At 39.0% G+C, this 461,373-nt stretch carries 471 protein-coding genes, 2 pseudogenes, 4 riboswitches and 1 other annotated feature (2 of these 478 cut by a window edge); of the genes and pseudogenes, 53 read left to right on the top strand and 420 right to left on the bottom strand.

Annotated elements, in window-relative coordinates; genetic code table 11:
- On the bottom strand, positions 1 to 1,394 hold the 5' portion of the coding sequence (pdxR, locus tag POF52_RS04715) for a MocR-like pyridoxine biosynthesis transcription factor PdxR (protein ID WP_271990178.1). 10 nt of this gene lie to the left of the window's left edge; only the first 1,394 of its 1,404 coding nucleotides appear in the window; its start codon is at positions 1,392 to 1,394; the stop codon falls past the left edge of the window.
- 112 nt (positions 1,395 to 1,506) lie between these two features.
- Here pdxR and POF52_RS04710 point away from each other — a divergent pair, with 112 nt between their 5' ends.
- On the top strand, positions 1,507 to 1,905 hold the full coding sequence (locus POF52_RS04710; RefSeq protein WP_271990175.1) for a GNAT family N-acetyltransferase: 399 nt from the start codon (positions 1,507 to 1,509) through the stop codon (positions 1,903 to 1,905).
- Between the two features lie 29 nt (positions 1,906 to 1,934).
- Here the strand turns inward: POF52_RS04710 and POF52_RS04705 are convergent, their stop codons facing one another.
- From POF52_RS04705 to POF52_RS04690, 4 genes are all read right to left on the bottom strand, one after another.
- Positions 1,935 to 2,774 carry a GNAT family N-acetyltransferase gene (locus POF52_RS04705; protein ID WP_271990172.1) on the bottom strand — a complete coding sequence of 280 codons (840 nt, stop codon included), beginning with the start codon at positions 2,772 to 2,774 and terminating at the stop codon, positions 1,935 to 1,937.
- A gap of 240 nt (positions 2,775 to 3,014) precedes the next feature.
- Positions 3,015 to 4,418, bottom strand: coding sequence for an alanine permease AlaP (alaP, locus tag POF52_RS04700; RefSeq protein WP_013058652.1), 1,404 nt, complete (start codon positions 4,416 to 4,418; stop codon positions 3,015 to 3,017).
- Positions 4,419 to 4,733: 315 nt separating this feature from the next.
- Positions 4,734 to 4,892: a DUF1540 domain-containing protein gene (locus POF52_RS04695; RefSeq protein ID WP_016765258.1), complete on the bottom strand. Its 159-nt coding sequence runs from the start codon at positions 4,890 to 4,892 to the stop codon at positions 4,734 to 4,736.
- 100 nt (positions 4,893 to 4,992) lie between these two features.
- Entirely contained in the window at positions 4,993 to 5,337 is a 345-nt protein-coding gene (locus POF52_RS04690) for a hypothetical protein (RefSeq protein ID WP_230586511.1), read from the bottom strand.
- Positions 5,338 to 5,400: 63 nt separating this feature from the next.
- A riboswitch (SAM riboswitch) is annotated at positions 5,401 to 5,502 on the bottom strand.
- A gap of 121 nt (positions 5,503 to 5,623) precedes the next feature.
- Here POF52_RS04690 and POF52_RS04685 point away from each other — a divergent pair.
- Positions 5,624 to 5,920 carry a hypothetical protein gene (locus tag POF52_RS04685; RefSeq protein WP_016765260.1) on the top strand — a complete coding sequence of 99 codons (297 nt, stop codon included), beginning with the start codon at positions 5,624 to 5,626 and terminating at the stop codon, positions 5,918 to 5,920.
- 12 nt (positions 5,921 to 5,932) lie between these two features.
- Here POF52_RS04685 and POF52_RS04680 read toward each other — a convergent pair whose 3' ends face one another.
- The 6 genes from POF52_RS04680 to POF52_RS04655 all read right to left on the bottom strand — a co-directional run bounded on the left by POF52_RS04680 (position 5,933) and on the right by POF52_RS04655 (position 11,639).
- Complete coding sequence (locus POF52_RS04680) at positions 5,933 to 6,379, bottom strand: GNAT family N-acetyltransferase (protein ID WP_271990160.1); 447 nt, start codon at positions 6,377 to 6,379, stop codon at positions 5,933 to 5,935.
- An 80-nt stretch (positions 6,380 to 6,459) separates the two neighbouring features.
- A complete protein-coding gene (locus POF52_RS04675) occupies positions 6,460 to 6,900 on the bottom strand; it encodes a hypothetical protein (protein WP_271990158.1) in 441 nt (146 codons plus the stop codon).
- A gap of 107 nt (positions 6,901 to 7,007) precedes the next feature.
- Positions 7,008 to 7,997 (bottom strand): glycosyltransferase family 2 protein, encoded by a 990-nt coding sequence (locus POF52_RS04670; protein ID WP_016765263.1) that lies wholly within the window; start codon positions 7,995 to 7,997, stop codon positions 7,008 to 7,010.
- Between the two features lie 12 nt (positions 7,998 to 8,009).
- Positions 8,010 to 9,695: a DUF6044 family protein gene (locus POF52_RS04665; protein WP_271990155.1), complete on the bottom strand. Its 1,686-nt coding sequence runs from the start codon at positions 9,693 to 9,695 to the stop codon at positions 8,010 to 8,012.
- A gap of 37 nt (positions 9,696 to 9,732) precedes the next feature.
- On the bottom strand, positions 9,733 to 10,155 hold the full coding sequence (locus tag POF52_RS04660; protein WP_271990151.1) for a GtrA family protein: 423 nt from the start codon (positions 10,153 to 10,155) through the stop codon (positions 9,733 to 9,735).
- Between the two features lie 158 nt (positions 10,156 to 10,313).
- Entirely contained in the window at positions 10,314 to 11,639 is a 1,326-nt protein-coding gene (locus tag POF52_RS04655; RefSeq protein ID WP_271990148.1) for a metallophosphoesterase, read from the bottom strand.
- A gap of 221 nt (positions 11,640 to 11,860) precedes the next feature.
- On the opposite strand from POF52_RS04655, the gene POF52_RS04650 reads away from it, so the two are divergent.
- Positions 11,861 to 13,246, top strand: a complete 1,386-nt coding sequence (locus POF52_RS04650) for a protoporphyrinogen oxidase (RefSeq protein ID WP_271990146.1) — start codon at positions 11,861 to 11,863, stop codon at positions 13,244 to 13,246.
- A 474-nt stretch (positions 13,247 to 13,720) separates the two neighbouring features.
- Here POF52_RS04650 and POF52_RS04645 read toward each other — a convergent pair whose 3' ends face one another.
- The 4 genes from POF52_RS04645 to POF52_RS04630 all read right to left on the bottom strand — a co-directional run bounded on the left by POF52_RS04645 (position 13,721) and on the right by POF52_RS04630 (position 17,143).
- Complete coding sequence (locus tag POF52_RS04645; RefSeq protein WP_271990143.1) at positions 13,721 to 14,572, bottom strand: VOC family protein; 852 nt, start codon at positions 14,570 to 14,572, stop codon at positions 13,721 to 13,723.
- A 202-nt stretch (positions 14,573 to 14,774) separates the two neighbouring features.
- The gene (locus POF52_RS04640; RefSeq protein ID WP_271990140.1) at positions 14,775 to 15,713 is read right to left on the bottom strand and encodes an MBL fold metallo-hydrolase; all 939 of its coding nucleotides are present in this window, start codon (positions 15,711 to 15,713) and stop codon (positions 14,775 to 14,777) included.
- A 24-nt stretch (positions 15,714 to 15,737) separates the two neighbouring features.
- Positions 15,738 to 16,664 (bottom strand): DMT family transporter, encoded by a 927-nt coding sequence (locus tag POF52_RS04635; RefSeq protein ID WP_271990137.1) that lies wholly within the window; start codon positions 16,662 to 16,664, stop codon positions 15,738 to 15,740.
- On the bottom strand, positions 16,661 to 17,143 hold the full coding sequence (locus POF52_RS04630) for a GNAT family N-acetyltransferase (RefSeq protein ID WP_271990134.1): 483 nt from the start codon (positions 17,141 to 17,143) through the stop codon (positions 16,661 to 16,663). Before POF52_RS04630 ends, POF52_RS04635 begins: the two co-directional genes overlap by 4 nt.
- A gap of 220 nt (positions 17,144 to 17,363) precedes the next feature.
- Between POF52_RS04630 and POF52_RS04625 the strand changes: the two genes are divergently transcribed.
- Both POF52_RS04625 and POF52_RS04620 read left to right on the top strand, forming a co-directional pair.
- A complete protein-coding gene (locus tag POF52_RS04625; RefSeq protein WP_271990131.1) occupies positions 17,364 to 17,984 on the top strand; it encodes a LysE family translocator in 621 nt (206 codons plus the stop codon).
- Between the two features lie 277 nt (positions 17,985 to 18,261).
- Positions 18,262 to 19,695, top strand: coding sequence for an alanine/glycine:cation symporter family protein (locus POF52_RS04620; protein ID WP_271990129.1), 1,434 nt, complete (start codon positions 18,262 to 18,264; stop codon positions 19,693 to 19,695).
- 62 nt (positions 19,696 to 19,757) lie between these two features.
- Here the strand turns inward: POF52_RS04620 and POF52_RS04615 are convergent, their stop codons facing one another.
- Both POF52_RS04615 and POF52_RS04610 read right to left on the bottom strand, forming a co-directional pair.
- On the bottom strand, positions 19,758 to 20,210 hold the full coding sequence (locus POF52_RS04615) for a CBO0543 family protein (protein WP_271990126.1): 453 nt from the start codon (positions 20,208 to 20,210) through the stop codon (positions 19,758 to 19,760).
- 157 nt (positions 20,211 to 20,367) lie between these two features.
- Positions 20,368 to 21,333 carry a bile acid:sodium symporter family protein gene (locus tag POF52_RS04610; RefSeq protein ID WP_047930712.1) on the bottom strand — a complete coding sequence of 322 codons (966 nt, stop codon included), beginning with the start codon at positions 21,331 to 21,333 and terminating at the stop codon, positions 20,368 to 20,370.
- A gap of 290 nt (positions 21,334 to 21,623) precedes the next feature.
- Between POF52_RS04610 and POF52_RS04605 the strand changes: the two genes are divergently transcribed.
- Positions 21,624 to 22,730, top strand: coding sequence for a mechanosensitive ion channel family protein (locus POF52_RS04605; protein WP_025750169.1), 1,107 nt, complete (start codon positions 21,624 to 21,626; stop codon positions 22,728 to 22,730).
- 40 nt (positions 22,731 to 22,770) lie between these two features.
- Here the strand turns inward: POF52_RS04605 and safA are convergent, their stop codons facing one another.
- From safA to POF52_RS04580, 5 genes are all read right to left on the bottom strand, one after another.
- On the bottom strand, positions 22,771 to 23,394 hold the full coding sequence (gene safA, locus POF52_RS04600; protein WP_271990119.1) for a SafA/ExsA family spore coat assembly protein: 624 nt from the start codon (positions 23,392 to 23,394) through the stop codon (positions 22,771 to 22,773).
- A gap of 137 nt (positions 23,395 to 23,531) precedes the next feature.
- On the bottom strand, positions 23,532 to 24,896 hold the full coding sequence (locus POF52_RS04595) for a hemolysin family protein (protein WP_028415084.1): 1,365 nt from the start codon (positions 24,894 to 24,896) through the stop codon (positions 23,532 to 23,534).
- A 612-nt stretch (positions 24,897 to 25,508) separates the two neighbouring features.
- Positions 25,509 to 25,739 (bottom strand): hypothetical protein, encoded by a 231-nt coding sequence (locus POF52_RS04590; RefSeq protein ID WP_042452607.1) that lies wholly within the window; start codon positions 25,737 to 25,739, stop codon positions 25,509 to 25,511.
- A 114-nt stretch (positions 25,740 to 25,853) separates the two neighbouring features.
- On the bottom strand, positions 25,854 to 26,573 hold the full coding sequence (locus tag POF52_RS04585; protein ID WP_176583289.1) for an NAD-dependent protein deacylase: 720 nt from the start codon (positions 26,571 to 26,573) through the stop codon (positions 25,854 to 25,856).
- Positions 26,574 to 26,585: 12 nt separating this feature from the next.
- The gene (locus tag POF52_RS04580; RefSeq protein ID WP_013058676.1) at positions 26,586 to 26,984 is read right to left on the bottom strand and encodes a universal stress protein; all 399 of its coding nucleotides are present in this window, start codon (positions 26,982 to 26,984) and stop codon (positions 26,586 to 26,588) included.
- Positions 26,985 to 27,142: 158 nt separating this feature from the next.
- On the opposite strand from POF52_RS04580, the gene POF52_RS04575 reads away from it, so the two are divergent.
- Positions 27,143 to 27,286 (top strand): hypothetical protein, encoded by a 144-nt coding sequence (locus tag POF52_RS04575; RefSeq protein WP_013058677.1) that lies wholly within the window; start codon positions 27,143 to 27,145, stop codon positions 27,284 to 27,286.
- A gap of 26 nt (positions 27,287 to 27,312) precedes the next feature.
- On the opposite strand, the gene pfkA is transcribed toward POF52_RS04575, so the two are convergent.
- The gene (gene pfkA / locus POF52_RS04570; protein WP_013058678.1) at positions 27,313 to 28,272 is read right to left on the bottom strand and encodes a 6-phosphofructokinase; all 960 of its coding nucleotides are present in this window, start codon (positions 28,270 to 28,272) and stop codon (positions 27,313 to 27,315) included.
- A 345-nt stretch (positions 28,273 to 28,617) separates the two neighbouring features.
- Between pfkA and POF52_RS04565 the strand changes: the two genes are divergently transcribed.
- Positions 28,618 to 29,295: a C40 family peptidase gene (locus POF52_RS04565; RefSeq protein ID WP_016765281.1), complete on the top strand. Its 678-nt coding sequence runs from the start codon at positions 28,618 to 28,620 to the stop codon at positions 29,293 to 29,295.
- 139 nt (positions 29,296 to 29,434) lie between these two features.
- A complete protein-coding gene (locus POF52_RS04560; protein WP_271990108.1) occupies positions 29,435 to 29,977 on the top strand; it encodes a 5' nucleotidase, NT5C type in 543 nt (180 codons plus the stop codon).
- A 151-nt stretch (positions 29,978 to 30,128) separates the two neighbouring features.
- Here POF52_RS04560 and POF52_RS04555 read toward each other — a convergent pair whose 3' ends face one another.
- The 3 genes from POF52_RS04555 to POF52_RS04545 form a co-directional block, all read right to left on the bottom strand.
- Positions 30,129 to 30,254 carry a hypothetical protein gene (locus POF52_RS04555; RefSeq protein WP_013058681.1) on the bottom strand — a complete coding sequence of 42 codons (126 nt, stop codon included), beginning with the start codon at positions 30,252 to 30,254 and terminating at the stop codon, positions 30,129 to 30,131.
- A 447-nt stretch (positions 30,255 to 30,701) separates the two neighbouring features.
- Positions 30,702 to 30,827 (bottom strand): hypothetical protein, encoded by a 126-nt coding sequence (locus tag POF52_RS04550; RefSeq protein ID WP_016765283.1) that lies wholly within the window; start codon positions 30,825 to 30,827, stop codon positions 30,702 to 30,704.
- A 102-nt stretch (positions 30,828 to 30,929) separates the two neighbouring features.
- Positions 30,930 to 31,334 carry a secondary thiamine-phosphate synthase enzyme YjbQ gene (locus tag POF52_RS04545; RefSeq protein ID WP_176583292.1) on the bottom strand — a complete coding sequence of 135 codons (405 nt, stop codon included), beginning with the start codon at positions 31,332 to 31,334 and terminating at the stop codon, positions 30,930 to 30,932.
- 118 nt (positions 31,335 to 31,452) lie between these two features.
- Here POF52_RS04545 and POF52_RS04540 point away from each other — a divergent pair, with 118 nt between their 5' ends.
- The 3 genes from POF52_RS04540 to POF52_RS04530 are packed head-to-tail and all read left to right on the top strand — an operon-like array spanning position 31,453 to position 35,132.
- Positions 31,453 to 32,883: a spore germination protein gene (locus POF52_RS04540; RefSeq protein WP_271990103.1), complete on the top strand. Its 1,431-nt coding sequence runs from the start codon at positions 31,453 to 31,455 to the stop codon at positions 32,881 to 32,883.
- Positions 32,884 to 32,904: 21 nt separating this feature from the next.
- On the top strand, positions 32,905 to 34,008 hold the full coding sequence (locus POF52_RS04535) for a GerAB/ArcD/ProY family transporter (protein ID WP_176583294.1): 1,104 nt from the start codon (positions 32,905 to 32,907) through the stop codon (positions 34,006 to 34,008).
- The gene (locus tag POF52_RS04530) at positions 34,005 to 35,132 is read left to right on the top strand and encodes a Ger(x)C family spore germination protein (RefSeq protein WP_176583295.1); all 1,128 of its coding nucleotides are present in this window, start codon (positions 34,005 to 34,007) and stop codon (positions 35,130 to 35,132) included. The genes POF52_RS04535 and POF52_RS04530 overlap by 4 nt, the downstream gene beginning before the upstream one ends.
- A gap of 6 nt (positions 35,133 to 35,138) precedes the next feature.
- Here the strand turns inward: POF52_RS04530 and POF52_RS04525 are convergent, their stop codons facing one another.
- A complete protein-coding gene (locus POF52_RS04525) occupies positions 35,139 to 35,507 on the bottom strand; it encodes a hypothetical protein (protein ID WP_013084654.1) in 369 nt (122 codons plus the stop codon).
- A gap of 230 nt (positions 35,508 to 35,737) precedes the next feature.
- On the opposite strand from POF52_RS04525, the gene POF52_RS04520 reads away from it, so the two are divergent.
- Positions 35,738 to 36,340 (top strand): DUF3885 domain-containing protein, encoded by a 603-nt coding sequence (locus tag POF52_RS04520; RefSeq protein ID WP_013058688.1) that lies wholly within the window; start codon positions 35,738 to 35,740, stop codon positions 36,338 to 36,340.
- A 39-nt stretch (positions 36,341 to 36,379) separates the two neighbouring features.
- On the opposite strand, the gene POF52_RS04515 is transcribed toward POF52_RS04520, so the two are convergent.
- The 5 genes from POF52_RS04515 to POF52_RS04495 form a co-directional block, all read right to left on the bottom strand.
- Positions 36,380 to 37,075, bottom strand: coding sequence for a hypothetical protein (locus POF52_RS04515; protein WP_271990095.1), 696 nt, complete (start codon positions 37,073 to 37,075; stop codon positions 36,380 to 36,382).
- A complete protein-coding gene (locus tag POF52_RS04510; RefSeq protein ID WP_176583297.1) occupies positions 37,075 to 37,944 on the bottom strand; it encodes an ABC transporter ATP-binding protein in 870 nt (289 codons plus the stop codon). Before POF52_RS04510 ends, POF52_RS04515 begins: the two co-directional genes overlap by 1 nt.
- Positions 37,941 to 38,309, bottom strand: a complete 369-nt coding sequence (locus POF52_RS04505; protein ID WP_013058691.1) for a GntR family transcriptional regulator — start codon at positions 38,307 to 38,309, stop codon at positions 37,941 to 37,943. The genes POF52_RS04510 and POF52_RS04505 overlap by 4 nt, the downstream gene beginning before the upstream one ends.
- A 105-nt stretch (positions 38,310 to 38,414) precedes the next feature.
- Positions 38,415 to 39,170: an alpha/beta family hydrolase gene (locus POF52_RS04500; protein WP_271990087.1), complete on the bottom strand. Its 756-nt coding sequence runs from the start codon at positions 39,168 to 39,170 to the stop codon at positions 38,415 to 38,417.
- Positions 39,171 to 39,393: 223 nt separating this feature from the next.
- Positions 39,394 to 40,284, bottom strand: a complete 891-nt coding sequence (locus POF52_RS04495; protein WP_013058693.1) for a YitT family protein — start codon at positions 40,282 to 40,284, stop codon at positions 39,394 to 39,396.
- A 258-nt stretch (positions 40,285 to 40,542) separates the two neighbouring features.
- Here POF52_RS04495 and POF52_RS04490 point away from each other — a divergent pair, with 258 nt between their 5' ends.
- The 3 genes from POF52_RS04490 to POF52_RS04480 all read left to right on the top strand — a co-directional run bounded on the left by POF52_RS04490 (position 40,543) and on the right by POF52_RS04480 (position 42,919).
- Positions 40,543 to 41,352, top strand: a complete 810-nt coding sequence (locus tag POF52_RS04490; RefSeq protein WP_095378679.1) for a DUF4397 domain-containing protein — start codon at positions 40,543 to 40,545, stop codon at positions 41,350 to 41,352.
- Entirely contained in the window at positions 41,349 to 41,972 is a 624-nt protein-coding gene (locus tag POF52_RS04485) for a class F sortase (RefSeq protein WP_013084660.1), read from the top strand. The genes POF52_RS04490 and POF52_RS04485 overlap by 4 nt, the downstream gene beginning before the upstream one ends.
- 128 nt (positions 41,973 to 42,100) lie before the next feature.
- A complete protein-coding gene (locus POF52_RS04480; protein ID WP_025750187.1) occupies positions 42,101 to 42,919 on the top strand; it encodes a glycerophosphodiester phosphodiesterase family protein in 819 nt (272 codons plus the stop codon).
- 27 nt (positions 42,920 to 42,946) lie between these two features.
- Here the strand turns inward: POF52_RS04480 and POF52_RS04475 are convergent, their stop codons facing one another.
- From POF52_RS04475 to POF52_RS04420, 12 genes are all read right to left on the bottom strand, one after another.
- Positions 42,947 to 43,633 (bottom strand): ABC transporter permease, encoded by a 687-nt coding sequence (locus tag POF52_RS04475; RefSeq protein ID WP_176583299.1) that lies wholly within the window; start codon positions 43,631 to 43,633, stop codon positions 42,947 to 42,949.
- 1 nt (position 43,634) lies between these two features.
- Positions 43,635 to 44,477 (bottom strand): ATP-binding cassette domain-containing protein, encoded by an 843-nt coding sequence (locus POF52_RS04470; protein ID WP_176583300.1) that lies wholly within the window; start codon positions 44,475 to 44,477, stop codon positions 43,635 to 43,637.
- A gap of 120 nt (positions 44,478 to 44,597) precedes the next feature.
- Positions 44,598 to 45,107, bottom strand: coding sequence for a GNAT family N-acetyltransferase (locus tag POF52_RS04465; RefSeq protein ID WP_074893251.1), 510 nt, complete (start codon positions 45,105 to 45,107; stop codon positions 44,598 to 44,600).
- A 35-nt stretch (positions 45,108 to 45,142) separates the two neighbouring features.
- Positions 45,143 to 46,348 carry a TolB domain-containing protein gene (locus tag POF52_RS04460; protein WP_176583301.1) on the bottom strand — a complete coding sequence of 402 codons (1,206 nt, stop codon included), beginning with the start codon at positions 46,346 to 46,348 and terminating at the stop codon, positions 45,143 to 45,145.
- Positions 46,349 to 46,449: 101 nt separating this feature from the next.
- The gene (gene yidC / locus POF52_RS04455; RefSeq protein WP_176583302.1) at positions 46,450 to 47,268 is read right to left on the bottom strand and encodes a membrane protein insertase YidC; all 819 of its coding nucleotides are present in this window, start codon (positions 47,266 to 47,268) and stop codon (positions 46,450 to 46,452) included.
- Positions 47,269 to 47,289: 21 nt separating this feature from the next.
- Positions 47,290 to 47,562, bottom strand: coding sequence for a hypothetical protein (locus tag POF52_RS04450; RefSeq protein ID WP_013058702.1), 273 nt, complete (start codon positions 47,560 to 47,562; stop codon positions 47,290 to 47,292).
- Positions 47,563 to 47,773: 211 nt separating this feature from the next.
- Positions 47,774 to 49,153, bottom strand: coding sequence for a sucrose-specific PTS transporter subunit IIBC (locus POF52_RS04445; RefSeq protein WP_016765300.1), 1,380 nt, complete (start codon positions 49,151 to 49,153; stop codon positions 47,774 to 47,776).
- A gap of 179 nt (positions 49,154 to 49,332) precedes the next feature.
- The gene (locus tag POF52_RS04440; RefSeq protein ID WP_128819878.1) at positions 49,333 to 50,160 is read right to left on the bottom strand and encodes a PRD domain-containing protein; all 828 of its coding nucleotides are present in this window, start codon (positions 50,158 to 50,160) and stop codon (positions 49,333 to 49,335) included.
- 37 nt (positions 50,161 to 50,197) lie between these two features.
- Positions 50,198 to 50,695, bottom strand: coding sequence for a PTS sugar transporter subunit IIA (locus tag POF52_RS04435; protein ID WP_013084668.1), 498 nt, complete (start codon positions 50,693 to 50,695; stop codon positions 50,198 to 50,200).
- A gap of 255 nt (positions 50,696 to 50,950) precedes the next feature.
- Complete coding sequence (locus POF52_RS04430; protein WP_013084669.1) at positions 50,951 to 51,577, bottom strand: FMN-dependent NADH-azoreductase; 627 nt, start codon at positions 51,575 to 51,577, stop codon at positions 50,951 to 50,953.
- A gap of 139 nt (positions 51,578 to 51,716) precedes the next feature.
- A complete protein-coding gene (locus tag POF52_RS04425; protein WP_271990067.1) occupies positions 51,717 to 52,169 on the bottom strand; it encodes a transporter in 453 nt (150 codons plus the stop codon).
- Positions 52,170 to 52,329: 160 nt separating this feature from the next.
- Positions 52,330 to 52,875 carry a hypothetical protein gene (locus tag POF52_RS04420; protein ID WP_271990064.1) on the bottom strand — a complete coding sequence of 182 codons (546 nt, stop codon included), beginning with the start codon at positions 52,873 to 52,875 and terminating at the stop codon, positions 52,330 to 52,332.
- A 688-nt stretch (positions 52,876 to 53,563) separates the two neighbouring features.
- On the opposite strand from POF52_RS04420, the gene POF52_RS04415 reads away from it, so the two are divergent.
- Positions 53,564 to 54,730: an FtsW/RodA/SpoVE family cell cycle protein gene (locus POF52_RS04415; RefSeq protein ID WP_013084672.1), complete on the top strand. Its 1,167-nt coding sequence runs from the start codon at positions 53,564 to 53,566 to the stop codon at positions 54,728 to 54,730.
- Positions 54,731 to 54,973: 243 nt separating this feature from the next.
- Here POF52_RS04415 and POF52_RS04410 read toward each other — a convergent pair whose 3' ends face one another.
- Entirely contained in the window at positions 54,974 to 56,422 is a 1,449-nt protein-coding gene (locus tag POF52_RS04410) for a SulP family inorganic anion transporter (protein ID WP_176583303.1), read from the bottom strand.
- A 214-nt stretch (positions 56,423 to 56,636) separates the two neighbouring features.
- On the bottom strand, positions 56,637 to 57,341 hold the full coding sequence (deoD, locus tag POF52_RS04405; protein ID WP_013058711.1) for a purine-nucleoside phosphorylase: 705 nt from the start codon (positions 57,339 to 57,341) through the stop codon (positions 56,637 to 56,639).
- Positions 57,342 to 57,535: 194 nt separating this feature from the next.
- On the opposite strand from deoD, the gene POF52_RS04400 reads away from it, so the two are divergent.
- Positions 57,536 to 57,688, top strand: coding sequence for a hypothetical protein (locus POF52_RS04400; RefSeq protein WP_013058712.1), 153 nt, complete (start codon positions 57,536 to 57,538; stop codon positions 57,686 to 57,688).
- Between the two features lie 51 nt (positions 57,689 to 57,739).
- Here the strand turns inward: POF52_RS04400 and POF52_RS04395 are convergent, their stop codons facing one another.
- The 5 genes from POF52_RS04395 to POF52_RS04375 form a co-directional block, all read right to left on the bottom strand.
- Entirely contained in the window at positions 57,740 to 58,063 is a 324-nt protein-coding gene (locus POF52_RS04395; protein WP_013058713.1) for a hypothetical protein, read from the bottom strand.
- A gap of 246 nt (positions 58,064 to 58,309) precedes the next feature.
- A complete protein-coding gene (locus POF52_RS04390) occupies positions 58,310 to 58,936 on the bottom strand; it encodes a phosphatase PAP2 family protein (RefSeq protein WP_176583304.1) in 627 nt (208 codons plus the stop codon).
- A 235-nt stretch (positions 58,937 to 59,171) separates the two neighbouring features.
- The gene (locus POF52_RS04385; RefSeq protein ID WP_043976625.1) at positions 59,172 to 59,942 is read right to left on the bottom strand and encodes a sporulation protein; all 771 of its coding nucleotides are present in this window, start codon (positions 59,940 to 59,942) and stop codon (positions 59,172 to 59,174) included.
- On the bottom strand, positions 59,929 to 60,765 hold the full coding sequence (locus tag POF52_RS04380; protein ID WP_271990054.1) for a serine/threonine protein kinase: 837 nt from the start codon (positions 60,763 to 60,765) through the stop codon (positions 59,929 to 59,931). The genes POF52_RS04385 and POF52_RS04380 overlap by 14 nt, the downstream gene beginning before the upstream one ends.
- 3 nt (positions 60,766 to 60,768) lie before the next feature.
- Complete coding sequence (locus POF52_RS04375) at positions 60,769 to 61,023, bottom strand: hypothetical protein (protein ID WP_074893265.1); 255 nt, start codon at positions 61,021 to 61,023, stop codon at positions 60,769 to 60,771.
- A 117-nt stretch (positions 61,024 to 61,140) separates the two neighbouring features.
- On the opposite strand from POF52_RS04375, the gene POF52_RS04370 reads away from it, so the two are divergent.
- Complete coding sequence (locus tag POF52_RS04370; RefSeq protein WP_271990050.1) at positions 61,141 to 62,202, top strand: DUF2515 family protein; 1,062 nt, start codon at positions 61,141 to 61,143, stop codon at positions 62,200 to 62,202.
- A 58-nt stretch (positions 62,203 to 62,260) separates the two neighbouring features.
- Here the strand turns inward: POF52_RS04370 and POF52_RS04365 are convergent, their stop codons facing one another.
- From POF52_RS04365 to POF52_RS04355, 3 genes are all read right to left on the bottom strand, one after another.
- Entirely contained in the window at positions 62,261 to 62,431 is a 171-nt protein-coding gene (locus tag POF52_RS04365) for a YozD family protein (protein WP_013058720.1), read from the bottom strand.
- Between the two features lie 265 nt (positions 62,432 to 62,696).
- Positions 62,697 to 63,383: a hypothetical protein gene (locus POF52_RS04360; RefSeq protein ID WP_013058721.1), complete on the bottom strand. Its 687-nt coding sequence runs from the start codon at positions 63,381 to 63,383 to the stop codon at positions 62,697 to 62,699.
- Positions 63,384 to 63,585: 202 nt separating this feature from the next.
- Positions 63,586 to 63,801, bottom strand: a complete 216-nt coding sequence (locus tag POF52_RS04355) for a YozE family protein (protein ID WP_013058722.1) — start codon at positions 63,799 to 63,801, stop codon at positions 63,586 to 63,588.
- A 408-nt stretch (positions 63,802 to 64,209) separates the two neighbouring features.
- Here POF52_RS04355 and POF52_RS04350 point away from each other — a divergent pair, with 408 nt between their 5' ends.
- Entirely contained in the window at positions 64,210 to 65,247 is a 1,038-nt protein-coding gene (locus tag POF52_RS04350) for an acyltransferase family protein (protein WP_013058723.1), read from the top strand.
- A 121-nt stretch (positions 65,248 to 65,368) separates the two neighbouring features.
- Positions 65,369 to 66,214 carry a D-amino-acid transaminase gene (dat, locus tag POF52_RS04345; protein ID WP_013084681.1) on the top strand — a complete coding sequence of 282 codons (846 nt, stop codon included), beginning with the start codon at positions 65,369 to 65,371 and terminating at the stop codon, positions 66,212 to 66,214.
- A gap of 35 nt (positions 66,215 to 66,249) precedes the next feature.
- Here dat and POF52_RS04340 read toward each other — a convergent pair whose 3' ends face one another.
- The 13 genes from POF52_RS04340 to POF52_RS04280 all read right to left on the bottom strand — a co-directional run bounded on the left by POF52_RS04340 (position 66,250) and on the right by POF52_RS04280 (position 78,422).
- Complete coding sequence (locus POF52_RS04340) at positions 66,250 to 66,528, bottom strand: YokU family protein (protein WP_013058725.1); 279 nt, start codon at positions 66,526 to 66,528, stop codon at positions 66,250 to 66,252.
- A gap of 14 nt (positions 66,529 to 66,542) precedes the next feature.
- Positions 66,543 to 67,955 carry a lysine 2,3-aminomutase gene (ablA, locus tag POF52_RS04335; protein ID WP_271990036.1) on the bottom strand — a complete coding sequence of 471 codons (1,413 nt, stop codon included), beginning with the start codon at positions 67,953 to 67,955 and terminating at the stop codon, positions 66,543 to 66,545.
- 67 nt (positions 67,956 to 68,022) lie between these two features.
- Positions 68,023 to 68,871 (bottom strand): putative beta-lysine N-acetyltransferase, encoded by an 849-nt coding sequence (gene ablB, locus POF52_RS04330; RefSeq protein WP_176583308.1) that lies wholly within the window; start codon positions 68,869 to 68,871, stop codon positions 68,023 to 68,025.
- Between the two features lie 25 nt (positions 68,872 to 68,896).
- A complete protein-coding gene (locus POF52_RS04325; RefSeq protein ID WP_176583309.1) occupies positions 68,897 to 70,162 on the bottom strand; it encodes a peptidase in 1,266 nt (421 codons plus the stop codon).
- A gap of 13 nt (positions 70,163 to 70,175) precedes the next feature.
- Positions 70,176 to 70,838: a 3-oxoacid CoA-transferase subunit B gene (locus POF52_RS04320; RefSeq protein WP_034649363.1), complete on the bottom strand. Its 663-nt coding sequence runs from the start codon at positions 70,836 to 70,838 to the stop codon at positions 70,176 to 70,178.
- A complete protein-coding gene (locus POF52_RS04315; protein WP_016765315.1) occupies positions 70,823 to 71,524 on the bottom strand; it encodes a CoA transferase subunit A in 702 nt (233 codons plus the stop codon). Before POF52_RS04315 ends, POF52_RS04320 begins: the two co-directional genes overlap by 16 nt.
- The gene (locus tag POF52_RS04310; RefSeq protein ID WP_271990030.1) at positions 71,525 to 72,874 is read right to left on the bottom strand and encodes an aspartate aminotransferase family protein; all 1,350 of its coding nucleotides are present in this window, start codon (positions 72,872 to 72,874) and stop codon (positions 71,525 to 71,527) included.
- 108 nt (positions 72,875 to 72,982) lie between these two features.
- Positions 72,983 to 73,387: a cation:dicarboxylate symporter family transporter gene (locus POF52_RS04305; RefSeq protein WP_271990028.1), complete on the bottom strand. Its 405-nt coding sequence runs from the start codon at positions 73,385 to 73,387 to the stop codon at positions 72,983 to 72,985.
- 180 nt (positions 73,388 to 73,567) lie between these two features.
- Positions 73,568 to 73,723, bottom strand: a riboswitch (cyclic di-AMP (ydaO/yuaA leader).
- Between the two features lie 603 nt (positions 73,724 to 74,326).
- On the bottom strand, positions 74,327 to 75,796 hold the full coding sequence (locus tag POF52_RS04300) for an NAD(P)/FAD-dependent oxidoreductase (protein ID WP_013084690.1): 1,470 nt from the start codon (positions 75,794 to 75,796) through the stop codon (positions 74,327 to 74,329).
- Between the two features lie 218 nt (positions 75,797 to 76,014).
- A complete protein-coding gene (locus POF52_RS04295; protein WP_013058734.1) occupies positions 76,015 to 77,415 on the bottom strand; it encodes an ATP-binding protein in 1,401 nt (466 codons plus the stop codon).
- Positions 77,416 to 77,568: 153 nt separating this feature from the next.
- On the bottom strand, positions 77,569 to 77,754 hold the full coding sequence (locus tag POF52_RS04290) for a YjcZ family sporulation protein (protein ID WP_075419415.1): 186 nt from the start codon (positions 77,752 to 77,754) through the stop codon (positions 77,569 to 77,571).
- 91 nt (positions 77,755 to 77,845) lie between these two features.
- On the bottom strand, positions 77,846 to 78,271 hold the full coding sequence (locus POF52_RS04285) for a hypothetical protein (protein WP_016765317.1): 426 nt from the start codon (positions 78,269 to 78,271) through the stop codon (positions 77,846 to 77,848).
- On the bottom strand, positions 78,261 to 78,422 hold the full coding sequence (locus POF52_RS04280; protein ID WP_013084692.1) for a hypothetical protein: 162 nt from the start codon (positions 78,420 to 78,422) through the stop codon (positions 78,261 to 78,263). Before POF52_RS04280 ends, POF52_RS04285 begins: the two co-directional genes overlap by 11 nt.
- Positions 78,423 to 78,636: 214 nt before the next feature.
- Here POF52_RS04280 and POF52_RS04275 point away from each other — a divergent pair, with 214 nt between their 5' ends.
- Entirely contained in the window at positions 78,637 to 79,392 is a 756-nt protein-coding gene (locus tag POF52_RS04275) for a DUF4397 domain-containing protein (RefSeq protein ID WP_013084693.1), read from the top strand.
- A gap of 29 nt (positions 79,393 to 79,421) precedes the next feature.
- On the opposite strand, the gene POF52_RS04270 is transcribed toward POF52_RS04275, so the two are convergent.
- From POF52_RS04270 to ilvA, 7 genes are all read right to left on the bottom strand, one after another.
- Positions 79,422 to 79,994, bottom strand: coding sequence for a YpmS family protein (locus POF52_RS04270; RefSeq protein WP_013058738.1), 573 nt, complete (start codon positions 79,992 to 79,994; stop codon positions 79,422 to 79,424).
- A 12-nt stretch (positions 79,995 to 80,006) separates the two neighbouring features.
- Positions 80,007 to 80,891 carry an SGNH/GDSL hydrolase family protein gene (locus tag POF52_RS04265; protein ID WP_176583326.1) on the bottom strand — a complete coding sequence of 295 codons (885 nt, stop codon included), beginning with the start codon at positions 80,889 to 80,891 and terminating at the stop codon, positions 80,007 to 80,009.
- 236 nt (positions 80,892 to 81,127) lie between these two features.
- A complete protein-coding gene (locus tag POF52_RS04260) occupies positions 81,128 to 81,706 on the bottom strand; it encodes an SCO family protein (protein ID WP_271990014.1) in 579 nt (192 codons plus the stop codon).
- A 24-nt stretch (positions 81,707 to 81,730) separates the two neighbouring features.
- Positions 81,731 to 83,347: an ATP-binding protein gene (locus POF52_RS04255; RefSeq protein WP_176583315.1), complete on the bottom strand. Its 1,617-nt coding sequence runs from the start codon at positions 83,345 to 83,347 to the stop codon at positions 81,731 to 81,733.
- A 150-nt stretch (positions 83,348 to 83,497) separates the two neighbouring features.
- Positions 83,498 to 84,340, bottom strand: a complete 843-nt coding sequence (locus tag POF52_RS04250) for a DegV family protein (RefSeq protein WP_013058742.1) — start codon at positions 84,338 to 84,340, stop codon at positions 83,498 to 83,500.
- Between the two features lie 169 nt (positions 84,341 to 84,509).
- Positions 84,510 to 84,761, bottom strand: a complete 252-nt coding sequence (locus POF52_RS04245; protein ID WP_013058743.1) for a YpmP family protein — start codon at positions 84,759 to 84,761, stop codon at positions 84,510 to 84,512.
- A 161-nt stretch (positions 84,762 to 84,922) separates the two neighbouring features.
- Entirely contained in the window at positions 84,923 to 86,194 is a 1,272-nt protein-coding gene (gene ilvA, locus POF52_RS04240; protein ID WP_176583316.1) for a threonine ammonia-lyase IlvA, read from the bottom strand.
- A 231-nt stretch (positions 86,195 to 86,425) separates the two neighbouring features.
- Here ilvA and POF52_RS04235 point away from each other — a divergent pair, with 231 nt between their 5' ends.
- The gene (locus POF52_RS04235) at positions 86,426 to 86,644 is read left to right on the top strand and encodes a hypothetical protein (RefSeq protein ID WP_016765323.1); all 219 of its coding nucleotides are present in this window, start codon (positions 86,426 to 86,428) and stop codon (positions 86,642 to 86,644) included.
- 274 nt (positions 86,645 to 86,918) lie between these two features.
- On the opposite strand, the gene POF52_RS04230 is transcribed toward POF52_RS04235, so the two are convergent.
- From POF52_RS04230 to POF52_RS04175, 12 genes are all read right to left on the bottom strand, one after another.
- On the bottom strand, positions 86,919 to 87,404 hold the full coding sequence (locus POF52_RS04230; protein WP_016765324.1) for a dihydrofolate reductase: 486 nt from the start codon (positions 87,402 to 87,404) through the stop codon (positions 86,919 to 86,921).
- A complete protein-coding gene (locus POF52_RS04225) occupies positions 87,401 to 88,195 on the bottom strand; it encodes a thymidylate synthase (RefSeq protein ID WP_013058746.1) in 795 nt (264 codons plus the stop codon). The genes POF52_RS04230 and POF52_RS04225 overlap by 4 nt, the downstream gene beginning before the upstream one ends.
- A 457-nt stretch (positions 88,196 to 88,652) precedes the next feature.
- The gene (purU, locus tag POF52_RS04220; protein WP_271989993.1) at positions 88,653 to 89,555 is read right to left on the bottom strand and encodes a formyltetrahydrofolate deformylase; all 903 of its coding nucleotides are present in this window, start codon (positions 89,553 to 89,555) and stop codon (positions 88,653 to 88,655) included.
- Between the two features lie 285 nt (positions 89,556 to 89,840).
- Entirely contained in the window at positions 89,841 to 91,646 is a 1,806-nt protein-coding gene (locus POF52_RS04215; RefSeq protein WP_176583317.1) for an IucA/IucC family protein, read from the bottom strand.
- Complete coding sequence (locus tag POF52_RS04210; RefSeq protein WP_271989988.1) at positions 91,643 to 92,800, bottom strand: MFS transporter; 1,158 nt, start codon at positions 92,798 to 92,800, stop codon at positions 91,643 to 91,645. Before POF52_RS04210 ends, POF52_RS04215 begins: the two co-directional genes overlap by 4 nt.
- Positions 92,801 to 92,803: 3 nt before the next feature.
- Positions 92,804 to 94,093 carry a lysine N(6)-hydroxylase/L-ornithine N(5)-oxygenase family protein gene (locus tag POF52_RS04205; RefSeq protein ID WP_271989985.1) on the bottom strand — a complete coding sequence of 430 codons (1,290 nt, stop codon included), beginning with the start codon at positions 94,091 to 94,093 and terminating at the stop codon, positions 92,804 to 92,806.
- Positions 94,072 to 94,665, bottom strand: a complete 594-nt coding sequence (locus POF52_RS04200) for a GNAT family N-acetyltransferase (protein ID WP_013084704.1) — start codon at positions 94,663 to 94,665, stop codon at positions 94,072 to 94,074. The genes POF52_RS04205 and POF52_RS04200 overlap by 22 nt, the downstream gene beginning before the upstream one ends.
- On the bottom strand, positions 94,662 to 96,416 hold the full coding sequence (locus POF52_RS04195; RefSeq protein ID WP_271989982.1) for an IucA/IucC family protein: 1,755 nt from the start codon (positions 96,414 to 96,416) through the stop codon (positions 94,662 to 94,664). Before POF52_RS04195 ends, POF52_RS04200 begins: the two co-directional genes overlap by 4 nt.
- Positions 96,394 to 97,914 (bottom strand): pyridoxal phosphate-dependent decarboxylase family protein, encoded by a 1,521-nt coding sequence (locus POF52_RS04190; protein ID WP_271989979.1) that lies wholly within the window; start codon positions 97,912 to 97,914, stop codon positions 96,394 to 96,396. The genes POF52_RS04195 and POF52_RS04190 overlap by 23 nt, the downstream gene beginning before the upstream one ends.
- A gap of 1 nt (position 97,915) precedes the next feature.
- A complete protein-coding gene (locus POF52_RS04185) occupies positions 97,916 to 99,280 on the bottom strand; it encodes an aspartate aminotransferase family protein (RefSeq protein WP_074893293.1) in 1,365 nt (454 codons plus the stop codon).
- A 262-nt stretch (positions 99,281 to 99,542) separates the two neighbouring features.
- Entirely contained in the window at positions 99,543 to 100,235 is a 693-nt protein-coding gene (locus POF52_RS04180) for a copper homeostasis protein CutC (protein ID WP_074893295.1), read from the bottom strand.
- A gap of 251 nt (positions 100,236 to 100,486) precedes the next feature.
- Positions 100,487 to 101,293, bottom strand: coding sequence for a hypothetical protein (locus tag POF52_RS04175; protein ID WP_271989974.1), 807 nt, complete (start codon positions 101,291 to 101,293; stop codon positions 100,487 to 100,489).
- A gap of 165 nt (positions 101,294 to 101,458) precedes the next feature.
- On the opposite strand from POF52_RS04175, the gene POF52_RS04170 reads away from it, so the two are divergent.
- Positions 101,459 to 102,886 carry a cryptochrome/photolyase family protein gene (locus POF52_RS04170; RefSeq protein WP_442956635.1) on the top strand — a complete coding sequence of 476 codons (1,428 nt, stop codon included), beginning with the start codon at positions 101,459 to 101,461 and terminating at the stop codon, positions 102,884 to 102,886.
- 212 nt (positions 102,887 to 103,098) lie between these two features.
- Positions 103,099 to 104,331, top strand: coding sequence for an ATP-binding protein (locus POF52_RS04165; protein ID WP_271989968.1), 1,233 nt, complete (start codon positions 103,099 to 103,101; stop codon positions 104,329 to 104,331).
- A 36-nt stretch (positions 104,332 to 104,367) separates the two neighbouring features.
- On the opposite strand, the gene POF52_RS04160 is transcribed toward POF52_RS04165, so the two are convergent.
- On the bottom strand, positions 104,368 to 104,862 hold the full coding sequence (locus POF52_RS04160; RefSeq protein WP_228459494.1) for a metal-dependent hydrolase: 495 nt from the start codon (positions 104,860 to 104,862) through the stop codon (positions 104,368 to 104,370).
- A gap of 107 nt (positions 104,863 to 104,969) precedes the next feature.
- Positions 104,970 to 105,137: a hypothetical protein gene (locus POF52_RS04155; RefSeq protein WP_013058761.1), complete on the bottom strand. Its 168-nt coding sequence runs from the start codon at positions 105,135 to 105,137 to the stop codon at positions 104,970 to 104,972.
- A 123-nt stretch (positions 105,138 to 105,260) separates the two neighbouring features.
- Between POF52_RS04155 and POF52_RS04150 the strand changes: the two genes are divergently transcribed.
- Positions 105,261 to 105,503, top strand: coding sequence for a hypothetical protein (locus POF52_RS04150; RefSeq protein ID WP_074893304.1), 243 nt, complete (start codon positions 105,261 to 105,263; stop codon positions 105,501 to 105,503).
- A gap of 36 nt (positions 105,504 to 105,539) precedes the next feature.
- On the opposite strand, the gene POF52_RS04145 is transcribed toward POF52_RS04150, so the two are convergent.
- The 3 genes from POF52_RS04145 to gabT all read right to left on the bottom strand — a co-directional run bounded on the left by POF52_RS04145 (position 105,540) and on the right by gabT (position 109,870).
- Positions 105,540 to 106,964 (bottom strand): NAD-dependent succinate-semialdehyde dehydrogenase, encoded by a 1,425-nt coding sequence (locus tag POF52_RS04145; RefSeq protein ID WP_271989960.1) that lies wholly within the window; start codon positions 106,962 to 106,964, stop codon positions 105,540 to 105,542.
- A 31-nt stretch (positions 106,965 to 106,995) separates the two neighbouring features.
- The gene (locus tag POF52_RS04140; protein ID WP_271989957.1) at positions 106,996 to 108,366 is read right to left on the bottom strand and encodes a sigma-54 interaction domain-containing protein; all 1,371 of its coding nucleotides are present in this window, start codon (positions 108,364 to 108,366) and stop codon (positions 106,996 to 106,998) included.
- Positions 108,367 to 108,514: 148 nt separating this feature from the next.
- Complete coding sequence (gene gabT / locus POF52_RS04135) at positions 108,515 to 109,870, bottom strand: 4-aminobutyrate--2-oxoglutarate transaminase (protein ID WP_014458523.1); 1,356 nt, start codon at positions 109,868 to 109,870, stop codon at positions 108,515 to 108,517.
- Positions 109,871 to 110,146: 276 nt separating this feature from the next.
- Here gabT and POF52_RS04130 point away from each other — a divergent pair, with 276 nt between their 5' ends.
- Positions 110,147 to 110,572 (top strand): DUF2621 domain-containing protein, encoded by a 426-nt coding sequence (locus POF52_RS04130; protein ID WP_013058765.1) that lies wholly within the window; start codon positions 110,147 to 110,149, stop codon positions 110,570 to 110,572.
- 31 nt (positions 110,573 to 110,603) lie between these two features.
- Here POF52_RS04130 and POF52_RS04125 read toward each other — a convergent pair whose 3' ends face one another.
- From POF52_RS04125 to POF52_RS04115, 3 genes are all read right to left on the bottom strand, one after another.
- Positions 110,604 to 111,095 carry a CcdC family protein gene (locus POF52_RS04125; RefSeq protein ID WP_016765340.1) on the bottom strand — a complete coding sequence of 164 codons (492 nt, stop codon included), beginning with the start codon at positions 111,093 to 111,095 and terminating at the stop codon, positions 110,604 to 110,606.
- Positions 111,096 to 111,199: 104 nt separating this feature from the next.
- On the bottom strand, positions 111,200 to 111,757 hold the full coding sequence (locus tag POF52_RS04120) for a DUF2179 domain-containing protein (protein ID WP_034649310.1): 558 nt from the start codon (positions 111,755 to 111,757) through the stop codon (positions 111,200 to 111,202).
- Between the two features lie 210 nt (positions 111,758 to 111,967).
- Entirely contained in the window at positions 111,968 to 112,675 is a 708-nt protein-coding gene (locus tag POF52_RS04115; protein WP_176583334.1) for a cytochrome c biogenesis CcdA family protein, read from the bottom strand.
- A gap of 140 nt (positions 112,676 to 112,815) precedes the next feature.
- Here POF52_RS04115 and POF52_RS04110 point away from each other — a divergent pair, with 140 nt between their 5' ends.
- Positions 112,816 to 112,992, top strand: a complete 177-nt coding sequence (locus POF52_RS04110) for an aspartyl-phosphate phosphatase Spo0E family protein (protein ID WP_013084718.1) — start codon at positions 112,816 to 112,818, stop codon at positions 112,990 to 112,992.
- A gap of 22 nt (positions 112,993 to 113,014) precedes the next feature.
- On the opposite strand, the gene POF52_RS04105 is transcribed toward POF52_RS04110, so the two are convergent.
- The 8 genes from POF52_RS04105 to yneA form a co-directional block, all read right to left on the bottom strand.
- Positions 113,015 to 114,820 (bottom strand): ABC transporter ATP-binding protein, encoded by a 1,806-nt coding sequence (locus POF52_RS04105; protein WP_271989948.1) that lies wholly within the window; start codon positions 114,818 to 114,820, stop codon positions 113,015 to 113,017.
- Positions 114,810 to 116,573, bottom strand: a complete 1,764-nt coding sequence (locus tag POF52_RS04100; RefSeq protein ID WP_176583336.1) for an ABC transporter transmembrane domain-containing protein — start codon at positions 116,571 to 116,573, stop codon at positions 114,810 to 114,812. The genes POF52_RS04105 and POF52_RS04100 overlap by 11 nt, the downstream gene beginning before the upstream one ends.
- Before the next feature lie 90 nt (positions 116,574 to 116,663).
- Positions 116,664 to 116,876, bottom strand: a complete 213-nt coding sequence (locus POF52_RS04095; protein WP_013058772.1) for a YneF family protein — start codon at positions 116,874 to 116,876, stop codon at positions 116,664 to 116,666.
- Between the two features lie 90 nt (positions 116,877 to 116,966).
- Positions 116,967 to 117,407 (bottom strand): sporulation inhibitor of replication protein SirA, encoded by a 441-nt coding sequence (gene sirA / locus POF52_RS04090; RefSeq protein WP_013084721.1) that lies wholly within the window; start codon positions 117,405 to 117,407, stop codon positions 116,967 to 116,969.
- A gap of 149 nt (positions 117,408 to 117,556) precedes the next feature.
- Positions 117,557 to 119,563, bottom strand: a complete 2,007-nt coding sequence (gene tkt / locus POF52_RS04085) for a transketolase (protein WP_013058774.1) — start codon at positions 119,561 to 119,563, stop codon at positions 117,557 to 117,559.
- 166 nt (positions 119,564 to 119,729) lie between these two features.
- On the bottom strand, positions 119,730 to 119,960 hold the full coding sequence (locus POF52_RS04080; RefSeq protein ID WP_176583337.1) for a DUF896 domain-containing protein: 231 nt from the start codon (positions 119,958 to 119,960) through the stop codon (positions 119,730 to 119,732).
- A 69-nt stretch (positions 119,961 to 120,029) separates the two neighbouring features.
- Complete coding sequence (locus POF52_RS04075) at positions 120,030 to 120,698, bottom strand: YneB family resolvase-like protein (protein ID WP_034649300.1); 669 nt, start codon at positions 120,696 to 120,698, stop codon at positions 120,030 to 120,032.
- Positions 120,699 to 120,751: 53 nt separating this feature from the next.
- Complete coding sequence (gene yneA / locus POF52_RS04070; RefSeq protein ID WP_013084723.1) at positions 120,752 to 121,081, bottom strand: cell division suppressor protein YneA; 330 nt, start codon at positions 121,079 to 121,081, stop codon at positions 120,752 to 120,754.
- Positions 121,082 to 121,227: 146 nt separating this feature from the next.
- On the opposite strand from yneA, the gene lexA reads away from it, so the two are divergent.
- From lexA to POF52_RS04055, 3 genes and pseudogenes are all read left to right on the top strand, one after another.
- Positions 121,228 to 121,845, top strand: a complete 618-nt coding sequence (gene lexA, locus POF52_RS04065; RefSeq protein ID WP_013058778.1) for a transcriptional repressor LexA — start codon at positions 121,228 to 121,230, stop codon at positions 121,843 to 121,845.
- A gap of 213 nt (positions 121,846 to 122,058) precedes the next feature.
- Complete coding sequence (locus POF52_RS04060; protein ID WP_176583338.1) at positions 122,059 to 123,504, top strand: hypothetical protein; 1,446 nt, start codon at positions 122,059 to 122,061, stop codon at positions 123,502 to 123,504.
- A 103-nt stretch (positions 123,505 to 123,607) separates the two neighbouring features.
- Positions 123,608 to 124,073 (top strand): annotated as a pseudogene (locus POF52_RS04055) (glycosyltransferase); the annotation flags it as partial.
- A 38-nt stretch (positions 124,074 to 124,111) separates the two neighbouring features.
- Here the strand turns inward: POF52_RS04055 and POF52_RS04050 are convergent.
- From POF52_RS04050 to hflX, 7 genes are all read right to left on the bottom strand, one after another.
- Positions 124,112 to 125,089: a cation diffusion facilitator family transporter gene (locus tag POF52_RS04050; protein ID WP_271989931.1), complete on the bottom strand. Its 978-nt coding sequence runs from the start codon at positions 125,087 to 125,089 to the stop codon at positions 124,112 to 124,114.
- Positions 125,090 to 125,198: 109 nt separating this feature from the next.
- Positions 125,199 to 127,025 (bottom strand): APC family permease, encoded by a 1,827-nt coding sequence (locus POF52_RS04045; protein ID WP_013084729.1) that lies wholly within the window; start codon positions 127,023 to 127,025, stop codon positions 125,199 to 125,201.
- Positions 127,026 to 127,187: 162 nt separating this feature from the next.
- Positions 127,188 to 127,330: riboswitch (cyclic di-AMP (ydaO/yuaA leader) on the bottom strand.
- Positions 127,331 to 127,521: 191 nt separating this feature from the next.
- Positions 127,522 to 128,580, bottom strand: coding sequence for an N-acetylmuramoyl-L-alanine amidase (locus POF52_RS04040; protein ID WP_271989925.1), 1,059 nt, complete (start codon positions 128,578 to 128,580; stop codon positions 127,522 to 127,524).
- 728 nt (positions 128,581 to 129,308) lie between these two features.
- Positions 129,309 to 130,643, bottom strand: a complete 1,335-nt coding sequence (gene glnA / locus POF52_RS04035) for a type I glutamate--ammonia ligase (RefSeq protein ID WP_013084732.1) — start codon at positions 130,641 to 130,643, stop codon at positions 129,309 to 129,311.
- Positions 130,644 to 130,726: 83 nt separating this feature from the next.
- The gene (locus POF52_RS04030) at positions 130,727 to 131,134 is read right to left on the bottom strand and encodes a MerR family transcriptional regulator (protein ID WP_013058786.1); all 408 of its coding nucleotides are present in this window, start codon (positions 131,132 to 131,134) and stop codon (positions 130,727 to 130,729) included.
- Positions 131,135 to 131,324: 190 nt separating this feature from the next.
- Complete coding sequence (locus POF52_RS04025) at positions 131,325 to 132,587, bottom strand: methionine gamma-lyase family protein (protein WP_025750257.1); 1,263 nt, start codon at positions 132,585 to 132,587, stop codon at positions 131,325 to 131,327.
- Between the two features lie 14 nt (positions 132,588 to 132,601).
- On the bottom strand, positions 132,602 to 133,864 hold the full coding sequence (hflX, locus tag POF52_RS04020) for a GTPase HflX (protein ID WP_016765352.1): 1,263 nt from the start codon (positions 133,862 to 133,864) through the stop codon (positions 132,602 to 132,604).
- A gap of 277 nt (positions 133,865 to 134,141) precedes the next feature.
- Between hflX and POF52_RS04015 the strand changes: the two genes are divergently transcribed.
- Positions 134,142 to 134,753 carry a trimeric intracellular cation channel family protein gene (locus POF52_RS04015; RefSeq protein WP_013084735.1) on the top strand — a complete coding sequence of 204 codons (612 nt, stop codon included), beginning with the start codon at positions 134,142 to 134,144 and terminating at the stop codon, positions 134,751 to 134,753.
- 32 nt (positions 134,754 to 134,785) lie between these two features.
- Here the strand turns inward: POF52_RS04015 and spoVK are convergent, their stop codons facing one another.
- From spoVK to POF52_RS03375, 128 genes and pseudogenes are all read right to left on the bottom strand, one after another.
- Entirely contained in the window at positions 134,786 to 135,742 is a 957-nt protein-coding gene (spoVK, locus tag POF52_RS04010; RefSeq protein ID WP_016765353.1) for a stage V sporulation protein K, read from the bottom strand.
- Positions 135,743 to 135,929: 187 nt separating this feature from the next.
- A complete protein-coding gene (gene hfq / locus POF52_RS04005; protein WP_013058791.1) occupies positions 135,930 to 136,154 on the bottom strand; it encodes an RNA chaperone Hfq in 225 nt (74 codons plus the stop codon).
- Between the two features lie 32 nt (positions 136,155 to 136,186).
- The gene (gene miaA, locus POF52_RS04000; protein ID WP_026106681.1) at positions 136,187 to 137,137 is read right to left on the bottom strand and encodes a tRNA (adenosine(37)-N6)-dimethylallyltransferase MiaA; all 951 of its coding nucleotides are present in this window, start codon (positions 137,135 to 137,137) and stop codon (positions 136,187 to 136,189) included.
- Between the two features lie 100 nt (positions 137,138 to 137,237).
- Entirely contained in the window at positions 137,238 to 139,115 is a 1,878-nt protein-coding gene (mutL, locus tag POF52_RS03995) for a DNA mismatch repair endonuclease MutL (RefSeq protein ID WP_271989916.1), read from the bottom strand.
- Positions 139,116 to 139,133: 18 nt separating this feature from the next.
- A complete protein-coding gene (gene mutS / locus POF52_RS03990) occupies positions 139,134 to 141,791 on the bottom strand; it encodes a DNA mismatch repair protein MutS (RefSeq protein ID WP_271989913.1) in 2,658 nt (885 codons plus the stop codon).
- Positions 141,792 to 141,954: 163 nt separating this feature from the next.
- On the bottom strand, positions 141,955 to 143,352 hold the full coding sequence (locus tag POF52_RS03985; protein ID WP_013084740.1) for an amino acid permease: 1,398 nt from the start codon (positions 143,350 to 143,352) through the stop codon (positions 141,955 to 141,957).
- Positions 143,353 to 143,529: 177 nt separating this feature from the next.
- Positions 143,530 to 144,075: an outer spore coat protein CotE gene (locus POF52_RS03980; protein WP_013058796.1), complete on the bottom strand. Its 546-nt coding sequence runs from the start codon at positions 144,073 to 144,075 to the stop codon at positions 143,530 to 143,532.
- Between the two features lie 225 nt (positions 144,076 to 144,300).
- Positions 144,301 to 144,732 (bottom strand): RicAFT regulatory complex protein RicA family protein, encoded by a 432-nt coding sequence (locus tag POF52_RS03975; protein WP_013058797.1) that lies wholly within the window; start codon positions 144,730 to 144,732, stop codon positions 144,301 to 144,303.
- Between the two features lies 1 nt (position 144,733).
- Positions 144,734 to 146,263 carry a tRNA (N6-isopentenyl adenosine(37)-C2)-methylthiotransferase MiaB gene (gene miaB, locus POF52_RS03970; protein WP_013084741.1) on the bottom strand — a complete coding sequence of 510 codons (1,530 nt, stop codon included), beginning with the start codon at positions 146,261 to 146,263 and terminating at the stop codon, positions 144,734 to 144,736.
- A gap of 555 nt (positions 146,264 to 146,818) precedes the next feature.
- Positions 146,819 to 147,685, bottom strand: coding sequence for a 2-oxoacid:ferredoxin oxidoreductase subunit beta (locus tag POF52_RS03965; protein WP_013058799.1), 867 nt, complete (start codon positions 147,683 to 147,685; stop codon positions 146,819 to 146,821).
- A complete protein-coding gene (locus tag POF52_RS03960; RefSeq protein WP_013058800.1) occupies positions 147,672 to 149,429 on the bottom strand; it encodes a 2-oxoacid:acceptor oxidoreductase subunit alpha in 1,758 nt (585 codons plus the stop codon). The genes POF52_RS03965 and POF52_RS03960 overlap by 14 nt, the downstream gene beginning before the upstream one ends.
- Positions 149,430 to 149,446: 17 nt before the next feature.
- A complete protein-coding gene (locus tag POF52_RS03955) occupies positions 149,447 to 149,623 on the bottom strand; it encodes a hypothetical protein (protein WP_155660653.1) in 177 nt (58 codons plus the stop codon).
- Positions 149,624 to 149,807: 184 nt separating this feature from the next.
- On the bottom strand, positions 149,808 to 150,725 hold the full coding sequence (locus POF52_RS03950; RefSeq protein ID WP_176583343.1) for a dipeptidase: 918 nt from the start codon (positions 150,723 to 150,725) through the stop codon (positions 149,808 to 149,810).
- A 75-nt stretch (positions 150,726 to 150,800) separates the two neighbouring features.
- Positions 150,801 to 151,061, bottom strand: a complete 261-nt coding sequence (gene spoVS / locus POF52_RS03945) for a stage V sporulation protein SpoVS (protein ID WP_003181955.1) — start codon at positions 151,059 to 151,061, stop codon at positions 150,801 to 150,803.
- 223 nt (positions 151,062 to 151,284) lie between these two features.
- The gene (locus tag POF52_RS03940) at positions 151,285 to 152,082 is read right to left on the bottom strand and encodes a TIGR00282 family metallophosphoesterase (protein ID WP_028411380.1); all 798 of its coding nucleotides are present in this window, start codon (positions 152,080 to 152,082) and stop codon (positions 151,285 to 151,287) included.
- A gap of 81 nt (positions 152,083 to 152,163) precedes the next feature.
- Positions 152,164 to 153,723, bottom strand: coding sequence for a ribonuclease Y (rny, locus tag POF52_RS03935; RefSeq protein ID WP_013058803.1), 1,560 nt, complete (start codon positions 153,721 to 153,723; stop codon positions 152,164 to 152,166).
- A 280-nt stretch (positions 153,724 to 154,003) separates the two neighbouring features.
- The gene (gene recA, locus POF52_RS03930) at positions 154,004 to 155,041 is read right to left on the bottom strand and encodes a recombinase RecA (RefSeq protein WP_013058804.1); all 1,038 of its coding nucleotides are present in this window, start codon (positions 155,039 to 155,041) and stop codon (positions 154,004 to 154,006) included.
- 199 nt (positions 155,042 to 155,240) lie between these two features.
- Positions 155,241 to 156,482: a competence/damage-inducible protein A gene (locus tag POF52_RS03925; RefSeq protein WP_016765362.1), complete on the bottom strand. Its 1,242-nt coding sequence runs from the start codon at positions 156,480 to 156,482 to the stop codon at positions 155,241 to 155,243.
- 16 nt (positions 156,483 to 156,498) lie between these two features.
- Positions 156,499 to 157,083 carry a CDP-diacylglycerol--glycerol-3-phosphate 3-phosphatidyltransferase gene (pgsA, locus tag POF52_RS03920; RefSeq protein WP_013058806.1) on the bottom strand — a complete coding sequence of 195 codons (585 nt, stop codon included), beginning with the start codon at positions 157,081 to 157,083 and terminating at the stop codon, positions 156,499 to 156,501.
- A 144-nt stretch (positions 157,084 to 157,227) separates the two neighbouring features.
- Complete coding sequence (locus tag POF52_RS03915) at positions 157,228 to 158,211, bottom strand: helix-turn-helix domain-containing protein (RefSeq protein ID WP_271989861.1); 984 nt, start codon at positions 158,209 to 158,211, stop codon at positions 157,228 to 157,230.
- Between the two features lie 12 nt (positions 158,212 to 158,223).
- Positions 158,224 to 159,015: a DUF3388 domain-containing protein gene (locus POF52_RS03910; RefSeq protein WP_013058808.1), complete on the bottom strand. Its 792-nt coding sequence runs from the start codon at positions 159,013 to 159,015 to the stop codon at positions 158,224 to 158,226.
- A gap of 212 nt (positions 159,016 to 159,227) precedes the next feature.
- Positions 159,228 to 159,488 (bottom strand): DUF3243 domain-containing protein, encoded by a 261-nt coding sequence (locus POF52_RS03905; RefSeq protein WP_013058809.1) that lies wholly within the window; start codon positions 159,486 to 159,488, stop codon positions 159,228 to 159,230.
- A gap of 65 nt (positions 159,489 to 159,553) precedes the next feature.
- Complete coding sequence (gene ymfI / locus POF52_RS03900) at positions 159,554 to 160,279, bottom strand: elongation factor P 5-aminopentanone reductase (protein WP_176583344.1); 726 nt, start codon at positions 160,277 to 160,279, stop codon at positions 159,554 to 159,556.
- 63 nt (positions 160,280 to 160,342) lie between these two features.
- Positions 160,343 to 161,626: an EF-P 5-aminopentanol modification-associated protein YfmH gene (yfmH, locus tag POF52_RS03895; RefSeq protein WP_176583345.1), complete on the bottom strand. Its 1,284-nt coding sequence runs from the start codon at positions 161,624 to 161,626 to the stop codon at positions 160,343 to 160,345.
- Positions 161,613 to 162,908: an EF-P 5-aminopentanol modification-associated protein YfmF gene (yfmF, locus tag POF52_RS03890; RefSeq protein ID WP_271989852.1), complete on the bottom strand. Its 1,296-nt coding sequence runs from the start codon at positions 162,906 to 162,908 to the stop codon at positions 161,613 to 161,615. The genes yfmH and yfmF overlap by 14 nt, the downstream gene beginning before the upstream one ends.
- A 258-nt stretch (positions 162,909 to 163,166) precedes the next feature.
- Positions 163,167 to 164,126 (bottom strand): ABC transporter permease, encoded by a 960-nt coding sequence (locus tag POF52_RS03885; RefSeq protein WP_013084750.1) that lies wholly within the window; start codon positions 164,124 to 164,126, stop codon positions 163,167 to 163,169.
- A complete protein-coding gene (locus tag POF52_RS03880) occupies positions 164,123 to 165,184 on the bottom strand; it encodes an ABC transporter permease (protein WP_016765365.1) in 1,062 nt (353 codons plus the stop codon). The genes POF52_RS03885 and POF52_RS03880 overlap by 4 nt, the downstream gene beginning before the upstream one ends.
- Complete coding sequence (locus POF52_RS03875; protein WP_271989848.1) at positions 165,181 to 166,710, bottom strand: ABC transporter ATP-binding protein; 1,530 nt, start codon at positions 166,708 to 166,710, stop codon at positions 165,181 to 165,183. Before POF52_RS03875 ends, POF52_RS03880 begins: the two co-directional genes overlap by 4 nt.
- Positions 166,711 to 166,829: 119 nt before the next feature.
- Entirely contained in the window at positions 166,830 to 167,918 is a 1,089-nt protein-coding gene (locus tag POF52_RS03870) for a BMP family lipoprotein (RefSeq protein WP_271989845.1), read from the bottom strand.
- 133 nt (positions 167,919 to 168,051) lie between these two features.
- On the bottom strand, positions 168,052 to 168,777 hold the full coding sequence (locus tag POF52_RS03865) for a GntR family transcriptional regulator (RefSeq protein ID WP_013084753.1): 726 nt from the start codon (positions 168,775 to 168,777) through the stop codon (positions 168,052 to 168,054).
- A 357-nt stretch (positions 168,778 to 169,134) separates the two neighbouring features.
- Positions 169,135 to 171,492 (bottom strand): FtsK/SpoIIIE family DNA translocase, encoded by a 2,358-nt coding sequence (locus POF52_RS03860; protein ID WP_271989841.1) that lies wholly within the window; start codon positions 171,490 to 171,492, stop codon positions 169,135 to 169,137.
- Positions 171,493 to 171,630: 138 nt separating this feature from the next.
- Complete coding sequence (locus POF52_RS03855; RefSeq protein ID WP_013058819.1) at positions 171,631 to 171,840, bottom strand: YlzJ-like family protein; 210 nt, start codon at positions 171,838 to 171,840, stop codon at positions 171,631 to 171,633.
- On the bottom strand, positions 171,837 to 172,589 hold the full coding sequence (locus POF52_RS03850) for a ClpP family protease (RefSeq protein ID WP_013058820.1): 753 nt from the start codon (positions 172,587 to 172,589) through the stop codon (positions 171,837 to 171,839). Before POF52_RS03850 ends, POF52_RS03855 begins: the two co-directional genes overlap by 4 nt.
- Positions 172,590 to 172,694: 105 nt before the next feature.
- The gene (locus POF52_RS03845) at positions 172,695 to 174,362 is read right to left on the bottom strand and encodes a ribonuclease J (RefSeq protein ID WP_025750285.1); all 1,668 of its coding nucleotides are present in this window, start codon (positions 174,360 to 174,362) and stop codon (positions 172,695 to 172,697) included.
- 195 nt (positions 174,363 to 174,557) lie between these two features.
- On the bottom strand, positions 174,558 to 175,430 hold the full coding sequence (gene dapA / locus POF52_RS03840; protein WP_013084756.1) for a 4-hydroxy-tetrahydrodipicolinate synthase: 873 nt from the start codon (positions 175,428 to 175,430) through the stop codon (positions 174,558 to 174,560).
- Between the two features lie 75 nt (positions 175,431 to 175,505).
- Positions 175,506 to 176,738 carry an aspartate kinase gene (gene dapG / locus POF52_RS03835; protein ID WP_013084757.1) on the bottom strand — a complete coding sequence of 411 codons (1,233 nt, stop codon included), beginning with the start codon at positions 176,736 to 176,738 and terminating at the stop codon, positions 175,506 to 175,508.
- A gap of 39 nt (positions 176,739 to 176,777) precedes the next feature.
- Entirely contained in the window at positions 176,778 to 177,821 is a 1,044-nt protein-coding gene (asd, locus tag POF52_RS03830; RefSeq protein WP_013058824.1) for an aspartate-semialdehyde dehydrogenase, read from the bottom strand.
- A gap of 191 nt (positions 177,822 to 178,012) precedes the next feature.
- Positions 178,013 to 178,618, bottom strand: coding sequence for a dipicolinate synthase subunit B (locus POF52_RS03825; protein ID WP_013058825.1), 606 nt, complete (start codon positions 178,616 to 178,618; stop codon positions 178,013 to 178,015).
- Positions 178,618 to 179,517: a dipicolinic acid synthetase subunit A gene (dpaA, locus tag POF52_RS03820; RefSeq protein WP_013058826.1), complete on the bottom strand. Its 900-nt coding sequence runs from the start codon at positions 179,515 to 179,517 to the stop codon at positions 178,618 to 178,620. The genes POF52_RS03825 and dpaA overlap by 1 nt, the downstream gene beginning before the upstream one ends.
- Before the next feature lie 188 nt (positions 179,518 to 179,705).
- Entirely contained in the window at positions 179,706 to 179,972 is a 267-nt protein-coding gene (locus tag POF52_RS03815; RefSeq protein WP_016765372.1) for a YlmC/YmxH family sporulation protein, read from the bottom strand.
- 98 nt (positions 179,973 to 180,070) lie between these two features.
- Positions 180,071 to 181,315, bottom strand: a complete 1,245-nt coding sequence (locus POF52_RS03810) for a M16 family metallopeptidase (protein WP_028411394.1) — start codon at positions 181,313 to 181,315, stop codon at positions 180,071 to 180,073.
- A gap of 29 nt (positions 181,316 to 181,344) precedes the next feature.
- Complete coding sequence (locus tag POF52_RS03805) at positions 181,345 to 182,325, bottom strand: polysaccharide deacetylase family protein (RefSeq protein WP_016765374.1); 981 nt, start codon at positions 182,323 to 182,325, stop codon at positions 181,345 to 181,347.
- 142 nt (positions 182,326 to 182,467) lie between these two features.
- Complete coding sequence (gene pnp / locus POF52_RS03800; protein ID WP_028410844.1) at positions 182,468 to 184,594, bottom strand: polyribonucleotide nucleotidyltransferase; 2,127 nt, start codon at positions 184,592 to 184,594, stop codon at positions 182,468 to 182,470.
- A 168-nt stretch (positions 184,595 to 184,762) separates the two neighbouring features.
- Positions 184,763 to 185,032 carry a 30S ribosomal protein S15 gene (gene rpsO, locus POF52_RS03795; protein ID WP_013058831.1) on the bottom strand — a complete coding sequence of 90 codons (270 nt, stop codon included), beginning with the start codon at positions 185,030 to 185,032 and terminating at the stop codon, positions 184,763 to 184,765.
- A 148-nt stretch (positions 185,033 to 185,180) separates the two neighbouring features.
- The gene (ribF, locus tag POF52_RS03790) at positions 185,181 to 186,137 is read right to left on the bottom strand and encodes a bifunctional riboflavin kinase/FAD synthetase (RefSeq protein WP_271989818.1); all 957 of its coding nucleotides are present in this window, start codon (positions 186,135 to 186,137) and stop codon (positions 185,181 to 185,183) included.
- Positions 186,138 to 186,165: 28 nt separating this feature from the next.
- Positions 186,166 to 187,083 (bottom strand): tRNA pseudouridine(55) synthase TruB, encoded by a 918-nt coding sequence (gene truB / locus POF52_RS03785; RefSeq protein WP_013084763.1) that lies wholly within the window; start codon positions 187,081 to 187,083, stop codon positions 186,166 to 186,168.
- A gap of 92 nt (positions 187,084 to 187,175) precedes the next feature.
- Complete coding sequence (gene rbfA / locus POF52_RS03780) at positions 187,176 to 187,541, bottom strand: 30S ribosome-binding factor RbfA (RefSeq protein WP_013058834.1); 366 nt, start codon at positions 187,539 to 187,541, stop codon at positions 187,176 to 187,178.
- Between the two features lie 14 nt (positions 187,542 to 187,555).
- The gene (locus POF52_RS03775) at positions 187,556 to 187,834 is read right to left on the bottom strand and encodes a DUF503 domain-containing protein (protein ID WP_016765375.1); all 279 of its coding nucleotides are present in this window, start codon (positions 187,832 to 187,834) and stop codon (positions 187,556 to 187,558) included.
- Positions 187,831 to 189,699: pseudogene (gene infB / locus POF52_RS03770) on the bottom strand (translation initiation factor IF-2); the annotation flags it as partial. The pseudogene infB and the gene POF52_RS03775, both read right to left, overlap by 4 nt.
- Positions 189,700 to 189,721: 22 nt before the next feature.
- A complete protein-coding gene (locus POF52_RS03765) occupies positions 189,722 to 190,021 on the bottom strand; it encodes a YlxQ family RNA-binding protein (protein WP_013058837.1) in 300 nt (99 codons plus the stop codon).
- The gene (rnpM, locus tag POF52_RS03760; RefSeq protein WP_013058838.1) at positions 190,021 to 190,302 is read right to left on the bottom strand and encodes an RNase P modulator RnpM; all 282 of its coding nucleotides are present in this window, start codon (positions 190,300 to 190,302) and stop codon (positions 190,021 to 190,023) included. Before rnpM ends, POF52_RS03765 begins: the two co-directional genes overlap by 1 nt.
- Before the next feature lie 13 nt (positions 190,303 to 190,315).
- Positions 190,316 to 191,428 carry a transcription termination factor NusA gene (nusA, locus tag POF52_RS03755; protein ID WP_013058839.1) on the bottom strand — a complete coding sequence of 371 codons (1,113 nt, stop codon included), beginning with the start codon at positions 191,426 to 191,428 and terminating at the stop codon, positions 190,316 to 190,318.
- A 37-nt stretch (positions 191,429 to 191,465) separates the two neighbouring features.
- Complete coding sequence (gene rimP / locus POF52_RS03750; protein ID WP_013084764.1) at positions 191,466 to 191,936, bottom strand: ribosome maturation factor RimP; 471 nt, start codon at positions 191,934 to 191,936, stop codon at positions 191,466 to 191,468.
- 364 nt (positions 191,937 to 192,300) lie between these two features.
- A complete protein-coding gene (locus POF52_RS03745; RefSeq protein ID WP_271989798.1) occupies positions 192,301 to 196,611 on the bottom strand; it encodes a PolC-type DNA polymerase III in 4,311 nt (1,436 codons plus the stop codon).
- 118 nt (positions 196,612 to 196,729) lie between these two features.
- A complete protein-coding gene (locus tag POF52_RS03740) occupies positions 196,730 to 198,427 on the bottom strand; it encodes a proline--tRNA ligase (RefSeq protein WP_095378720.1) in 1,698 nt (565 codons plus the stop codon).
- A 105-nt stretch (positions 198,428 to 198,532) separates the two neighbouring features.
- Complete coding sequence (gene rseP, locus POF52_RS03735; RefSeq protein ID WP_271989794.1) at positions 198,533 to 199,792, bottom strand: RIP metalloprotease RseP; 1,260 nt, start codon at positions 199,790 to 199,792, stop codon at positions 198,533 to 198,535.
- A 78-nt stretch (positions 199,793 to 199,870) separates the two neighbouring features.
- The gene (dxr, locus tag POF52_RS03730; protein ID WP_013058844.1) at positions 199,871 to 201,019 is read right to left on the bottom strand and encodes a 1-deoxy-D-xylulose-5-phosphate reductoisomerase; all 1,149 of its coding nucleotides are present in this window, start codon (positions 201,017 to 201,019) and stop codon (positions 199,871 to 199,873) included.
- 35 nt (positions 201,020 to 201,054) lie between these two features.
- Entirely contained in the window at positions 201,055 to 201,846 is a 792-nt protein-coding gene (locus POF52_RS03725; protein WP_033579794.1) for a phosphatidate cytidylyltransferase, read from the bottom strand.
- An 18-nt stretch (positions 201,847 to 201,864) separates the two neighbouring features.
- Entirely contained in the window at positions 201,865 to 202,647 is a 783-nt protein-coding gene (locus tag POF52_RS03720) for an isoprenyl transferase (RefSeq protein ID WP_013084770.1), read from the bottom strand.
- 134 nt (positions 202,648 to 202,781) lie between these two features.
- Complete coding sequence (frr, locus tag POF52_RS03715) at positions 202,782 to 203,339, bottom strand: ribosome recycling factor (RefSeq protein WP_013058847.1); 558 nt, start codon at positions 203,337 to 203,339, stop codon at positions 202,782 to 202,784.
- Positions 203,340 to 203,341: 2 nt separating this feature from the next.
- On the bottom strand, positions 203,342 to 204,064 hold the full coding sequence (gene pyrH, locus POF52_RS03710) for a UMP kinase (RefSeq protein WP_013058848.1): 723 nt from the start codon (positions 204,062 to 204,064) through the stop codon (positions 203,342 to 203,344).
- Positions 204,065 to 204,140: 76 nt separating this feature from the next.
- Positions 204,141 to 205,022, bottom strand: a complete 882-nt coding sequence (gene tsf / locus POF52_RS03705; protein WP_013058849.1) for a translation elongation factor Ts — start codon at positions 205,020 to 205,022, stop codon at positions 204,141 to 204,143.
- A 107-nt stretch (positions 205,023 to 205,129) separates the two neighbouring features.
- Positions 205,130 to 205,849 carry a 30S ribosomal protein S2 gene (rpsB, locus tag POF52_RS03700; protein ID WP_013058850.1) on the bottom strand — a complete coding sequence of 240 codons (720 nt, stop codon included), beginning with the start codon at positions 205,847 to 205,849 and terminating at the stop codon, positions 205,130 to 205,132.
- Positions 205,850 to 206,007: 158 nt separating this feature from the next.
- Positions 206,008 to 206,535: a hypothetical protein gene (locus POF52_RS03695; RefSeq protein ID WP_271989791.1), complete on the bottom strand. Its 528-nt coding sequence runs from the start codon at positions 206,533 to 206,535 to the stop codon at positions 206,008 to 206,010.
- A 15-nt stretch (positions 206,536 to 206,550) separates the two neighbouring features.
- Complete coding sequence (locus tag POF52_RS03690; RefSeq protein WP_271989790.1) at positions 206,551 to 207,312, bottom strand: FliA/WhiG family RNA polymerase sigma factor; 762 nt, start codon at positions 207,310 to 207,312, stop codon at positions 206,551 to 206,553.
- Positions 207,313 to 207,361: 49 nt separating this feature from the next.
- A complete protein-coding gene (locus POF52_RS03685; RefSeq protein ID WP_271989788.1) occupies positions 207,362 to 207,856 on the bottom strand; it encodes a chemotaxis protein CheD in 495 nt (164 codons plus the stop codon).
- A 50-nt stretch (positions 207,857 to 207,906) separates the two neighbouring features.
- Positions 207,907 to 208,335: a chemotaxis protein CheW gene (locus POF52_RS03680; protein ID WP_014458457.1), complete on the bottom strand. Its 429-nt coding sequence runs from the start codon at positions 208,333 to 208,335 to the stop codon at positions 207,907 to 207,909.
- A gap of 30 nt (positions 208,336 to 208,365) precedes the next feature.
- Complete coding sequence (locus POF52_RS03675; RefSeq protein WP_176583359.1) at positions 208,366 to 210,345, bottom strand: chemotaxis protein CheA; 1,980 nt, start codon at positions 210,343 to 210,345, stop codon at positions 208,366 to 208,368.
- A gap of 14 nt (positions 210,346 to 210,359) precedes the next feature.
- Positions 210,360 to 211,403 (bottom strand): protein-glutamate methylesterase/protein-glutamine glutaminase, encoded by a 1,044-nt coding sequence (locus POF52_RS03670; RefSeq protein ID WP_176583360.1) that lies wholly within the window; start codon positions 211,401 to 211,403, stop codon positions 210,360 to 210,362.
- Positions 211,404 to 211,412: 9 nt separating this feature from the next.
- Positions 211,413 to 212,282, bottom strand: a complete 870-nt coding sequence (locus POF52_RS03665) for a MinD/ParA family protein (RefSeq protein WP_176583361.1) — start codon at positions 212,280 to 212,282, stop codon at positions 211,413 to 211,415.
- Entirely contained in the window at positions 212,275 to 213,372 is a 1,098-nt protein-coding gene (gene flhF / locus POF52_RS03660) for a flagellar biosynthesis protein FlhF (protein WP_176583362.1), read from the bottom strand. The genes POF52_RS03665 and flhF overlap by 8 nt, the downstream gene beginning before the upstream one ends.
- Positions 213,372 to 215,408: a flagellar biosynthesis protein FlhA gene (flhA, locus tag POF52_RS03655; protein ID WP_271989783.1), complete on the bottom strand. Its 2,037-nt coding sequence runs from the start codon at positions 215,406 to 215,408 to the stop codon at positions 213,372 to 213,374. Before flhA ends, flhF begins: the two co-directional genes overlap by 1 nt.
- A 30-nt stretch (positions 215,409 to 215,438) precedes the next feature.
- The gene (flhB, locus tag POF52_RS03650; protein WP_176583364.1) at positions 215,439 to 216,521 is read right to left on the bottom strand and encodes a flagellar biosynthesis protein FlhB; all 1,083 of its coding nucleotides are present in this window, start codon (positions 216,519 to 216,521) and stop codon (positions 215,439 to 215,441) included.
- Positions 216,522 to 216,523: 2 nt separating this feature from the next.
- Entirely contained in the window at positions 216,524 to 217,300 is a 777-nt protein-coding gene (gene fliR, locus POF52_RS03645; protein WP_016765389.1) for a flagellar biosynthetic protein FliR, read from the bottom strand.
- A 2-nt stretch (positions 217,301 to 217,302) separates the two neighbouring features.
- Positions 217,303 to 217,572, bottom strand: a complete 270-nt coding sequence (fliQ, locus tag POF52_RS03640) for a flagellar biosynthesis protein FliQ (protein ID WP_016765390.1) — start codon at positions 217,570 to 217,572, stop codon at positions 217,303 to 217,305.
- Positions 217,573 to 217,582: 10 nt separating this feature from the next.
- Positions 217,583 to 218,251 (bottom strand): flagellar type III secretion system pore protein FliP, encoded by a 669-nt coding sequence (fliP, locus tag POF52_RS03635; protein ID WP_013084783.1) that lies wholly within the window; start codon positions 218,249 to 218,251, stop codon positions 217,583 to 217,585.
- Positions 218,244 to 218,894: a flagellar biosynthetic protein FliO gene (locus POF52_RS03630; RefSeq protein ID WP_271989777.1), complete on the bottom strand. Its 651-nt coding sequence runs from the start codon at positions 218,892 to 218,894 to the stop codon at positions 218,244 to 218,246. The genes fliP and POF52_RS03630 overlap by 8 nt, the downstream gene beginning before the upstream one ends.
- Positions 218,895 to 218,957: 63 nt before the next feature.
- Positions 218,958 to 219,320 carry a response regulator gene (locus POF52_RS03625; protein WP_016765392.1) on the bottom strand — a complete coding sequence of 121 codons (363 nt, stop codon included), beginning with the start codon at positions 219,318 to 219,320 and terminating at the stop codon, positions 218,958 to 218,960.
- 21 nt (positions 219,321 to 219,341) lie between these two features.
- Positions 219,342 to 220,472, bottom strand: coding sequence for a flagellar motor switch phosphatase FliY (gene fliY, locus POF52_RS03620; RefSeq protein WP_258357434.1), 1,131 nt, complete (start codon positions 220,470 to 220,472; stop codon positions 219,342 to 219,344).
- The gene (gene fliM / locus POF52_RS03615; protein ID WP_176583366.1) at positions 220,462 to 221,463 is read right to left on the bottom strand and encodes a flagellar motor switch protein FliM; all 1,002 of its coding nucleotides are present in this window, start codon (positions 221,461 to 221,463) and stop codon (positions 220,462 to 220,464) included. Before fliM ends, fliY begins: the two co-directional genes overlap by 11 nt.
- 20 nt (positions 221,464 to 221,483) lie before the next feature.
- Positions 221,484 to 221,915 (bottom strand): flagellar basal body-associated protein FliL, encoded by a 432-nt coding sequence (gene fliL / locus POF52_RS03610; RefSeq protein ID WP_016765395.1) that lies wholly within the window; start codon positions 221,913 to 221,915, stop codon positions 221,484 to 221,486.
- Positions 221,916 to 221,918: 3 nt separating this feature from the next.
- Entirely contained in the window at positions 221,919 to 222,128 is a 210-nt protein-coding gene (locus POF52_RS03605; RefSeq protein ID WP_016765396.1) for a flagellar FlbD family protein, read from the bottom strand.
- A 35-nt stretch (positions 222,129 to 222,163) separates the two neighbouring features.
- Positions 222,164 to 222,967 (bottom strand): flagellar basal body rod protein FlgG, encoded by an 804-nt coding sequence (gene flgG / locus POF52_RS03600; protein WP_016765397.1) that lies wholly within the window; start codon positions 222,965 to 222,967, stop codon positions 222,164 to 222,166.
- 25 nt (positions 222,968 to 222,992) lie between these two features.
- Complete coding sequence (gene flgD / locus POF52_RS03595; protein ID WP_176583367.1) at positions 222,993 to 223,421, bottom strand: flagellar hook assembly protein FlgD; 429 nt, start codon at positions 223,419 to 223,421, stop codon at positions 222,993 to 222,995.
- 9 nt (positions 223,422 to 223,430) lie between these two features.
- A complete protein-coding gene (locus POF52_RS03590) occupies positions 223,431 to 226,049 on the bottom strand; it encodes a flagellar hook-length control protein FliK (protein WP_271989771.1) in 2,619 nt (872 codons plus the stop codon).
- 17 nt (positions 226,050 to 226,066) lie between these two features.
- Complete coding sequence (locus POF52_RS03585) at positions 226,067 to 226,684, bottom strand: MotE family protein (protein WP_176583369.1); 618 nt, start codon at positions 226,682 to 226,684, stop codon at positions 226,067 to 226,069.
- Between the two features lie 9 nt (positions 226,685 to 226,693).
- Positions 226,694 to 227,137: a flagellar export protein FliJ gene (gene fliJ, locus POF52_RS03580; protein ID WP_013058874.1), complete on the bottom strand. Its 444-nt coding sequence runs from the start codon at positions 227,135 to 227,137 to the stop codon at positions 226,694 to 226,696.
- 2 nt (positions 227,138 to 227,139) lie between these two features.
- Positions 227,140 to 228,453, bottom strand: a complete 1,314-nt coding sequence (fliI, locus tag POF52_RS03575; RefSeq protein ID WP_016765401.1) for a flagellar protein export ATPase FliI — start codon at positions 228,451 to 228,453, stop codon at positions 227,140 to 227,142.
- Positions 228,428 to 229,216 (bottom strand): flagellar assembly protein FliH, encoded by a 789-nt coding sequence (gene fliH / locus POF52_RS03570; protein ID WP_271989766.1) that lies wholly within the window; start codon positions 229,214 to 229,216, stop codon positions 228,428 to 228,430. Before fliH ends, fliI begins: the two co-directional genes overlap by 26 nt.
- Positions 229,209 to 230,228: a flagellar motor switch protein FliG gene (fliG, locus tag POF52_RS03565; protein ID WP_016765403.1), complete on the bottom strand. Its 1,020-nt coding sequence runs from the start codon at positions 230,226 to 230,228 to the stop codon at positions 229,209 to 229,211. The genes fliH and fliG overlap by 8 nt, the downstream gene beginning before the upstream one ends.
- Before the next feature lie 11 nt (positions 230,229 to 230,239).
- Positions 230,240 to 231,832 carry a flagellar basal-body MS-ring/collar protein FliF gene (gene fliF / locus POF52_RS03560; protein WP_271989763.1) on the bottom strand — a complete coding sequence of 531 codons (1,593 nt, stop codon included), beginning with the start codon at positions 231,830 to 231,832 and terminating at the stop codon, positions 230,240 to 230,242.
- A gap of 49 nt (positions 231,833 to 231,881) precedes the next feature.
- Positions 231,882 to 232,172: a flagellar hook-basal body complex protein FliE gene (fliE, locus tag POF52_RS03555; protein ID WP_016765405.1), complete on the bottom strand. Its 291-nt coding sequence runs from the start codon at positions 232,170 to 232,172 to the stop codon at positions 231,882 to 231,884.
- A gap of 12 nt (positions 232,173 to 232,184) precedes the next feature.
- Positions 232,185 to 232,634: a flagellar basal body rod protein FlgC gene (gene flgC, locus POF52_RS03550; RefSeq protein WP_258357443.1), complete on the bottom strand. Its 450-nt coding sequence runs from the start codon at positions 232,632 to 232,634 to the stop codon at positions 232,185 to 232,187.
- A 2-nt stretch (positions 232,635 to 232,636) separates the two neighbouring features.
- A complete protein-coding gene (flgB, locus tag POF52_RS03545; protein ID WP_176583373.1) occupies positions 232,637 to 233,026 on the bottom strand; it encodes a flagellar basal body rod protein FlgB in 390 nt (129 codons plus the stop codon).
- A 441-nt stretch (positions 233,027 to 233,467) separates the two neighbouring features.
- Positions 233,468 to 234,247 carry a GTP-sensing pleiotropic transcriptional regulator CodY gene (gene codY / locus POF52_RS03540; protein WP_013058882.1) on the bottom strand — a complete coding sequence of 260 codons (780 nt, stop codon included), beginning with the start codon at positions 234,245 to 234,247 and terminating at the stop codon, positions 233,468 to 233,470.
- Positions 234,248 to 234,275: 28 nt separating this feature from the next.
- Positions 234,276 to 235,676 carry an HslU--HslV peptidase ATPase subunit gene (gene hslU / locus POF52_RS03535; RefSeq protein ID WP_271989759.1) on the bottom strand — a complete coding sequence of 467 codons (1,401 nt, stop codon included), beginning with the start codon at positions 235,674 to 235,676 and terminating at the stop codon, positions 234,276 to 234,278.
- A 16-nt stretch (positions 235,677 to 235,692) separates the two neighbouring features.
- A complete protein-coding gene (gene hslV / locus POF52_RS03530; RefSeq protein ID WP_013058884.1) occupies positions 235,693 to 236,235 on the bottom strand; it encodes an ATP-dependent protease subunit HslV in 543 nt (180 codons plus the stop codon).
- Between the two features lie 14 nt (positions 236,236 to 236,249).
- Entirely contained in the window at positions 236,250 to 237,152 is a 903-nt protein-coding gene (gene xerC / locus POF52_RS03525) for a tyrosine recombinase XerC (protein WP_047930786.1), read from the bottom strand.
- 65 nt (positions 237,153 to 237,217) lie between these two features.
- A complete protein-coding gene (trmFO, locus tag POF52_RS03520) occupies positions 237,218 to 238,522 on the bottom strand; it encodes an FADH(2)-oxidizing methylenetetrahydrofolate--tRNA-(uracil(54)-C(5))-methyltransferase TrmFO (RefSeq protein WP_271989754.1) in 1,305 nt (434 codons plus the stop codon).
- A gap of 205 nt (positions 238,523 to 238,727) precedes the next feature.
- Positions 238,728 to 240,803 carry a type I DNA topoisomerase gene (gene topA, locus POF52_RS03515; RefSeq protein WP_258357446.1) on the bottom strand — a complete coding sequence of 692 codons (2,076 nt, stop codon included), beginning with the start codon at positions 240,801 to 240,803 and terminating at the stop codon, positions 238,728 to 238,730.
- A gap of 154 nt (positions 240,804 to 240,957) precedes the next feature.
- Positions 240,958 to 241,839 (bottom strand): DNA-processing protein DprA, encoded by an 882-nt coding sequence (gene dprA, locus POF52_RS03510; RefSeq protein WP_271989751.1) that lies wholly within the window; start codon positions 241,837 to 241,839, stop codon positions 240,958 to 240,960.
- Between the two features lie 63 nt (positions 241,840 to 241,902).
- Positions 241,903 to 242,805, bottom strand: coding sequence for a succinate--CoA ligase subunit alpha (gene sucD, locus POF52_RS03505; RefSeq protein WP_016765409.1), 903 nt, complete (start codon positions 242,803 to 242,805; stop codon positions 241,903 to 241,905).
- An 18-nt stretch (positions 242,806 to 242,823) separates the two neighbouring features.
- The gene (sucC, locus tag POF52_RS03500) at positions 242,824 to 243,984 is read right to left on the bottom strand and encodes an ADP-forming succinate--CoA ligase subunit beta (protein ID WP_013058890.1); all 1,161 of its coding nucleotides are present in this window, start codon (positions 243,982 to 243,984) and stop codon (positions 242,824 to 242,826) included.
- A gap of 369 nt (positions 243,985 to 244,353) precedes the next feature.
- Positions 244,354 to 245,121 carry a ribonuclease HII gene (locus POF52_RS03495; RefSeq protein WP_271989748.1) on the bottom strand — a complete coding sequence of 256 codons (768 nt, stop codon included), beginning with the start codon at positions 245,119 to 245,121 and terminating at the stop codon, positions 244,354 to 244,356.
- A gap of 107 nt (positions 245,122 to 245,228) precedes the next feature.
- A complete protein-coding gene (gene ylqF, locus POF52_RS03490) occupies positions 245,229 to 246,095 on the bottom strand; it encodes a ribosome biogenesis GTPase YlqF (protein ID WP_025750333.1) in 867 nt (288 codons plus the stop codon).
- 21 nt (positions 246,096 to 246,116) lie between these two features.
- Positions 246,117 to 246,668: a signal peptidase I gene (gene lepB, locus POF52_RS03485; protein WP_013058893.1), complete on the bottom strand. Its 552-nt coding sequence runs from the start codon at positions 246,666 to 246,668 to the stop codon at positions 246,117 to 246,119.
- 180 nt (positions 246,669 to 246,848) lie between these two features.
- On the bottom strand, positions 246,849 to 247,193 hold the full coding sequence (gene rplS, locus POF52_RS03480) for a 50S ribosomal protein L19 (RefSeq protein ID WP_013084808.1): 345 nt from the start codon (positions 247,191 to 247,193) through the stop codon (positions 246,849 to 246,851).
- Between the two features lie 161 nt (positions 247,194 to 247,354).
- Entirely contained in the window at positions 247,355 to 248,095 is a 741-nt protein-coding gene (gene trmD, locus POF52_RS03475) for a tRNA (guanosine(37)-N1)-methyltransferase TrmD (protein WP_013058895.1), read from the bottom strand.
- Positions 248,095 to 248,607, bottom strand: a complete 513-nt coding sequence (gene rimM, locus POF52_RS03470) for a ribosome maturation factor RimM (RefSeq protein WP_271989746.1) — start codon at positions 248,605 to 248,607, stop codon at positions 248,095 to 248,097. Before rimM ends, trmD begins: the two co-directional genes overlap by 1 nt.
- A 12-nt stretch (positions 248,608 to 248,619) precedes the next feature.
- On the bottom strand, positions 248,620 to 249,003 hold the full coding sequence (locus tag POF52_RS03465; protein ID WP_013058897.1) for a YlqD family protein: 384 nt from the start codon (positions 249,001 to 249,003) through the stop codon (positions 248,620 to 248,622).
- Positions 249,004 to 249,154: 151 nt separating this feature from the next.
- Positions 249,155 to 249,385 carry a KH domain-containing protein gene (locus POF52_RS03460; protein WP_013058898.1) on the bottom strand — a complete coding sequence of 77 codons (231 nt, stop codon included), beginning with the start codon at positions 249,383 to 249,385 and terminating at the stop codon, positions 249,155 to 249,157.
- An 11-nt stretch (positions 249,386 to 249,396) separates the two neighbouring features.
- On the bottom strand, positions 249,397 to 249,669 hold the full coding sequence (gene rpsP, locus POF52_RS03455) for a 30S ribosomal protein S16 (RefSeq protein WP_013058899.1): 273 nt from the start codon (positions 249,667 to 249,669) through the stop codon (positions 249,397 to 249,399).
- A gap of 136 nt (positions 249,670 to 249,805) precedes the next feature.
- Entirely contained in the window at positions 249,806 to 251,149 is a 1,344-nt protein-coding gene (ffh, locus tag POF52_RS03450) for a signal recognition particle protein (RefSeq protein WP_013058900.1), read from the bottom strand.
- 12 nt (positions 251,150 to 251,161) lie between these two features.
- A complete protein-coding gene (locus POF52_RS03445) occupies positions 251,162 to 251,494 on the bottom strand; it encodes a putative DNA-binding protein (protein ID WP_025750337.1) in 333 nt (110 codons plus the stop codon).
- A gap of 274 nt (positions 251,495 to 251,768) precedes the next feature.
- Entirely contained in the window at positions 251,769 to 252,767 is a 999-nt protein-coding gene (ftsY, locus tag POF52_RS03440; RefSeq protein ID WP_271989741.1) for a signal recognition particle-docking protein FtsY, read from the bottom strand.
- A gap of 25 nt (positions 252,768 to 252,792) precedes the next feature.
- Positions 252,793 to 256,353: a chromosome segregation protein SMC gene (smc, locus tag POF52_RS03435; RefSeq protein ID WP_271989740.1), complete on the bottom strand. Its 3,561-nt coding sequence runs from the start codon at positions 256,351 to 256,353 to the stop codon at positions 252,793 to 252,795.
- 77 nt (positions 256,354 to 256,430) lie between these two features.
- Positions 256,431 to 257,177, bottom strand: a complete 747-nt coding sequence (gene rnc / locus POF52_RS03430) for a ribonuclease III (protein WP_013058904.1) — start codon at positions 257,175 to 257,177, stop codon at positions 256,431 to 256,433.
- A gap of 180 nt (positions 257,178 to 257,357) precedes the next feature.
- Entirely contained in the window at positions 257,358 to 257,591 is a 234-nt protein-coding gene (acpP, locus tag POF52_RS03425; protein ID WP_013058905.1) for an acyl carrier protein, read from the bottom strand.
- Positions 257,592 to 257,728: 137 nt separating this feature from the next.
- Positions 257,729 to 258,469: a 3-oxoacyl-[acyl-carrier-protein] reductase gene (gene fabG / locus POF52_RS03420; protein ID WP_271989736.1), complete on the bottom strand. Its 741-nt coding sequence runs from the start codon at positions 258,467 to 258,469 to the stop codon at positions 257,729 to 257,731.
- A 1-nt stretch (position 258,470) separates the two neighbouring features.
- Positions 258,471 to 259,415: an ACP S-malonyltransferase gene (gene fabD, locus POF52_RS03415; protein ID WP_034649189.1), complete on the bottom strand. Its 945-nt coding sequence runs from the start codon at positions 259,413 to 259,415 to the stop codon at positions 258,471 to 258,473.
- 3 nt (positions 259,416 to 259,418) lie between these two features.
- Complete coding sequence (plsX, locus tag POF52_RS03410) at positions 259,419 to 260,423, bottom strand: phosphate acyltransferase PlsX (RefSeq protein WP_095378747.1); 1,005 nt, start codon at positions 260,421 to 260,423, stop codon at positions 259,419 to 259,421.
- Positions 260,424 to 260,443: 20 nt separating this feature from the next.
- On the bottom strand, positions 260,444 to 261,007 hold the full coding sequence (gene fapR / locus POF52_RS03405; protein WP_013084815.1) for a transcription factor FapR: 564 nt from the start codon (positions 261,005 to 261,007) through the stop codon (positions 260,444 to 260,446).
- A gap of 501 nt (positions 261,008 to 261,508) precedes the next feature.
- Positions 261,509 to 263,557 carry an ATP-dependent DNA helicase RecG gene (gene recG / locus POF52_RS03400; RefSeq protein ID WP_013084816.1) on the bottom strand — a complete coding sequence of 683 codons (2,049 nt, stop codon included), beginning with the start codon at positions 263,555 to 263,557 and terminating at the stop codon, positions 261,509 to 261,511.
- Positions 263,550 to 264,437, bottom strand: a complete 888-nt coding sequence (gene sdaAA, locus POF52_RS03395) for an L-serine ammonia-lyase, iron-sulfur-dependent, subunit alpha (protein WP_271989731.1) — start codon at positions 264,435 to 264,437, stop codon at positions 263,550 to 263,552. Before sdaAA ends, recG begins: the two co-directional genes overlap by 8 nt.
- Positions 264,438 to 264,537: 100 nt before the next feature.
- A complete protein-coding gene (gene sdaAB, locus POF52_RS03390) occupies positions 264,538 to 265,200 on the bottom strand; it encodes an L-serine ammonia-lyase, iron-sulfur-dependent subunit beta (protein WP_013058911.1) in 663 nt (220 codons plus the stop codon).
- A 212-nt stretch (positions 265,201 to 265,412) separates the two neighbouring features.
- Positions 265,413 to 266,441: a PTS sugar transporter subunit IIC gene (locus POF52_RS03385; protein WP_271989728.1), complete on the bottom strand. Its 1,029-nt coding sequence runs from the start codon at positions 266,439 to 266,441 to the stop codon at positions 265,413 to 265,415.
- Between the two features lie 196 nt (positions 266,442 to 266,637).
- Entirely contained in the window at positions 266,638 to 268,305 is a 1,668-nt protein-coding gene (locus POF52_RS03380) for a DAK2 domain-containing protein (protein WP_271989726.1), read from the bottom strand.
- A gap of 16 nt (positions 268,306 to 268,321) precedes the next feature.
- Positions 268,322 to 268,684, bottom strand: coding sequence for an Asp23/Gls24 family envelope stress response protein (locus POF52_RS03375; protein ID WP_013058913.1), 363 nt, complete (start codon positions 268,682 to 268,684; stop codon positions 268,322 to 268,324).
- A gap of 314 nt (positions 268,685 to 268,998) precedes the next feature.
- Here POF52_RS03375 and rpmB point away from each other — a divergent pair, with 314 nt between their 5' ends.
- Complete coding sequence (gene rpmB / locus POF52_RS03370; protein ID WP_013058914.1) at positions 268,999 to 269,187, top strand: 50S ribosomal protein L28; 189 nt, start codon at positions 268,999 to 269,001, stop codon at positions 269,185 to 269,187.
- 57 nt (positions 269,188 to 269,244) lie between these two features.
- On the opposite strand, the gene spoVM is transcribed toward rpmB, so the two are convergent.
- The 17 genes from spoVM to POF52_RS03285 all read right to left on the bottom strand — a co-directional run bounded on the left by spoVM (position 269,245) and on the right by POF52_RS03285 (position 287,117).
- Positions 269,245 to 269,325: a stage V sporulation protein SpoVM gene (gene spoVM / locus POF52_RS03365; protein WP_016765421.1), complete on the bottom strand. Its 81-nt coding sequence runs from the start codon at positions 269,323 to 269,325 to the stop codon at positions 269,245 to 269,247.
- A 79-nt stretch (positions 269,326 to 269,404) separates the two neighbouring features.
- Positions 269,405 to 270,052 (bottom strand): thiamine diphosphokinase, encoded by a 648-nt coding sequence (locus POF52_RS03360; RefSeq protein WP_016765422.1) that lies wholly within the window; start codon positions 270,050 to 270,052, stop codon positions 269,405 to 269,407.
- Positions 270,053 to 270,168: 116 nt separating this feature from the next.
- Positions 270,169 to 270,825: a ribulose-phosphate 3-epimerase gene (gene rpe, locus POF52_RS03355; protein ID WP_013084822.1), complete on the bottom strand. Its 657-nt coding sequence runs from the start codon at positions 270,823 to 270,825 to the stop codon at positions 270,169 to 270,171.
- A 2-nt stretch (positions 270,826 to 270,827) separates the two neighbouring features.
- Positions 270,828 to 271,709 carry a ribosome small subunit-dependent GTPase A gene (gene rsgA, locus POF52_RS03350; protein ID WP_013084823.1) on the bottom strand — a complete coding sequence of 294 codons (882 nt, stop codon included), beginning with the start codon at positions 271,707 to 271,709 and terminating at the stop codon, positions 270,828 to 270,830.
- Positions 271,710 to 271,722: 13 nt separating this feature from the next.
- Complete coding sequence (gene pknB, locus POF52_RS03345; protein ID WP_028410789.1) at positions 271,723 to 273,768, bottom strand: Stk1 family PASTA domain-containing Ser/Thr kinase; 2,046 nt, start codon at positions 273,766 to 273,768, stop codon at positions 271,723 to 271,725.
- 5 nt (positions 273,769 to 273,773) lie between these two features.
- Positions 273,774 to 274,517: a Stp1/IreP family PP2C-type Ser/Thr phosphatase gene (locus POF52_RS03340; RefSeq protein WP_013084825.1), complete on the bottom strand. Its 744-nt coding sequence runs from the start codon at positions 274,515 to 274,517 to the stop codon at positions 273,774 to 273,776.
- Positions 274,518 to 274,521: 4 nt separating this feature from the next.
- Positions 274,522 to 275,613 carry a 23S rRNA (adenine(2503)-C(2))-methyltransferase RlmN gene (gene rlmN, locus POF52_RS03335; RefSeq protein ID WP_271989721.1) on the bottom strand — a complete coding sequence of 364 codons (1,092 nt, stop codon included), beginning with the start codon at positions 275,611 to 275,613 and terminating at the stop codon, positions 274,522 to 274,524.
- A 2-nt stretch (positions 275,614 to 275,615) separates the two neighbouring features.
- Positions 275,616 to 276,956, bottom strand: a complete 1,341-nt coding sequence (rsmB, locus tag POF52_RS03330; protein ID WP_016765427.1) for a 16S rRNA (cytosine(967)-C(5))-methyltransferase RsmB — start codon at positions 276,954 to 276,956, stop codon at positions 275,616 to 275,618.
- Entirely contained in the window at positions 276,949 to 277,887 is a 939-nt protein-coding gene (fmt, locus tag POF52_RS03325) for a methionyl-tRNA formyltransferase (protein ID WP_271989719.1), read from the bottom strand. The genes rsmB and fmt overlap by 8 nt, the downstream gene beginning before the upstream one ends.
- A 10-nt stretch (positions 277,888 to 277,897) precedes the next feature.
- Positions 277,898 to 278,371, bottom strand: coding sequence for a peptide deformylase (gene def / locus POF52_RS03320; RefSeq protein WP_013084828.1), 474 nt, complete (start codon positions 278,369 to 278,371; stop codon positions 277,898 to 277,900).
- 70 nt (positions 278,372 to 278,441) lie between these two features.
- The gene (gene priA, locus POF52_RS03315; RefSeq protein WP_271989716.1) at positions 278,442 to 280,856 is read right to left on the bottom strand and encodes a primosomal protein N'; all 2,415 of its coding nucleotides are present in this window, start codon (positions 280,854 to 280,856) and stop codon (positions 278,442 to 278,444) included.
- The gene (gene coaBC, locus POF52_RS03310; protein WP_013058925.1) at positions 280,853 to 282,070 is read right to left on the bottom strand and encodes a bifunctional phosphopantothenoylcysteine decarboxylase/phosphopantothenate--cysteine ligase CoaBC; all 1,218 of its coding nucleotides are present in this window, start codon (positions 282,068 to 282,070) and stop codon (positions 280,853 to 280,855) included. Before coaBC ends, priA begins: the two co-directional genes overlap by 4 nt.
- Before the next feature lie 180 nt (positions 282,071 to 282,250).
- Entirely contained in the window at positions 282,251 to 282,472 is a 222-nt protein-coding gene (gene rpoZ / locus POF52_RS03305; protein ID WP_013058926.1) for a DNA-directed RNA polymerase subunit omega, read from the bottom strand.
- Positions 282,473 to 282,474: 2 nt separating this feature from the next.
- Entirely contained in the window at positions 282,475 to 283,089 is a 615-nt protein-coding gene (gene gmk, locus POF52_RS03300; RefSeq protein WP_013058927.1) for a guanylate kinase, read from the bottom strand.
- Positions 283,090 to 283,102: 13 nt separating this feature from the next.
- Positions 283,103 to 283,363 carry a DUF370 domain-containing protein gene (locus tag POF52_RS03295; protein ID WP_013084831.1) on the bottom strand — a complete coding sequence of 87 codons (261 nt, stop codon included), beginning with the start codon at positions 283,361 to 283,363 and terminating at the stop codon, positions 283,103 to 283,105.
- A 46-nt stretch (positions 283,364 to 283,409) separates the two neighbouring features.
- Entirely contained in the window at positions 283,410 to 284,285 is an 876-nt protein-coding gene (locus POF52_RS03290; RefSeq protein WP_016765431.1) for a YicC/YloC family endoribonuclease, read from the bottom strand.
- A 153-nt stretch (positions 284,286 to 284,438) separates the two neighbouring features.
- Positions 284,439 to 287,117 carry a calcium-translocating P-type ATPase, SERCA-type gene (locus POF52_RS03285; RefSeq protein WP_271989711.1) on the bottom strand — a complete coding sequence of 893 codons (2,679 nt, stop codon included), beginning with the start codon at positions 287,115 to 287,117 and terminating at the stop codon, positions 284,439 to 284,441.
- A 141-nt stretch (positions 287,118 to 287,258) separates the two neighbouring features.
- On the opposite strand from POF52_RS03285, the gene POF52_RS03280 reads away from it, so the two are divergent.
- Positions 287,259 to 288,971, top strand: coding sequence for an Rqc2 family fibronectin-binding protein (locus POF52_RS03280; protein ID WP_034649169.1), 1,713 nt, complete (start codon positions 287,259 to 287,261; stop codon positions 288,969 to 288,971).
- Positions 288,972 to 289,020: 49 nt separating this feature from the next.
- Here POF52_RS03280 and pyrE read toward each other — a convergent pair whose 3' ends face one another.
- The 42 genes from pyrE to POF52_RS03070 form a co-directional block, all read right to left on the bottom strand.
- Positions 289,021 to 289,659, bottom strand: a complete 639-nt coding sequence (gene pyrE, locus POF52_RS03275; protein WP_013058931.1) for an orotate phosphoribosyltransferase — start codon at positions 289,657 to 289,659, stop codon at positions 289,021 to 289,023.
- Positions 289,656 to 290,378: an orotidine-5'-phosphate decarboxylase gene (pyrF, locus tag POF52_RS03270; RefSeq protein WP_013058932.1), complete on the bottom strand. Its 723-nt coding sequence runs from the start codon at positions 290,376 to 290,378 to the stop codon at positions 289,656 to 289,658. The genes pyrE and pyrF overlap by 4 nt, the downstream gene beginning before the upstream one ends.
- Positions 290,350 to 291,291 carry a dihydroorotate dehydrogenase gene (locus POF52_RS03265; RefSeq protein WP_016765435.1) on the bottom strand — a complete coding sequence of 314 codons (942 nt, stop codon included), beginning with the start codon at positions 291,289 to 291,291 and terminating at the stop codon, positions 290,350 to 290,352. The genes pyrF and POF52_RS03265 overlap by 29 nt, the downstream gene beginning before the upstream one ends.
- A complete protein-coding gene (locus tag POF52_RS03260) occupies positions 291,288 to 292,061 on the bottom strand; it encodes a dihydroorotate dehydrogenase electron transfer subunit (RefSeq protein WP_013084838.1) in 774 nt (257 codons plus the stop codon). Before POF52_RS03260 ends, POF52_RS03265 begins: the two co-directional genes overlap by 4 nt.
- A complete protein-coding gene (gene carB / locus POF52_RS03255; RefSeq protein WP_271989706.1) occupies positions 292,058 to 295,270 on the bottom strand; it encodes a carbamoyl-phosphate synthase large subunit in 3,213 nt (1,070 codons plus the stop codon). Before carB ends, POF52_RS03260 begins: the two co-directional genes overlap by 4 nt.
- On the bottom strand, positions 295,270 to 296,355 hold the full coding sequence (locus POF52_RS03250) for a carbamoyl phosphate synthase small subunit (RefSeq protein WP_013084840.1): 1,086 nt from the start codon (positions 296,353 to 296,355) through the stop codon (positions 295,270 to 295,272). The genes carB and POF52_RS03250 overlap by 1 nt, the downstream gene beginning before the upstream one ends.
- Entirely contained in the window at positions 296,340 to 297,629 is a 1,290-nt protein-coding gene (locus POF52_RS03245; protein WP_271989703.1) for a dihydroorotase, read from the bottom strand. The genes POF52_RS03250 and POF52_RS03245 overlap by 16 nt, the downstream gene beginning before the upstream one ends.
- The gene (locus tag POF52_RS03240) at positions 297,592 to 298,530 is read right to left on the bottom strand and encodes an aspartate carbamoyltransferase catalytic subunit (protein WP_013058938.1); all 939 of its coding nucleotides are present in this window, start codon (positions 298,528 to 298,530) and stop codon (positions 297,592 to 297,594) included. The genes POF52_RS03245 and POF52_RS03240 overlap by 38 nt, the downstream gene beginning before the upstream one ends.
- 148 nt (positions 298,531 to 298,678) lie before the next feature.
- Complete coding sequence (locus POF52_RS03235; protein WP_271989700.1) at positions 298,679 to 299,986, bottom strand: uracil-xanthine permease family protein; 1,308 nt, start codon at positions 299,984 to 299,986, stop codon at positions 298,679 to 298,681.
- 156 nt (positions 299,987 to 300,142) lie between these two features.
- Positions 300,143 to 300,685, bottom strand: coding sequence for a bifunctional pyr operon transcriptional regulator/uracil phosphoribosyltransferase PyrR (gene pyrR, locus POF52_RS03230; RefSeq protein ID WP_013058940.1), 543 nt, complete (start codon positions 300,683 to 300,685; stop codon positions 300,143 to 300,145).
- A gap of 191 nt (positions 300,686 to 300,876) precedes the next feature.
- Positions 300,877 to 301,791, bottom strand: coding sequence for an RluA family pseudouridine synthase (locus tag POF52_RS03225; RefSeq protein ID WP_013058941.1), 915 nt, complete (start codon positions 301,789 to 301,791; stop codon positions 300,877 to 300,879).
- Complete coding sequence (lspA, locus tag POF52_RS03220; RefSeq protein WP_013084844.1) at positions 301,788 to 302,255, bottom strand: signal peptidase II; 468 nt, start codon at positions 302,253 to 302,255, stop codon at positions 301,788 to 301,790. Before lspA ends, POF52_RS03225 begins: the two co-directional genes overlap by 4 nt.
- An 80-nt stretch (positions 302,256 to 302,335) precedes the next feature.
- A complete protein-coding gene (locus POF52_RS03215; RefSeq protein ID WP_271989696.1) occupies positions 302,336 to 302,623 on the bottom strand; it encodes a conjugal transfer protein TraR in 288 nt (95 codons plus the stop codon).
- A gap of 170 nt (positions 302,624 to 302,793) precedes the next feature.
- A complete protein-coding gene (gene ileS, locus POF52_RS03210) occupies positions 302,794 to 305,559 on the bottom strand; it encodes an isoleucine--tRNA ligase (RefSeq protein WP_271989694.1) in 2,766 nt (921 codons plus the stop codon).
- Between the two features lie 70 nt (positions 305,560 to 305,629).
- Positions 305,630 to 305,850: a binding site (T-box leader), on the bottom strand.
- 69 nt (positions 305,851 to 305,919) lie between these two features.
- A complete protein-coding gene (locus tag POF52_RS03205; RefSeq protein ID WP_013058945.1) occupies positions 305,920 to 306,414 on the bottom strand; it encodes a DivIVA domain-containing protein in 495 nt (164 codons plus the stop codon).
- Positions 306,415 to 306,498: 84 nt separating this feature from the next.
- Positions 306,499 to 307,272, bottom strand: a complete 774-nt coding sequence (locus POF52_RS03200) for a YlmH family RNA-binding protein (protein WP_271989692.1) — start codon at positions 307,270 to 307,272, stop codon at positions 306,499 to 306,501.
- A 51-nt stretch (positions 307,273 to 307,323) separates the two neighbouring features.
- The gene (locus POF52_RS03195) at positions 307,324 to 307,593 is read right to left on the bottom strand and encodes a YggT family protein (protein WP_013058947.1); all 270 of its coding nucleotides are present in this window, start codon (positions 307,591 to 307,593) and stop codon (positions 307,324 to 307,326) included.
- A 3-nt stretch (positions 307,594 to 307,596) separates the two neighbouring features.
- Positions 307,597 to 308,064: a cell division protein SepF gene (locus POF52_RS03190; RefSeq protein ID WP_013084848.1), complete on the bottom strand. Its 468-nt coding sequence runs from the start codon at positions 308,062 to 308,064 to the stop codon at positions 307,597 to 307,599.
- Between the two features lie 16 nt (positions 308,065 to 308,080).
- Positions 308,081 to 308,764 (bottom strand): YggS family pyridoxal phosphate-dependent enzyme, encoded by a 684-nt coding sequence (locus POF52_RS03185; RefSeq protein ID WP_271989690.1) that lies wholly within the window; start codon positions 308,762 to 308,764, stop codon positions 308,081 to 308,083.
- A gap of 7 nt (positions 308,765 to 308,771) precedes the next feature.
- Complete coding sequence (gene pgeF, locus POF52_RS03180) at positions 308,772 to 309,593, bottom strand: peptidoglycan editing factor PgeF (RefSeq protein WP_271989688.1); 822 nt, start codon at positions 309,591 to 309,593, stop codon at positions 308,772 to 308,774.
- A gap of 74 nt (positions 309,594 to 309,667) precedes the next feature.
- Positions 309,668 to 309,922 (bottom strand): YlmC/YmxH family sporulation protein, encoded by a 255-nt coding sequence (locus POF52_RS03175; RefSeq protein ID WP_013058951.1) that lies wholly within the window; start codon positions 309,920 to 309,922, stop codon positions 309,668 to 309,670.
- A 348-nt stretch (positions 309,923 to 310,270) separates the two neighbouring features.
- Positions 310,271 to 311,050, bottom strand: coding sequence for an RNA polymerase sporulation sigma factor SigG (gene sigG, locus POF52_RS03170; RefSeq protein ID WP_013058952.1), 780 nt, complete (start codon positions 311,048 to 311,050; stop codon positions 310,271 to 310,273).
- Between the two features lie 148 nt (positions 311,051 to 311,198).
- Positions 311,199 to 311,918: an RNA polymerase sporulation sigma factor SigE gene (gene sigE, locus POF52_RS03165; RefSeq protein WP_013058953.1), complete on the bottom strand. Its 720-nt coding sequence runs from the start codon at positions 311,916 to 311,918 to the stop codon at positions 311,199 to 311,201.
- Between the two features lie 30 nt (positions 311,919 to 311,948).
- Positions 311,949 to 312,872 carry a sigma-E processing peptidase SpoIIGA gene (gene spoIIGA / locus POF52_RS03160; protein WP_176583397.1) on the bottom strand — a complete coding sequence of 308 codons (924 nt, stop codon included), beginning with the start codon at positions 312,870 to 312,872 and terminating at the stop codon, positions 311,949 to 311,951.
- A gap of 276 nt (positions 312,873 to 313,148) precedes the next feature.
- Positions 313,149 to 314,306, bottom strand: a complete 1,158-nt coding sequence (ftsZ, locus tag POF52_RS03155) for a cell division protein FtsZ (RefSeq protein WP_013058955.1) — start codon at positions 314,304 to 314,306, stop codon at positions 313,149 to 313,151.
- Positions 314,307 to 314,347: 41 nt separating this feature from the next.
- A complete protein-coding gene (gene ftsA / locus POF52_RS03150; RefSeq protein ID WP_013058956.1) occupies positions 314,348 to 315,643 on the bottom strand; it encodes a cell division protein FtsA in 1,296 nt (431 codons plus the stop codon).
- Positions 315,644 to 316,068: 425 nt separating this feature from the next.
- On the bottom strand, positions 316,069 to 316,827 hold the full coding sequence (locus POF52_RS03145; protein WP_016765445.1) for a cell division protein FtsQ/DivIB: 759 nt from the start codon (positions 316,825 to 316,827) through the stop codon (positions 316,069 to 316,071).
- Between the two features lie 153 nt (positions 316,828 to 316,980).
- Positions 316,981 to 317,886 (bottom strand): UDP-N-acetylmuramate dehydrogenase, encoded by a 906-nt coding sequence (gene murB / locus POF52_RS03140; RefSeq protein WP_013058958.1) that lies wholly within the window; start codon positions 317,884 to 317,886, stop codon positions 316,981 to 316,983.
- A gap of 540 nt (positions 317,887 to 318,426) precedes the next feature.
- Positions 318,427 to 319,527 carry a stage V sporulation protein E gene (spoVE, locus tag POF52_RS03135; protein WP_013058959.1) on the bottom strand — a complete coding sequence of 367 codons (1,101 nt, stop codon included), beginning with the start codon at positions 319,525 to 319,527 and terminating at the stop codon, positions 318,427 to 318,429.
- 61 nt (positions 319,528 to 319,588) lie between these two features.
- Positions 319,589 to 320,938 carry a UDP-N-acetylmuramoyl-L-alanine--D-glutamate ligase gene (gene murD / locus POF52_RS03130; RefSeq protein ID WP_013058960.1) on the bottom strand — a complete coding sequence of 450 codons (1,350 nt, stop codon included), beginning with the start codon at positions 320,936 to 320,938 and terminating at the stop codon, positions 319,589 to 319,591.
- Entirely contained in the window at positions 320,939 to 321,913 is a 975-nt protein-coding gene (gene mraY, locus POF52_RS03125; protein ID WP_013058961.1) for a phospho-N-acetylmuramoyl-pentapeptide-transferase, read from the bottom strand.
- Positions 321,914 to 321,974: 61 nt separating this feature from the next.
- Complete coding sequence (locus tag POF52_RS03120; RefSeq protein ID WP_016765446.1) at positions 321,975 to 323,438, bottom strand: UDP-N-acetylmuramoyl-L-alanyl-D-glutamate--2,6-diaminopimelate ligase; 1,464 nt, start codon at positions 323,436 to 323,438, stop codon at positions 321,975 to 321,977.
- Positions 323,439 to 323,649: 211 nt separating this feature from the next.
- Positions 323,650 to 325,566 carry a stage V sporulation protein D gene (locus POF52_RS03115; RefSeq protein ID WP_013084856.1) on the bottom strand — a complete coding sequence of 639 codons (1,917 nt, stop codon included), beginning with the start codon at positions 325,564 to 325,566 and terminating at the stop codon, positions 323,650 to 323,652.
- 69 nt (positions 325,567 to 325,635) lie between these two features.
- Positions 325,636 to 327,894, bottom strand: coding sequence for a penicillin-binding protein (locus POF52_RS03110; RefSeq protein ID WP_271989675.1), 2,259 nt, complete (start codon positions 327,892 to 327,894; stop codon positions 325,636 to 325,638).
- 5 nt (positions 327,895 to 327,899) lie between these two features.
- Complete coding sequence (gene ftsL, locus POF52_RS03105) at positions 327,900 to 328,259, bottom strand: cell division protein FtsL (RefSeq protein WP_013058965.1); 360 nt, start codon at positions 328,257 to 328,259, stop codon at positions 327,900 to 327,902.
- 34 nt (positions 328,260 to 328,293) lie between these two features.
- Entirely contained in the window at positions 328,294 to 329,229 is a 936-nt protein-coding gene (gene rsmH / locus POF52_RS03100) for a 16S rRNA (cytosine(1402)-N(4))-methyltransferase RsmH (RefSeq protein ID WP_271989671.1), read from the bottom strand.
- Positions 329,230 to 329,563: 334 nt separating this feature from the next.
- Positions 329,564 to 331,189, bottom strand: coding sequence for a bacillithiol biosynthesis cysteine-adding enzyme BshC (gene bshC / locus POF52_RS03095; protein WP_271989670.1), 1,626 nt, complete (start codon positions 331,187 to 331,189; stop codon positions 329,564 to 329,566).
- Between the two features lie 90 nt (positions 331,190 to 331,279).
- On the bottom strand, positions 331,280 to 331,663 hold the full coding sequence (locus POF52_RS03090; RefSeq protein WP_013084860.1) for a DUF3397 domain-containing protein: 384 nt from the start codon (positions 331,661 to 331,663) through the stop codon (positions 331,280 to 331,282).
- Position 331,664: 1 nt separating this feature from the next.
- Positions 331,665 to 332,546: a 2-dehydropantoate 2-reductase gene (locus POF52_RS03085; RefSeq protein WP_271989667.1), complete on the bottom strand. Its 882-nt coding sequence runs from the start codon at positions 332,544 to 332,546 to the stop codon at positions 331,665 to 331,667.
- A 158-nt stretch (positions 332,547 to 332,704) separates the two neighbouring features.
- Entirely contained in the window at positions 332,705 to 334,246 is a 1,542-nt protein-coding gene (locus tag POF52_RS03080) for an acyl-CoA carboxylase subunit beta (RefSeq protein ID WP_271989665.1), read from the bottom strand.
- 19 nt (positions 334,247 to 334,265) lie between these two features.
- Positions 334,266 to 334,478, bottom strand: coding sequence for a biotin/lipoyl-containing protein (locus tag POF52_RS03075; protein WP_013058971.1), 213 nt, complete (start codon positions 334,476 to 334,478; stop codon positions 334,266 to 334,268).
- Positions 334,475 to 335,827 carry an acetyl-CoA carboxylase biotin carboxylase subunit gene (locus POF52_RS03070; RefSeq protein WP_057243122.1) on the bottom strand — a complete coding sequence of 451 codons (1,353 nt, stop codon included), beginning with the start codon at positions 335,825 to 335,827 and terminating at the stop codon, positions 334,475 to 334,477. Before POF52_RS03070 ends, POF52_RS03075 begins: the two co-directional genes overlap by 4 nt.
- A 313-nt stretch (positions 335,828 to 336,140) precedes the next feature.
- Between POF52_RS03070 and POF52_RS03065 the strand changes: the two genes are divergently transcribed.
- A complete protein-coding gene (locus POF52_RS03065; protein WP_013058973.1) occupies positions 336,141 to 336,611 on the top strand; it encodes an N-acetyltransferase in 471 nt (156 codons plus the stop codon).
- Between the two features lie 81 nt (positions 336,612 to 336,692).
- Here the strand turns inward: POF52_RS03065 and POF52_RS03060 are convergent, their stop codons facing one another.
- From POF52_RS03060 to POF52_RS03045, 4 genes are all read right to left on the bottom strand, one after another.
- The gene (locus tag POF52_RS03060; RefSeq protein ID WP_013058974.1) at positions 336,693 to 337,295 is read right to left on the bottom strand and encodes an RsfA family transcriptional regulator; all 603 of its coding nucleotides are present in this window, start codon (positions 337,293 to 337,295) and stop codon (positions 336,693 to 336,695) included.
- Positions 337,296 to 337,473: 178 nt separating this feature from the next.
- Entirely contained in the window at positions 337,474 to 338,241 is a 768-nt protein-coding gene (locus tag POF52_RS03055; RefSeq protein WP_271989661.1) for an enoyl-CoA hydratase/isomerase family protein, read from the bottom strand.
- 167 nt (positions 338,242 to 338,408) lie between these two features.
- Positions 338,409 to 338,582, bottom strand: a complete 174-nt coding sequence (rpmF, locus tag POF52_RS03050; RefSeq protein ID WP_013058976.1) for a 50S ribosomal protein L32 — start codon at positions 338,580 to 338,582, stop codon at positions 338,409 to 338,411.
- A 65-nt stretch (positions 338,583 to 338,647) separates the two neighbouring features.
- Entirely contained in the window at positions 338,648 to 339,166 is a 519-nt protein-coding gene (locus tag POF52_RS03045) for a YceD family protein (protein WP_271989657.1), read from the bottom strand.
- 179 nt (positions 339,167 to 339,345) lie between these two features.
- Between POF52_RS03045 and POF52_RS03040 the strand changes: the two genes are divergently transcribed.
- Positions 339,346 to 340,545: a nucleotidyltransferase gene (locus POF52_RS03040; protein ID WP_271989655.1), complete on the top strand. Its 1,200-nt coding sequence runs from the start codon at positions 339,346 to 339,348 to the stop codon at positions 340,543 to 340,545.
- Positions 340,546 to 340,571: 26 nt separating this feature from the next.
- Here POF52_RS03040 and POF52_RS03035 read toward each other — a convergent pair whose 3' ends face one another.
- A complete protein-coding gene (locus tag POF52_RS03035) occupies positions 340,572 to 341,588 on the bottom strand; it encodes a SepM family pheromone-processing serine protease (protein WP_016765453.1) in 1,017 nt (338 codons plus the stop codon).
- Positions 341,578 to 342,375: a patatin-like phospholipase family protein gene (locus POF52_RS03030; RefSeq protein WP_176583404.1), complete on the bottom strand. Its 798-nt coding sequence runs from the start codon at positions 342,373 to 342,375 to the stop codon at positions 341,578 to 341,580. Before POF52_RS03030 ends, POF52_RS03035 begins: the two co-directional genes overlap by 11 nt.
- Before the next feature lie 466 nt (positions 342,376 to 342,841).
- On the opposite strand from POF52_RS03030, the gene ylbJ reads away from it, so the two are divergent.
- Complete coding sequence (gene ylbJ / locus POF52_RS03025; protein ID WP_271989652.1) at positions 342,842 to 344,053, top strand: sporulation integral membrane protein YlbJ; 1,212 nt, start codon at positions 342,842 to 342,844, stop codon at positions 344,051 to 344,053.
- Positions 344,054 to 344,108: 55 nt separating this feature from the next.
- On the opposite strand, the gene coaD is transcribed toward ylbJ, so the two are convergent.
- Entirely contained in the window at positions 344,109 to 344,603 is a 495-nt protein-coding gene (gene coaD, locus POF52_RS03020; RefSeq protein WP_176583405.1) for a pantetheine-phosphate adenylyltransferase, read from the bottom strand.
- 35 nt (positions 344,604 to 344,638) lie between these two features.
- Positions 344,639 to 345,208, bottom strand: a complete 570-nt coding sequence (gene rsmD / locus POF52_RS03015; protein ID WP_176583406.1) for a 16S rRNA (guanine(966)-N(2))-methyltransferase RsmD — start codon at positions 345,206 to 345,208, stop codon at positions 344,639 to 344,641.
- A gap of 613 nt (positions 345,209 to 345,821) precedes the next feature.
- Between rsmD and POF52_RS03010 the strand changes: the two genes are divergently transcribed.
- A complete protein-coding gene (locus tag POF52_RS03010) occupies positions 345,822 to 346,208 on the top strand; it encodes a DUF7147 family protein (protein WP_013084871.1) in 387 nt (128 codons plus the stop codon).
- Between the two features lie 74 nt (positions 346,209 to 346,282).
- Here POF52_RS03010 and POF52_RS03005 read toward each other — a convergent pair whose 3' ends face one another.
- The 38 genes from POF52_RS03005 to POF52_RS02820 all read right to left on the bottom strand — a co-directional run bounded on the left by POF52_RS03005 (position 346,283) and on the right by POF52_RS02820 (position 378,945).
- On the bottom strand, positions 346,283 to 346,558 hold the full coding sequence (locus POF52_RS03005) for a YlbG family protein (RefSeq protein ID WP_013058985.1): 276 nt from the start codon (positions 346,556 to 346,558) through the stop codon (positions 346,283 to 346,285).
- A 272-nt stretch (positions 346,559 to 346,830) separates the two neighbouring features.
- Positions 346,831 to 346,968 carry a hypothetical protein gene (locus POF52_RS03000; protein ID WP_271989647.1) on the bottom strand — a complete coding sequence of 46 codons (138 nt, stop codon included), beginning with the start codon at positions 346,966 to 346,968 and terminating at the stop codon, positions 346,831 to 346,833.
- Positions 346,956 to 347,402 carry a YlbF family regulator gene (locus tag POF52_RS02995; protein WP_028410752.1) on the bottom strand — a complete coding sequence of 149 codons (447 nt, stop codon included), beginning with the start codon at positions 347,400 to 347,402 and terminating at the stop codon, positions 346,956 to 346,958. Before POF52_RS02995 ends, POF52_RS03000 begins: the two co-directional genes overlap by 13 nt.
- A gap of 100 nt (positions 347,403 to 347,502) precedes the next feature.
- Entirely contained in the window at positions 347,503 to 347,889 is a 387-nt protein-coding gene (locus POF52_RS02990) for a hypothetical protein (protein WP_271989644.1), read from the bottom strand.
- 99 nt (positions 347,890 to 347,988) lie between these two features.
- On the bottom strand, positions 347,989 to 348,225 hold the full coding sequence (locus POF52_RS02985) for a YlbE-like family protein (RefSeq protein ID WP_013058988.1): 237 nt from the start codon (positions 348,223 to 348,225) through the stop codon (positions 347,989 to 347,991).
- Positions 348,226 to 348,230: 5 nt separating this feature from the next.
- Positions 348,231 to 348,641, bottom strand: a complete 411-nt coding sequence (locus tag POF52_RS02980) for a YlbD family protein (protein WP_013058989.1) — start codon at positions 348,639 to 348,641, stop codon at positions 348,231 to 348,233.
- Between the two features lie 82 nt (positions 348,642 to 348,723).
- Positions 348,724 to 349,311: a DUF1405 domain-containing protein gene (locus POF52_RS02975; RefSeq protein WP_029715050.1), complete on the bottom strand. Its 588-nt coding sequence runs from the start codon at positions 349,309 to 349,311 to the stop codon at positions 348,724 to 348,726.
- 135 nt (positions 349,312 to 349,446) lie between these two features.
- Positions 349,447 to 350,214 carry a menaquinol-cytochrome c reductase cytochrome b/c subunit gene (locus POF52_RS02970; RefSeq protein ID WP_028411493.1) on the bottom strand — a complete coding sequence of 256 codons (768 nt, stop codon included), beginning with the start codon at positions 350,212 to 350,214 and terminating at the stop codon, positions 349,447 to 349,449.
- 110 nt (positions 350,215 to 350,324) lie between these two features.
- Positions 350,325 to 350,999 (bottom strand): menaquinol-cytochrome c reductase cytochrome b subunit, encoded by a 675-nt coding sequence (qcrB, locus tag POF52_RS02965; RefSeq protein WP_013058992.1) that lies wholly within the window; start codon positions 350,997 to 350,999, stop codon positions 350,325 to 350,327.
- 3 nt (positions 351,000 to 351,002) lie between these two features.
- Positions 351,003 to 351,503: a QcrA and Rieske domain-containing protein gene (locus POF52_RS02960; protein ID WP_013058993.1), complete on the bottom strand. Its 501-nt coding sequence runs from the start codon at positions 351,501 to 351,503 to the stop codon at positions 351,003 to 351,005.
- 204 nt (positions 351,504 to 351,707) lie between these two features.
- Positions 351,708 to 352,166: a YpiF family protein gene (locus tag POF52_RS02955; protein ID WP_224357771.1), complete on the bottom strand. Its 459-nt coding sequence runs from the start codon at positions 352,164 to 352,166 to the stop codon at positions 351,708 to 351,710.
- Between the two features lie 117 nt (positions 352,167 to 352,283).
- Positions 352,284 to 352,829, bottom strand: coding sequence for a ReoY family proteolytic degradation factor (locus POF52_RS02950; protein WP_013058996.1), 546 nt, complete (start codon positions 352,827 to 352,829; stop codon positions 352,284 to 352,286).
- Positions 352,830 to 352,926: 97 nt separating this feature from the next.
- Positions 352,927 to 354,189 (bottom strand): tetratricopeptide repeat protein, encoded by a 1,263-nt coding sequence (locus tag POF52_RS02945; protein ID WP_442956634.1) that lies wholly within the window; start codon positions 354,187 to 354,189, stop codon positions 352,927 to 352,929.
- 332 nt (positions 354,190 to 354,521) lie between these two features.
- On the bottom strand, positions 354,522 to 355,811 hold the full coding sequence (gene aroA / locus POF52_RS02940) for a 3-phosphoshikimate 1-carboxyvinyltransferase (protein WP_271989633.1): 1,290 nt from the start codon (positions 355,809 to 355,811) through the stop codon (positions 354,522 to 354,524).
- Positions 355,812 to 355,832: 21 nt separating this feature from the next.
- The gene (locus POF52_RS02935) at positions 355,833 to 356,933 is read right to left on the bottom strand and encodes a prephenate dehydrogenase (protein WP_271989630.1); all 1,101 of its coding nucleotides are present in this window, start codon (positions 356,931 to 356,933) and stop codon (positions 355,833 to 355,835) included.
- Positions 356,934 to 357,005: 72 nt separating this feature from the next.
- Positions 357,006 to 358,109 (bottom strand): histidinol-phosphate transaminase, encoded by a 1,104-nt coding sequence (gene hisC / locus POF52_RS02930; RefSeq protein ID WP_074677379.1) that lies wholly within the window; start codon positions 358,107 to 358,109, stop codon positions 357,006 to 357,008.
- Between the two features lie 4 nt (positions 358,110 to 358,113).
- Complete coding sequence (gene trpA, locus POF52_RS02925; protein ID WP_258357473.1) at positions 358,114 to 358,929, bottom strand: tryptophan synthase subunit alpha; 816 nt, start codon at positions 358,927 to 358,929, stop codon at positions 358,114 to 358,116.
- Entirely contained in the window at positions 358,916 to 360,130 is a 1,215-nt protein-coding gene (trpB, locus tag POF52_RS02920) for a tryptophan synthase subunit beta (RefSeq protein ID WP_045292887.1), read from the bottom strand. Before trpB ends, trpA begins: the two co-directional genes overlap by 14 nt.
- Entirely contained in the window at positions 360,127 to 360,753 is a 627-nt protein-coding gene (locus POF52_RS02915; protein WP_271989626.1) for a phosphoribosylanthranilate isomerase, read from the bottom strand. Before POF52_RS02915 ends, trpB begins: the two co-directional genes overlap by 4 nt.
- Entirely contained in the window at positions 360,743 to 361,510 is a 768-nt protein-coding gene (gene trpC / locus POF52_RS02910) for an indole-3-glycerol phosphate synthase TrpC (RefSeq protein WP_271989624.1), read from the bottom strand. The genes POF52_RS02915 and trpC overlap by 11 nt, the downstream gene beginning before the upstream one ends.
- Positions 361,500 to 362,525: an anthranilate phosphoribosyltransferase gene (gene trpD, locus POF52_RS02905; protein ID WP_013059005.1), complete on the bottom strand. Its 1,026-nt coding sequence runs from the start codon at positions 362,523 to 362,525 to the stop codon at positions 361,500 to 361,502. Before trpD ends, trpC begins: the two co-directional genes overlap by 11 nt.
- A complete protein-coding gene (trpE, locus tag POF52_RS02900; RefSeq protein WP_271989623.1) occupies positions 362,518 to 364,032 on the bottom strand; it encodes an anthranilate synthase component I in 1,515 nt (504 codons plus the stop codon). The genes trpD and trpE overlap by 8 nt, the downstream gene beginning before the upstream one ends.
- Positions 364,033 to 364,315: 283 nt before the next feature.
- Positions 364,316 to 365,398, bottom strand: coding sequence for a 3-dehydroquinate synthase (gene aroB, locus POF52_RS02895; protein ID WP_060745943.1), 1,083 nt, complete (start codon positions 365,396 to 365,398; stop codon positions 364,316 to 364,318).
- Positions 365,398 to 366,570: a chorismate synthase gene (aroC, locus tag POF52_RS02890; RefSeq protein ID WP_271989620.1), complete on the bottom strand. Its 1,173-nt coding sequence runs from the start codon at positions 366,568 to 366,570 to the stop codon at positions 365,398 to 365,400. The genes aroB and aroC overlap by 1 nt, the downstream gene beginning before the upstream one ends.
- A 134-nt stretch (positions 366,571 to 366,704) precedes the next feature.
- Positions 366,705 to 367,487, bottom strand: a complete 783-nt coding sequence (locus POF52_RS02885) for a CheR family methyltransferase (protein WP_271989618.1) — start codon at positions 367,485 to 367,487, stop codon at positions 366,705 to 366,707.
- A gap of 210 nt (positions 367,488 to 367,697) precedes the next feature.
- Positions 367,698 to 368,147 carry a nucleoside-diphosphate kinase gene (gene ndk / locus POF52_RS02880; protein WP_013059010.1) on the bottom strand — a complete coding sequence of 150 codons (450 nt, stop codon included), beginning with the start codon at positions 368,145 to 368,147 and terminating at the stop codon, positions 367,698 to 367,700.
- Positions 368,148 to 368,262: 115 nt separating this feature from the next.
- The gene (gene hepT / locus POF52_RS02875) at positions 368,263 to 369,228 is read right to left on the bottom strand and encodes a heptaprenyl diphosphate synthase component II (RefSeq protein ID WP_029714664.1); all 966 of its coding nucleotides are present in this window, start codon (positions 369,226 to 369,228) and stop codon (positions 368,263 to 368,265) included.
- An 81-nt stretch (positions 369,229 to 369,309) separates the two neighbouring features.
- Positions 369,310 to 370,014, bottom strand: coding sequence for a demethylmenaquinone methyltransferase (locus POF52_RS02870; RefSeq protein ID WP_013059012.1), 705 nt, complete (start codon positions 370,012 to 370,014; stop codon positions 369,310 to 369,312).
- A gap of 4 nt (positions 370,015 to 370,018) precedes the next feature.
- On the bottom strand, positions 370,019 to 370,813 hold the full coding sequence (locus POF52_RS02865; RefSeq protein WP_029714662.1) for a heptaprenyl diphosphate synthase component 1: 795 nt from the start codon (positions 370,811 to 370,813) through the stop codon (positions 370,019 to 370,021).
- A 278-nt stretch (positions 370,814 to 371,091) separates the two neighbouring features.
- Positions 371,092 to 371,322, bottom strand: a complete 231-nt coding sequence (mtrB, locus tag POF52_RS02860; RefSeq protein ID WP_028411509.1) for a trp RNA-binding attenuation protein MtrB — start codon at positions 371,320 to 371,322, stop codon at positions 371,092 to 371,094.
- A 25-nt stretch (positions 371,323 to 371,347) separates the two neighbouring features.
- Positions 371,348 to 371,914, bottom strand: coding sequence for a GTP cyclohydrolase I FolE (gene folE, locus POF52_RS02855; protein ID WP_013059015.1), 567 nt, complete (start codon positions 371,912 to 371,914; stop codon positions 371,348 to 371,350).
- A 148-nt stretch (positions 371,915 to 372,062) separates the two neighbouring features.
- Complete coding sequence (locus tag POF52_RS02850; RefSeq protein WP_013059016.1) at positions 372,063 to 372,335, bottom strand: HU family DNA-binding protein; 273 nt, start codon at positions 372,333 to 372,335, stop codon at positions 372,063 to 372,065.
- A 373-nt stretch (positions 372,336 to 372,708) separates the two neighbouring features.
- Positions 372,709 to 374,187, bottom strand: coding sequence for a stage IV sporulation protein A (gene spoIVA / locus POF52_RS02845; protein WP_013059017.1), 1,479 nt, complete (start codon positions 374,185 to 374,187; stop codon positions 372,709 to 372,711).
- A gap of 229 nt (positions 374,188 to 374,416) precedes the next feature.
- Positions 374,417 to 375,139: a hypothetical protein gene (locus POF52_RS02840; RefSeq protein ID WP_013084893.1), complete on the bottom strand. Its 723-nt coding sequence runs from the start codon at positions 375,137 to 375,139 to the stop codon at positions 374,417 to 374,419.
- Positions 375,140 to 375,163: 24 nt separating this feature from the next.
- Entirely contained in the window at positions 375,164 to 375,367 is a 204-nt protein-coding gene (locus POF52_RS02835) for a DUF2768 domain-containing protein (RefSeq protein ID WP_013059020.1), read from the bottom strand.
- 315 nt (positions 375,368 to 375,682) lie between these two features.
- Positions 375,683 to 376,714 (bottom strand): NAD(P)H-dependent glycerol-3-phosphate dehydrogenase, encoded by a 1,032-nt coding sequence (locus POF52_RS02830; protein ID WP_271989607.1) that lies wholly within the window; start codon positions 376,712 to 376,714, stop codon positions 375,683 to 375,685.
- A 17-nt stretch (positions 376,715 to 376,731) separates the two neighbouring features.
- Positions 376,732 to 378,042: a ribosome biogenesis GTPase Der gene (gene der / locus POF52_RS02825; RefSeq protein WP_013084895.1), complete on the bottom strand. Its 1,311-nt coding sequence runs from the start codon at positions 378,040 to 378,042 to the stop codon at positions 376,732 to 376,734.
- Positions 378,043 to 378,339: 297 nt separating this feature from the next.
- On the bottom strand, positions 378,340 to 378,945 hold the full coding sequence (locus POF52_RS02820; RefSeq protein WP_271989605.1) for a YphA family membrane protein: 606 nt from the start codon (positions 378,943 to 378,945) through the stop codon (positions 378,340 to 378,342).
- Positions 378,946 to 379,065: 120 nt separating this feature from the next.
- Here POF52_RS02820 and POF52_RS02815 point away from each other — a divergent pair, with 120 nt between their 5' ends.
- The gene (locus POF52_RS02815; RefSeq protein WP_013059024.1) at positions 379,066 to 379,203 is read left to right on the top strand and encodes a YpzI family protein; all 138 of its coding nucleotides are present in this window, start codon (positions 379,066 to 379,068) and stop codon (positions 379,201 to 379,203) included.
- 31 nt (positions 379,204 to 379,234) lie between these two features.
- On the opposite strand, the gene POF52_RS02810 is transcribed toward POF52_RS02815, so the two are convergent.
- The 10 genes from POF52_RS02810 to prsW form a co-directional block, all read right to left on the bottom strand.
- A complete protein-coding gene (locus POF52_RS02810; protein WP_271989602.1) occupies positions 379,235 to 380,449 on the bottom strand; it encodes an MFS transporter in 1,215 nt (404 codons plus the stop codon).
- Between the two features lie 175 nt (positions 380,450 to 380,624).
- Positions 380,625 to 381,677 (bottom strand): type 2 isopentenyl-diphosphate Delta-isomerase, encoded by a 1,053-nt coding sequence (gene fni, locus POF52_RS02805; RefSeq protein ID WP_271989601.1) that lies wholly within the window; start codon positions 381,675 to 381,677, stop codon positions 380,625 to 380,627.
- Between the two features lie 16 nt (positions 381,678 to 381,693).
- The gene (gene rpsA / locus POF52_RS02800; protein ID WP_013059027.1) at positions 381,694 to 382,830 is read right to left on the bottom strand and encodes a 30S ribosomal protein S1; all 1,137 of its coding nucleotides are present in this window, start codon (positions 382,828 to 382,830) and stop codon (positions 381,694 to 381,696) included.
- Between the two features lie 162 nt (positions 382,831 to 382,992).
- Positions 382,993 to 383,580, bottom strand: coding sequence for a lysophospholipid acyltransferase family protein (locus POF52_RS02795; protein WP_074893464.1), 588 nt, complete (start codon positions 383,578 to 383,580; stop codon positions 382,993 to 382,995).
- The gene (gene cmk, locus POF52_RS02790) at positions 383,577 to 384,251 is read right to left on the bottom strand and encodes a (d)CMP kinase (RefSeq protein ID WP_013059029.1); all 675 of its coding nucleotides are present in this window, start codon (positions 384,249 to 384,251) and stop codon (positions 383,577 to 383,579) included. Before cmk ends, POF52_RS02795 begins: the two co-directional genes overlap by 4 nt.
- A 162-nt stretch (positions 384,252 to 384,413) precedes the next feature.
- Complete coding sequence (locus POF52_RS02785) at positions 384,414 to 384,590, bottom strand: YpfB family protein (protein ID WP_013059030.1); 177 nt, start codon at positions 384,588 to 384,590, stop codon at positions 384,414 to 384,416.
- Between the two features lie 69 nt (positions 384,591 to 384,659).
- The gene (locus tag POF52_RS02780) at positions 384,660 to 385,325 is read right to left on the bottom strand and encodes a flagellar brake protein (protein WP_271989596.1); all 666 of its coding nucleotides are present in this window, start codon (positions 385,323 to 385,325) and stop codon (positions 384,660 to 384,662) included.
- Between the two features lie 155 nt (positions 385,326 to 385,480).
- On the bottom strand, positions 385,481 to 386,830 hold the full coding sequence (gene ypeB / locus POF52_RS02775) for a germination protein YpeB (protein ID WP_271989594.1): 1,350 nt from the start codon (positions 386,828 to 386,830) through the stop codon (positions 385,481 to 385,483).
- Between the two features lie 17 nt (positions 386,831 to 386,847).
- Entirely contained in the window at positions 386,848 to 387,780 is a 933-nt protein-coding gene (sleB, locus tag POF52_RS02770) for a spore cortex-lytic enzyme (protein ID WP_271989592.1), read from the bottom strand.
- Between the two features lie 145 nt (positions 387,781 to 387,925).
- Positions 387,926 to 388,576: a glutamic-type intramembrane protease PrsW gene (gene prsW / locus POF52_RS02765; RefSeq protein WP_013059034.1), complete on the bottom strand. Its 651-nt coding sequence runs from the start codon at positions 388,574 to 388,576 to the stop codon at positions 387,926 to 387,928.
- 198 nt (positions 388,577 to 388,774) lie between these two features.
- On the opposite strand from prsW, the gene POF52_RS02760 reads away from it, so the two are divergent.
- Entirely contained in the window at positions 388,775 to 389,746 is a 972-nt protein-coding gene (locus POF52_RS02760) for an asparaginase (protein WP_176583422.1), read from the top strand.
- Positions 389,747 to 389,765: 19 nt separating this feature from the next.
- On the opposite strand, the gene POF52_RS02755 is transcribed toward POF52_RS02760, so the two are convergent.
- The 10 genes from POF52_RS02755 to POF52_RS02710 form a co-directional block, all read right to left on the bottom strand.
- Positions 389,766 to 390,737, bottom strand: a complete 972-nt coding sequence (locus POF52_RS02755; RefSeq protein WP_271989589.1) for a YpdA family putative bacillithiol disulfide reductase — start codon at positions 390,735 to 390,737, stop codon at positions 389,766 to 389,768.
- Positions 390,738 to 390,861: 124 nt separating this feature from the next.
- On the bottom strand, positions 390,862 to 392,127 hold the full coding sequence (locus POF52_RS02750) for a Glu/Leu/Phe/Val family dehydrogenase (protein ID WP_370506064.1): 1,266 nt from the start codon (positions 392,125 to 392,127) through the stop codon (positions 390,862 to 390,864).
- A gap of 357 nt (positions 392,128 to 392,484) precedes the next feature.
- Entirely contained in the window at positions 392,485 to 393,087 is a 603-nt protein-coding gene (locus POF52_RS02745) for a genetic competence negative regulator (protein ID WP_013084906.1), read from the bottom strand.
- Positions 393,088 to 393,214: 127 nt separating this feature from the next.
- On the bottom strand, positions 393,215 to 394,126 hold the full coding sequence (locus tag POF52_RS02740) for a MerR family transcriptional regulator (protein ID WP_271989586.1): 912 nt from the start codon (positions 394,124 to 394,126) through the stop codon (positions 393,215 to 393,217).
- Positions 394,127 to 394,233: 107 nt separating this feature from the next.
- Positions 394,234 to 395,001: a metallophosphoesterase gene (locus tag POF52_RS02735; RefSeq protein ID WP_176583425.1), complete on the bottom strand. Its 768-nt coding sequence runs from the start codon at positions 394,999 to 395,001 to the stop codon at positions 394,234 to 394,236.
- A gap of 20 nt (positions 395,002 to 395,021) precedes the next feature.
- Positions 395,022 to 395,396 carry a hypothetical protein gene (locus tag POF52_RS02730; RefSeq protein ID WP_013084909.1) on the bottom strand — a complete coding sequence of 125 codons (375 nt, stop codon included), beginning with the start codon at positions 395,394 to 395,396 and terminating at the stop codon, positions 395,022 to 395,024.
- 54 nt (positions 395,397 to 395,450) lie between these two features.
- Positions 395,451 to 395,906, bottom strand: a complete 456-nt coding sequence (locus POF52_RS02725; protein WP_176583427.1) for a DUF2663 family protein — start codon at positions 395,904 to 395,906, stop codon at positions 395,451 to 395,453.
- Positions 395,907 to 395,995: 89 nt separating this feature from the next.
- Positions 395,996 to 396,601: a CPBP family intramembrane glutamic endopeptidase gene (locus POF52_RS02720; RefSeq protein ID WP_258357488.1), complete on the bottom strand. Its 606-nt coding sequence runs from the start codon at positions 396,599 to 396,601 to the stop codon at positions 395,996 to 395,998.
- Positions 396,601 to 398,118 (bottom strand): RecQ family ATP-dependent DNA helicase, encoded by a 1,518-nt coding sequence (locus tag POF52_RS02715; RefSeq protein ID WP_271989580.1) that lies wholly within the window; start codon positions 398,116 to 398,118, stop codon positions 396,601 to 396,603. Before POF52_RS02715 ends, POF52_RS02720 begins: the two co-directional genes overlap by 1 nt.
- 23 nt (positions 398,119 to 398,141) lie before the next feature.
- Entirely contained in the window at positions 398,142 to 399,191 is a 1,050-nt protein-coding gene (locus POF52_RS02710) for a helix-turn-helix domain-containing protein (protein ID WP_271989578.1), read from the bottom strand.
- A gap of 257 nt (positions 399,192 to 399,448) precedes the next feature.
- On the opposite strand from POF52_RS02710, the gene POF52_RS02705 reads away from it, so the two are divergent.
- Positions 399,449 to 399,697: a ferredoxin gene (locus POF52_RS02705; protein WP_013059046.1), complete on the top strand. Its 249-nt coding sequence runs from the start codon at positions 399,449 to 399,451 to the stop codon at positions 399,695 to 399,697.
- Between the two features lie 78 nt (positions 399,698 to 399,775).
- Here POF52_RS02705 and POF52_RS02700 read toward each other — a convergent pair whose 3' ends face one another.
- Positions 399,776 to 400,351, bottom strand: coding sequence for an ECF transporter S component (locus POF52_RS02700; protein ID WP_013084915.1), 576 nt, complete (start codon positions 400,349 to 400,351; stop codon positions 399,776 to 399,778).
- Positions 400,352 to 400,505: 154 nt separating this feature from the next.
- A riboswitch (FMN riboswitch) is annotated at positions 400,506 to 400,648 on the bottom strand.
- 298 nt (positions 400,649 to 400,946) lie between these two features.
- On the opposite strand from POF52_RS02700, the gene serA reads away from it, so the two are divergent.
- Positions 400,947 to 402,521: a phosphoglycerate dehydrogenase gene (gene serA, locus POF52_RS02695; protein WP_016765490.1), complete on the top strand. Its 1,575-nt coding sequence runs from the start codon at positions 400,947 to 400,949 to the stop codon at positions 402,519 to 402,521.
- A gap of 34 nt (positions 402,522 to 402,555) precedes the next feature.
- Here the strand turns inward: serA and POF52_RS02690 are convergent, their stop codons facing one another.
- The 12 genes from POF52_RS02690 to POF52_RS02635 form a co-directional block, all read right to left on the bottom strand.
- Positions 402,556 to 403,245 carry a peptidoglycan DD-metalloendopeptidase family protein gene (locus POF52_RS02690; protein ID WP_271989576.1) on the bottom strand — a complete coding sequence of 230 codons (690 nt, stop codon included), beginning with the start codon at positions 403,243 to 403,245 and terminating at the stop codon, positions 402,556 to 402,558.
- Positions 403,246 to 403,414: 169 nt separating this feature from the next.
- Positions 403,415 to 405,187, bottom strand: a complete 1,773-nt coding sequence (locus tag POF52_RS02685) for an ATP-binding protein (RefSeq protein WP_013084918.1) — start codon at positions 405,185 to 405,187, stop codon at positions 403,415 to 403,417.
- Positions 405,187 to 405,903 (bottom strand): response regulator transcription factor, encoded by a 717-nt coding sequence (locus tag POF52_RS02680; protein ID WP_013059051.1) that lies wholly within the window; start codon positions 405,901 to 405,903, stop codon positions 405,187 to 405,189. Before POF52_RS02680 ends, POF52_RS02685 begins: the two co-directional genes overlap by 1 nt.
- Positions 405,904 to 406,247: 344 nt before the next feature.
- Positions 406,248 to 407,426: a c-type cytochrome biogenesis protein CcsB gene (gene ccsB, locus POF52_RS02675; RefSeq protein WP_271989573.1), complete on the bottom strand. Its 1,179-nt coding sequence runs from the start codon at positions 407,424 to 407,426 to the stop codon at positions 406,248 to 406,250.
- Between the two features lie 11 nt (positions 407,427 to 407,437).
- Positions 407,438 to 409,060 carry a cytochrome c biogenesis protein ResB gene (locus POF52_RS02670; protein ID WP_271989571.1) on the bottom strand — a complete coding sequence of 541 codons (1,623 nt, stop codon included), beginning with the start codon at positions 409,058 to 409,060 and terminating at the stop codon, positions 407,438 to 407,440.
- 12 nt (positions 409,061 to 409,072) lie between these two features.
- Entirely contained in the window at positions 409,073 to 409,594 is a 522-nt protein-coding gene (gene resA / locus POF52_RS02665; RefSeq protein WP_013059054.1) for a thiol-disulfide oxidoreductase ResA, read from the bottom strand.
- Between the two features lie 196 nt (positions 409,595 to 409,790).
- Positions 409,791 to 410,516, bottom strand: coding sequence for a pseudouridine synthase (locus POF52_RS02660; protein ID WP_013059055.1), 726 nt, complete (start codon positions 410,514 to 410,516; stop codon positions 409,791 to 409,793).
- An 86-nt stretch (positions 410,517 to 410,602) separates the two neighbouring features.
- Positions 410,603 to 411,136, bottom strand: coding sequence for a spore maturation protein (locus POF52_RS02655; RefSeq protein WP_013084923.1), 534 nt, complete (start codon positions 411,134 to 411,136; stop codon positions 410,603 to 410,605).
- Positions 411,133 to 411,732, bottom strand: coding sequence for a nucleoside recognition domain-containing protein (locus tag POF52_RS02650; RefSeq protein ID WP_013059057.1), 600 nt, complete (start codon positions 411,730 to 411,732; stop codon positions 411,133 to 411,135). The genes POF52_RS02655 and POF52_RS02650 overlap by 4 nt, the downstream gene beginning before the upstream one ends.
- On the bottom strand, positions 411,725 to 412,873 hold the full coding sequence (locus POF52_RS02645) for a D-alanyl-D-alanine carboxypeptidase family protein (RefSeq protein WP_047932137.1): 1,149 nt from the start codon (positions 412,871 to 412,873) through the stop codon (positions 411,725 to 411,727). Before POF52_RS02645 ends, POF52_RS02650 begins: the two co-directional genes overlap by 8 nt.
- Positions 412,874 to 412,991: 118 nt before the next feature.
- Positions 412,992 to 413,564: an SMC-Scp complex subunit ScpB gene (scpB, locus tag POF52_RS02640; protein ID WP_013084925.1), complete on the bottom strand. Its 573-nt coding sequence runs from the start codon at positions 413,562 to 413,564 to the stop codon at positions 412,992 to 412,994.
- Positions 413,561 to 414,316: a segregation/condensation protein A gene (locus POF52_RS02635; RefSeq protein WP_013059060.1), complete on the bottom strand. Its 756-nt coding sequence runs from the start codon at positions 414,314 to 414,316 to the stop codon at positions 413,561 to 413,563. The genes scpB and POF52_RS02635 overlap by 4 nt, the downstream gene beginning before the upstream one ends.
- Before the next feature lie 198 nt (positions 414,317 to 414,514).
- Here POF52_RS02635 and POF52_RS02630 point away from each other — a divergent pair, with 198 nt between their 5' ends.
- Entirely contained in the window at positions 414,515 to 414,613 is a 99-nt protein-coding gene (locus POF52_RS02630; protein ID WP_170836726.1) for a YjcZ family sporulation protein, read from the top strand.
- A 132-nt stretch (positions 414,614 to 414,745) separates the two neighbouring features.
- Entirely contained in the window at positions 414,746 to 415,267 is a 522-nt protein-coding gene (locus POF52_RS02625; RefSeq protein WP_271989564.1) for a DUF309 domain-containing protein, read from the top strand.
- A 75-nt stretch (positions 415,268 to 415,342) separates the two neighbouring features.
- Here the strand turns inward: POF52_RS02625 and POF52_RS02620 are convergent, their stop codons facing one another.
- Together POF52_RS02620 and POF52_RS02615 are read right to left on the bottom strand one after the other, a co-directional pair.
- Entirely contained in the window at positions 415,343 to 415,696 is a 354-nt protein-coding gene (locus tag POF52_RS02620; RefSeq protein ID WP_271989562.1) for a GNAT family N-acetyltransferase, read from the bottom strand.
- Positions 415,697 to 415,940: 244 nt separating this feature from the next.
- Positions 415,941 to 416,375 carry a peptidylprolyl isomerase gene (locus POF52_RS02615; protein WP_013059064.1) on the bottom strand — a complete coding sequence of 145 codons (435 nt, stop codon included), beginning with the start codon at positions 416,373 to 416,375 and terminating at the stop codon, positions 415,941 to 415,943.
- Between the two features lie 388 nt (positions 416,376 to 416,763).
- Between POF52_RS02615 and POF52_RS02610 the strand changes: the two genes are divergently transcribed.
- On the top strand, positions 416,764 to 417,639 hold the full coding sequence (locus POF52_RS02610; RefSeq protein ID WP_042452694.1) for a DUF1002 domain-containing protein: 876 nt from the start codon (positions 416,764 to 416,766) through the stop codon (positions 417,637 to 417,639).
- 49 nt (positions 417,640 to 417,688) lie between these two features.
- Here the strand turns inward: POF52_RS02610 and lysA are convergent, their stop codons facing one another.
- From lysA to POF52_RS02510, 20 genes are all read right to left on the bottom strand, one after another.
- Positions 417,689 to 419,008: a diaminopimelate decarboxylase gene (gene lysA, locus POF52_RS02605; RefSeq protein WP_271989560.1), complete on the bottom strand. Its 1,320-nt coding sequence runs from the start codon at positions 419,006 to 419,008 to the stop codon at positions 417,689 to 417,691.
- A gap of 138 nt (positions 419,009 to 419,146) precedes the next feature.
- The gene (locus POF52_RS02600; RefSeq protein ID WP_271989558.1) at positions 419,147 to 420,628 is read right to left on the bottom strand and encodes a spore germination protein; all 1,482 of its coding nucleotides are present in this window, start codon (positions 420,626 to 420,628) and stop codon (positions 419,147 to 419,149) included.
- Positions 420,621 to 421,187, bottom strand: coding sequence for a stage V sporulation protein AE (locus POF52_RS02595; RefSeq protein ID WP_271989556.1), 567 nt, complete (start codon positions 421,185 to 421,187; stop codon positions 420,621 to 420,623). Before POF52_RS02595 ends, POF52_RS02600 begins: the two co-directional genes overlap by 8 nt.
- Before the next feature lie 6 nt (positions 421,188 to 421,193).
- Complete coding sequence (gene spoVAE, locus POF52_RS02590; protein ID WP_016765503.1) at positions 421,194 to 421,544, bottom strand: stage V sporulation protein AE; 351 nt, start codon at positions 421,542 to 421,544, stop codon at positions 421,194 to 421,196.
- Between the two features lie 3 nt (positions 421,545 to 421,547).
- Positions 421,548 to 422,561, bottom strand: a complete 1,014-nt coding sequence (gene spoVAD / locus POF52_RS02585; RefSeq protein WP_176583437.1) for a stage V sporulation protein AD — start codon at positions 422,559 to 422,561, stop codon at positions 421,548 to 421,550.
- Between the two features lie 13 nt (positions 422,562 to 422,574).
- Positions 422,575 to 423,036 (bottom strand): stage V sporulation protein AC, encoded by a 462-nt coding sequence (spoVAC, locus tag POF52_RS02580; RefSeq protein WP_028411545.1) that lies wholly within the window; start codon positions 423,034 to 423,036, stop codon positions 422,575 to 422,577.
- Positions 423,037 to 423,054: 18 nt separating this feature from the next.
- Positions 423,055 to 423,477, bottom strand: coding sequence for a stage V sporulation protein AB (locus tag POF52_RS02575; RefSeq protein ID WP_014458301.1), 423 nt, complete (start codon positions 423,475 to 423,477; stop codon positions 423,055 to 423,057).
- A complete protein-coding gene (locus POF52_RS02570; protein ID WP_074893493.1) occupies positions 423,467 to 424,087 on the bottom strand; it encodes a stage V sporulation protein AA in 621 nt (206 codons plus the stop codon). Before POF52_RS02570 ends, POF52_RS02575 begins: the two co-directional genes overlap by 11 nt.
- Before the next feature lie 161 nt (positions 424,088 to 424,248).
- The gene (sigF, locus tag POF52_RS02565) at positions 424,249 to 425,010 is read right to left on the bottom strand and encodes an RNA polymerase sporulation sigma factor SigF (protein WP_013059074.1); all 762 of its coding nucleotides are present in this window, start codon (positions 425,008 to 425,010) and stop codon (positions 424,249 to 424,251) included.
- Between the two features lie 12 nt (positions 425,011 to 425,022).
- On the bottom strand, positions 425,023 to 425,466 hold the full coding sequence (gene spoIIAB / locus POF52_RS02560; RefSeq protein WP_013084935.1) for an anti-sigma F factor: 444 nt from the start codon (positions 425,464 to 425,466) through the stop codon (positions 425,023 to 425,025).
- Complete coding sequence (spoIIAA, locus tag POF52_RS02555) at positions 425,466 to 425,816, bottom strand: anti-sigma F factor antagonist (RefSeq protein WP_013084936.1); 351 nt, start codon at positions 425,814 to 425,816, stop codon at positions 425,466 to 425,468. The genes spoIIAB and spoIIAA overlap by 1 nt, the downstream gene beginning before the upstream one ends.
- Before the next feature lie 102 nt (positions 425,817 to 425,918).
- Complete coding sequence (locus POF52_RS02550; RefSeq protein ID WP_028410701.1) at positions 425,919 to 427,085, bottom strand: D-alanyl-D-alanine carboxypeptidase family protein; 1,167 nt, start codon at positions 427,083 to 427,085, stop codon at positions 425,919 to 425,921.
- Positions 427,086 to 427,201: 116 nt separating this feature from the next.
- On the bottom strand, positions 427,202 to 428,032 hold the full coding sequence (locus POF52_RS02545; RefSeq protein ID WP_013084938.1) for a purine-nucleoside phosphorylase: 831 nt from the start codon (positions 428,030 to 428,032) through the stop codon (positions 427,202 to 427,204).
- A 16-nt stretch (positions 428,033 to 428,048) separates the two neighbouring features.
- Complete coding sequence (gene deoB, locus POF52_RS02540; RefSeq protein WP_271989549.1) at positions 428,049 to 429,230, bottom strand: phosphopentomutase; 1,182 nt, start codon at positions 429,228 to 429,230, stop codon at positions 428,049 to 428,051.
- Positions 429,231 to 429,427: 197 nt separating this feature from the next.
- A complete protein-coding gene (xerD, locus tag POF52_RS02535) occupies positions 429,428 to 430,321 on the bottom strand; it encodes a site-specific tyrosine recombinase XerD (protein WP_013059080.1) in 894 nt (297 codons plus the stop codon).
- A gap of 6 nt (positions 430,322 to 430,327) precedes the next feature.
- Positions 430,328 to 430,555: a YqzK family protein gene (locus tag POF52_RS02530; RefSeq protein ID WP_013059081.1), complete on the bottom strand. Its 228-nt coding sequence runs from the start codon at positions 430,553 to 430,555 to the stop codon at positions 430,328 to 430,330.
- Positions 430,556 to 430,748: 193 nt separating this feature from the next.
- Positions 430,749 to 431,201: a ferric iron uptake transcriptional regulator gene (gene fur / locus POF52_RS02525; protein WP_271989545.1), complete on the bottom strand. Its 453-nt coding sequence runs from the start codon at positions 431,199 to 431,201 to the stop codon at positions 430,749 to 430,751.
- 112 nt (positions 431,202 to 431,313) lie between these two features.
- Positions 431,314 to 431,958: a stage II sporulation protein M gene (spoIIM, locus tag POF52_RS02520; RefSeq protein ID WP_013084941.1), complete on the bottom strand. Its 645-nt coding sequence runs from the start codon at positions 431,956 to 431,958 to the stop codon at positions 431,314 to 431,316.
- 118 nt (positions 431,959 to 432,076) lie between these two features.
- On the bottom strand, positions 432,077 to 432,247 hold the full coding sequence (locus POF52_RS02515; RefSeq protein ID WP_271989542.1) for a hypothetical protein: 171 nt from the start codon (positions 432,245 to 432,247) through the stop codon (positions 432,077 to 432,079).
- Between the two features lie 245 nt (positions 432,248 to 432,492).
- Positions 432,493 to 433,044 carry an NUDIX hydrolase gene (locus tag POF52_RS02510; protein WP_013059084.1) on the bottom strand — a complete coding sequence of 184 codons (552 nt, stop codon included), beginning with the start codon at positions 433,042 to 433,044 and terminating at the stop codon, positions 432,493 to 432,495.
- Positions 433,045 to 433,115: 71 nt separating this feature from the next.
- Between POF52_RS02510 and mciZ the strand changes: the two genes are divergently transcribed.
- Complete coding sequence (gene mciZ / locus POF52_RS02505) at positions 433,116 to 433,280, top strand: Z-ring formation inhibitor MciZ (RefSeq protein WP_013059085.1); 165 nt, start codon at positions 433,116 to 433,118, stop codon at positions 433,278 to 433,280.
- A gap of 97 nt (positions 433,281 to 433,377) precedes the next feature.
- A complete protein-coding gene (locus POF52_RS02500; RefSeq protein ID WP_271989539.1) occupies positions 433,378 to 434,295 on the top strand; it encodes an aldo/keto reductase in 918 nt (305 codons plus the stop codon).
- A 27-nt stretch (positions 434,296 to 434,322) separates the two neighbouring features.
- Here POF52_RS02500 and POF52_RS02495 read toward each other — a convergent pair whose 3' ends face one another.
- The 4 genes from POF52_RS02495 to POF52_RS02480 all read right to left on the bottom strand — a co-directional run bounded on the left by POF52_RS02495 (position 434,323) and on the right by POF52_RS02480 (position 437,437).
- Positions 434,323 to 434,571, bottom strand: a complete 249-nt coding sequence (locus tag POF52_RS02495) for a YqkE family protein (protein ID WP_016765509.1) — start codon at positions 434,569 to 434,571, stop codon at positions 434,323 to 434,325.
- A gap of 64 nt (positions 434,572 to 434,635) precedes the next feature.
- Positions 434,636 to 435,304 (bottom strand): 3-oxoacid CoA-transferase subunit B, encoded by a 669-nt coding sequence (locus tag POF52_RS02490; protein ID WP_016765510.1) that lies wholly within the window; start codon positions 435,302 to 435,304, stop codon positions 434,636 to 434,638.
- Between the two features lie 20 nt (positions 435,305 to 435,324).
- On the bottom strand, positions 435,325 to 436,014 hold the full coding sequence (locus POF52_RS02485) for a CoA transferase subunit A (RefSeq protein WP_013084945.1): 690 nt from the start codon (positions 436,012 to 436,014) through the stop codon (positions 435,325 to 435,327).
- A gap of 235 nt (positions 436,015 to 436,249) precedes the next feature.
- Positions 436,250 to 437,437 carry an acetyl-CoA C-acetyltransferase gene (locus POF52_RS02480; RefSeq protein ID WP_025750457.1) on the bottom strand — a complete coding sequence of 396 codons (1,188 nt, stop codon included), beginning with the start codon at positions 437,435 to 437,437 and terminating at the stop codon, positions 436,250 to 436,252.
- A 177-nt stretch (positions 437,438 to 437,614) separates the two neighbouring features.
- Between POF52_RS02480 and POF52_RS02475 the strand changes: the two genes are divergently transcribed.
- Both POF52_RS02475 and POF52_RS02470 read left to right on the top strand, forming a co-directional pair.
- Positions 437,615 to 438,511 carry a hydroxymethylglutaryl-CoA lyase gene (locus POF52_RS02475; protein ID WP_016765512.1) on the top strand — a complete coding sequence of 299 codons (897 nt, stop codon included), beginning with the start codon at positions 437,615 to 437,617 and terminating at the stop codon, positions 438,509 to 438,511.
- A gap of 68 nt (positions 438,512 to 438,579) precedes the next feature.
- On the top strand, positions 438,580 to 439,491 hold the full coding sequence (locus POF52_RS02470; RefSeq protein WP_271989532.1) for an alpha/beta hydrolase: 912 nt from the start codon (positions 438,580 to 438,582) through the stop codon (positions 439,489 to 439,491).
- Here the strand turns inward: POF52_RS02470 and POF52_RS02465 are convergent.
- Positions 439,488 to 439,826, bottom strand: coding sequence for an iron-sulfur cluster biosynthesis family protein (locus POF52_RS02465; RefSeq protein ID WP_074893507.1), 339 nt, complete (start codon positions 439,824 to 439,826; stop codon positions 439,488 to 439,490). The genes POF52_RS02470 and POF52_RS02465 overlap by 4 nt on opposite strands.
- A gap of 130 nt (positions 439,827 to 439,956) precedes the next feature.
- Between POF52_RS02465 and POF52_RS02460 the strand changes: the two genes are divergently transcribed.
- Positions 439,957 to 440,172 (top strand): CDGSH iron-sulfur domain-containing protein, encoded by a 216-nt coding sequence (locus POF52_RS02460; RefSeq protein ID WP_013059094.1) that lies wholly within the window; start codon positions 439,957 to 439,959, stop codon positions 440,170 to 440,172.
- Between the two features lie 73 nt (positions 440,173 to 440,245).
- Here POF52_RS02460 and POF52_RS02455 read toward each other — a convergent pair whose 3' ends face one another.
- Positions 440,246 to 441,040, bottom strand: a complete 795-nt coding sequence (locus tag POF52_RS02455) for an SDR family NAD(P)-dependent oxidoreductase (protein WP_271989527.1) — start codon at positions 441,038 to 441,040, stop codon at positions 440,246 to 440,248.
- Between the two features lie 23 nt (positions 441,041 to 441,063).
- Positions 441,064 to 442,020 (bottom strand): MBL fold metallo-hydrolase, encoded by a 957-nt coding sequence (locus tag POF52_RS02450; RefSeq protein ID WP_271989525.1) that lies wholly within the window; start codon positions 442,018 to 442,020, stop codon positions 441,064 to 441,066.
- Between the two features lie 268 nt (positions 442,021 to 442,288).
- Here POF52_RS02450 and proI point away from each other — a divergent pair, with 268 nt between their 5' ends.
- Positions 442,289 to 443,137: a pyrroline-5-carboxylate reductase ProI gene (gene proI, locus POF52_RS02445; protein ID WP_271989523.1), complete on the top strand. Its 849-nt coding sequence runs from the start codon at positions 442,289 to 442,291 to the stop codon at positions 443,135 to 443,137.
- A 137-nt stretch (positions 443,138 to 443,274) separates the two neighbouring features.
- On the top strand, positions 443,275 to 444,291 hold the full coding sequence (namA, locus tag POF52_RS02440) for an NADPH dehydrogenase NamA (protein WP_271989521.1): 1,017 nt from the start codon (positions 443,275 to 443,277) through the stop codon (positions 444,289 to 444,291).
- 28 nt (positions 444,292 to 444,319) lie between these two features.
- On the opposite strand, the gene rnz is transcribed toward namA, so the two are convergent.
- From rnz to mce, 12 genes are all read right to left on the bottom strand, one after another.
- A complete protein-coding gene (rnz, locus tag POF52_RS02435) occupies positions 444,320 to 445,249 on the bottom strand; it encodes a ribonuclease Z (protein ID WP_013084953.1) in 930 nt (309 codons plus the stop codon).
- A 68-nt stretch (positions 445,250 to 445,317) separates the two neighbouring features.
- Entirely contained in the window at positions 445,318 to 446,676 is a 1,359-nt protein-coding gene (locus POF52_RS02430) for an aspartate aminotransferase family protein (protein WP_013084954.1), read from the bottom strand.
- A gap of 93 nt (positions 446,677 to 446,769) precedes the next feature.
- The gene (locus POF52_RS02425) at positions 446,770 to 448,239 is read right to left on the bottom strand and encodes a CoA-acylating methylmalonate-semialdehyde dehydrogenase (protein ID WP_028410684.1); all 1,470 of its coding nucleotides are present in this window, start codon (positions 448,237 to 448,239) and stop codon (positions 446,770 to 446,772) included.
- A 207-nt stretch (positions 448,240 to 448,446) separates the two neighbouring features.
- Positions 448,447 to 450,078, bottom strand: a complete 1,632-nt coding sequence (locus tag POF52_RS02420; RefSeq protein WP_271989518.1) for a PucR family transcriptional regulator — start codon at positions 450,076 to 450,078, stop codon at positions 448,447 to 448,449.
- A gap of 139 nt (positions 450,079 to 450,217) precedes the next feature.
- The gene (locus POF52_RS02415) at positions 450,218 to 450,409 is read right to left on the bottom strand and encodes a hypothetical protein (RefSeq protein WP_271989516.1); all 192 of its coding nucleotides are present in this window, start codon (positions 450,407 to 450,409) and stop codon (positions 450,218 to 450,220) included.
- Positions 450,410 to 450,802: 393 nt separating this feature from the next.
- Positions 450,803 to 451,015, bottom strand: a complete 213-nt coding sequence (locus tag POF52_RS02410) for a hypothetical protein (protein ID WP_013084958.1) — start codon at positions 451,013 to 451,015, stop codon at positions 450,803 to 450,805.
- Between the two features lie 33 nt (positions 451,016 to 451,048).
- Positions 451,049 to 452,467, bottom strand: a complete 1,419-nt coding sequence (gene hydA / locus POF52_RS02405) for a dihydropyrimidinase (RefSeq protein WP_271989514.1) — start codon at positions 452,465 to 452,467, stop codon at positions 451,049 to 451,051.
- A gap of 19 nt (positions 452,468 to 452,486) precedes the next feature.
- Positions 452,487 to 453,767, bottom strand: coding sequence for an NAD-dependent dihydropyrimidine dehydrogenase subunit PreA (preA, locus tag POF52_RS02400; RefSeq protein WP_271989512.1), 1,281 nt, complete (start codon positions 453,765 to 453,767; stop codon positions 452,487 to 452,489).
- 21 nt (positions 453,768 to 453,788) lie between these two features.
- Positions 453,789 to 455,150: an NAD(P)-dependent oxidoreductase gene (locus tag POF52_RS02395; protein WP_271989509.1), complete on the bottom strand. Its 1,362-nt coding sequence runs from the start codon at positions 455,148 to 455,150 to the stop codon at positions 453,789 to 453,791.
- 225 nt (positions 455,151 to 455,375) lie between these two features.
- Positions 455,376 to 456,494 carry a tripeptidase T gene (locus POF52_RS02390; protein WP_013084962.1) on the bottom strand — a complete coding sequence of 373 codons (1,119 nt, stop codon included), beginning with the start codon at positions 456,492 to 456,494 and terminating at the stop codon, positions 455,376 to 455,378.
- Between the two features lie 25 nt (positions 456,495 to 456,519).
- Positions 456,520 to 458,070 carry an acyl-CoA carboxylase subunit beta gene (locus POF52_RS02385; protein ID WP_013084963.1) on the bottom strand — a complete coding sequence of 517 codons (1,551 nt, stop codon included), beginning with the start codon at positions 458,068 to 458,070 and terminating at the stop codon, positions 456,520 to 456,522.
- Positions 458,063 to 458,488, bottom strand: a complete 426-nt coding sequence (gene mce, locus POF52_RS02380; protein ID WP_013084964.1) for a methylmalonyl-CoA epimerase — start codon at positions 458,486 to 458,488, stop codon at positions 458,063 to 458,065. The genes POF52_RS02385 and mce overlap by 8 nt, the downstream gene beginning before the upstream one ends.
- Positions 458,489 to 458,638: 150 nt before the next feature.
- Here mce and prli42 point away from each other — a divergent pair, with 150 nt between their 5' ends.
- Positions 458,639 to 458,734: a stressosome-associated protein Prli42 gene (gene prli42 / locus POF52_RS02375; RefSeq protein ID WP_149917156.1), complete on the top strand. Its 96-nt coding sequence runs from the start codon at positions 458,639 to 458,641 to the stop codon at positions 458,732 to 458,734.
- 75 nt (positions 458,735 to 458,809) lie between these two features.
- Here prli42 and POF52_RS02370 read toward each other — a convergent pair whose 3' ends face one another.
- The 4 genes from POF52_RS02370 to POF52_RS02355 all read right to left on the bottom strand — a co-directional run.
- The gene (locus POF52_RS02370; protein ID WP_014458269.1) at positions 458,810 to 459,334 is read right to left on the bottom strand and encodes a L,D-transpeptidase; all 525 of its coding nucleotides are present in this window, start codon (positions 459,332 to 459,334) and stop codon (positions 458,810 to 458,812) included.
- 98 nt (positions 459,335 to 459,432) lie between these two features.
- Positions 459,433 to 460,383 (bottom strand): aromatic acid exporter family protein, encoded by a 951-nt coding sequence (locus POF52_RS02365; RefSeq protein WP_013059112.1) that lies wholly within the window; start codon positions 460,381 to 460,383, stop codon positions 459,433 to 459,435.
- 159 nt (positions 460,384 to 460,542) lie between these two features.
- The gene (locus POF52_RS02360; RefSeq protein ID WP_074893523.1) at positions 460,543 to 461,265 is read right to left on the bottom strand and encodes an amino acid ABC transporter ATP-binding protein; all 723 of its coding nucleotides are present in this window, start codon (positions 461,263 to 461,265) and stop codon (positions 460,543 to 460,545) included.
- Positions 461,258 to 461,373: the final stretch of an amino acid ABC transporter permease gene (locus POF52_RS02355; protein WP_013059114.1), read on the bottom strand. Its footprint extends 544 nt past the window's final position; only the last 116 of its 660 coding nucleotides appear in the window; its start codon lies beyond the right edge, outside the window; its stop codon occupies positions 461,258 to 461,260. Before POF52_RS02355 ends, POF52_RS02360 begins: the two co-directional genes overlap by 8 nt.

The following is a 461,373-nucleotide window of genomic DNA, read 5'->3' as shown; positions in this document are numbered from 1 at the left end:
AACCAAGCTTTAAACAGCGAATCTATGCCCATTTTTATCTCTTCGTCAGACAGTCCCGCAAATCCAAGCAGTACATATGGCGTCTGTTTTTTATTAACAGTATGATAATAAATAGAGGTTGGATAAATCGTTACCCCTTGCTTGGCAGCTGCTTCAATTAGTTTCTGTTCACTCATTCCGTTTTTTACCTTCAGAAGAATATGCAACCCAGAATGTTCTCCAATAACATCTACACGTTCTCCCATAGTAGCAGTCAAGCAATCTAGCAGCAGCGCTTGTTTCTTGCGGTATGCTGTTCTCATTTTATTCAAGTGACGTTCCCAGTGCCCTTCTTTCATAAATAGAAAAAGCGTATGCTGGTGAAGCCTTGAAACAGGCTGTTTAAAAAGTCCACAGTGCTTCACGTAGCTTGGAAGAAGCCGGTGTGGCAACACGGCATAACTTATTCGAAGAGAAGGCATCAACGACTTTGAAAACGTTCCCGTATAAATAACGCGATCGTCTTGATCTAATCCTTGAAGTGCAGGAATCGGTTTTCCTTTATAGCGAAATTCCCCGTCATAGTCATCTTCTATAATATAGCCATTCGTTTCTTCCGCCCACTCTAGTAGTTCAAGTCTTCTAGCTATCGGCATGACCATACCAATGGGAAATTGATGAGACGGCGTAATGTATACCACATCCGCTTCGCTTTCTTTCAGTTCCTTGACTTTCAAGCCAGAACTATCAAGAGAAACAGGGGCGATCGACATGCCTTGTTCTTGAAAAACGTGCCTCGTTCGGTGAAAGCCTGGGTTTTCGAACCCAATTATCTTTTCTTTCCCCAGAATGACAGAAAGCAGCCACATGAGGTACTGTGTACCTGCACCTATCACAATTTGCTCCGCTGTGCAGCGCACTCCCCTTGAGTGGTAAAGGTACGCTGCAATTTCTTGGCGAAGAAGCAGTTCGCCCTGCGGATGTCCGCTATAAAAAAGATGGCTTTCATCATGATAAATAGCTTGAACCGTTAGCTTTTTCCACGTATTATACGGAAATTTTTCTACGTCTATCTTTCCATGGCTAAAATCAAGGGCAGTTGATTTTTGATCTTCTTGTTGCAGAGATACAGAGATAGGAGGCAGTTCTTGAAGCACGACTTCATTTTTTATCTCTTTTACAAATGCTCCTTTCCTGGCTAGTATCTCAATATAGCCCTCTGCTTCTAACTGTATATAAGCTGCTTCAACCGTATTTTGGCTAATGCTTAAATGAAGAGCTAACTTTCGTTTAGAAGGCAGTTTTTCATGAGGCGGAATGGTACCTTTTTGAATTTGTTTTTTTATGTAGGTGTAAAGCTGCATGTATAAGGGATTTGCTTTTCTTTTATCAAGCAAAGGCATCAACTCTAACATAGTGTTCTTTCCTTTCTAACTGATACTATTAAATTCGCTGTTTCTGACACTTACTCTTAGTTCAGTTTCTTCATATACTGAACTATATCTTATAAATCAAGGAGCTGACGCAATGACTATCACTTATAAAACCAACGTCTTAATCCGTGCGGAACAAGCTGCTGAAGTATTTGCACATTCCGGTATTAAACGTCCTGCACAAGATCTTGATCGGATTCAAAGAATGCTTGATCACGCTTCTGTTACTGTTACCGCTTGGAGCGACAGCGGGCTCATTGGCATAGCCAGAGCGTTAACAGATTTTAGCTACTGCTGCTATTTATCGGATTTAGCTGTCGTAAAAGACTATCAAAAGCAAGGAATCGGCACACAGCTCATCAAGCACGTTCAATCAGAAATCGGTGAAGAAACCGCGCTTATTTTACTTTCCGCTCCTTCTGCTATGAACTACTATCCAAAAGTCGGATTTCATCAAATTGATAATGGGTTTAAAATTGATAGAATTCGGTAGACGCGAAGAAAGGAGCTTCTCCTTTCTTTTTATCCAAATGCCTGAGCTGCTATAGCAAAAAGATTGCCCTGCCTAGCAGGTAGGGGATTGACACCATACGCCATAACAGGAGGCTCATTTTGAAGCTGAAATCCGTGATTTTCCACAAGTTTTTTTAACGTTTCCTCATGAGAAGACAGGTCAATTCTCAGCTTTTCTTTGTAATTCTTCGCTAGTTCATCAATTATCAGCATTGCTGCTTCAGCGTTTGGAGCAACTACCGGCCCAATCACGATATTGCTCGGGGTACGAACCGCTAAACCATAACCCGTCATTTTATTTTGTTCGTTTTGTAGGACAACTGCTTTTTCAGCTTGCTGAATCCTACTTTTCAAAAATAACTTTCTATTATCTCCAAATGCTTCTTCATCAAGATTTACAACCTCTTTGAAGTCCCTTCTCGCTAAGGATCGTGTATAAAAACCTGAAGCTTTAAATGCTCTGGGTATGTATTCACTGCTTATATATTTACTTACATAGTCCACAGTTTTAAACCCTGCTTTTTTATATAAGTGCTCACCTTCTTTTGTCGCAATTAAGTAGGCATTCACTTCAGGGCAAAGAGTTTGCAAACAGTGTTTCATGAGCTGCCAGGCTAACCCTTGTTTTCGGTAATCTCTTCTCACAATTACCATTCCTATAAAAGCTGACTGATTTTTATACAAAACTACTGCTACGCTTGATACAATGTTACCTTTCTCATTTCTATGCCCAAATACGTCTCCAGATGAAAAAATCGTATGTAAATCTGCTTCGCTATAATCCCATTTTTCCAACTTAGATAGCACTAGCAACTCCTTTATGTCTTTTTCACTAAATCTTTCTATCATTTCTGCCTATTTCCTCCCAACTTTTCGATGCACTGTACGGCGTTAAAAAGCTTAAAACTAATATACTTATCCACTTTCAATTACCACTTAACGGTTAACGAATTCTCTAACTAAATAGTACAAAATAAATAGAATATTTTCTACATTATTCATACGTACCAATGATCGCTTAAAACAAACTAATCATTTGCACATAAACTAATAAAAAAAGACCTCTTTCCAAGAAAGAGGTCTTTTCTTTTATTTTACTAGCTTTTGCTCAGCTGCAGCTGAACCTTGACTTCGTTTATGGAATCCTTTTGCGTAGTACGCGATAATAAGACCGATAAACCATAATGGTCCGATGACAACTGCAATTCTTGTATCTGGATTATATGCCATCAAAACCACCACTAGCGCTAGGAACGCAAGTGACACATAAGATGTTAACGGAAATAAAGGCATTTTATATTTCAGTTTTGCCTCTTCACCTGTTTTTAACGTTTTGCGATATTTAATTTGAGAAAGCAAAATAATTCCCCATGTCCAAATCGCACCGAATGTTGCAATACTTGTTACCCACGTAAATACTTTGGCAGGCACAATGTAGTTTAACGCTACTCCGACTAATAGCGCACCCGCTGATGCTAAAACAGCTTTTCCCGGTACGCCGCCTTTTGTAAGCTGACCGTATCCTTTTGGTGCTTCTCCATGTTCTGCTAAGTTAAACAGCATACGGCCTGTACTAAAAATACCGCTGTTACAAGAAGAAAGAGCTGCTGTTAGTACAACAAAGTTAATGATACCAGCCGCCGCTGGAATGCCGATTTTTTCAAATGTTAATACAAACGGGCTTCCCTGTGAACCGATTTCTTGCCACGGATAAATCGACATAATGACAAATAACGCTCCGACGTAGAAAATAAGAATACGCCAAAAGACAGAATCAATCGCTCTTGCTAGAGATTTTTCCGGATTTTTCACTTCTCCCGCGGTAACGCCGATCATTTCAATTCCTAAATACGCAAACATGACCATTTGCAGCGACAGCAAAATACCTTTGAATCCGTTCGGGAACAGTCCGCCGTTGTCCCACAAGTTTTTGATACCAGTCGCAACGCCGCCGTTGCCGATTCCAAACACAATCATTAATAATCCAACGGCAATCATTAATACAATCGCTAAAATTTTAATAAGTGCAAACCAAAATTCCAGTTCACCATATGCCTTAACAGCTAAGAAGTTAACCGTTGTCATGATGACAAGCGCCGATAACGCCCAAATCCAGTTTGGTACATCCGGATACCAATACCCCATATAAATACCAACGGCTGTAATTTCAGCCATACATGTTACAACCCATAAAAACCAGTAGTTCCAACCTGTTAAATAACCAGCGAGCGGCCCTAAGTAGTCGCGTGCGTACTTGCTGAATGAACCTGCAACAGGTTTTTGAATCGCCATTTCTCCAAGTGCTCTCATAATAAAAAACATAATCATTCCGCTAAATCCGTACGCCAATAATATTCCTGGCCCTGCTAATTTAATAGCAGATGCAGATCCAAGAAACAGTCCTACCCCTATGGCTGCTCCTAAGGACATCAGCGTCACATGTCTTTCTTCTAACCCGCGTTTCAATTCTTTCCCCTGAGTTTTCCCCTGCATAAACGTCTCCCCTTTTTCCAATCTGTCAAAACGAGATGAACACAGCCTTTTGTTAGCGCTTTCATATAAGTTTGTGCTAAAAGACAGCTAGGCTGTATATTTGTATTCTATCACCTTTCTCTCACTTTTCTTTTGTCGAAAAACAAAAAAATTATCTTATCATTTTGTTTAAACGCACAATTAGACATAGGCACTGCTTTTTTAATATGTATTTAGTATTGCACCTAAGTAATAGTATTTTAAAAAAATAGAAAAACGCCGACTCAACTTCGTCAGCGCATCGTTCATTTTATGCTTTTTTATAAAAACTAGCATTTATCTCGCGGGTTCAAAAGTTTTACAGCCAGGTTCTTCCGTTTCAGAAACATGGTGACTACTTTCAGGACTCACAACGTAAATGGACTCTGCACTGCATTTATTTCCGGATTTCCAATACATGCACTCATTCACTTCACATAATACACCTTGGGCCACTGTTATCCCTCCTTTGCTTGTCTTATCCATTTACTACCCGAAATATAACGATTCTAACATTTTCACGTAAAAAAACCGCTTGTTTCTCAAGCAGATCTTTTTATTGCGTGTGTTCAACATACTGTTTTTTAGCTAAATATAACTCACGGCTCAGCGTGATCCGCCGTTCTCTCAAGTGCCTTAATTTAGCCTGAAATTGTTCGTTAGTTGGCTCTTCTTGAATTAAGCGATACGTAAAAGAAATATCTTCATTTAACTGTTTAAAATCTTCCCATATCTCTTGAACTAGGGCGGATTGTTTTTCTTCAAATGAACGATTTTGCTGCGTTTTTAGCACGGCTAAAATTTCTTGCTGCCACGTTTCGTCATTTATTTCTTTTGCTAATAAGTATAGATCTAAATAATCGTCAATGCATAAAGCCGTTTGTGTATTATTCAATGTCATCACCTTTTCTATACGAAATGTTTCTTCCTAAGAAGAGGATTTCATCATAGAAAAAGATTCCTCTTCTTATCTGTCAGAGCTAGGCTATGCTGGAATTAGCACCATTCAATAATTGTGGTTGCTGAGGCTTCAAAGGGCCAGTCCCTCCACCTCTCTAGATAAGAATATTTCGTTTTTAAATTATTTCTGACTATTCTAATATGTTTTATAGGTTACGTCAATAGCTTTTCAATAAAAAGAAAAAAGAAGTAAAATATGGTATGCTTTCATAAAGGATGGTGAGCACATGAAACGATATATGTTATCTGCTTTTTTGGGAAGCTTGCTGCTGCTTCTCAGCATTGCCTTTTCATCTACTTTCCATATTGCAATTGTCAAAACAACTGGAAGCATCGGAGGGGTTATTTTAGCAGCGGCGGCTTTAATTATGAACGCGCTTGAAGATCCCCCCTCCTCAGACAATACAGGTGGAGGAGCCGTTGAAGTACTAGATAAAGGCGCTGTTTGGGCTACTTATTTACTTTTACTTTCATTACCGAACCTCATCGCATGTATAATATCTTATGTTTTATGGACTCGCTGACATTCACTAACGTTACGGACGTTTTACCACTTGGAAGCTCATTGATATTTGTTTATCTACAAATCCAAGTTCACGATACACATGCTGTGCAAAATTCCCAGCATGAACGCTGAGTCTGATTTCACGGTATCCTTTGATAGACAATTCATCAATTGCTTTTTGCATTAACGGCTTGGCCAAACCTTGCCCGCGGTATTCGGGTACAACATATAATTCGTAGATAAAGCCAATTTCTTCTTTTGAAAAGAAGTCGGCAGATGGTCCCGCAAGAACCCAGCCTGCGAGTTTATTTTCTTGTCTAGATACTAAATAATAACATCCTTTTTGAAGGGCATTATCAATTAATTCATTTACGCGTTCAGTTGACGGTTGAAACTGATGCGTTGTTCCTTCAAACAGTGCATCAGCAGATTTCGTCCGAATTTCCTGTATTTCTTCTTCAGTAGCTTTTACAATCATTACGACCTCTCCTTTCGTGTTCGTCTTCCACATGCAGAGATAAATTCCTGCAAAAAAAGTCTTCGCCTAAGCGAAGACTTTTATTTAAATTCAAAATGTTCTTGATGATTGCCTCGTTCGTCCGTCCAGTTAATCATAATGTCTAAACCTGCCGCTTTTCCAGGAACAGCAAAATTCGCATAGCGAAAGCGCTGACCGCTTTTGCTTAAGTTAGACCTTTCAATAGGAGAAAACAAGCTGTATTTCGCCTTATTTTTTCCTTCGTGCCGAAAAGCTTGGACCTGCACGCGCTCTACGTCTTTTCCAATGTTTTCAACGGTTAATCCATATGTATGATAGACGTTATTTTTCCACTTTAGCTGATTATCTCCCGTCATGCTCGCTTTTGTCAGTTCAACCGACCATTGTTCAGATGATTTCTTCATCGGAAGCTTCTCAATCGAAAGAGCGTTGACATGAATGGCTGCAAAAGCAAGCCAAACAAAACAAGAAGTGCTGACTGTATAAAATAGTCTTTTCATAGATGTTGATCTCCTTAGAAATTTTAGTAGTAGCATTTCCTGTTCACTTAAAAATTATGATAAACGCTTTAACAAAAAAAGCCTCTCCATTTAGGAGAAGCTTCTTATTAATGCATAAGCAAATCTTTTTGTGTGTCTAATGAGTGTTTTGTATATAAATCTCTTTCAATCGCATATTTAGGACGCTGTTTCACTTCGTTAAAAATCTTGCCAATGTATTCTCCGACAAGACCCATTCCCATCAGCTGCAGGCCGCCTACAAGCCAAATTGATAAAATAAGAGACGTCCAGCCAATTTGCGTATGATCTAAATATTTTTGAATCAGCGCGTAAATACCAAACGCAATGCTAAAGAGAAAAGAAGCTCCTCCAAGCAGCGTTAATAGGCGTATTGGCGCTACGCTAAAAGATGTAATTCCATCAAATGCAAAAGCAAGCATTTTCTTTAACGGATATTTTGATTCGCCCGCTGTCCGTTCTTTGCGGTCATATGTGACTTCCGTGGAGCGAAATCCTACTAATGGTACAAGGCCTCGCAAAAAGACGTTGCCTTCTTTATATTTCATAAGTTCACCAAGAGCACGTTTGCTCATGAGACGAAAATCGGCATGATTTTGAACGAGCTGAATTCCTAGCTTATTCATTACACGGTAAAACCCTACTGCCGTGGTTCGTTTAAAAAATGTATCGGTTTCTCTGCTGTCTCGAACACCATATACGACTTCATACCCGAGCCAATATTTCTCTATAAAAGTACGAATAACGCTGATATCATCTTGCAAATCTGCGTCAATGGAAATGACGCAGTCGGATTGCTTATGGGCTGCTTCTAGTCCTGCGAGCAAAGCATTTTGATGTCCTACATTCCGCGCTAGCTTTAACCCTTTTACAAACAAATTACTGCAGCTTTCTTTTTCAATAAGCGACCACGTGCTGTCTTTGCTTCCATCGTCTACAAATAAAATGGTACTTTCACTTGATACAAGACGTTCATTTATCAGTTCTTTTACTACAGTAGTTAATTGAAAAGATGTTTCTGTGAATACTTCTTCTTCGTTGTAACATGGAACAACAATCGTTAAAATAGGTCTGTTCATGTTATTGCCCCCTTACTTTGCTTCATATACATACACTTTCCAAGCGGACTGTTTATCGTTAAACGCTTTTAAAAAGTGCAAACCGTCACTTTCAGCATTTTCGATTGGCACAGCTGAAAAGATATAGCGACCGCCCATTTTTTTAAATTGGCTGATATTAAGCTGCAAATGACGAATTTTTTTCGTTGAGTCTTTTCGGTAATCATATTTTTTCCCTAGCTCGCTAACAAACACATAGCAGCGGTTGCCCCAGTGATCATAGTAACTTTCTAACTTTTTATTTTTATCAAGCTCTTTGGCAATGATTTTGCGAAACTCATGTTTATACGTTAACGGATAGAAGTTGTTATACGTATCGAGCGTATAAAAGCCGTTATACTGAGCAATTGATGGATGAAGCCCAATGCTTGCTACCCGATAAGATGATTTAGGTTTCCCTATATATCTGCTGATTTCATCGAATTGGTGGACAGCATAAAATTCTTTGACTGACGGCTCGTGATTGTAGCGATAATAAAGCTCAGGGTTCGCTATAAATAACACAAGCAGCTGTAAAACCAAACACACCCACACAAACTTTTTCCACGCCTGGTCCCGTTTCCATAAAACATAGCTGCCAACTGCAAACATCAAATAAATAATGAGAGGGCGTAAAAAATGAAATCTAGCAAAGTTAAACGTATTAAAAAGCTGATATTTTTCTTTTAGCGGCTCCCATCCTTTATAAAACCAAAATGCATACCACATCGACAGTAGGAGATTAAAAATAAATAACTGCAAAAACGTTTTTTCAAGCTTTTCTTTCTGATTGCGAGCAACAATCCACAGTACAATAAAAGAAAGCGGTAAAATGACAAAGGTATGAAGCGTCATTACATGTGTATGCCCAAGCGTATAGTTCTTAAAAGCAAGGCGAACGGAATGTGCAAAGCCTAGCGTAGAGCTTAAAAATTCATTTCGACTCGTCGGGGCCTCCGGAAATAAAAGAGAATCAACAAGGCGGTATTCAATGAGCAGAAAGACAGCGGTCATCGCTGCAATACTGCTTAAAAAAGGAATATTCCACACTCGTTTTTTAACTGCATCTCTTAGCCACAGCATTCCCATCGCCGTTAAAAAGAAGAAAAACCCTAGCACAAAGCTTGCGTAAAACGGAAGCAATAAAAGAGTAAGCCATTCCTTCCACGTTCCTTCGCGGTTTCGAATGGTTAAAAACGCCCACAGCGCCAGCGGCTGTCCTAATGTACTCAGCATACCTGAAGGCCAAAAAGGAGTAAGTGCAAAAGCAAGTGATACAAGCACTCGAATCGCATAAGCATCCTCGCTTTTAATAAAATGCTTTTTTAATAATAAGTACATTCCAATTAAAGCAAATACGCGCGTGATCGTTTGGCTGAGACTGTACGCAAGCATGGTCGGGAATAAACCATACAGCCACTGAATACCGCTAAATTCTGTTCCAAACGTATTCCTCGGCAATCCGTTAATAATTTGAGGTAATACGGCATGACTGGAGCCAAACAGCTCTCCGCTTCGATGCAGAACTTTATACCACGTAATATTTGAGTCTAAATTATCGTGCACGCGTATATGTGAATTTTCCCCGAGCAAAAACATAGGAGATACATACGCAAGCAGCAAAAGGAAAGCGATAATAAGCAATGTTTTTTCTTTATTCATAGCTGTTTCTTTCTTCATCTGTTAACACCTATTTCCATTTCATAATTGCTAGAAGCTAATCATGTACGACGACTGCTTCTTTTTTTGTATTAAATACAAAGTATTTTTGACCCGTATAATTTAAAAGCGTATACAGACCTGTTCCAATTAATATACCGACATCTTTTTTGAACGGATGCACAGCAGCAGGAAGTTGATGCAATAACCAGCTGGAGAACTGCAGTCCAATATAGTAAGACAAGCCGTAGCAAACGCCGATAACCAAAATAAAACGCAGTATGCTTGTAGATAAATGAACTCCGCTTTTAAACGTAAATATTCGATTTAACACGTAGCTGACGACTGCTCCTGCTGTATTTCCGATAAACGTTGCTGCCCAGTAATGATGAAAAATATGAAGCAGCACATACATAATGGAAAGACCTACTGCTGTATTGACCAGTCCCACTACTAAAAAACGTACAAAAGATCCTTTCATACAAACTCCTTTTGATTTTTGATACTTTCATGAAAATTACATATTATGACTTTAAATACAGTTTCAGTGTAGCAACTCCACTTAAAAATCTAATGAAAATAACATTAAAAACAGATGAAAAAAGCTAAAAGAATCAATAAAAATTAGGACTCTTTTAGCTATTTAGTAGAGCCTTCAATGATTAATTTTTGGTCGCTTTGATTGTCAAACGCATCCACTGCCGCTACTTCTATTTGATACGCAGTATGAGGCTGTAAACCTGATAACGGAAGACTTAGAACATCCGGAACGGGATCGCTGTAGTATTGAGAAAATGCATTATATGTTTTGACCACTTCTCCAGTTTCTTTATTTTTGACGGTAATGCGATAAGAATGAACCATCAGATTATCCACCGCTTGCGTAAACTGGATATACAGCTGATTCGATGAAGCTTTTTCTTGTATAACAGAAATAGTAGAGCTTGGCAGAAAAATCGGTTTTACTAAATCTCGTTCATTCGTGTAGTGAAACTTTTTTGCATCTGCAGGTATGTTAATTTCCCACGCTTCTCCTGTCCACTTATTTGCGTGAAAATCCCGCCTTTTAACGACTACTTTTCGATTATAAACCTCTACAAGAAGACCTTGACTCACATCTCGGTAGCCAGGAGGAAGTTCACCTTGTAAATATCCGGCACCAGGCCATATATACCGAACAGAAGACGTTGCAAGAGATGTAAAATCTCTTTGAAAAATAGTACGAGGATCGTCCAACGGATGGTGGGTATGACCAGAAAATGTAATGACTTGCGGAAAAGGTTTTAACGTATTGTAAAGAAGCTGTTCATTCACTTCTATCCCCCATCTGTTTTTCCCGTACAGTGTATTGTTAATAGGCTGATGAATAAAGACAAAAATCGGTTTTTTAGGATCGTCTCGCTTTGCTATCTTCAACTGTTCAGCAAGCCAGTTAATTTGTTTGACTGAATAATCACCGGCGGTCAGACGGCTTTCTGTTCCAAGCATGATAAAATGATATCCTTTTATCACTTGGTGAAAATAAAGAGCTTTCATTTTAGTTTTAGATAAAAAACGCTGCTGCGCTTGCTGATTGGTTACGCTGTCCCTGTATTCATGATTACCAATCGTAAAAAGAGATACGGCCTGCGGCTGTTTATTTTGATTATAAATAGAAAAAAAGCGGTCGTATTCTTTTAACGCGCCGGTATCAGCCAAATCTCCTACTACTACAAATACATCTTGTTTCGGTGCCTGTTCATTTAACTGCGTTAATGCATGTTGAAAAGTACGCAAATCAAGCGTTCCTGTTTCCTTAATATGAACATCACTGATCACAGGAAAAACTAGCTTTGGTTCGATGTATCCGCTTCGTCCGCTCTTCTCTTCGGCTCGTACGTTTAAGGTAATACCGCATATAAGAACACTTATTAATACTAAAGCGAGCCAGTCTTTTTTCAGCGTTTCCATAAAACCGCCGAGCATGATGCTTCCTCCTTTCTTCACTGCTGCGTCTCAGTCATTTTCTCTACGTGTATGAGCTTTTATTTTATGTAATTTCAAAATATCTAATCGTATAGTTTCAATATTTCTTTTCGTGTTTGCACACACTATGTTCACAATCAATTCATTACACTTTTCCTAGTCATAGTGGTATGATTTTCGTATATTACAGACTAATTGTTGAAAATGTAGGAGTGAATATTTTGAAAACGGTCGCTGTTATTGGAGGAGGAATTACGGGCTTAACCACTCTGTACTATTTGCAGAAACTAAAAAGAGAACGTAATCTCCCGCTTAAATTATTATTACTAGAGAAACATGCCCATCTAGGAGGGAAAATCAATACGCGTGAAGCTGGGGAATTTATTATGGAAACAGGGGCGGATTCTATTGTAGCTCGAAAAGAAAACGTTATGCCCCTGCTAGAAGAGCTGTACTTAACAAACGATTTAGTCTATAACGAAACGGGCAAATCATTTATTTACTCTGCTAATGAGCTGCTTCCAATTCCTGAAGATACCATGTTCGGTATTCCAACAAGCGTGGAATCTCTTTTTAAGAGCGAGCTGATTTCTTCAAAAGCTAAAATTACAGCTTTAAAAGACTTAATTACTAAAAATACAACGTTTACGAAAGACAGCTCAATTGGACTCTTTTTAAAACATTTTTTAGGAGAAGAGCTAGTAGAAAAGCAAATTGCACCTATTTTATCGGGCGTCTACTCTGGCGATTTAGACAAACTTACGATTTCTTCGACTCTCCCGTATCTGCTCGACTATAAAAACACGTACGGCAGCATCATCAAGGGAATGGGAGCCAATGAAAAAAAATTTAAAACGGCAGGAAATAAAAAATTCATTTCGTTTAAACAAGGTTTATCAACGATTATTCACCGCTTAGAAGAAGAGCTTTCTGATGTAACGATTTTAAAAGATACGCCAACCACCAGCATAAAACGGAACGGTGAACGTTACCAAATCAGTACGCCGGGGCAAGCCCATTCAGCGGATTACGTGGTGTTAGCTACACCGCACACGGCTGCTCAGCAACTGTTGAACGATCCCGAATTAAACGAAGACTTTGAGCAGTTAAAAGATTCTTCTCTCATTAGCGTGTACATCGGCTATGACGTTCCAGACGAATACCTTCCCGCTGAAGGCACCGGGTTTATTGCCTCTCAATCAAGCCACTTAATCGCCAATGCCTGCACGTGGACGAGCAAAAAATGGGCTCACACCTCTAAGCGAGGGAATTTGTTAGTTCGCTTATTTTATAAAAGCACGAGTCACCACTTTGACACCCTGCGGACGATGTCAAAAGCAGAGCTGCTAGCAGTGGCACAAAAGGACATTGAAAACAGCTTAGGAATCAAAGAGCAGCCCATTGAAAGCGACGTAACCAATTGGGATAAATTGATGCCTACCTATCACCTTAAACACGGTGAACTTGTACGCAGCTTGACTCAAAAATTGCATGACAAGCACCCCGCTATTACATTAGCCGGCTGTTCTTACTATGGAGTAGGCATTGCAGCGTGTATAACAAACGGCAAACAAACGGCTGAAGCTATCTCTCAACAGGTGACTTAAAAAAGGTTTGAAAACAATAAAAGGCCTGAAAATAAATATATTATTTTCAGGCCTTTTATTACCTTTTCGTTAGCATATAAAGCTACTTTCCTTACTATTAACAACTCTTTTATCGCTTTTCTTTTTGCAAAGCAGCAGTAGCAAACAATACAAGATAGCGCTCGTCTGAAGTTAATCTAAGCCAATGTTTCACTTTATATCTCACAGGTTTCCGCTCCCTTCTTTCAAGGTTTTATATGAAAAGACTTTATATAAAGATTCAATAATGATAAGAAATGATGCTTGATATGTATTTTATTCCCACGCCCGCTTGTTTACAAACTTTTTTAAACGTAAGACTCTTCGTTTATTTCCCTGAAAATAACACCGTTTTCGCCATTATCATCTTACTATTTGAGAAAAAAGTGTACATTTCTTTCCTATTTTGACGAACATTGCGATAAATAAAAGCTGCCAATTGCGGCAGCTTTTATGTTAAAGGACTAATCTAATTATATTGCCTGATGGATCTTTTGTGATGAAATCTTGGTTTTCTTTAGACACAGCTGCTCCGATTTCACGAAGCTGATTTATTGCCTGCTCCCTTGCTTCTCCAGCTGGAAAAACAAGTGTAAATGACTCTAAACCAACGCTGCTTTCAAGAGGACTAGGCGCTCCAATTCCATTCCAAACGTTTAGTCCGATGTGATGATGATAGCGCCCAGTTGAAATAAACAATGCTTGATTATGGTAATTGCTCACAACCTCAAAACCTAATCCATTTCGATAAAAGTTTTCCGTTTGCTCTAATTCAGAAACGTGAAGATGAATATGTCCCATTAAGGTAGCTGAAGGTAATCCTGTCCATGGTTTACCGTTTCCTTCAGCTAATATCGCTTCTGCATCTAAAGGTTTTGTAGCCATTACTACTTCACTGTCATTCCATTCCCATGTACTTGACGGACGATCTCGATAAATCTCTATGCCGTTTCCATCTGGATCTGCCAAGTACAGCGCTTCGCTCACTAGATGATCAGACGCCCCTTGAAGCGGATAACCGCTATTTAACAAATGCTGCAGTATACTTCCTAAATCAGAACGAGTCGGCAACAATAGAGCAAAATGATATAAGCCTGTTGTACGAGGCTGTTTTGCTGTAACGTTTTCCGGCTGTTCAATCGATAAAAGCGCTGTGTGTCCATCAGCTGTTAACAGAGCTTTGTTCTCTTTTCTCCCTAAAAGCTTAAACCCGATTATTTGCTGATAAAAAGCAAGTGAACGCTCTAAATTTTCTACTTTTAAATTTACTTTCCCAACAAATACATGGGGTGCACGGTGAAAGTTCATGATTATTTCTCCTTTTGAATATATCATTTTTTAATTAACTTACTTTATGTAACTAATTATATTTTTATAACTTTATTTCGTCAAGTTATTTATTTTACTATCATAACTTAAAGCTTGTATCACTGCACAACCAATTGAATAAGCCCGCCTGCTCATAACATAGTATGAACAGGCGGGCTTATTTGCCATTATGCATAAACTATCAAAACTGTTCTCTGCTTTTGCGCTTGACATTTCCATTAACAAAATACTGTATTCTCTCTTTTTGCTCATTTGTTGGCTTCTTATACGTTTCATATTCAAACTGAAAACATGCTTTTTCTAAATCGACTTCATTTCCTACAATTTCTCCAATCGCACTCAATTGGTTTAAATCTCTCCAAAGTTCCTCAGAAGTTTCAGGGTCAAAATGAGATGAAAGATAATACTGCGCATCATATTTTTTAAGTTCTCTTTGAATCCGCTCAAAGTCTTCTTTATCATAGCTCCAGTCACCGCTATAAAAGTCTGGGCATAGACAATCACCTAAAAACAGGACTTTTTCTTGGGGTATGTAGACAATGGACGAGTCCTGCGCGTGTACCCCTCCAATATGCTGAATACAACAAGTAATTCCACCTAGGTCAACTTCCATATGATGATGAAACGTTACGTCCGGCTCCTGTAAAATTAACGTGTCTCGACACGGCATTTCTTTCTTGATCATATCCCGGCAAAACTCGATTTCTTCCCCCTCCTGAACGCGTTTATCCAAGGCATCATCGTCCCAGCGCAGTGTCTTTAAATAAGCCAGCTTTTTCTTCGTTAGATGATGGCTGATTGTATACTTGTTCATGGCATGAATGCCAAATGTATGATCCCAGTGCCAATGCGTAATAGCTACTCCTTTGATTGGAGGCACGCCCATTTTTTCAACTTCTTCTAAAAATAATGATGCATGCGCAGGAGAATTCCCGGCATCTACGATGAAACTATACTTCTCCCCGCATATAAGCCCGAGCACCGGCCGATCCGTTTCTTCAGAATGAGGAAAGTAATAAACATGGTCCGTTAGTTTTTTCAGCATATTTACACCCGCTTTATGTAGTTTAATAAAAACCGCTTCACTAAATGGTAAATAATGATAAATAAACTGTATCATACTCGGTGCTGCTTGCCTATCCAATTAGCTGATATTGGACTTTTCTTGAAGAGCTATGACTTTTTCCGGCTCTTCTGCTTTGTACTTTAAGAAGATCATCACACTAATCATCACAATCATCCCTCCCACTAGCTGAGAAACAGTGGTCATTTCTCCAAGCAAGAAATAGGCGAGAATGATGGCACCAATTGGCTCTCCTAAAATAGCCATTGAAATCGTTGTAGCACCTACGTAATTTAACAGACAGTTAAATAAGGCATGACCAAAAATATTAGGAATAAGCGCTAAAAGCAAAAAGATCCACCAGTCTTTTGATTCATACTGAGTGAGCGATATATGTGTCCAAACATTGTAGACAAATAGAACCAGGCCACCGATTAAAAAAACGGCGAAGCTATAGATGATTGAAGGCATTTTCCTGCATAATTCTTGCCCTGCAAGCATATGAACAGAAACAGCTACTGTACCTACAATAGAAAGTAAGTCTCCGTAAAGAGCCGTTTTGGATACTCCGATATCTCCCGATGCGATAATCACTGAGCCGCTAACAGCAATTAAAATGCTGATAATTCCTACTTTGCTTGCTTTTTCTTTAAATAAAAAATAAGCTCCTATCACTACGAAGACCGGCTCAAGCGCAGTCAAAATCATAGCGCTAGCAACTGTTGTATGTGAAAAAGACTCCATCCAAAACAGAAAGTGAAGCCCTAAAAACACGCCTGATACAGCTAGCATTAGCCAGTCTTTCACCGTGCTGTTTTTAAAAAGAATTTTCATTTTCCTCCATGGTAAAAACGGTAAAAATAAGAGGACTGTAAACAGCAGTCTATACATTCCTAAAATAGAAGCAGGTGCGTCCGACCATTTAATTAAAATAGAAGAAAAAGAAACGGCTAATACACCGATTAAAAGAAAGACAGGAGGCGGTAAAGGAAGAGTTGATTTATTCATGCCATTACTCCTTTTAGAATCTCTTTTTTCATATTTACTACGGGAATATCCACTCCCCCTCTATGTACGATTTCTTTTTCCTCTATGTAAAAGCCCATTGATTCATACAAAGCTATATTACGAGAAACGCTCATTCGCACCTTGCATGATAAACTTTCCTTGCCACACTCTTTGGCGTACGTTTCTAGCCATTGAATAAGCTGCTTAGCCATTCCTTTTCCTTGAAAAGCAGGAATGACAGACAGACGGTAAAAATATAAGCTCGTTTCTTCTAGCGTAAAACGCGCCATCGCTACCGGCTCATTTTCGACGTATAAAATGACAGCTTCTTTTCCGTGCTTTAACGATTGCATAATAGATTCTATCGTTTCATCAAGAGCACTGGACGGTGGGACAGAATCGCGATATACGGAGAAGGCTTGCAGCATAAGATCGTGAACTGTAGAAGCGTCCTCTGGCTGTGCTAAACAGTACTTCATAAATTTTACCCTCTTTCTATAAAAATTAAGTATATCGAATTATTATACAACATCACCTATTTTTTTCCTACACCCTTTATTGATTTTTATTAGGAGAAATAACCTCTTTTTATGCTTTTATGCCTGCTTAACTTTACTCCATTAATCTATTAATTCATTAGCACACACTCTTGAGAACTTTTTGTCGAAATGGTTAAAATTCTTTTGGGAGGGAATCATCATGACATTTTCTTGGCTTATACCTTACATAGCCGTGTCACTTATCATTGTCTTAATACCAGGACAAGACATGATTTTTGTAATGACACAAAGTATTGCTTCAGGTGTCAAAGCAGGCATCAAAACCGTATTGGGATCTATTACGGGAACATTTGTACATACTCTTTTAGCCGCAGTGGGGCTATCTATTATCTTTCAAAAATCAATTATAGCCTTTATGATTCTAAAGGTTGTAGGCGTTCTGTACCTGCTGTTTTTAGCATACCAATCGTTTCGCGAAAAAAGCGGTCCGTTGGAATTAACAGAAAGCGTTCAGCAGCACCATCACTTTAGAAAAGGATTTGTTAGCAACTTAACCAATCCAAAAGTAGCTATTTTCTTCATCACGTTCTTACCGCAGTTTGTTAATTCGTCTCTTGGACATGTAAGCTTACAGATGATTTTGTTCGGTATCATCTTTATCGCCGAAACGCTCATCATCTTTTCACTTATTGCGCTATTTGCTTCTGGCCTTGGGAAAAAAGTCAAAAAAAGCCGCATCTTTCAGCACACATTAAAATATGTAAAAGGAACGGTTTTTGGCGTACTTGGCCTAAAACTTTTATTTTCTAGCAACAATTAAGTAAAACAAAATGAAAATTCTTTCATCCCTGCTGTTATCGCCTTTTCATACCCGCTTCATTTGTCATATCACCCTATTTTTCCATGTGAGGTTAGTTGACAAAAGACCAAAATTATTATTTTATATATATATAAGGTTCAGATTCAGCAACAAGATTCGACAAGGATAATGAAGAAAAACAGCGGGGAAATAGGGAGATTTATCTAAATAGAGGGAAAATTCTATAAATTCACGTTTTTTATTATTATTCTACTATAATTCATGAAGAGGTGAAACTATGCAAGAAGTAGTTCAAGGTTTTGTTAGTTCAATCAACGAATTTCTTTGGTCCTACTTACTGATTGCGATGCTGATTGCATTTGGTTTGTTTTTTACATTCAGGTCAAAGTTTTTACAAATTCGGTTATTAAAAGAAATGATTCGTGTATTAAAAGAAGGTGCGGATAGCTCTTCTAAAGACGGAATTTCGCCATTCCAAGCGTTTTGTATCAGTATGGCAGCCCGCGTTGGTACGGGGAACATTACAGGTATTGCGATTGCGATCGCCTTAGGGGGACCTGGTGCTGTATTTTGGATGTGGGTGCTTGCCGTTATTGGCTCAGCTTCAGCATTTATCGAAAGTACATTAGCACAAATATACAAAGTAAAAGACAAAGACGGCGGCTTCCGAGGCGGACCGGCTTACTATATGGAAAAAGGATTAAAGAAGCGCTGGATGGGCGGACTGTTTGCTGTCTTAATCACTTTATCGTTCGGCTTAATTTTTAATGCTGTACAATCGAACACGATTACTCTTGCGTTTGAAAATGCGTTCGGAACAAATCGTTTAGTGTTAGGAATTATTATGACAGTAGCTTTCGCTGCCATTATTTTTGGCGGAGTTAAGCGTATTGCAAAAATGTCAGAATACATTGTGGTAGTACTGGCTGTTGCCTACATTGGCGTAGCACTCTTTATTATTATTATGAACATTCAAGAGATGCCTTCTCTTATTGCATTAATCGTAAAAAATGCATTTGGTTTCGAGCAAATTGCCGGCGGTTCTCTTGGAGCAGCTCTTATGCAAGGAATTAAACGCGGCTTATTCTCAAATGAAGCTGGTATGGGTAGTGCTCCAAATGCAGCTGCAGCTGCAACAACGAGCCACCCGGTAAAACAAGGATTAATCCAAGCTTTTGGTGTATTAACAGATACGCTTATTATTTGTAGCAGTACTGCCTTTATCATTTTGCTTTCAGGTGCTTATACAAATAAAAATTTAAGCGGTATTGAGTTAACACAAGCTGCTTTAAGCACTCACATCGGTTCTTGGGCTGCTGGTGCTCTTGCGATTATGATTTTCCTATTTGCTTTTAGTACATTAATTGGTAACTACTACTACGGAGAAACAAATATTGAGTTCTTGAACACAAATAAAGCTTGGCTGATGACTTATCGTGTTGCTGTACTTGCAATGATTGTGTTCGGTTCTATTTCTCAAATTCAGCTTGTATGGGATTTAGCAGACCTGTTTATGGGCTTTATGGTAGTAGTCAACTTAATCGCCATTCTCTTGCTCTCGAAAGTGGCCTTTGCCGCACTCAAAGATTATCTTGCCCAAAAGAAAGCTGGAAAAGACCCTGTCTTCTATCAAGACAGCATTTCTGGACTTGATAATATTGAAGCGTGGGATCATTCAAAAGATAAATCTAGCTCGAAAGAAGCGATCTAATAAAAAAAGCCGTGAATATTCACGGCTTTTTTTGTGTGCAAATTCACTTTTTTTTCTTTCTTCTAGTGAAGCAGTCTAAGACTAACCAAATACCTATAGTATAAATAAATCACGCCGTACGGAATCCAGTAGGAAAAAAATGTCCAGCCGAGATTCCATCCGTTTCCGTATGTAACTCTTTCCATATACACATACGTTCCTTCTAAAAATGTTGTAAACAGCGCAATAAGAAAAATAAAAAAATGAGGCTTTCCAATTCGCTGGATTAAAAAAATCATATAGCTGGCCAATACAGGATAGACGCCTAAATTAAAAGGCAGCGCTTCTAATGCTGCATTTTCTAAAGAAGTGCGGAGTTTCCAAAAACCATAATAGCTCCCTAATTCATTGATAACGATTGCTAAAATGCAAAAAGCAGTTCCTACTAAAGGCAGTAAACGACGATTTTTAGGATGTAAATAGAGTGTGCCAAAAATCCAAGGTAAAACAAACGCCAGCGCTATATTGATAAGCACAAATATCCGACCTTTTTCTTCCTAGTATGCCACACCGTTCCTTTTTCTAATCGTCTCGTTACCTTGAACGCAGCAAGCGTACAAGCCCCTTATCTCTCCTCATTAAAACAGAGTGCTTACTTTATGATTACTGTGGTTCGTCCCTTGCTTCTTCCATTTATTTTAACGAAATAAACTCAGCGTCTTTTTTCTCGTAATAGTTTTGAACTAAACGCCCTGATAAAGCAGCTAATACCTGCTGAAATAACATCCCCAGCACAACCGGTACAGCAACGGGAGCCGGAAAATAAGATACGGCTAACACGGCTCCGGCGCTAATATTTCTCATGCCTCCGCAAAACGTAAGCGTCACAACTTTTGCTCGATCCCATCTTAGCCATTTGCCAATCATCCAGCTGAAGAAATAACCAGCTGAACTCATTAAAAAGACGATCACGATAATAAACAGCAGTTTTTTATCAATATGTTTTAAATAAGGTGCAATTACTCCTCCATTTATCATAACCATCACACTTAACCCTATTTTCGAAACAGGTGCCAGCTTTGGTCCTAATGTCTGCTTAATTGTTCCTTTTGTATATTGATTTAAGCACATCCCTAACAAAGATGGAAGGACAATCATAAAACATAAATCTTTGACTAACTTTAGCGCTTCCAAATGCACGGTGTCTCCAACTACCCATAAAAGCGTATAAGGAACGATAAGCGGCGCCAAAAGAGTATCAATTAAAATGATGGATAGCGCAAGAGGAATGCTTCCTTTGTAAATCGAGACCCATATAAAACTAGTCACGCCTGTTGGAATAATCGCTGCTAGCAAAAGACCCGTGCTTGTAAATACATCATGCGGAAAAATCACTTGGCCAACGCTCCAAGCCCACGCTGGCATAAAAATATGTAAAACAAACAGGGCCATAATGATTGGAAATGGACGGTGTATCGTGGCATTTAACTGGTGAAAGTTTGAATTCAAACTTCCGGCAAACGTCATTAATGCAAAAAGCCAGGGAATTAAGAAGGCATACTGACTTAATGACGAACCGATAAGAACTCCTATGAGCAAGCTGACCGGCGTAATAAACGGCATCAATTTTTCTAGCATTTTATTTAATTGACTTAACAAAACTTTTCCCTCCAACGAACGTTTTCAATAAATAATAAGATACATTAACGTTTATAATATTATCTATTTATTATACAACTTATTTTCAGACTGTTGTCTGTCTCTTTTACTAAAAAGAGATATATTCATAATTATCACTTAAATAGATTTACGGGTATTTTTATGCTATTTTAATAGGGAAGAAGCTTTTAAAAAGCATGAATTTAGGGTACAGTACATTCTACATAGACATGCTTCAATTGACGGATATAAATGAACTGTAGCACAGTTTTGGTAATTAGGAGGATTGTATGGATTTTTTAAAGTCTCTGTCATCGTTGGATGATTGGAAAAAAATCGTGATTGCGATTGGGATCTTTTTGATCTTTTTGATTCTTCGCAAGCTGTTCACGACTTATTTGTTTAAGTTTATTATTGGTTTTGTCAAAAATAAAAAAATCAATTTAATTACGAGCGTTTTAGAAGCTTTTGAAAAGCCGCTGCGCTGGATTTTTGTCATTATTGGTTTCAAGCTTGCTCTTCCCTATCTTCCCTTTGATGTTTTAACAGCCGATACGGAAAGACATTTAGTTCGTTCAGCTTCTGTTGGCCTTGCAGGATGGGGCTTGTATAATTTAGCTGCTTCTACCAATTTATTTTTTGCAACGTTTGCCAAAAATTTTGATATCCAAGTGGATCGAATCATCATTCCTTTTATTGAAAAGTTCATCCGCATCGTTGTTGTTATGCTTTCTATCTCCATCATCGCAGAAGAATGGGGTTTTAACGTAAACGGCTTTGTAGCAGGTCTTGGCTTAGGTGGTCTTGCTTTTGCCCTAGCCGCAAAAGACACCGTTAGTAATTTATTCGGCGGAATTGTGATTATTACCGAAAAGCCTTTTACCATTGGAGATTGGATTAAAACACCGAGTGTTGAAGGTGTTGTAGAAGATATTACGTTTCGAAGCACCAAAGTTCGAACGTTCGCTCAAGCAGTGGTAACGGTTCCAAATGCTACTCTTTCTAATGAGCCTATTATTAACTGGGCTAAGATGGGAAAACGTCAAATTGCCTTTCATTTAAACTTGAATTATAATACACCAAAAGAAAAGTTAGAAACCGTAGTGGCAAGAATTAAAAAGATGCTGACTGAGCACGAAGAAATTCACAATGAAACGATTCTGGTTAACTTTGACGGTTTTTATGAATCCAGTCTAAATATCTATCTGTATTTCTTTACAAATACAACCGTTTTTGCTGATTATTTAGATGTAAAAGAAAATATAAACTTCGAAATTATGGACATTCTCGAAGAAGAAGGCGTAGAATTTGCTTTCCCTACGCGCACACTCATCGTTGAACAGGACGGAAAGCTCTCTGGCAATCCAAAAGAATTTCTAGAAAGTGCTCGAAGCTAAAAAAAGCTGACTTAATAGTCAGCTTTTTTTCCTTTCTTTTTTAGTTTGAAATGAACATTTGAGTCCAGTAATGACCGTAGCTTCCGCCTTTAGCGTAACCTACTCCGATTTCGGTAAATTGACTTGATAGTATGTTTTTACGGTGACCTTCGCTATTCATCCATGCGTTAACCACTTCTTTTGGAGTTGCTTGTCCAGCAGCGATATTTTCACCTGCTGTACTGTATGTAATACCAAATTTTTTCATCATGTCGAACGGACTTCCATATGTAGGCGATGTATGACTGAAATAGTTTTTATCAATCATATCCTGCGATTTATAGCGAGCAACGCGAGCTACTTCCCAATTAGATTTTAAAGGTTTAAGCCCTACTTTAGCACGTTCTTGATTCACTAGCTGAACCACTTGCTCTTCGTATGAACTTCCCGCTTTATCTGTTGGTATGGTAATTTTTTGTCCCGGGTAGATCGAGTTAGGATTTTTAATAGCAGAGTTCGCTTCAATCAGCTCGGAAACGCCAACCTGATATTTTACTGCTATTTTCCACATCGTATCGCCCGATTGAACGGTATGTACGGTTGCTGCTTGCGCAGTGATATTAAGACCAAATGCTAGAGTGACAGACAACAATGTTACTAATAAAAGTTTTGATAGAGTTTTCATACTTTTATTAAAGCAAATTGATTTCAAGATTCATAGCGGTAATATTATCCCATAGTTCCATCATATGACTTTGTCATCTTCCCAGCACGCTTTTTCCATAAGAAAGGCGCATTGCTCTTTTGCAATGCGCCATTTTGTTACGAAGATAAAGCCTGTGACTGATTCATGTCTGACACATTAACCGCTTCATCCGTGCTTTGATGCACCTGACGTTTTTTGATCACATCAATATATTGAATGTGATGGCCTTCCATTTTCGTAACGGTAAAGTCATACTGATCAAAGCTAAGGCTTTCTCCTTGCTTGACGTCATATTTTTCCGTCAAGACCCAGCCTCCAATTGTATCAACATCCGTATCATCAATTGTTGTGCCAAGCAGCTCGTTAAGCTCACTTACTAATAATTTTCCATCTACAATATAATGATCGGGTTTGACTTTCTGAATTAATGGAAGTTCATCCGCATCAAATTCATCACGAATTTCACCGACAATTTCCTCTAAAATATCCTCTACTGTTACAATCCCTGCTGTTCCTCCGTATTCATCAATTAAAATAGCCATATGAATGCGTTCACGCTGCATCTTAAGCAATAAATCATGAATAGGAATCGATTCAATTACTTCAATAACAGGACGGATATACTGTTTTAAATCTATTTTTTCCTTGCTGTTGTTCATGACAATCTCGGTTAAAATCTCTTTCATATTGACCATTCCAATAATATGGTCTTTATCTCCATCGATGACCGGATAGCGGGTAAACCGCTCCTCTTGGACCATCTCAAGGATGTATTCGACCGTATCTTCCTGGTCAATCGAAACGACTTCCGTACGCGGCACCATAATCTCCTTAGCAACGCGATCATCAAAGTCAAAAATTTTACTTACATATTTAAACTCCGATTGATTGATTTCACCGCTTTTATAGCTTTCTGATAACAAGATGCGAAGCTCTTCTTCACTGTGTGCAAGCTCATTTTCTGAAGCAGGCTTTAGACCAAATAACCCTGTTATTAAACGAGAAGAACTGTTTAATAGCCAAATGAAAGGATAGGTTACTTTATAAAAGAGTATAAGCGGACGAACAAATAATAAAGTGACTTTCTCTGCTTTTTGAATTGCAAATGTTTTCGGAGCAAGCTCTCCGACCACAACGTTTATAAATGTAACAACCGCAAAAGAAATCGCAACAGATAGTACTTTTGTTAAAGCTCCGCTTATCCCTAGTTGATCAAGTAATGGGGAGAGGAGATGCGAAAGTGTAGGCTCTCCTAACCAACCAATTCCCAGCGCAGTAATCGTAATACCAAGCTGACACGCAGATAAGTATTCATCTAAATTTGAAATAACTTGCTTCGCAGCTTTTGCATTGCTGCTCCCTTCTGCTATAAGCTGATCCACTTTGGAACTCCTCACGCGAATAATCGCAAACTCGGTAGCAACGAAAAAAGCAGTTAATGCAATCAGTACCGCTAGTAAAATCAAGTTAAATATGTCCAATCAAGTTCCTTAGCTCGTTTAAAAACGAGTAAGGACTCACCTCCTAAAAAATAAAAAATTTGGATAAAGAACTCTATCCCTGTACTGATCACTTGGAAAAGTGCATATAAGGAGGAATCACATGATAAATGTATAAACATTTTTATATGGAGCAAAACTGCCAGTCTTTCTTCCTTATCTCACGTTTCACTCGTTAATGTAGCAGGTCATTCTTTATTCAGCTGTTCTAGATGTGAAGCAATGGCTCACTTCGCTTCATTTCATGATGTTGCTTCAGCGCTGATTCTCTCTTCCATTCATTTATAAAAAATTTAGTAGTTTACAATCTTTATAAAGTTAAAGTCTGTTAACGTCTTAAAAGAGCGATTATGTGATAAAGAGCGATATGCGTGAAGCAAATGTAGGTTTATATAATACTGTATTGTACGCTTTGACACTGGTGCATATAATGCTACTTCGCCAACGTGGTACACTGCCCCATCCAATCACCTCTATTTCCGTATATCTAAAAAGAATAAGGAATAATTATCCTATTTCTTTTTAAACTTATTGACTTTATTTTAAATGTTAAAAACTTTGCAGTCAAACGTTTTAGTTAGTCTCCTGCCCTTGCTATTTACTGGTGCGGCGATTTTTAGCAGGTAAATAAAAGCTTGCTGCTACACAAAAAAAACCAAGGACAAAACAGATAATGGGGAGTTTCATACCTATCGCTTCAGCATAATAAGTGAGACTCCTTCCGTGGATAGGGACAAGATTCATTTCAAAAATCAAAGTCAAAACAGCTGTCACTTTGAGTGCAATACCAACAATGAATAGACAAACTCTCAAGCCTCTACTCATATGCGCAAACATCCCTTCTATCCATTAGCGAATGGATGATGTACTACACCATATGATACATCCCTACACTTTATCACTAAATGCTAAAAAAGCGCTATGTCCATGCATAGACGCTTATAAATTTGCGACCACTTGTCCAATGGAATCATAGATAACCAAATCAAACAAATAATCGTAATGCGTAGGTTCTTTATTAATCATCACCATATTTGGACGATTGTACCGGCTCACAAGCAGCGGAATTTGATTAATCGGTGCTACTTCAAGCGATGAACCAAGCACGATGAATAAATCAGATGACAGCGCTGCTGCAACTGCTTCATCGAACTGATGAATGGCATCTCCAAAGAGAACAACATTTGGCTTTAAAAGGCGCTCACACGCTGTACACTGTGGGAGAGCTGACTGATTTAAATACGCTAAGTCATACTCTTTTTTACAGCTCGGACAATGAGCTCTCTTAATGGACCCATGAATTTCAAAAACGTTCGTGCTTCCTGCATCTTGATGCAAGCCATCAATATTTTGCGTAATCACATGCACGGTTTTGGCTTCTTCTAGTTCAGCAATAAAGCGATGGCCCGTATTTGCTTTATACTGATGCAGCATTTTAATATGAAAAATTTCTTTAAACAGCGGCCAAAATTCATGAGGATATTGCTCATAGAAGTCAGCAGCTACTATGTCTACAAAGCTTTTATTTTGGCGATATAAGCCATTTTGAGAGCGAAAGTCCGGTATGCCCGACTCTGTGCTCATTCCTGCTCCCGTAAAAAAACAAATGTGTTTAGCATCATCAATGAGCTGTTTTAATTCTTTGTACTGTTTTACCATTGCATTTCTCTCCTATTTAACAATTAGCACAGGAATCGTTACTTGCTGTGCAATCTTAGAACTCACGCTTCCAAGCAGCATGCCTTTTACAGGATTTAAACCTCTGCTTCCTATCACTACAAGGTCAAATGAATTTTGATTAGCAAATTGAATCACTGTTTTAGCCGCGTCTCCGTGCATAAAGGTAATCTCATACTCCACGTTTCCTTGCTTTAAAATTTCATCTGTTGTATGTATCCGGCTTTCCCGTTCCTCATCGCGGCTAAGTGATTTTAATCTTGAATCACCCTCTACTGCATAAATGACCTGAATAAAACTGTTTTCCGTCAGCTGAGCCAGCTGAACGGCTTTTTCTGTTGCTTTAGCTGCATGCTCTGAGCCATCTGAGGCAAGTAAAATTCGTTTAAACATCACGCTTCCTCTCCTCTTTTGTAAAATGGTCTTCTCTCTTTACTATATCACTCGCTGTTCAAATGTAATCATTTTTTTGATTATTTCTATAATTTTTAAAATTATTTGTCTACTTTTATGATAAACTGAAAGAAAACTTGTACAGAGGGGATGGAACGATGTTTGGTTTTGAATTAATTTGCACTTTTTGCAAAGGACTCGGAAAGCTAGCCGTTATTCCTGGTATCGGTTACATGAAAACATGCAAACACTGCGAAGGGACAGGGATGCAATCAAAAAAAGACGAAACTCCTTCCATATAAGAAGTTTCGCCTCAGCCATACTGTGATTAGATTGAAAGCTCTTTAGATAAACGGTACATATCAGCATTGATATGGTGAGGTTCACCTAAAATTTCCATAATATCATAATCTACAATTTCATTTTTACGGATACCGATTGCACGACCGCCTTTACCTTCTAGCAGAAGCTCGACTGCACGACCGCCGAAACGGCTTCCTAGCACACGATCTTGAGCAGTTGGGGAACCACCGCGCTGAATGTGTCCTAATACTGTTACACGCGTTTCAATACCTGCAGCTTCATGCAGCTGCTTCGCTACTTCATTACCATTGGCTACGCCTTCAGCTACTACGATAATGCTGTGCTTTTTACCGCGCTCTTGTCCTTTTCTCAAACGGTCAACCATTTCTTGGAACTCATCTTTTGCTTCTGGAATAAGGATTGTTTCCGCCCCGCCAGCAAGACCTGACCAAAGAGCAATGTCTCCTGCATTACGACCCATAACTTCAATAATAAACGTACGTTCATGAGAAGTTGCCGTATCACGGATTTTATCAATAGCATCGATAACCGTATGAAGAGCCGTATCAAATCCTAATGTAAAATCTGTTCCTGGAATGTCGTTATCAATTGTTCCTGGGATACCGATACAAGGGAAACCAAGCTCTGTTAGTTTTACAGCTCCCATATATGATCCGTCTCCACCAATAACTACTAAGCCTTCAATACCGTGCTTCTTAAGGTTTTCAATACCTTTTAAACGCCCTTCTTCTGTTTTGAATTCTGGACATCTTGCAGAATAAAGCATAGTTCCGCCGCGTTGAATGATGTCACCAACATCTCCAACTTCTAGCTTTTTAATATTTCCTTCTATTAACCCTTGATATCCTTGATAGATACCGTAAACTTCCATACCTTCATGAATTGCTTTACGCACAACAGCACGAACCGCAGGATTCATACCTGGAGAATCTCCGCCGCTTGTTAATACACCTATTCTTTTCATTACTTTCACCTCATCAAAGTCACATACATGACTACTATATTATAGTTCTACATTTTACCCGAGTTCGAACTTTTTGTGTAGTAATTCACAACATATTTCTTTGTTAAATTTTAAATGTACATACTTTTTCATATCTTTTAGTTATTTACCGTCAAATATTCAAAGTTTTTCTAGCAATATTGCACATCTAAAGAACCCTTTTGGTTACAGCTTTTATAAGACTATATTCACCTTTATATTTCATTTTTTTCATATATGTAATGAAATTGTAACGTAGAACACTGTCGAAAGATGATATGATGAATTTACTCAAATCAGGAAAAATTTTCAGGGGGTACTAGTTTTATGAAAAAAGTAATAGCAGCTCTTACGCTTGCTGGCGTTATTGTTTCTACTAGCCCGATTGTCAGCCAAGCGGCTCTAGGCGATCAAACGCTTCGCCAAGGCATGAATCACCAAGATGTTAAACAACTACAACAAACGTTGAAAAATAAAGGTTATTTTAAAGGGAATACGACTACATACTTTGGGACTGTTACAACTTCTGCTGTAAAATCATTTCAGCGCAAAAATGGACTAGCAGCAGATGGTATTGTCGGAAAGGGAACGTATGCTAAACTAGGGGTTTCAGCAAAGGGTAAATCGCCTTCTAGCTCAGCGCGCTATAACCCTAACGCAGTGATTAACAAAGGAAAACAGTATATGGGCGTTCGATATCGCTGGGGCGGAACAACGCCAAGCGGCTTTGACTGCAGCGGTTTTATTGGCTATGCGTTCAAACATGGAGGCGGGGTTCAACTTCCTCGAACAGTAGCTCAAATTTATCAAAAAGGAACGCGCGTCTCAAGTCCAAAAGCCGGAGATATTGTGTTCTTCCAAACCTATACAAAAGGGCCTTCTCATGCAGGAATTTATTTAGGAAATAACCAGTTTCTTCACTGCTCTTCATCTAAAGGTGTGAGCATCTCTTCTCTAAAAGAGAGCTATTGGAGCAAACGCTATTTAGGTGCTAAAAGAATGTAGTTTCTATAAATGGGGCAAGCTGTGCGATTTTGATGCGGCTTGCTCTTTTTCTGCATGTAAAAGATTTGGTATAGTAGAAGCAGTACATTACATTGCAAAACCAAGCGTGTAGATGAATAATGTAAAGGAAGTTGAATAAATGCACACCCTTTTAATTGACATGGATTCTGTCATTTGTGATCTTATGACGGATTGGCATAACCAATATAACAAAGATTATTGCGACAGCTTATCGGTTGAAAAGTTAAAATGCTGGAAATCAGAAAAGTATGTAAAGCCGGAATGCGGGACAAAAATTTATGACTACCTCGATCAGCCGGGGCTTTTTTTACATTTACAACCTCTGCCTCATGCTATTGAGGTTCTTAAACGACTTTATGAAAGGTTTTCGATTTTAATTGTCACAAGCAGCCGTACCTATGCTTATACAGAAAAAGAGCAGTGGGTTGAAAAACACCTTCCGTTTATCGGAAAATACAATATCGTATTTACACACCAAAAAGATAAAATATACGGAGACTTGCTATTTGATGATGCACCGCATAATTTGAAGGCTTTTCAAGCTACAGGTCGCCATGCTGTTGCCATGAACTACCCGTATAACGAAGAAGTAAATGTCCCTCGCGTGGACGATTGGCTTCAGTTTGAACAGTACGTAAATACTTATTTTAACGAATGTTAAGCTAAAAAAACACGTGGACTTTGTCATCAGAGAACGAATGCAGTGCGTCTGTTAGCATAGCTATAAGCATAAAAAAACCGCCTTTTGGGCGGTTTTTGACGGGTAGCCCCCTAAGGGTTATCCGCTTTTTATTTAAAAAAGATATCGTTTTTTAGTACTTATCAGCTGATGAGAAAAAGTCCATAATGGCATGGATAATTTCAACGGACTGAAAAGAAAACAATGATATGGCTGTTAATGAAAAGAAACCAATCATGGCCATACGTACAAGTAACATAGACTAATCGCCTCCCTGTTTTGAACTAAATGAACGCACCCAAAACAATTCGCTATCTGTCTTTGTTTGTACGACGTTTTCGCCAAGCAAAGGCAGCTCATTCACTGCGTGTAACAATGACAATGAATCTTCATCTTTCTCTTAAAGACTAAGCGTATAGTTAGTATATCAAATGAAACTTTTTCTTCAAGGCTATACTAGCGGTAAAAAAGGAAATAGTATGAAACGATGCGTTTTATCTTTATTTCATACAATTCAGTACCCTAATATTTATTATATTAAACTTTTTAAGAAAATTGCTACTATTATATCTTTTTTATAAAAAAGATAGTAAGACATAGCTATATACAGTAAACCTGCGTTCACCCTCACAATGAAAAAAATCCGAACGATTCATCGTTCGGATCCTCTTTCAACTGAAATACTTTTGTTCCGGCCTTCCCCATTTTATCGACACGTACTGTAATACTCGTTGACAATGTCTAAAATAGTTGGGTATTCTTCCACCCATGTAAAATTTGTTTTTTCGTTTTCTTTTTTCACTGTTTCTTGTTCTGCACCGATCTTTTCCATTGTTCAATCTCTCCCTTTAACTGTTATATAACATTTATATTAACTAATCTTTGTTTTATAACAACTTTAAAAAGAAAATTGGACAATGCGTATGAAAAAAAGTTATTGTAGGGATAAAGTTTTCACATAATACGTACGAGTCCTTGGTCCATCAAACTCGCAAAAATAAATTCCTTGCCACGTTCCTAGCAGTAGCTGCCCGTCGTGAATGATTATATGCTGAGAGGCGCCGACCGTGCTCGCTTTGAGATGTGCCGCCGTATTTCCTTCCATATGAAGATCTAACTTATGTTCCCAAGGATATACTTCATCGAAGCGTCGGATCATATCGGTTTTTACATCCGGATCCGCATTTTCATTAATTGTTATACCAGCGGTTGTATGAGGACAGTAAACAACTACAGCCCCTTCTTTTAATCCTTCTGTTCTTATTACTGCTTGTACCTGACTCGTGACGTCGATCATTTCGTCACGCTTATTCGTTTTTAACGTAAATGAATGCAGCATGCCATCACCTCTTTTCTTTACCATAACATATCTTTTCTATTCTTCCACATTTTTCGCATAACTCGTTTTTACATCGTAAACACTAAGCTCATTAACACAACAGGCGGTGAGTTTATTTATGCTCGATTCAAAATTTCAGCCCAATGCAGACTACACCGTTCAAACGTTTCTAGATTTGGTGGGTCAAAATACAGATGTTGGTTCCAAAAAATTATGGCTGTCTCCCACAAAATATATATGCATTATTTATCTCCAAGGATTAGTAGACGGAGAAAAACTTGATAATCTTACTCAGCATGTTGTTGAGACAAAAGCAAAAAGTGAAACGCAAACACTCGATGACATCGATTCGTTTATTTCTGTCATTAAAGACAAAGAAGTTTATACATACAAGCAAGCGATCTCGTGTTTTTTTAAAGGTCAGCCCTTGCTGTTTATTAGCGAGAGCACCACGGCATACTCATTGAATATGTCTATGACCAAACAGCGCTCTTTAAATGAACCTACAACAGAAAAAGTAGTGCGTGGCCCTAAAATTGCTCTTATCGAAAACTTAGATGAAAACCTTGGTCTTTTAAGACAGCGTTCTACCGAAGAAGAAATGGTTATTGAAGACATTTATATTGGAAATACAAAAGAACATCGAACAAGTATCGTTTTTCATAATAAACACTGTCAAACTCACATCGTGAATCAAGTCCGAGAGAAATTATTAGACATTCCTTTAGATAACATTCAAGATTCAGGAATGATTGAAGAATTTTTAGAAGAAGCACCTTACTCACCGTTCCCTCAAGTACAAAATACAGAAAGACCGGATCGTGTTCTCGCTGCGGTGAATGAAGGGCGAGTAGCCATTTTAGTAGATGGCTCTCCTTTTGCTCTTTTAGTGCCTACAACTTTCGATATGATTATGAAATCACCCGATGATTATTACGAAAGATGGATAGCTGGTTCATTGCTAAGATTACTAAGGTACTTGTCTATTTTTATTACCCTATTCTTTTCAGCTATTTATATTTCACTCGTTTCGTTTAACCAAGGCCTTCTTCCGACGGAGCTAGCTATTACTATTGCGGCCACACGAGAAAACGTTCCTTTTTCTCCTTTTATCGAAGCAGTGGTAATGGAAGTGACGCTTGAATTATTACGCGAAGCCGGGCTGCGCCTCCCTACTCCTGTCGGACAAACAGTTGGACTTGTAGGCGGGGTTGTGATTGGTCAAGCAGCAGTGGAAGCCCATATCGTTAGCTCCGTTATGATTATTGTTGTATCTGTATCGGCAATTGCGTCCTTTACCGTTCCTCAGTACGGAATTGGCCTTTCGTTTCGAATTTTGCGTTTCGTCTCTATGATGATTGCAGCAATCTTTGGATTATACGGAGTTACCATGTTTTTTCTTGTTCTCGTCATTCATCTAACCAAGCTCGAAAGTTTTGGTATGGCTTACTTCAAACCGTTTTTTGCGTTAAATAAAAAAGCGTGGAAAGATTCTTATATTCGTCTGCCAAACAAAAGTCTAAAACAGTCTAAAAATAAAGCCAAATAAAACTGACAAAAGGAGGACCATATGGAACAATCACAGTCACAATCAAGCAAGCTTCTTTCAGACTTTTATGCCATTTCAATTATCTCTTCAACCATGCTGGGCGTCGGTTTATTAACACTGCCAAGCAGCATTACAAACCAGACAAATAATGCAGACGGATGGATTGTACTTATTATGGACGGCCTTTTGTTTATTGGAATTGTTCTTTTTTTAGTCTGGATGGTTAAATATTTTACGATTAACTGTATGTTTGACTTCACCCAAGAAGTAACCGGCAAGCTGATTGGAAATATCTTCAACTTCGCTATAGTCGTTTATTTCACATCTGTAGCAAGTTTTGAAGTAAGAGCTATGGCAGAAATGATCCATTTCTATTTACTGGAAACGATGCCCATTGAGTTAATTATCCTTTCGTTTATTTTGACAGGCGTCTATTTAATCACTGGCGGTATTAATTCTATTGGAAAAGTAATGGCCCTATGTTTTCCTGTAACGGTCATCATTCTTCTTATCTTATATCTTCTTAGTATCGGAATGGTCGATTTAAAAAACTTACAGCCCGTGTTAGCCGATGGATTCAGCCCGCTTCTTGCTGCTTTTACAACCGTCTCTGTTTCCTTTTTAGGGATTGAAACGATTGTATTTCTTCCAAAGCATATGAAAAACAAAAATCATTTACGAAAAGTTTCTATCATCGGATTTTCCATTCCTTTACTTTTATATATTATCACTTACGTATTAGTTGTCGGCGCGTTATCCGTTCCGGAGGTAAAAACAACCGTTTGGCCTACGATTGAATTTGTTCAGACGCATGAAGTAAAAGGAATTTTCTTTGAGAGGCTTGAATTATTTTTACTTATTGTCTGGCTTCTTCAGTTTTTTTTAACCTTTGTAATGTATTTCTTTTTAGCTGTTTCAGGATTTAAAAAGATTTTCAAAAACCGATCAACTACTAATATTATCTTTCTTGTGCCCGTTTTATTTATGAGCTCTCTAGCGCCCAAAACAGCAAGCGACGTGTCACATTTTTCAACGGTATTAGGCTGGGCATTTTTAGTGACATTTTTAGTTATCCCTCTTTTTTTCAGCATGTTAATGAAAATAAAAAAGGTTGTGTTCAAATGACGAAAAAATGTCTTCCTGTCATGATGACCATTTTTTTATTATGCGGCTGTATGAGCCATCGAAATATTGAACAACTTGCTCTTGTTATAGGAGTGGCAATGGATATTACATCGAAAATCGAACCAAAAACAGGAAAAAACCAACTTGTGCTGACTCATCAAATGTTAACCGAAACGGAATCCGGAAATATGTCTTCTTCCATTCCATACAAAAACATTACAACAGCTGGTCCTACTATTCATGAAATCACGCGAAATATTTCGCTGAAATCTGATCCTATATACAGCCAGCATCAGCGAGCACTTTTAATAGGAGAAAAAGCGAGCAAGACCATCCCTCTGGATGCGCTTATCAATCAGTTTGTCCGTGATAATGAAATACGGCGCAGCAGCCTTGCGTTTGTTACAAAGGGCGATGCTAAAAACGTTTTAACGATTCAAGGAATGTCTGTACCGCCTGTAAACTTAATTTACGAGCTTGTTTACAATAAATTCAAAACGAATAAAATTTTAAATCCCCTAACAATGGGAGAGCTATCGGCCAAGTTAAAAACCGATCAAAGCTTTTTAATACAGCGGCTTTCCAAAATTAAAAATAGCGTTGAACTAGACGGTGCCGCGATCATCAAAGATAAAAAAGCAAAATTCATCTTAACTCAGCACCAAGTGGAGGCTTTAACGTGGTTAACGGGGAATATTAAAGGCGGAATTATTTACGGCAAACACGGGCCATACCCCTTTTCCTATGAAATTGGAGATGTTCAGCAAGATGTGAAGGCTCGGATTGATTCAAGTCACTCCGTTCATTTTGACATCAACGTTCAAACAAGCGGCAGGCTATCAGAAGATTGGGAGACTTCAAAACAGGCTCTTGCCGCCTCTAATGTAAAGAACACCGAAAAAAAAATAGAAAAAATTATTCGAAAAGACGCAGAAAAAACACTCCGCTTACTGCAAAACAACTACAAAGCTGATGTGATTGACCTGCATGATTACGTACGAATTCATTATCCTCATTTTTGGAAAAAACATCAGCATGAATGGGATGAAATATTTAGCCAGTCGACCATCGACTATCATGTTCATGTTCAAATTAAAGATTTCGGGACACAGGGCAGGGATTAGCTCTTATCACTCAACGCCAGCTTCAGTCAGCTCTTTTTTCTTTAGTTCCATAATCGTGAACTTATCGGTATAGTTTTTGCTGACGAACAGCTGGCGTTCATTGTCGTTATTAAAATAAAATTTTTTATCATCTTGATATTGAAAATTCACTTTTTTCTTTTTCATTTGTTTAATAAACGTTAAGTAGTCATCTGAATGAATGAGATACCTTTTAGGCTTATCCGATATTTGCACAACGTCTTCACCCGAAGATTTTAATTTTACAATACTCCATGCAATGGGAAGAGGATTACCTTCTTGAAAGATCGTTTTGTGAAAAATAAGCACAAAGAAAGCAGCTGTAATAATTGAAATAAGAACAAGCTGTTTTTTCACCGTATATCATCCTTTCTTCACGTCGTTACTACGTTAAGTAATACGACAGGCGTATGAAAAAACCTGTTCATCCGCAAAGGTTGTGTAAAGAAATAATGCAAAATCAACAAAATATAACAGTTTGGTTACCTTTTGATTAAATAACATTACTTCTTTACAAATTTAGCTAATCACGTGATAGACTAAACTCAACATATTAAGTCAGGACTAAACTAAATGAGGTGTTGCGTATGACTACAATGCGGCTTCAATCATACTTAACAACAATGTTTCCAAATGTTCAAATGAAAAGACCTCTTTTTTATAACGCGCCCGCAGGTATCCGCTTTACGCTTACCAATCAAAAAGGTGTGTGGGAACGAGAATATATGAAAAATGTGTACGCACGCGCTTACGAAATTTTTGAGACACTCCATGAAAAAAATGATGAGCTGTTACTTGTTTTCAAAGCGAATGCTGCACAGGATGATTTACTTTTAAAAAAGAAAAAAGAAACAGCTATTAAAAAATTCATTCGCTCTCGCCTGAAGAAACAAGAAGTTCAATCCGTGGCATTATTAAATAACGCTGAGTATATTATTGCCTGTAAAACAAATGATGTGAAAGAAAAGCTTCTTTTGCAATCAATCGCCAACCGCGATCTTCATATTCATCCGGCTATTGAAGAAGAGTGTTATATTGTGAATTTGAATAAAGAAACCATCTTCCACCTATACGACGAGCGCGGGCTGGACATTGTATCGAACAATCAGTCTTCTCTTCAACTTCTTCAGCAAAAGTTTCACGACTGGATTCTAGATATTGATGCAGCTTGCTCTAAAAAAGTACAATAAAAAAAGCAATCATTCAGTAAAGGAATGATTGCTTTTTTATTAGGCTTGATGGACAGGAGACGCTTTTTTTAAAAACAGCCAGTTGATAAGAAAGAATAGGAAGCTTGCGATAACCATTGTTCCGAATGTAAGTAACAACGACCCATTCGAAAAGCTTTTTATAAAATGAATAACTGGTTCTTTTGTCACTGGAATCGTAAACAGTAAAATTAAAACAGCACCTGTGATCATCCCTCCTGTTTGCCCGAATTTGTAAACGATGCTGCCGAGCAAACACGATGCTGCTGTAATAAAAAAGATAAATACAGCGTCCGTTAAAAAGTGAACAGTGACAGTGGGGTCATGAAAGATAAAATCGCTCGCATAATAAAGCTGAATATTCATTAAATTCGAACCATTAATCACCTTTATTGAAATGCTCATGATGACAACATTGATAAGGGACATTACAAGTGCAAATAAAGCAAAAACACAGGTCATCGTTAAAAGATATGCTTTACGAGTAGCTCCTAACTTTAAGCAAAAGGAAAAACTTTTTCGAATGATAATAAAACTTACAATACCTGAAAAGATGTACTGCGGCATACTTGTTACTAATAGAAGATGCTCATTCACCTGACTGAAAACTAAAATATCTACTACAACAAAAGCTAACAGAATCGTCCAAAAGCGAATCATTAAATACTTTAGTTCAACGTAGAGCGAATAACTAATGGCGGCAAACTGTCCTTTCATTACGCTACACCTCCACGATTTGCTGTAAGATAAATCATAATATCCTGTATATGAACAGCTTCTATATGAAATGAACTGTCGACAAGCTCCTCAGCATAAATATCTTCATTAAAGAGCACTATTTTTTTCTCTCCTCCGAATACTTGTTCATGGATTACTTGCTTTCCTTTTTCATATTCTTCAATTTGACTTTTAGGTCCTTTTACACTTACACAGCGCTGCTGCAAATTTTCTGCCGTATCCTGAAGAATCAGCTTTCCTTTTTGCATAATGAGTACTTCTTCAAATAAATTACTTACCTCATCAATTAGATGCGTTGAAATAATGAACGTGCGTGGATATTCTTCATATTCATCCAATAGAAGCTCATAAAAACGCGCTCGCATCGCAGCATCAAGTCCAATATAAGGTTCATCAAAGATTGTGATGCTCGTTCGGGAAGATAGCCCAACAATAATTCCTAATGCTGATTCCATACCTTTAGATAATGCTTTCACTTTCATATTACAATCTAAATTGAACTCTTCCATCAGCCTCTCAGCAGCTTCTTCGCTCCAGTAAGGATAAAAAAGTGACGCAATTTTTAACACGTCTTTGACTTTTAATGTTTTTTTGAAATTTCCGCTTTCGTTAATTAAGCAGATGTTTTGCAAAACAGAGCGGTTTTCAAATGGAGATTGATTGCCCACTTTTACCTCTCCTGTCGTAACTGGAATATGCCCGGCTACAATTTGCATCAGAGTCGTTTTGCCCGCTCCGTTTCTACCTAGCAACCCGTATATTTTATTTTTTGCTAGCGTAAGTGAAATGTCTTTTAACACGTGTTTAGATCCGTAGCATTTATTTAACAGCTGCGCTTCTATATTCATTTTATTTCCCCCTTGTCTAACAGCTCTTTTAACTCGTTTACCGTAATCCCCAAATGCTGTGCTTCTTTTTTCAGGGGAACGATAAAACGGTTATAAAATTCTTCTTTTCTTTGTGTAAGTAATACTTCTTTGGCGCCCGCACATACAAACATCCCTATCCCTCTCTTTTTATACAATATTCCGTGGTCAACTAGCTGATTAATTCCTTTAGCTGCTGTTGCAGGGTTAATGCGATACATTTTGGCAAATTCATTCGTAGACGGTACTCTTTCTTCTTCTGGAAAAGCATCGTTCAAAATATTCTCTTCGATGGTTTCTTTGATTTGTTGAAAAATTGGTCGCTGATGATCTAATGATTGTTTCATTTTGACTACCTCACTTAAGTGGTTCATTACTTATGTAACCAACTATATAACTAACTGGTTATTTTTTCAAGTTTTATTTTCAAAAAAAGAAAAAAAGTCCGTCAGTTAGTTACTGACGGACTTTTTCATTTGACTGTTTAACCACTTGACCGTTCTTTTTACTAGCTCATCCTGCTGCTCTTTAGGGGAAATACTGGCTTTGTTATCGCCTTTTTGTTTCCCGTACATTCCAAACTGTGCGTGATTAGCTCCTTTTACTTGGACCAGCTCCGTATTTTTTGAAAGTAAATGCTTGGTTTCTTTAATTTTTTCAGGCGTCGACAAACCATCTTTCTCACCGGTTAAAGACAAAATAGGATAAGTGGAAATTGAAAAATTATTTTTATTCATCGGATACGATGCTAAAAGAACTAAGCCTTTTATTGAGTTTTGATGATCATACGCATAAGACGCTGCACTCACTCCGCCAAGGGAATGCCCTCCGATAAACCATGCGGAAATCTTCGGATAGCTCTTCACAATATCCGTCGCTTTGTTTTGACTAAAAAAACTCATATTAAACGGAGAATCTACAACAGTAACAAGATATCCTTCATTTGCAATTTGCTGAGCATAATAGCCATATGCTAACGGCTCTACTTTAGCACCTTGATAAATAATATAGCCTGCTTTTATCTCTTTGTTCGTTTGAGGCTTGAATACGTAATAATCGTCTTTCTTCACTACTTTTTTCTCATCTACTAGTGAGTAAAGCTCCTTTGAAGGTTCATAATCAAAACCTGACCATATGACAAAAAAAGCCACAGTTACTGCAACAAGAACAGCAAGACTGACTCCTACTATTTTTAACGTTTTTTTCATGTCACTCCCTCTTTCTGTTTTTTACTATGTACTCTTTTTATATCTTTTAGACATTTTACATGTTTGTTTTAAAGATATACAAGAAAAAAGAGAGGTTCGATATGCCCAAAGCAGGACGCAGCAGAAGCCACATAAACCATTCCATATACTCGAAACAAAGAGAGAAAATTAAAAAGGCTGCTGCATGTAATAACGGGACAGCCTCATTAGCAGACAACCTTCACTAATGAATATCTCGTTTCTTAAACCTCCCTCCTCTAACTTCAGCAATAGCTGCTACAGCAAAAAAAGCAGATGGATCTATCTCATCGATAATCGCTTTTAGCTTTGCTTCTTCAAGCCTGGTAATCACACAAAAAATGACTTTTTTATCATCTCCCGTATACGCCCCTTCCCCATTTAAATACGTGACGCCTCTGCCTAAACGAGCAAGAATTGCTTCGCCAATTTGTTCATATTGTTCGCTGATAATCCAAGCTGACTTAGACTCATCTAACCCTTGAATCACAATATCAATCGTTTTAAAAGCAATGAAGTAAGCCATTAAAGAATACATAGCGCGATCCCAGCCAAATACAAAACCGGCACTTCCCAAAATAAATAAATTAAAAAACATAATCGTCTCACCTACGGAGAAAGGCGTACGCTTATTAAATAAAATAGCTAATATCTCGGTGCCGTCTAGCGAACCTCCGTACCTAATAACAATTCCTACTCCCACACCGAGAACAATTCCGCCAAACACAGTGGCTAAAAGAGGGTCACCTGTTAAGACCGGTAAGTCGTGAAAAATAGATGTAGCAATGGATAGAATGATAACACCTAAAAGCGTAGATAGCGCAAATGTTTTTCCAATTTGCTTGTAGCCAATAAAAAAGAATGGAAGATTTAATACGAAGATATAAAAGCCGATTTGAACATCCGTTAAGTGGGATAAAATAATAGATATACCTACAATTCCACCGTCAATAACCTCATTAGGGACAAGAAAAAATTCTAGCCCGACGGCCATTAAAAGGGCTCCCACTAAAATAAACAGCATGCGCTTTACAATCATTTTAGCTGATAGCGAACGATGAACAACCTTTTTTATTTCATGATTCGTTTGCAGCACATAACTTCCCCTCCTTTTGCGATAGAGACATCAACTACTAACCAAACCCTTATATTAATATTATCACAAAATTCAAACTATTTATCTGCTCTTTTACAAAAATTTCATCTAATGAAATAAATTATGCATATATTGGATAAAATTGTAGATGATAACAAGTGAATAAATGCCCGAGTACGTTCAAAAGTGAATGCATGCCCACCACTTTTCATACGGGACTAACAGGACAAACTTAGATTAAAAGGAGAGTAAAACGTTATGAACCGTGTAAAGATTATTGCTGCTTCTTTACTCGCAGTTTTATTGCTAGCTTTTTCAGATAATTTCACTTCTGCAGCTGTGCAGGAGGCGATGATACGAGTTGTGCATGCGTCACCTGATGCACCTGAAGTAGATATATATGTGGACAATCAAAGCATCGTAGTCGGCGCATCGTTTAAAGATGTGACAGATTACCTTAAAGTACCTGCGGGGTCTCATAAAATAGAGGTATATGCCATAGGTACAAAAGGAAAAGAGAAACCTGTCATTTCCACTAATGTAACCGTCGAAGCAAACAAAGCCTATACCCTTGCTGCTATTAACCAAGTTGCACACTTGGAATTAAAAGTAGCTCAAGATGATATGAACGTAGCTAAAGGAAAGAGTAAAATCCGAATTGCTCACTTTTCTCCAGATGCTCCCGCTGTTGATGTAGGTATTAATCACGGCCCTACTTTGTTTAAAGACACTGCTTTTAAACAAATGACAAATTATTCTGAAGTAGATGCCGGAACCTATGATTTGACCATTACAACTAGTCAAGACAAGAAAAAAGTACTGGACATTCCAAACCTTAATTTAGAAGCTAACACGGTCTACACAGTGCTTGCTATTAACAAAGCTGACAGTCTTGAAACGCTTTTATTAAAAGATAATACGGCTATGCCTTCTGAAATGCCCAAAACAGGTATGGGCGGTGCTTCACAGGATAATTATAATTCAATTGTGCCGGTTCTTACTTTATTAGGAATTGGAGCGGTTGCTATATTTGTTGTTCGTCGTCACAGAGGATACGAAAGCGAATGAAATGGATAGGAGGGGTTTTCACCTTTTCTTTTATACTATTCATGAGCAGCTGGTTTGCCCAATCAGCAATCGCAAACAGCTCGACGGATTTTGTTGTGAAGATGGCTGAAACAAAATCGGCTCAATCCTTGAAATCTTCAGGAACTGCTTCTACGCCTCTTCCATCTCAGCTTATTATTCCGAAGCTTCATATCAAGGCTTTTATAAAAGGAATGGGCCTTACTAACCAAGGTGAAATGAGTGTTCCTGATAATGGTCATGATGTAGCTTGGTTTAAGCTTGGAGCAAGACCCGGAGAGGAAGGAAATGCGGTCATTGCAGGACATGTTGATGATCAAAAAGGACCCGCTATCTTCTATCATCTCGACAAGCTTACAAAAGGAGACGAAATTCTGGTAACCGATCAGCAAGGGGATCAGCTGACCTTTGTTGTTACCAATAAAGCTTCTTACCCCCGAGATTCTGCTCCTATCAGAGAGATTTTCGGCCCAACTTTTCAACACCAGCTTAATTTAATCACCTGTACGGGAACATTTGATCATAAACAGAAAACTCATGAGCGCAGGCTCGTTATTTATACAAGCCTCCGCCCGGAAAAAACAGCCGATGTTTCTCACTAAACATCGGCGTTTATTACTTTTAATTACATACTCGTTCGTTTTATTTAAATATTTACACAGCCTTAATATGAACACAACATCTCGATAGTAAACTAATGCACGACCCCTCAATAAAAAGGAGTTTTGATATGAGACGAAAATGGTGGTTTGTAAGCTCACTCACTCTTTGTTTATGCGGTATTTTTATGTTTATACATACGCAGGCAGCTTCTACTCAAGCAGAAAAAGTAGCCATTATTGCTCATCGAGGCGCATCAGGTTATGAGCCAGAGCATACGATGCAATCTTATCTAGCAGCCGTTCAGCAAAAAGCGGATTACATTGAACTTGATCTTCATATGTCTAAAGATCAGCAGCTTGTAGCAATTCATGACTACAAAGTTGACCGAACGACAAATGGAACAGGATATGTAAAACAGTATACAGTGAAGCAGCTTCAGCGTTTGAACGCAGGAAAAGGTAATAAAAAAGCCGTCATTCCAACTTTAGAAGAAATATTCCGTACGTTTGGCAATCGAACAAACTATTATATTGAAACAAAATCTCCTCATGAATATCCAGGTATGGAAAAGGAATTGTTGACGCTGATGGCTAAGTACAACATTCATACCAATCACGTCATTGTACAATCATTTAGTCCTGAAAGCTTAAAAACCGTCCATCGATATCGACCTACTATGAAACTAATTCAACTGATTCGTTCTAAGCAAACCAATATGTTAACAGATCAGCAGTTCAGACAAATCAAAACGTACGCGAACGGCATCGGTCCGAACGCAAACACGCTGACAAAACCATATGTACAAAAAGCTCGCTCATACGATTTAGACGTTCATCCTTATACAGTAAATGACGAAAAACAAATGAGAACGCTTATCGAGTGGGGCGTAACCGGTATGTTTACTAATTACCCCGATCGTCTTTATAACGTGCTTCATAATAAATAAACACTTGCCGCGGCAAGTGTTTATTCTTTATACATCTCTTCTATTCGCTCTCCACAAGTACAGGCTAATTAATGCTATGGCATAAAGCAAAGCCCAGCCAAACACCAAAAATTTATTTAATCCTTCGTTAATAAATTGAATGATTGCAGATACGGGTGGCAATACATACAGCAGCAGTCCGCCTCCTTGATACGGAAATGAAACGCCTGCTGCTGCAAGCGTAACGATTAAAATAAATAGAGGTCCAAACCACGATAAGCTGCCTTCTCTTACAACATCTCTTGTGAAAACAAGGCCTATGCTCATACCAAGCAAACTAAACGTCCAGTGAATAATAAACCCAAACACCATTTGCCTAGTGGATATCTCCACTTCAAACATATCAAGGAGCACAGGATAAGCAATGGAAACCGCTGATAAAAATGTAAACAGCAGCGTACAGCTAATAAGCTTGCTCATAAAGTACTTGTTCTTTTTCCCTACATGAAGTTTTGTAATAACTTCTTGACTGGAATCTTCCGCGTGAAACAGCGACATCGTAAACCAAGTGGTTAGAAAAAAGAGGAAAAGTGCCGTATTAAAAAAGCTATCAAGCACCGGGTTCGGTCTATATGTATAGTTCATACACAGCGAAATAATATAAAGTGCAAGCGGCGGAATATATCGATACGATTTAATGTATGTAATAAAATGATAGCGAATCAATGCACCCATCTTAAATTTCTTCCCTTTCCATATGATATAGCTTTACAACTTCAGCTTGAACAGCAAGCAATTCTGCAAGAAACTCGTTTACATATTTTTTATCTATATAAAAAATCCAGTAGTTTCCATGCTGTTCAATTTTCGTGCACTTTTCTTTTAATAAGCGAAGCGGCTTATTGAGAATGACATTTGCCTCAATAACCGTTAAATGCTCAATGAGTTGAACGCGCTCATTTTTTAAAATGCGCTGTGAGCCAATGGTGATAACACGATCGGCTACAGCATGAATGAGCCTTTCTTCATGACACGTAAATACAATGGTCATCCCTCGTTCTTTGAGCTTTGTAAAAATTCGTTCTACTTCTAGCTGAGCACGAGCATCTAATCCTGATAGAGGTTCATCAAGCAATAGCAGCTTAGAAGAACTCAGCAGTGCTTGCATCATGTTGACTTTTTGCTTCATTCCTTTTGAAAAAGAAATGATTTCTTCGTGTCTAAACTCTGCCATTTCGAAAGTTTCGAGCAGCTCTTCAATTCTAGAGCTGCGCTTTTTCTTAGACAATCCTTGAATTCGTCCCATGTGCTGCAAATAACCTGCTAGCGTAAAACGCAGCTCCTGAGGAAATTGTTCCACCACAAATCCAGGCGTACCGGTTTCTTTATGAAGGTGAACTGTCCCTTTAGTCGGTTTAGATAATCCGCCAATCAGCTTTAAAAACGTACTTTTTCCCGCACCGTTTTTTCCAACAATTGCCACAGTCTCTCCTTTATAAAGGGTCGTATGAACGTTTTCTAATACGGTATGTTTTTTGTATACTTTTGCAACATTTTTTAATTCAATCAGTTTTTCCATCTGCTGCCTCGCCTCTCCATAATCCTATATGTTAAATCATAGCATATTTATGGGGAATGTGCTTCCATCTCTATACGTTTCAGCTAAATTTTTCCCGCACAAAAAAAGCCTTTGATATGATCAAAGGCTTTTTATAGACAATACCATATGCTCTTCATCGATAAATTCACCATCTACTTGAAGAGCTCTTTTTTCATACGCATAAGAAGTAAAACCGAGGCTTTTGTATAGGGCTTTTGCTCCTTCATTTTTAGCAGCGACGGCCAGGTAGATTTGCAAAACATTTGTTTTTGAAAAAGCTTGTTCAACAGCGGTTTTTAACAGCTTCTTTCCAAGACCCTTCCCCCTTGCTTCAGGGGCTACGTACATCCCCCAAATATCTCCCTTATGCTGAACTTTTAAAGGCTTTTGCTGCTGAAACCCTACGATCCCCACAAGCTGTTTTTCCATAAAAGCTCCTACTACAAATTCTGATTGGCTGCTTGGAAAATAATTTCGGATGTCAACAATTTCTTTTTCATATTCTTCTTCATAACTTAAAATAAAACTTTCAGGATGATCTTTTAAAGCACGAAGACGAAGTTCAAAGTACATGTCAGCGTCTTCTTTTACCAACAATCGTATATTCATGTTTTCACCTTAGTTTCTTATGTTTTAATTAGCTATTAAGGGTTGTACACGCTAAATACTTCATTCCACCGATACAGCTCATAATAATTTCCCGGCAGGTCTAAGCCTGAAATAAGTACCTTATCATTTTTCGTATCTTTTACGCGTGTTAAAAGATTTGCTTGTTTTCGATTTGTACGAATCCACATCGTTTGATTCGTTGCTTTATGATAAACAGGCGCATAATCTCCTAAGCCTTTTTGTGGAAATGTGAACTGACTTTGCTTATTGGTCTTTACGTCCATGCTATACAAAGAAGGCAGCGGCCTCTTTTTTTCATCATTCGACCACCCTGCTTCGGGCACACGTGAAATGATGATGTTATCTTTTTCTGTCCAAGTAAAATCCCAATCTGCGAAGCCTTTTGGAGTAAACACATGTTCTTTAAAAACCGGCATCTCTTTTAAAGTGAACTTTTTATTTTCAGTGGCAAACCTTCCTTCCCCATCAATAAATGCCAGTACTTGCTCTTCATTACTCCACTTAAACCAATTAGGTACATTAAGCATATCTCCCACTACTTGAAAAGCTTTCCCTTCTTTTGTAATGATGCACAGCTTATTTGCATCTGCAGACATCGAAGCCGTTGGAATAGCGATAAAACTAATCCATTGACCGTTAGGAGACCATTTGAAGCTGCTTGTTGTATACGCAAAAAACGAATCATTTTCTGCCGGGAGCGTCGTAAAAGCCTCCACTTTTTTTACATCTAACCCTGCATATTTGCTCACTGTATATAGCTTTACCGGTCCCCATCCCGTCGGCGCCAGCGCAGCAGCTGACGTAATTAAAAATCGATCTCCTTCTGGAAACCATGAAAACTGATCCACTCCTACGGCTACACGCTTCTTTTCATGCGTTTTAACGTTGTAATATACTAAGATTCCATTCGAAATATACGCAAGTTCCTCAGCAACCGTTGACCATTGATAATGAGTCACATCATGTTCAACAAGTAGCGGTTTTCCTTTTAACGGTGCAATCATTAAAGAATCATTTTCTGCATAAGCAACTATATCTCCATGTGATGACCATTGAGGCATAGAGGCATGACGGGCATAGGATAACTGCCTTTCGGTACCGTTATCATATACCCATAGGTTTCCTTGCCGTATAAAACTGACCTTCACTGTATTGGCAGCATTTATTTGCATAGGGAACAACATAAGAAAAAGCAGACATAACGCTATTTTTTTCACCATGTTCACTCCTGTCTTTTTTTATAGCGTTACACAAATCTCCTCATCTCATCACATTTTTGAAAAAATAAAAAAGCGCAGCGAATAGCTGCGCTTTTTGTATATTATGATTTTGACTTAGATTTTGGTGATGGTTTTGTTTTAGCTTGTGCTGTATTATTAGCTGCATCTTTTTCTTTTAATAAGCTCATACGTTTTTTCAAGTAGTAACCTTGTCCAATTCCGAATAAGTTACCAATTACCCAATATAATGCAAGAGCAGATGGAAGTGAAATTCCCGCTACTAAGATGAAGATTGGCATAATGTTCATCATCATTTTCATTGGAGGTTGAATTTCATCCGTCATACTTACACGAATTTGTAAGAATGTCGTAATCGCTGCAACTACCGGTAAAATGAAGTAAGGATCTGGCTTTCCTAAACTTACCCATAAGAATGAATGCTGTGCAATTTCATGCGTTCGTGCAATGGCATTATAAAATGCGATAATAATAGGCATTTGAATAAAGATTGGCAAACATCCGCCAACCGGATTAATTTTATGCGTTTGGTAAAGCTGCATCATTTCTTTTTGCTGCTTTTGCTGTGTTTCAGGATCTTTTTTACCAGCATATTTCTTTTGAATCTTTTCCATCTCTGGACGAAGTGCTTGCATAGCCATCGTGCTCTTTTGCTGTTTTAAAATAAGCGGCAATAGAACTAAACGAATGATAAACGTCGCAATAATAATAGACAGACCATAACTTCCGCCTGCCCACTCAGCAATTTTCGTTAATGCCATTGATAAAGGGTAAACAAAATAATGATCCCAGAACCCGCCGCTTGTTGCGGTTACTGGTGTTTTTGTGCTGCTACAGCCGGCTAGAGCTAAAAGAAGCGCTCCCATTAAACCAAGCAATAATAATTTTTTATTTCTTTTCATATTCTTTCCTCCTAATAATGACTAAATGTATGAAGTGTTTTTCAGAAGGAAAGGATCTTCTTCATCATTATTCTTCTCTTTAACTGGTGTTTTTCTATACACATGTATAAATACATTTCGTCTTTTCCATATTGTTAATACTGAAGGATCAATCCCTGCATTCACATGGTCGGTGACAGGTTCCGCATGAAAAGCCGTAAACCTAGCTTCACGAAGCATATAATAACAAAGGATGTATAAAACGAAAGCAGATAAATACGGCGCATATAGAAAAAGATCGTGATAAAATTCCATGTGCCAGCTCTCTTTCTGACTATAATAGTACAATCCAATATATGTAGTGTAGCATTTACGTTCCTGTTACACAACATCAACTTATCTCTTTGACTGTTCTACGTATTACTTTTTAAAAAGTTTCATATTTACGACACAAAATTTGCTCACCATAAAATATGATGAGCAAATCTAATACCATTCTCTATTCTCGTATACTTACCGATGGTTCTCAGTCTTCTTTTAGTTTCATGAACCACGTAACACCGAATGCAACACCTACAGAAATAATCATACCAATGATATAGTGAATTAAATTACTCATACCAAGCGGCGCAGCAATGGCCATCATTGGAATACCTGTAAGTCCGTAGGCATTGGCTACTACGTGCATAAGTACAACATAGCCTCCTCCGGCTGCTCCGCCTATAGCCGCAGCAATAAATGGCTTGCGAAGTCTTAAATTGACGCCGAAAATAATCGGTTCTGTAATTCCTAAGAAGGAAGAAATAGCCGCTGGAATCGCAATTTTTTTCGTTTTGGCATTTTTCGTCTTAAAGTAAACAGCCAGCCCTGCTCCTCCTTGCGCCACGTTCGCGCAGGCCCAAATAGGAAGTAAGAAGTTAACGCCAATCTTCGGATTAGCAAGCAGTCCTGCTTCAATAGCATGAAAACTATGCTGCAAGCCTGTTAATACAATGGTCGAATATAAGCCGCCAAACAAAATTCCTGCAAACACTCCGGCTACATCGTATAAAGACTGAAGGCTGATCGAAATTAAATCTCCAATATAGCGACCGAAAGGACCAATAAACACAAGTGATACAAAGCCTGTGATAATAACAGTTAAAAAAGGCGTAACAAGTAAATCAACCGAATTCGGCACAATTTTCCGGAGTCCCTTTTCAATTTTACTCATAACGTAGATAGCCAATAAAATCGGAACAACCGTACCTTGGTAGCCAATCAGCGGAATACTTAAGCCAAACAAATCCATATATTCTGGCTTAGCATCTGCTAATGTCCACGGATTTAATAACATCGGATGCGTTAAGATCCCTCCTATAACCGCTCCTAGATAAGGATTTGAACCAAATTCTTTTGCAGCTGAAAAACCGATTAAAATCGGTAAAATGATAAATGCTGCGCCTGAGAACATATCCAACAACACAAATAACGCGCTATCTTCTGAGACCCAGTGGAACGCTTTCATCATCCCGAGCAGTCCCATTAGTAAACCACTGGCTACAATGGCTGGAATAATCGGAACAAAAATATTGGAAAGCATGCGGGCAAAACGGGCAAATGGGTTCATTTTCTTTTTCATTTCTTCTTGATGATCCGCTGGGGCAGCAGCCTCGTCATCACCTAATTCTTTCACAAAAGCAGCATGGATTTTATTAACGAGACCGGTTCCAAAAATGATTTGAAACTGCCCTGAATTTGAAAAAGCCCCTTTTACATCTTCTATTTCATCTAAACCTTTTTGATCAATTTTGCTTTCATCTCGAATAACGAGGCGCAAGCGCGTAGCACAGTGCTGCGCACTAGCAATATTTTCTTTTCCTCCTAAAAGCGGAACAAGTTTTTCAGCAATTTCTTTTACGTCCATCTTACTTCCTCCTTTTTGTATGTCATAAAAAAAAGCAAGACCTAAAACACACTTATAAAAGACACACTTGTCCTTCATGCGCATTCTAGGTCTTGCCTGCTTTACCAGTCACAATCCCGATTATTCAATTAATACGCTTTCATTGTACTCAAAGCAACAATATTCGTCAATGTTTTTTTCTATATTCTTTGCTCTATTCGGCAAATGTGAAGCGTGATATATCCTAACTCCGCTTCTGGAAAATTAATTTCGTACTCATCTTTGACAAATTGCTTGATCGTTTCAGCACACTGATACGATTTTTTATATTTGACTTTTAATACGTTAAGCATCTCTTCATCCATCTCATGAAAGGGTTCATTTTGCGCTAAACGGTTTAACGCAAAGCGCAAGTGAGTCAGCAGCCGCTGATAGGACATGCTGTTTTCATCAATCTCCATATTCAGCTCTTTTTTTATAATCGTAACCATTTCATTAATAATCGTTGTATTCATCATGAGCTGCTGCATTCCCGGTGAATTCAGTTTCGCCGTATGAATATGAAGCGCAATATATCCCGCTTCGTCAATCGGCATCGTGATATCTAGTCTCTTTTTGATATGCTTAAGAGCCCATACTCCTATTGCATACTCAGGCTGATAGAGAGATTTAATTTCATTAAGCAATTTATTTTGTATGGAAATTCCGCGGGCTATCCTTTCGACAGCAAAGGATAAATGATCGCTCAAAGCAATATGCACATGATGACTTAATGTAGCAGAAAGCTGCTGCTCAGCATAAGAAATGATTTCTTCCGCCACTTGAATATGCTCTTCAGGAAGGTTTTTTAATAGTTCTTGAAACTTTTCCTGCTCTTCTTTCATGACAAAGACTTTCTCCACTTTTGCAGCATTAATAAGATCATTTTTACCTTTTTGAAAAGCAATACCGGGACCCATCGCAATTTTTTCAACTCCGCCTTCTTTAAAGACAACGGCGTTGTTATTTAACACTTTTAAAATCTTCAAATGCGCTCTCCTTTCTTAAAGGAAAAGGCCTTGCTAATTACTTCATCGTTACTTTTGCACAAGCCGTTTCGCCTTTTTGAACCGTCCCTTGAGCCAAAATTTCGAAACTTTCACTTGCATCACTGTTTGTAATAACGATTGGTGTGATAATGCTTTTCGCTTTTTCTTGAATAAGCGCTAAATCAAATGTGATAAGAGGTGTTCCTACACTTACTTTGTCACCTTGTGCCACGTGAGCTTCGAATCCTTCGCCTTCCATTGCCACTGTTTCAAGGCCGATATGTATTAATACTTCCGTACCGGCTTCTGTTTTTAAGCCTACCGCGTGTTTTGTATGGAAAAGCTGAACGACTTCCCCAGCAACAGGTGAAACAACTTGTCCTTCTGAAGGTTCGATTGCAAAACCGTCTCCCATCATCTTCTGTGCGAACACTGGATCTGGCACTTCGCTGATTGGCAGGATATTACCTGAAAGCGGAGCTAGAACGGTTGTTTCTTTTGATTTTGTCTTATTACCAAATAATTTTTTAAACATCTCAATCACCCTTTTTTAGATTGTACTTGTAGCATACCCCAATGATTCTGCAGAAAAACTTCCCCTATCCCGATGTTACGTTAACATGGTCATTATTTAACCATGCTTTTTTTGTCTTGTAAATAAAAATGTATAAGCGTTTTTATAAGAAGTACGTTCTCTACGCTGCATTTTATGTAACCCTTTGCATATTTTCAGAAGGAGAGTTATTAAATTTTAAACCTAAAAAAAAGCCCTTTTAAAGGGCTTTTGACATTAGAACGTTGATGCAACTTCTTTTGCTCTTTCAGATGCTTTTGCTAGAATATTGTCTGCTTCTGCTGGTGTGTAAGCCATGCCTTCTGCAACAACCAGGTGGAAATCTTGAACCCCAATGAAGCCCATCACTGTACGTAAATAGCTTTGAGTAAATTCTAGCTCTGCTGCAGGGCCTTCTGAATACACGCCTCCACGAGCTTCTAGTAATACTACTTTTTTATCTGAAGCTAATCCTACTGGACCGTTTTCAGTATATTTAAACGTTTTTCCTGCAATTAAAATGTTATCAATATACGCTTTCATTAGTGGAGGAAAGCTTAAGTTCCACATTGGAGCTGAGAAAATAACTTTGTCAGCTTGTAAAAACTGCTCTACTAATTCACCCATACGCGTTACTTTTTCTAATTCAACAGCTGATAATTCTTCACCAGCTCCAGCTTTTCCCCATGCCGCTAAAACATCTCCATCAATGAATGGAACTGTTTCTTTATACAAATCAAGCGTTGTCACTGTATCAGTCGGGTTTGCTGTTTTATACTCATCTAAGAAAACCTGTGCTAAACGAGTTGAAAATGATGCTTCATCAACCTGCGGATTTACTTTTACATATAATACATTTGCCATAAATGTCATCTCCTAAAAAGTGTCTATTATCATTAATTCAAGATATTACTAAACAAATTATCTTTAATTCGAGATTTATTATATAACGTCATTTTTTATGCGTCAACCTTTTCGCACAAAAAACTCCGCAAGCGGAGTTTTATACACATTGAAATTCTCGAATTTGATTTACATCTACCCCAGCATACACCCAGAAAGATCCTGTCCAGCGATATCCTGCAACTGAGCGTCTGCCTACAAAGGTTGGGTAAAACCAGTAAGGTCGACCATTTCTCGGCCATATATAAGTATATCGGTATAAGCACCCTGAAATAGCGCCTGGATCAACAGCATAAAGCGATGGACCTCCTGAACCTAGCTTTGGTGTAGGTGTAAAAGCTGGCGGCGGACTTGAAGGCGGCTGCGCTCCTCCCTGCGGCGGAAACCCTTGGCCCCCTCCTCCAGGTGGTGGTGGAAATCCTTGACCTCCTCCTCCAGGTGGCGGCGGTGGAAATCCTTGGCCTCCTCCTCCAGGTGGAAACGATGGAAACCCTTGGCCTCCTCCAGGTGGAAACAAATTTTGAAAACGTGGATCGTATTGATATGGATACATACGCACTCCCCCTTTATAATGCTTGCTACGTTACAATATGCATCATAATGAAGATAGGTGAATGTCTACTTTTACCTTCTATAGACTAATTGAACGATGTTAAACTTGGTAAACTTAAAGGGGAGTCTTATCAGAGGAAATAATAAATCCAACACGGAAACTACTTGCGTGTTGGATCTGCTTGCGGAAAATATTTTTCAATAAAATTATACAGCCAAAATACGGTAATCAAAATAGGAGCTATCAGAAAAGGATGTTGAATCCACATTTTCACCAGTACCTTTTCAAATGACGGAATCGATTTTAACACTTGAAATAACGAGCTTCCGCTAAAAATAACGCTCGTTCCTATCAATAAAAAAGATAGCCAGATAAATTGATCCATCCACATGCTCATAGAGATATAAAAACTAACACCGGTTCCTATGCCCCCCATTATTCCACTTAAAATACTTTTTACCGAAAAAGGAATCCCTACAAACCATCCGGCTCCTAGTCCTGCACACCCTGCTAAAATACTAGAAAAAAGCAGCGGCTGCTCAAGCCAGAGACATGCATTCACTCCAACCACTAAGGTGACATGTATTCCTACGTGAAGGGAAATTCTTTTGCCAACAGGCTCTGAAACATAATGATAGTAGCGCCCGCTATAAAAAATTGTCCACCATAATAATAATAATGCTGTCACACTTGCCCCTATAATCATAAACACACCTCTCTACGTTATGATTCTATTAATCTCTATCTATTATTTTCTTAATATCCTATGTCTTTGATACGGTAATCTATCCATATACCTTCCATACGTTCGTTCATCAGCAAGAAAGTCGAATGTAACTATATTCTTGTCTCAACTGTTTACTTGTGGGAGTGCTAAGAAGTTGAATGTCTGCATGTAGAAAAAGATAGTGTAGAACACTTTCTCTTATCTTTACTATTATTCATATGTATAGCTTGCTAGATTTAGTCCTCGCAGTTTAGAATTTTTCAGTGGTTCATATGAAACTATTTGCCCTTTCTTTCGTTATATATATACACGTTTCTTTATCTTTTCACGTGCAAAAAAAGATAAATTCCTATAATATGTTTTCATATTAACCTTTAAGGAGATAAAGAAGATGAATTGAATAAATCCCTACAAATAGAGTTTTTAGAAAAAAGAAATTGTTATCATTTCTCCTATTTATGTTATAGAATAATTCATGTATAATAAAAGGCTGTATGGTAACGCAGCTTGCGACATATCTTTTCTTACTTTTAGCAAGTCTATATTCAAAGCAAAAACTGCAAAGTGGGGTTAGTGCGACTCTTCATTAATCGACTTTGCATTAAAAACCAGCATTTTTCTTTTATCATAAAGAAAGAATGAGATTTAATAGTGACAGGTGAATAATATGGGTGAAAATCAAAGAAATGTTAGTAGATTTGACTGGAACTTGGCTTTCCTAATCTTCCTATTGTTTTGCGTAAGCGTTGTGGCAATCCATAGTGCTGAAAAAATTGGGCAGTATGATAAGAACTTCGTAGCGCAACAAGTTGTTTTTTATATAATCGGAATGGTGATTATAGGGTTTGTCATGCGTTTTGACTCCGATCAGCTTCAAAAGCTAACGTGGGTTTTTTATGGATTTGGTAACTTTTTATTGCTTCTTTTACTAGTGGCTCCGTCAAGCATTGCCAGAGAAATTAACGGAGCAAAAAGTTGGTTCACACTTCCCGGCTTTTCGTTACAGCCATCAGAGTTTATGAAAGTGTTTTTGATTATCACACTGAGTACGGTCATTGTTAAACACAATGAAAAATATCGTATTCGGACAGTAAGAGAAGACTTTTTACTGCTTGGTAAACTGGGTGCTGTACTTGCTTTACCTTTATTATTAATCATGCAGCAGCCTGACTTAGGTACCGCTCTTGTGTTCTTAGCAATCACAGTTGGACTTGTATTTGTTTCAGGCGTAAGCTGGAAAATCATCGCGCCTGCATTTTTAGGTATTACAGCGGTTGGTTCTGTCATTTTGGGACTTGTTGTTTATGCACCTAGCCTATTAGAAAAGTATCTAGGGGTTAAGCAATACCAATTTGGACGTATCTATTCTTGGCTTGATCCTGAGTCATATAGTTCGGGAGAGGGCTATCATTTAAAGAAATCGTTAGATGCAATTGGATCAGGAATGGTAAACGGTAAAGGAATCGGAAATGGAGTTGTCTATTTGCCAGAGGGGCAGACCGACTTTATTTTTGCGGTTATTGGAGAAGAGTTTGGCTTTATCGGCGCCAGCATTGTTATTAGTCTTTTCTTCGTACTCGTTTATTACTTGATCAAGCTAGGCCTTGAAACAAAAAATGAATTCAATTCTTACTTATGTGTAGGCGTTATTTCAATGCTTACGTTCCACGTATTTCAAAATATCGGTATGACCATTCAAGTCTTGCCTATTACCGGAATTCCACTTCCTTTTATTTCATACGGAGGTAGTTCACTGATGGGGAACATGTTTGCAATGGGTCTGATGTTTGGCATCTCATGGCATCACAAACGCTATATGTTTGGAAATGATTAAAGAGAGACGATGGTCTCTCTTTTTTCTTTTATCTCCCTATTAAGCATGCTACAATAAAAAAAACGCTTCCAAATCCTGTTTTAAAAGGAGTAGATATGCATGCTTGATTACCAATATCGGCGCAAAGCCTATGCTATTTTGTTAAAACAGACATCCGTACCTTCATCTACAACTTCTTTTTCCACCTGGCTCATACAGCTACTAAAACGAAACAAGTAAAAAAGGTGTGCTACTGCACACCTTTTATTTGTTCGACAGCGACGTTATGCCAATTTGCCTTACGATTTTTTTACTGTCTTCATTTAGTCCTTTTACAATAACCTTTTTATTCAATCGCTCGTACTTATCGATAATTTTCGAGATGCCGATCACGGCCGATTGATCCCATATATGAGAAGAACTAAAATCAATAATGATGGTATCCGGGTCTGTTTCATACTGAAATTCATCCATGAAGAAGCTGATCGTGGCAAAAAATAATTGCCCTGAAACCCTGTATTGCTTCATATTGCCTTCTGTTTGTGAAGTCGTTTTGATTTTAGCCATCTTCCAGCCAAATACAATGGTGCTTAAAACGATACCTACCATTACTCCTAATGCTAAGTTATGTGTAAACAATACGATAACCACCGTAACAACCATTACAATAGCATCCGATAGCGGATATTTCGTTAAGTCTTTAAGGGACTGCCAATCAAATGTACCAGCAGCTACCATAAACATAACGCCTACAAGAGCAGCCATTGGAATTTGTTTAACAACATCGCCAAGCACCATAATTAAGAACAATAAAAAGACTCCGGCGACTAAGGTAGATAACCTTCCACGTCCCCCTGATTTTACATTAATCATAGATTGTCCAATCATGGCACAGCCAGCCATTCCTCCAAAGAAGCCTGTTACAATATTAGCAATGCCTTGACCGCGTGCTTCTTTATTTTTATTCGAAGGCGTATCTGTAATTTCGTCCAGTACCGTTGCCGTTAGCATAGATTCAAGTAGGCCTACAATCGCCAAAGGAAGCGAATAAGGTAAAATGATAAGCAGCGTCTCCCCTGATAAATCAACCTTTGGAAAGTGAAGAACCGGCAGCGAACGCGTAATATTTCCCATATCTCCTACCGTTTTTAAATCTAAATGAAAGACAATCGCTACAATCGTCATCAAGACAATGGCAACAAGCGGAGATGGTATTGCTTTGGTCATGAGCGGAAACAAATAGACGATGAGCAGCGTTCCGGCCACCATTGCGTACATCATCCAGTTTGCTCCTTGAAAATGCGGAAGCTGTGCTGTAAAAATTAAAATACCTAGCGCATTTACAAATCCAATCATAACTGTTTGAGGAAGAAATGATAAAAACCTTCCTACTTTCAAAACACCAAGTAAAATTTGAATAATTCCGGTTAAAACAGTAGCTGCAAATAAATACTCAATGCCGTGATCTTTGACTAAGTTAATCATCAATAAAGACATTGCTCCTGTTGCAGCTGAAATCATAGCTGGTCTTCCGCCTGTAAAAGCAATCACAATTGCCATACAAAAAGATGCATACAGGCCAACCATGGGATCGACACCGGCGATAATGGAAAAAGCAAGGGCTTCTGGAATAAGCGCAAGAGCAACTGTCATCCCAGACAAAATATCTGCTCGAACATTTGAAAACCACTGCTGTTTAATACTTGCCACCATGATGGTTTATCACCTCTTATGAATTTTTTATACGATTTTCGACTTTCACGAAAATCAAAGCCGTTTTTAACGTATCAAATCGTACCATACAATTTCCTGTTTGGAAACAATTAATTTTCACAAATAAAAAGACGAGAAGCTTGATTGCTTCTCGTCTTTTTATTTGTTACGCCGCAGCTTTTCGCTGCCATTCAGCAAATAAACGACTTTATGTTCATTCATTAATTGCTGCTTCAAGCGCAACAACAATCATATCGTTAAACGTCGTTTGACGCTCTTCTGACGTTGTTTCTTCACCAGTGAAAATGTGATCACTTACTGTTAAAACCGATAAAGCATTACGGCCGTATTTAGCAGCTAGCGTATACAAAGCCGTTGTTTCCATTTCAACTGCCAATACGCCGTGAGCTGCCAATTTTTCTAGCTGGCCGTCTTCATTGTAAAATTGATCAGATGTAAATACACTTCCTACTTTTAACTGAAGACCTTTTTCAACACCTGCATCGTAAGCGCGCTTTAATAAATCAAAGTTAGCTGTCGGTGCATAGTCGATAGGACCAAATTTAACGCGGTTCATTTGTGAATCACTTGACGAGGACATGGCCAAGATAACGTCACGTACTTTTACATCTTTTTGAATTGCTCCGCATGTACCAACGCGAATTAGATTTTGGACACCATATTCATTCATTAGTTCATTTACATAAATAGCAATTGATGGTACACCCATTCCTGTTCCTTGAACAGAAACGCGTTTTCCTTTATATGTTCCTGTAAATCCAAGCATACCGCGCACTTCGTTATAGCAAGTTACATCTTCTAAAAATGTTTCTGCAATGTATTTTGCACGAAGTGGATCACCTGGAAGTAAAATCGTTTCTGCAATATCACCTTGTTTTGCTCCAATATGTACGCTCATTTCGTACCTCCTATATGTAAAAAATCTTACGCTTTCACTATACCATATTGTATCCCTTGCATGTCTATTTCCTTCTAACATTATGCGACAAAAATAAAAAGACATACGGCCCAAAAAATGGCGTAATATGTCTTTTTATATAAGGGTACGCTAATAACGCAAGGGATTTACTAACGTTAGCTGAGGTGATATGTATGGGAAAAAAACATCGCAATAGAATTAATTCGCCTAAAAAGAATAATCATATTCCAAAAGAAGCAATTATAGCAGAACATGAAGCCCATGGAGATGAATATTCAGCAACAAACCGAAAAAATGGCCCTGGCCATCATACTCGTGATTACTAAGGGTCAACATATAAATAAAAAGCGGCCAGATAGGTCGCTTTTACCTTATATTTAGCGTACGTGCAGGCGGTTCACTTTTTGCCAGCCGTCTGTCCATAGCTTGTAGTAATACTTTCCTCGAGTACCTTCATCAATTAACAAAATATCGCCTGTGCTGATAAACCTTGCATCACAATCTTTTGGCAAATTATCAGCAATATTAAACATCTGAAATACTTGTGTTGCTGCGTCTTGATGATCGAATGCTGTAATCGTTAGACGATGGACAGGCTTATATCCGCGCTTTTCGCCTTTTTCTTCTGTTTGCATAATGGTTACATCATATTCTGTGCTAATATTAAATTGTTTTTTTATTGTGGTCCACACACTCAACATTCTTCCCTCCACCCAAAAGCAAGTATTTACTCTTTTACGTCATGTATTCTTATATAATTAGTGATAAAATCCGAAAACCCTTTATCGAATCAAAACGTTTTTTGTCGAAATTACTAGTTTTTTCTTATTAAACATGTACATAAAATATTTGTTTCCCATTTTATCATTAGTTATTTTTGAATGGATGAATCAATAGGCCTACTTAAACAAAATGAAATATTAACGAAAAAAATGTAACCATTGCTCCTATTTTTGGTTATATAGGCGTTTAGAAAGGAGGTAGACCCCTAAGGACCAAGCAAGTCCTAAACAATATCCTGCTAGTATATCCGTTAAAAAGTGTACGCCTAAATACAAACGGCTAAATCCAATTAATAAAATAACAATAGCAATTACACATGCAGCTGCCGTTTTAACAGCCCTGCTTCTTGTATACATCCATATTAACAAAAGTACTCCGCTGTAAAACGCCATTGAGTTCATGGCATGTCCGCTCGGAAAACTATAGTGAGAGGCGGGAATGACTTGACTCCAATCAGGTCTTGGTCTTGCAAAAATCTCCTTCAATCCCCAATTTAAAGCGCGAACTCCCCAAAAAACGAGCGTGATATATAAAACGAGCAACCCTTTTCGTTTATAAAGAAGAAATACTATAATTGCAAACCATATTGGCGCAGTAACATACCAAGATCCTACAGTTGTTATAAATATGATGATGGGGGTTAACGTGTCCGTCCTCCATCCTTCAATGGTATGAAGCACATTAAAGTCAAGCTGTTTCACCCAAGGTGTATTAAATGTAAATAAAATCAGTAAAAAGAAAGCTAAAAGCGATACAATAAATAGAGAATATTTTGTAGTGCGGTTTACCATTTTTTATTTCCTCCAACCTATTAAAAGAAAAAGCATGTAGTGTTCTACATGCTTTACTTATTCACACGTTTTGGCTGAATATAGTCTTCTGGCTTAGGAGCTTGATGAACGACAAATTCAGCCGAAAACTCCTCTTTTGCATTTATTTTTTTCGTTTGCTTTGATTGCGGCATATACCTCTCTCCTTTCTTTTTACTGTCTTTAATATACGAAAAATAAAGGAGAGCTATGCACGTTAGCTATAGCGTGAAATAATACTGGTTAATATATTTTTTAACTGAGGAATTTCTTTTTCAGAAACATGAACATGAACGAGCGACTCATCTGCATCCAGCATTTCAGATAGAAAGCCGCCAAACCCTCTGGCACGTCGATCTACTTCTATAAATAAATCGTAGTCATGTAAGCCGCTCGGCTGTACGATGATTTCAATTTCATCTACTTTCCCAGCGTACACTCCACCACTTGGAACAAATTCAAATTCTTGAACAAAAGGAAGTCTTTTTCTCATCCGGCGAGGGGCTTCTTCGCACTCGACTTGGCGCAAGCGAAAGCCAAGCTGTTCCATAGCTTCAATTGTGCTTGTTACCATAAGGTTAGGAAGCACTTTTACATGATCAATATCTGACGGATCAACGGCGTCTTTAATATCAAGGCTCGTCGCCACCCAAACCCGGGTTCTCCCTAATGTAACAGGCGTATCATCAGGCAGCTGAAAGGTAAAAGGAATAGACTTCGTTTCAGATGGTTGAATCGTGAACGGGTCGTTAATCTTAAACGTATTAAGCTCAATATCCTGCTTATATTTTTTATCGTCTCTTTCTTTTACATAAGTTGTGAATAGACGCAGATAGATGCTGTCAATTTTCTGCTCAACATTCCCTCCGTACACTTCAACAATTCCTTCAATCTTTTCACCAGCACGAAATTCATCATTGACAAGTTTAGCGTCCACTCGCGCTGCACCAATTCCAATGCGGGCTAACGCTTTATTAAATAGCGCCATACTTTCCCCTCCCTGAGTTCTTACTATTTATATAGTCATAAATATCTTTTTGTAAACTTTTAATGCTTTCATACGATTCATCTGCTCTCAGCATTTTTTGAATGATTGTCTTAATAGGCGCCGACAAATGTAACTCTTGTTCCCAGCTTCTTTCTTGTTGTTCCGTCGGCTCATAACCAGAGTATAATAAAAATAAAAGAAAATGACCAAGTGCATAGATATCGCTTGCAGCAGATGTTTGTCTCATAAACTGCTGCTCTTCTATAAGGGTGCTTGTTTCTTCATGGTCTCCTAAAAATCTAGCAAGACCAAAGTCAATAACATAGATGGTTCCGTTAACATCAATAATATTTGGAATACGAAGATCACGGTGAACGATTCCTTGCTCATGAATAGCAGAAACTACGTCTAAAATATTAAGTAAAATGTTAAGCGCTTGTTCTTCCGTATACACGCACTTCTCTTCAAAAATTAAATCTTCAAACGTTTTCCCTTGAATCAACTCCATCACTAAGAAACAGCCTTCATCTGTTTCGATAGCTTCATACAGTGAAGGAATTTGAGGGTGGTTTAATTGAGACAACAATTTTGCTTCATAATCATAAGACTTCAGCCCCTGGGACGTGCGCTGCTTCGTTTTACGGAGTTGCTTTACGACTACCTTTTTTTGTTGCACAATGTCGTTAGCAACATATGTTATACCATAGCTTCCCATTCCCAGTACACCTATGATTTCATAGCGCCCGCAAATGACTTTTCCTTTTTTAAAAGGGCGGTCAACTAGCCAGCGATAAAGATATTTGAACATTCGATTTTTCATCATAAATCAACTTGAGAAAAAGCTTGAGAAGAAACTTCCGCTTTTACGCTTGCGCTTATAGTGGTGGTGTCCATATTTTGAATGACTATGGCTGTCATAATATTTGCTTCGCTTATAATCGCTACTGCTGCTATGGTGACGAGGACGTCTGTAATGATGATCACTGCTGCTGTAGTGACGAGCACGTCGATAGTGTCGATCGCTGCTGCTGTAGCGTCGATGTTTAGATCCAGTTAATGATTCAAAAATTTTTCTGAACATAAAGAAAACCTCTTTTCTTAACATTTGTTACCCTTTATACGTACGAAATGTTATAAAGGTTTCAAAAAGTCCCTTACCCTTTTTTTATATAGTTAAACGTTTCAAAGGAGGCTTAACATGACTTCTACTAACACAAATCCCCTCATTAGATTGGAGGATGTTCTTCGCCTGCAGCAGATGATGCAGCTCAAACCTCCCGCTACCCTCCCGCTGTCTTTTATCGGAGAAGACGTAAAATTGATTAAAGAGATTCGAAAAAAAGTAAAAAAAGCTAATCAAAACAATGTTACACGTACCCAAGCTTATTTAGACTATTATCAAAAACACCCCGAAATTCACTGGGCTTTTTTAGCACACTTGGTTTCGCGGAACGGCGGCTATTATATGACAGATCTCTCCACTACCTTAATAAAATCCCTGCTTTCTCCAGAAAAACAGCACGCGTACTTCTTGTTTTTAGAACATTCCAACTCCGCCATTTTTCATGATGCTTACGCTCAGCTGTTACTCTATGAAAAAAGCAAAGAACAAAACAGCAATCTGTTTCATTTACTCTCCGCTTTTCACATATCTTCTTTTATGAAAGCTGTTTGGAATGACTTTTGGCAGCATAGAAACAAAACGCTCTTATCAATAGCTCTGATTGTGAACGAACAGTATCATATCGAAAAAAATGTTCTCTTTAAAAAAGAGTTTCAGCGGGATGTTCTTCACTCTTGGCAGTTTCACACTCAAAACTTTCTCGGTATGACTCAAATCGTCTTTCCCTATTATTCAGGTAATAACATTGATTTATGTGGAACAAAAGTGTATCATTTCGAGTCTGTCTTAAAACGGATTGAAGTGGGAAAAACTTTATACGTTCTTCTTTTTTATTCAAACTTGCATGATTCTATCTATACATTTAGCCTTAAACACCCCCACACAGGGTCTCGAAGCGATTATAATTCGGATATATTTACAAAGAATCGAACTCATTCTAAAAAGCTGTATAGCCCGACTTTAAATATGAGCTGGGGAGACCGTGTACACCTTTTTTTAAGAAAAGATGAGTGGTTTGAAGACGAAAGCATATTTTCTCTCCTTGAGTCTATTCCCGCTTCTTCCGTTAAAAAAATTCCCCTTCAGCATCATATAAAAGTGCAATCCGCTATTAAAGCTGCTAACCCTTTTTCATAGCCGCTGTCTCATAAACAAAACGACGAGTTTCCCCGTCGTTACAGATGTATCTATCTTTTTATTCTTCATCTTGCTCATCAATAATACATTTATCAATGAGATAATCAAAAGTTATATCCGCTAATTCGCCTAGCTCTTCTTCAGCGGGAACATAGCCTCGCTTGACTAGTTCATTGTAAAAGAACTCCGCAATTTCTTCCGTATCAATGACCACTTCGATTTCTTTCACAATATCACTCCTTATCCCGTTTGAACGGATTAGCGTACCTTATTTTTCTTAAAAATAGGTTCACTCCATCTTCTGCTTGAAGTTTTACCTTATACACATTTATGAACAATTCGGCAATAGTATGTCTAAAATTTCAGCAGTTTAAATAGAGAGGTAATTATACCCATTCTTTTTTCATTACCATTGCCGTATACACAATAAAAGATAGCTAAGAGAGATGTAATGATCTATCTCGGCTATCTTTTATTTATTAGGCATCTACCTGCTATTTTCCTTGTTCGGATTTTGCTATCTTTTTTAAATGTTTCAGCACTAAGTTCATGACTTCAGCATATTCTTCATCTTCAAAAAGCTCATACAAAAATTTATAATCATTGTACACATCTAAAAGACCGTTTATAATCTCATGCTTTTCTTTAGTTAACCTCACTTCTTCTTTTTCAGAACCGTTTTGTTTTTTCATCTTTGGTAGCAACTCCGTCTTTTTAATTTCTTTACCTAAATACAACATATCAACACTTTGAGCGTAATTTTCTGTTTCCTCATGAGGAGTTACGAGAATGAGTTCTTCTTCACTAGCCTCAAGCCATTCTCCATCTGTTACACGTGACAATTCATAGACAATATCTTCCCATGAATCCTCTTTATAACGCCATATTTCTGTTCGAATACCAATGATTTTAAATAACTCTTTTCCATAATTAAAAACCTGGACGATATCGCCGAAGAAAAATTTATACTCAAGCTCTACTCTTTCCTGTACTAATATTTGACCTTCATATTCTTCTAGAAGCTCAATTGTATCTTCTAAAAAAAGACCTTCACTATGGTTGATTTCGTATACAAAAATCCCATCCATCACTTTTATATCGGTAATAGTGCCAACGGTCCCGTATATTGTTACAACGACTGTTTCACCAATTCCGTATTTAGGTTTTTTCTTCCCTGCCATCGTCGCACCTCCTTAGTAAACATACACCTACTGAAAAGTTACAATATTATATGCAGTAACTAAAAAAGGGGAAGTATAACATCTTTAGAACCAAGCCTTTATTATCTATTGCCCTCTATCATTTTTACCCCTGCTGACTGCATGAGCTAAAGAAAACAAAAAAGCAGGCTGATGGATATCCATCAGCCTGCTTTTTTATTCCTCACGCATTATTTTGATAAAGCTCCCATGCTTCATCAAATACGGTCATACTTGATAAATAATGTCCGTTGAGCTCTAAATAAGAACTCAGTTCGTCATAATCTGTTGAAGATTTCGGGAAGCTGTGATCATCATAAGCACTTCGCGCAAACTCTCCCATTCGATCATGTTTTTTATTTGATCGGAATTTCATTATATAGTGATAAAAGGATTTCATCGTACTCCCCCTCCAGCGGTATGTGTATCTTTTCTATCATTTTTTCAAGAAATCTACAACTTTCTTCTTTGATATGTAGATGTCGAACACTGCAATATAAGTGGTTTACTGGACAAAAAATATTAAATTCATGTTACAGTTGCAAAACAAATTTCACTATTAGCGTAACGAATAAATATTGTTATATCAATATTTTTCTTTTTTCAAAAAGACATTTGTAACAAAAACACATCGTTTTTATAACAAAAGCATTGATTCGACAGGTTTCTCAAACCTTTATGTAATTGCAAAAAAGAAGAATTCATGTTTTAATTCCGTAGTGAAAGGTTATTCTAACAATAATCGCCATTTAAATAAATTTTGTTGGTGGGAGGTTTACATCAGCATATGTTGAGGAAAAATAATACTATGAATACTCGAAATGCTTACTTTGATAATGCTAAATTTGTATTAATTTTTTTGGTTGTATTTGGGCACATGATTTCTCCGTACCGAACAGATAGCAGCGGAATGCTGTCCATTTATCACTTTATCTTTATTTTCCATATGCCTGTCTTTATTTTACTAGCAGGTTATTTCTCAAAAAATTTTCATAAAAAAGGCTATTACAAAAAAATATTTACAAAGGTGGCTCTTCCTTACTTAGCTTTCCAAACTATCTATACCCTTTATTATAGTGTGCTTTATACAGATGAAACGTACACGCTTCAATATTTGGTTCCTAGATGGGCAATGTGGTTCCTACTGAGCTTAATTTTTTGGAAATTAATGCTTCCTTTCTTTGCGAAATTCCCGATGTGGATTAGCTTAACTGTCTCTATTTCGCTTGGACTTGCAATGGGCTTCATTGATATTGACGGATTTGATAAAATTCTAAGCATTAGCCGAATGTTTGTCTTCTTCCCGTTTTTCCTTTTAGGCTACTATTTGTCGCAGCGACAAGAGCCTTTTACAAATCTTTTGACAGCGCGAAATCGAATCATTGCATCCATCGTATTGCTAGTGACATTAATTGGAAGCTATTCTTTCTTAGACGACACGGCTTACACAGATATGCTGTATGGAACGAACACGTACGACAATGTGGCCGAATTTTTAATGCGCGTTTCTCACTATGGAATTGCTTTTCTTGTATCTTTTGCCTTTATGGCTTTAATTCCAACGCGCGGTTTTGCTTTAACAAGCATTGGACAGCGATCCCTATACGTGTATTTATTGCACGGCTTCATTTTAAAATGGTTCTTTACAACTGACTTCTCAAAAAGTCTAGAGCCAACCTCATGGGGAATTATCGTCTTAATCGCACTGTCCATTTTAGTAACGATGCTTCTCGGCAGCCGTATCGTCGATTGGTTCATCACCGGTACTAAGCTCATCGTCCAGTTTGTTACACCTAAAAAAGCCATTCAGAAATTTTCATTAGCTTTCAAACGTACGTTTTCATAAAAGTCATACTCCTAAAGGAGTATGACTTTTTTCATTTTCTTTGGAGAAGCCAAGTAAATAATTTCATTTTGCTGAATTTTATGTTAACGTTTTAATATCTAAAGGAAGGGAGTTTTTCAAGATGGAATTAGCATATTATGCTGGAGAGTTTAGAGATATTAATGAGGCTGTTATTCCAATTGATGAACGCGGTCACCAATTTGGAGACGGTGTTTATGAATTTATTCGCGTATACAAAGGAGTTCCGTTTTCAATTGAACGTCACTTAGACCGCTTAGAAAGAAGTGCAAAGGCAATCTTTATCGAGCTGCCGGTTTCAAGACAAGAACTAAAGGACATCATTCATCAAGCAATGGAAAAATCAACGTTAAAAGACGCTGATATTTATATTCAAGTTACGCGCGGGATTGCTCCTCGAAATCATTTATTTCCCGATGTACCTGCACAATTAGCACTCACAATACGCCACCCTCGCCAAACACCTGAAGAAGCCTATGAAAAAGGCATTTCCACGCTTCTTTTGGAAGACGAACGATGGGCTAATTGCTATATCAAATCATTGAACCTTCTTCCTAACCTTCTTGCCAAACAAGCTGCGGCTTCTAAAGGATGTAAAGAAGCTATTTTAGTAAAAGACGGATACATAACCGAAGGGTCAAGCAGCAATGTATTTGCGATAAAAGACAACGTCTTGTTCACGACTCCTGCCACAAGAAAAATTCTATCCGGTATTACGCGCGCTAACGTGCTGGAATGTGCGCAGGAACAAGCCATTCAAATCCGCGAACAAAATATGACTCCTTCCTTTTTAAAAGACGCTGATGAAGTTTTTATTACGAGCACGTCTGTTGGTCTCTTGCCCGTTTCGAAAATAGACGAAGTCGAACTTCCAACTTTCCGTCCTGTTACAGTGGCTTTAAAACACGCCTACAGCCTGCGCACTGCTGGAACAAAGGCTTATCAATAAGCAAAGCCGCCCCTTACAAAATAAGGGGCGGCTTTTTAGAATTTAAAGTAGTTGCGCTTTAATAATCTTGGCACTTTTAATAGCTCATCATACCGAATGGATTCATCAAGTTTTTTTGTATCGACAAGAAGCAGCTGTGTTTCCACTTCTTCTATGATCTCTTCTTCTTGATATGACATCCCGCAACCTGAACAGCTGATACATGGCATATGAGTAATTTCAATACTTCTCGTTCCATCTGGCAATTCCCAGTATGCGGTATTGGTTGTTTCTACTGCTTTTTCTTCTTCGCACCATGCGCATTGAACAGTCATATTACAGGACCTCCTTAAGATGATGGAGCATCGTCGCTTTTAACGTCTTTTTTCAATTGAGCTTTAAACTTTTTATCTTTTAATTCATCTCTTTTTTCACGTTTATCTTTTAGACTTTCGTGAGCACTGTCACTTTCATATGTTTTACGTCTTTTTACTCTCCCTAACCCTTCCGGTACAAGGTTGAATTGAGCATCATTCATAAGACCCGAGATGCCGATGGAAGAATCTTTAGCATCCGATGCTGGATAAACAGCTCGAAAATAATCATCTGCACGCCCAGGCACATAGCTTTCTGGCTCCGGATACGTCGTAATCACTCCTTCAAAGTTTCGCAGAACAACTTTACTTGCGCTTTGACTAATAATATAGTTTGGCTGAACTGCAATCTTTCCTCCTCCTCCTGGCGCATCAATAACAAACGTTGGAACAGCATAGCCAGAAGTATGACCTCGCAGCCCTTCCATAATTTCAAGCCCTTTGGAAACAGGTGCGCGGAAATGCCCAATTCCTTCTGACAAATCACATTGATAAATATAGTAAGGACGAACGCGTATTTTCACTAAATCGTGCATAAGCTTTTTCATGATAGCTACGCTGTCATTAATCCCAGCTAAAATAACCGCTTGATTGCCAACTGGAACGCCTGCATCGACAAGCATTTCACATGCTTTTTTTGTCTCTTCAGTAATTTCAATGGATGTATTAAAGTGAGTATTTAACCATACTGGATGATATTTTCTTAAAATGGCACATAAATTTTCTGTTATTCGCTGTGGAAACACAACGGGTGCTCTTGTGCCAATCCGAATAATTTCCACATGGGGAACAGCTCGTAAATTCTTCAAAATATATTCTAAAATGTTGTCATTAATCAGCAAGCCATCACCGCCTGAAATGAGTACATCTCGTACTTCAGGTGTTTTGGCGATATAAGCAATCGCAGCATCTAACTGCTTTTTTGGAACGCCCATTCCGATTTGTCCTGAAAACCTTCTTCGAGTACAGTACCTGCAGTACATGGAACATTGATTGGTGACTAAGAACAAAACGCGATCAGGATAGCGATGAGTCAGCCCTGGCACTGGAGAATCTTCGTCTTCATCTAGGGGATCTTCTAGATCATATTTTGTTTTATGAAGTTCTTTGCCAACCGGAACAGACTGCATACGGACGGGGCAGCGAGGATCATCTGGGTTCATCAAAGATGCATAGTAAGGCGTAATATTGAGCGGAATGGTTTTGGTTGAAATGCGTACTCCTTCTTCTTCCTCAGGAGTTAAGTTAATAACCTTTTTTAAATCATCTAATGTTCGAATTGTGTTTGTTAATTGCCAAATCCAGTCATTCCATTTTTCTTCAGGAACATCTTTCCATAACTCAATATCTTTCCAGTGTCGGGACGGCTTATATAAATCATATAACATACAATCGCTCCTTTATGAAGATTTACTATTGTTATATGTTACAGCCCATAAATTGGTTAATTATTTCTCACCCTTTACTTTTTGACAGATCCTTCACCCATACGTTCATATCTTCTAACGATTTATAAATGTAACAATTATTCGTTAACCTTCCCGTATAGGTATAGCCAAGCTGCTGAAAGGCGGCGTTCATCCCGAATGAAAGCGCTCTCGCTATTGTGTATGCACAAAAAATATGCCGCTGTTTTAGCTCCGCCTCTAGTGCGTTTAATAAATGCTTCATGAATCCATACTTTCGGTAAGCAGGGAGAGTCGCACAATCCGTTAGTTCAGCATTGTGATAGACATAGTCAATTTCAGCAGAAGCAGCGCTAACGATATCGTTCTTGTCAACTATGATATAAAACAAGCTATCTTCTTGAAGCAAATTAGAGAGATACTCTTCTTCGTAGAGGGGAGTAGGATACACTGTGAAGATTTGACGGTAGAGCTGAGAAAGTTGTTTAGCGTCAGATGAAATGGCTCGGCGCATGATCAGTTGATTCGATAATGAAGAATAATCAGATGTCGACAAATTCAACACATCTTGAAGCAGCTCTGTTTCTTTTAACGTCTCCCCGCTGTCTCGGCGGGATTGAGACGTATAGTAGCATAAAAGATACGCGTCGCTTCCGTTAAAATAGTAGGGAACAGTTGCTTCTAAAGAAAATCCCAAGCTTATCCAGTCCAGCAGATGTTCAGCACGTGCTTTTATAATCCACTTTTCGTACGTTTTCTTCTCAATTTCTTTATATATATAGCTGTAAATATCGTTTACATTTCCCCGGTAATCATCTATTCTCAGACGCTTGTTACATTCATCTAAAAAAAGAGTCATAGCAAAGGTTGGTTGACAAATATTTTCTTGTTTCCCCATTTGTTTGTATCCTCTCCTTTTTAGCTTAGTCCGCAATACTGCACCAGTCTGCTACAGTGAGAGCAATAATTTCTGCTGCGTCAAGCATCGTTTGAATACAAATATACTCATTCGGAAAGTGGGCCACTTCTGTTACTCCCGGTCCAAAAACAACTGTTGGAATATCCCCTACTTGTGACAGTATCCCTCCGTCCGTTCCCCAAGGAGATGCTTCAATGATCGGCTGTTTCTGTTTCACTTGATAAAAAGAGGACGAAAGAGAGGTCATAAGCGGATGCTCCAATTCAATTTCACCGGGAAGCCAGTGGGCCCCAAACCATTCCAAGTCGACAGGATGCTCAGCAAACCACTCATCACGCTGAGGCAAAAGTTCAAGCCAGGATTTCATTTCTGCTCTGACATTTTTCATTTTTTCATGCGGAGCAACTCCTATCCTGCCTTCTAATATCACTTGATCAGCGACTGAAGAAGGCCACGTTCCGCCTTGTATATTTCCGATATTAATCGGCACGGGAATGGGGATTTTATTATAGAGCGGATCCGTAATTCGGCTGTTTCTCTCTTTTTCAAGACCCTCAATATGTTTAAGCACGACAGCTGCTTTTTCAATCGCACTCACGCCTTCATACCGAGTCCCTCCATGTGCTGCTACTCCATGCACGGTCACTCGAAACCACATGGAGCCTTGCTGCTTAGGGAAGATCTTCATGTTGGTTGGTTCTGGAATAATGGCACCATCTGCTTTATACCCTCTAAGTACACAGGAAAGTGTTCCTGCACCTCCGCTTTCCTCTTCTACTACGCTTTGAAAAATAACATCTCCTTTTAGTGAAATATCTAGCTCTTTCAACGCTTGAATAGCTAAAAGTAACGACACATTTCCTCCTTTCATATCCGTTGCTCCGCGTCCATATAAGTTTCCATCTTTTACAACAGCCGTATAAGGGTCTTCCGTCCACTGTGAAAGATCTCCGGGTGGCACTACATCAATGTGCCCATTCAAAATAATGGATTTCCCTCCGCCTTTCCCTTTTAACACGCCTACCACATTCGGACTGTCTCGAAAAGTAGAACGGTTGGAGGCAAAAGCTTCATGGCTGCGAAGTATTTTTTCGTCCGGTTCCCATATATCAATATCTAACTGCAGCTGTCGAAGGCGTTCAATGACAATTGCCTGCGCATGCTTTTCAGAACCTTGTACGCTTGCTTCTTCTACGAAACGCTTGAGTAAACGCACTGCACTTTGACGATGCTCTGTCATCCAGTTATGAATAGATTGCTGTATGTTCATGTAATGGTCCTCCTTATGGTATCGTAATCAATTGATCACTCAGGCGAACTGTCGCTTCTGTTGAACTCAAAATATCCTCTACAGTATAAGGAGACATTAACTCTGTTAGAAGAAGCGCATCTTTTTCTACTTTAAAAACCGCCCGATCTGTAATAACTAATCCCACACAGCCCGAAGCAGTCAGAGGTAAAGAGCACGTCTTAACCAGCTTCGGTTCTCCTGTCTTGCTCGTATGATTCATTAGCACAATGACTTTTTTCGCTTTTTGAGCTAATTCCATCGCTCCTCCTATCCCAGGAACTCGCTTACCTGGCACAATCCAATTAGCTAAATCCCCTTTTTCACTCACTTCCAACGCACCAAGAATGGTCATATCGACGTATCCTTTTCGAATCATCGCGAAGGCTGTAGCACTGTCACAGTATGAAGCCCCTTGAACGGTAGTTGTTGGATAGCCTGCTGCATTGCAAACATTCTCATCTTCTTCACCTAAAGGAGGGGAAGATCCTAACCCTAAAATTCCATTTTCAGCATGAAACATCACATGAACAGCGCTTGGTACGTAATTAGGAATAAGAGAAGGAATGCCAATCCCTAAATTAACAATCATGCCGTTTTTGATTTCAGCCGCAGCACGTTTTGCAATACGATGACGAATATCTATTCCCAAACCCATTTCCAATTCACTCCTTTTGAAGGGACAATATAATCCACAAATACACCTGACGTCATCACGTTCTCTGGGTCAATGTCCCCAAGAGGAACAATTTCATCCACTTCAGCGATAGTTATACGACCTGCCATTGCCATTAACGGATTAGTGTTTCGAGCGCTTTTATCATAAAGCAAGTTGCCGAATGGATCTGCTTTTTTTGCATACACAAAAGCAACGTCGGCCGTGAGCGGCTTTTCCACTAAAAATGTCTTGCCGTCTATTTCCACTTTTTCTTTTCCAAATTGAATAATGTCATTTTCTATTCCTACATCAATCAGTACTCCTCCGAGTCCAACTCCTCCCGCTCGAATCCGTTCAGCAAGCGTTCCTTGAGGAGAAAACTCAACTTCCAGCTTTTCTTCTGTCATCAGCGTTCCAGCCACTGGGTTCGATCCAATATGAGAAGCAATCAGCTTTTGAATTCTTCCTTGGCTTACCAATTTTCCCGCACCAATATGAGGAAAGCCTGAATCATTACATATCAATGTAAAATTTGATTTTCCGCTTTCAATCAGACCATCAATGAGAGAAGGCGGGCTGCCTACTCCTCCAAATCCTCCTATCATCAGCGTAGCCGCATGATCCACGTATTCAATCGCTTGTTCCACAGTTGTGATCTTTTGAAATGAGTTTTCGACCTTTGTCACTCATTTCACCTCATTTCTCTGTTTTTCATTTTGCACTTCATGCAATGTTTTCGAAAGCAGATCGACCGCTTCATCAAGCTGACGATGAGTAATCGTAAATGGTGGCGCAATAATAATACCGTCTCCTTCTACTCCGTCTGTTCCTGCTTGTGAAGGATAAAGGAGAAGACCATTTTTTTGGGCTTTACTTATTACGCGCGCCGTCATATTTTCCGAAGATGAAAAAGGCTCCTTCGTCTTTGGATTTCGCACAAGCTCAAGACCAACTAGTAAGCCTTTGCCACGTATATCACCAATAATAGGGTAAAGAAGTTGAAGCTTCTTCAATTCCCCTACTAAATAGTCTCCTTTCAGCGCTGCTTCTTGAACAAGATCATGCTTTTCAATATAGGTTAAAACAGCTATCCCTACAGCGGATGACAGCGGATTAGCGCTTAGCGTATGTCCGCTCATAATTAATTTGGATCCGTTCATGATAGGTTCAATCGTTTTGCTGCTAGCCAACGTAACGGCTATTGGCGTATATCCTGCTCCCACTCCTTTTCCAAGCGTCATGATGTCTGGTTTAACTCCCCAGTGCTCATACGCAAACATTACGCCTGTACGCCCAACTCCAGTCATGACTTCATCCACAATCCATAACACATCATATTTATCGCAAATTTCTCTTATCACTTCATAATAACCGGGAGGAGGTGTAAGCGCTGCTCCGGCTGCTCCTACAATGGGCTCTGTAATAAAAGCAGCAATATGTTCAGGGCCGGTTCGTTTGATAACTGTTTCCAATTCGTTTGCACAAGCAAGATTACAGGATGGATAGGTTTGATGAAACGGACATCGATAGCAATAAGGAGGCGAAACCGAAGGATAATCTTCAAGCAAAGACGAGAAGCGTTTTCGTCTTCCAACGTGCCCTGACATAGACAGAGCTCCTATTGTAATACCGTGATAGCTCATCCAGCGTGACAAAACCTTTGTTTTGGTTGGCTTTCCTTGCTCTTGAAAATGCTGAATTGCCGTTTTCATAGCCGTTTCAGTCGCTTCTGTCCCGCTGTTAACAAAAAAGCTCCACTGGAAATGATTGCTGCTTAATTCACATAGTTTCTTAGCTAAGGCTTCTGTTGGATCACTTGTAAACTGCGACCGATATACAAACGCAACTTTCTGTGCCTGATCGGTCATCGCATCAATAATTTCTTTTACGCCGTGTCCGATACTTGCTGTAACTGCCCCCGACGAAGCATCTATGTACCTTTTTCCATCTTGGTCGTACAAATAAATTCCTTTTCCATATGAAATAACTGGGTAGTCGTCGTCGAGCAGCGGCTTTATTACATGAGTTTTATTCATTTCCGCACTCTCCTTTCAAACATACACTCTTATTAAACTGTATGCTGAAACGAAGAGTTTCTTGCCAATAAAAAAAGCCCTAGCATATAGCTAGAGCTTTTACGCTTATTAAGCTGATTGCGTTACAGATTTATCGATACGTTTTGCTTCTGACTCAGCCACAATAACGGCACACGCAGCGTCTCCCGTAATATTTACAGATGTACGAAGCATGTCAAGCAAGCGATCAATTCCAATAATCAATCCGATACCTGCTACAGGCAAGCCAACCGAACTCAATACCATTGCTAGCATAATGAGACCAACTCCCGGCACACCTGCTACACCTAACGTGATAGAGAAAAACACAATTGGTACAACAAGCATTTTAATTAAGCTTAAGAAAATTTGGCCAAGCGGTGTAAACAAGTACTTGTCCAGCGGAGCAAAAGCACTTGGAGCAAAAGCGTTAATCAACACTCCTACAACAGCACCAGCAATTAGCGCGATAATGATCTTTGTCGATAGCTTCATAGATTTACCCCCCGTAAATAAATTATATTAGAATAATTCTAACTACCATACTTATTTTACCATGCATTGAGAACGATAACACTCAAAATATACAATATATTAAAAATTTTCAGATTAATAGTTCAGGAATATTTTTAGCTATACAAAAAACCATGAGAATATCACGGTGTCATAGACCTGTTATTCCCTCACTGAATGCTTACGGAGTTAGCTGTCGGATTCGGGTATGTGAGTTACCCTACTTGATTCATTCAAGATTCACCCCAAGTACATTACTCATAAATTATGGGTCCCCCGTTCTCTTATAAAACAAAAGAGATTAAGCAAATAATTTTCTTTAATATTTTTGCATGATAATAATTGTTACTTTAATTAAAATTCATTTTATATGTTTCTGTCAACTTTTTATTCAAAAAAAATGCATGATTTTATCATAAAAAGTTGATAATTGTTATATTTTAAAATATTTACATCGTATTTCAATAAACCACAAATACTTATTTAACAAGACTTATAATCTAATAGATAAAAAATTAATTCAAAAAATAGTTTGTAAAGTGAACTTTCTTCTCATTAACTCCCATTCATTAATTCGCATAATTATTCTAATATCCGTGTACTTTATTGCTTTCATAAATATTTTACTCATCAAAAAATAACTCTTTTCAACTGCTGATTTTATCCTTGTATTGCTTGATATACCCTCCCTAAAATTTCACTGAATTTATTGATGCAAAGAAATGGACATTATCAATTCGCCTTATTCTATTTAATTCTGTTCACGATAGAAGGATGGATTCCGTAATATCTTTTAAAAAAGGAGCGGGTAATTATCATATAAAACTATCGGAGTTGGTGCGGTACAAGTTCTTTACTTTTTACTTATTCGCTCTCGTTATTTAACACATAAAAAAAAGAGGCCCTGACGGCCTCTTTTTTTTATACAGTAACAGGTTCAGAACTTGCTTTGCGATTCTTTAATTTTTCAACAATGTCACGCGCTACCCACACACCGCACGCACTTGCCTGCGCGAGCCCTCGCGTAATACCAGCTCCGTCTCCTCCCACGTATAAACCAGAAATTTCAGTTTCAAACTTATCGTTTAACTTCGGACGGGCGGAGTAAAATTTCGCTTCCACACCGTAAAATAGCGTATGTTCAGATGCTAACCCAGGCGTTACATGATCCAGTGCTTCTGTCATTTCAATTAAGCTTTTCATCGTATTATAAGGAAGTACTAAGCCCAAGTCACCAGGTACAGCTTCTTTTAACGTTGGTTCTAAAAAGCCTTCTTTAATTCGAGTCGCTGTTGAACGACGGCCCTTTAAAATATCTCCATACTTTTGAACAACTAAGCCCCCGTTTGACAGCATATTAGCTAATCTTGATACTTCGTGCGCATATTCGTTCGGCTGATCAAATGGATCCGAAAATTTATGAGAGACAAGCAGCGCAAAGTTCGTATTTTGACTTCCAAGCTTCGGATCTTTGTATGCGTGTCCATTTGCTAACATAATCCCTGAATGATTCTCTACTACCACATGTCCTGAAGGATTGCTGCAGAACGTTCTGACTCTTGTACCTACAGACGTATTATAAATGAATTTCCCTTCGTACAAGTGCTTGTTGATTTCTTCCATAACAACGTTAGATGTTTCGACTCGAACTCCGATGTCCACTTGATTGTTAATCATTTTTAAACGGCGTTTTTTTAGTAAGTCGCTCATCCACTTCGAGCCGTCTCGACCTGGTGAAACAACCACTTTATCAGCCGTAATTCTTTCACCATTCTTCAATTCGATACCGCGCACGATATGCTGACCGTCTTCTTTTTCTGTTATTAAATCGGCTACTTCCGTTTTATACTGCATATCAATTTTTTCTTTTAAGTATTCATAAATGCTTTTTAAAATTTCTAAATTTTGCTCTGTTCCTAAATGACGCACCTGGGCACGCAATAGCTTTAATCCTGCTGCGTATCCGCGTTTTTCAATTTCACGAACTTTATCAGTTAACGGATCCGTAATCGTATCGGTTGCTCCGTGTTTTAAATTAATTTCATCCACATATTTAATTAAATCTACCACCTGTGATTCAGACAGATAATCCGTCATCCAACCTCCAAATTCACTGGTGATATTAAATTTCCCGTCTGAATATGCGCCGGCTCCACCGAAACCATTTGTAATAGAACAAGCGGGCAAACAGCCAGCAAACTCTTTTTTGCCAACCGCAGGCGGACATTTTTCAATTTTTTTCTGAAGAATCGGACAATTACGTCGATAGATATCGTGTCCTTTATCGATTAATAAAATAGTTGCTTCCGGTAATTTTAACGTTAACTCATAGCAAGTAAAAATCCCAGCGGGTCCTGCCCCTACCACAATAACATCATAATTTGAGTTCATTGTACATTCTCCCATCATCTTTTTTTCTTTGGGTAAAAGATAAAAGTTATTGACCGAATTTTCTTTTTTTATTATCATTCGGTTATTTTCTAGCCATTTGATAATATATCAAAAACAAATCCTTTAGTCAACAATATACACGAACATTAAAATAAAATATTTAAAAAACATTCGTTTTTATTCCAAGTAAATAAAAACCAGTGAACGAATAGCAAGCGCTATGAAATGTTCACTGGTTCTTTAATGTACGGAAGAGCAATTTCTACTTTTGTTCCTACTCCTACTTTACTCGCAAATGAAATATGTCCTTGATGCTGTTCGATTATTCGGTAGCTAATCATTAACCCTAGCCCCGTTCCTGTTTGTTTAGTAGAATAAAACGGTTCACCTAGCCGAGCTAAAGATTGCTCATCAATTCCACAGCCTTCATCCTCGATAATGACCATGCCGTATTCATTTCTTTTCTCAACGGTGACTTTAACTGTCCCTTTGCTCATTGACTCAAGCGCATTTTGAATTAAATTAATAAAAACTTGTTTAAGCGCATTTTCTTCACAAAAGATTGTAATCTCATCACTAATCTCATTAATAATACGACAGTTTTTATAATTAGCGTGTGTATCTAATAATAATGTCACATGACGTATGATTTGATTGAGACTTTTGGGGTGGTATGAATTTTCAATTTTAGGCTTGGCCAGCGTTAAAAATTCTTGAATAATGGATTCGACGCGATTCAATTCTTCAAGCATAATATCATTGTATTCTTCGTTGTACTGTTTCGATGCTTTTAACAGCTGAATAAACCCTTTAATCGCCGTCATTGGATTACGAATTTCATGTGCTACTCCTGCCGCTAACTTGCTCACCATTGTAAGCTTTTCAGATTTGCTTGCCATTTCATCATATTTTTTTCGATCCGTTACGTCGCGAATAATATACTGAATGGCATCCTGTCCTTCAAACTTAATTTTGGTTGCCGAAGATTCAATAATGACGACTCCTTTTTTAGTCAATAGTTTCACATCAACACGTGGCCTCACGGACATTCCATTCATCAGCTGAACCATTCGTTCTTTTACGATTTCTAAATGTTCGGGGTGAATAAAATGAAGCCAAGGACGCCCGATATACTCTTCTTTTTTCTCGCCGCCAAGAAGTTTAACACCAGCGGGATTCAAATATTGAATTCTACCTTCTCTTGTTACAATAAATGCATCTTGACTTTGCTGGACAAACTGCTTATATTGCTTCATTTTTCGAATGACTTCCTCTTGCTTTTCAATACTTGAGGAAAACTCTTTCCACTGAACAACTAAGAGCGGAATATCCCCTTCCGTGCGTTGAATATGGATGTGCATCGGAAACTGCTGATCTACTTTTTTCTTAAGTAAAACAACTTCTTCCTCTTGCTTTCTTAACGGTTCCACTTCATGCTTTTCAATAAAAAAGCGATTTGGCTCTTCAAATACATTACAGGAAAGAAGCCGTTCTTCCGTCGTTTTAAAAAGATGGCAGCACGCTTCATTTAAAATTTGAATATCTCCATCCATATTCATTACGAGCATTGGTGTAAATGACATTGAAAATAGCTGTTGAAATACTTTTTCCTTTTCCATATATTCACCTTCGCTTATTGAGTTACTAGCTATAGTATAATATGGTAAATGTTGATTTGGCAAAATTTTTTTATTATTTAAACAATTTATATATAAGTTTGTCCTTTTCTATCTGTTATAAAAAGCTCGCACATGCGAGCAAATGAGGCCTAATCAGCAAAAACAGGTGCAGCCAATGATGATTAATAAAATAAATAGCACAACAATTAATGCAAATGACTGACCCGTTCCGCAATGATGATAACCGCCAATTGGATAGCTAATTGGATAGTGGCAAGTATCATATAGGTGGTGATAGCCTCCGTGATGGCATGGGTCGTAACAATCGTAGTTATACATAGCAATCTCTCCTCTTGTTTTTTTTATTCATTTCGTACACTGTACTTTATATGCGTTAGTTGATTGTCCTGTATGTGCATTCGCCCATTTTTTACTTTCTCTTACGCCATATTCGCCTTTTGGGTTGCAGCGTATACGAAAACAACAAAAGTAAAATACTTCCCATTACCAGTAACGTAGTAAAATCTTTCAGAAACTCAATAATGACCCCTATATACGGGAGATGGTATGCGTAGCTTCCAATCACTTTAAAAGAAGCAGGCAAAGAATCTCTTTGAGCTGTAACCAGTACATCAAGCTCTGGATTATGGGCCAGTACAAGTTCATTCTTTGAAGAAGATAATTCGTCTCTAAAGACAACTATATCTCCGCGATGCAGATGGTGATAATCCGTTTCTTGAACGGTCACGGTGAAACCAAATAGGCTTGGAACTGTACTAACAAATAAAAATGTAAAGCAGATAGCATAAAGAACAAGTACATATCGAAACGCAGAAAACATACATTTATTCATCATAGGTAATCAGCTCAATTCGCTCGGTTACTTTATTTAGCGCGGGGGTAATGTGAATAAATGAAGTAGAGCGCTCTGTAAATTGAATTAAAAGTAGCAGCAGTAAAAAACTTAACATAATTAACCGTAGCATCCGAGCATAAAAATCGCGCATGCTCTCACTCCTTTTTTCTATACTAATTTCGGTCATACAATAAGCCTTCAGTCAATAATTTGATTCAGTATATGCACATAGAGGGCATTTGGCTCATTGTTTCTTCTTGGAGGTCTCGGGAGTGATCAGTGATCGGCATAAATTATGAGTTTTAGCATATGTTTGGTTACGTATGGAAATGTTTTTATACTCCGACAATAAGGGAGCTGAACATATGGCTAATTATTCCTTTGATCAATATATTAAAAAAGCAATGAAATACGATTTTCTAGCTAACTACTATAAGTATAGTGATCCATCTAAGCATATTCATTATTATCAAAAGCATTTGTACTATATCCAGCAGGCCATCTTAACTTCTTCTGAAAATACGAATCTGCGCGTAAATCCGCCGCAAATTCGTATACTTCACGCTTCTCCAGATTCTCCATCTGTAGATATTTATATTAACAACAAACGAGTGATTCGCAACTTAACTTATAAACAAGAAACAGATTATATTGAATTACAAGAACCTGGAAGATATACAATTTCTATTTATCCCGCCGGAGAAACGGGAAGACCTGTTTTAACGGAATCATTTACATTTGAAGGAAACCAAAATTACACGGTAGCAGCGGTAGATGAGCTAAACAAGCTTGATTTATTGTTTATCTATGACAATACGGATGTACCAAGTGGAGAAACAAAGCTTCGGTTTGTGCACCTTTCTCCTGATGCTCCTGCTGTGGATATTGCGGCTAGAGGCGGAGACGTCATTTTTTCTGGAGTGCAGTTTAAAGAAGTCACAAAATATTTGCCTTTGTCCCCCATGCATGTTCAACTTAGTGTGCGCATAGCAGGAACCAAAAATGTAGTACTCGAAATCCCGGCACTGAACCTTCGTCCGAATCGAACATATACGGTATATGCCGTCGGATTTGCTAAAAACCGTCCTGTATTAGAAGCGCTGATTTCCCAAGATCGTTAACAAAAAAACCTTCCAAATTGGAAGGTTTTTTATTCACTGCGCGAAATTAAACGTACGCGAATATCATCATTTTTCAAATCAAACTTTTGTACTTTTACAGCAAAATCACTCTCTAACTTCATCTGCTGTAACGCTACGTATACTGATTCATTCTTTGGATCAATCGTTACCCATTCTGGTAGCGCAAAGTTATTATTTACGTATCGAAGCACTGTGCGGACAGGAAGCTGCAGCTTTCCAACAGAAAGTGACTGCTGTTCAAGCACAATATCTCCATTTTTTTGTACAATTGGATCAAATGTCATTCGAATATTAATGTCATCGCCGAATACTTGAATCGTACCGTCTACTCTTACTACATCGGTAAGAGTAATTTTGTAGTTAAGCGGCTGATTCTTAAATTCTTTCTTTAAATATTTATCAATCAGTACATTTAAGTCCGCTTTTTTAGCCAAAATAGTTAGTTCTGCGTCTCCTTCTACTTTTTCAGAGGGAGTTGGATTGGCCTTGTCAACCGGTTGAAAAATAAACGCAATAATAAGGATAGCCCCTAGAACATTAATCCCTAATAACGCGATAAATAGGGTTTTCCACTTCTTCATATCACAATCTCCTTACTCGTTCCCACTCTCTTTCGTGTTTTTCTCTTTTTCATCAGATGTAACTTCTTTTGCTGTTTCCTTTTTCTGATCTCCAACGAGAGGATCTTCTTCCTCCATTGATTTACTAATGCGTTCAGCCATTAGTTTGTACCCTTTTTTATTAGGGTGAAACTCGTCTTTCCCTAATAAATTTACGTCAGAATCATAAAAAATATCATCAATTTTTACATAACTTACATTATCATATTGAGAAGCAATTTTCTCGCTTGCTGCATTCCATTCATGAATAACAACATTAATTTCTTTCACATCACTTAATGATTTAAAGAATGGATTATAAAAACCAATTAAATAAATGTGAGCATTAGGATTAAGCTTACGTATACGTGAAAACACGTCATTTAGACGTTTTTCATATTTTGACTGCTGTGATTCAAACGTCTTAATTGAGATATTGTAAAAGTAATCTCTTACCACTTTCATCACGTCATTGCCGCCAATCGTCAAAAAAACGATGTCTGCTCTTGATACTTCAGCTGCTACTCCCGGCTGATTTAGCCTCGCTAATAGCTGATCCGTCCGGTTTCCTCTTTTGCCTAGATTCTCTGTTCGTACATTTTGCACTTCATTTTGTTTAGAAAGGTATTTAGTTAAGTATGGTACATAACCGCCTTTTTTAGACTCATCTCCTACTCCTTCTGTTAATGAGTCACCAATGGCTACAATATCTAAATCTACAGGAAAAAAGCCTTTCGGAATATGCTTTTTAGGTGTTAAATCCACTTCTTTCTGAACGGCTTCTTCTTTATTGTCCGCCGGCAAAAAAGTCGTTGTCGAACAGCTCGCTAACACCACCGCACTCATACTGCTTATCACTATACTTTTCCATTTTCTCATCATAACACCTACTAACTATGCTGTATTCTCGCTGTCACAAGCAATACTGCTTACCGCTCTGAATAACTATATCTTTATATCTTATCATACTATGTCAAGTTGATATTTTACTACGTTTCTTATATATAGTATATGTAAAAAAAAGGATAAGCATGTTTCTTTCATAAAAATATCCGCTAACACATCACTATAAAGATAGCTGTGTTTGGCGGATAGATTTGACGGATTTATAGCTCTTACTGAAGGGTTTTGATATCTTTTATCATATCTTCATAAGGAGGATCAGTCACTCCCTGATAAGATTTTTGAACGACTCCATCTTTGTCAATTAGAAAAAAATCCGTACCGTGAATAACCTGCGGATTTTCTTGCGGCTTTTTCACAATCGTTTTAAATTGGTCCAGCGCAAACTTTTCAATTTCCGCTTGTTTATAACCCGTTAAGAAATCCCAATTCGAAAAATCAGCGCCAAATTTAGTCGCATAGTCCTTCATTTTCGGTGGAGTGTCCACTTCAGGGTCTACGCTAAATGAAACAAAGCGAACATCCAGCCCTTCATCCTTGGCCATTTTTTGTAATTTAGCCATATGAGCCGTCATTGGGGGACATACGGTTTCGCAGCTTGTGAAGATAAAGTTAGCTACCCAAACGTTCCCTTTCAGCTGACTTAGCCCTACTTTATTTTGATCTTGGTTAACATAAGAAAAAGAGTCCATCTTCCAATTGAGAGGATTTTCTATTTTGGAACCACAGGCTGTTAACATCATACAACTAATGAGCAGTAAAAAAAACAATTTATAAGACCAGCTTTTCATATGTTCCTCCTGCACGGTTAAAGTTTAGTCATAGCTAGGGAAAATCAAGATAAACGTTGAACCTTTTCCTGGTATGCTTTCCACTTCAATTCTTCCATTCATTTGTTCGACCAGTTGATAAGACACCATCAGACCAATCCCTGTTCCTTTTTCTTTTAAAGAATAAAATGCTGTTCCCAGCCGGTTCACTTGTTCACTGGTCATGCCTATACCAGTATCTTCAATTTGAATATGTACCTGCCCTTCTCGCTTGTAAAGCCCTACTCGAAGCGTTCCTCCAGCTCTCATGGCTTCAATTCCATTTTTCATAATATTAAGCAGAACTTGATTCAATTCGTTTCGGCTGCCGCGAACATAAACTTCTTCTTTTGCGTCTAATTCTATGAGTATATTATTTGTTAACAAAGCATAAGAAGATAATAAGTCTACTAAGCTTGTAATACACTCCAAGCAGTTAATAAAACGATGCTGATGAACATCCGGCTTGGCTAAAGATAAATAGTCATGAATAATCGCTTCCGCTCTGTCCATTTCATTAATCATAAGATGAATGTAACTTAATTCAGTGTTTGAAAGCTTTGTGTTATCTTGAAAAAGCTGTAAAAACCCTTTTACCACCGTCATAGGATTTCGAATTTCATGGGCTACAGAAGCAGCTAATTGACCAATTGCATTCATTTTCTCTGCTCGCTGCAATTCCTTTTGCATCCTCGTTTTTTCCATAATAACTTCTAATTCATCAATCGCTTTAGCAATTCCATCTTTTGAATGACTGAAATTCGTTTCTACGTTCAGCTGTTCTTTTGTTGCTGACACTTGTTGAAAAAGCTGCTGAAGCCGCTCTGTCATTTCATTAAATCTTGTGTGTACATCCCCTAACTCAGAATCATTTTCATGTGTCAGTTTCACATCAAACTTCCCTTGACTTACTGCTTGAATTCCTTCTACTAATTCTCCTAGGGGCGACATTAATCGCCTTAGTCCCCAGTCTTGAATAACAATAATGAAGGTAAACAAAATAGTAAACGCAACGATCAAAGCTACAATTAAACGTTTTTGATAGATATAGATAGCGCTTGCATCTATATCTACACCAAGAATAGCCACGACTTTTCCAGAGCTGTTTGTAATAGGCGATAAAACGGTTATCCACGTCCCGAATTCGTCTTTGTATGTAGATGTTACGATATTCTTCTTTTCTTGTTCTGCTTGCTTAAATGATTTGTAAAATTCTTCTCCTCCATAATAAATCATGGATGGCTCTAGTGATTGCTTAATTCTCTTATTCGCTGTTACGATAATCTTATTTCCATGCGACTGGAATTTTTCGGTCGTCATAATATATCCCTGCAAGTACGACGGATGCAATTCGTAAATCTTTCTGAACTGCTTTTCTAGCTCGTCTTTTTCAGGAATCGTCCCGTTCCTTGAATCCACTGCTGCTATTACGTCTTGTTTAGATAAAGACTCCCTCCATAAATCGGCCATAATTAACGCGTGCTGCGTTAGTGTCTCTTTTGCCATCTTTTTTTGAACTTGATAGCTAATGGCTAAAGAAATGACTCCAAGGGCAACTACAATTAAAGTAGAAAATAAAACCGTTTTGTTAAACACACTCAAATTTCGAATATATTTTTTCATCGGTATACTCCGGATTCAAAAGAATAGTAACCAGCACAGCATTCGCTGGTAGAAAGTTGATTCTATTATATCACACGTTTGTCCACTTCTCTTTCCTCTTTTTCCAAAAAAGAGAAAGCCAAAAAAGTGACTTGCAAAAAGCAACCCACTTTATTCAGCAAAATACATAAAACCAATTGCACCAATACCTGTATGCGTTGAAATAATAGGCGTCGTATCTTCAATCGAAAATTGCGTATAGCCCCTTGCCTTCACAATTGATTCTTTTAACTTAGAGGCGAGTCCAAATCCATCTGCATGTACAAGCCCTACTCCTTTAATACTTTTTCCTTCTGTATGCTCTTCGAACTGTTTCGTTAAAAACTTAACAATTTGAGAATGGCTGCGCACTTTAGCAACAGGAGTATATACTCCGTCAGCTAGAGAAGCAATTGGCTTAATATTTAAAAGAGAACCGATCAATCCTTTTCCTCGTCCAATACGTCCACCTTTAACCAAATTTTCAAGCGTATCAACTACGACAAAAAGATTCGTATTTTGACGCACCTCTTCCAAGCGCGTGATAATTTCTTCTACTGTATGCCCATCTTCAATCATTTTCACCGCTTCAAAGACTTGAAACGAAAGAGCTTTTGTAATGTACATAGAATCAACAACGGTGATGTTTCCTTCTACCATTTGAGCCGCGCTTTCAGCTGCTCGAACAGTTCCGCTCATTCCCCCAGTCATATGAATCGAAATGACGTCATACCCTTCACTAACTAATCGTTCATATACTTCAACAAAAGAACCAATAGCTGGCTGAGAGCTTTTTGGTAATTCTTTTGAATTTTTCATTTTTTCAATAAAATCTGTCGGCGTTAATTCCACGCGATCTAAATACGTTTCATTATCAATGTTAATACATAAAGGTATCATCTCAATACCGTATTTTTCAGCTTCTTCCAACGTTAAATCAATTGTTGAATCCGTTACCACTTTAATTTTCGCCATGTGTTCACCCCTATAAGATGCATTGCAGACTAGTATAACATGAACACTTACAACAATATAGTTATAATAGAATGCAAGTTTTGCTAATTCGTAAAACGCATGTTCAACCTTTTATATCAACAAAAAAAGTTGACTCTGCTGAAATATTCAGAAAAGTCAACTTTTACGTTTATGCATTATGTTTTAATACATGAGACTTAAAGAGCTGTTCGTAATCTTTCCATTTCAACACGCGTTTTAAATATTCTTGAAACGAGTAGGTTTGCTTCGGAACTGATTCGTTCGTGATTTGTCTAATAAATAAATCAAGTTTTGCAGATAACATGAACCGAAACGTGCTATTTTCCTCTAAAACTGGAATTTCAGTAATTTTTACTTTTTGACCACTGACATGTTTAAATTCAAGGCTTTTTAATAGCAAGGCGATCAACCCTCTTTTTACCCGTTTATTTTATTATAATGCTTCAGGCACTTTCTGTCTTGATAAAATAAAAAGAAAACACAAATATTTTTTAAAATAAAAATGCTTCATCAACTTATTCGACAGTTGATGAAGCATTCCTTTTTAAAACGACCTTCTATTTAAATAAATAAGTGAAACAAGTTGCTTTCTTTATTAATTTCTGTGTAAGGGAATCCTTTTTTATCCATACGATTAATCAGTGGATAATAATCTTCTTTATGCTTGAGCTCAATTCCCACAAGTGCTGGTCCGCTGTCTTTGTTATTCTTTTTCGTATACTCAAAGCGCGAAATATCGTCTGTCGGTCCAAGCACTTCGTCTAGAAACTCACGAAGAGCTCCTGCGCGCTGAGGAAAATTAACGATAAAATAATGCTGTAATCCTTCATAAATCATTGAACGTTCTTTGATTTCTTGCATACGTCCAATGTCATTGTTTCCTCCGCTGATGATGCAAACAACCGTTTTTCCTTTAATTTGCTCACGGTATGAGTCAAGAGCAGCAATCGAAAGAGCTCCTGCTGGTTCTGCTACAATCGCATTTTCATTGTATAGAGATAAAATGGTTGTACAAACCTTGCCTTCAGGAACAACTACAATATCGTCCACAAGTTCTTTACTGATGTCATACGGAAGCGTTCCAACTGTTTTAACGGCTGCTCCGTCTACAAATGGATCGATTGCCGGTAGCGTCACTACATTTCCATTTGCTAAAGATGTCTGCATACCGGGCGCGCCTGCTGGTTCTACCCCAATCACAGCTGTTTGAGGCGAGATGCTTTTTACGTATGTGCCGACACCGGAAATTAATCCGCCCCCGCCGATACCCGCAAATACGTAGTCAATTTCATCTTCACAGTCATTGAACATTTCAACGGCTACTGTACCCTGTCCTGCAATAACGTCTACATCATTAAATGGGTGAATAAATGTTCGATGTTCCTCTTCACTGCATGCAATAGCTTGTTCATAAGAATCATCAAACGTATCTCCGATTAGTACGACCTTTACGTTATCTTTGCCTAAAAATTTCACTTGATTAATTTTTTGGCGCGGCGTTGTGCTCGGCATAAAGATTTTACCATCGATGTTTAAATGACGGCACGCATATGCTACACCTTGTGCGTGGTTTCCTGCACTTGCACAGGCAATTCCATTTTCTAATTCTTCTGGGGATAACTTTTTGATTCGATTGTACGCACCGCGAATTTTAAATGAGCGCACCACCTGTAAATCCTCACGTTTTAAATAGATATTACATTCATATCGTTCAGACAAAACGTCATTACGCTGTAGTGGTGTATGCACAACAACATCTTTAATCAATTGATTTGCAATCATGATGTCCTCTAAATGTACGTGTTTTGTTCGATTATCTACTTGTTGTTTCATAACCAACTTCCTTCCTCTTCTACCATTATTAATTTGTACATTATATCACAAAAAATTTAGAAAAATCATTATTTTTCATTAATAATAACTAAAAAAACTTTTCCAACTATTTTACTGTCCACATACTTTACATATGTTTAGCAAACGCTAAATAGACTTACAAAATTGCCCATACTTTCTACGTGCAGCTGATGCGATAACAGGTATAAATTAAGAAAGGTTGTGGAATAAATGGAGTTTTCACTTCAAAGTCTTGAAAGTGCCGTTCCGTGCGAAATAGTTGCAGATGAAGAAAACGGTAGATACATGCTTCGCAAAGCAGATACGAGCGGAGAAATTTTTAATACACCAAGCGAGCTGATTCAATGGATCGAAGCTAACTGGAGCCCTGAACAGTTTGTGAGCCCAGCGGCTTTTCACGAAATGATGAAGCAATTAAAATCAATATAAAAAGAGATTGAAACATAACGAAATCAATATAAAGACGAATAAATGGAGTATAGAAGCTAGCTAGTAGGGGTGCTTGTTACACCGCATTTGATTTCCATGGGAGACTTTGCTTTCCGCGGGCGGCCGGTGAGCCTCCAATCAACTGCTAAAAGTACCTACATGCATGAAATCTACTCCATCCTTATAATGAAAAGATCCGAACGATTCAACGTTCGGATCTTTCTTCGACTAACATACTTTGTACCAGACTCGCGTTTTTTATAAACAAAAGAGATCAGCTTCGCTCGTATACGGTAAAATAATACGTGTAGGGATTTTTTTCATCTTTAATTCCTTGCTGCTTCGAAATAACTTTCCATTCGCTCAGATCAATCGCAGGAAAATGTGTATCTCCTTCAAAGGATTCTTCAATATGCGTAATATAAAGTCGGTTTGCAACGTCTAATGTTTGCTCATACAGAGTAGCTCCGCCAATCACGAAGAGCTCGTCTTCTTTTTCAGCATCTAATGCTTCTAGTTCCTCAACTGAATGAATAACGGTTGCTCCTTCTTGCTGATAATCTTTTTGACGCGTAAGAACCACATTTTCGCGATTAGGAAGCGGTCGTCCAATTGATTCGAATGTTTTTCTTCCCATTACAATCGTATGACTCGTTGTGATGCGCTTGAAATACTTTAAATCTTCCGGAAGACGCCATGGCAAATCATTCTCTTTACCGATCAGCCTGTTTTGATCCATTGCGACAATGAGGGAAATCATACGCTCACAGCTCCTTTGATGTGAGGATGCGCATTATAGTCTACTAACTCAAAGTCTTCAAATTTAAAGTCAAAAATTGATTTTACGTCTGGATTGATTTTCATTTTTGGCAAAGCATGAGGCTCACGCGTCAACTGCAGGTTTACTTGTTCAATGTGATTGCTGTAAATATGCGCATCGCCAAACGTATGAACAAAATCACCTGGCTCTAAATCACACACTTGTGCCACCATCATTGTAAGCAGCGCATATGAAGCAATGTTAAACGGTACGCCTAGGAAAATATCAGCTGAACGCTGATACAATTGACAAGACAATTTGCCGTCCGCTACGTAAAACTGAAATAAGCAGTGACACGGCGGTAAAGCCATATTGTCTACATCAGACACATTCCAGGCGCTTACCATTAAGCGGCGAGAATCAGGGTTGTTTTTAATTTGATTGATAACATTGGTAATTTGATCAATTTTTTCTCCGTCCGGCGTTGGCCATGAACGCCACTGATGCCCATACACAGGGCCAAGCTCGCCGTTTTCATCCGCCCATTCATTCCAAATGCGCACGCCGTTATCTTGTAAATACTTAACGTTTGTATCTCCTTGTAAAAACCAAAGCAGTTCATGAATAATTGATTTTAAATGAAGTTTTTTTGTCGTTAATACCGGGAAACCTTCTTGTAAATTAAAACGCATTTGATAGCCAAATGTGCTAATTGTACCTGTTCCTGTCCGATCTTCTTTTTTTGTTCCATTTGCTAACACATGCTCGCAAAGTTCAAGATATTGTTTCACTTCCGACACTTCCTTTATTAAAAAGTCCTTTTCTATTGTATAAGTGTTCACGAGCTAAGTAAACAACTAAATCTCAGCTCATGCAGAAAAGTTTTTTATCATTTAGATACGCAATTTCCCCTAAAAAAACGAGAATGAGACCTAACAAAATCAATTAAATAATCGAGTATGAATCGCTTATGACACAGCGGTTGCTCTCCGTGCAAGGCTTTGCTTTCCGCGGGCGGCTGATGAGCCTACTCGTCGCTTACACTTGGGGGATCTCATCTGTTCCGCTTTCCCCGCAGGAGTCTTCGCCTTGCCCTCCAATCAACCGCTAGAAGCAACTAAATAGATTAAATTTACGTTCACTATCAAAATAAAAAGATCCGAACGAGTTAGATTCTCTGCCAAGAATCTCGATTCATCGTTCGGATCTTCCTTCGGCTAAACTACTTTTTTAACAGCTTAGTCTTTGTTAATTAAATACAATTGTGCGGTTTTCATGCACTAAAATGCGGTCTTCTAAATGCCATTTTACAGCACGTGCGAGCACCGTACGTTCAATTAAGCGGCCTTTTTTCTTTAAGTCATCCGCATCATCACGGTGGTTCACGCGTTCAATATCTTGTTCAATAATTGGTCCTTCATCCAAGTCGTCTGTTACATAGTGAGACGTAGCACCAATTAACTTTACACCTCGTTGATATGCGCGTTCATATGGACGTGCTCCAATGAATGCCGGTAAGAATGAATGGTGAATATTAATGATACGATACGGATTTTCAGCCACAAAAGTCGGCGTTAAAATTTGCATATAACGCGCCAAGATAATCACGTCAATATTATAATCTTTTAATACCTGCAGCTGTTTGGCTTCTGCTTCTTGGCGAATGTCTTTTGTCGCAGGTATATGCTTAAACGGTATACCGAATGATTCAACCACTTCGCGCGCATCTTCGTGATTGCTCACAACGACAGCAATGTCTGTCACCAAATCTCCGCTTTCCCATGCCCACAGCAGCTCTAGCAGACAATGAGGCTCTTTTGACACAAAAATAGCTGTTTTTTTCAAATTATGAGCATATGTAAACTGCCAGTTCATTGAAAATGTATCGGCAATTTTTTTGAAGCTTTCTTCTAGCTTTGCTTCTTTGGCTAATAAATCCTCACATTCAAATTCGAAACGGATAAAAAACATACCCCCTTCGTGGTTCGTTGAATGTTGACTTGATTCTACAATATTTGCACCGTGCTCATGTAAAAACGTAGATACTGCCGATACAATACCCGGTTTGTCCGGACAGCTAATTAGCAGCCGACCGCGATTTTTATATTTCTCTTTATATGAAGTTAAATGTTTTTGAATATGCGATTTCATGTAATTCCCTCTCTTTTTTTAAATATACAGACAATTGTACCATTATCCTTGTAGCGATGCGACATTGAAATAGTGCTTTGACAAAAGAAAGCCGAAACGTTTGCTTCAGCTTGTGTATTTGTTGTTCTAACGTCTACTACATCAAATCGTTCATTCACTCACCTTTACGTTCTACCCATACATAAAATGAGTGTTTCCTAAAGTGCTGCAGCTCATCCTCTTCGCTTCCTGCTTTTGAATTAACCATAAAAAAGCCGCTAGCACAACACCAGCGGCTTTTCCTTATTATTGCACAGCTTTTTCACTAACTTCATGCAAGGCATTCCGTACCTTTCCATATTCACTTGCGTGAGGACGATCTCCGTCGTCTTCGTATCCGTAATCAAACATTCGATTTCGATTTAACGTTAACTTAGTAATAGTTGGACGCAATAAATCAAATAATTCAAATCGTTTCTGTAAATGTGGAAATGATGCCTGATAATGTAAAATTTCTGCTCGTACACTTTTCCAAAAGTCCTCTTCTTCTACACCTTCATGCTCTTCTAAAATAGTCGCTAAATAGCGGAAGTGACAAATAAATAACCCTGTTAAAATAAACTGCGTCAATCCTTCTGGCTCTTCGCTGCGCAGTACTTCTTTTAATTCAAAAGATAACTGCTGCAGTTCTTCAAACGGCTGATCACTAATATTCACGTCGTCTACAAAATCTTTCATAATAATTCGAACCGGCTTGTTATTTTTGAGAACCAGTACCGTATTTTGCCCGTGCGGGGAGAATACAGTTCCGTATTGATACAAGTAGTGAAGTAGCGGCGGCAAAACAGCGCTGGTTAGCGCATCAATCCACTCGTTAGGAGTCAGGCCCGACCTTTTTATATATGACGAAACTAAAGCTTGTCCTTCACTGTCAACATGTAATAACGCAGCTAGCGTAATCGCACGCTCGCCTTCTTCTAACTCTTGATAAATGCTTTCACGCCAAACGACTCCAAGCATTTCTAAATACTGATAAGGTGCGTTTTTAATAGAAGCAAACGTTGGCTGAGATACGTTTAACGTAGCCACTTCTCCTAAAAGCCCTACTTTGCACGTATCTTTTAAAAACGTGTCGCGATCTCTTATGCCTTTTATATGCTGAGTGACTTGAGGAGCAATGACCGTCCTCTCACTTGGAAGGCCTCTGTACACAAGCGTATTTAATATACTCATGGGAAGCTTCACGTGATACTTATCTCGATTTGTTGTATTCACAAATGTCCGAATCGACTGCTGAGGCAAGTATTGATCTTCACCTTCTCCTAACGGAACAATTAAATCATTTGCAATGTATTCAGCGAATAAAGGAACAATCACGTTCATCCACTGCCATTCATGGACGGGAATATAGTAATAGTCCGCTGCTAAAAGGTCTTGGCTTGTTAATTTTTTTTCAAATTCAGCTAGCGTCTCACCGCTTAGCTCCTGTTTCATAACATCATCAAAGCCGAGGGTATCTAATGAATGAAAAGAAGCAATTTGCTTCGCTACAGCAATCCATGAAAGCTGAATTTTTTGTTTTTGCTCGGGAGCAAACCGAAGATAGTCATCATAGCCAAACCCAATGCGCCCTTTATTATACGTAATCCAAGGATGTCCCGTCATTTCACCTTCTAGCTCTGCATAATCCATATCTGCTAATTCATCCGCTGATTTTCGATTTTGCAAATGCAAATCTGCTACTAGTGTATGAAAATATTCTTTTGCTAAGTGACCTGCAGTTGAGCTAGACATTCCTTTGTCTTCAGATAAGCTAATTAACAGCTGCAGCGCTTCTGAAAATGTAGGGTTTGACGTTTTAGACGTTAACTTAATACTTTCTGGAAGTACTGAAACACTATCAAACAATCGCTGTTTCGCTTGATATGTATACGTAACGCCTCGGTGGTCTTCCCATCGATACGTGGCAAGCGCACCCTGCTTTTGCAGCTGTTTTGGCTCAATAATATTTTCATACATGAATTCCCGCAGCATTTTAGCTAAAAGCTGGCGATTTGCTTTTTCCCATGATTGCTTATTAAATACGGAAAGATTCGTTTCTTTGATTTTCATCCTTCATTCTCCTTTACTTGTCTTAGAATAGGGATTGTTTTATTACGCAGCGGCATTACAGCGCTAGCAGCTAGCAAAGCAGCGGCACCAACTGCTAAAGGAAGCGCTAAATTTACTTTGCTGATTTCTAGTGCTAAAAGCGGTGCAATCAGCAGGGCAATATTTTGAACAGCAATAAGCCAGCTGTAATAGTAAGCAGCTCCTTCTTTGCTTTTTTGAAATAAATAGATATCAAGTATAACCATGCTGAGATAAAACCCGGCTCCATATAAAATTCGACTTATAATAAACATGCTGAGATGATCGGCATATGCTTGCAAACATAGCAGTAAAGCACTAGCACCCGTTACGCTATAAAAAAGCGGTATAACTTTTCCATTAAATAGCTTTGTAGGTACCGCAAGCTTTAAGACGATCGCCATAATGCTCGGCATCACATATAACAAAGCGCTGCCTTGACTGCTCATGCCATATGTATCACTTGTAAACAATGTAAAATAAGGGCGAATGACATTGTGTCCAAGGTGAAAAAAGAAAATAGCCAGCAAATAGAAAAAAATAGGCTCGTTTATACTTTGAGTGTATGCTGGTTTTTTTTCTTTTTTTAAAGATGAAGCTTTTCTTGTTACGAGCCATACGGTCAGTACCATATCACCTAAAGCAAAGTATTGATATACTTTAAGCGGCATTTCCCATGCAATAATCGCACTTCCAAACAAGCTAGCGACAATAATAGCCGTATGAACAATAAATACATAGGTTGTTGCAGCACCTGCCTTTTTCTGTCCATTTTTCATGCCGCCTACTAAATATGGGTATAAAAGATATAAACTGCTTTGAAACACAAGTAATACTAACGAAGTGGCTAAAAACCCATAAAAAGTAGAAACTTCACTCAGAATGACTTTAACCAAGGCTGTCATTAGAAGTGACGCTACGATTATATGTTTTACTTTCCACTTCTTAAGCAGCATTCCCCATAAAGGAGTCATAACAATGACCACAATCCGGCAGCAAATAATAAAAAAAGACGTCATTGCAACTCCATCCACATGGAAAGCACTTGTAAAATACTGCGGATAAAATGGTGATAATAACACTTCCGACGTCATGTTCATAAATAAACAGATAAAAACAAAGCGCGGAGAAATCATCTCTTAAAACCCAAACTTTTGGAAAACAGTATTTTTATATATTTTATACACGTTTTTACCTGCAATTTGATTAATCAAGACAGCATTGCGATAAGCGCCTAAACCTAAGTCTGGTGCTCCAACCCCGTGTGTATGAAGTTCTCCGTTTTGAACGAATAGCGGGGCGCCTTTTTTCTTCATCTCAACTTGATAGAGTTCGTTAATTTTTAGCTGTCCTTTTTCATCAAACAGCAAATGTTCTTTTAAACCTTCCATAAAAGAAGGCTCTTTTGCATGATAGCCCGTGGCCATAATGACAATTTCACTTTCTTCTTTTTCAAACGAGTCCTGCTCGTATTGGTGAAGAGTAAGAAGATGTGTATCGTTTGTCTTTTCAACGCCTGCAAGTTCCGTAAGCGCGCGCATCGTTAGCGGCACTTCTTTTCCTCCAATTGTTCGTTCGTAAATCAAATCATAAATATCACCGATCGTTTCAAAGCTTATTCCTTTGTATAAAAGAGCTTGATTTCGTAAAACGCTCTCTTTTTTCTCTTGGGGCAATCTGTAAAAATAGCGGGTATAATCAGGCGAAAAATGTTCAAGGCCAAGCTTTGAATATTCCATCGGATAAAACCCTTTTGAGCGCGTATACCAATTCAGCTTATAGTCAAACTGAGGCTGCTGTTGAAGTAAATCATAGACAATTTCAGCGGCGCTTTGACCAGAGCCAATTACGGTAATACTTTTAGCCTTCAGCGTTTGTTCACGATTCATTTTGTACTGAGCGGAGTGATAGAACGTATCGCTGGCTACTGATTGAAAGTCTCTTAGCACTACGGGCTGTGTACCTACTCCGGTTACAAGATGATAGCTGTAATAGGTATGAAGCTTTCCTTCTTTTTCAACCGTTACTTCATAAAAAGGTTTAGCGTCTTCATGCATTTTTACTTCTTTTACTGTGCTGTTAAATTCAAGCCCACTCAGCTGGCTCGCTACCCAGCGGCAATAATGGTTGTATTCATTTCTCGGAATGTGAAACTTCTCAAAGAAATAAAACTGATACAAGCGCTCATGCTCATGCAAATAATTTAAGAACGTGTACCGACTCTTCGGATCCACCATCGTGACCACGTCTGCCATAAACGGAACTTGAAGAGTTGTCCCTTCTAAAAGCATTCCTGGATGCCAATTAAACTCCTTTTTTTGTTCAAAACATTTATATGTACAATCTGTTTTATCAATTAAAGCTGCTAATCCTAAATTAAATGGACCAACTCCTACTCCAATTACGTCTAAAATGTCCCGTTGTTCCATTCGCTCCACCTTCTTTCAAATACTGTTCTTTCACATTTCAGCAGTACGCCTGTTTTATCAGGCAGCGACACTTCTTTCATAAATTGAAACCCGCATTTTTTAAATACTGCAATCATCTTTTCATTTCGTATATCTGGTTCCGCTATTACTTTAGCAGTATCTGCTACCTCGAACTTGTGCTTTAGTAAACTAAGAAGGAGCGAATAAATATAGCCTTTTCCTAAAAAAGCAGGGTCTCCAATTAATAAATGAATCCCTTGGTCTCCTTTTTCATAAGGGTAATAGTTACTGATAATATCGCCGTCAACCGTATAAGATTCCCAATAGCTCATAGGCACACCGTCAATTTCTCCAATTAGCAGTTTTTGATGGGAATCAGCTAGAAATGTTTTTAAATGCTGTTCATACGCCTGTTTTGAAATATTTAAATTCCAGTACGGAATAACATGCGGTTCATGCATCCACTTGTACAGCCGTTCGAAATCTTTTGCAAAAGAGACAGAGCGAAAGGTGATGCTCTGCTCCTTTTGCTGCATCATAAATGGATACTGCGTTTGTAATGCCGATTTCATACCCGTACACCTGCAGATTCGTACAGAGGATTTTCAACATTTACATAAACAGACTGCGTTTCAAGAGAGCCTACCAGCTCATCCATATCATGAACGCGCGTTAAGAAATTGGCTTTGCAAGGAAGCACTTTCTCTTCTAACATCGATGAAACAAGCCCCGTATGATCTTTTTCTTTGTACCTCTCTATTTCTTGTCGCAGAATCAATAGCAGATCTGACTCTTGAACGAGGCCAGCTGCACCAAAAGCATTAACTAATCCTAAAATATGATTAAAAAATACGTAATAACGAAATCTTTCTTCTGCTACAGCATCATCACATACCGTATCGCTTTCTCCGTTTAAGGAAGGAAGCAGCTTGCGAAGCTCTTGTTCCTTTGATTTCATAAAGTAATAGCCTTGGTTGTCACGGTAGTAAAACACCGATGGATATCCGTTTTCATCAAGTTTAATAACGGAATTTTGCTGATGAGCTTCCAGCGCAATTCCTTTTTGAGTGTAAAGCCACATCATAGGATGAAAAGAGACATCTAAATAGCGTTTAAACCAGCGCTTGCTTATGTCTTCATTCGTACTATTTTCACTTGAAACAATATGATTAATAATATTTTCAATTTGAGAAGCTTTCCCAAACACATGATCTTGACACAAACTTGCTAGGAGTGTTGTACGGTTCCCTTGCTCACCTTGAAAAGGGTTGCTTCGAATCATGACTTCAAACCCAAGCTCCTTTTTTCCGATCGTGATGTAAGCAGGATCTTCAATCACTTGAAAAGCCGGATGATTTTCTTGAAGCTCCGCCTGTAATCCTTCTTGCAATAAACGACTCACTTCTACACCTCTGCTTAATTCTTTGCGTTTATTCACTCTCAGTGAATTCGTAATCTTCACCGGAATAGAAAATTTGTACATCACATCTGCATCTTCACTGTATACGGTTCGAACAGACGAAGTCGGATAAAACGGCTGACCGTGTGGCCCTAGATAAGCAAGCCGGCCTTTTTGAATCCATTCACACACTTCTTCTTTTCCTAAAAGATAACGAGCTTGCAGCGGATGCATAGGTATAAGTGAATAATCGTCCGCTTGGCAATACACCTGTATGAATTCTTCAGAAACCTTCTTATCTTTTTTCAACTGCTCTTTAATAAGCTGTGAAGCGGTTTGACTCTCGGCGGACTGTTCTGCAACAAGCGATTTATGTGCTCTAAAATAATGAAGCTGAAATTTGCCGTTCACTTCAGGCCCAAACACCTCTTCTTCTTCAGGTAATATCCCTTGACGGCTTTTAGGTGTCGGATGCAGCTGGTGGCCAATAAGCAATGACTGCTCAGATTCTAAGAACGTTTTGTCCCATTTATAGCACGTTTCTAACTCTTTCTGTCTTTTTTCAATGAACAATTTCATATTTTCGTAGCTTAATAGCACACGTACAATTAGCTCATTCACCTGTAGTAAATGATCTGTTACTTCTTTTAAAAGAAAGGCTAAAAGAGTGACGACATCTAACTCCTTGAGCTCCTCTTTCTGAATGCGGTAATAAAAGACCGGAAAGAACAAGTGACGTCCGGTAGCTGAGCGGTACTTTACTGGAAAGTAAAGAGTTACCGGCTGTTTTTCTAGCCTAAGAACGAGCGTTTCTTCGCTTTTCATTTCTGAAACGGACTGCCATGCTCCCTTACCTGTTTCTCGAATATAGCAATTAATAATATTTTGCATTGTAATAAAATTAGCCGATAACTGAGCGTTCACGTAATCGCTCCTCCTTTTTCTCCAACTCTTTTCCTAAAGCCACGACTTCCTCTAACTGAGTGGCAACAGAATCAACTGTAATCATAGGATTTAACATCGTTAGCTTTAAATAAGCTTGCTCTTTATGCTTTGTTTTTGCCATGATAAAAGTGCCTTTTTCATATAAATGCTGCTGAATACGCTGATTTAACTTATTTTCATAGTGCTGCTGTTTTTGACAATCACTATATAAAGTATCTGGCACATAGCGAAATACAACCGCGTTCATATAAGGATCATTTAACACCGTAATATTCCTCTGCTTTCGTAAATATTCAGCTGTCTGCTTAGCCGTTTCAATCGTATGATCAACCATTTTTCCATACTCATTTGTACCTGCTGCACGGAAAGTCAGCCATAGCTTCAAGGCGTCAAATCGTTTGGTCGTTTGAATACTGCGATCTACCAAATGTACATGCTCATCTTCTTCAGGATTTAAATAATCTGCATGAAGCTGAATGTGTTTGAACATAGCTGAATTCTTCACTAGAAATGCCCCGCAGCTTACCGGCTGATAAAACCACTTATGAAAATCCATCGTAATAGAATCTGCCCGTTCAAGAGCTTTTAAGCGTTCACGATATTTATGTGAAAATAGCAGCGCTCCTCCATAAGCGGCGTCAGCATGAAGCCAAAGTCCTTCTTTTTTAGCTAGCTTACTCATTTCAAAAAGAGGATCTACGCTTCCAAAATCCGTCGTGCCTGCCGTTGCTACAACAGCAAAGGGAAGGTTTCCCTCTGCTTTAACTTCCCGTATTGCTTCTTCTAAATTTTCTATATCCATCTCGTGCCTTTCATTGCACTTTACACTCACCACTGCATTCATGCCCAGCCCAAGCTGAGCTGCAGATTGCTGCACCGTAAAGTGGGCTTTTTCGGAGCAGAAAATCCGCAGTTTTTTAGCTTGGAGCGGTAAACCTTCTTCACTAACATCAATTGAAAATGCAGCATGACAATATTCATTACGAGCAAGCAGAAGGCCCATATAATTCGACTGAGTTCCTCCGCTTGTAAAAACGCCGGAAGAAGAGCTTGGATAACCAATTTGTTGTGTTAACTCATCAATCACTTGATCTTCTATATACGTAGCTGCCGGACTTTGATCCCACGAGTCCATAGATTGATTCAAAGCAGAAATCATCACTTCCGCAGCAAGGGCCGGTATAATCGGAGGACAATGCAAGTGTGCCATTGCCCCGGGATGCGAAACATGAAGCGAATGATCCAGCACTACGGCTTGTACGTCATCAAACAGATCTTCTAGCGGCTGTTCGTGTTCGCTAAAATAGACCGAACGATTGACTAAGTTCGATAGTTCGTCAACGTCTATGTGAGTATAAGGGGATTTTAGTGTATGGTAGTGACGTTTAATCATCTCTGTCATTCCGCCCATCATCGCTTCATAATTCTCGAGGCTTTCTTTGGATGATGATAAAAACCACTTTTCAAACGGCGCCATTTTATTTATTCACCCACTTCTCTTCTGCTGCTTTTATCGCTTCTTCAAATCTTGTTAACACTTCATCGGTTTGTTGTTTCGTTAAAATTAATGGAGGAAGCAGACGAATAACAGCACCATGTCTTCCACCCACTTCTAAAATGACGCCTCTGTCGAAACATTCTTTTTGAATCAGCTTAGCTAACTCACCGTTTGCAGGATGACTGCCGATTTTATTAGCCGGCTTTGTTGCGTCTATGATTTCAACGCCCAGCATCAAACCTCTTCCGCGTACATCACCAATTGAGAATACTTGCTTTTGAATATGTTTTAGCTGACTCTGAATATAAGCTCCTAATTCATGAGCATGTGCAGGTAAGTTTTCTTGTTTTATAAATTGCAGAGTGGCTTGTCCTGTAGCCATCGCAAGCTGATTTCCTCTAAAGGTGCCGATATGTGCACCCGCTTCCCATTGATCCAGCTTTTTATCATATAGAACGACTGATAAAGGAAGGCTGCCTCCAATTGCTTTAGATAGCACTAATACATCCGGTTGAATATCAGCGTGCTCGAATGCATACAGCTTTCCTGTTCGTCCGATTCCAGTTTGAACTTCATCGACAATAAGCGGAATGTTTCGTTCTTTTGTGATTCTGCGAAGCTCTTTTAACCATGGAATCGGCGCCGGAACAGAGCCTCCTTCTCCTTGTACAATTTCTACTACAACACCCGCCGGAGTAACAATTCCGCTTTCAGGATCATCCAGCATATTTTCAATGTATGTACTAATGTAAGTGTGACCTTCAGCACCTACGCCAAACGGGCAGCGGTATTCATATGGATAAGGTAGAAAATGTGTATCGGGCACTAGCGCATGAATGTGCTTTTTGGGACTCGTTGTACCACTGATGCTTAACGTTCCGTGCGTGGAGCCGTGATATCCCCCTTGAAAAGATAAAATCGTTCGGTTGCCGGTTGCTGTTTTTACAAGCTTCAAAGCCGCTTCAATTGCGTCTCCTCCAGTTGGACCGCAAAACTGTATTTTCGCTTTGTTTGCAAATTGTTCTGGCAAACTAGCAAATACTTCATCGATAAAAGCTTCTTTCACAGGCGTTGTTAAATCTAATGTATGTAAAGGAATAGATTTTGCTAAAACGTCTTGAATTGCTTCATGAACTACGGGATGGTTATGACCTAGAGCAAGCGTGCCGGCTCCGGCTAAACAATCAATATACTCTTTTCCATCCATATCCGTGATCACGGCGCCCTTTGCTTGTTTAATCGCAATAGGAAGGCGTCTCGGATAAGACCTTGCATTGGATTCTCGTTCATTTTGCATAGCAAGCAGCATTTCATTTGATGTAAGTTGTTTCGTTGACGTTGACATATCATATCCTCCTGTTTATTCAATTGATAATGATTTTCATTAACAATTACAACAATAAATGATAATGATTATCACTGTCAATGATTATTCTGAAAATATGAAATTATTCCTATTTCACTCTAAAGTCGAAAAAACACAGCATTTCTCTTATGTATCAAGGATTCACAGGGTTTTATGATGTTTTCCATTTAGGGAAAACTATGTAATAAGTCCCTTTCTATTTCCAAATAAAAAAGTGCTACAATTCCTTGTAGCACTTCTGTTACTTTTGCTTATTCATCGTTTCTTTTGCAGCTTTTACACTCCTTGGGTCAAGCGGTTTCGTATATTGACAATTTACTCGAACTCCTGAACCAATACGAATTTCTTTCACGGGAGTAACGGATAAGAACGCTTGAAGATTTTCAGGTTTCAGCCCTTTTGTCCCGATTAAAATAATATCTTTATCTTTCATTCTTCTTAACAGTTTTTTAATATGAGGAATACCGTTTAGTGCACTTTTATCCGCTCCTGAAGTCATGACACGCTGAATTTGTCTATAGCTTAAAAGCGTTTCAAGCGCCTTTTCTTGATCACTGATTTCATCAAATGCTAAGTGGAACGTTACGTTCATTTCTCCTGCCGCATCCAGCAGTCGCTTTAAAGCTTGCTCATCGATAATTTTGTCTTCTGTTAAACAGCCAATTTCAATTCCATCAATGCCAATTTCTCTTGCATAGTGAATATCTTCAATCATTGTTTGCAAATCGTCTTCATCATATTGAAAAGATTGATTATGTGGACGAATCATCACAAATATTGGGATATGTATCGTTTCTTTCACTTTTTTCATCAAACCGTAGCTTGGGGTTAAGCCGCCTTCTCCGATTCCAGTTACAAGACTTATACGATCGGCACCATGTTCCTGGGCAACTTTAGCATCATGTAAGGTTGCAGCTGTGACTTCTAATATCATTCTAAAAACACCCTTTCCCCTTTAATATAGAGCTTTTGCCTTCTTTTCCCTGTATTTATACTTAAAAAACTCTACCAAACTCTCTTATGTAAGAAAACACCCAAAAGATGTGATTAATATTTGCAAAAAATTGAATGTCATGGAAAAAGAGTAAGAACTATTCTTTTTCTCATGACGTTTCAATTAATAAAATTCTATATTTATACTAAAGATCCAAAAATACATCCCTTTTATCTAGGGTAAAGGATTTATTAAAAAGAGCGTGGATTTGTTTGTTGCATGAACATCCACTCATTTAAAGAATGAGGCTGCTGATGACCAACGGGTGCTGAGAAATCGCGGCATCCGCAATCATGCATCGGCATTTGACCCATTCCTCCTTGCATTGGCGGCATTCCTCCTTGCATCGGCATCTGACCCATTCCTCCGTACATTGGCGGCATTCCTCCTTGCATCGGCATTTGACCCATCCCTCCGTGCATTGGCGGCATTCCTCCTTGCATCGGCATTTGACCCATTCCTCCTTGCATTGGCGGCATTCCTCCTTGCATCGGCATTTGACCCATTCCTCCTTGCATTGGCGGCATTCCTCCTTGCATCGGCATTTGACCCATCCCTCCGTGCATTGGCGGCATTCCTCCTTGCATCGGCATTTGACCCATCCCTCCGTGCATTGGCGGCATTCCTCCTTGCATCGGCATTTGACCCATCCCTCCGTGCATTGGCGGCATTCCTCCTTGCATTGGCATTTGAGCCATTCCTTCATGCATTGGCGGTAGCTCTCCGTACATTGGCATTTGAGCCATATCTTTTTGCATCGGTGGCATTTCGCCTTGCATCGGCATTTGATTCATTCCTCCATGCATCGGCGGCATTACATCTTTCATCGGCGGCATTTCTCCGTACATTGGCATTTGTTTTGCGCCTTCTTGCACCGGCATTGCCTGCATTTCTTTTGCAGAAGGCATAGGCGGCATTTTAGCAGGTTTAGGTGCTGCTTGCATATATGGATTGGATATCGGTTGTCCGGTTTGTTTCATTCCATACGAATTTCTCATTTTTAAGGGCTCCTTCCCATTCTCTTACTCTGTTTACGTTATTCTTTTTACCATCAATCTGAAATTCGTCCATAAGAAAATAGGCCTTCTACACATTCAAAATTGTAGAACGTATTAGAAAAAAGCTATAATCGAGGCAAATTGCAGATAGAAAGGTGGCACATGATGAATAAAACTATTATCGTATGGATTCGAAAAGATTTTCGGCTGGTTGATAACCCGGCTCTATTTCACGCAGCTAAAGAAGGAATGGTTGTACCTGTTTATATCCGTGATGACTATGAAGAAAGCTCAATGGGAAGTGCAAGTAAATGGTGGCTTCACCATGCGCTGAATGACTTTAAAAACTCGATCGAAAAAATACAAGGAACGCTGATTGTACAAAAAGGAAACCCTAAAGATGTATTACAAAAATTACTCCATGAAACGAATGCCCAAGATATTTATTGGAATAGACGCTATGAACCACATGTGCTAAAAAGAGATAAAGAGCTTCAGGCTTTTTTTTCAGAGCAACAAATAAATATTCGCACATTTGAGGGGTTTCTCCTTCATGAACCTTGGAAAATCACAAAAGAAAATGGAGATCCTTATAAAGTGTTTACAGCTTACTATAAAGCTTCTCAAAAACATTCCGTATCTTCTGCTGTAAAAAAAGTTACTTCCATACAAGCTTCCTCTAAACCCGTTGAATCTCTTTCAGTCTCAGATCTCGATTTGCTTTCAAGCATACCGTGGGATGAAACGATTAAGTCGACGTGGGAAGCTACGGAAAAAGGCGCTATTGATGTGTTCAAAACGTTTTTAAAGAATAAGCTGCTTCATTATGAAAAAGGACGAGATTTTCCTGCTGAAGCATTAAATTCATTTCTATCTCCTTATTTCGCTACAGGACAGCTCTCAGCTCGAGTTCTTTATCATTATTTGAGAACTAAAGCAGAAAAAGTAAGTTCCGATGCTTTTGAACAGCAAGCTGAAATGTTTATTCGTCAACTTATATGGAGAGATTTTGCTTATCAGCTGCTTTATCATTTCCCGCACACTACAACTGAACCGCTTAATGAAAAATTCAAGCAATTTCAGTGGGCTGACGGCAATGAAGAGCTTCAAGCTTGGAAAAATGGAAAAACCGGCTATCCCCTTGTCGATGCCGGAATGCGGGAGCTGTGGGAAACAGGTTTTATGCACAATCGAGTTCGAATGGTAGCTGCTTCCTTTTTAGTAAAGCACCTTTTAATTCATTGGAAACACGGAGCAAATTGGTTTTTTGATACCTTAGTAGACGCAGATTTAGCTAATAACACAATGGGCTGGCAGTGGGTTGCAGGCTCGGGAGCAGACGCCGCGCCATATTTTCGTATTTTTAATCCAATTACTCAATCAGAAAAATTTGATAAAGAAGGAGAATATATTAAAAAGTGGCTTCCAGAGCTTAAGCATATTCCTTCTTCTTATATTCATAAACCTTGGGAGGCCCCAGCAGACGTATTAGAAAAAGCAAACGTTACGCTTAATAAAACATATCCGACTCCAATTGTCGATCATAAAGCAGCTAGAGAGCGAGCGCTAGAGCATTATCAGCATATCAAATAAGAGGTAAATCACGCCTCTTATTTGATATGCTGAATTTTTTAAATGTGTAAAAATTCCATTTCACATCTATTTGCAACTAAAAACATGTATTTGAAATCTATTTATAGGGTTTTCAAGCCCAGTTTCCCTCTCTATAGCCCATTTGATTTTTCATATTTTTTCCTATAATTTGAATATATAATAATGATTATATATGCTTGAGAACTCTCTCATTGCATAGATCTGATTGGAGTGATTCGATGCCCGTTTGTCCTTCTTGTAACTATAAGGAAGATTATAATTTTTGCAGAATGTGCGGCACTCAAGTTCGGCACACCTTCACGAACCAAGAAGATCAGCTTTTTTATCCATTAAAAGATCGAATCATGACGGATGACAATGAACCAAAGCATCAAGCTATTTTATCTCATACCCATGATTTAGTATGTGCTATTACTGAAGATGGCATTTATGAATACGCTTCTCCTTCTTACGCTAAAACTTTAGGCGTTTATCCTGATGAGCTTATTGGACAACATGTGCTTATCAATGCGTATCCTGAAGACAAACACCTAATCTCGACTATTTTAGCTAACATGAGCAAAACAAAAGATGCCTCCACATTTGAATACCGAAAGTTTCACGTGAATGGCACCATCGTTTTATTAGAATGTAAAGGCGCTCCAATTGTCACAGCTACTGGTGAAATCGAAGGGTTTGTATTTGTCTCACGAGACGTAACAGAAAAAAGACAAGCAGAGAAAAAGATCCGAAATTCAGAAAAACTTTCTGTCATTGGTCACCTTGCTGCAAGTATCGCACACGAGGTTAGAAATCCTTTGACAACCATTAAAGGGTTTATACAACTGTTCAGTGAGACACAGCAGCCGAAAAAAACAATGATTTATCGAGATCTCATTCAGCATGAGCTCTCGCAAATTGAACATATTATCGCAGAATTTATGAGTTTAGCTAAACGAGAGTACGCATATACAGAAAACCTTGTTATGACAGACTTGCTAGATGAGGTATTAAAGCAATTTGAACCGGTTACTGGAGTCAAAAATATCCACATCATTCGCCATTATCCAAAAGAACATCCCCTGCTCATTAGCGGGCAAAAAACACAGCTAACCCAAGCATTTATTCATATTATACAAAATGCCATTGATTCGATGGAAAGTGGCGGCAAGCTGACTGTATCGATTAAAAAATCAGCTAGAGAAACGCTATGTATTGTGATAAAAGATAGCGGATGTGGAATTGACTCAAAGCGTATCCCTCATATAGGAGAGCCTTTTTATACAACAAAAGAACGAGGAGTAGGCCTGGGACTAACCATTTGTAACAAAATTATTAATGAGCATAATGGTTTTTTTCACGTATCAAGTGAAGAAAATGACGGCACAAGCATTACCATTACCCTGCCTATGAAAACGCCTGAACTTTATGTGGTAGAAGTGTAAAAGAAGCCATCTGAGTAAATCAGATGGCTTCTTTCTTTAAAACAGCTGGGTGTACAGCTGATACTTATAAAGCATATAAAAACTTCCTATCACTGCCAGGTAAAAGATGAGAGTCTCTGCTCCACCACCTGTTTCATATGTTAAAGGAGGCTTAAACTTCTTCTTGCTAAGAGGAGAGAAAAAAGGTACCCCTCGTTTAGAAAAGAAATCTCCAAGAATATGAAAAGCGTATCCATAGGCTATCCCTAATGTAAAATCGTTGTTATACATCGTATGTAAATAAAAAATAAGTCCACTTGCAAGAATAGAATGCGTAATACCTCGGTGTCCAAAAATAGATTTAATGACTTTTGCGAGACCAAGAGATCTTCTACCAATATATGAATTTGGTTCATCAATATCAGGAAGCAGCGCTCCAATCGCAATGCCTACAACATAAGGAAATGTAAACGAAGCGTCTCCTGTTATAGCCACACCGGCACCGGCAGCAATCGATGTTGCAATATGTGTGTGATATCTCAAATATGCCACCTTCTTTCTTTTTCAACTTAAGGCAAGCACCGTGACCAAAATCATACATATGTTCGCCCAACGTTAACTATAAGTGAAGGTGGTAAAAATGTCAAAATAATCTATAGTTACGTAAACTGCAGACCGACTAACCCGATAAGCATCACAAGAAAACTAATAAGAGTACCCTTTCCATTTTTCTTTGCTCTTCCATCTTTTTTGACAATGGAATAAATCCACGTACTCGAATACACGGCGAATCCAAGAAAACCAAATAACGTAATATATGTAAACATGCCGAAACTCCTTTGCTTGTCATTACTATTAACTATACGAGATTTTATAAAAAAAACAAAGTAGTATGATGGCTTGTTTAATATCTCTTTCTTTTTCTTATACTAAGAAGAGGAGGGATGGCTATGCACCAAAAGCAGTTGGAAGATATATTTGACTTTTATGGACTGAGCGAGGTTTATCGAGGCAAATTTGAAGATGTTGAACACCACTGGTTATTTAAAGACGCCGAGCCAACTATACTAGAAGATTTTTTAAATTCTCACGATTGCGAAGACCTTGAATGCTGTACTCTAGAAGAATTTTGTTTTTTATTCATGAATTTTCAATCAATCCATGCACAAATTCCCCACGTGTACTATTACTAAAAAAGTGATTTCGCAGGAAAGCGAAATCACTTTTTATTAAAAGCCTAAAGAAATATATTTTACTTCCAAATATTCTTCAATTCCGTAATGTCCGCCTTCACGTCCAAGTCCACTTTCTTTAAAGCCGCCAAACGGCGCTTGTGGTGTAGAAGGTAGTCCATCATTTAACCCTACAATACCATATTCTAAAGCTTCAGCAATACGAATAGCTTCTGAAATATTTTCAGTGAACACATAGGCTGCTAATCCGTAAGGAGAGTTATTTGCACGGCGAATAACTTCTTCTTCTGTTTGATACGTCGCAATTGGAGCAATTGGTCCGAATGTTTCTTCGTACATACAAAGCATGTCATCCGTTGCACCATCTACAACCGTAGGCTCAACAAAAAGCCCGCTTCCCTCTTCGCGTACAGCCCCTCCAGTTAAGACATTTCCACCCTTTGCTACAACATCATCTAAGTGGCGCTTTACTTTTTCTAACGCTTTTTCATCGATTAAAGGTCCGATATCCGTACCTTCTTCTAAACCGTTTCCGACTTTCAGCTGACTAACAGCCGCTGCAAACTGCTCTGCGAATGGTTTAGCAATAGACTCGTGCACGTAGATGCGGTTTGTACATACGCATGTTTGACCAGCGTTACGGAATTTAGAAGCAATTGCATTTGTTACTGCTTTGTCTAAATCAGCATTTGCTGTTACGATAAACGGAGCGTGTCCGCCTAACTCTAAAGACACTTTTTTAACCGTATCAGCTGCTCCGCGCATTAACAGTTTACCTACTTCTGTAGAGCCCGTAAACGATAGTTTACGTACGCGTCCATCTTGAAGCCACGCTTCTCCAATCGCTTTTGCATCTCCCGTAACTACATTAATTACGCCTTTTGGAATACCCGCTTCCTGTGCAAGCTCTGCTAGTCGAAGAGCCGTTAGTGGCGTTTGTTCTGCGGGTTTAATAACCGCTGTACATCCAGCTGCTAAAGCTGGGGCTACTTTACGCGTAATCATAGCTGCCGGGAAGTTCCAAGGCGTAATAGCTGCCATGACTCCCACAGGCTGCTTATGAGCAAATAATCGTTTATTAGGAGAAGAAGCTGGAATTGTTTCTCCGTAAATGCGTTTGCCTTCTTCTGCGTACCATGAAACAAATCCGTTGGCATAGCCAATTTCACCTTTTGCTTCTTTAAGAGGCTTACCTTGCTCAACTGTCATTATTTCAGCAAGTTCATCCGTGTGTTCTTCGATCAGCTGATGCCATTTAAATAATAATTTACCGCGCTCTTCTGCTGTTTTTTTAGACCATGTTTGAAACGCTTCATAGGCAGCATCTGCTGCTAGCTTCGCTTCTTTTTCTCCACCTTTTGCAACAGCAGCCACTACTTCATTTGTTGCTGGATTTACCACTTCATATGCATCATTTGCTGAAACAAATTCTCCGTTAATATATAAGTTTGCTTGCTTCATATTTCTTCACTCCCTGCTTAAATTTATCTACTCAATATTCTGTGCTGTCCGAAACGTACTTTCGAATTTTACGACTGGCTTGCGATTGGCTAATACCAAGCTGTTCTGCTACTTTGTAAGACGACCTATGCTGTTCAAACGCCTTGATGACCATTTCTTTCTCCACATGTTCAATCATTTCAGGAAGCGTATGCAAAGGTGGATCGATAGCAAACTCTTTTGCAAATGGCAAGTCTTTAAGCGTAATCATTTCTTCTCCTGTAACAACCAGGCGCTCAATGATATTTTCCACTTCGCGAACGTTTCCTTTCCATTCCTGTCCTAAAAATGCATCTAATGCCTTTGGTGATAAGCGTACATTACGTTCATATACCGTATTAAAATGATGAAGAAACTGATAGACAAGAGGCAGAATATCTTCTTTTCGCTCTCGTAAAGGTGGAATCGTAATTGGCACCACGTTAAGTCGATAGTACAAATCACGTCTAAACTTTCCTTCTTCGACCATTTGCTCCAGATTTTGATTCGTAGCAGCAATAATTCGTACGTCTATTGATACTGCTCTTGTTGAACCCACGGGACGAATTGTACGGTCTTGCAGCACGTGGAGCAACTTACTTTGTGCTGAAAGAGAAAGTTCACCAATCTCATCTAGAAAAAGCGTGCCTTCGTTCGAAAGCTCAATGATCCCTTTTTTCCCTTCTCGAAATGCTCCAGTGAACGTACCGCCTTCATAGCCAAATAGCTCTGATTCAATAAGCTGTTCAGGAAGCGCTGCACAATTAAGCTCATGATAAGGCTGCTGCTTTCTGGTACTAAGCTGGTGAAGCAGTTTTGCTACTCTGCTTTTTCCTACCCCTGTTTCTCCAAGTAAAAGAACGGTTGTATTTACAGAAGCAACTCGTTGAATGGTCGAAAAAACTTTTTTCATCGCTTCGCTTTTTGTCACGATGCCTTCTAAATCGACGGATTCGTTTAACTCTTTTTTATAGTTTTCAAGCTGTTCTTCCATCTCTTCCACTTTTCGTTTTAATTCCATTAAGTCTGTGAGATCTCGAGAATAGCTAATAACGCTTTTCAATTGCCCGTCATTGGTGAATACTGGCCTTGTCCGCACATGAAGATACCGGCCTGAGTTTGTTTTTTGAACCAATTCAATTGCTTGATTAGATTCAATCACCTTTAACGTGGCCGAAGGATAAAAGATCCCCATTTCCTGAAGTTCTTTTACGTGCTTTCCAATAAAATCTTCCACTTTCAAAGCATAGTTTTTTTCACACTCTGAATTTACAACTAATACATATCCATTTGCATCAGTTACAAAGATTTCATCAAATGATGACTCAAATATATCGTAAAGTTCGTCGTTAATTTGCTGAATATGCTTTTTATGAATGGTCATTTGAATCACCTTTTCGTCAAAAAATAATTATTATTTTATTTTATCAGAAAATGAAAAATCTATAAATAGAGTGTCCAAACATACCCATTCTTTGTGATTCATGAAGAATGAGTGAAGAGTTCTCTCTTCACTCATGTCTCACTTTCTCTTACACTTCAACCGTTTGCTGTACGCTTGCTTCTAGTGCTGCTTCAAAAATAGCTAAGCCTTCTTCTAACTGCTCATCTGTAATAACAATCGGCATTAAGATACGAAGAACGTTTCCAAATACTCCTGCGCTAAGCAGTAATAATCCACGCTTGTTTGCTTCTTTTACGATACGCTGTGTGAGCTCCTTGTCCGCTTCTTTTGTTTCACGGTCTTTTACAAGCTCGATAGCAGACATAGCACCTAATCCGCGGATATCACCGATACAGTCATATTTTTCTGCTAGTTTTTCAAATCGTGATGTTACCACTTTTCCAAGGTACTCACCGCGTTCGTTTAGCTTTTCTTCTTCAATGATATCAAGTACAGCTAAAGCTGCTTCACATCCAAGAGGACTTCCGCAATACGTTCCGCCAAGCTCACCAGGATTAGATTCATCCATGATTTCAGCACGGCCAATGACACCGCTGATTGGTACGCCAGCTCCTAATGATTTTGATACCGTAATTAAATCAGGCTCAACGTCAAAATGTTCAATACCGAAGTAGCGGCCTGTACGTGCAAATCCTGCTTGAATTTCATCTGATACAAATAAAATTCCGTGCTCTTTACATAATTGATACACTTCTTGCACAAAACGTTTACCTGGAACAATGAAACCACCTTCACCTTGAATCGGCTCCATTACAACAGCTGCAATCGTTTCCGGTGCTACTTCTGTATTTAAGAAGTTTTTGAATTCTGTAATCATGAAATCTTCGTATGCTTCAACTGATAACCCTTGTGGACGGCGATACTCATAAGGATATGGAGCTTTGTATACTTCAGGAGCAAACGGTCCAAATTCATATTTATATGGTTTTACTTTACTTGTCATTGTCATTGTCATTAATGTACGGCCATGGAAACCGCGGTTAAAGGAAATAATTCCTTGGCGCTTTGTATATTTACGAGCAATTTTCACTGCGTTTTCTACAGCTTCTGCTCCGCTATTTAAAAGTAATACTTTCTTGTCAAATTCACCCGGTGCAATTGCCGCTAATCTTTCTGCAAGCTCTACGTATGACTCATACATCATTACGTTAAATCCCGTGTGAATAAAACGGTCTACTTGTTTGTGAAGCGCTTCTTTTACTTTTGGATGACTGTGCCCTACATTGATTGTGCCAATTGCGCCTACGAAATCAATAAACGTATTGCCATCGACATCTTTAACGATCGCCCCTTCAGCCGTATCAGCAAATGTCGGAATGCCATAACTTACACCTTTCGGAATGGCACGGTGTCTTCTATCTAATAATTGCTTTGCATTTTCTCCCGGTAAATTTGTTGCTACTTTGCTAAAAGTTTGACTCATTTTTTATCTTCCTCTCATATTAAATAATTCTTCAATTAGTTTATATGCAAAAAACGTGCCAACTTTTAAAAAGCTGAAAAATAAGCATTTTTAGATAATTCTAACGATATTTCACTCATCAATAAGTCTATATAAACTTATTGATGAGTCAAAAAAGACTTTCCTCTCGCATAAAGTACAGGAATTTTATATTGCCATAAAAGGAACAAGGCTTTTATAATAAATGTATAAATATAGTAATGTTAGGATTGACCTCTTTATAAAGGAGTGAAAAATATGCTAGAGGGCTGGTTTTTATGGGTTATTTTATTTTGGGTGGTCTTTTTAATGAGCATGTTTGCTATCGGCGGATTTTTTATGTTCAGGAAATTTTTAAAGCGCTTACCAAAAGAAGACGGCATGTCTGAGCTTGATTGGCAAGATCACTATCTTTCCAAAACCGTCCACCTTTGGTCAGCGGATCAAAAGCAGCTATTAAACGTTCTTGTTGAACCAGTACCTGAACTATTTCGCGATGTAGCCAAACAAAAAATTGCGGGAAAAATTGGGGAACTCGCAATTGAGGAACAAGCAGCCTCTATAACGGAAGACTTAATCGTACGTGGATACATTTTAGCTACGCCTAAACGTGATCATAAATTTTTATTAAAAACATTAAAAAAGCAAAAAATAGATGCCGTCCCTTACCAGCATTTATTTTAAACTAAAAAAGGTGGCTGCGCAGCCACCTTTTTTAGTTTAATATCGTTGTATTCCCAAGACGATCATTATGCAGCTTTCGTTCGAGCTTTTTGTACGATGTGTACATAGCAATGCGCCACGGTACAATCATACCAAATGCTAAAATCCAGAACATACCGCCAAGCTGGCCAACATCAATTGAAGAACTTAAATATATTTTCATTGCAATCCGAATAATAAGCAAACCAATAATAATGAATGCAAAAGCTTTTGAACGCTTCAAGTAAATATGATCGTCACGAATTTCAAATTTAGACGTTTTAATTAACAGGATTGAGAAAATCATGCCTGCTATTAACGCCTCAAGCAGTTCTGCACCCGTTACTCGAAACATTGGAAAGATAAACATTAATGCTCCCGTACTCATAAAAAAAGGCGGAAGTATAATTTTTTTTGCATTCGTTGGTTTATCAGCAGCTTTCATTCGAATAACTAATATGAAAGAAGCCATAAAAATTGCGACAAGTGTTGAAGCAATAACCAATGAAATCCTTCCTTTACTATAGTTTAGTGTTTGCTTATATTATAATCCAAAAAACATCAGAAGTAAAAGTGCAACAAAAAAACAAAAGAGTGTCTCTTCTGTTTTTATTTAGTAGAGGTAAGATCCGCTTTTGCTTTTTGCTTTTGTTTTTGCTTTTTCATTGATTTTAGTAAGAACCCGCCTTTAAATTTACGCGGCTCGTATGAAATAATGAAAGCACGAGGCTCATATTCTTCAATGAATGCTAATAGCTCTTCTTCTCTACTTCTTTTTGTTAAAATGTCTAATCTATAGCGTGCACTGTCTCTTCCTTCTCCTTGATAAACAGTAACACCAAAACCTTCCTGTCGAAGGCGGTTAATCAACTCTTCATTTTTAGTCATAAGGTTAACTAAGAATGTTGTATATCCAATAGCAAGTCTAGATTCGATATAACTTCCAAGGATAATTCCCACTCCAAACCCAACTGCATATACAACCATAGCAAGCGTGCTTTGATCTCCTGAAAATACAAGAGATAAACCAAATACATAAATTAACGCTTCAACAAATCCAAAAACCGAGGCATACATACTCATACCTTTGACTAAAAAAATTGTGCGTAGCGTCAAGATCGGTACATAGATCAGTTGCAAAAGCAAGATTAACAAAATATCTTTCAATTTATACACCTCTTTTTAACAATTAAAAATATGACGATTTCATTGTATCACTCCGTATTTATAGAAGATATAGTAAAAATAAATTTTTTCTATATATTTTTTACATCATATTCTTGTATATTTCCTAAGAGCAAAAGTAACTATTTTATCTTTTGAAAAATAAAAAGAATCTGCCAATTCTCAGATTCTTTTTTGTATCATCTTCCCTTTTTAAAAGCCCGTAAACCCTCCAAATACGCTCGTTGTATAAATAATAATTTTTGTCATCCAGTCAAAATACAAAATAAATCCCATACCAATCATTGCATATCCGCCAACTTTCATCATGGAATTCATATGTTTTTTTAACCAGTTCATTTTCCCAATAAAAAACGTCATAATAAAAAACGGAATAGAAAATCCAAGTGAATAAGCTATCATATACAAAAGGCCAGAGCCTGGGTTTGTCGCTGCAAGCGCCATAACTGATACTAAAATAGGGCCCGTGCACGGAGTCCAGCCCGCAGCAAAAGCTATACCAATAAAAGAAGAACCTAAGAGTCCAGCCGGCTTATTTGCGAATTTAAGCTTGTGTTCCTGCATAAGAATTCGAGGCTTAAAAATCCCTAGTACAACTAGACCAAAGAAAATAATAAGAATAGCGCCAATCTGCCGAATTAAATCCTTATAGTTAAAAAACCACTGACCAATAAAAGAAGTCGCAAAGCCAATCATAATGAAAATAACAGAAAACCCCAATAGAAAAAATGCTGTGTGAATAAAAGCTTTGCGCTGATGTGACTTAGCGCCTTCCTTTAGCTCGCTAACTGAAACTCCCGTTATGTACGATAAAAAAGCTGGGTACAAAGGCAAACAGCAGGGTGAAATAAAGGATAAAAACCCCGCACCAAATGCCAAAAACAAATTTAAATCTCCCACATTTCCCACTTCCCTTTTTTTGTTCTTTTTGTTCTTTTTCGTTACCATTTTGTAACCAAATTGTCTTATCTCACTTCTTTCAAATAGTACCATTATCTTGTATAATTAGGTAAACGACTTGTTAGAAGGGATACATAGCATTGGCCAAAAAAGATATTCTATTAGCGATTGAAAAGAAACGAGAAGAACTCATCCGCATAGTCCGAGTAAGTGGATTAAACTCTCCACCTGCTATTAAACATAGTCAAGAATTAGATCATTTATTAAACGTTTACAATGAATTCCCTGCTCAAACAACAGAAACAACCTCTTCATGAAGGTTGTTTCTTTTTTTTACCTTCACTCTATCAATTCTGTATAAATCTCTTTTACTCCTGTTTCTTTGCTGAAATTCTCTTCTTTTTCACTGTGCTGAAGCTGATACATATTATAGTACAAACCGCCTTTGTTTAGCAGTTCAGTATGTGTGCCTTTTTCGACGATTTTCCCTTTATGCAGTACTAAAATACAGTCGGCGTGTTGAATAGTGGATAAACGATGGGCAATCGCAATTGTTGTACGGCCTTTTCCCATATCTCTTAACACTTCTTGAATCGCTTCTTCTGTTTGTGTATCAATGTGTGCTGTTGCTTCATCAAGAATAAGGATTTTAGGATTCCGGATGACCGTTCTTGCAAATGCTAAGAGCTGACGCTGGCCGCTTGATAAAGTGGAACCTCTTTCGACTAGCACTTCATTATACTTATTTGGAAGGGCTTCGATAAATGCATGAGCTTGCACAAATTCCGCCGCTGCTTTTACTTGTTCATCAGAAAAATGGTCTTCGTGCAGCGTAATATTTCGTTTTATGGTATCTGCAAATAAAAAAGCATCTTGAAGCACTAGCCCTACCTCATCTCGAAGCTGTTTATTTGAAAAAGACGATAGCGGTTTATTATCGATCAAAATGTCTCCTTTTTGCTGCTCATAAAAACGCATTAATAAATTAATGATGGAGCTTTTCCCGCTTCCTGTATGGCCTACTAAAGCCACTGTTTCTCCTTCGTTTACCGTAAACGATATATCAGAAAGTACATCTCGAACACCATCATAGGAAAACGTTACGTTTCTGAATTCTACCGTTCCTTTTTGTACCCCCTGCTTTTGTTCTCCTGTCATGACTGGATTTTTTTCTTTTTCATCCATCAAGTCAAATACCCGAGAGGCTGATACCATCGCTTGCTGATACATAGAGAGACGCTGCATCATTTCATTAACAGGCTCAAAAAAACGATCCAAGTAGTTGATAAACGCGTAAAGAACACCAATTTTAACAGGACTGTCAGCTACGGAAATACCAAAATAACTGAGCACAAGAATAACGGCTAAAATGTAAAGAATTTCGACTGCCGGCCTTAGCAGCAAACCATCCAACTTAATATTGCGCATCCCCGCTTTGTAATGTTCATCATTGATTTCTTCAAATTCCGAGCGCAGCCGCTTTTCTTGACGAAATAGCTGAATAATAGACATGCCTTGCAAAGACTCATGAAGCTTGGCATTTAACTGGCTTAGTTTCTCTCGAAGCTGTCCGTAGTAAATAGCGCTGTAATGCTGATAAAGCTTCATAAGTCCCCAAATGAACGGGAGAAGAACTAAACAATAAAAAGCCAGCTTCATATCTAGCATAAACATGGCTATAAAAATACCGACCAAAAATACCCCATTTTGAATAAAAACCGCGATGACTTCCACAAACATTTCTTTCATGGCTTCCGTGTCATTTGTAATTCGAGATACCAGGCTTCCCGTGGGCGTGTTGTCAAAAAAGCGAAGAGCCAGGCGATGAACATGAGAAAAAACGTCAATTCGAATCTGCTGAATAATTTGAAGCGCAATTTTTTGGAACTGCAGAAGCTGAAAGTATTGAACGACAATTTTTAAAAGCTGTAAAAGCAAATAACTGCTAGCCAGCCACACAAGAGGCTGAAGAGGCAAATACTTAGGAGTTAAATAATCGTCAATGAAAATTTTAATCAAAATGGGCCCTAATAAATCCGCAGCCGTAGCAATTAATAATAGTGTGAACGCTAAAAAAAATGATTTTTTATGCGGAATTGTATAGCGAAACAGACGTTTATGTACCGAAGAATGCTCAATTTTCATTTTTCGTCTCTCCTTCTTCTACCGCACGTTCAAGCTGCTGTCTATCGTACATATCCTGGTACCAGCCGCTCACGCTAAGCAGTTCCTCATGAGTTCCTCGCTGAATAATTTTCCCTTTATCAAATACAAGAATCAGGTCTGCATGAGTAACCGAGCTCAGCCGATGCGCTGTAATAATCGTTGTTCGATTTTGACGTTTCTGCTTCAGCGCTTGTAAAATACCCGCTTCCGTTTTTCCATCTACCGCTGATAGCGAGTCGTCTAAAATTAAAAGCTCAGGATCTAATAGAAGAGCTCTTGCAATCGAGATACGCTGTTTTTGTCCACCCGATAATGAAACGCCTTTTTCGCCTACTATTGTTTGATAGCCATCTGTAAAATCGAGAATGTCTCTATGTACATTGGCAACCTTAGCCGCTTCTTTAATCTCTTGATTGCTTGCTTCTCTTTTTCCAAAAGCGATATTATCAGCAACTGTTGTTGAAAACAAAAAGTGATCTTGAGGAACATATCCAATGCTTTTGTACAATGAATCAAAAGCATAGTCTTTAATGTCTTTTCCTCCCCATAAAACAGCTCCGTCTCTTACATCAAATTCACGAAGCAGCAGCTTTAAAATCGTGGTTTTCCCAGCACCCGTCTTTCCGACAATCCCTAACGTTTGACCGCGAGAAAGTGTAAAATAAATTTCGTTTAACGTATATGCGTCTTCTTTACCATACGAAAACCTATGAATAACAGCTTCAATATTTCCTGTTGGCATTTCAGCACTAGGATGCGCTGCTTCTTCAATCGAATTTTCTTCTTTTAATAAAGAAAATACCCTGTCATATGATGCTCTTCCTCGTTCTACAATATTAAATAGCCAGCCAAACGCGAGCATCGGCCAAATAAGAAGGCCCAAATAAGTTGTAAAGGTAACAAGCTGACCCAGTGTTAACTCTTCACTAATAACCATCTTGCTGCCAAAAATAAGAGCAAGTAAAAAAGAAAGTGCTACAATAATCGAAATGGTCGGATCAAACAATGCATCTACTCGGGCTACTTTCATGTTCTTTTGCACAACATCTGCAGACTTAATGCGAAATTCTTCGACATCAGCTGCTTCTTCCCCAAACGTCTTAATGACTTTAATTCCGCTAATGCTTTCTTGAACCTTATCATTTAAAGTAGAAAATGCTGCTTGTGCGTGATGAAACCGCGCATGAAGCAATGTACCATAGTAACTTGTTAAAACGGCCATAAGCGGCATAGGAATAAGGCAAATAAGCGTTAATTTCCAGCTGATTGTGAGGGCCATTGTGCATAGAACAAGCCCTCCTGTGACAATGGAATCCACGAGTGTCAAAACGCCCGAACCTGCAGTTTGTTGGATAGCTTGAATATCGTTTGTTGCATGGGCCATCAGATCCCCAATTCGCCGCCGTTGATAAAAGGCCTGATTCATCTTGGTAAAATGAGTGTAGAGGGTATTTCTCAGCTGCTTGGCTAGTTTAACAGATGAACCAAATATCATAATACGCCATATGTATCTTGTGAAATAGGCCACCACAGCAGCTCCTAGCAAAATGCCAACCATCTGCATTAAGCGCTTTCCATTCAGCGTCCCTTCTTTAATGCCATCTACCGTTAAACCAATAATTTTAGGCGGGAGAAGTTCTAATGCTGCCACAATAATGAGCAGCGCTATCCCCGTTATGTAAGACTTTTTTTCCTGTTTGAAAAACCACCATAACTCTCGAAAAATTTTCATCGTATCCCCCTAGCCCCACAACTATTTTCTTATCTCTATCATAAAACAAAAGACACCCTTCTGAATAGAGAGTGTCTGTCCAATTAACCATTATTTAATTTGGCCGTTCATTGCTTTCATCATTTGGTTAATTTTTTTCTGCGATGGTTTCATGCCCATTTGCATCATCATCATTTTTAACATTTGTTCATTAATTGGTGGATTTTTCTTCAGATAGCTCATCATATACTTACGAGCAATGAAAAATCCTAGCGCTATCCCAACAATTAATGCTAGAACACCAACTAGAATATACATTCCCATGGTATTACTTCCTCCTTCGTGTTGTCTAACTTACAGTGTACTAGACCATACGCTATTATACAATATTTCCGTTCCAATTTCCTTAAATAATTACACAAATTTTCTTGTTTTCACAGGCCTCAGCCAGCCGTATTCATCCGTTCCATAATTCACTGCTAAAAAACAAGGATCTAGCTTGCGTAATACTTCAAAAAAAGCTGTCTCAGCATCAACATTGCCATCTCCTTCAATTGTTATACAGCGATTCGTTAATTTTATAGATGCTCGACTTTTTTTATGAGGATATTCCAGCACAAACGTCTCTTGATGAGTAAAAAAATGAGGATAATGAGAAAACGCCTGAAGCAATTCTCGTTGAATAAATGAAATGGGCAGTTGGCGAGTAATGTAATGAACTTGTTTTTGTAGGTGCGTTTCCTGCAAGTGACGTTTCATTCTATATTCAATCAGCAGCTGATAAATGAGCTTTTCTCTTCGAAAATAGGATGATGCAACTTCTTCCTCCATTAAATATACTTCATACGTTCTCACGATTCATCCTCCCTTTCGGCTCGTTCTTTTTTGTACCATTATACCGAATGGTGTACGCAATGCTTGTCTATCGATGAAAAAATTCCTTTGTTTTTTTGTCGAAAAAAAAGAGCAGACCACAGGAGTCCGCTCTTTCTTATGAAAAAGAATTATGCATTAAGCAAGCTTTTCACTTTTGCTACTACATTTTCAACTGTAAAACCAAATTCTTTCATGATTGTTTCACCAGGAGCAGATGCACCGAAGTGATTAATACCAAGAACTTGTCCTTCGTCTCCAACATAGCGTTCCCAGCCAAGTGTAGAAGCCATTTCAATACCTAAACGTTTTTTCACTGATTTAGGGATAACACTTTCTTTGTACTCAGCAGATTGCTCTTCGAAACGGTCCCATGCAGGCATACTTACTACAGATACGTCAATACCTTCTGCAGCTAATGCTTTTTGTGCTTCTACTGCTAGGCTTACTTCAGAGCCTGTTGCAAGTATTAATGCATCCGCTTGGTCTTTACCAGCTTTAGATACAACGTACGCACCTTTAGACACGCCTTCGTATGCATTTTCTTTTGTACCTTCAAGCGTTGGCAAGTTTTGACGAGTCAATACAAGCGCCGTTGGGCGGTCAGTTGACTCTAATGCTAAGCGCCATGCAGCAGCTGTTTCATTTGCATCTGCAGGACGAACCACTGAAAGACCTGGCATTGCACGAAGTGATGGCAATTGTTCAATTGGCTCATGTGTTGGGCCGTCTTCTCCAACTGCGATACTGTCATGTGTGAATACATATGTTACAGGAAGCTTCATTAAAGCTGCTAAGCGAATTGCTGGGCGAAGATAATCAGAGAATACAAAGAATGTTCCTCCGAATACTTTTACACCGCCGTGTAGAGCCATACCGTTTAATGCAGCTCCCATTGCAAATTCGCGTACACCAAACCAGATATTACGTCCGCTGTAATCAGCTGCAGTGAAGTCTTCTGAACCTTTAATCATTGTTTTATTTGAGCCAGCTAAGTCAGCTGAACCGCCGAAGAATTGAGGTACAGCTTGTGCTACTGCGTTTAATACTTCTCCAGAAGAAGCACGGCTAGCTAGGCTTGAACCCGTTTCGTATGCTGGAAGCGTTTCTTCCCAGCCTTCCGGTAACTTTCCTTCTACTGCTAGTTCAAATTGACGACCTAGTTCAGGGTATTTTTCTTTATACTGTGCAAATACATCGTTCCATTCGTTTTCTTTCTTTTGGCCATCTTCAGCAATTGTAGCTTTGAAGTGAGCATACACTTCTTCTGGCACATAGAAATCTTCTTCAAATGTCCATGCATAAGCTTCTTTTGTTAATTTTGTTTCATCGGAACCTAATGGAGAACCGTGCACGCCAGAAGTACCCGCGTGGTTTGGAGAACCAAATCCGATTGTTGTTTTTACTTCAATTAGTGTTGGGCGTGTTAAATCGCCTTTTGCTTCTTCAATTGCGTTTGCAATCGCTGTCAAGTCATTGCCGTCTTCAACGCGGATTACTTGCCATCCGTAAGCTTTGAAACGATCTTCTACGTTTTCAGAGAACGAGCGATCTAAATCTCCGTCTAAAGAAATATCATTTGAATCGTATAAAACAACTAAACGTCCTAATTTTAAATGTGCTGCTAATGAAGCTGCTTCAGCAGATACACCTTCCATTAAGTCTCCGTCACCACAAATACCATACGTAAAGTGGTCTACAATTTCTAAACCTTCTTTGTTGTATGTTTCAGCTAAATGACGTTCTGCCATTGCTTTACCAACAGCCATTGCAATACCTTGTCCTAGTGGGCCAGTTGTTGCATCAACACCTGCTGTATGACCGAACTCTGGATGACCTGGTGTTTTACTTCCCCATTGACGGAAGTTTTTAAGGTCTTCAATTGATAAGTCATATCCAGCTAAATGAAGCAAGCTGTATAATAGTGCCGATCCGTGCCCTGCTGATAATACAAAGCGGTCACGGTTGAACCAGTTTGGATTCTTTGGATTGATGTTCATAAATTTTGTCCACAATGTATATGCCATTGGAGCAGCTCCCATTGGCATACCTGGGTGACCTGAATTTGCTTTTTCAATCGCATCGATTGATAAAGTACGAATTGTTGCAATCGAAAGATCTTCAATACGTTGTGTCATACTCTTCATTCCTTTCAAAACTATGTACATATGTTATCATACTAATGATTTGCTTATTTGTACAATACTTGAACCAAAAAATTTTCCACTTTTACAGTTTTTGTGTGCCTTATTAAAAATATACAAAAAACTAGAGGGAACACTCCTCTAGTTTTACTAGAACGTCTTAGTGAAGACGTTTCTTTTTACTCTCTTTTAACTTCTTAGGCGTAACATCTTTACCTTCTTCATCCACAACTTTAATCGTATGAAGGTGATTTGTCATAGATTGTCGGAAAACTTTTAAATATTCCTGACGTAGCTCTTGCTGTTCTTTCGCTTCAAATTCTGTCAGACCTTCAGCCTTTGCCTTTTTTGAAAGAGCATTAATACGAGCAAGTTTATCTTTTGATAGCATATAAAACCTATCTCCTTATAATCAATAATTAAAATTACCGAACCGTTCCGGCAACATGTAGTCATCTTACTAAATCTCTTTCGTTTTATCAAGAGATTGAGCACTCTCTTGGTATTCTTGATAGCGGCGATGTACCGTCGCTTTTGAAATATTATAGCCAAAACCTTTTAGCGTAACTGAGATTTCAGCAAAGGTTAAGCCGTTATGACGAAGGCGGACAATTTCTTCAATTGGCGCTTCTTTTTTTTCTCTTCCCGAGTTAACTCCTTGATTTTTTAAATTTTGCTGCGGACGATAACCGTTTTCTACAGCTCTTTTCATTCCTCTTTTAATTTTAGCATTATGTAATTTCCGCTGATGCTCTTCCACTAAGCTAATAATATCTAACACCATTGAATCAGATTCTGAAAGCTGAAGCTGGCCTTGATGACTAATCGTATAGATGGTAGCATTTTCTTTATGAAAAGCATGAAGCAGCGCAATTCGGGCATTTCCTCTGCCTAATCGTGTTTCATCTTGAATAAGCAACACAGATATTTTTTCTTCTTTCATTGTATGAAGAACATCCAAAATACCCTCTCTGTCTACTTCATATCCGCTTGCTTTTTCCATTACGACTTTTTTTACGTCTAGATGGTGAAGATCAGCAAGCTTTTTTAATTCTTCTTGCTGGCGCTGTAAAGATGTTTCTTGGGTTTTTTTATCCGTACTGACACGGCAATAAATAATGGCATCCACTTTTATCACGACCTTTTCGGCTTCTAACAATATTCAGGAACGACCGTTACACACTACTGTTCAATTGCCACTTGATTATGTAACTCTTTTTTTAAAACAGGAATATATAATTTATCTCCAGGAGATAAAGACTGCGCAGTGTCTGAGTTTAAGTCATTGACGTCTTCAACCCATTTGACAAATTCATTGGTGGTCAAATGATGGTGATTATGATACTTGTTGGACAATTCCCAAAGCGTATCTCCTTTTGTAATAGTAACCGTTGAATATTTGTCTAAATCTACTTTATCCGCTCCTAAAACCAGCGTCAATACATATGTAAGTGCAGCGATAACTGCAAAAAAAATAGCGTAATGTTTCATAGAATGTAAGAATTGTTGCATATTATGATCCCCCTATCAGAATATATGTTCTTATTTTAGTGAGAACATTTGTTTCTGTCAATGGAATTCTTCGAACTTATGTTTGTATATTGACACATCACGTGGTATAATTCACCTAAAGAATAGCTAAAATCGAGGTGAAAAATATGAAGCTATCAAAACGTCAACAAGACATACTAGATTTTATTAAGCATGAAGTAAAATTAAAAGGTTATCCGCCTTCTGTGCGTGAGATTGGGGAAGCGGTAGGATTAGCCTCTAGCTCCACTGTACACGGACATTTAGCTCGTTTAGAAAGCAAAGGGTTAATTCGCAGAGATCCGACAAAACCAAGAGCAATCGAAGTTCTTCAACTAGACGAAGTAAACATCCCTAAAAGCAATGTCATAAATGTTCCTGTTATCGGTAAAGTAACAGCGGGTCTGCCTATAACAGCCGTTGAAAATGTGGAAGAATATTTCCCTCTTCCAGATAAATTTGTTTCTCCAGATGATCATGTATTTATGCTTGAAATTATGGGAGAAAGTATGATTGAAGCAGGTATTCTAGATGGCGATATGGTAATCGTACGTCAGCAGCAAACAGCTAATAATGGAGATATTGTGGTCGCTATGACCGAAGACAACGAAGCAACGGTAAAACGTTTCTTTAAAGAAGAAAATTTCGTTCGTTTACAGCCTGAAAATTCAACGATGGCGCCTATTATTCTTCGCCACGTAACGATTTTAGGAAAAGTAACTGGTGTATATCGCACGATTCACTAATCAGATACTGTATGTAAAACCAACTAATCATGATGTTAGTTGGTTTTTTTACGTTTGTTTTCTAAAAAAATTGGCATATTATAAATGATACGTTGAATCATCGCAGGCAGGTAGAACGGTTTTTGTAAATCTTGTTTTACCTTTTTTACTTTCTACCTGCATTTCCTCGACTCTTACAAGGAAATACAACCGACTATAAGAAGGATGTAGTTTATGACCAATACACCAAGGAAAACAGAACCATTTCAAACCATTGTACCTACCAAAGCAATGAACATGTTTCTTTTTCCTTTTTCCTTTGACCGAAAAAATAAAGAGCAGCTTGTTCATGCACTGAAAGAAAATTTGTTTGAGTTTTTTTCCATTCAAAACAAACATGTAGAAAAAGAATACTACGGAGAACAGTATTACGTATCTCATGATAGCTTGGATCAATATTTTCTTCCTTACATTGAATGTATTCTATTCCCTGATTCCTGCGAAAAAGAAGGCTTGCTTCGATTTTCAAAAAAAATAGACCATACCGTTACGCTACAAACTTCCTCCACCACCGTGTCTAGCAACGTGCTGTCTGTGGATGTTTTTTTATGTCCTTTTGAGATTGGCGTCATGACCATTCGCACTGAGATGAGTCATAATCATTACACCTATGATGACATTTTAGAATTCATGAATCATTTTCGTGTATTAGAACCGAAGCTTGCTGAAGAGCATGGATCCACCATTACCTATGAACATCACCGCTATAGCAAAGTACAGGATTATATTTTTTCACAGCTTGCGCCATTTTTGAACGAACACATCAAAAAAGAAGCCACGCGTGAACAGCATGTAGGGAGCCTTCCTTATTTTATCGATGAACGGATGTTTGTATTAAGTTATGTAACGGTAAATCAAGAGCAAGAGATTAACTCCACAACTTTATTTCGTACTGGGCAGCTAAATAGCTATACGCCTGACGGGAAACCGTTTATCTCTGCACACAACCACGAGTATATTAAAACGTATAATACCAAACACGTGTACTCCAGATGGGCTCCTGAAACCTATTACGTTATAACAGACCATGTGTTTTCGTGTATTTCTAAATCGACAGACTCTAAAACGGATCAGCTTTTGATGAATCATCTATTTGGCCAGCATTATTATAATTTATTTTTGCATTTTTTCTATAAAATCGTGTTGCTAAAACTATCTTATGAGTATTCTCAGCTCACGTTTCATAAAAATTCAGAGGGCATTGAGCGACTAATCCGCTCTATTACCGTATTTTCAGGTAAATATTTATTTTTAGAAATTAGCTCTCGCACAGAAGGTCAAGAGTTTTCTGAGCTCTTTAAAAAAATCTTCCACATCAATTCTCTTTATCAAGAAGTCAAAGAAACCCTTGGTACTTTGTATCAAAATCAAGAGAAAATTGCGGCCAAGCGTCACAATTACTTATTATTAATTTTAACGATTTATACCGTTCTTTCCGGTATTTACGGAATGAATTTAGTTATTAGCAAGCTAAAGGGAAACATCAATTGGGATAGTATGAAGCAGTTTTCTATCTTTGAATATATCGCTTTAATAGTAGCTCTATCAGGAATTCTGATCAGCATTAGTCTCGGAGTGAGCTCCCTATGGAATTTATTAAAAGATCGATTTAAAACATAAAAGCTGTTCGCATACTTATGGATGCAAACAGCTTTTTCTATTACGAAATCTTTTTCCTACTCCGCTTACTCTTTTATCAAACGTTATGCCGCTGTTGTAATTTCAAATGACTGAACGTAATCGTTTTGTACGAGGAATGATGTCTTGGATTGGCTTCAGGCAAACATATGTAGAATATGAGCGCGATGAACGTTTTGCTGGTGAAACAAAATATCCTTTAAAAAAGATGATCAAGTTTGCTTCAGATGGAATTATTGGGTTTTCAACGAAGCCTTTGCGTTTAGTAATGGTTATTGGCTTATTATCGGTTTTTGTATCACTTTTAGTTTTAATATTCGATTGTTGTTTGGCTGATAGGTAAAAACATTCAGCCTGGCTGGACTTCTATTATGGTAGCTATCACCTTCTTTAGCGGTATTCAGCTACTTGGTTTAGGTCTAGTCGGACAATACATCGCAAGAATTTACGATGAAAGTAAAAATAGACCTATTTACGTTGTACGTGAAACCATTAACTTCTCGAAAGCTTCAACAGATTCTCCGAACGTACGTGAAAAAGTATATAGCTAAAAAAACAAGGAAGAAAACAGTTGTTTTCTTCCTTGCTTTTATTCTTTTTGAAGCTGTAAATCACTTGGCGCCCAGTCCGGAATTCCATCATCTTCATCAAATTCAATAATGACATCCGTTACTCCTTTTTCCTGTAAAATACGATTTTCCAGACGATCTTTAATGTCATCAGCTTCTGCCACTGTTAAAGAAGGATCAATTTCTACTTTTAATTCAACGTGAAGCTCTTCTCCTTCTTTCATCACCATTAATGTTTGAATATCACGCACTTGTACATCTTGCATGACAATCGCGCCAATTTTTATTTCCATTTCTTTATCTGCTTCACCAAGCGCTCCAGCAGCATTATCTAAAAATACTCGTCCTACCACAAAAAACATCATAAGCCCAATTAAAATAGAAGCAATTCCTTCAGCTTGGTGAAAAGGTGTAAACCGTGAAATGAAAACGGCTATTAACGCCAATACGCCTCCTCCAGTAGCTACTAGATCTTCCATAAAGACCAGCTTGGTTGCTGGCTTTGCTTTCCTTAAATGAACAAAGCTTTGGGTAAAAACATTGACCTCTGTAGTATTCATTCCGACATCGTGCAAAATTTCTTTCATTGCCTTAAATAGGACAAACATCTCAAGTAACACCGAGATGCCAAGTACTGCAATATTTAAAATAAAGCCTGAAGACTTCGTCGGATGAAGAATATGGTGATATCCTTCTTTAATCGTTTCAAACGCCATAATCCCTACTACAAGAACCGCTCCCAATAGAACGAGATTAACCAATCGGCCGAAACCGTTTGGAAATCGTTTGGTCGGGGCTTTTTTACTTAATGCCGAACCTATAAAGACAAAAAACTGATTAGCTGCATCGCCTAAGCTGTGCATCGTTTCAGCAAACATTGCTACATTCCCTGTTAAAGCGAAGGCAATACCTTTAATGATAGAGATAATGGTATTAACTACAGCGGCCATGATGGCGGATTTATTTCCCTTTCGCAACAATTTAATTAATTCACTCATATAATCCCTCCGTTTGCGCCTTTGATGAGATTCGATTACGGTTAGTGTATGTGAATTTAAAAATTAAAAACCTCCGACATACAAGTTGGAGGTTTTTAGTCATGTTTCATTATTTTTTAAAACGGTACGGTACAGTTGTAACAATTACATTTTTACGGTAAAGCAAATGTGCTTTTAACAACAGACTGGACTGATTGTGAAGGATATTTTGCCAGCTTTTTTTCGTAATGAATTGCGGAATAACGACCGTAATAGCCATATTATTTTCCCGGGCTTTTTCCTCAGCCATATCGATGAATCGAAACAGCGGCCGCACTAAGCTGCGGTATTGAGAATGAAACGTAACAATACGAATATCAGGCTGCCACTTCTCCCACTTCTCTTCCATTCTCTTTTCGCTTTCTCGATCAAAGGCCACATGCACTGCAATAACGGTATCGCCAATCGTTCTTGCATAATTTAATGAATTTTCTACTACCTTTGTCATTCCTGCTACAGGAACAATGACCACACTTCCTTCAAGCTTTCCAATCTTTTCTCCTTGCTTAATGCGAAGCTGCTCTCCTACCGCTTCATAATGCGTATGAATGCGATGAAAAATATAGACAATAACCGGTAAGAAAATGAGCACGGACCATACTTGTGAAAACTTCGTTGTAAACAAAATAATTAGCACCGTTAAGGTAATGAGGGCACCAATTAAGTTAATGGTTAGCTTCCCTTGCCAGCCGGCCGGCTTTTCTCTAAGCCATTTGACAATCATGCCTGTTTGAGAAAGCGTAAATGGAATAAACACCCCGACTGCATAAAGAGGAATTAATTGTTCAGTCGCTCCTTTAAAAGCTACAATTAAGACAATAGAAGCAATTCCAAGGGTCACAATTCCATTTGAATAGCCTAATCGATCGCCACGAATTTGAAACATTCTTGGCATGTATTTATCAGACGATAAGTTGACAGCCAGCAAAGGGAAAGCTGAAAAGCCCGTATTCGCCGCTAGCACTAGAATTAGAGCTGTTGTGCCTTGAATAAAATAATAAAATCCATTTCGTCCAAACACACTCGATGCAATTTGTGATACAACCGTTTCATCTGCTTTTGGAGAAATGCCAAGCCAATAAGCTAAAAACGTGATGCCAGAAAATAAAACGGCTAAAATACCGCCCATCAGCATTAATGTATGAACAGCATTTTTTGCACCTGGCTCTTTAAAGTTAGGCACTGCATTTGAAATAGCTTCTACACCTGTCAATGCCGAACAGCCTGATGAAAAAGCTTTTAATAATAAAAACAAACTAATACCTGGCACTACTGTACCGAGAGATGGATGCAGCTCAGGTGAAACTTGACCTGTCGCTATTTTAAATAAGCCTACCGCTATTAACAAAATAAGAGCAATAACAAATAAATAAACCGGATAAGCTAATACGGAAGCGGATTCTGTTACACCACGTAAATTTAAGACGGTAATAAAAATCACCAGCAAACAGGCAATTACTACATTGTAATGATGCAGCGTGGGAAAAGCCGAAGTTAAAGCATCGGTTCCTGCTGAAACACTCACAGCAACTGTTAAAATATAATCCACCAACAATGATCCCCCAGCGATAAGCCCGGGATTTTCCCCTAAATTGGTTTTCGAAACAATATAAGCTCCTCCACCTTGCGGATACGCATAAATAATTTGGCGATATGAAAGAATTAAAGCCGTCAGCAGAACCAATACCCCAAGCGCAATTGGAATCGAATACCAATAGGCAAGGACGCCGACTGTTGCAAGTACAATCAAAATTTGTTCTGTTCCATAAGCCACTGAAGATAAGGCATCTGATGATAAAATAGCCAGTGCTTTAAGCTTACTAAGTTTTTGGTCGCCTAACTCTTTTGTTTTAAGCGGCTTTCCAATCAATAATCTTTTGAGAACTGAATAGTTCACGTAATTTCCCTCCGATGATTGCTTAGCTACTATTTACTGTTCATTGCTAAGCTCCGTTACAAGTTCACGAATAAGTGATATTATTCCTAAAAAATACCTTTTTATGTTAAAAAAACGCACAAAAAAAACACTAAGGGTTCTCAGCGTTTTTACACAGCTTAAACCTCCTCTCCAAAACGCTTATGGGGTTAGCTGTCGGATTCGGGCTATGAGAGTAGCCCTACCTTTTAAAAAAAGGATTCACCCCAAGTGACAATGCACAAATTTGGGTCCCCCACTTCTGACGAATTAAGCGATAACAGGTCAATATAATTTTCGGTTAAAGAGTATGATTGATAACATGTTTCTTTCATAACTATCCTTTGTTCTTAGATAATATACTCCCGTACAAATGGTTTGTAAAGCATTATTTTACGTAAACCAGAAAATAGTGCTTAAGGCGCTTTTAAGAGGAAAACAAAAGGCCTTCTGCCTGCTTACAGAAGACCTTCTTGCTTTAACTTTTTGCTTTTAAAACGGCTGCTAGCTTGTTTTTCGTTTGAGGACCATAAATGCCATCTACATCATAAGGAAGATACACAAGCTGAAAACGTCTGACTGCATCTTTCGTTTGAACTCCATATATTCCGTCTACTGACCCTACTTTAAAATTAACTGCGTTTAATGCTTTTTGAAGCTGTTTCACGGCTTCTCCAGAATCACCTTGTTTTAAAATTCCATTTGGAAGTGGATATTGTTCCGAAGGTGGAGTTGGTGACGGTGTTGGAGATGGGTTTGGTGAAGTTCCTGAAGGAATAACAATTGTTTTTCCAACCTGTAGGGTTAAAGGATCAGAAAGCCCTTTATTTGCTTCTTGCAGCGCTTGTACTGTTATTCCGTACTTCTGTGCAATACTGTACAGCGTATCTCCTTGCTTGATCGTATACGTTTTTGTACCTGGTTCAGAAGGTGATGGATTTGGTGTCGGTGTCGGTGTTGGAGATGGTGATGGATTTGGAACTGCACGGCGAGGTAAATTTAAATATACGGCAATTCCTTTAGCATACGATTCACCCATACTTTTTAAAAAAGCTTCATTTTGAAGAAGTGCTGCATCGGCGCTCCTATCAATAAAAGCTATTTCAGTGAGTACTGCAGGCATATTTGTTAAGCGAAGCACCGCATAATTGGCTGATTTTCGTCCGCGATTCGGATGATTATACGACAGCAGCGTTGGCTGTACTTGACCGTGCACAATCGATTGAAACGTTTTACTGGCATTGCTAGCGCTTCTATAAACATAATCTTCGTATCCTGTTCCTCCACCGGCATTTACGTGAATAGACATAAATGCATCTGCGCCCCACGAATTAGCTTGAGAAGCTCGCTGAGATAACGATAAAAAAACATCTGTGGTACGAGTGGTTTTAATCGTAAAATCACTGTACATGCTATTTAAATAGCTTATTAAATATTGTTGAATTTTTAAAACTAAGTTTTTTTCATACAGTCCGTTCGCTCCAACTGCTCCTGCATCTGCCCCACCATGTCCTGCATCAAGATAGATTTTTTTCATATTACTTGTCCCTCCTTATTGTTAACATATGCACGAGGGGAAAAAGTGCTACGTATACTAGCCTACTAAGTAGAAAATTACTAAAAAAAAGAACCGCTACTCAAAGGCAACGGTTTATTCTGCGTTGTAGACAGAATATTAAATAGGGATAGCTCTCAAGGAGTGACAGCTATATGCAGAGTGTTGATTCGTTGATTAAATGATAATAATTATCATTTTCATTTAAAGTATACACTAAAAGGAAAGTTTTGTCTATTCTATTATGAGAACAGGCTTATTTAAAAAGCAGAACGCCTATAACAATGAGAATAATCCAAATTGGAATGCTTATTAATATGCCTATTACTAAACCTTTGAAAAAATTTCCTTCTTGCATTTTCATTCCATTCCTCTCCAACAGTATTTTCTAATGACACTACGACTGGCTGAAAATTCTCTGAAGTTATACTGAAGTGCAGAGTGAACACATAAACAATCTCTCTATCTGTTATACACTACTTTTACATATAGATTCAATGAGACAAAAAGCTTATCCTTTTTAATTCATATAACCAAATTCTTTCCTGTATATAACAAAACAACAAAAATCCTCCCGTAAATTTTACGACAGGCAGCTATACTTGTTTTATAAACAGCTTAGTTCGATATTTAATATGCGCAATGTTATTCATTTTGAAAAACAAAAAAGTCCGAGAGAACGTATAAACGATCTCTCGGACTTTTAGGAATTAATATTGGCTCATGTATTGGTCACGTTCCCAAGGATGAACTTGTGTACGGAACATATCCCATTCGATTTCTTTCGCTTCAACGAAGTGCTCTGCTAAGTGTTCACCTAATGCAGAAACCATAACTTCGTTTGATTGGAAGCTATCTAAAGCTTGAGCTAATGTTGCAGGTAAATCTACGATACCTTCTTCAACACGCTCTTCTTTTGTCATTACATAGATATTACGATCGATAGGTTTTGGAGCTTCAAGGTTGTTCTTGATTCCATCTAAACCAGCTTTTAATAGAACAGCCATTGCTAAATATGGATTAGCAGCTGGGTCTACGCTACGTACCTCAACACGAGTTCCTACGCCGCGAGAAGCTGGGATACGGATTAATGGGCTACGGTTGCGAGCAGACCATGCAACATAACAAGGAGCCTCATATCCAGGTACTAGACGCTTATAAGAGTTTACAGTAGGATTTGTTACTGCTGTAAAGCTGTGTGCGTGCTTGATGATACCTGCGATAAATTGACGAGCAGTATCACTTAGCTCTAGATTACCGTTTTCATCATAAAATGCGTTTTGACCATCTTTAAATAATGAAACGTTACAGTGCATACCTGAACCATTCACACCAAATAATGGTTTTGGCATGAATGTAGCATGTAAGCCATGTTTACGTGCAATTGTTTTTACAACAAGTTTGAACGTTTGGATATCATCACAAGCTTTTAATGCAGCAGCATATTTGAAGTCAATCTCGTGTTGTCCAGGAGCTACCTCATGGTGAGATGCTTCAATTTCAAAGCCCATTTCTTCAAGCTCTAATACGATGTCACGACGGCAGTTTTCACCAAGGTCAGTTGGCGCTAAGTCGAAGTAGCCACCTTTATCATTTAATTCTAATGTAGGTTCGCCTTTTTCGTCTAATTTGAATAAGAAGAACTCTGGCTCAGGTCCAAGGTTAAAATCAGTAAATCCTAACTCTTCCATCTCTTTTAACACACGTTTTAAGTTATTACGTGGATCGCCATCAAACGGAGTTCTATCTGCATTGTAAATGTCACAAATAAAACGTGCTACTTTACCTTTTTCAGATGTCCAAGGGAAAATAACAAATGTATCAATGTCCGGGAATAGGTACATATCTGATTCTTCAATACGTACAAACCCTTCAATAGAAGAACCGTCAAACATCATTTTGTTGTCTAACGCTTTTTCTAATTGACTTACTGGAATTTCAACGTTTTTAATTGTTCCTAAAATGTCAGTGAACTGAAGACGAATATACTTTACATTCTCTTCTTGAACTTTGCGGAAAATATCTTCTTTTGTGTACTTTGCCATCGTGTGATCCTCCCCTAAATCTCTATATAATATTTATAATCTATACCACTCACATACGAACGGCATAAATATTGATAACTTTATTAATGAAAGAACCTGGACATATCTCCTTGATTTAAAGTTGCTCGATTAAAACGGCCTGCTTGCATAAGTTCTGCACGAAGCATTTTTCGCAATTCATCGTCCGTTAATTCTGGCTTTGCTGTTGCTGCCACAACTTTTTCTTCTTGCTTATGCCCTTTTTGCTCCTTTTGAAGATGAAACAGCTGTTTTACACCTGCTAAGTTTACACCTTGTTCAATAAGATCACGGATTTCAAGCAGCTTATCAACATCGTTAAATGAGAATAATCGTCGATTTCCCTCTGTTCTTACTGGTGCAACTAATTCATGTTCTTCATAGTAGCGAATTTGGCGAGCCGACAACTCAGTTAACTGCATCACAATTCCAATTGGGAAAAGTGGCGTATTTCTTCGAATGTTGTCACTCATTTCAGTTCCTCCTTTGGATTAACTATTTACATTGTATGCTATGTTAGTTCACCTGTCAACCGAATGTTAGTAATTCTAACATAAATTTTTCTGAACATTTCTTCTATACAAATAAATAGTACTTCGTTTATTTTTATAAGCCTATCTTTTCTTTCTTAGCGGGGAGAAAATAGTCTTTCTATCTTATATTTTATAAAAGTTCTTTCGTCAGCATTTGATCTACTGCCATGCATATTGCTACTTTTACGTGAGCATACGTTAACCCGCCCTGCACGTAAGCGACATAAGGAGGCCTGATAGGTCCATCTGCCGTCAGCTCAAGGCTTGCTCCTTGTATAAACGTTCCAGCTGCCATAATCACATCATCTTCGTACCCTGGCATATAAGCAGGATAGGCCGTTACGTGTGAATTAATTGGCGAAGCAAATTGAATAGCCTGACAAAAAGAAACCATTTTATCGCGGTCATCGAACTGCACGGATTGAATTAAATCCGTTCGTTCACTGTTCCACTTCGGTTCACTTTGCATCCCTAGCTCTTCGAACATAGCGGATGAGAAAACCGCTCCTTTTAATGCTTGACCGACTACGTGCGGAGCCAAAAAGAAACCTTGATACATTTCTTGCAAGCTATACAGCGTCGCTCCAGCTTCTGCACCGATTCCAGGAGTTGTCATTCGGTATGAACAAGCTTCCACTAGGTCTTTTCGTCCTGCAATATAGCCGCCGATTTTAGCAAGACCTCCACCAGGGTTCTTAATGAGCGACCCCGCCATCAAATCTGCTCCTACATGCGTTGGCTCGATTGTTTCTACAAATTCACCGTAGCAGTTATCGACAAATACTATAACGTCAGGCTTAATACTCTTTACAAAAGAAATCATTTCTTTTATTTGCGCGACTGTAAAAGAAGGGCGAATGCCGTAACCTTTTGAGCGCTGAATGCCTATCATCTTTGTGTGCTCATGAATAGACGCTTTCACTTCTTCAAAATCCACTTGACCTTGCGCTGTTAAATCTACTGATTTATAGCTAATATTATATTCTTTTAAAGAGCCTACGCCGCTTCCTCGTATACCAACAATTTCTTCAAGGGTGTCATAAGGCTTTCCAGTTATATATAATAGTTCATCTCCAGGACGCAGTACACCAAACAGCGATATACCAATTGCGTGCGTACCTGAAATAATTTGCGGACGCACCAGGCAAGCTTCTGTTCCAAAAACGTCCGCGTATACTTTCTCCAACGTATCGCGGCCTAGATCGTCATATCCATACCCCGTTGTCGGATTAAAATGTGAATCACTCACTCGATTTTGCTGAAAGCTTTGCAGCACCCGAAATTGATTTGCTTCAATGCGCTCGTCAATTTTCTCATGTACAGGCTTAATTTGTTTTTCTACTTTTGCAGCAAGTTCCCGAATGCGTGCCCCGTTTTTTAACTGATCAAACATCATTTCTTTGTTCCTCAACTTTCTTCAAGCGTTTGTAGCTTTTTGTAAAGGGGATGCTCTTTTGCAATATACCCTTTGCACTGATACTTCTCAGTTTCTTCATTAAATTTTAACGACTCAAGAATAGAGACCGTTTTGAGTTCAGCGAGCATTTTTCCTTCATAAGCCGGCAGCAGCACATGAAAAAACGCCATTTCTTTTTTCATTTCTTCTTGAATTCTTTCTCCAAGCTTCACTAAATCAGTAGCTTTAAAAGCGCTCATTGATAAAGATGTGGAAGCGGATGGGACAAATAGTTCATGCTGCATATCTTCTTTATTGTAAACTGTCAGCATCGGAATGTCCGTTACGTTCAGCTCTTCTAGTAAGCGATGCACTGTTTTTTCGTGGTTGTTGTAATCTGGATTAGAAGAATCTACCACGTGCAGAACAAGGTCAGCTTCGGTTACTTCTTCAAGTGTTGAACGGAACGCGGCTACTAACGTTGTTGGAAGATCTTGAATAAATCCAACCGTATCCGTTAAAAGAGCCGTTAGTCCTGACGGAAGCGTATACTGTCTTGTCGTTGGATCAAGAGTTGCAAACAGCTGATTTTCTTCAAAAATACCCGCCTCTGTTAAGCGGTTAAAGATCGTCGATTTACCAGCGTTCGTATAGCCCACAATTGCAATTTGATAGACATGATTACGCTTACGTCTTTCTCGATAACGTTCGCGGTGACTTACCACTGTCTTTAACTGACGCTTAATTTCATCAATTTTACGGCGAATATGTCTGCGGTCACTTTCAAGTTTCGTTTCACCAGGACCTCTTGTTCCAATTCCGCCTCCAAGACGCGACAAAGCGGTACCTTGTCCTACTAACCTAGGCAGCAGATAATTTAATTGAGCCAGTTCCACCTGCATTTTTCCTTCTCGCGTTTGAGCACGCTGTGCGAAGATATCCAAAATCAGCTGCGTACGGTCAATAACACGCGCAGATAACCCTGCTGACAAATTGCGGATTTGACTCGGTGACAATTCATCATTAAATACAATTAAATCAGGCTCTAACTCTTCTTCAAGAGCCACAAGTTCTTCTACTTTCCCTTTTCCAATATAAGTAGCGGGATGAATGCGATCGCGCTTTTGCGTTAACCTTACCAGCACTTCGCCTTTTGCAGTCTCAGTTAAAGATGCTAGCTCATCCATTGAATATTCAAAACGTTCGTCATCGTCATGAAGCTGACATCCGACTAAAATTACGCGTTCAAGTTCAGTATTCATTTCTGCTGTCAAAGATTTTTCCTTCCCTTACTATTAAATTGACAAATCATTCATATCATATCAAAAAAATGTCTATTTCTCCATCTTTGCAAAAGAGACAGAATACATTGTCTTTTACTAGTTTAACACCCTTTTTAAAATCTATAAAACGATGATTAAAAAAACATTGAAATATCACGAAATTCTGTATACAATTTGAATTGGTTTAATTATCAAAATTTGAATCAGGCTGCCTGATTTTAAAATAATAGTCGCTACTTGGTGAAAACAGAATAAAGGGGATAGCATCATGACTTGGGACGTACTTAGCATTATTGGAACGATTGCCTTTGCAATCAGCGGAGCTTTCATTGCCATGGAAGAGGAGTATGATATTTTAGGCGTTTACATACTGGGAATCGTAACGGCTTTTGGCGGAGGAGCCATTCGAAACCTGCTTATCGGTGTACCGGTGTCTGCCCTTTGGGAACAAGGACTCTTTTTTCAGATTGCTTTATTATCTATCACTGCCACTTTTTTATTTCCAAACAATATCTTAAAACATTGGAAGCGATGGGGAAACTTTTCGGACGCCATTGGCCTTGCAGCATTCGCGATTCAAGGAGCGCTTTATGCCACTCATATGAACCATCCGCTTAGCGCGGTTATTGTAGCTGCGGTCTTAACAGGAAGCGGCGGGGGAATTATCCGAGATTTATTAGCACGCCGAAAGCCTACTGTTCTTAAAGATGAAATTTATGCGGTATGGGCGATTATTGCAGGATTTAGCGTAGGGCTGCATATTACAAATACGCCTATAGAACTTTATACGTTATTTATCTTACTTGTAGGTCTTCGGATGTGTTCATATATTTACAAATGGCGCCTGCCGATCAAAACGATTCGACAACCAAATATGTAGAAAAAAAGCCTTTCGTAACGAAAGGCTTTTTTTTACAGCTGAATATCGCTTGACGTTAAAGTTAGAAGCTCGTTGCGCTCAAAGCTTTCTTCTTCTAAAAGCCTCATGGATTGAGTACGTATGGAACGTTCGATAATGTTTCGCACATATCGACCATTACTAAAATCCCTAGGCGTCTGATTGTACTTCACGTCCATAAAATGATCTTTTAGCTTTTTATAGGCCTCTGTACTAAACTGATACTGTCTGTCATTCATCATGTGACCGGCAATGTCCATCAGTTCATTTACATCATAATCCGGAAAATCAAAAATAAACGGAAACCTAGAGCGCAGCCCTGGATTAAGACTTAAGAAATTTTCCATTTCTCTTGGATAACCAGCTAAAATCAATACAAACTTATCATTTGAATCTTCCATATGTTTGACCAATGTATCAATTGCTTCTTTTCCAAAATCTTTTTCTCCCCCTCTTGCAAGAGAATAAGCCTCATCAATAAATAAAATACCTCCAAGCGCTTTTTTTACAAGATCTCTCGTTTTCTGAGCGGTATGACCAATGTATTCTCCAACTAAATCTGCCCGCTCTGCTTCAATTAAATGTCCTTTAGACAAGATGTTCATATTCAAAAATAATTTACCTAGCAGGCGGGCTACCGTCGTTTTCCCTGTTCCTGGATTTCCTTTAAACATCATATGCAGCGCCTGCTTTCCCGCTTTTAAGCCCTGTTCCTCTCTTTTTTTGTTAATATATAACCACGCATATATTTCTTTTATCATTTTTTTCAATTCTTCCATTCCAACCAGTCCGCTCATTTCTCGTTCAATTTCCCGAAGCGGCTCATGATTTATGACAGCTTTTTTGGCAGGACGCGGAATTGATGTCGTATACGATTTTTCCTTTTTTGTTTCATTATTTAAAATGATATTAATTTGCCCATTATTTTTAAGAGTTATCGGCTGTTCCACCATGTTCACCTCTCGTTTCATCCCACTTCTCTGTATCGCATAGCTGCATGCGATGAACGATACGAAGACAATGATCCCTTATTACCGAAGAAATAATCGTCTATTATAAGGTTTATGTTCAATGAGTAAAAACAATGTTAAGAAACTTTTCTAAGCCTTTATTTACATAAAAAAAGCATCCGAATATGCGGATGCTTCTCTTTAATCTCTATTCAAGTTCTACTGTAATATTTTTATTTGGTACAAATGTCGAAATCGCATGTTTATAAATCAGCTGCTGTTTTCCTTCAGATTCAATTAACACAGTAAAATTATCAAATCCTTTAATTAGTCCTCTTAATTGAAAACCATTTAAAAGAAATACTGTCACATAGATATTTTCTTTACGTAATTGATTTAAAAATTGATCTTGAATATTAACTGATTGTTTCATTATTCGGCCTCCTCGTTTCTCTATCTGTTTACTTAATTCGCTTCTTTCTTCAGCTTTCCTGCAATATATGTAAAAATTTCAGCAAACTTTTCGGGAAATTTGTCAACTTCCATTTCTATCCATTTTACAGGCATTTTATTTCGAAACCACGTTAACTGACGCTTTGCATATCTGCGTGAATTTTGTTTCAACTGTTCAACGGCTTCTTCGAGCGTACAGCGTCCCTCAAAATAAGCATAAAGCTCTTTGTAGCCGATAGCTTGAATTGATTGTACATCATGCAGACCACTTTCGTACAATGATTTGACTTCCTCAAGCAGTCCAGCCTGCATCATCATATCGACTCGGTGATTAATTCTCTCATATAATACGTCTCTATCCATTGTAAGTCCAATAATGGTTACATCGTATAATAACTCTTGCGACTGTTCTTTTGTATAGTCACTGAATTTTTTGCCGGTTACTTCATAAACTTCAAGCGCTCGAATTACACGGCGATGGTTATTTTTATGAATAGCAGCCGCACTGTCTGGGTCAATTTCTTTGAGCTTTTCATACAGGGGATCGATGCCATGAGCTTCAATAAATACTTCCATTCGTTCACGAACTTTTTCATCACTAGGAGTTTCTGTGAACTGATAATCATAAATAACGGATTGAATATAAAGACCCGTCCCTCCAACAATCATCGGCATTTTTCCTCTAGCATGAATATCATCGATTTGTTTTCTTACAATCTCTTGAAATTCTGCCACAGAAAACGATTCATCCGGCTCCTTAATATCGATCAGGTAATGGGGAACCCCCTGCATCTCTTCTTCTGACACCTTTGCTGTTCCGATATCCATCCCTTTATAAATTTGCATCGAATCACCTGAAATAATTTCTCCGTCTAACTGTTTGGCAAGTTCAATGCTTAATTTTGTTTTACCAACCGCAGTTGGTCCAATAATGACAATAAGTTTTGGTTTCTCTCCCGTCATAACAACACTACTTTCATCTATAGGCATTCACATCATTCCATTTTATCCAAATGGTGATGATTTATTCAACAAAACGGCTAGCTGCAGCTAGCCGCATTGCCTACATCACTCGCTTAAACATTTTTTCCATTTCATACGTCGAATGATGAATAATAATTGGTCGTCCGTGGGGACACGTAAATGGATCCGTAGTTTTTCTCAACGTTTCAAGTAAAGCAAAAATTTCATCGTTTCGCAAATGATGATTCGCTTTAATCGATCCTTTACAGCTCATCATAATAGCCGCTTCTTCTCGTAACTTTTCGATATTGACTCGTTTCATGGTAAAGATTTGCTGAATCATTTCTTCAATGGTTTCCTGTTCCTCTCCTTTTGGAAACCACTGCGGATGCGAACGAACTATATAGGAGTTTTGTCCAAACGGTTCTAAGAAGACTCCTACTTCAGCAAGCATGTCTTTGTATTCTTCTAAAATCAAGGCTTCATTTCCCGAGAACTCTAGCGTAAGCGGCATAAGCAGTTCTTGAACTTCTGAATCTACTTCTCCGAGCCTTCGCTTAAAATATTCGTACTTAATTCTCTCCTGCGCCGCGTGCTGATCAATAATAAATAATCCTTTTTCATTTTGTGCCAAAATATACGTTCCGTGCATTTGACCAATTGGGTACATCGCAGGAACACGCGGTTCTGGCTGATCTTCGGCTGAATGGTTCGGTTCTGGAATAGGAGCGTTTTCTTCCACCGATTCTTCATAGTGTTCTATTTCTCGAAACGTTGGTTGGAGTTCTTCATCTTGACGTATGACCTCTGTTTTAACAGGCGGCATAATCTCGTCTACACGAGCCGGAGCCTCCTTAAAACTAGGCTCGCGAACCGTATTAGAGGGCTGATAGCCAGACGTTTTAGACTGATGATCAAATGTAAAGGTCTGCTGCTCAGTTGGCTGAACAGCAGATTTTGACTTAGTTGGTACTACAGCATCCGGAATTAACTGCTGCTTTTTAAAAGCAGCTTTCACTCCTTGTTCAATAAGCTCAAACAGCTCCGCTTCTTTACTTAAGCGCACTTCTAGTTTCGCTGGATGAACATTCACGTCCACTAACAAAGGGTCCATTGTAATGGTTAAAAACACGATTGGAAAACGGCCGATAGGTAAAAGGGTATGATAGCCCTGCTGTACCGCTTTTAACAGCCCGTAGTTTTTAACAAACCGACCGTTAATAATGGTGGACATATAGTTACGAGAAGCTCTTGTAATTTCAGGAAGAGCGACGTAACCATTCACTTCATAATCAAGTGACTGAACGTTAATCGGAATCATTTTTTTGGCTACTGCCATTCCATAAATAGCGGCAAGCACTTGGCGCACATCTCCGCTTCCGTTCGTATACAGAAGCTGTCTTCCTTGATGCATCAGCCGAATTGAAACTTCAGGATGAGACATCGCAAGGCGATTGACGACATCCGTTACGTTACCAAGCTCCGTGTTTACCGTCTTCATATATTTCAAACGTGCAGGTGTGTTGAAAAATAAGTTTTCAATAACAAGTTCGGTACCTTTTCGGCTTGACGTTAATTCGTGATGAACGATTTCTCCGCCTCTAAGTTTAAGATGAGTGCCGGCTTCTTCTCCCGTACTCGTTTTGAGTTCAAGCATTGAAACTGAAGCAATACTTGGCAAAGCTTCACCGCGAAATCCTAACGTTCGAATTCGAAATAAATCTTGTTCTGTTTTGATTTTACTTGTCGCATGTCTTTTAAAAGCGGTCAAGCAGTCTTCAGAAGCAATGCCGTCTCCATTATCCAATATACGAATTTTTGAAAGCCCAGCTTCTTCTAGCTCAATTTCAATAACTGTACTGTTTGCATCAATAGCATTTTCGACTAGTTCTTTCACCACCGAAGCAGGTCGTTCAACAACTTCTCCGGCAGCAATTTTATTTGAAAGTTCGTCTGAAAGCTGCACAATTTTACCCACAGACTCACTCCTCTCAATCTATTTCTTCTTTAATGATTTTTGCAGTTCATACATCGCATTCATTGCGTCTAAAGGCGTCATTTCTAAAATATCCAGCTCTTTTAAACGATCTATAATTGCTTTTTCCCGTTTCGAAAGCGCAGGCTTTTCTTTTTTCTCTTCTATTTCAAAGAACGAAAGCTGATTGGCTTCATCTGCTTTTTTACTATCTGCACGTTCTTCTTGAACCAAAGAAGCACCTTCTTGTGGAACTTGTTGTGTTACCTCTTCTCTTTTTGGAGCCTGACGTACAGGTTCACGCTCAGAAGATTGTTCTAAGTCGTGTAAGATGACGCGAGCTCGCTCCAGAAGCGGATCTGGAAGTTCTGCTAGTTCCGCTACGTGAATACCATAACTTTTATCTGCAGCACCCTCTTTGATTTTGTGTAAAAAGACGACTTTCCCATTTTTTTCAACCGCGCTTACATGAACATTTTTAAGCGCAGGAAGCGACTCATCGAGTACGGTTAATTCATGATAATGAGTAGAAAATAGGGTCTTACAGCCAATATGTTCATGAACGTATTCAATAATTGCTTGAGCAAGAGCCATTCCGTCATACGTAGACGTGCCGCGTCCAATTTCATCTAATAGAATTAGACTCGACTGAGTGGCATTTGTCACTGCATTTTTCGTTTCTAGCATCTCGACCATAAACGTACTTTGACCTGAAATTAAGTCATCGGCTGCTCCAATACGTGTAAATACTTGATCAAAAATCGGCAGAACCGCTTCGTCTGCTGGCACAAAACAGCCAATTTGAGCTAATATCGCCGTTAAAGCGACCTGGCGCATGTACGTACTTTTACCAGACATATTGGGTCCTGTAATCAGTAAAATTGAACTATCATCCGTCATTTGACAGTCGTTTGGCACATATTCCTGCGAATTCATTACTTTTTCTACCACTGGATGGCGTCCATTTTGAATCGAAATATCTTCACTTGAAAAAATAGGCTTCGTGTAATGACGTTCTTCACTGATTTTTGCAAAGCACTGCAGTACATCAAGCTCACTTACTTTTTTAGCGAGTTCTTGCAGCCTTGGGATATATGCTTTTACTTCCTCACGAATTTGTAAAAACAATTCATATTCCAGCTCTACAATTTTCTCTTCCGCTTCTAAAATCAGCGCTTCTTTTTCTTTCAGCTCAGGCGTAATAAAACGTTCTGCATTGGTTAACGTCTGTTTTCGTTCATACATTCCTTCAGGCAAAAGATGCAGATTTGCCCGCGTTACTTCTATATAATAGCCGAACACGCGATTATAACCAATTTTCAGTGAGCGAATCCCCGTTTTCTCACGCTCTTGCTGTTCAAGTGACGCAATCCACGTTTTTCCGTTTCGGCTTGCATCTCGGTATTGATCAAGCTGTTCATGATAGCCGTCATTAATAATGTCTCCTTCTTTAATTGACAAAGGAGGGTGCTCTTTTAATCCTCTTTCAAGAAGATCAGCTAATCGCTCACAAGGATCAATGTCTTCAACAAGCTTTGTCGCATAAGGATGATTCAAACGATTCACAACCTCTTGGATATGAGGTACATTTTGCAATGATTTTTTTAATTGAATTAAATCACGAGCATTTACATTACCAAAAGCGACTCGACCAGCTAAGCGTTCTAAATCATATACGTCTTTTAGCAACTCACGCAGTTCTTCTCGTTCAAAAAACTGTTTCATTAAGACATCTACCATATTCAAACGATTATCAATATCCGCTTGTTTTAAAAGCGGACGATCAATCCAATTTTTTAATAAACGGCCGCCCATTGCCGTAACGGTCTGGTCTAATAACCATAGAAGCGAGCCTTTCTTTCCTTTTGAACGAATCGTTTCGGTTAACTCTAAGTTTCGCTTAGAGAACAAATCAATTTTCATATATTCATTGATTTGATAAAACTGCACGGGCTGTAAGTGTTCAAGCGAACGCTTCTGCGTGCGAGTTAAATACTGAAGAATACGCGCAAACGTTGTAATAAGCTTTTGCTGCTGAAGCGACTCTACTAAATAATCTAGTCCTTCTACTTGCTCTGTACTATTCTCATAAGAAATGGTAATCGTCATGCGCTCTTTTAGTGTTTGTAATAAGTCAGCAGGAAACTCAGAGCTTACAACGACTTCTTTTGCTTCTTTTGCATAAATCTCTGAGACTATATCGTGAAACGAACTAACAAGCGTTACGCTGTTTTCTCCTGTAGACAAATCAGAAAGAGCAAGACCAAACGTTTGATCCTCGAACGCAGTAACAGAACAAATATAGTTATTTTCCTTTTCATGCAGTCCGCGTTCGTTCATCAGTGTTCCGGGTGAAATCACCTGCACCACTTCCCGCTTTACAACACCTTTTGCATGCTTAGGGTCTTCTACTTGCTCACAAATAGCTACTTTAAATCCCTTTTCAATTAAACGCTCGATATACGTAGGAGCAGAGTGATACGGAACCCCGCACATCGGAATTCTCTCTTGTCCTCCTCCGTCTCGGCTTGTTAATGTTATTTCAAGTTCTTGAGAAGCTGTCGTAGCATCTTCAAAGAACATTTCATAAAAATCACCTAATCTAAAAAACAAAAAGGCATCTTGATACTCTGCCTTAATTCTCAAATATTGCTGTATCATTGGCGTATACGCTGCCATACTATTCCTCCATACCACATCTAGTTGTGCGTTTTTGCTACACGTATTATAACATAAGTCTTTCTTAAACTTAATTTATTCAAATAGAACAATCTTCAATTTCTTTTCATAAAACAAATAAAAAAGCTTCGGACGAAGGAAGAAGCTTGTCCGAAGCTTTTCATTATTTACTGCTGTTCAAATGACTATGCTTACGTCCGTATAAGAAGTAAACCACTAGCCCTAATACAAGCCAAATTACGAAACTAATCCATGTTAACTTTGGAAGCTGAAGTGCTAAGTATAAACAGAACACAAAAGCTAAAATTGGAATCACCGGCACGAACGGTACGCGGAAACCAGTCGATTCTGAAGTTTGTTTTGATTTACGTAAATATAAAATTCCAATTGATACGGTCATGAAAGCAAAAAGAGTACCGATGTTTGTTAACTCAGCTAATCTTCCTAATGGTACTAAACCAGAGAAGATGGATACTAGTAAACATGTAATCCACGTATTTACTACCGGCGTTTGTTTTTTCTCACTGATTTTTGAAAAAGGCTTTGGCAATAGACCATCTCGACTGATCGCATAAAATAAACGAGTTTGTCCATACATCATAACGAGTAATACCGTTGTAATACCAACAATTGCGCCTAATGAAATAAATCCTGCTACCCAGTCTTGGTTAATGTAGCTTAAAGCAAACGCTACAGGGTTTTTAACATTTAATTCTGTATAAGGTACGATTCCTGTTAAGATAAGCGATACGACGATATAAAGGACTGTACAAATCGCAAGAGATGCGATAATTCCGATTGGCATATCCCGCTGAGGCTTGCGTACTTCTTCGGCCGCTGTTGCTACAGCATCAAACCCAATGTAGGCGAAGAATACAGTTGCTGCTCCAGTCGCTACTCCCGAGAAGCCAAACGGCATAAACGGCGTCCAGTTTTCTGGTTTAACATAGCTAACTCCTACCCCGATAAACAGAAGTACAACAGCCAGTTTAATAATAACCATGATAGCATTAAAACGTGAAGATTTTTTTACTCCTTGCGTTAAAAGTAATGTGATTAAAAATACGATCATAATTGCTGGAATATCAATATAGGTGCCGTTTGCAGGATTATATGCACTTGTTAAAGCTTTTGGAAAATGTATGCCAAACCCTGCTAATAATCCTTGGAAATACCCGGACCATCCGCTGGCTACAGCAGAAGAAGCAAGACCGTATTCCAAGATAAGATCCCACCCTAAAATCCAAGCGATTAATTCACCAAATGTTGCATAACTGTAAGTGTATGCACTTCCTGAAACGGGAACTGTTGAGGCAAACTCTGCATAACAAAGAGCTGCAAACACACACGCAAGTCCTGACATAATGAAAGATATAACTAAAGCTGGACCGGCATGTTCAGCGGCGGCTACGCCCGTTAATACAAAAATTCCGGTTCCGATAATGGCTCCAATCCCTAACATTGTTAAATCGAAAGCGCCTAAATCCTTTTTTAATTTAACACCTTTAGAGTTGGTTTCACTAATTAACGTTTGAATTGATTTTTTACGAAATAAGCTCATAGTAAACCCCCAAAAAATACTTATCTGATATAACTAAATTTTCTGAAAATTAATGCATTATTTTCTTTAGATTTACTATACACTGCGCATTCGACAAAAAGCAATATATTTTTTTATTTTTATAAGAATTTTCTTAAAATAGTAAAAATAAAAAAACTAGGAAGAACTTCTTCCTAGTTACTCATCGTCCCCTAATATAAAATCAGGATCCAAATCTTCAAATTCATCGTCATCTACGTCTAAATCAAACTCGTCTTCATCATCGCAGCCTTTCGGATTTACTGCAACACAAACCTTTGTTTCACCAATGACTTCCGCCAACAATTCTCTCTCTACTTGAACAATCGTTTTATTGCCATTTGGTGAAATTGTGCACTCTAGGCAATTTGGCTGCTGCAGCACGCGAACAATTACTTCGTAATCGTCTCCAATCGAATCTTCATCTTTATAGCGCAGCTTAATATTATCTTTGTATGATACGGTTTCCGTCCAAACTTCGGTTTTTGTATTATTATTGTACGAATACCAAATATTAATATCATATCTGCCGTCAACTTCTACATTGCTGCCGCTTTTCTTTGCTTTGTACTCATGGTTAATCACCCAGCACCCTAAGATGCTTGTTGGTCGATTTTTCGGTGCAAGCGTATGAGACGATTGTGTAAACTTGCGACCTTTACCTACGACTGCTTTTGTAATAATTTCTCTATAGTGTTGTGACATGTGAGCATACCCTCCTCAAACTATCTTCATTTCATCCTATGCAGGCTCATTCACTTGTTTGCACATTATTTTTAAGAAACTAGGTTTAAGGCATAAAAAACCTATGTTCCATTGTATGCAAGGATATAGAAAAACGTGACAATTATTAGAGAGAAAATCTGCCCAATTTTTATGCCACGGGATGCACAAAAAAATGCCTCAGCAAATTGCTGAGGCATTTTTTCTTTATGAGCAGCTAGATCCAGGGCTGTTTCGCACCTGTGAACCTGTTTCACCGCGCAGTAAGTCACCATCTGTTGACACAATAATTTCATCCGTTACTGTGTTTGAAATAGTGTTAGCAACAAGTTGAAGCAAATCATTCACGTTTATTTGAGACTCTTGAAACTGCTGAATAATCGGCAGTTCATCCAACTCTTCCTGTAAACGATCGATTTTTGCCTCCACTTGTTTTAACGCTTCTGTTTTACCATAATGTTGGAAATTAACAGCTTGTTTTTGCAAACTTTTAATGCTTGCAATGGTTTCACGCACTTTTTGATTTTCGTTAAGCTGAGCTTCGGCACGCTTGAAGAAATCTACTTCTTCCGTTTCAGCAATCATTTTTGCCAGCTCTTGAGCACGTTTAATTACGTCACTCTTGTTATACTGCGCCATATTACTTCACCTCTGCTGTTTCTTCTACCATTTCCCCGTTTAATGTCCATGTTTTGGCTTTTGTAACTTTTACTTTTACAAGTTGCCCAATCACTGACTTAGGTGCTTTGAAGTTTACAAGCTTACTTTTTTCCGTGTAGCCTGCTAATACTTCCGGATTATTTTTACTTTCACCTTCTACTAATACTTCGACAACTTTACCTTCATATTCCTTCAATTTCTTTGCAGAAATTTCATTTACAAGAGCATTTAAGCGCTGAAGACGCTCTTTTTTCACTTCCATTGGTACGTTGTCTTGCATCTTAGCAGCTGGCGTACCTTCACGAGGTGAATAAATAAATGTATAAGCACTATCGAATTCAACCTCACGATATAGCGACATTGTTTCTTCAAACTGCTCATCCGTTTCATTTGGGAAACCAACAATAATATCAGTTGTTAATGATGCTGTTGGAATGGCTTCTTTAATTTTACGAACAAGCTCTAAATAATGTTCACGAGAATATTTTCGTGCCATAATTTTTAAGATATCGCTGCTTCCTGATTGAACAGGCAAGTGAATGTGGTCGACAAGATTTCCACCTTTAGCAAGAACTTCAATTAAACGGTCATCAAAGTCACGAGGATGACTTGTTGTAAAACGGATACGAGCAACGTCAATTTTACGGATTTCGTCCATTAAGTCGCCTAGGCCGTACGTTATGTCTTCAAAATCTTTTCCGTATGCATTAACGTTTTGACCTAAAAGCGTAATTTCTTTGTAGCCTTGAGCAGCTAAGTGACGTACTTCTTGGATAATGTCTTCTGGACGGCGGCTTCGTTCTTTTCCTCGCGTATATGGAACGATACAGTACGTACAGAACTTGTCACAGCCGTACATGATGTTAACCCATGCTTTGACGCTGCCTTTACGTGCTCTTGGAAGGTTTTCAATAACGTCCCCTTCTTTAGACCATACTTCAATCACCATTTCTTTTGCTAAGTATGCTTCGTTTAAAATGTGAGGCAAACGGTGAATGTTGTGTGTACCAAAAATCATATCCACGTGCTGATGTTTTTGTAAAATTTTATTTACAACTGACTCTTCTTGAGACATACACCCGCAGACGCCGATTAATAGCTCAGGACGCTCGCGCTTTAAGGCCTTCAAGTGTCCTAATTCACCAAACACTTTATTCTCCGCATTTTCACGGATCGCACACGTATTCAATAAAATAACATGAGCATCTTCAACAGAGTCAGTTGGCTCGTAGCCAAGGCCTAGAAAAATACCAGCCATTACTTCTGTATCGTGCTCATTCATTTGACAGCCGTACGTACGGATATAAAACTTACGTCCCTGTCCCATTCCATGAAACTGTTCATCGATTGCAAAATCATTGTGATAGGAAACTTCTTCTTTTCCTCGTTTTTTCGCATCTTTTAAAGAAGGTGGCATGTATACTGTTTGAAAATATTTGCTGTAATCCTTTTCGGATTTTTTGTCCGCTGGATTAACTTGGTTGCTTTCTAAACGTTGTTTTTCGTTCATAAAAAAATCTCCTTTCACCATGACAATTGTCACGTTGCACCTGTAAATCGCAAAAAAATGTGACAGCCTTATGCTTATGCATAAAACTCATCACATTAACATAGTATATAACTTTCAAGTAGCGAACACAATCATATACCTATTTTCTATACCTGTTTCGTTAAAATTCCATTCGGCTTTCGAAACATTTCTTAAATCACAAGAAGAGATTGATACATAACTAAATTATTCTATTTTAGAGATGAACAAACGGGATAAAAGAGCTCATAGAAATTCGCTTATTACACCGCTGTTGATTTCTGTGCAAAACTTCGCTTTCGGCGAGCGGTCGATGAGCCTCCTCGTCGCTTCCGCTCCCGCGGGTTCTCACCTATTTCGCTTTTCTCGAAGGAGCCTTCTCCTAGCTCTCCAATTAACAGCTAGAAACCACTCACTACATGAAACCTACGTTCGCTATCACTATGAAAAAATCCGAACGAGTTGGATTCTCCATCAAGAATCTCAGTTCACCGTTCGGATCTTCTCTCTACTAAACTGCTTTTATTGCAGCCTCTTTTACATAAATTCAGCTACTAGCTCATCAAACTTTTCCTCAGTCATACCTAAGTCTGCTTTTGACAGCGGCTCTTCACTATAACCGTGAACAAGCTGCTGATACGACGGCTGATGCGCATTTTGATAAATAAGTCCTGTTACTAAGCCGTTATGCTCCATTAACGTCTGCATAGCTTGCATACGATTGTTTGCATCATAACCTTCAATTGTGCTAAGACTAGTTAGGTTTTCTTTAAACCAATCATACGTGTTCACTTTGTTATACGTTACGCACGGGCTAAATACGTTAATTAAAGAAAAACCTTTATGCTGGATGCCTTGTTCAATTAAGCTTGTTAACTCTTTTAAATTCGTTGAAAAGCTTTGAGCCACAAACGTTGCTCCAGAAGTTAACGCAAGCTCCATGACAGATAAAGACGACTCAATTGATCCTTCAGGCGTACTTTTTGTCTTGAATCCTACTTCACTACGAGGAGATGTTTGTCCTTTTGTTAAACCATAGATTTGGTTATCCATTACGATATACGTCACATCGATGTTTCGGCGAATCGCGTGTACCGTGTGTCCCATACCGATAGCAAACCCATCTCCATCGCCGCCAGATGCGATAACGGTTAAGTCACGATTAGCCATTTTTACACCTTGAGCGATTGGAAGCGCACGTCCGTGAATACCGTGAAAACCATATGAATTAATATAACCAGAGATACGTCCAGAACATCCAATACCTGAAATAACAGCAAGCTCATGAGGTTCTAAACCTACGTTAGCAGATGCGCGTTGAATGGCTGCTTGTACGGAGAAATCTCCACACCCCGGACACCAGTTAGGTTTTACACTGTTACGAAAATCTTTAAACGTTGCCATTTAACACAAACATCTCCTTACTTTTTGCGTATACTTCTTGCGGAAGAAATGGATTTCCATCATACTTCAATACGCTTTGAATTTTATCATGACTTGCAATATTCATTTTTAAAATATTAGCAAGCTGTCCAGTAGCATTGTTTTCAACGACGACTACTTTTTTAGCTCCTTGCACGTAAGGAAGCAGTTCGTCAGCTGGGAAAGGATGAATTAAACGAATGTGAGCGTGATTTACTTTTATACCATCCTGTTCCAAACGTTCCATTGCCTCTTCAATAACTCCACGCGTCGAATTAAATCCAACAAATAAAATATCAGACTCTTTTTCATGAGAGTGAACATGAATTGGCGTATTAAAACGAATTCCTTTTGTTTTACGAAGACGCTTATTCATTTGATCATCGCGGTTCACCGGAGATTCAGATGGCTTTCCTGTCTCATCATGTTCTACTCCCGTTACGTGATGAATTCCATGCTTCATTCCTGGAATGACGCGTGGTGATACGCCGTCTTCTGTTACGCGGTAGCGCTTGTAGTACTGTTTTTCTTCCAGCTCTTCTAGCTCTCCTTGCTGAAGCTTACCGCGGCGGATTTCAACGCGGTTATAGTCAAGCGGTTCTACTGATTGCTTCCCAAGTGAAAGCTGTAAATCCGTTAGCATAATAACTGGACACTGATATTCTTCTGCTAAGTTAAACGCTTCAATCGTATCGTAGAATGCTTCTTCAACCGTACTTGGCGCCATGACGATCTTCGGAATTTCACCGTGCGTACCGTAAATCATAGCCATTAAATCAGACTGTTCTTGCTTAGTTGGAAGCCCTGTACTTGGACCGCCGCGCTGCGTATCGATAATCACAACAGGCTGCTCAGTGATGCCCGCTAATCCAATCGACTCCATCATTAAGGATAAACCTGGTCCAGCTGATGCTGTCAGCGCACGTACACCTGCATAGTTAGCTCCGATAGCCATCGTACATGCTGCGATTTCATCTTCTGTTTGAATAACGGTTCCACCAAATTGAGGAAGCTTTTTAATTAAGTATTCCATGATTTCTGAAGCAGGGGTAATTGGATATGCTGGCATAAAACGAGCCCCACCGGCTAAAGCACCTAGCGCAATCGCATCGTTTCCAATCATAAACATACGTTTTTTACCATCCGCTGGATCTAGTTTCATTGTTTCTAATTGTTCGCCTAGCTGTTCACGAATGTAATCTGCACCTTTTTTAATAGCTTCCATGTTTTTTTGTACAACTTTTTGGCCCTTTTTACCGAAGATTTCAAGTACTACTTCTTCAAATACTTCTGTGTCAATATGAAGCACAGCACTTGAAGCGCCTACAGCAACCATGTTCTTCATTAGCGACGTTCCTAATTCCGTTGCAATTTCCGTAAACGGAACAGCATATAGCGTAGCAGTTGTACATGTTTCGGGCAGACTTGGGTTGAATTTCGCATCTGCAATTACAACGCCTCCTACGCGCAGCTCATGGACGTTTACATCGATCGTTTCCTGATCGAACGCAACTAAAATATCCAAATCATCTGACACAGATCGAACTTGAGTTGTACTCACTCGAATCTTATTATTTGTATGTCCACCTTTGATACGAGAAGAAAAATGACGATAGCCGTATAAGTAATAACCTAATCGATTTAAAGCGGTTGAAAAAATTTCTCCCGTACTTTCGATTCCCTCACCCTGCTGTCCGCCAACTTTCCATGAAAGTTGCTGTACCATAAATCAACGCCACTCCTTTAATTGCTCATAATATAGAAATCTATTTTATTGATAAAAACTGAAAAAAGTAAATTAGCAAACGATTTCATTTGCTTCTGCATTTCACCAACCAAAATCATCTGCAAAACTCCCACAGCACCTTGCCGCTGTGCAGGATACGTTTCTGCTTGAGCAGCTCCATAATCCGTTTTCAATTTTATTCCGATTGCCAGAAAAATGCAACCCTTTCCATTGAATTCTCAATCGTTTTAATGATATTTATATTTAATGAATAAGATGAAGTTTTTTAATGATCTTTTCTGCCTTCACATGAGGCATTAGTATATAAATAACTTCTATAAAAAAGAGCTTTTCCAAGAAGAAAAAGCTCTTTTTTTATTAGCTGCATACACGATCAGCAAAGTTTTGAAACAGAAAACGTTTTACCTGCTCCTCAGTGTAATGCTTAAGGAGTTCTTCGATTAAATTCGTATAGTGTTCATATCTTCCGAGACGATGAACCGTTTTGTCAATGCCGTCAAAGTCAGAGCCAAAACCAACGGAGTATTCGCCTCCTCTTTCACACATGTAATCAAGATGACGGATCACATCCGCTATTTGCGCTTTGGCAGAACTCGTTAAAAATTCAGGCACAAACGTAATGCCAATCACGCCGTTTCGCTTTATTAAAGCATGAATTTGATCGTCTCTTAAATTCCGCGGGTGAGAACACAATACGTGTGAATTGGAATGAGTAGCCACTACATATTGTGCTAGCTCAATCACATCCCAAAAACCTCTTACCGATAAATGAGATACATCCGTCCACACTTTATGTTCATTATTCAATTCAACAACTTCTCTTCCAAAAGAAGATAGCCCTGCGCCTCGAGGTTCTAAAATACCGTCACACACGGCATTGCTATAATTCCATGTCAAACCTACTGAACGTACACCCAGTAAAAAAAGCGTCTTTAAGCGAACTAAACTTGTATCAATGGCATCGCACCCTTCAAGCGTCAGCATTGCTCCTATTTCACCTTTTTTCAAGCTATCTATATCGCGTTTTGAACGAACCCATTTCACACCGGGAAGCGACAAAATATGACTCTGAAACAGCTGTATCATTTCTAACGCAACATCAAAGCGCTGAGCTGCCGGAACCGCTTCTGGAATATAAATAGCGAATAGCTGAACTTTCCCATTTGCTTTTTTTATTCCTTCTAACGTCACATGCAGCGCTGAATCATATGTAAAAGATAAACGTTTATTTAACCAGAGCTTCATCAATACATCACAATGAGCATCAAATATCACAACCCACACCCCTTTAACTCTATACAAAAAGGACCTGTTTGGCTTCTATGCTTTACAGGTCCGTGGTTTTTATAATTATCGCGGCTCTACAATTAATTTAATGGCTGTTCGCTCTTCTCCATCAATTTGAATATCTGTAAAAGCTGGGATGCAGATTAAATCAACCCCACTTGGTGCAACGAACCCTCTTGCGATTGCTACAGCTTTTACTGCTTGGTTAAGCGCCCCGGCCCCAATGGCTTGAATTTCTGCTGCGCCGCGTTCGCGCAGCACGCCTGCTAAGGCACCAGCAACTGAATTTGGATTAGACTTTGCTGAAACTTTTAATATTTCCATATCTAGCTCCTCCTTATTCTTTACAATGTATGATGAGAGATCATTAGACCAATGACTTAATTGATTTCAATGTTACTATATTCACGATATGTCAAACGTATTCCTGCTTGTTTTTCCTAAATATTCAAAAACTTATATTTCTACACCTTTCTTTTTTCTTTTTACGTTTTTGACAAAATAAAAAAGCCAACGTATCGTCTTTCGACACATTGACTTTTTCCCTTTATTCAAAAAACGGATGGTCTTCGTTAATTAAAATTCGCTCTGTTTTTGTTGCTTTCCCCGTCTTTTGATCAATATCGATAACGATTCCACTAAGCTGCGTTCTTCCTTCTTTCGGCACTTCAAATCGAACAGGAAGAGACGTTAAAAAACGCTTAATAACAGCTTCGCGCTCCATCCCTAAAATGCCGTCATATGGTCCCGTCATTCCTACGTCAGAGATGTAGGCTGTTCCTTTTGGCAATATACGATTGTCAGCTGTTTGAACATGCGTATGAGTGCCGACAACAGCGCTGACACGACCGTCCACATACCAGCTAATCGCTTGCTTTTCACTTGTTGTTTCAGCATGAAAATCAATAAAAATGAGCGGAGTGCGCTGACGTGCTTCTTCAATCAGTTCATCCGCTTTTTGAAATGGACAATCAAGCGGAGCCATAAACGTGCGCCCTTGTAAATTAATCACGGCTACCTCAAGCTGATTGTACGTAAAATACGTAATTCCCTTGCCGGGTGTACCTTCAGGAAAATTAGCTGGACGAACAAGATTTTTTGCATCGTCAATAAAATCAAAAATTTCACGTTTGTCCCACGCGTGGTTACCAAGGGTAATAATATTAGCCCCTGCTTGTAAGAACTGACGATAAATCTTTTCAGTAATGCCTTTTCCTGAAGCTGCATTTTCTCCATTCACAATTGTAAGTCCCGGAGAGTATTTTCTTTTTAATCTTGGTAAATATTCTTCAACCATTTCACGGCCTGGAGAACCAACTACGTCTCCAATAAATAAAATTCTCATGTAAAAGCTCCTATACTTCATTCTTAATCTGCATCTTCATCTCTACGAAAAAAAATAAAGTGGCGAAACGCCACTTCATTTTTATTTTGCATACTCTACTGCTCTTGTTTCACGAATAACGGTTACTTTGATGTGGCCAGGATAATCCAGCTCATCTTCAATTCGTTTTCGGATATCTCGAGCAAGTCGATGCGCTTCTAGATCACCAATCGTATCTGGTTTCACCATAATACGAACTTCACGCCCTGCTTGAATCGCAAATGATTTTTCAACGCCTTCATAAGACTCTGAAATTTCTTCTAACTTTTCAAGACGACGAATGTAGTTTTCTAATGTCTCACTGCGAGCACCTGGTCTTGCAGCAGATAATGCATCCGCTGCTGCAACTAGTACAGCAATGATTGATGTTGGTTCTGTATCTCCATGGTGAGAAGCAATCGCGTTAATAACAACCGGATGTTCTTTATACTTTGTAGCTAATTCAACACCGATTTCTACGTGACTTCCTTCTACCTCATGATCAATTGCTTTACCAATATCATGTAACAATCCTGCTCGTTTGGCTAACGTTTCATCTTCACCTAATTCAGCAGCCATAAGTCCTGATAAATGCGCTACTTCCATTGAATGTTTCAGCACATTTTGACCATAGCTTGTTCTGAATTTTAAGCGACCAAGAATTTTCATCAAGTCTGGGTGCAACCCGTGAACACCGACTTCAAACGTCGTTTGTTCACCAACTTCACGAATATATTCGTCCACTTCACGGCGAGATTTTTCAACCATTTCTTCAATACGCGCGGGATGGATACGACCATCTTGAACGAGTTTATCAAGTGCAATTCTTGCTGTCTCACGACGAATTGGGTCAAATCCTGATAAAATAACTGCTTCTGGCGTATCATCAATAATAAGATCAATTCCTGTCAAAGTTTCAAGCGTACGGATGTTTCGACCTTCTCGACCGATAATTCGGCCTTTCATTTCGTCATTTGGCAAGTTAACAACTGAGACAGTCGTTTCAGCAACATGATCTGCTGCGCAACGCTGAATAGCAAGTGAAAGAATTTCTTTCGCCTTTTTATCGGCGTCTTCTTTTGCACGGTTTTCTGTTTCTTTTACCATTATTGCAATGTCGTGGGAAAGTTCATTTTCAACACGATCTAAAATAATCGCTCTTGCATCTTCTCTTGTTAAGCTTGAAATGCGCTCTAGCTCTGTTTGCTGTGCACGTACTACTTCTTCAACTTTGCTTTCCATCTCTTCAATATGCTGTTGTTTAACAGTAAGAGAATCATCTTTCTTTTCAAGTAACGCTTCACGTTTATCAAGTGATTCGTCTTTACGATCAAGATTTTCCTCTTTTTGCATTAATCGATTTTCTTGTTTTTGAAGTTCTGCTCGACGATCACGAATATCTTGTTCTGCCTCTGTACGAAGCTGATGGATTTCATCCTTCGCTTCTAGTAAAGCTTCTTTTTTCAAAGCTTCCGCCTCGCGGGTTCCTTCATCAATAATTTGTTCTGCACTAGACTTTGCTCCCGCAATTTTAGCTTCAGCAATCGATTTACAAACAAAAAAGCCAACAACTGCACCGACGATTAGGCCAAGCAAAGCGAAGATGATTGTATTAGTATCCATCATTTCACCTCCCCTTGCTATAAACTTGTAAGTTTTAAATTTCATGTCGGCATGTACATCGTATTCACCTTTCAATATACACACAAAGGCTTTTAAACGCTAAAATGTTTTAAAAAGGGAAAATATACATCTTAATTGTAAATCTGTGCATTTTTATTGTCAAGCCTGCCTCTACAGTATATATTGAAATTTCGTATGTTACTTTTCTAGCATTAACAATTTTTACAAAAAAAAGACCCCTTCTTTGAAATAGAGGAGTCTTTTTTTATCTCGCAGCAAATTAAATATTTAAATCGCCTTGATCGTCATCCTCAGGAGCTGGCTCTCCATCTTGGTCTAAACCATGATGTTCACGCACTTGTCCCGCAATTTCCTGACGAATATCAGTATTTTCTTTTAAAAATTGTTTTGCATTTTCACGACCTTGACCTAGACGCTCGTCATTATATGAATACCAAGATCCACTTTTTTGAACAATATCTAGTTCAGAAGCGATATCCAAAATTTCACCCTCTTTTGAAATACCTTCTCCGTACATAATATCTACTTCAGCAGCACGGAAAGGCGGAGCTACTTTGTTTTTCACAACTTTAATTCTTGTTTTGTTACCTACAATATCGTTTCCTTGCTTTAACTGCTCTGCACGACGCACTTCTAGACGCACTGAAGAATAGAATTTAAGCGCACGTCCACCAGGAGTTGTTTCAGGATTACCAAACATAACGCCGACTTTTTCACGAATTTGGTTAATAAAGATAGCGATTGTTTTAGACTTATTGATAGCTCCAGATAGTTTACGCAATGCTTGAGACATTAAACGAGCTTGTAGACCCACGTGAGAGTCTCCCATTTCTCCTTCAATTTCCGCTTTTGGCACTAATGCTGCTACTGAGTCAACAACGATAATATCTACTGCACCGCTTCGAACTAAAGCTTCAGCGATTTCTAAAGCTTGTTCTCCCGTATCAGGCTGAGATAATAATAGCTCATCAATATTCACACCTAATTTTTGAGCATATACAGGATCTAACGCGTGCTCCGCATCGATAAATGCAGCCTGTCCGCCCTGCTGTTGAACTTCTGCAATCGCATGAAGAGCAACTGTTGTTTTACCTGAGCTTTCTGGACCATATACTTCAACTACACGTCCACGTGGATATCCACCTACACCTAAGGCTATATCTAACGCTAATGAACCACTTGGAATTGTAGAAATTCTTTTTTCCGTTTGTTCACCTAATTTCATAATTGAACCTTTACCAAATTGCTTTTCAATTTGTTTTAAAGCCATATCAAGGGCTGCTTGACGATCGTTCACTCAATTTCCTCCTCTATCTCTTTGAAATCATCTATAAACTGCAAACTTACTACGATGTAGTAGCAATGTCGAATTAACAACTTTCTATAACTTACTATACTAGTTTTTGAGTCGTTTGACAAGCAAAAAGCGAATAAATGTTCGTTTATTATTTTATAAAAAAAAGGCTGTTTTGGAAAAACCAAACAGCCTTTTTTCTTTATTTCTTTATCATCTTTAATACGTAATGACAGCCATAATTAACCGTTCGTGAACGAATCCCCTGGCGGCTTCCAGATAGCTGCAGGCTGTAAACTTGAGGAGCTTGATCTTTATAGGCTACCCCTATATATACTGTTCCTACAGGATGTCCTTCTTGTTTGGAGGGTCCAGCTACACCCGTAAACCCGATGCCAATATCCGTTTTGCATAACTGTTGAATACGCTGAGCCATTTCAGCCGCGCACTGCTCGCTAACGGCTCCGTACTGATTCAGCGTGTGTTCGCTCACTCCGAGAATATTTTGCTTAATTTCATAATGATAGGCGACCAGGCTGCCTTTTACAGCTTCTCCAGCACCTGAAACAGATGTTAAACGTTCGCTGAATAAACCGCCGGTTAAACTTTCGGCTGAAGCAATCGTTAATCCTTGTGCCGTTAATTCTTTTACCAATTCATTATGTAAAGAAGTTGCTTCGTATCCATATAAATACTCGCCTACGCGCTCTGAAATGGTTTTTTCCACTTCGTCTAACATGCGCTGTGCTTCAGCAGCATCAGCGTGCTTAGCAGTTAAGCGAAGCGTCACTTCTCCATCTCCTGCTAGCGGCGCGATCGTCGGGTTGGTTTGCGCATCAAGCAAATCTTCAATTTCCGTCTCAAGCTGTGATTCCCCTATTCCGAAAAAGCGAAGAACGCGTGATTCAATACTTTCTTTTAATTCAAGCTTTTGAGCTAAAAATTCTTGACCATACGATTCATACATTGGATAAAGCTCTTTTGGAGGCCCGGGGAATAGCATATAGTGTTTTCCCTCTACCGTAAGCCCCATACCTGGAGCCATTCCGTAATCGTTAGGGAGCACTGCCGAACCTTCTAGCACAATTGCCTGTTTTTTATTGTTAGGTGTCATGATACGATTTGACTGTTTGAAATAGGCTTCAATGCTTTCAAGTGCTTCTGCATTTGTTGTCAGCTCTACTCCTAGCACACTCGCAATTGTTTCTTTTGTTAAATCATCTTTTGTAGGACCAAGCCCGCCTGTGAAAATAATTAACTCTGCACGCGTTTGAGCTGTAGCAATCACTTCTTTTAAGCGCTGTGCATTATCTCCTACTACCGTATGATAGTAAACATTAATTCCAAGTTCGGCTAATTTTTTCGATAAATACTGAGCGTTTGTATTGGCTATTTGTCCAAGCAGCAGCTCAGAGCCGACTCCAATAATTTCAGCGTTCATCATATCATCTCCATCTTACTTATTTTGAATTAACAAAAGCCTGTTTGTTTTTAGCAAAGTAGTCCCAGCCTGAAATAACCGTAAAAATCACTGAGATCCAAAGCATTACGCTAGCAAATGGAATGGAAACCCATTCAAAAGGCAAGTTATACAACAGAATAGCTGAAATAGCTAAAATTTGAGTCCATGTTTTAATTTTACCTAACATATTTGCTGCTACAACTTCCCCTTCCCCTGCTAGTACAAGTCTTAAACCTGTGATAGCAAATTCACGGCTAATAATGATGATAGCAGCCCATCCTGCACCTGCAATTAAATCTAAGTCAACAATAGCTACAAGCGCAGCTGAAACCAATAGCTTGTCTGCTAGTGGATCTAAAAATTTGCCCAAGTTCGTTACTAAATCGTACTTTCGAGCATAGTATCCGTCTATCCAGTCTGTTGTAGATGCAATAATAAATAATGCTGCCCCTAATAGGTGAGCGATCGGAATCTCTTTTCCTGCCGCCTCTACTGTGCCAAATGGTAGCGGCACCATCATAAAAATGAGGAATACGGGAATTAGAAAAATCCGCGAAATGGTAATCTTGTTTGGTAAATTCACTTCTTCTGCCTCCAATTACTGTTACAAACTGAAAGCGTGCAAACGAAGTTGTTTGCACGGCTTTGGTTTTATTATAGCGTGAATGAGTGATTAATTCACATATTATCTTTATTTACACCCTGATCACTTTTTAAAACAGGGTGTTTACTGTGCTTCTGCCGGCTGATATTGAATTGTTACAACTTGTCGAACTTGCTTGGATGAATCAAACGGCAAGTCAACCGCTTTTCCATTTACTTTTAACTCTACCCCAGGTGAATAACCGATGTTGACACGAGCTTCAGTTTCTTTCGTCAAATCAAATTCTTTTGTTTCACCTTTTTTTAGAATGGAGCTAAAGAAAGCATTTCCTTTTCCATTTTTCACATCTAACCAAGTATCTGCTTGAGTGGATGTTACTTCTAGATTAAATGCATCTGTACCGGAAAGAGCATACGTAGCACTTCTGCCTGTTTTTTGAACTTCCTTGTATTCTTGTTTACCGCTGTCTTTCTTTTCTTTTTCAGCTTTTTCTTTCTCAGCTTTTTCTTTTGCGGCTTTTTCTTTTTCAGTTTTTTCTTTTTCTTGTTCTTTCTTATCAGCAGCACTTTGTTCATCTTCTGAGTTGCTATTGTCATTTTTTGCAGTAGTTTCATTCGTTTCTTCCTGCGTATTAGACTGCTGAACTTCGCTGTTTGGAGCTTCTTGGTTAGCCTGCTCCTTGTTTTTATCCGAGACGATATTTTGAGCGATTACCCAAATAATAATCCCAACAACTACAACTCCCGCCACCACTAGAACAGTTGGAAGGTAGTCATATGCTTTTGAAACTCCTTTTGTATGCTGAGGAATTTCTTTGCGGCTGCGAACGCGCGAAAGCTGCTGCGGCATGTCTTCTGTTTGAGTTGAAGGAATGTCTGATTTGTATTCTTCAAAAATAGCATCTGTGTCCAACCCAATTGCTTCGCAGTATTGCTTAATAAACGCTCGTACGTAAAATTTCCCCGGCATAACCTCATAATTGCCTTCTTCAATGCCAAGTAAATAGCGTTTTTGAATTTTCGTTAGTTTTTGTAAATCCTCTAACGACAATCCTTTGCTTTCTCGTTCTTGTCTTAACCTTTGTCCTAACTCTGTCAATGCTAACACCTACCAATTATGCTAAAAATCAAACATCGATAATCCACCGTCTTGAAACATTTGAGGACCTTCCATTATTTCATATGTAATTTTCTCATTGGGGTCGTTTCTTATTTCAATAATGTAGGCAAAATCATCTAACGAATACTCGGTATTTTGTACAAATACATCCGGATGCTCCACAATTTTTGTCGCGGGTACATTCATTACTTCTCGTACAAGCTGCCAGTGCTTTTCATTCGCTCGTTTTGTCGATACAATCCCGTCAATAATAAAAATATTATCGGCGTTGTATTCGTCAGCAATAAGCTGACTGCGAATCGTTTGTTTTAAGAGTGTAGAAGACACAAAAAGCCACCTTTTGTTCGCACATACGCTAGCTGCTACAATGGATTCGGTTTTGCCTACTCGCGGCATACCTCGAATGCCGATAAGCTTATGACCGTCTTGTTTAAACAGTTCCGCCATAAAATCTACGAGCAAACCTAATTCATCTCTTACGAAACGGAACGTCTTTTTATCATCTGCGTCCCGCTGAATATAGCGACCGTGACGCACTGCTAACTTATCACGCAATTTAGGCGGTCTCATTTTTGTCACAATGATATTATCCATTGTTTTCAAAATAGATTCAAGCCTGTCTATTTGCTCATGTGAATCACAGCGCAGCAATAATCCACGGCGAATATCATCCACTCCATTAATTGTGACAATATTAATTGACAACATTCCAAGAAGCGATGAAATATCACCTAAAAGACCCGGACGATTTTTTTGTATTTGATATTCTAAATACCACTCAATTTTCTCCATCAAACCCCTCCCATTTCTTGGCTGGCCTTCGAGAGGTGCCCCCTTTTTTTCACCTAGTTTAACTATAAATGATTTCCATTATATTATAAACCCTAAAGACAAGTAGTTCTACATTTGTTATGTATGTAAGCGCTTATTTATTTGTACTATTTATTTCTAAGAAAAAAGGAGCTCTCACACGCGGTGAATTAGCTCCTTTTAGAAACGATAACTTATTTTACTGATCCGTTATTTTGAACTAATTTCACCATGCTGCTCGCAATCGCATGCTGCTCTTCTTTAGAAGCAACGCTCCAAAGGTCTGCTAAAATTCGCTCTTGATCATTTTTTGCATCAACTTGGTTTGCTAAATATCCACCAATTTGATAAGCAAGATCATGAATAACTTCTTCTTGCATTCCTTCGTTTTGCGCATGATGTAAACGGTCGCCTAAAAAATCTTTCCAGCTATCCCAGTTTTCTAATACTGACATGAGTAGCCCTCCTTAAGGTTTATTCATATCATAGTTTGTACCTTGTTTTTGATTTTATGCACATTTTATATGTACCAGCCGCCATTAACCGATAATATTTGTCCCGTTATGTAGGAAGCTCGTGAAGATATTAAATATGAAACCGCCTCTGCCACTTCTTTTGGATATCCTATTCTTCCTAAAGGGATCTCTTCAGCCAGCTCTTTGACCTCTTCTTTTGAATAGCTGGCCATCATATCCGTTTCAATCGCTCCGGGCGCAACTCCATTTACTCGAACCCCACTTAGTGCAACCTCTTTTGCCAAAGCTTTTACAAATGTATTTTGTGCACCTTTTACCATTGAATAAAGGACTTCAAATGAAGCTCCTGTAAGTCCCCAAATGGAAGAAATCATGATGATTTGTCCGCTTTTAGCACTAATCATTTTAGGTAATAAAGCTTTGGTAATAACAAAGGGAGCCGTGATGTGAAGATAGATCATTTCTTCAGTTTCTTTTGCCGGAGTATCTGTCATTAACCCGCTAATGCTTCGTCCGCTGTTATGAATAATAACTTCTACCGGAACAATAATTTCCTCTAAAAACTTCTCCACTCCCTCTTTACATGATAAATCCGCTTGTACCGTAAACACGGTTTTTACCTTTTCAGCAAGCTCATGTGCAAGCGCCTCTATTCTGTCTCTTCGTTGATGGTAATGCAAAATAAGCGAATATCCATCCTCAGCCAATTGCTTAGCAATCGCTGTGCCAATTCCTCCGCTTGCACCTGTCACAAGGGCAAATTTCTCCATAACCTTCTCTCCTTTACATGCAAAAAAGCTGATGAACATCAGCTTTTTTGGCAACAATCATCTTTATTTAGGTACTACTTCACAAACCGTAAAGTTCTTTTCATCAATAATCTCGTTTAGCACATCTTTTATTTCGTTCACCTTCAGTTTTTCCAGCGTTTCAACAATATCAAATAAATTCATATCATTAAATGCATAGCGTGTAAACTGATTAGCGATAAACTCAGGTGAGTTTAATGAACGTAAAAATCCGCCGATTTTCTTTTTACGGATACGCTCAAGCTCCTCTTCTGTTAGTGATTTTGTTTTCATTTCAAGTAAAATTTGTTTAACTCGATCATACAGCTGCTCCGGTTGGTCCGTATCTCCTCCGATAAGAGCAAAACCAAATCCTCTTTCCTCCGTATAATCATAAGCAAATGTTTCATCAATGAGCCCGTCTGCATATAACTCCTCATAGTACGAAGAGCTTTTTCCAAATGCGTAATCTAAAATAATATTCATTGCTAACTCATATTTAAGCATTTCTCCACCTGAACGCTGCGGATTTTTCGCTTTTAGACCCACCATACATTTAGAAGACTGCACCGGCATTTTTAGTACTTGTTTTTCTTGATCCACCGTTTCAGGCTCGTCGTCAAAATGACGCTGTATGTCAGAGATTTCTTTATAATCTTTTTTCTGCTGATTGTCTCGAACTTGCTTCATTACTTTTTCCGCATCAACAGGACCTACAATGAACAACAGCATGTTGCTTGGATGGTAGAACGTTTCATAGCATGTATACAGCAAATCTTTATTAATATGTGAAATCGATTCGATCGTGCCGGCAATATCAATTTTAACAGGGTGGTTTTTATACATATTTTGAATGGTACCAAAATACAAGCGCCAGTCCGGATTGTCGTCATACATTGTAATTTCTTGACCGATAATGCCTTTTTCTTTTTCGACCGTTTTTTCTGAGAAGTACGGCTCTTGTACAAAGTCCACTAATGTTTCAAGGTTTTCTTCAAAATTTGACGTACAGCTGAATAAGTAAGCTGTGCGGGTAAAAGAAGTAAATGCATTGGCCGAAGCGCCTTGTTTACTAAACTGCTGAAAGACATCCCCGTCTTCTTTTTCAAATAATTTATGCTCTAAAAAGTGTGCGATTCCGTCCGGAACTTTTGTCATTTCATTTTCATTTAGTGGTACGAATTGATTGTCAATCGATCCGTAGTTCGTTGTAAAGGTAGCAAACGTTTTGTTAAACTCCGGCTTTGGCAAAATATATACCTGTAGCCCGTTATCCATTTTTTCATGATACAGCTGTTCCTGAAGCTGCGAAAATTCAATTTTCTCCATTTTCTTCACCGCCCGTTCCTGTTAAGAAATAAATTGTATCCATTTCAATTTTCTCAGCCACTTTAATAATTTCCTGCTTAGATACCGCATCAATATGCTTTAAGTATTCGTCAATTGAAATGTCTTTGCCTGTTAATTCATTATGATACATAACCTCTACTAGTCCTCGTGGAGTATCTACCGTTTCAAGCAGCTGATTGTGAATGACGGCTTTTGTTTGAGCGATTTCGCCGTCTGTGAACGACCCTTGCTTCATCTCCTGCATTTGTTCTTTAATAATGGTCACGGCTTGGTCGTAATTTTTAGCATCAATACCCGACATGACCATCAGTAATCCCTTATGACTTTCTACCCTTGAAGCGGCATAATAGGCTAAGCTTGCTTTTTCACGCACATTGATAAATAGCTTAGAATGTGAGAAACCTCCGAATATACCGTTAAATACTTGCAGAGCAAAATACTGTCTATCTCCGTATACAACATTTGTGCGGTAGCCAATATTTAATTTCCCTTGTTTTACTTCTTGTTTTTCCACTACTTCATTTACTTTTGAGATATCTTTAGACGTAATAGAATCTTCAATGTCTTTTTGCTCGCGCTTTGGTAACGTAAATGTTTCTTTTACTGTTTGTAAAACCTCTTCGACTTGCAAATCTCCAATAGCATAAAGGTGAATGGCATCTTCTTTTAACACCTGCTGATAATAGGCGTACAAACTTTCACCTGTAATTTCTTCCACGTCGTCAATTTGACCGTTTACATGTAAAGAGTAAGGTTCTTCTTTACACATTTCTTCGACTAGTCTTAAATTGGCATAGCGCATTTTATCATCAAATACGGCTTGAATTCTCTGACGAATCGAACGCTTTTCTTTTGTCATAATATCCTTTAAAAAAGAGTCCCCTTCAACTGCTGGCTTTAATAAAATATCGCCAAGAAGCGCTAACGCTTTTTGCAAAAGCGGAGTTGAATCTTTCAAATATTTTTCATTCGCTATATCAATGCGAATCGTAATATCGTGGTTATCACCTTTTTTTGTTAAGTCTACTTGTAAAGTAGCACCATAAAGCTCATCTAAATATGTACGAAGCTTTGTCGTAGACGGCAGCGACTCGGTAGCGCTTTGAAGCACATAAGGTAAAAGGGCACGCATTGTCACCGTTTTCTTATCTAAAGGGGCATTTAATTTTAAAATGAACGTGTTTGTTTTGTACTTAGCTGTTTGAATGGTATGAACAGTCAATCCTTCTAGTTCATGTTTTTGTTCAGTCAATAATTTCATATATAAACCTCCTTTTAAATTTTGATGTATTAACTAGACAATACTTCTATTTTGAATCTTTAACGCTAATTTTAGTCTTATAACCACTATATCGAATTCAAGGAAACATTTTCAAGTAACTTGCCGCACGCTTCCTCATTTCTTTTCATATTCTTTCTCTCAATGAAAAAAAGGCGGAGAAAAGAATATGATTTCTTTGTCTCCACCTTCTATATTTATCCAACTTTAGTCATTGTTAGACCTCGTATAGAGGATTTATTAGCGGCGGCCTTTTTCATAAGGAACGCCTAGCGCTTTAGGAGCCTCAGCACGTCCTACAAAACCAGTGAGTGCTAAGATTGTTAATACGTACGGTGCAATGGTTAAAAGGACGGATGGGATATCTTGAATAACCGGAATCTGAGCTCCCGTGATACTCAAAGACTGTGCTAATCCGAAAAACATGGCTGCACCTAAAGCACCAATAGGATGCCATTTTCCAAAAATCATAGCTGCAATAGCAAGGAACCCTTGTCCAGCAATCGTTCCCGCTGCAAAGTTTGTAGCGATAGACGTAGCATACACCGCTCCGCCGATTCCAGCGAACATGCCGGAAATCATAACGCCAACGTAACGCATTCTTACAACTTTGATCCCCATCGTGTCTGCTGCCATTGGGTGTTCACCAACTGAACGAAGACGAAGACCAAACGGCGTTTTATAAATGATGTACCATACAGCAAAAGCTAGCGCAATTGCAATGTAAGACGTAATAGGAACATTCGAAAACAGAATTTTGCCGATTACTGGAATGTCTGATAGACCTGGAATACTTACTTTATCGATACGGAATTGGATAAAATCTGTTTGTCCTTTCCCAAAAATCTTTTTGATTAAAAAGATTGAAAGACCCGCAGCTAGAAAATTCAGCGCTACACCACTTACAGTTTGATCTGCTTTTAATGTAATACTTGCAACAGCATGAATCAGCGAAAACACAGCGCAAACAACAGCCGCAATTACTATCGCTACCCACGGGGCCCAAGCACCTAATGAATCCTGAAGTAAAAGGGTTGAAACAATACCTGTGAACGCGCCAAACATCATCAGCCCTTCTAATCCGATGTTCACGACCCCGGAACGTTCACTAAATATCCCTCCGAGCGCGGTAAAGATAAGCGGTGCAGCTGAATAAAGCGCCGCTGGAATAATAATGGCTAACACCTCTAAGAAGTTCATTTTGCTCCCCCCTTGCCTGCACGGCCAAGCACCCAGCGAATTAAATAACTAGATGCAACAAAAAAGATAATAAGCGCAATGACAATTTGAATTAATTCAGACGGTACCCCTGTCATAAAGTTCATTTGAGGAGCCGCCGTTTGCAATCCTCCGAAAAAGAATGAAGCTAATAAAATTCCAATTGCGCTGTTAGCTCCTAAAAGGGCTACGGCGATACCGTCAAACCCCGTACCTGTAAACGCAGTGAATGTGCCCATATACTGAAATGTTCCAAGCCCTTCCATTGCCCCGGCAAGCCCGGCAAAAGCGCCTGAAATCGCCATGGATAACACAATGTTTCGGCCTACATTCATTCCTGCATACTGTGAAGCATGTTGATTAAAACCAACAGCTCTTAGCTCGAAGCCCTTAGCTGTTTTATTCAAAATAAACCACATTACGACGGCTGCAGCGATGGTAACAAGAATGCCGTAATGAAGGCGGGAGTTATTGGTTAACTGTGCTAAAAAGCTTGATGCTAAAGATGCCGATTCTTTAATATCATACGATTTTTCATTACCCGCATATAAATACGTACGGATTAAGCTGCTCGTTGTATAAAGGGCAATATAGTTCATCATTATGGAAACAATTACTTCATGAACATGAAATTTTGCTTTTAAAAATCCTGGAATAAACGCCCAAACTGCTCCAGCTGCAGCTGCTGCTAATACAGCTAAAGGAATATGAATGACCGCTGGTAAATCAAACGCATACCCAACCCATACTGAAGCCAACCAGCCAACTAAAAGCTGTCCTTCTACTCCAATGTTAAAGAGACCGGTTTTATAAGCAAACGCAACCGCGATACCAGCCAGAGCAAGAGGAGTCATGGCACGAATCGTTTCTCCAATGGCTTTTGGCGTTCCAAACATCCCGTCAAAAAGAGATTGATAGCCAAGCATTGGATCATAGCCGCCTAGTAACATAATAACCGCTCCGGCAATGAGTCCTAATATGGCCGATACAACAGGGATCAAAATCATCATTACACGTTCATTTTTCACAAGTTTATTCATGCTGTTCCACCCGCTTTCTCACGCGTACCGCCTGCCATTAATAAGCCTAACTCTTGTTCATTCGTTTCTTTTGGATCTACAATGTCGACTATTTCCCCTTCATAAATAACCGCAATGCGATCGCTTAAATTTATTACTTCATCGAGTTCTAGTGAAACGAGCAGCACTGCTCGTCCTTTATCTCGTTCTTCAATCAGCTTTTTATGAATAAATTCAATGGCTCCTACGTCCAGCCCCCTCGTTGGCTGAGCCGCAATTAATAGTTCCGGACTGCGGTCTACTTCACGGGCAATAATGGCTTTTTGCTGATTTCCGCCCGATAGCGATCGCGCTTGTGTAAATTCACTAGGCGTTCGCACATCATATTCTGCAATTAGTTCTTTTGCCTTTTTATACATCTCTTTATAATTTAAAATACCTGATTTAGACATCGGCTTTTGATAATACGTTTGAAGACCAATATTTTCCCCTATTGTATAATCTAATACCAGTCCGTGCTTATGACGATCCTGCGGAATATGTCCTATTCCTGACTCCGTAATTTTACGAGTGGATAACGTAGACAATTCTTGATTTTTTAATGTGATCGAGCCCGACTTTATTTTTCTCAGACCCGTAATTGCCTCAATCAGCTCTGTTTGACCATTACCATCTACACCCGCGATGCCTACAATTTCGCCTGCCCGAACGCTTAGATTAAGTGAACTTACAGCCTCTACTCCTCGGCTGTCTTCTACTACTAATTCTTTTATTGTTAACACAGCTTCTTTTGGAGTCGCTGTTTTCTTTTCAGTTTTAAAATGCACTTCTCTTCCTACCATTAAAGCAGCAAGTTCATCAGGGTTGGTCTCTTGCACATTTACCGTGCCAACCCCGACGCCTTTTCGGATAATTGTACAGCGGTCACACACTGACATAATTTCTTTTAATTTATGCGTAATTAAAATAATCGACTTTCCTTCTTGAATTAACTTTTTCATAATTTGAATTAATTCCGTAATTTCCTGAGGTGTTAAGGCGGCAGTAGGTTCATCAAAAATAAGAATGTCAGCTCCTCTGTAAAGCGTCTTTAAAATTTCCACTCGCTGCTGCATGCCAACTGAGATATCTTGAATCTTCGCATATGGATCTACCGATAATCCATATTGATTTGAAAGCTCTTGAATATCTTGAGCTGCTTTTTTAATATTAATTTTTCCCGTTCGCGTCGGTTCGTTTCCAAGAATAATATTTTCTGTTACTGTAAAGTTTTGAACGAGCATAAAATGCTGATGAACCATCCCAATTCCTAAGTCATTCGCTACGTTAGGGTCTGTGATTTTGACTTCTTGGCCGTTTACACGAATCTGCCCTTTTTCAGGCTGATAAAGTCCAAATAAAACGTTCATCAGCGTTGACTTACCCGCACCATTTTCTCCTAACAAAGCATGAATTTCTCCCTTTTTCACTTGGAGTGTAATATTGTCATTAGCGACAATACCGGGAAACTCTTTGCGAATATCTAGCATTTCAATAACATATTCCACTGCTTTCACTCCCTATTCCTGCCTGCTACAGGATTCTGTCTTCCGTTTTTTGGCTATAAAAAAGGCTAGTTTGCACTAGCCTTTTATACTCATATAATCATTGCTTAACAGACGTCAGCTTATTTTTTAAGCGTTTTTTCAAACTCTTTAAATTCTTTATCCGTTTGAGGCACTGTAATGTCACCGTCTAGAATTTTTTGCTTATACTCATCAACTGCTTTTAGCGCATCTTTGCTTACATTATCTTGTGATGGAGCAATTCCTACTCCGTCTTCTTTTAAGCCAAACACAACTTCTTTACCACCTGGGAATTTGTCGTCCATTGCTTTTTTAGCAACATCTTCTACAGCCAAGTCAACGCGTTTAACCATCGAAGTTAACGTTACGTTTTCAGGCATACCTTCTTCATGCTGATCGCGGTCAACTCCAATTACCCAAACTTTTTTGTCTTTCCCGCCTTTTGAACGGTTTTTAGCTTCTGTAAATACGCCGTTTCCAGTACCGCCAGCCGCTTGATAAATAATATCAGCGCCTTTACTGTAAATCGTAGAAGCAATAGCCGAACCTTTTTCTGGAGAGTTAAAACTTTCTGCGTATTGAGAGATAACTTCAGCATCTGGGTTTACAGATTTAACACCTGCTTTAAATCCGTTTTCAAACTTCTTGATTAATGGAGATTCAACGCCTCCGATAAAGCCGATTTTGTTCGTTTTTGTTTGTTTAGCTGCCACTACCCCTACTAAGAAGGAGCCTTGCTCTTCTTTAAATAGAATGCTTGCCACGTTATCTAAGTTCTCTGACTTTAGCGTATCGTCTACTAATGCAAAGTTAGCATCAGGGTACTGCTTTGCTGCTTTTTTAATATCTTCTTTTAATAAAAAGCCAATTCCATATGTCAAGTTATAGCCACTCTCAGCAAATTTAGAAAGATTGCTCTCGTATTCAGATGCTTTTGTAGACTGCAAATACTTATATCCAGTCCCTTCATCAAGTCCGTTATCTTTCCCGAACTTTGTCAGACCTTCCCAAGCAGATTGGTTAAACGATTTATCATCTACCCCGCCCGTATCTGTTACCATTCCCACTTTAAAATCTGCCGCTTTTTTATCTCCGCTGCTCTTACCTGCGTCGTCTGAGCCACACGCGCTTAAAAGTGTTCCTGCTGCTAATACTAGTGATAATGCAAGTCCCGTTTTACGTTTTAACATGTTTTAACCCCCTGAATAGTTTTAAAAGTATAAAGCCAATTTTCTATTTCGTCCTTGTGACCTACATTTGACACCTCCTTAAAAGGACAATGTTAAACAGTTGTAAATTTTCTGACATTTAAACACAAAAAAACTAGACGCGTTTACGCAGTACTTGGAAACTGAATTGATCTGCTTTAAAATAATTGATGGAATATAAAATGGGTTCATCATGCTGGTCATAATGCATTTGTTTCAGTACAAGCAAAGCCGTTTCTGGTTCGCATTGTAAAATAGGAGAAACTTTTTCATGATAGCCTAGAGGCTCAATGTTTGCCACGGCGTATGAAATGTGTTTTCCTGCTTGTTTTTCAAGAATTTCTAGCAATGACTCTTGTCTATATTCAAAATTTTCAGGTAATATTTTTTGAGGAACCTTGTCCATGCAATATACCACCGGCTCTCCGTTTGCCGTTCTCACCCGTTCAACAAATAAAATCTGTTCATCTTCCCCGCAAGCAAAACGTGTTAAATCATTTTCAGACAACTCTTGTATTTGAGAAGATAAGAAGATTGTTCCAGCCTTCATACCGGCTTGTTCAATCATATGTGTTATACTATTTAATTGCTCAATCCCTGACAAAAAAGTAGGCTTCGTGTTGACAAATGTTCCCACGCCGTGTCTGCGAACAATAATATTCTCTTCTTCTAATATGCGAAGTGCCTCACGTAGCGTTGCGCGGCTAACCCCTAGCTGCTTTGATAAATCAAACTCTGAAGGGAGCCTTTCCTTTTCTTTAAAAATTCCTTTTTCTATATTTTGTTTAATTTTATCAATCACTTGTAGATACAAGTGCCGATTATCCGCACGTATAGACATCACTCTTCCTCCATATTAAAAAGTCATCAGACCTCTGATGTTCGACTACTTAATCGAAAATAATATATCATTTTTCGACAGATAAATAAATAGGTTATATTAATTTTTTATTAAAATTTTTATTATTTTTTAAAAAAAATGAATTTTTGTTATTCTTTAATGTCAGCATACCTAACAACCTGCTTTTCTTCTAATATTAGATAAAAACCAAACATTTTAGTCATTAAATTTTTTAATATTCGTTTTTATTTCATTTATTTAGCATGACATATTTTTGTATGATACTATTCTTCCTCTCTTTCATTTCATAAAAAAGATGACTTGCACATATGCAAGTCATCTTTTTTATGAAACTTATTAAGATCCAACATCCTCATTTTGCTGAGAAATCAGGACGGAACGCGGCTTACTTCCTTCATAAGGTCCCACCACTCCACGCTCTTCCATTGCATCGATCAAGCGTGCAGCCCGGTTATAGCCAATTCGAAAGCGTCGCTGCAGCATAGAAACAGAAGCTGTTTGCATTTCTGCTACAAGCTGTACCGCTTCGTCATATAGCTCATCTGCAAAATCATCAACTTGTTCAGGAGCATCGGTTGGAATCATTTCTTCTTGATACTGCGCTTTTTGCTGTGCAATTACAAAATCAACAACCTCTTCTACTTCTTCATCTGATAAAAAGGCACCTTGCACACGCACAGGTTTTGAAGCTCCAACAGGCATGAACAGCATATCTCCTCTTCCTAGAAGCTTCTCAGCTCCTCCCATATCTAAGATTGTACGAGAGTCAGTTTGTGAAGATACACTAAAAGCAATTCGGGAAGGAATATTTGCTTTAATAACCCCAGTAATAACATCTACTGATGGTCGCTGCGTAGCAATAATCAAATGAATGCCGGCAGCACGAGCCATTTGAGCAAGACGTGTGATCGAATCTTCGACGTCAGACGAAGCAACCATCATCAAGTCAGCCAACTCATCGACAATCACCACAATATAAGGAAGAGTCGGCTGTTTTGCATTGGCGTCTCCATCATCATTCATACGTTTTACTAAATCGTTATATCCTTCAATGTTTCTCGTTCCGCTGTGTGAAAACAGCTCATAACGTCGCTCCATTTCATTTACAACTTTCTTTAAGGCTTGAGAAGCTTTTTTCGGATCCGTTACAACAGGAGCCAATAAATGTGGAATACCATTGTACATATTGAGCTCAACCATTTTAGGGTCAATCATCATTAATTTTACTTCATGAGGCTTTGTCCTCATTAAAATACTAATAATAATACCGTTGATACACACACTTTTTCCGCTTCCTGTTGCCCCTGCTACAAGCATATGAGGCATTTTATTAAGCTCTGCTAGCACAGCTTCGCCTGAAATATCTCTTCCTAAACCAACTAATAGCTTTTTATCAGGTCGGTTATTTTCAGTTGCTTCAAGTACTTCTCTAAGTGAAACCATCGCTACTTCTTCGTTCGGTACTTCAATTCCTACCGCTGATTTCCCGGGAATTGGAGCTTCAATCCGAATATCTTTGGCAGCTAATGCAAGTGCTAGATCATCACTTAAATTGACAATCTTACTTACTTTTACTCCTACATCAGGATATACTTCATATTTTGTAACAGCTGGTCCAAGGTGAACTTTTGCCACTTTTGCTTTTACGCCGAAACTTTGAAACGTTTTTTCAAGTTTTTCGGCATTTTTATAAATGTTTTTATGCTCTTTTGCCTGGTTGCTTTTCTTTGGCATCGTCAATAGCTTGATAGGAGGAAGCTCATACTCTTTATTTTCCGTTTCAGTAAATGTAATCATAGGAGCTTTTTCTTCTTCCTGTTCCTTTTGCGGCCTTGGCTGTTGCGGTGCAGTAGCTACAGGCTTCGATTCCATAACCGGCGGCACCGGAGCTATAGGAGCAGCAGGAGGTTGACTAGACTCTTCCTCTCCGTAGTCAAAGTGTTCAATAATTGGAGGCGAAGGTGCTTCTACTTCTATTTCCATGCTTTCTTCAGGTTCTTGAACAGCTTTTTCTTGGCGTCTCTTTTTTGTTGTTTTAGGGACTTTTTTCTTTTTATGTTTCCACGTCTGAATATCTTGCCAGCCTTCTTTTAACTCCGTTGTTAAAAAATTCACTAGAGGTGACAGAAGTTTTAATACCGTTTCGTGAAGCGAACGTCCGGTAATAAGCAGTACCCCAATCACAATAAGCAAGGCAGCGATAAGTTCTGTTCCTAAGCTATCAAATAGATAGTAGAACATGGCAAACATAATAGCTCCTATCATCCCTCCGCCTAAATCGCTGTGATTTGATTGACCCGTTGCTTCGAGCATATACAAATCCCATGTGTTCATAATGACAGACGGATCTGTAAACGTTCCGTTTTTTGATAAATTTTCAAATAACGTAACATGACTAAACAGTAAAATAGATAAAATAATGAGATATGTACCGATAAGCTGCCGCGTCACTAAAGGAGGCATTTCCCTTTTCCAAATAATATAAACAGATAGAATAGCCATTCCGATTAAACACAGCATATACCATTCGCCAATAAATAAGCGGACCACTAGTACAAGGGCCTGTCCTACAGCACCAAGTCCTGCCATGGCAATTAACGTTAATGCTAATAAAAATAAGCCAATAAGCTCAAAGCGCAATATGCGTTTCCATTCATCCTTTTTTATTTGACCTCTTCGTTTTTTCTTTGCCATTTTTCCACTCCAATCAACGTCCAACACTCTATGTTGATTTTGTTTCTTTTATCAGTTGAATAAAAAAGCAGCCAATACAGAGGCTGCCTTCTTCGTCATATTCATTATACCATATTCACCATAATTATACTGAAATCCTTACGACAAAATTTGACCAGGATAATAATTTTCATTCAAATAATCTTGAGGATTCGTGCTTAAAATCCTCACAATTTGCTGTTGCTTTTGTTCATTTTCTTCAACAATAACCGGAATTCCATTATGGTTAATAAGCTTTGGCTGAGATTGTTCTTGATGATAAGACTGCTGAAAGATCAGTTCTTGCGGCATCATTGTATACAAAATCATTGCAGCAGCTGCTCCTCATTCTGACGTCCTTGCTCAATCAGTTCATTCAATTTTTTGATCGCTTGAGCAACTCCGCCTACTTCGTTAATTAACCCGTATGAAACAGCATCTCCGCCAACTACATTTGTCCCGATATCACGCGTTAAGTTCCCTTTTGAAAACATAAGTTCTTTAAACTTTTCTTCTGAAATATGAGAATGTTCTCTCACAAAGTTAATCACGCGCTCTTGCATTTTATCTAAGTATTCAAATGTTTGCGGTACACCAATAACAAGACCGGTTAAGCGAATAGGATGAATGGTCATGGTCGCTGTACCGGCAATATACGAATAATCAGTTGAAACCGCAATTGGAACACCGATTGAATGTCCGCCTCCTAACACAATCGACACAGAAGGCTTGGATAACGAAGCGATCATTTCAGCAATTGCAAGCCCCGCTTCTACATCTCCACCTACAGTATTCAAGATAATAAGCAATCCTTCAATTTTTGGATTTTGTTCGATCGCCACAATTTGCGGGATGACATGCTCATATTTTGTCGTTTTGTTTTGAGGAGGCAGCTGCATGTGCCCTTCGATTTGTCCTACAATCGTTAAACAGTGAATATTAGAATCCTGAGGAAGCTGAGCCACGTTGGTCTGTCCTAGTTGTTGAATTTTATCTAATATTCCGCCCTTGCTTTCTTCATTTTTATTAGGCTGCTGAGGCGCTTCATCAGAATGTAATCTTTCGTTATTTTCAAACATATTCTAGCTCCTTTCACTTATTGATAGTAGTAGTATGAACTTCTCATAGTTATTACATCCGCATCAGCTGCAAATAAAAAGCCTTCCCACCGGGAAGGCTTCACATTAGATTTCCATGATAATCGGTAAAATCATCGGTTTACGACGGGTTTTTTCATATAAAAATTGATTTAAACTTTCTCTCATTTTTAATTTTAATGAAGACCACTCGATCACTTTGTCTTCCATACACTTTTCTAAAATTTGCTGAACAATCTTCGTTGCTTCTTCTAAAAGCTTTTCTGATTCTCTTACATAGACGAATCCGCGCGAGATGATTTCTGGCCCCGCTACTACCGTTTTTTGGCGTTTATTAATCGTAACTACTACCGTTAAGATTCCGTCCTGTGACAGCAGCCTGCGGTCTCTTAGAACGATATTTCCAATATCACCGACACCTAGTCCATCAATGAGCGTATTTCCTGCTTGAATAGAACCGCTAGGGTACATACGAGCATCTTTAAACTCAACTCGCTCACCTTTTTCAAGCAAACAAATATGATCTTCTGATATTCCTAATTGACCGGCCAGCTTTGCATAAGCTTTTTGTTTTCGATACTCTCCATTCACAGGCATGACATATTTCGGCTTTGTTAAGTTAATCATAAATTTTAATTCTTCTTGACTGCCGTGTCCGGAAGCCTGCACTTTCTTCTGAGCAAACACTACGCTTGCTCCCAAACGAAAGATGACGTCAATTGTTTTTGAAAAGGTCGTTTCGTGCCCCGCCACAGGTGTAGCAGCCAGCAGGACCGTATCATCTTGTTTGATTTGAATAAATTTATGGGACTGTTTAGCCATTCGAGTAAGACCTAAAATCGGCTCTCCGTGATGACCTGTTGTTAAAATAACCGTTTCATGTTCTGGAAGATCTTTTAGCTTTTGCACAGGAACAATTAAATCCTCAGGCAGCTGCAAATGTCCAAGTTTTGCTGCAATATCAATGATTTTCAGCATATTTTTTTCCATAACGATCAGGTTACGGCCGTGCTGATATGCGGCATGAATGATTTGCTGAATACGGTGCAGATTGGAACTGTATGCAGCAACAATGATTCGACCTTTGCTTTTATAAAAAGCGTCGGTAATATTTTGTCCAATGACGGCTTCGGAAACTGTATAGCCTGGCTTATCCGCATTTGTGCTGTCTGAAAGCAAACACAGGACGCCTTGTTCCCCAATGGCAGCCATTTTTCCAATATCAGCGCTTTGAATGCTGACTGAATTTTGATCAAATTTAAAATCACCTGTATATACAATCGCACCTTGATTTGTTTGTAAACAAATACCGACTGAATCTTGAATGCTGTGCTGCGTTCTGAAAAATGAAATATCTACTCCTTCAAACGATAAAACCGTTGACGAAGTGATAGGATGTAAAGCTTCATATTTTTTAATTCCATATTCTTTTAACTTTTCTTTGATAAGTGCTAGCGTTAATTCTGTACCATATACAGGCACATCCAATTTTTGAAGTATAAAGGGAATAGCGCCAATTTGTTCTTCATGTCCATGAGTAACAAATATGCCTTTTACGTTCTGCTGATTTTCTACTAAATATGTAATGTCCGGAATGACAATATCAATTCCTAACATTTCCCCTCCCGGAAACTTCGATCCTGCATCTAACACATATATGTTTTCATTGATTTCCACCACATACATGTTTTTTCCAAGTTCTCCGACTCCACCCAAGGCTGAAATTTTAATATTTTCTGTCTTTTCTAGTACCATAAGCTCCTCCTACTTACTTTCACCCGTACAATTTCATTTGCTTACATTATAACTGAAGTGAGAATTGGAATACAAGAAATTTCATTCGTCTATTTCCGTCATCTGCTCTTCTATTATCTTATAAGAAAAAAAACGTCTCTTCATCGACTCGTATATACGGTCAATGAAGAGACGTTTAAAAAACATACTTATAGCTTATAGCGTATTTAATGTGCTGACTAACGTTTGGCGTTCTTCTTCCGTTAACGGAACTAAAGGTAATCGTACCGATCCTACGTCTAATCCTTTTAACTGTAAAGCCGTTTTAACAGGAGTTGGACTTGGAGCTGCAAAAAGAGATTTCATAACAGGTACAATACGCTGATGAATTTTTGCTGCTTCCTTCGGATTTCCTGACTCATACAGCTTAACCATCTCTTGCATTTCATTCCCAATAATGTGAGAGGCAACAGAAATAATACCAGTTCCTCCAATTGCTAGTACCGGTAGTGTTAAACCATCATCACCGCTGTATAAAGCAAAATCATCGCTTGTTTGTGCGATAATAGCTGTCATTGCGTCAAGATCTCCGCTTGCATCTTTTAACGCTACAACATTTGGCAGTTCAGCTAGGCGTACAATTGTATCAACAGACATATTGATCACGGATCGCCCTGGAATATTGTATAACATGACAGGCAGCTCTGTACTTTCAGCAATTGTTTTAAAGTGCTGATATAAGCCTTCCTGATTCGGCTTGTTGTAATAAGGTGCTACAATCATAATCGCATCTACGCCGATTTCTTCTGCCTTTTTCGTTAATTCAATTGATGCATACGTATTGTTGCTTCCTGTACCAGCCACAACAGGTACACGGCCGTCTACTACCTTTACTGAGTGGCGGAACAGCGCCAGCTTTTCTTCTGTTGAAAGCGTAGGAGATTCACCCGTTGTTCCTGCAATAACCAACGCATCCGAACCGTTGCTGATTAAATAATTAATAAGCTGCGTTGTTTTTTCAAAATCAATATTTCCTTTATGATCAAAAGGCGTTACCATCGCTGTTGCGACTTTCCCAAAATCAATCATGTTTTCACTCCTTGAAATTGCATTATCCCTATTCATGTAATGAACCGTTAGCTTATAGCTAACGGAACATGTAGTTTATCTCTTTTGCGGTGCTTTTGACAAGTCAAAGGCACCATGAAGAGCATTAACAGCTTTCTTTAAATCCTCTTCTTTTACAAGCACCCAAATCGTCGTATGGCTGTCAGCAGATTGTAAAATCTGAATACCTTCGCCAGAAAGAGCTGTAACAATTTTAGATGTAACACCAGGCACCCCTGCAATTCCTGCTCCAACCGTTGACACTTTGGCACAGTTGCGAATAACAGCCGGCTCATACCCTAGCGCATGAAGCACATCAATCGCTTTGTCAGTTGCTTCATCTGTTACCGTATATACAACACCCTTCGGTGAAATATTAATAAAATCTACGCTGATTTTTTCTTGTGCCATTGCTTTGAATACTTCTGCTTGCGTATCATAATGGCCTTCTTTACTAAAAACTTTAATTTGAGTGACGTTGGATACGTGCGCGATGCCTGTTACAAGGCGTTCTTGCACATCGCTTCCACGCTGCTGTGCTTCACCTTGAGATGTAACGAGCGTACCTGTTGAATCAGCATACGTGGAACGGACGCGCATCGGCACTTTGGCTTGCATGGCAATCTCTACGGCACGTGGGTGAACTACTTTTGCACCTTGATAAGCCATGTTGCATATTTCGTTATATGTGACAACGGATAGCGGTCTTGCATCTTCTACAATACGCGGGTCCGCTGTCATCACACCTTCTACATCTGTGAAAATGTCAATGTAATCAGCCATAAGGGCTGCACCTAAAGCTGAAGCAGATGTATCGCTGCCTCCGCGTCCAAGCGTTGTTGTATCACCTTCAGTAGTTGCCCCTTGAAAGCCTGTTACAACAACTACATCGTATTCTTCTAATTCTTTTAACAAACGGTCGCATTTCATTTCTAGTATCTTGGCATTGGTAAAATCATCATTCGTCACAAACCCGGCCTGTGCACCGTTTAACGCTGTAGCTTTAATACCATTTTCGTTTAATAAATTCGTAAACACTACCGATGAAATTAATTCTCCGCATGCCATAAGCATATCAAGCTCACGTTTATTAAGAGACGCTTTATTTCCATCAACAAGTGAAAGCAATGTATCCGTTGCATACGGCTCACCTTTTCGTCCCATTGCCGATACAACAACGACTACTTTGTAACCCTCACTTAATGCATTATTTAAATGATAGATTGCTCTCGCTCTTCCTTCTTCGTTACGAACGGAAGTTCCTCCAAATTTTTGGACGATTATTTTCATACTTACACCTCATCATGTTCCGAGACACTCTGGTTGCGCTTATTTTACTAAGCTAAGCTTAATAAGTGATTCTGCAATTTGTACAGAATTCCAAGCTGCACCTTTTAACAAGTTATCAGAAACGATCCACATATGGAAACCGTTATCGCGATCTAAATCTTTACGAATACGGCCGACGAACACATCTCGTTTACCTACACAATCTGCTGGCATTGGATATACTTGATTTTCTGGATCATCTTGCAATACGATACCAGGTGCATCAGCCAATAAATTTTTCACATCAGCTACCGTTACACCGTCTTTTTCAATTTCAATGTACACTGACTCTGAATGACCTGTTACAACCGGTAGACGAACACAAGTAGCAGCTACTGGCAATTCAGGCATGCTCATAATTTTCTTCGTTTCATTAATCATTTTCATTTCTTCAAATGTAAAACCGTTATCTTGAAATTTATCAATTTGCGGAATGGCATTAAAAGCAATTTGATAATGTTTTTTATCTCCACCAACCGGTAAAATTTCCGGTGTAAACTCTTTTTCTTCTAAAATAGCTTTAGCTTGTTCTTTTAATTCATTAATTGCAGCAGCACCTGCTCCAGAAACGGCTTGATACGTTGATACTAGCACTTTGGATAAGCCGTATGTTTCGCGTAATGGCTGTAATGCTGCTACCATTTGAATTGTAGAGCAGTTTGGATTAGCAATGATTCCGTTATGTGCGTGTAATGCGTCTTCATTCACTTCCGGCACAACTAACGGGACATTTTCATCCATTCGATAAGCGCTTGTGTTGTCTACAACGATTGCTCCGCGTTTTACTGCCTCTGGTGCGAGTGCTTTTGAAATGCTTCCGCCTGCACTGAATAAAGCAATGTCTACGCCTTCGAAGCTATCAGGAGTTGCTTCTTGCACAACAACTTCTTCTCCGTTAAACAACACTTTTTTACCAGCTGAACGAGCTGAAGATAATAACGTTAATTTACCAACTGGAAAATTACGCTCCTGTAGGGTTTTAATCATTTGTTGTCCTACTGCACCTGTTGCTCCTACTACTGCTACATGTAATTCTCTTGTCATTTTAATACCGCCTCCAACAATTTTCAACTACTCAACATTTATCTGCATATACTGACTATTTTAACATATTATTATGCTTCATTGCGTCAAAGAAGAGAAGATTTTTAAAATCTTCTCTTCTTTGAGATTGAGAGTTCCCTTACAGCCGCAGTATTGAATAGATTTATGCAACAGCAAGAGGCATATATGTCCTATGACTCTTGACCGTCGCGGAACCTTTCGACAATAACAGGCTGAATCTGTTTATCTTCAAGCGCTGCGTACACCGTGTCTGATAACATCGTCATACGCGCTACCATTGAATTTGGCTTAAGCACCGGGTCATCTTGACCAAATGGAATAAAATAAATATTTTTAGTCGCCATTAGCCTCATTAAGTTTACACCATTTAGCCCTAGTGCGTCATTAGTCGAAATTCCCAGTACCACCGGCTTATTATTACGAAGCGTTGCTTTAGCTGCCATGAGTACCGGAGATTCAGTCATTGCATTCGCAAACTTACTCATCGTATTCCCAGTGATTGGGGCAACCACCATACAATCAAGCGGAATTTTTGGTCCTAGAGGCTCCGCTTTTACAATTGTATTGATGACGGCGTGACCTGTTAATTCCTCAATTTTCTTCACCCAGTCTTCTCCATCTCCAAAACGAGTATTCGTGGATTGTACCGTGTAAGAAACAACTGGTAACACTTCTGCTCCCAAATTAACAAGCTTTTCAATTTCTGGCATAACCGCATCATACGTACAGTGAGATCCGGTCAAGCCGAATCCTATTCTTTTACCTTTTAATGACATTATTTTTTCTCCTCTCTCGCATCCGCAGCGTCTTTTAATAAATTCACTAATACATTAGCGACAATCTGACCTGCTGTTTTTGGAGCCACAATTCCTGGAAGACCAGGTGCTAAAATAGCTTTAATTCCTCGTTTTTCTGCATAGCGGAAATCGGTTCCTCCAGGCTTTGAAGCTAAATCAATAATGAGCGCATGGGTCGGGACATTAGATAATGTCTTAGCCGTTAAGATGGGGTATGGAATGGTGTTAATACATATATCACTATCAGCAATTTCTTTATCGAGTTCAGAAAGATAGAAAGGCTGCAAACCCATTTCAGCAATACGTGCTAAATGTTCAGATTTTCTAGCTCCTACTTTTACATTGGCACCAAGTGCAGCAAAGGACCTCGCCACGCTCATTCCTACTCTTCCTAAACCTAGGACAGAAATATTTGAACCGTGAATGGTAAAATCCGTATGTTGAATAACAAGCATGATCGTACCTTCAACAGTAGGAATAGAGTTATAAATTGCTACATCATCACGCTCAAATAACTGAACGAGTTTACGGTTTGTCGTTTTGACTAATTCGTTTAAATACCCATTGCTAATACCAGAATAAATAATGCAGTGCTCAGGCGTTTTTTTAAGTATTTCTTCAGTCAGCACTACTTTTTCATTTGAAAAAATAGTATCTACTTGCCCTTCGTGATTTGTTCCAGGCACTGGAAGGATGATGGCGTCAACATCTGAAAAATCCAGCTCCTCTATCTGATATTTCGTCGCACCTGTAAAACCATGATCTAGCTGATCAAAACCAATAAGAGATGTTTTTGCATCTAATTGAATTAATTTTCGAATGACTTCAAGCTGCCTAGCATCACCGCCAATTACAGCTATGTGCAAATCCGTTAACATGTTTCATTTTCACCTTCTTTAACATTAAATAGATGTATCCTTCGCTTAAACCATCGAGATGTAAAGTGCTATCATTACGCCCTAGAATGCCTATTGCTTTTCTTCAACATACTATGTAAACACACAGGAATCGGTGAATCTTTATCCCCGAAAATAAAAGAAACGAGATGCAGGAAGCATCTCGTTTCTTATTTTGTTGACTGATTGTTTATGTCTTCTAGCTGCTGGACATTTACAATCACCATATCTGTACCGATTTTTTCGATATTCCCCCACGGCACTCGCACTTCATCTCCTTGTTTTCGAAACCCAAACCACTTCACAGATGGAATAATAAGCGCATTAATTTGTCCCGTATGTTCATTAATTTCAAGATCTGTTTGCCCTAAAATACCTAAACGCTCTGCTCGCTTAACATCTACAATTTCTTTTCCACTCAGTTCGCTTAATCTCATAGAATCCCTCCTTTCATCTAATTTATTGAACAACCATGCAAAAAATGACCAAAAAATAAGGCTGGCTCAATTATTTTAGCCAACCTTACTTTTACTGTTTAGTTTCCTTTAAATCCTTTAGGTAAATCTCCACTCGGGCTTATTAACGAAAGCGCAAATTCATCTTTGAAAATATCTCGCGCAAGACCATTTACACTATCTTTAGTCACGGCATTAACAAGGTCTAAAATCTCATCTAATGAACGGTGATAGCCTAGCATTAACTCATTTTTTCCGTTTCTGCTCATACGGCTATTTGTACTTTCAAGACTCAGCATTAAGTTTCCTTTCAGCTGCTCCTTGCTGTTAGCAAGTTCTTTATCCGTAATACCTTTGTCTTTCAAATCATAAAGCGTTTCTTGAACCGTATCATATAATACGTCGAGCTGATGGCTTCCCGTTCCCCCATAAATCGTTACAAGACCGCTGTCTCGATAAGAAGAATGATAAGAGAAAACAGAGTAAGCCAAGCCGCGCTGTTCACGGACTTCTTGGAACAAACGACTGCTCATACTTCCACCAAGCACGTTGTTTAATACAATTAAGCTATATACATCTTCTCCGCCGATTGGCAAACCTTTAAATCCAAGGCAAAGATGAGCCTGTTCAGTCTCCTTTTTGCGCGCAATATGATTTGTATGGAACTCTGGCTGAACATATTGATGAGCGGAGTGACTTGACGTATATGTACCAAAATAGTTTTCCACCTGCTGAATAAAACTTTCATCAATGTTTCCAGCCACTGAAATAACGATGTTTTCGGGAATATACATTTGCTCCATATACTGACGAAGCGAATCACCGTTAAATGTTTTTAACGTATCTTCCGTTCCTAAAATTGGATAGCCTAATGGATGATTGCCATATACGGCTTTTCCTAATAGATCGTGTACAATATCATCAGGTGTATCTTCATACATTTTAATTTCTTCATATACAACATTTTTTTCACGAGCTAATTCCTCTTCATCAAATGAGGAATTAAAGAACATATCCGCCAGCACATCTAGCGCTTGATCTGCGTGTTCGTCTAATACTTTTGCATAGTAGCACGTGTATTCTTTAGAAGTGAATGCATTTACTTGTCCGCCAATGCGGTCGAAGCTTTCTGCAATTTCACGAGCAGATCTTGTTTTTGTTCCTTTAAAGAACATATGTTCAAGAAAATGTGATACACCATTAATTTCAGGGTGTTCACTTCGAGAACCCGTTCCGATCCATACCCCAATGGCCACAGATCGAACAGTTGGGATATTTTCCAATACAATTCTTACACCATTTTTGCACGTATATCGTTTTATCAAGCTAGTGCCTCCCTTTTTGCTTATCTCACTTACTTCTTAGTAGAAGAAGGTATTTTCATCATTCTTTCTTCATCTAGCATTGTTGACACATCGCTAACTTTGAGGCCTTTGCGTTCAATATCGGTTAACAATTGGTCAAGCGATTCAGCCGTTGATTCAGTCGGGTGCATCAGTACAATAGCCCCTGGATGAATCTTTTTCATTACTCGATTAATTAACACTTCTGAACTTGGCTTTTGCCAATCGATTGTATCAACCGTCCACATGATGGTACTCATTTTTAACTGAGAAGCAAGCGTTACTACTTCGGGGCGAAAACTGCCGCTCGGCGGAGCAAACCATTTTACTTTTTGTCCCGTAGTAGACGTAATAATATCATTCGTTTTTTTAAGCTGCTGATTGATTTGACTAGCCGATAAAGTGGCCATATCAGGATGAGAATAAGAGTGGTTTCCTACTTCATGCCCTGCGTCTACAATCATTTTTGCCATATCTGGATTATTTTTAACCCATTTTCCTTCTAAAAAGAAGGTTGCTTTAGCATGGTGCTTTTTAAGCACTTCTAACATTTTAGGCAAATACTCGTTCCCCCATGCTACGTTCACTGTAAACGATACCATAGGCTTTTCATCGTGTCCACGGTAGATAGGTTCCTGTGGTAAATCCTTCAAGTGAACCTTTGGTCTAACCTGTTTGTACACTAGTTTTTTTTCATCAAATTTACCCGCAGGTTTCATATTTTTATAAGAAGCAGCAAGATCAACTTTTATGCCGTTATAGCCAGGAACCCGTTTCCAAACGGGATCGATTCGTGCATTCGCTGCCGGCTTTTCATAATCTTTTGCTTTTTCTTCAATCTTTTGATATAACGCATCATGCTGAGCTGATACAAGTTGTACATCGGATTTAAGTGCTTCTATATATGCTTCAGCAAAAGGATTATAAATAGATTTATATGTAATTGCCAGTAAAAATAGAAATGCTGTAAATTGCACAATGGTTCTCTTCACTTATCCTTCCCCCTTTACCATTTAAAATATGTATAAAGAGGACAAGGTAGAACAAACATCTACAAACGATAAAATCGCCCTACACATGGATTTTCTTCATGTATGGACGATTTCACAATATCTATATAGTAGTAAAAGAAGATTATTTTGTTTCTTTTGCTTTTTCTTCTTTTTCTTTTTGTTCTTTTAAAATTGCTTTACGAGATAAGTTAACGCGGCCTTGTTTATCAATTTCCATGACTTTAACTAAAAGCTCGTCACCAATAGCTACAACGTCTTCTACTTTTCCAATACGCTCTTCTGCAAGCTCTGAAATGTGAACAAGCCCATCTTTTCCGCTGAAGATTTCTACAAACGCACCGAATTTTTCAATTCGTTTTACTTTTCCTAAGTACATTTGGCCGACTTCAACTTCGCGTACAAGATCTTCAATGATTTTCTTCGCTTTTTCATTCATTGGCTGATCAATAGAAGAAATGAAGATTGTACCATCTTGTTCGATATCAATTTTAACGCCTGTTTCTTCGATGATTTTATTGATTTGCTTGCCGCTTGGTCCAATAACGTCACGAATTTTATCAGGGTTAATAGCCATTGTAAGGATCTTAGGTGCGTATTGAGAAAGCTCTTGACGAGGCGTAGCAATCGTTGACATCATATGATTTAAGATTTGCATACGGCCTTTTTTTGCTTGTTGAAGGGCTTCGTCTAAAATTTCACGAGATAACCCGTCAATTTTAATATCCATTTGAAGCGCAGTTACGCCATTTTCCGTACCTGCTACTTTAAAGTCCATATCTCCTAGATGATCTTCCATTCCTTGAATGTCCGTTAGAATCGAGTAGTGTTCACCTGATTTGATCAGACCCATGGCAATCCCTGCTACAGGTGCTTTAATTGGAACCCCAGCATCCATCATTGCAAGCGTACTTGCACAAATACTCGCTTGTGAAGTAGAACCGTTTGACTCTAATACTTCAGATACAAGACGAATTGTATAAGGGAAATCTTTTTCATTTGGAATAACAGGCTCAAGTGCACGTTCACCTAGCGCACCATGTCCAATTTCACGACGACCCGGTCCGCGCATCGGTCTAGTTTCACCAACACTAAATGAAGGGAAGTTATAGTGATGCATGAAGCGTTTAGATTCTTCTACACTTAAACCATCTAAAATTTGTACATCGCCAAGTGCACCTAATGTACAGATGCTAAGCGCTTGAGTTTGTCCACGCGTAAATAATCCAGATCCGTGTGTACGAGGAAGCAAGTTTGTTTCAGAAGAAAGTGGACGAATTTCGTCAATACTACGGCCATCAGGACGCACTTTTTCTTCTGTGATCAAGCGACGCACTTCACTTTTAACAAGCTTCGATAAAATTTCATTCACTTGATTTAGTACTTCTTCTTCTACATCTTGCTCTTCAAATTTTGCAGCTACTGCGCTTTTCACTTCTTTAATCGCATTTTCGCGCGCATGCTTTTCTTGAACTTGAACGGCACGGTTCATGTCACCTTCTGCAATTTCGCGAACTTGACGCTCAAGGTCAGCATCCACAGTATAAAGCGCAACTTCTACTTTTTCTTTGCCTACTGCTGCTACAATTTCTTCTTGGAACGCAATTAATTTTTTAATTTGCTCGTGTCCAAACATAATTGCTTCCAGCATTACTTCTTCCGGTACTTCATCAGCGCCTGCTTCAACCATGTTGATCGCATCTTTTGTACCAGCAACCGTCAGATGAATATCGCTTTTTTCAAGCTCATCTACCGTTGGGTTTACAACAAATTCATTGTCTACACGGCCTACGATTACGCCTGCAATAGGACCTTCAAATGGAATATCAGATACTGATAATGCTAATGAAGAACCGAACATTGCCGCGATTTCTGAAGAACAGTTTTGATCTACGCTCATTACAACGCTGACAACTTGAACTTCGTTTCGGAAACCATCTGCGAATAAAGGACGAATCGGACGGTCGATTAAACGGCTAGCCAAGATTGCTTTTTCACTTGGTCTGCCTTCACGCTTAATGAATCCACCTGGGATTTTACCGACTGCATATAAACGCTCTTCATAGTTTACTGTTAACGGGAAGAAATCTACATTTTTAGGCTCTTTTGAAGCCGTTGCTGTACTTAATACAACTGTGTCTCCATAGCGGATTAATGCTGCGCCATTTGCTTGTTTTGCCAACTGGCCAACTTCAACTTCTAGCTTTCGTCCAGCTAGATCTACGGAGAACACTCGTTTTTCTTGTTCCATATCGACGAGTACCCCTCTCTACATATAAAATATGTATGTAATCAAATGTGATAGTTTTATTATAAACGAAATATCCAAAAACAATAGCTTTTTTCACATTATGTAGCATCTTTAATGTTTCTTAAATGTACATACTAAAAAAGCGGGAATGCTCCCGCTTTCTTCTTATTATCGACGTAAACCAAGTTTGTTGATTAACTCACGATAACGAGTAACGTCTTTGTTACGTAGGTAGTTAAGTAAGTTACGACGTCGACCTACCATTTTTAAAAGACCACGACGTGAATGGTGATCCTTTTTATGAGTACGTAAGTGACCGTTTAGATTGTTAATTTGCTCTGTTAGGACAGCGATTTGAACTTCTGGAGAACCAGTGTCGTTCGCATGAGTTTTGTACTCACTAATGATTTCATTTTTACGCTCTTGTGTGATAGCCATCCTATTCACCTCCTTATTATTAAACCCCAGTTACCGAGCAAAACGTTGGTGAATCGTAATGCCAAGCAATGGTTGTTTTACATACAAGTGTTATGTTACTACTTATTAGAACAAAAAGCAAGTCGTAGCAACTATTTATATATATTTTTTATTTCTTATGCTTTTGAATTCCTTCAAAATAAGCAAGGGCTTCTTCCTTGTCCTTTGAGATCTGACCGACAAGCTCTTCGATGCCGCTGAACTTTTTTTCTGAACGAATCATTCGGTGCCATTTCACCGTTACGTGCTGATCGTAGATTTGCTCGTCAAATGATAATAAGTGGACTTCGATTGTTGGCTTTTCTAAATTATCGTGAAAAGTCGGCTTATAGCCCACGTTGCATACTCCTGCATACCACTTGCCATGGAGCTGAAGCTCAACAGCGTACACGCCGATGCGCGGAAGTAAATACTCATCGTCTAAAGCGATGTTAGCAGTCGGAAAACCTATTTGCCTGCCTCGCTTTTCTCCATGAGTCACTGTACCTGACACTTCATAATAGCGCCCAAGCAGCTCTTTTACTCGATGCATGTCTCCGTTTGCTAAATTTTCGCGAATGAGCGTTGAACTAATTTTTTCTTCGCCATTTGTTAACTTATCAATTGTTGTTTGAGTGAATTTTGATCGAGAATGAAATGGTAGTATTTCCATTGTTCCTTTACCTAACTTTCCATACGTATAGTCAAATCCAGCTACCACATGCTGCACATTCAGGCCAATAATATACTGATCAACAAACTCTTGAGGCAATAGTGCTGCAAACTGTTTATCAAAATAAACGATATATAAAAAGTCAATTCCCATTTCCTCAATGAGTTTCTTTTTTTCTTGAAGTGGTGTGATCATATCAATGTGCTGCACGTTGCGCCCAAGCACCACAGAAGGGTGAGGAGTAAACGTCATCACAGCACTAGCTATGCCTTTTTCATCGGCTAACTGTTTTGCTGAATTTATCACTTGCTGATGCCCTAAATGCACACCATCAAAATAACCAAGTGCTAACACTGATTGTTGAACAGCTTCTCGTTGAAAGTGGTGTGGATGTCGAATTTCAATCGTTTCCAAAACACAGTTCACCTTTTCCCTAACCGGTCTAGTCGATTGCCAACACTTTAACCGGCTTCATTAAATGTTTTTTCGTTGGGTGCTGAGCATAAATTGCTAAGCACTTGCCTGCAGAATTTATCATTAAAAAGAATGGTTCCTTTTTTAACTCTTCATCTTCTGTGCACGGCAATACCGCGCCATTTTTCACTTTCTCTGCTAATGTATCACTAATTTGAAGTTTCGGCAAATGATTAAGAGCTTCTTCGATCGAATGCAGTTTCTCATTGATCGTTTCTTCTTCTACCGCCCGTTCAATATCTTCAAATGTCACACAATCTTCCAGTGAAAACTGCCCTGAACCCGTTCGCTGCAAATAAGACATATGAGACGGATAGCCAAGTGCTTCTCCAATCATCACAGCAAGCGTTCGCACATATGTACCTTTGCTGCACGTTACGCGGAATTTGAAGGAAATTTGTTCTCCCTCAAATGCAGCGCGATCGTCTAGCAGTTCAAAGTTATAGATATGAATGGTTCTAACAGGGCGCTCTACTTCGATTCCTTGCCTTGCATATTCATATAGCTTTTTACCTTTGACTTTTACCGCGGAGTACATTGGAGGCACTTGCTGAAGTTCTCCTGTCATCGAAGACAGCACTTCTTCGATTTGAGCACGTGAAAAAGAATCCACTACTTTCTTTTCTTCTACAACCTCTCCGGAAGAATCTTCTGTTGTTGTAGAAAATCCGAGTGTAACTTCTCCTTCATAGGTTTTAGTAGCTCCTGTTAGATACTCTACAATTTTGGTAGCTCTACCGATACAAATAGGCAATACCCCTGTAACGTCTGGGTCTAATGTGCCTGTATGCCCTACTTTTTTAGTGCGAAGCAGCTTTCGGACTTTAAACACACAGTCGTGCGAAGTCAGGCCAGCTGGTTTATGTAAAATTAAAACACCGTCCACTCATTCTTCATCTCCTTTTCATTTAAAAAAGGGTGTCTCAGAAGCAAAAACCACTTTTGAGACACCCTTTTTTGTTTCTACATTCACTGATCTTATTCGTTCTCTTGATGGTCATCGCTTTCTTTTTTAATTTCATGAAGCAATGATTCAATTCGATTACCATAATCAATTGATTCATCAAACTCAAACGTAATTTCAGGTGTTTTACGTAAGCGAATGCGCTGACCGATTTCTGAGCGGATAAATCCTTTTGCTTTCGCAAGGCCTTTTAACGTATTCTCACGCTGTTCAGCATCTCCTAAAACAGAGATATACACTTTCGCTTGCTGTAAATCGCCTGATACTTGAACATCTGTTACAGTCACAAAACCGATGCGCGGATCCTTGATTTTACGATTTAAAATCTCGCCCATCTCTTTTTTCATTTGTTCTCCGACTCTAGTTGCTCTTATGTTCATCTGTGTCACCCCTTTTATAACCAATCAAAAGTTGTAATGGTACGTTCAATCTCTGGAAAAGAATCAATCAAGCTTAGCGCTTTTTGCAGTTCTTGTTCCGTTGTGACACGGCTAGATGAGACTGCGACAATGCTAATTTTTGTTCGTTGCCACACATCTTGAAAATCAGTTTCTGAAACTGATACGTTAAACCGCTGCTTCAAGCGCATCAAGATGCGCTGAAGCACGGCACGTTTTTCTTTAAGAGAAGCAGCATTGTAAATTAAGCATTCACACTCCACTAGTCCAATCATTTAGGATCAATTTGCTCCATTACATATGCTTCAATAATATCTCCTTCTTTAATATCATTGAAGTTTTTAATTGTAATACCACACTCATATCCTTGAGCGACTTCTTTTGCATCATCTTTAAAGCGTTTTAGCACATCTACTTCACCTTCAAAGATAACAATTCCGTCACGGATTAAACGAATTCCACTGTTACGTGTAATTTTACCGTCTGTTACGTAACTTCCTGCGATTGTACCAACTTTTGATACTTTGAATGTTTGACGTACTTCCACTTGACCGATGATTTTTTCAGCAAACTCAGGATCAAGCATTCCTTTCATCGCAGATTCAATTTCTTCAATTACTTTATAAATAATGCGGTGAAGACGAATATCTACGTTTTCTACGTCAGCTGTACGTTTTGCTCCAGCATCCGGACGCACGTTAAAGCCGATAACGATTGCGTTAGAAGCAGTTGCAAGAATGATATCAGATTCTGTAATCGCACCTACACCCGTATGGATAATACGAACATTTACACCCTCTACATCAATCTTTTGAAGAGCAGCAGCCAATGCTTCTACAGAACCTTGTACGTCTGCTTTTACGATAAGGTTTAAGTCTTTCATTTCACCTTGTTTAATTTTCTCAAATAAATCATCTAAGCTTACGCGAGATTTTTCACCGCGCTGTTGTTCAAGCTGCTTTTGAGCACGAGCTTCTCCGATTTGACGAGCTGTTTTCTCATCTTCAAACACTAAGAAACGATCTCCAGCTAACGGAACTTCGTTTAAGCCAGTAATCTCAACCGGAGTAGATGGTCCTACTTCCTTCACACGGCGGCCAATATCATTTACCATTGCGCGAACGCGGCCAAACGTATTTCCGACTACGATTGGATCACCTACGCGTAGTGTACCAGTTTGAACAAGAAGCGTTGCTACAGACCCACGGCCTTTATCTAGCTGTGCTTCTACAACTGTACCTGCTGCACGACGGTTAGGATTTGCTTTTAACTCTTCTACTTCACTTACAAGTAAAATCATTTCAAGCAATTGATCGATCCCTTCACCTGAAATGGCTGAAAGCTTACAGAAGATTGTTTCTCCGCCCCACTCTTCAGCTACAAGGCCGTGCTCCATTAGTTCTTGCATCACGCGATCTGGATTTGCTGCTTCTTTATCCATTTTGTTAACCGCAACAATAATTGGCACTTCTGCCGCTTTTGCATGGTTAATCGCTTCAATTGTTTGAGGCATTACACCATCGTCTGCTGCAACAACAAGGATTGTAATATCCGTTACTTGCGCACCGCGAGCACGCATCGTTGTAAATGCAGCATGCCCTGGTGTATCAAGGAATGTAATTTTCTTTTCATCAACCACAACTTGATAAGCACCGATATGCTGCGTGATACCGCCTGCTTCTGCAGCCGTTACTTTTGTGTTACGGATAGAGTCAAGAAGCGTCGTTTTACCGTGGTCAACGTGACCCATGATTGTAACAACTGGAGGACGCACTTGAAGATCTTTTTCGTCATCAATGATTTCTAATGATTCAAAAGCAGTGTCATCTACTACTACTTCTTCTTCAACTTCTACACCGTATTCTCCGGCAATTAGTTCGATAGAATCTTTATCTAACTCTTGGTTAATTGTTGCCATTACACCAAGCATAAATAATTTTTTAATAATTTCAGAAGGCTCTTTGCCTAATTCTTTTGCTAACTCAGAAACCGTTAAGCTTCCGACAAACGTTACTTTTTCCGGTAACTCTTTTGCAGCTGCTGGAGCTGGTCTACCTTTTGGTGCCTGTGACTTTTGTGCCTGTGGCTTTTTGTTACCTTTATTGTTTCCTTTGTTAGCTGTTGATTTTGTATTTTTATTCAATACTTTCACCCCCATAAAATTAACCGAGCATCGTTGCTAGCTTTTTAGCAAATCCCTCGTCCATAACGGCTACCACAACTCGAGCATCTTTACCAATCGCTTGACCTAGCGTGTAGCGATCGGGAACGATTTTAACCGAAACGTTATAGTAAGAACATTTATCCGTTACTTTTTTCTTTGTGTTTTCAGACGCATCGCTTGCTAAAAGTACTAACTTTGCTTTTTGTTTCCGAACTTCTCTAACCACAAGTTCTTCTCCAGAAATCAATTTGCGTGCACGGTTTGCAAGCCCTAAAAAGGAGATCCATTGTTCATTCATTAGCGTGACTGTTTCTCCTTTTCTACAAGCGCTAGCAACTCTTCATAAACCGCTTCATCTATTGACGCGCCTAAATGTGTCGAAAGCACATTTTTCTTTTTTGCCAATAAAATTGCTTCTTTATCCTTGCTTACATAAGCTCCGCGCCCGGACTTTTTACCCGTTACATCAACTGAAACGTCGCCTTCTTTTGAGCGTACAACGCGTACTAGCTCTTTTTTAGGCTTCATTTCTCCAGTGGCCACACATTTTCGCATCGGGACTTTTTTACGATTGTTCACCTTGGCTCACCTCTTATTCCATATCTTCATCTGAATCAAATGCATGTTGACTTACTAGCATATCATCGCTGTTTTTTACAACCATACCTTCTTGTTCAGCTTCTGATTGACTTTTAATATCAATTTTCCAGCCTGTCAGCTTAGCAGCTAGACGTGCGTTTTGTCCACGTTTACCAATTGCAAGTGACAGCTGATAGTCAGGAACGATAACAGTTGTTGCTTTTTCATTTTCATCTACAATCACATCTACTACCTTAGATGGACTTAAAGCGTTGGCAACAAATTCAACTGGATCATTTGACCAGCGAACAATGTCAATTTTTTCACCTTTTAGTTCATTTACAACAGCCTGTACGCGCTGACCTTTTGGCCCAACACAAGAACCGACCGGATCTACTTCAGCATACTCAGAATGAACAGAGATTTTTGAACGGTCTCCAGCTTCGCGAGCTACTGATTTTAATTCAACTGTACCGTCATAGATTTCCGGTACTTCTTTTTCAAAAAGACGTTTTAAAAGACCTGGGTGCGTACGTGAAACATAGATTTGCGGGCCTTTTGTTGTTTTTTCTACTTTCGTAATATACACTTTAATACGATCATGAGGTTTATACTGCTCATTTGGCATTTGCTCGCTTTGAGGAAGCAATGCTTCAATTTTGCCAAGGCTCACATAGATGAAGCGAGAATCTTGACGCTGAACAATACCTGTCATAATATCTTCTTCGCGATCGCTGAACTCTGAATAGATAACGCCTCGTTCCGCCTCACGAACACGCTGTGTAACAACTTGTTTTGCTGTTTGAGCCGCGATGCGTCCAAAGTCTTTTGGGGTTACTTCGATTTCAACCACATCGTCTAGTTGGAAGTTAGGGTTGATTGTTTGTGCTTCTTCAACCGAAATTTCCAGGCGTGGATCATATACTTCATCAACCACATCTTTGCGAGCAAACACGCGCATTGAACCTCTTTCTAAATTTAAATCAACGCGTACGTTTTGCGCTTGGTTAAAGTTGCGTTTGTAAGCAGAAATTAGCGCTGCTTCAATTGCTTCAATAATTACATCTTTGCTAATGCCTTTCTCTTTTTCAAGAATGACTAAGGCATCAAATAACTCACTGCTCATCGTTGGATAATCCCCCTTTAATATTGGCCCCTACACATTAAAATACAATCGCTAATCGAGCAAAAGCGACTTTGTCATATGGTAAAACCACCGTTTTTGTGCGTGTTTTGATACGAATAGATAATGTGACAGTTTCTCCGTCAAATGATTGTAATTCGCCTTCAAATTCTTTTGCACCTTCAATTGGTTCATATGTTTTTATGTATACATGCTTACCAATTGCACGTTCAAAATCTTTATCTTTTTTTAATGGGCGTTCCGCACCAGGCGATGATACTTCTAAAAAATAGTTATGAGGGATTGGATCTACTGCATCCATTTTCTCACTCAATTTTTCACTTACTGCTCCGCAGTCTTCGATATCCACGCCGGTATCAGAGTCGATAAACACACGTAAAAACCAATCTTTTCCTTCTTTTACGTATTCAATTTCAACAAGCTCTAAATTCATTTCCTCTAAGATAGGGGAAACCATTTCTTCCACTGTTTGTTTTACATTTTTACTCATTCTAATCCTCCCTTCGAGACATTGCATGGTATGTTTAGGTTACGCGTTTTTTATGTCTCTTATATCAAAAAAGAGTGGTTTATTTGCTATTTTTATTTTGCACTCTATAAGAGGTCTAACCTACTAGAGTGGAAATGTTGTCATTTGTGTTGCAGGATTTTAAACGTCACATAATAAATCAATCATGGTGATTGAAAATCTACAGAAAAAACGAATCATGCTAGAAGCCGATTCGTTCTCCATACTACTTACTATGTCAGTAAGTTCATATCAATAAGAAAGAGCGGGTTTCCCCACTCTTTCTCGTCCGTATCCTTAGCATTTCCACAATTACTATATCATAACCGCTTATTTTATGCAAATGTTAGAAAAGAGAAAGCTGGTTCTGATCAGGTAATGATTCAAGGCATCCATGGTTGTCTAGATACTCTAAAATCGTCTTCGATACTTTGCCTCGCTGCTGCAAGTCTTCTTTCGATAAAAACTCTCCCGTTTCACGAGCTTTTACAATGTTCAGCGCTGCATTTGTGCCAAGACCGGGAATGGCATTAAACGGTGGAACTAAAGACGTGCCGTCAATTAAAAATTCGTCTGCGCTAGATTCATATAAATCTACTTTTTTAAACGAATAGCCTCGTTCGCACATTTCTAAAGAAAGCTCAAGCACCGTTAATAAGTTTTTCTCTTTAGGAGATGCATCTAAACCTTTGGCATTGATTTCTTCCATCTTCGCTCGAATGGCAGTTGAGCCATTGATCATCGTATCAATATCAAAGTCATCTGCACGAACCGTAAAGTATGCTGCGTAATAAAGAAGCGCGTGGTGCACTTTGAAATAAGCAATACGCACGGCCATCAATACATAAGCAGCCGCATGGGCTTTAGGGAACATATACTTAATCTTTTTACAAGAATCAATATACCAGTCCGGAACACCATTTTTGATCATTTCCTCTTCAAATTCAGGTGTTAGCCCTTTCCCTTTACGTACAGACTCCATAATTTTAAAGGCAAGTGAAGGTTCAAGACCTTGATAAATCAGATAAACCATGATGTCATCACGACAGCCGATTACTTCACTTAAGTTGCAAATATCATTGCGAATTAGCTCCTGCGCATTACCAAGCCATACGTCCGTCCCGTGCGACAGTCCTGAGATTTGAACAAGCTCTGAAAACGTCGTTGGCTTCGTATCTTCTAACATTTGACGCACAAAGCGCGTTCCAAACTCAGGTATGCCAAGCGTTCCTGTTTTACACATAATTTGCTCTTCTGTTACGCCAAGTGATTCCGTTCCGCTAAAAATTTTCATCACTTCAGGATCATCCGTCGGAATTGTTTTTGGATCAATCCCACTTAAATCTTGAAGCATGCGAATCACGGTCGGATCATCGTGTCCTAGTATATCAAGTTTTAATAAATTATCATGAATCGAATGGAAGTCAAAATGAGTTGTTCTCCATTCGGAATTACGGTCGTCAGCTGGAAACTGGATCGGTGAAAAATCGAAAATATCCATATAGTCCGGTACAACGATAATCCCCCCTGGATGCTGACCCGTTGTACGTTTTACGCCCGTACATCCTGCTACTAAACGATCCACTTCTGCGTTTCGCAAATGTAAATCACGGTCACCGGCATAGCCTTTTACATAGCCATAAGCTGTTTTTTCGGCTACTGTACCGATTGTTCCCGCGCGGTATACATTATCTTGTCCAAACAGTACTTTTGTATAGTTGTGAGCTCGCGGCTGATACTCTCCGGAGAAGTTCAAATCGATATCGGGAACTTTGTCTCCTTTGAATCCTAAGAACGTTTCAAACGGAATATCGTGTCCGTCTTTAATAAATGGTACGCCACAATCGTCGCAGCTTTTATCCGGCAAGTCGAATCCGGAACCAACGGAACCGTCATTAAAAAACTCGGATTTCTTACATTTTGGACAAACATAATGCGGCGGAAGTGGGTTTACTTCTGTAATTTCTGTCATCGTCGCAACGAATGAAGACCCTACGGAACCACGTGAACCAACTAAGTAACCATCATTCAAGGATTTTTTAACGAGTTTATGCGAGATCAAGTAAATAACGGCAAACCCGTGACCGATAATACTTTTCAACTCTTTCTCTAGACGGGCTTCTACTACTTCAGGCAGCTCTTCACCGTAGATGCTGCGTGCCATCGCATAGCTCATTTCACGCATTTCTTCGTCTGCACCTTCAATTTTTGGCGTATATAAATCATCTTTAATTGGTTTAATATCGTCAATCATATCCGCTACTTTTTGCGTATTATGAACAACAATTTCTTTCGCTTTGTTCCCGTCTAAAAATGAAAAACAATTCAGCATCTCATCCGTTGATCTAAAATGAACATCCGGCAGCTGGTGACGGTTTAACGGGTTAGCCCCGCCTTGTGAACCAATTAAAATTTTTCGGTAAATTTTGTCTTCCGGATTGAGATAGTGAACATTTCCTGTTGCTACAACCGGCTTTCCAAGCTTTTCACCAAGCTTCACAATATTGCTGATAATATCTTTTAAGGCTTTCTCATCCCGCACTAAATCCAGTTCAATTAAGTGCTTGTAGTTGTCAGGGGGCTGCACTTCGATGTAATCATAAAATTCAGCTGCTCCTTCTACTTCATCGATTCCTTTTTGCATCATGCCTTCGAATACTTCACCTCGGTCACATGCGGTTCCAATCAAGATGCCTTCTCGATATTTGTCGAGCTGAGATCTTGGAATTCGCGGAACTCGATAAAAGTAATTTAAATGAGAAATCGAAACGAGTTTAAATAGATTTTTTAAACCTACGTCGTTTTGTGCTAAAAGCGTGGCATGATAAGGACGGGCCCGCTGATATGCATTCCCTTCTCCCATATAATCATTTAAGCGATCGTGCATCGTAATTTCGCGTTCAAATGCATCTTTCAGCATTTTATTTAACAAATAGCCGGTTGTTTCCGCATCGTAAATCGCGCGGTGATGCTGCACAAGTTCAATATCAAACTTTTTAGCAAGAGTATTTAAACGATGGTTTTTCATATGCGGATACAAAAATCTTCCGAGTTCAAGCGTATCAATAACGCCGTTAGCTGCTTTTTCTAATCCGATTTTTTGCAGTCCCATATTTAAAAATCCCATATCAAAGCTTGCATTATGAGCGACTAAAATACTGTCGCCCATCCACTCGTGAAAATCCCGAAGTACTTCTGAGATTTCAGGCGCATTTTGGACCATATCATCTGTAATACCCGTCAGCTCAATTGTTGTTGCAGACAGAGGATGATGAGGATTTGCAAACCGTTCAAATCGATCGATGATTTCGCCTTCTTTCATCTTCACGGCAGCAAGTTCAATAATGGTATCGTATACGGCTGATAAACCGGTTGTTTCGACGTCAAATACGACGTAAGTTGCTTCTGTCAAATCCACATGCTGGGGATTATAGGCAATCGGCACGCCGTCGTCTACTAAATTGACTTCCACTCCGTACAGTATTTTAATGCCGTTCTTTTTCCCGGCTCCATACGCTTCAGGAAACGACTGTGCAACCGCGTGATCAGTTATCGCTACAGCCGGATGTCCCCATTTTTTGGCTTGTCCGACTAAAGCTCCAACAGATGAAACGGCATCCATTTGACTCATTGGCGTATGCAAGTGAAGTTCCACACGCTTTTCATCTTCAGGCGCTGTATCCTGTCTAGCGGGACCGGTAATCTCGTTAACATCATTTCCAATCATAACTAGATCACGAACAAATGTATCGTTTTGTACACTTCCGCGAACCTTTACCCACATTCCTTTTTTAATCGCTTGAAGTAAAGGAATATCTTCTTTATCACGTGAAAACATTTTAACCATAATAGAGTTTGTATAATCTGTCACTTTAAAAATAAGAAGCGTACGTCCGCTTCGTAATTCTCTCGTTTCTGCATCAAATACGTAGCCTTCAACGGCAATTCGCTTTTCTTCATCCACAATGGAATCCAGGCGAACCGTCTCGTCTTTAATCGTATATCCAATTGTAAGCGGACCTTTTGGTAGGTCTGGTCCATCACTTTTTTCATTTTCTTTATTTTGCATTTCTGTGATGGCTTGTAATACTTTTTCTGTATCTTCTTGTTTTCGTTGCTCTACAAACTGCTGAAATGCTTCTTCTGAATGTACAACTTCCGTCATTAGCTGAAGGTTCGGAAACCCATAGGACGCATACTGATCAGCAATTAACTGGCTATACTTTTTACGTAAAGCCGTTCCTTCTGCATCATGTCGTGCGTTCACAATCAATTTGGCACCGTTCAATCTCGGCATTTGATCTTGTAAAAGCGACTGTAAAAGGGGAGATATGCCCTGCATTTCTCCAATACAATGCTTCCAATATGACTGTACATGCTCTTCCGTACATTCTTTATTAACGGTTTGAATAGAAAAAGAAACACTCGCAATATGAGAAAAAGCTGAAGACATGCGAGCATGGAATAACTCATAAATCTCAAAAGGTAATAACCCTTCTAAAGAAAAATGGAAATGCCATTTTTTTTGTTCTTTCTGAATGACGAGCTTTTCAATCGCTGCGTTTTCAAAGTAAGGAACAATTTGATCACTCGTCAGCTCTAACTGCTGCAGCAGCAACTTAAAACGCTCTTTTTTTCCTAGCGTTTGTGCTTCCAAGTTTTCTGCCTCCTTTTATAAATGAGTGCAATCTATTTTAACATAAATGACTTCTATTCTGTCATATGTTCTGTTTATAAACATAAAAACAGCAGGGATACAAATCCCCGCTGCTTCATTACTTCGCTAGCAGTTCTTTCACTGTTGAAACAAGATTGTCAACTGACACTTCTAATGACTCCCCAGTTTTGCGTACTTTTACTTCTACAATTCCTTCAGATGCACGTTTACCAACTGTTACTCGAACAGGAAGACCAATTAGATCTGAATCTGCAAATTTTACTCCTGCACGCTCTTGGCGGTCGTCTAACAGCACTTCAAAGCGATTATCTAATAACTCATTATATAATTTCTCACCTAGTTCACGCTGTTCATCATTTTTCACGTTAACTGGAATAACGTGCACTTGATAAGGCGTAACAGCTTCTGGCCATAGAAGACCGTTTTCATCATTAAATTGTTCTGCAATCGCAGCTACTGTACGAGAAACACCGATACCATAGCAGCCCATAATCATTGGCTGGCTGCGTCCGTTCTCATCTAGATACGTTGCTCCCATCGCTTCACTGTAGCGAGTTCCTAGCTTAAAGACGTGTCCGACTTCAATACCTTTAGCAAACTTAATAACGCCTTGTCCATCCGGTGACTGATCCCCTTCTTGGATGAAGCGGAAATCTTCGTAAGTTGCATTAAAGTTACGCTCATTCACATTTGTGTAGTGATAACCTTCTTCATTTGCTCCGCATACACCGTTAGCAATTGCTTTTACCGCATGATCAGCTACCACTTCTACTGAATCACTTACTCCAATCGGTCCTACTGAACCAACTGCGCATTTTAATACTTCTTTTGTTTCTTCTGGAGTTGCCAGTTCAACAACGGAAGCTTCAAAATAGTTTTTCACTTTAATATCGTTTACTTCGTGATCCCCGCGAACAAGTACAAGCACAAAACGATCATCTACTTTAAATAAAAGGGACTTGATACAAGAAGTCGCTTCAACATTTAAGAAAGCAGCTACGTCTTCAATGCTATGCTGATTTGGTGTTTCCACTTTTGTTAATTCTTTTTCAGCTTCATCTGATTTTTCATACGTATTTACAACCGGTGCCATTTCAACATTTGCTGCATAAGAAGATGTATCTGAATAAGCGATTGTATCTTCCCCGATTTCAGAAAGAACCATAAATTCATGCGTATCTTTTCCGCCCATTGCACCTGAATCAGCGATAACAGCACGGAAATTTAATCCGCAGCGCTCAAAGATGCGGCTGTAGGCAGCAAACATTTTATCATATACTTCATCTAAACTTTCTTGAGAAGCATGAAACGAATATGCATCTTTCATAATAAATTCACGACCGCGTAATAAGCCAAAGCGTGGACGTTTTTCATCGCGGAACTTCGTTTGAATTTGATATAAATTTAGCGGTAAACGTTTGTATGACTTCACTTCGTCACGAAGCAAGCTTGTGATAACTTCTTCGTGTGTTGCTCCCAAAGCAAATTCACGGCCGTGACGATCTTTCATACGCATTAACTCAGGTCCGTATGAATACCAGCGGCCAGACTCTTGCCACAATTCAGCTTGTTGTAAAGCAGGCATTAATAATTCGACAGAACCTGCACGGTCCATCTCTTCACGAACAATTTGTTCAACTTTTTGCAATACGCGCTTACCAAGCGGTAAAAAGCTGTACACGCCGCTTGCATTTTGGCGCATATAACCTGCGCGCAATAGAAGCTGATGGCTTTTTATATCCGCATCAGCTGGCACTTCTCTTAATGTAGGAATCAATGTAGAACTTTGTCTCATAACCTCGCACCTCTTTGCTTACTTCTCTATCTTATTTTTTTAAGGCGGACCATGCCGCAATTTTCATATAATCAGCGAGGGAATATCCCTCGCTGAGCGTATGTCTTATAAAAAGAACTTTTGAATATCGTTCCACGTTACAACGAGCATCAGCAGCATTAATAAAGCAAAACCGATAAAATGAACAACGCCTTCTTTTTGACGATCAATTGGCTTACCGCGAATTCCTTCTACAGCGAAGAACAACAGTCGTCCTCCATCTAAAGCAGGAAGTGGAAGCAAATTGACAATCCCTAAGTTAATACTTAAAACGGCTGCCCATTTCATTAGATAATAAATGCCTGACTGTGCTACTTGATCGGTTGCTGCGTAAATACCTACAGGACCAGAAAGCATATCCAGTTTGAACTGTCCTGTCACAAGCTTCCCTAGACCCGTTAAGATTTCTTTCATCCACGTATATGTCTCAGTAGCTCCGTGCGTGATCGAACCAATGAATGACTTTTCAACCGGTGCATATACGCCAATTAATCCAATTGTCTGTTCCCCAACTTTGCGACTTTCAGGTGTAATCGGAATATCTAGCGTTTTGCCGCCGCGCTGAACCGTGAATGTAATTTGCTGTTCAGGATGTTTTTGAATTACTTTTACGACATCATCCCACGTTGAAACACTTTGTCCATCAATTGCTTGAACTTTATCTCCTTGTTTGAGTCCCGCATCAATGGCTACTCCATCTGATGTTAATTTGCCCATCACGGGTTTGTCAACAACATATCCTTGAGAAATCCCAAGAACGATAAAAATAACAAAGGCTAATATAAAGTTCATTAGCGGACCAGCGAAAATGGCTAGCGCACGCTGACCAAGAGTTTTAGAAGCAAACTGACGGCTGTAAGGTGCAATTTGAATTTCTTCTCCGTCCATAACGAAGTAAGATTCTTCTGCTACCTCGAATTTTTGCAGACGTTCATCTTCACCTTCTTCATAACCTGAAATAAATAGATTATGCTCTAAGTCTGCTTGCTCTACCTCAATAACTTTTGCATTTGGATGCTGTTCCTTGTTATTAATAATGACTTTATTTACTTTGCCTTCCTTATCAAACATGAGGCCCACCATTTGACCAGGCTTTACTTCGATCATTTCTGGGTCTTCTCCAGCCATTCGAACAAATCCACCTAGAGGCAGCAAGCGAATGGTATAAACTGTTTCATCTCGTTTAAATGAAAAGATTTTGGGACCAAACCCAATGGCAAACTCACGGCATAAGATGCCTGCACGCTTTGCAAAAACTAAATGACCAAGCTCATGAAAGAATACAAGAGCTCCAAAAATGACGACAAACGCAATGACTGTGTTCAATGGGTATTACCCCCTTCATGTAATAGAGTCAAATCTCCACCCACCAGAAATAAGTGAGTGGCTTCTCTCGCACGCACATTATCGAGAGATGGCGGATCTAACAAACTCTCTTGCTTCTAAATCTACTTCTTTAATAGTAGATAAACAAGGTTTCTGTATTACAGTATGTTCATTCATTGCTTTTTCAATCACATCTTCAATTTGTAAAAATGTAATGTGACCATCTAAAAAGGCTTGAACAGCTTCTTCATTAGCTGCGTTTAAAACAGTCGGAAGTGTTCCACCCGCTTTGCCAGCCTCAAATGCAAAAGCTAAACAGCGAAAACGCTCTTCATCCATTTTAGCGAAGTGAAGCTGACCAATATCCGCCAAACTTAAACGCTTGGTGTTAGGCAAAGACATGCGTTTTGGATACGTTAACGCGTATTGAATTGGCACGCGCATATCAGGCGTTCCAAGCTGAGCAATAACGCTTGTATCCGAATACTCTACCATAGAATGAATGATGCTTTCCTTATGTAACAATACATCAATTTTCTCATAGGGAAGATCAAAAAGCCAATGTGCTTCAATCACTTCTAATCCCTTATTCATCATCGTTGCCGAATCAATTGTAATTTTAGCTCCCATCGACCAGTTTGGATGATTTAATGCATCTTCAACCGTTACTCCCTGTAGTTCTGCTCTCGTTTTATCTCGAAAGCTTCCTCCAGAAGCCGTTAAAATTAAGCGGTCTATTGCTTTTTGATCTTGCCCTTGCAAACTTTGAAAAATAGCTGAGTGCTCACTGTCTACCGGTAAAATATCAGCGCCATATTCCTTGGCTGCTTCCATGACAAGGTGACCAGCGGTAACAAGTGTCTCCTTATTTGCAATAGCAATCGTTTTTCTCATTTTGATTGCTTCTAGCGTAGGAGTCAACCCTACACTTCCAAGAACAGCATTTACTAAAACTTCTGTGGATGGATGAGTTGCCACTTCCACAAGCCCTTCTTCTCCATAAACAAATCGAATAGAAGGGAATTCTGCTTGCAGTGACAGACAATCTTCTTTCTTCATCACAGAAACAAGGGCTGGCTTACACTGCTGAATAATCTTTCTTGCTTCATTAATATTTCGACCTACAGAGATTGCCGAGAGCTCAAAATGCTCCGGATGCGCTCTAACAATATCAACGGTTTGAGTACCGATTGAACCTGTAGCTCCTAACAAGGAAATTTTCTTCAAGTATATTCACTCCTATTAAAACAAAGACATCTTTTTTATAGAGATAATAAAAAAGCTAAAATTGGCATGATGAACATTAAACTGTCAAAACGGTCTAAAATCCCACCATGACCCGGTAAAATCTTCCCTGAATCTTTTACGCCATAGTGACGTTTGAACGCTGATTGTACAAGATCACCCATCTGTCCAAATAACGATACGATAATACCAATTACAAGTAGTTCGATCATAGTTTGATCAATATTTGCTAACAGCTTAAATACAATGGCTACTATAATAGCGCATACGACGCCACCGACAAAACCTTCAATTGTTTTATTGGGACTGATTTCGGGCCATAGCTTTCGTTTCCCCATTGCTCGTCCAATAAAATAAGCTCCGGAATCCGTCGCCCAAATAATAAGAAAAGCAAAGAACAAATAAGCTAACCCGAACTCTTGACGAACCTCGATAAAATAATGAAAGCCAAAGCCAACATATACTGTCGTTAATAAAATAAACCCAACATCATCGAAGGTAAATTTATTTTTGACTACAACCGTGTACATTAATAAAAGAAGGACAGCAGCAAGCGCTACTTCTATCTTATGTTCACTTAAGAATTGAAATGCAACATCTCTTCCATTTGGTAGTAAAAACACCCAGGTTAGCAATAAACTAATGATACTTGGAAAAGACATTGCTTTCAAATGTTTCATTTTTAAAAGCTCAATTACACCAACTGTTCCGATTACATACATGATAAGGGTAAAAGGTAACCCTCCAATTAAAACAATCGGCACAAATACCGCAAGTGCTACAATCGCGGTGATAATGCGCTGTTTCATCTTGTTTTCCACACCTTCTTATACACCACCAAAGCGGCGACCGCGCTTTTGAAACGCCTCGACTGCTTCGATTAAATGATTTTCTTTAAAATCTGGCCATAATACTTCTGTAAACCAAAACTCTGTGTAAGCTAGCTGCCAAAGCATAAAATTACTTAAGCGAAGCTCACCGCTTGTACGAATAAGCAAATCCGGATCTGGAAGGCTTTTGCTCATTAAATAGGAAGAAAATAAATTTTCTGAAATAGAAGAGGAAGCTACTTTTCCCTGTTCTACATCTTCTACCAATGACTGAATAGCGCCCATGATTTCGTGACGGCTACCGTAATTGAGCGCGAAGTTTAAAATCAGCCCTGTGTTATGCTTTGTTTTTTCAATTGCGTTATCCACGGCTCGAATCGTATGGGCAGGGAGCTCACTTTTATCCCCCATAATACGAACTTGCACATTTTTTTCAATTAGCTCAGGCAGAAAGGTTGTTAAAAATTCCTCTGGCAGTTTCATTAAAAACTCGACTTCAATTTTGGGGCGCTTCCAATTTTCAGTGGAAAATGCATATAAAGTTAATACTTTAACACCTAATTCATTGGCCGATCTGGTCACATGACGCACTACCTTCATTCCTTCATGATGGCCCATCATGCGAGGAAGAGCTCGTTTTTGCGCCCAACGACCGTTCCCATCCATAATAATTGCAATATGTTCAGGAACAGGGTGCTGTTTCACTTGATCTTTTCGTTCTGACAAAGACAGTGTATTTAAATCTTGACTTTTCTTCCATGCTTGAAATTTTCTTAACATGCAAAGGTCCCCCGTTGTACGCTCTCACATAAACTTGTGGCTTATGTGAGTTTTTTCTTACTACACATTATTAACAAAAAAACCCCCTGTAAACAATAGAGGGTCTTTTACAATATATTTTACCTTGAAATGACTTAAACTGCCATAATTTCTTCTTCTTTATCTTTCGCCACTTTATCCACTTTTACGATATGATCATCCGTTAGCTTTTGAATGTCATCACTGTAGCCGCGTAAATCGTCTTCAGTAATTTCACCTTTTTTCTCTAACTTTTTGAAATCATCGTTTGCATCACGGCGTACGTTACGAACCGCAACTTTTGCTTCTTCAGCATATTTTTTCACCATTTTCACTAACTCACGACGACGCTCTTCCGTTAAAGCAGGAATCGATAAACGGATAATAGTTCCATCGCTTGTAGGTGTTAACCCTAAGTCAGATTTTAAAATAGCTTTTTCAACTTCACCAATTTGTGATTTGTCATAAGGCTGAATAACAAGCATACGAGCTTCAGGCACGCTTACTTGCGCCAATTGGTTAATTGGTGTTGGTGCACCGTAGTATTCTACCGTTACGCGGTCAAGAAGTGACGCGCTTGCACGTCCAGCACGAATTGATGCTAGTTCGCGGCTAAATGATTGAATTGCTTTTTCCATTCTTTCTTTTGCGTTTTGCAACACTTGTTTTGGCATGTTTATTTCCCCTTTACAATTGTTCCAATGTTTTCGCCTGTAACGGCACGTTTAATATTGCCTTCTTCCGTAATTGAAAAAACAATTAGCGGAATATCATTGTCCATACATAATGAAGAAGCTGTAGAATCCATAACAGCTAGTCCATCTTTTAAAACATCAATATACGTTAATGTTTCGTATTTTACAGCATCAGGTACAAGCTTAGGATCCGCATTATAAACGCCATCTACGTTGTTTTTAGCCATTAAGATCACGTCAGCTTCAATTTCAGCTGCACGCAAAGCTGCTGTTGTATCTGTAGAGAAATAAGGGTTTCCTGTACCCGCGGCGAAGATAACAACGCGTTTTTTCTCAAGATGACGAACAGCTTTTCTTCTAATATAAGGCTCTGCTACTTGTCTCATCTCGATAGAAGTCTGAACTCGTGTTTGCACACCAATGTTCTCTAAGCTATCTTGAAGAGCCAAAGAGTTCATTACTGTTGCTAGCATTCCCATATAATCAGCAGCGGCACGATCCATACCCATTTCACTGCCAATTTTACCACGCCAAATGTTTCCACCACCAACGACTACAGCAATTTCCACACCTAATTCATAAACGGCTTTTACTTGTTCAGCAACAGATTTGATGATAGATGGGTTAATACCAAAACCCTCTTCACCAGCTAATGCTTCTCCACTTAACTTTAATACGATACGATTATATTTTGCTTGACTCATGCTTACCTCCATCGTTAACGGTGAGATCTCTTTTGTAAAAAAGGGAACACACAGTGTTCCCTATACGGTCAAACCCTTACTTTTTAACTTGGTTCATTACTTCTTCAGCGAAGTTGTCTTGACGTTTCTCAATACCTTCTCCTACTTCAAAACGAACGAAGCTTTCAACAGTAGCGCCTTTGCTCTCAACGAACTGACGTACTTTTTGATCAGGATTTTTAACAAATGTTTGATCTAGTAAGCAAATATCTTCGAAGAATTTGCCAAGGCGACCTTCAACCATTTTTGCAACGATTTTTTCTGGTTTGCCTTCGTTTAATGCTTGTTGAGTTAATACTTCGCGCTCACGCTCAGTTTCTTCAGCAGAAACTTGGTCACGAGAGATGTATTTAGGGTTGATTGCAGCGATGTGCATAGCAACGTCTTTTGCAACAGCTTCTTCAGTTGTACCAGATAATACTGTTAACACACCGATACGTCCGCCAGCATGTAGGTAAGCACCGAATGCATCAGCATCAGTTTTTGTTGCTACAGCGAAACGACGTAGAGATAATTTTTCTCCGATTGTAGCGATTGCAGAGTTGATGTGTTCTTCAACAGTTGCACCGTTTTCCATTTTTTGAGTAGCAGCTTCAGCAGCGTCAGCTGGTTTGTTAGCTAAGATATGAGCAGCTAATTCTTTTGTTAATTTTTGGAAACCTTCGTTTTTCGCAACGAAATCAGTTTCAGAGTTAACTTCTAAGATAACAGCTTCGTTACCTTGAGTTTCGATGTAAGTTAGACCTTCAGCAGCAATACGGTCTGATTTTTTAGCAGCTTTTGCAATACCTTTTTCACGTAAGAAATCGATTGCTTGCTCCATATCACCGTTAGTTTCAGTTAACGCTTTTTTACAATCCATCATACCAGCGCCAGTTTTTTCACGTAATTCTTTTACCATTTGAGCAGTAATTGCCATAATGTGTAGCCTCCTTGTTTGGGTATGTAATTAATGTATATAAATGGGTTAAATCTTTTCAAAAAAAGGTGATAAAAGGCTATTCCCTCTTATCACCTTTCACGGAATTAAGCAGTAGTTGTTTCAGTTTCAACTGCTGTTTCTTCACCTTGTTTAGCTTCTAGAATAGCATCAGCAACTTTAGAAGTTAAAAGTTTAACAGCACGAATTGCATCATCGTTTGCAGGGATTACATAATCAATTTCGTCTGGATCACAGTTAGTGTCTACGATACCAACGATTGGAATGTGTAATTTTTTAGCTTCCGCTACTGCAATACGCTCTTTACGAGGGTCAATGATGAATAATGCATCTGGAAGTTGTTTCATATCTTTAATGCCGCCTAAGAATTTTTCAAGACGCTCTAACTCTTTTTTAAGTTGAACTACTTCTTTCTTAGGTAGTACTTCGAAAGTACCGTCTTCTTGCATTTTTTCGATATCTTTTAAACGTTTGATACGTTTTTGGATAGTTGAGAAGTTAGTTAATGTACCACCTAACCAACGTTGGTTAACGAAGTACATACCAGCGCGAGCTGCTTCTTCTTTAACAGAATCTTGAGCTTGTTTTTTCGTACCTACGAATAAAACAGTACCGCCGTCTGCAGCTAATTCTTTAACGAATTTGTACGCTTCTTCTACTTTCTTAACTGTTTTTTGAAGATCGATAATGTAGATGCCGTTACGCTCAGTGAAGATATATTTCTTCATCTTTGGGTTCCAACGGCGAGTTTGGTGACCGAAATGTACACCAGCTTCTAGTAATTGTTTCATTGAAATTACTGACATGTGTTTTTCCTCCTAATGGTTTTAAGTCTCCTCCGCTCATTTCATCTTCAGCCGAAACTACAAAAAGTAGCACCATCAACCGAATCAACAAGCGTGTGTAATAACACCAAAAACAAATATAGCACACTCCTTTTTCACAAGCAAGCGTTTCATTAAGTTTATTGATGAAATTTCAATAATAATTCAATTTCAGTTTTCCCTCTGTGTAAATGTTTTGCAATTTCTTCAATTGTCAAACCTTTTTCCTTTAAATAAACGGAAAATTCCTTTATCTCTTCACCTGACAAATCTTGAATTTGGTCTGTAGTTAATTCATCAAAAGGTGTGCGTATATGCTTCTGATTTTCTTCTATAGAAAGCAGTTCATGCAGCGACTGGGACGGCTCACTTTTTAGATCCACCCTTTGAACAGGCACGTCTTCTTCATCTACCAAAGGTGATTTTACGCTGCTTTTTTCCACTTTCGAAGAAAGCGAAGTGGAACGCTCTCGAAGCTGCCTTAAAAACTGTTCGTTTTGTTCTTGAAATTCAGCGAGATATGAACCCATCGCAGCTTCCATTTTATTTATATTTTGCTGGTGCAAGCGTTCAATCCTTTTCACTTTGGTCACTTGCATATATAAAAGAATAATGCAAAACACTGATAGACCATGAATTAAAAAACTAACTGTGAGTAAAAACCCCATCCTTTTACCTCTTTGCTAAATTATTTTACTTAAACTCGTACGCATTTTAAACAGCGCTTTCGAATGAATTTGAGAAATACGTGAAGTAGATAGCCCCAACAGCTGTGCGATTTCTGTAAAAGTCAACTCTTCTTTATAGAATAATGAAACAACGAGCTGCTCTTTTTCATTTAGCTGCTCGATAACTTCAGCAAGCTCTTGATATCGTTCGTCGTTAATTAGCTCCTCTTCAGGAGAGAGCGTTTTTTCATCTTTAATCGTATATTTTTGTTCTCCATCTTCATACTCTTTCGGCTGTTCTTCCATTGACAACACGTTAGCTAAAAAGCCTTCATTCATCGTATGAACGACATCTGCTTCTGTCATGCCTACTTCTTTTGCAACCTCACTTGGTGCAACTCTGCGCAAGTATCTTTGTTCAAGTGCTTCTGTTGCTTGCTCAATCCTTTTCGTCTTTTCCCTTGCGCTTCTTGATAACCAATCTTCTTTACGAAGCCCGTCTATTATCGCCCCTCGAATTCGAAAAGACGCATATGTATCAAACTTTAAGTCTCTACCGTAATCAAACTTTTCCAAAGCATCGTAAAGACCGATTAACCCTAAACTATGAAGCTCTTCTTTATGAATATTTTTCGGCAGCCCCACGCTAATCCGCTGAACGTGATAGTTAACGAGCGGCATATACTTTTTAACAAGCATGTTTCCCGCATGTGAGTCTCTCGTCTCTCTCCATTCCTGCCAAATTTTATGTTCTTCAACTTCTTGTATACTTTTCAAGGGTCTTTCAACTCCTTTTTATGGCGCTATTAAACGGTCAGAGCGCGCTTTATATCGTTTTTATCCCTTCGTTAATCGTACGAACCTTTAAAATAGCCGTTTGAGGATCAAATTCAATTGTGCGTCCGTTGTGTCCTCCTGTAGCTTTTGCTGCAATTTCTACACTGTTTCTATGCAGCTCTCTCTCTACTGCTTGAACATTTCGAAGGCCAATTCGCATGACATCATTTCTTGGTTCAAATTGAAACATCTGCGCGCCTCCTGCTATTTTTGCTTTTAACAATTTTCTATGTGCGCCTTGTTTAATCAACATATTTATCAAATCAAAAATGGCTGTATCTGCATATTTAGCTCTATTAAAAGGACATTTAGCTCCGCTTGAATCCGGAAGCATCACATGAGCGAGCCCAGCTACTGAGTGAATAGAGTCATAAACGACAACTCCTACACATGATCCTAATCCCGCTGTTCGAAGCACTGCGGGTGCCTGTGTAACATTCATCTCGGCAATTCCTACCTTAATCACTTGTTTATCATCTCTCACGATTCTTCAACTCCTAGAACCTTCAGCGTGATATCCATTATTCGTTTGACTCACTGGAGGTGGTCTTCTAAAGAGAGCACTTTAGGTAAATTTAGAAGAACAATTAAACGGCTATCTACTTTAACGACTCCGTTTAAGTATTCAACAGCTGTTCCTTCAACTGTTTCAGGCACTGAAGCAATCGTTTTTTCATCAATATCCACTACATCATTTGCCGCATCGACAATCAAACCTGCTTCTACATCATTAAGACGAACCATAATAATACGTGTCAGCTCATGGTTAAGCTGTTCTTGCAAGTTAAAACGAGTGCGCAAATCAATAATCGGTGTAATAACACCGCGCAGGTTAATAACACCTTTTACATATTCTTTTACTCCAGGAACGCGTGTGATGTGCTGAATCTTTTCAATCGACTGCACTTCTTCTACTGAGATTCCGTACTCCTCGTCTCCCAATTGAAACACAATAATTTTCATGCCTTTCTCCCTTTCTTTTTACAGCATTTGTTATTTAATCAAAGCGTTGCAATCAATGATAAGTGCTACTTGTCCATCCCCTAAAATCGTGGCTCCTGAAATAGCAAACACACCCGGCAGATAATGACCTAGAGATTTTAAAACAATTTCCTGCTGACCGATAAAAGAATCAACAATTAGCCCAGCGGTCTTTTCTCCTTTTTTCACGATGACTACTGAATAATGATCACCTTGTACTGAGTTAGGCACAGTGAATAGTTCTTTTAAATCAAGAAGAGGAATAATGGCTCCTCGAAAGTCAATAACCTTTTGACCGTGTACATGCATGACCTCTTTGGGCTGAACAATAGCTGTTTCAATAATCGAAGAAAGCGGCAAGGCATAGCGCTCTTCACTCATTTGCACGAGTAAAGCAGAAATGATAGACAGAGTGAGCGGCAGTTGAATAGAAAAACGCGAACCGTATCCTTCGTTAGAATCGATCGTTACAGAACCCCCTAGCGATTCAATCGTGTTTTTCACGACATCTAAACCTACTCCTCGTCCGGAAACATCTGAAATTTGCTCAGCCGTCGAAAAGCCCGAAGCAAAAATGAGCTCGTACACTTGTTTATCCGTCAGCGTTTCAGCTGTTTTCCCATCAATAATTCCTCGATCCAACGCTTTTTGCAGTACCTTTTCACGATTGATGCCCGCCCCGTCATCTTCTAAATCAATAAAGACATGATTTCCGCTATGATAAGCTTTAAGGCGAATCGTTCCCTTTTCATTCTTTCCGTTCTCTAAGCGTGCTTGAGGCATTTCAATTCCGTGGTCAACGGCATTTCTTAATAAGTGAACAAGCGGATCTCCAATTTCATCAATAACGGTCCGGTCCAGCTCTGTATCAGCTCCGACAATTTGAAGTTCAATTTGTTTCCCTAAATCTTTTGAAAGCTGTCTCACCATACGGGGAAAACGATTAAAAACGGTTTCTACAGGCACCATACGCATATTTAAAATAATCGTTTGCAAATCTCCAGAAATACGAGACATCCGCTCTACCGTTTCGTCTAATTCGCTATTATTCAATTCTTTTGATATTTGTTCTAACCTGCCTCTATCAATAACTAGTTCTTCAAACAAGTTCATGAGACTGTCCAAACGGTCAATATTAACTCGAATCGTCTTGTTATTTGAGGGCTGTCTTTTCTCTTCAACAGGCGATTTAGAAGGTGCTGACACAGTAACTTCCTGTATGGCTGCTGCTACTTCTGCTGAAACAAGCTCCTCCCTTTCTGTCTCCTTTTTTACGGGGATCGCAGCAATTTTCACACTTTCTACTTCAGAGACTTCCATAATGCTCGCCTGCAGCTTTTCTTGTAATTCGTTTGTTACTAATATAACGATAAAAGATGATTCGAATTTTTCTTGTTCGATATCTTGAACAGTTGGCGCTGACTTAATGACGTCTCCTGCTTGCTCTAACACATCAAATACCATATAAGCGCGTGCAGCTTTTAATAAGCAGGTGCGTTCAAGCTGTACGGTTATTTCAAACGCGTTAAAGCCTTGGTCTGCTGTTTGACTGAGCAGCGTTTGTACTAATTCATCGTACTCAATGGAAGAAGCTGCATGCTGTGCTACGGGTTCCTCTGCTACAATACGCTGCAGCTTTTGAACAAGCAATTTGACATCAAGCTGACCATCGCCGCCTTCAGAAATAGATTGAACCATTATTTCTAGCGCATCGACTGATTCAAACAAAGCATCAAGAACTTCCGTATGAACGTCGAGTTGGTGATTTCGAACAGCATCTAACACGTTTTCCATTTTGTGAGTTAATTGTGCTAAATCATCAAATCCCATTGTTGCAGACATACCTTTTAACGTATGAGCAGACCGAAAAATTTCGTTTACATAGCCAAGATCATCGGTATTTTTTTCAAAACGCATTAGCTGGTCATTAACGTTTTGAAGATGTTCCCTGCTTTCTTCAATAAACACTTCTAGATATTGATTCATATCCATCGTAACTTTCCCTCCTATTTCTGTGCGTAGCGAGAAATAAAGCTTCCAACGTTTCGCAGCGGTTCAATATAATCAACAAGTTTTGTAGAAACGGCTGATTTGGGCATCCCATAAATGACAGCTGTTTCTTCCGATTCAGCCAAAATAAGCGCATCTTTATTTTTCTTTAAATCAATAACCCCTTCTGTTCCATCGGCACCCATTCCTGTCAACACAATAGCAAGTTTTTGATAACCTGAAATTTTACTAATCGACTGAAACAAACGATCCACTGAGGGGCGATGTCCCTTTACAGGTGAAGAAGTATCTAAACAAATGCTGAGCTGTCCTTTTTTCTCTACAACCGTCATATGAAAACCTCCAGGCGCAATATAAGCACATCCTGAGCGAACGATTTCATTGTCTTTTGCTTCTTTTACTTCAATATCAGCTAGCTGATTTAGTCTAAGCGCTAATGATTTTGTGAAATTTGGAGGCATATGCTGCACAATAAAAATAGGTGCGTTTATGTCTTTTGAAACAGTTGATAATACTTCTTGCAGCGCACGCGGTCCTCCAGTAGAAGTGCCAATACAAATCATTTTGTTCACTTTCGTCCCCATCGAGAGGTTATATACACTGCTGTTTTGTACGTGCTGATGACTGCTTGAAGATATGTTGGCTTTACTAGCAAGCAATAGTTTAGAGATAAGCTCATCTTTCACTTTATGTAAGTCCAGCGAAATAGCTCCCGAAGGTTTAGCAACAAAATCAACTGCGCCGTACTGCATAGCGGTCAGCGTATTTTCAGCACCTTCTATTGTTGTACTCGATAACATGACAACAGGAAGGGGCTTCACACGCATGAGCTGTTTTAACATATCTAAGCCATTCATTTTGGGCATTTCAATATCAAGTGTCACAATGTCTGGCGACAGCTCGAGCGCTTTTTTTAACCCTTCTTCACCGTTACGTGCGGTACCCACAACGTGAAAACGACTGTCACATGCTAAAAAATCGCCGATTAGCTTTCGCATAAATGCAGAATCATCTACAATAAGCACCTTTATTTCATTCACTCTAATTTCCTACCTTTCAAGAAAAAATCGTTTGAGGCGCCGAATAAACATTCCCTCGTTTTTAGCCGTTATCCTATTGTCTTGAGGAATAAGAATACTCACCATTTCTATTAGTGATATACTCGCTTTAGATGCTGGATTTTGAAGCAAAAAAGGCATTTGGCGATTGACCGCTTTCTGGACAGCTTGATCGTTTGGTACAATACCTAATAGAGAAATAGATATATTCAAAAACTGCTGAACAGCTCGGCTAAATCGTTCATACGTCTCATTTCCTTCTTTGTCAGAAAGCGTTTTGTTAATAATAAGACGAACCGGTGCTGATACAGAATAGGAAGCTGCTAGCTTAATAGCAGCGTAGGCATCTGTTATAGATGTAGGTTCTGGTGTTGTAACCACGATCATTTCATCTACAGCTTTTAGAAACTTAAGTACACTCTCTGACATGCCCGCTCCCATATCAAAAATCATATAATCATATTGATTTGTTAACGAATTCAATTCTTGTATTAAATGAGCAAGATCTGATGGAGACCATTCAAATACAGAGGAAATTCCTGTTCCACCAGCCACATAAGCTAAATTTTGAGGACCTTTTTTAATAATTTGCTGGATGGAAAGCTTTTTTTCTAGCAAATCGACCATCGTATATGAAGCAGTTTGCCCAATCAAAATATCAATATTTCCCATCCCTATATCCATATCAAAAAGAAGAACTCTTTGCTTTTGCTTCGTTAGCGCAAGAGATAAGTTTAATGATAGATTCGACTTTCCAACTCCTCCTTTTCCGCTTAACACGGCTAGTGTTTTACAATTTCTTAAAGAGTTTTGATGCTTCTTTAACACTTTTTCTCTTAAAACTGCTGCTTGATCATTCATCTTTCCAATCTCCAAATACATCGTCAATAAACTCTTTTATTTTAAATGCCGAAACATCTTCTGGTACATCCTGCCCGTTTGTTGTAAAAGCGGCTCGCTGGCCGTAATGATATAACATATTTAAAAGCGAGCCTTTACGGGTGGTTTCATCTTGCTTCGTAAAAATCAAGTGATCAACAGGCAGACTAGCAAAACGTTCATATACAGCTTTCATATCTGATACTTTTGACGTTAGGGCTAAAACAAGAAACGTTTGCAAATCTTCTTGAAACGTAATAATTTTCTTTAAATCATTTACATATTGCTGTTCTAAAAAGTTACGACCTGCTGTGTCAATAAAAATCACATCGTATGCTTCCGTTTCTAGCAAAGCTTTTTTAAAATCTGCTCCGTTATAACAAATCGTTAAAGGCGCATTCAAGATCGAAGCGTACGTCTTGAGCTGCTCAATCGCTGAAATTCTATACGTGTCAGTTGTAATAAATGCTATTTTTTGATTGTGTTCCAGGACACATTTTGCGGCCAATTTAGCAAGAGTTGTTGTTTTACCGACACCTGTTGGTCCTACTACACTTACATATTTTTTGAAAGGGCCGCTCCATTCACTTGCTTTAAACTGATTGCCAAACCAGCTCTTCGTCCACTCCATAAGTTGATTTGAGTTAGGGCGATGTAAGTAGTAGTACTCTAGCATAGGAGCCTCTATGCTTTTTAAAATAGCTTCGTCTATTTCTTGCAAACGCAAATAGGCAAACACATCCTCCACTGCTTTTGGATATGAACCTGAAGAAACCTTTGGCATTTGATTCATTTGTGAGACAAGAGTATTTAACTCACTGAGCTGCTGCTTCATAAAAGATTGATTATCTTCCATACTGGGTTCTGGCGACGATGAATTCTTCTTTACGCTCAGCTTTTCTACGGAATCGACAGCTGCCAATACTTCTATTTTTGCCTTAGTAAATAAGCCAAGAAACCCTCCTGTTCGAATTTGTTTTGAATGTAAAATAACCGCTTCCTCACCTAAATCTGAACGAATGGCTTTCATAGCTTGCGGCATGGATGCTACTACGTATTTTTTTACTTTCATCAGATATCCACCACTCCAACACTTTGAACTTCAACATTTGCTTCTAGCTCGTTATATGATAAAACCGCCATATGGGAAAAATACCGTTCAGTGATTTGACGCACGTACATCCTCACCGCAGGAGAACATAACACAATTGGAGACTGTTCTTGAAAAGAAAGTGTTTCTGTTTGCTTGGCTATACTTTCCACGATAGCTTGTGAAACGTTAGGGTCTAGTGACAAATAATTCCCATGCTCCGTTTGTTGAACAGCTTCCGCCATCGTTTTTTCAACTTTTCCTGAAAGGGTAAGAACTCGAAGCAGACCTTCTTGGACCGTATATTGACTGGTAATTTGTCTTGCGAGTCCTTGCCGGACATATTCAGTTAACAAATCGGTGTCTGACGTCATTTTGCCGTAGTCGGCCAGCACCTCAAAAATAATGGGTAAATTTCGAATTGAGACGCTTTCTTTTAAAAGCTTTGCCAGTACCCTTTGAATGTCTCCAACAGAAAGCGGATTAGGCGTTACTTCCTCAATTAAAATAGGATACGTTTCTTTTGTGTGATCGATTAGTTGCTTTGTCTCCTGCCTTCCAATCAGCTCATGCGCATACGATTTTATAACTTCTGTTATGTGCGTAGACACAACCGACGGCGGGTCAACAACGGTATACCCGAACATCTCAGCCTGCTCCTTCGCCGACTCACTAATCCATTTTGCAGGCATTTTAAAAGCTGGCTCTAACGTATCAATTCCTTCAATCAAATCATCATCCATTCCCGGACTGATTGCTAAATAGTGATCGAGCAGCAGCTCCCCTTTTGCCACTTCATTGCCCTTTATTTTAAGACAGTATTCGTTGGGCTGAAGCTGAATGTTGTCTCTGATGCGAACAACCGGAATGACCAATCCTAGCTCAAGTGCCAGCTGTCGCCTAATCATCACAATTCGATCAAGCAGATCGCCTCCTTGATTCGTATCAGCAAGCGGAATTAATGCATACCCAAATTCAAATTCAATTGGATCAACGCTTAATAGATTGACAACACTCTCCGGACTTTTCATTTCATTGTCTTCAAGCTCTTCTTCAGTAGGCGCCATTTCTTCACGAACCGCCTGATGCTTAGCCCGAGACAAATAATAGCCTCCCACTCCTAACAAAATAGCAATAGGCATTGTAATAACATCATTAATTGGCGTAATTAAACCAAGAGCCGCAATCGTTCCCCCAGTGACATAAAGCATAACGGGAAAAGCAAACAGCTGCTGTGTAATATCTTCGCTCAAATTACCTGTTGAAGCAGCTCTAGTGACGATAATACCAGTCGCTGTTGAAATCATAAGGGCTGGAATTTGACTCACTAACCCATCGCCTACTGTTAACAAAGTAAAGGTTTGGGATGCTTCAGTGATGGACATTCCCATTTGCAGCATGCCGATAATAATCCCAAATAAGATATTAATCAGGGTGATGACAATCCCTGCAATGGCGTCACCTTTGACGAATTTACTGGCTCCATCCATTGCTCCATAAAAATCTGCTTCGCGCTGAATTTTTTCACGGCGGTCAATTGCTTGCTTTTCTGAAATCATACCTGCATTTAAATCTGCATCAATACTCATTTGTTTACCCGGCATCGCATCTAAGGTAAAGCGGGCGGCTACTTCAGAAACACGCTCCGCTCCTTTTGTAATAACGAGAAACTGAATGATAATTAAAATAATGAAGACAACAAAGCCCACTAAAGGATTGCCTCCAATAACGAAGTGGCCAAATGTTTCCACCACTCCGCCTGCTTCTCCTGTTCCTAAGATTGAACGTGTTGTCGATACATTCAAACCTAATCGAAACAGCGTAAGAACCAGCAGCAAAGACGGAAATACCGATAGCTCTAAAGGTTCTTTCATATTCATGGAAACGAGCAGTACAAGCAGTGCAAGAGAAATGTTAATCATGATTAAAATACTTAATAACCATGAAGGCAACGGAATAACAAGCATAACGATAATAAGTACAACACCTATAACAACTGGCAGTTCTCTTGCAGACATTAATTTTTCTCTCCTTACAATAGCGTAACGTTACATTTTATTTTGAATGCGGTATACGTAAGCTAATATTTCAGCCACCGCTTTAAAAAATTCTTCGGGTACTGCATCTCCTACTTTAGTTTGGTCAAAAAGTGCTCTTGCCAGCGGGCGGTTCTCTACCATGATGATTTCATGGCTTTTGGCGATTCCTTTAATCTTTTGAGCAATAAAATCTACGCCGCTGGCTACAACATAGGGAGCATCCATTTTTTCTTCATCATATTTTAAAGCAATGGCATAATGAGTGGGGTTTGTAATGATGACATCTGCTTTTGGAACTTCTTGCATCATGCGAGACATTGCCATTTCCCGCTGCTTTTGCTTTATTTTTGATTTGATTAGAGGATCCCCTTCAATGTTTTTATGCTCATCTTTGATATCTTGCTTTGACATTCGAATATTTTTCTCGAAATCAAACTTTTGGTACAAATAATCAAGCAGCGATAAAAATAAAAGCATAAGCGAGGCTGCAAGTCCCATTTGAAAAACAAGCTTAGACAGAACAACCAGCGAGTCCCCTATACTTTTTTGAGATAAATTTAATACATCTTCTATGTGAATCCATAAGATAAAAAACGTGACGGCTCCGATACACATAATTTTCAGCGTTGACTTGATTAGTTCTACCAGCGCTCTCATGGAAAAAATCCGTTTGGCTCCGCTAATAGGGTTAATCTTTTCTAACTTAGGCTGAAGAGCCTCCGTGGAAAAAAGAATACCAACCTGCATATAATTCGCTCCGAGCGCAGCAATAAAAGCTGCGAGCATAACAGGACCTGCTGCAAGGGCTATTGAAGGAAGAAGGTGCTTAAACATCGCAAATACGCGCTCTGCCGTCACTTCCTCAAGCATATACGTTTGAAAAGCTTCTCTTAACAACTTCATCATTTGCTGTAAAAACTGTTTGGCTCCAAACAAAAAATAAAGAAAAACCATTAAAAGGATGAGCGCAGTTGTAACGTCTTGACTTTTAGCTACCTGTCCTTTTTTTCTAGAGTCTTGCTTTTTTTTAGGTGTAGCTTTTTCCGTTTTTTCTCCCGCGAAAAATTGCAAATCAACTTTTACTAAAAACAAGGCTACACCCCTCCTAATATGCGGATCGTCGCGCGCATCGCTTCTATCATTTGTTCAAATATGATTTGCATCATATAAAACATGCTCCCCATCACGACAATCAGCAAAATAAAGGCAACAATAATTTTCACCGGAAACCCCACTACGAAAATATTTAACTGCGGGACGGTTCTTGCGACAATTCCAAGCGCGATATCGACTAAAAATAATGAACCTACCAAAGGCAAAGACATTTGAACAGCTACTAAAAACATCGATGAAAAAACAGTTATGATGTGTGTAGCAAATGCTTGGCTTCCCACAGGGAAAGCTACTTTGTCTAACGGAATAATTAAATAACTATTATAGATGCCGTCTATTAATAAATGATGTCCATTGGTCGATAATAAAAATAGGAGAGCAAATACATATAAATATTGACCTAGTATCGGACTTTGCGCCCCTGTCTGCGGATCTATTACGTTGGCAATCGCAAACCCAACTTGAAAATCGATGAGACCTCCGGCAATTTGAATAGCCATAATAAATACATACGCAGTCAAACCAATAAACAACCCAACAGCACATTCTTTTACTACTAAAAGTACAAACTGTGCATCTAACGAAACGACGGGTAAATCAATTGTTGTCGCAATAATGACGGATAGTGAGGCAGACAAACCTACTTTATGAACTGCGGGAATCGTTTTGTATGAAAATAGCGGAACCGTAATAAAAAAAGACGTTACGCGCACTAGCACTAGTAAAAACGCGGGATAGGATAAGATCAACTGACTCATAGCTATCCTACGTACCGATACAGATTTGAAAAAATTTCATATGTAAATGAAATCATTTTTGATAACATCCACGGACCAAAAAATACAATCCCTACTAAGACCGCTACAATCTTAGGAACAAAAGCAAGTGTTTGCTCTTGAATTTGGGTAGTTGCTTGAAAAATACTAATAATGAGCCCAACTACAAGGGCCAGCAGCAATAAAGGGCCAGATACAATTAAGATCGTATATACGCCTTTTTCTGCTAACGAAATGACAAATTCTCCATTCATTGTCTATCACCTATTGAAAACTTATTAATAATGATTTAACAACTAAATTCCAGCCATCAACCAGTACAAATAGTAAAATTTTAAACGGGAGCGAAATCATAACGGGAGGAAGCATCATCATTCCCATAGACATCAGCACGCTTGCTATAATCATATCGATAATAAGAAAAGGAATAAAAATCATAAATCCAATTTGAAATGCTGTCTTTAGCTCACTGATTGCATAAGCCGGAACGAGCGCGGTTAAGGGAATATCTTGAACAGAGGATGGTTTATCTATATCCGCATATTCTAAAAAAAGAGCTAAATCTTTTTGTCTTGTATGGGCACTCATAAATTCTTTCATCGGTTCAGCTGCTTTTTCATAGGCTTGATTCAGCGTGATTTTTTCTTTTAAAAGCGGCTGAAGCGCCTGTTCATTTACCTGAGAAAAAGTTGGCGCCATAATAAAAAACGTTAAAAACAGCGATAAACCAACTAATATTTGATTAGGAGGCATTTGCTGTGTCCCGAGCGATGTACGTACAAATGACAGCACAATGACAATTCGTGTAAAGCAGGTCATCATAATTAAAATTCCAGGAGCTACCGAAAACACCGTCAGCAGCAACAAAAGCTGGACAGACGTTGAAATATTTGTAGGACTGCTCGAGTTAAAGAGATTCATCACTTCATTCATCGTTCTTTTTGTTCCTTTCTAACTCTTTCAGTACGTTTTGCCTTTTTATTTTCATTTCATTCATTTCATTCATTTCTCGCTGAAAAAGCTGCTGAAAAGAATGACTAGATTTCTCTTCTTTTTTAGAAGTCAATTTTTCTAAAAAAGACGGTAGTACGACTTTATATTCGCTCTCGTTTTTCTGTTGTTCCTCATACTGCGTGAGCAGCTGCTGTTTCTCTTGTCCTGTAATTTCTGAAAGAAGCTGCACATTTTCACCGACTCCGATGATAAAAAGCTGATTTCCAACTTTAACTACTTGTACAGATTTGCTGCTTCCAACATTTGTACCACCCAAGTTTTGTACTACTTTATTTTTTTGCAGCAGCCTTCCTTTTTTATTTACAAATTTTAAGAGCGCAAAAAGCAGCCCAATTACAAGTAAAAACGCGAATATCATCTTCACGATATCTCCAGCTGAAAGCGTAGGCGTCCCCTGGAGTTCAGTTTTTTCTTTTGAATCAGTACTCTCACTCTCTGAACACTTCTCCGTTTTTTCCAAACATTCTTTTACGGATGCAGATCTACTTTCTGCATAGACGATTTGATTTGATCCTGCTAATACGCTTATTAACAGCGCAGCAATTACGAACTTTCGCAGCAATGTCTGCCACCTCTTACTTCAATATAGTGTAAGATTAGCGGGAAGGCCCCGCCAATCTGTTGTTTATCCAATTGCTTTTGAAATTGCCTCTAATACACGATCTGCTTGAAAAGGCTTAACGATAAAATCTTTTGCCCCTGCTTGAATAGCATCAATCACCATTGCCTGCTGGCCCATGGCTGAACACATAATCACCTTAGCATCACCTTTTATGGTTTTAATTTCTTTTAAGGCCGTAATTCCATCCATTTCAGGCATTGTAATATCCATTGTGACAAGATCTGGTGCATGCTCTTTAAATAACTCCACAGCCTGCTGGCCATCTGCCGCTTCCGCTACTACTTCATATCCATTTTTCGTTAAAATATCTTTGATCATCATGCGCATGAATGCAGCATCATCTACAATTAAAATTCGGTTTCCCATCTCTACTCCTCCTAAAAATCATTACTTTAGTTTGTTAATACGGTCTTTTTGACTAATAATATCGGTTACGCGAACGCCAAAATTCTCGTCAATGACGACCACTTCACCTTTTGCAATTAATTTGCTATTAATCAAGATATCTACTGGTTCGCCTGCTAGTTTATCAAGTTCAATGATGGCACCAGAAGATAATGCTAAAATCTCTTGAACCGTTCGCTTAGTTCTTCCAAGCTCCACGGTAACTTGAAGCGGAATATCAAGCAGCATGTCTAAATTTCGTGAATCCCCTTGAGGAGAAGACACGTGCTCGAACTCTGAAAACGATGCGGGCTGAACATCAACTGGTACATAAACAGGTTCTGCCTGCTGTGCTTCTCCATGCTGTATGTCTTCAGCTGCCGGCGGTTCTGTTTGCTTTTCGTTAAGATCTGATTCTTTTTCAATAGAAGCTGCCGTATCTTCTGAATTTGGAACTAAGAGCTCTTCGACCAAACTTTTTGCGAACGGTATAGATAAAAGCTGCATAATATTCGAATCGATTAATGTGCCTACCTTCAAATTAAAAGAGACTTTTACAAAGACTTCATCTTGCGGAATCAACTCTGTGCCTTCCCCTTTTTGAATATTTAAAATATCTAAGCTCGGCGGAGAGATATCAATTTTCTTTTGAAATACCGTGGACATAGACGTCGCTGCAGAACCCATCATTTGATTCATTGCTTCCTGCACGGCACTCAGCTTAATTTCATCCATGATTTCCGTCGGATTCTCTCCCGTTCCACCAAGCATCAAATCTGAAATAACAGCTGCATCTTCATGTTTAATAACCAACAAGTTCGTACCAGAAAAGCCTTCTGTGTACTGAACTTGCACAGCGACATGAGGATTTGGAAATTCACCTGTCAGTTCTTCTTTATGTATAAGCGATACAAACGGTGTGGTAATATCGACTTTTTGATTCAATAAAGCCGATAGCGCTGTTGCTGAACTGCCAAACGAAATGTTTCCAATTTCGCCAAGTGCGTCTTTTTCCATTTCCGTAAAATAATCGTCTACTTGACTTGACTTATTCGGCTCTGAAAACTCATCAAGTGAAGAAGTTCCTTTTAACAACGCATCAATTTCATCTTGCGAAAGCATGTCATCGTTCATTCCTTTCGTTCCTCCTCTTAACATCATCTAGAATTTGCACAGCAACTTTCCGACTGACTTTTCCAGGCTGTGCAATAAATTTAGGTTGTTCTCCGACGTAAATAGTTAACGGATTATGAACGCTTGTTTGCAGTCGAATAACATCTCCTGCATCTAATGCTAAGAAATCTTCAATTGAAATATCCGCTTTTCCTAGCTCGGCTACAACCTGCAATTCCGCATCATTGATTTGTTCCTTTAGCTGCTCAATCTCTTGTACACTAGGTTCTTTTTTCGAAGATTGCATCCAGTAATGAACGGACAGTTTGGACACGATAGGCTCAAGCGTCACGTGCGGAATACATAGATTGATCATGCCCGTTTCATCTCCAACTTGTACGTTTAATGAAATGACGATGACAATTTCATTTGGTGAAATCACCTGCAAAAACTGAGGATTCACTTCAAACTCTGATGTTTCAGGTTCAATTTCCGCGATAGAACTCCAAGCTTCTCTCATACTTTCTAACGTTTTATCTAAGAAGTTTCGAATCAAGCTCGTTTCAATTTCCGTTAAGTTACTAATTTCCCCACCGCTCTCGCCTTGTCCCCCGAGCAAGCGGTCAAGCATCGCATAGGCAATGTTCGGGTTGACTTCCATAATAATATGCCCTTCTAAAGGAGGGACGGCTATCACATTTAAGATGGTTACTTTCGGAATAGAGCGAATGAACTCCTCATACGGAATTTGATCCACCGATACAACGGAAACTTGGACAACGTTACGAAGCTGCGCCGAAAAGACAGTGGTCAGCATGCGCGCGTAATTTTCATGAATTCGCGTCAAACTGCGAATCTGATCTTTTGAAAAACGCAGTGCGCGTTTAAAATCATATGTACGAATACGCTGTTTTTTATTTTCCTTTTTTAATTCATCCGCATTCATCTCTCCGGTTGATAACGCAGATAACAGCGCGTCAATTTCATTTTGTGACAATACATCCCCAGCCACTAGCTTCCCTCCTTGCTTCTTTACTGCAAAACTTTAGACGTCGTATAAACTTTAACAACGTGTCCGCTTTCCATTAGCTGATCAATTTGCTTTGCAATATTCGTTTCTAACGTATTGAGCCCTTGCGTTCCTTCAAAATCTTGGGCATTCATATTTGACAGCTCGTTAATGATAATATCTTTTACTTGAAAATCTCTTTTTTGAAGCTCTTCCGCTGCTTTTTTACTATCCATTTGAATTTTAAAAGAGATGCTGATATAGTTATTACTTTTTAAATTTGTTTTAATATCCGTTACATCTACAGAAGTCTTAATTACATCATCAATAGATGGACCTTTTTGAGTACTGGCCTGATCTGTATACTTTAAGGTGACAATAACCGCAATGCTTCCTATTAAAGTCAGAGAAAGTAGAATAATAATCATCTTACTAATTAGCTTATTTTTAAACACACTTTATTCCTCCGTCGTTTGCTGCAGTCCTAATACGTTAATTCGCTGATAATAACTCGTCACTTTCTCATTCACTTCTTCAACTGAATTCTTTACCACTAGCTTTTTATTATTTGTTAGCGTAATGGTCGTATCAGGAAATGCTTCAACCTGCTCGATATAAAGAGCATTTAACGTAAATGTTTTGCCGTTTAGCCTTGTTAAAGTGATCATAATTAACCGGAGTAATACTTACTCCTTCCCCCTACCTATCGTTTTAGATTCACTAATTCTTGCAGTATTTCATCGGATGTTGTGATAATTCTTGTATTTGCTTGAAATCCGCGCTGTGCAACAATCATGTCCGTGAATTCCTCGGATAAATCAACGTTGGACATTTCAAGGGAGCTTGAAATTAAAGTTCCCGTACCGCTGTTTCCAGGAGTAATGTTTGCAGGAGTTGTAACCAATCCTGCATTTGGAGTATTAGTGAACAAATTTCCTCCTGCTTTTTGAAGTCCTTCATTGTTAGCGAACTTTGCAAGTTTGATAGTTTGAGGATTCGGAAGCATGTTTCCATTTAGCCCAACAATATTAACGGTTCCGTTTGACCCAATGCTATAGCTTTTAGCCGTAGTTGGATCAATCCTAATTTTCCCATCAGTGGCCTGTACAAATAGTCCATCACCTGTCACTAGATAACCATCTTTATCTAAATAGAAATTCCCCGCTCTTGTGTAATAGTCTGATGTTCCATCATTTACAACAAAATAGCCGTCACCAGAAATAGCTAAATCAAGCGGACGTCCCGTTGACTGAATGCTTCCTGCCGTTTGAACTGTATCAATTGTGCCAATTTGCGAACCTAATCCGACTTGTTTAGCGTTGACACCTCCACGGTTCCCAGCCGGTGCTGTTGCTCCTGCTACCTGCTGACTTACTAAATCTTGAAACGTTGTACGTCCTTTTTTATAGCCGTATGTATTAACATTGGCAATGTTATTTCCTAGGACATCTAATTTAGTTTGAAAATTTTTCATGCCGCTGATTCCTGAATACATCGAACGTAACATAAAATCACTCCTTAAATTTGGTTAGTTAACTGCTTACTTCTAAGATATCGTTTAGCGAAAGTACTGTATGATTTTCATCGTTGATCGTAAACGATATCTCATTGTTTTTGACGGATGCTGTTGAAATGACTCCTTGCTTTTTATTTCCTTCTTCATCTAACCATGCAGCGGTTTTACCAATTAATTCGCTTCCTTTTAAAATAGGAGAAGCCTGAGACTGCGTTACAAACGTATTGAGCGATGTGCTCATATTTGTCATTTGTTCAAGAGATGAAAACTGAGCCATTTGAGCAATAAAGTCTTTGTCTTGCATTGGATTCATTGGATCTTGATTTTGAAGCTGAGCAATCAAAAGCTTCAAAAAGTCATCTTTGCCAAGCGAGCTGTTTCCCGTTTGCTTCACTTGTGTGTCCCTATTGCTTAAATACAAGTCAGACGTAATTTCATTTGTCATTGTTATCACCTATACGTTGTAGTTAATGAGCGCTGATTCAAAAGAAGCTAGAAAGGAAGCCGACTCTTCCAATTGTTGTGAATCTTGATCTTCTTCTTCTTTTTTAAACGCTTCTTTTTCCTGTCTTTCTTTTTGCTGGTCGTTTTCATTGTTATACGACATCGCTTGTTCTGACAGTAGCACATCGATTTTATCAATTGATACATGCTGAGACGCGAGACCGTGCCGCAAAATTGAAAGATTGGAGTCCAATAACTCTTTTGTTTTTGCTGAAGATACGACAATTCGCGCAACCGTTTCACTGTCTTTCTGAAGCATTTCAATTGAAATCGCACCTAGCTGTTTTGGCAATAACTTAATGAAAAGCTTGGATGTTCCCTCTTCAGTACTGATCGAAGCCTTACTCCATATTTTTTCAAGCTCGTTTACCAAATTGCTAGACTGTTGATAGTCAGATTTTGCTTGCCCTAGATAAATAGAGAACTGCTGAAGCTTAGGCATTTCTCCACTTCCAAAGGATGATGGCTGATTCTCTACTGTCGCTCCGGTTGTGTTTGTACCTGCAGAACTTTCGCTATTTTTTAAAGAGCTATTTGTATCTATACTTTCGCTGTGTAATACCACATCTTTTTTCCATGGAAGCTGATTGAAAAACGGTATTTTTTCTTCTTTTCGAAAAGCGTTCATATTTCTCACAGAACTTTCTGAAGCTGTATGAACAGCGTCCACACCAACTTGATCAACGGATACATGCTGAGACGTGAGAGCTTGTCGTAATCTAAGAAGGTTAGCATCTAACAGCTCTTTTGTTTTCGCTGACGATACAACTACTTGCGCAGTCGTTTCATTTTTTTGCTGAAGCACTTCAATTGAAATCGTACCTAGCTGCTTTGGCAATAACGTAACGAAAAGCTTGGATCTTCTCTCTTCAGCACTGAGCGAAGCTTTACTCCATATTTTTTGCAGCTCGTTTACTAGATCACTAGACTGGTGATGGTCTAATTTCACTTTCCCTAAATCAATAGAAAACTGCGGCACTTTTTCTTCTTTAGCAAAAGCTTTCATATCTTTTACAGAACTTTCTGGAGCTGCTTGAACAGCAACCACATCGACTTGATCAACCGATACATGCTGAGACGTGAGAGCTTGCCGTAATCTGAAAAGGCTGGCGTCTAACAGCTCTTTTGTTTTCGCTGAGGATACAACCACTTGCGCAGTCGTTTTATGATCTTGTTGACGCACTTCAATTGAAATCGTACCTAGCTGCTTTGGAAATAACTTAATAGAAAGCTTAGATGCTCTCTCTTCAATACTGATCGATGCTTTACTCCATATTTTTTGCAGCTCGTTTACCAAATCGCTAGACTGTTGATGGTCTGATTTTTCTTTCCCTAAATCAATAGAAAACTGCGGCACTTTTTCTTCTTTAGCAAGAGTGTTCATATCTTTCACAGAACTTTCTGGAGCTGCTTGAACAGCCGCCACATCGACTTGATCAACCGATACGTGCTGAGAAGTCAGACCTTTCCGTAAAGTCAAAAGATTGGCGTCTAACAGCTCTTTCGTTTTCGTTGAGGATACAACCACTTGCGCAACCGTTTCATTTTCTTGCTGAAGCACTTCAATTGAAATCGTACCTAGCTGCTTTGGAAACAACTTAATGGAAAGCTTAGATGCTCCTTCTTCAGTACTGATCGAAGCTTTACTCCATATTTTTTGCAGCTCGTTTACCAGATCGTCAGACTGTTGATGATCAGAGTTTGCTTGCCCTAGATCAATAGAAAACTCTTGAATCTTAAGCATTTCTCCAGCTCCAAAAGCTGATGGGTTATTTTCTAACATCACCCCGGCCGTTTTAGCAGTGAAAGAACTTTCACTATCTATACTCGGGTTACCTAAAACCACATCTTTTTTCCATGGAAGCTGATTCAAAAGCGGCACTTTTTCCTCGTTCTGAAAAGCGGCCCTATCTCTTACAGAACTTTTTGGAGCCGCATGAACAACGGCGAAGAAATCAGCTGAGCGCTTTTCATGTAAGGTATCGGTTAATACACGTGGTTGTTTATAAATTTTCTCTATTTTTTCAGCAGCAGCTTTCTGCAAGCCCTCAAGCTGCAGTTCTGAAAGCTTCACTGACTGCAGCTGCGGTTTTTGTAGTTCTTCCATCAGCTGAGCAAACTCTGTTTGAAAAACAGCTGACGTATTTTTACATAGTTCCAGCAAAGTAGAAATAGAAGTTAAATACTGTTCTTGACTGTCTGTTTCAGGTGAAACAGGTGTCTGCTGCATGTCTGTTAACACGTGCTGCAGCTTTAGAAGCGGCTGTTCCAAATCTAGACTACCTGGAATACTACTGATCATCTCGGCTAGATGTTCGTACAAGACAGATGGTTCATCCTCTTCATCTTCTGCTTCGCTTAACTGAATTGCAATTAACCCGACCGCCTTGAAGACGTCTTGATCTACCGTTTGTTTATTGGATGATTTCTCTCCGCGCGTTAAAGGCTGCGCATCTAGCTGCTTAAGCTGCTGAACAACTTCTTCAAAAAAACCCTGAGTCTGAATAACAGCTGCTTTTTCATCGCAGTTTACCTTTGATGCAGCTGCTGGACGTAGTGAAATTTCCACTGTTTTCACCTCTGCTTTTATTCCTCAATCTGATCTGTTAACAATGTCGTATAGCGTGCAGCTACTTTTGGATCCATTTTTTCTAAGATTGCTGTTCTTGTACTCGATTTGAACTGCTTAAGCATCGCGACCGCTTTGTCTTCTTTTAATTCGGCAAAGATAAGTGCTGCATTTTTAGGAGACATGTTTTCATAGGTAGCAATGACATCTTTTTTTGCCAGCTGATTGTTCTTTTGTTTTTTCGCTTCATCATCGGCTTTTTCTTCCATATCGCGCATTTCAATTTTTAGTTCATCCATTTGACGATCTTTTGTAGTGATCGTTTTCTCATAAGCTGCGATTTGCTTTTCTTTCGTGCTCAACTTCTTTTGAAGGCCATCAACCTGCTTTTGTATTTCTTCATTGCTTTCTTGAATATTTTCATTTTTTTGCGACTGTTCACTTGATACAAACGGAATGGCGTGTGTAATACCTGAAACTTTATCATTTACATTAACGCCTAAAAGCGTCAGAACAATATAAGCCGCCAAGATGAGGAACACTGCTGGAATAAAGATTAAAAATAAAAACACTTGGCTTTTACTGTAAGACTTTTCTTCTTCGTACTCTTCTCTTAACTCTTTTTGATTAGCCATGTTTTCCACCTAATTCCTATGCAGCATATACTGCTGTAGCGACAGCTCATCCATTTGCTTCGCTTCTAACTGTTTTTCCGCGGTTATATAAGAATCGTAGTCTCTCTTTTTTAACTTTTCATACTTCTTTACTTCTATGTTCTTTTCTTCTAGCTTCAGTTTCTTTAAGTTCATTTGCTGTCTTGCAAACATGACCTCTTGTTGCAGCCTCTCAATCACTCGTTCGGCACTTGTTAAAAACTGCTGAAATGACGTAATTTCTAAAATAGAAAGCCCTTGCTTCATTTTGCCCGTATGCTGTTCAATTAGCGTTTCTTTTTCTTTTAACTTTTTATAAAGCTTTTCACCCGCTGTTTCAAACTGCTGCAAGGATTGATTATATTGAGATAGCAGTTCATCTTTTTCATTTGACTTGATTGCCATTATTTTAGATAACCTAAATTCATATGCCATATTTACTCACCTTTCACAAACAGTTCACAGAGCTTTGTTACACTTGTTTCAAATGATGGATGTTCGTTCGTTTTTTGTTTTAAAAATGCATCAATGACAGGATGATAGTAGATGGCCTCATCAATGTAAGCAGAAGATCCTCTTTTGTAGGCACCTATGTTAATTAAGTCTTCAGAATTAGCATAGGTAGCCATTAATGAACGCAGTTTTTCAGCTGCTTCTCTATGCCGTTCACTTACGATATGGTTCATCACCCGACTAACGCTTTTTAAGACATTGATGGCCGGATATTGACCTTTATTGGCCAGCTCCCGGTCTAGTACAATATGTCCGTCTATAATGCCTCGCACCGTATCCGAAATAGGTTCGTTCATATCATCACCGTCTACTAATACAGTGTAAAAAGCAGTAATAGATCCATGTTGATTAGTTCCTGTACGTTCAAGCAGCCTTGGCAAGCTAGCAAAAACAGATGGTGTATAACCTTTGGTAGTCGGAGGTTCACCTACGGCTAATCCAATTTCTCTCTGAGCCATTGCTACACGGGTAACAGAATCCATCATCATCATGACGCTCAGTCCCTCATCTCGAAAGTATTCAGCAATAGAAGTAGCTGTATATGCTGCTTTCATTCGAAGGAGAGCAGGCTGATCCGAGGTAGCAACTACTACAACGGAGCGCTTTAATCCTTCCTCTCCAAGATCTCGCTCAATAAACTCTCTAACTTCTCTTCCTCGCTCACCTACAAGGGCAATGACATTGATATCTGCTTTTGTATTGCGTGCAATCATCCCGAGCAGCGTACTTTTCCCAACACCGCTTCCTGCGAAAATACCTATGCGCTGCCCTTGACCTACTGTTAGCAAACTATCAATCGTTCGTACCCCTACTTCAATCGGCTGTTCAATAGGCGGACGCTCTAAGGGATTAGGGGGGTCTTGGTCGGTTAAAACAAACGGCAAATAATGAGAAAGTTCAGACCCGTCTAAAGGGTTCCCTAGCGAATCAAGCACTTGACCTATTAACTCTTTCCCCACGCTTACCTGCAGAGGTTTTTCTGTCGTTTCCACTAGGCAGCCAGGTCCGATATATCGAACAGACGTATAAGGCATTAAAACAACGTGCTCACCGTTAAAACCAACAACTTCTGCACGAATTTTATCTCCTCGTTCACTAAGATGAATAAAGCAAACATCTCCTATTGACGTTCTAGGTCCTTTAGATTCAATCATCATTCCTACTACTCGGCTGACTTTCCCGTACCGTTTAAAAGAAGATGTGCGCGGGATTTCATGAATGAGTTGTGCGACTTTCATGTTTACTCTCCTCTAACAAACGTTCTTTTAATTTTTTCTTCATTTCCGTTAACTGACTATCAAAAGACGCAACAAGACGCCCATAAGAGGAATCGATGACACAATCCATTTCCTGAAGATTTTCATCTGCATAAATAAATAGCCCCGTTTCTCCGTTTAATAAATCGAACAGTTCTCGTTTATGTTCACATACATATGCATATTTTTTCGGAGAAACAAAAAGCTGGATTTCTTTATGTTCTCTAACTTCTTTTAAAGACCTTTCAACAAGTGATAAAAATGATTCATCTCTTTGAAGCCGCTCATTTAAAATCGCTTCAGCTAGGGTGAAACCTAATTCAAAGATGACTTCTTCAGATTGATTTATATATTCGTAGTACTGATTCTTTGTTTCGTCAACAATGTTTCGCGACACGGCTAATACATGCTCATACTCTTGTTTTCCTTGAAGCAGCCCTTCTTCGTATCCTTCTTCATAGCCTCGCTGTTGTTCTTGTTGAAACAGCAGCACCTTCTCTTCTTCCCACTGCTTTTTCAAACGTTCAACTTCGTTTTGAGCTTGTTTGCGGTAAGCATCTGCCTCGGCCTTTATTATTTCAGCTTCACTGTGCGCTTGTTCAATAACGTGCTTTGCATTTTCTTGCTGAAGATGTTCTTCTAGGGGCTCATCTTGCATGAGAAAGCCAAATGGAATGACTTGAATGTGCTTTGCATTTTCGTCTGAAAGTTTGTTCGTATAAGTTGATTTAATGATATTAGACAATAATATCGTCTCCTCCACCTCGAGCTAGTACAATTTCACCGGCATCTTCTAAACGTCTAATTGCAGCAACGATACGTGACTGAGCTTCTTCTACATCTTTCAAACGCACAGGACCCATAAATTCCATTTCTTCTTTAAACGTTTCCACCATACGGCTAGACATATTTTTAAAAATAATAGATTTCACTTCTTCACTTGCTACTTTTAAGCTCAACAATAAATCATCATTTTCTGCATCCCGTATCACACGCTGAATAGAGCGGTTATCGAGCGTTACGATATCCTCAAATACAAACATTCGCTGCTTGATTTCTTCTGCTAATGCCGGATCTTGAATTTCAAGCGTATCAATAATGATTTTTTCAGTCGCTCGGTCTACTCCATTTAATACTTCAACTACTGCTTCTAAACCACCTGTTTGGGTATAGTCTTGAGTAACAGTAGCAGAAAGCTTTCTCTCTAAAATTTGCTCCACTTCATTAATTACTTCCGGAGACGTACTTCCCATCGTTGCAATCCGTCTTGCAATATCCGCTTGCCTTTCCTGAGGCAGTGATGATAAGATTTGTCCTGCCTGCGGCGGCTCTAAATAAGATAAAATAAGGGCAATCGTCTGAGGGTGCTCATGCTGAATAAAATTTAACAGCTGCATAGGATCAGCTTTTCTGGCAAAGTCAAACGGACGAACTTGCAAAGAAGAAGTTAATCGATTGATAATCATCATAGCCTGCTCTGGTCCAAGTGCTTTTTCTAACACCTGTTTCGCATAGCTTACTCCTCCTTTTTCAAGGTAGTTTTGAGCAAGCGTTATTTGTTCAAACTCATGAAGCACAGCTTCTTTTAGAGACGGCTCTACCTTTCTCACTGAAGAAATTTCAAGCGTCAGTTGCTCAATTTCATCTTCACTGAGATGTTTATAGATAGAAGCTGATACATCCGGACCGAGAGAAATCAACAAAATTGCTGCTTTTTGCTTTCCAGTTAACTCATTTTTTTGCATAGCCTTTACCATTAGCTTTCCTCCTAATCCTCACTAATCCATGTTCGCAGCAGTTTTGCAAACTCTTCCGGGTCTTGCTTCGCTAACGTTTCAAGATTGCTTTTTGTTTGCTGTTCAGCACTTAAAACAGGAGCTTTTTGTGCCGCTTCATATGCTTCAAAAGTTTCATCGTACTCTTCATCATATTCCTCTTCATCTAAGTCTTGACGCCTTTTCCTAACCAACAGCACAATAAGAACAACAATAATAAGCAGCAGTGCTCCTCCGATTATATACATCCACAATGGAATCGAACTTGCTGTGTTGTCAGCTGTTTCTTGTCCTTTAAAAGGCTGAACGGAAACGGTAATCTTATCGCTGACCGCGTTATCCGAGAGAGCTTTCGTATTTGCATCTTTTGAAATAGAAGTACGGACAATTGTACCTAACATTTTTTGAACGTCTGACTCAAGCGTATCGGAAACTTGTGATTTCCCTTTTGCATTGGACGGATCTATCATTACTTGAATGCCAAGGTCTTGAATTTTGTATGGACTTTCGACGATTTCTTTATGAATTCGATTCACTTCATAATTAATTCGTTCTTCGTTTTTTTCGTAGTCTCCGTCTCCACTTGTTGTACTAGATGAGTAATTTGTTGTATCTTCTTCTCCTGTTCCAGCAACGCCTCCATCTTGAGCGTTTTTACCAGAAAATGTTTCATTAATTTTTTCAGCGCTAACGGCAATTCCTTGCATATTATCTTTATCAACAGGCTCTACTAGCTTTTCTTCGCGATTTTCCTGTGTAAAATCAAGATCTGCTGTAACAGAAACCATTACTTTGTCTTGACCGACCAGTCTTCCTAGCATTTGCTGTACTTGACGCTGAATATCTCGCTCAACTTCTTTTTTCGCTTCGTTCTGCGAAGCAAATGAGCTAGAAGCTGAATTCGTTTCGTTACCTTTTAAATCAAAGTACTCAAAATATTGGTTCATGATGACGATATTATCGGTAGGAAGGTTTGGCACACTTTTGGATACTAAATGATAAAGAGATTTAATTTGCTGATCATCAAATTTATAACCAGCCTTTGTATTAAGCACAATCGATGCTGATGCTTCTCCCTGCTTTTCATTCGCCCAGACGCTTTCATTGGGAAGGGTAATCATCACTTTTGCATCGTTGACTCCTTGAATGTTTTTCATTAAGTTAGCCAATTCAGTTTGCATCGCATCGAGTTTTAACACATCAAATTCATTATCTGTCATACCAAAGCTCGCATTTTTCCCAAAAAACGAATAGTCGATACTTCCGCTATCAGGAATTCCTTGTGCAGCTAAATCAACTTTTAGCGAGTCAACGCTTTGTTCAGGCACCGAAATGGTTGTTCCATTATCAGAGATTTCTGAAGGAACGCTTCTAGCATCAAGCTCTGCTTTGATTTGTCCTGTTTCTTGAGCCGATAGATTGCTATAAAGAGGGACAAATTTATCCTTGTTTAAAAAAACAGATGCTAAACTAATGACTAGAATAGCCGCAAGAGGAGCAGCGATAAGGGCTATTTTTTGTCCTTTTTTGCGGTTATTCCAAAAGACTTTCATCTTATCTCGATAAAGAGCTATTCTTTCATTCATGGTATTCCTCCGGTTATTACTATTTTCATTTTCTTTAATAACCGCTCAATTACATTTGCATTCTCATCATTTCCTGATAGGCTTCAACAGCTTTATTGCGTATTTCAAGAGCCGTTTGCATCGTAATACTTGCTTTTTGAGCAGTAATCATTACATCTTGGAGTTCGACGTTTTCTCCTTTAGCAAGCTTTTCAGTCACTATATCCGAAGCGCGTTGAGTATTGTTTAACTCATTGATTGAGTCTTTTAAAAACGTTGAAAACTGTTGAGTTGTTTGTCCAGTGCTAGTAGAAGCTGCTGTTTTTGCTATTGCTATTTGATTGCTGATACCGTTAATCATTTTATCGCTCCTTTATTTCCCAATTTCTAACACCTTTGTTAATATACTTTTGTTTGTATTAAAGACCGTGACGTTTGCTTCATAAGATCGAGTAGCACTAATTAAATCCGTCATTTCTTTTAAAGGATCTACGTTCGGCATCTGCACGTACCCTTGGTCATTCGCATCTGGATGCGTCGGGTTATATACTAAATTAAAAGGAGTATTATCTTCTACGATATCTGTGACTTTTACACCATTGTTTTGACTTTTATTGATTTCGGAGTGTAAGAGGGACGAAAAAGAAGGCGAACGATCAGACTGCATGACAACCATTTTTCTTTTATAAGGCTGCCACTCACCATTAACGTACGTCCCTCTTGTCGTTTCAGCATTCGCCATATTAGATGAAACAACGTCCATCCTTAAACGATTGGCAGTTAAAGCTGAAGATGTAATATTCATATTTTGAAAAATAGTCAAACTTATTTACCTCCTCTAATGACTGTTTGAAGAGAATTAAATTTTCCATTTAAACGATCTACTAGCGCCTCATAGTAAATTTGATTTTCAGCCATATCCGCCATCTCTTTATCCATATCCACATTATTTCCGTTTGCTTGATAAGAAGTGTTTCCTTGCTGGGTAATCACTCTCTGGAATGAATTAGAAAATGGGATATGTTTTGAATCAGTCTGATATGCTTCTAACTCGTTATGTAATAAATCTCGAAATCCACTCGTACGCGTTACTGTTTTCGATTTATAATTTGGAGTATCAACGTTTGCGATATTTTGTGCAATCGTCTGCTGCTTTTGTGACGCGTAGCTAATTCCATTTTCAATTGTTTGAAAAGTAGTTGAAAACAAACTCAATTCTTACACCTGCTTATCTATTCTATTTTTCTCAAAATGAGACAAATTTCGACTTTAGTACCATAGAACTTATTGTAAGAAAAATTTCATGCAATGTCTATCCTTTTTTAAGAACTTTTGGACTATAAACCAAAATTTTCATTCATTTTCCAAGCATATTTTAACATCAATGCTATACTTTAGCTCTATTTTTTTAATTTAAAATCAAAATATATACCATAAGTCCTGAACAATATGTAATAAAAGTAACGATTTGTAATCAACCAGTATCTTTTTACTATTTAAAGATTCTATAATATAATTTTTAGATTTTTATATGAAGTTTGTTAAAGTTTTATAAAAATAGTGAACGAATCGTCTTAACCCACAGCGAATCTTTTTGTACTGAGAGCATACAAAAAAGCACACGGACTTTGCCCGTGTGCTTTTTTGTTCATAAACTTAGTTAGATTTTAATTTTTCAAGCTCTACTAAGAATTTGTTGTTAAGAACTTTAATGTAAGTTCCTTTCATTCCTAAAGAACGTGATTCGATAACGCCAGCACTTTCTAATTTACGTAGCGCATTTACGATTACTGAACGTGTAATTCCAACGCGGTCAGCAATTTTACTTGCTACTAATAGTCCTTCATTTCCATTTAACTCTTCAAAGATGTGCTCAATAGCTTCTAACTCACTGTATGATAATGAGCTAATTGCCATTTGTACAACAGCTTTGCTACGTGCTTCTTCTTCAATTTCTTCTGCTTTTTCACGAAGAATTTCCATACCTACTACCGTTGCCCCGTATTCAGCAAGGATTAAATCATCGTCTTCGAACTGACGGTCTAAACGAGATAGTACAAGCGTACCTAGACGCTCTCCGCCTCCAATAATTGGAACGATTGTTGTTAGTCCTGCATCAAATAAGTCTTTATTTTCAACTGGGAAAGCTGTATATTGACTTTCAATGTTTAAGTTAGAAGATGTTTCTTGAATGTTAAATAAGCTTTGAGTATATTCTTCTGGGAACTGGCGTGCTTCTAACATATCTTTCATGCGCGCATTCTCAATTTGCTGTTTAACAGCGATTCCTAATAATTTACCGCGACGGCTTACTACGAATACGTTTGATTCGATCACTTCGCAAAGTGTTTCAGCCATTTCTTTAAAGTTTACTGGTTTACCAGCTGCTTTTTGTAGCATTGCATTAATCTTTCTAGTTTTCCCTAATAAATCCATTAGTACTCTTCCTCCTGCGATTTCAGTTCTATAAAATAAATTGACTCAAATCTTTGTTTTTAGCGATTTTTTCTAATTTTTCTTCCACGTACTGCGGAGTAATCACAATTTTCTCTAATGTTACTTCTGGTGCTTCAAACGATAAATCCTCTAGCAAACGTTCTAAAATCGTATGAAGCCTTCTTGCACCAATATTGTCTGTATCTTGATTTACCTGATATGCAATTTCTGCAATCTTACGTATAGCATCGTCAGAAAATTCAATTTGTATACCTTCAGTTTCCAATAATGCCGCATATTGCTTTAATAACGCATTATCTGGCTCTACTAAAATGTTTATAAAATCTTCAACGGTTAGCTTCGTTAATTCAACGCGAATTGGGAATCGACCTTGCAATTCTGGAATTAAATCCGACGGTTTTGATACATGGAAAGCACCGGCTGCTACAAATAAAACATGATCAGTTTTGACTGCGCCATATTTTGTAACAATCGTTGACCCTTCTACAATTGGTAAAATATCTCGCTGTACGCCTTCACGTGAAACATCAGCGGAAGATGAATTACCACTTTTCTGAGCAATTTTATCAATTTCGTCAATGAAAATAATTCCGTATTGTTCTGCACGATTCACAGCTTCTTGCGTCACTTCATCCATATCAATCAATTTTTGCGCTTCTTCATTTGTTAATACTTTTCGTGCATCTTTAACAGTAAGTTTGCGCTTTTTTTGTTTTTTAGGCATAAAATTGCTTAAGGCATCCTGCATGTTCATACCCATTTGTTCCATACCCGAACCTTGTAACATATCAAACATAGAAGGCTGTTGCTCTTCTACTTCAATTGTGACATAATGATTTTCAAGCTCTCCTAAAGCAAGCTGATGAGCAATCTGCTTGCGCTTCGATGCAATATTCGTTTCCTCATCTTGATCAGGATCCGCATCGCTTGACTGTGTACCGTTTGAAAAAATCATTTCAAACGGATTTTTAAACGATTGCTGCTTCTTTTTACTTGGAACAAGAAGCTCTACTATCCGCTTGTTTGCATTTTCTTCTGCGCGATCACGCACGCCGTTCATTTTTTCTTCTTTCACAAGTCTAACTGACGTTTCCACTAAATCACGAACCATTGATTCTACATCGCGTCCTACATATCCAACTTCCGTAAATTTTGTTGCCTCAACCTTAATAAAAGGTGCACCGACAAGCTTAGCTAAGCGGCGTGCAATCTCGGTTTTACCCACACCTGTAGGACCAATCATTAAAATGTTTTTCGGCACAACTTCATCACGTAAAGATTCGTCTAACTGACCGCGTCGATAGCGATTTCGCAGCGCAACAGCGACCGCTTTCTTTGCCTTCGTTTGACCAATAATATACTGATCGAGCTTTTCTACAATTTGTCGAGGTGTTAAATGAGAATTCATAAAAAAATCCCCTTTCCTACAGTTCTTCTACAATAATATGATCATTTGTATAAACACATATCTCACTTGCTACATCTAAAGCTGCTTTTGCAATTTCTTTAGCTGTTAAATGTTCGCCTGCATGTTGTTTTAATGCACGTCCCGCTGATAAAGCATAATTTCCGCCTGATCCAATTGCTAAAATGCCGTCGTCCGGTTCAATAACTTCACCCGTTCCTGATACTAACAGTAAGTTATCTTTGTTCATAACAATAAGCATTGCTTCTAACTTTCGCAATACTTTGTCACTTCTCCATTGTTTAGCAAGCTCAACGGCTGCACGCTGAAGATTTCCGTTATACTCTTCAAGCTTCGTTTCAAATAATTCAAAAAGAGTGAATGCATCAGCTACTGAACCTGCAAAGCCGGCAAGAACTTGCCCTTGAAATAAACGTCTTACTTTTCGAGCAGTATGTTTCATAACAACAGCATTTCCGAACGTTACTTGTCCGTCCCCAGACATGGCACATTGACCGTTATGCTGAACCGCAAAAATCGTAGTAGCATGGAAAGTAGACAAATTAACTCCTCCTTTTATGCGCGAGGATGGTGATTCATATAAACTGCCTTTAAACGATCCTTCGTCACATGTGTGTATATTTGAGTGGTTGATAAATGTTCATGACCTAGCATTTCTTGAACTGTACGTAAATCTGCCCCTTCATTTAACATATGAGTCGCAAAAGTATGCCGCAAAACGTGTGGACTAATATGTATATTCTCAGCGGTCTTCTTTACTAACTGATCAATGACTAAGCGTATGCCTCGGTCTGTCAACGGTGTCCCCTTATAATTTAAAAAGAGCGAATGAGTATCAGAAGGAGCCTTTTTTAAAAGAAGCTTTCTTCCATTATCTATATATACTCTAAGAGCGTCCTTGGCATAACAGCCAAATGGCACGTACCGTTGTTTTTTCCCTTTGCCATATACGAGCAAAGTTTGAAGTGAAAAATCTATATCGCTAAGCTTAATAGATGCGCATTCACTCACTCGTATTCCGGTGGCATACAGCAATTCTAATAGAGACTGATTACGCTGCCCTAACGAAGTTGTTAAGTCATTCATTTGAAATAATTTCACAATCTCCTCTTCATACAGGAAGCGAGGATTTCGCTCCTCCTTTTTAGGAAGGGTAACGAGCGCAAATGGATTATCTTCTACTAATTCTTCTCTATTTAAGTAACGATAAAACGTTCTCAAACAAGAAATTTTGCGTGACATCGATCTTTTTGAATACTGCTTTTCATATAGGCGTGTTAAAAACAGCCTTGCATCAGCATATGTAACACTTTGTAGGTTTTGTATTTGCTCTTCCTGCATAAAAGACATGAAGATACCTATGTCTTTTTCATAGCAGTCAACTGTATATTTTGAATAGTTTTTCTCAATTTGTAAATATTCTAGAAAGGAATTTAATACATCTTTAACAAATTCCAATGTTATCACCTCACAAGGGCTACTAAATATTATCACAATTAAGTAGCCCTTGCAAACAATTTTGATTATTTTGTTGTAAAATTCTGAATAGTTTCCAATGCTCTTTTAGCAAGCGTTTCATTTCGTTCTTGTTTGTTTTTGATTCGCACTTCCAATTCTTTGAATAAGCCAAAGTTGGCATTCATCGGCTGGAAGTTTTTAGCATTTGTATGTGTGATATAGTGAGCCATACTGCCAATCGCCGTTTCCTGCGGCAATACAACCAATTCTTCACCAAGCACAAGTCGAGCTGCGTTCATTCCTGCCATTAATCCGCTCGCAGCTGATTCTACATATCCTTCTACTCCCGTCATTTGTCCAGCAAAGAATAAGTCATCGCGCTCACGATATTGATACGTAGGCTTTAACAATTTAGGAGAATTAATAAACGTATTTCTATGCATAACTCCGTAGCGTACTACTTCTGCATTTTCTAAACCTGGGATTAAGCTTAATACTTCTTTTTGTGCTCCCCATTTTAAATGTGTTTGGAAACCTACGATATTATATAGTGTACCTGCTGCATCATCTTGACGAAGCTGAACAACTGCATAAGGTCGCTTTCCTGTTTTCGGATCTTCTAACCCAACTGGTTTCATTGGTCCAAAAAGCATTGTTTTTTCTCCGCGTGAAGCCATTACTTCAATTGGCATACATCCTTCAAAATAAATTTCTTTCTCAAATTCTTTTAAAGGAACCGTCTCTGCATTGATTAATGCTTCATGAAAACGGTGGAATTCTTCTTTTGTCATCGGACAGTTTAAATAGGCAGCTTCCCCTTTGTCATAGCGAGATTTAAGATATACTTTATCCATATCAATGCTGTCTTTTTCAATAATAGGTGCAGCCGCATCGTAAAAATATAAATAATCTTCACTTGTTAACGCGCGCAGCTGTTCTGATAAATCTTTTGACGTTAACGGACCTGTTGCAATAACAGTTGGTCCTTGTGGAATTTCCGTAATCTCTTCATTAACAACCGTTACGTTCGGATGGTTTTTAACACTTTCCGTCACACGAGCGGCAAATTCGTGACGATCAACAGCCAGTGCTCCACCTGCTGGAACCGCACACTCGTCTGCTGAACGAATAATTACAGAGTCTAATAATCGCATTTCTTCTTTTAAAACACCCACTGCATTTGTTAATGTATTCGCGCGCAGTGAATTACTACATACTAATTCAGCAAATTTGTCCGTATGATGAGCAGGTGTTTGCTTCACTGGTCTCATCTCATAAAGACGGACTTTCAAACCGCGCTTTGCGATCTGCCAAGCTGCTTCACTTCCAGCAAGACCTGCTCCGATAACATTAATTACTTGTTCATTCATTGTAAATCCTCCAACTTCATTTCTATCTTTTCTATCATTTTCCTTATTCATTCACTTGTCTTTTCTTTTTTAACGAGACAAAGAAAATGCGACATTACTCAATGTCGCTAATAACGTTTCCATTTTAGCACATGAAGCAATGTCGCCGCATCTTATATAACTGCTATTTTTAAATTTAAAGTGTGGGAATTCATCCCATTCTCTTTTACTGCTGAGCTTCCTCTTTATAATCACAACTTGTACAGACGACTTGAGTTCCTTTTTTCTGTTTCTTCTCCACAAGCAGATTTTCACATTTCGGACATTTTCTTGCAATCGGCTTATCCCAAGATACGAAATCACAGCCCGGGAATCGATCACAGCCATAAAATGTACGCTTTTTCTTCGATTTTCGCTCAACGATATTTCCTTCTTCACATTTCGGACACTTTACACCAATCTCTTTTACAATTGGCTTTGTGTTGCGGCAGTCAGGGAAATTAGAGCATGCCATAAATTTTCCGTAGCGTCCCATTTTGTATACCATAGGTGAACCGCATTCTTCACAATCTTCTCCGGCAGGTTCATCTTTAATCTCCACTTCGCGCATTTCTTTTTCAGCATGTTCTAGGCGTTTTTCAAAATCACTGTAAAATTCGTCAATAACACGCACCCATTGAACATTACCATCTTCCACTTCATCCAAATCGTTTTCCATTTTAGCTGTAAACTCTACATCTAAAATTTCCGGGAAAAACTCCAATACAAGCTCCAGTACAATTTCTCCAAGTTCTGTTGGAACAAAACGCTTGTTATCGAGCGTTACGTACCCGCGCTTTTGAATCGTGTCAAGTGTTGGAGCATATGTAGACGGTCGTCCAATGCCTAGCTCTTCTAATGTCTTGACTAAACGAGCTTCAGTATATCTTGGCGGCGGCTGTGTGAAGTGCTGCTTTTCATCGATGTCCTTAGAATAAGCTACTTCTCCTTCTTCTAAATCTGGAAGAAGATTTTCTTTTTCCTCCACTTGATCATCATTGCCTTCAACATACACTTTCATAAAGCCTGGAAATTTAACTTTCGAGCCGTTTGCTCTAAATGTTACGTCCCCATTTTTCAAATCTACAGCCATTGTATCCATAATTGCAGGTGCCATTTGACTAGCAACGAAGCGCTCCCATACTAACTTATACAATCGATACTGATCACGCGATAAGAACTCTTTTACCTCTCCTGGTTTACGAAGAGCTGAAGTTGGACGAATCGCTTCGTGGGCATCTTGCGCGTTCGAATTTTTCTTTTCTTTACGCTTTTCCGTTGCCACAAACTGATTTCCGTATGCGTTCGTAATGTAATCTCTAGCTTCTGTTTGAGCTGTTTCTGAAATACGAGTAGAATCGGTACGCATATACGTGATAAGACCTACTGTACCTTCTTTTCCTAAATCAATTCCTTCATATAATTGCTGCGCAATCATCATTGTTTTTTTCGCTCGGAAGTTCAGTTTCCGCGCTGCCTCTTGCTGTAATGAAGACGTGGTAAAAGAAGGAGCCGCATTACGCTTTCGCTCACGTTTTGTTACTTTAGAAATTGAAAATTCATTTCCATCTAATTGTTTAACAATGTTGGTTACATCATTTTCATTCGATAGCTCTACTTTTTTCCCTTGATATTCGATCAACTGGCCTTCAAATTGGTCGTTTCCTTTTTGAAAAGTTGCTTTTACCGTCCAGTATTCTTCTGGGATAAACTTTGCAATTTCTTTTTCACGATCAATAATTAACCGCACTGCAATTGATTGAACCCTTCCGGCACTTAATCCTTTTTTCACTTTTTTCCACAGCAATGGACTGATGTTGTAGCCAACCAGCCTGTCAAGAATACGGCGTGCTTGCTGAGCATCTACTAAATCCATATTAATTGCTCGTGGATGTTTAAAAGATTCTTTAATCGCTTCTTTTGTAATCTCGTTAAATACTACGCGACAGTCCGATGCAATGTCTACATCCAAACTGTGCGCCAAGTGCCATGCAATCGCTTCTCCTTCACGGTCTGGATCGGCTGCTAGGTAAATCTTTTTTGCTTTTTTAGCCGCTGTTTTTAGTTCTTTTAAAACCGGGCCTTTCCCGCGAATTGTAATATATTTCGGATTGTAATCCTGTTCAATATCAATTCCCATTTGACTTTTAGGTAAATCGCGAACATGTCCCATCGATGCTTTTACTTTATATTTCTTTCCTAAATAACGTTCAATTGTTTTAGCCTTTGCAGGCGATTCTACAATTACTAGGTAGTCAGACATCTATTTGTTCCTCCTCAAGAGGTAGAATAAAATCTTCATTATTATTAAATATTTGGTTCTTGTTTGTCAAATGTCCAAAAGATAAGTCATACGATTTTACTACGTATCTCACTAGTATTTCATACCATGCAAGAATATGACTACTTTGAAACATTCATCTTATATACATCATTTCACCTGTAATATCAGCAGCGCTTTGCACAAGTTTTGCCCCTAATTGGATTAACTTATTCGTTCCACATGATGTTTCTTCAAAAATAGAACCCGGTATGGCAAATACTTCTCTTCCTTGCTGAAGCGCCTGGTCGGCGGTAATAAAAGATCCACTTCTTTCTTTTGCTTGCACCACCAACGTGCCCCCTGTTAATCCGCTAATGATTCTGTTTCTGCGAGGGAAAAACCATTTCGTCGGCTTCATAGACGGGGCATATTCAGAAAGCAGCAAATGATGCTGCGCAATTTCTCTTGCTAAATTTTGGTTTCCTCTTGGGTAAATATTATAAAACCCTCCGCCTAAAACTGCAATCGTTCTAGCTTTTTCAGCGATAGCCAGTTCATGAGCAGCCTGGTCAATCCCTGAAGCTAGTCCACTTACAACGACAAATTCTTCATGCAGCATCGGCTTCACAATATGAGTCAGAGCTGCAGTTCCATATGAAGTGGGGTTCCTTGTTCCTACAATGCTTAAGCTTTCTGGAGCGTGTAGAAGAGAAACCTTTCCTTTTGCAAATAATACCCAAGGCGGATCATAAATATGGCGCAAAAGTTCAGGATATTCATCATCTAGGATGGTGACACATTGAATATTCTCAGCGTCATATTTATCTAGAATATCTCGTATTGGAATAGTTTGCAAATCTTTTTTTATTTGATTAGCACGTTCAATCGAGAGAGTCAATAGTTTTTGAAGCTGTGATGGAGAGTACTCGTAGAGATTTTGTAATGAAGAATTCTGTTGAAGTAGCGTAAAAATTTGTTTCCAATTAACAGATGGACAATGTGCTAAATGAATTAATTTTTCCCGTAAATCAGACATTCTACAATCTCCTTTTTAAATGGACAAAATAGCCCCCGGTCAAAGGAGGCTATATGTCTTCTATTAATGAGTCTTACACTGCTCGTAAATGCCTTGTTCTTTTAACACTTTAATAAGTGTTTCTCCCATAACAGATGGTGTTTCAGCTACTTGAATACCGCACTCATTCATTGTTTTAATCTTTTCAGACGCTGTCCCTTTACCACCTGAAATAATAGCACCAGCATGGCCCATACGTTTTCCTGGAGGTGCTGTTTGACCACCAATGAAGCCGACCACAGGTTTTGTCATATTTGCTTTTACCCATTCTGCCGCTTCTTCTTCTGCTGTACCGCCGATTTCACCAATCATAATTACTGCATACGTATCTTCATCTTCATTAAACGCTTGTAATACATCGATAAAATTCGTGCCGTTCACTGGGTCACCACCGATACCAACAGCTGTTGATTGGCCAATGCCAGCTTCAGAAAGTTGATGAACAGCTTCATATGTTAATGTACCAGAACGTGAAACTACACCTACATGACCTTTTTTGTGAATGTACCCTGGCATAATTCCAATTTTACATTCTTCCGGTGTAATAACACCTGGGCAGTTAGGTCCCACAAGGCGCGTACGTTTTCCTTCCATATAACGCTTTACTTTTACCATATCTAATACTGGAATACCTTCCGTAATACAAATAACTAAATCCAAATCTGCGTCAACTGCTTCAATAATGGAGTCAGCTGCGAATGCTGGCGGAACATATACAACAGAAGCCGTTGCGCCTGTTTTTTCTTTTGCCTCGGCAACCGTATTAAATACCGGAACACCTTCTACTTCTAAGCCGCCTTTACCTGGCGTTACGCCACCAACAATTTTTGTTCCATATTCTAACATTTGCTGTGTATGAAAAAGGCCAACTCCGCCTGTAATTCCTTGTACAATTACTTTTGTATCTTGATTAATAAATACGCTCATTCCTATCCCCCAGCCTTTCTATTTCACTAGTGAAACGATTTTTTGTGCGCCGTCTGCCATAGATTCAGCAGCTGTGATATTTAAGCCTGATTTTTGTAAAATTTCTTTTCCAAGTTCAACGTTTGTTCCTTCTAAGCGAACAACTAATGGAAGGCTTAATCCAACTTGTTTCGTTGCTTCAACAACACCTGTTGCAATAACATCACATTTCATAATCCCGCCGAAAATATTAACAAAAATACCTTTTACATTTTGGTCAGATAAAATAATTTTGAATGCTTCTGTTACTTTTTCAGCAGTTGCGCCGCCCCCAACATCCAGGAAGTTAGCAGGGTCGCCTCCGTAATGTTTAATAATATCCATCGTTGCCATTGCTAAACCTGCACCGTTTACCATACAACCGATATTACCGTCTAGTGAAATGTAGCTTAAGTCGTATTTAGATGCTTCAATTTCTTTAGCATCTTCCTCTTCAAGGTCACGATATTCAAGAATATCTTTTTGACGATACAGCGCATTTGAATCAAAGTTTAACTTCGCATCCAATGCCATAACGTCTCCGTCACCTGTTACAACTAGAGGATTAATCTCTGCGATTGAGCAGTCTTTTTCAACAAATACTGTATATAAACCTGTCATGAACTTAACTGCTTTTCCAACTAATTCTTTTGGAATATTAATATTAAATGCAAGTCTGCGAGCTTGGAATGCTTGTAAACCAATCGCAGGATCTACATATTCTTTAAAGATTTTTTCAGGCGTTTTTTCCGCCACTTCTTCAATTTCAGTTCCACCTTCTTCAGAACCCATCAATACAACTTGAGACGTTGCACGATCAAGAACTAAACCGATGTAGTATTCTTTCTTAATATCGCATCCCTCTTCAACTAACAAGCGCTTAACTTCTTTTCCTTCAGGGCCTGTTTGGTGTGTTACGAGGGTCTTTCCTAAAATATCTTGTGCATATGTACGAACTTCATCTAAGTTTTTTGCTACTTTGACACCGCCCGCTTTACCGCGTCCACCAGCATGGATTTGTGCTTTCACCACTGATACTTGTGAACCTAATTCCTTTGCTGCTTCAACTGCTTCTTCAACAGTAAAAGCTACTCGACCGTTTGGTACTGCAACCCCATATTTTCTGAGTAGTTCTTTTCCTTGATACTCATGGATATTCATTTCCCATCCTCCTAACATAATCAACCACAAAACTATACTGCACAAAATAGACTGCGCTTTCATTGTATAAAAATAATTGTCTAATTGTCTACTATTCTAGTGAAAAATATTGAAATAATAAGAAAATTGATATTTTTATGGAGATAGTACTTAACCATACCTTATGAAGTCGATGAGGCTCTGCGGACGTTAAACGTATGGTTGATCATGTAAATCAACCTTCACAACTGAAGCGAACTGAGAGGAAAATAATTTACGAACTTCACCCGTAGCAATACCTCCACTTAAATAGGCTATATTCTTTTTGAACCTAAAATCCCGCATGTAAAATATGCACTAAAAAGCAGAGATATGCTCGGGTATCATGTTCTAGTTTACTTGGTTTTTTATCGGTGCAAAAGATCGGCGGTGTTCTGGCAAAATTCCATATTGTTGGATTGCTTCTAAATGTTGTTTTGTTCCATATCCCATATGTTTTTCGAATCCGTATGCAGGATAGCGTTCACCAAGTTCTTTCATCATTCGATCTCGCGTCACTTTTGCAATAACAGAACTTGCAGCAATCGAAATGCTTGTAGCATCGCCTTTGATGATTGACTGCTGCGAAATAGGCACCGGCAGCTTCATCGCATCAATAAGGAGTTGATCAGGCTGAACAGCTAGAAGTTCAATTGCTTCAGTCATTGCCTTTTTTGTTGCTTCATAAATATTAATAGAATCAATGACCTCTGCGTCTATAATACCTATACCGATAGCGACAGCGCTTTTACAAATTTCTTCATAAAATTCTTCTCGCTTTGCCTCTGATAACTTCTTTGAATCCGTCAAACCAGGGAGAAAAAAATCCGGCGGCAAAATAACAGCAGCAGCTACTACCGGTCCTGCTAACGGTCCTCTTCCTACTTCATCTACTCCGGCAATATAGGTTGCTCCTTGATTGTATAATTCGTTTTCATATGCCATCATTTCATTAAACTGTTTCTTCAAGCGCTCAGCGGCTTCAAATTGCCTTTGTTTTTGAATAATAACCTGCTGCACACCTTTACGCTCATCTTGCGCATATACCTTAAATAAAGCATCTTCCGGGCTTCTCACTTGCTTTAGTTCTTCTTTTATTTCTTTAATACTCTTTTTCATTAGCTCCACCTTCTTTATATCAACATTTTCACGCGGCACTTTTACATAAAAAACGCCTCATGCTAAAAAGGCAGAGGCGTTTTTTGTTTCAGTTCGCAATGTATTGCTTACAGCTGCTGTTCAGCTTCACTTGGATCATCAAATGTAAAGGTGCCAATTTTATCCGTTCGAATTTCTCGAAGAACAAGCTCAGCCGTTTTATCGTAATCCACCATGCCGCCACCCATTAAACAGCCGCGGCGCGACCCAATTGCATCAAAAAGCTCTACAATGTCTTCAGGGATTTCATTTAAATCATAACGCTGCTTTAATTGTTCTGGGTAATGGCTAGTTAAGAAGCGCAGCGCATAAACAGCGACATCTTGCATATTTAAAATGGTATCTTTGATAGCACCCGTTGTCGCAAGCTTATATCCAACTGTTTCATCTTCAAACTTAGGCCACAAAATACCTGGCGTATCAAGTAGCTCCAGCTCATTTCCTACCTTAATCCACTGCTGTGCTTGCGTCACACCTGGACGATCTCCGGTCTTGGCGATTTTTTTGCTGGCAAGGCGATTAATCAGCGTTGATTTACCGACGTTAGGAATCCCTACAATCATCGCACGGATAGCGCGGGGTTTTTTAACTCCTTTTGCGCGCATGCGGTCAAACTTCTCTTGAAGAAGTTCTTTGGAAGACGAAACAATTTGTTTCATTCCTTTACCTGCTTGCGCGTCAATAGCTAAGGCATAAATACCTTGTTCTTTGTAATAATCTAGCCACTGCTGAGTAACGCGCGGATCAGCTTTGTCCACTTTATTCAGCAATACGATTCTCGGCTTGTTCACGATAATCTCATCAATCATTGGATTTCGCGATGATTGCGGAATGCGTGCATCAACCAGTTCGTATACAATATCAATCAATTTTAGCTTTTCAGTTACTTGTCTTCTGGCCTTGGCCATATGGCCAGGAAACCATTGAATTGTCATATTTTACTCACCTTTTATATTTTACTTTGCAAAACGCGCTTCTTTAATCGGCCAGTATACGGCACTCGTTTTACCAAGCACCTTGTCCATGCTCACAAAGCCAATCTGACGGCTGTCTTTACTGTAGCGTCGATTGTCTCCCATCACGAACAAATATCCTTCTGGCACGGTCTTTTTACCCGTTACGTCTTCTAGCTTAAAGTCTTCGGTTAAATTACCGTCAATCACTTCTTTTTTATACTGATCTAAATAGGGCTCTTTATAAGCTTTTCCATTTACATATAGCGTATCATTTCGATACTCAATATGATCACCCGGCAGTCCAATAATACGTTTTATGTAATCTTTTTCCGCTGTAGCATGAAAAACAATAATATCAAAGCGATCAGGATCACCAATCTTATAGGAGAACTTATTTACAATCATTCGATTTTGGTCATGCAGCGTAGGCATCATAGAAAGTCCATCTACTACAATCGGTGCAAACAAGAAATAGCGAATTACAACAGCTAACAGTACGGCAATGGCGATTGCTTTTATCCATTCCCACAGTTCATTTTTCTTTCGAGCCATCTTCAGTCCTCCAACTCTTATGTCATACCTTTATTTTAAACGATAATGTTTGAAACGCCTAATAAATAAATAGAATAAAAAAATGATGACTTGTACGTCTATTTTTTACTGTCAGAGAACGAATCGTTCTAAAAAAACATTTGAAAAAAGGAGCTTGTATAAACAAGCTCCCCTTTACTATTATCGAATTTCTTTAATACGCGCAGCTTTACCACGTAATTCACGTAGGTAATAAAGTTTCGCACGGCGTACTTTACCGCGGCGCATTACTTCGATTTTTGCAATTTTTGGCGTATGAAGTGGGAATGTACGCTCTACACCTACACCGTAAGAAATCTTACGTACTGTAAATGTTTCGCTGATACCACCGCCACGACGCTTAATAACAACACCTTCAAATACCTGAACACGTTCACGAGTACCCTCAACGATATTTACGTGTACACGTACAGTATCACCAGGACGGAACGTAGGAAGATCTGTTTTTAATTGTTCTTTTGTAATCTCTTCGATTAATTTTTGCATCGCGTGTTTCAACTCCTTCCAACAGACGCTCATACCAATGCTTTTCAATCATTGCAGCGGAACATCGTTATAGGTGACCAGACATCTGCCCAAGCCACAAAATCTATCTTAGCACACTCTTATACCGTATGCAACAGAGTTTATGCATAAATTTTATGGATTTATGAAAGCTGATTTTCTTCTTTTAATTGAGCTACTAGTTTCTTTTGCTCTTCTGTTAGTTCCATCTTTTCAAGCATATCCGGTCTTCGAAGCAGCGTGCGCTTTAAAGACTCTTTTTGGCGCCACTGTTCAATTTTTTTATGATTTCCTGACATAAGTACTTCAGGAACCGTTAAGCCTCTAAAATCAGCAGGACGCGTATAGTGGGGGTGCTCTAGTAAACCGGTACTGTGTGAGTCCTGTACAGCTGAATGATTATTGCCAAGGACATCAGGAAGCAGGCGAACAACGCTATCGATCACAACCATTGCACCAAGCTCTCCTCCAGTTAATACATAGTCACCAATTGAAATTTCATCAGTTACCAGCTGCTCACGAATTCGTTCATCATATCCTTCGTAATGACCGCAAATAAAAATTAAATGCTCTTCTGCTGCTAGCTCTTCTGCTTTTGCCTGTGTATAGCGTTCGCCCTGCGGACAAAGCAAAACTACCCGGGGCTTCTTGGCTGTTTCGGTCAGCTTTTCTACAGCGTCAAAAATAGGCTGAGGCGTCAATACCATTCCAGCACCTCCGCCATAAGGATAATCGTCCACATTTTGATGTTTGTTCGTAGAATATTCTCGGAAATTAACTACATTCAGTTCAACCGCATTTTTTTCCTGTGCTTTTTTCAAAATTGATTCACCAAAAACACCGTCAAACATAGAAGGAAATAGCGACAGTACATCAATTTTCATTAGTCCAATAACCCTTCCATTACTGTAATAACAATCTCTTTTTCATCTATATCAATAGATTGTACAACGTCGTCGATGTAAGGAATAAGAACTTCTTTTCCGCCTTTTTTAACAACCCACACATCATTAGCTCCCGGCGTTAAAATTTCTTTGACCGTTCCTACCTCTACTCCGTCTTCTGTTTTTACTGTACAGCCAATAATTTCGTGGAAATAAAATTCACCGTCTTCTAAATCCGTTAGCTGCTCCTCAGGAATTTTCACTTCGCAGTTTTTATACTGCTCAACATCATTTACGTTTTGATAGCCTTCGAATGTAAGCAGATCAAAATTTTTATGCCTGCGGTGGCTTGTTACCGTTACTTCTACCGGCTCGCTTTGCTTTTCTTTGAAGATATAAAGTTTATTTCCTTTTTCATAACGCTCATCAGCAAAATCCGTAGTTGATACAATACGAACTTCTCCTTTTACACCATGGGTATTCACAATTTTTCCAACCTTAAACCATTTCATACTTCTTCACCTCTATCTAATCTCAACAACTTTGCTATCTTTTATAATAATTGTTTTACTTTCTTTTATCTTTTCCCAATCGTCGCCGATTTTTACCTCTACCAAGGCATCCAGTTCCGTTTCAACGAGTTCGCTCCCTAAAGGAAGCTTTTCTAATTGCGTCAGCTGAAAGTTTAACACTTCAATTTTTTCAAGGCGAGCGGATTTTTCTTTTTCAAACTGACTATGTAATAAAGAAGAACCTTTATTGGCTTTTTCCATGTGCTTTAACTGAAATTTCAGCTGTTCCATTTCTTTTTCAAGCGCCTGCTTGCGATTTATAAAACGATTTTCAAGATCTTGTTTGCTTGCTTCAGTTAACACTTGTTTCACAACAACTTTTTGAATAATGTTCAAAACGTTCCCTCCGCTCTCAAGATAGTGACCTTGCGCTTTTTACATGCATATTGAAATAGCTGCTTCTTGCTCGCAAAAGACTTACTGTGATCAAAACGTTCATCTTATCATAACATAAAAAAAGGGCGAGGTTATCCCTCTCCCTTTTTGATTACTCTTGAATTTTCACATACACTTTTTTACCTTGCTGTGATGCTGCTGCATTCACAACAGTTCGAATCGCTTTTGCAACGCGGCCTTGTTTGCCGATTACTTTGCCGACATCTTCTTGGTGAACAGTAAGGATGTACGTCACTTGACGTTCATCTTCTTGTTCCTCCACTTTAACATCAGCTGGGTAATCAACAAGCGGCTTTACAATTGTTTCGATTAGTGATGTCATCTCGAGTGAGATTATTTTCCTAATTTAGCATTATGGAATTTTTCCATGATGCCTTCGTTAGAGAAAAGGTTACGAACTGTATCAGATGGTTTAGCACCATTTTGTAACCATTTAAGAGCTAGCTCTTCATCGATTTTAACTTCAGCTGGTTGAACTACAGGATTGTAAGTTCCAACTACTTCGATGTAACGTCCATCACGTGGTGAACGAGAGTCTGCTGCTACGATACGATAGAAAGGAGATTTTTTAGCTCCCATACGTTTTAAACGAATTTTTACTGCCATTTTATAAAGCACCTCCGAATATGTTTCAACAAGATAATATAATATCAAATAGGTAAAATGTTTGTAAAGGTTTTTTTCTTAACACTAGAAAAATATTTTATTTTCTTTGGTTTTTCAGTCGGAATCAAGCGTTTTATCATGAAAAGAATGGAAGTTTCATACCCTTTTTCTTGCCTTTTGACATATTTGTCATTTGTTTCATCATTTTTTTCATGTCTTCAAATTGTTTAAGCAAACGGTTGACTTCTTGTACAGAACGTCCGCTTCCTTTTGCAATACGCTTTCTTCGACTTGCATTAATGATTTCAGGGTTTGTTTTTTCCGCTTTCGTCATAGAACGAATAATTGCTTCTACATGATTAATTTGCTTTTCATCCACCTGCAGGTTTTTGAGCCCCTTTACTTTATTGGCGCCCGGAAGCATACCAATTAGCTCATCAAGCGGTCCCATTTGACGCACCTGAGCAAGTTGATCTAAAAAGTCATCAAATGTAAATGACTGCGTGCGCAGCTTAGCTTCAAGCTCTTTTGCTTTTTCAGCATCTACATTTGCCTGAGCCTTTTCGATAAGCGTCAGCACATCACCCATACCTAAGATACGGGAAGCCATACGCTCTGGATGGAATGCTTCAATAGCATCCATTTTTTCTCCAAGACCGACAAACTTAATTGGTGTATCGGTTACTGCACGAATAGAAAGCGCTGCACCACCGCGCGTATCGCCGTCTAGTTTCGTTAATACAACTCCAGTTAATCCTAATTGCTTATTAAAGCTATCCGCAACGTTTACTGCATCTTGACCCGTCATCGCATCGACAACAAGGAAAATTTCGTCTGGGTTAGAAAGCTCTTTGATCTGTTCTAACTCCTCCATTAAATTTTCATCAACATGCAAACGTCCCGCTGTATCAATTAATACATAATCGTGATGCTCTTCTTTCGCATGAGCAATAGCTTGTTTCGCAATCTCCACAGGACTTACTTGATCACCTAATGAAAAAACAGACATGCTAAGCTGTTTTCCTAGTGTTTCAAGCTGTTTAATAGCTGCCGGACGATAAATATCTGCTGCTACAAGCAATGGATTACGGTTATATTTTTTACGTAATAAATTGGCAAGTTTACCGGTTGTTGTTGTTTTACCTGCACCTTGAAGTCCAACCATCATAATTACAGTTGGAGCTTTTGGAGCTACTGCAATCTTGCTTTGCTCTCCGCCCATAAGTGCAGTTAATTCTTCTTGTACAACCTTAATAACTTGTTGTCCAGGCGTTAAGCTCTTAAGAACGTCTTGACCTACAGCACGTTCGCTTACGCGCTTAACAAAGTCTTTTACTACTTTAAAGTTTACATCGGCTTCTAAAAGGGCAAGTCTAACTTCACGCATCATTTCTTTAACATCAGCTTCGTTAACTTTTCCTTTTCCTTTTAACTTTTGCAGTGTGCTTTGCAAACGGTCGGCTAATCCTTCAAATGCCATATACGCCGCCCCCTAATCTAATTTCTCGAGCGAATCAAGAAGAGAAGAAAGCTTACTATTCTTGTGTAAGTCGGCTGCAAGTTCGTCTTTCAGTTGTTGAACAATTGATTGACGCTCTTGAAACCGTTGAAATAACAATAGCTTTTCCTCATATTGTTCAAGCATTTGCTCTGTACGTTTTATATTATCATAAACTGCTTGACGACTCACATCAAATTCTTCCGCTATTTCACCGAGGGAATAATCATCCAAGTAATAAAGTGACATATAACTTCTTTGTTTGGGCGTCAACAGCGCCTGATAGAAGTCAAATAAGTAATTCATTCTTGTTGTTTTTTCGAGCATATGCACGCTCTTTTCAACCATCTGACCGCCCCCTTGTTAAGTGAAAAGCCTTTACATGTTATTAGTTTAACTAGGCGAGGTTTGAATGTCAAGTTTTTTCCTTAACACCTCACATTTTCCCACTTAAAAGAGATGGAAACATAACTAAATTACTTCAATTTAAAGACGAATAAATATGAAACCTGCGTCCCCCCTAGTAATAAAAAAAATCCGAACGATTAATCGTTCGGATCTCCCTTCAACTAAGATACTTATATCCCAGCCTCTTTTTAGATTACGCCTCTTTTTCTGCTTCTTCTTCTACAGCATTGGCAAATAACCCATAGATATATTGCTCCGTGTCAAACGGCTGAAGGTCGTCCACTTTTTCTCCAAGTCCAACGAATTTAACAGGAAGCTTCAGTTCGTTTCGAATGGCAAGAACAATTCCGCCTTTAGCCGTACCATCTAGTTTTGTTAACACAATTCCCGTCACGTTCGTTGCTTCTGAGAATGTTTTAGCCTGACTTAAAGCGTTTTGACCCGTCGTCGCATCAAGTACAAGAAGTACCTCATGAGGAGCACCAGGAATTTCTCGCTCAATAACACGCTTTACTTTCTCTAATTCTTTCATTAAATTTACTTTATTTTGAAGGCGCCCTGCTGTATCACATAATAAAACATCTGCTTTTCGAGCCTTAGCTGACTGAACAGCGTCATACATGACAGCGGCAGGGTCAGAGCCTGCAGATTGCTTAATAACATCCACACCAACGCGTTCTCCCCATACTTCTAACTGCTCAATCGCACCGGCACGGAACGTATCTCCTGCTGCCATTACGACTTTTTTGCCTTCTTGTTTGAATTTATGCGCAATCTTCCCAATTGTTGTTGTTTTTCCAACACCGTTTACTCCTACAAACAAAATCACCGTTAAATCATTTTGCTGCATATTCAGTTCACCAATCTGCTCTTCACCAGATTCATAAATATCAATTAATTTCTCAGAGATGACTGCCTGTACATCTTGAGGATCCTTAATATTACGGCGTTTCACTTCCGATTTTAAGTCATCAATTAAATCCAACACGGTAGCCACACCAACATCAGCACTGATTAAAATTTCTTCTAATTCCTCAAAAAACTCTTCGTCTACTTGACGATAGCGAGACACTAGATCATTCACGCGTTCTGAAAAAGAATTGCGCGTTTTTGATAGGCCATCTTTAAATTTTTGGGTAACAGAATCGGTTTGCATTGTAATTTTTTCTTTTAGTTTCTTAAAAAAGCTCATTCGTACCACCCTTTCATTCTATGAGTTAAACATATTGCTTTGATTCTTCTAAACGAACAGAGACTAATTTCGATACGCCAGATTCTTGCATCGTCACACCGTACAGTACATCAGCTTCTTCCATTGTACCTTTTCGGTGAGTAATAACAATGAACTGTGTTTGAGTACTAAATTTGCGTAAATACGTAGCAAAGCGATGAACGTTTGCTTCATCAAGCGCCGCTTCCACTTCATCTAGCACACAAAACGGCACCGGACGTACTTTCAAAATAGAAAACAGGAGGGCAATGGCTGTTAACGAACGCTCGCCGCCTGACAGCAACCCTAGATTCTGCAGTTTTTTCCCAGGAGGCTGGGCAACAATTTCCACACCTGTATTTAATAAATCTTTCGGATCTGTTAATTTCAAATCCGCTTTTCCTCCTCCGAATAGGGAAGAGAACACTGTACCGAATTCATTGCGGATACGAGTGAACGTATCAGAAAAACGTTTCTTCATTTCCTCGTCCATTTCTTCAATCACTTGATACAGGGTATTTTTCGCTTCGTCAAGATCCGCTCGCTGCGTATTTAAAAATTCATAGCGTTCTGAAACGCGTTCGTATTGTTCAATAGAACCTAAGTTTACGGTTCCTAATTCATCAATTGCCAGCTTAATGAGCTTGATTTTTTTCCTCGCTTCTTGAATATCTAATGTTAAAGGATACTTTTCTTTTGCTGCTTCAAAGCTAATTTCGTACTCTTCTGTCAGCTGCTGCAGACGGCTGTCTAGCTCTACGTCAATTCGATTGATTTTGACTTCTTCATCTTTTAAAGCATCCGTAATTTGTTTGTACTGACGCTGTAGCTCTTTTACAATCCTCTCTTCGTCTTCAAGTTTATTCTGGGCTTTCAACCGCTCTGATCTGGAGTCATCCATTAATTTTAACGTTTCTGTCTTTTCTTTTATTCGCTCATGCGCGGCTTCTTCGAGCTGAAGTTCACCCGAGTCGTTGCTCGTGATTTCACTCGTTAAAAGAGAAAGATCATCTGTAGTTTCAGATAAACGCTGAATGGTTTGATCAAGCTCAAAACATACTCTTTCATATTTTTCTTGCTGATTTGCGAGGAACTGTTCTTTTTTCGCAAGAAGCACTTTTACTTCTGTAAGCTCATGTTGAACCGTTTCTTTAGACGTTTGCTGTGTATGCTTGCGTGCAGCTAACTCTTCAATGTTTTTCTCTAATACATTTGCCTGCTGCTGATTTCCTTGCAAACTTGTATGCAGCTCATCAATTCGAGCGGACAAGCTCGTTTGATCTTGTCTAAAGCTAGCAATATCATGATCGTACATGGTTAAGCGGTCATTCACTGCTTTTTCTTCGATGTCAATTTGCTTTACTTCTCGGTCAGATTCCTGCTCCTTGTCTTTCAAGCGTTCCACAAATGCCTGCTGTTTATTAATTTCCTGCTGAAGCTCCTCAATCTGTGACTTTTTATCTTTCACACCTTGCTCGAGCACAAGCGTCTTTTGTTCCATCTCTTCTATTTTTGCCGTAATGGCTTCCACTTCACGCTGACGGCCTAACAAAGAGTTAGACTTTTGCTTCATTGAACCGCCTGTCATCGAACCACCGGGGTTGACGACATCTCCTTTAACGGTCACAAAACGATAGCGGTGCTGCACAAGACGGGCAAGTTCATTTGCACCTTTTAAATCATTGACTACAATAACGGTTCCGAGCAAATTTTTAATAACTCGGTCGTAGGTAGCTTCGTACTTAACAAGAGATGAAGCGATTCCTACATACGCTTCATGGCTCTCTAGCATAGAAATAGTTTGAGCGGGAACATAACGGTCTTTTACAGACGTCAGTGGTAAAAATGTAGCTCTCCCGTAACCATTTTGTTTCAAAAAGCCAATTGCCTGACGTGCACTTTGTTCGTCTTGAACGACAATATGCTGAGCTGCTCCTCCAAGGGCAATTTCAAGCGCTGTTTCATACTCTTTTGGGACATTAATTAGCTCAGCAATCGCGCCTTTGATACCTGCAAGCTTCTCATCACGCGCTTTTAATACTTCTTTTACACCGTGAAAATAACCTTCATAGTCTTCTTGCATCTCTTCCAGCATTTCTTTTCGTGATTTTGTCTGCTGTACGTACTGATAAGCTTGATAAAGAGTAGACTCTTGTTTGCGATAGGCTTGCCTTAATGACTCAAGCTTCTCTCCTTGCTGCTTATACACTTGTACAGCCTGCTGAAGCTCTTGACGAAACTGAGCAAGCCTTTTGATCGCCGCTTCTTTTCGCTGCGTTAATTCACGGCGCTGTTCTACGTATTGCTCGTTGGATTTTGTTAAACGCTGCTCTTTTTCAAACGTTTGCATTTTTTGCTGCTCTAAAAATGAAATTTCATTTCGGGCGGATGTTTGGGCGTTCGCTAATTCAAAATACTCGCTTTTCATCTGTTCAAGTTTTTCTTCTAGATTCTCGCTGTACTGCCTGAACAGCTGTTCCTGCTCAGTAAGCTTCAGACGTATCTCTTGTACTTCTTTTTGAGATTGCTCAAGACCTTTTCCTTCGCTGTCTTTTGCTTTACTTAGCTCTTGATGCTTATGAGTATACTCTTTTACTAAACGTTCCAGCTGCTCTTTATTTTGAAAGGCATTTTTCTTACGCTCTTTTAATACTTCTTTTTTGCCTTCTAGCTTTTCTACTTCTTCACTTACATATAGTAGTTTTTTATGTAAAGAGTCTAGTTGTTCATCTATTTGCTGAATGTGCAAACGAAGGGTCTGGATTTCTCCTTCACGCGTGCGAATATTCGTCGCGAGAGATTCTTCAAGCTGCTCGTGCTGAGCCATTTCAGCTTTTAATTTTTCCCATTTCTGATGAAGATCTTCAACTTCAAATACCGTAACAGCCACATCAATGTGCTCTAATTCTTCTTTTTTCTGCAAATAATCTTTTGCAATAGACGATTGAATCTGTAAAGGCTCTAACTGGCCTTCAATTTCATGAAGAATATCTACTACTCGATTTAAATTTTCTTGCGTTTCGAGAAGTCGAAGCTCCGCTTTTCGTTTACGCATTTTGTATTTTAATACACCTGCAGCTTCTTCAAAGATTTTACGGCGCTCGTCAGACTTACTGCTTAGTACTTCTTCTACTTTTCCTTGACTGATAATCGAAAAAGCTTCTCTTCCAAGTCCTGAATCCATAAATAAATCGACAATATCTTTCAAGCGGCACGGCTGGTTGTTAATAAAAAATTCACTGTCTCCTGAGCGGTACACGCGCCTTGTAATACTAACTTCATGGTAGTCAAGCGGGAGAAACTGGTCATCATTTTCCAACGTCAGCGTTACGTCAGCCACGTTTACCGCACGGCGTGATTCGCTTCCCGCAAAAATAATGTCCTCCATTTTCCCTCCACGAAGCGATTTGGCTGACTGTTCTCCAAGCACCCAGCGTATGGCATCCGTAATGTTGCTTTTTCCGCTTCCATTCGGTCCTACTACTGCCGTTACACCTGGCACAAAATCTATCGATACTTTTTCTGCAAACGATTTGAACCCTGCAATATCTAATCGTTTGAGGAACATAGAAATCCCCCCTCACACTTGTAATCTTTTCATAGCAAATCCCCCTTTATAACGAAGACGTTAAGAGGGGGATCATTTTATTTCGTTTGACTCGCTCTAATTTTCGTAATAGCTACTTGAGCTGCTTTTTGCTCTGCTTCTTTTTTCGAACGGCCTACACCAACGCCGAGCTCTTCGCCATTTAACGATACGCGAGATAAGAATTCGCGATTATGCGCTGGACCTTTTTCTTGCAAAACTTTGTATTCTAACTGTCCAACTCCATCACGTTGAATCACTTCTTGAAGCTGGCTTTTGAAATCCATCACATGAGAAAAAGCACCTTCATTAATTTTTGGAAAGACAACTTTTTTTAGAATCGTTACTACCGTATCAAGCCCTTGGTCTAAATAAAGAGCTCCGATAAATGCTTCAAACACATCGGCCAGTAAAGCCGGTCTAGATCGGCCGCCTGTCATCTCTTCACCTTTTCCAAGTAACACTAGTTTACCAAAATCCATTTCATTTGCAAAAGTAACAAGCGACGGTTCGCACACAACTGCTGCACGAAGCTTCGTTAACTCACCTTCACTCATCGTTGGATATTTTTTAAATAAAAATTGTGATACGGTTAGCTCTAATACGGCATCTCCTAAAAACTCAAGACGCTCGTTGTCTTCATACGGTCTTCTGCGATGCTCATTCACATAGGATGAATGTGTAAATGCTTGAAAAAGAAGCGCTTCATTTGTAAACTGAATACCAATTTCCTTTTGAAACTCTGCAAAATTTTGCTTGAATTTCACGTTCATCTTTCGATCTCGATTTGAATATTGTTTAGGCATAAAATACCTCCGCTTACCTGCTTCAATTGTTTCGTAGTTTTTTCCTAACATCTCTCATTATAAAACGAGGTATCCTAAAAGATACACTACCTTTTCAAAAAAAGAGATCTTTTTTTGAAATTCTTAAAAAGAAGAGAAAGCCCCGCTGTTTAACGGGGCTTTTCATACATATACTACAGATTAAATTTGGCTCTGTATGTAATTAACTGCATCTCCTACAGTTGAAATTTTTTCAGCTTCTTCGTCAGAAATTTCGATATCAAATTCCTCTTCAAGCTCCATTACAAATTCAACTACGTCTAGAGAGTCAGCACCTAAGTCTTCTTTGAAACTAGATTCTAGTTTCACTTCACTTTTGTCTACACCAAGACGATCAACAATGATTGTTGTTACGCGTTCTAGTACCTCTGCCATTGTTCTTCACCTCCCCTCAAGTCATTATAGATGATTTCCATCTAAAATACTATGGTTGAATAATAAAGTTTATCGGTCGCCTAGTAAACGTCCCTTTGTACTTTATCACCAAATTACACTTTTCGTAAAGTGCTTTTTTACATCACCATTCCGCCGTCAACGTGAATCGTTTGACCCGTAATATAACGGCTTGCATCTGATGCTAAAAACGCAACTGCGTTCGCAACATCCTCAGGCTGGCCGAAGCTTGCAAGAGGGATTTGCTTTAACATTTCCGCCTGCACTTCTTCATTCAATTTATCCGTCATGTCTGTTGCAATGAAACCAGGAGCAACTACATTCACTGTAATATTGCGGCTTGCTAATTCTTTGGCAGTTGTTTTTGTTAAACCAATTACGCCTGATTTTGCTGCTACATAATTTGCTTGTCCAGCATTACCGCTGACGCCAACAATTGATGAAATATTAATGATACGTCCTGCGCGCTGCTTCATCATTTGACGAGTAACCGCTTTTGTACACAAAAATACGCCTTTTAAGTTTGTATTAATAACATCATCCCATTCGTCTTCTTTCATACGCATAAGAAGATTATCACGTGTGATTCCCGCGTTGTTCACTAAAATATCTACTGAACCAAATGTAGAAATCGCTTCTTTTATCATTGCTTGTACAGAATCACTTTCTGCCACATTTGCTTGTACAGCAATTGCATCCGTTCCTAATCCTTTAATTTCATCCACAACTTCAAGAGCTTTCGCTTCGCTGCCGGAATAGTTTACAACTACTTTAGCACCAAGCTTTCCCAGCTCAATTGCAACGGCACGACCAATTCCGCGAGAAGCGCCTGTTACAACCGCAACTTTCCCTTGTAACATGTTATTCTCCCCCTTTTAGTGCGTCAATCGTTGATTTTAATGATGTAAGATCATTAACAGCATACACAGCCGCACGGCGATTTACTTTTTTCACAAGACCTGATAATACTTTTCCTGGCCCAATTTCAACAAATGTATCTACACCTTCTGCAAGAAGTGTTTCAACTGTTTCTTCCCATCTCACTGGAGAATACAGTTGTTCCACTAACTTGTTTTGAATATCTTGACTGTCAGTAACCGGCTTTGCTGTTACGTTTGCTATGACTGGAACCTTCGCGTCGCTAAAGCCCACTGTTTCTAGCGTATCACGTAGTTTTTCAGCAGCTGGCTTCATTAAACTAGAGTGGAACGGACCGCTTACCACTAGAGGAATCACGCGTTTTGCACCTTTTTCTTTGGCAAGAGCTCCAGCTTTTTCTACGCCATTTACCGTACCTGAAATAACAATTTGACCCGGACAGTTAATATTTGCAAGCTGAACAGCATCGCCTTCGCTTGTAATTTGAGCGGTAACGGCTTCTAGATCTTCCGCTGACATGCCAAGCACTGCTGCCATTGTACCTTGACCTGCTGGTACAGCTTCGTCCATATAGCGACCTCTTTTGTGAACAGCAACCACGGCATCTTTAAACGATAAAACCTCAGCAGCCACAAGCGCACTGTATTCTCCTAGACTGTGACCCGCAACAAAATCGGGTGTAATTCCGCTCGTTTTAAATGCTTCAAGCAGCATTGTACTCGTTGCTAAAAGAGCAGGTTGAGCGTGATAAGTTAAAGTCAATTCTTCTTGAGGCCCTTCAAAAATAATGTTTGAAAGATTGAATCCTAAAGCTTCGTCAGCCATATGAATCAGCTTTTTCGCTTCTTCTGTTCCATCATATAAATCTTTTCCCATACCAACAGTTTGTGACCCTTGGCCTGGAAAGATAAAAGCAATTTTCCCCATTTCTTATCTCTCCTTTTCTTCATTAGCAGTTTGTTCGATTGCTTTTTGAATAGTGGAAGACACATTGTTTTCCACCATATTCACAGCTTGCTTAATCGCGCTAAATACTGCATTCGCATCCGACGAACCGTGCGCTTTGATAACAGGCGCATGCAATCCAAACAGCCCTGCGCCTCCATATTCACTGTAATCCATTTTCGCTTTTAACCCCTGCAGCTGAGGCTTTAGCACTGCTGCAGCTAACTTGCTTTTTAACGTGCTCATTAATTCTTGTTTAATCATAGAAAACAAGGAAAGCGCCGTTCCTTCAATGCTCTTAAGAGTCATATTCCCTGTAAAACCATCTGTTACAACCACATCCGCTACGCCGTTTAGCAAATCACGGGATTCCACGTTGCCTACAAAATTAAGATCAGCATTTTTTAGTAGCTGAAAGGCTTGCTTTGTTAAATCGTTTCCTTTTTTATCCTCAGTTCCAATGTTCAGCAGTCCCACTCTAGGAGCTTGAATGCCGCGTACTTTTTCGGCATACACAGACCCCATCACAGCGTACTGGAGCAAGTGTTCAGGCTTGGCATCAACGTTTGCACCAACGTCTAGCATTAAAAACCCTTTTCCATCTAGTGTCGGAAGCGTCGGAGCAAGTGCTGGACGTTCAATGCCTTTGATGCGACCTACAATAAAAAGTCCCGCTGTCATTAACGCCCCTGTATTTCCTGCTGAAATACAAGCGTCAGCACGACCTTCGGCTACTTCATTTGCCATTAATACCATAGATGCTTGTTTTTTGCGGCGCACAGCTCGCACTGGCTCATCAGTTGCATCAATGGTTTCTTCTGTATGAATAATCGAAATACGATCTGAATTTGTTAAATATTTTTTTATTTCTGTTTCGCTTCCAATTAACGTAATATGTAATTCTTTAAATTGAGCAGTAGCTTTTTCTACACCTTCAATAATGGCTTTCGGTGCATGATCTCCGCCCATTGCATCAATAGCTAGTTTCATGTTGCGTCTCATCCTTTTTATTATTTATCCTTTGTAGAACGATACATTTTAAAAGTGCCAGAGAACACTTGCTCTTGACCTACATAGCTGTTTACCTCAACGGTGGTTCGCACTTCACTAGTTGACAGAACTTTCGCTTTTGCTATCACTCGTTCATGAAGCTTAACAGGGCGATGATAACGGATCGACGCATCTGCTGTGAGCGCTAGTTCGTTGTTAATAACAGCGACAGCTAACGAATTAGCTTGCGCAAAAAGGTGGTGACCACGAGCGATTTGATTACGCTGAAACACATGCTCTGTTTTCACATCAAAAATAGATATCGCTGATTGATCTAGTTCAATGTCGATAACTTCTCCAATTACTTCTTCAATCGGAAGCGAACGCACTTCCTCGTCTAGTTGTTTTGAAGCTACATGCTTAATACGTTCTCGCAGTTCAGGAATCGACAACTCTAGGCGGTCTAATCGAATTGTTTGAACGCTCACTGAAAAACGGTCTGCTAGTTCTTCATCCGTAATAAATGGGTTTTCTTCAATTGTCGTTTTTAATAGATGCTGTCTTTCTTTTTTACTGCGCTTCATTGTCCACCATCCGAACTTTTAATACTAGGTACTAATAGCAGTATATAATCATTGCCTTCTAATTGCAACATTTTTCACATGCTGTATTCTGTGCATTGACGTCGTATTAATGGCCACCAGCCGCTAACTCTTTCACACTAAGCCGCTTTTTATCTTTATAGACGAAAAGAGATTGAGACATAACTAGATCACTTCAATCTAAAGATGAACAAATGGGATAAAGGAGCTCGTATAGATTGCTTGTTACACCGCTGCTGATTTCCGTGCAAGACTTCGCTTTCCGCGGCCGGCCCGTGATCCTCCTTGTTCCTTACGCTTCTGCGGGGTCTCATCTATTCCGCTTTCCCCGCAGGAGTGCCTTGCCCTTCACTTAACAGTTAGAAGCACCTACATATCCATCACATACATGAAATCTACGTTCATCATCACAATGAAAAAAATCCGAACGATTGATCGTTCGGATTTTCCTTCAACTAAACTACTTTGTTTCAGTCTCTTTTACTAATCAAATTTTTCTCCAGTCAATACACCCGTTGCTTCTAATTGTATTCTCAGCAGTGCAAACTGATCTTCTGTCCAAAAGCTGTCGGAATTTACAAGCTTAGCAGCATCTTCTCGAGCTACTTCAAGCGCACGGTAATCGTGCACCATATCGGCTACTTTAAACTCAGGCATCCCGCTTTGTTTTCTACCAAAGAAATCACCAGGCCCACGAAGCTCTAAGTCTCTTTCTGATAATACAAATCCATCGTTTGTTTCCGTCATAATGGTCATTCGTTCTTTTCCAACTTCTGATTTCGGATCTGCGAGCAGAATACAATACGACTGTGCATCTCCTCGTCCTACGCGTCCTCTTAGCTGATGAAGCTGAGATAACCCAAAGCGCTCTGCATCATAAATGACCATCACGGTTGCATTCGGAACGTTCACTCCTACTTCTACAACCGTTGTTGATACTAAAATCTGCACGTCATTTACGCTAAACTGTTTCATCACTTCTTCTTTTTCATCAGCTGACAACCTTCCGTGCATGAGACCAACGCTTGCTTTTCCATTAAAATAGTGAGCGAGTGTTGCATGCACATCAATTGCATTTTGAACATCCAGCTTGTCCGATTCTTCAATCAGCGGACAAATAACGTAAGCTTGTCTGCCGTCATGTATTTCTTTTTCAACGAAATGTAAAATACGTTCAAGCATATCATGTTTTACCCAGTATGTTTCAATTGCCTTACGTCCTGCTGGCATTTCATCGATAATGGACACATCCATTTCTCCAAATACCGTAATAGCAAGGGTTCTTGGAATAGGAGTCGCCGTCATAAACAGTACATCCGGACTCTCTCCTTTTTCACGTAAAACCCGGCGCTGCCCAACTCCAAAGCGGTGCTGTTCATCCGTAATGACGAGCCCTAAACTACTATATATAACTTCGTCTTGAATTAAGGCATGTGTACCTACTAATACATGAACATCTCCGTCTTTCACTCGCTGAAGCAGCTCTCTTCTTGCTTTTCCTTTAACAGACCCTGTTAGCAAGCCTACGCTGATGCCTACCTTTTCAAGCATCGCAGTCAATGACTCAGCATGCTGTTCAGCTAAAATTTCAGTCGGCACCATTAAAGCACCTTGATGCCCTGCTAAAACAGTGGCGTATAAAGCAACCGCTGCTACGACTGTTTTACCTGACCCTACATCACCTTGCAGCAAGCGATTCATGCGATAAGGTGATTTCATATCGTGCGTAATTTCGTTTACTACACGTTTTTGAGCGTTTGTTAACGGAAACGGCAGCAGATTCGTGAAGTTTACCAGCTCAGTTGAATCAAATGCTTGCTTCATTCCAGGCGTTTCTTCTCTTTCGCGCTTTCTAAGCGCCTGCATTTTCAATTGAAAAAGTAGAAATTCTTCATAGACAAATCGACGCCTTGCTTGTTTTAAATCTTCATGATCACGAGGTAAGTGAATACTTCTAACCGCTTCTTCACGCGTTACTAGTTTGTATCTAGAACGAATAGAGGCCGGGAGCATATCCTGAATGCTACTGCCATAATTCTTCAACGCAAGAGAGACGAACTTCCGCATTCCTTTGACCGTTAAGCTGCCTTTAACCGAGTAAACAGGCTCAATCGTTTGATTTTTAACAAACGGAGAAAATTGAAGCTCCTGCAAGTTAATCGTTTGCCGGTGCTGATCCCATTTCCCCGTAACCGTAACAGTTTGATCGATTTCTAACTTTGATTTATAGTATGGGCGATTAAAACAAGTAACCGTAATCAAATAGCGGTTTACTAGCAGCCGAAACGTAAGGCGCGAACGCTTTTTTCCGTAATACGTAAGCGAGGGGACGCTGTGAACCTTTCCTTCTACGGTGACCTTTTCGTCGTGCTTTGCTTCAGCCAAATCTTTTAACTCATAATCTTCATAGCGGTATGGAAAATGTTCTAACAAGTCATGCACACTATGAATATGCATATCCTCTAATGCTTGTGCTGTTTCCTCTCCAATACCTTTAATGGTTTTAATTGAAATAGTTGTTAGTTCATTCACTTTTATTTAATGCAATACCAAAGATCTTCGCTTCAAGCTCGCGACCTGTTGGTGTTGCCGCTAAGCCTCCTTGTGCAGTTTCTCGTAATGCAACCGGCATTGTTTGACCAATTTTATACATAGCATCAATGACTTCATCACATGGAATACGACTTGTAATGCCTGCTAAGGCCATATCTGCTGCAATCATTGCATTCGCCGCTCCCATTGCGTTTCGTTTCACACATGGAACTTCTACTAGCCCCGCTACTGGGTCGCATACTAATCCTAGCATATTTTTGAGAGTAATTGCCATTGCTTCAGCTGCCTGACTCGGTGTACCTCCTGCCATTTCAACAATCGCTGCCGCTGCCATACCTGAAGCTGAACCAACTTCTGCTTGACATCCGCCTGCTGCTCCTGAAATAGACGCATTATTGGCTACAACAAACCCAAAAGCACCTGATGTAAATAGAAATTCAATCATTTCTTTACGAGTTGGGCTTAGCTTATGTTGCACTGCAAACAGCGTTCCTGGCACTACTCCAGCAGATCCAGCAGTAGGTGTTGCACAGATTGTCCCCATTGCCGCATTTACTTCGTTTGTCGCTACAGCTTTGCTGACTGCATCTAAAATTAAATTTCCAGATAAAGATTTTCCACCTTGAATATAGTTTTGAAGCAGCACTGCATCTCCGCCTGTTAAACCTGTAACAGACTGTACCCCTTTTAAACCGCGTTCAACCGCTTCTTCCATAACCGTTAAGTTCCGGTCCATTTTTTCCATGATTTCTTCACGAGTAACTCCCGTGATATCTATTTCCTGTTGAATCATAATCTCTGCAATTTTTACATTTTGACTTTCTGCTAATTCTACTAGTTCTGCTACGTTTCGAAACATATAGTAACCTCCGCTATCATTCTGTCTTATTTTCACTTTAGAATCATCTTTAATCACTCGGCTCCAGTTATTGTCTCAAGCCGATCCTATTCGCTCTATCCTACTCAACCATTCTTGTTACTTGAATAATGTGAGGCAATGTTTTTAACTCTTCAATTACATCATCTTCAATATTCGTATCCATTTCAATTGCCATGAGCGCTACTTCTCCGCGCTCTTTGCGAGATACTTCCATATGTCCGATATTAATTGAGTGTTTCATCAAAATATTCGTAACGGTCGCAATGGCACCAAATCGGTCATTATGCACAACGAGAATAGCTGGATTCATGCCTGATAAATTTAATTCAAATCCGTTCAGCTCCGTAATTTGAATTTTTCCTCCACCAATTGAAATTCCAACAACTTCAATTTCCTTTAATCCGTCGCTCATTTTGATGCGAGCAGTATTCGGATGATCTGTGATTGCCGCTTCCTCAACAAATGTGACGTCCATTCCTTCTTTTTTAGCTAAGTCCAAAGATTGCGGAATACGTTGGTCGAACGTATCAAAATCTAAAATACCGCCAATCAGCGCTACGTCTGTTCCGTGCCCTTTATACGTTTGAGCAAAAGAACCGTACAGTGAAACCACAACTTTTGTGGGCTGCTTGCCAAAAAGCGTTCGTGCAACGCGTCCAATACGCGCTGCACCAGCTGTATGTGAGCTAGATGGTCCAATCATTACCGGACCAATAATATCAAAGACAGATTTGTATTTCATAAGGATTTTCCCCCTGCTATTTAGACATTGTTATTACTTATATGTTACTTGAGCTTTTGACTTTTTGGAAGCTTTGTTTCACGCTCTTAAAAAATTTAAAAATTCTCATTTTTATTAGGGACTCACGTACAAAAAAAGCGGTGTATTTATCCATAAAAATAAGATAAGCACACCGCTTTTTTTGCTATATTATGCAGGAAAAGATGAATTACTTAAGCTGCTTCTTGCTCGGAAGCTACATCGTCTACTGTTTTAATTTTAAAGTTTTTAAAAGCAACTGAACCTATAAACCCAGCTAATGCTCCCGCTAGTGCGCAAAGTACTGCACAAATTGTGACCTTCATAGGGTCATTAAACCCAAACATCACTGCAAGTCCTGCGATTGGCGTTGCCGTGCCTGCAGCATCATTTACCAATCCGAACAGAGCCACAACCACACCGGCTAGTGCACCTCCAACAAAGTTTGTAATGTAGATAGGAATCGGATTTGCTGAAATAATATTCGCTTGTGTTAAAGGTTCAACTGCAACTGAAATGGTTGTACGACGATCCCCAATTTTTAATCGATCAAACAGCACATAGTTCATGAAAGAAGAACCAAACACAGCAAGAGCTCCAATCGCCATAGGCAATCCCGTTAACCCTAGCATAGCCGTTAAAGCCATTGAGCTAAGCGGAGCCGTTGCTACTACTGTGATAACTCCGCCTAAAATAATTCCCATTAAAATAGGGCTAGCACTTGTTGTGTCTTTGATAATTCCTCCAATATTTAAAAGCGTCGCATCTACAATAGGTGAGAATGCATTACCAATTAATCTTGTTAAAGGTGCTGCAATTAAGATGTTCCCTAATAAGTCTAGACCAGCAGGTGCCTTTTTCTCAATAAATTTCACTACAAATGCCATGAGGTATCCCGCAAAAAATCCAGGGAGCAAGCCTAGCCCTGAACACACCACCCCCATCATAAGAGCATATACAGGAGATACGCCTAACGCCAAAGCAACTAATGCTGCCGCCGCAACTCCTCCCATTCCTCCTGCAGCCTTTCCAACTTCACCCAGGAATGAAATACCTAGTAAATCTCCTCCTACATATGACTGAAAGGCCTCTACGAGAAACGCAGCTACCGCTCCGCTTGCCAGCGCCCCCATTGCTTTCATGCCATAAGGTGCCTTATTGCTAAACAACCAAAATAAAAATAAAACTAATAATAATAAACCTGTTCCTTTTAAAATATCCACTGTTGTCTCTCCTCTCATGCTGTTTTCTTTCACATTTGACTTAATCAGTTTTCAAAACTACCATATAAACGGGTTCTTTTCAACTAATATACCTAACATACCGAACAATTACAACAATTAATAATAAAATAGTTCGTATTCAACTTAAAAAACACAAAAAAAGAAGCGCCCCTCGGGAGGAATGCTTCTTTTTTGGCTATTCAATTGCAAAAATGTAAGAATATAAAGGTTGATCTCCTTTATGAAGCTCTACCTCAACTTCTTCAAACGTTTCTTCTACAAACGATGTTAGCGCTTCAGCTTCATCGTCTGAGACATCCTCTCCTTGAAGAATCGTAAGGATTTCCGCTTTGTCATCAATCATATAAGTCAATAGCTTTTTTGCTGCTTCTAATTTCTCTGAATCTTTTACAACGATTTTCTTTTCGGCAATACCCATAAAATCGCCTTTAGCTAATTCAAGACCATCAATATTTGTGTCGCGAACTGCATACGTTACTTGTCCTGTTTTCACGTGCTGCAGAGCTTCTGTCATTACTTCCTCGTTTTCTTTTAAGCTTTGCTGAGGATTAAATGATAGCAGCGCTGTCATTCCTTGAGGAACCGTTTTAGACGGGACAACCGAAACGTGACTGCCGGCAACAGCAGCCGCTTGGTTAGCAGCCATCACAATATTTCCGTTATTAGGTAAAATCAGTACCTGTTCAGCATTTGTTTCTTCAATCGCTTTGACAATATCCTCCGTACTTGGATTCATTGTTTGTCCGCCTTCGATAACAACCGTTGCCCCAAGGCTCTTGAACAATTCAGCAATTCCTTTTCCCATTGACACAGTAACAATGCCAAAGGGCTGTTTTTCAGCATTTTTTACTGCAGGCTTTTCTTCACCTGAAACAATGCTGCTATGCTGTTCTCTCATGTTTTCAATCTTCATTTTAATTAAACTTCCGTACTGCTGCCCGTAGTTTAACACTTCTCCAGGATGCTCAGCGTGAATATGAACTTTCACGATTTCATCATCAGATACTACAAGCAATGAGTCGCCCCATTTGCTTAAGTCTTGACGAAACGTTTCTTCAGAAAATGTTTTAGCTGCAGGCTTATCCTCTTCCAGCCTTACCATAAATTCTGTACAATAGCCAAATTCAATATCTTCTGTATTCATATAGCTTTGTGCATGCTTATGATGCTCAGCATTTACGAGTTCATTCATCGAAGGAGCTGACATGGGTACACCCGGAAGTTTTTCACCTTTTAATTCAGCTAAAAACCCTTCATAAATTAAAACAAGCCCTTGACCTCCGCTATCCACTACGCCTACTTCTTTTAACACGGGTAAAAGATCTGGCGTGCGATTTAACGAAGCATTAGCTTCCTTAAGTACTTCTTCCATGAACAGAATCATATCAGGTTGCTTTTTAGCAACAGCCGCTGCTTTTTTAGCAGTATCCTTAGCTACTGTTAAAATGGTTCCTTCGATTGGTTTCATAACAGCTTTATAAGCAGTTTCTACCCCAAGCTCAAGAGCTTCAGCAAACTCAACTGTTGTAATCGCTGACTTTTGCTCAACCGATTTCGCAAAACCGCGGAATAATTGAGATAAAATAACTCCTGAATTACCGCGCGCCCCCATCAATAAGCCCTTAGACAAAGCTTGACTCACTTGGCCGATGTGATCAGATAGTTTATTTTTTACTTCTTTAGCACCAGACGTAATCGATAAGTTCATATTTGTTCCAGTATCACCATCTGGTACAGGAAAAACGTTCAGCGCATCTACATAATCTGCATTGTTAGATAGATGCTGGGCTCCTTGAAGCACCATTTCTCTAAACCGCTTTCCGTCCAACGTTGTCATTGACACGAATCTTCCTCCTTAATTAAACGTTCGTTACACGAACACCCTGCACATAAATATTTACTGAATCAACCGTTAAACCAACCGTTTGTTCCAGTGTGTATTTTACTTTTGTTTGCACATTATGAGCAATTTCAGAAATTTTTGTTCCATAGCTTACGATAATGTACATGTCGATATGTACGTCATCCTCTTCTTGTCTTACCACAATACCTCGTGTAAAGTTTTCTTTGCGAAGAATTTCTGTAAGACCATCTTTAAGCTGATTTTTTGAAGCCATTCCCACAATCCCGTAACAATCAACAGCTGCTCCTCCAGCAATTGTTGCAATTACATCTGTAGAGATATCAATTTGACCGTACTTCGTTTTCATTTCGATGGACATACTCGTTCCCCTTTCTACTTTCATAGGTTATAAATATTCTACTATAATCAATCTCGTTTTAAAAGAGGCGTCCAGCTTGTCCCTTTTAAAGATGACAGTATTAGGTATCAACTTGTCTTAAAATGAGTAATAGCCCAAGTTATACCTATTTCTACTCTCTATATTATTGAACATAGATTCATTTTATATGTCAAGGAAAATTTCTTGAAAGCTTTTCTCCAGAACTATTGCATTCTCTGTAAGGCTGTGATAAATTAATATAGTATTTCTCAAAACAGAATTGAGTAGTTTTTTTGGTGTTAGGAGGGAAAATCATGGCACGCAAATGTGTAGTAACTGGTAGAAAAGCTCGTTCAGGTAACGCACGTTCTCACGCAATGAACGCTACTAAGCGTAAATGGGGTGCTAACGTTCAAAAAGTACGTATCTTAGTGAACGGTAAACCAAAACGTGTGTACGTTTCAGCTAGAGCCCTTAAGTCTGGTAAAGTTCAACGCGTTTAATCTTTATAATGAAAAAGCACCATATTTTATGGTGCTTCTTTTATTATTCCGGCGTTGTTAATCTTTTTTGAACGAATTAAGCATGACCTTTACGATGCCACCTAAAAACTTTGGAAGTTTGATTGTATAGAATTTCATACTGTCCCTCCTAACCGTCTCCACACTTTATCTCCTTTTAAAGAAAGCCCTATGTCCTGCTCTCATTTTCCATACTTCATCACAAGCAACGTTTATCATTGCTTCTTACCATCATTAATATGCCTTTTGTAAATGAAAAAGTACCTCTTTGTTGAATAAGTTCATTGCTAATACATAAAGTTGAGCCGAGTTCTACTTCATGCTTATTGAGCGGATATTTGAAACCTTCTAGCGTAAGCTCTTTTACACCGCCTGCAAAAGGAACGAATGAAATATAGTGAAACTCCTTTAAACGATCAACATGATAAGTGCCTGGTTCAAACAATTGAATGATATTTTGATTGTCAATCATTTGTACATTCGCTTTCTCTTTTAACCCTTTGTACAGGAGCTGAATGCTTCCAAACATGTGGTCAAGCCTTCCACCTGTTGCTCCAAAGATACAAATACTTTCCGGTTTTTGCCCTATTGCCCACTCAAAAGCAAGTTCCAAATCCGTTGCATCTTTTTCTGCAGGATACAATTCAACATCTTGTAATGCTTCTCTCACTAGCTTAAGCTGTGCATTTGTAATGGAATCAAAATCTCCAAATGCTTTTACGGGCAAAATGTCTTGCTGAAGAAGAAGGAATACGCCGCGGTCTACTCCTACCCACTTTACATCGTTTGACTGGTGCAGGGGCGGCATATGTTCATCCGGTCCCCCTGCTAGAATATGAATTTTCATTATGTATATGCTCCTTTTCTATTAAAAAATGAACGAAATAAATATGTTTTCTTTATCCTAAAAGAAAAAGCTGCTGTGTACAAGTTCTACTCGTTGTACACAGCAGCTTTTATTACTTACGCTTGAACAGTTGTGCGAATTTGACTAATTGCGCCAGCTCGGTCTTCTTGGTTATAAATAGCTGAGCCAGCCACTAAGACATTTGCTCCTGCTTCCACACATTTTCTTGCTGTTTCTTCATTAATTCCTCCATCAACCTCTACTTCAATAGAAAGGTGACGAATTTCAATAAGCTGAGAGATTTGCTCAATTTTCGGCAGTACATTTGGAATGAAGTTTTGCCCTCCAAAGCCTGGGTTCACCGTCATTAATAAAATAAGATCGATATCTTCTAAGATATGCTTTACTACGTCAATTGGCGTTGCAGGATTTAAAGCAACGCCTGCTTTCATGCCGTGCTCTTTGATTAATTGAATGGTGCGGTGCAAATGAGTACACGCTTCAGCATGTACCGTTAAAATATCAGCACCTGCCTTTGCAAACATTGGAACGTATTGATCTGGGTTTTCAATCATTAAATGCACATCTAATGGCAGTGTTGTGACAGGGCGTACAGCCTCAACGATAAGCGGTCCAATTGTAATATTAGGAACAAAATGGCCATCCATAACGTCGATATGGATGTAGTCTGCTCCACCTGCTTCAACTTCACGAATTTCTTCAGCAAGCTTTGAAAAATTGGCAGATAAAATGGAAGGTGCGATTTTTGTCATTTTTAATACCTCGGCTTTCTTTGCTTAATTTCCTCAATAAATTGCAAGTAATGTTCGTAGCGATAACTCGGAATTTCTTTTTGTTCGTATGCTTCTTTCACCGCACATTTTGGTTCTTTCACATGCAAACAACCTCGAAATTTACACTGTTCACTCAAACGCGACATTTCAGGAAAACAATGGGTTAACTCTTCTACTTCTAACGTTAAAAATTCCAGTGAGCTAAAGCCTGGCGTATCGGCTACTAAACCTTCACCAAACGAAATCAGTTCTACATGACGTGTTGTATGCTTTCCTCTTCCAAGTGACATTGAAATATCATTTGTCTTTAACTCAAGCTCTGGTTTAAGTGTATTTAACAGTGAAGATTTACCTACACCTGACTGTCCGGCAATAACCGTTACGCGATCTTCAAATAACGGCTGAATTTGTTCCATGCCTTTTTCTGTGACTGTCGACGTTAAAATGACCTCATATCCTATTTTACGATATTCTTCGGCATATTGCTCGATTTCTTGCTTTTGCTGCTGTGATAAAAGATCTACTTTTGAAATACAAATAATAGGTTCAATATGATTAGACTCCACTAACACTAAAAATCGGTCAAGAAGCATCGTGCTAAAATCAGGTTCAATCGCTGAAAAAACAAGCAGCGCCTGATCAACATTTGAAATTGGGGGACGAACTAATTCATTTTTACGTTCTTTAATTTCAAGTATATATCCTTCAAGCTTATTTTCTGCCTGAAATACTACATTGTCACCGACTAAAGGCGTTACTTTCTTTTTACGAAAAACACCTCGTCCTCGACATTGCGTTACTTGTCCGTCATGAAGAACATAATAAAATCCGCTAAGGGATTTAATAATTCTTCCTTCTGGCATAACCTCACTCCTATCACTCTGGATATTCAACGTCTTTTTCTTCAATAACTTCCCCGTCTCGGACAATTTTATAAGACGCTTTTTCATTTTCATCAACTAAAACATCGAACGATTCTTTTGTTGTTTCAGTAATCGTTAGTTCTTTAGCAGGAACGGACATATCGTTATCTGCATCTTCGATATAAATTTGTACTTTTTGCGGCTTTGGCTTTTCCTCTTCTGTTCCGGTGGCATCGCCTGTTTCCGTTGCGTCGCCTTGTTCCGTGCTTGCTTCGGTGTCAGTCTCTTCTTTATACGGAATAGTCACATCCACTGATACCGTTTGAGGAGCTTTTGGCTCCTTGCCCATTGAGACCGTAATGGTGAGCTTATCACCTTGCTCGATACTCTGCTCCGCTGCAGGCTTTTGAGACATCACAAGACCTTTTTCAACAGTGTCGGAATACGCTGTTTTTACATCCACTTCAATATCTTCATCTGATGCATAATCTTTTACGCTTTTTTCCGTCCAGCCCGAGAAATCCTTTAATGTAATCTTCGGCGGCCCCTTACTTACCCATAGCGTAACCGTTGTATCCTCCGGCACGACTTGTTCGGTTTCTTTAGGCGTCTGATCTGTAATATTGCCTTTTGGTTCTGTGCTTTCAACTTCGATGGATTGGATATCTTTATAATTCTGCTTTTCTAACAGACTTTTTACTTCCGTAAAGCTTCTTCCAATGTACCGGTTAAATGCTTCTTTTTTCTTTCCTGTACTTCGATAAATAATGACATTAGATCCTTCTTTGATAACGTCTCCCGCTTCTGGCATCGTTTTAACCACGTCGCCTTCTTCCACCTCATTATCCGATATATCTTTAGGATTCTTCACTTTAAAGCCTAAAGAAACTAAATCGGTTACTGCTGATTCATAATCTTGATTATGTAAATCAGGAACCTTTACGTCTTTTGGCAGTAATAAAGCCGGAATAAATGTAACGGCGGCTACGCTAGCAGCTGCCAGCAGCAAAAAAATTAAAACAAGCGTTACAATCAGCTTGCTTTTGCCCTTTTTCTTTTTCTTCTTTTTTTTCTTCGGCTTTAACTCTTCTTCCTCTTGTTCTTCGCGCTCTAAGTGAGGAGGTTTTCTCACAGGTACGTGCGTTTCTTCGGATTCAACAAAATCCTCCTTAATAACTGGAATGGCTTTTGTCACTTCTTCATCATCAGGCACCGTAAACCTTTGTTCATTATAACGATTTGGATGAACAGCAGACTGTAAATCCGCTTCGAGTTCTTCGACGGAACTGTATCGGTAAAATGGATCTTTAGTTGTTGCTTTTAATACAACATTCTCCACGCTTTGAGGGATAGATGGATTCCATCTTTTAGGAGAAGGTGTTTCTGTCTGTAAATGTTTTAATGCAATTGACACAGCCGATTCCCCAGAAAAAGGGACTCGACCCGTTAGCAATTCAAATAGGACGATGCCAAGCGAATAAATATCAGAACGCTTATTCGCAAGCCCTCCCCGTGCCTGTTCAGGAGATAAATAATGAACAGAGCCCAAAACAGAATTAGTATGCGTAATGGTTGTAGAACTTAGTGCTACGGCAATGCCGAAGTCAGTAACTTTAATGGTATCATCATGATCAATTAAAATATTTTGAGGCTTAATATCCCGATGAATAATTCCGTACTGATGAGCATGGGCAATAGCTGATGTAATCTGCGTCATAATATGTATGGCTTTATCAAGAGATAGTGGTGATTCTTGCAGAATGTATTGCTTTAATGTCATACCCGGTACATATTCCATGATGATATAGTAAATATCTTCTTCTTCTCCAACATCATAAATACTGACAATATTAGGATGAGCAATACTCGTAGCAGATTGTGCTTCTCGATGGAAACGCTTTATAAACGCATCGTCACTTGCAAAGTCTAAACGAAGCACTTTAATTGCCACATCACGATCCAAAATCATGTCGCGACCTAAATAGACGTTTGCCATTCCGCCTCCACCAATTACTTGCAATACCTTATAACGGTCGTTTAGCCGTCTACCTATTAGCAACACTCTCACCCACTTTCAGATGTAAAGTCCACAATTGCAAGTGTAATATTGTCTTCTCCACCAAGCTCATTTGCTAATTGAATCAGGCTCGTACCCTTTTCGTGAAGTGATGAACTTGTTGATAACGTTTCGTTCAGCTTTTGTTCCGTTACCTTATTTGTCAGTCCATCTGAACATAATAATAATCGATCTTCTTTTTCCACTTCAATTGTTTTTACATCTAAACTAACATTTTCTTCGGTACCTAGTGCTCGCAATAAGATATTTTTTCGTGGATGATGCTCAGCATCTTCTTTTGTGATTTGACCATTTTTTACGAGTTCATTCACAAGAGAATGATCTTCTGTTACTTGTTGAAATCCATATTCATTGGAAATATAGCATCTGCTGTCTCCTATATTACCAATCGCACAAAACGTATCGGCGCATAAAGCAAGTACCACTGTTGTACCCATCCCTTTACACTCTTCATGCTCCTGAGCATACTGATAAATATCTTGATTAATTTGCGAAACATGCGTACGAATCCACTGCGTCGCCTCATCAGGAGACGTTACTTTGTCCGCTTCTTCCCACGCTGTTTGCAATTTTTGAACCGCCATCTCACTGGCGACGTCGCCAGCTCGATGACCTCCCATACCATCAGCCACAATTGCAAGCAGCTGATTGTGTTGGTTCAAAAATACCCCTCCGTTATCTTCATTGTGTTGTCTAACTCTCCCTCGGTCTGTCATGAAGACAGTTGCCATACAATCACCTCGTCTCTTCTTTACGCTCCTTCGCACGTAATTGGCCACAAGCTGCATCGATATCATGACCTTGCTCACGTCGAATAGTCACGTTAACGCCACGCTTTTTAAGCGTACGTTCAAATGCAAAAATCTGTTCACGCGGTGTACGAACATAATCACGCTCAGGCACATAGTTTACCGGAATCAAGTTCACGTGGCATTTCACGTCTTTGATCAAATCCGCTAATTCCTCGGCATGCTCTACTTGATCGTTTACTCCTCCGAATAGACCATACTCAAAGCTAATACGTCTTCCCGTTTTATCCGTATAATATTTAATGGCTTCCATCAAATCAGGAAGTTTGTACGCACGGTTAATCGGCATTAAGCGTGAGCGGATGTCATTGTTTGGAGCGTGAAGTGAAATCGCAAAATTGATTTGCATTTTTTCATCAGCAAACTTATAGATTTTCGGAATGATTCCACTTGTCGATACTGTGATATGACGTGCACCAATATTTAATCCATCATCACTGTTAATTGTTTTTAAGAAGCGCATCATTTCATCATAGTTATCAAACGGCTCCCCAATACCCATAATTACGACAGAGCTCACGCGTTCTCCTTGTTCATCTAGCGCTTTTTGTACTTTTACTACTTGCGCTACGATTTCTCCAGCTTCCAAGTTACGCTTTAAACCGCCAAGAGTAGACGCACAGAACGTACAGCCGATGCGACATCCAACTTGAGTCGTTACGCAGACAGAATTCCCGTATTCATGACGCATAAGCACTGTTTCAATCGTATAACCGTCATGGAGTTCGAATAAAAACTTCATCGTGCCGTCCCCAGACGTTTGCTGAACGACTGTTTTTAATGTCGTTAGTGCAAATTTGTCGTTTAATTGTTCACGTAACCCTTTAGATAAGTTTGACATATCGTCAAAGTCCGTTACGCGTTTAACATATAACCAGTCAAAAATTTGTTTAGCACGGAACTTCTTATCTCCGTGTTCTACTAACCAATTTTCTAGGTCGTGCATTTCTAATGAATAAATAGATGGTTTTTGCGCTTTTTCTTCTGCTTTTGCTTTTCTTTTAGCTACTTCTTCCATTTTTACACCTTCTTCTGTAAACATGCAATATAAAATCCATCGCTTTGTGCATCTGGCAGCAATTGAATTTCACCATGTTTTACGTTTTGTTTAAGCTTTTGCGGCATGCGTGCAGCGAGTGTTTCATCTTTTTGAAAATCAGCATGATCTGCTAAAAATGCTGCTACAACATCCCCATTTTCATCCCGGTCAATTGTACATGTACTATATACAAGGGTCCCACCTTTTTTTAATAAAGGCGCAACCGCATTTAAAATATCTTGTTGAATACGCGCCAGCTGCTTTACATCTTGCTCAGTTTTTGTATATTTCAAATCAGGTTTACGTCTCATTACACCAAAACCTGAGCACGGAGCATCTACTAAGATGCGGTCAAACATTTCTTTATCAAACTGTTCGCCTGCTTTGCGGCTGTCTTGAACCGTCGGCTCAATATTGGTAAGGTGCAGACGCTCTGCCTGCTGGGCAATCAGCTTTACTTTATGGTCATGAATGTCCAAGGAAATAACTTTACCACTGTTTCTAAGCTGCTCTGCAATATGAGTTGATTTTCCTCCCGGTGCAGCACAGCTATCTAAAATTAGCTCTTCTGCCTCTGCACCGAGCGCATGGGCCACTAACATAGAGCTTTCATCTTGAACGGTAAACATTCCTTCACGAAATGCTTGTGTATGAGCTGCATTTCCTTTTTGAACTTCTAGCGCTTCTTCTACAAAATGGCCTGGTTCTACAACAATACCTTCTTTTTCTAGCGCTTCTTTTACTTCATTTTGCGTAAAGCGTGCACTGTTTACTCGGATTGTTTGTTTAGGGGCCATTAAATTAGCTAAACAGATTCCGCGTGTTTTGTCCAATCCATATTGTTCCACCCAGCGTTTTACAAGCCACAATGGATGACTCGTTTCAATCGCCAAGCGCTCCACAGGATTTTGTATTTCTTCTAAAGAAGGCGTGCCGCTGCGCTGGATATTGCGTAAAACGCCGTTTACCATTGAGGCAATTCCTTTGTGACCGCGTTTTTTGGCAATTTCTACTGCTTCATGAAGGATTGCCCGGTCAGGCACTCGGTCTAAATATACCATTTGGTAAAGTGATAAACGAAGCAGCACTCGCACCCAAGGCTGAAGCTTTTTTGGATTTTTCAAGAAAGGCGCTAACCCGTAATCTAACGTATCACGTCTTTGAATCGTTCCATACACAATTTCCGTTAACAGTCCTGCATCTTTTCCTTGAATACCCCGTTTTTGTATGCTGTTATTTAACAATAGATTGCTGAATGCCTGGTTTTTTTCAATAGCTAGTAAAATATCTAAAGCTATGTCTCGAACGTTGTACTTACTCATTGACATCCCCTAATACTGTTCCGACTTCAACGGATGTACCTCGTAAATACTGCGCTGCATCCATACGTTTTTTTCCAGCCGGCTGAAGTTCCGTCACTTTAATAGCTGTTTCATTTCCAGTTGCTACTATAAATCCGTCCTCTTCAAGTGATAAAACGGTACCCGGTTTGCCTGATGCGGATACTTTTTCTCCCCACCAAATTTTCATGACCTGACCGTCTGCTGTTGTATAAGCAACAGGCCAAGGGTGAAGTCCGCGGATATGGTTATAAATTTCTTCTCCTGTACGGGCCCAATCAATTTTCTCTTGTTCACGCTTAATGTTAGAAGCAAATGTCGCTTCGTCATCGTTTTGTTTAACCGGCGTAACTTCACCTTTTACAAGAGAAGGAATGGTTTCTGAAAGCAATTTTGCACCAGCAGCGCTGAGTTTATCATGAAGTGTACCAACGTGATCACGTTCTACAATCGGAACTTCTACCTGTGTTAAGATATCACCTGCATCTAATTTTTCTACCATATACATAATTGTAACACCAGTTTTCGGCTTACCTTGTAGAATTGAATAATGAATCGGCGCGCCTCCGCGCAGTTCAGGTAACAGAGAAGCATGCACGTTAATACAGCCGTATTTAGGCGCTTCTAAAATAGGGGTTGGTAAAATTTGACCAAAAGCCGCTGTTACAATTAGGTCAGGCTCATACGCTAACACTTGCTGATATTCTTCTTCTAAACGAATCTTTTCTGGCTGCAGTACAGGTATTTCATGCTTTAACGCCTCAACTTTTACAGGAGGAGGTGTTAATACGCGCTTGCGTCCTTTTGGTCGGTCCGGCTGTGTAACCACTGCGACCACTTCATATCCATCTTTAAGTAATGTTTGTAAAACCGGCACTGAAAAATCCGGCGTTCCCATAAATACGACTTTCATCGTGTAAAACCTACCCTTCTAGTTCATCCTCTTCGTAATACTTTGTCACTTTTTCCGTGAACAATACACCGTGTAAATGATCAATTTCATGCTGAATTGCTCGTGCTAAAAAACCTTTTGCTTCTATAAAATAAGGTTTTCCTTTACGGTTTTGCGCACGTACTTTCACATAATCAGCTCGAGCCACGTCACCAAAAAGGCCCGGAAAACTTAGGCAGCCTTCTGGACCGATTTGTTCGCCTCGTTGCTCAATAATTACCGGATTAATTAGCTCAATTTTACCGTGTCGATCATCCACGTCTACCACTGCCACTTGCTGCAGAACTCCTACTTGAGGAGCAGCTAGACCCACACCGTCTGCTTCAAGCATTAAATCATACATGCCGTTTAGTAATTTCGCTAATTTATTATCAAAGTTTTTAACGACTTCACATTCTTGTTCAAGTACTTCATTAGGATGGTAAACAAGCTTAAGCTTAGCCAAATAGGCACCTCCTTTATTCTTTCTATTTATATCCAAAAAGCTTCTTCTTTAACGCCATCAAGACGACTAGTTACATCATCGAGTATGGATTCAAATCAATCGTGATCGTTAAATTCTCCTTCTGCATTTCCGCTTGATAACGTTCTACTATATATTTCAACAGCGGAATCAAGCTTGGTTCCAGCTTGTATTTTAACATGCATTGATAGCGATATCTATCTTTTATCTTAGCAATCGGAGATGCGACTGGCCCTAAGATCGTTGTTTGCGGCGAAAGTTTCTGACGCAGATACTGCGAAATTTTGTCTGTAACAGACACCACTTTTGCAATATTTTCATGAGATACCGTTACAAGCGCCAAGTAAAAGAAAGGGGGATATTTGTGCATTTTACGAATTTCCATCTCGTGCTTATAAAACGCATCGTAATCATGCTGACTCGCAAGTTGAATGCTGTAGTGTTCAGGCGTGTACGTTTGAATCACTACTTCTCCTGGAAGTTTGTGGCGTCCTGCTCTTCCGCTTACTTGTGTTAAAAGCTGAAACGTTTTTTCAGATGCACGAAAGTCAGGTAAATTCAGCATCGTATCTGCTGTTAAAACGCCTACAAGCGTGACGTTTGGAAAGTCCAGTCCTTTCGCAATCATCTGTGTCCCTAGTAAAATTTGCGCTTCTCCACTTGCAAACTTGTTCAGGAGCTTTTCATGGGCGCCTTTTCGGCTTGTCGTATCAACATCCATTCGAACAACTCTAGCCTCGGGCAGCACTTTTGTTAATTCTTCTTCCACTTTTTGTGTACCAGACCCGAAAAAGCGGATATGTTCGCTGTGGCATTCTGGGCACTCAGTGTGCACATGTTCTTCGTGTCCGCAATAATGGCATTTTAATTTATTTTGATAGCGGTGATACGTTAGTGAAATTTCACAGTGCTCACATGTCGGAACGTAACCGCAGTCTCTGCACATAACAAAAGAAGAATGACCTCTTTTATTTAAAAATAAAACGATTTGCTCCCCTTTTTCCAAACGGTCTTTCATCTTTTCAAACAGCATAGTTGAAAACATAGAGCGGTTGCCGCTGCGAAGCTCTTCTCTCATATCGACGATATCCACCGAAGGCATTGACGACTTATTCATTCTTTGCTTTAACGTCAGTAGCTTATACACACCTTTTTGCGCTCTTGCAAAGGACTCAAGCGTTGGTGTTGCACTTCCTAAAATGACTGGACACTGATGATGCTGCCCTCGGTAAATAGCTACATCTCTTGCATGATAACGGGGGTTTTCTTCTTGTTTATAACTCGTCTCATGTTCTTCATCGATAATAAGAAGGCCCAAATTTTCAAATGGAGCAAATACAGCAGAGCGGGCCCCTACTACAACGGATACTTCTTTTCGCTGAATTTTTCGCCATTCATCGTATTTTTCCCCAGTAGACAAGCCGCTATGAAGTACAGCAACTTTTGAGCCGAATCGCTCTTTAAACCGCTTGACCATCTGAGGGGTAAGTGAAATCTCCGGAACAAGCATAATCGCTTCTTTCCCTTTTTTTAGCACTTGATCAATTGATTGGAGATACACTTCTGTTTTTCCGCTTCCGGTTACTCCGTACATTAAAAACACATCGTGAAGATTTTCTTCGATGTCCTGCAGAATCGGTGCGATTGCCTCAGCTTGTTCATCGGTCAATTGAAATGGCTTTGATGGTGTAAAGTATCGATCTTGATAAGGATCACGGTATATTTCAATTTCCGTTTCCGCTAAGAGTCTTTTGTTAATCAGCGCTTTTATAGGAGCGGAGGTAATCTGCAAATCTTCCGCTATTTCTTTTATGGCTACTTCTTCATTTCGATTCAGCATAAAAGACAGCACTTGTTTTTGCTTTTCTGCCTGCTTATTTAACTCGCTCATAAACTGCTGAATTTCTTCAAGGCTTTGATTCAGTTTTACGCCTTTTGCCGTTTTTTTGTTTCCTTTGTTTTTCACGACGTAGACGACTTCAATTAGACCTTTTTGAATATCACGGTGAAAAGCAGGAGCAGCGGCTGTTTTTTCTACTTCACTCCACTTCAGCGAGGATCTTGAATGAAAAAACGGCTTTACTTGCTCATGAAGCTGTTCGTATGCCTCTTTTGAAAGGAGTGACAGTTCTTTATCATATTTTGCTTTCATCGCCGCAGGCAGCATGACTTGAAAAGCCGATATCATAAAACAAAGCGTTTTTTCGGTTAGCCAGTGCCCAATCTCTAACAGTTCGGGAGTCAGAACCGGCGTTAAATCAAGCAGGTCAGCGATTGGTTTAACACGCTTAACTTCAGCCTCTTCTTTAAGAGCCACCACAAACCCTTGAACTTTTCTAGGACCAAACGGAACGACAACTCGCATACCCGGAACAATAATTCCTTTCCATTTGTCGGGAATAGCGTAGTCAAAAGCTCGATCTGTTTGCTTAGCAGCCACGTCCACAATTACACTAGCTACACTCATTTTTTCAGCCCTTCTAACATTTCCTTCACTTCTTTTAACACCTCGGTAGCTACATCGTGTTTTGAAAGAATGGGAAGTTCTTTAGACTCTCCGCTTCGCTTATAGAGCGTTACAATATTTGTGTCCGTCCCAAAACCTGCTCCTTCTGTCGTCACGTTATTGGCTACAATCATATCCAAGTTTTTAGATGCAAGTTTCTTTTGTGCATATTCATCCACTTGTTCTGTTTCTGCTGCAAAGCCCACTAAAAGCTGGTGTTCTTTTCGCTCTCCAAGCGTGCGTAAAATATCTGTTGTTCTCTCTAGCTCTAGTACTGCTTCACCAGGCTGCTTTTTCATCTTTTGATCAAACACATGCTTTGGTCGGTAATCTGCCACTGCGGCTGATTTAATGACAACATCTGCTTCATGATAGCGCTGCATAACAGCTTCAAGCATCTGCTGCGCACTTTCAATTTGAACAACCTGCACTCCTTTTGGATACTCTAAATTCGTCGGTCCCGTTACAAGTGTTACCGATGCGCCTAATTTAGCAGCTTGTTCTGCAAGGGCATAGCCCATTTTCCCAGTAGAGCGATTGGTGAAAAATCGGACGGGATCAATGCGTTCTACCGTAGGTCCTGCTGTAACCAATACATTCACACCTTCAAGGATCTTTTGTGTATGTGATGCTTGTGAAAAATAAGATCCGATTAGTGAAACAATTGTTTCTGGCTCTTCAAGACGACCTTTTCCTACATAACCGCATGCCAAATACCCTTCTCCAGGTTCTACAAAAGAGTAACCAAATGATGAAAGAGTGCTCATATTTTTTTTAACAGCTGGATGATCGTACATATGAACATTCATTGCAGGTGCAATCCACACAGGTGCAGTAGCAGCCAGCAGCGTTGTGGAAATCATATCATCTGCAAGACCATTTGCTATTTTCCCTATCATATTTGCCGTAGCAGGAGCTACTAAAATTAAATCAGGCCAATCTGCTAAATCAATATGTGCAATTACAGATGGATCTTTTTCATCAAACGTATCTGTATAAACTGGGTTTCGAGACAGAGCTTGAAACGTAAGCGGCGTTACGAACTCGCATGCTGAAGCAGTCATCATTACTTTAACTTCCGCTCCCGCTTGTACTAATTTACTTGTTAAAGCTGCAGCTTTATATACGGCGATTCCGCCGCTAACACATAATAAAATTCGTTTTCCCTTCATCATTATGCCCCCATCTATTTATCCCGCTCAACCAGCATCCGCTTGTTTAATCGGGTAACTATCTAAAGCTTTTCAATTCAATTATTATACCATTTTTGTAGTGAGACATTCACTATCCTGCTTGAACACAGATAAAAGCATCAAAAAAATAACAACCTATGAAGTAGGTTGTTATTTTTTCACTTACTGATGTTTAGAATCTTCTTCTGCTACACCTTGCTTATAGCTTAATTGTTCAGCATTAATTTCTTCTAAAGCACAGCCTACAAACTTATAAGAAACCGGCTTTTCAATCGGCGTATCATTGTGAAGCTGTAATTGACGTGCACGTTTTGCAGCTACTGTCACAAGCGTGTACTTAGAATCTAATTTTTCCATTAGAGAATCAATTGATGGATAAAGCATGTTTATTCTACCTCCAGCATTCTTTTATAGCGCGCAGAAATACGATCACGACGGCAGTGTTCAGCCGTTACGATAGCACGGATGCGAGCACAAGCATTTTCTACTTTGTCATTTTCTACAACATAATCGTAGGCGTCCATAAGTTCAATTTCTTCTTTTGCCACGCGCATACGGTTATTAATTAAATCTTCTGTTTCAGTACCGCGGTTTACGATACGGCTTTTAAGCTCTGATAAACTCGGCGGTGCCAAGAAGATGAACAAACCTTCTGGAAATGCTTCTTTCACTTGAAGAGCACCTTGCACTTCAATTTCTAGAAATACGTCTTTTCCTTCAGATAACGTTTGTTCTACATAATCAACCGGGGTACCGTAGTAGTTGCCTACGTATTCAGCCCACTCTAATAATTTCTTGTTTTCAATCATGCGCTCAAACTCTTCGCGTGGTTTGAAGAAATAGTCAACGCCGTCTACTTCACCTTCGCGGGGCTTTCTTGTTGTTGCAGAGATAGAATACTGCAATTTAATGTCTTCTTGCTCAAACAATGCTTTTCGTACCGTTCCTTTTCCAACACCTGATGGTCCGGAAAGAACAATTAATAAACCTCTTTCAATCATCGGTTCAAGTGACCTACCCTTCTAATAATTCTTCTTTGTTTATAAGTCGCTGTGACACAGTTTCTGGCTGTACAGGAGCTAAAATAACATGATCGCTATCCATAACAATAACAGATCGTGTTTTACGTCCTTGCGTTGCATCTATTAAAGAGCCTCGATCTTTTGCATCTTGAATAATGCGTTTGATTGGAGCTGATTCAGGATGAACGACAGAGATTATACGATTAGAAGAAATAAAATTCCCAAATCCAACGTTCACTAATTTACCGCTCATAAGAAGCCTCCTGCTATACCAATATAATCTTTATCTTACACGAAGGCTATTCAATATTTTGAACCTGCTCTTTTATGCGTTCTAATTGTGCTTTCATACTAATAACATACTGAGCAATAGTACCATTGTTTGCCTTCGCACCGATTGTATTCATTTCACGATTCAGCTCTTGAACAAGAAAATCCAGCTTGCGTCCTACTGAATCAGGTGTATTTAATGCTTGAATAAATTGTGAAACATGACTTTGAATTCGCGTAAGTTCTTCGCTAATATCTGCTTTTTCAGCAAAAATAGCTACTTCAGTCAGCACTCGCTGCTCATCGAAAGTACCTTCTAAATAGTCGCTCAGCTTTCTTTTAATACGCTCGCGATATTGTTCAGCAACTTCAGGAGCAAGCTGTGTAATTTTTTCGCGAATGTCTTGAATGTCCTGTAAGTACCCCATTAAATCGTGATACAGCTCTGATCCCTCTCGTTTCCGCATATCCACTAACTGATGCACAGCAGCTTCAACGGCTTCAAAGATTGCACCATGAATACTCGTCTGATCAGCTTCTTCTTCATAAGTTGTCATCACTTCAGGCATGTGTAAAATGTCTTGAATTTGAACAGATTGTGACAGCCCGTGCTTTTCTTTTACTTGCTGCAACGCATGCATGTATTCATCAAGCAGCTGCCAATCCGTCTGCAGTTTCTTTTTTGCCATTTCTTCACCTGAAATAGTAACAAATACTTCTACTCTACCACGTTTTATGTATGTTTGAACGATTTTTTTTATTTTATCTTCAATTTCAATTAATTGTCTTGGCATACGAATAACAATTTCACAAAAACGATGATTAACAGACTTCATTTCGACTGTTACTGATCGATTTTCCACTTCCGCTTTTCCGCGGCCAAAACCAGTCATACTTTTTATCATTATCATCACATCCACTATGTACATCTTACATAAAAAGTATCATAAAAGAAAGTGTTAGCAAAAAAAAGAAATCTCTCTTCTTTATTCAACCTGTAAAGGCTGCCTTCATGAGTTTTCTCATTTGGGACAGCCTGTATTAAAGTATAGCACAATTTATGAAGGTTTTCTTGTTAAAAGTGAACCGGCAAGTAAAAAAGTTGGAAGACTTGCAAGTCCTAAAATAACGAGCCATTCCCGCGGTGCAATGGCCATTGTATGGAAAATAGGCTGCAGGGGCGGATAGTAGATAGCCACTAGCATAAGGATAATAGATGAAATAACGGCTCCTACAAGATATAAGTTCTGAAATGGATTGCGATCAAAGATTGATTTTTCACTTCGGCAGTCAAATACGTGAATAAGCTGCGCCATGACAAGCGTGGCAAATGCAATCGTCTGAGCATACTGCAATCGATCTGGGTCATTGTCGTAGACAATCATGAACGCAGCAAGTGTAGCAGCTCCAATTAAAAACCCGCGGCTGACTACTTTCCACCCTAATCCTCTTGCAAAAATACCTTCGCGCGGATGCCTTGGATGACGCTTCATCACGTTGTCCTCCGGCTGGTCTAAGCCAAGAGCCATCGCAGGCAAACCGTCTGTTACTAAGTTTACCCATAGTATTTGAATTGGCACTAGCGGAAGCGGAAGTGCTAAAATCATTGCAAAGAGCATAACTAAAATTTCTCCTACATTTGATGCAAGCAAGTAACGGATAAACTTTCGAATATTTTCATAGATGTTTCGTCCTTCTTTGATCGCTGATTTAATAGTAGCAAAATTATCATCAAGCAAAACGAGTGAAGACGCTTCTTTTGCTACGTCTGTCCCGGTGATGCCCATCGCGATGCCTATGTCTGCTGCTTTAATAGCCGGTGCATCATTTACGCCGTCGCCCGTCATAGCTACAATGTGATCTTTTGCTTGAAGAGCTTTAACAATTTTAAGTTTATGTTCAGGCGATACCCTGGCATATACGTAAACATCATCCACTACTTCTTCTAGCTCTTCCTGCGTCATTTTGGATAAATCCGTTCCTTCCAAGACTTGACCGTTTTTCGGTAGAATGCCTAGCTGTTTTGCAATCGCCTGTGCTGTAATAACGTGGTCACCTGTAATCATAACGGTTTTGATTCCTGCGTCTCGGCATTCTTTGACCGCTTGCTTGACTTCTGGTCTTGGCGGATCAATCATTCCTTGAAGCCCGAGGAAAGTAAGGTCTTTTTCCGCTGCGTTCTCTGTATGAACGCTCTCATGGTCTCCTAACGGCCGATAAGCAATCGCAATGGTTCGAAGCGCTTGGCTAGCTAACTGATCAATCGCTCCTTTTACTTTATTATGAACCGTTACCGACAGCGTTTGTTGTCTGCTTTCCCACAAAATATTTTTGCTGTTTACAAGCAGCACATCAGGAGCACCTTTTGTTATGACATAGCGCTTATTAGATGCGTCTTCAATGACTACACTCATCATTTTACGCGTTGAATCAAATGGAAACTCTTCAATAATCGTAAACTGCTTTTGAATGTTTTCTTTTGTCAGCCCCGCTTTCATCGCGGCCACAAGCAAAGCCGCTTCAGTAGGATCCCCGTCGATGACATATTCTTTATCTTTTTTCGAAATAGATGTTTGATTGCAAAGCAGACCAAACACCAAAAGCTGCTGAAGCGGTTTTTCACTCCGTGTATCAACTTCTCTTTCCTCTCGCGAAAATACGCCCGTAGGTTCATACCCTGTCCCTGATACCCTCCACGTCATTCCTCCTGACCAGAGGTGAGTAACCGTCATTTTATTTTGCGTTAATGTGCCCGTTTTGTCTGAGCAAATGACTGATGCGCATCCTAGTGTTTCAACAGCAGGAAGTTTGCGAACAATGGATCTTTGCTTAATCATGCGCTGTACACCAAGAGATAGCGCCACGGTTACGATTGCAGGAAGACCTTCGGGTATGGCAGCAACAGCTAAGGAAACTCCCGCTAAGAACATACTGTATAAATCATGACCTTGCAGCACACCAATCCCGACAACTAATACAGTAAGTGCAAGAGCTACAACGATTAAAATTTTACCTAATTGCTCTAACTTCCGTTGAAGAGGAGTAATCATGGCTTCAGCATTTTGAAGCAAATCAGCAATTTGCCCCATCGCTGTTTTCATTCCAATCCCTACAACGATACCTGTTCCGCTTCCTCGCGTCACAAGCGTACCCATAAATGCCATATTGTCCTGATCTCCAAGCGGCACTTCATCTCCTGGCAAAGCTTTTATTTGCTTGGCAACAGGCAAAGACTCTCCCGTAAGCGCTGATTCTTCAATTTCTAGACTTTTAGCTTCCATAATTCGAAGGTCAGCCCCGATACGGTCTCCGCTCGAAAACTTTACAACGTCTCCTACTACCAGCTCTTTAGATGGTAACTTAACCCATTTCCCTTCACGCATAGCTGCTACTTGAGGAGCAGAAAGCTCTTTTAATGCATGAAGAGATTTCTCGGCTTTTCTTTCTTGAAAAAAGCCTAGAAATCCATTAATTACTACAATGGCAATAATAGCAACCGCATCGATGTATTCGCCTAAAAGCCCTGAAATAAGCGTGGCAGCTAGTAAAACCAGTACCATAAAATCTTTAAACTGCTCTAGAAACACAAGAATGGCCGGTTTTTTCTCACCTTCAGTCAATTCATTAAATCCTTGCTGCTGTTGACGTGCTTTTACTTCTTTGTGTGTAAGACCATGCTGCCTGTCTGTTTTTGTTACTTCTACTATTGCTTTTTCACCTAATTCATACCATTTCATTGCATCTTTTCACACCCTTTTATTTGTAAATGCACCTATTAGATTGTTACAATCTTATATCGTATGCTTATTCAGACTCGTCCTAAAAAATGCTATACTTTTCTATAGGACAATTTTCAATTACTTAAGGATGTGAGCACTATGTCATTTGATGGTATTTTTACATATGGCATTTTACAAGAATTATCTGAGACCTTGGTTTCAGGACGAATTTCAAAAATATATCAGCCGTTTCCAAACGAGTTGATTTTACAAGTACGCGCTAAAGGTGAAAACCGCAAACTTTTAATCTCAGCTCACCCTAACTATTCACGCGTTCATTTTACAAATGAGCCCTATGAAAATCCATCTGAGCCTCCTATGTTTTGTATGCTGCTTCGCAAACATTTAGAAGGAAGCATTATTGAACACGTGTATCAGCTTGGATTGGACCGCATTTTAGTCATTGAAACAAAAGGACGAAATGAAATTGGCGACGTGACGTACAAGCAGCTTATTATTGAAATCATGGGAAGACATAGTAATGTTGTGCTTGTAGATAAAGAAAAACAAACGATTATCGACAGCATTAAACACGTTCCAATGGCCTTGAACAGGCACCGTACGCTTCTACCCGGAGCACCTTACGTACTGCCTCCTAGTCAAGATAAGCTTCATCCATTTGAAGCCGATGAAGAAACCGTGGTTAAAAAAATTGATTTTAATAGCGGAAAGTTAGCCACCCAGCTAGTGCAAACCTTCTCAGGGCTTTCTCCTTTAATTGCAAATGAAGTGGTGTTTCGCTCTGGCTTAGCGAATCGTTCTACCCTTCCAAAATCATTCGTCGAAACGATGACTCTGATCAAAGAAGGTCAGTTTACACCGACTCTGACAACCGTTAATCAAAAAGACTACTTTTATTTACTGGAATTAACGCATTTAGAGGGTACGAAAAAGACGTATGCAACCATCAGCGAGCTTCTTGACCGCTATTACTACGGGAAAGCAGAGCGAGATCGTGTAAAGCAGCAAGCGCATGATTTAGTACAGTTTATTTCTACCGAGAAAAAGAAAAATGAGAAAAAAATAAAAAAACTTGAGCAAACGCTGCAAAATGCAGAAAAAGCATCTGATTATCAGCTAGCCGGTGAACTCCTTACCGCAAATTTACACCTTGTCAAAAAAGGAGATGCGAAAGTGGATGTTATTAATTATTATGATGAAAATAGCGGTACACTTACGATTTCATTAGATCCGCAAAAATCACCGTCTCAAAATGCTCAAAGCTATTTCACAAAGTATCAAAAAGCGAAAAATTCCGTTTCGATTGTAATCGAACAAATTGAAAAAGCAAACGAAGAAGTACAGTATTTTGAATCACTTATTCAGCAAATGGATACTGCTACTCACAAAGACATTGCAGAGATTCGTGAAGAGCTTGTGGAAGAAGGATATTTGCGCAACCGTCAGCAAAAACAAGCGAAAAAACAAAAAAACACCACGCCTACACTTGAACAATACGTTTCAAGCGACGGCACGACGATTTTAGTTGGAAAAAACAATAAGCAAAATGAGTATTTAACAAATCGCCTTGCTGCTCGTGATGACGTTTGGTTTCATACGAAAGATATACCCGGTTCTCACGTTGTTATCCGCAGCCAAGAGCCTTCAGAAGAAACAATTTTAGAAGCGGCTCATCTTGCTGCTTACTTTAGTAAAGCTAAAAATTCAAGTTCGGTACCCGTGGACTATACAAAAATTCGCCACGTAAAAAAACCAAGCGGTGCCAAGCCTGGTTTTGTGACGTACGATAACCAGCAAACGGTGTACGTAACGCCTAGCGAAGAACTTGTACTGAAGCTGCGTCAGTCATAATAAAAACCCCCTTTCTATATAGAAAGGGGGTTTATTATATAGACCTAGTTTAGTTCATCCATGAAGGGTCTGAAGGGTTTTCACGCCATTTAAATAGCTTGTCCATCGCTTCTTCTTCAATGTATCCCGCTTCGTTTGCCGCTTCTACTAGCGTAGAGTAGTCTGTTAGCGAATAAACTTGAAGTTCTTTTTCTTTAAACAGCTGACGCGCTTTTTCCAGCTCATATGTAAAGATAGACACAACTCCCAGCACTTCACACCCCTGCGCTTTTAATGCATCGACTGCGGTAAACACACTTCCGCCAGTTGAAATCAAATCTTCAATCACAACTACTTTTTGACCTTTTGTTACTTTTCCTTCGATTTGATTTCCTTGGCCATGTTCTTTTGCTTTGCTTCGCACATAGCACATTGGAAGCTCTAGCGCTTCACTTACCCATGCTGCATGAGGGATACCAGCTGTAGCGGTACCAGCAATCACTTCTGCATTGGCAAAATACGTTTTAATTAAATGCTGCAGACCTTTTGCAATTTCTTTTCGCACTTTCGGGTAGCTAAGCGTTAGACGGTTGTCACAATAAATAGGTGACTTAATTCCAGAGGCCCACGTAAACGGCTCGTTTGGTTGAAGGCTTACTGCCTCAATATCAATTAATTGTTTTGCAATTTCTTTTCGTAGTTTTGTCATCGCGTAATACGCTCCCCTTTCCACTGCTGTAACATCTCATAATATGCTTTAAGCGGGTCTTTTGCTTTAGTAATAGAACGTCCAACGACAATGGCACTTGAGCCATATTCTCTCGCTAGCTGAGGTGTTGCCACACGGACTTGGTCATCTACTGAATCTGTGCCCATACGAATACCCGGCGTTACGGTCAAAAAGTCCTCTCCTGCTGCTTTTCGAATCGAAGGGACTTCATGAGTAGAACATACAACGCCGTCAAGTCCACTTTTTTTAGCAAGCGCTGCATAATGCGTAACCACTTCTTGCATCGAATGTGTAATGAGCTGCTGCTCTTTTAGCATTTCATCAGATGTACTCGTTAGCTGAGTAACCGCAATACAATCCGGGCGCTTTTTGCCAGCAGCGGTTCCTAAGTCAAGTCCTTCAACGGCTGCTTGCATCATGTTCATTCCGCCCGCTGCGTGAACGTTAACCAAATCCACTTCAAGAGAAGCTAAAGACTTCATCCCTTGCTTTACTGTATTGGGAATATCATGAAGCTTTAAGTCTAAAAAGATTTGGTGGTTTTGCTCTTTTAATGCAGAAATAATGGATAACCCTTCTTTATAAAACAGTTCCATGCCTACTTTCACAAACAATGACTCTTGTTGAAAAGGCATTAAAAACTGCTGTACATCGTTAATTGATGAAAAATCAAGAGCAATGATTAACGGTTGCTTCACGCTTTTTCCAGCTCCTTCCGATACATTCTGAAACATGCTCGTATCCTAATGATGTTAATAGCCTTGGCAGTTCGTCAATGATGGTTGGACATACATACGGGTCAACAAAGTTTGCTGTACCAACCGCCACTGCACTTGCACCTGCATATAGGAACTCGAGTGCATCTTCAGCAGTTGTCACTCCGCCCATACCGATAATTGGAATGTTCACTTTTTGACTCACTTCATATACCATTCGAATCGCTACCGGTTTAATTGAAGGTCCTGACAGTCCCCCTGTGCCGTTCGCTAAAACCGGCTGAGCTGTTTTCAAATCCAGACGCATCCCGAGAAGCGTATTGATCATCGTTAAGCCATCCGCGCCGGCTTCTTCAACAGCCATCGCCATATCTACAATATTTGATACGTTTGGTGATAGTTTAACATAAACTGGAACATTTGAAACATCTTTTACTGCTTTCGTTAAACGAGCAGCAATGACAGGATCTACGCCAAACGCAATTCCGCCTTCTTTTACGTTAGGACATGAAATATTCAATTCAAGTGCTTTTACATTTGATACAGTTGAAATTTCTTTTGCCACGTGCACATATTCTTCAATTGAAGCACCGGCTACGTTCGCGATAATCGGCACATCATATTGCTGAAGCCAAACGAGCTCTTCGTTCATTACTTTTTCTAACCCAGGATTTTGTAATCCAATCGCATTTAACATTCCTGCAGATGTTTCTGCTACGCGAGGAGTTGGATTGCCAAAACGAGTGTCCGCAGTAGTCGCTTTAATCATAATGGCTCCAAGTGCATCAAGTGAATAAAATTGAGCATACTCACGCCCAAATCCAAAACAGCCGGATGCGGGCATAATTGGATTTTTCAAATCTAATCCTGGCAATGTCGTTTTTAGCATACTCATAGAAGCACCTCCCCTGCTTGAAAGACGGGACCGTCGCTGCAGATTTTTTTATACGCCGTAGAATCTTCACTTTCTCTGCATACACATGCAAAACAAGCACCGATTCCACAACCCATTCTTTCTTCTAAAGAAATGTAAAGCGGCTTGTTTGTATAATTATTTTCTAGTGCTTTTAACATCGGAGTTGGACCGCATGAAAACATAACGTCATATGAAAACTGCTGCTCGTCAATCACCGTTGTGACAAAACCTTTTGTTCCGTAAGAGCCGTCTACCGTTGCAATATATGTTTCTCCTAAAGCTAAAAACTCTCGCTCGTAAAATACGTCTGCTTTTGATTGAAAGCCTAAGACGTGAATAACCTGCACGCCTTTTTCACGAAGTCTTTTTGAAAGCTCATAGAGCGGAGGCACCCCAATGCCTCCCCCTACTAATAAAGCCGTTTGACCTGACTCTATCGCTTCCAATGGAAAACCGTGGCCAAGCGGACCTAACACGTCAATCGACTGTCCGGCTTGTTTTTCGGCAAGCAGCGATGTTCCCGCCCCTTCTGCACGGTAAATCATCGTAAATTGTTCGTGCGTTTGGTCAATTTCTGCAATACTGATTGGTCTGCGAAGCAGTGGCAAATAGTCGTTGTTGACGCGGATATGCACAAACTGCCCCGGCTCATTCATGAAACGAACAAGCTCGCCTTGAAGGGTTAATTCATATACATTGTGTGTTAACGGTCGCTGACTGACGACTTGCATCATTTCATGTTTGATCATACGGTTGTCACCTCTTTAGTTGGACGAACTTTTTTCATTGGTGTTGTATGGAAGCTGATCGTTTCAAGCACTCGTAAAATCGCTTCTGCTGTATCAAGTGATGTTAAGCAAGGTACACCATTTTCAACTGCTTCACGGCGAATTTTAAATCCGTCACGCGCAGGCTGTTTTCCTTTTGTTAGCGTGTTGATGACAAGCTGCGCTTCACCTTTTCGTATCACATCTAAAAGATTGTGATCTTCATGATGAATTTTATTTACTACTTTTACGCGAATGTCTTCTTTTGTAAACGTTGAAGCTGTTCCTTCCGTTGCAATCACCTGGTAGCCGATGTTAGCAAAACGCTTCGCAAGCGCTGTTGCCTCTTCTTTGTCTTTATCCGCTACTGTCATAAGTACTGAACCGTACGGCTTAATGGACATACCTGACGCAATTAGTCCTTTATATAATGCTTTTTCGTACGTTGAATCTTGCCCCATTACTTCTCCAGTAGATTTCATTTCAGGTCCAAGCGTAATATCTACGCGACGCAGCTTTGCAAATGAGAAGACCGGCACTTTTACGTAGACACCTTCTTCTTCAGGGTGCATGCCTGATTCATAACCAAGCTCTCGCAAACTTGTTCCTAAAATAACTTTTGTTGCGACATTCGCCATCGGAATACGCGTAATTTTACTTAAGAACGGCACCGTACGGCTTGAACGAGGATTTACTTCAAGAACAAACACTTCTCCTTTTGATAAGACGAACTGAATGTTGAGCAGTCCAATAATGTTTAAGCCTTTTGCAATACGTGTTGTGTAATCAATGATTGTATCTTTTACGTCCTGTGACAGAGTTTGCGGTGGATATACAGCAATGGAGTCACCTGAGTGTACACCCGCGCGCTCTACATGTTCCATAATCCCTGGAATAACCACTGTTTCACCGTCTGAAATGGCATCGACTTCAATTTCTTTTCCAGTTAAGTAGCGGTCGATTAACACAGGGTGATCAGCGTGTACTTTTACCGCGTGTTCCATATAGTGAAGCAGTTCTTCTTCTTTATACACAATTTCCATTGCGCGTCCGCCTAGTACATATGAAGGTCGTACAAGCACCGGATAACCAATTTCTTTTGCCACAACCACTGCTTCTTCTACGGATGTAACCGTCTTTCCAAGCGGTTGAGGTACTTCTAAACGGGCTAGCGTTGCTTCGAATTTTTTACGGTCTTCCGCTGCATCTAAGCTTTCAAGCGACGTTCCTAAAATCTTGACCCCTCTTGCTTCTAGCTCGTCCGCTAAGTTGATTGCTGTTTGACCACCGAACTGTACAACCACACCTTCTGGTTTTTCTAAATCGATGATATGCATCACATCTTCAATCGTCAGCGGCTCGAAGTATAATTTATCTGAAATACTGAAGTCAGTTGATACTGTTTCTGGATTATTATTTACAATAATCGCCTCGTATCCAGCTTCTTTAATCGCCCACACCGAGTGAACTGTTGCATAGTCAAACTCAATTCCTTGTCCGATGCGGATTGGTCCTGACCCTAACACTACAACGCTTTTACGATCTGTAACAATCGATTCGTTTTCATCTTCAAACGTGCCGTAGAAATATGGTGTTGTAGATTCAAATTCTGCTGCACATGTATCTACCGTTTTGTATACTGGCATCACGCCATTTTGTTTGCGGAAGTCATATACTTCACGCTCTGTTTGATTCCACAACTTAGCAATCGTGCAGTCTGCAAATCCCATTTCTTTTGCTTCCTGTAAAACTTCTACGTTATGAATCTCTTCTTTTAACACATTTTCAAAAGCAATCACTTTTTCAAGTTTTACTAAGAAGAAGAGATCGATTTTGCTCCAGTCATGAATTTGCTGAATTGTTACGCCGCGGCGAATGGCTTCTGCGATGTAGAATAATCGCTCATCGCCAGCCTTGCGAATACGTTTTTCAATAATGGCATCATCAAATTCATGCGCATCTTTCAGCTCTAAGTGATGAACGTTTGACTCAAGTGAGCGTACGGCTTTTAAAATTGACTCTTCGAACGTGCGGCCAATTGCCATTACTTCCCCTGTTGCCTTCATCTGTGTACCCAGTTTACGGTTAGCTGATTCAAATTTATCAAACGGCCAGCGTGGAATTTTAGATACGATGTAATCTAGTGCTGGTTCGAAACATGCGTATGTCTTCCCAGTTACCGGGTTCATCATTTCATCTAATGTTAAGCCTACCGCAATTTTTGCTGCTAATTTTGCAATTGGATACCCTGTTGCTTTTGATGCTAAAGCCGATGAGCGGCTTACACGAGGGTTTACTTCAATTACGTAATATTGGAAGCTTTCTGGATCTAGTGCTAGCTGAACGTTACATCCGCCTTCGATTTTAAGCGCTCGGATAATTGTTAGTGACGCATTTCTAAGCAGCTGATACTCACGGTCGCTTAGCGTTTGGCTTGGTGCTACAACAATTGAATCTCCAGTATGAATACCGACCGGATCAAAGTTTTCCATATTACATACTACAATCGCATTATCGTTTGCGTCGCGCATTACTTCATATTCAATTTCTTTAAAGCCTGCAATGCTTTTCTCAAGTAAGCACTGTGTTACAGGACTGTGTTTTAATCCACTTGTTACAATTTCAATCAGCTCTTGCTCGTTGTCACAAATTCCGCCTCCCGTACCGCCAAGCGTATAAGCAGGACGCACAATTACCGGATAGTTTACTTGTTCAACAAACGCATATGCTTCGTCTAGCGAATGAATGATTTCACTTGCTGGGACAGGCTGATTTAGTTCATTCATTAATGAACGGAACTGCTCACGGTCTTCAGCTTGTTCAATCGCCGATAATTTTGTCCCGAGAATTTCTACATTAAATTCTTCTAAAATGCCTGTTTCATGTAATTCTACCGCTAAGTTCAGTCCCGTTTGACCGCCAAGCGTTGGAAGCAGTGCATCCGGGCGTTCTTTACGAATAATTGAGCTTACAAATTCAACCGTTAGAGGTTCAATATATACTTTGTCTGCCATTTCTGAATCTGTCATGATTGTTGCAGGATTGGAGTTCACAAGAATAACTTTGTATCCTTCTTCTTTTAGCGCAATACACGCTTGCGCTCCTGCATAGTCAAACTCTGCCGCCTGTCCGATGACGATTGGTCCTGATCCGATTACGAGAATTGTGTTAATATCTTGACGTTTTGGCATTAGCAATTACCTACTTTCTGATTGTTTTTCATAAGATCCATAAATTCGTTGAACAATCCGTTTGCATCTTCAGGTCCCGGTGATGCTTCAGGGTGATATTGAACCGTAAATGCCGGATATTCTTTATGCTTTACTCCTTCAACTGTTCCATCGTTAAGCGCAACATGCGTCACTTCTAATGGCGTGTTGACAAGAGATGGCTCACATACTGTATAGCCGTGGTTTTGAGATGTAAGAGCTACTTTATTGGTTTTTAGATCCTTTACAGGATGGTTGGATCCACGATGACCAAATTTCATTTTTTCTGTATCTGCTCCGCATGCTAGCGCAAACAGCTGATGTCCTAAACAAATTCCGAAAAGAGGAACCTTTCCTAAAACCCCTTGAATCATCTCGATTGCTTCAGGTACGTCTTTTGGGTCTCCAGGTCCGTTGCTCAACATGATGCCATCTGGATTTAATTGAAGAATTTCTTGCGCAGTTACGTTATAAGGAACCACAATCACGTCGCATTGACGAGCTGTTAATTCGCGTAAAATTCCGTGTTTCATTCCAAAGTCAACGAGTACCACTTTTTTACCTCTGCCTGGGCTTGGGTAAGGCTTCACTGTTGATACTTTTTTAACTGAATCAGTCGGAAGTTCATGATTTTGAAGCTGTGCTACCACTTCTTCTACATTGACTTCCATGTTGCACACGCGTCCGCGAAGCGCACCGTGCTGACGAATTTTTCTCGTTAATTTTCTCGTGTCGATTCCAGCTAATCCTGGAATATCTTTTTGTTTTAAAAATTCATCTACTGATAGTTCGCTTCTGAAGTTTGAAGGAGCATCACAAATTTCTTTTACAATCAAACCGTGTACAGCTGGTTCAATCGACTCAAAGTCATCGCGGTTAATACCGTAGTTTCCGATTAAAGGATATGTTAATGTCACAATTTGTGCACAGTATGATGGATCAGATAGAATTTCTTGATATCCTGTCATTCCCGTGTTGAAAACAACTTCTCCTGTCATTTCTTTGTCGCTGCCGAATCCTTTTCCGATAAATACTGTTCCATCTTCTAAAATTAGTTGACGTTGCATGCTTTAACATCCTCCCATACTCGTTTACCTTCTACTAATGTCATTACCGGCCAACCTTTGCATACCCAGTTAGCAAACGGCGTATTTTTACCTTTTGATACAAATTCTTCTGGATTAATTGCTTTTTCTGTTTCAAGATCAATGATAGTTAAATCTGCTGGTTTCCCTACTTCGATGGTGCCATAAGGAAGGTTGAACGTGTCAGCAGGCTTGTTTGTTAAATATGATACTAGCTGCTCTAGCGTCATTACTTCTTTTAATACCAAGTTTGTATAAAGAAGCGGGAAAGCTGTTTCAAGTCCCACAATCCCAAACGGCGCAAGCTCCATGCCTTCTGCTTTTTCGTCCGCTGTGTGCGGTGCATGATCAGTGGCGATAAAATCAAGCGTTCCGTCTAATAAAGCTTCAATTAATGCCTGTTGATCATCTTTTCCTCGAAGCGGCGGATTCATTTTAAAATTTGAATCAAGCTCAGGGATGTCTTCCTCATTTAGCAGTAAATGATGAGGCGTTACTTCTGCGGTTACGCGAATGCCTGCTTTTTTTGCATCCCGAATGGCGCGAATGGATTCTTTTGTACTTACGTGACACACATGGTAGTGACAGTTTGCTGCTTCAGCAAGCAGGACATCTCGTGCAATTTGAACGGCTTCACAGATAGAAGGGATACCGTTTAGTCCATGTTCTTTTGCAAATTTTCCGTCGTGGACGCAGCCTTTGTTGATTAAATCATTATCTTCACAGTGTGCAACGATTGCTTTATTTAATGAAGCGGCTTTCTTCATCGCTTCTAGCATCATTCCTGTTGACTGAACGCCTACTCCATCATCTGTAAAAGCAAATGCGCCCGCTTCTTTTAAGCCTTCAAAGTCCGTTAGTTCTTTTCCTAATTGGCGAGTGGTAATCGATGCGTATGGCAATACGCGAACATGCGCTGTATCTTCAATACGCTTGTTTACCCACTCCATTTGTTCAACAGTATCCGGAACTGGACGCGTGTTTGGCATTGCAGCAATTGCTGTAAAACCGCCCTTTGCCGCTGCTAGAGTACCCGTTTCAATCGTTTCTTTCTTTTCTCCCCCTGGCTCGCGCAAGTGAACGTGGACATCGATTAAACCCGATGATAAGAAGTTCCCGCCTGCATCAATGACTTCTTCATTCTCTACGTCGATGTGTGAAGCTATTTCAGCAATTACACCATTTTCAATTTTCAGTTCGACTTGTTCAATTTTCCCTTCATTTAACCATGTAGCATTTTTGATAATTGTTGTCATTATTAAGTCCCCTTTCAATTGGTTGTAGCGCTCTTGCTAATACTGCCATGCGAATGTACACGCCATTTTGCATTTGTTTAAAAATTCTTGAGCGTTCACATTCAACGAGCTCATCTGCAATTTCGACTCCTCTGTTTACAGGAGCTGGATGAAGGATAATGCTATGTGATTTCATTTTCCGCTCTCGTTCAACGGTTAATCCGAAGCGGCTGTGGTAGTTCTGTGCAAGCTCTGAAGTGTTCTCTTCATGCCTTTCAAATTGAATACGCAGCAGCATCACAACATCGACCGTTTCGATTGCTTCATCGATATCAAGATATGTACCGTGTCTGTTCTCTTCATCTTTCCATTCTTCAGGTCCCGCAAAATATACGGTCGCCCCTAGTTTTGTCAGCATTTCAGCATTGGATCTCGCTACGCGGCTATGTCGCAAATCTCCGACTATTGCGACTTTTAATCCTTTAAACGAGCCGAACTCTTGGCGAATCGTCAGTAGATCAAGCAGACACTGAGTTGGATGCTGACCGCATCCGTCTCCTGCATTAATGATGGGAATCGATACTTTTTCCTGCAGTGCTTCATAATAACGATCTTGCGGGTGGCGAATAACAACTGACTGAACGCCGATTGAAGCTAATGTTTCAATCGTGTCATAAAGCGTTTCTCCTTTTTGGACGCTTGAAGTTGTTACTTCAAACGGAATTGTTGTTAATCCTAACTGCTGTTCTGCCATTTCAAAGCTGCATCGAGTACGCGTGCTCGCTTCAAAAAATAAGTTGGCAACAAACATTTTCTCTTCCGGTTTCCATCCTTGTTTATTCGTTCGATAGTTTTCAGCGCTGTCTAAAATCTCTAGAATTTCATTTGTTTCTAGTGTTGAGACTGTCACTAAATGTTTCATATCGATTCCCTCCATTTTTGCTTTCCTCGCATTTCTTTATAAAAAACACCCTTTCTAACTTAGAAAGGGTGTAAGAAAACAAGCTTCGTCTATAACGCGCTTTTCACACACCCTTAGAAACCTCTCTGGATTTCAATTAAAAGGCGTTCTATGAAATTTTTCGTGCTGACGTTTGTTGAACGTTTTCTGCTTCTTTTACCTTCTCTTTCGGCAGAACTAGATTCAGCAGAACTCCCATGATAGCAGACAGTGCCATGCTATCAATCTTTACATGTTCTGAGATATCTAAGTGTGCTCCTCCGATTCCTAACACTAAGATAATCGAAGCAATCATTAAGTTTCGTTTTGATCCAAGGTCTACCTTTGCATCCACCATCATGCGCAAGCCTGATGAAGCAATGATTCCGAATAAGAGAATTGAAATCCCGCCCATGACCGGCGTTGGTATACTTGAAATAAGAGCGTTGATTTTGCCGACAAACCCGAACAAAATCGCGAAGACTGCTGCGCCTGCTATTACAAATACGCTAAGCACCTTTGTGATGGCTAACACTCCGATGTTCTCACCGTATGTTGTATTTGGAGGTCCGCCGATCAGCGCAGCAAGCATAGTGGCTACTCCGTCTCCTAAAATCGATCTGTGCAGCCCTGGTTTTTCAATATAGTTTCGATCCACAATCTTATTTAAGACAAGAATGTGTCCGATATGTTCTGAGAGTGTTACGACTGCTACAGGTACCATGATAAGCACAATCCCTAATGAAATGGACGGCGTGTATGTGACGAACGGCACGTAGAAGTGAGGTATTTCAATCCACTCTGCTTTCACTACCTTTGAAAAGTCTACCAATCCTTGTGTATAAGCGAAGATGTATCCGCCGATAATTCCCATCAGTACCGGAATTAGACTGATAATGTTTTTAAAGAAGATTGAGCAAGCAACTGTTATCGCTAGCGTCACAAGCGCAACCATCAGGTAAGTTAAGCTGTAATTTCCTTTTGCATCGTTCATAGCCATGCCTACTGCTGTATTAGCCAGTCCTAAGCCTATAACCATAATAACTGGTCCTACTACAACCGGAGGAAGCAGCTTCATAATCCAATTAATTCCTGTTCCTTTTATAATCAAAGCAACGATTCCATACACAAGTCCGGCTAAGAAACAGCCAACCATCGTTTCTTCAGGTCCAAACGAAGCTTTTGCGAAAATGATTGGCGTGATGAACGCGAACGATGAACCAAGGTAAGAAGGAATTTGACCTCTTGTAATGAGCAGGAAAGCAAGCGTTCCTACCCCGCTTGAAATCAAAGCAATTGCCGGGCTGAATCCCACTAGGAACGGCACTAGCACCGTCGACCCAAACATTGCAAACAAATGCTGCAGACTCAATGTTAACCAATTTACTGCTTTTGGTTTATCATGTATATCAAGTACAAAATCTCGTTGTTGACTCATATGTTTTTCCTCCTATCACTATTAAAAAACCTCTTTACGCAGAGGCAAAGAGGTTTTCAGCATACAAGGAAGACGCTATACCGCAGTATAGTTTTCCTTGTATAGTGACCCCCCTTTTGCAGCCTCACGGGACTACTATTTAAAAGGGTATATAATTTATTTTTCGTAAATAGACACGTGGTCTTTTTCGTCTACTTCCATCAAATGCACCGCAATTTTTTCACTTTTAGCTGTCGGTACATTTTTACCAACATAGTCTGCTCGAATCGGCAGCTCGCGGTGACCTCTATCCACTAAAACAGCCAGCTGAATGAGTTCAGGTCGGCCGATATCAATCAGTGCATCAAGTGCTGCTCGAACCGTACGGCCCGTATATAACACATCGTCTACTAGGATGACGTTCTTATTTGCAATATCTGTCGGAATATCTGATCCTTTTACGAGAGGCTCATCATTGCTTGTCACTTTCGATAAATCATCTCGGTAAAGCGTGATGTCTAGTTCTCCGACTGGCAATGTGTTTCCTTCAATTTGTGCAATTCGTTCTGCTAAACGTTTTGCGATATAAATACCTCGCGTTTTAATCCCCACTAGCACACAATTTTCGATTCCTTTATTCTTTTCAATAATCTCATGTGCAATTCGAGTTAAAGCGCGGCGGATAGCCTGTTCGTCAAGTACGGTAGCTTTTACGTTCACTGTTTTTCACCTCAAGTTGTTGACATAAAAAAATCCTCTTGCCTTGAGGCAAGAGGATTTGGTTTTAAACATATTTCTTCAAAAAGGCTATAAATATGCCTTTTCTGCACCGTTTCCTTCTCAGCCTCTCCGGACTGTTCTTAAAGGTTCTTATTAAGTTAATACAAGTATGCCATCACTTATGGCAGTTGTCAACTTCTTTTTTCAATAAGCTCTAGCATCTCATTAAACTCTTTTGGAGCCGGTGCTTCAAATTCCATATATTCATTTGTACGAGGGTGAATAAAGCCTAATACACCTGCATGAAGCGCTTGTCCGTCAATCGGAAGCGTTTTTTTCGGTCCGTACTTCGGATCCCCGGCAAGCGGAAAGCCAATATACTTCATATGAACGCGAATTTGGTGTGTTCGCCCCGTTTCTAGCTTACATTCGACTAGTGAAAAATCTTTAAAACGCTGCAATACAGTAAAGTGCGTCACTGCATCACGACTGTTTTCATCAGTCACCGTCATGCTTTGACGATCTTGCTTATCTCTGCCGATTGGCGCATCAATTGTACCGTGATCGTGCGCAATTACTCCGTGAACGATAGCTTTATAACGACGCGTTACTGTTTTAGCTACAAGCTGACTAACTAGTGATTCATGAGCTAAATCATTTTTTGCAACCATAAGTAAACCGGATGTATCTTTATCAATTCGATGAACGATACCAGGGCGCATAACGCCGTTAATACCGGATAAATCTTTACAGTGAGCCATTAGGCCGTTTACAAGCGTGCCGCTATGATGACCAGGAGCTGGATGTACAACCATGCCGCGAGGTTTATTTACAACAAGCACATCTTGATCTTCATAATAAATATCTAAATCCATTTCTTCCGCTACCACATCAAGCTCTTCTAGTTCAGGCACTTCGATAATAATAGCGTCTCCTGTTTTACATTTATAGTTTCCTTTAACGGTTTTATCGTTCACTTTTGCGTGACCTTCTTTAATCCATTGCTGCACTTGTGAACGTGACCATTCTGCATTTACAGTCGAAAGTACTTTATCAATACGTTCTCCCGCTTGTTCTTCATTTATAACTGTTTCAATTACATTCATTCTTTGTGCTCCTTCTTCATTTTCCCTTCAAACAGCGTCATAATAAACATGATGATTACTCCGACGACAAGTGCCGAATCGGCTACGTTAAAAATCGGAAAATCATACGTAAAGATGTATGTATTTACGAAATCAACTACTTCTTTACGGACCACTCGATCAATAAAGTTTCCAATGGCGCCGCCTAACATTAATGCTAGCGCAATACCGAACCATTTATCTTGTTTTTTGAGCTTTTGAATATAAATTATTAAACCGACTACCACAACCACCGTAATGAGATAAAAGAACCACATCTGTCCTTGTAAAATCCCCCACGCGGCTCCTCTGTTACGATGAGAGGTAATGTAAAGAAAGTTTTCAATTACGGTGATGCTTTGTCCATAATACATTTCTTTTACAATCATCCATTTTGTTACCTGATCAATAAGTATAACAGCTAAAGCGATAAGATAATAAAACACAAACGTTTTCCTCCCGCAATAAAATCAAACGAATCCATACTAAAGCATTTTAGCACATAATTCATTTTTTTTCTCGCTTCTCACCATAAAACAAATAAATCTTCATTTGTGCGGGCCGTCGGCATTACTTTTAATTTATGAATAGACATCACTTCGCCAGTTAGTTCATCAATTCCGAACACACCAACGTCAAGCTTTGCTAACGCGTGTTCTACATCTTTTAAATCGGCTTTAATCATTTCTATTACGTAACGTTCCTTTTCATCTATATAACCAGATTGTTCTGTAGCATATCTCAATAGGCGATCTTGTAATTCTTCTTTAATAAGAGCTAATTCCTGTCCAATGGAAAGATAATTTTCATACATTCAAACGCCTCCTGTGCTGATAAGATGAAGTATTAATGATGTTAGGTTTACCGAGTTTTCCATCGAATCTACAACACAAGTTTTTCCTAAGGCTTTAAATGCTTTATACCATTGTATTTGGGAATTTCGTACAGCAAAAAACACGCCCAAAAAGGACGTGTTTTTGTTAATTACTGCTGAACGTAGTGATTTTTTACAACATCCGCACAGCGTGTACATAAAGTCGGGTGATCTTGATCTTCGCCAACTGTTGGTGATACAACCCAGCAGCGCTCACACTTCTCACCTTCTGCTTTACTTACAACAATTGAAGCATAGCTGAATTTTTGTGCTTCAGCAGGTGCTTCACCTTCTGCTACCTCAAGATCTGAAACGATGAAGAGTTGACCTACATTTTCAGAAATAGATGCTAACAGTTCTTTCGTATCTGCTGTTGGATACAGCGTTAATTTTGCTTCTAAAGACTTACCGATTACTTTTTCATTACGAGCCTGTTCTAGCGCTTTTAATACTTCATCACGAAGCTCCATGAATGCATCCCATTTCTCTACTAATTGATCTGCTCCTTCGATTTCTTGAACCTCTGGCATATCAACTAGCTGCACGCTTTCTTCCGTTACATTTGGAATGTGAACCCATACTTCGTCTGCTGTATGAGAAAGAATTGGAGACACTAATTTCGTTAACGATAATAACGTTTCATAAAGAACCGTTTGAATGCTGCGGCGCTCTACATTATTTTCTGCTTCGATGTACAATACATCTTTTGCAAAGTCTAAGTAGAATGAACTCATATCAATTGTACAGAAATTATGCACTGCGTGATAAATGCTTGAGAATTCATATGAATCATAAGATTTTTTCACTTTATCAATTAATTTGTTCAACTTCACAAGCATGTAGCGGTCTACTTCACGAAGGTCTTCAACAGCTACAGCATCAGTTGTTGGATTAAAGTCCGCTAAGTTTCCTAGTAAGAAACGGAACGTGTTGCGGATTTTACGATATACTTCTGCTACTTGTTTTAAAATGTTATCAGATACACGAACATCAGCTTGGTAATCTACAGAAGCTACCCATAAACGTAAAATATCTGCACCTAGTTGTTTCATTACTTTTTCTGGAATTACAACGTTTCCTAATGACTTACTCATTTTGCGACCTTCACCGTCTAAAGCAAATCCGTGGCTAAGTACCCCTTTATAAGGTGCTTCACCCGTTACAGCTACGCTTGTAGAAAGACTTGAATTAAACCAGCCGCGGTATTGGTCAGAACCTTCTAAATACAAATCAGCCGGACGCTGTAAGTCTTCACGTTCTTCAAGAACAGCTTGATGTGAAGAACCAGAGTCAAACCATACGTCCATGATGTCTGTTTCTTTTGTGAAGCGGCCATTTGGGCTTCCTTCATGAGTAAAGCCTTCCGGAAGCAAGTCTTTTGCTTCACGCTCAAACCATACGTTTGATCCATGTTCTCTAAATAGATTTGATACGTGTTCGATTGTTTCGTCCGTAATGATTGGCTCATCATTTTCAGCATAAAATACCGGAATCGGAACGCCCCATGCACGTTGGCGAGAAATACACCAGTCGCCGCGGTCACGCACCATGTTATAAAGTCGCGTTTCACCCCAAGTAGGCACCCATTTTGTTTTTTCTACTGCTTTTAATAAATCTTCACGGAAATCTTTAATAGACGCAAACCACTGTGCTGTTGCACGGAAAATTGTTGGTTTCTTTGTACGCCAGTCATGTGGGTATGAGTGGGTAATGAAACTTAATTTTAACAGCGCGCCTTCTTCTTCTAGTTTGTCTGTAATCGGCTTATTCGCTTTATCATAGAATAACCCTTCAAATCCAGGTGCTTCATTCGTCATATGACCCTTACTGTCGACTGGACAAAGAACTTCCAAACCGTATTTTTGACCAACGATAAAGTCGTCTTCCCCGTGTCCCGGTGCTGTATGAACACACCCAGTACCAGCATCCGTTGTTACGTGATCCCCAAGAACAACTAATGAATCACGCTTGTAGATTGGATGCTCGGCTACTACACGCTCAAGTTCTGAACCTTTTACCGTACGAAGCGTCTTATAGTCAGCCCATTCAATTTCTTTAGCAACTGTTTCAATCAGTTCAGTTGCCACTACATATTTTGCTCCATCTGCTTCAACTACGCTGTACTGAAGCTCAGGATTGACAGCAATCCCTTGGTTAGCTGGCATTGTCCATGGTGTTGTCGTCCAAATGATGAATTTTTCATCTTGTTCAAGCACACCTTTACCATCTTTTACGTTAAACGCTACGTAAATAGAAGCTGAACGCTTATCATAGTATTCAATTTCCGCTTCTGCTAAAGCAGATTCACTTGAAGGGGACCAGTACACAGGTTTTAACCCTTTATAGATGTAGCCTTTTTTCGCCATGTCACCAAACACTTTGATTTGCTGCGCTTCGTACTGCGGCTGAAGCGTTACATATGGATTATCCCAATCTCCGCGTACACCTAAACGCTTAAACTGCTCACGCTGGCCGTTTACTTGTTCCCAAGCATACTGTTCGCAAAGCTTACGGAACTCAGCTACCGTCATTTCTTTGCGGTTTACTTTTTTATTTTTTGTTAAAGCTGTTTCAATTGGCAAACCGTGTGTATCCCAGCCTGGTACATAAGGTGCGCAGAAGCCTGACATCGACTTATAGCGAACGATAAAATCTTTTAAAATTTTATTTAATGCATGTCCCATGTGAATATCGCCATTCGCATATGGAGGTCCATCATGCAGGACAAATAGCGGACGGCCTTCCGTACGTTTTTGTACTTTTTCATAAATATTCATTTCAGCCCACTGTTCTTGCATTTTAGGCTCGCGGTTCGGTAAATTTCCACGCATTGGAAATTCAGTTTTTAGCATCAATAATGTATCTTTATATTCCATGTTTTACCCTCCAAAAAAAACGTAAATTTCATATCTTTTTGTACCATAACAAAAAGACCTCCTCATCCCAAAAAGGGACGAGAAGGCCTCCCGCGGTACCACCCTAGTAGATTTGCTGTACGCAAATCCTCTTTGCATTCGTAACGTGAATAAACCGCCACTGCTTACTATCATCAGTTCAGCAATGGTACTCTAGGGTGATTTTCACTTTTTTGTTTGTTATCGAGCTCACACCATCCTCGATTCGCTTTGACAAACTAAAAAAGCTACTGTCCCTGTCTCCGTACTGTTTGATATGAAATTTCATCTGTTACCAAATTATATGACAACAAAACGTGAGAAGTCAAGATGATGTCTTGACTAGTCAATTTTTTCTTCTAGCGCTGGCATCTCATAATCCATCAACTGATCCCAGTCGTCGCTGTTTAACATTTCAAGCTGTGCTTCGATTAACATTTTGAAACGAGTTCTAAATACTTTAGACTGCTTTTTCGTCTCCTCAATGTCCATCGCAATTTTACGAGACTTAGACAGTGCTTCATTAATAATACGGTCCGCATTTTTTTCTGCTTCTTTTATAATGAGCTTCGCTTCTTTTTCAGCGTTTCGCTTCACATCTTCCGCTGCTTCTTGAGCAATTAAAATTGATTTATTTAACGTTTCTTCGATGTTAGTAAAATGTCCAAGACGATCTGTTAATTCAGATACTCTTCCTTCTAACTCCTTTTTATCACGCATGACCAGCTCATAGTCTTTAATTACTTGGTCAAGAAACTCATTTACTTCATCTTCATCATATCCGCGAAATCCGCGATTAAACTCTTTGTTATGAATATCCAAAGGGGTTAAAGGCATCTAGGCCACCTCCGTGTTGTCTCATTACGTCATTAGTAATGGTTTATTCGACATATTTTTAAAATTTCCTGCTAGTAGATTTCTTTATTTCTGCTTTCCTACAACAATTCGCCATTTTTCTTTTTTGGTTTTGCCTTCAAGTGAAACGATACGACTTCTGCCGTGACCACGAAGCGACAAAATATCACCTTCATGACATTCAAAAGAAGGCTGTTCAATGACTTTAAAATTTACTTTTACCGCTCCATTTGCAATAAACGGCTGGACTTTTTGTCTTGATAAATTGTGAATGGTCGACAGCAAAACATCAAGCCTCATTGAAGAAACTGTATAAACGTGTTCAACCAGCTCTTCTTTTAAAACATGCAGCTGCTCTCTTTGAATAGAAGAAAGTGAAACTTTGGCTTTTCCAATTGATGTTAAATTCATCTCAATATAAGAAGAAATTTCCTCTGCAACTACAAGCTGAATATCGTCTCCCGCGACCAAAATATCGCCAAATTTTGAACGGCGCAGTCCTAAGGACATCGCCGAACCAAGAACTTGAGGATGTTCAATCGTCACAAACTTTTTAGGATAATTGAGCTCGTACATATGCAACTGAAAATCTTCGCTTTGAGGTACATAGTAATCCGGATATAGCAGCGCACGCTTGCGTTCAGCAAACGGTTGTCCACCATCAAATGAAACTTGAACCTCTCCTTCAGTCCCGACAATAGCCGTCACAATCTGCTGCTCTCTTGGATCTAAAAAGTCCGTTAATTTTGGGCTGTATTGATGTAGGACATCTTCTTTCCACTGAAGAACCTGGTCAATAAATCCATGTTCTTCTTGCCTAAAATGTTCATAAATAGACATATTATTACTCCTACTATTGGTATGTAAAAAAGGAATCCAGCGATTCCTTTTTTAAATAAAACCCACCACATTATTAAGTGAATACACGCCTCTTTCAGCAAATCGCAATAAAAAGATTGCAACAAGAGGTGAAATATCAATCATGCCAATAGGCGGAATGATTTTACGAAAAGGCTCTAAGTAAGGCTCACAAATACTGCCAAGCAGCTGACCAAACTTAGACGCCCTTACATCGGGTACCCAAGACATCAAAATGTAAATAATCAGTGCCCATGAGTAAAGCCCAATTAATTTTCCAAGAATCCCAAAAACGATGTCCAAAAACTACCACCTCTTTACGTTTGTTGTATCGTGTTCTCCCATCATATCTGAAATGCTTCCGCTTACGTCTACATTATCAGGTGTACATAAAAAGATGTCGGTTCCAATTTTTTGAATGTCCCCGCCTAAAGCATAAACTGTACCACTTAAAAAGTCGACAATTCTCACTGCTTGATCTCGTTGAATGCGCTGTAAATTAACAACTACGACTTTACGATTTTTTAAATGATCCGTAATTTCTTGTGCTTCGGCATAGACGCGAGGTTCGCAAAGCATCATTTTTGATGATTTTTGAACGCTTTGCAAGCTAATCACATTTTGCTGCTGATTCGGCTGCTGACTAGCTTTCGCTGCTGGTCTCGACTGCTGTACAGGCTCTTCTACCGACTCTTCTTCTTCGTAATGTTCTTCTACATATTCAGTATCATCATCAAGAGCAAAAAAACTTCTAAAGCGATTTTTCATACTCATCTTGAATTACACCTCCTTAACGTTCATTCCCAACTAACGTGGTTCCTAGTCGAATGAATGTTGCTCCTTCTTCAATTGCAATTGCATAATCGTTTGACATTCCCATTGATAGCTCTGTACACGGTGCATATGGCAAGTTTAGTTCTTGTATACGACTCTGCAATTTTTTTAGACCTTGAAAACAGCTGCGAAGCGTTGACTCGTCATCTGTGTGAGGAGCCATGGTCATCAATCCGACCACTTGGATATTTGCAAATGCTTCAAGAGATTGAATAAATGGAATTACATCTTCTACAGCAAGGCCATGCTTTGATTGTTCTTCGGCAACATTAACTTGTACAAAACATTTTATACGATGTCCTGCACGTTTATCAATTTCTTTTGCTAAAGATAATCGGTCTAGTGAATGAATATAGTCAACTTTATCAATCACATTTTTTACTTTTCTTGTTTGTAAGCTTCCGATAAAATGCCAGGTCGCTTTCTCACCGATTGATTCATACTTTTCTAGAAGACCTTCATCCCTGTTTTCTCCGAGATGTAAAATGCCGGCATCCACTGCTTCTGCTGCTCGTTTTGTGGAAACGTATTTTGTTACAGCAATCAGCTCTACATCTTCTCGATTTCGATTAACTTTTTTACACGCTTCAGCAATTGTTTGTTGAACTGCTTCTAGATTTTCACTTACGCTAGCTGTCACTATGTAATTACTCCTCCTTAAAGCCTATGAAGTTAAACATGCGTCCTGTTTTCCCTTGGTCGCGGCGATGTGAGAAGAACAGGTCATCTTCACAGCTTGTACAATACGACGATGTTAAAATTTGTTCCGGCAATACGCCTGCGTTTTGAATCAGCAGCTTATTGACTTTTTTTAAATTAAGCGCGTATTGTCCAGGACTTACTTCTTGATATCCATTTTGGCCAACTACTTCGTTTACTTGTGTAATGACGCGGTTATCGACAACATAACAGCAATCTTCAATCGAAGGGCCAATCGCCACGTAAATATCTTCAACCGGAACATTTTCTTGCTCTACCCAACGTCGAATCATATTTCCTGCAATATCTTTCACTGTTCCTTTCCACCCAGCATGAGCTAGACCTACTAAATGGTGATCAGGCGCATAGAAGTACAGCGGAACACAATCTGCATAACATAAGGCTAACAAAATATCAGATTCATTTGTATAAATGCCATCCGTTGCTTTTATGCCCTCTTCATACTTGTAGAGTCCTTTTGCACAGTCGGCTTTTGTTACTTTTTGAACAGTTGCTTCATGTACTTGTTCAGCACATACAAAGCTTTCAAAAGACCTGTCTAGTTCGGCTGCTAAAATTTTTCTATTTGTAATAACATCTTCTACGTTATCGTTTACGTGAAGCCCTAGGTTAAAAGAAGCAAATGGAGGTTTACTCACGCCACCATTTTTTGTGGTAAAACCAGCAACAAGCATATCATTCTTTTCTACCCAAGGGCTCAGCCACATAAACGACTCGTGATGGCTTTTTTTTAATGGCTCAGGATTCATGTATGTGACACATCCCTTGTTTCATTTGTTCTCACATATTGTACCACAGATTGCTAGGTGCTGTTGACAAAAAACTAATTCTCTTCAGGCTGAAATGCGTCTTTATAACGTACTAAAATGACATCAGAACCAATTTTCACAATATTTTTCCACGGAATCACAATTTCATCATCTTTTCCAAAGAAGCCCAATACACGAGAGCCTCCGATAATGACGGCCTGTATTTTTCCCGTTGTTAAGTCAATATCAATATCCCCTACATTTCCAAGTTTTTTGCCATCAGCTACATTCACTACATCTTTCAGCTGGAATTCTGAAATCTTTAACATGCTCTCTCCTCCTATAGCCAACTTTATTCCTTAGCCTATATATATTTTCAAATTTTCATTTCATGAAGGAAAAGCTTATTTTTTCTCTGCCATTCTCGTTCTATAGGCATTTTGTCCGCTAATTACACATTTTTTCATCAAAAGACATTCTCAACGAGTAGCTAGAAGTCCTCACAGCAATAGGAAACCGGATATGAATATCTTTTGGTCATGTATTATACATTGATATATACAAAATAAGCACCGTGTCTGTTTTTATAGACACGATGCTTATTAAGTTGAACATCAAATAAAGTGAATGGTATTAATTGTATGAACGCGAGCAGCTGCCAGTTTAGATAGCTTTTGTTAACTTTGAATATTTTTATTCATCTGTTTAATAGCAGCTTTTTCTAAACGAGAAACCTGCGCTTGAGAAATACCAATTTCTTCAGCAACTTCCATCTGTGTTTTACCTTGAAAAAAGCGCTTTCGTAAAATTAGTTTTTCTCGCTCGTTCAATCTTCTCATACCTTCTTGCAAAGCAATTTCTTCAATCCAAGTTGAATCACGGTTGCGTTCATCGCTTAGCTGATCCATGACATAGATTGGGTCTCCACCATCATTGTAAATAGGTTCAAATAGAGAAACCGGATCTTGGATAGCATCTAAAGCAAACACAATTTCTTCATGCGGCACTTCTAGGACTTTTGAAATTTCCTCAGCTGTAGGTTCCTTGGATGTTTCACTCATAAGCCTTTCACGAACTTGAAGAGCTTTATAAGCAATATCACGAAGGGAACGAGAAACACGGATTGGATTATTGTCACGTAAATAGCGGCGAATTTCCCCTATAATCATTGGGACAGCATATGTAGAAAACTTCACGTTTTGACTTAAATCAAAATTGTCAATGGATTTCATTAATCCAATACATCCAACCTGAAATAAGTCATCAACAAATTCTCCACGATTGTTAAAACGTTGGATCACGCTGAGTACGAGACGTAAATTTCCGCTTACTAGCTTTTCTCTTGCTGTTCCATCTCCAGCCTGCATTTGTTTAAACAACTTTCGCATTTCTTCATTTTTTAATACGGGAAGTTTCGAAGTATCTACTCCACAAATTTCTACTTTATTTCTTGTCAACTCTTTCCCTCCTAACAGGAGATGATGTTCTGAATTCAGTATCTCCTCAGAAGGAAAAAATATGCACTTTTACAATTCTGACAATTCCACGCTAAAAAAGCTGATTGTATAAGATGCTTCTCAGCCCTTATACAATCAGCTTTTTTACTTAAACCATTTTATTAAATTCTTTTCGCAGCCGTTTAATAATTCGTTTTTCAAGCCTTGAAATATAAGACTGAGAAATGCCTAGCATATCAGCTACATCTTTTTGCGTTTTTTCTTCTCCGCCGGCTAGCCCAAAGCGCAGCTCCATAATTTGCTTTTCACGATCATTTAATTGGTGCAGTGCTTTCAACAAAAGTTTTCGATCCACATTCGCTTCTAGGTCTTTTGTGATGATATCTTCTTCGGTTCCCATCACGTCAGATAATAGCAGTTCGTTTCCATCCCAATCAATATTTAACGGCTCATCAAATGAAACTTCAGATCGAATTTTGTTGTTGCGGCGCAAATACATTAAAATTTCATTTTCAATACAGCGAGAGGCGTACGTCGCTAGCTTAATTTTCTTTTCAGGATTAAACGTGTTTACTGCTTTAATTAAACCGATGGTGCCAATGCTAATTAAATCCTCAATATTGATTCCCGTATTTTCAAACTTGCGGGCAATATAAACAACAAGTCGCAAATTACGCTCAATCAACAGCGAACGTGCTGCTTCATCTCCTGATGGAAGTTTTTTTAAGAGCACTTCTTCTTCATCTTTTGTTAAAGGGGGTGGAAGAGCTTCACTTCCTCCTATATAGTACACTTCATCTGTTTTTAGCTTAAGCTTAATTAATAATTTGTACCACCATAATTGAAATCGAATTCGATATGTAGCCATTTTGTATCCTCCTTTATTTGTTCACACCTTTTACGATGCGGAACTTACTTCTCCAATAACAATAAGCTTCGGATGAACAATACACTCATATTGCTTCTCCACTGAAAGCGTTGTATGACTAATACCTACTAATACTTTAGTGACTTCAATCGTGTTGGACTGATGCACCAGCCTTACCATATCTGGCTTTAGAGCAAGCAGCAACTGGTTGGCTTGGCCTACGCTTCGATAAGGGACAAAGCGGACTTTTGAATACCACTCTTGATCAATATCTTCGCTGTGTGAAAAGGATTGGACATTTTTGCTTAATTCCATTAAGCCTTCAGGCAATATTTCCTTTAAAGAATCTGCTGTAACAATCATAACCGGGGTTTTCGTCAGCGGATCTACAAGCTGGTTTCCGCTATCAATAAGTCCTTTCATCAACAGCGTCTGTTCGTTTAAAATAACTTCCACATCTACCAGCTGATCAAATGTAATATTTTTCATTCGCAAATCATCAACTCGTGCTTTTGAAAAATAAGATAATAGCGGAAAACCGATAAGAACAAATATCCAGCTAATAGGATCACCAAACTGTGGAGATTTCGTATCAACCATTTGATTAAGAACAAGGAACTGATCTTGAAATAAAAAGTGAACGCCCATTAATCCTCCACCAACAACAAAAGTTGCAAAATAAAACGTTAATAAATTCTCAAAGAAAAAGCGCAGTCGTTTATAACCAAACGTCATCAATACCATAAAAAAAGAGAATAAAATTTTAATAGCAGGGTGAACCATAAGATGAGAAAAAGGCGTAAACATAAGAAGGACAATCAATGAACCGATAAAGCCGCCAAGCAAAAGCCTCCACCACTTGTAATTCCGTTTAAGTACAACTGCACATAACATTAGTAAAATCGTATCTAATCCAAAATTCAGCATCCATATTAAATCTAAATAGATTGGCAATGTTTATAACCTCTCCATTCTTTCTGAATTTTTCTGTTAAAAATTAGTATATAGTACATCCTATTAGAAAGTCTGTCAGTTCATGCCGAGAAACAAGCAGTATTTTTGAGGAAATCATTCGATATTTGTCACACCACTTTTAGAAAGAAAACACAAACCCTTTGAAGGCATCATATTGACCATGTCGAATGTTTTTTATATCCTTTTGGAGTTTTCTAGCTTCATGGCATAAAAAAAGACCTCTGTATAAAACAGAGGTCTTGGCTTTTTATTTTATTAGCGTCTACGATTACGGTTTCGTAAGAATGTTGGAATATCTAGCGCATCTTCAGACTGTGGCTGAGATGGACGCGTATATTCTTGCTGTACAGGTTCTTCACGCTTTACTTCACGCTTCGGCTGTGGAGCCGGCTGCTGTGTCGATTGCTGCATGCGATTCGCCGATAACGAAGGACGACCTGGTTTTGGCTGTGATAAATCTTGGTCACTAAAGCCAGTTGCAATAACTGTAACAACAATCTCGTCTTTTAGGTTTTCGTTAATAACAGATCCAAAGATCATGTTCACTTCTTGGTCAGAAGCCGAAGCAACGATATCTGCAGCTTCTTGTACTTCGTAAAGACTTAGGTTTGTACCGCCTGTGATGTTCATTAATACACCTTGAGCGCCATCGATAGATGTTTCAAGAAGTGGACTTGAAATAGCTTTTTTAGCCGCTTCAGCAGCACGGTTTTCACCAGTAGCAATACCGATACCCATAAGGGCAGATCCTTTGTTAGACATAATTGTTTTCACGTCAGCGAAGTCTAAGTTAATTAATCCAGGAACTGCGATTAAATCTGAAATACCTTGCACACCTTGTCGTAATACGTTATCCGCTTCACGGAATGCTTCTAGCATTGGCGTGTTTTTATCAACGATTTCTAATAAGCGATCATTTGGGATAACAATCAGCGTATCCACTGCTTCTTTCATTGACGCAATGCCGCCTGCTGCTTGAGTAGAACGCTTACGACCTTCAAACGTAAACGGACGAGTAACAACACCTACCGTTAGTGCTCCGAGCTCACGAGCAATTTGGGCAATGACTGGAGCTGCACCAGTTCCAGTTCCTCCACCCATACCAGCTGTTACGAAAACCATGTCTGCACCTTTTAGTGCTTCTTGGATTTGTTCCTTACTTTCTTCAGCTGCTTTTTTACCAACTTCTGGATTAGCACCTGCACCTAATCCTCTTGTTAATTTAGCGCCGATTTGCATTTTTGTTTCAGCTTTTGATAAATTTAATGCCTGTGCATCTGTATTAACTGCAATAAATTCTACACCTTGGACGCCATGTTCAATCATTCGGTTAACCGCGTTGTTACCGCCGCCTCCGACACCGATTACTTTAATCGTCGCTAATTGGTCTACACTTGTATCAAACTCCAACATGATAGTTCCTCCTAATTCTTCGAAATTACCAATCCGTAACGTTAATCAAAGAAGTATCCAAAAAACTTCTTCATTAAATTTTGGTCATTTTTCTTTTTCGGCTGCTCAGCTGATTGTTGCGGCTGCTGTGGTTTCGGGCTAGGTTTGATCATTTCTTGCTCAATCGGCTCTTCTTCCACAACTGGCGCTCCAATTTCCCGGCCTTGTATTTTAGCATTTTTGTATGCAAATTTTATTAATCCTACGCCTGTTGTATAATGCGGCTCACGTACTCCAATATAATCAGGCACTGCTATGCGCACGTTATTCTTTAAAATTACTTGAGCTAGCTCAAGAATACCAGGCATCGCTACTACTCCGCCTGTTAAAACAAATCCTCCTGGAATATCTTTGTATCCTAGGCGATTTACCTCCTGCGTAATCATATCTAAAATCTCTTCTAATCTAGCTTCAATAATATCAGAGATTTCGAGCTGATTAAACTGCTGATGCTGATCGCTTCCAATGATCGGTACACTAAATACTTCTTCTTCAGAAGCATGATCGTAGAAAGCATGTCCATGCTTTATCTTAATATTTTCCGCATCTTCAGTCGATGTGCGAAGGCCAATCGATAAATCCTTGGTAATGTGCTCTCCGCCAACAGCTAGTACATTTGTTACTTTCAAATGTCCTTGGTCAAAGATCGCAACCGTTGTTGAACCTCCACCGATATCTACCAGTGCGACACCTAAGTTTTTTTCATCACGAGATAATGCAATTGAACCAGCGGCTAGAGGCTGTAAACAAATATCACTGATTTCTAAACCAGCTCTTTCTACACAGCGTAATAAGTTATGTAAAACCGTTCTAGATCCCGTTATGATTGTGCCTTCCATTTCTAAACGTACCCCAATCATACCTCTAGGATCATTAATACCTTCTAAGCCATCTACAATAAATTGCTTTGGAATAACATCAATGATTTCACGATCTGGCGGGATAGACATGACTTGAGCAGCATCAATTACTCGATGAATATCTTCGTTTGTAATTTCACGATTCTCGCTTGACACGGCTACTACTCCGTGACAATCCTGTAAAAATACATGATTTCCGCTTATGCCCACTACAACCTTTTTAATTGTAATGCCTACCATTCGTTCAGCTTGTTCTACTGCTTTTCTAATAGATTGAACTGTTGCATCTATATCAACGATAGAACCTTTTTTTAGTCCGTGTGATTTAACATTCCCTACACCAATGATATTCAATGAATCGTTACTCATCTCTCCGATGATTACTTTCACACTGGATGTACCGATGTCTAAACTAACGTATATTTCATTGCTGTTCATTCTTTGGCACCTCCTTTTTCTTTCTGCACATGTCATCTTAATAAATTAAGAAGAACAACAATATTAATTTTTTATTATATGAAAATATTCCACAAATACATCTGTTTCCCTTTTGTAAAATCAATTTTTTTCAAGTTTTTCACAGACTTTATCTCTTTCAAAGAACAAAACGTTCTGGTTTTGACTTTTTTTTAGATTTAAGCCTAAAATTCACTGAAAAAAGCTATTTAACTACAAGTCTACACTAAGATGTACACTGAGAAAAGCGAAACTTACCTAGAACAAATATTACATTTCCATTTCACAGCAACGGAGAAGAAAATCATATGTATGCAGAATACTTGCATGTGATTATACAATGTACGAGGGCTAGTTTGCCAGTCTCAACTCATCTATTTCCTTTAATTAACACTTATAAAAAATAATTACTGCTTGCTCTTTTTATAAGGTTTAAATGCATATCCTTCTTCTAAATCAATAATACCTTTTTGATCATCACTCAATTTACTTGCAATAGCCGGGTAATGAACAATTTTATCAGAGAAGTTGCTAATTTTCCCGCTTACTTCACGCGTATCATTCATAAACACCTCGATGTGAAGAGGTTCTGATTTTGTCGGCGCGTAGTAAATCTCAGAAATAGCCCCTTTTATGCTCTTAGGCGTTTTAGCTAATTCTTGAACCATGCTTTGTATAGCGTCTCCGTCTTTCCAGTCAATTAGCAGCGGAGCGTCGGATGACACTTTCTTAGCACTTACTTCTTTTAGAACTTTCCCATTTTCATTCACAGGGAAATATTTATTCCCCGAGGTTACATATGCAATTCTTGCGTACTCTTTTACGTCGATTACGACCTTATTAGGAAATGTTTTGTGAATGACTGCTTCCTTTACCTCAGGGTTTTTTTCGACTTTTTCTTGAATTTGATCAGCATCAGCTTTCCAGTAGCTGGTTTTTTTGGACAGACCACTCGCTTTGACAATATCCTTATCACTTACATGTTTATTCCCTTGTACTTCAATGTTAGAAACATTACTCAGAGAAGATTGAGAATATACAATAAATAAAATAAGGATGAAAAAGAGTGATAAATACAAAATCAGCCGTCTATTTGCTTTTTGCTTTCGCTGTTCTTGCAGCTTCGGTACCCGATCTTCTAAAACAATTAACTTACCTTTTTCCATTTTTTTCACCCTTATCCATTTGAGAAAATAAACGAGGAATTACCATCTATTTATTTCCAATCTTTGCTTCATGAGAATATCCCCATTATAGCATAGAATAAACACATAAAAGCTACCTTTTCACGCATAACCATACAGCCACGGGCTGGGTAATTAGCGACCGATAATCTCAACTTCTGTATGAATATCAATATCGAATTTCTCTTTAATTGTTTTCTTAACATGAGCAATTAAATTCAGCACATCTGAAGCCGTTGCATCTCCTGTGTTGACAATGAAGTTCGCATGCTGTTCACTAATTTGCGCCCCGCCTACTGAAAAACCTTTTAAGTTGGACTTTTCAATTAAGTCTCCTGCATAATTTGGAAGCGGATTTCTAAAAATACTGCCTGCACAAGGGAAATTCCAAGGCTGTGTTTCGCGGCGATAGTCTTTATTTTTCTGCATGACCGCCACAATATCATCTTTCGTTCCCTTTTTCAAACGCAGCACGGCTTCTACACATACTCCAGGACGGTCTTTTTGTAGAATTGAATGACGATACGAAAATTGAAGCTCTTCATTTGTCAGCCACTCAAGAGTGCCATCTTCAAATAAAATAAGCGCTTTTTCGACTACATGAGACATATCAGAACCATGGGCACCTGCATTCATATAAACAGCGCCTCCCACAGATCCAGGAATTCCACTTGAAAACTCCAGCCCAGACAGACCTTGTTTTGTAATAACTGTTGCAAGCTTGATGCTAGGGTATCCCCCACCTACAGTAACCGTCTCTCCATCTACTGTTAAATCATCTAATCCGGCTCCGAGCTTAATGACCACACCTTCAATTCCCTTATCAGAAACAAGAAGATTAGATCCTCGACCAATCGCTCTCCATTTCACGCCGTGTTTTTTAATAATATCCATTGTAACTTTTAAGTGATCAACAGAATCAGGTTCTACAAGCACATCTGCTGGACCACCAATTTTCATTGTTGTATGTTTTGCTAGCGGTTCATTTTCACGAACCTTTCCAATATTCGCTTCGACTAACTCTTTTACTAACGCTTCCATAAGAACCTCCTAAAACCCTCTTTGCTGTTATAAAACTTTCATGTCAATGCGCCCTTACTTCTAATGCATAAGAATAATAAGAACAGATTCATAACTAAGCAGCAGCACCTTGTAAGATACCTTTTTTCTACCAAGGCACTCTATTCTGTTGTCAATTTCATCATTTTTATTTATCGTATGACATTCACCCATAGAATGTACGTTCATCTGCTATATAAAGTAATTTTGATTGTTTTTTTATCGTTTTTCATTTAGAAGTTAAACACATGCTGACAGTCATAAAAAAACGCTACGCTCATAAGTGCACATACGTTCACCTAATCACTAAGATAAAACATTTAACCTTACACATCATACCATAGTTGGACTCAAAATTGGTTATCACAACATTACATTTTAAAAACATTTCATACAAAAATATCATCTACCTGTAAAAAATCGAAAATAAACCGCCAACAAAATCCGGCGTGCACTTGGATTTAAGATGACGGTTTACTTCAGTAGACCATTGCCTACTTGACATTATACAATTTTTTTCAATTAATAGCGAGAATATCTACTAACATTTAACAAAACTCCAACTGCTGCCAGCATGAGCGTCAGCGATGATCCGCCGTAACTTAAAAATGGAAGCGTAATTCCCGTAACAGGCATAAGACCTGTTACCACGCCTATATTAATCATGACTTGAATCGCAACCATTGAAATAATTCCTAAGGCTAAAAACGTTCCGTAAAGATCAGGAGCTCCGAGCGCTACTTTAATTCCTCTCCAAAGCAATAAGCTAAACAAAAGAAGCACAAGCGTTCCGCCGATGAAACCGAGCTCTTCTGCCAGAATAGCAAAAATAAAATCAGTTTGAGGCTCCGGCAAATAAAAGAACTTTTGTCTGCTTTGCCCTAACCCTAATCCAAGCAATCCCCCCGGCCCAATTGCATAAAGAGATTGAATGATTTGAAACCCGCTTCCAAGCGGATCTTCCCAAGGATTTAAAAATGAAGTGATGCGTTTAATCCGATAAGGAGCCGATAAAACAAGCCCTACAAAACCGGCAACGCCAAGCAACCCAAGACCTGCAAAGTGACTTACTTTTGCTCCTGAAACAAAAATCATGACTAAACAAGTTCCAACAAGCACCGTTCCCGTTCCTAAATCCGGCTGCATCATAATAATGCCAAACGGTAAGAAAACCAGTAATAACGCCGGTAACATGCCTTTTCTAAAAGATGTAATCTTCTTCTGGTTTTCTGATAAATATTTCGCTAAAAATATAATCATAGCAAACTTCATAAATTCTGAAGGCTGAATCGAAAACGCTCCAACTCCTATCCAACTTTGCGACCCATTCCGTACTAGCCCTACTCCCGGAATCAATACAAGTACCAGCATAACAAAGCAAATGATTACAATTGGCTTCGCCCACGTACGCCACATCCAATAATCAATATTCATGATGACAAACATCGCGCATACTCCAAGCCCTGCAAATAAGAGCTGGCGTTTAGCAAAGAAAAAAGAATCATTAAACTTGTATGTAGCCCATACCGCACTTGCGCTGTATACCATGATAAGGCCGATGGTTAGCAAGGAAAGCGTAACGATTATGAGAAAAAAATCTGGGGTAGACCTTTTTGTCGACACTGTCACACACCTCTAAAAATAGATTAGGGCTAGTGTATTTTCTAGGTGTTTAGACAAGCCCTTATTTCAGTTTATGCACAGATTCAATAAAGATGTCACCACGTTCTTCAAAAGTTTTAAATTGATCCCAGCTTGCACAAGCAGGAGATAATAAAATAACATCTTCTTCATCTGAACAAGCATATGCTTCTGAAACTGCTTGTTTAACATTATCGACACGTTTTACAATTTGTATTCCCGCTTCTTTTGCTACGCGTTCAATTTTAGGAGCCGTTTCACCAAACGTAATCACAGCTTTCACATTTTTAAACTCTTCTTTTAAATCATCAAACTCATTGCCGCGATCGAGTCCACCTGCAAGTAAAATCGTCGGCTGCGAAAAAGCGGAAAGAGCTACTTTTGTAGCAAGCATATTCGTAGCTTTAGAGTCATTATAAAACTTACGTTTGTTGATTGTCGTGACATATTGAACGCGGTGTTTAACACCAGCAAACGTTGTGAGCACTCGGTAGATAGCTTCATTTGAACAACCGTACAGCTTCACAACGGATACAGCTGCTAAAATGTTTTCTTGATTATGTTTGCCTGGCAGCACCACATCTTTTAAAGACATCACTTCTTCATCTTTAAAGAAAATGGTTTCGTTTTTAATATACGCTCCTTCTGTCGTTTGAGCTGTAACAGAAAAAGGTACTTTTGTCGCTTTAACATCTGCACTTGCTTTCATCACTAGCTCATCATCCGCATTAATAACGGCAAAGTCTTCACTTGTTTGATTGTTAAAGAGATTTGCTTTCGCTTTGATATATTCCTCTTTTGTGCCATGATAGTCTAAGTGAGCATCAAATAAATTCAATAATAAAGAGATTTTCGGACGGAATTTTTCAATTCCCATCAGCTGAAAAGAAGAAAGCTCCGTTACAATTACATTGTCCTTTGTTGCTTTTTGCGCCACTTCACAAGCTACTGTTCCAATATTTCCAGCAATCAACGGCTGCTTTTGATCTTCTTCTAACATTTTATAAATTAGCGTTGTTGTTGTTGTCTTCCCATTGCTTCCCGTAATTCCGATAAAAGGAGCTTCGCTAATTTCATAAGCCAATTCTACCTCTGTTAAAATCGGAATATTTCGCTTTAATGCTTCTTGCAATAGAACGTTTGAATACGGAATCCCAGGGTTTTTTACAATAACATCCGCTTTGTCTAAAAGCTCAAGCGGATGATGTCCACACACAACTTCAATGCCCGTTTTTTCTAATTCCTGTGCTGCTACGTTCTCTTCGTACGGTTTTTGATCATTAACCACTACTTTAGCACCAAGCTGTTTAACTAACTGAGCGGCTGCTAAACCGCTCTTCGCTAACCCTAAAATAAGTACTTGTTTACCTTGATACGTATTGACTGATTTCATTTAAATCCACACCTCGATATAAATTCCAAGCATTGCAAATAATAGTCCTACAGCCCAAAAAGTCATAACTACGCGCCATTCCGACCAGCCGCTTAGCTCGTAATGGTGATGAAGCGGGCTCATTTTAAACACACGTTTTCCTGTTGTTTTGAAAGATGCGACTTGAATAATAACAGATAGTGTTTCAATAACAAACACACCACCGATAATAACAAGCAAGAATTCCATTTTCATTAAAACAGCCACCGTAGCGATAGCTCCTCCTAGCGCTAAAGAACCCGTATCTCCCATAAATACTTTTGCAGGATGGGCATTAAAAACTAAAAATCCTAACACAGCTCCTACTACAGCAACTGAGAAAATAGATAATTCAAACTGCTCTGCATTCCAAGCAAGAACTGCAAATGCACCAAAAGCAATCGCACTTGTACCAGATACAAGTCCGTCTAATCCATCCGTCAAGTTAACCGCGTTTGAAAAACCAACAAGCCAGATGATGAGGAAAACAACATAAAACCAACCTAAATCGATTGGGTCTTTAATTCCAGGAATCGTCACTTCAGTTGAAAACTCAAACTGTCTTGCAATAAAGTAAAAAATAATTGAAATGACAACCTGACCTAAAAACTTTTGTTTAGATGTTAATCCAAGGTTACGCTTTAACACTACTTTTATAAAATCATCTAAAAATCCTAATAAACCAAATCCGATTGTGACAAATAATAATAGAAACGTCTTATATGTAAGTTCTGCATACTGATTGACCATAATAAGAGTTGCCACAATAATAGATAATAAAATCATGATACCGCCCATTGTAGGTGTACCTGATTTTTTCTGGTGAGATTTCGGGCCTTCATCACGAATACTTTGACCAAACTTTAATCTTCTTAAGAAGGGAATAAAAATCGGCGACAATACAACCGTAATTAAAAAGGCTACGCCGATTGTCAATAAAATTGATTGTTCTAGCACGATGTTCCCTCCTTAACTTCCAACTCATTCCGACTCATTTTGTTCTCTACCCATTTCATTACTACTTTCGCTCCTCAATCATTTTGCGTGCTACTTCTCGATCGTCAAAATCGAATACTTTTTTACCAATAATTTGATAGGTCTCGTGCCCTTTTCCAGCAATGACAATAACATCATCTGCATGCGCTGTTTCCACTGCATAGCGAATAGCTTCTGCACGATCAGCAATCGTCACATAGTTATCTGTATCCAAACCTTCTTCCATATCTTTTAAAATAGCCAATGGATCTTCACTTCGTGGATTATCAGATGTCAAAATAGCTTGTGTACTGTATTCAGCTGCAATTCGAGCCATGATTGGTCGTTTTGTACGATCTCGATCTCCGCCACAACCAACAATAACATATATATTGCGTTTTGCGAATTCTTTTACAGTTTTTAACACGTTCTCTAAGCTGTCCGGCGTGTGGGCATAATCAACGATAACCGTAAAATCTTGCTCCGCATCAACCACTTCAAAACGCCCAGACACGCCTTCTAACACTTTTATTTCCTCGACAATAACTGACAGAGGGATACCTGATACTAAACATGAAGCCGTAGCTGCTAATACGTTGTAGACGCTGAATTTCCCAATAAGTTTCATCCCTACACGAACCGTTTCTGTCGGTGTTGTCAAGTCGAACGTTGTGCCGCTGTTTGTAATTTGAATATTGGTTGCGCGAATATCACTTTCACGGTCAATACCATAGGTAATCACTGTAGCAGCCGTGTTTTTAATATATTCCTCGGTTGCCGCATCATCAGCATTAAGAACTGCAAATTTAGGACGATTATGGTTATAAGCGTTTCCTAACTGTGCAAATAGCAACCCTTTCGCACGACGATAATCTTCCATTGTATGATGATAGTCCAGGTGATCTTGCGTTAAGTTACTAAATACCGCAACATCAAAGTCGCACCCGTGTACGCGGCCTAAGTCAAGTGCATGAGATGATACTTCCATCATCGCTACTTCTACATTCTCCTCCACCATTTGGTGAAATGTTTTTTGGAGCGTCAGCGATTCAGGCGTTGTGTTTTTCACATCATAAGACGTATCACCAATACGAATTTCAATCGTTCCAATTAGACCTGTCTTTTTATGTTGTGATTTAAAGATATGCTCAATTAAATGTGTAATCGTTGTTTTTCCATTTGTGCCTGTTACACCAATTAAATGCATTTTTTGTGTGGGCTGATTGTAGAAAGCATCCGCTAGCACTGCCATTGCTCGTTTTGTACTCTTCACGCGTACAACAGGCACTTCTACATCCACAGGCTTTTCTGCTAAGATTGCTACTGCCCCTTTTTCCACAGCCATCTGTGCAAAGCTATGGCCATCAACTGTATAGCCGTCTATACAAATGAACAATGCTCCGGGCTTAACTTCTCTTGAATCCATTTCAATTGACGTAATATCAATATTCTGTTCAGGAAGCTGAACAAAATCATGTAAATGTGTTAGTAGTTCTCGTAAATCCATTCCTACCATGTCCTCTCTATTTGTAAAGTGAAACGTTTGTTATAAGACGCTATGGCAACTATTCTTCTTTTTCTAGCACCTAACCTATTACATTTTACAGAAAAAGAAGCCCGGAGGGAACACCCCCAAGGCTTATTTGTTGATTTCATGTTCACACGCGGAGTAACCTGCTGATTATCATGCAAGGAAGAATAATGGTTTATAGAGATTTTTATTTTCCCATATAAATTCTAACCGTTTCGCCTTCTTTAACTTTCGTTCCGGCTGCAGGAGACTGCTTGACCACTTTATCTCCTTCGCCACTCACATCTAATTTTAAATTAAGTAGCTGTTCTTGTAACTCTTTTTTTGACATTCCTACGACATTTGGTACTTTTATCATTGGTGTGTCCAGCCACGTTAACTCTTTTTCAATTTGTCCTTTACGCGGTTTAACGTCCATCACACGCAAGCTGTCTTCAATCATTTTACCTACAATCGGAGCTGCTACAACTCCACCAAACTGAATGGTGCCTTTTGGATTATCAACCGCAACATACACGACAATTTCAGGGTTATCTGCTGGTGCAACACCAATAAAAGAAACGATGTGATTATTTTTTAAATACTTTCCATTTTGAGCTTTCTGCGCCGTACCCGTCTTTCCTCCAACGCGGTACCCTTCCACAAAAGCTCCTTTTCCGCTTCCTTGTGCTACTACACTTTCAAGAGCAAAACGCACTTGCTTAGACGTTTCCTCGGAAATAACTTTTCGCTTAGCAACCGGCTTATGACTGCTTACAACTTTTCCGGTAGTTGGATCCACCCACTCTTTGGCAATATAAGGTTCATAAAGCGTTCCACCGTTTACGGCTGCGGAAACAGCAGCTACTTGTTGAATAGGCGTAACAGCAACCCCTTGCCCAAAAGCTGTTGTAGCTTGTTCAACCGGCCCTACGCGCTCAAGCGGGAACAAAATTCCTTTTGCTTCCCCTTGTAAATCAATACCTGTTTTTTGACCAAAGCCAAATTCTTTAATGTATTTGAACAATTTCTCTTTTCCTAAACGTTCCCCAAGCTCCACAAAACCAGGGTTACATGAGTTCTGTACAACTTCTAAAAAAGACTGCTGTCCATGTCCGCCTTTTTTCCAGCAGCGAAGTCTCGCTCCGCCAACTTCCGCGGCTCCATCATCGTAAAATTGATCTTTTAGTAAATCCACTTTCTTTTCTTCAAGAGCAGCTGCCAGTGTAATAATCTTAAACGTCGATCCGGGCTCATATACGCTCCAGATTGGAAGATTGCGATTATACACCTCAGGCTTCACATTTTTAAAATCCGTAGGATCAAAGCCCGGACGACTAGACATACCTAAGATTTCACCATTTTTAGGATTCATGGCAATGGCAATCATACCATCTGGATTATAAGCTGTCTGAGCATTATCCAACTCACGCTCCATGATCGTTTGCACACGTGAATCAATGGTCAATCTCAAATCCAGCCCGTCCACAGGTGCTGTGTAGTCATCGGCTATATTGGGCATCTTTTTACCTTTAGCATCCGAATACAATTTAACTGAACCTTTTTGTCCTTTTAGCTCTTTATCATAATATAATTCAAGGCCTGTTAACCCTTGATTATCTACTCCCGCAAAGCCTAATACATGCGACAAATAACTTCCAAACGGATAGTACCGCTTCGAATCCTCAGCTATATATACGCCTTTTAAATTTAAATTCCGCACTTCATTTGCTTTCGCATGTGAAATTTTTCTTCCTTCAGGACGCAAATACACGCTAGAAGAAGCTTTTGTTATTTGCTCATATACTTTTTCTTTTGATGCTCCCAGCACTTTTGCTAACTTTTCAGCCGTAACAGCTGGATTTTCAACTTGTCTTGGCATAACTAAAACGGTCGGTGCACTTTTATTTGTAGCAAGTGCCACATCATTGCGATCTAGTATCTTTCCTCTTTCAGGTTCAAAAGGAATATTCCGACTCCATAAGTCTTTGGCTTTTTCAGTTAGCGTATCCCCAGTCAGCAACTGTACATATCCAAGCCTTGTATCAATAATCAAAAACACAATAAAACCGACAAACAAAACAATAGCTAGCCTTTTACGAACTGTGACTCCTGATACCCGCATATATTAGAACCTCCTCTGAATCGGCTCGTTCCAATATATGCTTGTACAGGATTCACTAGAACTTATTTTCTAGTCAAGTTGCTTATCGTCTTTTTTACTGTCAGATTCACTTTTTTCCGTTTCTTTTAGCTTATTTAACGTGCTTGAAAATTCTTTAGGCGTTTCAAGTTCCACTTTCAGGTACGTTCCTGCTTTTAGCGGATCTCCTGCTTTAATACTTTGACTTACAACATAACCATTTTCAAGTGCGCTAGGTCGAACGTTGACAAATTCACTAAAACGAATAACGTCACGATGTGAAAAACCTGTTAGATCAGGCATTGTGGCTTTTCCGTTTGTCTTAATGAACACGCGTTGACCAGTAACAATGGTATCAGAAGTCGGTGATTGGCTTTCTACCGTATCTCCTTTACCTATTACAACAGGAACAAGCCCTTTTTGTTTTAAGTCTTTCACGGCACTATCAACTGATTCATTAACGTAAGATTTAAGCGTGATTTCTGAATCCACTTTCTTTTCTTTCGTTTCTTTTCCGTCTTCATCCGTTTTTTGAGGCTCCACCCCTAAATACTGCAGGCTATTTTTCATCACCGGATTAAATACAGCTGTAAGCGGCGCAGTACCCGTCTCTTGAGGCGTGAGAGTTGGATTTTTAACGGCTACATAGACAAGGAGCTTTGGATCCTTAGCAGGTGCAAAGCCCATAAAGGAAATGAAATTTTTCCCGTGTCCATGAAGGTAACCTCCGGTAGGCCCAGGAATTTGAGCTGTTCCCGTCTTTCCAGCGACATCGTATCCTTCAATCGCGTAAGGTTTCCCTGTTCCATCATCAGAAGAAACAACGGTTTCTAAAATACCTAGCGTTTCATTCGCTGCTTTTTTAGAAATAGGCTGGCCTACTACGGTAGGTTTTGTTTTCTTAATCGTTTTCTTATTTGTCTCATCAACTACTTGTTTAATCACGTAAGGCTTCATCATTTTCCCGTCATTTGCAATCGCCGTAGCCGCTTGAATTTCTTGAATAGGCGTAAAAGCAGACGCCTGTCCAAATGCAGTAGTTACGCGGTCTCTCGGGTACTTCGTCACTAACTTGCTAGAAGCTTCATTTGGCAAGTCAATTCCCGTCTTATCCATAAAGCCAAACTTGTCCAAGTATTTATACAAACGGTCGGTACCTAATTTTTCGTTGGCTAAAATGGCAACTGCTACATTTGAAGACCTTTGAATTCCTTCATTAAATGTAATAGCTCCCCAGCCGACTCCGCCGTTGTGATCGTTAATCGGAACGCTGTTTTTCGTTACTTTATAAGATCCCGACTGATAGCGGTCTTCGCCGTTATAGACGTCTGCATCAATCGCGGCTGCTAGCGTAAAAATTTTCATCGTTGAACCAAGTTCATAGCTGTTTTCAACAAACGGATTACGATAAGAAGTGATATCACGAATATTCGGGTCAAATGAAGGTCGGTTTGACATCGCCAAAATTTCACCGGTTTTCGGATTCACTACTGTTGCCATTAGCTCTTCTGGTTTATATTCTTTAGCAGCAGCTGTCATCGCATCCTCTAAAAACGTTTGAATTTTTTCATCAATCGTAAGCGTAACGCTGTCTCCGTTTTTAGGAGCTACAATTGACTCTTTTGGATCCGGAAGCTTAATTCCATTTTTAGCAGCTTCGTATTTTACATATCCATCTTCTTCAGAAAGCTGCTTATCAAATACTTTTTCAATTCCCATTTTCCCTACGATTTTACCCGTATCATCTTTTTGTGCGTACCCTAAAATACTTGAGGCGAAGACACCGTTTGGATAGAAGCGCTTCGAATCGCGTAAAAACGTGATGCCCGGGAGATTTAGTTTCTCAATTTTTTGCTTTAGCACGTTATCAATATCACGTCCGCCTGGGCCAAGTTCGACTTGGAATGCCTTTCTTTTAATTCCTCTCGTTAACATGCTTTCAATTTTTGATTCGTCCATATTCAATAGCGGCGCTAGCTTTTTAGCTGTCTTTTCAGGGTCTACCACGTGCTGTGGGTGTTTTTTATCTTCTGACTGCGACTCCTTCAAAATCGCCACAACCGTATAAGCACCCGTGTCTTGGGCGATTGCCTCTCCGTTTCGATCGTAAATCGTACCGCGCTGTCCTTCAATTTTAGACGTTCGCGTATGCTGTTTTTGTGCAATTTCGGCTAAAGCTTCTCCGTCTGCTTTGCCCGTCGCTTGGATGTAAAAGAACCTGATGGCTAATACAAAAAAGAGCAATGCAAATATTAAAATTAATATTGCTGCTCCTGTACTAATATTGCTATTTTTTCTTGGCGTAGTCATCGCAATTAATCGTTAACGACTTTTACGTTATTTTCATTCAATTTTAGTCCAAGTTCTTTTGCTTTTGTCCAAATACGATCGTATGCACTTAACTCTGTTACCTGTAATTTTAACTCATTGTTTTTTGCTTCTTGCTTGTCAATCTTTCCATCGAGTGATTGCACTTCTTCACTGATGCTATAAAGCGAAGATTGATTTGAAATGATTTGCACAGACCCAAACAGCATGAGTGCGACAAATCCAGAATACACAATTTTTTCACCAACCGTGATTTTTCTTTTTGTCTTCCGAACAACTTGACGTACCGTCTTTTGCTGCTTCTGCTGCTGATCTTGCTCTCTTACTTTGTATGCTACATTGTTCATTCTCGTCCCCTCCTCTTTGATAAAACCCTTTAAATTACACTAATTTCTCAACAATTCGAAGCTTTGCCGAACGCGCGCGCTTATTTTCTTCTATCTCTTCTTCTGAAGGTAAAATAGGTTTTCTTGTAATAACTTTCATTTTAGGTTTAAATTCTTCTGGAATAACCGGCAGTCCATGCGGAAGCTGCGGAACCGTGCTTGCATTTTTAAACGCCACTTTACAAATTCGATCTTCAAGTGAGTGGAAGGTAATAACACTTACACGTCCACCTTTTTTGATCACATCCATAGCCTGTTCAATTGCATCTTCAAATACTTGAAGCTCATCATTTACAGCAATTCGAATAGCCTGGAAAATTCGTTTTGCCGGATGTCCACCCGTTCGTCTAGCTGGCGCTGGAATACCATCTTTAATAAGATCAACCAGCTCTAGCGTTGTTTCAATTGGTTTAGACTCTCGATATGCTTCAATTTTGCGGGCAATTTGTTTTGAAAACTTTTCTTCTCCGTATTGGAAAAAGATTTTCACAAGTTTTTCATAAGGCCATTCATTTACTACGTTGTACGCAGAAAACATTGAGTTTTGATCCATGCGCATATCAAGCGGGGCATCATGATGAAAGCTGAACCCTCGCTCTGGTGTATCCAACTGAGGAGACGAGACTCCGAGGTCAAACAATACTCCATCTACTTCTTCAATTCCGTGTTCCATTAGCTGCTCTTTTAAATAGCGAAAATTACTTTTGATTAGAATAACTCTGTCTAGATACGGGGCCAATTTCTCTTTTGCATTTGCAAGAGCGACATCGTCTTGATCAAACGCAATTAATTTCCCTTTTTCTGATAGCTGTTTTACGATATATTCACTATGACCTGCTCCGCCAAGCGTGCAGTCGACATATACTCCATCCGGCTTAATATTTAAGCCTTCCGCTGCTTCTTTAAGCAAAACAGTTGTGTGATTAAACATTATGACACCTACTTCTTTCTAAACTACTTAGTTATGTATACAAAAAGCAAAAAACGGTGTTTTTCTTTGATATATATACACGTTTATATTATATATCAAAGTTCAACATTATTTCAGCTATTTATATAAGAATTAAGTAGAATTTTGTCTTTTTGTCACAAATAGTGTCATTTTGTTAAAAGTAGGACATATTCGTAGAATAAAATGTAAGGAATATAAGGTTTTTTTGCATAATTAGAAATAAATACCTTATAAGGATTCAATTGGTTAACATTCACCTTGTAGACTTTTTCTCTTTTCCAAAATAAAAATCCTGCTTTTCAGCAGGATTTTATTAGACATAACAGACTTTTAACTGGTGATTTAATTCGACTTCAGCACTTAGTAAATCTGACACAAATTGCATACCATAACCATTTAAATAATACATAATATTCCACATGCGTTCTTGTGGAGCATTGTAGGGACGAAGAGCAAGTTCAATTTGAGCATATTTTGAATGCTTCACATCGTGCTTAATTAGCTGTTTGGATTCGACAATCTTTTGAATGGTTTCAAACTGCTTTTGAATAATCGCTCGATTTTTAAGCATGACTTCATCAAATGTTTTGTCTTCTTTTTGAATATTTTCACGAAGAGTTTTATGAATTTTTTCAAAATCTTCTTTCGCTTTTTCAAAATACATTTCGTACGGGTTGTGAACTTCTGTCTTAAGCCAGTGCTCCCTCTCTGCATCTACGCCTTCGTTCATTACGTTCGAAAGGTCTAACTGAAGTTCATCCATATACTTTTCGATATGTCTTTCTACGATTGCATAGGATAACCTCGGAACCACGGGAGGCATTTTAAAGCTAAATAAAGAAAATGCTTTTTCAAGCTCTGCCCAATACGCTACTTCCCCTGGACCTGCAATAAACGCAAGGGTAGGAAGTAAGTACTCCTGCATAAGGGGTCTAGTCACAACGTTATTACTAAGAAGCTCTGGCGTTTGTTTAGCAATTTGAACCAGCTCTTCTTTAGACAGCGCGAGTTCATTTTGCTTTCCAACAAACTGCTCTTGTTCTGCATCTCTTTCTAAAAGTACTCTGTTTTCATTGTGTGAATAAAAGAGATGAGCCGTTTCTTCTCCCACTTCAATCATTCGTCCGTATTGTTTTTGAATCTCTGTTTGCTGTTCCATAACGGCTGACGATAATTTGTCATTTTGTTCAATTAACGTCACAAAGAAAGAAGATTCAATGCTGCGCACTTCTTTAGAAGCTGCATCCATTAAAATAAGACCTGACTCTGCGAACATTGTGGTAACCAAATGAGCAAAGAAATCGACATAGGTACGTGATTTATCTAACGCTTCTAAAACAAAGTGTAATACCTGGTTTGTATGCGCCGTTTCGTTAAACGTTTGAAATACATCACGAACCCAGCTTCTACAGGCCTCATGGTCTAGTTCAATTTGAGAAACCATTTGCTTTTTCTTTAAAGAATGCTTTAGCGTTTTCTTTAAAAGCTGATTTTTATGCTCTGTGTATACATGGTTGATCTCAGCAAAATCATGATCTTCTCCAGCAATCCAAAATACCGGAAGCACGGGCACGTTTAAAGCTTCCTCTTGTTGTTTAGCTAGGAGCACAATTGAAATCACTTTATGAATGGTGTACAAAGGACCGGTAAGCAGCCCCGCTTGCTGACCTCCAACGACCACTGCGCTGTTAGGATCTTTTAGCTTTTCAATATTTTCAATCGTCTTAGAAGATGCTCCGTAGCGCTTATTAAAATCAAGCAGATACTCAGCAAGCTGTTCTCTTGGATAAGACTGCTTTTGAACATCCGCTAAACGTTTTTCATATACGTCTTTTTCGTGTATATTATAATGAAAAAAGGAAAGTGCTTGCTTTTCACCTTTTATGTAATCGTTCGTTAGTTTGTTTCCCGCCTTTAAAGAGACGTCTGTAATCTCCATGAAAGAACTTCCTTTCTTTTCCTAATACTTATATTCTCTACATATAGCTTCATTATCCATAATGTAACTGCCCACGTCTAGTAACATGCTTTACAGAGAGGAAATACGAAAAGCGATTCCACCTATATTTAATACAATATGTGCAATAAGAAACAAAACGAAATTCATCCGAAAGAACCCTTTCGCGATAAGCTTCATTTCTAAGTCATGTTTGACTTTCCAATGTACAAACATCATAATCATTGCTACAACTAAAAGGACTAACGCAATCAACCACAAAAAAGAGTGCCCGAAAATTTCCACAGCTGCATAATGCACGGACAAAATAAGAAAAACCGTAGTAATGTACGTTGCCATGTGGACAGATTTCCTTTTATTTTTCGTCAGTTTGCGTAAAAGCATGTATAGAATAAAAAAACCAACGAGCGGCAGAGTGACAAACGTCGCAAAAACTCCAGCAATAAAACTTCCCATGTTAATCACCCTTTTCTTCTTCGATTCCTTTTATTGACCCATATAAAAAGTCAACAATAGGCGTCGGCGTTCTTTTTTCAGCAGCTTGTGTTTGAATATAGCCTAAAATAGCATCAATTTCTGTTTGCCGCCCCTCCTGTATATCTTTTAGCATAGAAGATTGATTTGTACTCGTGCGCGAACAAACCCCCAGCGCATTTTCCCAATAATTAAAAGCTGAATCCAGTTTTAACACAGCCGCAATCTCTTCAAACAATAGACGCATCGTTTTATAAAAGTAACCGTTATGAATCAGCTGCCCATTTTTTACCCGATACAGCGCCGTAAGAGGATTGATAAGCGCATTTACAACTAATTTCTTCACCAGCATCGCATACCAATCTGTTTCAATCACCCAAGGAAAATTCACAATTGGCAAGATAGACTCCATTTCTCCTCTGTACGAAGCAATACGGGTTGTTCCTATTCCTGTATGATGGACGCTATCCATATTTGTACGCATTGCCCCGTGTTCAACTGTACCCAAATAGAGAGTGCTCTGGGGGAGATTTTTAAGAATTTCAATATGGCTCATACCGTTTTGGATAAACAAAAGGGGAGTATGTATAGTAAGAGTTTTGATAAAAGGAATAATCTCTTTTAAATGATACTGTTTTACAGTAATAATGATTAAATCTGCTTCTTTTATGTTTTTTTCCAGAGGGATAGCACTGACTTTTTTAGTGTGATGTTCCCCTTGTCTATGTAAGGTAATTCCATTTTCGTTAATACACTTTGCTTGAGTTTTTGTTTTCGTGTACAAGGTTACATCATAACAATCTGATAAATACGCGCTAAACAACAGACCTAATGATCCGCCTCCAATAATACCTATAGTTTTCATCGTATTTTTTGTTCCTCTTTCTATTATTGAGTTTCATTTTAGCAAAAAAATGCTTTGAATTAAATGCATTCTTAAAATTTTACCTATTCATATAGCCCGTGTGATTAAAAATCACCGGGCTTGTTATAAATTATTTAGAGTGATCCCGTTTTTTTCTATTATACGGGATACACCGGATGTTTACGACGGCTAAAGGTCACATTCTTTGTTTCATATAATTGAAAGCGGTCAATTAAAGTTCGACGCAGTTCGTTAGCAGGAACGATGTCGTCAATAATAAGTTCAGAAGCCAGCGTATAGATATCAATGTGTTCTTTATACTCCTGCTGTTTCTGTTTAACAAACATAAACCGCTCTTTCGGATCTTCAATTTCATTAATTTTATTAGAATAGACGGCATTTACTGCCGCTTCAGGACCCATTACGGCAATTTGAGCAGTAGGCAATGCAAGGCAGCAATCCGGTTCAAAAGCTGGACCAGCCATAGCGTAAAGCCCTGCGCCATAAGCTTTGCGCATAACTACGGAAATTTTAGGAACTGTAGCTGAACTCATCGCTGCAATCAATTTTGCTCCATGTCTAATGATGCCTGCTCTTTCTACTTTGGTTCCAATCATAAATCCAGGTACATCCGCTAAAAATAGCAAAGGAATATGGAAGGCATCGCACAGTTGAATAAATTTTGCGCCTTTATCTGCTGAATCTACAAACAACACTCCTCCTTTGACCTTCGGCTGATTGGCAATAATCCCCACTACTTTTCCATCTATTCGTGCAAGCCCTGTTACCAATTCGGCGGCAAACAGTTTTTTCACTTCAAAGAAGCTCCCTTCGTCAATAAGGGTATCAATTGCTTCATAGATATCAAATGGAACATTTTGATTCTCTGGAATTAGTTCTACTAAATCCTTTGTCTGCTTAGGCTCTTTAGCTTTTTGTACTTTAGGCTTCTCTTGATAGTTTTGTGGAAAGTAGGTTAAATAAGATTTGGCATACGAAATAGCTTCTTCTTCAGAATAAGCTAACACATCTCCACATCCGCTAACGCTGCAGTGCATATGTGCTCCTCCCATTTCCTCTAGCGTAACCTTTTCTCCAATAACAGCTTCGGCCATACGCGGCGAACCTAAGTACATAGAAGCGTTTCCATCTACCATCACAACAATATCACAAAATGCAGGGATATATGCTCCTCCAGCTGCTGACGGACCGAAGAGCAAACAAATTTGAGGAATGACGCCGGAAAGTTTTACTTGATTGTGAAAGATCCGTCCAGCGCCTCGGCGGTTTGGAAACATATCTAATTGATCCGTAATACGTGCTCCTGCAGAATCCACTAGGTACAGCAAAGGCACATGCAGTTTTTCTGCTACTTCTTGAATACGAATAATTTTCTCTACTGTTCTAGCCCCCCAAGACCCTGCTTTTACAGTAGAGTCATTAGCCATTACACAAACCGTTTCACCGTTTACTTTTCCAATTGCGGTTACAACACCGTCTGCCGGCAACCCTTCGGCTTTATTATTTGCAAACATGCCGTCTTCTTCATATTTCCCGTCATCAAATAAAAGCGCTAAACGATCTCTTACAAAAAGCTTCTGTTGTGTTGCAAGTTTCTCTTTGTACTTCTCCGCGTTGCCACACTCTACTTTTTGACGATTTTCATCATATTTTTTCTGAGATTCACCTGTATGTATCATGATATCTCTCCTTTATGAGTTATGAAATAGTCACCAAAACGTCGCCTTCGTTCACAAAATCCCCCACGGCTATATGGACAGTCTCTGCAATACCAGCTTGATCGCTTTCAATAGGAATTTCCATTTTCATAGATTCTAATACAACAACAACTTCTCCTTTGGCTACACTTGCACCTTGCTGAACAAACACATTAAATACCATGCCTGCCATTGTCGCTTTGATTTCACTCATTGTGGTGCTCCTCCTTTATTTAATACGGTTGATAATAACGATGTGTTATAGGTGCCTTTTTCATATAACTCTTCATTTAACAACTGCTTAAATAGAGGAATATTCGTTTTGATTCCCTCTACAACAGCTTCTGTAAAATATGATTTAGCGAGTTCAATTGCATTGGAACGCGTACGACCAGTAATAATAACTTTTGCAATCATTGGATCATAAAAAGGTGTAACCGCATTCATATCACTGTAGCCGCTGTCTACGCGCGCATAGGTTCGCTCCGGCAAGTGATAACCCGTAATTTTTCCCGGAGCCGGTAAAAAAGTAAACGGATCTTCTGCATAAATTCGAAATTCAATGGCATAGTTATTTGCTGCTATTTCCTCTTGCACACGTGGAAGCTTTTCTCCGCGCGCAGCTAAGATCTGCCACTTAACTAAATCGACCCCTGCAATTTGCTCGGTGATCGGATGCTCAACTTGCAGCCGCGTGTTCATTTCAAGAAAATAAAAATTTTCGTCTTCATCCACAATAAACTCCACCGTACCTGCATTATAATATCCGATTGCTTTAGCCGCTTGAACGGCTTGGTTTTGCATGGCTTGTCGCGTACTTTCTTTTAAAGAAAGCGCAGGGGCTTCTTCAATCACTTTTTGATTTCTTCTTTGTACGGAACAATCGCGTTCAAAAAGATGAACGACATTACCATGCTGATCTCCAAACACCTGTACTTCGATATGTTTTGCGTTTGTGATAAGCTTTTCAATAAACATTCCTTCTTGACCAAAATATGCTTTTGCTCTTGCTTTTGTGGAGGCATACACTTGTTTTACTGCTTCTTCGTTATCGCAGCGCACCATCCCAATTCCGCCGCCGCCTCCGCTTGCTTTTAACATAACGGGATATCCAATTAGACTCGCTACTTTACAAGCCTCTTCAACTGACGTCACATCGCCTTCGCTGCCGGGGACAACAGGTACACCCGCTTCTTTCATCGCGGCACGAGCAGCAATTTTGTCGCCCATCATCGAAATGATTTCGGGAGAAGGACCGATAAAACAAAAACCTTCATCAATCGCTCTTTTAGCAAATGCACTATTTTCCGATAAAAATCCATACCCAGGATGAATGGCATCTACTTTTTCTTCATGACTAATTCGCAGCAATTCTTCTACATTCAAATATGACTTTTGCACAGGAGGCTCTCCAATTCGACGTGCTTTTGTAGCTGCTTGAACATAAGGAAGCTCTGCATCTGCATCGGAATAGACAGCCACCGTTTCAATGCCCATTTGTTTGCATGTATGAATAATACGAAGAGCAATTTCTCCTCGATTTGCAATCAGTATTTTTTTCACCTTTCTCTCCCCTTTCCTCAAATTTCTACTTTCCCCCATATAATTCTACAATAATTTTAAAACTCCTCTACAATTTTTGAAAACGCTTTCTGTTTGAATCTCACTTTCCTTTTGCTTCCTTTCTAAAAAGTGATGCTTATAGTAATGTATTCTTCGTATTTAACTGAAAGAATTCATTTTTCCTCATGCGCCTTGAATATTCGTTCACCAATCATGAAAACAGAATATTTTGTGTTTTTGTTATATAATATTAGACAAACGAACCAAGCCAGTTCGTTTGTCTAGCAAGGAGACATAACAAGGGGGATATGGGATGAATTACGAAGTGAAGCATTTAAAAATTAATTTTAAAACGCTAGAAGAGTTCAAGAAATTCAAAGAATATGGCATTCAAGAACTTTCAATGCTAGAAGAATTACATGCCAAAATTTCCGATAATGAAATAAATTCTCCGTTTTACGGTATTTATTTTGGAAATAGCTTAGTGGCTCGGATGAGTCTCTATAAGCGAAACAAACAGTACGATCAATATTTCGAGCCGCCTCAAACGTATATTGAAGTGTGGAAACTCGAAGTGCTCAGCGATTTTCAGCGCAAAGGATTGGGTCAAACGCTCGTTGAATACGCCAAATCCTTTCAATTACCTATCAAAACAAGCCCACGAGTAAAATCGAGTGATTTTTGGTCAAAAATGGGGTTCGTGCCTGTAACGTATGATATCGATCGTGATTTGGGAGAAAACCCTCTTATTTGGCTACCAAACGGTGTAAGCGAACAAAAATAAACAGCTGATTTCCAGCTGTTTATTTTATATCTATGTGGTATATATGATCAACATGAAGTAGGGAGCATTCAAACTGTCGCTTTACTTTTGAACTTTTTCTAGATTTAAATTTTTATCCACTTGAAATTTCACTTTTCTACTTTTTTCATCCTCTTTTAATACAACCATTTTACGAGCCCTCTCCATAATTTCAATAAGAGCTTTATAGTCATCTTCCACAATTAACAAGTTGTTTTGCAAAGCTTTTTTTTCTTTTTCCAAAATCGTTACCTTCTCTTGTAAACGTTCAATCTTTTGCTGCAGTTCTTCATTAGCTTCGAGAAGCTCTGACGAGTGCCTTTGCCCTTGATCTACATTTTCTAAATATTTAATTACCTCATTAAGCGAAATATGTTTCTCTGCTTCCATATATGATAAGCGTGCAGGCTGCTCGTCATCTTTTGAAACAGTTCTTGCTTTTAATTCTTTTCTCTGTTTTTTCGCAAGATCAATACCAGTCTTGTATTGTTTGCGCACAAAAGAATTCCAGCGGAAGCCACAAGCTGCTGATGTTCGTGTAAGTTTCTTCCCCACTTCTTCAAATGCAGCTAGCTGAGTGCCACCTTCACGTATATGACGCAGTACAATTTCTGCGAGTAATAAATCTTCATCATGAGTCCATGCATCTTGACGAGAAGAAGTCATTTTTCTATCCCTCCTTATCCGTACTTATTAAATGAATATGCACCTACTAGATAAGATAGACTATTGTTCCTCTTCTCAATCAAGAAAATCTTTCATATACTTTGAAGCAAAATGGGAAACCCGTGATTCTTTCATCTTTCGCTTATTCACTATATTGCTATGGAAATGCAGTTCATAACTATGTTTTTTTAACGATGACCTTTTGAACCGCTTCTTCATGCTCAGGCGACTCCCACAATATCGAACAGCGATGAATTTCTTGTTCCATCCGATTCCAAACCCGGCTTTGCTCCCATTTCTCAATAGCGATTTCTTTGTATGCTTGCAATACCTGGGTCGGTTTATGAGTGATAGGCGCTAACCACTCCTCACACCTCATAGTTAGCTCTTTAAACGACGTTACATAGGAAAGAAATCCAATTTGCTTCGCTCGTTCTACTCCATACAACTGAGCACTGTAGATCATTTCCATCGCCTCTTGATAACGCAGCTTTTCAAGAAGAATGGTTCCTCCTCCCCAGCCTGTTGTAATTCCTAAATTCCCTTGAATAAAGCCCATTTCGCTATGTGTTGCACTTATACGGAAGTCACATGCAATCGCAAGCTCACATCCTCCTCCAACCGATGTTCCATTCAAAAGAGCAACTGTTGGTTTTGGAAGTGTTAAAATCTCATAAAGAATTTTCCCCATTTCCGTTAACATTTGAGACGCCTCTTTCGAAGTCTTTAGCTCATGAAATACGCTTAAATCTCCTCCGCTGCAAAATGCGTCTGAACCAGCACCTGTAATTACAAAAGCTTTTACTAACTGATCATGTTTCACATAATCTACAGCTTGCTGCAGTTCATTCATAACATCATAATCAATAGCATTACGCTTTTCAGGACGATTAATCACAAACGTAGCAATGCCTTGGCTTGTAGTAAACAGCTCGCTTTTTTTCATGCATTTTCCTCCTTATAGACAAGATATGAATCCTTTTACAACAGTAATTGTTTATTTAAAAAGAGTTCTTGTTCTATAAAAAAAATCCTTCTCTTCCAAAGGGCAGAGAAGGAAAAAAGGCAAAAAAATAAAAGACCCTTAAGAGGGTCTTTTATTTAAATAAGCAATTATTTGCTTACTACGTCATTTCCTTTGTAAGTACCACAAGCTTTACATACGCGGTGTGATAGTTTCATTTCACCACAATTTGGGCACTCTACCATACCAGGAACTTGTAATTTAAAGTGCGTACGACGCGTTCTTTTCTTCATTTTAGATGTTCTTCTAAAAGGTACAGCCATTATTCCCACCTCCTTAAAAGAATTTTAAAATCATATGAAGGCCCGAAAGCCGGATCTTCGCATTTTTATTTCTTTTTGTCTTTAAAGAAATTTTCGAGTACGGCTAAGCGGGGATCTACTTTTTCCTGCTTTTCTTCTTCGGTAACAACTTCCCAGTCTTTTCCTGACTGTGGAGCTGCTCCTGCCGCTTGCTGATTTTCACTAAATACCTGCAGAGGAATTTCAACAATAATTAACTCTTGAATCAAAGGTTGTAAATCAACCGTTTCTCCCTCTACAATGCGTACTTCAGCATCTTCTTCATAATCAGCATTCACATTCAATAAAAACGTTTCAGTTGCGTTAATTTCAAACGGAAACGGAACGTCAACTAATGTACGAGCACAAGGCAACGTCATTTTTCCTGAAATTTTAAGGTGAAACGTTACTTTCGAAGAACTAATGTCGGCTCTTCCTTTCACGTTTACATCTGACATTCTACGAATTTGAGGATCAGCATTCATAAACTCTTTGCCGTCAATCACTTCGTCAAATGTTAGACCTTTATTTTGCAACTGATACAATTGATGTATTGTCCATTTCATTGTTAATCACCTCAAGGCAACAAAGGTTATTATAGCTTTCACAAGATTATTTGTCAATATTTTTTCTTTACACTATAATGTACTTAAATATGCTTTTTTGTAAAAATTTCTTACTTTCATAAAAAAATGTTTTTAAAACAAAGAGCTAGACTAAAAATAATAAATTAAAAGGAGACATTATGCAAGCAGTTGGAATAATTGTCGAATATAATCCTTTTCATAACGGACACGCTTATCATTTGCAGCAAGCGAAACAACAAACCGGAGCAGATTGTGTGATTGCTGTGATGAGCGGGCACTTTTTGCAGCGCGGAGAGCCTGCTCTTGTATCAAAATGGTCCCGCACAAGAATGGCTTTAGCCGCTGGTGCAGACTTAGTCGTTGAATTACCCTATGCTTTTTCTACTCAGAAAGCTGAAACATTCGCAAGCGGCGCTATTTCTATTTTAGAATCCCTTCGCGCTGACTTTGTATGCTTTGGCAGCGAAAATGGCAATATTGACTCATTTACCCGCACCGCTGATTTGCTCGAAGCTCATGAATCAGAACTATCCGCTTTAATTCAACAAGAGATGAAAAAAGGGAACAGTTATCCAAAAGCAGCTTCCAATGCTTTCTTACAGCTTTTTACTGAGGCTCCTATTGATCTATCTCAGCCAAATAATGTGCTTGGAATGAGCTATGTAGCTGCCATTAAAAAACAGCATGCATCTATTAAACCATATACAATCACTCGAATTCAATCACATTATCACGATGATTCCCTGTCTTCCTCTTTTATTTCAAGTGCTACAAGCATACGTAAAGCTATTTTTGACAGCAGCAGCCATGGGGACCTGAGCCAGCACATGCCAGTTAGTACGGCAAATGAATTAACAGCTTACAAGCAAGCACACGGACAGTTTCATCATTGGGAGCATTATTTCCCATTTTTGAAATACAAATTATTAACTACTCCGCTTTATGACTTACAGCGTATTTATGAAATAGAAGAAGGTATTGAACATCGGCTCCTATCTTATATTTCTTCAGCTACTTCATTTGAAGATTTTTTAACAAATGTTAAAACGAAGCGATATACGAGAACCCGTTTACAGCGCATGTGCGTTCACCTTTTAACCAATACAACAAAAAGTGAGATGCAACAAGCTGATCTTTATATTCGCTTATTGGGAATGTCAAAGACAGGACAAGGCTATTTAAAAACGATTAAGAAAAAGCTGTCCCTTCCTATTGTATCCACTGTATCGCAATGTAAACTAAAAGAAATTGATACCGATATTAAAGCGACACATGTTTATAGTATGCCGTTTCAAGAGCCTCTGCGCTCTCAATTTATGAAACAAGAATACACGCAGCCTCCTATCATTTGGCCATAAAAAAATCGTCTGCAAGAGACGATTTTTTATGGTTTCAGCTTTTCCAAATACGTTACGGCGTCCGAAAATGAATCTACGGGTACAATTTTCATATCACTGTCTATTTTTTTAGCTGTCTTCACTGCTTCTCGGTAGTTAGAGCCCGCAGCCCCTTTTTCATTTGGTGCAAAGAAAATCTCTGCTCCTTCTTTATCTGCGGCTACAATTTTTTGCGAAATACCTCCGATTGGTCCTACCTCTCCTTTATCATTGATAGTCCCTGTACCTGCAACGCGATGGCCTTTTGTCATGTCCTCTTTAACAAGCTGATTATAAATTTCAAGCGAGAACATCAGTCCAGCTGAAGGCCCTCCTATTTTTTCAGTATCAATATGTATATCGGGCTTAACTTTTAGTTCTTGGTTCGTTTCTAAGGCAATTCCTAGGCCTACTCGTTTCGGCTCGTCAGGGAATGCTTTAACTTTTAGAGTATGTTTGCTTTCTTTGCCATCTCTTTTTACATAAATTGATACTGAATCTCCTGCTTTTTTAGTCGATACGTAGTTGATTAAGTCCTCAGCAGTTTGAATTTTTTTCCCGTCTACTTTCGTCACTACATCTCCAACATGAAGTTTTCCATGTGCAGGCATATTTTCTACGACATATGTAACATATACGCCTTTATTGAGATAGGAAACGCTCTTTCCAGCTGCTTCGTATGCTACTGAAATAGCAGCATTTTTTGACGTATCCATCATATGTAATTGCCTTGTCGAGTAATCTTCATCGCTTTCACCTTGCTGCAAAATTTGCTTTGTAGGGAAAATTTCATGAAAGTCCTGTATTTTCGCAAGACCATATGAAAGAGGAGTTGCTCTGCCCATTCTTACAGTTGTCAGCATAAACGTCCCTTTTTCATGGTATCCATCTTCTACCTTAATAATAGGCGCAAGTTCTTCTGCCATTCCAGGCTTTGTAATGTAGTACGGCAAAGGATAAAAACAAAGCATTGCCACCACTGCAATAACAGCCAAATATACCAAAATTCTAATTCTAGATTTCACTTTTTTTGTTCTCCTTCCAATGATCAATTGCTTGCAGGATAGAAGGCAACTGCTCATGTGCTGCTTGTTCACCAATTGAAATCATTTCTTGAATGTTTGTAAACGCTCTGGAACTAAAAGTATCGAGATTAGGACGAATCATAATGTCTGAAGCAATGGTCCGATGAGCTACTAGCTCATCTTGCAAAATATCTAAACTTTGCATAATGACATCAAAAATAGAGCTGATTTCTGCATTCACTTTCGCTTTTGATACATCGACTCCAATGACAATATCAGATCCCATTTCTTTTACAACCGATACAGGAATACGGTCCACTACCCCGCCGTCTACAAGCAATCGGCCATCAATTACTTCGGGAGCAAAGATTCCTGGAATTGAAATACTTGCTCTCACCGCTTCAGCGATAGGTCCTTTTTTAAACACCACTTTCTCTCCTGTTTTCAAATCTGTGGCTACAATGGCAAACGGTACAGATAGCTGTTCAATGGTTCTATTTTGCGTAAAGGTGCGAACCAACGATTTTACTCTGTTTCCCGTAATAAATCCCATTTTAGGCACGGTAAAATCCAAATAATACTTTCGTTTGAACGTTAGCGCCATTTTATAAAGAGTTGTCAATTCAATACCTGACGCATATAGTGCACCAACTAAAGCTCCCATGCTGCTGCCAGCTAGAAAATCAATAGGAATGTTATTTTCTGTTAGCGTTTTGATTACTCCTAAATGTGCAAAACCTCTAGCTCCACCTGAGCCTAACGCAACTCCTATTTTTGGGCTTTCCACTTTACCTGCCCCCTCGTTTTACCTTATAGACTTCTAAAAATGTAAAAACATTTGATGAGCTTCTCTATCATTGTTGCCCTGTATTCGGTAGGACTATTCTTCATTTTCTATTTGTTCATTTAGTATGAAGCTAAAGATATGTTTTGCTCAATACACGGTGGTTATTAAGCATTATACTATACTGAAGGTTGTTTTAAGAAATTCTTACTCTTCGCTTGCTGCATATACGTTTTTTTACTCCTTGACTATCCTAGGAGTGCATTGATTTATGTATATGAATTGTATTTCCAAATGTGACAAGACGCCTTTTTATTCAATATGAATTTATTTTCTCCTTACTCATAGGCATAAAGTCGATGCATAGCTTCGTATATTGATATATAGAAGAACTTGTACATTTGCCTAAAACTCCTCATTTCATTCATATCAAGATGACGTGAGCTTAGAAAAGGAGATGAATCGTTCGTTGAATAAATCAATGGTGAAAACACTTCTGCTCGGGACGAGCGTAACGCTTCTCGCTATTGCGCTTATTGTATATCCAAAAGAAGCGCTAGAAGGTTCAGTAAGAGGTCTCAACACATGGTGGAAGGTCGTCTTTCCTTCTCTGCTGCCCTTTTTTATTGTTTCAGAAATGCTTATTGGGTTTGGCGTAGTGAAGTTCATTGGAATCTTATTAGAGCCGTTTATGAGGCCTTTATTCCGAGTACCTGGAGTAGGGGGTTTTGCTTTAGCAATGGGCATGGCTTCTGGGTTTCCTTCAGGTGCAAAAATCACTTCCCGGCTGCGTCAAGAAAAGCAGCTAACAGCTATCGAAGCTGAAAGACTCGTATCATTTACTAACTCATCTAACCCTATTTTTATTTTTGGAGCTGTGGCAGTTGGCTTTTTCCACAATCCAGCGGTCGGTATCATATTAGCTCTTTCACATTACATAGGGAATATTTGTGTAGGATTGGTGATGCGGTTTTATGGATCAGCAAAACCGAAAGGACAAGTAACTCAAAAACCTTCTTTATCGTTAGCTTTTCATGAAATGCATAAAACGCGTTTAAAAGATAAGCGTCCTATCGGGAAGCTTCTAGGAGATGCGGTTACTTCTGCTGTTCAATCTCTCTTAATGATTGGCGGTTTTATCATTTTATTTTCTGTATTAAACAAACTTTTATATGTTACTCATATCACGGCCGTTTTAAGCAGCGGTCTAGCTTATTTATTTTCCCTTTGTCATATAGGGACTGAACTGAGCCTTCCTTTTACTTCAGGGCTTTTTGAAATCACGCTAGGAAGCCGTCTAGCAAGTGAAGCGCCAGACACGCTGCTGTTTCATCAAATTATCATCGTTAGCTTTGTATTAGGGTTCAGCGGTTTCTCCGTTCAAGCACAAGTGGCTAGTATACTCGCCGAAACAGATATTCGATTTTTTCCGTTTTTTATTGCACGCATTTTTCACGGCTGTTTTGCGGTAGTATTCACTATCTTTCTATGGGGTCCTCTTCGGGAATCCATTACTACTTTTCAAGCATCTCAAGGAGCACTGCCGGTTTTTTCTCAATTGGAGTCCGTTACGATTCTATCGCAGTGGCTAAACGTGTACGGTCCGCTCTTAACGATTTTTACGCTGTGCTGCTATATTTATATATATTCAAAACGAACGTTTCTTCATCGTTCCCAGTAAAAAAAGAACGCGACGTTTTCTTATCGGCAAAGAAAACGTCACGTTCTTTTTTATCTTATTTTTGAGACAGCTGTTCAAATTTTTCCGCAAGCGCTTCTTTAACAGGGGGAGGAACTAATTCAGAAATATTCCCCCCATATTTAGCTACTTCTTTTACAATACTAGAACTTAAAAAGGAGTATTGATTATTTGTCATCATAAATAACGTTTCGATTTCTTTATCTAATACGCGATTTACAGATGTGATTTGCATTTCGTACTCAAAATCCGATACTGCACGTAAACCTCTCAAAATGGTCTTTGCCTGCTTTTCTTTTGCATATTCCATTAATAATCCGCTGTACGACTCTACTACCACATTAGGAAGTGATTTTGTTACTTCTTTCAGCAAAGCTACTCGCTCTTCCCCTGTAAATAGGGGACTTTTTGAAGAGTTATTTAAAACAACCACATAAATCGTATCAAATACATTTGCGCCTCGTTTAATAATATCAAAATGTCCATTTGTAACTGGATCAAAGCTTCCTGGACAAACAGCTATACTGCCCATACGTATCCCCTTTCTACATCTAACAGCTCATTGATTTATTCAACTGATTCTTCTTTTTTGTATGTATAAATAGAAACACCAATGATACCGTACGTTTCGCTTTTTATTTTTTCAAATAAACCAATCTCATTATCCAAATGTACATCATGAGAATGCTCCGCTACAATAATTCCTGTTTTTGCTAGAAGGTTTTCTTCACTTACCGTTTCGATAAGCGCTTTCAACTTTTGTGCTTTATACGGTGGATCAAGCAAAAGTAAATCGACAGTCAGTTCCCTTTTCTTTATCGCTTTCAGTGCACGTTCTGCATCATTTCGATACACTTCAGCGCGGTCTTCTAACCGGCAAGATGCTAAGTTTACTTTAATCGTCTGAATCGCTTTGCCATCCCGATCCACAAAAATGACTTTATCTATTCCTCGGCTTAGAGCTTCAATTCCCAAGCCACCGCTTCCACCGAACAAATCAAGAGCTGTTCCACCTTCAAAAAACGGTCCAATCATATTAAAAATAGCTTCTTTCACCTTATCTGTTGTAGGGCGGGTTGAGTATCCTGGAACCGCCTTTAACGCATGGCCTTTATATAAACCTGCTACTACTCTCATCCTTATCACTACCTTACTTTTACTTCCTTATTCTTCATTATCCTAACATATTTTGAATTACAAAGACTAGCAAAAATCCTCAATTTATTCAATGCTGTATACATTCTGTGCAATAAACCCAGCAGCTTGCTTTTATGCTGGAGTTTTACGGCCGTGTCCTTAGATACACTGATTCTTTTCTAAAAGATACACCTATGAAGATCATTCGGCATTTCGTTCATAGAAGAATTCCTTTACTTTAATATGTCATAACAAACGTAAATTTACCCTTTTTCTCTGTTATGTTATCAGTCTTTTATGTATTAAAAAGTGAATTTCACAAGACAGGTATATGAACGTTTAAAACGGACATACTGACTAGTAACAACATCATCTAACCGATGTTGTTGCCAACCGCGGAGAAGACTTACGTTTCCCCATAAGTTCTTCCTCCGGTTTCTCCTCTCCCTTTGCCTTCATCAAGGTGCTTGTAATCGCAGAGGTGATTACACCCCTTTATTGAAGGGCCCTACAATGAGTAGTTGTAGGGATTTTTTTATTTACTCCTAAAATATTCAGTGATACATTAAACTACGTGAGTTTGCTTTTTTAATACATAGAGGGGGAAATACATATGATTCAGCGTTTTATTGAGCTCGGAGAAGGGTATTCAGATATTTATGAGCTGTTAGAGATTGTCAAAAGCAACAAACATCGTCTTGCTCATCTTATTATGCTGCGAACAGTAAAAGAAGATCGACAAGTAGCTTCTTTTGTCGCTGTCTTGCATCCAACAGCTGAAGGGAATTTCCAACCGCTTTACGTTTGCCGTGAAGGAATTGTTTTAAAACAAAACGACAGCAAGCGCGTTGAGTTATTTAAACGAGCTGCTGAGGAAGCGGGAAAAGAAATTGTGGTACTCGATGTCAAACCATCTACTACTTTTCCAGAAACAGCACTATACTATCAGCACCTTATTGGCATTTTGCGAATGAACCGCTTTATTCCGCCAATGCAATAACCTCATCCCTGCCTATTCGTTTGCTAAGGCCAAGTAAAATATAAAAAGGAATGTACACTACATTCCTTTTTTGTTTAAATTCCTATCTTATAGTCATATTCCTTCGCTTTATCCGGCTTTGAATTTTCGAATTCTGTTTTTAAAAACGGCCGATAAGAAGGATCTACTTTCTTCACAAAGGGTAGAGACTGAAGTTTATGGATTGTTTTTTCAATGCCATCTTGGTTGCAATATAAGACAACATACTTTAATTCTTTAGATACGTAATGTACATTTCCGTACTTTCGCAATGCTTTTGCTTGCTTAACAGAATGCACATACGCCACAATTCCTTGACGTTCAACAAACATATTTAGTTCCCCTTTTGCATACGTTATATTGGTTTTCTTTATCATAAATTCTTTTATATGAAGTAGGTGCTTTATGTATGAATTTAGATGATATCTGGATGATCTTTCTTACTCATTTTAACGAGCACAGAGCTATTGAACAAGTCATTTTCAAAAAAATCACAAATATACCCTTTTTGTATATAAACACATCAATTGAGCGTAGAAAAATAGATGAGCTTCTAGAAGCTTCATCTATTTTTGCTACATCCAATACAAATGCTACGTGGCGCTCAACTTTTGTCAGGAGTCAGCATCTTACTTATGTCTATCAGCACAGGTTTTACGTTCCACAGCGTAAAATGGCCTGCTGCGGAAATTCCTGTGCTGATTGCATTCGATTTATACAGTGAACGGCTTATGCGCTGCACCCACAGCTTCCACCAGATCCGCAGCCGCCGCCACAGCTGCTTCCCGTATCAAAAAACGGATTTCCCGTCGGTACTTTAACGTGCTCTGAAACAGCTTGACCAAGGATAACGCTAATTTCATCAAGCAGCTTTTGTAATTCATTTTCTGCTTTTTTGAACGCAGCGATTGTCGCGTGTAAATCAACTTGACGCTTTACATCACGCACTTGTCTCGTAATGGTTTTATAATCAGGATGATATTTCCCAAATCGCTGAACATCCTCATACTGTTCCTTTATTTTCACAAATTCAGCAATTAATGCCTGTGCATGTGAATCTTTATTTAATCTATATAAACATTGACGATAGTTCTCGGCTACGTCTGATTGTAACACCATGTTAGCTACGTGATCAGACTCATCGAGTAATTCAACAGTTCTCATTGTTGTCAGCATGGCTGTGCACCTCCGTTTTTATCTTATCACGTTTTGGATCTAAAGAAAAAGAACTTGCTAAAACAGCTTACACTGATTTACTACAAGTTCTACTTTTTAACTATATAATTTCAACCGTAAAGGTATTCCTCACCTGATAACTTTCTTCTTTTGATTTCATTAGTTCAATCGTAACCGTATGAGATCCTTTTGGAAGATCACTTAAAACAAAGGCTGCTTGCTTCATTTCTTTAAATGGTTTTCCATCTACTGTTATTTGAAGAAATCCACTCTCTGTTGAAAATGAAAACCCGCTTAGAATACATTCAACGTATACGTTCTGTCCTTTCACATGCTGGTGGACCATCAGTGAAGGTTTTGCATTCGTTTCACTAAACGTTTCAGCTGCCCGCGGTTGAGAGGAAATTTTAGTTTCAGGTTTTGGTTTATCATGGTTGCACCCTAGCAGAGAAACTACACATAAGGCCGTCGTTAATAGTAAGCGCATCATACCATTCCTTTATCATTCGTTTCTCCATAGTGTTTACAAACTCTTTGTTTTTACTCATGACGTGCAAAAATCTCTGCATCGCTATGTATGCAGAGATCATTGGTTTTTCATGGATTGAAACATATGAAACATCATATTTGCCATTTGAATCGAATTCGAAAATTTTTCGACTTTATGAGGAATCGTTTGTTTGTAATAGTGTTTGGATTCTAATTCAAATTTCTCCAGTTCTTCAGGATTTCTAGATAAACGCCGGTACCACATTGGCTGTTCACGAACGAAGTCGTTGAGCTTAGGACGAGACTGCATATACTCGTATATATCTTTTCTCATTGCGCTTAATCTTTCCTAAAGCCAAATGGATTCCCTGGCCCGGAAGCTGCTCCTCCACCTGATGGCTTAGATGGTTGAAATTGCTGCAGTACTTGTTGGATATTCGAAATAGCAGAATTTACATTTGTGATATGATTTTGCATTTGATTCAAGTCCATGTTTTTCAGTGAGGATACAATTGTACCCATAATATCTTTTTTCTCCTCTGTTGCAGCAGCTGGTTCAGCCTTTGCACTTTCTTCTGAACGATATGCCTCCCACATTGGATCTTCTGCACCGAATAAATACCAATCTTCATAAAGCTCTTTCCACGTTTTTTGCTGCTTTCGAACCTGTTCTACTAATTTAGGATGTGATTTTACAAATTGTTTAAATTCCACAACGGACGGATGAAGCTCTCGTTTGGTTTCCTTCACAGTCACTCACCTCATACTTAAATATAGCCTACTATATCTTAGAAAAAGAGAGCTCGTTTCGTGCGCCTATTTCAAAAATTTTTTACAGCTGTTTTTTTGAAGAAGCACGAACTGTGAACCAGTATGTAATGAAAATAGATAAAATGCTTAGCCAAAATGTAAAATAACCAATTTCAGACATATACGCATTGAGCATGCTGTATCTTGGCATCATAGAAAAAACGTAATCAATGATATCATTATGTACGGTCCATACAGCGGCAACAGCTAAATGCCATAATTTAATCCGATAAAACGGTACGTATAAAAGCCCTTGAAAAGCCATTGCTGCATGAGAAGCCATTAACATAAGCATCATCCAATCAATGTATCCTGTTAACACATAGACCAATACATTCATTATAACGGCCCAAATCCCGTATTTAAACAGCGTGATCATTGCTAAAGCTTCAAATAGCGAAAAATGTTTTCCAAGTAAAAGACCGATAAGTACAATCACAAAAAACAAGCTTGCTGTTGGACTATCAGGTACAAATAATAAAAACTTTTTAGGCGTTTCTGCTAATTGACTACCATACCAAATATATCCATATATTGTTCCTAGTATATTCATAATCAGCAAAAGCGTTAAAAAACGCTTATCTTTTAAGGTATACCATAACCAAGCCATTTAGAAAGTCTCCTTTACATTTAATCTCTTCTTTATTATGTACAGTTTTTGGACAATAGCAAGCACCTATCTCATTGATATAAACCATCACATTAAATAAATTCAAAAAAAAACCAGCCTTTTGGCTGATTTTCATTATTCTTTTCCTAAGTTGCCGACAAATTCCGAGAGCGTTTTCAATTCTTTATCTGAACCTTTGAAAACACCTTTTGGCATATTGCCTTTACCATTTTTTGCGATATTGGCAATTTCTTCAGGAGATAAATCAATTCCTGTTAAAGCCGGAGCCGCAGGGCCTCCCTGTAAATTATCACCATGACAGGTCAAGCACGTTTGCTTTTGCATAATTTTGTAGCCTTCTGAATTTTTGTCAATCGCTACTTCTTCTCTAATTTTCCCTTGCTCTTCACGTGCTTTCCAATCCACCTGTGTCGCTGACTGCCAGGTTAGGAAAAAGACTGCTGCTATAGCCAAAAGCATGAATCCGGTCGCAAACGGCCTCTTAGCCGGTCTTCTTTCTGGTCCTCGATCAATGAACGGAGCAAGCATTAATGCGCCAAATGCAATCCCAGGAATAATAAATGCACCTATAATATTATATGGACCAGAAGCAAATGAATACTTAAGCAATTGATATAGGAACAAAAAATACCAGTCGGGAAGAGGCAAGTACCCCGTATCAGTCGGATCGGCAATACGTTCAAGAGGAGATGGATGAGCGATGGTTAAACATAAATAACCGATTAAAAAAACTGCTCCTACCATCCATTCTTTTAGTAAAAAGTTTGGCCAGAATGCTTCTGTTTTCCCTGGAAATTCAGAGTAATCTTTTGGAATATTGGGTTTTCGTTCTGCAGGAACACGTGAATCTCCAACAAACTTCATCCCTTTACCACGATGCATGTTCTCCCTCCTTTTTCTCACTGTTCTAGTGAAAGTACTAACAACGGAGTATGTGCTTGATGCATATGATGACTAGTGTGATTGACTAATTGAATAAAGCGTATAAACTTTTATAGTGGTCCTGAAATTCCTTGTTTACGAATCATTAAGAAGTGGGCACCCATTAAGCCAAGTAGGGCTCCGGGTAAAAAGAATACGTGAATGGCGAAAAAGCGAGTTAGTGTTTGAGCACCAACGATGTCTGGATGTCCTGAGAGTAATGTCTTCACTTGCTGGCCTATAATTGGTGTGGATTCAGCAATTTGCAAACCTACTTTCGTTGCAAATAGCGCTTTCATATCCCACGGCAACAAATAACCTGTAAAACCTAAACCTAACATAACAAAGAAAATTAACACACCCACAATCCAGTTTAACTCGCGGGGTTTTTTGTATGCTCCTTGGAAGAAAACACGAAGTGTATGTAAAAACATCATGACGATAACCAAACTTGCTCCCCAGTGATGCATACCTCGAACAATTTGTCCGAAAGCGACTTCATTTTGCAGATAATAAACGGATTCCCATGCATTTTTTATATCTGGTACATAATACATGGTTAAAAACATGCCTGATAAAATTTGAATAACGGTAACAAAAAACGTCAATCCACCAAAACAATACACAAATGCTGAAAAGTGATGTGCAGGATTTACGTGCTCTGGCACTTCATGATCGGCCACATCTCGCCATAAAGGAGTAATATCTAGCCGTTCATCCACCCAGTCATAGATTTTATTCAACATTTTCTATGCCCCTCCTTGTGGTTTGGCTTTTCCTAGATATAACGTACCGCCTTTTACTTTTTGAACGTATACATCTAACGGTCCCATCGGTGGTGTCCCAGGTACATTTTTACCGCTTTTTTCATACATTCCCCCATGACAAGGGCAGTAGAAACGATGTGGATAGTTTTTGTCACCAGCCCAGTTAACCGTACAGCCTAAATGCTTACAAATTGGTGACAGCGCGACGATTTCACCTTTATCAGTTTTGTACACCCAAGCTGATCTTGGCTCTTCTGATTTATGCCACGCATCCACTTGCTTGATTTTAAAATCGACACGTTTCGGCTCTTTTGTAATGTCTTTAACCTGCGCTACAGCTACTAAATCCTGACCCGCTTCTTTTTCCAAAATTGGATCTACTGCAAAGCGCACCATTGGCATTAACATTCCAGCAGCCATAAATCCCCCTACACCAGTGAGCGTATAGTTTAAAAACTGTCGTCTTGATACCCGATCACCCATGCTTTTCCCCCCTTAAAAAAAGTTCAGTCCAGAGAATTTTGGACACATGATGGACCATTCTATTAAACTAGGACATAATCATGATATATTAATATTTCTGGAAGGTCAATACAATAAAAACCTAAAACATGGAAATAATCTTTATTTTTCTAAATTTTTAGTCATCATTTTGTTTGCGCTTCCATTACTTATTCTACAGTCTTTTTAAACACTCCATTTCTCTACAAAAATCGGCAGGAGCTGTTGAACTTGTTCATGTATGAGCGTATACTTATGCGACTCGTCTATATGCTCAAGCGGTAAAGCAGGTATCCAAATGCAGTGAGCCCCTATTTCTTTTTCATATTGCAGCCAGTCTCGGTCGCTAGTAAGCACAAAAAGATGTTTGACTTCATTGTCATTTATATGCTCATTCCAACGAAGTAATGTTTCATAAACAGCAGCTACTCCATCTTTTTTTAAATATGTAAAACTAGGTGTTAAAATCACTCTTCCTTTAAATTGCCTCTCTAACTCTTCAGTAAGAGCAGTCGTATATTCACTCATAGATGCAGTAAGCTTTAAATCTTCTCCGAAATCAATCGGAATGAGTGGAACCAATACAGTATCAACATAACTTTTGGATTGTAAGTACACATCCATTTCCTTGGCCTGAAGCTTCAACTTCTTTCTCCTCTCAGCAAGCCCGCTAAAGCTTGTCTTATTTATTTTTCAAAATGAATAAGGAGATAAAAAAAGAGATTGACCTTTTTCTAAGAAGCTAGCCAATCCCTCATTTATCTACTGTACATAATGGTTATTTAAATATTCGCTTAAGCGCTGAAATTCCTCTTTATCGTTTTCATCTAATGCTTTATCAATTAGTTCCATGATTTTTGATCGCTGAAACTTCTGAATAGATTCTTCCAATATTTGCTCAGCTAATACTCTGTCTTTTTCATTTGTTTGATTAGCTTTTGGCATATACGGATTGTCTTCCAGTACAGCCACATATTGAGGCGATGAATACAACGATCGGAAGTTTAATTGAATATAAATGTCTTCTTCTCGATTCAAACGAATATCATGAAATGATTTTTCTGCATCGGTTGTCATGATATTTTCTTTATAAAAACGAAATGGAGGGTCTTCCACACAGTGCGTAGACATCACCATCCCGCGAGGACAAAACTGTGCTTGCTCAACGAAGTGAACTCGTTTCATCAATTGATCATGGCTCATCAAATAATTTAAAATCCATACACATTCTCTTCGCTTCAGCTGATAATTCGTTAAAAACCAGCGAACAAATTCTTTTTTCTCGTTGACAGTAACAGGGGTCGTCATATTCTCACTTCCCTCCTCTGTGTTTAAACTCTCAGTTAAAACACCTTTTACAGTTATTTATTCCACACGGCAGCAATAAAATCCTCTGAACTATTATTTATTCTTCTAATTGAAATAATATGTCTTGAATTTCATCTACTGTTGGATCCATTGCTAATAAGGCTTGGAAAATCCCCTTCGCTTTCGAGCGCTGTCCTTCTTCTAATAAGAAATAGCCATACTCTTCTAAAAACGCATACTCTTCTTTAAAAACAGTGTATGCAGATTCGTAGTATTTTAGCGCTGCTTCATAATTTTCTAATTCTTGGTGAGCTTTTGCTAAATCCCATTCAAAATGAGGGTCATGCTCATTATATTCTTTGGCGTGCTCGATATTCTCTACTACCTCTTCATATCTCTCTTGACTCATATAAAGTTTAGAGAGAGTTAAAATGGCTTCAATATACCCTGGATCTAGTGCAATCGCTTGTTGAAATGCCGATTCAGCCTCTTCTTCTAGACCGCGCTTTAATGCTATCTTCCCTTTAAAAAAGTAAAGTTCTTTTTGAAATTCATCCTGCGCAATACCTTCGTTAACAGCCACCGCAGCCTCTTCTAGCATCTCTTCATGTTCATATGATTTTGCTAAATATAAATAAAGAGAATGGTACTCACGGTCTAGCTCTTTTAGTTCTGTGAACTTTTCAATAGCGGTCTGATAATGACCTGCTTGATACGCTGAAATCGCATATTCAAATAGTGTGTTAATCTCAAGCTTATCTTTTAGCGCTTGATCAAAGTAAGGAAGCGCTTCTTCGAACTGGCCGATACCTGCTAAACTTTCAGCTAATCGCTGACGAAGATCCGTGCCGTTAAATTCTTTTTCTATTTTTAGCAGCGTTTGATAAAAAGGAATCGCCTTTTGATAAATTCCTTGACTGCTGTAAAATTCACCGAGCCCAAAATCTATAACCGGCTCATTTGGAAGCATTTTTTTCGCTTCCATTAACTTTTGCTCACTTACTTCACTAAGGCCTTGCATTTGATATAAGTCAGCTACAAGAAGCAGAGCTGGCACGTAGTTATCATCTTCGCTGCTAATTTGATTTAAAATATGAATCGCTTCTTCTTCTTCTTCTAAATCGATAAGCATTTCAGCTTTTAATAAATACAGCTCGCCTTCTTCTGGGTATTTAGCGATGAGCTCGTCTATTAAAGGCAGCGCATCATTTACTAGTCCCCACTCTTGAAGCTGTTCAGCCATTAAAAATTTTTCTTCGTCTGTAGCTTTATCTTTCAATTCATGAATAAGGGCAAGACCTTTTTCAATTTCATTGGATTCTACGTAACCTATCGCGCGGTCTAGTTCTTTCACACACAATTCTCCTTTATTATTACATTCACTTTTTATATACAAATAAAACGAATTAATTTTCTATTTTTCCCAAACCGAAGCAAGAACACATGCTTCTATACACCATGATAAAATAGTTTGAGCGTTTGTTCAACAAATCAATTTGAATACGCTTACATTTTTTTGAATAAAAACGAGATTGAGACATGACTACATTAATCAAAAGCTAGAAGCACCTACATACATGAGACCTACGTTTACCCTAATAAAAATCCGAACGAGTTTGATTCTCTATCAAGAATATCAATTCATCGTTCGGATTTCCCTTCAACCAAAATACGTTTGTCCCAGTCTCTTTCTTATTCGCTTAGTTTATCAAGATCTTCAAAGAAAGTAGGATAGGAGACGTGAATAGCTTCACTTCTCATTAGTGTTACCTCTCCCGTTGCAATGGCTGCTGCGACCGCAAGCATCATTCCAATTCGATGATCTCCATAGCTGTCTACTTCACCGCTTTTTAGAGCCGCCTTGCCTTCAATGATGAGGCCATCAGCTGTTGGAGTAACAGAGGCACCGAGCTTGCTTAACTCCGTTGCAACCGTATCGATACGGTTCGTTTCTTTTACTTTTAATTCTTCGGCATCTTTAATAACTGTTTTCCCATTCGCCTGAGTCGCCAAAAGAGCGATTACTGGAATTTCATCAATTAAACGAGGAATTACATCCCCCCCAATTTCAATCCCTTTCAACTGAGACGTTTCAATCGTCAAATCGCCAATAGGCTCTCCATTTTGAATACGTTCATTAGAAATTGTAAGGCGTGCACCCATTTGCTGAAGCACATCAATAATACCTGTTCTTGTAGGATTGAGTCCGACGTTTTTCAAAACGATTCGGCTGTTTGGAATAATGGCTCCTGCAACAAGAAAGAATGCAGCTGAAGAAATGTCCCCAGGGACGTACACATCCGTTCCGCGCAGGGATTGTCCTCCTTCAATACTTACAGTCGTTCCATCTACCTCTACGTCTACTCCAAATGCGCGAAGCATACGCTCTGTATGGTCGCGTGATGTAAAAGGCTCGGTTACTTTTGTTGTGCCTTCGGCATGAAGTCCCGCAAGTAAAATCGCCGATTTTACTTGTGCACTTGCTACAGGAGAATGGTAATGAATTGCTTTTAATGCTCCTCCTCTAGTAGATAAAGGCGTATATTGGCCATGCTCACGCCCATCAATCTTTGCACCCATAGAGCGCAGCGGCACCGTAACGCGGCTCATTGGACGCTTGGCAATTGACTCATCTCCAATTAGAGACGTATGAAATGGCACACCGGAAAGAATCCCCAGCATTAAACGAGTAGTTGTTCCTGAATTTCCTACATCTAGGATGGAAGTAGGTTCACTTAATCCTTCGATACCTTTACCTTCCACTTCAACATACTCGCCTTCTCTTTTAATCGATACGCCCATCTTTTCAAAACAAGAGATAGTACTCAAGCAATCTTCACCTGCTAAAAAATGATTAATCGTTGTTTTCCCTTCTGCCATCGCTCCGAACATCACAGCTCTGTGAGAAATCGACTTATCCCCGGGAATAGAAATTTCTCCTTGAAGAGATGAAAGATTCGTTTTTAATGGTTTTCCACTCATTTCATTCACACCTTTCGTACATTAAGAAATAAACGTCTGATATTGATGCTGATGGAGACACGCTCTTGCCCGCTTTCTATCTTCCTCTGTTTGAAAGCTCAAACGTAATACTCCGTATATGTCTTCTCGTGTTTCTAAAATTCGAATGTTTGTAATACTGATTTCATCTTCTGCTAAATAACCGGTTACTTCTGAGATAATACCCGGATAGTCAGGAACATCCACATAGAGATCGTAAAAGGATGGAATTGCTCCTTTGGTTCGTACAGGAAGCTGATCTCTAAATTGTTTTGCTTGTGAAAAATATGTATAGATATCGTTCGCATCTTTTCGTTCGATCATATTTCGCACGTCGTTCATTTCTTCAAGCCAGTGGTCAAACATTGACAGAAGCGCATCCTGGTTATGAAGCAAAATATCTCTCCACATCGCTGGACTGCTTGAAGCAATACGTGTAATATCACGAAACCCTCCAGCCGCAAGCTGCGAAACTAGCTGATTGTCTTGTTGGTAATATTCTGCTTGATGAACAAGGCTTGCGGCAATAATATGTGGAAAATGGCTAATGACACCTGCTAATTTATCATGTTCTTTTGGTGACATCACAATAATTTTAGCTTTTGTACCATTTAGCAATTCCTTTAAGTTGTCTAAAGCCTCCGAAGAAGTAGAAGATGAAGGTGTTAATACATACATTGCATTTTCAAATAAATGAGCTTTAGAAGCAGCTACTCCGCTTTTATGAGACCCCGCCATTGGATGACCGCCGATAAACTCAATGCCTTTAGAAATAAGAACCTCGGCTGTCTTCACGACTTCTTCTTTTGTACTTCCTACGTCTGTTACGATGACAGACTGCTTGAGCGTAAAGTGTTCGAACTGTTTTAGTACTTCCGCTGCTTGGGTGACCGGAATGGCAATAACAATATAATCCGCTTGCTCAGCGCCTTGTTGCAGAGAAGAAGCCGCTTGGTCAATTACGCCTAGAGTTTTAGCGAGCTCCAGCTGCTCATGATTAATGTCAAAACCTATTACATCAAGATGATGATGCGTCTTTTTTATATTAAGCGCAAGAGATCCTCCAATTAATCCCAGGCCTATAACAAAAACATTTTCTTTCACTTTCCTTCACCTCATTGTACATATGAAGATGAGAGTGTGAAATCACACTCTCATCTTTTACTATATTAGGTATTAAGCTTTCGCCGTTTCTTGGTTAACAAACTGCTGAAGCAATTCAATGATTTGTTCATTTTGTTCTTTTGTTCCCACCGTAATACGAACGGAAGTTGGGAAGCCTAGTGCATTCCCTGAACGAACGATAAATCCGCGCTGCAATAAAAATTGAAACACTTCATCGCCTTGACGGCCAAAATCAATTAGAACAAAATTAGTGAAAGAAGGATAATAATTTAAGCCATTCTTATCACAGAAAGCATAGTACTGCTGCAAACCTGCTTCATTTTTCTTTTTGCACTCTTCAATGAACGCTTGGTCTTCAAGAGCAACGATTGCTGCTTTTTGAGCCATGCGGCTTGTATTAAAAGGTTCGCGAGCCGGCTCAATTTTTTGTAGCAATGATTCGTTTGCAATACCGTAACCAATACGCAAAGAAGCTAAGCCGTATGCTTTTGAAAATGTGCGAAGTACAATTAAGTTTTCGTATTCATTCAAAAGCTCTACCGTATTCGGATAGTCGGCTTGATCTGCTGCATACTCAAAATACGCTTCATCCATAACAATTAACGTATGCTTAGGAACTTGTTTCATAAAGGAAATTAACTTATCGCCCTTCACATACGTTCCCGTTGGGTTATTAGGACTGCATACCCATACAATTGTCGTATTTTCATCAATGGCACGAAGCATAGCATCTAAATCATGATCTCCACCGCGCAGCGGTACTTCACGAATTTCTGCACCTTCAATTACGGCATTGTGCTTATATTGAGGAAATGATGGCGTTGGCATGACAGTATTTGTATCAGCCGATAGCAAAGCTCGGCAAATAATTTGAATGACTTCATCAGACCCATTTCCAAAAATCAGCTGATCTTGCTCTACACCTACGTGTTTTGCTACTGCTGCACGCAGTTCAGCTGCATAACCGTCTGGATAAAGCGCCATATTTTCAATTTCTGCAGCAATCGCCTCTTTTACTAAAGCAGAGCTGCCGTAAGGATTTTCATTGGATGCTAATTTTACAACGCGATCTAAATTAAATTCACGCTTCACTTCTTCAATTGGCTTACCTGGTTTATATGGAGATAAAGTTAGTAATTGTTCTTTTACCTTCATCGTGTCACACCTCGCATTTTTGTATAGGCGAAACGATGGATGCAACATACTCCTCAATTTGATTTAATCCGTCTCGGCGTGTATCCTTATTTAAAAGAACTTCTTCAAACTGGCCAATTTTATTAACAATTGCACTTCCAATTACAATGCCGTCGCTGTGTTCTTTTAATACCTCTACTTGTTCGCTTGTTGAAATCCCAAAACCGACGGCAACCGGTATAGAAGCTGCTGCTTTCACATCTTCTAAAAAGGTGCCAATATCAGGTGGCAACGTAGAGCGAACCCCGGTAACGCCTAAAGACGACACGCAGTATAAGAAGCCCGTTGCATCTGCAGCAATTTTTTGAATACGCTCTTTAGATGTAGGAGCAACCATTGAAATATACACAACTTCATTTTCAGCGGCAAGCTCCCGGATACGGCCACTCTCTTCGTACGGTAAATCTGGAATTAGCACTCCATCTATTTCATTTTCTCGCATTAACGCGAAAAAGGATTCTAAACCTAATTGTAACACAGGATTAAAATAGGTAAAGAGAATTACCGGTATTTTCACACCTTTTTTTCTCATCACCGATACAAGCTTAATAGCTTTTGAAATAGACATGCCGCCAGATAAAGCTCTTTTAGACGCCTCTTGAATAATTGGACCATCTGCTAAAGGATCGGAATACGGTACGCCCAGCTCTAAAATAGAAGCACCTTGCTTTTGCAAAGACAAAGCAATCTCCACCGTTGCATCTTCATGAGGATCTCCCGCTGTAATAAATGGAATAAATAATGTTTCATGTTTAGGTAGTCTCGCTTCAAACGTATTCATGTTCTTCTTCCTTCCCTTCTAGCAAGTTTACTAATGTATGAACGTCCTTATCTCCTCGACCTGATAAGCAAATTAAAATGGTTTCTTCTTTCGTCATGCTTTTAGCCAGTTCAAATGCTTTTGCTAGCGCATGGGCGGATTCGATAGCCGGGATGATTCCCTCTGTTTTCGCCAATAGCTGAAGAGCTTCGATTGATTCATCATCCGTTACACTTTCATATTCTACTCGTCCAATAGATGAAAGGTGAGAATGCTCTGGACCGATACCCGGATAATCCAAACCTGCTGAAATAGAATAAGGCTCTGTAATTTGACCATTTTCATCTTGAAGTAAATACGTGAGCGTTCCGTGAATAACACCTTTTGTGCCTTTAGCCATTTTAGCAGCATGAAGGGCTGTATTTAGTCCTTTCCCCCCTGCTTCTACCCCAATCAAGCGTACATTTTCTTCTTTAATAAAATCATAAAACATGCCGATTGCATTACTGCCGCCTCCGACGCATGCCACGACAGCATTCGGAAGTTTTCCTTCTACCGCTGTAAACTGTTCTTTTGCTTCTTCTCCAATAATTTTTTGGAAATCTCGAACCATTTTAGGATAAGGATGCGGTCCAATGGCCGAACCAATTAAGTAAAAATGATCTTCACAGTGTTGAACCCAGTAGCGAATTGCTTCATTTGTTGCATCTTTTAGCGTTTTTGTTCCAGAAGTTGCAGGAATGACTTCTGCTCCTAGAAGCTTCATGCGAAAGACGTTTAACGCCTGACGTTCAATATCTTCTTCTCCCATGAATACTTTACATTCCATTCCGAACTTTGCAGCTACTGTAGCTGTCGCTACCCCGTGCTGACCTGCTCCTGTTTCAGCAATAATTTTTGTTTTGCCCATACGTTTAGCCAGTAAAATCTGTCCAATGGCATTGTTGATTTTGTGAGCACCCGTATGATTTAAGTCTTCACGTTTTAAATAAATTTTTGCCCCGCCGAGCGTTTCGGTAATATTATCAGCATATGTTAAAGCCGTTGGTCGCCCTGAGTAATTGACGAGTAAGGATAGATATTCATCTTTAAATGCTGGATCTTTCATTGCTTCATTCAAAGCTGCTTCTACTTCTTCAAGTGGTTTCATTAATGTTTCAGGTACGTATTTTCCACCAAATTCACCAAAGCGGCCAAATTCATCAGGATGATTGTATGTCATAGTATGATCTTCCTTTCAATCTCTATAATTTTTGTATAGTCCTTCGTTCCATTTGTTTCAATACCGCCAGAAATATCAATCGCCCCAGGCTTGTAGGGTAACAAGTTCTCAATGTTACAAGCATTGATTCCTCCAGCAATAAAGCATTTTTTACCTAACCTTTGGGCAGCTGATTCATACTGAGGAACGAAACTCCAATCAAAAGCGACGCCCGTTCCTCCGAATTGTTCTTTAACCTTGCTGTCAATTACATACCCGTCAGCCTCTTCATATACATGCATTTGCTGCACCGTTTCTTTATTGTGAGGGAGCGCTTTCCATACTTCATATCCACGCTGCTTTAACTCACGTACTTCAGCAGCTGTTTCTTGCCCGTGGCACTGAATAACCTCTAAATTTGTTACGGAGGCAATTTCAAGCATTTGATCCACCGGTGTATTAACAAATACCCCTACTAGCGAGACTTGTTTTTTTATTTCATCCGTTACAAACTCATTTACTCGTTCAGGCTTTACATATCGTTTACTTTTAGGATAGAAAATAAAGCCAATGTGAGTAGCAGCCGACTTTTCGATTAAAGCTATGTCTTGTTTTGATCGAATACCGCAATACTTAATAAGCATATTCACTTTCCCCAAACAGCTTTTCAATCGCTTTGGTTTGATTATCCTGTCTCATAAGCGATTCTCCTACTAAAATAGCTTTTGCTCCAGCTTCTTTTACGTAGGAAACATCATCGTATAAGTAAATGCCGCTTTCACTCACTAACAGCTGATCTTTCGGAACGTGCTTGGCAATTTCTTTGGTCTGCTGCACGCTGGTTTCAAACGTGTGAAGATTTCGATTATTAATGCCAATAATCTTTGGGGTAAATACAGCTAGCAGCTTTTCAAGCGTTTCTAGAGAATGCACTTCTACTAAACAATCTAACTCTTTTTCAGCAGCTTGAAGATAAAGCTCTTGCAATTTTAATGGTTCAAGTGCTTCTCCAATGAGTAAAATAGCATCAGCACCGATTCTTGCACTTTCTTCCACTTGAATGGAATCAATGATGAAATCCTTGCGAAGTACAGGAATAGAGACATCCTGTTTAATGTCACTTAAAAACGTTCGGTTTCCTTGAAAATAGTGCTGATCTGTTAACACAGACAAAGCATCTGCTTTCCCTTTCTCGTAGGCTTTAGCAATTTCCACAGGCTGAAAATTCTCTTTTATTAATCCTTTGGAAGGAGAAGCTTTTTTCACTTCTGCAATAAGAGCCAGCTCTCGATTCGGATTTGATAAAGCTTTTAAGAATGATCGTTTTGCAACATTTTGCTGTTCGGGTAACTGTAAGTTTTGAATTTCTTCTTTTTTTGTTTCAATAATTTTATTGAGCATGTTCAACCACCTTTTTCGATTTCAATCGTTGTAATTGCGTGTATGCAGCACCTGATTCAATTGTTTCTAAAGCTACAGCTACTCCTTCTTCAAAAGTAGAAACGTTTCCGCTAACGTAAATAGCTGCAGCAGAGTTCAACACGACTGCATTTTTAGCAGTTACATTACTTTTATTTAAAAATAGAGATTCAATGAGCTCTGCACTCGATTTCGCGTCTTCTACCACCAAGTCTTCAAGCTTCCCTCTCTGTAAATGTACATCCTCTGGTGCAAGCGTATATTCTGTAATGACATTGCCCTGTACTTCTACAACATCCGTTACATCCGTGGCACTAATTTCATCTAAACCATCTCTGCCCGCAACAAGCAGGACGTGATTCGCTCCCAGTACAACAAGCGCTTCTGCTAATTTCCGTGCAAGCTCAATAGAATAAACGCCAATTACTTGCTTTGTGCAGTTAGTAGGGTTTGCTAACGGACCTAATGCATTAAAAACGGTTCTAAACCCTAATTCCTTTCGAGTAGCAGCAACGTGCTTCATAGCAGGGTGATAAAGCGGCGCAAATAAAAAGGACATGTTGAGGTCAGCCACCGCATTTTTCACTTCTTTTTCATTTCCTTGAATCCATATATCCAGATGTTCTAACACGTCGGCGCTTCCGCTTTTAGAAGACACGGCGCGATTCCCGTGTTTCGCAACCTTTACTCCGGCAGCAGATGCCACAATCGCACTAGCCGTCGAAATATTAAAAGTAGAGGCGCCGTCTCCTCCCGTACCGCACGTATCTACTACGTTTAATTCTTCTAGAGAAATAGCATTCATATTGTTTTTCATACCTCGGACAAACCCAACAATTTCATCGACGGTTTCTCCTCGGTACGTTAAGATGGTTAGCACGCTAGCAATTTGAGCTGCCGGGACTTTACCGTTCATAATATCATTCATAATTTTTTCTGCTTCTTCCGCTGAAAGTGACTCGCCGCGCAAACACTTTTTCAACAATTCTTTAAACATATACATCCTCCTTTTTATCGTAGATGTCTTGAGCTAATTGAATTGTTTTAATTAAAGCGCTAGCTTTATTGCGGGTTTCTTTCCACTCAAGCTCCGGTTTTGAGTCAGCAACCACTCCTGCTCCAGCCTGGATATAAGCTGTTTGGTCTTTCAAAAGAATGGTGCGAATCGCAATGCACGAATCAATGTTTCCATCAAATCCGAGATATGCTACGGTTCCTGCATATACATTTCGCGCAACTGGTTCAATTTCATTTAAGATTTGCATCGCTCGCACTTTTGGAGCGCCAGATACGGTACCCGCTGGAAATGCAGAAAGCAGCGCATCAATGGGATGTACTTTTTCGTCAAGGCGCCCTGTCACTTTAGAAATCAAGTGCATGACGTGCGAAAAGTTAACCTGCTGCATTAATACTGGTGTTTGGACACTTCCATACTGTGCAACTCGGCCGATGTCATTTCTTGCTAAGTCCACGAGCATATAGTGTTCTGCCCGCTCTTTTTCATCGTTAATTAAGTCTTCGTATAAGCGCGCATCTTCTTCTGCATCCCTGCCACGTCTTCTCGTTCCTGCAATCGGATGAATTTCTAAATGGCCGTTTTCAATTTGAATCAACCGCTCAGGAGAACTTCCAATTAGCTCCACGCCTTTTACTTTCACGTAAAATAAATAAGGAGAGGGATTAACTAATCGCAATACTCTGTAAATATCAAATCCAGCTACGGTCGTATCAATTTGAAATCTCTGCGACAATACGGCTTGAAAAACATCTCCGCTTTTAATGTATTCCTTAATTTTTTCCACATCTTGCACAAATTTATCTTTTTGGTATGACGATGTCACGCCTTCAAAGCTAACTTCGCGCTGCTCGCTTTCAAACATCATTGGCTTTTCTTTCACCGTCTGCGCTATTCTTTCAACATATCGATTGATCTCCGTTAGAGCTTCGTCATATTTTTCTTTTTTCTGCTGCTCTTTGTCTTGCTCATTAAGCTGAATGTAGTGAATCACCATAAGCTCTTTTGTTTGATGATTGTACGCAAGCATCGTTTGACAATAGATAAAGTGAAAAGTAGGCATGTTCAAATCGTTTTGAGCATGTACGTTTACTTTTTCAATTTGCGATACTGCGTCGTAGCTGATAAACCCTACTGCTCCTCCTTTAAAAGGAAGTGCAAGGTCTGGTACTTTCACTTTCAGCTCTTGCTGAATTTTACAAAATACCTCTTTAAAGCTGTCTCCTTGCAGCACAGGTTGAAGCTGCTTGTTTTTTGCTAGATAGGTTCCGTTCTCTTCTTCTACATACAAAAATGGATTCAAGCCAATAAAAGAATAATTGGACCATGGTGATGATTCATCATTACTTTCAAGTAAATATACGGCTTCATCTTTTACCTGTTGAAAAAGATCAACAGGTGTCATGCTATCGATAAATATTTTTTTTATGATTGGAATGGTTAAATACTTTGTAGAGTCTTCTAAAAAAGAAGTATACGTGTTCGTCATATCTTTCAATCCTCCATTTCATGGAGAATGAGAATAGATGAGGTGATATAAAAGAGGATATAATAAATAAACCCAAAGACACATCAAAAATGGGCCTTTGGGTATACGAATGGTAAAATTCACTCAACTAAACTCTGCTCAACTGTCTCATTCTCGTCTACCCTAATCTCAACTAAACTGTCTATTGTTTTCTCATAACTAAAATCTCTAAACTAACTTGTTACCAATTGTAGTACGTTTCAAATTCATTTGTCAACTACTATCTACTTGGCTTTTGAAGAAACTACGCTTGAAGCTCTTCATTCAGCAGCTTAAGAATTACTTCATCTTCTACTTGTTGAACAAAAGGTTTTCCTATGCCTTCAAGCAGTACCATATGAACATTGCTTGATTTGGACTTCTTGTCTGCTTTCATTCTCACGAGCAGCTTTTCAGCTGAAAGGTGGTTTGGAACAGACGTCTCATAGCCAAATTTTTCAAACCATTTCGCAATTTCAGCTACAGGGAACTCGCTTTTCCCAAGCGTATTGCTGACTTTCATAGCAAACAGCATCCCAATGGCTACGCCTTCTCCGTGACTGATTTGTCCATAGCCGCACTCTGCTTCGATCGCATGACCTAACGTATGTCCAAAGTTCAGGTGAGCGCGAACGCCAGCTTCTGTTTCATCTTCTTTTACAACAGATGCTTTGACTAAAATACCGCTTTGGATAGCATAAATTAATTTTTCATCTTGTAAATCAGTCAGCGATTGTATATTTTGCTGAAGCCATTCATAAAATGCTTCATCGTGAATAAAAGCGTGTTTAATCACTTCTGCAAAACCGGAACGCCACTCTCTTTCAGGAAGCGTTTTAAGAAGATCAATGTCATAAACAACCGCTTCAGGCTGATAAAAAGCGCCAATCATATTTTTTCCAAGCTCATGATTAATGGCTACTTTACCACCTACAGCACTATCGTGAGCAAGAAGCGTCGTTGGCACTTGAATAAAAGAAATTCCTCTCATATAAGTAGCGGCTACAAATCCAGCTAAATCGCCAACTACCCCTCCGCCGAAAGCAATAACGAGCGCATTGCGGTCAAGCTGCTGCTCGAGTGCAAATGTCTGACAATCGTAGTAATGTTGAAATGACTTTGCATGTTCACCGCTTGGCACTACGTATTTAGCCACTTTAAACTGCGTCTCAACCGCTTTTACAACCGCTTCTCCATAATATGAATCTACAGCTGAATCAGTGATGATTAACACCGACGACAGATTGGGTTTTACACTCTCAATAATAGAAGGCAACTTTTCAATTAATCCATTTCCTAAATAAAGAGGATATGTTTTCGATAAAGTTTGAATATCAATTTGCAACATTAAAACTCCCTCGCATGTGCACGCATTTTCTCAATATTTTCAGCAATTAAATCAATTCGGTCTTGTCCAAACTGTTCGATTAGCGCATCAGCCAATTCCCAAGCTACAACGGCTTCTGCGACAACGCTTGCTGCCGGCACAGCGCAGCTGTCTGAACGTTCGATGCTTGCCTCGAAGGCTTCTTTTGTTTCAATATCAACACTTTTTAACGGCTTGTAAAGCGTTGGAATAGGCTTCATTACACCGCGTACTACAATTGGCATACCTGTTGTCATGCCGCCTTCAAAGCCGCCTAAGTTGTTTGTTTTACGGGTATATCCATTCTTTTCATCCCATAGAATTTCGTCATGAACTTCGCTTCCTGGTCTGCGAGCCGCTTCAAATCCAATCCCAAACTCAACGCCTTTAAATGCATTAATGCTCATAACGGCTGCAGCAATCTTCGCATCTAATTTACGATCGTAATGGACATAGCTACCTACTCCTGCTGGCACGCCTTCAATAATAACTTCTACTACGCCTCCGATAGAATCGCCGTTTTTCTTAGCATCATCGATTGCTTGCATCATGTCTTTCTCAACAGCTGAGTCAAAACATCTTACTGGAGAAGCTTCAGTGACTTCTTGAAGTTCCTCTAAGCTTTTGTATTGAGGCGGATTTGTCTGTACGCCGCCAATTTCTAATACATGTCCAGCTACAGAAATCCCGAACTGAGCAAGGATTTGACGAGCCACAGCACCTGCTGCTACCCTTACAGTTGTTTCACGAGCTGAAGAACGTTCTAATACATTTCTCATATCGCGATGACCATATTTAATAGCGCCGTTTAAATCGGCATGTCCTGGTCTTGGTCTTGAGATTTTACGCTTTACTTCTTCTGATTCTTCTTCAGAAATTGGCTCGATGCCCATAATTTTTGTCCAGTGTTTCCAGTCGTTATTTTCTACCGCTAACGTAATAGGAGATCCTAGCGTATAGCCGTGGCGGACACCGCTTAAAATTTCCGCTTGATCTTTTTCAATTTGCATACGTCTTCCGCGACCATGACCTTTTTGTCTTCGCGCTAAATCTGTATTGATGTCTTCGGCTGTTAAAGGAAGCCCTGCGGGAACACCCTCTAAAATAGTAGTCAACTGTGGACCATGTGATTCTCCTGCTGTTAAATATCGCATAATCGTACCTCCGCTTAATATGTATTATTCGTCAGAATTTTTCCATTTTTAAATATGACTATACCATACTATAACATAAGAATATATAAAAAGTTTCACCTCAGCTTGTAAGAAATCGCTTCAAGTTATCTCAATTAAATGGTCTTTACTTTTCTGTAAAAAAACGTATCAGCCGTTTCAAATCCATACTTTTGCGGAGTAAAAACCTGCTCAGTGCTTCCTACAAATAAGATGCCGCCAGGTGCTAAAGCTCTGCTGAATTTTTCATATAAAGCATGCTTAGCTTCATCTGTAAAATAAATAAGCACATTTCGACAAACAATCAAGTCAACGTTTTTAGGAAAAGAGTCTGACAGTAAGTTATGTTTCTGAAAAACAACTGTTTTTTTGATTTTTTCATCTAATAAGTACCCGGTTCCTCTTTGTTGAAAGTACTTATTTTTCATCGAAACAGGCATCTCCTGAAGTGAACGTTCATCATAAAAGCCTACTTTTGCTTTTTCTATCACTTTTTCATCCAAATCGGTCGCCAATATAGAAATACGCGAAAGCGGAAAAAATGTTGATAAAACCATCGCTAGTGTATACGGCTCTTCCCCTGTTGAACAGGCAGCGCTCCACACTTTCAGATCTGTTTTTCCTTTTACAAGAGCCGGTAAAATTTTTTGCTCCAATATATCCCACCGCTGATAATTGCGATAAAACTCTGACACGTTAATCGTCATCCGATCTAAAAACTCCTCAAGCAGTTCGTTGTTACTGTTCATTGCTCGATAATATTCAAAAAAACTAGTAAAACCTTTTTTTTCATACAGCGAGGTGAGGCGGCGGTGCATTTGAGACTGCTTATATAGTGACAAATCAATGCCTGTTTTTGTTTTTATTTTCTCCACAAACGCGTCGTATTCATCTATCATTTTTTGCTCTCCTTTCTCATTCCTATACATTTATGTTAGACGTATAAAGAAATAAAACCTTTATATACGCTTATCTTCTTATTAATATATCGGAATACATTGTGTAAATGTTTATGTAGAGAGATATTCGCAATCAATAGCCTAGGACCTATGTATAAACACAATAAAAAAGACGAATGAAAATTCATTCGTCTCCTTGCGCTATCTAAATTAGTAAATCCAAGCGTCTGCGTCTTTTTTATAGAAAGTCAGCTCTTCACTTTCAAAGAATAAGCTGATTTCACGCTCCGCACTTTCTGGTGAATCTGAGCCGTGAATAATATTCTTATCGACAATCAGTCCATAATCACCTCGAATAGTTCCAGGAAGCGCTTCTTGAGGGTTAGTTTTCCCCACCATTTGACGTGATACTGAAATCACGTTTTCACCTTCCCATACCATAGCAAAAACTGGACCTGATGTGATAAACTTCACTAACTCACCGAAGAAAGGTTTCTCTTTATGTTCACCGTAGTGTGTTTCAGCTAATTCCTGCGAAATATGCATAAGCTTAGCTCCAACTAATTGAAAACCTTTTTTCTCAAAGCGAGAAATAACCTCACCAATAATGCTTCTTTGTACCCCGTCTGGTTTGACCATTAAAAACGTTTTTTGTATCATTTTACTCTCCACCCCTGAAGTTCATGATATGTAAACAAATTTTGAAAGCGCAATCACACCTCATGAAGATATTAACATTGTTTCGAGCAGTTTACAACTTATGAAAGTAAATAAATCAAAATTTCCGTTTTCCAATGTACTTCGCAATTTGATGCAGCGTTTTTTTCGCCTTGTTTGGCGGCAGTTCTTCTAAAATGCTCATCGCTTTTTGCAGATAACGATCGCTCATCTCAAATGAACGTTCAATGGCGTTAGAAGATTTAATATAAGAAATAATTTCATTGATCAGCTCTTGCTCATATTCCCTCTCGAAAAGCTGTTCTACTTTATCTCGAAACTCAGCATTTTCAATGGCATACAAAACTGGCAGCGTAATATTTCCTTGCAGTAAGTCGCTGCCAACTGGTTTCCCAAGCTGTTCTTCTGATGAGATAAAATCTAAAATGTCATCGGTAATTTGAAATGACATTCCCACGTAATATCCAAACCAAAATAAACGTTTATGTATATCTTCAGGAGCTCCCGCTGCAATTGCGCCTAACTGACAGCTTGCAGCAATTAGCAGTGCCGTTTTACGTTTAATTCTACGCAGATACACGCGTAAGTTTTGGTTTAGGTTGTATTTGTCCTTAATCTGTTCAATTTCACCGAGCGTTAACTCCACCATCGTATTAGATAAAATTTTATGTGCTTCCACATCTTTAACCTCACTCATAACTTCAAGTGCACGAGCAAAGATGTAATCCCCTGTATACATAGCAATACGATTGTCCCATTTTGCCTTAATTGTTGGTTTTCCCCGTCGCTTATCAGCGTCATCAATAACATCATCATGAACAAGAGAAGCCATATGAATCAGCTCAAGCGCTACTGCCACATGTTTAATTTGGTCGATGTTGTAATGCCCAAATTTAGCTGCCAACAAAACAAATACAGGGCGAATTCGTTTCCCCCCTGCTTGTAAAAGGTGAAGAGAAGCATCTGTGATAAGTGTTTCATCGGTATGAACAGTTTGTTCAAGTTCTTTCTCAATAAGGGTAATATCCGTATTCAAAAAAGCGTACATCATTTTTAGTTTCATTGGACTCACCTTGCATTATATATTCATTCTTTACTCCTTATCCTACAGGCTGTTGCACCTCTAGGACAAGCTTTTTCTCTTTTATCGTTTGTACCCTAGATGCATCGCTGCTACTCCACCTGTGTAAGATTTCACCTCAACATCTGTCAAACCGGCTTCACGGAACATATCAGCCAATTGCTTTTGACCTGGAAAGTCCCTAGCTGACTCTTGAAGCCATGAATATTCATCATAACTTTTAGCGACCATCTTTCCAAGCGCAGGCATAATATACTTAAAATAAAGCAAGTACATTTGTCGGTAGCCAATCATCGTTGGCTGAGACGTTTCAAGGCAAACCACTTTTCCGCCAGGTTTCACGACGCGCTGCATTTCCTTTAAAACTTGAAGGTAATCAGGCACGTTGCGCAGTCCGAATCCAATTGTTACATAGTCAAATGAATTATCTTCAAAAGGAAGTTCCATTGCATTGCCATGTAGTAAGGTAATATTTGAAAAAGGTGAGTTTTTTACTTTCTCTTCACCAATCTTTAGCATATTTTGACTAAAATCCAGGCCAACTGCCTCTCCTGTTTCTCCAACTGCTTCAGCCATAGCTAGCGTCCAATCCGCAGTTCCGCAACAAACATCTAAAGCTTTTGTTCCTTTTTGAACATTCATTCGCTTCATCGTATCTTTGCGCCATGCCTTATGACGCTGAAAACTAATAACAGAATTCATTTGATCATAATTTTTGTATATTTTTTCAAATACGCCATGGACACGCTGTTCTTTTGATTGCTGCATATCTCTATCCTTCTCCTACGACATTTTTCAACACTTCTAAGCTAGATGTAAGTTCATCTAAGTGCTCTCTTAAAAACTCATTCATTGCAAATTCACTTCGTAAGTATCCTCTAACAATATTTACAGACTGTTGAGTATACGAATAAAGGTATTCTTTTATTTGTTCTTGATTCATGCCAATTTGTTTGCAATAGTTTAGCAAGAGAGTAGGCTCTTTATGCTGTAATGACTTTAATTGCTTTAATATCCCGTTCAAATACGCTGCATGTTTTAAAAGTTCTTTCCACTCTTCACGTTCAAAATAGTCACATAAGCATCTTACAAACGATGATTCTGCTGCTAAAAAACTATTCATAACGTCGTGTGGATTAGTAGAGCGATTGTTATAAATGTGTATCTTAGCGATATTAATTTCTTTAATAGCAGATGCTATAACTTTCATTAAATTCAGCTGGCTGCTTTGAGCTAAATAGTAATAGTACAGGCCGCTGTAATAATCTCCGGCCAAAACTACCAGCTGCCGCTCATGCAGCTTCCCTTCATTTCCGCTAACATTTTGAGTGGAGACTAGATCGTGGGTATCAAGTGCGGTTTGAACGAGCATCACAGATAGCACAGAGCTGTTCTTTTTTTCTTCTTCCATTGAAAGAGTATCTAAGAACGAACACATGTACAGTAATCTATTTTCATCAATACGCGGATGATGAATATATTTTTTTACATATGGATGACTTAATTCAACATGAAGCTGTTCTTTCATGTTGGCCACAATATCATAGATGGTTTTTACGCTCATCATCCTTGTCTCCCTTTCCATCACTATTTGTTTAAAGTTCTTTTAACTCCAAATCGATAGTGTCAATTATAACATAATTACATTATAAAATATCCTTTAAATTCTTTTGAAGCTTTTTCACAGTTTAAATCCTTTAGCTGCTCATCCGCTTGAACACCGTTCATCTACATACCATCTTGATTTCTTAGATAGTAATTTAAGATATTGCTTTTAGTTTCACCATGTTTTTCCTGTTCTTATTCATCTATTTTAAATATAAATAAAAGCAGGAAAATCCCTGCTTATTTTTTCGTATCGGATTCAATTTCTCCGTGAACAGTCTGAACGACGGCTTTGCCACGAATTTTAATTGCTGATGTATGCTCAGTAAACTGCGCAATCATCACTTCGCCTTTATCTAGTTTTTCTGAATGATGAAATCGCGTATCTGCTCCTCGCGTTAAGCCAATTACGTTAACTCCATCTTCGACCGCTTTAATGACAATATACTCTGGCGTTCCTTTTTGTGTCATATTCTCTTCTCCTTCATCATCCACATTATGATTTAATCAATGATAAAACTTCAGCTCTAGAACTTGCATCGTGTTCTAACACTCCACGCACAGCAGAAGTGATTGTCATAGCCCCAGGCTTTTTAATGCCTCGCATGGTCATACACATGTGCTCTGCTTCCACTACTACCATTACCCCATGAGGCTCTAATGTTTCTACAATAGAATCCGCCACTGTAGATGTAATTCTCTCCTGAAGCTGAGGACGTTTCGCAACAGCTTCTACCGCTCTTGCCAGCTTACTTAAACCGGTCACTCGTCCGCCTTTTGGAATATACGCAACATGAGCTTTTCCGTAAAAAGGCACTAAGTGGTGTTCACACATAGAGTAAAAAGGAATATCTTTTACAAGCACTAGCTCTTCATGATCTTCTCCAAAAACTGTTTTAAAATGCTCTTTTGGATCTTCATTCAACCCGGAAAAGACTTCCTCATACATTTTAGCTACTCGCTTTGGTGTATCTAATAATCCTTCACGGTTTGGATCTTCGCCAATTGCTTCTAAAATTAGTCTCACGGCTTGTTCGATCTGTGGCTTATTTACAGATGACATGTTGTTGCCCTCCAATTCGTTGCATTACGACTTTATGAAAAAAATTCTAGCATATGTATATACCAAAGGCAAAAAAGAAAGGTCGCAAATGTGCGACCTTTCAAAGCTCTTCATCAACGGCTATGAATAAAGCCATTTTATGTAGATATTATTTTACAGCATCTTTAAGAGCTTTACCTGGTTTGAATGCAGGAACTTTGCTAGCAGGAATTTCGATTTCTTCGCCAGTTTGTGGATTGCGTCCTTTACGAGCAGCACGTTCACGTACTTCGAAGTTACCAAAACCGATAAGTTGAACTTTGTCCTCAGCTTTTAAAGCTTCTAAAATTGTATCGAAAACAGCATCAACTGCTTTTGTAGCATCCTTTTTTGAAAGCTCACTTGCTTCTGCAACAGCATTAATTAATTCTGTCTTGTTCATGCCATTCACCTCCTCCCAAAATCGGATCATATAATAACTAAAAACCTTGTTAGAAAAGGAATCTAGTAATTCGTTATATCTCATTCTTTAACAAAACAAATGGATATTATACATAACCTATGTATCGACAAGCCTAATCATAAACGATTGAACTAAATAATTCAATGTTTTTCATTCATCTGCCGTATGTATGTAGTGAAAACAGTATGATCGATCGATTTCTGTTAAAAGATTAACATATTGAACAAGGCATAGCAAGCAGAAAATAACGCAGGAATAGGATAACCACGCGATCTATCACAATATATGTAAAGTTTTGTATGATCTATCCAAAAAGAAGAGGCTCCTTTATGAGGAGCCTAACGTTACATGCTTATAGAATAATCGCGATTAAACCTCCGGATCCTTCGTTAATAATCCGTTCTAGCGTTTCTTTTAACTTATATCGTGCATTTTCAGGCATCAGCGACAGCTTTCCTTGAATCCCTTCTCTTACAATTGAACTTAGAGAGCGGCCAAATATATCTGAATTCCAAATTGAAAGCGGATCATCTTCAAAGTCTTGCATCAAATAACGAACTAATTCTTCGCTTTGCTTCTCCGTTCCGATAATCGGCGCAAATTCTGATTCTACATCCACTTTAATCATGTGTATAGAAGGTGCCACTGCTTTTAAACGAACTCCAAAACGCGATCCTTGGCGAATAATTTCAGGTTCATCAAGGCTCATATCCGAAAGCGAAGGTGCAGCTACACCATAACCCGTTTGTTTAACCATACGAAGGGCATCAGAGACTTGATCATACTCGGTTTTTGCATGCACAAAATCTTGCATTAACTGCAGCAAATGATCTCTTCCGCGAATTTCTACTCCCACGATTTCTTTCAAAATCTGGTCGTATAAGTCATCTGGAGCATATAAGTCAATTTCAGCAATTCCCTGCCCCATCTCAATTCCGGCTAATCGAGCCTGATCGATAAACTCAAACTGGCTAAATTGCTCTACTACCCGTTCAACGTCTCTCAGCCTCTTAATATCTTTTACCGTTTCTTTAACGGCTTCTTGATAGCTTTCACGCAGCCAATGTTTATCTTTTAAAACCATTACCCAGCTTGGTAGATTAACGTTGACTTCTAATACAGGGAACTCGTAGAGTGCTTCTCTTAATACGTTCATCACATCAGTATCGCGCATGCTTTCCACACTCATCGCTAATACTGGAATATCATATTTTTCATTAAGCTTTGCACGAAGCTTTTCTGTATCAGGATGATATGGCTGTACGGTATTAATAACCATGATAAATGGTTTGCCTACTTCTTTTAATTCATTAATGACGCGCTCTTCTGCTTCCACGTAATCTTGACGAGGTATATCTCCAATTGAGCCATCTGTTGTAATGACGACACCAATCGTTGAGTGTTCTTGAATTACCTTTCTCGTTCCAATTTCAGCCGCTTCGTGAAATGGAATGGGTTCTTCATACCAAGGTGTATTGATCATTCGAGGTCCGTTTTCATCTTCGTACCCTTTAGCGCCTGGCACCGTATATCCTACACAATCTACTAACCGTATGTTAACTTCTAGCCCGTCATCTACCAAAACATTAACTGCTTGATTCGGTACGAATTTCGGCTCAGTTGTCATAATCGTTTTTCCAGCTGCACTTTGTGGTAGTTCATCTTGTGTGCGAGCTCTTTCTGCCTCGTTCTCGATGTGAGGCAGGACCACCAGCTCCATAAATTTTTTAATAAATGTAGATTTTCCTGTTCGAACTGCTCCCACCACACCTAAATATATATCGCCTCCTGTACGTTCAGCGATATCTTTAAATACATCCACCTTTTCCAAAAGATCCCCTCCGATCTATGAGTTCATGGAATATGACATCCATTGCGAGAGTAAATTAGGACACTATATAGTTATGACGTTGTCCTATTAAAATATGACTTTTGATAGAAAAATTTATGATTTTTTTCATGCACATGCTGACTTAGTCATTCTGATTATCATTATTGGTGTACAAGAAAGAGAAAACCCCTTCTCTCTGAATATTATTCAAGGAGAAGGGGTTCATGACTTATTTTTTAAAAAATATTGGTTCATTCTTATCGTTGACTGTATAAGGAAGAGAGTAAGCAGGTACAAAATCACTGTTTTCCACAAGGAGCTTTCGTATATCTTCACCAGGTTTGTAGGAGCTTTTATGCTTTTGAATGGCATCATACAAATCAGGACGATAATCTACAAATACATCTCCCTGCCCATTAACAATTAAAGAAAGACTATTCCCTGTATATGGGCTAGTAACGACAGGAGGCTCTTTCATATTCAATTTTTTATAATTAATAGAGAATACGCCGGGAGCGATGACGTCTTTAAACGGTACGTACCCTTTATGATTTTGACGGTATATATTCAAATGTACGTTAACATCTTGAATCGTATCCGCCATCCGTAAGTCTAATAATTTAACCGTGGGCTTTGTTTCTGCATCCACAAGTACGTACGCAAATATCCCTCCGCTTTCATACGAATTTCCAGGTGCGTCTTGCATGTATCTAGGAACAATTTTCGTAAAGTCAATCGGATATTTTTGATAAATCGGCGTGTCCATATCTTTCGTTTTTATTGGCAATAAGCCTCCGCTTTCTTGTTTAAATTGATCAACCGCCGTTTGCACGGAAGCAACTTGATCTTTATAAGGAACTTGATTTTGAGACATTCTTTCCGTCGGGTACAAACAACCGGATAATACAAAAATGGTTAACCCAACAATAGACGTTAGCATGAATTTTTTCATTTTTCTCACCCTACCATATGTACATTAAGCATCTGTCGGCCCGCTGAATACAACAATTACCATAATAAGACCTGCTACAATCATAAGCGAATAGGCAATGAAAGCGAGTACAATTTTACCAATGCGGTTCGTAATTTTATAACGACTAAAGTAAATAGAAAATACCGAGATAAACATAAATACAATGGAGCCCAATGAAATCCACATCTTTAACAAACCTGGCGACAAATTGCATCCACTCCTTTTTTCACCGTTATTATAACATAAGGACTTATAGTTAAGATGGATATTGATAGAACTTTCTAAATTAACTATTTATTTACCTTCCAGTGATTCATGGTCTATAGTAAGTACTTTCCTATTAAATTGACAAATTCCTGCTTTTTCACATAAAAAAAATCGAAGCGAAGGGGGCTCTTCGCTTCGATCATAACTAAATATTCCCATACTAACAGTTCTACTCATCTTTATTTACACGTTATTTTATGCAAGTAAATGATTTTGGGTATCACCAATTGCCTATTTTTTCATATTTCTTTGCACTTAATTTAATTTTTCTCCTAAAACATTCGCTAAATCTTCCATTTCATGTGTTTTAGTACGAGACATAAGCGCGTCTACTGCATCCTTTGCCTTCACATCATTAAACAGTACATTATATAAAGCATCAGCAATCGGCATTTTTACGTCATATTTTTGAGATAGCTGGTAAGCTGCTTTCGTGGTGCGTACACCTTCTACAACCATTCCCATATTTTCTAATACTTCGTCTAAATTTTTGCCTTTTCCAAGAAGATTACCAGCGCGCCAATTTCGAGAATGAACGCTTGTACACGTTACAATCAAGTCTCCAATCCCGGTTAAACCTGAGAACGTCAGAGGATTGGCACCAAGCACAGTACCTAAACGAGCGATTTCAGCCAAGCCACGAGTCATAAGAGCGGCCTTCGCATTGTCACCATATCCAAGTCCATCCGTGATACCAGCAGCAAGAGCAATAATATTTTTTAACGCTCCCCCAATTTCCACACCAATCACATCAGGATTTGTATAAACACGGAAGTACTGCTGATTATTAAATAAATCCTGCACTTTTTCTGCTGCTTGTATGTTTGTTGAAGCTGACGTCACAGTTGTCGGCTGCCTTCTACTTACTTCTTCAGCATGACTCGGACCTGATAAGACAACGATGTCTTTTGTATCAATTTCTTGTTGAATCATTTGAGATATACGTAAAAGAGAATCCGGTTCAATCCCTTTACTTACGTGAACAATTGTAAATAGTTCATCGGTAAGGGATTTTAGCTGCTGCAACACTTCACGAATGGCCTTCGTTGGAACAGCTAAAATAAGGGTTGCAACACCTTCTATTGCCTTTTCTAATGACGTAAAACCTTTAATCTGATGAGGAAGCTCTACACCAGGCAAATATTTTTCATTCTTATGCGTCTCGTTGATTTGATCAATGACTTGTTGTCTATGTCCCCAAATGCGAACATCGTGTCCATTTTCCGCCAATACGAAAGCTAATGCAGTTCCCCAGCTTCCTGCTCCTAGTACAGCTATTCTTTCCACGCCGATCACATCCTCTGTTATTTTCTTGGTCTTGCAATAATTTTAATTGGAGTTCCTTCAAATCCAAAAGCTTCACGAAGCTTATTTTCTAAGAAACGTTTATATGAAAAATGCATTAGCTCAGGATCATTTACAAACACAACAAAAGTTGGCGGCTTGATTGCTACTTGAGTTGTGTAATAGATTTTTAAGCGGTTGCCGTTGTGAGTAGGCGTAGGGTTCATTGCTACTGCATCCATAATCACATCATTTAAGATGCTTGTTTCTACACGTACCGCATGGCTTTCGCTTGCAAGATCAATCATTGGCAATAGCGTATGCGTACGTTTTTTCGTTTTAGCTGAAAGGAATACAATTGGAGCATATGTTAAGAACTGAAAATGCTCACGTATATTCTCTTCAAATTTTTTCATTGTTTTTTCATCTTTTTCTACTGTATCCCATTTGTTTACAACGATAACAACAGCTTTTCCAGCTTCTTGTGCATAGCCAGCAATTTTCTTATCTTGTTCAATAATACCCTCTTCAGCATTTAATACAACTAAGACAACATCTGAGCGTTCAATTGCCTTTAATGCGCGCAGTACGCTGTATTTTTCAGTACTCTCGTACACTTTTCCACGCTTTCTCATTCCAGCTGTATCAATAACAACATATTCTTGATCTTCTTTTGTAAACTTTGTATCAATGGCATCACGTGTCGTGCCGGCAAGATCACTGACAATAACACGGTCTTCACCTAGAAGAGCATTAACTAATGAAGATTTCCCTACGTTAGGACGACCAATCAATGAAAATTTAATGACTTCTTCTCCGTAATCTTCGTCTTTTTCTTTTGGAAAGTGCTTAGCTGCCTCGTCTAGCAGGTCACCTAAACCTAAACCATGCGTTCCTGAGATTGGGAACGGTTCTCCATATCCTAGTGCATAGAAATCATAGATTAATTCTCTCATTTCAGGATTATCTACTTTATTAACAGCTAGGACAACGGGCTTTTTGGATTTGTATAAAATTTTCGCCACTTCTTCATCAGCTGCAGTAATTCCATCGCGTCCATTTACTAGAAAAATGATTACGTCCGCTTCATCAATTGCAATTTCTGCCTGCTGTTTGATCTGTTCTAAAAATGGCTCATCTCCAATATCAATACCGCCGGTATCAATAATGTTAAAGTCCACATTCAGCCACTCACCTGAACTATAGATACGATCACGAGTTACACCCGGAATATCTTCTACAATAGATACTCGCTCTCCTACAATTCGGTTGAAAATTGTTGATTTTCCTACGTTGGGACGACCAACAATCGCAATAATTGGTTTTGGCATACGATTCTTCCCTTTCCTTGATCTTTTTTATGTATCGGCAACCAGTCTTTAATCGACTAAAGGTATTTATCTACATGTACAAATAAATAAGATCATTCTTTTTTCAAAAATTGAGGCCATGCAGCGTGGCATGACCTCTACTAATCGATCATAAGCGATAAAGCAGGCTTTTTATCAGCTCTATTTTACACCAAGCTGATTAACTGCCTATCCGCTGAATAAGCATTACTCTTTCAATCAAACAATTTTATCAAAAATCACCGGTAACAACAATATAATTTTACGAAATCTCTTCTTCTATTTGTAAGTACTTTGCTTTTGCCTGTGAGACTTCAGCACGTACAAATCTAAATAAGCAGAGAAATAAACCAGCATCTCCCAAATAAACATAGCTCCTACTGCTGTTGCTAAAACGTCGAGTGTCCGAAGAGACCCTACTTCATAAGATGCAATATCTCGAATGACAACTGCGTATAAAAAATCTCCTCCAACTACACTTAAAATGATCGCTGCGAATCTTTTTTCAGCATCTTTAATCACCATAAAGCAAATATATAAGATAAGTCCAGTCAAAATCCACTTACGATCAATAAAAATCCATACAGGATCATAGAGCTCAAGTAAACAAAAACCAGCATAGGCAATTATTATAATGCCGCATACAATAACATAATATAACTGCTGAAACCTGCTGTAGCCTGAAGCATAAACACACGCTACCCCTACTAAAAACAAAGCGGTATAGCTACATGAAAACTGAGCCATATGCATGTTCATTCCGCTTAGGAGTATACTGATTAATATAATGGCTGCTACCTTCCAACGCCTAGGTGTTTTGGGCATAAGAAAAGTCGCAACAATCCATCCCATCCACGAAAGCCAATAAAAGAAAATTCCGTCCACTGAATATGGCACCTCCTCTACCTGTCATCAGTATGTATCAATTTGGTAAAACTTAATCGGAGTTTTAGAATAGAACCTCTTATTTTGGACAACCTATCAGAAAAAAGGAGGGAATCTAAAATGGGAAAAGATCGTCAAGAGAAAAAATTAAAAGAATCAAAACGAGTTGAATCTGACCGTGATCAAGGACTTCACTATCCGGGAGCAACTAGCTTGCAAAGTCCTGAAGAAGCGCGCGAGTTAAATGAGCATAAATAAAAAAATGCGCTGACTAAGTCAGCGCATTTTTTTATTTTAAAACTGGATGTGAAACAGGATAGGAACGTTCTTTCTTTCCTGTAAACAAAAAGAGAACTCCTCCCACTAACAATAGTGCTCCTGACAAATAAAACCCGAATTCCATACTTCCAAGTTTATCTGCAAAATATCCGGTAATGTAAGGTGCAAAGATCGATGACAGCATGCCACTGAAGTTGAAAAAACCGTACACTTTAGAGTACATGGACGATGGAGTAATATCCGCCATATACGAAATCAAAATCGGATCTAATGCTAATTTACCTATCAAACCGTACACAATTAAGCCGATTAATAGCCAAGAATAACTCTCTGTATAGGGAATAAAAAATTGACACAAAGCGCCCGCTACTGACAAACTCACAATTAATGCTTTTTTATTTGCAATTCGATCAGATATATACCCAAAGAAGATTGCTCCTGGAATAGACGCCCAAGGTACTAAAGATGCTATGATGCCTGTTTGAGACCCTTCTAAGCCTCGCGAGTGCTGCAAATAATAAGGAAGCCAAGTCAGCATCCCAAAAAATCCGTAAAGAGAGCAGAAGATTAAAATGTATACGAAAATATGTTTTTTTGTAAATAATACTTTTAGCGACTGCTTTGTTTCTTTATTTAGCGAATTTTTTTCTTGATCCCTTTGCTTATCTTTTACAAAGAAAGCTATTAAAATAGCTATTACTATGGTTGGAATAGCAAATAAGTAAAAAGTAAACTGCCAGTCTTTTTCTAACGTATATGTAATGTATGTAGAACCGATAAAACCAAGTGATATACCAAAAGCCATTCCACTATTAATGAGCGCCGACACTAAACCTCGGTATCGTTCAGATGTGATGCTCGAAGAAATTCCGTATTGTGAACCATAATACGTTCCTTCTCCAAGTCCTGTCAGCGCCCGCATAAGTAAGAACATACCGAAAGTAGTTGTAAGTCCTGTAAAAAATGTGGCAACTCCAAACAAGATGTATCCAGCTACTAAGATCTTAACGCGACCAAATTGATCTGCCAAAAAACCCGTTGGAATTTGCATAGCTGCATATGCTGCAAAAAATACGGTAGACATTAGCCCAAGTTCAGCTTTATTAAGATCCCACTGCGCACCGATATCTCCCATAACCGGAGATAAAATATTACGATCTGCATACATGAAAACCCAGCCTAAAAAGAAAAGAAAAATTGTAAATATAGGATGTCCTTTTTTCATCATGCCACCTCTTTTTCTGATTTTTCTGTTTATTTTACTTATTATAAGGGGCTAACGTTTGGGATTTCATGCTTTTTGTCACTTCTTCTGCCAACATTTTTTGTTTTTTCAAATGAAAACGCGATCATTCATCTTTTAAAGAAATAAAAAAGCACGCAGTCAACTGCATGCTTTTTTATGATCTGTTATTAAATGTTTCTATAGATACATTTCGCTGAGTCAGCCAGCTATGGGTATCCCCTGTAATAACTAGAGGCATTTGCTGAAGCTTAGCAATAGAGGTTGCTCCTAGCGCAGCCATGATGAACGTTAACTCCTCATGCAGCTCGGCTATCTCTTCTACAACTGCTTCTAAACCAGACTTCATTAAAATGGATAAAAAATATCCTGCCATTCCCGTTGCAGAAGCTCCTAACGCAATAGACTTAGCAATATCCATAGAGGTTTGAATACCTCCCGAACCAATAATGGACATACCTTCTACGTGCTCAGATACTTCTGCTAAAGAAGCAGCTGTGGAGATTCCCCAATCATTAAAGAAGTGAAAATGTTTTGCTCGTCTTTCATTTTCGATTTTCGAAAAATTGGTACCACCGTACCCACCAATATCAACGATTTCAACACCAACATCTTTAAGCTTTTGCACTGCTTGAGCGCTCATCCCAAAACCTACTTCTTTGACAATTACAGGAACGGTTACTTCTCGGACAATGCGTTCAATACGACGTAATGCATCGGTGAAATCACGATCTCCCTCCGGCATGACCAGTTCTTGTATAACATTTAAATGAATTTGAAGTCCATTTGCTTCAAGCATATCAACTGCTTTTTTAGCTTGTTCAACTGTAGCTTCACTGCCTAGGTTGGCAAAAATAATTCCGTTAGGGTTTTCTTGACGCACTACTCTGTATGATTGTTCTTCCTTTTCATCTTTAATCGCAGCCATCTGCGATCCAACGGCCATTGCTAATTGACCATGATGAGCAATTTGAGCAAACGAACGGTTAATCCGTTCCGTTTCTTGTCCGCCTCCGCCCGTCATAGCATTTATAAAAATTGGCGAACTTAACAAAAGTTCGCCAATTTTTGTATCAATATGAACATCGTGCACGCCAGTATTTGGCAAGCTATTATGAACGAAGCGAATATCATCCAGCCCGTGCAGCCGATGCTGTCCCGTTTGAATCGCATGATGAATGTGATCAATTTTACGTTTTGCTCTGCTCACAAATCATCACCATTACTTATCTTAATTTTTTTAATTGATCCCCAATCATATCACCTAATTGGAAACCTTTTGACTCTTCTTGTAATTCATAGTCACCGTAATCTTCTTGTTCTTCTTCCTCAAGATCACGAATGCTTAACGAAACGCGTCGTTCTTGTTCATTCACATCAAGTACTTTCACCGTCACTTTTTCGCCTTCAGAAAGCACTTCATGCGGTGTCCCGATATGCTTATGGGAAATTTGAGAAATGTGTACAAGTCCTTCTACTCCAGGTAGAACTTCCACAAAAGCTCCAAAAGATACAAGTCTTTTAACGGTTCCATCTACTACATCACCTTGGCGAAGCTTCGTAGAAATGTTGGACCATGGACCTTCTAACGTATCTTTAATAGATAATGAAACACGCCCCGTTGATTTGTCCACAGACAATACTTTGACTTTCACAGCATCTCCCTCAGCTACTACGTCTGAAGGTTTTTCTACACGCGTATGTGAAAGCTGAGAAATGTGCACTAACCCATCTACTCCGCCTACATCTACAAACGCTCCAAAGTCTGTTAAGCGCTGAACGGTTCCTTCTAAAACCTGACCTTCTTTTAATGACTCAAGAACATTTTCTTTTTGTTGTACAAGCTCTTCTTCTACAACTGCACGATGCGAAAGGATCACGCGATTTTTTTCTTTATCCAATTCCACTACTTTGACCGTAAGAGTTTGATCTTGATACTCTGCAAAATCATCAACGAAATGAGTTTCAACAAGAGAAGCTGGAATGAACCCTCTTACACCAATATCTACTACTAATCCGCCTTTGACAATTTCTTTGACTACCGCTTCAAACACTTCACCTGAAGAAAGTTTTGCTTCTAAACCATCCCATGCTTTTTCAGCATCTACAGCTCGTTTAGATAGCACAAGCAAATCGTCTTCCACTTTAATTACTTTCGCTTCGACTTCGGCACCTTCTTGGATTACATCGCCTGCTTTTTCAATATGTAAGCTCGCTAATTCACTAATTGGAATAATACCGTCTAGTTTGCTGTTAGGTACATCTACATACACTTGCTTTTCTTCTACTTTTGTAATAGTACCTTTTACTGTTTCTCCTACTTCTAATGACGTTACCTCTACTTGATTCATATCTTCTGTCATCGTCTTTTCCTCCTCCAATATCCATCTACAATATGTATTCCCTTGTAAGAGTTCTTCACTCTTTTAGCTCATCATTATTGTATATAGCTCTGTATAGAAAAAACTCTCTTTGTTACTAACTTCTAATAAATAGAATCTTTTGTCAAGTCATAAGGTTACAAACTATTGATATTTTTCAATTAATTCACCAATGCTTTTCATAATAACTTCGGTCACTTCGTCGGCTGATGCTTTTCGTTCGCGAAGCTCATCCATCTGAATTGGCGGTCCGTACACTACTTTTAACCTTGCAAAGCGCTTGTATGGACCAATCACAGCACAAGGCACAACAGCTGCTTTTGAACGCAAAGCAAAAAAGCCTACTCCAGCCATCCCTTTGCCTAATTTCCCATCTTTACTTCTTGTTCCTTCGGGAAATAATCCAAGCACTTTTCCTTCTTTTAAAATCTTTAACCCTTGGCGCAAAGCTTCACGATCTGCCATCCCGCGCTTTACAGGGAATGTTTCTAACTTTGGCAGAACCGTCTTCAGAAAAGGTGCTTTAAACAGCTCTGCTTTTGCCATAAACGAAATAGGCCTTGGACATGTCACACCTACAGTAGGCGGATCTAAGTTGTCAATATGATTTGAACAAAGTAAAACTCCGCCTTCTGAAGGGATATTTTCTGCACCGATTACTTCATAACGATAAACTGGTGTTAAAAGGCCTTTTACAATGGCACGTGCAAACATATAAAAGCTCAAAATCATCCAATCCTTTCTTTTGTAATAGAAAGTATTTTTTCTACAACTCCTTCAATCGATAAGGAAGTTGTATCGATTTCAATGGCGTCTTCAGCTTTTTTAAGAGGTGCTACTTCGCGCTCAGAATCCAGCTTATCTCTGCGGGCAATTTCTTCTTTTAAACGCTCTAAATTTGATTCAAAACCTTTTTTTATGTTTTCGTCATGGCGTCGCTGTGCTCTTTCATCCACAGACGCTAATAAAAAGATTTTAACTTCTGCGTGAGGAAGCACGTGTGTACCGATATCACGTCCGTCCATTACAACGCCTCCATCTTTAGCAAGGCCCTGCTGTCTCGCTACCATCTCTTCACGAACCGCACGATGTTTCGCTACGATGGATACAGAGTTAGTTACTTCTGCGGAACGAATTTCACTTGTAACATTCTGCCCATTTAAGATGACTACCTGTCCAGATTCAGACGGCTTTAAATCGATGACTGTTTCGTTAAGTAAATGCAATAGCTCTTCTTCATTTTGCAAATCTACCTGGTTTTTCTGCGCTTGATACGTTAGAGCACGATACATCGCTCCTGTATCAACATAAATATATGATAAGGTTTCTGCTATAATCTTTGCCACTGTACTTTTCCCAGCAGCTGCAGGACCGTCAATCGCGATTGAAATTTGTTTTTCCATAAGTGCCTCCCTTAATTTCAAAACAGGAACAAACCACTTTCATCTTTTATACAATGAGCCATTTTATATGAAGCGTTTATAAACGAAAAAAAGAGCAGGGGGTCTTCTCCTGCCTGGTGTTCACTGCATGTTTCTTTCCTAGTTATTCTACCATACGTCCGACTACTGGTCGAATGTTTCAATAATTTTATTAAAATTATTTTTGCTAACTCCCTCATACTGAATAACCTTTGAGAAATATGTACTGTGACTGCTAGATAGTAAAATACATTGAGCAATTATTAAAAACACAAATTGAATAACCACTAATTTAATTAAAATTCGTTCTATTCGATTCACCTTTTTTCTCCTTTTGTAAGAAGTAATACCTTTGCTTACAGTTTAGGAAAGAGAAGTTTTTTTTATACGCTAAAGAAGACCTTTTCTTCTTAGGTCGATCTGACGCTTTAAGGTATAACGAATCATCATTTCTTTCGTTTGTTTTTCCGTATCCATAAATTTAATAGATAGCTGACCTACTTTACAGGAAGTCGGGTCGGTAATTCGTACAACTTCCCCTTTTAATTCAAGATGCTGCAAAGCTCCCTCACGATTAGGAAGACTTAATCGTACAACAACCGAATCTTTCTCATTAAAAAGCAGTGAGTGATGGAAGGAGCCGGCTATTCCACCTGCACTGATGTTTTTAGTCATGATTTCCATTACATCCTGCTGTTCTTGTTCACTTTCTATCACCGCCTTCACTGTAAGCGGCACACGGAAAAAATTTCTTCTTTGGATGGATTTTAACTTTTTATCGCCCGGGTAAAAGAGCTTCACAACAGGCATGCCTTTTGTTTCACGTCCTGTTACTTCAGTTGGAAAGGTATATACATTTTGATCATATCCAATAAACGTAGCAAGCAATTTTGTACCTTTTAGTAAAAAAGCACTTCGCTGCGTTTCTTCATTTAGCGGATAGCTAATATATATCACGTCTTCCGTAAACTCAACTACTTTACATCGATATGTTTGTTGTAATGTAGACTCTCTGTGCCCGCTCTCTAACGTCAACCTCATTCCCGCTTTTATCATCTTCTCTCTCCTTCAGTTCCACTATATACACTTTTTCCCTTTATTTAAACATAGTCAAATATGTTTATTTTGTAAATATAAATTAGTCTTTTAGACTCAATAAAATATTAAAAAACACAAAAACCGGTGTCTATAGACACCGGTTTTTATCAACTTTACACTTCATTATACAAAGGTTCTGAGTTTTGCAGTTTTTCGACTTTCTCTTCAAAACCCGTATCGGCATTGATGAAAATACGATACGTATCATTTTTTATTGTCCCTAAAAACTCATAGCATAGCACTTCTTCGTTTAAATCATTGGTAATAATCGCCAAGCGGTCTTCCATCACTTTTACATTCGAGTTCAGCTTGGTTTTTGCCTGTTCTTTCGAAATTTTAGGTTTTGGAATATCTCTTGTACGATGTTTTAATAAGAAGTCTTTAGCTGAGAAGCCAATCACAGATCCATCTTCTAAAGACATTTTCATTTTAACTGAATCCGGATAAATCCGAACTCCACTTTCCGTTTGCTCTACGAAAGTAAAGACTCCCATGTTATCATATTGAGCGCTTTCAGCCATCACTAGGCTTTCAAAACGATGATCTTTTAAAAACTTAGTCGCTTTGTTCATAGCATCGTTTAAACTAATATTTTGTTTTTTAATATCTCGATCTTCGAGCACCCAAAGCGGATAACCACCTTTTTGTGTAATATCCATATACGTCTCTTGTTTAGTCTTTGGATCTGTAATGGTTAAGCTGTACACCTCATAGTCGGCATCTTTTCCGCTCTTTACAATATGAATTTGTTCGTTTCCTTTTAAATTCAAAAACGAACGCGCCACTTGTTTTGCAACATCTTCACTAACTTCTCTACCTTTTAATTGATGAAAAGCGTTTTTTTCCTGTTCATTCGTTGCATTCATAACGCCCAAATCTGTTTCGGCAAAAGAATCCATACTTTTTTCAACGGTTTTTAATCCGTCAATAATCGTATTGTCACCTTGCTTTTCTTTTGTAGCTAGAGCTAGTTCAACATCCATCCAGCGCAAGTTATTATCAATGACTAGATGCTGTACTTGGCGCATTTCATTTTGAATTTCACCTGACTGATCATAAAGCGAATTTAACGTTTTATACTCTTTATCTGTTAAGGGTGCTTTGCTTAAATCCCTTACCGCTACTTTGTACGTAAAGTCACCAACATCTGAAAGAAACTCTTCTGTTTTATTGAACGGTAAAAGCGATAAAGGCAGCTGTCCTACATTGTTATGAGCTTCAGAAGTTAAACGCCATACTTCTGCAAGCGCGGGCGAAAGCTGATCTCTCGAACTCATGGCGAGCGTGCCACCGATTTTATCATTTAATAAATCTAGCTGATATGATAAATCATGAAATGCTCGTTGATACGTATTCTCCCCTTGAAGCAGCACAGCATCTTTTTCTTGATGTTCGCTGTACCCCCAATAGCCTACACCTACAACACCAATAGCTAATAATACAATTAAAATTGTTCGAATCATGTTTCCTTCACCTCTCTTTATCGACAGAAAATGTGTTTCCCGATTTGCTTAATTTGAGGACGTGACCAAATCCATGCGCTTGTTGCTGTATCCGGATTAAAGTAATAGATAGCATTCCCAGTAGGATCCCATCCGTTAATCGCATCCATAACCGCTTTTTTAGATGTTGGATTGGGTTCAAGCCAGATTTGTCCATCTGCTACGGCAGTAAATGCACGCGGTTCAAAAATAACTCCAGCAACTGTATTTGGAAATGACGGACTGTTAACTCGGTTCAAAATAACGGCCGCTACGGCTACTTGGCCATTATATGGTTCACCCCGTGCTTCACCATGCACAGCATTTGCCATGAGCTGAATATCATTTTGTGAAAACCCGCTCGGTACATTCACCGCTGTTGGCTTTTGTGCTTTTTCTTTCTGTTGTTCAGAACTTCCGTTAGACGTATTACGCTGCGGCTGACTGGCAGGTTTTTTTGCTTGAGAAGATCCGCTTTGTGCTTTTTGCTGCCCATTGTTCCCGCTGCTTTTTCCACTGCTACTGCTTCCTTTAGACTGCTGATCAAGAGGCTTACCGCCATAATGCGTAAACTTATTTCCTTTTCTAATTTGATTTTTCACATAGTTTTCGTGATATTTTGTTGCGTTGGCTAATTTAATCTTTGTTTGCCAGCCTGCTAAACCGTCAATCTTTTTAATGCCAAATTCATATTGAAAATTGCGCAGTGCCCAGTATGTGCTCCATCCAAATACACCGTCAATTTTCCCATTGTAATAACCTAAATACTGAAGTCTCGACTGCAGCTCAATAACGTCATCTCCAACTGCTCCGTGTTGAATGACTTGATTTGAAAACGCGTGAGCGGCCTTTGGACTCACAACGGACGCTGCAATAAATGAACATATGCATATGAGACATGCATACTTTTTAAAACATCGAAATGATAACATGACAAAACCTCCTACATCGTATGTAACTGATAAGATGATAGGAGTATTTTTTGTAAAGGTTGTTTTTTTATACAAGATGCGCAAAATTTACCGAAATGAAAAAACTCAGCTCGTAAATCTCTCAAAAAAGATTTACAAGCTGAGCCTAGACAATCGATGGCTGTTTGGCCTTTTTTACTTTTCTTAACGCCAGCCACCATAAATAAATCATAAATGGAATAATAATAAATACCCAATGATCCATTGTTTTTAAAATATAATCATATGTTCCATGTAAAATGAGCGGCGCAAATACAGAGTACAGCGTCCACTTCGTTTTTTCCTTTCCTTCAGAAAACTTTGCTTTCCCTAAATAATACCCCATAATGACGCCGAATAAAGCATGACTAGATACGGGTAAAAAGGCTCTTCCTAGCGCTGATTCTAAACCATTTGCAAATAAATATAAAATATTTTCAACGGTAGCAAAACCTAATGAAACAGCTGCCCCGTAAACAATTCCATCATAATGCTCATCAAATTCCACATGCTGATAAATCGTGAAATATAAAATGAACCATTTGAAAAATTCTTCTAAAAAGCTTGTCGTAAAAAATGCTTGAAGAAAAGGTGATTGAAAAACGTGTTCTTCACCAAATACATATTGAATAAACATAATTGGCAACACAAGCATTGCTCCAAAAATAAATGTTTTTAATACCATTGAAATAGGCTCAGTTTCATATTCATCTTTCAAATAAAAAAAACTTAACAATGCCAATCCTGGCGCAATGCCTGCAGATACAATCGCCAACATAAATAGCGCCTCATCTCCTCTGTTTTTTTTAATAGTAACATGTTATCTTTAGGATGAAAATCTCCGTCTATAATGTCCTTATCTTTATATGTAAATGCTCACATAACTTGCTGTCGATTTACAAAGCCTAACAAAGACCTTAAACAAGTATACCAAAAAATGTATCATACTTATATGAAAAATTGAAAGGAGCTCTCTATGAAAACTGTTTATATTCTTCACACCGGCGGCACAATCTCTATGAAAGAAGACATGGCAACTGGATCGGTAACACCAGATATTCAAAACCCGCTTCACCGCTCAACATCATCTGTTTCAGGTATGGCCAATGTGATCGTAGAAGAAGTATTTCATCTGCCTTCTCCTCACATTACTCCTAAGGAAATGCTTATACTTTCAAAAAAAATACGCGATAAAATTAATGAAGGCAAAATTGATGCAGTCGTGTTAACTCACGGTACGGACACCCTGGAAGAAACCGCTTATTTTTTAGATTTAACAGTGCATACAGATATTCCAATTGTCTTAACTGGAGCCATGAGATCAAGCAATGAAATTGGTTCAGACGGCCCTTATAATTTTATATCTGCGGTTCGGGTGGCTATTAGTGACGGTGCAAAAGGAAAAGGTGTCTTAGTTGTGATGAACGATGAAATTCATACCGCTGAAAATGTGACCAAGACCCACACAAGCAACGTGGCGACATTTCAAAGCCCTCAGTACGGGCCAATAGGATTAATCACAAAACGCGGCGTATCTTTTCACCACATGCCTACAGAACACGAATTTTATCCTGTCAATCAGATAGATAAACAAATCACTTTATTAAAAGCTTATGCAGGAATGGACGACCATTTATTTCAAGCAGTGGCTTCAATGAATGTTGATGGACTTGTAATTGAAGCCCTCGGCCAAGGAAATCTACCTCCTCTCACAATTCCAGGCATTCAATTGCTTTTGGAGCGAAAGATACCCATCGTGCTCGTTTCCCGCTGTTTTAATGGAATTGCTCAAGATGTATATGGATATGAAGGCGGCGGCAAGCAGTTGAAAGAGATGGGCGTTATTTTTTCAAATGGCTTAAATGGTCCTAAAGCACGCATTAAACTGTTAGTTGCTCTCCAAGTAACAACAAATCATGATGAACTGCAGCAGCTATTTAATCATTAGTAAAACAACGCATAGAAGCCTATGCGTTGTTTTTGCTGATAATATGAGAAGCAATTGATTTTCCATGAAAACGTCCATTTTCGATAAAAATCTCATTAGCATTGTTTCCTGCAGCAATCACACCAGCGATATAAATTCCTTCCACGTTTGTTTCCATCGTCTCTTCGTTAAAAGAAGGGCGGCCTGTTTCATCATCTAATTCCACACCCATTTTTATTAAGAACGAATGATCAGGATGATAGCCAGTCATCGCAAAAACGAAATCGTTACTAATCGTAGATTCTTTCCCTTCCTGCTCATACGTTACCGTTTCATCCGTTATTTTCGTTACATGAGCATTAAAATGCATCCCAATTGTTCCATTTCGAACCAGCGCCTCAAATTCAGGCAATATCCAAGGTTTTACGCTAGGGGAGTAATCTGAGCCACGATAAATAACCGTCACCCTTGCATCACACTTCACCAATTCCAGAGCTGCATCGACGCTAGAGTTTTTTCCGCCTATAACGACTACATCTTTATCAAAGTACGGATGCGCTTCTTTGAAATAATGAAATACCTTTGATAAATCTTCACCAGGAATATTCATATAATTAGGATGATCGTAATAGCCCGTAGCTATAATGACATTCTCCGCTTGATACGTCTCTTTAGATGTTGTGACAATAAATTGGTTTTCCGCTTGTTTGTCTACTTGCAAGACACGTTCAAACGGCTGAATTCGAACTTGCCTGCGCTTCACCACTTCTCGGTAGTAAGCAAGAGCTTGGTTGCGCACAGGCTTACGATTTTCCGTAATAAAAGGGACATCCCCGATTTCCAGTTTTTCACTCGAACTAAAAAACGTTTGGTGGGTCGGATAGTTATAAATTGCATTCACGATATTTCCTTTTTCAATTACAAGGGCATCAATACCTGTATGTTGAAGCTCAATAGCTGCTGAAAGGCCGCATGGTCCTCCGCCAACAATAATTACTTTTTCTTTCTTCATGCCTGTCACTCCTTCAGTTGTAAACGCACCTTTTTTTTATTTTAACGCAGTGTAAAACAAAAAAATCTCCTCATTAATGATAGGAGATTTTTTCTATTTACGCAATTGTTCTGCTGTTCTGTTTTTAAATCCAGCCTCTGAAACGAGAGCCTTCTGCCATTTTTCTTACGCCTATCATATAAGCAGCTAGACGCATGTCGACTTTTCGAGTTGTAGAGGTTTCGTAGATGTTATTAAATGATTTAACCATTACTTTTTCAAGCTTTTCTTCTACTTCTTCTTCCGTCCAATAATAACCTTGGTTATTTTGCACCCATTCAAAATAAGAGACTGTTACACCGCCGGCACTTGCCAAAACGTCTGGAACTAATAAAATTCCTCTCTCTGACAAGATGCGCGTTGCTTCAAGAGTTGTTGGTCCATTTGCTGCTTCTACTACAATACTCGCTTGAATGTTATGGGCATTTTCTTCTGTAATTTGATTTTCAATCGCAGCTGGAACTAGGATGTCGCAGTCAAGTTCAAGCAGCTCTTTATTGCTGATTGTATTATTGAATAATTTCGTTACTGTACCAAAGCTATCGCGTCGATCTAATAAATAATCAATGTCTAAACCGTTAGGATCATGCAGCGCTCCGTACGCATCGGATATCCCTACAATTTTAGCCCCAGCGTCGTGCATGAACTTAGCTAAAAAGCTTCCTGCATTTCCAAACCCTTGTACTACTACCCGTGCACCTTGTAATTCAATGCCTCGTTTTTTCGCTGCTTCACGAATACAAATAGTTACTCCTTTTGCAGTCGCTGTTTCACGGCCGTGTGAACCCCCTAAGACAAGGGGCTTTCCAGTAATAAAGCCCGGTGAGTTAAATTCATCAATCCGGCTGTATTCATCCATCATCCAAGCCATAATTTGTGAATTTGTAAACACATCCGGCGCTGGAATATCCTTTGTTGGTCCAACAATTTGGCTAATCGCACGAACATATCCGCGGCTTAAACGCTCTAATTCTCCAAAAGACATATTTCGAGGATCACAAACAATTCCACCTTTTCCTCCACCGTAAGGAAGGTCAACGATTCCACATTTTAAACTCATCCATATAGATAGAGCTTTTACTTCTTTTTCAGTTACGTTTGGGTGAAAACGAATTCCGCCTTTCGTAGGACCAACTGCATCATTATGCTGCGCTCGGTGACCTGTAAAAATCTTAACTGATCCGTCATCCATACGAACAGGAATTTTTACTGTCATCATTCGTAATGGCTCTTTTAATAGTTCATACACTTCATCAGGATAGCCTAGTTTTTCTAACGCTTTATGTATCACTGTTTGTGTAGATTTTAAAACATCATGCTTCTCTTCTTGACTATTTTTACTGTCTTGCATCTTGTCGGCTACCATCTGTAAACCTCCTAAAATGTATCGAAAATTATTCGTTTTTAATTGAATGGTGCTTCTTTCATGACATAGTATACACCCTTAGTTTTACATTGCAAAGGAAAATATCGAACTTTTAGTATTTTTTGTGTTCTTCTAAGAAAACGCTTCCAATAACTTTACAAGGTATGCTACAATGTTTTAAGTCTGCCTCTTTTCTAGTATGCTTTAATCGTCTAAAAAAAATAAAAAACACCCGGTGATAAAGAGCACTTTCAACAACTTTGTACAAGCTGAAAGTGCAGCCACTCTTATTTTAATAAAAGTGCTTTATCCTTCACGGGTGTAATTATTTCAATTAAACAATTAAGAAAAGACAGAATTAATATACTCCAAAGCTCTCTTTTCTACTAACATTTTTCCATATTCATTTACGCGGTGCTTTGTAATTGTAGAGGGATTTCCATACTCCGCCAAAACCGCAATCATATTCCCAACTTCAGCCGGTGACAGCATATGATAATCCAACAGCACGTAAAAACGTTTTTCAAATGAATAGAGCACGCTATCCGTATCGTAAAAGTTTGACATGCGTTTGGTCAGCTGAATGACATCTTCAAATGAATCAAACTCAAAAAACATGTCTTCGCTTTCATCTAGCATGACCTGCATTTCAATGAAGTCTTCGAACTCGTCTTCATCGAACTCACCGTAGCTGGTTTCTTCTTCATACTGCTTTGTCACAAATACAACCATTCCCTGTGCTTGAAGTGAAAAAACTTCTACCGAAAGAGAATTTGTAGGTTCAAAGTTCAGTTCTTGAGAAGCTTGCTCTATCATCTCACGAAAAAGCTGTTTTACTTTGAATGTATCTGTCCATAGATCTTCTTTTGTTAACCCTCTTTCTTTTAAATCATCGTAGGTCAAAAAAACTTTTAGCTTATTATAGTTTAATCGTTCAAGCCTCATTAGCGTCCCTCCCCGCTTGCACTCATAACCACATGGTTCGATAATGCAGTATATGTATTTTTTGGAAAACGGTTCGTGATGTTTACTTACGAGTTTACAGGTTTATGATAGGAAAGACAAGCTATTCTCAATCAATTTCTGCTAATTTTTTTGTTAGCCAGCTGTTCCACTCTTCTTTTGTATTTCCTAAAATAAACGGCTGGGCCTCGCCTTTTCTTTTGCTATCTAAACCATCAAACACATAACCGCCTAATCCTACTTTGAGATGCGGGAATTTCTTTATCATTTGGTTCGTCAAGTTTAGTGTTTTCTCGGCATTTTCCAACATTGTGCATGACATAAATAAAAATGTTGGGTCTACTTCTTTAACAATTAACTCGACATCTTTATCTTCAATGCTGCTTCCTAAATAAATAACTTCAAACCCTTTACGGCGTAAAAATAGCGTAAAGACTAGGAGTCCCACTTCATGTGTCTCATTAGGTCCGCATACAGCAATCGCTTTAGGTAATAAGCCATTTGAAGGCAGCGAATAAAAAATCATGCTGATACGCGTTTTTAATACTTGAGTCGTATAATGCTCATGAGCACTTGTAATTTGCCCTTTTTCCCACATATCTCCAACCGTCACGAGTAGAGAACCCAAAATATCAATAACCACTTTTTCTACCGAATACAGGCTAAAAGCATGATTAATTAAATCCTGTGCTTTTCCTTCTTCAAAAGATAAAAGCATCGTTAACAGCTCACCCCTAATTTTTTGAGGGGAATCTACTTCTCCTTCTTCTTCAAACGTTCCTACTGTACTGCTTTCCGTTTCTAATAACGAAACCGCTTGACTGATGGTAAAACCTCCGCTCACTTTTTCCGTGAGCCACTTTAATTTCCGCAAATCTTCCTCTGTATATAACCGATGCCCCGAATCGTTGCGGACAGGATTTAAAATTTGATAACGTCGTTCCCATGCACGCAAAGTTCCCGGCTGGATTCCGACCATATTTGAGATGGCTTTAATATTATACTTCCCTTCGTGAGCCATACGTAACCTCCAACTACTCTTCGTGAACTGTATCTATTAATTGAATTATAGGATAAGTTATCCTGTGTGTAAAATTTGTATATGCTATGTAAAGAGTTTGTTCAAGGCTATTCTTTCCCTTTTAAAGTGATATAATGCGTTTGGGCTCTAGCTTGTAAACGGAGAGGCAAAGAGGTTGTACCATATCCGTTACTGATAAAAAGAGGAATCTTTCTTTTTTCTTTCAGCCCTCCTAATTCATACATACCCAAATTAAATAAGCGTATCTGTCCCCCGTGTGTATGCCCGCTCAAAATTAAATCTACTTTTGATTCTTCATCTACATAATAGATAACATCAGGATTATGGCTTAGAAGAATGGTAAGCTGTTCAGGTTCAATGGAAGAAACAGCTCTCTTTAGATTCATCTGACCTTCTGATAAATCATCTACTCCCGCAAAGTGGCATATAGTACCATATTTAGAAACGGCAAAGACATGCTCATTTTTAAGGGCAATAACTCCTTCATCTTTAAGCATCTGCTTCAATTGCATCTGACTTACTTCGTAATCATTATTTCCCCACACAAAATAGACGGGTCCTAGCGTTTTAAGCTGTTGAATATTTTGACGAGCCTGCACTAAAGGGACTCCTCCTTCTAGTAAATCACCGCCTATGATCACAAAATCTACTTCGCCCGGTATTTTTTCCAACAGCTTCGACGAAACTGTTCGCTTATGTATATCCGATATAAAAAACAGGCGCAAAGGCTGCTGATTTTCAGGAAATCTTGATAAATGAATCGTTCTTTCTTCGACATATGTACGATGGGCTTCTGAAAACATAAAAATCAGCAAGCCTATGCCTAACGCTAAAACAATTAAAAGAATAACCATATATTCTCCTTCTTTTCATTTTATACCCGATGTGTTTCCTTTAAAGAAGAAAGGGCATAAATTATCGCAATTGTTAACAAACCTACTACTTGATAGAGCGCAATTGCACTTAACGATAAAATTCCTATTACACATAGACATGAAACAAGGTATTCATGCCATTTTACCTTATAGCCTTTTAGAAGCAACCGACTTTGCAGAAAAACTTTACGAACTGCCGCCGACAGACAAAAAAGAGCCGTAAAAAACAAGATTATAACACTAAACACATCTAACGGATGTAAAATCATTTGAATAAGTAAATAGGTTAACGAAGCTTTTGAGCCTACAGCCGTTAAACTGCTGATATAATAACTGCATAACCACGCAGCCAGCAAGTTAAACCAATCCCTCACAAAAAAACCCCCTTCACTAAACTTCTATGTAAAAAGAGTCTTTTTCATGCGATTCTATTTGGTTTCATGATATAAATTAATTCCATAGGTTAACTGCATCCAGCGGAACGTTTCTTTTCGGTGCTCCCATGTTTCAGGCGTCGCCCATAGCTCTTTGCTTCTTTTAATAATCTCACAGCGCAAATCTTGAAAAGTCTTTTCTGCTTTCTCGCTTTTTTTCTGCAGCTGTACAGTATAAAAGTAAAGTGAGACGGTAAGCAATAGAAACATCAAATGTCCCATGTTGCCTAACAAAAATGAAAAAAATTCGCTAAACGTCGTAAAAAAACCGCTTTGAAATATGAAAAAAAAGTAGCTAATAACAGCCGTTACACTGGCTAAAAACAAAAGCTTCCATTTTTTCTCTTTAGCTTTCAACTTATTGACTGTCTCTTTTCTTTTAATAACGCTCGCTAATATATATTGAAGTGTTTCATCGCTTTCAAAGTCTATCACTTTGTTTTCCATCATTCCACCCCCCTCGTATGCTAGTACAACATATGAGGGAACATAAAAGATTATGTGGGGAGTATTGAAAATAATGGCTGTTTCCTTAACCTTTACTGAATTAATTCTTCTGGCTGTGCAGATTCCCCTTTTGATTTTCGTATCTGCAGGCCCAATAAAAAATCAATGAGAAAATGAGTAAAAATCGTGACATATAAATTTTCAGTCCACCAAAAAAGCAACCCTATTAAAAAGCTTAAAAACACAACCGAAATAAAAAGAAACCACTTTTTTAAATATCGAATGTGAACGAGTGCAAATACAATACTCGCCCAAAAGAGGCCAAACTGAACTTGTATAACCCCTCGAAATAATATTTCTTCTGAACATGCAACGATTAGGCAAATAAGGATCAGATGAGGAACAGAACGTTTAGCAAATAAACGTTCATTGATCCCTCCGTCATCGTATAAATGCTCAGGTACGCATTTCATTAGAAGTATATCTCCTCCTACTACAAAGAGAGCCGTTCCTCCCCCGTACAATAAAATAGAAGACCAATCCAGCTGAAAAAACTGCAAAAAGGAATTCCACGAATCGAATGTAAAAAAACCGATGCCTAAAGCAATGAAGCAGATGAGCAGCTGTGTTACATATAAATTTTTAACTAGCTCTGCATCTGTCATGGATGAAATAAGCTCTTGCTGTGATTTTGCCATTATATCTCTCCTTGACGAAGCAAACGAGCTAATTCTAATTCCCAGCCTTGAAATGTCCATTGCTCCTGCTCACCATTTGTTTTTTTATAGTTTTCTAAATCCAAGCCGCAGCAATCGCAACAATTCTCAAGCTCTGATTTTCCCGTTTCATCGAAATAGCCAAGCAGCACGTGACGACGGCATTCTTTTGTCTCAATAAACCCCTTCATCGCACGATACTTGTCATGTTTGTTTCGAAGACGTTTAGTTACAGCTGCAACAATCGTTTCATGCAGCGATGCAGGAATTTTCCAGGGTTCAACATATTCATTTTTCACTACATTTTCTTTGTACAAATAATAACGAATAAATCGCCAATGTGTTTCTTGAACACCCACTGTATAAAGAAAGTGAGACTCTACTTGTTTTAAAGGAATGGCCTGATCATGGTTTCGTAAATACGACAAGCAGTATAAGATAGTATCTGAAGAAGGAAGCTCAATTTCAAGTAAAGAATGAGCAAAATCATCGTCTCCTTCAGCATAAAGCAAGATCGCAATACTGTTTCGCTGATCGCGTCCACTTCTTCCAATTTCCTGTACATATGCTTCTAACTGCGTAGGTGTATGAAAATGAATAACAAAGCGAACATTCGATTTGTTAACCCCCATTCCAAATGCACTTGTGCAGCAAATGATATCAAGCTGATTTTCTAAAAATTGCTGTTGAACAAGCATTCTTTCATTCGGTTCCATTCCCCCATGGTAATACTGCACTCGCTGTATCCCATTTTCCTTTAGAAGCTGTGTTAATGCTTCTGTCCAAGATCGGCTGGAACAATAGATAATTCCCGGACCTTGCAGTTCACTAACGTACATCAGTAATTTCTCTTTTTTTTCTTCAATACTTGCAACAAAATCAACTTCCATCGCAATATTACTTCGATTCATGGAATAGATGTGCTCGTTGACAGCAGGAAGCGATAAGTAGCGCTTAATATCTTCCACTACTTCCCTAGTCGCAGTTCCCGTTAGTGCCAGACATAGCGGACTGCCAAGTTCCTTCCATATATCTCCTAGCTGTAGATAATCTAAACGAAAATCATGTCCCCACTGAGAAATACAATGCGCCTCGTCCACAACGAAAAAGCCTACCTTTGCCTGCTTTAATGCTTCTACTACAACAGCATTTTGCAAAATTTCAGGAGATGCATAAATAAAACGATAAAAAGCTAAATTTTTTAGCGCTCGTTGTTTTTCTTCTTGTTGTAGGAAACTATTTAAGGCAATAACTCGCTTTTCTCCGCTTGCCTTTAGTTGTTGAACTTGATCTTCCATCAGTGAAATTAAAGGAGATACAATCAGCACCGGTCGGTTCAACAAATAAGCTGGGAGCTGATAGCACAATGATTTTCCTGTTCCTGTAGGCAGAACCGCTAACACATTATGACCGGTTAAAATATCTTGAATAATCTCTTTTTGTCCTATTCGAAATTGGCTATAGCCAAATTGTTTCTGTAGAAGTTGTTCTATCTTCACATCAAACACCACTTTTTTTAGTATCAGGTAAAATGTTTTGCTAATACGAGACGAATCTGAAAATAGGTAACGTCGTCTTTTACTTCTTCTTTTATCACCTTTAATTTATTTGTACGCAAACCTTCAAAAGCTGAGATAATTTTTTCCTGCTGCTTAGGCGATACGTATGGATCGATTGAAAAAGATGGAACAAACAGAGCTAATTCTGCAATATGATCTTCAATTGTACTTTCTTTTAAACGCCTTATATAAGCAATTTCTTCAAGCGTCTTGCCTTTTTGAAGCCAGCTATACGTTTTTAACGTCGAGCTTGTCAAAGGCAATTCTAAATATAGATCACGTAAAAAAGAAGACAGTACATGAAAGCTTTCATTATTTTTACTTACTTTTTCAATGATATGGTGAATAACCCCTAAAAGTTGAATATGAACATAATGCTCATCGAGTTCATATTGATATGCTAACTGATTTTTTGTAAAGCCTACTCTTTGGTATCCAGTCAGCTGCAAAACAAAAAGAGACGCGTCCCGTTCCGTGCAGCCTTTCAAACACATTCGGAGCTCTTCGAATAGCTCGGCGGCTAACTCTTGACGCGTTTGCTTTTGAGACATAATATACGTTTTTACCCATTGAATGACCTCGGCATTTTTGGAAATGGGTAAAAACCCTTTTTGAAAATACTGTAGGTTTGATAAGGTCTGAATGAACAAAGTGATTCTTGCTAAAAATAATTGAGTACTGCTTGCGAATTTCCATCCGTCTAAAGCTGGATGAAAGGGTCGAGCCGTCAGTTCATCTTCAAGGCGTGCTTGTCCCTTATCTGTCATCACATACTTTTGATTTTCAGTTTCTTCAATATACTGCTGTTCTTTTAGATATGCAACGCAGGCTTCAAAAGACCGTTTATCTAAGTAAACAAATGACTGAAAAAGAAACGAAATTCCAAAAATTTTTCCGTCTTGAATCGTTTGAGCTGACTTTTTACCTGTTAATAAATGATAAATACCATAGGCGGTTCGCTCACCCTTTAACTGTTTTATACAAAATAAAATGCTAACTTGAATATAATTCAAAGGTGTCAACTTCCTTTCTCATTCATTGTACCAAAAGTGACCAATAGCATGTGAGATAAAGGCTTTTTAGCTCTTTCCTTTATGTATCAAAACGTTTGGGTAAGTGAAGAAACCTTGATTTGATAAGCATTCTCAGTGACTTTTCTATTGAAAAGTTTTATAAATCATTTTACAATGAATAAGGAGAAATTTCACTCTTGATTCGCCAAGAGATTATATAATGAGAAATTTTCGAACACTTTACAGGAGGTCTTGTTATGCCAAAATATACAATTGTTGATAAAGATACTTGCATCGCTTGCGGCGCTTGCGGAGCAGCAGCACCAGACATTTATGATTATGATGATGAAGGTATTGCATTCGTAACATTAGATGATAACCAAGGTGTAGTAGAAATTCCAGAAGATCTAGAAGATGATATGATGGATGCAATGGAAGGCTGCCCTACGGATTCAATTCGCGTAGCGGATGAAAAATTCGAAGGCGATGCTAATAAATTCGAATAAGTATGGAGCAAACCTGTAGTGTACATGCTGCAGGTTTTTTTATATATAAAAATCGCTCTCCCCGGGAGAGCGATTGAATTAAACAGCAATGCGACGCGTGATCCATTGCTTCATTTTTGAAAACAATAAGACAAAGATAACCCCTGTTGCTGCTCCTTTTATTAAGTTAAACGGCAAAATACCTGCAACGATATATTGACGTGCTTGTTCACTAGACATTTCTGGCGATTGCAAGAAGATTGTATACGCTGGTAAGAAGACATAATAATTTAAGACAGCCATGAGTACCGTCATTACCACCGTACCCGTAACCAAACCTATCGTTACACCTTTAGCCGTTTTAAATCGGTTGAACATGTATGATACAGGAAGAACGAACAGTAAACCAGCCACAAAGTTCGCCACTTGACCAACTGGAACCCCTGTAGCACTTCCTTGAATTAAATAATTCAATAAATTTTTTATTCCTTCTACTATAACAGCAGCCATCGGTCCAAATACAAGTGCTGCTACGAGTGCAGGAATTTCGCTAAAATCAATTGTTAAAAACGGAGGTAATCCAGGAATTGGAAAATTAATCATCATTAAAATATAAGCAATACTACTTAACATTCCTAGTATGACCAGCTTTTGAGTTTTCTTACTTTGTTGCATCTTGCCTCTCTCCTTCTTTGTGATCCACTCTTCAAAGAAGAAAGGTTCAACTTTATATCCCCACGCAAAAACCTCCCAACAAACGATTCGTTGAGAGGAGACATGGTAGGCATATTTAATAAACGTTCATCACATTAGGTTTTGAACGCTGAACCTCCACCTTCTCCCATCCAGACTGTACTGTCGGCTTTGGAATTTCACCAAATCTGCTCGTATGTATTACATATAAGCTCGCGGGCTCAAAACAATTTGTTTTTTACCGCCGGTCGGGAATTTCACCCTGCCCCGAAGATAGACCAATATTTAATTATGAATTTATTATATGTTATCTCGAATTAAAAGTAAATAAAGAAGTTTTTTAATTCCTATTAAATTGATGTCTTTTATAAACTTCATTACTGTTTTATATGTAAAATAAGGAAATAAGTGCATAACCAACAGTATTATGACATATTTATAGTTTCAATTTTACGTTTATAATTGTGTATTTGATAACTAATCGTAAAGTTTGAAAAATATAATTGACAGAATTTTTTTAACATGGTAAATTATCAAATATTTGATGATAGTAAAATCCAAGGGAGATGTTCACGTCATGTATAATGTATTAGTAGCTGATTCAATTAGCAATGAAGGTCTTGCTCCACTACTTGAAGCTCCTCATGTGAATCTTACGCGCAAAAAAGTTGAAGAAGTTGAGAATGATTTGCATACGTACGATGCGCTTTTAGTACGGAGTGCTACGACGGTTACAGAGGATTTGCTGGCAAAAATGCCGAATTTAAAAATTGTTGCTCGCGCTGGAGTAGGTGTCGATAATATTGATATTGAAGCCTCAACCAAACGAGGGGTTGTCGTTATTAACGCGCCGAACGGAAATACCATTTCAACAGCGGAACATACATTTGCTATGATGGCTAGCTTGTTTCGGCATATCCCCCAAGGAAATGCTTCAGTCAAAGCGCGCGAATGGAACCGCTCAGCATTTGTTGGAACAGAGCTTAATCGCAAACACCTGGGCATTATCGGATTTGGACGAATTGGCTCAGAGCTTGCCAAACGCGCAAAAGCCTTCAATATGAGCGTTCACGTTTACGATCCTTTTTTAACCTCTTCCCGAGCTGAAAAGCTAGGCGTAGAACTATTATCCCTGGATGAATTACTAGCAGCAGCGGATGTTATTACCGTGCACACTCCGCTTACCAAAGAAACAAAGGGATTGCTCAATCGTGACACGTTAGCCAAAACAAAGAAGGGTGTGTTTTTATTAAACTGCGCACGCGGCGGGATCATTGATGAAAAAGCCTTAGTTCATTATTTAGAAATTGGCCATGTTCAAGGTGCAGCTATTGACGTATTTGAAGTTGAGCCGCCGATTGATAACCCTTTGTTACATTTTGATCAAGTTATTACAACTCCCCATTTAGGAGCTTCTACAAAAGAAGCCCAGCTTAACGTTGCTGAAGACGTGGCACATGACGTTTTGCGTTTTCTAGAAGGTAATCCTGTAAGCTCATCCATTAATTTACCGACGCTTTCTAAAGAAGTTTTTGAAAAAATTCAGCCGTTTACGAGCCTTACTAAACAAATGGGAGCTATCTTATCTCAATGCATGCGAGAACCTGTTCAGCATATCTCTATCTCCTACGGAGGTACAGTGACGGATTTGGAAACCACTTATATTACACGAAGCTTATTATCAGGCTTTTTAACTCATCGTATCGACTCACCTGTTAACGAAGTCAATGCTTCTATGATTGCCAAAGAACGAGGAATTACATTTGGTGAAAAAACATCGGAAGATACGCAAGGATATTCCAATATGATTGACGTTACCGTAACAGGCGAACAGCGTACATTTACCATTACGGGCACCTATATAGCCGGCTATGGACCTCGAATTGTTAATATTGATTCGTTTGATATTGATTTTTATCCGGAAGGACATCTTCTTTATATCCGTCATAGTGATCAGCCTGGAGTTATTGGAAATGTAGGGAAAGTACTTGGAGATTTACGTATTAACATTGCTACCATGCAAGTGGGCCGTAAGCAAAAAGGCGGAGAAGCCATTATGATGCTTACGTTTGATAAACTTTTAGATGATTCTGTCATCGCCTCGTTAAAACAAACAAGCGAAATTGTGACCATACAGCGTATTGAATTGTGACATTGAAAAAAAAGAGCCTGAGCGGCTCTTTTTTTTATGGACTTATTTTTAACACTTGTCCTGCATTTAACATCGTATTTTCTAAATGATTCCACTTTCTTAGCTGATCCATATCTACTTCATATTTGACTGCGAGCTCAGATAATGTATCTCCTTGATGGATAAGAATACAGTTATCAGAAGTCTGATGTAACTGCTGAAAAACCGTGGCAGCTAAATCGCTTTTTACGTATGCCGATAGTTTTTGCTTGTCCAATTTGGCAAGTGGGTTTACTGCATTGGTTTTATCCGGATTCCAACTTCCTTGATGAACTTCAAAATGCAAATGTGCACCTGAAGATCGCCCTGTATTGCCAACTCGTCCAATGTTTTGACCTGCGGCTACACGATTCCCTTCTGCAACAAAACGTTCCTCTAGATGAGCATAGACCGTTTCGTATCCATTTATTTGTTTGATAAAAACAACCTGTCCATATGTATTTGAATAATAAGAGCGGCTCACCACTCCTTTTGCAACAGCATACACCTGTGTACCAACAGGTGCTGCTATATCAATTCCAAAGTGTTTGGCGTGACGTGAACCAAATATATCAGTTAAGACTCCTTCAACCGGCCACTCCCACTGCTTCTCTTCTGCTTTTACCATTTGCCCGCCCAAAAATAAAAGACCTATACACAATCCCATTACTAATACAACCAATATTCTTCTTAACACGTCAATCATGAAGAAAGAACCTCCTATGTAGATCATTGCACACAAAACATACTATATGCCAATTCCTTCTCTTTTAGACTTGTTTATAGAAAAAATAAAGAGATGTGATTCTCCACTGAATCACATCTCTTTGTTATTCTTATTATTTCAGCCGAACAAGCTGTTATTTAGCATGTGTTTACTTTGGCAGTTTGATAAAGAAAGTTGTTCCTTCATTTAATTCACTTTCAACCGCAATGATCCCTTGATGTGCCTCCACGATATTTTTGGCGATTGCAAGCCCAAGACCAGTTCCTGACTTCCCTCTCGTTCTGGCTTTATCCGCTTTATAAAATCGTTCAAATACAAATGGAAGATCTTCTTTCGGAATGCCTGCTCCTGTATCTTGAACAGAAAGATGGATTTCGGATTGACTTTTATCAAGATGCAGCTTTACTTCTCCGTAGTCATCCGTATGACGAATAGCATTATCAATTAAGTTTGTCAGCACTTGTTCCATACGGTCTGAATCAATCATCGCCTCAAATTCATCTTCTACTTTTCCATTAAGAGACAATTTAATATGTTTTTCTTTAGCTAACCCTTGAAACTTACGCAAAACACGTTCTGTAAATTCAACCATTGCTACAGATTCTAAGTGAAGCTGCACATGTCCCGCTTCCATTCGCGCCAAATCTAAAAGTTCATTTACAAGCCGGCCCATACGGAGTGATTCATCATAAATCACCTGTGCAATTTCTTTCTTTTCTTCATCCGTACTTGCAATATCGTCAATAATAGCTTCACTATAACCTTGAAGCATAGAAATAGGTGTACGCAATTCATGAGACACGTTTGCAATAAAATCTTTTCTCGATTTATCAAGTTTACGCTCTTCAGACATATCTCGTAGTACGGCTACAGCACCGCGAATTTTCGTTTGATTATAGAGCGGTGACATTAAAATGACCCACGTTTTCCCTTGAATTTTCAATTCTGCACTTCGCTCCGTTTCAGTTTCTACTACCGTTTGAAACAAATGGACAACGTTTGCTGGAAGCTCAGGCACCTGCTGATTGTTGACATCCTGCTCGTAATACCAAGTCTGAAGAAAATGCTCCGCTGGGGGATTGGTAATTAAAATCGACCCGTCTCTACTAAACGTAATAACACCGTCTGCCATACTGCTTAAAATACTTGAAAGCTGCTCTTTTTCCTGATTAAGCGCATTGAGGTTAAACTTTAACTGCCTGCCCATTTGATTAAAAGCAATCGCTAACTCTCCAATTTCATCGTGAGTTAAAATAGGTACTTTTGTATCAAAGTTGCCTTTTGTTACTTCAAATGCCGCCTGCCTCATTTTTCTAAGAGGCGCTGTAATTCGAGTGGATAAGAAAAAAGCAAAGATAGTAGTTAAAATAATAGCAATACCTGCAGCCAATAAAATGAACTTAGTCGTATATTGAGCGGGTTCTTCAATTTCAGAAAGAGATTGATACAAATAAACGCCGCCTGTCGGTTTGTTATCTTTCATTAAAGGTACACCGACAACAAACATTAAAGGTTCATCACTCGTGTCTTTCTTTGTGGTCATGTACATTTTTTCCCGTATTACTTTACCTTTTTCAACCACTTGATTTAGCTGATCGTTTTGTTTAACAATGGCCGAAATAGCTTTCTTATTTTCTTTATCAGGATGTGTGGAATGCCAATAAAAATCTTTGTCTTGAACAATAACTACACTTGCTTGGTCTGCAAGTTCACGAGCAATGGATAGTCCTAGTTTTTCATCGTCGGTTTCCTGCACAATGGTAGAGATTTTAGCAGCCGTTTTAGTTAAACGGTTTTCTGCATCTACAACATGATAATTTTCAAAAAACTGAAGCAATAAAATAGTCAAAATAAATAAAACAAGCGTGACGAGCAATAGGATAGTAAACCATAGTTTACCAACTACACTTCTCCAAAACATCAGTTATTTTCAACCTCAAATTTATACCCTACTCCCCATACGGTTACAATCATTTTCGCCGCTTGTGACGATACACGATTTAACTTTTCACGCAAACGCTTGACGTGCGTATCTACCGTACGAAGATCTCCAAAGAAATCATAATGCCATACTTCACGCAGCAGCTGTTCTCTGTCATATACTTTATCTGGCGTTTTTGCAAGGTAGCATAATAATTCATATTCTTTTGGAGTTAAGTTAACTTCTTTTCCGTCTGCTGTAACGCGATGTGCATCATTATCAATCGTTAAGTGATCAAAGACGATAAGATTTTTCACGCTCGTTTCTGGTTGAATAAACGTTGCTTGAGAAGAACGTCGAAGCAGTGCTTTTACGCGAAGAACCACTTCTCTTGGGCTAAACGGCTTAACGATATAATCATCTGTACCTACTTCAAACCCTTGGACTCTGTTTACTTCTTCCCCTTTGGCTGTAAGCATGATAATAGGAGTTGCTTTTTTCTCCCGAATTTGTTTACAAACCTCAATACCATCTATGCCGGGCATCATTAAATCCAATACAATCAAATCATAGTCTATGTGTAACGCTTTTTCGATTGCTTCATGCCCATCTGCTGCTTCTTCAATGATGTATCCTTCTTTTTCTAAGTACATTTTTAACAATCGTCTAATGCGATCTTCATCGTCTACTAGCAGTAATCTTTGTTCGTTTTGCATGTATTTTCAACCTCCTAGTCTTAGTGTACAAAAAAAAACCGGCGAGTTCTACTTATGATACCCAAACAATGTGACAATTCGTGAACACCTTTACGAAAAACAGCTGTTTTTACCAAAAAGAGGTTGAGACGCAACGAAATCCATGCAATCTACAGCTGAATAAATAAAATAAAGAAGCTAGTAGGGGTCTTCCACGGCTATAAGCACCTACATACACGAACCTTGCGTTCACCATCTCAATGAAAAAATCCGAACGAATGAGATTCTCCATCAAGAATCTCATTCGTTCGGATCTTTCTTCAACTAAAATATCTTCGTTTCAGCCTCTATGCTATTATTAAAGGTTACGCATATGAATGTAAACCTGCAATAATTAGGTTCACAGCCACTAAGTTGAACATAATGATGGCAAACCCGCCAACTGCCAGCCAAGCTGATTTTTCACCGTGCCACCCTTTCGACAGCCGAAGATGAAGAAAAGCGGCGTAAAATAAAAAGGTGATCAGCGCCCACACCTCTTTAGGGTCCCACCCCCAAAAACGCGTCCAGGCCATCTGAGCCCAAATCATAGCGAAAATAAGTGCTCCTAGTGTGAAAATAGGAAATCCAATCGCTACTGCTCTGTAGCTTACTTCATCAAGCAAGTCGCTGTTTACCTGTTTCACAAGCGGCTGCAGCGCAGCTCCAATTCGCTTCCGTAAAATAAGACGAATCAGCCAATATAAGACGAATCCACCAGCTAACGACCAAATGACCGTATTTAATTTTTTAGCATTAATAATAGCCGGCATATCAATAAGCGGCTGTATATCGTTCCCATCTGTCCACTCACTTTGATGCGGCCCCACTATCGGAACCATATGATACACGACTTGCTCTTGTTCTCCACTTTTATTAACCCAATTAAATGATGATTCGTAGTGAGCCACATTAAAAGCCAGCGTCACCGCTACAAACCCAAGCGTACTAATAAGCGTATACAGGATGAATTCCAGCCAAAATGCTTTTTTATTTCGTTTGGATTGGTCAATCGTTTTGATTAAATAAATCAATCCTGCAACAAAGCTAATAGAAAGCACAGCTTCACCCGTAGCTGCGGTTGTAACATGAATATGCAGCCAATTCGTTTGGAGAGCCGGTATCAGCGGCGTAATTTCAGTTGGAAACATGCTTGCATAAGCAATGATCAAAAGAGCCACCGGCAATGCAAACAATCCAAGCATGCTAAGACGATAAATAAAGTAAATAACAATAAATGCGCCAACAAGCATCATGCCAAAAAACGTCGTAAATTCAAATAAATTACTAACAGGAGCGTGGCCTGATGCAATCCATCTTGTAATGAAGTAGCCAATCTGTGCAATAAAGCCGATGATGGTAACCGCAATTCCAAACGTTGCCCACTTTGTTTTCTTTTGAGCTGCTCTCTTATCTCGAATAGCTCCTCCGAAAAAAAAGGTTGCAACTAAATAAGCAATAAACGCCACATACAGTAAATTACTACTTATACTCGCGTAATCCATGCTTTTTCCTCCTATTTTGTTTCTTTATCATTTTGGTCCTTCAGCTGTGTAAGGGATGTTGATTCTAATAAACCATTTAGTTCTTTTTTAAGCCCATACCAGTTTTTATTTGTATGTGCGGCCAACCATATCTCATTATTGACTTTTTGAATCCACATGCGGCGATGATTCCAATACATCCCTTGAATTACACCAATCATAAAGATGGCTCCGCCAACTCCTAAAAACCAAAGCGTATAGTCTCTGCGAACAGTTAATCCCGTTACATTTTTCGTTTCCACACCAGCAAAGGTCATTTTATAATCGTTATTTCCTAGCGGCTCCAAGTTCTCTCTAATTCCAACAAAAGCAACTTCACCTTTTTTATGCTGAGGGGTAATCATTTTAAATACAAAAGCCGGATTGTTAGGCACTCTGGTCTTTGTATTTGGATTTCCTTCATCATCAAAGAAAAAGTCTGGAAAGTAACTCATGAGCTTGACTTTATATCCGTTTTTTAGATCATATGTTTCTTTTGGATTATGTAAATCTACTGTAAGTGAACCAACGTTTCTATTTGCATTTTTATCTGTTAAATGGAAAGACATAGAGCTAAATTCATTTAACTTGAAATCCACTTGGTACATGGCATATCCTTCAAACTTAAGCGGCTGATTCACACGAATCTCTGAATCTTTTATTTTCTTTAACTTTGGATCTGCTCCCGGTATAAGCTTTCCTTCGCGCTTATACAGACTAACATCCGCTTCATATTTTTTGGCTACTTTATTATTCCCTGCACGATCAATTGCTTCTTGAAACACAGCGTTTTCGCTATCTTTATCATACATTTCAACAGTAAAACGATGGTTTTTCAAAAAATACTCTCCGTTCGTCCCAGGAATAACTTTTGTTTCACCTTCACGGATCCAAAGAACTTCATCTATATACATACCTGGTACAAACCTAAGCATAGCACCTAGTAAAAAGATAATGAGACCGATATGATTAACGTATGGACCCCATCTTGAGAAGCGTCCTTTTTCAGCCAGCAGATTGCCGTTTTCTTCACGAATAGAGTATCTTCTTTTTTTAAGCATACTTTTTACATGTTCATAATCTTGATCCGTCCACGATGATGAAGTGCTATATAAACGCTGTCTTTTTAAGAAGTTTGGATGTTTTGTTACACTCTGCCTTTTTAGAGCTCGGTACAAAGGCACTACTCGATCTAAACTGCAAATGACTAACGACATTCCTAAAGCAGCAATTAAAAGCAAGTACCACCATGATTCGTAGAGATGATGAAAACCTAACTTATAATAAAGCTCTCCTGTCCATCCATATTCCTTTTGGTAATACTCATCTGCTGTCACATTAGGAGGTATGTAAGCTTCTTGAGGATAAATGGTTCCGACTGCAGACGCAACAAGCGTCACGATAATGATCCAAATACCTACTTTTACAGAAGAGAAAAAGTTCCATATTTTATCGATAACTGTTTTATTGTACGTTTGCGATCGCCTTGCGCTTCCTTCATAACGCATATCTACTAATTTATCAGTTGTTTCTTCTGCAATCGGCTTTCCACAGGCTTCACACAAAATCGTACCATGCGGGTTAACGTGTCCACATTCACATTTTACGTGTTTCATTGTCAACACTCCCTATGGTTTAATTTCTTCCATATATTCTTTTATTTTAGATTCTTCCAATCCCCCAATAAAACTGTCTACAATCTTTCCGTTTTTATCAATTAAAAATGTAGTCGGCAGAGGATCTATTCCGTATGCACCCAACACTTGTGAATCTTTATCCATCAAAATCGGAAAAGATAGCTCATACTGTTTAGCAAATTGCTCTACTGCTATATTCGTTTCTGCAACGTTAACAGCTAGAATTTCGACACCTTGCTTTTTATATGATGCATACTGCTTTTCCATAGCCGGCATCTCTTGTTTACAGGGCTTGCACCATGTTCCCCAAAAATTCAAAAAAACTCCTTTGCCTTTGTAATCTGATAGCTGATGAGTTTCTCCATTAACATCTCTTAATATAAAGTCAGGTGCCTTATCTCCTACTGATACCTTTTGTTTATCAGCAAAAAATTGAGCATAAAGGGTATATCCAACCGCGCACAGCAAAACTGCCAATATAACTGTTCGAATAATCAAGCGCTTTTTTTTCATGGCATGAACTCCTTTTAACCGCTTTCAATACGCTTTTTTCTACCATTATATCATTTTTGTGGTAGTGGCTTTCCAATAATATTTCGACGTTTCTGTGAAGTCTTTCTCTCATTCTACAAGTTCGACATTTTTTCAAAAAACCTTGCTTGTTTTTCTAATTCACGACATTTTTCATAAAAAAACAGGCAAGTGAAAATTACTTACCCGTTTGAGACATTGAATATAATTGTTTGACTTCATGCGCTGTAAGCTCACGAGCTTCTCCTGCATTTAATCCGCGTAAATCTAAAGGTCCGTAGCGTTCACGTTTTAATTTTAAGACAGAATGCCCAATTGCATCGAACATGCGACGTACTTGACGATTTTTCCCTTCATGAATCGTCAATTCCACAATCGCCGTCTGCTTGCTTTTATCAATAGAAAGAACTTTTGCACGAGCTGGTGCTGTTTTTCCGTCCTCTAGCATCACACCGCGCTGCAGCTGTCTGATTTTTTCACGACTTGGAATTCCTTTAATTTTAGCCACATACACTTTGTCCACTTCAAATTTAGGGTGCATTAGCTGATTAGCAAATTCACCGTCGTTTGTTAAAAGAAGTAAACCCGACGTATCATAGTCTAGACGTCCAATTGGATAAATTCTTTCCTCTACATGTGGAAAGAAGTCAACGACTGTTTTTCTTCCCTTGTCGTCGTTAGCAGCTGAAATTACGCCTCTTGGTTTGTATAACATAAAATAAACGGGCGCTTCGCTTTCTACAGGCACTTCGTCTACTTCAATTTTATCGTTAGGACCTACTTTCGTGCCCAATTCTCTTACAACTTTTCCATTTACTTTCACTCGGCCTTGGCCGATTAATTCTTCAGCTTTACGTCTTGATGCTACACCTGCGTGAGCAATCACTTTTTGTAATCGTTCCATTAACACTTCACCTCTTGTAACATCTTACTTGTTTACGAAGTAATACACAAGTGTATTTGCCACTCAGAGGTAGAATTTTCGATTTCTTACCGGCCAAACACAAGGATTACAATGACAACTGAAGCAATAATTCCTACCAAATCTGCCAGTAAACCAACCTTCAGCGCATCTCCCATTTTTTTAATGCCAACCGCTCCGAAATAAACCGTTAAAATATAAAATGTGGTATCTGTACTTCCCTGCATGGTCGATGCCAAACGACCGATAAAAGAATCAGGTCCGTATGTAGAAATTAGATCCGTCGTGATACCAAGAGCAGCCGTTCCAGATATCGGTTTGATAAGAGCTAAAGGTACAATTTCAGCCGGAACGCCGACTGCTTGCAGCATAGGTTTTAAAACAGATAAGAAAAAATCAAGCGCTCCTGAAGCTCGAAAAATAGAGATGCTCACTAACATGCCGACTAAGTAAGGAATGATGGAAAAAGCAATTTGTAATCCGTCTTTCCCTCCCTCTACAAACTTTTCATACGTAGGAATTTTTTTATAGGTTCCATAAAGTAAAATGCATCCTACGATAAGAGGAATAAACATCAATGATACTTGATTAAGCATAGTCATTTTCGTTTTCCTCCTTTTCGTGTACGTCGATAATAAAAGAAGCGATCAATGATGATAGCTCCTATCGTAGCTACAACAGTTGCTAAAAGCGTGGTACCGACAATTTCAGTAGGATTAGCCGAGTTATACGTAATCCGAATGGCAATAACTGTGGTTGGTATAAGTGTTAAACTGGTTGTGTTAAGTGCTAAAAGTGTGATCATAGAACGGCTTGCTTCGTCTCTATCCCCGTTTAGCTTTTTAAGCTGCTCCATCGCTTTAATGCCAAGAGGAGTTGCCGCATTCCCGAGCCCAAACATATTCGCCATCATATTGGACAATATATACCCTAAGGCCGGATGATCTTTTGGAACATCAGGAAAAAGTCTTGTAATGATGGGTCGAAACAGTTTCGCTAACTTGTCGAGAAGTCCTGCACTTTGAGCAATATTCATCATCCCTAACCAAAAGACCAGCACGCTGATTAACCCAATGCTGATGGTCACTGCTTCGCCTGCTCCTTGAAAAATTGCTTTGTTTACATCACCAATTTTTCCATTTATAATCGCAAAAACAATTCCGATAATGGTCAGCAGCATCCAAATAATATTAACCATCTGTTTTAGCTCCAGACTGAATAAACATTAATCGCTTCACTTTATCAAAAAAACCTTTTTGCTGCTCGGACTGCTTTTCGAAATAAATTGGAACACTGTCAATCGTCTCTCCACTTCTATAAATATCGAGCTTTCCTACCACATTTGGAACTTCCCCTGTTTCTTTCCACTGCTTTTTAGGCTGAATTAACGTTGTTTTTACTTCTACAGAGCTTTGTTCTTTCTTTGTGAGCGGATAGACGACATTTCGTTTAATATACAGCTGATCTTTATAGAAAGAATTTTTTATATCGGCCAATTCTCCTTTGGAAGCTAAACTGGTCATATCATATTTATCAAATGCATTTTCATACATGGAAATGTGATCGTTCCAATCATCTGGAGCATTAATCGTTACGGCAATTAAATCCATTCCATCTTTTGTAGCAGTTGTCACAAGCGTTCGTTTTGCTAATTTTGTATACCCTGTTTTTCCGCCAGTACAGTATGCATATAGTGTTGTCAGCAGTTTATTTTTGTTTTTCCACACTCGATCCCATTTCTCTTCAGGATGCTTCATTCGATAGACTTTTGTTCCTGAAATCTCTTTGAAAATTTTATTATTCATTGCATAGCGCATGAGCAGAGCCATATCGTGCGCGGTTGAGCGATGATTTTCATGATCGTCTAACCCATGCGGATTTTGAAATGTTGTATTTGTCATGCCAATTTCTTCTGCTTTTTTATTCATCAAATAAACAAATCCATCTTCGCTTCCTCCAACGGCTTCTGCGATAGCTACAGCAGCATCATTACCTGAACGAAGCATCAAGCCATATACTAAATCTTTTAATTTTATTTTTTCACCTTCAACTAAATACACAGAAGAACCTTCAACACCAACTGCGCTGTGGCTCACGGTAACTGTTTTATTTATTTTGCCAGATTCAATCGCCAGTATTGCTGTCATAATTTTTGTAATGCTAGCAATTCGGCTAACTTGATCTGCATTTTTAGCATATAACACTCTCCCTGATTTCTGTTCCATCAAAATAGCACTATGAGCACTTACGCTCCCCGCTGCAGATGATATGGAAGGCCAACCGCTGAGACATAGCAATACAATAAATAGATAGATGATACTTTTTTTGCTTCTTTTCATGTCATCCCCGTCCCTCTACCTGTTTGTACAAGTTTATGCTCGTCTTTTTTGGTTATGAATGAAAAGATTTGTCCATACAAAAAAGAACATAGAAAAAACTCTATGTTCTTTTACATTTTCACTTCATTTCTTGAAACGATTGAAAAAACAAATCTGCTTCTTGATCGGTTCCTTCTTGTAATAAATCTTCTGGAAGCGGCGGCAGCTCTTCGATACTTTTAAGGCCAAAATAGCCTAAAAATTCTTTTGTCGTTCCGTATAAGATGGCCCGCCCCGCGCCTTCCGCTCGTCCCACTTCCTTTAATAAAACTTTTCCAATTAAAGTTTGAAGAGGTCTTTCCGTTTTCACTCCGCGAATCTCTTCGATTTCAGCTCTTGTAATTGGCTGCTTATACGCTACAATAGCTAACGTTTCAAGCGCTGCTTGTGATAATGATTGATTAGCGGGAGCTTCTACGAGCTTCTCAATATATGGTGCATAGTCTTTTTTTGTGACAAGCTGATAGGCCCCTCCTATTTCAACAAGTGTAACTCCTCTGAACTTACACTCTTGCTCTAAGCTCTCCAAAGCACCTTGAATATCTTCATGAGGCTTTTCTATAATCTCAGCTAACCGGCTAATGGATAGACCTTCATCACCAGAAACAAAAAGTAAGCTCTCAATAATAGCCTGTAGATTATTCGTTGTCATTCCTCTTCATTCCTTTCTCGATACGATACATAAAGCTCGTCTAGATTGTGCTGCTGTTCCACAACGATTTCATTTTCTTTCATTAATTCCAGCACAGCTAAAAACGTTACAACAATATGATCACGCTCTTGATAAGGAAACAGCTGATAAAAACTTTTTTTCCCTTTAAAGGCTTTTAATTCATTCACAATTTCACTCATGCGCTTGTCAATTGGAATGTCTTGCCTTGCTATTTTCGTCTGCATAGGCTTTTTATTTTGCTTTCGTTTCATCAACTTTTGAAAAGCACTTAGCATATCATACAGTGATATATCCAATCCTTCATCCTGAGGCTGCGTACGTTCTTCTGCATTTATTTGCACATTACTTGGAGGTTTTGTATACACATGACTTTGGTCTTCTTCCAGCTTTTGAAGTTCTACAGCCGCTTCTTTAAACTTTCGATATTCAATTAAGCGCTGCATCAATTCTTCACGCGGATCTTCTTCATCGACCATTTCAATTTCATCCATATCTTCTTCATACGTAGGCAGAAGCATTTTACTTTTAATTTGAAGCAAAGTTGCTGCCATGACTAGATATTCACTGGCAACGTCTAGCTGAAGCTCATTCATTGTATGTATAAACATCATATATTGCTCAGTAATTGTCGCTACTGGGATATCGTAAATATCAATTTCAAATCGGTTAATCAAATGCAGAAGAAGATCTAAAGGTCCTTCAAACGCATCTACTTTTACACTATACTCCACTTTTATCTCACCAACACTTTTCAATTGCTTATCATTTCTGCTGTTTTATATAACGTTACTATCATTAGTATAGAGGATTATAGACACATGTCCAATACAAATTAACGTAAAAATAGGTCATTTGCCCATACAAAAAGTTTAAACATACATATGATGTCAAGGTAATAAGATTTTGAAATGGCTGAAGGAGGAACTCGCATGGGTGAAAAATCTTGTGGATACGGTAGCGGTTTCGCTTTAATTGTTGTACTGTTTATTTTATTAATCATTGTTGGTTGTTCTTGCTTACGCTTCTAACCACACATATTGAATAAAAACAAACGTGTTCGCCATACCTTGAGCACGTTTGTCTCTTTAAAGGCACTGCGCTGATGAATAGCTAATTTTTGTGATACACTACATATAGAGCCTTACCAGGAGGGAACAAGATTGTATTCACAAGCCTATATTGATTATTTAGTTCATTTTCATGGCGACCGGGATTACTTTGAATGTCATGAACTGCTAGAAGAACACTGGAAAAAAGACGAAAGAGGACACCGCAATATTATTTGGGTTGGCCTTATTCAAATTGCTGTTTCACTCTATCATCATCGACGCCAAAATTTCGCTGGAGCCAAAAGAACGATGCAAAAGGCGCTGGCAATTTTAACGAAGAAAGAAGAAAATATTGAACAGCTTGGACTTAACTATCCTTCACTGCTTAAACTTCTTCGCAAACAATTAGCTTTAATCGATACCTATCAGCCATATAAAAGTATTAACTTGCCCATTGAAGATCCAGCATTATTACGAGCTTGCAAACAAAGAAGCACTGATAAACAGCTTGTCTGGTTATCAGCTTCTAATCTGCAAAATGATGCGATTGTTCATCGTCACAGCACGCGAGATCGGTCAGATGTGATTGCGGAAAGACAAGCGAACTTATTAGCAAAACAAAACAACAGGTAGCTAGAAGCTACCTGTTGTTTTATGATGACTAAGATGTGAAAGAAGCTTTCACACCTCACCTAATCATGCTTTTTTTTATTCATCCGCCTGACACTTTTCATAAAACGGAGCGATGATTTCACTCGGCTTAATTTGTGCAGTCGTATACATTTCTTTAAGAGCTTTAATCATTTTTTTGCCAATGCCCTGTTGGCGGTGTGAAGGGTTTACACTGACGTGTTGAACCTCAATCAAACTTTTATCGAGTATGGAAATACCAACAATCCCAATAATATCTTCTTCTTGCTTCCAAAGATACAGCTGCCAATGTTCGTTTTGCTCATATTCTTTCATCGTTTGTTGAAGTTTTTTTAAATCTTTTTCCGTAGGTACAAACGATAGAAGACCCATGGCGATTTTTTCATAGTTTCGTTTATAGCGAATAAGCATACGATTCTCCCTCGTCCTCAAACTTTCCTACAAATTAATGCGCTGCGTTTTTTACTGCTTTTATCATACAAAATTTATAAGTAAATAGCAATATTACACAAAAGCTTGTCCTATGTTATGCGTGTATGAGAAACCTAATCTATTACGCTTTTTGAGCTGTTGCGCGAAGAAAAAACGCCGTAACCCCCTGTAAAAGGTTGTTATGACGTTTTATCAGCTAATATCCATTTATAGCAGTATGCTCTTATTCTTCCCAGACTTTTACTTCTTTCATTACGTCGCCATTTTTCATTTTTAACACTGTATCAAGTCCTTCTGTTACTTTTCCAAATACAGTGTGAACACCGTTCAAATGAGGCTGTGGCTCATGAACAAGAAAGAACTGACTGCCGCCTGTGTCTTTACCAGCATGTGCCATTGATAGAGAACCCGCTTCGTGTTTGTGAGGGTTTCCTTCTGTTTCACATTTAATTGAGTAGCCAGGGCCGCCAGCACCTGTACCAGTTGGGTCTCCTCCTTGAGAAACAAATCCAGGGATAACGCGGTGGAACGTTACGCCGTTGTAGAATCCTTCATTAGCTAACTTTTCAAAGTTTTCTACTGTTCCTGGTGCTTCGTTAGGAAATAAATCGATTAGAATTTTTTCGCCATTTTCCATTAGAATACTTGCTTTTTTCATATAAATGACCTCCAATATATGTATTAGTACCGCTATAGGCTCTGTTTTCCCTATCAAAGCGGCAAAACGTAAAAGTTGTAAGTGCCACCTAGAGTAGAACACTTACATTTATAAACTCACTCTATTCTACTACAAACAAGCTCATGAATTCAATGAATGCACTTCTTCACTTTCTTTTCGTAGGGATCTAAATAAAAAATAGTAGTTGTGAGATGAAACTTTTTATAGTATCATCCGTCTAATACAGTGGCAGAGATACATAGATTTCATTTCATATAGAAATCTACGCCTCTAGACTGATTTATGGGAAAATGATGAATTGACTCTGTTACTTCAGACCTGCCCGTATTATAATAGGGCAAGTATGGGATTAAAGGAGGAAAAAGGTTTGAAATTAACGATAAAAGCAATAATGGTGACATTAGGTCTTCTTCTATTCCTAACCGCACCCTTAAAAAGTTTTGCAGATGCTGCTCCGGGCGATGTTATTATTACATTAGGTCAGGACTTAACCAGCTCTCAGAAGCAACAGGTATTAAATGACCTTGATGCACCAAGCAATGCTCAAACAGTAACCGTGACAAACCAAGAAGAGCATGAATATTTAGGTGACTTTATTCCAAAGGCTACTATTGGATCTCGTGCTATTTCATCTTCTAGTATTACCCTTGGTTCAAAAGATTCAGGTTTAAGCGTATCAACTCAAAATATTAATGGTATTACAGACGACATGTATATTAATGCTTTGATGACCGCCGGCGTTAAAGATGCAAAAATCCAGATTACCGCTCCATTTGAAGTATCTGGTACAGCTGCTTTAACAGGTATTATGAAAGCATATGAAGTTCAAACAGATCAAAAAATCCCAGAAGAAGTAAAAAAAGCAGCCAATGAAGAGATGGTCCAGACCTCTGAGCTTGGTGAAAAAATCGGTAAAGAAAAAGCAGCGCAGTTTATGGCAACGATTAAAGAAGAAATTGCCAAAGAAAATCCTCAAACAAAGGATGATTTACGCACGTTAATTCAGCGAGTGGCTGATGATTTAGGTATTAAATTAACAGATTCAGAGCTTAATACACTTGTTGATTTTTTCAATCGTTTAAAAGATATGAACATCGATTGGAATCAAGTAAAAGACCAACTTTCCGCGACAAAGGAAAAAGTAACAACATTTCTTCAGTCAGAAGAAGGCCAATCATTTCTTGATAAATTAAAGCAATTCTTTGTTGATATTATTAATGCTATTAAATCGTTATTCTCATAAAAAAAAGAGCCTCTTGAACAAGAGGCTCTTTTTTTACGTTAATCACTCGTTACTTTTTTACCGTCACTTTGTATTTCACGTCATTTTTTACAATGTCTTCATATGTTTCGCGTTTTACGACTAGCTGTGCTTCTCCATCTTCTACGAACACGACAGCTGGCTTTGGCAAACGATTATAGTGACTTGCCATAGAATAACCGTATGCGCCTGTACAAAACATCGCTAATAAATCATCTGGGTTTGCTTTTGGAAGATGTACATCCCACATCAGCATATCCCCCGATTCACAGCACTTACCTGCGATGGATACGAGCTCATCACTCTCATCATTCATTCGATTGGCAATGACCGCTTCATATTTCGCTTGATACAGTGCGGGACGGATATTGTCGTTCATTCCTCCATCAATCGCTACATATTCTCGTACATTAGGTACATGTTTACGAGAACCAATTGAATACAGAGTCGTTCCGGCATCTCCTACAAGAGAGCGGCCGGGCTCAATCCAAATTTCAGGAATTTCTACTTCTAACTGTTTGGACTGCTTTTTGACCTCTTCTATAATAACTTCCACATACTGCGAAACAGGAATAGGTTGATCTTCTTCCGTATAACGAATGCCAAAGCCGCCGCCTAAATTTAATACTTGGGGAACAAATTCTATACGTTGTTTCCACTCTTTCATTTTTGCAAAAAGCTTTTGAGTCGCCATAATAAATCCCGTTGTTTCAAAAATTTGCGATCCTATATGACAGTGAATACCTAAAAGTTCTAGCCCCTTGCTATTTTGCACAAGACGCACAGCTTCGTCTGCTTGACCGTTTTGAAGATCAAACCCAAACTTCGAGTCTTCCTGCCCTGTCAAGATATAATCATGTGTATGAGCTTCAATTCCGGGTGTTAATCTGAGAAGAACAGGCATCTTTTTTTGATACTGTTCCGTTATTTCCTGAAGCAATGCAATTTCATAAAAATTATCAACTACAATGCATCCTACATCTTCTTTGACGGCCATTTCTAGTTCTGCTCGGCTTTTATTGTTTCCATGAAAATGAATCCGTTCTTTCGGAAAGTCAGCTGCTAAAGCCGTATACAGTTCTCCTCCCGAAACAACGTCTAACGAAAGACCTTCTTCATGAACGACTTGAACCATGGCAATTGTCGAAAAAGCTTTGCTTGCATAAGCGACCTGTGCTTTTACTCCATGCTTTTCAAATGTTTCTTTAAATCCTCTAGCACGCTGCCGAATTAAAGCTACGTCATATACGTAAAGGGGTGTCCCAAAATTTGATGCTAATTCAACCGTATCAACTCCACCAATTTCAAGATGCCCCTGCTTATTTATGCGACTTGTTCCGTGTAAAAACATGTTTAGACCCCGTTCCTGTGTATAGTGTAAAAAAGACAGTTAACGGCAATTCGCTGCTAACTGTCTAAATATTTATTATTTTCCATATTTAAAACAAATCTATCACATCTTCATACAGGTTTCAACCACATATTTTGTTTAAGGTTTTGCAGGCTGGCGGTCTTTGTCCTGCGGATGTACAATACTAGGACGCGGATTTGCTCCAGGAACCGGTGTGCGAATGATAATCTGCCATAAAGCCTGCGGGTTAAATGGAAGAAACGGCCACAAATAAGGTGTATTCAACGATTTTAATCGCGCCATATAGAGAATGATACACGTTGTTGCAATAAGAAACCCTGGAGTATGAAAGGCCGCCACAAAAATTAACAGAAACAATCTCAGCATCTTATTTGCCACTGCTAACTCATAGCTTGGCGTTGAAAAAGAACCAATGGACGCAATAGCTACATACAAAATAACCTCCGGAACAAAGAGACCTACATCAATAGCAATTTGCCCAATAAGCGCGGCGGCAATCAAGCCCATCGCCGTAGCAAGCGGTGTCGGCGTATGAATGGCGGCCATCCTCAGGAACTCAACCCCTAGATCAGCTAAGAAAATCTGGATAACTGTCGGAATATTTGTTTCTTCGTTTGGCCCAACAAATTGCAATTTTGCCGGAAGCAGATCTGGTTCAAGTACAAATAATAGCCATAGCGGTAATAAGAAAAGAGAAGCAAGAATTCCTAAAAAACGTATCCAGCGGATAAACGTTCCTACAGAAGGAGCCTGCCTGTATTCTTCTGCATGCTGCACGTGATGAAACAGCGTAGTTGGCGTAATAATAACGCTTGGAGACGTATCGGTAATAATGATCACATGCCCTTCTAGTACATGAGCTGCTGCTGTGTCCGGACGTTCTGTATAGCGTACCATTGGAAAAGGATTAATTCCTTGTTTGACTAAAAACTCTTCAATTGATTTGTCAGCCATCGGCAAACCATCTACATCGATAGCTTCCAGTTCATCTTTTATAAGTTTAACCAGTCCTGGATCAGCTACCCCCTTTATGTACCCAATCGCTACGTCCAGTTTCGATCGTTCGCCTACCTTCATAATTTCAAAGCGAAATCTTCCGTCACGAATTCGTCTTCTTGTTAACGCTGTATTAATAATGATGTTTTCCGTGTATCCATCTCTTGCTCCGCGAATCACTTTCTCTGTATCCGCTTCTTCAGGGGATCTGCCAGGATATGTACGCACATCGACTTCAAAACCAACTTCTTCACCGTCAATTAAAACGAATAGCAGTCCTGATAAAACCGAAACCATTCCATCATCCAGCGTCTTTAAAGGTTTTACTTGCTGATGAATAAGACGGTTTTCAACAATATCCTTTAGCTTTGCTCGTTCAACTTCATTATCATTAATTTGAACGAGCACTTTTGTAATTTCAATAATAAATGAACTATCGCACAGTCCTGTTACATAGTAAACATGAACTTCTCGATCCAAAATAAGTAGTTTACGCACGCCCACATCAAAGCTTGTGTTCATACTAGCGTTTTCTTTGAACCACTGATCGTTTTTTTGTACTTTTGAAAAAATAGCTGTTTTCTGCTCTACTAGCTTACCCAAACGAACCGCTCCTTTCTAAAATAAGTCTTGCTGCTTTTTCTGTAATAGGACATCCCAGTTTAACATCATCCATCCTAGCCATTTTGCCGATATCCCCTATTCCTACAACTAAGGGAATATCGAGCTGATCCAAGCAGTAAACTGTATCTCCATTAATTCGTCCGACTTCTAACTCTTGAATTCCGCTTTTATCCACGCCGTAATGCGATATTTCCCCAAAACGATCAATGGTCACATCCACTCTTGTCCATTCGCTTTGATGAGTACGTGATGCCACGGCGATCACTCCAAGAACTTCTACTTGAGGATGCTTTGCTACGTGCAGCAAAGCAATTTCCCCTGGTCCTTCCTCTAAGAAACCGCTATCGTCGAACATCACAAAGACGGGATCATATGGTGCTTGAAGGATTAAATCTACCGTTTGACTGCCTCTTAGCGTAGTAGGGTTTCCATATGATCTCGAAATGCACCTGCCACCAACCGATTTAGCTACATGCTCAATTGCTTTGCGTGCATATTCATCCCCATCAGTTACAATAATGACCCTTCTTTTTTCCATAATCTTTTATCCTTTCGGTTTAAAGATTAACGCGATAATAAAAGCAAATAAAATAGCTGCTGAAATTCCAGCCGAGGTAAGTTCAAAAATCCCAATCCCAATCCCAATAAATCCATGGTCATCCGCTTGCTTCATCGCTCCGTGCAGCAATGAATGACCAAAGCTTGTAATTGGAACCGTCGCTCCGGCGCCAGCAAATTCAATTAACTTATCATAAAGACCAAATCCATCTAAAATCGCTCCGGCAACTACAAATGAACTCATAACGTGGGCTGGAGTAAGTTTAGCAAGATCTAGCAACAGCTGCCCAATGACGCAAATGATTCCTCCTACAACAAAAGCTATTACATACTCCATTGATCATACCTCCCCAATATGTTCTAAGACGACGCCATGAGCAATTGTTGGAATTGACTCTTTTTGCTGAATCATCGTTGGACTTAAAAGAGCTCCTGTTGCCACCATAAACACTTTCTTTAAGTTTCCTGATTTTAATTCATTTAAAATATGCCCATACGTGACAATAGCCGAGCAGCCGCAGCCGCTTCCTCCTGCAAATACATTTTGATCAGGGCGATATACCATTAATCCGCAATCATTATGATTGGTTGATATATCGTAGCCTTCGTCCTTGAGCAGCTGTTTTAAGATTGGACTTCCTACACCAGATAAATCTCCTGTTAAAATAAGATCATACTCGCTTGGAGCAACGTTCAAGTCTTCCAAATGCCTTTGAATGGTATCTGCAGCAGCTGGTGCCATAGCAGAACCCATGTCGTTTGCATTTTTAATCCCGTAATCCATTACCCGACCAATCGTTGCAGACGTGAGACGCACAATACCTTTTTCCTTCGAGACAAGCGCTGCACCTGCTCCCGTAATGGTTGCCGTTGCCGTATCTGGTTTTTGTCCTCCGTACTCGGTAGGATTTCGAAATTGGCGCTCAGCCGTTGCGTTATGACTGCTCGCTGATGCAATAACACGATTAGCAAATCCCGCATCCACAAGAGCCGCTCCTGTTGCCAGCGTTTCCATTGATGTGGAGCAAGCGCCAAACATGCATAGAAATGGAATTTGGTTATGCCGAGCTACAAAATTAGCCGTTACGTTTTGATTTAATAAATCTCCAGCCAAAAACAAATCAACGTCTTCATATGATAAATTTATTTTTTGCAAGCAGGAATCAATGGACTCCGTCATCAGTCTTCTTTCAGCTAACTCCCAGTTGTCTTCTTCACAGTGCAAATCTTTATGTGTAATATCAAATGTTTCTCCTAACGGTCCATCTGCTTCTTTTGGTCCTACAGCTGTTCCTGTGGCGTTAATATAAATAGGGTTTTCATAAACCCACGTTTGCTTCCCAGTTTTTCTCATAATCCCCCTCTTTTCATAGCAAATAAGTTTTAAAAAGGTAGCGAATGATTCCTACCACGTAAGCCGAAACCGTTCCAAATACAATGACGTTTCCAGCCAGCTTGAACATGTTGGTCGCAACTCCGAGAACAATTCCTTCACTTCGATGTTCAAGCGCGGCACTTGTCATGGAATTGGCAAAACCCGTAACAGGAACGGCTGAACCTGCACCAGCAAATTGACCAATACGATCGTATATCCCAAACCCGGTTAAGAGTGCAGATATTAAAATAAGGGTGGCAACGGTAGGATTACCTGCATTTTTTTCATTAAAGTCAAAAAATGCAATATAGAAATTTTGAATTGCCTGTCCTAATGTACAAATGATTCCCCCTACCAAAAAGGCTTTTAGGCAATTTGCCACATATGAAGGTTTAGGCTGAAATGGTTTAATGCTTTCTTGATAGTTATCTTTTAATTTTTGATTATTTGCCATATTACATACATCCTTTTCTTATTGATTAACAAAATAAATCCAATGAAATAATGATCCGCATACTTTGCCTAGTACAATGGCCATTAACAATAAAATAAGCTTGCCTTCCATTCCTATCCGTTTCGTTAACGTCGGCAATACATTAAGCACTTCGGTTAACGCTGCTGCCAGCATCCCAATAAAAATACCGCTCGTTAGACCTATGATCATAATAAGCACCGCAGGAAACTGCCACGTGTATTGATGAAGACTGCACCACCCGCCTGTAACAGCACCACCCACGACTCCCCATTCATATGCTTGAATGTATTTCATGGTTTTGGTCAGCTGCATCAAACGCGGAATAATGCCTAGCACGGTTAAAAATGCTACAAACCCAGCACCTGCAGCCAGTCCTCCCGCAAGTCCAATTACAATGGTCATCACAATGTTAATGATCATCAATTTTTTTCATACTTTCTTTATTCTCGTGCATAATGACGTATTGATCTAAGTCTTGCTGGTAATTAAACATTTCGACTTCGAGAGGACTAGGCTCTTCATTAATTCGTTTTCTAAAGACGTGGTTAAAAAACAGAATCATTCCCAAGCCTAAACCGATAGAGTAAGGCACTTGAATCAGCAAAGGCTGCTTATCTCTCAGACCGGTCAGCATGTAGAACAATTTTTGATGTACTTGTCTCATACTCACATCTTCGTGAAAGTTCATAATTGCTAAAGCAGCTCCGATGAAAAGAAGAAACCAAACAGCTAGAAAAAACAAAAAGGAATATTGTTTCTTTTTATACACGACCTCTACAATCGTTTGAGCGGGTCCAATCGTCTGAATGTCCAAATGCGGATACCGAGAGGCAACTTTTTCAATTACCTTCATTAAATCAACAATGATAATATTTCGATCACTCATACTTACTTGATATACAATTAGCTTTTCAATTTGCTTTTGAACAGAATCTCCTGCTATAACCATTGCTAATTGTCCAATATTTACAGCCTCATCAGGTTTCACTTGAATACGATGTCTCATTTTAAGATAAAGAACGTTTTCCATTCATATCACACCTTACGATTCATTATCTCCCTGTACGTGTAGTATGGATTTTCTTAAATTTTCTAATTCACGTTTCTGAACAGACCATTAATTACCAAATAAAAAAAGCAATCCGTTTCACTATTCTTCTTTGAATAGCAAAACGGATTGCTTCTTAAGTATTACGTGTCATTCATATGCAGCTTCATTTGTTTTAAGATTTTCTTCTCAAGCCTCGATACCTGAACTTGAGAAATTCCCAGCCTTGCGGCCACTTCGGACTGAGTTTGATCTTTGTAATACCTCAAATAGACAATGAGCTTTTCACGCTCATCAAGTTCTTCAATTGCTTCTTTTAAGGCAATTTTATCAAACCACTTCGCTTCCGTATGATCAGCAATTTGGTCAAGAAGGGTAATTGGATCTCCATCATTTTCATAGACGGTCTCGTGAATAGACGAAGGAGCACGATTAGCTTCTTGAGCTAGCACTACTTCTTCAGGAGTGAGATCCAAATGTTCTGCAACCTCAGCGACTGTAGGGACGCGTCCAAGTAATTTGGAAAGCTCGTCTTTTGCTTTACGTATTTTATTGCTCATTTCTTTCAGAGAACGGCTAACCTTTACCGTGCCATCATCACGAATAAACCGCTGAATTTCACCAATAATCATTGGAACAGCATATGTTGAAAATTTAACATCATACGATAAGTCAAATTTATCAACGGACTTTAATAGCCCTATACATCCAATTTGAAATAAATCATCGGGCTCATAACCACGGTTAATAAAACGTTGAACAACCGACCAAACGAGCCGCATATTTTTTTGGACGATTGTATCTCGTGCAATTTGATCACCTTGCTGACTGCGCTTGATGAGGTCTTTAACTTCATGATCCTTTAAATACGGTTCGTTTTTATTTTTTTTGACCTCCACATCCATTGGCAAGTCTCCTTAATTACATAGCGCTTTACTATTTGTTAAGTGCTTTTTTAAATATAAGGTCGTACCTTCTAATACAGTAGACTCCACTCGAATTTCATCCATAAAGTTTTCCATTATGGTGAAACCCATTCCAGAACGTTCTAGATCTGGTTTCGTTGTGTATAAAGGCTGCTTGGCTTCATCCACGTTATCGATACCAATTCCCTCATCACGAATCATCAGCTCGACTACACCGTCTTCATGAAGCGTCACAGAAATATATACCACACCATCTGGATTGCTTTCGTAGCCGTGAATAATAGCATTTGTTACTGCTTCAGATACGACTGTTTTAATTTCTGTTAACTCATCCATTGTTGGATCTAACTGCGTAATAAATGATGCTACCGTGACGCGGGCAAACGATTCATTTTGACTAAGGGCGGAAAATTGGAGGTTCATTTGATTTTTCATTATGCCACCCCCAATTTTTGAAGCGCGTTTTCTTCATTAGGTTCAAAACGAATAATTTTAAATAAGCCTGACATATTAAACAAACGTTCCACGGCAGGAGAAATAGCGCATACAACCATTTCCCCGCCGTTATTATGAACCTGTTTGTATCTCCCTAAAATAACCCCTAAGCCAGAGCTGTCCATAAAGGTTAAATGCTGTAGATTTAAAATCAAATGGCTGATAGATTCCTTCTCTATCGCTTCGGTGATTTTGCTTCTTAGCTCTTCTGCCGTATGATGATCTAATTCTCCTGTTAATCGAACCAACAAGACATCTTGTTTGAATTCCAATTCAATCGAAAGACTCACTATACAAACCTCCTCGGAAATCTTATAGTCAGTCTTTCGCTGCCGACAGAATAGAATCCTTCTCACCGACAAAACTAGTTCTATTTCGTCACATTTAGCTGTTTAAGATGTTTGAGAGAAAATAGAGAATGTACGTTTGAATATCTTCCACCAAGAAGCAGCATCGATATCTTCTTTTGCAAGAAGCGGTGAAGAACTAACTACTTTGTTATCCTTCTTAATGGTCAACGTTCCAATTTTGTCGCCTTTTTGAATAGGCGCATTTAGCTTCTCGTTCATTTTCACTTCTGTTTTAACGTCTTTGGCTGCATTTCCTTTTTTCAATAAAACAGAAATAGGCTCGGACGTAACGGCTGTTACCTGATCTTCGCTACCCTTGTTTACATCTATTTTGGTAATAACGTCTCCTTTTTTGTATAAAGGCTTCGTTGTATATTGACTGAATGCGTAGTCTAACATTTTGGTTACTTGATTATTGCGATCTTTTGGCGTGCTTGCACCGAATACAACGGCTAACACACGCATATTTCCCTTTTTAGCGGTAGCTGTTAGGCAATACTTCGCTTGACCTGTAAATCCGGTTTTGAGTCCATCAACGCCGGGATAAAACTTCACTAAGCGATTTGTATTTACTAACCAAAACTTCTTATCTGTATCCGTGCGCAAATAAGCTTCGTATTTACTTGTATAGTTAATAATTTTTTCATACTTTAGTAGCTCTCTGCCCATCATGGCCATATCATGAGCTGTACTATAGTGATTTTCTACGGGCAGGCCTGTCGGATTTTGAAATTTTGTATGAGTCAAACCAAGCTCTTTCGCTTTTTGGTTCATCTTTGCTACAAATTTTTCTTCTGATCCAGCTAAATATTCAGCCATTGCCATAGAAGCATCGTTACCAGAACCTATCGCAATCCCTTTTAGCAAATCATTTACCGTCATTTCTTCTCCGGGCTCTAAAAAGATTTGTGAGCCTCCCATTGAAGCGGCATATTCACTTGCCCGCACTTTATCTTTTAAGGTAATTTTCCCTTTATCCAAAGCCTCCATAATTAAAATCATTGTCATAATTTTAGTCATACTGGCAGGGGGAAGTTCTTGATTACTATTTTTTTCGTATAGAATTTTTCCTGTATCCCGTTCAATTAAAATAGCTGACCTAGCACTGTCAGCAAGCTCGGAATTCTTTTTTTCTGCGGCTAAAACAGGTTGCGTCATAAGTGGAAATAAAAATATGACAACGAGTAACTTTACAATAGTTCGCTTCATCTCCACAAACCTCCATTCTTTATACAACCTATTTTTTCCAAGGTATAATCGATTTATACTAAGGGAAATAAAAAAAGCATCGAGAAATTCTCGATGCTTGAAGTCATATTTTCTTCTTATTTTTGATAAGCTGGAAGCTGCTTTACTACTTCTTTTACAAGCGATAAAAACTGCTGTTTTACTTTTTCAGTCGTTTCAATTACTTCTTCATGATTTAACGGCTGATCTAAAATACCAGCTGCCATATTAGAAATACAAGAAATACCTAGCACTTTCATACCTGCATGGCGTGCCACAATAACTTCTGGCACTGTAGACATACCGACCGCGTCTCCCCCGATAATGCGAAGCATACGCACTTCAGCAGGCGTTTCATATGTTGGACCTGTATTTCCTACATATACACCTTCTTGTAAGGCGATATTTAAATCAGCTCCTACTTTCTTCGCTAATTGACGAAGATCCTTGCAGTAAGCAGTTGACATATCCGGGAACCTTACTCCGAAATCAGAGTCATTAGGTCCAATCAAAGGATTGGTTCCAAAATTATTAATATGATCAGAAATAATCATTAAGTCTCCTGGATTAAAGGATTCGTTTACTCCGCCCGCTGCATTCGTTACAATCAACGTTTCTACACCGATTTCTTTCATTACGCGCACTGGAAATGTTACTTTATCAAGAGCGTACCCTTCATAAAAGTGAAAACGTCCTTGCATAGCTACAACCGGTACGTCATGAATAGTACCTATTACTAATTGGCCTGCGTGACCTTCAACTGTTGAAACCGGGAACTCAGGAATGTCGTTATACGGAATTTTTACCGCGCCTTCAATTTCGTCAGCTAATACCCCTAGTCCAGAACCTAAAATAAGCCCAATTGTTGGTGTAACAGCTGATTGATTTTTAATATATGCTGCTGCTTTTTCAATATATTCTTTTTTCATACTCCATTCCCCCTGCTTAATTCAACTCTTTTAAAAAACTTTTTCCATGCTTAGGCATTGCTACGCCAAAATTTTCTGCTACCGTTGCGCCAATATCCGCAAACGTTTGACGAATAGAAAGTTCTTTTCCTTCTTGCATGCCTTTATTGTACACAAGAAGCGGCACGTATTCACGCGTATGGTCTGTCCCATGATGAACAGGGTCATTTCCATGATCCGCTGTAATAATCAATAAATCATCTTCTTTTAATAAATCAAATACTTCTTCTAAGCGTGCATCATATTCTTCAAGTGCTTGCCCATATCCTTGTGGATCGCGGCGATGACCATAGAGAGCATCAAAATCAACTAAATTTAAGAAGCTTAAGCCTGTGAAGTCCATGTTTAATGTATCAACTAGCTTATCCATGCCGTCCATATTCGATTTGGTACGAAGAGATTTTGTTACCCCTTCTCCGTCGTAAATATCAGAAATTTTACCGATAGCAATAACATCGATGTCATTGTCTTTTAATTCATTCATTACTGTACGTCCAAAAGGCTTTAATGCATAGTCATGACGATTGGATGTACGTGCAAAATTACCTGGTTCACCTGAAAACGGGCGAGCGATAACACGTCCAATCATATATGGATCATCAAGCGTTAATTCACGAGCAATCTCACAAATTTTGTACAATTCATCAATTGGAACAATTTCTTCATGAGCAGCAATTTGCAAAACAGAATCTGCTGATGTATAGACGATTAAGTCACCTGTTTCCATATGCTGTTTTCCTAGCTCATCCAAAATTTCTGTACCAGACGCTGGTTTGTTCCCAATGATTTTTCGACCTGTTTTTTCTTCTAATTGTGAAATCAGCTCTTCTGGAAATCCATCTGGAAATACATTAAAAGGCGTATCAATATTAAGACCCATAATTTCCCAATGACCTGTCATTGTATCTTTTCCTGCAGAAGCTTCCTGCATTTTTGTATAGTAAGCCAACGGTTTTTCGGCTTTATCGATTCCTTTAATTTCACGGATATTGCTTAGGCCAAGCTTAGCCATATTAGGCATACGAAGACCGTTGCAGTGCTCTGCAATATGACCAAACGTATCAGCACCTTTATCATTGTATTTTTCAGCATCCGGTGATTCACCGATACCCACTGAATCCATGACAATTAAAAATACGCGTTTATATGTATGCGCCATTTTATTCCCTCCAAATATCAATTTATTTATTCTCTATAAAATTCCCGTTTGGAAATAATTTAACCGTCTTCTCTTATTGGTCAGAAGTCTGACCTCTCTATTAGTATAGACGCTTTTTATTTTTTTGTACACATGAATGAAAGTGTTTTCAATCAAAAAAACCAATGTCTATGAACTCATTGGACATTGGAATCTTCCTACGCTCGCGGATGAAACTGATTGTATACATCTTTTAAACGTGCTTTTGTAACATGTGTATAAATTTGAGTGGTCGAAATATCCGCATGCCCTAGCATTTCTTGAACGGCTCTCAAGTCCGCGCCGTTCTCTAACAAATGAGTAGCAAACGAATGCCGTAACGTATGTGGAGTTAATTCTTTTTCAATTTTTGCTTCAGAAGCTAATTTTTTTAATATTTTCCAAAACCCCTGCCTTGTTAAACGCCTTCCGTGATGATTAACAAAGAGTGCTTTGTCCTGTTCCTTTTGCTTTGTTAAAACACTCCGGCTATGCTGTAAATACTCTTCGATAGCCTCCGTTGCCAACCTTCCGATGGGGACAATTCTTTCTTTATTTCCTTTTCCGATACAACGAATAAATCCCATCGTCAAATGTGCATCATCAATATTTAAGTTAACGAGTTCAGACACACGAATTCCAGTAGCATAAAGCAACTCAAGCATCGCTTTGTCTCGTATGCCAAAAGGCGTCGAAGTATCAAACACATTTAACAGCGCCTCTACTTCTTCTGCATTTAGCACTTTTGGCAGCTTGCGCTCAAGCTGCGGGGTATCAATATGAACGGATGGATCTGTATCCGCTGCTTTTTCTCTTAGTAAGAATTGATGAAAAGATCTAGTTGAAGCCACATGTCTCGCAATCGTTTTAGATGACTTTTGCTGATCACTTAAATATTTCAGAAAATTAACGATGTGAAGTCTTGTTACTTCATTAAATGATTTCAGCTGCTCTACATGCTCTAAATATTGAGCATACTTTTTTAAATCTCGTTCATACGAATCAATTGTATTTTTCGCTAGTCCCCGCTCTACTACTAAATAATGAATAAAATCTTGAATTTGATCATTCAATAGCCTCTACTCCCCGTTTTGATAAAACATAAATAAACGCTCTAGCCACGTCTGATCTTTGTTCACACTTGCTTGCATGACCTTAACTGCTGAACCCGACGGCTCATCATAACGTTTGTAATTTTGATACTCTTGAGATACCCATATCATTCCAAAATAAAACAAAAGAGTAAACCCGGTAAATAAGATAAATACTTTACATGTATTATATACCATTTCAGCCCATGATTTCATGAAACAATTCCTCCAATTTTTGATTCTATTAGAAGATATGCCAATTGGGACAGGTTTTATACATGTTTCTTGCCTTTATACACTGAGTTCTCTCCTGATCATTTCCTTTCTTTCTATAAAACCATGTAGCTTATAAACTCGTTATTTTTTATTTATGTACAACAAAAAACCTTCTCCATTAGGGAAAAGGCTTTTACTGCTTCTCTTCTTTATCCTGACAGCGATGGCAAATGCCATGAAATGTCAAGCGGTGATCTTTAATTTTAAAATTCCATTGCTTTTCCACAATTTCTTCAACGTCTTCAAGCAAATCTTCTTGAATTTCGTCCACAGATCCACATTCCATACACACAAGGTGATGATGAAAGTGTGCGGCTCCTTCTTGTCTTAAATCGTAGCGAGAAACGCCATCGCCAAAGTTTATTTTATCAACAATTTTAAGTTCAGTTAACAATTCTAACGTACGATAAACAGTTGCCAATCCAATTTCCGGAGACTTTTCCTTGACGAGGAGATATACATCTTCGGCACTTAAATGATCCTCTTCATGTTCAAGAAGTACTCTTACAGTCGCCTCACGTTGAGGTGTCAATTTATAGCTAGCTGAGTGCAACTGCTGCTTAATTCGCTCAATTCGACTTTCCATAATTATTCCCTCCCTCGCCATTCACTAATCCATTATATCAGATGTGTCGAGGGTGTCAAAATAAAGTTATTATTAATAAGAAAAAAGAATTCTTTTTACTTAATACTTATTCTTACTTATTTAATAGAGCCATTACACTTTTCATTAAAGTAGGTGATACGTAAGCTTCAATTGTAGCTGCACAGGCAACCAAACATATCATAGCAATCATGGTTCCGCTGTAGCGTAAAAATGAGGCGGAAATAGGCTCCGCTGCTTTTTTAAAAAACTGCTGTCGCACAAGCTTCAAAGAAAAGGCAACTGAAGCTGCAGACAAGATCAGAAATGCCGGTATGAGAAAGATATTTTGCGGCATAACAGATACAAAAGATAGTGCAAAACCAGAGAGTCCCATTTGATTGACTAAAAAGCCTACGGTAAAACCAATCACCATTCCTTTTAAAAACAGCAGAATTAACACTACAGGCAAACCAATAATGGCGATTCCTAATATCCAAATGAGCCCTAAGTATTTAACATTATGAAAAAAACTTTGCTGAAACATTTCAACGCTGCTTGCTACTTCTCCACTCTTTACCTGTCCGAAAAACCGGTTTAAATAGAAGTACAGGTCTTCTTTTTGATCAAGCGTCAAACTATTTACAACAATAGCCCCAAAAATGATTCCCATTAAAAACAGCACGGTCACAAACAAATAAATAGAACTGTTTTCTTGAAAATGTCTTGCATACGATAATGGCAATTGTTTTTTTCTCATCGTCTTCCTCCTATTAATCGCTTAATAGAGTGTATGATAGAGTACAAAAACTATGCCAAGAATCTTTTGAATCTATCAAATAAAAAAAGAGAATGAGACATAATAAAATCAACCCAATCTAAATAAGATCAAATGAGATAGTATAGATGGCTTGTGACACCGCTGTCGATTTCCATGCAAGGCTTCGCTTTCCGCGGGCCGCCGGTGACCCTCTTCGTCGCGTACGCTTCTGCGGGGTCTCACCTATTCCGCTTTTCCCGCAGGAGTCTTCGCCTTGCCCTCCAATCAACCGCTAGAACCAACTATATAAATAAAATCTACATTCACCATCACCTTAAAAAAATCCGAACGAATTTGATTCTCCATCAAGAATCTCTATTCATCGTTCGGATTTTCCTTCAACTAAAATATGGTTGTCAAACATTTTTTTAGTTAGAGATACACGCATGCCTGTTTTTTCTCACATCAAATGACGTTTCAATGTAAACCTCTAAATTGCTAGATTGCCGTTCGTATGTAAAAGAAAAAACTCTCTTACTCTCCTAATCCGCTTTTCAACTGTAAGTACTGCACAGCATAGGCAGTTTTTGCATCATAAATTTCCTTGTTTTGAATAAGAGTAAGCGCCTCATCTACCGTAACTTCCATCACTTCAACAAATTCATCTTCGTCTAATTCAGCTTTGGTGGTCATCACTTTTAAATCTTCCGCTAAATAAAGGTGCACCAACTCATCCGCAAAACCTGGTGATGTATAAAAAGAAATAATATGGCTAAGCGAATCTGTCGTATAGCCTGTTTCTTCTTCTAACTCACGTTTTGCCGTCACAATCGGCTCTTCTCCTTTTTCTAGCTTGCCGGCTGGAATTTCGACTAAAATACGATCCATCGGCCTGCGATACTGTTTGACCATAACCATTTTATGGTCGCTTGTTAACGCAATGACAGCTACGGCTCCAGGGTGCTTAACTACTTCTCTTGTACTCGTTTTTCCGTTTGGAAGCTCTACTTCTTCTAAGTACAAATCAATCACTCTGCCTCCAAACAGCTTTTCAGAAGACAGCATTTTTTCTGTTAAATGATCCATTTTCTACACCTCGTTCTATTTTTTTGACTCTTACATATATTCTATCATACGAACCTTGGGAGGTAGAAAAAATGAAAGTTTATGTTCACGAGAAGCAAATCATTTTGGTCGGTAAAGCATGGGAAATCAAGCAAAAGTTAAAAGAATACGGCGAACAATTCCAGTATGTCGATGAATGGACGAACGCTATCTCTCAAAATTTTAATTCTTACAAACAAGCAGACTGCAGACACTAATTGTGCTGCAGTTTTCTAATCTTCTTATTTGAGTTTCCCTCTATCATAGCGCTACAATAGATAGATAGAAACAAGTAAAAAATAAGGAGTGACATATATGGAAAAAAGACGCTTAGGTACTTCAGACTTGCTTGTCAGTACATTAGGTTTAGGGTGCATGTCTCTTGGAACGGAACAAAAACACGCTGTCAATATGATTGATGAAGCTCTCGAATATGGCATTAATTATTTCGATACAGCAGATTTATATGATTTTGGCTTAAACGAGGAGTTTGTGGGACAAGCCCTAAAAAAACGCAGAAATGATATTATTTTAGCCACAAAAGTGGGGAATCGCTGGAATGATGTAAAAGACAGCTGGACATGGGATCCGTCTAAAGCTTATATAAAAGAAGAAGTAAAAGAAAGCCTGCGCCGTCTTCAAACAGATTACATCGATTTATATCAACTGCACGGAGGAACCGTTGAAGACAATATTGAGGAAACGATTGAAGCATTTGAAGAATTAAAACAAGAAGGCGTCATTCGCTACTATGGCATTTCATCTATCCGCCCAAATGTGATTCGAGAGTATGTGCAAAATTCTTCTATTGTTAGCGTCATGATGCAATACAGCTTGTTAGACAGACGCCCTGAAGAAAGTGCACTTCCTCTTTTACATGACAACGGCATTAGCGTTGTAGCCCGAGGTCCAGTATCCAAAGGGCTGCTAACCGAAAAAGGAGAGCAAAAACTTGCTGCATTCGAGGGCAAGGGCTATTTAGATTATAGCGGTACGGAATTAGCAAAAACGATAGAAGAATTTCGTCACGTACGACCAACTCACTCTCTAAACTCAACGGCACTTCAATACTGTTTAGCTAATCCTACGGTAGCCTCGGTTGTAGCAGGAGCAAGCTCTTCTTCCCAGCTTCGCGAAAACGTCAAAGCTGTCGAGGCTTCCCCGCTTCAGCCTACTGAAATTAGCAAGCTGCAATCGATCTTTAAAGCAAATCAATACGAAGCTCACCGTTAAAAAATAAAAGCGCCTTTACCGGCGCTTTTATTTTTTAAATTCAGACCAGTTCAAATCACTTTCATTTAACAGTTCTTCAAACGACTTATTTTTTTCTTTTTCTTTTCGAATTCGAGCAGCTTCTTTACGCTCTGTTTCTTTCTGCTCTTCTTCTTTTAAAGAAAGCGCCTGTTTTTTAGCTTGAAGCTGTTTTAATAAGCTATCATTTAGCTGATCTTTAATACTGAGCTGATCATTTTGTTTCTGTGCTGATTGTTTTTGCTTTTTTTTAGCCATCACAATTCCCCCGCTACTTTAATTGAGAGATATTGTATCATATTCTTGCTTTTGTTACCAAAAATCAAAATGCATCTAGTTTTACATGTTCATCAATGATTAAAGTTGGCTCTGTAGATTGTTGAATATCTTCTACCGTATAGCCTTTCGCTACTTCAACAAGCTTTAGACCTTCTGCCGTAATATCGATGACCGCTCGATCTGTAATAATGCGATCCACTACCTCTTTTCCTGTCAGAGGGAGGCTGCACTCATTTAAGATTTTAGGCTCATCTTTTCTCGTCACGTGTTCCATAATAACAATGATGCGCTGTGCTCCGTGAACTAAATCCATTGCACCGCCCATTCCTTTAATCATTTTTCCAGGAATCATCCAGTTTGCCAAGTCACCAGTTTTTGAGACTTCCATTCCTCCTAAAATCGCAATATTAATGTGCCCTCCGCGAATCATTCCAAACGATTCAGCACTATCGAAGTAAGAGGCGCCTTTTGTCGCCGTGACGGTTTCTTTACCTGCATTAATTAAATCAGGATCTACTTCTCCTTCTTTCGGATATGGTCCAATGCCTAACAGACCGTTTTCGGACTGAAGCACCACCGTTTTATTATCTGAGATATGATTAGCCACAAGCGTTGGAATACCAATTCCAAGGTTTACATAAAATCCGTCCAAAATTTCTTTTTCAGCACGTTTTGCAATTCGCTCTCTCACGTTCACGCCGTTTTCAATCATGAAAAATCTCTCCCCTTTTGTTATTTTTGAACGGTTAAACGCTCAATACGTTTTTCTTGTTCACCAATAATTAACGATTGAACATATACACTAGGTGTGTGGATAATATTTGGATCAAGTGAGCCTGTTGAATGAAGTTCCTCCACTTCTGCTATCGTCACTTTTCCTGCTGCTGCAATCATTGGGCTGAAATTGCGCGCTGTCTTGTTATACACTAAGTTCCCCATATGATCGGCTTTCCAAGCTCTAACCAAACTAAAATCAGCTTTTAACGCCTCTTCTAGTAAATATTCTTTTCCATCAAACACGCGAACTTCTTTTCCTTCAGCAATGGGTGTTCCCACTCCCGCTGGTGTATAAAATGCAGGTATGCCCGCTCCGCCGGCGCGAATCTTTTCAGCTAGCGTGCCTTGAGGTAGCAATTCTACTTCAATTTCTCCTGACAATACTTGTCTTTCAAACTCTTTATTTTCTCCCACGTAAGAACCAATCATCTTTTTAATTTGTTTGTTTTTCAGAAGCAGTCCAAGTCCCCAGTCGTCTACGCCGCAGTTATTTGAAATTACCGTTAAATCTTTTACCCCTGTTTCAACTAACGCTAAAATCAAATTCTCCGGAATTCCACATAAACCAAAACCACCGACCATAATCGTAGCACCGTCGTGAATATCTTTCACCGCTTCTTTAAACGACGTATGTACTTGTTTCATACATAACCACCCCTTCGTTATTTTTGAAAACGCTTTCTAATCTATTATAAAAGATTTTTATTTCTTTTTAAATATATATATAACTGAAAATTATAATTTAATCATTTTTTTGTCAAAAAAGTTATATTACTAGACAAATTAAAGGAAAAACAAAAACGCCACGAGTTCCAAAGCTGTATGTTTGGAATCTGTGGCGTTGTGATATAGCTTTAATGTTTGTTAAAACTATATCAAATTAAGGACGTTCAACGATTGTTGCAACGCCTTGGCCTCCGCCAATACATAACGTTGCTAACCCAAGTTTTGCGTCGCGTTTTTGCATTTCATGAATAAGTGAAACTAGGACACGTGTACCACTTGCACCAATAGGATGTCCAAGCGCAATTGCTCCACCGTTTACATTTAAAATATCATGATTAAATTGAAGTTCACGATCCACAGCGATTGACTGTGCAGCGAATGCTTCGTTCGCTTCTACTAATTGAACATCTTCTAATGAAACAGCAGCTTTTTCCAGCGCCTTTTTCACTGCGCTTACAGGACCGATTCCCATAATGCTTGGGTCTACTCCGGCAGTTGCATTACCTTTAATTGACACTAATGGTGTTAGGCCTAACTCGTCTGCTTTTTTACGGCTCATTACCACTACTGCCGCTGCACCGTCATTGATACCAGATGCATTACCAGCTGTTACAGAACCGTCTTTTTTGAAGGCTGGACGTAGTTTCCCTAAGCTTTCAGCCGTTGTGCCTGCGCGCGGGAACTCATCTTGTTCAAAAATAGTTACTTGACCTTTTCTTCCAGGCACTTCTACTGGTACGATTTCATCTTTAAAACGACCAGATTGAATAGCTGCTTCTGCTTTTTGCTGACTTGAAGCTGCAAACGCATCTTGTTCGTCACGAGTAATTTCATATTTATCACACAGATTTTCAGCTGTAACGCCCATATGGTAGTCGTTAAATGCACACCATAATCCATCTTGAATCATGCTGTCAACTACTTTTTGGTCGCCCATTTTAAACCCGTTGCGTGCATTTTTTAATAAGTATGGTGCTTGGCTCATGTTTTCCATTCCACCAGCAACAATCACATCAGCATCCCCAGCAAGAATCGCTTGTGTAGCGAGATGTACTGCTTTTAGTCCTGATCCGCATACTTTATTGATGGTTAATGCTGAAACAGTTTCAGGTAAACCTGCTGCTAAAGTTGCTTGTCGTGCTGGATTTTGTCCTAAACCTGCTTGTAAGACATTTCCCATAATAACTTCATCTACTTCGTTTGCTGATACCCCTGCTTTGTTTAAAGCTTCTTTAATTACAGTACCACCTAAAGTTGTTGCGGATACATTTTGTAAGCTTCCCCCAAAGCTGCCGATTGCTGTACGTACAGCGCTTACAATGACTACTTCTGTTTGACCCATGTCGAAAACCTCTCCTTACTGTTTGATTACTGTGATTAACTGTCACCTGTATTAATTTCGACATCGCTTGCGAAATTCCTCTTTTTTTGTAAAAATTTATAATTTTTATTGAATTTTAATTTTTTAGAATTAAAATAAATATTAGTAAGCGTTTACAATGTAGGAGGAGAGCGGTTTATGGGATTTCCTGAAAAAGTAACAATTATAGAAGTTGGTCCACGAGATGGCCTTCAAAATGAAAAAAATTTTGTTCCAACTGAAAAAAAAATTAATTTTATCAAAAAATTAAAAGAAGCTGGACTATCCGAAATCGAAATTACATCCTTTGTTTCTCCAAAATGGGTTCCTCAAATGAAAGATGCTTCTACTGTTGCAGATACATTTCAGCCTGATACATGTCGAAACATTGTGCTTGTGCCGAACCAAAAAGGCTTGGAAAAAGCACTGCAAGCTAATTGCCGCTCCGTTGCGCTGTTTATTGGCGTAAGCAATACCTTTAATCAAAAAAATATTAACAAAAACACCAAAGAAGCTGTACAAACGCTGCTTCCTCTCATTCAGCAGCTCAAGCAGCAAGAATGTTTTATTCGAACTTGCATTTCCACCGCCTTTTATTGCCCGTATGAAGGAAAAATACATGAACGCGACGTGCTGGCCCTTTGCGAAAGCTTTGTGGAGGCTGGAGTGAATGAGCTAAGCGTTGCTGATACAATTGGCATGGCAAACCCTAAAGATGTATTTTCACTTTTCTCGAAATTAAAACAAAACTTTCCCCACACGCTACTTGCTGCGCACTTTCACGATACGAGAGGATTAGCCATTGCAAATATCTATGCAGCTCTGCAAGCCGGTATTAACAGGTTCGATTCATCCGCTGGGGGGTTAGGTGGATGTCCATTCGCTAAGGGAGCAACGGGAAACGTAGCTACGGAAGATCTCGTCTTTATGCTTCATGAAATGGATATTTCCACTTCTATTAATGAAGAAAAGCTGCTCGAAGCGGTCGCTTTTATCGCTCCTCACATTTCAAGACCGATTGAAAGCAAGCAATACTCTTTATTTGCACAGCGTTAAAAATTAGGTTTTTATGAGAGCGATGCTATAATAAATAATAGCTATATTAACAAAAGGAGCCGCTAATCATGAAAAAATGGCTATTATTAATAGGAAGTGTTTTCGGAGCATTTGCCGCTCTTGGCATCTTTTTTACAAATCAAATGATGTACATCCGTAAAAAGACCGACAAAGTTATTATTGACCGCGATACGGAAGATGGCTTTTATGATGAGAAAGTCTATAGCACTCTTCCTACAGAAGCATTTGTGCTTCCTTCTTCTCTAGGCTATAACATAGCTGGGACCGTTATTAAACAACACGAAAACAACCGATTTATGATTCTTTCGCACGGAGTTACAGTTCATTCACTGAACTCTATGAAATATGCTCGGCTTTTTCTAAAGCTTGGATGGAACGTCGTTCTTTATGATCATCGCCGCCACGGCAAGTCTGAAGGGAAAACAACGAGCTACGGCTATTATGAAAAACTGGACCTTCAATCCGTTGTTCACTGGGTAAAAAAACAATTCGGTTCAACTATTTCCCTCGGGATTCACGGGGAATCTATGGGAGCTGCGACCACTCTTTTGTATGCTGGAATGGAAGACGGAGCTGATTTTTATATTGTCGACTGCCCTTTTTCTGACTTAGAAGAACTTCTTGCCTATCGCTTAAAACAAGATTTCCACTTACCAAAACAGCTTGTCATGCCAGCAGCTAATATTATTTTAAAATGGCGAGAAGGCTACTCATTTAAAGACGTATCACCTATTTCAGTCGTAGATCAAATCAAACATCCTGTTCTGTTTATCCATAGTAAAGAAGATGATTATATTCTTCCTAAAATGACGGAGCAGCTGCATGCCAAAAAAATGGGAGCAAAACGGATGTATTTAGCACCTGTAGGCACTCATGCCCGCTCGTATGCTGATAATCCAGAGGAATATGAACAAGTTATTGAATCATTTTTAGAAAAAATACAAAAAGAAGCGCTTTAAAGCGCTTCTATTGTTTTATCGATAAATGACATGCGCGGATTTAAAATTTGAGAAGGACATTTTAGCATAAACGCATAGGCACTTTCATTGTAGTCAATCGTCATATTATCATCTAAAAATACTTGCTTTGTTTTTTCGACAAGAACAGGAACAAAATTCGTCTCAATGATTACATCATCGCTCTCTTTTTCATCAACAATCCATAGCGTCGTTACACCGCTCACAACACAGCCGCATCCATCTGTATCGTATTTTAATTTTAAATATAGTGAAGAATCTTTCCCGTACTTTTCTTGTACTTTTGCTATCGCTTTATCAGTAAAGGTAATATTCATTTTCCTTTAACTCCTTTTAAACTAATTGTATAAACAAACGAAAATTGCTTATATAATGAGTATAATACACATCTCGCTTTCATTAAACTCTGGCGCTTCATATAGATGTGTACAAAAAGGAGGTTTTTTTATGTCAAAAGTACAAATTAAAGTAATGGATAACGGCTCTTTCCGTGTCACTGGAGACGTTGAATTAATTGATGCAGACGGCAACAAATTTGAAACAAAGCCGACATTTTCACTATGCCGATGTGGCCAGTCGCAAAAGATGCCCTTTTGCGACGGAAATCATAAAGGAAAATTTGACTCTTGTGTGCGCGCTGCAAAAATTTTAGACGAGCAGTAGATTCATAGAAATACAGCCTTACTGAACGAAACCATTAACGAAAAACATTGATAACCTGTGGTTAAAGCACAGGTTATTTTCTATTAAACGCACCCCCTGCCAATTTCTCTACGAGCCCCGGGGCAAGCTGATACATCTTCGAGCCTATATTCATCCACTTAGGCAAGTTGACTTCTCGTTTTGGTTTCCCAATAATATTGACCGTTTTTTCAGCTACATATTGAGGAGTTAACATAAACTTTTCTACACTTTTTTCATAGTTTCCTGATTGATCTGCTATTGAAAAGAAGTTGGTTTGAATAGGACCTGGATTCACTGCCGTTACATAGATATCTGTTTTCGCTAATTCCATTCGCAGGCTGTTGGTAAACCCTAGCACGGCATGTTTAGAAGCTGAATAGCCACTAGATTTAGGCGTCGCAAGTTTGCCTGCTTGAGAAGCAATGTTAATAATATGTCCTTTGTTTTCTTTTAGCATATAAGCTAAAATTTCTTGTGTACATGCAATCAATCCAATAACATTGACTTGAAACATTGAGGCAATTGTCTTAATCGATGCTTCTTTCACTTTTTCAAATACACCAAAGCCTGCATTATTAATCAGGACATCAACACGCTTAATTTCACTCATCATTTTCTGAACGACTCTTTTGACTTCCTCTACGTTCGCTACGTCAGCTTTGTATATGTAAGAGGTAATCCCATATTTTTGACTAATTTGCTCGGCTACTCGGTGCAGCTTTTCTTCTGTACGTGCAAGTAAAACGGGGACGCCCCCTCTTTTGGCCACTTCATAAGCTAAATGCTCTCCAAGACCTCCTGAAGCGCCTGTAATCACGACATGTTGGTTCTTTAACGAGGATTTCAAATATAACACACCTTTTTTATAAGTTAAGAGCACACAGAATAAATAAGCGTACTTTCTTTTTCATGTGTACTGATTTTATTGGCATCTTCTAAAAAATCGAGCTGACCAATTGTTTCAGAAAGAGTTAGCCCTAGTTCTTTTTCGTAAATAGTAGGAAAGAGCTGTTTGCAAATATCAAACGCTGTTTGAGGACGTTCTTTTACCATGCTAAGCACTTTATCCGCTCGGTCGCTCTGCTTTTGTAACCGCTCTTGTACAAGTTCGCGAACATGTAACACTTCATCTCCATGACCTGTATAGATACAGTTTATCTCTAAATCAAGCAGACGCCTTAATGAATGATTATATTGAAGAAGCGTTTTAGGTCGCTCGCCGCTTGGTTTCATAGGAGGTTCAATGAGCGGATTAGATGAAATATGCTTTAACAGTAAATCTCCTCCAATCATAACCTCTGTTCTTTCATTGTATAACGCAATATGGCTTTGAGCATGACCTGGTACTTCAAGTACTTTCCAACTCTCTAGGCCCGGAATGTAATCTCCTTCCTGCACAGAAGTTGTAAGAGAACGATGACATGAATACTTCATTGATGCTTTTAAACGTTTTAAATAAGGGCGAAACCTTTCATCTACGCCGGCTTTCATAAAGTGGTCTTCAAAAAACGCATCGTACCACTCAAAAAAATCTGGATTTTGGGAGATCCAAGGCTGATTTTTCGCATGGCCGACTATGGCGATATCTTTATCAAAAAAATCAAGCATTCCTACGTGATCAGGATGGTGATGAGTTAGGACAACTTGCTTAATATCATCTGGTTTTAATCCTATTTCATTAAGCTTTTCTTTAAATACAGACCACGCCGCCTCCGTTTTAATACCAGCATCGATTAGCGTAACGGTCTGACCTTTTATAACAAAAACATTCACATCTCCTACCGCAAAAGGAGTAGGCAGCACAATTTTATATAATTGCTCATTCATCTGTATTTTTGCTCCTTTACCATCGCATTTTCTTTTAAGTTTACACGATTTTTCCTGTTATTTATACAAATGCATTCGTTTTCTGAAAATTACATTGACATCCTTCTCTTTTTCATTGCATAATGACAGAAATATAGTGAAGTTTTATTCATATCTTTAGATAACTATGCATTTTATAAAGAAGAGATACACAAACACGAACCTTTAACAGATACTGAAATCTCAGTATCTGTTTTCATTGGATAGCAAATGACTGGAGGAACTTTTAATGAAAACGGATTTAAACATCGCCTTTATTGGAGCTGGATCAATGGCTGAAGCTATGATCTCAGGGCTGCTGTCAGATAAAAAGCTTCGCCCCAATCAAATCACCGTAACAAATCATAGCAACGATAAAAGACTTCACGAACTTCGAAACGCCTATGAAATTAACATTACGCGTAATCATGCCTTGTTAATCGAAAAAAGCGATATCGTCGTGCTTGCTATTAAACCAAAAGACGTAGCGGAAAGCATCGATACGATTAAGTTCTATATTCGTCCGCACCACCTCGTTCTCTCTGTTTTAGCAGGTGTATCGACTGCCACAATTGTAAACTTGTTTGACCAAGAAGTAGCGGTTGTAAGAGCTATGCCAAATACATCGGCCTCTATTGGATTATCGGCTACAGCCATTGCACCCGGCAAGTTTGCTACAGCAGAGCATATGAACGTTACTACTGCTTTATTTGAAACGATTGGTACGGTTACAACTGTAGAGGAAGAGCAGCTTCACGCTGTAACAGGACTATCTGGAAGCGGCCCAGCGTATGTCTACTATCTAGTAGAAGCAATGGAAAAAGCAGCTGAAAAACAAGGCTTGGATACGTCAGTGTCAAATGAACTAATTCTTCAAACTCTTATCGGTGCTGCAGAAATGCTGAAACAGTCACCTAAAACGCCAGCCGTACTTCGAAAAGAAGTGATGAGTCCGGGCGGCACAACAGAAGCAGGAATCGAACAGCTTATTTCTCATAACTTCCAAGAAGCCATGATGCAGTGTATTGAACAAGCTACAATTCGCTCCAAATATTTAGGAGATACGATTGACGAAAAAATCTCGAGTAAACGCTCGTAAAGGTTCACCTCTTTCTAAAAAAAGAAAGAGGTTTTTTCATGATTAAAAATGGATAAGCAGATTATGTGAAAGAAAATTCAATGCGGTGATATAATAATTTTTGTTTAGAGTATCGAAATAATTGGAGGTTAAACCGAATGACAACAAAACTATTTTCACCTTATACAGTGAAAGATGTAACATTAAAAAACCGAATTGTGATGTCACCAATGTGCATGTATTCATGCGAAAAGGAAGACGGCGTAATAACTGACTTTCATATGGTTCACTACACAACTCGTGCGGTTGGACAAGTAGGTCTCATTATGGTTGAAGCCTCAGCTGTCGTGCCACAAGGTCGTATTTCAGCTCAAGACTTGGGAATTTGGAATGATGAGCAAAGAGATGGATTAACGAAACTTGTGACACAGCTAAAAGAAAACGGTGCAAAAACGGCCATTCAACTTGCACATGCAGGACGTAAAGCAACTGTTGAAGGCGATATTTATGCTCCTTCCGCTATTGCTTTTGATGATAAAAGTAAAAAACCTGTGGAAATGACCACAGAACAAATTCATGAAACGATTTCTGCTTTTAAAGAAAGCGCTCGACGATCAAAAGAAGCTGGGTTTGATATTATCGAACTTCACGCTGCACACGGTTATTTAGTACATCAATTTCTATCGCCGCTAAGCAATAAACGCAGCGACGAATATGGCGGCAGCGCAGGAAATCGCTATCGTTGCTTAAAGGAAATTATTGAAGCTGTGAAAACAGAGTGGGACGGCCCTTTATTTGTCCGTGTTTCTGCTTCTGACTATACAGAAGGCGGATTAACAGTCGATGATCACGTTGCATTTGCAAAATGGATGAAAGAACAAGGCGTCGACTTAATTGATGTTAGTTCCGGTGCTCTTGTACACGCTCCAATCAACGTATACCCTGGCTATCAAGTGCCGTTTGCAGATAAAATTAAGCAGCAGGCAAATATTGATACAGGCGCAGTTGGATTAATTACAACAGGACGACAAGCAGAAGAGATTTTACAAAGCGAACGCGCTGATTTAATTTTTGTTGCGCGCGAACTTCTGCGTGATCCGTACTTCCCGCGCACGGCGGCAAAAGAACTAAATGAAACAATTTCAGCACCCGTGCAGTACGAACGCGGATGGTAAAAAAAGACGAGGATACCCTCGTCTTTTTTTATGAAATCGTAAACCGTTTCAAGTCTTCTGCTATGTCGGTATTTGGAAAAATTTCTTTTGCTCCTTCTGCTAGCCGGCTGACTGCGTCTCCTTGGTAACGCGAACTAATATGAGATAAAATAAGACGCTCGGCCGATGCTGTTTTAGCGATTTCAGCTGCTTCTTTTGCAGTAGAATGAAAATAGTTGTAAGCAAGCTCCTCGTCTCCCGCTGAAAAAGTAGCTTCATGGACTAAAACACTTGCATGCATAGCAAGCTGAACACTTTGCATGCACTTTCTTGTATCTCCTAAAACCGTGATGACCTTCCCTTTTTTAGGCTCTCCTACAAATTCTTGACCATTGATTATACGCCCATCTTTTAATACTACTTCTTTCCCTTCTTTTAACTGCTGATAATGAGGCCCCGGGGGAATATTCATCTCTTTTAAACGTTGAACGTCCAGTGATCCTGGCAAATCTTTTTCAACAACTCGATACCCATAAGATAAAATGCCATGTTCAAGTTTGCCAAACTCCACTGAAAAAGTTTCATCTTCAAAAATCGTTCCACTTTCACTTTCCTCTTCTATTTCAACAATCTCTAGAGGATATTGCAGATGAGTTTGACTTACAGCCACCGTGACTTCAATAAATTCTTTGATTCCTTTTGGCCCGTATACAGTAAGCAGCGATTCTCCGCCTTGAAACGAACGGCTTCCAAGGAGTCCAGGCAATCCGTAAATATGGTCACCGTGAAGGTGCGTAATAAAAATTTTCTCAATTCGCCTCGGTTTAACGGTTGTATGTAAAATTTGATGCTGAGTTGCTTCTCCACAATCAAAAAGCCACACCGCCCCTCTTTCTTGCAAAAGTTCGAGCGCAAGAGATGAAACATTCCGCTGTTTCGCCGGTACTCCTGCACCCGTTCCTAAAAATAACAATTCCATATTCTACTTCCTCCTTCACACGCACAAAAAGCCTGTAAGTATATTATACAGGCTTTTTGCAAACTTACCTATTTGATGCTGTCAAGCGCATACGTAATAGTAGCTAATAACAGCTCAATATCACTTTCCTCAATGTTGAGAGGCGGCGAGAGCGTGAGAACATTATTATAGCCGGCCACCGTTGCTCCATTTTTCCCAATAATGACTCCTTTGCTTTTGCATTTAGCAACCACTTCATTTACAAGATTAACGTCTAACGGTTCTTTCGTTTGTTTATCAGCTACAAGTTCAATTCCAATTAAAAGCCCTTTACCTCTTACGTCTCCAACGTATGGGTGGCTATCGATAAGCGGCGTTAGCTCACTTAATACGTAAGCTCCGAGCTGTTTAGAACGATTAAAAAGATTTTCTCTCTCCATAATTTCTAAATTCTTTAATGCTAGTGCACATGCAGCTGGACTTCCTCCAAATGTATTAACATGGCGAAAATACTCGTACTGATCGCTATCTTTGAACGCTTCATAAATTTCTTTTTTAACAGCAGTTGCAGAGAGCGGAAGATATGCGCTTGTAATTCCTTTTGCCATGGTAATGATATCTGGTTTTACATCGTAATTCATAAAACCAAAGGCTTCTCCTGTACGTCCAAAGCCGCAAATAACTTCATCTGCAATTAAAAGTGCACCGTGTTTTTCACACGTTTCTTTTACGCCTTTCATATAATTTTGAGGCGGTAAAAGAATTCCTCCTCCTGTAATAATTGGCTCCATAATAACAGCGGCAATCGTTTCACTTAGCTCCCACGTCATAACATTGTCAATATCTTTTACAGATTGAAGCTGTTCTTTGGGTGCATCGTAGTCATCTTGCCCTCGGTACGAATCAGGCGGGGCAACGTGAATAAAGCCAGGGGCAAGCGGTTCATATTTATATTTACGCTGAGCTTGACCCGTTGCTGCTAGTGCGCCCATTGAATTTCCGTGATACCCTCGGTAACGCGAAATAAATTTGTAGCGAGAATGCTCTCCTTTTTGCTGATGGTACTGACGCACAATTTTAAAAGCCGTTTCATTTGCTTCAGATCCGCTATTTGAAAAGAAAATAACATAGTCATCACCTAGCATTTCATTTAGCTTCTCTGCCAGTTTGATAGCAGGTACATGAGATTGAGTGAGTGGAAAATAAGCCAGTTCTTTTAGCTGCTCATAGGCTGCGAGCGCCAATTCATCCCGTCCATACCCGGTATTTACACACCAAAGCCCTGCCATTGCATCTAAATAGCGGTTTCCTTGTTCATCTGTAATCCAAGCACCTTTTGCTTTTGTAGCTACCATCGTTGCATCCGGACTGTATGGTTTCATTCCATGCCATACATACTGCTCATCTTTTGCACGCAGATCTTTTTCATTTTGACTGACCTGTACCATCTTATCCACTCCCAAATCGCTAGCGCGGTATTTTTTTCTGTATGAAAAGACTTCGACAAAATGCCGAAGCCACTTGCCATATTCATCTATATGTTAAAAGTCAAAGCGTGATGTAACCATCTTTTTACGTGTAAAGAAGTTCAAACCGTCTTTGCCGTTGACATGCAAATCTCCGTAAAAAGAATCTTTCCAACCGGAGAATGGGAAGAAGGCCATTGTAGCAGGTACTCCTACGTTAATACCGAGCATACCCGCATCTGCTTCTTCTCTAAATTGACGTACCGCTTTTGCATCTTTTGTATAAATCGTTGCTCCATTTCCAAAACGAGATTTTTCCATATAGCGAAGTGCTTCATCTAATGTGTCAGCGCGAAGCAAGCTTAGTACAGGTGCAAAAATCTCTTCTTTAGCAATGGTCATATCAGGAGTTACGCGGTCAAAAATTGTTGCTCCTAAGAAATTGCCTTCCGTATGTTCATCCATTTCTTTACGTCCGTCACGAATGAGTTCCGCCCCTTCTTTCATGCCAAGTTCAATATAATCCAGCACCTTATCACGGTGCTCTTTTCGAATCACAGGCGTTAGAAGCACTTCATCATCAAAGCCGCTTCCCATAATTAATTCATCTGCTTTTTGCTTTAATTTTGCGACGAATTCATCGCCTTTTTCACCAACCACGACCACGGCGCTGCACGCCATGCATCGCTGGCCGGCACTTCCATAAGCCGAGCTGATAATATGTGATACTGCTTTATCCATATCGCAGTCTGGCATCACAACATGATGATTTTTAGCTCCAGATAAAGCCTGAACTCGTTTCCCTTGAGCTGCAGCTTGTTCGTAAACATATTTTGCTACCGGCTGCGATCCGACGAATGAAATCGCTTTAACTTTTTCATGCTCTATTAATCCGTTCACAACATCGTGTGCCCCGTGCACAATATTTAATAATCCATCCGGTGCTCCTGCTTCTGTAAAAAGTTCAGCAAGTCGCGTTGCTAAAAGCGGCGTTCGCTCAGACGGTTTTAATACAAACGCATTTCCACATACAATGGCAAGAGGGAACATCCAAAGCGGTACCATCATCGGAAAGTTAAAAGGTGTGATGCCGCCAACGACACCCAGTGGAAAACGGAACATCTCAGAATCAATTTCTTCCGCTATGTTATTTAATGATTCCCCCATTAATAAAGTAGGAGCACCCGCGGCAAACTCCACGCATTCAATACCGCGCTGTACTTCACCGTAAGCTTCTTTAAAAGCCTTGCCGTTTTCTTGTACCACTAATTTAGCTAACTCTTCATGATGCTTAACTAGTAAATGCTGAAACGCAAACATTAATCTTGCTCGTTTTGGAGCAGGCACGTTACGCCATGTTTCAAATGTTTTTTGAGCTGTTTCCACCGCATTGGCTACGTCTTCTTTTGTAGAAAGCGGTACTTTTGCAATGACTTCGCCCGTCGATGGATTAATTACCTCTCCAAATTTTCCCCCTGCCGTATCAACCCATTTTCCGCCCACGTAATTTTTTAAAACTTGCGTATCATTATTCACAACTGACATATCGCTTGGCCTCCTCAAAAAATAAGAAATGACAAATCTACCTTTATTATTGAATAAATAAATGGTGGTTGCATTAGACAAAATGTGAAACAACTCTAGATTCTCGTTTCACATTTTGCGCAGTGAACTCGGAGAAAGTATGAACTAAAATGAACATATAGTAAAATCAGCCTCAACATAAAAAAACAGCTGTTTCCAGCTGCTTACTTATCCGTTTATAAATTCCGCGCGCGACTTTTTCATCATAAACAAATATTCATATGCCATAATCATAAACTCAATTGCCAGTCGTTTTTCCGGCTCCATAAAGTCTTCACCCAGCAGCTTTTCTAGTTTTTCGATACGGTGATACAGCGTTTGCCGGACAATGTATAAACGCTTAGCCGTCTCTTGTTTAGATCCGTTGCATGCTAAATAAATTTTTAATGTTTCCATAAGTTTTGCATTATACGTTTCATCATATGTAATAACGGGCTGCAGATATTCAAACACCACTTCCTGTAAGTCTTCATGTTGATGTAAAAGCGAAATAATCCGGTACATATGCAAATCATCATAAAAATGAATAATGGTTTGTTTTTGCAGCATTTCTTGAATCGAAATCGTTTCTTTAGCCGTTTCATAGCTTTTATGCATGCAGTCAAGCTGTTCACAGTATTGGCCAATTCCGATAAAGCTAATGGCGTTCCTCTTTGAATTTTCATCCGATTCATATTGATTCATCCAGCGATGAAGGCTGTTTTCTACTCTCTCTCTCCACGTGCTAACCATTCGTTTGTTCAAAAGAATAAATAATACTTCGCGATTTCGCTCGGAGACTAATAAGTGAAAGCCTTCTTGTTCAAAAATGCTTCGCAAGATCAGCTTAAAATACGTTCGATCAAACTTCTCCCGCCTTTGCCACTTACAGCAAACAACGACACCTCCGCGAATAGGCGAATCTGAACACACTTCGTGCATAGAGTCTTTTATTTGTTCAAGAGTTAACTCTCCGTTCATCCATTTCGTCATCCATTCGGTTTCATCTACTCTTTTTTTCTCTTCGACATACAGGTCCTTCAAAAAATGCTGAGCAAGTGCAGTCGCCGTTCGGTCAACGGTGAGCACTTCAAGTTCTGTTAACGCTTCATTTATAGAAGCAACATATAGCTGAGCATAATCTTGTCCTAATAAATGAATAGGCTGCTCAGTAAAATGCGGACTTTCATTTTCCCTGCTTATATAATGAAGTAGAAGCTGCTGTTTGAGCAAGTCCATCTCAGGAGCAAAGGTAAACAATTCATTTGAAACTTTAAGGCCGACAAGAAGCCCCGTAGATTCATATAAACACTGTAAGATGAGGGCCGGATCATTAACTGTTAACAGCAGCTGATTTAGCCTATGAGAATACTGTTCTAAATCGGAAATCATTTGATAGTGCTGATTAATTAAAAGCGAGTGAACATCTTGCGTAATTTCAACGAACGGAACTTCCTCGTGAAATAAAATAATCGGAAAATCACATTCGTTCGCTTTATCAATTACAATTTGCGGAATCTTAGAAGTATAAGTGCCAAGTTCAATACACAGTCCTGATGCCTTGCAAGAAATTAATTGCTGAAGAAATGATAAACAAGATTGAGAATCTTCTCCCCAGCCTACCCCTGTTGATAAAATGAGCTCGTTTCCTTTTAGCAGCTCATTAATGCGCGTCACTTCTATCACGTGCACCCACTTAACAGAATTAGTAAGCCCTCTCTCTCCAGCTATTACTTCACAGTTTACAAAATGTTTCCTTGTTAAAATCTCTGTTACTGTTAAATATGATTTCAAGTCAACACCGCCCCTAGCGAATTTCACATCATGTCTCCTGGATCATTAACGCGTATTTCGCATATGTGTAGAACAAAAGCTATATCTTCTTACATTATATTAAATATTTAGAAGAAATAAAATATTTAATGAAAGAAACGAAAAAAGCTGTAACGATAATGGATCGTTACAGCTTCTGAGCTGTTTGCTGTAATTTATTAAAAAAACCTTCGCGTTTAACCGCTTGTTCTTTAATTCGGTGAATTTCTTTTTTATAAAAACGCAAATCTTGTAGTGACACTGCATTTAACATTTCCATTTTTAATTTATCAATAATTTTTGTTTCTTCCTGTGTCATACACTGCATAGCTTGATCCATCCGTGTCACACCCTTTTCGTATTTAATAGATTTAGTTTGAAAACGTTCTACTATAATATTTACTACAACTTACTAGATAACTAAACCTTTTCTCTTTCGATGTAAACGAAATGTAACAACTGTAATACAGTCAATGGATAATATCTAGTTATTTTGTTTCACATCCAAAACGAAAAAAACACAAAAACGGATCACTTTTGTCAGCCAATATAATAAAAAACTTATAGGGATTAGTAAACAAATAAAGAGATTGAAACATAATTAAAATTCCAATCAACAGCTAGAAGCACCTACGTACATGAAACCTACGTTCACCCTGCCAATAAAAAAATCCGAACGATTCATCGTTCGGATCTTCCTTCAGCTAAAATAATTTTGTCCCAGCCTCCGTTTTTATACTTGTTGAATCAGTACGGATGAAAAATATTTTCTGGCATCCGCCGTCAATATATGAAGGGTTTCTTGTTCGGTTTGGTTATTTTCGGTGCGTTCAAACGTCACAAATGCCCCGCTTAGATTCTCCGTTACGGCTGTTATTTTAAATCCTTTTTGCAGCAAAAAATCAATCTTTTCTCGCTCTGCCATATATTCATGGTAACTTGACATTTCCCTGCCCCCGATCTATTTCTTCATCTGTTTTTATAACATTAATTTTTCAGCTTCGTTAGCCGTGTTTAACTCATTAAACTTTGCTCGTTTTGTAAATTGTCCGTAGCCTTTTTGACCGACAAACTGCTTATCTTTCACGACAAATTCCCCGCGGCAAAGTACTGAAACCGGCTCACCCGTGACTTTCATTCCCTCAAATGCGCTATAATCGACTGCCATATGATGCGTGTTTGCTGAAATCGTACGTTCAACAGAAGGGTCAAATATAAGCAGATCCGCGTCTGCGCCAACCGCTATTGTTCCTTTTTTCGGGTACAGTCCGAACAGCTTAGCAATTTTTGTTGATGTTATATCTACAAACTGATTGATATTAATTCGTTTCTTCACTACTCCTTCTGAAAATAAAATACTCATGCGATCCTCGATAATAGGGCCTCCGTTTGGAATTTTCGTAAAATCTCCTTTTCCCAGATCTTTTTGACCGTTAAAATCAAACGAACACTGATCTGATCCAATCGTTTGCAAGTCGCCATTACGCAGAGCATTCCACAAAACATCTTGGTTCCATTTTTCACGTAAAGGCGGCGACCATACGTATTTTGCTCCTTCAAAATTCGTTTTTTCTAAATAGGTTTGGTCAAGCGTCAAATACTGCGGACACGTTTCGCCCCAGATATTTACGCCTTTTTCCCTTGCTTCAGCAATCTTTTTAACTGCTTCAGCGCACGACACATGAACAACATAGAGCTGTGAGTCAGCCAGCTCCGTTAGCACCGCGGCTCTTCCCGTAGCTTCTCCTTCTATTTCTGGAGGACGAGTCAGTGCATGATAGATAGGATCGGTTTGTCCTTGTTCTAATGCTTTTGCCGTTAAATACTCAATAACATCTCCATTTTCAGCATGTACCATCACAAGCGCCCCTAATTTTTTAGCTTGCACTAGCGTTTGATAAAGGGTAGCATCGTCTGCTTGAAAAACATTTTTATAGGCCATGAATACTTTAAAAGAAGTAATTCCTTCTTTTTCAATAATCGTAGGAAGCTCATTTAATACATCTTCCGTGATTTCTCCAATCATTAGATGAAAGCTATAATCGATAGCCGCTTTTCCTTTTGATTTCTCATGCCATGTGCCAATCGCTTTTTGCAGCGGTTCGCCTTTATTGGTTAAGCAAAAATCAATAACAGTTGTCGTACCTCCAAAAGCTGCTGCTCTTGTACCTGTTTCAAAGTCATCTTTTGTAACGGTGCCTCCAAACGGCATATCTAAATGAGTATGAGGATCGATGCCTCCTGGAAATATATAGTTGCCTTTTGCATCAATCACTTCACAGCCCTGCTCTTCAAATGCCGAGCCAATTGCCGAAATAACTCCATTTTCAATTAAAATATCGGCTTTATACGTATCTGTTGCTGTGACTACCACACCATTTTTAACGATTTTCTTCATTTCTTCATCCCCTTTGTATTTATACGTCTAATCGCTGTGCAGCCGTCGCTTGTAAAGCAGCTTGGCGTTCATTCCACGTCATTGGAGGCTGTTCATTCGGTAATTCAACCATGGATATAGCCCCGTCCACCGGACATACAATCGAACATAAATTACAGCCTACACAATCTTCTTCTCTTACTTTTAAATAAGATTTCCCTGAAGGGTCTTTCAGCATATCAATACATTGGTGAGAAGTATCTTCACAAGAAATATGACATTTATTGCAGTTAATACACGTATCCGGATCGATGCGAGCCACTACTTTATAATTGAGATCTAAGTTGCCCCAATCGGAATATTTTGAAACGGCTTTCCCTACAATATCACTTACTTTTTTGATTCCTCTTTCATCCAAATAATAATTGAGACCTTGAATCATATCCTCTACAATGCGGAACCCGTGATGCATAGCAGCTGTACATACTTGCACACCTGTAGCACCCATGAGCATAAATTCGACGGCTTCTTGCCAGTTCGAAACGCCTCCCATACCTGATATTGGAACGTTAATAAACGGACTTCTCGCACATTCAGCAACCATGTTTAATGCAATCGGCTTAACAGCCGGGCCGCAATAACCTCCGTGAGCGCCTTTTCCTGCTACGTGTGGAATCGTATTCCATGAATGAATGTCTACTCCTGCTAAACTATTAATAGTGTTAATCATGCTCACAGCGTCAGCACCGCCTCGAACCGCTGCTTCTGCTGTAACGGTGATATCTGTGATATTTGGGGTTAATTTAACAATGACCGGCGTTTGGGCAACTTCTTTAGCCCAATACGTTTGTTTTTCAACCAAATCAGGGACTTGCCCAGAGGCAGCACCCATCCCTCGTTCTGCCATTCCATGCGGACACCCAAAGTTCAGCTCTAATCCATCCACTCCTACGTCTTCTACTTTTTTGACAATTTCATGCCATTTTTCTTGCTGAGGCTCTACCATAAGAGAGGCAATAATTGCGTGGTTAGGAAACTTCTTTTTCGTTTCATAGATTTCCTTCAAATTAACTTCAAGAGGACGATCGGTGATTAACTCAATATTATTAAAGCCGGCTACGCGCTGACCGTTGAAGCCAACGGCAGCAAATCGTGAGGAAACATTTAAAATCGGATCACCAAGCGTTTTCCAAACTGCGCCTCCCCATCCTGCTTCAAATGCACGCTGCACTTGATAACCTGAATTGGTTGGCGGTGCGGATGCCAGCCAAAACGGATTTGGTGATTGAATACCTGCTAAATTTGTTGTTAAATCTGCCATAGATTTCTCCTCCTCCTGATTTTAAGCTGTTTCCATTGTTTCTTTTGTTAACTGCATATGAATATTTAACGCCGTTTGTTTTCCTTGCTGAGCAGCGGTCACAACCATTGCTTCTCCTTGCCCTTTACCAAAAATAACGTCTCCGCAAGCAAATACTTTTGGATTTGATGTTTGAAACGTCTCTTGATTAATTAAGACAACTCCGTCTTCATGATGCAGCTGAAATTGTTGAATCAAAGACAGGTACCGTTCTTGACCAATTGCTTTAACAACAGCATCGACTGGAATGGTAAACGTTGAACCTTCAACAGGAACAGGCTTTCTTCGGCCGTCTGCAGCTGGATCTGTTAGAGTCATTTTTACACATTCAATCCCGCTCACCTTACCATTTTCATCTCCAATAATTCGTATAGGAGCCGTTAACCAGCGGAATTCAACACCATCTTGTTTCGCAAATTCAAATTCAAAATCATAAGCCGTCATTTCTTCTCGTGTACGACGGTATAAAATTTGAACATTTTCAGCCCCCAAGCGCACGGAACACGTAGCACCATCAATCGCAGTATTTCCCGCACCAATGACGGCAACACGCTTACCCACAAATTCTGTTGATAACGCTTCTGACTTCGTTTTTTTCACAAAATCAATCGCATCATACACACCGTCTAGCTCTTCACCTTCGACATGTAGAGAAGGCACCTTGCTCATACCAATAGCTAATACAACCGTGTCATACGACTGCAGCAATTCGCTTGGAAGAATATCTTCTCCAATTCTTACGTTTGTTTTAATTTTTACATCTAAATTTTTCACTTGTTCAACTTCCCAGAATGAAATCGCTTGAGGAAGACGAAACGACACGATTCCATATGTATTTAACCCTCCTGCTTGTTTTTCCGCTTCAAAAATGGTTACGTCATACCCAAATCGGGCCAGTTCTCTTGCTGCAGAGAGACCAGCCGGACCTCCCCCAACAATTGCTACCTTTTTGCCGTTTGCTTTTCCTTTCTCAAACAGCACCTGTTCATTTTGAATAGCCCAATCCGTTGCGTAGCGCTGCAAATCTCCAATCATAATTGGTTTGGTTGAGTGGTTAAGCACACACGCTCCTTCACATAGTTCATCGGTTGGACAAACTCTCGAACAGCTTGCTCCTACGGGATTAGAAGACATAATCGTTTCGGCAGACCCCTTTAAATTGCCTGATGCAATTTTTTTAATAAACGTCGGGATGTCAATTCCTGTAGGGCATGCCTGAATACAGGGTGCATCATAACAGTACAAACATCGATTAGATTCTTCGACCGCTTCTCTATTTGACAACCCTTTTTCTACTTCATTAAAGTTTTGAATGATAGACTGCAAACTTTCCTGTGATCGCATTGCATCAACCTCCCAAGGATATCTGTTGATAAAACTCAAATTGAAAGCGCTTACATATTTTTTATATACGTTATTTTCAACTTCTACTTTGGTAAAATGTATTACTAACTTTATTGTACAAAACGACCGTCTTTTCTTCATTATACATTATGTTAAAAAATTCAGACTATTTACTATTCACTATGTAAAAAGCCTTGCTTTTATATAAAAGCAAGGCTGCAACTATTATTTTGCTACTTCTTTAATAATCGACACTACTAGTTCAGATGTCTTCACCAGTTCTTCTACCGGAATTTTTTCATTTGTTGTATGAATGTCTTCATAACCAACTGCTAAATTTACTGTTGGGATATCAAAGCCTGCGATTACATTTGCATCGCTTCCGCCTCCGCTTTGAAGCAAGCGTGAAGGACGATCGATATTAGCCACGGCTTTTTTAGCAACTTCGACAACATGATCTCCATCACCAAATTTGAAGCCTGGATACATCACTTTAATATCAACTTCTGCACGTCCGCCCATTTCTTGTGCAGCTGTTTCAAACGCTTCTTTCATTTTCGCTACTTGTGCTTCCATTTTTTCTGGAATTAATGAACGAGCTTCTGCTAAAATATCGACGCGGTCACACACGATATTCGTTTGCGTTCCGCCTTCAAAGCGTCCAATATTCGCTGTAGTCTCTTCATCAATACGTCCAAGAGGCATTTTAGAAATGGCTCTTGAAGCAATCGTAATAGCAGAAACGCCTCGTTCAGGAGCTACACCTGCATGAGCTGTTTTTCCATAAATTGTTGCATTTACTTTTGCTTGCGTCGGCGCAGCAACAATAATGTCTCCCACTTTGCCATCGCTATCTAAAGCATAGCCGAATTTTGCCGTTACGAGGCTAGAATCAAGAGCTTTAGCGCCCACTAAGCCAGATTCTTCTCCTACTGTAATAATAAATTCAATTTTGCCGTGCGCGATGTTTTCTTCTTTTAATACGGTGATGGCTTCTAGCATTGCTGCTAAGCCTGCTTTATCATCAGCTCCAAGAATTGTCGTGCCGTCACTTTTAATATAGCCATCTTCAATAGATGGTTTAATACCGTTTCCAGGTACGACTGTATCCATATGAGAAGTAAAGTAGATTGTGTCTACTCCTTCTTTTGTAGCTGGCAGTGTGCAGATTAAGTTGTTGGCTCCGTGGCCCGTTTTTTCTTTGGCATCATCTTCTACTACTTCGACGCCTAATGCGGTAAATTTTTCTTTTAGTACAACAGCAATTTTTTCTTCATGCTTTGTTTCTGAGTCTACTTGTACTAATTCAATAAATAAATCAACGATTCGTTGTTCATTAATCATAATATGTAATCCCTCCAAAAATAACCTACAATGGTATGTTACCATGTTTCTTTGCTGGACGCTCTTCCTTTTTATTGTGCAACATTTCAAGCGCTTGTATTAATTTTATTCGCGTTTCCCGAGGATCAATAACATCATCCACCATTCCAGCGCTTGCCGCTACGTAAGGATTAGCAAATTTCTCGCGATACTGTTCAATTTTTTCGTGTCTTGTTTCATCTGGGTTTTCGCTACCTCGAATGTCGTTTGCAAAGATAATATTTGCGGCACCTTGAGGACCCATAACAGCGATTTCTGCATTCGGCCACGAATACACAAGGTCCGCTCCAATCGATTTACTATTTAAAGCTACGTATGCACCTCCGTACGCCTTTCGCAAAATCACCGTGATCTTCGGAACGGTAGCTTCGGAGTATGCATATAAAATTTTAGCACCATGACGTATAATTCCGCCATGTTCCTGCTTGATACCTGGGAAAAAACCTGTAACATCTTCAAATGTAATAAGTGGGATATTAAATGAATCGCAAAATCGAATAAACCTTGCTGCTTTATCTGAGGAGTTAATATCTAAACTGCCTGCCATTACTTTAGGCTGGTTACACACAAGTCCGACAACTTTTCCATCTATGCGGGCAAAACCAATGACAATATTTCTTGCAAAGTCTTTTTGCACTTCAAAAAATGAGTGTTCGTCCACTACTTGGTGAATGACTTGACGCACATCGTAAGGGCGCACGGCATCAAACGGGACAACGTCTAATAAATCCGGACGATAATGATCAGACTCTGCCTTTGAGGCTAAAGGAGGCTGCTCTTGGCTAGACTGAGGAAGATAGCTTAAGAGCGTTCGTACTTGTTCTAGCACCTCTTGTTCTGTTGCACCTCTAAAATGGGCATTACCGCTAATTTCGTTATGAACAGCTGCTCCTCCAAGATTTTCAGAGGAAATGCTTTCTCCCGTTACCGTTTCAATTACTTTTGGTCCTGTAATGAACATTTGACTTGTTTCTTCTACCATAAAAACAAAGTCCGTAATCGCCGGTGAGTAAACGGCTCCGCCTGCACAAGGACCCATAATAACAGATATTTGAGGCATGACACCCGAATAAATGGCATTTCGATAAAAAATATGACCGTATCCATCAAGAGACATGACGCCCTCTTGAATACGAGCCCCGCCTGAATCATTTAACCCAATAAACGGCACGCCTGTTTTAGCAGCTAAGTCCATTACGTGCGCAATTTTTTTAGCATGCATTTCACCTAACGCGCCTCCGAATACCGTAAAATCTTGCGAAAACAAATAGACTGAGCGACCGTTTATTTTGCCGTAACCTGTTACTACCCCGTCTCCTGGTCCTACTTGATTATTCATACTGAAATCCGCACACCGATGTTCAATAAATGGATTTAATTCAACAAATGTATGTTCATCCAAAAGAATTTCAATTCGTTCGCGTGCCGTTAGTTTCCCTTTATGGTGCTGTTTTTCAATTTTTTCGTCTCCGCCGCCTAACTCGATCTTCCGGCGCTTATCGTACAATTCATTTAATTTATCATAAATGTCAACCATGTTTCTTCTCCTCCTCTAGTGTTTTTTCACAGAGCTCATAAAGAACACCGTTTGCTGACTTTGGATGCAAAAAAGCAATGGATGCTTCCCCTGCGCCTTTTCTCGGAACATCGTCAATCATTTGTACACCCTTTTCCTTTAACTCGTGAATCCGTTCTTCAATCGTGCGCACACCTAAAGCCACATGATGAAGACCTTCACCTCTCTTTTTGATGAACGCGCCGACTGCACTGTCTTCAAAGAGCGGCTCTAATAATTCAATTTTTACGTTGCCACACTGAATAAAAGCAACTTTTACTCCTTGTTCTTCTACTTCTTCTACTTTTAATAGAGACAGTCCTAATACCTTTTCATAAAAAGGGAGGCTGCCTTCAATTGATTTTACAGCTATTCCTATGTGATCAATTCCTTTTATCACTTTCTCACCTCTTTTAAAAAAGCGTTTTCATTTACACATATTCTTGAAAACAAAAGAAATCTCCTGCTGGCGTGTCTACAGAAAGTTGCTTGTCTAAGCAGCGGAAGACATGTAAAATAAGAAAAAAACGTGTAGGAGGACTTTGGTTGTATGTCTAATAAGAAAATCCAAAAAACCATTGTGTTTTTAATGCTTCTTGTCATGTTAATATCTACGCTTTTAGCGGGACTTGCCATGTGGTTCTAATCGAGACTGATGACTAAAAACATAGATGCACTGCTGCTTCTTTGTGCAATGCAAACATATAAAAAAGACTGGTGACTAGTCACCAGTCTTTTGCTGTATATTCACAATGCCTTTTTGAGCGGCTAACTCTTCAAAAGATTGATCTGTAGATACAATCCATACTTTTGTACCTAACGGGACTTGATCATATAAATGGCTTACTTCACGATTTTCTACGCGAATACAGCCATTCGATACATATTTACCGATGGAATCCGGCTGATTTGTACCGTGAATGCCGTAAATACGTCCGTCAGTCTCTCTTGCATCAAATCCAATCCACCTTACACCTAGAGGATTTTGAGGAGCGCCTCCTTCAATATTACTTCTCCGATAATAGGGATTAACAGCTTTTACTGTTACCGTGAACTCCCCTTCGGGCGTCAGATTAACTGTTTTCCCCGTTGCTACTTTAATAATTTGTTTAATTTCTTTATTTTGAATATAAGCAAGCTCATTGCTTTGTTTATTAATAATAATATAAGGATCATTTGGCAACGGATTTTCTCCTAATGGCCAAACCGGAGATAGTAGTAAAAGGATAAAAGCAAACACATGCACGTAATCCACCACCTTACGTTAGTCCTAAGTAAAAGATAAGAGAGATATCTCTTGTCTTATTTAGTGTTCGTAAGCAAGATAAACAACATGCATACTGTTTAACTTATTTTTAAGGTTTGTTTAATAACCAAATATTGTTCAATTTCTTTGACTACGTGCAGTAAATCGGCACGCGCTTCAAACTCTTCCCGCGTTTTGGGAAGCGGCATCTCTGCAAACGCTTCTCGTAAATGCTGAAGTTTGGCTAAAAATAATTTTGCTGTATTACCGGGGTGGATGGATAGACTTAATTCTTCAATGAAATCAGCAATCATGTAGCGCTGTTCTACCACCAAATCAATAGCGGTAATGAGAGGGAGGGTACGCTCAATAATTTCGAGCTGTTTTTCACGAATTTTAAAATAGCGGTAATAATAATTTTCTCCACGCACAAAATGATTTTCTACATCACGAAACGCAAGGCTTTTTGCTTTTTCTAAAATTTTTACCGTATCTGCAATTTCCTTACCATCCCAACTGCTGTCATTGGTTCTGAGATACAGGGCAATTTCTTTTAACATCGACCGGAAATTTTCTTCAATTTCTTGCTGATACGTGCGAAGCTCTTGATCTAAACTTGGCATGTATAAATTTACAAGCAGGGCAACACCTATCCCAATTACAATTAAGCCAAGTTCATTAAAGACGATTCCCCATGTCATATTGCCTTTGGAGTAAATATGAAGCAAAATAACGGAGCTTGTAACAATGCCTGCATTAACTTTGAATATAACCGTAACAGGGATAAACAAAAGCAGCATCAGTCCTATAACAAGTGGATGATAAGCAATCCCTTCAAAGAATATAAACGAAAACAGAATGGATAAAGAACAAGCAATAAAACGATCGCTTGCACTTCGCAACGATTTTTTCTTTGAATTTTGAATGCACAAAATGGTGATAATTCCAGCTGATACAAAAAACTCGAGGTGAAAGAACTGAGCTATAATAATAGCCAGTGATGTACCGACGGCTGTTTTAATTGTCCGGTACCCAATTTTAAATTTCATTTTCTAGACTCCTACATGTTGGTTTCTTTTTAGTGTGATAAAATACTCTATTCTTTATTAACACGAATAGAAAAATAACACAACCTTAAATCTTGCTGTACCGTATAAATTTCAATAAAAAAAGTGCAGAGAAGATCGTACTCTTCCTGCACTTTTTTATTATAAAATCTTTTCTAAGAAATCTTTAGCACGCTTGCTTTTAGGCGCTGAGAAAAATTCAGCCGGAGGCGCATCTTCAACAAGGACACCGCCGTCTAAAAACAGCACACGATCCGCTACTTCTCGTGCAAATCCCATTTCATGCGTTACAATGACCATCGTCATTCCTGTTTCTGTTAGCGACTTCATTACATCTAGTACTTCTTTTACCATCTCTGGATCCAATGCTGATGTTGGTTCGTCAAACAGCATCACTTTCGGCTCCATTGCGAGTGCTCTGGCAATAGCTACACGCTGCTTTTGACCGCCCGATAAGCGATTTGGAAACTCGTTGGCTTTTTGAGCAAGTCCCACTTTTTGGAGTAATTCCTTGCCTTTAGCAACAGCCTTTTCTCTTGACACGCCTTTTACCGTCATCGGAGCATACGTCAAATTTTCAAGCACGGTCATATGTGGAAACAAGTGAAAATGCTGAAATACCATTCCTACATTTTCACGCACACGCATAATGTTTGTTTTTTTATCTGTAATCACTTGACCGTTAATTGAAACTAATCCGCTCGTCGGTTCTTCAAGCAGGTTCATACAGCGTAAAAAAGTAGATTTACCAGAACCAGAAGGGCCAATAACAGCTACGACTTCTTTTTCTTTAATCGTAGTTGAAATACCTTTTAAAACTTCATTTTTACCAAATGATTTGTGTAAATTTTCAACGTTAATCACCTTTTCTCATTCTCCTCTCGACTGCTTTACCAAGGAGCGTTAAGCCCATTACCATTACATAATAAATCAACCCTGCAAAAATTAACGGTTCAAGGTAGGCGAATTTTT

It is taken from the genome of Priestia sp. AB (assembly GCF_028369225.1).
Lineage (GTDB): Bacteria > Bacillota > Bacilli > Bacillales > Bacillaceae_H > Priestia > Priestia megaterium.
The sequence above is the reverse complement of the archived record's forward strand: the minus strand, read 5'-3'. Positions and strand labels throughout refer to the sequence as shown.

What these genes read in the sequence shown, in the direction of transcription:
- POF52_RS04250 (WP_013058742.1), bottom strand. Translation starts at nt 84,340, where the DNA reads ATGGCGAAAATTAAAGTGGTAACGGATTCAACAATTGATTTAACGTTG.
- POF52_RS04015 (WP_013084735.1), top strand. Translation starts at nt 134,142, where the DNA reads ATGACTTGGGACGTACTTAGCATTATTGGAACGATTGCCTTTGCAATC.
- fliJ (WP_013058874.1), bottom strand. Translation starts at nt 227,137, where the DNA reads ATGGCATATGAATTTAGGTTATCTAAAATAATGGCAATCAAGTCAAAT.
- hslU (WP_271989759.1), bottom strand. Translation starts at nt 235,676, where the DNA reads ATGAATTCTCATTTAACACCTCGACAAATTGTAGAAAAGCTCGATCAG.
- POF52_RS04605 (WP_025750169.1), top strand. Translation starts at nt 21,624, where the DNA reads ATGGATTTTTTAAAGTCTCTGTCATCGTTGGATGATTGGAAAAAAATC.
- POF52_RS02570 (WP_074893493.1), bottom strand. Translation starts at nt 424,087, where the DNA reads ATGGAAAACGTTCTTTATCTTAAAATGAGACATCGTATTCAAGTGAAA.
- POF52_RS02500 (WP_271989539.1), top strand. Translation starts at nt 433,378, where the DNA reads ATGGAAAAAAGACGCTTAGGTACTTCAGACTTGCTTGTCAGTACATTA.
- POF52_RS04180 (WP_074893295.1), bottom strand. Translation starts at nt 100,235, where the DNA reads ATGATATTAGAAGTCACAGCTGCAACCTTACATGATGCTAAAGTTGCC.
- dapG (WP_013084757.1), bottom strand. Translation starts at nt 176,738, where the DNA reads ATGAAAATAATCGTCCAAAAATTTGGAGGAACTTCCGTTCGTAACGAA.
- POF52_RS03215 (WP_271989696.1), bottom strand. Translation starts at nt 302,623, where the DNA reads ATGTATGAAAATTATCTTTCCATTGGACAGGAATTAGCTCTTATTAAA.
- POF52_RS02425 (WP_028410684.1), bottom strand. Translation starts at nt 448,239, where the DNA reads ATGTCAGTTGTGAATAATGATACGCAAGTTTTAAAAAATTACGTGGGC.
- POF52_RS04450 (WP_013058702.1), bottom strand. Translation starts at nt 47,562, where the DNA reads ATGGAATTTTATCACGATCTTTTTCTATATGCGCCGTATTTATCTGCT.
- POF52_RS02750 (WP_370506064.1), bottom strand. Translation starts at nt 392,127, where the DNA reads ATGCAAGACAGTAAAAATAGTCAAGAAGAGAAGCATGATGTTTTAAAA.
- qcrB (WP_013058992.1), bottom strand. Translation starts at nt 350,999, where the DNA reads ATGTTGAATAAAATCTATGACTGGGTGGATGAACGGCTAGATATTACT.
- rimM (WP_271989746.1), bottom strand. Translation starts at nt 248,607, where the DNA reads ATGAAATGGTTTAAGGTTGGAAAAATTGTGAATACCCATGGTGTAAAA.
- POF52_RS04670 (WP_016765263.1), bottom strand. Translation starts at nt 7,997, where the DNA reads ATGAACAGACCTATTTTAACGATTGTTGTTCCATGTTACAACGAAGAA.
- POF52_RS02365 (WP_013059112.1), bottom strand. Translation starts at nt 460,383, where the DNA reads ATGAAATTTAAAATTGGGTACCGGACAATTAAAACAGCCGTCGGTACA.
- frr (WP_013058847.1), bottom strand. Translation starts at nt 203,339, where the DNA reads ATGCCAAAACAAGTGTTGCAAAACGCAAAAGAAAGAATGGAAAAAGCA.
- murD (WP_013058960.1), bottom strand. Translation starts at nt 320,938, where the DNA reads ATGAAATCAGTCAATACGTATCAAGGTAAACAAGTACTTATTTTAGGG.
- alaP (WP_013058652.1), bottom strand. Translation starts at nt 4,418, where the DNA reads ATGCAGGGGAAAACTCAGGGGAAAGAATTGAAACGCGGGTTAGAAGAA.
- sleB (WP_271989592.1), bottom strand. Translation starts at nt 387,780, where the DNA reads ATGTTATCATTTCGATGTTTTAAAAAGTATGCATGTCTCATATGCATA.
- POF52_RS02735 (WP_176583425.1), bottom strand. Translation starts at nt 395,001, where the DNA reads ATGGTTATTCTTTTAATTGTTTTAGCGTTAGGCATAGGCTTGCTGATT.
- fliF (WP_271989763.1), bottom strand. Translation starts at nt 231,832, where the DNA reads ATGAATGAAAGAATAGCTCTTTATCGAGATAAGATGAAAGTCTTTTGG.
- fur (WP_271989545.1), bottom strand. Translation starts at nt 431,201, where the DNA reads ATGGAAAGTCGAATTGAGCGAATTAAGCAGCAGTTGCACTCAGCTAGC.
- POF52_RS03850 (WP_013058820.1), bottom strand. Translation starts at nt 172,589, where the DNA reads ATGTTTGAAAATAACGAAAGATTACATTCTGATGAAGCGCCTCAGCAG.
- rpsP (WP_013058899.1), bottom strand. Translation starts at nt 249,669, where the DNA reads ATGGCAGTAAAAATTCGTTTAAAACGTATGGGAGCTAAAAAATCTCCT.
- POF52_RS04205 (WP_271989985.1), bottom strand. Translation starts at nt 94,093, where the DNA reads ATGGAACAACGGGACATTTTAGACGTAATTGGAGTAGGAGTTGGTCCA.
- POF52_RS02655 (WP_013084923.1), bottom strand. Translation starts at nt 411,136, where the DNA reads ATGACTATGCTTAATCAAGTATCATTGATGTTTATTCCTCTTATCGTA.
- trpC (WP_271989624.1), bottom strand. Translation starts at nt 361,510, where the DNA reads ATGCTCAATAAAATTATTGAAACAAAAAAAGAAGAAATTCAAAACTTA.
- POF52_RS03190 (WP_013084848.1), bottom strand. Translation starts at nt 308,064, where the DNA reads ATGAGTATGAAAAATCGCTTTAGAAGTTTTTTTGCTCTTGATGATGAT.
- sucC (WP_013058890.1), bottom strand. Translation starts at nt 243,984, where the DNA reads ATGAATATCCATGAGTATCAAGGAAAAGAACTACTCAGAAAATATGGG.
- POF52_RS03625 (WP_016765392.1), bottom strand. Translation starts at nt 219,320, where the DNA reads ATGGGAAACCGAATTTTAATTGTAGATGATGCTGCATTCATGCGCATG.
- fliP (WP_013084783.1), bottom strand. Translation starts at nt 218,251, where the DNA reads ATGAATGAAGTGATGAATCTCTTTAACTCGAGCAGTCCTACAAATATT.
- POF52_RS04140 (WP_271989957.1), bottom strand. Translation starts at nt 108,366, where the DNA reads ATGACCATTCATAAAAAGCATATTCAGCAAATTAACGACGAACTTTAC.
- POF52_RS04285 (WP_016765317.1), bottom strand. Translation starts at nt 78,271, where the DNA reads ATGATGAATAAATGTATGTTTTCTGCGTTTCGATATGTACTTGTTCTT.
- POF52_RS04445 (WP_016765300.1), bottom strand. Translation starts at nt 49,153, where the DNA reads ATGGACGTAAAAGAAATTGCTGAAAAACTTGTTCCGCTTTTAGGAGGA.
- rbfA (WP_013058834.1), bottom strand. Translation starts at nt 187,541, where the DNA reads ATGAACATAAGAGCAACTAGAGTCGGAGAACAAATGAAAAAAGAGATG.
- POF52_RS02660 (WP_013059055.1), bottom strand. Translation starts at nt 410,516, where the DNA reads ATGGAACGATTACAAAAAGTGATTGCTCACGCAGGTGTAGCATCAAGA.
- lepB (WP_013058893.1), bottom strand. Translation starts at nt 246,668, where the DNA reads ATGGCTCGAAAGAAAAATGAACTGTGGGAATGGATAAAAGCAATCGCC.
- ftsY (WP_271989741.1), bottom strand. Translation starts at nt 252,767, where the DNA reads ATGAGCTTTTTTAAGAAACTAAAAGAAAAAATTACAATGCAAACCGAT.
- sigE (WP_013058953.1), bottom strand. Translation starts at nt 311,918, where the DNA reads ATGGCTACATATCGAATTCGATTTCAATTATGGTGGTACAAATTATTA.
- deoD (WP_013058711.1), bottom strand. Translation starts at nt 57,341, where the DNA reads ATGAGCGTACATATTGGAGCAAAACAAGGTGATATTGCAGAAACGATT.
- POF52_RS02865 (WP_029714662.1), bottom strand. Translation starts at nt 370,813, where the DNA reads ATGATGAGCGTAAAAACCATCTATGATATTGTGGCCAACATGAAAGAA.
- POF52_RS04300 (WP_013084690.1), bottom strand. Translation starts at nt 75,796, where the DNA reads ATGAACTCAAATTATGATGTTATTGTGGTAGGGGCAGGACCCGCTGGG.
- POF52_RS04295 (WP_013058734.1), bottom strand. Translation starts at nt 77,415, where the DNA reads ATGGAAAAGGAAAAAGTATTTCAACAGCTATTTTCAATGTCATTTACA.
- POF52_RS02390 (WP_013084962.1), bottom strand. Translation starts at nt 456,494, where the DNA reads ATGATTAATGAACAACGAATCGTTGATTTATTTATTGAATTAGTACAA.
- deoB (WP_271989549.1), bottom strand. Translation starts at nt 429,230, where the DNA reads ATGGCGCATACATATAAACGCGTATTTTTAATTGTCATGGATTCAGTG.
- POF52_RS03445 (WP_025750337.1), bottom strand. Translation starts at nt 251,494, where the DNA reads ATGCTCGAAAAAACAACAAGAATGAATTACTTATTTGACTTCTATCAG.
- fliG (WP_016765403.1), bottom strand. Translation starts at nt 230,228, where the DNA reads ATGGTAAAGGCTATGCAAAAAAATGAGTTAACTGGAAAGCAAAAAGCA.
- ablA (WP_271990036.1), bottom strand. Translation starts at nt 67,955, where the DNA reads ATGTTATATGATTTATATAAGCCGTCCCGACACTGGAAAGATATTGAG.
- POF52_RS04425 (WP_271990067.1), bottom strand. Translation starts at nt 52,169, where the DNA reads ATGTATCCATATCAATACGATCCACGTTTTCAAAATTTGTTTCCACCT.
- hfq (WP_013058791.1), bottom strand. Translation starts at nt 136,154, where the DNA reads ATGAAACAATCAGTTAATATTCAAGATCAATTTTTAAATCAATTACGT.
- POF52_RS04025 (WP_025750257.1), bottom strand. Translation starts at nt 132,587, where the DNA reads ATGTTTGATCAGTTAAAAAACGGGGCACGCATTCGGGAACTTGCTGCA.
- POF52_RS04290 (WP_075419415.1), bottom strand. Translation starts at nt 77,754, where the DNA reads ATGTATAACTACGATTGTTACGACCCATGCCATCACGGAGGCTATCAC.
- POF52_RS04635 (WP_271990137.1), bottom strand. Translation starts at nt 16,664, where the DNA reads ATGAATAAATCAACTCTTCCTTTACCGCCTCCTGTCTTTCTTTTAATC.
- POF52_RS04130 (WP_013058765.1), top strand. Translation starts at nt 110,147, where the DNA reads ATGCTAGAGGGCTGGTTTTTATGGGTTATTTTATTTTGGGTGGTCTTT.
- POF52_RS02410 (WP_013084958.1), bottom strand. Translation starts at nt 451,015, where the DNA reads ATGTCAAGTTACCATGAATATATGGCAGAGCGAGAAAAGATTGATTTT.
- POF52_RS03720 (WP_013084770.1), bottom strand. Translation starts at nt 202,647, where the DNA reads ATGTTAAGAAAATTTCAAGCATGGAAGAAAAGTCAAGATTTAAATACA.
- POF52_RS04685 (WP_016765260.1), top strand. Translation starts at nt 5,624, where the DNA reads ATGAAACGATATATGTTATCTGCTTTTTTGGGAAGCTTGCTGCTGCTT.
- POF52_RS03090 (WP_013084860.1), bottom strand. Translation starts at nt 331,663, where the DNA reads ATGGGAAGTTTTATTGCTGGAGTTTTTGCGACGTTTGTCACTCTGCCG.
- POF52_RS04435 (WP_013084668.1), bottom strand. Translation starts at nt 50,695, where the DNA reads ATGTTTAAAAAATTATTTGGTAATAAGACAAAATCAAAAGAAACAACC.
- POF52_RS04355 (WP_013058722.1), bottom strand. Translation starts at nt 63,801, where the DNA reads ATGAAATCCTTTTATCACTATATAATGAAATTCCGATCAAATAAAAAA.
- POF52_RS04395 (WP_013058713.1), bottom strand. Translation starts at nt 58,063, where the DNA reads ATGTTGAGTGTGTGGACCACAATAAAAAAACAATTTAATATTAGCACA.
- POF52_RS04485 (WP_013084660.1), top strand. Translation starts at nt 41,349, where the DNA reads ATGAAATGGATAGGAGGGGTTTTCACCTTTTCTTTTATACTATTCATG.
- cmk (WP_013059029.1), bottom strand. Translation starts at nt 384,251, where the DNA reads ATGGAAAAACAAATTTCAATCGCGATTGACGGTCCTGCAGCTGCTGGG.
- fliI (WP_016765401.1), bottom strand. Translation starts at nt 228,453, where the DNA reads ATGAAAGTCGCACAACTCATTCATGAAATCCCGCGCACATCTTCTTTT.
- dapA (WP_013084756.1), bottom strand. Translation starts at nt 175,430, where the DNA reads ATGATTGATTTTGGGAAAGTCGCAACAGCGATGGTAACGCCTTTTGAT.
- POF52_RS04100 (WP_176583336.1), bottom strand. Translation starts at nt 116,573, where the DNA reads ATGAAAATTTTTCGAGAGTTATGGTGGTTTTTCAAACAGGAAAAAAAG.
- rpe (WP_013084822.1), bottom strand. Translation starts at nt 270,825, where the DNA reads ATGACAAAAATCGCACCTTCCATTTTATCTGCCAATTTTTCAAAGCTT.
- POF52_RS04705 (WP_271990172.1), bottom strand. Translation starts at nt 2,774, where the DNA reads ATGATAGAAAGATTTAGTGAAAAAGACATAAAGGAGTTGCTAGTGCTA.
- rsgA (WP_013084823.1), bottom strand. Translation starts at nt 271,709, where the DNA reads ATGCCAGAAGGAAGAATTATTAAATCCCTTAGCGGATTTTATTATGTT.
- POF52_RS04420 (WP_271990064.1), bottom strand. Translation starts at nt 52,875, where the DNA reads ATGATTATAGGGGCAAGTGTGACAGCATTATTATTATTATGGTGGACA.
- POF52_RS03045 (WP_271989657.1), bottom strand. Translation starts at nt 339,166, where the DNA reads ATGAAATGGACAATACATCAATTGTATCAGTTGCAAAATAAAGGTCTA.
- POF52_RS04095 (WP_013058772.1), bottom strand. Translation starts at nt 116,876, where the DNA reads ATGGGAATGTATATTCTAGTTGGTGTTCTAGCATTAATTGTTGGGATA.
- POF52_RS04430 (WP_013084669.1), bottom strand. Translation starts at nt 51,577, where the DNA reads ATGGCAAATGTATTATATGTAAAAGTAAATCCGCAGGTTGATGAAGCA.
- safA (WP_271990119.1), bottom strand. Translation starts at nt 23,394, where the DNA reads ATGAAAACTCTATCAAAACTTTTATTAGTAACATTGTTGTCTGTCACT.
- carB (WP_271989706.1), bottom strand. Translation starts at nt 295,270, where the DNA reads ATGCCAAAACGTCAAGATATTAACACAATTCTCGTAATCGGATCAGGA.
- POF52_RS04200 (WP_013084704.1), bottom strand. Translation starts at nt 94,665, where the DNA reads ATGAAATCGGCATTACAAACGCAGTATCCATTTATGATGCAGCAAAAG.
- bshC (WP_271989670.1), bottom strand. Translation starts at nt 331,189, where the DNA reads ATGGAGATTACAGACGTCTCTTTAAAGGCGGGAAACAAACTAACGAAC.
- rplS (WP_013084808.1), bottom strand. Translation starts at nt 247,193, where the DNA reads ATGCAAAAATTAATCGAAGAGATTACAAAAGAACAATTAAAAACAGAT.
- POF52_RS02530 (WP_013059081.1), bottom strand. Translation starts at nt 430,555, where the DNA reads ATGAAATCATGGGCTGAAATGGTATATAATACATGTAAAGTATTTATC.
- POF52_RS04690 (WP_230586511.1), bottom strand. Translation starts at nt 5,337, where the DNA reads ATGACATTGAATAATACACAAACGGCTTTATGCATTGACGATTATTTA.
- POF52_RS02840 (WP_013084893.1), bottom strand. Translation starts at nt 375,139, where the DNA reads ATGAAAAAATTCATGCTAACGTCTATTGTTGGGTTAACCATTTTTGTA.
- POF52_RS04500 (WP_271990087.1), bottom strand. Translation starts at nt 39,170, where the DNA reads ATGAAAAAAACGTTAAAAATAGTAGGAGTCAGTCTTGCTGTTCTTGTT.
- gabT (WP_014458523.1), bottom strand. Translation starts at nt 109,870, where the DNA reads ATGAGTCAAACTTTTAGCAAAGTAGCAACAAATTTACCGGGAGAAAAT.
- murB (WP_013058958.1), bottom strand. Translation starts at nt 317,886, where the DNA reads ATGGAAGCGTTAGTAAAAGAGTTAGTCGAAGCGAATATTGGAAAGGTT.
- spoIIAB (WP_013084935.1), bottom strand. Translation starts at nt 425,466, where the DNA reads ATGAAAAATCAAATGAACCTCCAATTTTCCGCCCTTAGTCAAAATGAA.
- hepT (WP_029714664.1), bottom strand. Translation starts at nt 369,228, where the DNA reads ATGAAACTAAAAATGATGTACGCTTTTTTGAATACGGATATTACCCTT.
- POF52_RS03860 (WP_271989841.1), bottom strand. Translation starts at nt 171,492, where the DNA reads ATGGCAAAGAAAAAACGAAGAGGTCAAATAAAAAAGGATGAATGGAAA.
- aroB (WP_060745943.1), bottom strand. Translation starts at nt 365,398, where the DNA reads ATGTTGCAAATTGATATTCAAACTTTATCGAAAACATATCCTCTTTAT.
- POF52_RS02595 (WP_271989556.1), bottom strand. Translation starts at nt 421,187, where the DNA reads ATGGAAAAAAGAAGGGTCATTATTGTAACTGATGGGGATGAATATGCA.
- flgG (WP_016765397.1), bottom strand. Translation starts at nt 222,967, where the DNA reads ATGTTACGTTCGATGTATTCAGGAATCAGCGGCATGAAAAATTTTCAA.
- POF52_RS03175 (WP_013058951.1), bottom strand. Translation starts at nt 309,922, where the DNA reads ATGTTAAAGATTTCAGAATTCCAGCTGAAAGATGTAGTGAATGTAGCT.
- POF52_RS03960 (WP_013058800.1), bottom strand. Translation starts at nt 149,429, where the DNA reads ATGGTACAGCAACTTTCATGGAAAGTTGGCGGACAGCAGGGTGAGGGA.
- rlmN (WP_271989721.1), bottom strand. Translation starts at nt 275,613, where the DNA reads ATGGAAGAAGTAGCTAAAAGAAAAGCAAAAGCAGAAGAAAAAGCGCAA.
- gmk (WP_013058927.1), bottom strand. Translation starts at nt 283,089, where the DNA reads ATGATTGAAAGAGGTTTATTAATTGTTCTTTCCGGACCATCAGGTGTT.
- hydA (WP_271989514.1), bottom strand. Translation starts at nt 452,467, where the DNA reads ATGAAGAAAATCGTTAAAAATGGTGTGGTAGTCACAGCAACAGATACG.
- POF52_RS04545 (WP_176583292.1), bottom strand. Translation starts at nt 31,334, where the DNA reads ATGCTGCATTCATTTACGTTAAAAACGAATAAGCGTGACGAAATGATC.
- POF52_RS02575 (WP_014458301.1), bottom strand. Translation starts at nt 423,477, where the DNA reads ATGATCATTAACATTGTGATGACCATTGTAATTGGACTTGCGGGAGGA.
- POF52_RS03245 (WP_271989703.1), bottom strand. Translation starts at nt 297,629, where the DNA reads ATGACAACAATTATCAAAAATGCTACATGGTTAAATGAAGGGAAAATT.
- trpE (WP_271989623.1), bottom strand. Translation starts at nt 364,032, where the DNA reads ATGACGAACACGTATACTTCTTTTTTAGAAGACTCTACAAAGTATTTA.
- ndk (WP_013059010.1), bottom strand. Translation starts at nt 368,147, where the DNA reads ATGATACAAAAAACGTTTTTAATGGTCAAACCAGACGGGGTACAAAGA.
- POF52_RS02495 (WP_016765509.1), bottom strand. Translation starts at nt 434,571, where the DNA reads ATGGCTAAAAAAAAGCAAAAACAATCAGCACAGAAACAAAATGATCAG.
- tkt (WP_013058774.1), bottom strand. Translation starts at nt 119,563, where the DNA reads ATGACACAACGTATTGAAGATCTTTCGATTGCAACAATTCGTACTTTA.
- sucD (WP_016765409.1), bottom strand. Translation starts at nt 242,805, where the DNA reads ATGAGCGTATTTATTAATCAAGATACAAAAGTAATTGTACAAGGAATT.
- POF52_RS03495 (WP_271989748.1), bottom strand. Translation starts at nt 245,121, where the DNA reads ATGAAAAAGAGTATTAAAGAAATAAAAGAAGAACTAAAGCAAGTGAGA.
- POF52_RS04270 (WP_013058738.1), bottom strand. Translation starts at nt 79,994, where the DNA reads ATGAAGAAGTGGAAAACCCTATTTATCGCGTTATTAGGGATTAATGTT.
- ypeB (WP_271989594.1), bottom strand. Translation starts at nt 386,830, where the DNA reads ATGATTCGAACAATTTTAATTGTATTATTAGCTATTGGTGTTGTAGGT.
- fliQ (WP_016765390.1), bottom strand. Translation starts at nt 217,572, where the DNA reads ATGAATGGAGAATTTGTCATTTCGTTAGCAGAAAAAGGCGTATATACG.
- POF52_RS02990 (WP_271989644.1), bottom strand. Translation starts at nt 347,889, where the DNA reads ATGCGCTTACTATTAACGACGGCCTTATGTGTAGTTTCTCTGCTAGGG.
- POF52_RS04265 (WP_176583326.1), bottom strand. Translation starts at nt 80,891, where the DNA reads ATGAGAAAATGGAAAAGTATAGTGATAAGCAGTATGAGTGCGGTGGTG.
- pnp (WP_028410844.1), bottom strand. Translation starts at nt 184,594, where the DNA reads ATGGAACAAGAAAAACGAGTGTTCTCCGTAGATCTAGCTGGACGAAAG.
- mutS (WP_271989913.1), bottom strand. Translation starts at nt 141,791, where the DNA reads ATGGCAGCGTATACGCCAATGATACAGCAATATTTGAGAATTAAGGCA.
- folE (WP_013059015.1), bottom strand. Translation starts at nt 371,914, where the DNA reads ATGTCATCTGTAAATAAGCCACAGATCGAACAAGCCGTGAGACTAATT.
- rny (WP_013058803.1), bottom strand. Translation starts at nt 153,723, where the DNA reads ATGGATACTAATACAATCATCTTCGCTTTGCTTGGCCTAATCGTCGGT.
- POF52_RS04215 (WP_176583317.1), bottom strand. Translation starts at nt 91,646, where the DNA reads ATGAAAATCAAAGAAACGAATCTTTCCGTATTTAATAAGCAATCATGG.
- trpB (WP_045292887.1), bottom strand. Translation starts at nt 360,130, where the DNA reads ATGACATACAATCATCCTGATGAATTTGGCCGCTTTGGTGAATTTGGT.
- POF52_RS04275 (WP_013084693.1), top strand. Translation starts at nt 78,637, where the DNA reads ATGGCTAATTATTCCTTTGATCAATATATTAAAAAAGCAATGAAATAC.
- POF52_RS04710 (WP_271990175.1), top strand. Translation starts at nt 1,507, where the DNA reads ATGACTATCACTTATAAAACCAACGTCTTAATCCGTGCGGAACAAGCT.
- POF52_RS03145 (WP_016765445.1), bottom strand. Translation starts at nt 316,827, where the DNA reads ATGGAAAAAGGTAAGTTAATTGTTTTAGAAGATCGGGTACCGAAGCTG.
- POF52_RS02470 (WP_271989532.1), top strand. Translation starts at nt 438,580, where the DNA reads ATGAAAAAATGGCTATTATTAATAGGAAGTGTTTTCGGAGCATTTGCC.
- POF52_RS04230 (WP_016765324.1), bottom strand. Translation starts at nt 87,404, where the DNA reads ATGATTTCCCTCATTGTCGCAATGGATCAAAACAGGCTGATCGGTAAA.
- POF52_RS04625 (WP_271990131.1), top strand. Translation starts at nt 17,364, where the DNA reads ATGACATTTTCTTGGCTTATACCTTACATAGCCGTGTCACTTATCATT.
- POF52_RS04515 (WP_271990095.1), bottom strand. Translation starts at nt 37,075, where the DNA reads ATGAAAGGACAGTTTGCCGCCATTAGTTATTCGCTCTACGTTGAACTA.
- POF52_RS04050 (WP_271989931.1), bottom strand. Translation starts at nt 125,089, where the DNA reads ATGAGTGAATTAATTAAATTGTTGCGAAAGGGAAATAAATCCGCCATC.
- ilvA (WP_176583316.1), bottom strand. Translation starts at nt 86,194, where the DNA reads ATGAAACAACAAGTAGATAATCGAACAAAACACGTACATTTAGAGGAC.
- spoVM (WP_016765421.1), bottom strand. Translation starts at nt 269,325, where the DNA reads ATGAAATTCTATACAATCAAACTTCCAAAGTTTTTAGGTGGCATCGTA.
- POF52_RS02985 (WP_013058988.1), bottom strand. Translation starts at nt 348,225, where the DNA reads ATGAGAAAAGATATATACGAGTATATGCAGTCTCGTCCTAAGCTCAAC.
- POF52_RS04325 (WP_176583309.1), bottom strand. Translation starts at nt 70,162, where the DNA reads ATGAACATACAGCAATCTATTCATAACTGGATGACAGAGCATCGTCAA.
- POF52_RS03295 (WP_013084831.1), bottom strand. Translation starts at nt 283,363, where the DNA reads ATGAGCGGTAAATTAGTGAACGTTGGATTTGGGAATTTTATTTCTTCT.
- POF52_RS04665 (WP_271990155.1), bottom strand. Translation starts at nt 9,695, where the DNA reads ATGAAGAAAGAAACAGCTATGAATAAAGAAAAAACATTGCTTATTATC.
- POF52_RS03360 (WP_016765422.1), bottom strand. Translation starts at nt 270,052, where the DNA reads ATGAAAATTCATATTCTAGCAGGGGGACCGGATGAACATATGCCGCCC.
- rpsO (WP_013058831.1), bottom strand. Translation starts at nt 185,032, where the DNA reads ATGGCTATCACACAAGAGCGTAAAAATGAAATCATTAGTGAGTACAAA.
- POF52_RS04645 (WP_271990143.1), bottom strand. Translation starts at nt 14,572, where the DNA reads ATGAACTTTCACCGTGCACCCCATGTATTTGTTGGGAAAGTAAATTTA.
- codY (WP_013058882.1), bottom strand. Translation starts at nt 234,247, where the DNA reads ATGGATTTATTAGGGAAAACTAGAAAGATTAATGCAATGCTACAAAAA.
- POF52_RS02760 (WP_176583422.1), top strand. Translation starts at nt 388,775, where the DNA reads ATGAAAACTGTTTATATTCTTCACACCGGCGGCACAATCTCTATGAAA.
- fabD (WP_034649189.1), bottom strand. Translation starts at nt 259,415, where the DNA reads ATGGGGAAAATTGCTTTTATCTTTCCAGGCCAAGGGTCACAAACTGTT.
- POF52_RS02975 (WP_029715050.1), bottom strand. Translation starts at nt 349,311, where the DNA reads ATGGCTTGGTTATGGTATACCTTAAAAGATAAGCGTTTTTTAACGCTT.
- POF52_RS02685 (WP_013084918.1), bottom strand. Translation starts at nt 405,187, where the DNA reads ATGTTTTGGAGAAGTGTAGTTGGTAAACTATGGTTTACTATCCTATTG.
- POF52_RS03965 (WP_013058799.1), bottom strand. Translation starts at nt 147,685, where the DNA reads ATGGCAACGTTTAAAGATTTTCGTAACAGTGTAAAACCTAACTGGTGT.
- POF52_RS03285 (WP_271989711.1), bottom strand. Translation starts at nt 287,117, where the DNA reads ATGAAATGGTATGAATTAGGTGAAAAAGCAATAGTAGAAGTAACAAAA.
- flhF (WP_176583362.1), bottom strand. Translation starts at nt 213,372, where the DNA reads ATGAAAGTAAAAAAATACGTAGTAGCATCCATGCCGCAAGCTATGAAA.
- POF52_RS04210 (WP_271989988.1), bottom strand. Translation starts at nt 92,800, where the DNA reads ATGATTTCTCCGCGCTTTGTTTTTATCTGTTTATTTATGAACATGACG.
- POF52_RS04465 (WP_074893251.1), bottom strand. Translation starts at nt 45,107, where the DNA reads ATGAATATACGATTGTTGGTAAAAGAAGACGCTGACATGTACTTTGAA.
- miaB (WP_013084741.1), bottom strand. Translation starts at nt 146,263, where the DNA reads ATGAACGAAAAACAACGTTTAGAAAGCAACCAAGTTAATCCAGCGGAC.
- POF52_RS02450 (WP_271989525.1), bottom strand. Translation starts at nt 442,020, where the DNA reads ATGAATGAGCAATTATATAAAATTGTGCTGCCTACTCCTTTTGCGGTA.
- POF52_RS04480 (WP_025750187.1), top strand. Translation starts at nt 42,101, where the DNA reads ATGAGACGAAAATGGTGGTTTGTAAGCTCACTCACTCTTTGTTTATGC.
- aroA (WP_271989633.1), bottom strand. Translation starts at nt 355,811, where the DNA reads ATGAGTGGAAAACCATTAAAAACGAATCTTTCATCTCTTCAAGGAGAA.
- POF52_RS02680 (WP_013059051.1), bottom strand. Translation starts at nt 405,903, where the DNA reads ATGCAAAACGAACAAAGATTACTGCTAGTAGACGATGAAGATCGCATT.
- POF52_RS04190 (WP_271989979.1), bottom strand. Translation starts at nt 97,914, where the DNA reads ATGGCGCCGTTTGAAAAGTGGTTTTTATCATCATCCAAAGAAAGCCTC.
- POF52_RS04145 (WP_271989960.1), bottom strand. Translation starts at nt 106,964, where the DNA reads ATGAAGCAAGCAAACTTATATATTAACGGAGAATTTGTTTCAGCAAAT.
- POF52_RS04655 (WP_271990148.1), bottom strand. Translation starts at nt 11,639, where the DNA reads ATGCTCGGCGGTTTTATGGAAACGCTGAAAAAAGACTGGCTCGCTTTA.
- POF52_RS02645 (WP_047932137.1), bottom strand. Translation starts at nt 412,873, where the DNA reads ATGAAAAGAAGCAAAAAAAGTATCATCTATCTATTTATTGTATTGCTA.
- POF52_RS02950 (WP_013058996.1), bottom strand. Translation starts at nt 352,829, where the DNA reads ATGACGACCCCTGTTACTGTCAACGAGAAAAAAGAATTTGTTCGCTGG.
- sdaAB (WP_013058911.1), bottom strand. Translation starts at nt 265,200, where the DNA reads ATGAAATACAAATCTGTCTTTGATATTATTGGTCCGGTAATGATTGGA.
- POF52_RS04340 (WP_013058725.1), bottom strand. Translation starts at nt 66,528, where the DNA reads ATGACTGTTCAATGCGCATGGTGCGAAGAAGAAAAAGCAGTAGAAACA.
- POF52_RS04520 (WP_013058688.1), top strand. Translation starts at nt 35,738, where the DNA reads ATGACTACAATGCGGCTTCAATCATACTTAACAACAATGTTTCCAAAT.
- POF52_RS04105 (WP_271989948.1), bottom strand. Translation starts at nt 114,820, where the DNA reads ATGAAAATTGAGCATTCTTCGGTACATAAACGTCTGTTTCGCTATACA.
- pyrE (WP_013058931.1), bottom strand. Translation starts at nt 289,659, where the DNA reads ATGACAAAACTACGAAAAGAAATTGCAAAACAATTAATTGATATTGAG.
- POF52_RS03825 (WP_013058825.1), bottom strand. Translation starts at nt 178,618, where the DNA reads ATGTCATTAAAAGGTAAAAGAATAGGATTCGGCTTGACCGGATCTCAC.
- POF52_RS03855 (WP_013058819.1), bottom strand. Translation starts at nt 171,840, where the DNA reads ATGATTTTGTATACAATGATGCCGCAAGAACTGATCTTTCAGCAGTCT.
- POF52_RS03290 (WP_016765431.1), bottom strand. Translation starts at nt 284,285, where the DNA reads ATGATAAAAAGTATGACTGGTTTTGGCCGCGGAAAAGCGGAAGTGGAA.
- purU (WP_271989993.1), bottom strand. Translation starts at nt 89,555, where the DNA reads ATGAAATCGCATATTCAAAAACATTTAACTTCATATAAAGAGAAATAT.
- dpaA (WP_013058826.1), bottom strand. Translation starts at nt 179,517, where the DNA reads ATGTTAACGGATTTGCACATAGCTGTAATTGGCGGTGATGCTAGGCAG.
- trmD (WP_013058895.1), bottom strand. Translation starts at nt 248,095, where the DNA reads ATGAAAATTGATGTACTGTCGCTATTTCCTTCTATGTTTGACGGTGTT.
- POF52_RS02395 (WP_271989509.1), bottom strand. Translation starts at nt 455,150, where the DNA reads ATGCGATCACAGGAAAGTTTGCAGTCTATCATTCAAAACTTTAATGAA.
- spoVS (WP_003181955.1), bottom strand. Translation starts at nt 151,061, where the DNA reads ATGGAAATATTAAAAGTTTCAGCAAAGTCTAATCCAAATTCAGTTGCT.
- POF52_RS04565 (WP_016765281.1), top strand. Translation starts at nt 28,618, where the DNA reads ATGAAAAAAGTAATAGCAGCTCTTACGCTTGCTGGCGTTATTGTTTCT.
- POF52_RS04510 (WP_176583297.1), bottom strand. Translation starts at nt 37,944, where the DNA reads ATGAATATAGAAGCGCAGCTGTTAAATAAATGCTACGGATCTAAACAC.
- POF52_RS03680 (WP_014458457.1), bottom strand. Translation starts at nt 208,335, where the DNA reads ATGAAAATTATTGTGTTTCAATTGGGAGACGAGGAGTACGGAATCTCA.
- POF52_RS02795 (WP_074893464.1), bottom strand. Translation starts at nt 383,580, where the DNA reads ATGATTTTGAGCTTTTATATGTTTGCACGTGCCATTGTAAAAGGCCTT.
- POF52_RS03980 (WP_013058796.1), bottom strand. Translation starts at nt 144,075, where the DNA reads ATGTCACAACACTATAGAGAAATTATTACAAAAGCAGTCGTAGGTAAA.
- POF52_RS04415 (WP_013084672.1), top strand. Translation starts at nt 53,564, where the DNA reads ATGGGTGAAAATCAAAGAAATGTTAGTAGATTTGACTGGAACTTGGCT.
- POF52_RS02915 (WP_271989626.1), bottom strand. Translation starts at nt 360,753, where the DNA reads ATGCTTATTAAGTATTGCGGTATTCGATCAAAACAAGACATAGCTTTA.
- POF52_RS02460 (WP_013059094.1), top strand. Translation starts at nt 439,957, where the DNA reads ATGTCAAAAGTACAAATTAAAGTAATGGATAACGGCTCTTTCCGTGTC.
- POF52_RS02745 (WP_013084906.1), bottom strand. Translation starts at nt 393,087, where the DNA reads ATGAGGCTTGAACGATTAAACTATAATAAGCTAAAAGTTTTTTTGACC.
- POF52_RS04385 (WP_043976625.1), bottom strand. Translation starts at nt 59,942, where the DNA reads ATGGCGCTATTTAATAAAGCGTTAGCCCGCATTGGAATTGGTGCAGCG.
- spoVAE (WP_016765503.1), bottom strand. Translation starts at nt 421,544, where the DNA reads ATGGAGTATGTAATAGCTTTTGTTGTAGGAGGAATCATTTGCGTCATT.
- yidC (WP_176583302.1), bottom strand. Translation starts at nt 47,268, where the DNA reads ATGAAAAGAAATAAAAAATTATTATTGCTTGGTTTAATGGGAGCGCTT.
- POF52_RS04255 (WP_176583315.1), bottom strand. Translation starts at nt 83,347, where the DNA reads ATGAAAAAATATATTCGAAATTTGAGTGTGTTTAACAAAACGGTTTTA.
- POF52_RS04185 (WP_074893293.1), bottom strand. Translation starts at nt 99,280, where the DNA reads ATGTCAACGTCAACGAAACAACTTACATCAAATGAAATGCTGCTTGCT.
- priA (WP_271989716.1), bottom strand. Translation starts at nt 280,856, where the DNA reads ATGAGTGTAGCTAGTGTAATTGTGGACGTGGCTGCTAAGCAAACAGAT.
- serA (WP_016765490.1), top strand. Translation starts at nt 400,947, where the DNA reads ATGTATAATGTATTAGTAGCTGATTCAATTAGCAATGAAGGTCTTGCT.
- fliR (WP_016765389.1), bottom strand. Translation starts at nt 217,300, where the DNA reads ATGAGTCAGTTGATCTTATCCTATCCCGCGTTTTTACTAGTGCTAGTG.
- rpsA (WP_013059027.1), bottom strand. Translation starts at nt 382,830, where the DNA reads ATGACAGAAGATATGAATCAAGTAGAGGTAACGTCATTAGAAGTAGGA.
- plsX (WP_095378747.1), bottom strand. Translation starts at nt 260,423, where the DNA reads ATGAAACTAGCTATTGATGCAATGGGCGGAGATCATGCACCGAAAGCC.
- POF52_RS04030 (WP_013058786.1), bottom strand. Translation starts at nt 131,134, where the DNA reads ATGAGTGACAACATTCGAAGAAATACGCCACTTTTCCCAATTGGAATT.
- POF52_RS03375 (WP_013058913.1), bottom strand. Translation starts at nt 268,684, where the DNA reads ATGTCCATCGAAATGAAAACGAAGTACGGTCAAATTGATATCTCTACA.
- coaD (WP_176583405.1), bottom strand. Translation starts at nt 344,603, where the DNA reads ATGGGCAGTATAGCTGTTTGTCCAGGAAGCTTTGATCCAGTTACAAAT.
- trpA (WP_258357473.1), bottom strand. Translation starts at nt 358,929, where the DNA reads ATGAATACGTTTGAAGCGAGACTACCTAAACATGAAACATTATTTATT.
- POF52_RS04040 (WP_271989925.1), bottom strand. Translation starts at nt 128,580, where the DNA reads ATGAAAAAAATCTATCTTGATGCAGGACATGGTGGGGCAGATGCAGGA.
- pfkA (WP_013058678.1), bottom strand. Translation starts at nt 28,272, where the DNA reads ATGAAAAGAATAGGTGTATTAACAAGCGGCGGAGATTCTCCAGGTATG.
- POF52_RS04305 (WP_271990028.1), bottom strand. Translation starts at nt 73,387, where the DNA reads ATGAAGCTATCGACAAAGATCATTATCGCGCTAATTGCTGGTGCTGTT.
- POF52_RS04080 (WP_176583337.1), bottom strand. Translation starts at nt 119,960, where the DNA reads ATGCTATCAAAAGATAAACTTGCTCGTATTAATGCTCTTTCAAAAAAG.
- pgeF (WP_271989688.1), bottom strand. Translation starts at nt 309,593, where the DNA reads ATGAATCCTGAGCCATTAAAAAAAAGCCATCACGAGTCGTTTATGTGG.
- POF52_RS03115 (WP_013084856.1), bottom strand. Translation starts at nt 325,566, where the DNA reads ATGCGGGTATCAGGAGTCACAGTTCGTAAAAGGCTAGCTATTGTTTTG.
- POF52_RS03885 (WP_013084750.1), bottom strand. Translation starts at nt 164,126, where the DNA reads ATGAACTTCTTAGAGGTGTTAGCCATTATTATTCCAGCGGCGCTTTAT.
- POF52_RS04630 (WP_271990134.1), bottom strand. Translation starts at nt 17,143, where the DNA reads ATGAAGTACTGTTTAGCACAGCCAGAGGACGCTTCTACAGTTCACGAT.
- POF52_RS02430 (WP_013084954.1), bottom strand. Translation starts at nt 446,676, where the DNA reads ATGGTACAGGTCAGTCAAAATGAAAAAGATCTGCGTGCAAAAGATGAG.
- POF52_RS04360 (WP_013058721.1), bottom strand. Translation starts at nt 63,383, where the DNA reads ATGGCAGGGAAGAAAAAACCTAAATACGGAATTGGTGAAACAGTCGTT.
- preA (WP_271989512.1), bottom strand. Translation starts at nt 453,767, where the DNA reads ATGGCAGATTTAACAACAAATTTAGCAGGTATTCAATCACCAAATCCG.
- POF52_RS02485 (WP_013084945.1), bottom strand. Translation starts at nt 436,014, where the DNA reads ATGAAACAAGTACATACGTCGTTTAAAGAAGCGGTGAAAGATATTCAC.
- POF52_RS03665 (WP_176583361.1), bottom strand. Translation starts at nt 212,282, where the DNA reads ATGAATGATCAAGCAGCAGTTTTAAGAGAAAAAGTGTTAAAGAAGCAT.
- POF52_RS02545 (WP_013084938.1), bottom strand. Translation starts at nt 428,032, where the DNA reads ATGAAAAAAGAATATATTGAAAAAGCAGCAGCATATATTAAAAATCAA.
- rimP (WP_013084764.1), bottom strand. Translation starts at nt 191,936, where the DNA reads ATGAGTAAAAATGTAAAACAAACAGTGGAAGAAATGGTTTCCCCTATC.
- glnA (WP_013084732.1), bottom strand. Translation starts at nt 130,643, where the DNA reads ATGGCAAAGTACACAAAAGAAGATATTTTCCGCAAAGTTCAAGAAGAG.
- rnz (WP_013084953.1), bottom strand. Translation starts at nt 445,249, where the DNA reads ATGGAATTGTTATTTTTAGGAACGGGTGCAGGAGTACCGGCGAAACAG.
- POF52_RS02995 (WP_028410752.1), bottom strand. Translation starts at nt 347,402, where the DNA reads ATGCTGACAACAATGAGAACTGTTGAATTACTCGATGAGTCTGATCAC.
- POF52_RS02755 (WP_271989589.1), bottom strand. Translation starts at nt 390,737, where the DNA reads ATGAAGAAAGAAAAAGTAATTATTGTTGGCGGAGGACCATGCGGCCTT.
- nusA (WP_013058839.1), bottom strand. Translation starts at nt 191,428, where the DNA reads ATGAGCAGTGAGTTATTTGATGCCTTAGTCATTCTTGAAAAAGAGAAA.
- miaA (WP_026106681.1), bottom strand. Translation starts at nt 137,137, where the DNA reads ATGACGGGAGAGAAACCAAAACTTATTGTCATTATTGGACCAACTGCG.
- POF52_RS02720 (WP_258357488.1), bottom strand. Translation starts at nt 396,601, where the DNA reads ATGGCAAAATCACAGCAAGAGCTTATTTCATCCATGACAGATGCAGAG.
- POF52_RS04460 (WP_176583301.1), bottom strand. Translation starts at nt 46,348, where the DNA reads ATGGTGAAAAAAATAGCGTTATGTCTGCTTTTTCTTATGTTGTTCCCT.
- POF52_RS03910 (WP_013058808.1), bottom strand. Translation starts at nt 159,015, where the DNA reads ATGGAGAAAATTGAGTGGTATTTAGAATATCAAATACAAAAAAATCGT.
- hisC (WP_074677379.1), bottom strand. Translation starts at nt 358,109, where the DNA reads ATGAAGGTAAAAGAACAATTACTAACTTTATCTCCATATAAACCAGGT.
- rpoZ (WP_013058926.1), bottom strand. Translation starts at nt 282,472, where the DNA reads ATGCTTTATCCATCAATTGATTCTCTAATGGAAAAATTAGATTCTAAG.
- POF52_RS04470 (WP_176583300.1), bottom strand. Translation starts at nt 44,477, where the DNA reads ATGGAAAAACTGATTGAATTAAAAAATGTTGCAAAAGTATACAAAAAA.
- rsmH (WP_271989671.1), bottom strand. Translation starts at nt 329,229, where the DNA reads ATGTTTAATCACACAACTGTTTTGCTTAAAGAAGCAGCGGAAGGCTTA.
- POF52_RS02725 (WP_176583427.1), bottom strand. Translation starts at nt 395,906, where the DNA reads ATGATGGAAAACAAAGTGATAGACTTTGAAAGCGATGAAACACTTCAA.
- ablB (WP_176583308.1), bottom strand. Translation starts at nt 68,871, where the DNA reads ATGGGGAAACAAGAAAATATTTGTCAACCAACCTTTGCTATGACTCTT.
- scpB (WP_013084925.1), bottom strand. Translation starts at nt 413,564, where the DNA reads ATGACAACGAATAATCTACAGGCTATTATTGAGAGCTTACTTTTTGTT.
- fliY (WP_258357434.1), bottom strand. Translation starts at nt 220,472, where the DNA reads ATGAACGATGACATGCTTTCGCAAGATGAAATTGATGCGTTGTTAAAA.
- POF52_RS04560 (WP_271990108.1), top strand. Translation starts at nt 29,435, where the DNA reads ATGCACACCCTTTTAATTGACATGGATTCTGTCATTTGTGATCTTATG.
- POF52_RS04155 (WP_013058761.1), bottom strand. Translation starts at nt 105,137, where the DNA reads ATGTTTACATATATTACGTTATTTGGTTTTCTTGGATTCGCCGTGTAT.
- POF52_RS04555 (WP_013058681.1), bottom strand. Translation starts at nt 30,254, where the DNA reads ATGTTACTTGTACGTATGGCCATGATTGGTTTCTTTTCATTAACAGCC.
- POF52_RS02705 (WP_013059046.1), top strand. Translation starts at nt 399,449, where the DNA reads ATGCCAAAATATACAATTGTTGATAAAGATACTTGCATCGCTTGCGGC.
- acpP (WP_013058905.1), bottom strand. Translation starts at nt 257,591, where the DNA reads ATGGCAGAGGTACTAGAACGCGTAACAACAATCATTGTTGATCGTCTT.
- spoVAC (WP_028411545.1), bottom strand. Translation starts at nt 423,036, where the DNA reads ATGGCAAATAATCAAAAATTAAAAGATAACTATCAAGAAAGCATTAAA.
- POF52_RS02480 (WP_025750457.1), bottom strand. Translation starts at nt 437,437, where the DNA reads ATGGGTCAAACAGAAGTAGTCATTGTAAGCGCTGTACGTACAGCAATC.
- yneA (WP_013084723.1), bottom strand. Translation starts at nt 121,081, where the DNA reads ATGCAACAATTCTTACATTCTATGAAACATTACGCTATTTTTTTTGCA.
- ylqF (WP_025750333.1), bottom strand. Translation starts at nt 246,095, where the DNA reads ATGACAATTCAATGGTTTCCTGGCCATATGGCCAAGGCCAGAAGACAA.
- POF52_RS02815 (WP_013059024.1), top strand. Translation starts at nt 379,066, where the DNA reads ATGGGAAAAGATCGTCAAGAGAAAAAATTAAAAGAATCAAAACGAGTT.
- POF52_RS04150 (WP_074893304.1), top strand. Translation starts at nt 105,261, where the DNA reads ATGCACCAAAAGCAGTTGGAAGATATATTTGACTTTTATGGACTGAGC.
- POF52_RS04620 (WP_271990129.1), top strand. Translation starts at nt 18,262, where the DNA reads ATGCAAGAAGTAGTTCAAGGTTTTGTTAGTTCAATCAACGAATTTCTT.
- POF52_RS04400 (WP_013058712.1), top strand. Translation starts at nt 57,536, where the DNA reads ATGGGAAAAAAACATCGCAATAGAATTAATTCGCCTAAAAAGAATAAT.
- resA (WP_013059054.1), bottom strand. Translation starts at nt 409,594, where the DNA reads ATGAAAAAAAAGCGCTTGATTATTCGAACAGTTATATTGGCAGTTTTG.
- POF52_RS03765 (WP_013058837.1), bottom strand. Translation starts at nt 190,021, where the DNA reads ATGAATGAACAATGGATCTCCTTTTTAGGGCTTGCAAACCGTGCACGC.
- POF52_RS02690 (WP_271989576.1), bottom strand. Translation starts at nt 403,245, where the DNA reads ATGATTGACGTGTTAAGAAGAATATTGGTTGTATTAGTAATGGGATTG.
- mciZ (WP_013059085.1), top strand. Translation starts at nt 433,116, where the DNA reads ATGAAAGTTTATGTTCACGAGAAGCAAATCATTTTGGTCGGTAAAGCA.
- sdaAA (WP_271989731.1), bottom strand. Translation starts at nt 264,437, where the DNA reads ATGTTTCGAAACGTAGCAGAACTAGTAGAATTAGCAGAAAGTCAAAAT.
- namA (WP_271989521.1), top strand. Translation starts at nt 443,275, where the DNA reads ATGACAACAAAACTATTTTCACCTTATACAGTGAAAGATGTAACATTA.
- spoVAD (WP_176583437.1), bottom strand. Translation starts at nt 422,561, where the DNA reads ATGAGAAAAACTGGGAAGCAAACGTGGGTTTATGAAAACCCTATTTAT.
- POF52_RS04380 (WP_271990054.1), bottom strand. Translation starts at nt 60,765, where the DNA reads ATGATGAAAAATCGAATGTTCAAATATCTTTATCGCTGGCTAGTTGAC.
- fliE (WP_016765405.1), bottom strand. Translation starts at nt 232,172, where the DNA reads ATGATTAACGGTATCAGCAATCAAATAGCAATAGCAAAAACAGCAGCT.
- yfmH (WP_176583345.1), bottom strand. Translation starts at nt 161,626, where the DNA reads ATGGAGAAAATTGAATTTTCGCAGCTTCAGGAACAGCTGTATCATGAA.
- POF52_RS04175 (WP_271989974.1), bottom strand. Translation starts at nt 101,293, where the DNA reads ATGAGAAATTCGTATGGAATGAAACAAACCGGACAACCGATATCCAAT.
- POF52_RS03200 (WP_271989692.1), bottom strand. Translation starts at nt 307,272, where the DNA reads ATGTCTATTTATGAACATTTTAGGCAAGAAGAACATGGATTTATTGAC.
- lexA (WP_013058778.1), top strand. Translation starts at nt 121,228, where the DNA reads ATGAAGCTATCAAAACGTCAACAAGACATACTAGATTTTATTAAGCAT.
- POF52_RS03675 (WP_176583359.1), bottom strand. Translation starts at nt 210,345, where the DNA reads ATGGATATGAATCAATATCTAGAAGTGTTTATTGAAGAAAGCAGGGAA.
- POF52_RS02740 (WP_271989586.1), bottom strand. Translation starts at nt 394,126, where the DNA reads ATGGCTCACGAAGGGAAGTATAATATTAAAGCCATCTCAAATATGGTC.
- ftsL (WP_013058965.1), bottom strand. Translation starts at nt 328,259, where the DNA reads ATGAACAATGTAGCATACAAAGTAAGAGAGCAAGATCAGCAGCAGAAG.
- POF52_RS02510 (WP_013059084.1), bottom strand. Translation starts at nt 433,044, where the DNA reads ATGGATCATTTAACAGAAAAAATGCTGTCTTCTGAAAAGCTGTTTGGA.
- POF52_RS04580 (WP_013058676.1), bottom strand. Translation starts at nt 26,984, where the DNA reads ATGTTTAAACGAATTTTACTTGCCTCAGATGGCTCAGAGCATGCAGCT.
- asd (WP_013058824.1), bottom strand. Translation starts at nt 177,821, where the DNA reads ATGACAAGAGAATTACATGTAGCAGTAGTAGGAGCAACAGGTGCAGTA.
- POF52_RS04235 (WP_016765323.1), top strand. Translation starts at nt 86,426, where the DNA reads ATGGAGTTTTCACTTCAAAGTCTTGAAAGTGCCGTTCCGTGCGAAATA.
- POF52_RS02970 (WP_028411493.1), bottom strand. Translation starts at nt 350,214, where the DNA reads ATGCATCGTGGTAAAGGGATGAAGTTTGTTGGAGATTCACGTGTTCCT.
- POF52_RS04575 (WP_013058677.1), top strand. Translation starts at nt 27,143, where the DNA reads ATGTTTGGTTTTGAATTAATTTGCACTTTTTGCAAAGGACTCGGAAAG.
- dprA (WP_271989751.1), bottom strand. Translation starts at nt 241,839, where the DNA reads ATGTCTGATTTACGGGAAAAATTAATTCATTTAGCACATTGTCCATCT.
- pyrH (WP_013058848.1), bottom strand. Translation starts at nt 204,064, where the DNA reads ATGAGTCAAGCAAAATATAATCGTATCGTATTAAAGTTAAGTGGAGAA.
- POF52_RS03940 (WP_028411380.1), bottom strand. Translation starts at nt 152,082, where the DNA reads ATGAGAATTTTATTTATTGGAGACGTAGTTGGTTCTCCAGGCCGTGAA.
- POF52_RS03110 (WP_271989675.1), bottom strand. Translation starts at nt 327,894, where the DNA reads ATGACTACGCCAAGAAAAAATAGCAATATTAGTACAGGAGCAGCAATA.
- POF52_RS03085 (WP_271989667.1), bottom strand. Translation starts at nt 332,546, where the DNA reads ATGAAAACTATAGGTATTATTGGAGGCGGATCATTAGGTCTGTTGTTT.
- mtrB (WP_028411509.1), bottom strand. Translation starts at nt 371,322, where the DNA reads ATGACACAAAAAGGAACGCCAGAGTATATTGTCATTAAAGCGGTCGAA.
- rsmB (WP_016765427.1), bottom strand. Translation starts at nt 276,956, where the DNA reads ATGAGTAAGTACAACGTTCGAGACATAGCTTTAGATATTTTACTAGCT.
- POF52_RS03075 (WP_013058971.1), bottom strand. Translation starts at nt 334,478, where the DNA reads ATGAGTGAAATCAAAGCGACAATGGCAGGCATGGTATTTAATGTGTTT.
- smc (WP_271989740.1), bottom strand. Translation starts at nt 256,353, where the DNA reads ATGTTCCTCAAACGATTAGATATTGCAGGGTTCAAATCGTTTGCAGAA.
- POF52_RS03905 (WP_013058809.1), bottom strand. Translation starts at nt 159,488, where the DNA reads ATGTCAGTATTAGAAAACTGGGATAGCTGGAAAGATTTTTTAGGCGAC.
- POF52_RS02780 (WP_271989596.1), bottom strand. Translation starts at nt 385,325, where the DNA reads ATGATAAAAGCGGGAATGAGGTTGACGTTAGAGAGCGGGCACAGAGAG.
- fmt (WP_271989719.1), bottom strand. Translation starts at nt 277,887, where the DNA reads ATGAAAGTCGTATTTATGGGAACGCCGGATTTTTCAGTGCCGGTTTTA.
- POF52_RS04660 (WP_271990151.1), bottom strand. Translation starts at nt 10,155, where the DNA reads ATGAAAGGATCTTTTGTACGTTTTTTAGTAGTGGGACTGGTCAATACA.
- POF52_RS03775 (WP_016765375.1), bottom strand. Translation starts at nt 187,834, where the DNA reads ATGATTGGACTAGTGGAGTGTGAATGCTTAATTTACAATGCTGCTTCT.
- POF52_RS04350 (WP_013058723.1), top strand. Translation starts at nt 64,210, where the DNA reads ATGAATACTCGAAATGCTTACTTTGATAATGCTAAATTTGTATTAATT.
- POF52_RS03250 (WP_013084840.1), bottom strand. Translation starts at nt 296,355, where the DNA reads ATGCAACGTCAACTAATTTTAGAAGATGGAACAGTATTTATCGGAAAA.
- POF52_RS03060 (WP_013058974.1), bottom strand. Translation starts at nt 337,295, where the DNA reads ATGACTTCTTCTCGTCAAGATGCATGGACTCATGATGAAGATTTATTA.
- POF52_RS02885 (WP_271989618.1), bottom strand. Translation starts at nt 367,487, where the DNA reads ATGATAGATGAATACGACGCGTTTGTGGAGAAAATAAAAACAAAAACA.
- POF52_RS03205 (WP_013058945.1), bottom strand. Translation starts at nt 306,414, where the DNA reads ATGCCTTTAACCCCTTTGGATATTCATAACAAAGAGTTTAATCGCGGA.
- rpmB (WP_013058914.1), top strand. Translation starts at nt 268,999, where the DNA reads ATGGCACGCAAATGTGTAGTAACTGGTAGAAAAGCTCGTTCAGGTAAC.
- POF52_RS02385 (WP_013084963.1), bottom strand. Translation starts at nt 458,070, where the DNA reads ATGGTTGACATTTATGATAAATTAAATGAATTGTACGATAAGCGCCGG.
- sigF (WP_013059074.1), bottom strand. Translation starts at nt 425,010, where the DNA reads ATGGATGTGGAGGTCAAAAAAAATAAAAACGAACCGTATTTAAAGGAT.
- flgD (WP_176583367.1), bottom strand. Translation starts at nt 223,421, where the DNA reads ATGACAAATGAAATTACGTCTGACTTGTATTTAAGCAATAGGGACACA.
- POF52_RS02550 (WP_028410701.1), bottom strand. Translation starts at nt 427,085, where the DNA reads ATGAAGCGAACTATTGTAAAGTTACTCGTTGTCATATTTTTATTTCCA.
- POF52_RS03235 (WP_271989700.1), bottom strand. Translation starts at nt 299,986, where the DNA reads ATGAGTCAACAACGAGATTTTGTACTTGATATACATGATAAACCAAAA.
- rnc (WP_013058904.1), bottom strand. Translation starts at nt 257,177, where the DNA reads ATGCCTAAACAATATTCAAATCGAGATCGAAAGATGAACGTGAAATTC.
- POF52_RS03055 (WP_271989661.1), bottom strand. Translation starts at nt 338,241, where the DNA reads ATGAAAAAAAGCGAGCTGTTTACTACAAGCCAAGGCATTGCTACGTTT.
- POF52_RS04370 (WP_271990050.1), top strand. Translation starts at nt 61,141, where the DNA reads ATGACTTCTACTAACACAAATCCCCTCATTAGATTGGAGGATGTTCTT.
- yfmF (WP_271989852.1), bottom strand. Translation starts at nt 162,908, where the DNA reads ATGAAATTATTGACTGAACAAAAACATGAACTAGAAGGATTGACTGTT.
- POF52_RS04585 (WP_176583289.1), bottom strand. Translation starts at nt 26,573, where the DNA reads ATGGTAAAACAGTACAAAGAATTAAAACAGCTCATTGATGATGCTAAA.
- POF52_RS02670 (WP_271989571.1), bottom strand. Translation starts at nt 409,060, where the DNA reads ATGAAACACGTAAAATGTGAATGTGGACACGTTAACCCGCATGGTACG.
- POF52_RS03080 (WP_271989665.1), bottom strand. Translation starts at nt 334,246, where the DNA reads ATGATACATACAGGTGAATCTCAGAAAAAATATGATGAAAATCGTCAA.
- POF52_RS02475 (WP_016765512.1), top strand. Translation starts at nt 437,615, where the DNA reads ATGGGATTTCCTGAAAAAGTAACAATTATAGAAGTTGGTCCACGAGAT.
- POF52_RS03065 (WP_013058973.1), top strand. Translation starts at nt 336,141, where the DNA reads ATGAATTACGAAGTGAAGCATTTAAAAATTAATTTTAAAACGCTAGAA.
- POF52_RS03725 (WP_033579794.1), bottom strand. Translation starts at nt 201,846, where the DNA reads ATGAAACAGCGCATTATCACCGCGATTGTAGCACTTGCGGTATTTGTG.
- POF52_RS02850 (WP_013059016.1), bottom strand. Translation starts at nt 372,335, where the DNA reads ATGAACAAGACAGAATTAATTAATGCTGTTGCAGAAGCAAGTGAGCTT.
- POF52_RS02415 (WP_271989516.1), bottom strand. Translation starts at nt 450,409, where the DNA reads ATGGATCAAGCTATGCAGTGTATGACACAGGAAGAAACAAAAATTATT.
- rpsB (WP_013058850.1), bottom strand. Translation starts at nt 205,849, where the DNA reads ATGTCAGTAATTTCAATGAAACAATTACTAGAAGCTGGTGTACATTTC.
- POF52_RS03010 (WP_013084871.1), top strand. Translation starts at nt 345,822, where the DNA reads ATGATTCAGCGTTTTATTGAGCTCGGAGAAGGGTATTCAGATATTTAT.
- tsf (WP_013058849.1), bottom strand. Translation starts at nt 205,022, where the DNA reads ATGGCAATTACTGCTCAAATGGTAAAAGAATTACGTGAAAAAACTGGC.
- POF52_RS04680 (WP_271990160.1), bottom strand. Translation starts at nt 6,379, where the DNA reads ATGATTGTAAAAGCTACTGAAGAAGAAATACAGGAAATTCGGACGAAA.
- POF52_RS02490 (WP_016765510.1), bottom strand. Translation starts at nt 435,304, where the DNA reads ATGATTGAAAACGGCGTGAACGTGAGAGAGCGAATTGCAAAACGTGCT.
- POF52_RS02630 (WP_170836726.1), top strand. Translation starts at nt 414,515, where the DNA reads ATGGGTGAAAAATCTTGTGGATACGGTAGCGGTTTCGCTTTAATTGTT.
- POF52_RS02615 (WP_013059064.1), bottom strand. Translation starts at nt 416,375, where the DNA reads ATGAAAAAAGCAAGTATTCTAATGGAAAATGGCGAAAAAATTCTAATC.
- POF52_RS04260 (WP_271990014.1), bottom strand. Translation starts at nt 81,706, where the DNA reads ATGAAAAGCTGGTCTTATAAATTGTTTTTTTTACTGCTCATTAGTTGT.
- POF52_RS04410 (WP_176583303.1), bottom strand. Translation starts at nt 56,422, where the DNA reads ATGGTGGCAAGTATTAAACAGCAGTGGTTTTCAAATGTTCGAGCAGAT.
- POF52_RS03260 (WP_013084838.1), bottom strand. Translation starts at nt 292,061, where the DNA reads ATGATCAAACATGAAATGATGCAAGTCGTCAGTCAGCGACCGTTAACA.
- spoIIM (WP_013084941.1), bottom strand. Translation starts at nt 431,958, where the DNA reads ATGAGAAAAAAACAATTGCCATTATCGTATGCAAGACATTTTCAAGAA.
- POF52_RS03925 (WP_016765362.1), bottom strand. Translation starts at nt 156,482, where the DNA reads ATGATGAACGCTGAAATTATTGGAGTCGGCTCTGAGCTGCTGCTTGGA.
- POF52_RS04390 (WP_176583304.1), bottom strand. Translation starts at nt 58,936, where the DNA reads ATGGTAAACCGCACTACAAAATATTCTCTATTTATTGTATCGCTTTTA.
- POF52_RS02650 (WP_013059057.1), bottom strand. Translation starts at nt 411,732, where the DNA reads ATGGTTAATATTATTTGGATGCTGCTGACCATTATCGGAATTGTTTTT.
- POF52_RS04535 (WP_176583294.1), top strand. Translation starts at nt 32,905, where the DNA reads ATGGAACAATCACAGTCACAATCAAGCAAGCTTCTTTCAGACTTTTAT.
- POF52_RS04550 (WP_016765283.1), bottom strand. Translation starts at nt 30,827, where the DNA reads ATGGAAAAGATCGGTGCAGAACAAGAAACAGTGAAAAAAGAAAACGAA.
- fabG (WP_271989736.1), bottom strand. Translation starts at nt 258,469, where the DNA reads ATGTTACAAGGGAAAGTTGCGGTTGTAACAGGCGCTTCTCGCGGAATT.
- POF52_RS03240 (WP_013058938.1), bottom strand. Translation starts at nt 298,530, where the DNA reads ATGAAACATTTAGTGACAGTCTCAACACTAGAAACAAATGAAATTCTA.
- POF52_RS02620 (WP_271989562.1), bottom strand. Translation starts at nt 415,696, where the DNA reads ATGCTTATTCGCTATAAACGAAACTATGAAAAAATCGCCATGGGTCTT.
- prli42 (WP_149917156.1), top strand. Translation starts at nt 458,639, where the DNA reads ATGTCTAATAAGAAAATCCAAAAAACCATTGTGTTTTTAATGCTTCTT.
- POF52_RS03695 (WP_271989791.1), bottom strand. Translation starts at nt 206,535, where the DNA reads ATGGGGTTTTTACTCACAGTTAGTTTTTTAATTCATGGTCTATCAGTG.
- flhA (WP_271989783.1), bottom strand. Translation starts at nt 215,408, where the DNA reads ATGTCTGCAAGAGAACTGCCAGTTGTTATAGGTGTTGTACTTATTATC.
- POF52_RS03040 (WP_271989655.1), top strand. Translation starts at nt 339,346, where the DNA reads ATGCAAGCAGTTGGAATAATTGTCGAATATAATCCTTTTCATAACGGA.
- POF52_RS04505 (WP_013058691.1), bottom strand. Translation starts at nt 38,309, where the DNA reads ATGAAACAATCATTAGATCATCAGCGACCAATTTTTCAACAAATCAAA.
- POF52_RS02465 (WP_074893507.1), bottom strand. Translation starts at nt 439,826, where the DNA reads ATGAATATTACCTTTACTGATAAAGCGATAGCAAAAGTACAAGAAAAG.
- coaBC (WP_013058925.1), bottom strand. Translation starts at nt 282,070, where the DNA reads ATGATGAAGGGAAAACGAATTTTATTATGTGTTAGCGGCGGAATCGCC.
- POF52_RS03845 (WP_025750285.1), bottom strand. Translation starts at nt 174,362, where the DNA reads ATGGTACTAGAAAAGACAGAAAATATTAAAATTTCAGCCTTGGGTGGA.
- dat (WP_013084681.1), top strand. Translation starts at nt 65,369, where the DNA reads ATGGAATTAGCATATTATGCTGGAGAGTTTAGAGATATTAATGAGGCT.
- POF52_RS03985 (WP_013084740.1), bottom strand. Translation starts at nt 143,352, where the DNA reads ATGAGCTTATTTCGTAAAAAATCAATTCAAACGTTAATTAGTGAAACC.
- POF52_RS02810 (WP_271989602.1), bottom strand. Translation starts at nt 380,449, where the DNA reads ATGAAAAAAGGACATCCTATATTTACAATTTTTCTTTTCTTTTTAGGC.
- POF52_RS03865 (WP_013084753.1), bottom strand. Translation starts at nt 168,777, where the DNA reads ATGTCTATACGTGCGGATAATCGGCACTTGTATCTACAAGTGATTGAT.
- ftsA (WP_013058956.1), bottom strand. Translation starts at nt 315,643, where the DNA reads ATGAACAGCAATGAAATATACGTTAGTTTAGACATCGGTACATCCAGT.
- POF52_RS04280 (WP_013084692.1), bottom strand. Translation starts at nt 78,422, where the DNA reads ATGCGCGATTTTTATGCTCGGATGCTACGGTTAATTATGTTAAGTTTT.
- POF52_RS03225 (WP_013058941.1), bottom strand. Translation starts at nt 301,791, where the DNA reads ATGAATGTAATTGAAACAGTTATAAATGAAGAACAAGCGGGAGAACGT.
- POF52_RS03280 (WP_034649169.1), top strand. Translation starts at nt 287,259, where the DNA reads ATGTCATTTGATGGTATTTTTACATATGGCATTTTACAAGAATTATCT.
- POF52_RS02960 (WP_013058993.1), bottom strand. Translation starts at nt 351,503, where the DNA reads ATGGGTGATCGGGTATCAAGACGACAGTTTTTAAACTATACGCTCACT.
- trpD (WP_013059005.1), bottom strand. Translation starts at nt 362,525, where the DNA reads ATGTTTAAAGAATTGTTGAAAAAGTGTTTGCGCGGCGAGTCACTTTCA.
- POF52_RS04675 (WP_271990158.1), bottom strand. Translation starts at nt 6,900, where the DNA reads ATGAAAAGACTATTTTATACAGTCAGCACTTCTTGTTTTGTTTGGCTT.
- topA (WP_258357446.1), bottom strand. Translation starts at nt 240,803, where the DNA reads ATGTCTGACTACCTAGTAATTGTAGAATCGCCTGCAAAGGCTAAAACA.
- POF52_RS04170 (WP_442956635.1), top strand. Translation starts at nt 101,459, where the DNA reads ATGAATAAAACTATTATCGTATGGATTCGAAAAGATTTTCGGCTGGTT.
- POF52_RS04490 (WP_095378679.1), top strand. Translation starts at nt 40,543, where the DNA reads ATGAACCGTGTAAAGATTATTGCTGCTTCTTTACTCGCAGTTTTATTG.
- prsW (WP_013059034.1), bottom strand. Translation starts at nt 388,576, where the DNA reads ATGTTGGCGATTGTATCTGCAGGCATTGCGCCAGGATTGGCATTGTTA.
- ccsB (WP_271989573.1), bottom strand. Translation starts at nt 407,426, where the DNA reads ATGGATTACGCGAGTATAAGTAGTAATTTACTGTATGTGGCGTTTATT.
- POF52_RS04530 (WP_176583295.1), top strand. Translation starts at nt 34,005, where the DNA reads ATGACGAAAAAATGTCTTCCTGTCATGATGACCATTTTTTTATTATGC.
- POF52_RS03605 (WP_016765396.1), bottom strand. Translation starts at nt 222,128, where the DNA reads ATGATCACTTTAACAAGGCTAAACGGCAAAACATTTACGTTAAATGCT.
- spoVK (WP_016765353.1), bottom strand. Translation starts at nt 135,742, where the DNA reads ATGAAACGAGAGGTGAACATGGTGGAACAGCCGATAACTCTTAAAAAT.
- POF52_RS04310 (WP_271990030.1), bottom strand. Translation starts at nt 72,874, where the DNA reads ATGAATAAAACTCATGTAATAAAGCCGCTGCTCGACGACGACTACCCA.
- POF52_RS03120 (WP_016765446.1), bottom strand. Translation starts at nt 323,438, where the DNA reads ATGGATTTACGAGAACTACTAACACATTTACATGATTTTGTTCAGCTT.
- POF52_RS04475 (WP_176583299.1), bottom strand. Translation starts at nt 43,633, where the DNA reads ATGGGTGCATTGATTCGCTATCATTTTATTACATACATTAAATCGTAT.
- POF52_RS03265 (WP_016765435.1), bottom strand. Translation starts at nt 291,291, where the DNA reads ATGAGTATGCTAAAAACGACATTGCCAGGATTAGATTTGAAAAATCCA.
- POF52_RS04540 (WP_271990103.1), top strand. Translation starts at nt 31,453, where the DNA reads ATGCTCGATTCAAAATTTCAGCCCAATGCAGACTACACCGTTCAAACG.
- POF52_RS04590 (WP_042452607.1), bottom strand. Translation starts at nt 25,739, where the DNA reads ATGAGTAGAGGCTTGAGAGTTTGTCTATTCATTGTTGGTATTGCACTC.
- POF52_RS03870 (WP_271989845.1), bottom strand. Translation starts at nt 167,918, where the DNA reads ATGTTAAAACGTAAAACGGGACTTGCATTATCACTAGTATTAGCAGCA.
- ileS (WP_271989694.1), bottom strand. Translation starts at nt 305,559, where the DNA reads ATGGAATATAAAGATACATTATTGATGCTAAAAACTGAATTTCCAATG.
- ftsZ (WP_013058955.1), bottom strand. Translation starts at nt 314,306, where the DNA reads ATGTTGGAGTTTGATACAAGTGTAGACCAATTAGCGACGATTAAAGTA.
- ymfI (WP_176583344.1), bottom strand. Translation starts at nt 160,279, where the DNA reads ATGGAGAAATTTGCCCTTGTGACAGGTGCAAGCGGAGGAATTGGCACA.
- POF52_RS04375 (WP_074893265.1), bottom strand. Translation starts at nt 61,023, where the DNA reads ATGTTCAGAAAAATTTTTGAATCATTAACTGGATCTAAACATCGACGC.
- POF52_RS03005 (WP_013058985.1), bottom strand. Translation starts at nt 346,558, where the DNA reads ATGTTTGTTGAACGTCAAGGAATTGTGGCGTATGTGCATTCTGTTAAG.
- POF52_RS04640 (WP_271990140.1), bottom strand. Translation starts at nt 15,713, where the DNA reads ATGATACAGTTTATTTATCATTATTTACCATTTAGTGAAGCGGTTTTT.
- der (WP_013084895.1), bottom strand. Translation starts at nt 378,042, where the DNA reads ATGCCAAAACCAATTATTGCGATTGTTGGTCGTCCCAACGTAGGAAAA.
- POF52_RS03460 (WP_013058898.1), bottom strand. Translation starts at nt 249,385, where the DNA reads ATGACATCACTAATCGAAACAATTGTAAAGCCGCTTGTTGATTACCCA.
- ffh (WP_013058900.1), bottom strand. Translation starts at nt 251,149, where the DNA reads ATGGCATTTGAAGGATTAGCCGACCGTTTGCAAAGCACACTGCAAAAG.
- POF52_RS03340 (WP_013084825.1), bottom strand. Translation starts at nt 274,517, where the DNA reads ATGGCAACTGTCTTCATGACAGACCGAGGGAGAGTTAGACAACACAAT.
- POF52_RS04060 (WP_176583338.1), top strand. Translation starts at nt 122,059, where the DNA reads ATGACCAATACACCAAGGAAAACAGAACCATTTCAAACCATTGTACCT.
- POF52_RS02700 (WP_013084915.1), bottom strand. Translation starts at nt 400,351, where the DNA reads ATGCAACAAAGTAAGAAAACTCAAAAGCTGGTCATACTAGGAATGTTA.
- rpmF (WP_013058976.1), bottom strand. Translation starts at nt 338,582, where the DNA reads ATGGCTGTACCTTTTAGAAGAACATCTAAAATGAAGAAAAGAACGCGT.
- rsmD (WP_176583406.1), bottom strand. Translation starts at nt 345,208, where the DNA reads ATGAGAGTAGTAGCAGGTTTATATAAAGGCCATGCGTTAAAGGCGGTT.
- POF52_RS03880 (WP_016765365.1), bottom strand. Translation starts at nt 165,184, where the DNA reads ATGAATAAACTTGTGAAAAATGAACGTGTAATGATGATTTTGATCCCT.
- proI (WP_271989523.1), top strand. Translation starts at nt 442,289, where the DNA reads ATGAAAACGGATTTAAACATCGCCTTTATTGGAGCTGGATCAATGGCT.
- lysA (WP_271989560.1), bottom strand. Translation starts at nt 419,008, where the DNA reads ATGTTTTTACACGGAACAAGTCGCATAAATAAGCAGGGGCATCTTGAA.
- POF52_RS02870 (WP_013059012.1), bottom strand. Translation starts at nt 370,014, where the DNA reads ATGCAGCAATCAAAAGAACAGCGTGTCCATGGCGTATTTGAAAAAATA.
- POF52_RS03740 (WP_095378720.1), bottom strand. Translation starts at nt 198,427, where the DNA reads ATGAGACAAAGTTCTACATTGATTCCTACATTAAGAGAAGTGCCAGCT.
- POF52_RS03975 (WP_013058797.1), bottom strand. Translation starts at nt 144,732, where the DNA reads ATGGCGCAGTATAACAAGAGTGACGTAATTAAACGTGCTCAAGAGCTG.
- POF52_RS03815 (WP_016765372.1), bottom strand. Translation starts at nt 179,972, where the DNA reads ATGAGATTAAGCGAACTGAGTGGAAAAGAAATTGTAGATGTTAAGCGA.
- fapR (WP_013084815.1), bottom strand. Translation starts at nt 261,007, where the DNA reads ATGAAGCGCAGTAAAAAAGAAAGACAGCATCTATTAAAAACGACAATT.
- POF52_RS03585 (WP_176583369.1), bottom strand. Translation starts at nt 226,684, where the DNA reads ATGGCTAATCAAAAAGAGTTAAGAGAAGAGTACGAAGAAGAAAAGTCT.
- trmFO (WP_271989754.1), bottom strand. Translation starts at nt 238,522, where the DNA reads ATGAATGAACAAGTAATTAATGTTATCGGAGCAGGTCTTGCTGGAAGT.
- aroC (WP_271989620.1), bottom strand. Translation starts at nt 366,570, where the DNA reads ATGCGATATTTAACAGCAGGAGAATCACATGGTCCACAGTTGACTACT.
- POF52_RS04320 (WP_034649363.1), bottom strand. Translation starts at nt 70,838, where the DNA reads ATGGGTTTGGGAATAGATATTCGTCATCGTATTGCAAAACGTGCTGCG.